Origin of the sequence: Synechococcus sp. MIT S9220, assembly GCF_014304815.1 — a bacterium.
Taxonomy (GTDB): Bacteria; Cyanobacteriota; Cyanobacteriia; order PCC-6307; family Cyanobiaceae; genus Synechococcus_C.
The window spans coordinates 777,621-1,216,855 of record NZ_CP047958.1; the positions used below are offsets into that span (position 1 = coordinate 777,621).

Annotated in this window: 473 protein-coding genes, 5 tRNA genes, 1 other RNA gene, 3 pseudogenes and 1 riboswitch (2 of these 483 cut by a window edge); of the genes and pseudogenes, 228 read left to right on the forward strand and 254 right to left on the reverse strand. The window is 56.2% G+C overall.

Features of this window, described 5'->3' with window-relative positions:
* The 8 genes from SynMITS9220_RS04045 to SynMITS9220_RS04080 form a co-directional block, all read right to left on the reverse strand.
* A protein-coding gene (locus tag SynMITS9220_RS04045; RefSeq protein WP_186990922.1) for an MFS transporter crosses the window boundary here: on the reverse strand, positions 1–1,092 show its 5' portion. The gene continues 183 nt to the left of window position 1, outside the view; only the first 1,092 of its 1,275 coding nucleotides appear in the window; the start codon lies at positions 1,090–1,092; its stop codon lies off the left edge, out of view.
* 24 nt (positions 1,093–1,116) lie between these two features.
* Complete coding sequence (locus SynMITS9220_RS04050) at positions 1,117–1,779, reverse strand: secondary thiamine-phosphate synthase enzyme YjbQ (protein ID WP_186990924.1); 663 nt, start codon at positions 1,777–1,779, stop codon at positions 1,117–1,119.
* A 24-nt stretch (positions 1,780–1,803) separates the two neighbouring features.
* Positions 1,804–2,547 carry an MBL fold metallo-hydrolase gene (locus SynMITS9220_RS04055; RefSeq protein ID WP_186990926.1) on the reverse strand — a complete coding sequence of 248 codons (744 nt, stop codon included), beginning with the start codon at positions 2,545–2,547 and terminating at the stop codon, positions 1,804–1,806.
* 63 nt (positions 2,548–2,610) lie between these two features.
* Positions 2,611–3,483, reverse strand: coding sequence for a DMT family transporter (locus SynMITS9220_RS04060; protein WP_186990928.1), 873 nt, complete (start codon positions 3,481–3,483; stop codon positions 2,611–2,613).
* Entirely contained in the window at positions 3,484–4,686 is a 1,203-nt protein-coding gene (locus tag SynMITS9220_RS04065; RefSeq protein WP_186990930.1) for a chloride channel protein, read from the reverse strand.
* On the reverse strand, positions 4,683–4,904 hold the full coding sequence (locus tag SynMITS9220_RS04070; protein WP_186991843.1) for a 2Fe-2S iron-sulfur cluster-binding protein: 222 nt from the start codon (positions 4,902–4,904) through the stop codon (positions 4,683–4,685). Before SynMITS9220_RS04070 ends, SynMITS9220_RS04065 begins: the two co-directional genes overlap by 4 nt.
* Positions 4,905–4,930: 26 nt before the next feature.
* A complete protein-coding gene (locus SynMITS9220_RS04075) occupies positions 4,931–6,412 on the reverse strand; it encodes a cobyric acid synthase (protein WP_186991845.1) in 1,482 nt (493 codons plus the stop codon).
* 124 nt (positions 6,413–6,536) lie between these two features.
* Positions 6,537–6,962 carry an Npun_F0494 family protein gene (locus SynMITS9220_RS04080; RefSeq protein ID WP_370594365.1) on the reverse strand — a complete coding sequence of 142 codons (426 nt, stop codon included), beginning with the start codon at positions 6,960–6,962 and terminating at the stop codon, positions 6,537–6,539.
* Positions 6,963–6,972: 10 nt separating this feature from the next.
* On the opposite strand from SynMITS9220_RS04080, the gene SynMITS9220_RS04085 reads away from it, so the two are divergent.
* Positions 6,973–7,545 carry a nucleoside triphosphate pyrophosphatase gene (locus SynMITS9220_RS04085; protein ID WP_186990932.1) on the forward strand — a complete coding sequence of 191 codons (573 nt, stop codon included), beginning with the start codon at positions 6,973–6,975 and terminating at the stop codon, positions 7,543–7,545.
* Between the two features lie 78 nt (positions 7,546–7,623).
* The gene (locus tag SynMITS9220_RS04090) at positions 7,624–7,884 is read left to right on the forward strand and encodes a hypothetical protein (protein WP_186990934.1); all 261 of its coding nucleotides are present in this window, start codon (positions 7,624–7,626) and stop codon (positions 7,882–7,884) included.
* Positions 7,885–8,012: 128 nt separating this feature from the next.
* Here the strand turns inward: SynMITS9220_RS04090 and psbC are convergent, their stop codons facing one another.
* The gene (gene psbC, locus SynMITS9220_RS04095; RefSeq protein ID WP_186990936.1) at positions 8,013–9,401 is read right to left on the reverse strand and encodes a photosystem II reaction center protein CP43; all 1,389 of its coding nucleotides are present in this window, start codon (positions 9,399–9,401) and stop codon (positions 8,013–8,015) included.
* The gene (gene psbD, locus SynMITS9220_RS04100) at positions 9,385–10,440 is read right to left on the reverse strand and encodes a photosystem II D2 protein (photosystem q(a) protein) (protein WP_006041823.1); all 1,056 of its coding nucleotides are present in this window, start codon (positions 10,438–10,440) and stop codon (positions 9,385–9,387) included. Before psbD ends, psbC begins: the two co-directional genes overlap by 17 nt.
* A gap of 221 nt (positions 10,441–10,661) precedes the next feature.
* Between psbD and SynMITS9220_RS04105 the strand changes: the two genes are divergently transcribed.
* Positions 10,662–11,198 carry a photosystem I assembly protein Ycf4 gene (locus SynMITS9220_RS04105; RefSeq protein ID WP_186990939.1) on the forward strand — a complete coding sequence of 179 codons (537 nt, stop codon included), beginning with the start codon at positions 10,662–10,664 and terminating at the stop codon, positions 11,196–11,198.
* Between the two features lie 6 nt (positions 11,199–11,204).
* Positions 11,205–11,894 carry a peptidylprolyl isomerase gene (locus SynMITS9220_RS04110; protein ID WP_186990941.1) on the forward strand — a complete coding sequence of 230 codons (690 nt, stop codon included), beginning with the start codon at positions 11,205–11,207 and terminating at the stop codon, positions 11,892–11,894.
* Between the two features lie 12 nt (positions 11,895–11,906).
* On the opposite strand, the gene ilvN is transcribed toward SynMITS9220_RS04110, so the two are convergent.
* Together ilvN and SynMITS9220_RS04120 are read right to left on the reverse strand one after the other, a co-directional pair.
* Positions 11,907–12,437, reverse strand: coding sequence for an acetolactate synthase small subunit (gene ilvN, locus SynMITS9220_RS04115; RefSeq protein ID WP_067097610.1), 531 nt, complete (start codon positions 12,435–12,437; stop codon positions 11,907–11,909).
* The gene (locus tag SynMITS9220_RS04120) at positions 12,434–13,414 is read right to left on the reverse strand and encodes an alpha/beta fold hydrolase (protein ID WP_186990943.1); all 981 of its coding nucleotides are present in this window, start codon (positions 13,412–13,414) and stop codon (positions 12,434–12,436) included. The genes ilvN and SynMITS9220_RS04120 overlap by 4 nt, the downstream gene beginning before the upstream one ends.
* 16 nt (positions 13,415–13,430) lie before the next feature.
* On the opposite strand from SynMITS9220_RS04120, the gene SynMITS9220_RS04125 reads away from it, so the two are divergent.
* The 5 genes from SynMITS9220_RS04125 to SynMITS9220_RS04145 all read left to right on the forward strand — a co-directional run bounded on the left by SynMITS9220_RS04125 (position 13,431) and on the right by SynMITS9220_RS04145 (position 16,807).
* Positions 13,431–14,591: a N2,N2-dimethylguanosine tRNA methyltransferase gene (locus tag SynMITS9220_RS04125; protein ID WP_255483214.1), complete on the forward strand. Its 1,161-nt coding sequence runs from the start codon at positions 13,431–13,433 to the stop codon at positions 14,589–14,591.
* A 27-nt stretch (positions 14,592–14,618) separates the two neighbouring features.
* The gene (gene petM, locus SynMITS9220_RS04130) at positions 14,619–14,717 is read left to right on the forward strand and encodes a cytochrome b6-f complex subunit PetM (RefSeq protein WP_011933540.1); all 99 of its coding nucleotides are present in this window, start codon (positions 14,619–14,621) and stop codon (positions 14,715–14,717) included.
* Between the two features lie 55 nt (positions 14,718–14,772).
* On the forward strand, positions 14,773–15,735 hold the full coding sequence (locus SynMITS9220_RS04135; RefSeq protein ID WP_186990947.1) for an NAD(P)H-binding protein: 963 nt from the start codon (positions 14,773–14,775) through the stop codon (positions 15,733–15,735).
* A 77-nt stretch (positions 15,736–15,812) separates the two neighbouring features.
* Positions 15,813–16,028, forward strand: a complete 216-nt coding sequence (locus SynMITS9220_RS04140; RefSeq protein ID WP_067097622.1) for a hypothetical protein — start codon at positions 15,813–15,815, stop codon at positions 16,026–16,028.
* The gene (locus tag SynMITS9220_RS04145) at positions 16,028–16,807 is read left to right on the forward strand and encodes a methyltransferase domain-containing protein (RefSeq protein WP_186990949.1); all 780 of its coding nucleotides are present in this window, start codon (positions 16,028–16,030) and stop codon (positions 16,805–16,807) included. Before SynMITS9220_RS04140 ends, SynMITS9220_RS04145 begins: the two co-directional genes overlap by 1 nt.
* Here the strand turns inward: SynMITS9220_RS04145 and SynMITS9220_RS04150 are convergent.
* Together SynMITS9220_RS04150 and SynMITS9220_RS13315 are read right to left on the reverse strand one after the other, a co-directional pair.
* Positions 16,782–17,417: a pseudouridine synthase gene (locus tag SynMITS9220_RS04150; protein ID WP_186991847.1), complete on the reverse strand. Its 636-nt coding sequence runs from the start codon at positions 17,415–17,417 to the stop codon at positions 16,782–16,784. The genes SynMITS9220_RS04145 and SynMITS9220_RS04150 overlap by 26 nt on opposite strands.
* Positions 17,396–17,548 (reverse strand): hypothetical protein, encoded by a 153-nt coding sequence (locus tag SynMITS9220_RS13315; RefSeq protein ID WP_255483215.1) that lies wholly within the window; start codon positions 17,546–17,548, stop codon positions 17,396–17,398. The genes SynMITS9220_RS04150 and SynMITS9220_RS13315 overlap by 22 nt, the downstream gene beginning before the upstream one ends.
* A 323-nt stretch (positions 17,549–17,871) precedes the next feature.
* On the opposite strand from SynMITS9220_RS13315, the gene infA reads away from it, so the two are divergent.
* A complete protein-coding gene (gene infA, locus SynMITS9220_RS04160) occupies positions 17,872–18,141 on the forward strand; it encodes a translation initiation factor IF-1 (RefSeq protein ID WP_006041809.1) in 270 nt (89 codons plus the stop codon).
* 3 nt (positions 18,142–18,144) lie between these two features.
* Here infA and trxB read toward each other — a convergent pair whose 3' ends face one another.
* The 3 genes from trxB to SynMITS9220_RS04175 all read right to left on the reverse strand — a co-directional run bounded on the left by trxB (position 18,145) and on the right by SynMITS9220_RS04175 (position 21,354).
* Positions 18,145–19,506 carry a thioredoxin-disulfide reductase gene (gene trxB / locus SynMITS9220_RS04165; protein WP_186990951.1) on the reverse strand — a complete coding sequence of 454 codons (1,362 nt, stop codon included), beginning with the start codon at positions 19,504–19,506 and terminating at the stop codon, positions 18,145–18,147.
* Between the two features lie 162 nt (positions 19,507–19,668).
* Positions 19,669–19,917 (reverse strand): hypothetical protein, encoded by a 249-nt coding sequence (locus tag SynMITS9220_RS04170; RefSeq protein WP_186990953.1) that lies wholly within the window; start codon positions 19,915–19,917, stop codon positions 19,669–19,671.
* A 96-nt stretch (positions 19,918–20,013) separates the two neighbouring features.
* On the reverse strand, positions 20,014–21,354 hold the full coding sequence (locus SynMITS9220_RS04175) for a DEAD/DEAH box helicase (RefSeq protein ID WP_370594367.1): 1,341 nt from the start codon (positions 21,352–21,354) through the stop codon (positions 20,014–20,016).
* Between the two features lie 195 nt (positions 21,355–21,549).
* Between SynMITS9220_RS04175 and SynMITS9220_RS04180 the strand changes: the two genes are divergently transcribed.
* Complete coding sequence (locus SynMITS9220_RS04180) at positions 21,550–21,726, forward strand: hypothetical protein (protein WP_186990955.1); 177 nt, start codon at positions 21,550–21,552, stop codon at positions 21,724–21,726.
* 29 nt (positions 21,727–21,755) lie between these two features.
* Here the strand turns inward: SynMITS9220_RS04180 and SynMITS9220_RS04185 are convergent, their stop codons facing one another.
* Positions 21,756–22,334, reverse strand: a complete 579-nt coding sequence (locus SynMITS9220_RS04185; protein ID WP_186990957.1) for an EF-1 guanine nucleotide exchange domain-containing protein — start codon at positions 22,332–22,334, stop codon at positions 21,756–21,758.
* A gap of 146 nt (positions 22,335–22,480) precedes the next feature.
* Here SynMITS9220_RS04185 and SynMITS9220_RS04190 point away from each other — a divergent pair, with 146 nt between their 5' ends.
* The 4 genes from SynMITS9220_RS04190 to SynMITS9220_RS04205 are packed head-to-tail and all read left to right on the forward strand — an operon-like array spanning position 22,481 to position 26,546.
* Complete coding sequence (locus tag SynMITS9220_RS04190) at positions 22,481–23,599, forward strand: NAD(P) transhydrogenase subunit alpha (RefSeq protein ID WP_255483216.1); 1,119 nt, start codon at positions 22,481–22,483, stop codon at positions 23,597–23,599.
* Positions 23,599–23,943 carry an NAD(P) transhydrogenase subunit alpha gene (locus tag SynMITS9220_RS04195; RefSeq protein WP_369813443.1) on the forward strand — a complete coding sequence of 115 codons (345 nt, stop codon included), beginning with the start codon at positions 23,599–23,601 and terminating at the stop codon, positions 23,941–23,943. Before SynMITS9220_RS04190 ends, SynMITS9220_RS04195 begins: the two co-directional genes overlap by 1 nt.
* On the forward strand, positions 23,943–25,364 hold the full coding sequence (locus SynMITS9220_RS04200) for an NAD(P)(+) transhydrogenase (Re/Si-specific) subunit beta (RefSeq protein WP_186990961.1): 1,422 nt from the start codon (positions 23,943–23,945) through the stop codon (positions 25,362–25,364). Before SynMITS9220_RS04195 ends, SynMITS9220_RS04200 begins: the two co-directional genes overlap by 1 nt.
* A gap of 24 nt (positions 25,365–25,388) precedes the next feature.
* Positions 25,389–26,546 carry a YheT family hydrolase gene (locus SynMITS9220_RS04205; protein WP_186990963.1) on the forward strand — a complete coding sequence of 386 codons (1,158 nt, stop codon included), beginning with the start codon at positions 25,389–25,391 and terminating at the stop codon, positions 26,544–26,546.
* Here the strand turns inward: SynMITS9220_RS04205 and SynMITS9220_RS04210 are convergent.
* Together SynMITS9220_RS04210 and SynMITS9220_RS04215 are read right to left on the reverse strand one after the other, a co-directional pair.
* Positions 26,524–26,865 carry a ferredoxin gene (locus tag SynMITS9220_RS04210; protein WP_067097648.1) on the reverse strand — a complete coding sequence of 114 codons (342 nt, stop codon included), beginning with the start codon at positions 26,863–26,865 and terminating at the stop codon, positions 26,524–26,526. The genes SynMITS9220_RS04205 and SynMITS9220_RS04210 overlap by 23 nt on opposite strands.
* Entirely contained in the window at positions 26,862–28,115 is a 1,254-nt protein-coding gene (locus tag SynMITS9220_RS04215) for a 1-deoxy-D-xylulose-5-phosphate reductoisomerase (protein WP_186991851.1), read from the reverse strand. The genes SynMITS9220_RS04210 and SynMITS9220_RS04215 overlap by 4 nt, the downstream gene beginning before the upstream one ends.
* Positions 28,116–28,196: 81 nt before the next feature.
* On the opposite strand from SynMITS9220_RS04215, the gene SynMITS9220_RS04220 reads away from it, so the two are divergent.
* Complete coding sequence (locus tag SynMITS9220_RS04220; RefSeq protein WP_186990965.1) at positions 28,197–29,543, forward strand: sodium-dependent transporter; 1,347 nt, start codon at positions 28,197–28,199, stop codon at positions 29,541–29,543.
* Between the two features lie 14 nt (positions 29,544–29,557).
* Here SynMITS9220_RS04220 and SynMITS9220_RS04225 read toward each other — a convergent pair whose 3' ends face one another.
* A complete protein-coding gene (locus SynMITS9220_RS04225; protein ID WP_115125419.1) occupies positions 29,558–29,971 on the reverse strand; it encodes a DUF2721 domain-containing protein in 414 nt (137 codons plus the stop codon).
* A gap of 83 nt (positions 29,972–30,054) precedes the next feature.
* Here SynMITS9220_RS04225 and SynMITS9220_RS04230 point away from each other — a divergent pair, with 83 nt between their 5' ends.
* Positions 30,055–30,294: a hypothetical protein gene (locus SynMITS9220_RS04230; protein WP_186991853.1), complete on the forward strand. Its 240-nt coding sequence runs from the start codon at positions 30,055–30,057 to the stop codon at positions 30,292–30,294.
* Here SynMITS9220_RS04230 and cysS read toward each other — a convergent pair whose 3' ends face one another.
* From cysS to SynMITS9220_RS04250, 4 genes are all read right to left on the reverse strand, one after another.
* Positions 30,295–31,803, reverse strand: a complete 1,509-nt coding sequence (gene cysS / locus SynMITS9220_RS04235; protein ID WP_255483273.1) for a cysteine--tRNA ligase — start codon at positions 31,801–31,803, stop codon at positions 30,295–30,297. It lies immediately after the preceding gene.
* 203 nt (positions 31,804–32,006) lie between these two features.
* Positions 32,007–32,393 carry a hypothetical protein gene (locus SynMITS9220_RS04240; protein ID WP_186990967.1) on the reverse strand — a complete coding sequence of 129 codons (387 nt, stop codon included), beginning with the start codon at positions 32,391–32,393 and terminating at the stop codon, positions 32,007–32,009.
* A 371-nt stretch (positions 32,394–32,764) separates the two neighbouring features.
* On the reverse strand, positions 32,765–35,779 hold the full coding sequence (polA, locus tag SynMITS9220_RS04245; protein WP_186990969.1) for a DNA polymerase I: 3,015 nt from the start codon (positions 35,777–35,779) through the stop codon (positions 32,765–32,767).
* A gap of 24 nt (positions 35,780–35,803) precedes the next feature.
* A complete protein-coding gene (locus SynMITS9220_RS04250; RefSeq protein WP_186991857.1) occupies positions 35,804–36,979 on the reverse strand; it encodes an efflux RND transporter periplasmic adaptor subunit in 1,176 nt (391 codons plus the stop codon).
* A gap of 99 nt (positions 36,980–37,078) precedes the next feature.
* On the opposite strand from SynMITS9220_RS04250, the gene ychF reads away from it, so the two are divergent.
* Positions 37,079–38,170, forward strand: a complete 1,092-nt coding sequence (gene ychF, locus SynMITS9220_RS04255; RefSeq protein ID WP_186990971.1) for a redox-regulated ATPase YchF — start codon at positions 37,079–37,081, stop codon at positions 38,168–38,170.
* Between the two features lie 711 nt (positions 38,171–38,881).
* Here the strand turns inward: ychF and SynMITS9220_RS04260 are convergent.
* The gene (locus SynMITS9220_RS04260) at positions 38,882–39,451 is read right to left on the reverse strand and encodes a peroxiredoxin (RefSeq protein WP_186990973.1); all 570 of its coding nucleotides are present in this window, start codon (positions 39,449–39,451) and stop codon (positions 38,882–38,884) included.
* A 126-nt stretch (positions 39,452–39,577) separates the two neighbouring features.
* The gene (locus SynMITS9220_RS04265; protein WP_255483217.1) at positions 39,578–39,976 is read right to left on the reverse strand and encodes a hypothetical protein; all 399 of its coding nucleotides are present in this window, start codon (positions 39,974–39,976) and stop codon (positions 39,578–39,580) included.
* Positions 39,977–40,033: 57 nt separating this feature from the next.
* Here SynMITS9220_RS04265 and SynMITS9220_RS04270 point away from each other — a divergent pair, with 57 nt between their 5' ends.
* A complete protein-coding gene (locus SynMITS9220_RS04270; RefSeq protein ID WP_186991861.1) occupies positions 40,034–40,303 on the forward strand; it encodes a SemiSWEET transporter in 270 nt (89 codons plus the stop codon).
* Here SynMITS9220_RS04270 and SynMITS9220_RS04275 read toward each other — a convergent pair.
* Entirely contained in the window at positions 40,300–40,977 is a 678-nt protein-coding gene (locus tag SynMITS9220_RS04275; protein ID WP_186990975.1) for a Coq4 family protein, read from the reverse strand. The two genes, SynMITS9220_RS04270 and SynMITS9220_RS04275, sit on opposite strands and share 4 nt — an antisense overlap.
* Positions 40,943–42,145, reverse strand: a complete 1,203-nt coding sequence (locus tag SynMITS9220_RS04280; RefSeq protein ID WP_186991863.1) for an MFS transporter — start codon at positions 42,143–42,145, stop codon at positions 40,943–40,945. Before SynMITS9220_RS04280 ends, SynMITS9220_RS04275 begins: the two co-directional genes overlap by 35 nt.
* A gap of 155 nt (positions 42,146–42,300) precedes the next feature.
* Here SynMITS9220_RS04280 and SynMITS9220_RS04285 point away from each other — a divergent pair, with 155 nt between their 5' ends.
* Positions 42,301–43,851 carry an alpha/beta hydrolase gene (locus SynMITS9220_RS04285; protein ID WP_186990977.1) on the forward strand — a complete coding sequence of 517 codons (1,551 nt, stop codon included), beginning with the start codon at positions 42,301–42,303 and terminating at the stop codon, positions 43,849–43,851.
* Positions 43,852–43,882: 31 nt separating this feature from the next.
* Here the strand turns inward: SynMITS9220_RS04285 and SynMITS9220_RS04290 are convergent, their stop codons facing one another.
* From SynMITS9220_RS04290 to SynMITS9220_RS04330, 9 genes are all read right to left on the reverse strand, one after another.
* On the reverse strand, positions 43,883–44,902 hold the full coding sequence (locus tag SynMITS9220_RS04290) for an ABC transporter permease (protein WP_186990979.1): 1,020 nt from the start codon (positions 44,900–44,902) through the stop codon (positions 43,883–43,885).
* Positions 44,902–46,557: an ABC transporter substrate-binding protein gene (locus SynMITS9220_RS04295; RefSeq protein ID WP_186990982.1), complete on the reverse strand. Its 1,656-nt coding sequence runs from the start codon at positions 46,555–46,557 to the stop codon at positions 44,902–44,904. The genes SynMITS9220_RS04290 and SynMITS9220_RS04295 overlap by 1 nt, the downstream gene beginning before the upstream one ends.
* A 16-nt stretch (positions 46,558–46,573) precedes the next feature.
* Positions 46,574–46,816, reverse strand: coding sequence for a hypothetical protein (locus SynMITS9220_RS04300; protein ID WP_186990984.1), 243 nt, complete (start codon positions 46,814–46,816; stop codon positions 46,574–46,576).
* 131 nt (positions 46,817–46,947) lie between these two features.
* Positions 46,948–48,264 carry a homoserine dehydrogenase gene (locus tag SynMITS9220_RS04305; protein ID WP_186990986.1) on the reverse strand — a complete coding sequence of 439 codons (1,317 nt, stop codon included), beginning with the start codon at positions 48,262–48,264 and terminating at the stop codon, positions 46,948–46,950.
* A 64-nt stretch (positions 48,265–48,328) separates the two neighbouring features.
* Positions 48,329–48,775 (reverse strand): SufE family protein, encoded by a 447-nt coding sequence (locus SynMITS9220_RS04310; RefSeq protein WP_186990989.1) that lies wholly within the window; start codon positions 48,773–48,775, stop codon positions 48,329–48,331.
* Positions 48,776–48,782: 7 nt separating this feature from the next.
* Complete coding sequence (locus tag SynMITS9220_RS04315; protein WP_186990991.1) at positions 48,783–49,247, reverse strand: hypothetical protein; 465 nt, start codon at positions 49,245–49,247, stop codon at positions 48,783–48,785.
* A gap of 102 nt (positions 49,248–49,349) precedes the next feature.
* Positions 49,350–49,949 carry a 5-formyltetrahydrofolate cyclo-ligase gene (locus tag SynMITS9220_RS04320; RefSeq protein WP_186990993.1) on the reverse strand — a complete coding sequence of 200 codons (600 nt, stop codon included), beginning with the start codon at positions 49,947–49,949 and terminating at the stop codon, positions 49,350–49,352.
* A complete protein-coding gene (locus SynMITS9220_RS04325; RefSeq protein ID WP_255483218.1) occupies positions 49,949–50,722 on the reverse strand; it encodes a class I SAM-dependent methyltransferase in 774 nt (257 codons plus the stop codon). The genes SynMITS9220_RS04320 and SynMITS9220_RS04325 overlap by 1 nt, the downstream gene beginning before the upstream one ends.
* A 66-nt stretch (positions 50,723–50,788) precedes the next feature.
* Entirely contained in the window at positions 50,789–50,977 is a 189-nt protein-coding gene (locus tag SynMITS9220_RS04330; RefSeq protein ID WP_067097703.1) for a hypothetical protein, read from the reverse strand.
* Positions 50,978–51,833: 856 nt separating this feature from the next.
* Between SynMITS9220_RS04330 and SynMITS9220_RS04335 the strand changes: the two genes are divergently transcribed.
* Together SynMITS9220_RS04335 and SynMITS9220_RS04340 are read left to right on the forward strand one after the other, a co-directional pair.
* On the forward strand, positions 51,834–51,980 hold the full coding sequence (locus tag SynMITS9220_RS04335; protein WP_115125485.1) for a DUF2973 domain-containing protein: 147 nt from the start codon (positions 51,834–51,836) through the stop codon (positions 51,978–51,980).
* A gap of 82 nt (positions 51,981–52,062) precedes the next feature.
* Positions 52,063–52,203: a hypothetical protein gene (locus tag SynMITS9220_RS04340; RefSeq protein ID WP_186990995.1), complete on the forward strand. Its 141-nt coding sequence runs from the start codon at positions 52,063–52,065 to the stop codon at positions 52,201–52,203.
* A gap of 33 nt (positions 52,204–52,236) precedes the next feature.
* Here the strand turns inward: SynMITS9220_RS04340 and SynMITS9220_RS04345 are convergent, their stop codons facing one another.
* Positions 52,237–52,527, reverse strand: coding sequence for a hypothetical protein (locus SynMITS9220_RS04345; RefSeq protein ID WP_186990996.1), 291 nt, complete (start codon positions 52,525–52,527; stop codon positions 52,237–52,239).
* Between the two features lie 220 nt (positions 52,528–52,747).
* On the opposite strand from SynMITS9220_RS04345, the gene SynMITS9220_RS04350 reads away from it, so the two are divergent.
* Both SynMITS9220_RS04350 and SynMITS9220_RS04355 read left to right on the forward strand, forming a co-directional pair.
* A complete protein-coding gene (locus SynMITS9220_RS04350) occupies positions 52,748–52,927 on the forward strand; it encodes a hypothetical protein (RefSeq protein WP_067097713.1) in 180 nt (59 codons plus the stop codon).
* A 169-nt stretch (positions 52,928–53,096) separates the two neighbouring features.
* Positions 53,097–53,486: a lipopolysaccharide assembly protein LapA domain-containing protein gene (locus tag SynMITS9220_RS04355; RefSeq protein WP_186990998.1), complete on the forward strand. Its 390-nt coding sequence runs from the start codon at positions 53,097–53,099 to the stop codon at positions 53,484–53,486.
* A gap of 353 nt (positions 53,487–53,839) precedes the next feature.
* Here SynMITS9220_RS04355 and ruvC read toward each other — a convergent pair whose 3' ends face one another.
* The 6 genes from ruvC to SynMITS9220_RS04385 are packed head-to-tail and all read right to left on the reverse strand — an operon-like array spanning position 53,840 to position 59,128.
* A complete protein-coding gene (gene ruvC / locus SynMITS9220_RS04360; RefSeq protein WP_067097718.1) occupies positions 53,840–54,304 on the reverse strand; it encodes a crossover junction endodeoxyribonuclease RuvC in 465 nt (154 codons plus the stop codon).
* A 19-nt stretch (positions 54,305–54,323) separates the two neighbouring features.
* Positions 54,324–55,412, reverse strand: coding sequence for a magnesium chelatase ATPase subunit I (gene bchI, locus SynMITS9220_RS04365; protein WP_115125437.1), 1,089 nt, complete (start codon positions 55,410–55,412; stop codon positions 54,324–54,326).
* Positions 55,409–56,824: a DUF3370 domain-containing protein gene (locus SynMITS9220_RS04370; protein WP_186991000.1), complete on the reverse strand. Its 1,416-nt coding sequence runs from the start codon at positions 56,822–56,824 to the stop codon at positions 55,409–55,411. The genes bchI and SynMITS9220_RS04370 overlap by 4 nt, the downstream gene beginning before the upstream one ends.
* Positions 56,821–57,975, reverse strand: a complete 1,155-nt coding sequence (locus SynMITS9220_RS04375) for a serine hydrolase (RefSeq protein WP_186991002.1) — start codon at positions 57,973–57,975, stop codon at positions 56,821–56,823. Before SynMITS9220_RS04375 ends, SynMITS9220_RS04370 begins: the two co-directional genes overlap by 4 nt.
* Positions 57,976–57,999: 24 nt before the next feature.
* Positions 58,000–58,734 carry an RNA methyltransferase gene (locus SynMITS9220_RS04380; protein ID WP_186991004.1) on the reverse strand — a complete coding sequence of 245 codons (735 nt, stop codon included), beginning with the start codon at positions 58,732–58,734 and terminating at the stop codon, positions 58,000–58,002.
* 7 nt (positions 58,735–58,741) lie between these two features.
* Positions 58,742–59,128, reverse strand: a complete 387-nt coding sequence (locus SynMITS9220_RS04385) for a cytochrome c (protein ID WP_186991007.1) — start codon at positions 59,126–59,128, stop codon at positions 58,742–58,744.
* Positions 59,129–59,184: 56 nt separating this feature from the next.
* Here SynMITS9220_RS04385 and petG point away from each other — a divergent pair, with 56 nt between their 5' ends.
* A complete protein-coding gene (gene petG / locus SynMITS9220_RS13320; protein ID WP_074160777.1) occupies positions 59,185–59,298 on the forward strand; it encodes a cytochrome b6-f complex subunit V in 114 nt (37 codons plus the stop codon).
* A gap of 13 nt (positions 59,299–59,311) precedes the next feature.
* On the opposite strand, the pseudogene rsmD reads toward petG, so the two are convergent.
* From rsmD to SynMITS9220_RS04410, 5 genes and pseudogenes are all read right to left on the reverse strand, one after another.
* A pseudogene (rsmD, locus tag SynMITS9220_RS04390) lies at positions 59,312–59,890 on the reverse strand (16S rRNA (guanine(966)-N(2))-methyltransferase RsmD); the annotation flags it as partial.
* Complete coding sequence (gene hisH, locus SynMITS9220_RS04395; RefSeq protein WP_255483275.1) at positions 59,848–60,510, reverse strand: imidazole glycerol phosphate synthase subunit HisH; 663 nt, start codon at positions 60,508–60,510, stop codon at positions 59,848–59,850. The gene hisH and the pseudogene rsmD, both read right to left, overlap by 43 nt.
* A gap of 29 nt (positions 60,511–60,539) precedes the next feature.
* Positions 60,540–60,863, reverse strand: coding sequence for a thioredoxin (trxA, locus tag SynMITS9220_RS04400; protein WP_066909933.1), 324 nt, complete (start codon positions 60,861–60,863; stop codon positions 60,540–60,542).
* A 216-nt stretch (positions 60,864–61,079) separates the two neighbouring features.
* Positions 61,080–62,243, reverse strand: a complete 1,164-nt coding sequence (locus SynMITS9220_RS04405) for a GuaB3 family IMP dehydrogenase-related protein (protein WP_186991012.1) — start codon at positions 62,241–62,243, stop codon at positions 61,080–61,082.
* Positions 62,244–62,307: 64 nt separating this feature from the next.
* On the reverse strand, positions 62,308–62,907 hold the full coding sequence (locus SynMITS9220_RS04410) for a CAAD domain-containing protein (protein ID WP_186991013.1): 600 nt from the start codon (positions 62,905–62,907) through the stop codon (positions 62,308–62,310).
* 139 nt (positions 62,908–63,046) lie between these two features.
* Here SynMITS9220_RS04410 and gyrA point away from each other — a divergent pair, with 139 nt between their 5' ends.
* Positions 63,047–65,680 (forward strand): DNA gyrase subunit A, encoded by a 2,634-nt coding sequence (gene gyrA, locus SynMITS9220_RS04415; protein WP_186991015.1) that lies wholly within the window; start codon positions 63,047–63,049, stop codon positions 65,678–65,680.
* Positions 65,681–65,682: 2 nt separating this feature from the next.
* On the forward strand, positions 65,683–66,927 hold the full coding sequence (gene crtL, locus SynMITS9220_RS04420) for a lycopene beta cyclase (protein WP_186991017.1): 1,245 nt from the start codon (positions 65,683–65,685) through the stop codon (positions 66,925–66,927).
* Here the strand turns inward: crtL and SynMITS9220_RS04425 are convergent.
* A complete protein-coding gene (locus SynMITS9220_RS04425; RefSeq protein ID WP_186991019.1) occupies positions 66,917–68,485 on the reverse strand; it encodes a glycoside hydrolase family 57 protein in 1,569 nt (522 codons plus the stop codon). The genes crtL and SynMITS9220_RS04425 overlap by 11 nt on opposite strands.
* Positions 68,486–68,614: 129 nt before the next feature.
* Here SynMITS9220_RS04425 and SynMITS9220_RS04430 point away from each other — a divergent pair, with 129 nt between their 5' ends.
* Together SynMITS9220_RS04430 and SynMITS9220_RS04435 are read left to right on the forward strand one after the other, a co-directional pair.
* Entirely contained in the window at positions 68,615–70,237 is a 1,623-nt protein-coding gene (locus tag SynMITS9220_RS04430) for a 2-isopropylmalate synthase (RefSeq protein ID WP_186991021.1), read from the forward strand.
* Positions 70,238–70,241: 4 nt separating this feature from the next.
* Positions 70,242–71,102: a carbohydrate ABC transporter permease gene (locus tag SynMITS9220_RS04435; protein ID WP_186991869.1), complete on the forward strand. Its 861-nt coding sequence runs from the start codon at positions 70,242–70,244 to the stop codon at positions 71,100–71,102.
* Between the two features lie 16 nt (positions 71,103–71,118).
* On the opposite strand, the gene SynMITS9220_RS04440 is transcribed toward SynMITS9220_RS04435, so the two are convergent.
* Entirely contained in the window at positions 71,119–71,499 is a 381-nt protein-coding gene (locus tag SynMITS9220_RS04440) for a signal protein (RefSeq protein ID WP_186991023.1), read from the reverse strand.
* 16 nt (positions 71,500–71,515) lie between these two features.
* On the reverse strand, positions 71,516–71,992 hold the full coding sequence (locus SynMITS9220_RS04445; RefSeq protein ID WP_186991025.1) for a hypothetical protein: 477 nt from the start codon (positions 71,990–71,992) through the stop codon (positions 71,516–71,518).
* A 21-nt stretch (positions 71,993–72,013) separates the two neighbouring features.
* On the opposite strand from SynMITS9220_RS04445, the gene SynMITS9220_RS04450 reads away from it, so the two are divergent.
* Entirely contained in the window at positions 72,014–72,313 is a 300-nt protein-coding gene (locus SynMITS9220_RS04450) for a Nif11-like leader peptide family natural product precursor (protein ID WP_369818473.1), read from the forward strand.
* Between the two features lie 462 nt (positions 72,314–72,775).
* Here SynMITS9220_RS04450 and SynMITS9220_RS04455 read toward each other — a convergent pair whose 3' ends face one another.
* Positions 72,776–73,216, reverse strand: coding sequence for a hypothetical protein (locus tag SynMITS9220_RS04455; RefSeq protein WP_186991027.1), 441 nt, complete (start codon positions 73,214–73,216; stop codon positions 72,776–72,778).
* An 85-nt stretch (positions 73,217–73,301) separates the two neighbouring features.
* On the opposite strand from SynMITS9220_RS04455, the gene SynMITS9220_RS04460 reads away from it, so the two are divergent.
* The 5 genes from SynMITS9220_RS04460 to SynMITS9220_RS04480 all read left to right on the forward strand — a co-directional run bounded on the left by SynMITS9220_RS04460 (position 73,302) and on the right by SynMITS9220_RS04480 (position 75,709).
* Positions 73,302–73,538 (forward strand): hypothetical protein, encoded by a 237-nt coding sequence (locus SynMITS9220_RS04460; protein WP_115125452.1) that lies wholly within the window; start codon positions 73,302–73,304, stop codon positions 73,536–73,538.
* Between the two features lie 89 nt (positions 73,539–73,627).
* Entirely contained in the window at positions 73,628–73,927 is a 300-nt protein-coding gene (locus SynMITS9220_RS04465; RefSeq protein WP_186991029.1) for an MTH1187 family thiamine-binding protein, read from the forward strand.
* Between the two features lie 42 nt (positions 73,928–73,969).
* Positions 73,970–74,548 (forward strand): hypothetical protein, encoded by a 579-nt coding sequence (locus SynMITS9220_RS04470; protein WP_255483219.1) that lies wholly within the window; start codon positions 73,970–73,972, stop codon positions 74,546–74,548.
* Positions 74,549–74,613: 65 nt separating this feature from the next.
* A complete protein-coding gene (locus SynMITS9220_RS04475; RefSeq protein ID WP_067097773.1) occupies positions 74,614–75,015 on the forward strand; it encodes a hypothetical protein in 402 nt (133 codons plus the stop codon).
* A complete protein-coding gene (locus tag SynMITS9220_RS04480; RefSeq protein ID WP_370594369.1) occupies positions 74,999–75,709 on the forward strand; it encodes an RluA family pseudouridine synthase in 711 nt (236 codons plus the stop codon). Before SynMITS9220_RS04475 ends, SynMITS9220_RS04480 begins: the two co-directional genes overlap by 17 nt.
* Here SynMITS9220_RS04480 and SynMITS9220_RS04485 read toward each other — a convergent pair.
* Positions 75,673–77,787, reverse strand: coding sequence for an HDIG domain-containing metalloprotein (locus tag SynMITS9220_RS04485; protein WP_186991031.1), 2,115 nt, complete (start codon positions 77,785–77,787; stop codon positions 75,673–75,675). The genes SynMITS9220_RS04480 and SynMITS9220_RS04485 overlap by 37 nt on opposite strands.
* 59 nt (positions 77,788–77,846) lie before the next feature.
* Here SynMITS9220_RS04485 and folD point away from each other — a divergent pair, with 59 nt between their 5' ends.
* The 4 genes from folD to SynMITS9220_RS04505 are packed head-to-tail and all read left to right on the forward strand — an operon-like array spanning position 77,847 to position 81,716.
* On the forward strand, positions 77,847–78,728 hold the full coding sequence (gene folD / locus SynMITS9220_RS04490) for a bifunctional methylenetetrahydrofolate dehydrogenase/methenyltetrahydrofolate cyclohydrolase FolD (RefSeq protein WP_186991875.1): 882 nt from the start codon (positions 77,847–77,849) through the stop codon (positions 78,726–78,728).
* 53 nt (positions 78,729–78,781) lie between these two features.
* On the forward strand, positions 78,782–79,720 hold the full coding sequence (gene crtE, locus SynMITS9220_RS04495) for a geranylgeranyl diphosphate synthase CrtE (RefSeq protein ID WP_186991033.1): 939 nt from the start codon (positions 78,782–78,784) through the stop codon (positions 79,718–79,720).
* A 2-nt stretch (positions 79,721–79,722) separates the two neighbouring features.
* Positions 79,723–80,229 (forward strand): divergent PAP2 family protein, encoded by a 507-nt coding sequence (locus tag SynMITS9220_RS04500; RefSeq protein ID WP_186991035.1) that lies wholly within the window; start codon positions 79,723–79,725, stop codon positions 80,227–80,229.
* Complete coding sequence (locus SynMITS9220_RS04505) at positions 80,226–81,716, forward strand: ATP-dependent RecD-like DNA helicase (RefSeq protein ID WP_186991037.1); 1,491 nt, start codon at positions 80,226–80,228, stop codon at positions 81,714–81,716. Before SynMITS9220_RS04500 ends, SynMITS9220_RS04505 begins: the two co-directional genes overlap by 4 nt.
* A gap of 38 nt (positions 81,717–81,754) precedes the next feature.
* Here SynMITS9220_RS04505 and SynMITS9220_RS04510 read toward each other — a convergent pair whose 3' ends face one another.
* The 7 genes from SynMITS9220_RS04510 to SynMITS9220_RS04540 form a co-directional block, all read right to left on the reverse strand.
* Entirely contained in the window at positions 81,755–82,441 is a 687-nt protein-coding gene (locus tag SynMITS9220_RS04510) for a GAP family protein (protein ID WP_186991038.1), read from the reverse strand.
* The gene (locus tag SynMITS9220_RS04515; RefSeq protein WP_186991045.1) at positions 82,441–83,034 is read right to left on the reverse strand and encodes a histidine phosphatase family protein; all 594 of its coding nucleotides are present in this window, start codon (positions 83,032–83,034) and stop codon (positions 82,441–82,443) included. The genes SynMITS9220_RS04510 and SynMITS9220_RS04515 overlap by 1 nt, the downstream gene beginning before the upstream one ends.
* 82 nt (positions 83,035–83,116) lie before the next feature.
* Positions 83,117–83,470, reverse strand: coding sequence for an acylphosphatase (locus SynMITS9220_RS04520; protein WP_067097798.1), 354 nt, complete (start codon positions 83,468–83,470; stop codon positions 83,117–83,119).
* Positions 83,419–84,813: a cobyrinate a,c-diamide synthase gene (locus SynMITS9220_RS04525; protein ID WP_186991046.1), complete on the reverse strand. Its 1,395-nt coding sequence runs from the start codon at positions 84,811–84,813 to the stop codon at positions 83,419–83,421. The genes SynMITS9220_RS04520 and SynMITS9220_RS04525 overlap by 52 nt, the downstream gene beginning before the upstream one ends.
* A gap of 57 nt (positions 84,814–84,870) precedes the next feature.
* Positions 84,871–86,154, reverse strand: a complete 1,284-nt coding sequence (locus tag SynMITS9220_RS04530; protein WP_186991048.1) for a glucose-6-phosphate dehydrogenase assembly protein OpcA — start codon at positions 86,152–86,154, stop codon at positions 84,871–84,873.
* A 44-nt stretch (positions 86,155–86,198) separates the two neighbouring features.
* Positions 86,199–87,722, reverse strand: a complete 1,524-nt coding sequence (zwf, locus tag SynMITS9220_RS04535) for a glucose-6-phosphate dehydrogenase (protein WP_186991050.1) — start codon at positions 87,720–87,722, stop codon at positions 86,199–86,201.
* 154 nt (positions 87,723–87,876) lie between these two features.
* Positions 87,877–89,178, reverse strand: coding sequence for an FAD-binding oxidoreductase (locus SynMITS9220_RS04540; protein WP_186991052.1), 1,302 nt, complete (start codon positions 89,176–89,178; stop codon positions 87,877–87,879).
* A gap of 159 nt (positions 89,179–89,337) precedes the next feature.
* On the opposite strand from SynMITS9220_RS04540, the gene SynMITS9220_RS04545 reads away from it, so the two are divergent.
* Positions 89,338–89,865: an SRPBCC family protein gene (locus tag SynMITS9220_RS04545; RefSeq protein WP_115125463.1), complete on the forward strand. Its 528-nt coding sequence runs from the start codon at positions 89,338–89,340 to the stop codon at positions 89,863–89,865.
* Positions 89,866–89,982: 117 nt separating this feature from the next.
* Here the strand turns inward: SynMITS9220_RS04545 and SynMITS9220_RS04550 are convergent.
* A tRNA-Glu gene (locus tag SynMITS9220_RS04550) sits at positions 89,983–90,055 on the reverse strand.
* A 41-nt stretch (positions 90,056–90,096) separates the two neighbouring features.
* A complete protein-coding gene (locus tag SynMITS9220_RS04555; RefSeq protein WP_067097911.1) occupies positions 90,097–91,248 on the reverse strand; it encodes a histidine kinase in 1,152 nt (383 codons plus the stop codon).
* A gap of 103 nt (positions 91,249–91,351) precedes the next feature.
* Between SynMITS9220_RS04555 and SynMITS9220_RS04560 the strand changes: the two genes are divergently transcribed.
* From SynMITS9220_RS04560 to pepN, 3 genes are all read left to right on the forward strand, one after another.
* Positions 91,352–91,927: a hypothetical protein gene (locus SynMITS9220_RS04560; protein WP_186991055.1), complete on the forward strand. Its 576-nt coding sequence runs from the start codon at positions 91,352–91,354 to the stop codon at positions 91,925–91,927.
* Positions 91,928–92,227: 300 nt separating this feature from the next.
* A complete protein-coding gene (locus SynMITS9220_RS04565; RefSeq protein WP_186991057.1) occupies positions 92,228–92,662 on the forward strand; it encodes a hypothetical protein in 435 nt (144 codons plus the stop codon).
* A 346-nt stretch (positions 92,663–93,008) separates the two neighbouring features.
* On the forward strand, positions 93,009–95,669 hold the full coding sequence (pepN, locus tag SynMITS9220_RS04570; protein WP_186991059.1) for an aminopeptidase N: 2,661 nt from the start codon (positions 93,009–93,011) through the stop codon (positions 95,667–95,669).
* A gap of 392 nt (positions 95,670–96,061) precedes the next feature.
* Here the strand turns inward: pepN and SynMITS9220_RS04575 are convergent, their stop codons facing one another.
* The 4 genes from SynMITS9220_RS04575 to SynMITS9220_RS04590 all read right to left on the reverse strand — a co-directional run bounded on the left by SynMITS9220_RS04575 (position 96,062) and on the right by SynMITS9220_RS04590 (position 99,484).
* Positions 96,062–96,574 carry a hypothetical protein gene (locus SynMITS9220_RS04575; protein ID WP_186991061.1) on the reverse strand — a complete coding sequence of 171 codons (513 nt, stop codon included), beginning with the start codon at positions 96,572–96,574 and terminating at the stop codon, positions 96,062–96,064.
* Between the two features lie 81 nt (positions 96,575–96,655).
* Complete coding sequence (locus tag SynMITS9220_RS04580) at positions 96,656–97,162, reverse strand: hypothetical protein (protein ID WP_186991063.1); 507 nt, start codon at positions 97,160–97,162, stop codon at positions 96,656–96,658.
* A gap of 164 nt (positions 97,163–97,326) precedes the next feature.
* Positions 97,327–98,430: a glycoside hydrolase family 10 protein gene (locus tag SynMITS9220_RS04585; RefSeq protein ID WP_186991877.1), complete on the reverse strand. Its 1,104-nt coding sequence runs from the start codon at positions 98,428–98,430 to the stop codon at positions 97,327–97,329.
* 58 nt (positions 98,431–98,488) lie between these two features.
* The gene (locus SynMITS9220_RS04590; RefSeq protein WP_067097831.1) at positions 98,489–99,484 is read right to left on the reverse strand and encodes a ribose-phosphate pyrophosphokinase; all 996 of its coding nucleotides are present in this window, start codon (positions 99,482–99,484) and stop codon (positions 98,489–98,491) included.
* Between the two features lie 96 nt (positions 99,485–99,580).
* Here SynMITS9220_RS04590 and SynMITS9220_RS04595 point away from each other — a divergent pair, with 96 nt between their 5' ends.
* Positions 99,581–100,111 carry a hypothetical protein gene (locus tag SynMITS9220_RS04595; RefSeq protein ID WP_186991066.1) on the forward strand — a complete coding sequence of 177 codons (531 nt, stop codon included), beginning with the start codon at positions 99,581–99,583 and terminating at the stop codon, positions 100,109–100,111.
* Here SynMITS9220_RS04595 and SynMITS9220_RS04600 read toward each other — a convergent pair.
* Positions 100,050–101,045, reverse strand: coding sequence for an LCP family protein (locus SynMITS9220_RS04600; RefSeq protein ID WP_186991068.1), 996 nt, complete (start codon positions 101,043–101,045; stop codon positions 100,050–100,052). The genes SynMITS9220_RS04595 and SynMITS9220_RS04600 overlap by 62 nt on opposite strands.
* A gap of 71 nt (positions 101,046–101,116) precedes the next feature.
* Between SynMITS9220_RS04600 and SynMITS9220_RS04605 the strand changes: the two genes are divergently transcribed.
* Both SynMITS9220_RS04605 and malQ read left to right on the forward strand, forming a co-directional pair.
* On the forward strand, positions 101,117–102,151 hold the full coding sequence (locus SynMITS9220_RS04605; protein WP_370594374.1) for an NAD(P)-dependent oxidoreductase: 1,035 nt from the start codon (positions 101,117–101,119) through the stop codon (positions 102,149–102,151).
* 30 nt (positions 102,152–102,181) lie between these two features.
* On the forward strand, positions 102,182–103,714 hold the full coding sequence (malQ, locus tag SynMITS9220_RS04610) for a 4-alpha-glucanotransferase (RefSeq protein WP_186991881.1): 1,533 nt from the start codon (positions 102,182–102,184) through the stop codon (positions 103,712–103,714).
* On the opposite strand, the gene SynMITS9220_RS04615 is transcribed toward malQ, so the two are convergent.
* The 4 genes from SynMITS9220_RS04615 to SynMITS9220_RS04630 are packed head-to-tail and all read right to left on the reverse strand — an operon-like array spanning position 103,678 to position 107,209.
* Positions 103,678–104,541 (reverse strand): RodZ family helix-turn-helix domain-containing protein, encoded by an 864-nt coding sequence (locus tag SynMITS9220_RS04615; RefSeq protein ID WP_186991070.1) that lies wholly within the window; start codon positions 104,539–104,541, stop codon positions 103,678–103,680. The genes malQ and SynMITS9220_RS04615 overlap by 37 nt on opposite strands.
* 7 nt (positions 104,542–104,548) lie before the next feature.
* On the reverse strand, positions 104,549–105,277 hold the full coding sequence (locus SynMITS9220_RS04620) for a pseudouridine synthase (RefSeq protein WP_186991072.1): 729 nt from the start codon (positions 105,275–105,277) through the stop codon (positions 104,549–104,551).
* A 16-nt stretch (positions 105,278–105,293) separates the two neighbouring features.
* Positions 105,294–106,400: a PAS domain-containing sensor histidine kinase gene (locus SynMITS9220_RS04625; protein ID WP_186991883.1), complete on the reverse strand. Its 1,107-nt coding sequence runs from the start codon at positions 106,398–106,400 to the stop codon at positions 105,294–105,296.
* 50 nt (positions 106,401–106,450) lie between these two features.
* Positions 106,451–107,209 carry a response regulator transcription factor gene (locus SynMITS9220_RS04630; RefSeq protein WP_370594375.1) on the reverse strand — a complete coding sequence of 253 codons (759 nt, stop codon included), beginning with the start codon at positions 107,207–107,209 and terminating at the stop codon, positions 106,451–106,453.
* Between the two features lie 116 nt (positions 107,210–107,325).
* On the opposite strand from SynMITS9220_RS04630, the gene SynMITS9220_RS04635 reads away from it, so the two are divergent.
* Complete coding sequence (locus SynMITS9220_RS04635) at positions 107,326–108,291, forward strand: RpoD/SigA family RNA polymerase sigma factor (RefSeq protein ID WP_186991076.1); 966 nt, start codon at positions 107,326–107,328, stop codon at positions 108,289–108,291.
* Positions 108,292–108,315: 24 nt separating this feature from the next.
* Here SynMITS9220_RS04635 and SynMITS9220_RS04640 read toward each other — a convergent pair whose 3' ends face one another.
* Both SynMITS9220_RS04640 and SynMITS9220_RS04645 read right to left on the reverse strand, forming a co-directional pair.
* Positions 108,316–108,795, reverse strand: coding sequence for a hypothetical protein (locus SynMITS9220_RS04640; protein WP_186991078.1), 480 nt, complete (start codon positions 108,793–108,795; stop codon positions 108,316–108,318).
* A gap of 72 nt (positions 108,796–108,867) precedes the next feature.
* Positions 108,868–110,526, reverse strand: coding sequence for an AarF/ABC1/UbiB kinase family protein (locus SynMITS9220_RS04645; RefSeq protein ID WP_186991080.1), 1,659 nt, complete (start codon positions 110,524–110,526; stop codon positions 108,868–108,870).
* Between the two features lie 195 nt (positions 110,527–110,721).
* Between SynMITS9220_RS04645 and SynMITS9220_RS04650 the strand changes: the two genes are divergently transcribed.
* Positions 110,722–112,119 (forward strand): aminotransferase class I/II-fold pyridoxal phosphate-dependent enzyme, encoded by a 1,398-nt coding sequence (locus SynMITS9220_RS04650; protein ID WP_186991082.1) that lies wholly within the window; start codon positions 110,722–110,724, stop codon positions 112,117–112,119.
* A gap of 50 nt (positions 112,120–112,169) precedes the next feature.
* Complete coding sequence (locus SynMITS9220_RS04655; RefSeq protein ID WP_255483221.1) at positions 112,170–113,057, forward strand: phosphatidate cytidylyltransferase; 888 nt, start codon at positions 112,170–112,172, stop codon at positions 113,055–113,057.
* A gap of 35 nt (positions 113,058–113,092) precedes the next feature.
* Here the strand turns inward: SynMITS9220_RS04655 and SynMITS9220_RS04660 are convergent, their stop codons facing one another.
* From SynMITS9220_RS04660 to SynMITS9220_RS04680, 5 genes are all read right to left on the reverse strand, one after another.
* Positions 113,093–113,722 carry a DUF2993 domain-containing protein gene (locus SynMITS9220_RS04660; protein ID WP_186991086.1) on the reverse strand — a complete coding sequence of 210 codons (630 nt, stop codon included), beginning with the start codon at positions 113,720–113,722 and terminating at the stop codon, positions 113,093–113,095.
* Positions 113,723–113,758: 36 nt separating this feature from the next.
* On the reverse strand, positions 113,759–114,658 hold the full coding sequence (locus SynMITS9220_RS04665) for an alpha/beta fold hydrolase (RefSeq protein WP_186991088.1): 900 nt from the start codon (positions 114,656–114,658) through the stop codon (positions 113,759–113,761).
* Positions 114,655–115,779 carry an iron-containing alcohol dehydrogenase family protein gene (locus SynMITS9220_RS04670; RefSeq protein ID WP_186991090.1) on the reverse strand — a complete coding sequence of 375 codons (1,125 nt, stop codon included), beginning with the start codon at positions 115,777–115,779 and terminating at the stop codon, positions 114,655–114,657. The genes SynMITS9220_RS04665 and SynMITS9220_RS04670 overlap by 4 nt, the downstream gene beginning before the upstream one ends.
* 5 nt (positions 115,780–115,784) lie before the next feature.
* Positions 115,785–118,373 (reverse strand): ATP-dependent Clp protease ATP-binding subunit, encoded by a 2,589-nt coding sequence (locus SynMITS9220_RS04675; RefSeq protein WP_186991092.1) that lies wholly within the window; start codon positions 118,371–118,373, stop codon positions 115,785–115,787.
* 138 nt (positions 118,374–118,511) lie between these two features.
* On the reverse strand, positions 118,512–119,000 hold the full coding sequence (locus tag SynMITS9220_RS04680; protein ID WP_255483222.1) for a GNAT family N-acetyltransferase: 489 nt from the start codon (positions 118,998–119,000) through the stop codon (positions 118,512–118,514).
* Positions 119,001–119,060: 60 nt separating this feature from the next.
* On the opposite strand from SynMITS9220_RS04680, the gene lysA reads away from it, so the two are divergent.
* From lysA to SynMITS9220_RS04715, 7 genes are read left to right on the forward strand one after another with little or no spacing between them, the layout of a single operon-like run.
* Positions 119,061–120,422, forward strand: coding sequence for a diaminopimelate decarboxylase (gene lysA, locus SynMITS9220_RS04685; protein WP_186991094.1), 1,362 nt, complete (start codon positions 119,061–119,063; stop codon positions 120,420–120,422).
* A gap of 27 nt (positions 120,423–120,449) precedes the next feature.
* Entirely contained in the window at positions 120,450–121,283 is an 834-nt protein-coding gene (gene cdaA / locus SynMITS9220_RS04690; protein ID WP_186991096.1) for a diadenylate cyclase CdaA, read from the forward strand.
* The gene (locus SynMITS9220_RS04695; protein ID WP_186991098.1) at positions 121,280–122,077 is read left to right on the forward strand and encodes an isoprenyl transferase; all 798 of its coding nucleotides are present in this window, start codon (positions 121,280–121,282) and stop codon (positions 122,075–122,077) included. Before cdaA ends, SynMITS9220_RS04695 begins: the two co-directional genes overlap by 4 nt.
* 26 nt (positions 122,078–122,103) lie before the next feature.
* Positions 122,104–123,114 carry a biotin synthase BioB gene (gene bioB, locus SynMITS9220_RS04700; protein ID WP_186991100.1) on the forward strand — a complete coding sequence of 337 codons (1,011 nt, stop codon included), beginning with the start codon at positions 122,104–122,106 and terminating at the stop codon, positions 123,112–123,114.
* Entirely contained in the window at positions 123,111–124,091 is a 981-nt protein-coding gene (locus tag SynMITS9220_RS04705) for a rhodanese-related sulfurtransferase (protein ID WP_186991102.1), read from the forward strand. The genes bioB and SynMITS9220_RS04705 overlap by 4 nt, the downstream gene beginning before the upstream one ends.
* Positions 124,088–125,092, forward strand: a complete 1,005-nt coding sequence (locus tag SynMITS9220_RS04710; RefSeq protein ID WP_186991104.1) for a DUF952 domain-containing protein — start codon at positions 124,088–124,090, stop codon at positions 125,090–125,092. Before SynMITS9220_RS04705 ends, SynMITS9220_RS04710 begins: the two co-directional genes overlap by 4 nt.
* Positions 125,092–125,586 (forward strand): hypothetical protein, encoded by a 495-nt coding sequence (locus tag SynMITS9220_RS04715; protein WP_186991106.1) that lies wholly within the window; start codon positions 125,092–125,094, stop codon positions 125,584–125,586. Before SynMITS9220_RS04710 ends, SynMITS9220_RS04715 begins: the two co-directional genes overlap by 1 nt.
* On the opposite strand, the gene lipA is transcribed toward SynMITS9220_RS04715, so the two are convergent.
* Complete coding sequence (lipA, locus tag SynMITS9220_RS04720; RefSeq protein WP_370594376.1) at positions 125,571–126,563, reverse strand: lipoyl synthase; 993 nt, start codon at positions 126,561–126,563, stop codon at positions 125,571–125,573. The two genes, SynMITS9220_RS04715 and lipA, sit on opposite strands and share 16 nt — an antisense overlap.
* A gap of 21 nt (positions 126,564–126,584) precedes the next feature.
* Positions 126,585–127,154, reverse strand: a complete 570-nt coding sequence (gene recR / locus SynMITS9220_RS04725) for a recombination mediator RecR (protein WP_304623071.1) — start codon at positions 127,152–127,154, stop codon at positions 126,585–126,587.
* A gap of 117 nt (positions 127,155–127,271) precedes the next feature.
* Here recR and psbP point away from each other — a divergent pair, with 117 nt between their 5' ends.
* Complete coding sequence (gene psbP / locus SynMITS9220_RS04730; RefSeq protein WP_067098923.1) at positions 127,272–127,826, forward strand: photosystem II reaction center PsbP; 555 nt, start codon at positions 127,272–127,274, stop codon at positions 127,824–127,826.
* A 112-nt stretch (positions 127,827–127,938) separates the two neighbouring features.
* Positions 127,939–128,454, forward strand: coding sequence for an aromatic acid exporter family protein (locus SynMITS9220_RS04735; protein WP_186991108.1), 516 nt, complete (start codon positions 127,939–127,941; stop codon positions 128,452–128,454).
* Positions 128,455–128,680: 226 nt separating this feature from the next.
* Here SynMITS9220_RS04735 and SynMITS9220_RS04740 read toward each other — a convergent pair whose 3' ends face one another.
* From SynMITS9220_RS04740 to SynMITS9220_RS04750, 3 genes are read right to left on the reverse strand one after another with little or no spacing between them, the layout of a single operon-like run.
* A complete protein-coding gene (locus tag SynMITS9220_RS04740; RefSeq protein WP_186991110.1) occupies positions 128,681–129,583 on the reverse strand; it encodes an LCP family protein in 903 nt (300 codons plus the stop codon).
* A 56-nt stretch (positions 129,584–129,639) separates the two neighbouring features.
* Positions 129,640–131,766 (reverse strand): cation:proton antiporter, encoded by a 2,127-nt coding sequence (locus tag SynMITS9220_RS04745; protein ID WP_186991112.1) that lies wholly within the window; start codon positions 131,764–131,766, stop codon positions 129,640–129,642.
* Positions 131,766–133,574 carry an ABC transporter ATP-binding protein gene (locus SynMITS9220_RS04750; RefSeq protein ID WP_186991115.1) on the reverse strand — a complete coding sequence of 603 codons (1,809 nt, stop codon included), beginning with the start codon at positions 133,572–133,574 and terminating at the stop codon, positions 131,766–131,768. The genes SynMITS9220_RS04745 and SynMITS9220_RS04750 overlap by 1 nt, the downstream gene beginning before the upstream one ends.
* A 101-nt stretch (positions 133,575–133,675) precedes the next feature.
* On the opposite strand from SynMITS9220_RS04750, the gene SynMITS9220_RS04755 reads away from it, so the two are divergent.
* The gene (locus SynMITS9220_RS04755; protein ID WP_186991117.1) at positions 133,676–133,873 is read left to right on the forward strand and encodes a hypothetical protein; all 198 of its coding nucleotides are present in this window, start codon (positions 133,676–133,678) and stop codon (positions 133,871–133,873) included.
* Positions 133,874–133,892: 19 nt separating this feature from the next.
* Here SynMITS9220_RS04755 and SynMITS9220_RS04760 read toward each other — a convergent pair whose 3' ends face one another.
* The 8 genes from SynMITS9220_RS04760 to SynMITS9220_RS04795 all read right to left on the reverse strand — a co-directional run bounded on the left by SynMITS9220_RS04760 (position 133,893) and on the right by SynMITS9220_RS04795 (position 146,418).
* Positions 133,893–134,243 (reverse strand): RNA-binding protein, encoded by a 351-nt coding sequence (locus SynMITS9220_RS04760; protein WP_186991119.1) that lies wholly within the window; start codon positions 134,241–134,243, stop codon positions 133,893–133,895.
* A 289-nt stretch (positions 134,244–134,532) separates the two neighbouring features.
* Positions 134,533–134,829, reverse strand: coding sequence for a hypothetical protein (locus SynMITS9220_RS04765; RefSeq protein WP_255483223.1), 297 nt, complete (start codon positions 134,827–134,829; stop codon positions 134,533–134,535).
* Positions 134,830–134,834: 5 nt separating this feature from the next.
* Positions 134,835–136,661, reverse strand: coding sequence for a DEAD/DEAH box helicase (locus SynMITS9220_RS04770; protein WP_186991120.1), 1,827 nt, complete (start codon positions 136,659–136,661; stop codon positions 134,835–134,837).
* A gap of 107 nt (positions 136,662–136,768) precedes the next feature.
* Positions 136,769–137,104, reverse strand: a complete 336-nt coding sequence (locus SynMITS9220_RS04775) for a phosphomannose isomerase type II C-terminal cupin domain (RefSeq protein WP_186991122.1) — start codon at positions 137,102–137,104, stop codon at positions 136,769–136,771.
* A gap of 8 nt (positions 137,105–137,112) precedes the next feature.
* Positions 137,113–138,801, reverse strand: coding sequence for an ATP-dependent RecD-like DNA helicase (locus tag SynMITS9220_RS04780; protein WP_186991124.1), 1,689 nt, complete (start codon positions 138,799–138,801; stop codon positions 137,113–137,115).
* On the reverse strand, positions 138,801–142,457 hold the full coding sequence (locus SynMITS9220_RS04785; protein WP_370594377.1) for a UvrD-helicase domain-containing protein: 3,657 nt from the start codon (positions 142,455–142,457) through the stop codon (positions 138,801–138,803). The genes SynMITS9220_RS04780 and SynMITS9220_RS04785 overlap by 1 nt, the downstream gene beginning before the upstream one ends.
* Positions 142,457–145,768, reverse strand: a complete 3,312-nt coding sequence (locus SynMITS9220_RS04790) for an exodeoxyribonuclease V subunit gamma (protein WP_186991128.1) — start codon at positions 145,766–145,768, stop codon at positions 142,457–142,459. Before SynMITS9220_RS04790 ends, SynMITS9220_RS04785 begins: the two co-directional genes overlap by 1 nt.
* Positions 145,762–146,418, reverse strand: a complete 657-nt coding sequence (locus SynMITS9220_RS04795; RefSeq protein WP_186991130.1) for a metallophosphoesterase — start codon at positions 146,416–146,418, stop codon at positions 145,762–145,764. The genes SynMITS9220_RS04790 and SynMITS9220_RS04795 overlap by 7 nt, the downstream gene beginning before the upstream one ends.
* Positions 146,419–146,506: 88 nt before the next feature.
* Between SynMITS9220_RS04795 and SynMITS9220_RS04800 the strand changes: the two genes are divergently transcribed.
* Positions 146,507–146,752: a hypothetical protein gene (locus tag SynMITS9220_RS04800; protein ID WP_115126543.1), complete on the forward strand. Its 246-nt coding sequence runs from the start codon at positions 146,507–146,509 to the stop codon at positions 146,750–146,752.
* 355 nt (positions 146,753–147,107) lie between these two features.
* Here the strand turns inward: SynMITS9220_RS04800 and SynMITS9220_RS04805 are convergent, their stop codons facing one another.
* Together SynMITS9220_RS04805 and SynMITS9220_RS04810 are read right to left on the reverse strand one after the other, a co-directional pair.
* A complete protein-coding gene (locus SynMITS9220_RS04805; RefSeq protein WP_186991132.1) occupies positions 147,108–147,716 on the reverse strand; it encodes a HupE/UreJ family protein in 609 nt (202 codons plus the stop codon).
* Between the two features lie 33 nt (positions 147,717–147,749).
* A riboswitch (cobalamin riboswitch) is annotated at positions 147,750–147,899 on the reverse strand.
* 246 nt (positions 147,900–148,145) lie between these two features.
* A complete protein-coding gene (locus SynMITS9220_RS04810; RefSeq protein WP_186991134.1) occupies positions 148,146–148,418 on the reverse strand; it encodes a DUF3104 domain-containing protein in 273 nt (90 codons plus the stop codon).
* Between the two features lie 249 nt (positions 148,419–148,667).
* On the opposite strand from SynMITS9220_RS04810, the gene SynMITS9220_RS04815 reads away from it, so the two are divergent.
* The 6 genes from SynMITS9220_RS04815 (at position 148,668) to SynMITS9220_RS04840 (ending at position 151,545) form a co-directional block, all read left to right on the forward strand.
* Positions 148,668–148,946 carry a hypothetical protein gene (locus SynMITS9220_RS04815; protein ID WP_067096809.1) on the forward strand — a complete coding sequence of 93 codons (279 nt, stop codon included), beginning with the start codon at positions 148,668–148,670 and terminating at the stop codon, positions 148,944–148,946.
* Between the two features lie 300 nt (positions 148,947–149,246).
* Complete coding sequence (locus SynMITS9220_RS04820) at positions 149,247–149,714, forward strand: hypothetical protein (protein WP_186991136.1); 468 nt, start codon at positions 149,247–149,249, stop codon at positions 149,712–149,714.
* A 76-nt stretch (positions 149,715–149,790) separates the two neighbouring features.
* Positions 149,791–150,075 (forward strand): hypothetical protein, encoded by a 285-nt coding sequence (locus SynMITS9220_RS04825; RefSeq protein WP_186991138.1) that lies wholly within the window; start codon positions 149,791–149,793, stop codon positions 150,073–150,075.
* Positions 150,076–150,080: 5 nt separating this feature from the next.
* Positions 150,081–150,290: a hypothetical protein gene (locus tag SynMITS9220_RS04830; RefSeq protein WP_186991140.1), complete on the forward strand. Its 210-nt coding sequence runs from the start codon at positions 150,081–150,083 to the stop codon at positions 150,288–150,290.
* A 637-nt stretch (positions 150,291–150,927) separates the two neighbouring features.
* On the forward strand, positions 150,928–151,137 hold the full coding sequence (locus SynMITS9220_RS04835) for a hypothetical protein (protein WP_067096821.1): 210 nt from the start codon (positions 150,928–150,930) through the stop codon (positions 151,135–151,137).
* 126 nt (positions 151,138–151,263) lie between these two features.
* Positions 151,264–151,545, forward strand: a complete 282-nt coding sequence (locus tag SynMITS9220_RS04840) for a hypothetical protein (protein WP_186991142.1) — start codon at positions 151,264–151,266, stop codon at positions 151,543–151,545.
* Positions 151,546–151,939: 394 nt separating this feature from the next.
* Here SynMITS9220_RS04840 and SynMITS9220_RS04845 read toward each other — a convergent pair whose 3' ends face one another.
* A complete protein-coding gene (locus SynMITS9220_RS04845; RefSeq protein WP_186991144.1) occupies positions 151,940–152,134 on the reverse strand; it encodes a hypothetical protein in 195 nt (64 codons plus the stop codon).
* A gap of 751 nt (positions 152,135–152,885) precedes the next feature.
* Here SynMITS9220_RS04845 and SynMITS9220_RS04850 point away from each other — a divergent pair.
* The 3 genes from SynMITS9220_RS04850 to SynMITS9220_RS04860 all read left to right on the forward strand — a co-directional run bounded on the left by SynMITS9220_RS04850 (position 152,886) and on the right by SynMITS9220_RS04860 (position 154,746).
* Positions 152,886–153,938 carry a fatty acid desaturase gene (locus tag SynMITS9220_RS04850; protein ID WP_186991146.1) on the forward strand — a complete coding sequence of 351 codons (1,053 nt, stop codon included), beginning with the start codon at positions 152,886–152,888 and terminating at the stop codon, positions 153,936–153,938.
* A gap of 288 nt (positions 153,939–154,226) precedes the next feature.
* Positions 154,227–154,439: a hypothetical protein gene (locus SynMITS9220_RS04855; RefSeq protein ID WP_186991148.1), complete on the forward strand. Its 213-nt coding sequence runs from the start codon at positions 154,227–154,229 to the stop codon at positions 154,437–154,439.
* A gap of 37 nt (positions 154,440–154,476) precedes the next feature.
* The gene (locus SynMITS9220_RS04860; protein WP_186991150.1) at positions 154,477–154,746 is read left to right on the forward strand and encodes a DUF1651 domain-containing protein; all 270 of its coding nucleotides are present in this window, start codon (positions 154,477–154,479) and stop codon (positions 154,744–154,746) included.
* Between the two features lie 154 nt (positions 154,747–154,900).
* Here SynMITS9220_RS04860 and SynMITS9220_RS04865 read toward each other — a convergent pair whose 3' ends face one another.
* The 3 genes from SynMITS9220_RS04865 to SynMITS9220_RS04875 form a co-directional block, all read right to left on the reverse strand.
* Entirely contained in the window at positions 154,901–155,449 is a 549-nt protein-coding gene (locus tag SynMITS9220_RS04865) for a hypothetical protein (RefSeq protein ID WP_186991153.1), read from the reverse strand.
* Positions 155,450–155,517: 68 nt separating this feature from the next.
* The gene (locus SynMITS9220_RS04870) at positions 155,518–155,670 is read right to left on the reverse strand and encodes a hypothetical protein (protein WP_170951841.1); all 153 of its coding nucleotides are present in this window, start codon (positions 155,668–155,670) and stop codon (positions 155,518–155,520) included.
* Positions 155,671–155,836: 166 nt separating this feature from the next.
* A complete protein-coding gene (locus SynMITS9220_RS04875) occupies positions 155,837–156,562 on the reverse strand; it encodes an alpha/beta fold hydrolase (protein WP_186991892.1) in 726 nt (241 codons plus the stop codon).
* A 366-nt stretch (positions 156,563–156,928) separates the two neighbouring features.
* On the opposite strand from SynMITS9220_RS04875, the gene SynMITS9220_RS04880 reads away from it, so the two are divergent.
* From SynMITS9220_RS04880 to SynMITS9220_RS04890, 3 genes are all read left to right on the forward strand, one after another.
* Complete coding sequence (locus tag SynMITS9220_RS04880; protein ID WP_115126403.1) at positions 156,929–157,108, forward strand: hypothetical protein; 180 nt, start codon at positions 156,929–156,931, stop codon at positions 157,106–157,108.
* A gap of 143 nt (positions 157,109–157,251) precedes the next feature.
* On the forward strand, positions 157,252–157,482 hold the full coding sequence (locus SynMITS9220_RS04885; RefSeq protein ID WP_067096852.1) for a DUF1651 domain-containing protein: 231 nt from the start codon (positions 157,252–157,254) through the stop codon (positions 157,480–157,482).
* A gap of 26 nt (positions 157,483–157,508) precedes the next feature.
* A complete protein-coding gene (locus tag SynMITS9220_RS04890; protein WP_186991154.1) occupies positions 157,509–157,778 on the forward strand; it encodes a hypothetical protein in 270 nt (89 codons plus the stop codon).
* 63 nt (positions 157,779–157,841) lie between these two features.
* Here the strand turns inward: SynMITS9220_RS04890 and SynMITS9220_RS04895 are convergent, their stop codons facing one another.
* Complete coding sequence (locus tag SynMITS9220_RS04895; RefSeq protein WP_186991156.1) at positions 157,842–158,609, reverse strand: sulfite exporter TauE/SafE family protein; 768 nt, start codon at positions 158,607–158,609, stop codon at positions 157,842–157,844.
* 312 nt (positions 158,610–158,921) lie between these two features.
* Between SynMITS9220_RS04895 and SynMITS9220_RS04900 the strand changes: the two genes are divergently transcribed.
* A complete protein-coding gene (locus SynMITS9220_RS04900) occupies positions 158,922–159,128 on the forward strand; it encodes a hypothetical protein (protein WP_186991158.1) in 207 nt (68 codons plus the stop codon).
* Between the two features lie 349 nt (positions 159,129–159,477).
* On the opposite strand, the gene SynMITS9220_RS04905 is transcribed toward SynMITS9220_RS04900, so the two are convergent.
* Positions 159,478–159,942, reverse strand: coding sequence for a DUF6717 family protein (locus tag SynMITS9220_RS04905; RefSeq protein WP_186991160.1), 465 nt, complete (start codon positions 159,940–159,942; stop codon positions 159,478–159,480).
* Between the two features lie 500 nt (positions 159,943–160,442).
* Between SynMITS9220_RS04905 and SynMITS9220_RS04910 the strand changes: the two are divergent.
* Together SynMITS9220_RS04910 and SynMITS9220_RS13335 are read left to right on the forward strand one after the other, a co-directional pair.
* Positions 160,443–160,589, forward strand: a pseudogene (locus tag SynMITS9220_RS04910) (DUF3104 domain-containing protein); the annotation flags it as partial.
* 1,010 nt (positions 160,590–161,599) lie between these two features.
* The gene (locus tag SynMITS9220_RS13335) at positions 161,600–161,830 is read left to right on the forward strand and encodes a hypothetical protein (protein ID WP_255483225.1); all 231 of its coding nucleotides are present in this window, start codon (positions 161,600–161,602) and stop codon (positions 161,828–161,830) included.
* Between the two features lie 326 nt (positions 161,831–162,156).
* Here the strand turns inward: SynMITS9220_RS13335 and SynMITS9220_RS04920 are convergent, their stop codons facing one another.
* Positions 162,157–162,390, reverse strand: coding sequence for a hypothetical protein (locus tag SynMITS9220_RS04920; protein WP_186991164.1), 234 nt, complete (start codon positions 162,388–162,390; stop codon positions 162,157–162,159).
* Between the two features lie 410 nt (positions 162,391–162,800).
* Between SynMITS9220_RS04920 and SynMITS9220_RS04925 the strand changes: the two genes are divergently transcribed.
* Complete coding sequence (locus SynMITS9220_RS04925; protein WP_370594379.1) at positions 162,801–162,998, forward strand: DUF3104 domain-containing protein; 198 nt, start codon at positions 162,801–162,803, stop codon at positions 162,996–162,998.
* Here SynMITS9220_RS04925 and SynMITS9220_RS04930 read toward each other — a convergent pair.
* Both SynMITS9220_RS04930 and SynMITS9220_RS04935 read right to left on the reverse strand, forming a co-directional pair.
* On the reverse strand, positions 162,977–163,285 hold the full coding sequence (locus tag SynMITS9220_RS04930) for a hypothetical protein (protein ID WP_186991168.1): 309 nt from the start codon (positions 163,283–163,285) through the stop codon (positions 162,977–162,979). The genes SynMITS9220_RS04925 and SynMITS9220_RS04930 overlap by 22 nt on opposite strands.
* Positions 163,286–163,864: 579 nt before the next feature.
* Positions 163,865–164,128 carry a hypothetical protein gene (locus SynMITS9220_RS04935; protein ID WP_186991170.1) on the reverse strand — a complete coding sequence of 88 codons (264 nt, stop codon included), beginning with the start codon at positions 164,126–164,128 and terminating at the stop codon, positions 163,865–163,867.
* Positions 164,129–164,396: 268 nt separating this feature from the next.
* Here SynMITS9220_RS04935 and SynMITS9220_RS04940 point away from each other — a divergent pair, with 268 nt between their 5' ends.
* Complete coding sequence (locus tag SynMITS9220_RS04940; RefSeq protein WP_186991172.1) at positions 164,397–165,110, forward strand: trans-aconitate 2-methyltransferase; 714 nt, start codon at positions 164,397–164,399, stop codon at positions 165,108–165,110.
* Between the two features lie 309 nt (positions 165,111–165,419).
* On the opposite strand, the gene SynMITS9220_RS04945 is transcribed toward SynMITS9220_RS04940, so the two are convergent.
* The 3 genes from SynMITS9220_RS04945 to nrdJ form a co-directional block, all read right to left on the reverse strand.
* A complete protein-coding gene (locus tag SynMITS9220_RS04945) occupies positions 165,420–165,575 on the reverse strand; it encodes a hypothetical protein (protein ID WP_186991174.1) in 156 nt (51 codons plus the stop codon).
* 131 nt (positions 165,576–165,706) lie between these two features.
* Positions 165,707–165,793: transfer RNA gene (locus SynMITS9220_RS04950), tRNA-Ser, on the reverse strand.
* Positions 165,794–165,866: 73 nt separating this feature from the next.
* Positions 165,867–168,203, reverse strand: a complete 2,337-nt coding sequence (nrdJ, locus tag SynMITS9220_RS04955; RefSeq protein ID WP_186991176.1) for a ribonucleoside-triphosphate reductase, adenosylcobalamin-dependent — start codon at positions 168,201–168,203, stop codon at positions 165,867–165,869.
* 137 nt (positions 168,204–168,340) lie between these two features.
* On the opposite strand from nrdJ, the gene SynMITS9220_RS04960 reads away from it, so the two are divergent.
* From SynMITS9220_RS04960 to SynMITS9220_RS04980, 6 genes are all read left to right on the forward strand, one after another.
* Positions 168,341–169,996: a mechanosensitive ion channel family protein gene (locus SynMITS9220_RS04960; protein ID WP_255483226.1), complete on the forward strand. Its 1,656-nt coding sequence runs from the start codon at positions 168,341–168,343 to the stop codon at positions 169,994–169,996.
* Positions 169,997–170,003: 7 nt separating this feature from the next.
* Entirely contained in the window at positions 170,004–170,570 is a 567-nt protein-coding gene (locus tag SynMITS9220_RS13340; protein WP_255483227.1) for a mechanosensitive ion channel family protein, read from the forward strand.
* A gap of 26 nt (positions 170,571–170,596) precedes the next feature.
* Positions 170,597–171,280: a trans-aconitate 2-methyltransferase gene (locus SynMITS9220_RS04965; RefSeq protein WP_255483228.1), complete on the forward strand. Its 684-nt coding sequence runs from the start codon at positions 170,597–170,599 to the stop codon at positions 171,278–171,280.
* Positions 171,277–172,914, forward strand: a complete 1,638-nt coding sequence (locus tag SynMITS9220_RS04970) for a peptide chain release factor 3 (RefSeq protein ID WP_115126393.1) — start codon at positions 171,277–171,279, stop codon at positions 172,912–172,914. Before SynMITS9220_RS04965 ends, SynMITS9220_RS04970 begins: the two co-directional genes overlap by 4 nt.
* Positions 172,915–173,499: 585 nt before the next feature.
* Positions 173,500–173,745, forward strand: coding sequence for a hypothetical protein (locus SynMITS9220_RS04975; RefSeq protein WP_255483229.1), 246 nt, complete (start codon positions 173,500–173,502; stop codon positions 173,743–173,745).
* Between the two features lie 75 nt (positions 173,746–173,820).
* Positions 173,821–174,510, forward strand: a complete 690-nt coding sequence (locus SynMITS9220_RS04980; RefSeq protein WP_186991179.1) for a CPP1-like family protein — start codon at positions 173,821–173,823, stop codon at positions 174,508–174,510.
* Here the strand turns inward: SynMITS9220_RS04980 and hslO are convergent.
* Both hslO and SynMITS9220_RS04990 read right to left on the reverse strand, forming a co-directional pair.
* Positions 174,499–175,419: an Hsp33 family molecular chaperone HslO gene (gene hslO, locus SynMITS9220_RS04985; RefSeq protein WP_186991181.1), complete on the reverse strand. Its 921-nt coding sequence runs from the start codon at positions 175,417–175,419 to the stop codon at positions 174,499–174,501. The two genes, SynMITS9220_RS04980 and hslO, sit on opposite strands and share 12 nt — an antisense overlap.
* A gap of 21 nt (positions 175,420–175,440) precedes the next feature.
* Positions 175,441–176,073: an ABC transporter ATP-binding protein gene (locus SynMITS9220_RS04990; RefSeq protein WP_186991183.1), complete on the reverse strand. Its 633-nt coding sequence runs from the start codon at positions 176,071–176,073 to the stop codon at positions 175,441–175,443.
* Positions 176,074–176,165: 92 nt separating this feature from the next.
* Between SynMITS9220_RS04990 and SynMITS9220_RS04995 the strand changes: the two genes are divergently transcribed.
* Together SynMITS9220_RS04995 and SynMITS9220_RS05000 are read left to right on the forward strand one after the other, a co-directional pair.
* On the forward strand, positions 176,166–176,615 hold the full coding sequence (locus SynMITS9220_RS04995; protein WP_067096925.1) for a DUF3531 family protein: 450 nt from the start codon (positions 176,166–176,168) through the stop codon (positions 176,613–176,615).
* On the forward strand, positions 176,612–177,373 hold the full coding sequence (locus SynMITS9220_RS05000; RefSeq protein WP_255483230.1) for a 16S rRNA (uracil(1498)-N(3))-methyltransferase: 762 nt from the start codon (positions 176,612–176,614) through the stop codon (positions 177,371–177,373). The genes SynMITS9220_RS04995 and SynMITS9220_RS05000 overlap by 4 nt, the downstream gene beginning before the upstream one ends.
* Positions 177,374–177,613: 240 nt before the next feature.
* Here SynMITS9220_RS05000 and SynMITS9220_RS05005 read toward each other — a convergent pair whose 3' ends face one another.
* Positions 177,614–178,078, reverse strand: a complete 465-nt coding sequence (locus SynMITS9220_RS05005; RefSeq protein WP_186991185.1) for a hypothetical protein — start codon at positions 178,076–178,078, stop codon at positions 177,614–177,616.
* A gap of 84 nt (positions 178,079–178,162) precedes the next feature.
* On the opposite strand from SynMITS9220_RS05005, the gene SynMITS9220_RS05010 reads away from it, so the two are divergent.
* Positions 178,163–178,930: a DUF92 domain-containing protein gene (locus SynMITS9220_RS05010; protein WP_255483278.1), complete on the forward strand. Its 768-nt coding sequence runs from the start codon at positions 178,163–178,165 to the stop codon at positions 178,928–178,930.
* On the opposite strand, the gene SynMITS9220_RS05015 is transcribed toward SynMITS9220_RS05010, so the two are convergent.
* The 3 genes from SynMITS9220_RS05015 to SynMITS9220_RS05025 all read right to left on the reverse strand — a co-directional run bounded on the left by SynMITS9220_RS05015 (position 178,857) and on the right by SynMITS9220_RS05025 (position 180,635).
* A complete protein-coding gene (locus SynMITS9220_RS05015) occupies positions 178,857–179,708 on the reverse strand; it encodes a sigma-70 family RNA polymerase sigma factor (protein WP_186991186.1) in 852 nt (283 codons plus the stop codon). The genes SynMITS9220_RS05010 and SynMITS9220_RS05015 overlap by 74 nt on opposite strands.
* A 108-nt stretch (positions 179,709–179,816) precedes the next feature.
* On the reverse strand, positions 179,817–180,353 hold the full coding sequence (locus tag SynMITS9220_RS05020) for a YqhA family protein (RefSeq protein WP_186991188.1): 537 nt from the start codon (positions 180,351–180,353) through the stop codon (positions 179,817–179,819).
* Between the two features lie 42 nt (positions 180,354–180,395).
* Positions 180,396–180,635: a hypothetical protein gene (locus SynMITS9220_RS05025; RefSeq protein ID WP_186991189.1), complete on the reverse strand. Its 240-nt coding sequence runs from the start codon at positions 180,633–180,635 to the stop codon at positions 180,396–180,398.
* Between the two features lie 79 nt (positions 180,636–180,714).
* Here SynMITS9220_RS05025 and mfd point away from each other — a divergent pair, with 79 nt between their 5' ends.
* The 4 genes from mfd (at position 180,715) to SynMITS9220_RS05045 (ending at position 185,672) form a co-directional block, all read left to right on the forward strand.
* Positions 180,715–184,257 (forward strand): transcription-repair coupling factor, encoded by a 3,543-nt coding sequence (mfd, locus tag SynMITS9220_RS05030; protein ID WP_186991190.1) that lies wholly within the window; start codon positions 180,715–180,717, stop codon positions 184,255–184,257.
* Between the two features lie 94 nt (positions 184,258–184,351).
* Positions 184,352–184,519, forward strand: coding sequence for a hypothetical protein (locus SynMITS9220_RS05035; protein WP_170951834.1), 168 nt, complete (start codon positions 184,352–184,354; stop codon positions 184,517–184,519).
* A 170-nt stretch (positions 184,520–184,689) separates the two neighbouring features.
* Positions 184,690–185,133, forward strand: coding sequence for a hypothetical protein (locus tag SynMITS9220_RS05040; protein ID WP_255483231.1), 444 nt, complete (start codon positions 184,690–184,692; stop codon positions 185,131–185,133).
* A 44-nt stretch (positions 185,134–185,177) separates the two neighbouring features.
* Positions 185,178–185,672, forward strand: coding sequence for a hypothetical protein (locus tag SynMITS9220_RS05045; RefSeq protein ID WP_186991192.1), 495 nt, complete (start codon positions 185,178–185,180; stop codon positions 185,670–185,672).
* On the opposite strand, the gene SynMITS9220_RS05050 is transcribed toward SynMITS9220_RS05045, so the two are convergent.
* The 4 genes from SynMITS9220_RS05050 to SynMITS9220_RS05065 form a co-directional block, all read right to left on the reverse strand.
* A complete protein-coding gene (locus SynMITS9220_RS05050) occupies positions 185,663–187,015 on the reverse strand; it encodes a S41 family peptidase (protein WP_186991194.1) in 1,353 nt (450 codons plus the stop codon). The genes SynMITS9220_RS05045 and SynMITS9220_RS05050 overlap by 10 nt on opposite strands.
* 37 nt (positions 187,016–187,052) lie before the next feature.
* Positions 187,053–188,288, reverse strand: a complete 1,236-nt coding sequence (gene ispG / locus SynMITS9220_RS05055; protein WP_067096949.1) for a (E)-4-hydroxy-3-methylbut-2-enyl-diphosphate synthase — start codon at positions 188,286–188,288, stop codon at positions 187,053–187,055.
* A 150-nt stretch (positions 188,289–188,438) separates the two neighbouring features.
* Positions 188,439–188,969, reverse strand: a complete 531-nt coding sequence (locus tag SynMITS9220_RS05060; RefSeq protein ID WP_186991196.1) for a uracil-DNA glycosylase — start codon at positions 188,967–188,969, stop codon at positions 188,439–188,441.
* Positions 188,970–188,992: 23 nt separating this feature from the next.
* The gene (locus tag SynMITS9220_RS05065; protein WP_186991198.1) at positions 188,993–189,403 is read right to left on the reverse strand and encodes a VOC family protein; all 411 of its coding nucleotides are present in this window, start codon (positions 189,401–189,403) and stop codon (positions 188,993–188,995) included.
* A 147-nt stretch (positions 189,404–189,550) separates the two neighbouring features.
* Here SynMITS9220_RS05065 and SynMITS9220_RS05070 point away from each other — a divergent pair, with 147 nt between their 5' ends.
* Genes SynMITS9220_RS05070 through SynMITS9220_RS05090 form a run of 5 tightly spaced genes read left to right on the forward strand, consistent with a single transcriptional unit; the run spans position 189,551 to position 194,648 of the window.
* Positions 189,551–190,729 (forward strand): pyridoxal phosphate-dependent aminotransferase, encoded by a 1,179-nt coding sequence (locus tag SynMITS9220_RS05070; protein ID WP_186991200.1) that lies wholly within the window; start codon positions 189,551–189,553, stop codon positions 190,727–190,729.
* Positions 190,730–190,770: 41 nt separating this feature from the next.
* Positions 190,771–191,670: a putative selenate ABC transporter substrate-binding protein gene (locus SynMITS9220_RS05075; RefSeq protein ID WP_186991202.1), complete on the forward strand. Its 900-nt coding sequence runs from the start codon at positions 190,771–190,773 to the stop codon at positions 191,668–191,670.
* Positions 191,667–192,425, forward strand: a complete 759-nt coding sequence (locus SynMITS9220_RS05080; protein WP_186991204.1) for a phosphonate ABC transporter ATP-binding protein — start codon at positions 191,667–191,669, stop codon at positions 192,423–192,425. Before SynMITS9220_RS05075 ends, SynMITS9220_RS05080 begins: the two co-directional genes overlap by 4 nt.
* Positions 192,426–192,433: 8 nt before the next feature.
* A complete protein-coding gene (locus SynMITS9220_RS05085; RefSeq protein WP_255483232.1) occupies positions 192,434–193,951 on the forward strand; it encodes a phosphonate ABC transporter in 1,518 nt (505 codons plus the stop codon).
* Positions 193,952–193,979: 28 nt separating this feature from the next.
* Entirely contained in the window at positions 193,980–194,648 is a 669-nt protein-coding gene (locus SynMITS9220_RS05090) for a GDSL-type esterase/lipase family protein (protein WP_186991902.1), read from the forward strand.
* 21 nt (positions 194,649–194,669) lie between these two features.
* On the opposite strand, the gene SynMITS9220_RS05095 is transcribed toward SynMITS9220_RS05090, so the two are convergent.
* The 3 genes from SynMITS9220_RS05095 to SynMITS9220_RS05105 form a co-directional block, all read right to left on the reverse strand.
* Positions 194,670–195,086, reverse strand: coding sequence for a hypothetical protein (locus tag SynMITS9220_RS05095; protein ID WP_067096966.1), 417 nt, complete (start codon positions 195,084–195,086; stop codon positions 194,670–194,672).
* A complete protein-coding gene (locus tag SynMITS9220_RS05100; protein WP_066905332.1) occupies positions 195,083–195,319 on the reverse strand; it encodes a hypothetical protein in 237 nt (78 codons plus the stop codon). Before SynMITS9220_RS05100 ends, SynMITS9220_RS05095 begins: the two co-directional genes overlap by 4 nt.
* A 167-nt stretch (positions 195,320–195,486) precedes the next feature.
* The gene (locus SynMITS9220_RS05105) at positions 195,487–196,110 is read right to left on the reverse strand and encodes a DUF938 domain-containing protein (RefSeq protein WP_186991207.1); all 624 of its coding nucleotides are present in this window, start codon (positions 196,108–196,110) and stop codon (positions 195,487–195,489) included.
* A 131-nt stretch (positions 196,111–196,241) separates the two neighbouring features.
* Here SynMITS9220_RS05105 and SynMITS9220_RS05110 point away from each other — a divergent pair, with 131 nt between their 5' ends.
* The 3 genes from SynMITS9220_RS05110 to SynMITS9220_RS13345 all read left to right on the forward strand — a co-directional run bounded on the left by SynMITS9220_RS05110 (position 196,242) and on the right by SynMITS9220_RS13345 (position 197,386).
* Positions 196,242–196,895 (forward strand): hypothetical protein, encoded by a 654-nt coding sequence (locus SynMITS9220_RS05110; RefSeq protein ID WP_231856460.1) that lies wholly within the window; start codon positions 196,242–196,244, stop codon positions 196,893–196,895.
* A gap of 113 nt (positions 196,896–197,008) precedes the next feature.
* The gene (locus tag SynMITS9220_RS05115) at positions 197,009–197,197 is read left to right on the forward strand and encodes a hypothetical protein (RefSeq protein WP_067096978.1); all 189 of its coding nucleotides are present in this window, start codon (positions 197,009–197,011) and stop codon (positions 197,195–197,197) included.
* Between the two features lie 54 nt (positions 197,198–197,251).
* Positions 197,252–197,386, forward strand: coding sequence for a hypothetical protein (locus SynMITS9220_RS13345; RefSeq protein ID WP_255483307.1), 135 nt, complete (start codon positions 197,252–197,254; stop codon positions 197,384–197,386).
* Positions 197,387–197,395: 9 nt separating this feature from the next.
* Here the strand turns inward: SynMITS9220_RS13345 and SynMITS9220_RS05120 are convergent, their stop codons facing one another.
* Positions 197,396–197,698: a hypothetical protein gene (locus tag SynMITS9220_RS05120; protein ID WP_067096981.1), complete on the reverse strand. Its 303-nt coding sequence runs from the start codon at positions 197,696–197,698 to the stop codon at positions 197,396–197,398.
* A gap of 112 nt (positions 197,699–197,810) precedes the next feature.
* On the opposite strand from SynMITS9220_RS05120, the gene SynMITS9220_RS05125 reads away from it, so the two are divergent.
* Entirely contained in the window at positions 197,811–198,398 is a 588-nt protein-coding gene (locus tag SynMITS9220_RS05125; protein ID WP_255483233.1) for an alpha-ketoglutarate-dependent dioxygenase AlkB, read from the forward strand.
* Here SynMITS9220_RS05125 and SynMITS9220_RS05130 read toward each other — a convergent pair.
* Complete coding sequence (locus SynMITS9220_RS05130; RefSeq protein ID WP_255483234.1) at positions 198,373–199,290, reverse strand: AEC family transporter; 918 nt, start codon at positions 199,288–199,290, stop codon at positions 198,373–198,375. The genes SynMITS9220_RS05125 and SynMITS9220_RS05130 overlap by 26 nt on opposite strands.
* A 79-nt stretch (positions 199,291–199,369) precedes the next feature.
* On the opposite strand from SynMITS9220_RS05130, the gene SynMITS9220_RS05135 reads away from it, so the two are divergent.
* Complete coding sequence (locus tag SynMITS9220_RS05135) at positions 199,370–199,594, forward strand: hypothetical protein (RefSeq protein ID WP_186991209.1); 225 nt, start codon at positions 199,370–199,372, stop codon at positions 199,592–199,594.
* Here the strand turns inward: SynMITS9220_RS05135 and SynMITS9220_RS05140 are convergent.
* The 6 genes from SynMITS9220_RS05140 to SynMITS9220_RS05165 all read right to left on the reverse strand — a co-directional run bounded on the left by SynMITS9220_RS05140 (position 199,573) and on the right by SynMITS9220_RS05165 (position 204,538).
* Positions 199,573–200,079: a hypothetical protein gene (locus SynMITS9220_RS05140; RefSeq protein ID WP_186991211.1), complete on the reverse strand. Its 507-nt coding sequence runs from the start codon at positions 200,077–200,079 to the stop codon at positions 199,573–199,575. The two genes, SynMITS9220_RS05135 and SynMITS9220_RS05140, sit on opposite strands and share 22 nt — an antisense overlap.
* Positions 200,080–200,270: 191 nt before the next feature.
* Positions 200,271–201,014: an amino acid ABC transporter ATP-binding protein gene (locus tag SynMITS9220_RS05145; RefSeq protein ID WP_186991213.1), complete on the reverse strand. Its 744-nt coding sequence runs from the start codon at positions 201,012–201,014 to the stop codon at positions 200,271–200,273.
* Positions 201,011–202,051, reverse strand: coding sequence for an amino acid ABC transporter permease (locus SynMITS9220_RS05150; protein WP_186991215.1), 1,041 nt, complete (start codon positions 202,049–202,051; stop codon positions 201,011–201,013). Before SynMITS9220_RS05150 ends, SynMITS9220_RS05145 begins: the two co-directional genes overlap by 4 nt.
* Positions 202,051–202,551, reverse strand: coding sequence for an HdeD family acid-resistance protein (locus SynMITS9220_RS05155; RefSeq protein ID WP_186991216.1), 501 nt, complete (start codon positions 202,549–202,551; stop codon positions 202,051–202,053). The genes SynMITS9220_RS05150 and SynMITS9220_RS05155 overlap by 1 nt, the downstream gene beginning before the upstream one ends.
* Before the next feature lie 24 nt (positions 202,552–202,575).
* Positions 202,576–203,475 carry an ABC transporter permease subunit gene (locus SynMITS9220_RS05160; protein WP_186991218.1) on the reverse strand — a complete coding sequence of 300 codons (900 nt, stop codon included), beginning with the start codon at positions 203,473–203,475 and terminating at the stop codon, positions 202,576–202,578.
* Between the two features lie 10 nt (positions 203,476–203,485).
* Positions 203,486–204,538 carry an amino acid ABC transporter substrate-binding protein gene (locus SynMITS9220_RS05165; protein ID WP_186991220.1) on the reverse strand — a complete coding sequence of 351 codons (1,053 nt, stop codon included), beginning with the start codon at positions 204,536–204,538 and terminating at the stop codon, positions 203,486–203,488.
* A 147-nt stretch (positions 204,539–204,685) separates the two neighbouring features.
* Between SynMITS9220_RS05165 and SynMITS9220_RS05170 the strand changes: the two genes are divergently transcribed.
* Positions 204,686–204,976 carry a hypothetical protein gene (locus SynMITS9220_RS05170; protein ID WP_255483235.1) on the forward strand — a complete coding sequence of 97 codons (291 nt, stop codon included), beginning with the start codon at positions 204,686–204,688 and terminating at the stop codon, positions 204,974–204,976.
* Between the two features lie 47 nt (positions 204,977–205,023).
* Here SynMITS9220_RS05170 and SynMITS9220_RS05175 read toward each other — a convergent pair whose 3' ends face one another.
* Both SynMITS9220_RS05175 and SynMITS9220_RS05180 read right to left on the reverse strand, forming a co-directional pair.
* Positions 205,024–206,604: a SulP family inorganic anion transporter gene (locus SynMITS9220_RS05175; protein ID WP_186991224.1), complete on the reverse strand. Its 1,581-nt coding sequence runs from the start codon at positions 206,602–206,604 to the stop codon at positions 205,024–205,026.
* Positions 206,605–206,634: 30 nt separating this feature from the next.
* Complete coding sequence (locus SynMITS9220_RS05180; RefSeq protein ID WP_186991226.1) at positions 206,635–207,876, reverse strand: FAD-binding oxidoreductase; 1,242 nt, start codon at positions 207,874–207,876, stop codon at positions 206,635–206,637.
* A 50-nt stretch (positions 207,877–207,926) separates the two neighbouring features.
* On the opposite strand from SynMITS9220_RS05180, the gene SynMITS9220_RS05185 reads away from it, so the two are divergent.
* Together SynMITS9220_RS05185 and SynMITS9220_RS05190 are read left to right on the forward strand one after the other, a co-directional pair.
* Positions 207,927–209,039 (forward strand): sirohydrochlorin chelatase, encoded by a 1,113-nt coding sequence (locus SynMITS9220_RS05185; protein ID WP_186991228.1) that lies wholly within the window; start codon positions 207,927–207,929, stop codon positions 209,037–209,039.
* A 388-nt stretch (positions 209,040–209,427) separates the two neighbouring features.
* Complete coding sequence (locus SynMITS9220_RS05190) at positions 209,428–209,691, forward strand: DUF2811 domain-containing protein (RefSeq protein WP_115126359.1); 264 nt, start codon at positions 209,428–209,430, stop codon at positions 209,689–209,691.
* Here SynMITS9220_RS05190 and SynMITS9220_RS05195 read toward each other — a convergent pair.
* The 6 genes from SynMITS9220_RS05195 to SynMITS9220_RS05220 form a co-directional block, all read right to left on the reverse strand.
* Positions 209,672–211,327: a GMC oxidoreductase gene (locus tag SynMITS9220_RS05195; RefSeq protein ID WP_186991908.1), complete on the reverse strand. Its 1,656-nt coding sequence runs from the start codon at positions 211,325–211,327 to the stop codon at positions 209,672–209,674. The two genes, SynMITS9220_RS05190 and SynMITS9220_RS05195, sit on opposite strands and share 20 nt — an antisense overlap.
* Positions 211,328–211,795: 468 nt before the next feature.
* Positions 211,796–211,872: transfer RNA gene (locus tag SynMITS9220_RS05200), tRNA-Met, on the reverse strand.
* Positions 211,873–211,923: 51 nt separating this feature from the next.
* The gene (locus SynMITS9220_RS05205) at positions 211,924–212,898 is read right to left on the reverse strand and encodes an asparaginase (RefSeq protein WP_186991230.1); all 975 of its coding nucleotides are present in this window, start codon (positions 212,896–212,898) and stop codon (positions 211,924–211,926) included.
* Between the two features lie 19 nt (positions 212,899–212,917).
* Complete coding sequence (locus SynMITS9220_RS05210; protein WP_115126356.1) at positions 212,918–213,412, reverse strand: CGLD27 family protein; 495 nt, start codon at positions 213,410–213,412, stop codon at positions 212,918–212,920.
* A gap of 13 nt (positions 213,413–213,425) precedes the next feature.
* Positions 213,426–213,791 (reverse strand): ribosome silencing factor, encoded by a 366-nt coding sequence (gene rsfS / locus SynMITS9220_RS05215; protein WP_186991232.1) that lies wholly within the window; start codon positions 213,789–213,791, stop codon positions 213,426–213,428.
* Positions 213,784–214,419, reverse strand: a complete 636-nt coding sequence (locus SynMITS9220_RS05220) for a DUF3318 domain-containing protein (RefSeq protein ID WP_067097042.1) — start codon at positions 214,417–214,419, stop codon at positions 213,784–213,786. Before SynMITS9220_RS05220 ends, rsfS begins: the two co-directional genes overlap by 8 nt.
* Positions 214,420–214,542: 123 nt before the next feature.
* On the opposite strand from SynMITS9220_RS05220, the gene carB reads away from it, so the two are divergent.
* From carB to SynMITS9220_RS05235, 3 genes are read left to right on the forward strand one after another with little or no spacing between them, the layout of a single operon-like run.
* Complete coding sequence (carB, locus tag SynMITS9220_RS05225) at positions 214,543–217,851, forward strand: carbamoyl-phosphate synthase large subunit (RefSeq protein WP_186991234.1); 3,309 nt, start codon at positions 214,543–214,545, stop codon at positions 217,849–217,851.
* Positions 217,852–217,892: 41 nt separating this feature from the next.
* A complete protein-coding gene (locus SynMITS9220_RS05230; RefSeq protein WP_067097050.1) occupies positions 217,893–218,561 on the forward strand; it encodes a DUF3386 domain-containing protein in 669 nt (222 codons plus the stop codon).
* Entirely contained in the window at positions 218,561–219,769 is a 1,209-nt protein-coding gene (locus SynMITS9220_RS05235; protein ID WP_186991236.1) for a sodium:alanine symporter family protein, read from the forward strand. Before SynMITS9220_RS05230 ends, SynMITS9220_RS05235 begins: the two co-directional genes overlap by 1 nt.
* 93 nt (positions 219,770–219,862) lie before the next feature.
* On the opposite strand, the gene SynMITS9220_RS05240 is transcribed toward SynMITS9220_RS05235, so the two are convergent.
* Positions 219,863–220,087 (reverse strand): DUF6447 family protein, encoded by a 225-nt coding sequence (locus SynMITS9220_RS05240; protein ID WP_067097182.1) that lies wholly within the window; start codon positions 220,085–220,087, stop codon positions 219,863–219,865.
* 35 nt (positions 220,088–220,122) lie between these two features.
* On the reverse strand, positions 220,123–221,865 hold the full coding sequence (locus SynMITS9220_RS05245; protein ID WP_186991238.1) for an ABC transporter ATP-binding protein: 1,743 nt from the start codon (positions 221,863–221,865) through the stop codon (positions 220,123–220,125).
* A 41-nt stretch (positions 221,866–221,906) separates the two neighbouring features.
* Between SynMITS9220_RS05245 and SynMITS9220_RS05250 the strand changes: the two genes are divergently transcribed.
* The 4 genes from SynMITS9220_RS05250 to SynMITS9220_RS05265 are packed head-to-tail and all read left to right on the forward strand — an operon-like array spanning position 221,907 to position 224,180.
* Positions 221,907–222,089, forward strand: coding sequence for an RNA-binding S4 domain-containing protein (locus tag SynMITS9220_RS05250; protein WP_067097061.1), 183 nt, complete (start codon positions 221,907–221,909; stop codon positions 222,087–222,089).
* Positions 222,090–222,149: 60 nt separating this feature from the next.
* Positions 222,150–222,881, forward strand: coding sequence for a triose-phosphate isomerase (gene tpiA / locus SynMITS9220_RS05255; RefSeq protein ID WP_067097064.1), 732 nt, complete (start codon positions 222,150–222,152; stop codon positions 222,879–222,881).
* A 6-nt stretch (positions 222,882–222,887) separates the two neighbouring features.
* Positions 222,888–223,742, forward strand: coding sequence for a dihydropteroate synthase (folP, locus tag SynMITS9220_RS05260; RefSeq protein WP_186991240.1), 855 nt, complete (start codon positions 222,888–222,890; stop codon positions 223,740–223,742).
* A gap of 33 nt (positions 223,743–223,775) precedes the next feature.
* A complete protein-coding gene (locus tag SynMITS9220_RS05265; protein ID WP_186991242.1) occupies positions 223,776–224,180 on the forward strand; it encodes a thiol-disulfide oxidoreductase DCC family protein in 405 nt (134 codons plus the stop codon).
* A 95-nt stretch (positions 224,181–224,275) separates the two neighbouring features.
* Here the strand turns inward: SynMITS9220_RS05265 and SynMITS9220_RS05270 are convergent, their stop codons facing one another.
* Positions 224,276–228,292 (reverse strand): magnesium chelatase subunit H, encoded by a 4,017-nt coding sequence (locus SynMITS9220_RS05270; protein WP_186991245.1) that lies wholly within the window; start codon positions 228,290–228,292, stop codon positions 224,276–224,278.
* Between the two features lie 116 nt (positions 228,293–228,408).
* Between SynMITS9220_RS05270 and dapB the strand changes: the two genes are divergently transcribed.
* Genes dapB through SynMITS9220_RS05295 form a run of 5 tightly spaced genes read left to right on the forward strand, consistent with a single transcriptional unit; the run spans position 228,409 to position 231,661 of the window.
* Positions 228,409–229,260, forward strand: a complete 852-nt coding sequence (gene dapB, locus SynMITS9220_RS05275; protein ID WP_186991247.1) for a 4-hydroxy-tetrahydrodipicolinate reductase — start codon at positions 228,409–228,411, stop codon at positions 229,258–229,260.
* A 6-nt stretch (positions 229,261–229,266) separates the two neighbouring features.
* Positions 229,267–229,920, forward strand: coding sequence for a hypothetical protein (locus SynMITS9220_RS05280; RefSeq protein ID WP_186991248.1), 654 nt, complete (start codon positions 229,267–229,269; stop codon positions 229,918–229,920).
* Between the two features lie 36 nt (positions 229,921–229,956).
* Complete coding sequence (locus SynMITS9220_RS05285) at positions 229,957–230,208, forward strand: chlorophyll a/b-binding protein (protein ID WP_115126342.1); 252 nt, start codon at positions 229,957–229,959, stop codon at positions 230,206–230,208.
* 12 nt (positions 230,209–230,220) lie between these two features.
* Entirely contained in the window at positions 230,221–231,429 is a 1,209-nt protein-coding gene (locus SynMITS9220_RS05290) for an FAD-dependent monooxygenase (RefSeq protein ID WP_186991249.1), read from the forward strand.
* A gap of 19 nt (positions 231,430–231,448) precedes the next feature.
* A complete protein-coding gene (locus tag SynMITS9220_RS05295) occupies positions 231,449–231,661 on the forward strand; it encodes a DUF2949 domain-containing protein (protein ID WP_067097090.1) in 213 nt (70 codons plus the stop codon).
* Positions 231,662–231,712: 51 nt separating this feature from the next.
* On the opposite strand, the gene SynMITS9220_RS05300 is transcribed toward SynMITS9220_RS05295, so the two are convergent.
* Positions 231,713–232,276 carry an adenine phosphoribosyltransferase gene (locus SynMITS9220_RS05300; protein WP_186991250.1) on the reverse strand — a complete coding sequence of 188 codons (564 nt, stop codon included), beginning with the start codon at positions 232,274–232,276 and terminating at the stop codon, positions 231,713–231,715.
* Between SynMITS9220_RS05300 and SynMITS9220_RS05305 the strand changes: the two genes are divergently transcribed.
* The 3 genes from SynMITS9220_RS05305 to SynMITS9220_RS05315 all read left to right on the forward strand — a co-directional run bounded on the left by SynMITS9220_RS05305 (position 232,275) and on the right by SynMITS9220_RS05315 (position 234,078).
* Positions 232,275–232,832: a DUF3038 domain-containing protein gene (locus SynMITS9220_RS05305; protein WP_186991251.1), complete on the forward strand. Its 558-nt coding sequence runs from the start codon at positions 232,275–232,277 to the stop codon at positions 232,830–232,832. The two genes, SynMITS9220_RS05300 and SynMITS9220_RS05305, sit on opposite strands and share 2 nt — an antisense overlap.
* Before the next feature lie 6 nt (positions 232,833–232,838).
* The gene (locus SynMITS9220_RS05310; protein ID WP_067097188.1) at positions 232,839–233,474 is read left to right on the forward strand and encodes a DUF4335 domain-containing protein; all 636 of its coding nucleotides are present in this window, start codon (positions 232,839–232,841) and stop codon (positions 233,472–233,474) included.
* 226 nt (positions 233,475–233,700) lie between these two features.
* Positions 233,701–234,078, forward strand: a complete 378-nt coding sequence (locus SynMITS9220_RS05315) for a hypothetical protein (protein WP_255483236.1) — start codon at positions 233,701–233,703, stop codon at positions 234,076–234,078.
* Between the two features lie 2 nt (positions 234,079–234,080).
* Here SynMITS9220_RS05315 and SynMITS9220_RS05320 read toward each other — a convergent pair whose 3' ends face one another.
* Entirely contained in the window at positions 234,081–234,545 is a 465-nt protein-coding gene (locus SynMITS9220_RS05320) for an EF-hand domain-containing protein (RefSeq protein ID WP_255483237.1), read from the reverse strand.
* A gap of 143 nt (positions 234,546–234,688) precedes the next feature.
* Here SynMITS9220_RS05320 and SynMITS9220_RS05325 point away from each other — a divergent pair, with 143 nt between their 5' ends.
* From SynMITS9220_RS05325 to SynMITS9220_RS05340, 4 genes are all read left to right on the forward strand, one after another.
* Entirely contained in the window at positions 234,689–235,414 is a 726-nt protein-coding gene (locus SynMITS9220_RS05325; protein WP_170951832.1) for a response regulator, read from the forward strand.
* A 23-nt stretch (positions 235,415–235,437) separates the two neighbouring features.
* Positions 235,438–236,781, forward strand: a complete 1,344-nt coding sequence (locus SynMITS9220_RS05330; RefSeq protein ID WP_186991252.1) for an ATP-binding protein — start codon at positions 235,438–235,440, stop codon at positions 236,779–236,781.
* Positions 236,782–236,856: 75 nt separating this feature from the next.
* Complete coding sequence (ppk2, locus tag SynMITS9220_RS05335) at positions 236,857–237,804, forward strand: polyphosphate kinase 2 (RefSeq protein WP_186991253.1); 948 nt, start codon at positions 236,857–236,859, stop codon at positions 237,802–237,804.
* Positions 237,805–238,246: 442 nt separating this feature from the next.
* Positions 238,247–238,528 (forward strand): hypothetical protein, encoded by a 282-nt coding sequence (locus SynMITS9220_RS05340; protein WP_186991254.1) that lies wholly within the window; start codon positions 238,247–238,249, stop codon positions 238,526–238,528.
* 201 nt (positions 238,529–238,729) lie between these two features.
* Here the strand turns inward: SynMITS9220_RS05340 and SynMITS9220_RS05345 are convergent, their stop codons facing one another.
* Positions 238,730–238,870 carry a hypothetical protein gene (locus tag SynMITS9220_RS05345; RefSeq protein WP_186991255.1) on the reverse strand — a complete coding sequence of 47 codons (141 nt, stop codon included), beginning with the start codon at positions 238,868–238,870 and terminating at the stop codon, positions 238,730–238,732.
* Between the two features lie 507 nt (positions 238,871–239,377).
* Between SynMITS9220_RS05345 and SynMITS9220_RS05350 the strand changes: the two genes are divergently transcribed.
* Positions 239,378–240,070, forward strand: coding sequence for a ParA family protein (locus SynMITS9220_RS05350; protein ID WP_186991257.1), 693 nt, complete (start codon positions 239,378–239,380; stop codon positions 240,068–240,070).
* A gap of 263 nt (positions 240,071–240,333) precedes the next feature.
* Here SynMITS9220_RS05350 and feoB read toward each other — a convergent pair whose 3' ends face one another.
* Positions 240,334–242,178, reverse strand: coding sequence for a ferrous iron transport protein B (feoB, locus tag SynMITS9220_RS05355; protein WP_186991259.1), 1,845 nt, complete (start codon positions 242,176–242,178; stop codon positions 240,334–240,336).
* A 37-nt stretch (positions 242,179–242,215) separates the two neighbouring features.
* On the reverse strand, positions 242,216–242,482 hold the full coding sequence (locus SynMITS9220_RS05360; protein ID WP_186991261.1) for a FeoA family protein: 267 nt from the start codon (positions 242,480–242,482) through the stop codon (positions 242,216–242,218).
* Positions 242,483–242,733: 251 nt separating this feature from the next.
* Here SynMITS9220_RS05360 and SynMITS9220_RS05365 point away from each other — a divergent pair, with 251 nt between their 5' ends.
* From SynMITS9220_RS05365 to SynMITS9220_RS05380, 4 genes are all read left to right on the forward strand, one after another.
* Positions 242,734–243,222: a hypothetical protein gene (locus SynMITS9220_RS05365; protein ID WP_186991263.1), complete on the forward strand. Its 489-nt coding sequence runs from the start codon at positions 242,734–242,736 to the stop codon at positions 243,220–243,222.
* A 503-nt stretch (positions 243,223–243,725) separates the two neighbouring features.
* A complete protein-coding gene (locus tag SynMITS9220_RS05370) occupies positions 243,726–244,043 on the forward strand; it encodes a TM2 domain-containing protein (protein WP_186991264.1) in 318 nt (105 codons plus the stop codon).
* Between the two features lie 175 nt (positions 244,044–244,218).
* Positions 244,219–245,835 (forward strand): iron uptake porin, encoded by a 1,617-nt coding sequence (locus tag SynMITS9220_RS05375; protein WP_186991266.1) that lies wholly within the window; start codon positions 244,219–244,221, stop codon positions 245,833–245,835.
* A 151-nt stretch (positions 245,836–245,986) separates the two neighbouring features.
* Positions 245,987–246,301: a DUF3288 family protein gene (locus tag SynMITS9220_RS05380; RefSeq protein ID WP_186991268.1), complete on the forward strand. Its 315-nt coding sequence runs from the start codon at positions 245,987–245,989 to the stop codon at positions 246,299–246,301.
* Positions 246,302–246,366: 65 nt separating this feature from the next.
* Here the strand turns inward: SynMITS9220_RS05380 and rpe are convergent, their stop codons facing one another.
* Entirely contained in the window at positions 246,367–247,101 is a 735-nt protein-coding gene (gene rpe, locus SynMITS9220_RS05385; RefSeq protein ID WP_186991271.1) for a ribulose-phosphate 3-epimerase, read from the reverse strand.
* A 157-nt stretch (positions 247,102–247,258) separates the two neighbouring features.
* Between rpe and glpX the strand changes: the two genes are divergently transcribed.
* The 7 genes from glpX (at position 247,259) to SynMITS9220_RS05420 (ending at position 254,201) form a co-directional block, all read left to right on the forward strand.
* Complete coding sequence (gene glpX, locus SynMITS9220_RS05390) at positions 247,259–248,263, forward strand: class II fructose-bisphosphatase (RefSeq protein WP_115126328.1); 1,005 nt, start codon at positions 247,259–247,261, stop codon at positions 248,261–248,263.
* Positions 248,264–248,294: 31 nt separating this feature from the next.
* Positions 248,295–249,608: a glutamyl-tRNA reductase gene (locus SynMITS9220_RS05395; RefSeq protein ID WP_186991273.1), complete on the forward strand. Its 1,314-nt coding sequence runs from the start codon at positions 248,295–248,297 to the stop codon at positions 249,606–249,608.
* A 131-nt stretch (positions 249,609–249,739) separates the two neighbouring features.
* Positions 249,740–251,035, forward strand: a complete 1,296-nt coding sequence (locus SynMITS9220_RS05400) for a glucose-1-phosphate adenylyltransferase (protein ID WP_186991275.1) — start codon at positions 249,740–249,742, stop codon at positions 251,033–251,035.
* A gap of 87 nt (positions 251,036–251,122) precedes the next feature.
* Positions 251,123–252,541, forward strand: a complete 1,419-nt coding sequence (gndA, locus tag SynMITS9220_RS05405) for an NADP-dependent phosphogluconate dehydrogenase (RefSeq protein WP_186991277.1) — start codon at positions 251,123–251,125, stop codon at positions 252,539–252,541.
* A gap of 10 nt (positions 252,542–252,551) precedes the next feature.
* Positions 252,552–253,268, forward strand: coding sequence for a 6-phosphogluconolactonase (pgl, locus tag SynMITS9220_RS05410; protein WP_186991278.1), 717 nt, complete (start codon positions 252,552–252,554; stop codon positions 253,266–253,268).
* The gene (locus SynMITS9220_RS05415) at positions 253,265–253,837 is read left to right on the forward strand and encodes a CIA30 family protein (RefSeq protein ID WP_186991279.1); all 573 of its coding nucleotides are present in this window, start codon (positions 253,265–253,267) and stop codon (positions 253,835–253,837) included. Before pgl ends, SynMITS9220_RS05415 begins: the two co-directional genes overlap by 4 nt.
* A 1-nt stretch (position 253,838) precedes the next feature.
* A complete protein-coding gene (locus SynMITS9220_RS05420; protein ID WP_186991280.1) occupies positions 253,839–254,201 on the forward strand; it encodes a hypothetical protein in 363 nt (120 codons plus the stop codon).
* Here the strand turns inward: SynMITS9220_RS05420 and ilvD are convergent, their stop codons facing one another.
* From ilvD to SynMITS9220_RS05435, 3 genes are read right to left on the reverse strand one after another with little or no spacing between them, the layout of a single operon-like run.
* Positions 254,202–255,872 carry a dihydroxy-acid dehydratase gene (gene ilvD / locus SynMITS9220_RS05425; protein ID WP_186991281.1) on the reverse strand — a complete coding sequence of 557 codons (1,671 nt, stop codon included), beginning with the start codon at positions 255,870–255,872 and terminating at the stop codon, positions 254,202–254,204.
* 52 nt (positions 255,873–255,924) lie between these two features.
* Complete coding sequence (locus tag SynMITS9220_RS05430) at positions 255,925–256,221, reverse strand: hypothetical protein (protein WP_067095008.1); 297 nt, start codon at positions 256,219–256,221, stop codon at positions 255,925–255,927.
* A 24-nt stretch (positions 256,222–256,245) separates the two neighbouring features.
* Positions 256,246–256,863 (reverse strand): uracil phosphoribosyltransferase, encoded by a 618-nt coding sequence (locus SynMITS9220_RS05435; protein WP_186991288.1) that lies wholly within the window; start codon positions 256,861–256,863, stop codon positions 256,246–256,248.
* Between the two features lie 87 nt (positions 256,864–256,950).
* Here SynMITS9220_RS05435 and SynMITS9220_RS05440 point away from each other — a divergent pair, with 87 nt between their 5' ends.
* The 3 genes from SynMITS9220_RS05440 to SynMITS9220_RS05450 are packed head-to-tail and all read left to right on the forward strand — an operon-like array spanning position 256,951 to position 258,928.
* Positions 256,951–257,481 carry a pentapeptide repeat-containing protein gene (locus SynMITS9220_RS05440; protein WP_186991290.1) on the forward strand — a complete coding sequence of 177 codons (531 nt, stop codon included), beginning with the start codon at positions 256,951–256,953 and terminating at the stop codon, positions 257,479–257,481.
* Positions 257,481–258,566 carry a cobalamin biosynthesis protein CobW gene (gene cobW / locus SynMITS9220_RS05445; RefSeq protein ID WP_186991292.1) on the forward strand — a complete coding sequence of 362 codons (1,086 nt, stop codon included), beginning with the start codon at positions 257,481–257,483 and terminating at the stop codon, positions 258,564–258,566. The genes SynMITS9220_RS05440 and cobW overlap by 1 nt, the downstream gene beginning before the upstream one ends.
* A gap of 5 nt (positions 258,567–258,571) precedes the next feature.
* The gene (locus SynMITS9220_RS05450; protein WP_255483238.1) at positions 258,572–258,928 is read left to right on the forward strand and encodes an MliC family protein; all 357 of its coding nucleotides are present in this window, start codon (positions 258,572–258,574) and stop codon (positions 258,926–258,928) included.
* Between the two features lie 11 nt (positions 258,929–258,939).
* On the opposite strand, the gene SynMITS9220_RS05455 is transcribed toward SynMITS9220_RS05450, so the two are convergent.
* Positions 258,940–259,548, reverse strand: coding sequence for a hypothetical protein (locus SynMITS9220_RS05455; RefSeq protein WP_115126318.1), 609 nt, complete (start codon positions 259,546–259,548; stop codon positions 258,940–258,942).
* A 69-nt stretch (positions 259,549–259,617) separates the two neighbouring features.
* On the reverse strand, positions 259,618–260,229 hold the full coding sequence (locus tag SynMITS9220_RS05460) for an isoprenylcysteine carboxylmethyltransferase family protein (RefSeq protein WP_255483239.1): 612 nt from the start codon (positions 260,227–260,229) through the stop codon (positions 259,618–259,620).
* Between the two features lie 5 nt (positions 260,230–260,234).
* Here SynMITS9220_RS05460 and SynMITS9220_RS05465 point away from each other — a divergent pair, with 5 nt between their 5' ends.
* Positions 260,235–260,939 (forward strand): SDR family NAD(P)-dependent oxidoreductase, encoded by a 705-nt coding sequence (locus SynMITS9220_RS05465; protein WP_186991294.1) that lies wholly within the window; start codon positions 260,235–260,237, stop codon positions 260,937–260,939.
* Here the strand turns inward: SynMITS9220_RS05465 and SynMITS9220_RS05470 are convergent, their stop codons facing one another.
* Complete coding sequence (locus SynMITS9220_RS05470; protein ID WP_255483240.1) at positions 260,940–261,323, reverse strand: hypothetical protein; 384 nt, start codon at positions 261,321–261,323, stop codon at positions 260,940–260,942.
* Positions 261,324–261,390: 67 nt separating this feature from the next.
* On the opposite strand from SynMITS9220_RS05470, the gene purS reads away from it, so the two are divergent.
* From purS to SynMITS9220_RS05485, 3 genes are read left to right on the forward strand one after another with little or no spacing between them, the layout of a single operon-like run.
* Positions 261,391–261,645 (forward strand): phosphoribosylformylglycinamidine synthase subunit PurS, encoded by a 255-nt coding sequence (gene purS, locus SynMITS9220_RS05475; RefSeq protein ID WP_067094991.1) that lies wholly within the window; start codon positions 261,391–261,393, stop codon positions 261,643–261,645.
* Entirely contained in the window at positions 261,642–262,295 is a 654-nt protein-coding gene (gene purQ, locus SynMITS9220_RS05480; protein ID WP_067094988.1) for a phosphoribosylformylglycinamidine synthase subunit PurQ, read from the forward strand. Before purS ends, purQ begins: the two co-directional genes overlap by 4 nt.
* A 3-nt stretch (positions 262,296–262,298) precedes the next feature.
* Entirely contained in the window at positions 262,299–263,273 is a 975-nt protein-coding gene (locus SynMITS9220_RS05485) for an LD-carboxypeptidase (RefSeq protein WP_186991296.1), read from the forward strand.
* 10 nt (positions 263,274–263,283) lie between these two features.
* On the opposite strand, the gene SynMITS9220_RS05490 is transcribed toward SynMITS9220_RS05485, so the two are convergent.
* The 7 genes from SynMITS9220_RS05490 to accD form a co-directional block, all read right to left on the reverse strand.
* Entirely contained in the window at positions 263,284–263,964 is a 681-nt protein-coding gene (locus SynMITS9220_RS05490) for a TMEM175 family protein (protein WP_186991298.1), read from the reverse strand.
* Positions 263,965–264,255: 291 nt separating this feature from the next.
* Positions 264,256–265,329 carry a class II fructose-bisphosphate aldolase gene (gene fba, locus SynMITS9220_RS05495; RefSeq protein WP_066905468.1) on the reverse strand — a complete coding sequence of 358 codons (1,074 nt, stop codon included), beginning with the start codon at positions 265,327–265,329 and terminating at the stop codon, positions 264,256–264,258.
* Between the two features lie 127 nt (positions 265,330–265,456).
* A complete protein-coding gene (locus SynMITS9220_RS05500) occupies positions 265,457–266,524 on the reverse strand; it encodes a class I fructose-bisphosphate aldolase (protein WP_186991300.1) in 1,068 nt (355 codons plus the stop codon).
* Positions 266,525–266,836: 312 nt separating this feature from the next.
* Complete coding sequence (locus SynMITS9220_RS05505) at positions 266,837–267,586, reverse strand: histidine phosphatase family protein (RefSeq protein WP_255483241.1); 750 nt, start codon at positions 267,584–267,586, stop codon at positions 266,837–266,839.
* A 116-nt stretch (positions 267,587–267,702) separates the two neighbouring features.
* The gene (locus SynMITS9220_RS05510; protein ID WP_186991304.1) at positions 267,703–268,782 is read right to left on the reverse strand and encodes a Gfo/Idh/MocA family protein; all 1,080 of its coding nucleotides are present in this window, start codon (positions 268,780–268,782) and stop codon (positions 267,703–267,705) included.
* A gap of 31 nt (positions 268,783–268,813) precedes the next feature.
* Entirely contained in the window at positions 268,814–269,149 is a 336-nt protein-coding gene (locus tag SynMITS9220_RS05515; RefSeq protein WP_186991920.1) for a hypothetical protein, read from the reverse strand.
* 71 nt (positions 269,150–269,220) lie between these two features.
* Positions 269,221–270,102 (reverse strand): acetyl-CoA carboxylase, carboxyltransferase subunit beta, encoded by an 882-nt coding sequence (gene accD, locus SynMITS9220_RS05520; RefSeq protein WP_186991306.1) that lies wholly within the window; start codon positions 270,100–270,102, stop codon positions 269,221–269,223.
* Between the two features lie 274 nt (positions 270,103–270,376).
* On the opposite strand from accD, the gene SynMITS9220_RS05525 reads away from it, so the two are divergent.
* Entirely contained in the window at positions 270,377–270,925 is a 549-nt protein-coding gene (locus SynMITS9220_RS05525; RefSeq protein ID WP_067094967.1) for a ferritin, read from the forward strand.
* 6 nt (positions 270,926–270,931) lie between these two features.
* On the opposite strand, the gene SynMITS9220_RS05530 is transcribed toward SynMITS9220_RS05525, so the two are convergent.
* From SynMITS9220_RS05530 to hisA, 15 genes are all read right to left on the reverse strand, one after another.
* Positions 270,932–271,768, reverse strand: coding sequence for an A24 family peptidase (locus SynMITS9220_RS05530; protein WP_186991308.1), 837 nt, complete (start codon positions 271,766–271,768; stop codon positions 270,932–270,934).
* Complete coding sequence (locus SynMITS9220_RS05535; RefSeq protein WP_255483242.1) at positions 271,765–272,109, reverse strand: hypothetical protein; 345 nt, start codon at positions 272,107–272,109, stop codon at positions 271,765–271,767. The genes SynMITS9220_RS05530 and SynMITS9220_RS05535 overlap by 4 nt, the downstream gene beginning before the upstream one ends.
* A gap of 34 nt (positions 272,110–272,143) precedes the next feature.
* Entirely contained in the window at positions 272,144–273,046 is a 903-nt protein-coding gene (locus SynMITS9220_RS05540) for a phosphoribulokinase (protein ID WP_067094961.1), read from the reverse strand.
* 75 nt (positions 273,047–273,121) lie between these two features.
* Positions 273,122–274,195, reverse strand: a complete 1,074-nt coding sequence (gene leuB, locus SynMITS9220_RS05545; protein WP_186991311.1) for a 3-isopropylmalate dehydrogenase — start codon at positions 274,193–274,195, stop codon at positions 273,122–273,124.
* 31 nt (positions 274,196–274,226) lie between these two features.
* Positions 274,227–275,306: a UDP-3-O-(3-hydroxymyristoyl)glucosamine N-acyltransferase gene (gene lpxD, locus SynMITS9220_RS05550; protein ID WP_186991314.1), complete on the reverse strand. Its 1,080-nt coding sequence runs from the start codon at positions 275,304–275,306 to the stop codon at positions 274,227–274,229.
* Between the two features lie 1,069 nt (positions 275,307–276,375).
* Positions 276,376–277,497 (reverse strand): glutamate 5-kinase, encoded by a 1,122-nt coding sequence (proB, locus tag SynMITS9220_RS05555; protein ID WP_186991317.1) that lies wholly within the window; start codon positions 277,495–277,497, stop codon positions 276,376–276,378.
* Positions 277,494–278,003, reverse strand: a complete 510-nt coding sequence (locus SynMITS9220_RS05560; protein WP_186991320.1) for a YqeG family HAD IIIA-type phosphatase — start codon at positions 278,001–278,003, stop codon at positions 277,494–277,496. Before SynMITS9220_RS05560 ends, proB begins: the two co-directional genes overlap by 4 nt.
* Positions 278,003–278,545 carry a DUF3727 domain-containing protein gene (locus SynMITS9220_RS05565; protein WP_115126303.1) on the reverse strand — a complete coding sequence of 181 codons (543 nt, stop codon included), beginning with the start codon at positions 278,543–278,545 and terminating at the stop codon, positions 278,003–278,005. Before SynMITS9220_RS05565 ends, SynMITS9220_RS05560 begins: the two co-directional genes overlap by 1 nt.
* On the reverse strand, positions 278,542–279,048 hold the full coding sequence (ruvX, locus tag SynMITS9220_RS05570) for a Holliday junction resolvase RuvX (protein WP_186991323.1): 507 nt from the start codon (positions 279,046–279,048) through the stop codon (positions 278,542–278,544). The genes SynMITS9220_RS05565 and ruvX overlap by 4 nt, the downstream gene beginning before the upstream one ends.
* Before the next feature lies 1 nt (position 279,049).
* On the reverse strand, positions 279,050–280,141 hold the full coding sequence (locus SynMITS9220_RS05575) for a hypothetical protein (RefSeq protein ID WP_186991326.1): 1,092 nt from the start codon (positions 280,139–280,141) through the stop codon (positions 279,050–279,052).
* 51 nt (positions 280,142–280,192) lie between these two features.
* Positions 280,193–281,359, reverse strand: a complete 1,167-nt coding sequence (locus tag SynMITS9220_RS05580; RefSeq protein WP_186991328.1) for a F420-0:Gamma-glutamyl ligase — start codon at positions 281,357–281,359, stop codon at positions 280,193–280,195.
* A gap of 60 nt (positions 281,360–281,419) precedes the next feature.
* On the reverse strand, positions 281,420–281,956 hold the full coding sequence (locus tag SynMITS9220_RS05585; protein WP_186991331.1) for a thylakoid membrane photosystem I accumulation factor: 537 nt from the start codon (positions 281,954–281,956) through the stop codon (positions 281,420–281,422).
* Positions 281,957–282,010: 54 nt separating this feature from the next.
* A complete protein-coding gene (locus tag SynMITS9220_RS05590) occupies positions 282,011–283,627 on the reverse strand; it encodes a DUF3685 domain-containing protein (protein ID WP_186991334.1) in 1,617 nt (538 codons plus the stop codon).
* A 27-nt stretch (positions 283,628–283,654) separates the two neighbouring features.
* Complete coding sequence (locus tag SynMITS9220_RS05595; protein ID WP_115126515.1) at positions 283,655–284,050, reverse strand: Fur family transcriptional regulator; 396 nt, start codon at positions 284,048–284,050, stop codon at positions 283,655–283,657.
* A 150-nt stretch (positions 284,051–284,200) separates the two neighbouring features.
* A complete protein-coding gene (gene hisA / locus SynMITS9220_RS05600; RefSeq protein ID WP_186991336.1) occupies positions 284,201–284,971 on the reverse strand; it encodes a 1-(5-phosphoribosyl)-5-[(5-phosphoribosylamino)methylideneamino]imidazole-4-carboxamide isomerase in 771 nt (256 codons plus the stop codon).
* A gap of 80 nt (positions 284,972–285,051) precedes the next feature.
* Here hisA and SynMITS9220_RS05605 point away from each other — a divergent pair, with 80 nt between their 5' ends.
* A complete protein-coding gene (locus SynMITS9220_RS05605) occupies positions 285,052–285,972 on the forward strand; it encodes an NAD-dependent epimerase/dehydratase family protein (RefSeq protein WP_255483279.1) in 921 nt (306 codons plus the stop codon).
* On the opposite strand, the gene pgsA is transcribed toward SynMITS9220_RS05605, so the two are convergent.
* On the reverse strand, positions 285,941–286,486 hold the full coding sequence (gene pgsA / locus SynMITS9220_RS05610; RefSeq protein WP_186991339.1) for a CDP-diacylglycerol--glycerol-3-phosphate 3-phosphatidyltransferase: 546 nt from the start codon (positions 286,484–286,486) through the stop codon (positions 285,941–285,943). The two genes, SynMITS9220_RS05605 and pgsA, sit on opposite strands and share 32 nt — an antisense overlap.
* A gap of 31 nt (positions 286,487–286,517) precedes the next feature.
* On the opposite strand from pgsA, the gene SynMITS9220_RS05615 reads away from it, so the two are divergent.
* Positions 286,518–286,988 (forward strand): CBS domain-containing protein, encoded by a 471-nt coding sequence (locus SynMITS9220_RS05615; protein WP_115126296.1) that lies wholly within the window; start codon positions 286,518–286,520, stop codon positions 286,986–286,988.
* On the opposite strand, the gene SynMITS9220_RS05620 is transcribed toward SynMITS9220_RS05615, so the two are convergent.
* The gene (locus SynMITS9220_RS05620) at positions 286,985–288,100 is read right to left on the reverse strand and encodes a hypothetical protein (protein ID WP_255483243.1); all 1,116 of its coding nucleotides are present in this window, start codon (positions 288,098–288,100) and stop codon (positions 286,985–286,987) included. The two genes, SynMITS9220_RS05615 and SynMITS9220_RS05620, sit on opposite strands and share 4 nt — an antisense overlap.
* A gap of 164 nt (positions 288,101–288,264) precedes the next feature.
* Here SynMITS9220_RS05620 and SynMITS9220_RS05625 point away from each other — a divergent pair, with 164 nt between their 5' ends.
* Both SynMITS9220_RS05625 and SynMITS9220_RS05630 read left to right on the forward strand, forming a co-directional pair.
* Positions 288,265–288,738, forward strand: coding sequence for a L,D-transpeptidase (locus SynMITS9220_RS05625; RefSeq protein WP_186991927.1), 474 nt, complete (start codon positions 288,265–288,267; stop codon positions 288,736–288,738).
* Positions 288,739–288,776: 38 nt separating this feature from the next.
* Complete coding sequence (locus tag SynMITS9220_RS05630; protein ID WP_186991342.1) at positions 288,777–289,058, forward strand: hypothetical protein; 282 nt, start codon at positions 288,777–288,779, stop codon at positions 289,056–289,058.
* A 322-nt stretch (positions 289,059–289,380) separates the two neighbouring features.
* On the opposite strand, the gene SynMITS9220_RS05635 is transcribed toward SynMITS9220_RS05630, so the two are convergent.
* Complete coding sequence (locus tag SynMITS9220_RS05635) at positions 289,381–290,886, reverse strand: hypothetical protein (RefSeq protein ID WP_255483280.1); 1,506 nt, start codon at positions 290,884–290,886, stop codon at positions 289,381–289,383.
* A complete protein-coding gene (gene pdeM, locus SynMITS9220_RS05640) occupies positions 290,880–291,632 on the reverse strand; it encodes a ligase-associated DNA damage response endonuclease PdeM (RefSeq protein WP_255483245.1) in 753 nt (250 codons plus the stop codon). Before pdeM ends, SynMITS9220_RS05635 begins: the two co-directional genes overlap by 7 nt.
* Before the next feature lie 239 nt (positions 291,633–291,871).
* On the opposite strand from pdeM, the gene SynMITS9220_RS05645 reads away from it, so the two are divergent.
* Positions 291,872–292,948 carry a transporter substrate-binding domain-containing protein gene (locus SynMITS9220_RS05645; RefSeq protein WP_186991345.1) on the forward strand — a complete coding sequence of 359 codons (1,077 nt, stop codon included), beginning with the start codon at positions 291,872–291,874 and terminating at the stop codon, positions 292,946–292,948.
* 42 nt (positions 292,949–292,990) lie between these two features.
* Here SynMITS9220_RS05645 and SynMITS9220_RS05650 read toward each other — a convergent pair whose 3' ends face one another.
* On the reverse strand, positions 292,991–293,227 hold the full coding sequence (locus tag SynMITS9220_RS05650; protein WP_186991348.1) for a CopG family transcriptional regulator: 237 nt from the start codon (positions 293,225–293,227) through the stop codon (positions 292,991–292,993).
* A gap of 87 nt (positions 293,228–293,314) precedes the next feature.
* Here SynMITS9220_RS05650 and SynMITS9220_RS05655 point away from each other — a divergent pair, with 87 nt between their 5' ends.
* Positions 293,315–293,983 carry a PCC domain-containing protein gene (locus tag SynMITS9220_RS05655; RefSeq protein ID WP_186991351.1) on the forward strand — a complete coding sequence of 223 codons (669 nt, stop codon included), beginning with the start codon at positions 293,315–293,317 and terminating at the stop codon, positions 293,981–293,983.
* Between the two features lie 75 nt (positions 293,984–294,058).
* Here the strand turns inward: SynMITS9220_RS05655 and SynMITS9220_RS05660 are convergent, their stop codons facing one another.
* Positions 294,059–294,268, reverse strand: coding sequence for a hypothetical protein (locus SynMITS9220_RS05660; RefSeq protein ID WP_186991353.1), 210 nt, complete (start codon positions 294,266–294,268; stop codon positions 294,059–294,061).
* A gap of 548 nt (positions 294,269–294,816) precedes the next feature.
* On the opposite strand from SynMITS9220_RS05660, the gene SynMITS9220_RS05665 reads away from it, so the two are divergent.
* Positions 294,817–295,029 carry a DUF6737 family protein gene (locus SynMITS9220_RS05665; RefSeq protein WP_186991356.1) on the forward strand — a complete coding sequence of 71 codons (213 nt, stop codon included), beginning with the start codon at positions 294,817–294,819 and terminating at the stop codon, positions 295,027–295,029.
* Here the strand turns inward: SynMITS9220_RS05665 and SynMITS9220_RS05670 are convergent.
* The 3 genes from SynMITS9220_RS05670 to SynMITS9220_RS05680 all read right to left on the reverse strand — a co-directional run bounded on the left by SynMITS9220_RS05670 (position 295,017) and on the right by SynMITS9220_RS05680 (position 296,886).
* Positions 295,017–295,214, reverse strand: a complete 198-nt coding sequence (locus tag SynMITS9220_RS05670; protein ID WP_074160740.1) for a hypothetical protein — start codon at positions 295,212–295,214, stop codon at positions 295,017–295,019. The genes SynMITS9220_RS05665 and SynMITS9220_RS05670 overlap by 13 nt on opposite strands.
* Before the next feature lie 126 nt (positions 295,215–295,340).
* Positions 295,341–296,045, reverse strand: a complete 705-nt coding sequence (locus SynMITS9220_RS05675) for a ZIP family metal transporter (RefSeq protein WP_255483248.1) — start codon at positions 296,043–296,045, stop codon at positions 295,341–295,343.
* Between the two features lie 31 nt (positions 296,046–296,076).
* Positions 296,077–296,886 (reverse strand): ABC transporter ATP-binding protein, encoded by an 810-nt coding sequence (locus SynMITS9220_RS05680; protein ID WP_186991359.1) that lies wholly within the window; start codon positions 296,884–296,886, stop codon positions 296,077–296,079.
* Between the two features lie 38 nt (positions 296,887–296,924).
* On the opposite strand from SynMITS9220_RS05680, the gene SynMITS9220_RS05685 reads away from it, so the two are divergent.
* Positions 296,925–297,116 carry a hypothetical protein gene (locus SynMITS9220_RS05685; RefSeq protein WP_186991362.1) on the forward strand — a complete coding sequence of 64 codons (192 nt, stop codon included), beginning with the start codon at positions 296,925–296,927 and terminating at the stop codon, positions 297,114–297,116.
* Positions 297,117–297,141: 25 nt separating this feature from the next.
* Here SynMITS9220_RS05685 and SynMITS9220_RS05690 read toward each other — a convergent pair whose 3' ends face one another.
* Positions 297,142–297,570, reverse strand: coding sequence for an NUDIX hydrolase (locus SynMITS9220_RS05690; protein ID WP_186991365.1), 429 nt, complete (start codon positions 297,568–297,570; stop codon positions 297,142–297,144).
* A gap of 243 nt (positions 297,571–297,813) precedes the next feature.
* Between SynMITS9220_RS05690 and SynMITS9220_RS05695 the strand changes: the two genes are divergently transcribed.
* The gene (locus SynMITS9220_RS05695; protein WP_186991368.1) at positions 297,814–298,257 is read left to right on the forward strand and encodes a hypothetical protein; all 444 of its coding nucleotides are present in this window, start codon (positions 297,814–297,816) and stop codon (positions 298,255–298,257) included.
* A 716-nt stretch (positions 298,258–298,973) separates the two neighbouring features.
* On the opposite strand, the gene SynMITS9220_RS05700 is transcribed toward SynMITS9220_RS05695, so the two are convergent.
* Positions 298,974–299,291 carry a DUF3104 domain-containing protein gene (locus SynMITS9220_RS05700; RefSeq protein WP_186991370.1) on the reverse strand — a complete coding sequence of 106 codons (318 nt, stop codon included), beginning with the start codon at positions 299,289–299,291 and terminating at the stop codon, positions 298,974–298,976.
* Between the two features lie 415 nt (positions 299,292–299,706).
* On the opposite strand from SynMITS9220_RS05700, the gene SynMITS9220_RS05705 reads away from it, so the two are divergent.
* On the forward strand, positions 299,707–299,952 hold the full coding sequence (locus SynMITS9220_RS05705; protein ID WP_186991373.1) for a hypothetical protein: 246 nt from the start codon (positions 299,707–299,709) through the stop codon (positions 299,950–299,952).
* A gap of 127 nt (positions 299,953–300,079) precedes the next feature.
* Entirely contained in the window at positions 300,080–300,457 is a 378-nt protein-coding gene (locus tag SynMITS9220_RS05710; RefSeq protein ID WP_186991377.1) for a hypothetical protein, read from the forward strand.
* Between the two features lie 375 nt (positions 300,458–300,832).
* On the opposite strand, the gene SynMITS9220_RS05715 is transcribed toward SynMITS9220_RS05710, so the two are convergent.
* Entirely contained in the window at positions 300,833–301,351 is a 519-nt protein-coding gene (locus tag SynMITS9220_RS05715; RefSeq protein ID WP_186991380.1) for a PAP/fibrillin family protein, read from the reverse strand.
* A 505-nt stretch (positions 301,352–301,856) separates the two neighbouring features.
* Between SynMITS9220_RS05715 and SynMITS9220_RS05720 the strand changes: the two genes are divergently transcribed.
* A complete protein-coding gene (locus SynMITS9220_RS05720; RefSeq protein WP_186991383.1) occupies positions 301,857–302,366 on the forward strand; it encodes a hypothetical protein in 510 nt (169 codons plus the stop codon).
* A gap of 55 nt (positions 302,367–302,421) precedes the next feature.
* On the opposite strand, the gene SynMITS9220_RS05725 is transcribed toward SynMITS9220_RS05720, so the two are convergent.
* The gene (locus SynMITS9220_RS05725; protein WP_186991386.1) at positions 302,422–302,892 is read right to left on the reverse strand and encodes a DUF427 domain-containing protein; all 471 of its coding nucleotides are present in this window, start codon (positions 302,890–302,892) and stop codon (positions 302,422–302,424) included.
* A 53-nt stretch (positions 302,893–302,945) separates the two neighbouring features.
* On the opposite strand from SynMITS9220_RS05725, the gene SynMITS9220_RS05730 reads away from it, so the two are divergent.
* Positions 302,946–303,647 (forward strand): triacylglycerol lipase, encoded by a 702-nt coding sequence (locus tag SynMITS9220_RS05730; RefSeq protein WP_186991389.1) that lies wholly within the window; start codon positions 302,946–302,948, stop codon positions 303,645–303,647.
* Between the two features lie 2 nt (positions 303,648–303,649).
* Here the strand turns inward: SynMITS9220_RS05730 and SynMITS9220_RS05735 are convergent, their stop codons facing one another.
* A complete protein-coding gene (locus tag SynMITS9220_RS05735) occupies positions 303,650–304,255 on the reverse strand; it encodes a DUF1543 domain-containing protein (RefSeq protein ID WP_186991392.1) in 606 nt (201 codons plus the stop codon).
* A gap of 56 nt (positions 304,256–304,311) precedes the next feature.
* Here SynMITS9220_RS05735 and SynMITS9220_RS05740 point away from each other — a divergent pair, with 56 nt between their 5' ends.
* Both SynMITS9220_RS05740 and SynMITS9220_RS05745 read left to right on the forward strand, forming a co-directional pair.
* On the forward strand, positions 304,312–305,445 hold the full coding sequence (locus SynMITS9220_RS05740) for a DUF819 family protein (RefSeq protein ID WP_255483249.1): 1,134 nt from the start codon (positions 304,312–304,314) through the stop codon (positions 305,443–305,445).
* A 55-nt stretch (positions 305,446–305,500) separates the two neighbouring features.
* A complete protein-coding gene (locus SynMITS9220_RS05745) occupies positions 305,501–305,734 on the forward strand; it encodes a hypothetical protein (protein WP_067094872.1) in 234 nt (77 codons plus the stop codon).
* Positions 305,735–305,781: 47 nt separating this feature from the next.
* Here the strand turns inward: SynMITS9220_RS05745 and SynMITS9220_RS05750 are convergent, their stop codons facing one another.
* Positions 305,782–306,087 carry a hypothetical protein gene (locus tag SynMITS9220_RS05750; RefSeq protein WP_186991395.1) on the reverse strand — a complete coding sequence of 102 codons (306 nt, stop codon included), beginning with the start codon at positions 306,085–306,087 and terminating at the stop codon, positions 305,782–305,784.
* Between the two features lie 200 nt (positions 306,088–306,287).
* On the opposite strand from SynMITS9220_RS05750, the gene SynMITS9220_RS05755 reads away from it, so the two are divergent.
* Positions 306,288–306,608 carry a hypothetical protein gene (locus tag SynMITS9220_RS05755; RefSeq protein ID WP_115126279.1) on the forward strand — a complete coding sequence of 107 codons (321 nt, stop codon included), beginning with the start codon at positions 306,288–306,290 and terminating at the stop codon, positions 306,606–306,608.
* A 710-nt stretch (positions 306,609–307,318) separates the two neighbouring features.
* On the opposite strand, the gene SynMITS9220_RS05760 is transcribed toward SynMITS9220_RS05755, so the two are convergent.
* The 7 genes from SynMITS9220_RS05760 to nadA form a co-directional block, all read right to left on the reverse strand.
* Positions 307,319–307,585: a hypothetical protein gene (locus tag SynMITS9220_RS05760; RefSeq protein ID WP_186991398.1), complete on the reverse strand. Its 267-nt coding sequence runs from the start codon at positions 307,583–307,585 to the stop codon at positions 307,319–307,321.
* Between the two features lie 194 nt (positions 307,586–307,779).
* Entirely contained in the window at positions 307,780–308,049 is a 270-nt protein-coding gene (locus SynMITS9220_RS05765) for a DUF3764 family protein (protein ID WP_186991401.1), read from the reverse strand.
* A 269-nt stretch (positions 308,050–308,318) separates the two neighbouring features.
* The gene (locus SynMITS9220_RS05770) at positions 308,319–310,757 is read right to left on the reverse strand and encodes a ligase-associated DNA damage response DEXH box helicase (protein WP_186991937.1); all 2,439 of its coding nucleotides are present in this window, start codon (positions 310,755–310,757) and stop codon (positions 308,319–308,321) included.
* A gap of 56 nt (positions 310,758–310,813) precedes the next feature.
* A complete protein-coding gene (locus SynMITS9220_RS05775; protein ID WP_186991404.1) occupies positions 310,814–312,523 on the reverse strand; it encodes an ATP-dependent DNA ligase in 1,710 nt (569 codons plus the stop codon).
* A 24-nt stretch (positions 312,524–312,547) separates the two neighbouring features.
* Positions 312,548–312,898, reverse strand: coding sequence for a DNA ligase (locus tag SynMITS9220_RS05780; protein ID WP_255483250.1), 351 nt, complete (start codon positions 312,896–312,898; stop codon positions 312,548–312,550).
* Between the two features lie 28 nt (positions 312,899–312,926).
* A complete protein-coding gene (locus tag SynMITS9220_RS05785; protein WP_186991407.1) occupies positions 312,927–313,904 on the reverse strand; it encodes a ligase-associated DNA damage response exonuclease in 978 nt (325 codons plus the stop codon).
* 53 nt (positions 313,905–313,957) lie between these two features.
* Complete coding sequence (nadA, locus tag SynMITS9220_RS05790) at positions 313,958–314,890, reverse strand: quinolinate synthase NadA (RefSeq protein WP_115126501.1); 933 nt, start codon at positions 314,888–314,890, stop codon at positions 313,958–313,960.
* Between the two features lie 111 nt (positions 314,891–315,001).
* Here nadA and SynMITS9220_RS05795 point away from each other — a divergent pair, with 111 nt between their 5' ends.
* From SynMITS9220_RS05795 to SynMITS9220_RS05805, 3 genes are all read left to right on the forward strand, one after another.
* Positions 315,002–315,799, forward strand: a complete 798-nt coding sequence (locus SynMITS9220_RS05795) for a TIGR04168 family protein (RefSeq protein ID WP_255483281.1) — start codon at positions 315,002–315,004, stop codon at positions 315,797–315,799.
* Positions 315,793–316,887: a hypothetical protein gene (locus SynMITS9220_RS05800; protein ID WP_186991410.1), complete on the forward strand. Its 1,095-nt coding sequence runs from the start codon at positions 315,793–315,795 to the stop codon at positions 316,885–316,887. The genes SynMITS9220_RS05795 and SynMITS9220_RS05800 overlap by 7 nt, the downstream gene beginning before the upstream one ends.
* 248 nt (positions 316,888–317,135) lie before the next feature.
* Positions 317,136–317,873, forward strand: coding sequence for a glycoside hydrolase family 104 protein (locus tag SynMITS9220_RS05805; RefSeq protein WP_115126272.1), 738 nt, complete (start codon positions 317,136–317,138; stop codon positions 317,871–317,873).
* A gap of 21 nt (positions 317,874–317,894) precedes the next feature.
* On the opposite strand, the gene SynMITS9220_RS05810 is transcribed toward SynMITS9220_RS05805, so the two are convergent.
* Positions 317,895–318,692 (reverse strand): TPM domain-containing protein, encoded by a 798-nt coding sequence (locus SynMITS9220_RS05810; protein ID WP_370594390.1) that lies wholly within the window; start codon positions 318,690–318,692, stop codon positions 317,895–317,897.
* A 47-nt stretch (positions 318,693–318,739) separates the two neighbouring features.
* Between SynMITS9220_RS05810 and SynMITS9220_RS05815 the strand changes: the two genes are divergently transcribed.
* Complete coding sequence (locus tag SynMITS9220_RS05815; RefSeq protein ID WP_255483251.1) at positions 318,740–319,963, forward strand: class I SAM-dependent methyltransferase; 1,224 nt, start codon at positions 318,740–318,742, stop codon at positions 319,961–319,963.
* Here SynMITS9220_RS05815 and aroB read toward each other — a convergent pair whose 3' ends face one another.
* Positions 319,964–321,091 carry a 3-dehydroquinate synthase gene (gene aroB, locus SynMITS9220_RS05820; protein ID WP_186991414.1) on the reverse strand — a complete coding sequence of 376 codons (1,128 nt, stop codon included), beginning with the start codon at positions 321,089–321,091 and terminating at the stop codon, positions 319,964–319,966.
* A 77-nt stretch (positions 321,092–321,168) separates the two neighbouring features.
* Between aroB and SynMITS9220_RS05825 the strand changes: the two genes are divergently transcribed.
* From SynMITS9220_RS05825 to SynMITS9220_RS05845, 5 genes are all read left to right on the forward strand, one after another.
* Positions 321,169–322,065 (forward strand): carbohydrate ABC transporter permease, encoded by an 897-nt coding sequence (locus SynMITS9220_RS05825; RefSeq protein WP_186991418.1) that lies wholly within the window; start codon positions 321,169–321,171, stop codon positions 322,063–322,065.
* 63 nt (positions 322,066–322,128) lie between these two features.
* Positions 322,129–323,295, forward strand: coding sequence for a 5-(carboxyamino)imidazole ribonucleotide synthase (locus tag SynMITS9220_RS05830; RefSeq protein WP_186991421.1), 1,167 nt, complete (start codon positions 322,129–322,131; stop codon positions 323,293–323,295).
* Between the two features lies 1 nt (position 323,296).
* A non-coding RNA gene (gene ssrS, locus SynMITS9220_RS05835) (6S RNA) lies at positions 323,297–323,480 on the forward strand.
* Positions 323,481–323,525: 45 nt separating this feature from the next.
* The gene (locus SynMITS9220_RS05840; RefSeq protein ID WP_255483252.1) at positions 323,526–323,900 is read left to right on the forward strand and encodes a hypothetical protein; all 375 of its coding nucleotides are present in this window, start codon (positions 323,526–323,528) and stop codon (positions 323,898–323,900) included.
* Between the two features lie 75 nt (positions 323,901–323,975).
* Positions 323,976–324,413 (forward strand): hypothetical protein, encoded by a 438-nt coding sequence (locus SynMITS9220_RS05845; protein ID WP_186991424.1) that lies wholly within the window; start codon positions 323,976–323,978, stop codon positions 324,411–324,413.
* Between the two features lie 567 nt (positions 324,414–324,980).
* Here the strand turns inward: SynMITS9220_RS05845 and SynMITS9220_RS05850 are convergent.
* From SynMITS9220_RS05850 to SynMITS9220_RS05860, 3 genes and pseudogenes are all read right to left on the reverse strand, one after another.
* Positions 324,981–325,307, reverse strand: a complete 327-nt coding sequence (locus SynMITS9220_RS05850; RefSeq protein WP_186991427.1) for a hypothetical protein — start codon at positions 325,305–325,307, stop codon at positions 324,981–324,983.
* 277 nt (positions 325,308–325,584) lie between these two features.
* Entirely contained in the window at positions 325,585–325,899 is a 315-nt protein-coding gene (locus SynMITS9220_RS05855) for a hypothetical protein (protein WP_186991430.1), read from the reverse strand.
* Between the two features lie 380 nt (positions 325,900–326,279).
* A pseudogene (locus SynMITS9220_RS05860) lies at positions 326,280–326,429 on the reverse strand (DUF1651 domain-containing protein); the annotation flags it as partial.
* A gap of 266 nt (positions 326,430–326,695) precedes the next feature.
* Here SynMITS9220_RS05860 and SynMITS9220_RS05865 point away from each other — a divergent pair.
* Positions 326,696–326,875 (forward strand): hypothetical protein, encoded by a 180-nt coding sequence (locus SynMITS9220_RS05865; RefSeq protein ID WP_186991433.1) that lies wholly within the window; start codon positions 326,696–326,698, stop codon positions 326,873–326,875.
* 27 nt (positions 326,876–326,902) lie between these two features.
* A complete protein-coding gene (locus SynMITS9220_RS05870) occupies positions 326,903–327,310 on the forward strand; it encodes a hypothetical protein (RefSeq protein WP_186991435.1) in 408 nt (135 codons plus the stop codon).
* Between the two features lie 40 nt (positions 327,311–327,350).
* On the opposite strand, the gene SynMITS9220_RS05875 is transcribed toward SynMITS9220_RS05870, so the two are convergent.
* Both SynMITS9220_RS05875 and SynMITS9220_RS05880 read right to left on the reverse strand, forming a co-directional pair.
* The gene (locus SynMITS9220_RS05875) at positions 327,351–327,761 is read right to left on the reverse strand and encodes a hypothetical protein (RefSeq protein ID WP_186991438.1); all 411 of its coding nucleotides are present in this window, start codon (positions 327,759–327,761) and stop codon (positions 327,351–327,353) included.
* A gap of 289 nt (positions 327,762–328,050) precedes the next feature.
* Positions 328,051–328,326, reverse strand: a complete 276-nt coding sequence (locus tag SynMITS9220_RS05880; RefSeq protein WP_186991441.1) for a DUF2103 domain-containing protein — start codon at positions 328,324–328,326, stop codon at positions 328,051–328,053.
* A gap of 79 nt (positions 328,327–328,405) precedes the next feature.
* Here SynMITS9220_RS05880 and SynMITS9220_RS05885 point away from each other — a divergent pair, with 79 nt between their 5' ends.
* The gene (locus SynMITS9220_RS05885) at positions 328,406–328,633 is read left to right on the forward strand and encodes a hypothetical protein (RefSeq protein ID WP_067095102.1); all 228 of its coding nucleotides are present in this window, start codon (positions 328,406–328,408) and stop codon (positions 328,631–328,633) included.
* 25 nt (positions 328,634–328,658) lie between these two features.
* On the opposite strand, the gene SynMITS9220_RS05890 is transcribed toward SynMITS9220_RS05885, so the two are convergent.
* Positions 328,659–330,047, reverse strand: a complete 1,389-nt coding sequence (locus SynMITS9220_RS05890) for a BCD family MFS transporter (RefSeq protein ID WP_186991443.1) — start codon at positions 330,045–330,047, stop codon at positions 328,659–328,661.
* A gap of 37 nt (positions 330,048–330,084) precedes the next feature.
* Entirely contained in the window at positions 330,085–330,381 is a 297-nt protein-coding gene (gene clpS, locus SynMITS9220_RS05895; RefSeq protein ID WP_067094804.1) for an ATP-dependent Clp protease adapter ClpS, read from the reverse strand.
* Positions 330,382–330,453: 72 nt separating this feature from the next.
* Between clpS and petN the strand changes: the two genes are divergently transcribed.
* Entirely contained in the window at positions 330,454–330,555 is a 102-nt protein-coding gene (petN, locus tag SynMITS9220_RS05900; RefSeq protein ID WP_066907630.1) for a cytochrome b6-f complex subunit PetN, read from the forward strand.
* Positions 330,556–330,749: 194 nt separating this feature from the next.
* Entirely contained in the window at positions 330,750–332,144 is a 1,395-nt protein-coding gene (locus tag SynMITS9220_RS05905; protein WP_186991446.1) for a hypothetical protein, read from the forward strand.
* Here the strand turns inward: SynMITS9220_RS05905 and psb29 are convergent.
* Complete coding sequence (gene psb29 / locus SynMITS9220_RS05910) at positions 332,141–332,821, reverse strand: photosystem II biogenesis protein Psp29 (RefSeq protein ID WP_115126259.1); 681 nt, start codon at positions 332,819–332,821, stop codon at positions 332,141–332,143. The two genes, SynMITS9220_RS05905 and psb29, sit on opposite strands and share 4 nt — an antisense overlap.
* A gap of 81 nt (positions 332,822–332,902) precedes the next feature.
* On the opposite strand from psb29, the gene clpP reads away from it, so the two are divergent.
* Complete coding sequence (gene clpP / locus SynMITS9220_RS05915) at positions 332,903–333,493, forward strand: ATP-dependent Clp endopeptidase proteolytic subunit ClpP (RefSeq protein WP_115126258.1); 591 nt, start codon at positions 332,903–332,905, stop codon at positions 333,491–333,493.
* Between the two features lie 139 nt (positions 333,494–333,632).
* Here clpP and ftsH (SynMITS9220_RS05920) read toward each other — a convergent pair whose 3' ends face one another.
* The 3 genes from ftsH (SynMITS9220_RS05920) to pyk form a co-directional block, all read right to left on the reverse strand.
* On the reverse strand, positions 333,633–335,546 hold the full coding sequence (gene ftsH, locus SynMITS9220_RS05920; RefSeq protein ID WP_186991449.1) for an ATP-dependent zinc metalloprotease FtsH: 1,914 nt from the start codon (positions 335,544–335,546) through the stop codon (positions 333,633–333,635).
* 62 nt (positions 335,547–335,608) lie between these two features.
* Positions 335,609–336,838: an ABC transporter permease gene (locus SynMITS9220_RS05925; RefSeq protein WP_186991452.1), complete on the reverse strand. Its 1,230-nt coding sequence runs from the start codon at positions 336,836–336,838 to the stop codon at positions 335,609–335,611.
* A 16-nt stretch (positions 336,839–336,854) separates the two neighbouring features.
* On the reverse strand, positions 336,855–338,639 hold the full coding sequence (gene pyk, locus SynMITS9220_RS05930; protein ID WP_186991455.1) for a pyruvate kinase: 1,785 nt from the start codon (positions 338,637–338,639) through the stop codon (positions 336,855–336,857).
* A 60-nt stretch (positions 338,640–338,699) separates the two neighbouring features.
* Between pyk and SynMITS9220_RS05935 the strand changes: the two genes are divergently transcribed.
* Entirely contained in the window at positions 338,700–339,029 is a 330-nt protein-coding gene (locus SynMITS9220_RS05935; RefSeq protein ID WP_186991458.1) for a nucleoside triphosphate pyrophosphohydrolase family protein, read from the forward strand.
* A gap of 17 nt (positions 339,030–339,046) precedes the next feature.
* Here the strand turns inward: SynMITS9220_RS05935 and SynMITS9220_RS05940 are convergent, their stop codons facing one another.
* From SynMITS9220_RS05940 to ilvA, 3 genes are read right to left on the reverse strand one after another with little or no spacing between them, the layout of a single operon-like run.
* Positions 339,047–339,349 (reverse strand): YggT family protein, encoded by a 303-nt coding sequence (locus SynMITS9220_RS05940; RefSeq protein ID WP_067094785.1) that lies wholly within the window; start codon positions 339,347–339,349, stop codon positions 339,047–339,049.
* A 24-nt stretch (positions 339,350–339,373) separates the two neighbouring features.
* Positions 339,374–339,922 carry an SMC-Scp complex subunit ScpB gene (scpB, locus tag SynMITS9220_RS05945; RefSeq protein WP_244276991.1) on the reverse strand — a complete coding sequence of 183 codons (549 nt, stop codon included), beginning with the start codon at positions 339,920–339,922 and terminating at the stop codon, positions 339,374–339,376.
* A 54-nt stretch (positions 339,923–339,976) separates the two neighbouring features.
* The gene (gene ilvA, locus SynMITS9220_RS05950; RefSeq protein ID WP_186991460.1) at positions 339,977–341,500 is read right to left on the reverse strand and encodes a threonine ammonia-lyase, biosynthetic; all 1,524 of its coding nucleotides are present in this window, start codon (positions 341,498–341,500) and stop codon (positions 339,977–339,979) included.
* Positions 341,501–341,577: 77 nt separating this feature from the next.
* Here ilvA and dxs point away from each other — a divergent pair, with 77 nt between their 5' ends.
* Positions 341,578–343,521, forward strand: coding sequence for a 1-deoxy-D-xylulose-5-phosphate synthase (gene dxs, locus SynMITS9220_RS05955; protein WP_186991462.1), 1,944 nt, complete (start codon positions 341,578–341,580; stop codon positions 343,519–343,521).
* 62 nt (positions 343,522–343,583) lie between these two features.
* Here the strand turns inward: dxs and psaK are convergent, their stop codons facing one another.
* The 3 genes from psaK to SynMITS9220_RS05970 all read right to left on the reverse strand — a co-directional run bounded on the left by psaK (position 343,584) and on the right by SynMITS9220_RS05970 (position 344,507).
* Positions 343,584–343,841, reverse strand: a complete 258-nt coding sequence (psaK, locus tag SynMITS9220_RS05960) for a photosystem I reaction center subunit PsaK (protein WP_115126251.1) — start codon at positions 343,839–343,841, stop codon at positions 343,584–343,586.
* 67 nt (positions 343,842–343,908) lie between these two features.
* A complete protein-coding gene (locus tag SynMITS9220_RS05965) occupies positions 343,909–344,199 on the reverse strand; it encodes a DUF3593 domain-containing protein (protein WP_186991464.1) in 291 nt (96 codons plus the stop codon).
* The gene (locus tag SynMITS9220_RS05970; protein WP_186991466.1) at positions 344,199–344,507 is read right to left on the reverse strand and encodes a DUF2499 domain-containing protein; all 309 of its coding nucleotides are present in this window, start codon (positions 344,505–344,507) and stop codon (positions 344,199–344,201) included. Before SynMITS9220_RS05970 ends, SynMITS9220_RS05965 begins: the two co-directional genes overlap by 1 nt.
* Positions 344,508–344,606: 99 nt before the next feature.
* Here SynMITS9220_RS05970 and csaB point away from each other — a divergent pair, with 99 nt between their 5' ends.
* Positions 344,607–345,659 (forward strand): polysaccharide pyruvyl transferase CsaB, encoded by a 1,053-nt coding sequence (gene csaB, locus SynMITS9220_RS05975; protein ID WP_255483254.1) that lies wholly within the window; start codon positions 344,607–344,609, stop codon positions 345,657–345,659.
* Here csaB and SynMITS9220_RS05980 read toward each other — a convergent pair.
* From SynMITS9220_RS05980 to SynMITS9220_RS06035, 12 genes are all read right to left on the reverse strand, one after another.
* Complete coding sequence (locus SynMITS9220_RS05980) at positions 345,648–346,622, reverse strand: ABC transporter ATP-binding protein (RefSeq protein WP_186991470.1); 975 nt, start codon at positions 346,620–346,622, stop codon at positions 345,648–345,650. The genes csaB and SynMITS9220_RS05980 overlap by 12 nt on opposite strands.
* Entirely contained in the window at positions 346,619–347,434 is an 816-nt protein-coding gene (locus SynMITS9220_RS05985; protein ID WP_186991472.1) for a carbohydrate ABC transporter permease, read from the reverse strand. Before SynMITS9220_RS05985 ends, SynMITS9220_RS05980 begins: the two co-directional genes overlap by 4 nt.
* Complete coding sequence (locus tag SynMITS9220_RS05990) at positions 347,431–348,303, reverse strand: carbohydrate ABC transporter permease (RefSeq protein ID WP_186991474.1); 873 nt, start codon at positions 348,301–348,303, stop codon at positions 347,431–347,433. Before SynMITS9220_RS05990 ends, SynMITS9220_RS05985 begins: the two co-directional genes overlap by 4 nt.
* The gene (locus SynMITS9220_RS05995; protein WP_370594380.1) at positions 348,303–349,619 is read right to left on the reverse strand and encodes an ABC transporter substrate-binding protein; all 1,317 of its coding nucleotides are present in this window, start codon (positions 349,617–349,619) and stop codon (positions 348,303–348,305) included. Before SynMITS9220_RS05995 ends, SynMITS9220_RS05990 begins: the two co-directional genes overlap by 1 nt.
* The gene (gene ggpS / locus SynMITS9220_RS06000; RefSeq protein ID WP_186991479.1) at positions 349,585–351,075 is read right to left on the reverse strand and encodes a glucosylglycerol-phosphate synthase; all 1,491 of its coding nucleotides are present in this window, start codon (positions 351,073–351,075) and stop codon (positions 349,585–349,587) included. The genes SynMITS9220_RS05995 and ggpS overlap by 35 nt, the downstream gene beginning before the upstream one ends.
* Before the next feature lie 60 nt (positions 351,076–351,135).
* The gene (locus SynMITS9220_RS06005) at positions 351,136–351,693 is read right to left on the reverse strand and encodes a peroxiredoxin (RefSeq protein ID WP_370594391.1); all 558 of its coding nucleotides are present in this window, start codon (positions 351,691–351,693) and stop codon (positions 351,136–351,138) included.
* A 27-nt stretch (positions 351,694–351,720) separates the two neighbouring features.
* The gene (rpmB, locus tag SynMITS9220_RS06010) at positions 351,721–351,957 is read right to left on the reverse strand and encodes a 50S ribosomal protein L28 (protein ID WP_066907589.1); all 237 of its coding nucleotides are present in this window, start codon (positions 351,955–351,957) and stop codon (positions 351,721–351,723) included.
* 61 nt (positions 351,958–352,018) lie between these two features.
* A complete protein-coding gene (gene htpG / locus SynMITS9220_RS06015) occupies positions 352,019–353,920 on the reverse strand; it encodes a molecular chaperone HtpG (protein WP_186991482.1) in 1,902 nt (633 codons plus the stop codon).
* Between the two features lie 78 nt (positions 353,921–353,998).
* Positions 353,999–354,229: a ferredoxin family protein gene (locus SynMITS9220_RS06020; protein WP_186991484.1), complete on the reverse strand. Its 231-nt coding sequence runs from the start codon at positions 354,227–354,229 to the stop codon at positions 353,999–354,001.
* 24 nt (positions 354,230–354,253) lie between these two features.
* On the reverse strand, positions 354,254–355,432 hold the full coding sequence (locus SynMITS9220_RS06025; protein ID WP_186991485.1) for an ATP phosphoribosyltransferase regulatory subunit: 1,179 nt from the start codon (positions 355,430–355,432) through the stop codon (positions 354,254–354,256).
* Between the two features lie 42 nt (positions 355,433–355,474).
* A complete protein-coding gene (locus SynMITS9220_RS06030; RefSeq protein ID WP_186991487.1) occupies positions 355,475–356,344 on the reverse strand; it encodes an inositol monophosphatase family protein in 870 nt (289 codons plus the stop codon).
* On the reverse strand, positions 356,341–356,724 hold the full coding sequence (locus SynMITS9220_RS06035) for a 2Fe-2S iron-sulfur cluster-binding protein (protein WP_067094742.1): 384 nt from the start codon (positions 356,722–356,724) through the stop codon (positions 356,341–356,343). Before SynMITS9220_RS06035 ends, SynMITS9220_RS06030 begins: the two co-directional genes overlap by 4 nt.
* 52 nt (positions 356,725–356,776) lie before the next feature.
* Here SynMITS9220_RS06035 and SynMITS9220_RS06040 point away from each other — a divergent pair.
* A tRNA-Ser gene (locus SynMITS9220_RS06040) sits at positions 356,777–356,863 on the forward strand.
* A gap of 109 nt (positions 356,864–356,972) precedes the next feature.
* Here the strand turns inward: SynMITS9220_RS06040 and pstB are convergent.
* The 3 genes from pstB to pstC are packed head-to-tail and all read right to left on the reverse strand — an operon-like array spanning position 356,973 to position 359,705.
* Entirely contained in the window at positions 356,973–357,788 is an 816-nt protein-coding gene (gene pstB, locus SynMITS9220_RS06045; RefSeq protein WP_186991489.1) for a phosphate ABC transporter ATP-binding protein PstB, read from the reverse strand.
* 60 nt (positions 357,789–357,848) lie between these two features.
* Entirely contained in the window at positions 357,849–358,754 is a 906-nt protein-coding gene (pstA, locus tag SynMITS9220_RS06050) for a phosphate ABC transporter permease PstA (protein ID WP_186991491.1), read from the reverse strand.
* Positions 358,755–358,757: 3 nt separating this feature from the next.
* The gene (gene pstC / locus SynMITS9220_RS06055; protein ID WP_186991494.1) at positions 358,758–359,705 is read right to left on the reverse strand and encodes a phosphate ABC transporter permease subunit PstC; all 948 of its coding nucleotides are present in this window, start codon (positions 359,703–359,705) and stop codon (positions 358,758–358,760) included.
* A 145-nt stretch (positions 359,706–359,850) separates the two neighbouring features.
* Here pstC and dnaK point away from each other — a divergent pair, with 145 nt between their 5' ends.
* From dnaK to murQ, 4 genes are read left to right on the forward strand one after another with little or no spacing between them, the layout of a single operon-like run.
* Positions 359,851–361,854, forward strand: a complete 2,004-nt coding sequence (gene dnaK / locus SynMITS9220_RS06060; RefSeq protein WP_186991497.1) for a molecular chaperone DnaK — start codon at positions 359,851–359,853, stop codon at positions 361,852–361,854.
* On the forward strand, positions 361,838–362,782 hold the full coding sequence (locus SynMITS9220_RS06065; protein ID WP_186991500.1) for a DnaJ C-terminal domain-containing protein: 945 nt from the start codon (positions 361,838–361,840) through the stop codon (positions 362,780–362,782). Before dnaK ends, SynMITS9220_RS06065 begins: the two co-directional genes overlap by 17 nt.
* A 42-nt stretch (positions 362,783–362,824) precedes the next feature.
* The gene (locus SynMITS9220_RS06070; protein WP_186991503.1) at positions 362,825–363,253 is read left to right on the forward strand and encodes a DUF3110 domain-containing protein; all 429 of its coding nucleotides are present in this window, start codon (positions 362,825–362,827) and stop codon (positions 363,251–363,253) included.
* Between the two features lie 2 nt (positions 363,254–363,255).
* Positions 363,256–364,233 (forward strand): N-acetylmuramic acid 6-phosphate etherase, encoded by a 978-nt coding sequence (murQ, locus tag SynMITS9220_RS06075; protein WP_186991506.1) that lies wholly within the window; start codon positions 363,256–363,258, stop codon positions 364,231–364,233.
* On the opposite strand, the gene mtnP is transcribed toward murQ, so the two are convergent.
* Positions 364,224–365,138, reverse strand: coding sequence for an S-methyl-5'-thioadenosine phosphorylase (gene mtnP / locus SynMITS9220_RS06080; RefSeq protein ID WP_186991508.1), 915 nt, complete (start codon positions 365,136–365,138; stop codon positions 364,224–364,226). The two genes, murQ and mtnP, sit on opposite strands and share 10 nt — an antisense overlap.
* Positions 365,139–365,214: 76 nt before the next feature.
* Between mtnP and SynMITS9220_RS06085 the strand changes: the two genes are divergently transcribed.
* Positions 365,215–365,643, forward strand: coding sequence for a peptidylprolyl isomerase (locus SynMITS9220_RS06085; RefSeq protein WP_370594392.1), 429 nt, complete (start codon positions 365,215–365,217; stop codon positions 365,641–365,643).
* On the opposite strand, the gene ribBA is transcribed toward SynMITS9220_RS06085, so the two are convergent.
* The gene (ribBA, locus tag SynMITS9220_RS06090; protein ID WP_186991511.1) at positions 365,631–367,244 is read right to left on the reverse strand and encodes a bifunctional 3,4-dihydroxy-2-butanone-4-phosphate synthase/GTP cyclohydrolase II; all 1,614 of its coding nucleotides are present in this window, start codon (positions 367,242–367,244) and stop codon (positions 365,631–365,633) included. The genes SynMITS9220_RS06085 and ribBA overlap by 13 nt on opposite strands.
* 109 nt (positions 367,245–367,353) lie before the next feature.
* Between ribBA and argC the strand changes: the two genes are divergently transcribed.
* Positions 367,354–368,418 carry an N-acetyl-gamma-glutamyl-phosphate reductase gene (gene argC, locus SynMITS9220_RS06095; protein WP_186991514.1) on the forward strand — a complete coding sequence of 355 codons (1,065 nt, stop codon included), beginning with the start codon at positions 367,354–367,356 and terminating at the stop codon, positions 368,416–368,418.
* Here argC and purN read toward each other — a convergent pair.
* Positions 368,409–369,068: a phosphoribosylglycinamide formyltransferase gene (gene purN / locus SynMITS9220_RS06100; RefSeq protein WP_255483257.1), complete on the reverse strand. Its 660-nt coding sequence runs from the start codon at positions 369,066–369,068 to the stop codon at positions 368,409–368,411. The genes argC and purN overlap by 10 nt on opposite strands.
* Before the next feature lie 36 nt (positions 369,069–369,104).
* On the opposite strand from purN, the gene SynMITS9220_RS06105 reads away from it, so the two are divergent.
* Genes SynMITS9220_RS06105 through SynMITS9220_RS06115 form a run of 3 tightly spaced genes read left to right on the forward strand, consistent with a single transcriptional unit; the run spans position 369,105 to position 372,042 of the window.
* Positions 369,105–369,446: a DUF1257 domain-containing protein gene (locus SynMITS9220_RS06105; RefSeq protein WP_067094708.1), complete on the forward strand. Its 342-nt coding sequence runs from the start codon at positions 369,105–369,107 to the stop codon at positions 369,444–369,446.
* Positions 369,446–371,143, forward strand: coding sequence for a M61 family metallopeptidase (locus SynMITS9220_RS06110; RefSeq protein ID WP_186991520.1), 1,698 nt, complete (start codon positions 369,446–369,448; stop codon positions 371,141–371,143). Before SynMITS9220_RS06105 ends, SynMITS9220_RS06110 begins: the two co-directional genes overlap by 1 nt.
* Complete coding sequence (locus tag SynMITS9220_RS06115; RefSeq protein WP_186991523.1) at positions 371,125–372,042, forward strand: N-acetylmuramoyl-L-alanine amidase; 918 nt, start codon at positions 371,125–371,127, stop codon at positions 372,040–372,042. The genes SynMITS9220_RS06110 and SynMITS9220_RS06115 overlap by 19 nt, the downstream gene beginning before the upstream one ends.
* Before the next feature lie 17 nt (positions 372,043–372,059).
* Here SynMITS9220_RS06115 and SynMITS9220_RS06120 read toward each other — a convergent pair whose 3' ends face one another.
* On the reverse strand, positions 372,060–372,788 hold the full coding sequence (locus tag SynMITS9220_RS06120) for a helicase DnaB (RefSeq protein WP_186991525.1): 729 nt from the start codon (positions 372,786–372,788) through the stop codon (positions 372,060–372,062).
* Positions 372,789–372,966: 178 nt separating this feature from the next.
* On the opposite strand from SynMITS9220_RS06120, the gene SynMITS9220_RS06125 reads away from it, so the two are divergent.
* A complete protein-coding gene (locus tag SynMITS9220_RS06125) occupies positions 372,967–374,565 on the forward strand; it encodes a glucose-6-phosphate isomerase (protein WP_186991527.1) in 1,599 nt (532 codons plus the stop codon).
* Positions 374,566–374,572: 7 nt separating this feature from the next.
* On the opposite strand, the gene leuS is transcribed toward SynMITS9220_RS06125, so the two are convergent.
* Both leuS and SynMITS9220_RS06135 read right to left on the reverse strand, forming a co-directional pair.
* Positions 374,573–377,209: a leucine--tRNA ligase gene (leuS, locus tag SynMITS9220_RS06130; protein WP_186991530.1), complete on the reverse strand. Its 2,637-nt coding sequence runs from the start codon at positions 377,207–377,209 to the stop codon at positions 374,573–374,575.
* A gap of 70 nt (positions 377,210–377,279) precedes the next feature.
* Entirely contained in the window at positions 377,280–377,501 is a 222-nt protein-coding gene (locus tag SynMITS9220_RS06135) for a hypothetical protein (protein WP_186991533.1), read from the reverse strand.
* 178 nt (positions 377,502–377,679) lie between these two features.
* Here SynMITS9220_RS06135 and SynMITS9220_RS06140 point away from each other — a divergent pair, with 178 nt between their 5' ends.
* The 6 genes from SynMITS9220_RS06140 (at position 377,680) to SynMITS9220_RS06165 (ending at position 383,151) form a co-directional block, all read left to right on the forward strand.
* The gene (locus tag SynMITS9220_RS06140; protein ID WP_186991536.1) at positions 377,680–377,910 is read left to right on the forward strand and encodes a hypothetical protein; all 231 of its coding nucleotides are present in this window, start codon (positions 377,680–377,682) and stop codon (positions 377,908–377,910) included.
* A 373-nt stretch (positions 377,911–378,283) separates the two neighbouring features.
* Positions 378,284–379,381, forward strand: a complete 1,098-nt coding sequence (gene dapF, locus SynMITS9220_RS06145) for a diaminopimelate epimerase (protein ID WP_186991540.1) — start codon at positions 378,284–378,286, stop codon at positions 379,379–379,381.
* Between the two features lie 7 nt (positions 379,382–379,388).
* Positions 379,389–380,549: a cysteine desulfurase family protein gene (locus SynMITS9220_RS06150; RefSeq protein WP_370594381.1), complete on the forward strand. Its 1,161-nt coding sequence runs from the start codon at positions 379,389–379,391 to the stop codon at positions 380,547–380,549.
* A 46-nt stretch (positions 380,550–380,595) separates the two neighbouring features.
* Complete coding sequence (locus SynMITS9220_RS06155; RefSeq protein WP_186991543.1) at positions 380,596–381,291, forward strand: DUF1995 family protein; 696 nt, start codon at positions 380,596–380,598, stop codon at positions 381,289–381,291.
* A 46-nt stretch (positions 381,292–381,337) separates the two neighbouring features.
* Positions 381,338–381,853, forward strand: coding sequence for a DUF4330 domain-containing protein (locus SynMITS9220_RS06160; protein ID WP_186991545.1), 516 nt, complete (start codon positions 381,338–381,340; stop codon positions 381,851–381,853).
* Positions 381,850–383,151 (forward strand): D-alanyl-D-alanine carboxypeptidase/D-alanyl-D-alanine-endopeptidase, encoded by a 1,302-nt coding sequence (locus tag SynMITS9220_RS06165; RefSeq protein ID WP_186991548.1) that lies wholly within the window; start codon positions 381,850–381,852, stop codon positions 383,149–383,151. The genes SynMITS9220_RS06160 and SynMITS9220_RS06165 overlap by 4 nt, the downstream gene beginning before the upstream one ends.
* Here SynMITS9220_RS06165 and SynMITS9220_RS06170 read toward each other — a convergent pair.
* Together SynMITS9220_RS06170 and coaD are read right to left on the reverse strand one after the other, a co-directional pair.
* Positions 383,096–384,025 carry a hypothetical protein gene (locus SynMITS9220_RS06170; protein ID WP_186991551.1) on the reverse strand — a complete coding sequence of 310 codons (930 nt, stop codon included), beginning with the start codon at positions 384,023–384,025 and terminating at the stop codon, positions 383,096–383,098. The genes SynMITS9220_RS06165 and SynMITS9220_RS06170 overlap by 56 nt on opposite strands.
* Positions 384,022–384,519, reverse strand: a complete 498-nt coding sequence (gene coaD / locus SynMITS9220_RS06175) for a pantetheine-phosphate adenylyltransferase (RefSeq protein WP_115126490.1) — start codon at positions 384,517–384,519, stop codon at positions 384,022–384,024. The genes SynMITS9220_RS06170 and coaD overlap by 4 nt, the downstream gene beginning before the upstream one ends.
* Before the next feature lie 62 nt (positions 384,520–384,581).
* On the opposite strand from coaD, the gene uvrC reads away from it, so the two are divergent.
* The 3 genes from uvrC to SynMITS9220_RS06190 are packed head-to-tail and all read left to right on the forward strand — an operon-like array spanning position 384,582 to position 388,323.
* Positions 384,582–386,540, forward strand: coding sequence for an excinuclease ABC subunit UvrC (gene uvrC, locus SynMITS9220_RS06180; protein WP_186991554.1), 1,959 nt, complete (start codon positions 384,582–384,584; stop codon positions 386,538–386,540).
* Between the two features lie 29 nt (positions 386,541–386,569).
* Positions 386,570–386,836, forward strand: a complete 267-nt coding sequence (locus tag SynMITS9220_RS06185; protein ID WP_255483282.1) for a hypothetical protein — start codon at positions 386,570–386,572, stop codon at positions 386,834–386,836.
* A gap of 2 nt (positions 386,837–386,838) precedes the next feature.
* Positions 386,839–388,323: a cryptochrome/photolyase family protein gene (locus tag SynMITS9220_RS06190; protein WP_186991950.1), complete on the forward strand. Its 1,485-nt coding sequence runs from the start codon at positions 386,839–386,841 to the stop codon at positions 388,321–388,323.
* A gap of 30 nt (positions 388,324–388,353) precedes the next feature.
* Here the strand turns inward: SynMITS9220_RS06190 and hemG are convergent, their stop codons facing one another.
* On the reverse strand, positions 388,354–388,890 hold the full coding sequence (hemG, locus tag SynMITS9220_RS06195) for a menaquinone-dependent protoporphyrinogen IX dehydrogenase (RefSeq protein ID WP_186991560.1): 537 nt from the start codon (positions 388,888–388,890) through the stop codon (positions 388,354–388,356).
* 288 nt (positions 388,891–389,178) lie between these two features.
* On the opposite strand from hemG, the gene SynMITS9220_RS06200 reads away from it, so the two are divergent.
* Both SynMITS9220_RS06200 and SynMITS9220_RS06205 read left to right on the forward strand, forming a co-directional pair.
* Positions 389,179–389,859 carry a PHP domain-containing protein gene (locus SynMITS9220_RS06200; RefSeq protein ID WP_186991562.1) on the forward strand — a complete coding sequence of 227 codons (681 nt, stop codon included), beginning with the start codon at positions 389,179–389,181 and terminating at the stop codon, positions 389,857–389,859.
* Positions 389,860–389,886: 27 nt separating this feature from the next.
* Positions 389,887–390,444, forward strand: a complete 558-nt coding sequence (locus tag SynMITS9220_RS06205) for a hypothetical protein (RefSeq protein WP_186991565.1) — start codon at positions 389,887–389,889, stop codon at positions 390,442–390,444.
* A 9-nt stretch (positions 390,445–390,453) separates the two neighbouring features.
* Here the strand turns inward: SynMITS9220_RS06205 and cobN are convergent, their stop codons facing one another.
* Positions 390,454–394,227 carry a cobaltochelatase subunit CobN gene (cobN, locus tag SynMITS9220_RS06210; protein WP_186991568.1) on the reverse strand — a complete coding sequence of 1,258 codons (3,774 nt, stop codon included), beginning with the start codon at positions 394,225–394,227 and terminating at the stop codon, positions 390,454–390,456.
* A gap of 72 nt (positions 394,228–394,299) precedes the next feature.
* On the opposite strand from cobN, the gene SynMITS9220_RS06215 reads away from it, so the two are divergent.
* The 3 genes from SynMITS9220_RS06215 (at position 394,300) to SynMITS9220_RS06225 (ending at position 399,246) form a co-directional block, all read left to right on the forward strand.
* Complete coding sequence (locus SynMITS9220_RS06215; protein ID WP_186991571.1) at positions 394,300–395,217, forward strand: branched-chain amino acid transaminase; 918 nt, start codon at positions 394,300–394,302, stop codon at positions 395,215–395,217.
* 84 nt (positions 395,218–395,301) lie between these two features.
* Positions 395,302–398,928, forward strand: coding sequence for a methionine synthase (gene metH, locus SynMITS9220_RS06220; protein ID WP_186991574.1), 3,627 nt, complete (start codon positions 395,302–395,304; stop codon positions 398,926–398,928).
* Between the two features lie 45 nt (positions 398,929–398,973).
* Positions 398,974–399,246: a DUF4090 family protein gene (locus SynMITS9220_RS06225; protein ID WP_067095077.1), complete on the forward strand. Its 273-nt coding sequence runs from the start codon at positions 398,974–398,976 to the stop codon at positions 399,244–399,246.
* Between the two features lie 27 nt (positions 399,247–399,273).
* Here SynMITS9220_RS06225 and SynMITS9220_RS06230 read toward each other — a convergent pair whose 3' ends face one another.
* Positions 399,274–399,504, reverse strand: a complete 231-nt coding sequence (locus tag SynMITS9220_RS06230) for a hypothetical protein (RefSeq protein WP_066907493.1) — start codon at positions 399,502–399,504, stop codon at positions 399,274–399,276.
* Positions 399,505–399,615: 111 nt separating this feature from the next.
* Here SynMITS9220_RS06230 and SynMITS9220_RS06235 point away from each other — a divergent pair, with 111 nt between their 5' ends.
* Positions 399,616–400,023, forward strand: a complete 408-nt coding sequence (locus tag SynMITS9220_RS06235) for a DUF2237 family protein (RefSeq protein WP_186991576.1) — start codon at positions 399,616–399,618, stop codon at positions 400,021–400,023.
* Here the strand turns inward: SynMITS9220_RS06235 and SynMITS9220_RS06240 are convergent.
* Positions 400,005–400,733, reverse strand: coding sequence for an SDR family NAD(P)-dependent oxidoreductase (locus tag SynMITS9220_RS06240; RefSeq protein WP_186991578.1), 729 nt, complete (start codon positions 400,731–400,733; stop codon positions 400,005–400,007). The two genes, SynMITS9220_RS06235 and SynMITS9220_RS06240, sit on opposite strands and share 19 nt — an antisense overlap.
* 24 nt (positions 400,734–400,757) lie before the next feature.
* Here SynMITS9220_RS06240 and SynMITS9220_RS06245 point away from each other — a divergent pair, with 24 nt between their 5' ends.
* Genes SynMITS9220_RS06245 through SynMITS9220_RS06255 form a run of 3 tightly spaced genes read left to right on the forward strand, consistent with a single transcriptional unit; the run spans position 400,758 to position 403,195 of the window.
* Positions 400,758–401,663 (forward strand): SpoIID/LytB domain-containing protein, encoded by a 906-nt coding sequence (locus SynMITS9220_RS06245; RefSeq protein WP_186991581.1) that lies wholly within the window; start codon positions 400,758–400,760, stop codon positions 401,661–401,663.
* Complete coding sequence (locus SynMITS9220_RS06250) at positions 401,656–402,552, forward strand: ATP adenylyltransferase (RefSeq protein ID WP_186991584.1); 897 nt, start codon at positions 401,656–401,658, stop codon at positions 402,550–402,552. Before SynMITS9220_RS06245 ends, SynMITS9220_RS06250 begins: the two co-directional genes overlap by 8 nt.
* Positions 402,553–402,601: 49 nt before the next feature.
* Complete coding sequence (locus tag SynMITS9220_RS06255; protein WP_186991587.1) at positions 402,602–403,195, forward strand: sigma-70 family RNA polymerase sigma factor; 594 nt, start codon at positions 402,602–402,604, stop codon at positions 403,193–403,195.
* Here SynMITS9220_RS06255 and SynMITS9220_RS06260 read toward each other — a convergent pair.
* Positions 403,177–403,359 (reverse strand): hypothetical protein, encoded by a 183-nt coding sequence (locus tag SynMITS9220_RS06260; protein WP_115126487.1) that lies wholly within the window; start codon positions 403,357–403,359, stop codon positions 403,177–403,179. The two genes, SynMITS9220_RS06255 and SynMITS9220_RS06260, sit on opposite strands and share 19 nt — an antisense overlap.
* Before the next feature lie 184 nt (positions 403,360–403,543).
* Between SynMITS9220_RS06260 and SynMITS9220_RS06265 the strand changes: the two genes are divergently transcribed.
* Positions 403,544–405,115 (forward strand): DUF3370 family protein, encoded by a 1,572-nt coding sequence (locus SynMITS9220_RS06265; protein WP_186991591.1) that lies wholly within the window; start codon positions 403,544–403,546, stop codon positions 405,113–405,115.
* A gap of 35 nt (positions 405,116–405,150) precedes the next feature.
* A complete protein-coding gene (locus SynMITS9220_RS06270) occupies positions 405,151–406,233 on the forward strand; it encodes a molecular chaperone DnaJ (RefSeq protein ID WP_186991593.1) in 1,083 nt (360 codons plus the stop codon).
* A 668-nt stretch (positions 406,234–406,901) separates the two neighbouring features.
* Here SynMITS9220_RS06270 and SynMITS9220_RS06275 read toward each other — a convergent pair.
* Positions 406,902–407,396, reverse strand: coding sequence for an allophycocyanin subunit alpha-B (locus SynMITS9220_RS06275; RefSeq protein ID WP_067095064.1), 495 nt, complete (start codon positions 407,394–407,396; stop codon positions 406,902–406,904).
* Between the two features lie 80 nt (positions 407,397–407,476).
* Between SynMITS9220_RS06275 and rlmD the strand changes: the two genes are divergently transcribed.
* Positions 407,477–408,877, forward strand: a complete 1,401-nt coding sequence (gene rlmD / locus SynMITS9220_RS06280) for a 23S rRNA (uracil(1939)-C(5))-methyltransferase RlmD (protein WP_186991595.1) — start codon at positions 407,477–407,479, stop codon at positions 408,875–408,877.
* Here the strand turns inward: rlmD and pheT are convergent.
* Positions 408,846–411,302 (reverse strand): phenylalanine--tRNA ligase subunit beta, encoded by a 2,457-nt coding sequence (pheT, locus tag SynMITS9220_RS06285; protein WP_186991598.1) that lies wholly within the window; start codon positions 411,300–411,302, stop codon positions 408,846–408,848. The genes rlmD and pheT overlap by 32 nt on opposite strands.
* A gap of 128 nt (positions 411,303–411,430) precedes the next feature.
* Between pheT and rpmG the strand changes: the two genes are divergently transcribed.
* From rpmG to SynMITS9220_RS06300, 3 genes are all read left to right on the forward strand, one after another.
* Positions 411,431–411,631 (forward strand): 50S ribosomal protein L33, encoded by a 201-nt coding sequence (gene rpmG, locus SynMITS9220_RS06290; protein WP_066907761.1) that lies wholly within the window; start codon positions 411,431–411,433, stop codon positions 411,629–411,631.
* A 38-nt stretch (positions 411,632–411,669) separates the two neighbouring features.
* Positions 411,670–411,891: a 30S ribosomal protein S18 gene (gene rpsR / locus SynMITS9220_RS06295; RefSeq protein ID WP_006041316.1), complete on the forward strand. Its 222-nt coding sequence runs from the start codon at positions 411,670–411,672 to the stop codon at positions 411,889–411,891.
* 201 nt (positions 411,892–412,092) lie between these two features.
* Complete coding sequence (locus tag SynMITS9220_RS06300; RefSeq protein ID WP_370594382.1) at positions 412,093–413,934, forward strand: ribonuclease catalytic domain-containing protein; 1,842 nt, start codon at positions 412,093–412,095, stop codon at positions 413,932–413,934.
* Here the strand turns inward: SynMITS9220_RS06300 and SynMITS9220_RS06305 are convergent, their stop codons facing one another.
* Positions 413,935–415,701 carry an FAD-dependent oxidoreductase gene (locus SynMITS9220_RS06305; RefSeq protein ID WP_186991604.1) on the reverse strand — a complete coding sequence of 589 codons (1,767 nt, stop codon included), beginning with the start codon at positions 415,699–415,701 and terminating at the stop codon, positions 413,935–413,937.
* Between the two features lie 151 nt (positions 415,702–415,852).
* Here SynMITS9220_RS06305 and metG point away from each other — a divergent pair, with 151 nt between their 5' ends.
* Together metG and lptC are read left to right on the forward strand one after the other, a co-directional pair.
* Positions 415,853–417,397 carry a methionine--tRNA ligase gene (gene metG / locus SynMITS9220_RS06310; RefSeq protein WP_186991607.1) on the forward strand — a complete coding sequence of 515 codons (1,545 nt, stop codon included), beginning with the start codon at positions 415,853–415,855 and terminating at the stop codon, positions 417,395–417,397.
* Entirely contained in the window at positions 417,397–418,584 is a 1,188-nt protein-coding gene (gene lptC, locus SynMITS9220_RS06315) for an LPS export ABC transporter periplasmic protein LptC (RefSeq protein ID WP_186991609.1), read from the forward strand. The genes metG and lptC overlap by 1 nt, the downstream gene beginning before the upstream one ends.
* Here the strand turns inward: lptC and SynMITS9220_RS06320 are convergent.
* Positions 418,514–419,179, reverse strand: coding sequence for a cofactor assembly of complex C subunit B (locus SynMITS9220_RS06320; protein ID WP_186991952.1), 666 nt, complete (start codon positions 419,177–419,179; stop codon positions 418,514–418,516). The two genes, lptC and SynMITS9220_RS06320, sit on opposite strands and share 71 nt — an antisense overlap.
* 67 nt (positions 419,180–419,246) lie before the next feature.
* Here SynMITS9220_RS06320 and SynMITS9220_RS06325 point away from each other — a divergent pair, with 67 nt between their 5' ends.
* From SynMITS9220_RS06325 to SynMITS9220_RS06350, 6 genes are all read left to right on the forward strand, one after another.
* Positions 419,247–419,654, forward strand: coding sequence for a tellurite resistance TerB family protein (locus tag SynMITS9220_RS06325; protein ID WP_186991611.1), 408 nt, complete (start codon positions 419,247–419,249; stop codon positions 419,652–419,654).
* A gap of 30 nt (positions 419,655–419,684) precedes the next feature.
* Positions 419,685–420,362, forward strand: coding sequence for a photosystem II repair protein Psb32 (gene psb32, locus SynMITS9220_RS06330; protein ID WP_186991614.1), 678 nt, complete (start codon positions 419,685–419,687; stop codon positions 420,360–420,362).
* Positions 420,363–420,369: 7 nt separating this feature from the next.
* The gene (gene pxcA / locus SynMITS9220_RS06335; protein WP_186991617.1) at positions 420,370–421,518 is read left to right on the forward strand and encodes a proton extrusion protein PcxA; all 1,149 of its coding nucleotides are present in this window, start codon (positions 420,370–420,372) and stop codon (positions 421,516–421,518) included.
* Positions 421,511–422,062: a bifunctional adenosylcobinamide kinase/adenosylcobinamide-phosphate guanylyltransferase gene (locus SynMITS9220_RS06340; RefSeq protein ID WP_255483258.1), complete on the forward strand. Its 552-nt coding sequence runs from the start codon at positions 421,511–421,513 to the stop codon at positions 422,060–422,062. Before pxcA ends, SynMITS9220_RS06340 begins: the two co-directional genes overlap by 8 nt.
* Complete coding sequence (locus SynMITS9220_RS06345) at positions 422,059–422,553, forward strand: tRNA (cytidine(34)-2'-O)-methyltransferase (protein WP_186991622.1); 495 nt, start codon at positions 422,059–422,061, stop codon at positions 422,551–422,553. The genes SynMITS9220_RS06340 and SynMITS9220_RS06345 overlap by 4 nt, the downstream gene beginning before the upstream one ends.
* A gap of 108 nt (positions 422,554–422,661) precedes the next feature.
* On the forward strand, positions 422,662–423,672 hold the full coding sequence (locus SynMITS9220_RS06350) for a peptidoglycan DD-metalloendopeptidase family protein (RefSeq protein ID WP_186991625.1): 1,011 nt from the start codon (positions 422,662–422,664) through the stop codon (positions 423,670–423,672).
* A 127-nt stretch (positions 423,673–423,799) separates the two neighbouring features.
* On the opposite strand, the gene SynMITS9220_RS06355 is transcribed toward SynMITS9220_RS06350, so the two are convergent.
* Positions 423,800–423,873 (reverse strand) — tRNA-Met (locus SynMITS9220_RS06355).
* Between the two features lie 52 nt (positions 423,874–423,925).
* Positions 423,926–424,222, reverse strand: coding sequence for a hypothetical protein (locus tag SynMITS9220_RS13350; protein ID WP_255483283.1), 297 nt, complete (start codon positions 424,220–424,222; stop codon positions 423,926–423,928).
* Between the two features lie 152 nt (positions 424,223–424,374).
* On the opposite strand from SynMITS9220_RS13350, the gene SynMITS9220_RS06360 reads away from it, so the two are divergent.
* Positions 424,375–424,968 carry a peroxiredoxin gene (locus SynMITS9220_RS06360; protein ID WP_186991628.1) on the forward strand — a complete coding sequence of 198 codons (594 nt, stop codon included), beginning with the start codon at positions 424,375–424,377 and terminating at the stop codon, positions 424,966–424,968.
* 51 nt (positions 424,969–425,019) lie between these two features.
* On the opposite strand, the gene SynMITS9220_RS06365 is transcribed toward SynMITS9220_RS06360, so the two are convergent.
* Both SynMITS9220_RS06365 and ftsH (SynMITS9220_RS06370) read right to left on the reverse strand, forming a co-directional pair.
* A complete protein-coding gene (locus SynMITS9220_RS06365) occupies positions 425,020–427,809 on the reverse strand; it encodes a UPF0182 family protein (RefSeq protein ID WP_186991630.1) in 2,790 nt (929 codons plus the stop codon).
* 35 nt (positions 427,810–427,844) lie between these two features.
* A complete protein-coding gene (ftsH, locus tag SynMITS9220_RS06370) occupies positions 427,845–429,689 on the reverse strand; it encodes an ATP-dependent zinc metalloprotease FtsH (protein ID WP_186991634.1) in 1,845 nt (614 codons plus the stop codon).
* An 87-nt stretch (positions 429,690–429,776) separates the two neighbouring features.
* On the opposite strand from ftsH (SynMITS9220_RS06370), the gene rpmF reads away from it, so the two are divergent.
* Positions 429,777–429,953, forward strand: a complete 177-nt coding sequence (rpmF, locus tag SynMITS9220_RS06375) for a 50S ribosomal protein L32 (RefSeq protein WP_067094583.1) — start codon at positions 429,777–429,779, stop codon at positions 429,951–429,953.
* Here rpmF and SynMITS9220_RS06380 read toward each other — a convergent pair.
* Genes SynMITS9220_RS06380 through SynMITS9220_RS06390 form a run of 3 tightly spaced genes read right to left on the reverse strand, consistent with a single transcriptional unit; the run spans position 429,917 to position 431,986 of the window.
* Complete coding sequence (locus tag SynMITS9220_RS06380; protein WP_186991637.1) at positions 429,917–430,876, reverse strand: kinase; 960 nt, start codon at positions 430,874–430,876, stop codon at positions 429,917–429,919. The genes rpmF and SynMITS9220_RS06380 overlap by 37 nt on opposite strands.
* A gap of 16 nt (positions 430,877–430,892) precedes the next feature.
* Positions 430,893–431,231 carry a DUF565 domain-containing protein gene (locus SynMITS9220_RS06385; RefSeq protein WP_115126187.1) on the reverse strand — a complete coding sequence of 113 codons (339 nt, stop codon included), beginning with the start codon at positions 431,229–431,231 and terminating at the stop codon, positions 430,893–430,895.
* Positions 431,228–431,986 (reverse strand): HAD-IA family hydrolase, encoded by a 759-nt coding sequence (locus SynMITS9220_RS06390; RefSeq protein WP_186991640.1) that lies wholly within the window; start codon positions 431,984–431,986, stop codon positions 431,228–431,230. The genes SynMITS9220_RS06385 and SynMITS9220_RS06390 overlap by 4 nt, the downstream gene beginning before the upstream one ends.
* A 60-nt stretch (positions 431,987–432,046) precedes the next feature.
* Between SynMITS9220_RS06390 and recJ the strand changes: the two genes are divergently transcribed.
* Positions 432,047–433,966 (forward strand): single-stranded-DNA-specific exonuclease RecJ, encoded by a 1,920-nt coding sequence (gene recJ, locus SynMITS9220_RS06395; RefSeq protein WP_370594383.1) that lies wholly within the window; start codon positions 432,047–432,049, stop codon positions 433,964–433,966.
* Positions 433,963–435,327, forward strand: coding sequence for a chloride channel protein (locus tag SynMITS9220_RS06400; RefSeq protein ID WP_186991642.1), 1,365 nt, complete (start codon positions 433,963–433,965; stop codon positions 435,325–435,327). Before recJ ends, SynMITS9220_RS06400 begins: the two co-directional genes overlap by 4 nt.
* Here the strand turns inward: SynMITS9220_RS06400 and psb30 are convergent.
* The gene (psb30, locus tag SynMITS9220_RS06405; RefSeq protein ID WP_074159310.1) at positions 435,306–435,413 is read right to left on the reverse strand and encodes a photosystem II reaction center protein Ycf12/Psb30; all 108 of its coding nucleotides are present in this window, start codon (positions 435,411–435,413) and stop codon (positions 435,306–435,308) included. The genes SynMITS9220_RS06400 and psb30 overlap by 22 nt on opposite strands.
* Before the next feature lie 165 nt (positions 435,414–435,578).
* Here psb30 and SynMITS9220_RS06410 point away from each other — a divergent pair, with 165 nt between their 5' ends.
* From SynMITS9220_RS06410 to SynMITS9220_RS06430, 5 genes are all read left to right on the forward strand, one after another.
* Entirely contained in the window at positions 435,579–435,917 is a 339-nt protein-coding gene (locus SynMITS9220_RS06410; protein ID WP_255482937.1) for a YkgJ family cysteine cluster protein, read from the forward strand.
* A complete protein-coding gene (locus tag SynMITS9220_RS06415) occupies positions 435,917–436,246 on the forward strand; it encodes a TMEM165/GDT1 family protein (RefSeq protein WP_067094564.1) in 330 nt (109 codons plus the stop codon). The genes SynMITS9220_RS06410 and SynMITS9220_RS06415 overlap by 1 nt, the downstream gene beginning before the upstream one ends.
* Positions 436,247–436,288: 42 nt before the next feature.
* Positions 436,289–436,594 (forward strand): TMEM165/GDT1 family protein, encoded by a 306-nt coding sequence (locus SynMITS9220_RS06420; RefSeq protein ID WP_186987966.1) that lies wholly within the window; start codon positions 436,289–436,291, stop codon positions 436,592–436,594.
* 122 nt (positions 436,595–436,716) lie between these two features.
* The gene (locus SynMITS9220_RS06425) at positions 436,717–439,080 is read left to right on the forward strand and encodes an RNB domain-containing ribonuclease (RefSeq protein WP_186987968.1); all 2,364 of its coding nucleotides are present in this window, start codon (positions 436,717–436,719) and stop codon (positions 439,078–439,080) included.
* Positions 439,077–439,235, forward strand: the beginning of a protein-coding gene (locus SynMITS9220_RS06430) for a flavin prenyltransferase UbiX (RefSeq protein ID WP_115126181.1). 450 nt of this gene lie beyond the right edge of the window; the window shows 159 of its 609 coding nt (coding positions 1–159); the start codon lies at positions 439,077–439,079; its stop codon lies off the right edge, out of view. Before SynMITS9220_RS06425 ends, SynMITS9220_RS06430 begins: the two co-directional genes overlap by 4 nt.

Below are 439,235 nucleotides of genomic sequence, written 5' to 3' on the forward strand. Positions count from 1 at the left end.
GAATGCCACGGCCAGGCCGGTGCAGCGAACCGCGGCAGGCATCAGTTCCACGTTTGCGGGGTTCTTTCCACCTGCAAGCAGAGCGACAGCCAATGTGAGACCCAGTTCTCCCCAAATCACTTGCTGAGGGTCTCCGCTGTGCATCAGGTTGAACAGCGGCAATGCACCGAAGCAGAGTAGTGATGATCCGCTGATCAACATCGGTTTGCGACCGATACGGTCGGAGAGCCACGCTGAAATCGGATACAGCATCAGCAGTACAGCCAGGACGCCGGTATTCAGGCTCAGTGATGTTGCCGTACTGAGGTGATCGACGTCTTCCATGTAGCTCACCGCGTAGACAAACACGGCGTAATAACCGACGCTGCTCGCGATGTTCAGCGCCATGACACGCAGGACCTGTAGGCGATAGCGGCCAAAGGTTTCTCGAATCGGCGACTTCGCTTGCGGTTCGATGATTTCGGCACCAATGCCTCTGCGGATCACAACGCCGCTGGCCGCCACCAGTGCTCCCAGCAGAAATGGCAGTCGCCATCCCCAGCTCCCCAGTTGATCTGGGTTAAGCGTGTGGGCCAGCAGATCACCAAAGCCAGAGCCGATCAACATGCCCAGCACGGATCCCCAGAGCCCCCAGATCGCGTAGAAACCACGCTGGCGTTCCGGGGCGTTTTCGCTCAGAAAAATGACTGAGCTGGTGTATTCGCCCCCTACTGACAAGCCTTGAACAATGCGAAGCAGGACAACTGCAATCGGAGCGGCGATGCCGATCTGCTGATGCGTCGGGAGTAAGCCCAGCAGGACGGTGGGCACGGCCATCACCATCACGGACAGTTGCAGAGCTCGTTGACGACCGGCCAGATCACCAATTCGACCGAACACCATCCCCCCGAGGGGTCGCACCAGAAATCCGGCGGCAAAGGCTCCGAAGGCTCCGATCAGTGAGGAGGCTGGGTCACTGGAGGGGAAGAACTCCCTGCCGATGGTGGTCGCGAAGTAGCCGTAGAGGGCGAAGTCGTACCACTCCATGACGTTGCCGATCAGGCCAGCCAAGAGCACTCGGCTGGTGCTGTTAGCGCTGGGTTGCGTGCTCATCGTGTCGCGATCATTGCGGCGGTCTCATTGCTGTTGATCGGAGATCTCATGCAACCGATCAATCAGCAGATCAACGTCGGTTTCAATCCCACCGTCTTCAGCCCATGCCCCCGGGACGTGGCGCGCTTGAACGACATCATTCAGTCGTTGGCCGTTGCGGCGTGCCAGCAGGCTCGCCGTGGTGTTTCTGGCTGATGCCGAGAGCTGATCGCGATCACTGGCTGGGTCTGCCATGTGTCCGATCAGATGACAGGCGAGTCGTCGGTGATGCGGGGATGAGCGATGCTCCCAGAGATAGACCGCCTGCCAGGTGCCCAGGAGCATTCGGCCGTTGTCAACACTCAAGCTCATGGTCTGGGTGGTGAGGGCTGTGCGGATATGGGCTGGCATGTCGTCATTACCTTCGTCGTCGTGCAGGTAACGGCGACGTCTACCGTCTGGTCCGCTAGGCCCAGCTCCGTCCTGAGGCACCATGGCATTCATCCAGGCCGCCAGGTCTTTGAGGACCCGTGGATCGGCATTCTCATTGATGGTCAGGCTGCAACTGGTGTGCAGGCAGGTGAGATGCATCACCCCGGTGATCAGTCCGGCTTGGTGCACGCACTGATTCAGTTGTTGGTTCAGGGGGGTGAAACCCGCTCCGTGCGTGTTGATCTCCAGTTGCGTCAGCAGCTGATCCAACGCCATGGCATGGGCCCCGTTGATCTTTCTCTAGCGCGACCCTGATGGCAATGGGATCTCTCGCCCCACCGTGGGTGTGATCAGCGTGCAGTCTTCGGGAAGATCGCCGCAATCTGTCGAGGCGTCAGCGGCGTTCAGCAGGTTGCTGATCATCCCGCTGAATTTCACATCGCCCCCGGTGGTGCTGGCCAGCACGGTCTTGGGCTGGAATCGGCTGATCAGATCCGGCATCACGCGAGCGCCTGTAATGAATGCTCCCAGCATTGGCAAGCCAAGATCCACCACCGGAGTGATCAGGGTGTCAACGCTGCGGTGATCGATCGCAGGATCCAAGACACCATGCGGTTCGAGATAGAGGGAACCCTCGGGCCAGTCCAGCAGGTAGCCGTTCTCCACTGCCGGGACTGCTGCTCCTGCAGTGGCCTGGATCTTCAGTCCAGCGATCGTGGTGGTGTCGCCGGGTCGAAGCTCGGTGATGGTCTCAAATCCCAGACGCTGCACCACACGCGCGGCGGCTGCCGATGCCACCACGGGGATCTGTTTTGACAGGGCCTGGAGCGTTTCTGGATGGGCATGATCTGGAAGCCCCTGCGTGAGCAGAAGCAAATCAAGCTGATCCGGAATGGGCATCAGTTCTGGCATCTCACCTTTCAGCAACCAGGCACCTGGTGGAAACACCAGTGGACCACTGAGCCATGGGTCCAGCAGCACCCTCAGTCCAGCCATGGTCAGCAGCCAGCCATTGGCTCCGAGATAGGTGGCTGTGTCTGTCATCTCCGGTCAGTTGCATCGCAGCGACGCTAGTCAATGCGCTGGTTCAGCCGAGCGCTTTCCAGCTCAACTCAGCACTGCCAGGCCAACGCCTGTGACGGACAGTGTTGAGGCCAACAGCACGGACGGTTTCAGCTGATCTCCTTCGGCACGCGCCACCAGCAGGGCCATCACCGGTGCCGTGCTCAGCACGGTGATGCCGATGCCCAGAGGCAACCTCTGCAGCACAACCTGTTGCAGCAGGATCCCCAGAATGGTTCCCAGCACTGTTGCAACCAGCACCCGCGGCCAACGCACACTGCGCGGGCGTGGTTGCGGAAATCTGGCTGCCAAGCGCAGCCAGGGAATCAACAGCAGCAGGCCGCCTAGCAGACGGCAGGCAGCACTTTGCAGAGGTGTCAGCTCACTGTTGACCAGAACAGTGCGCGAGACGGCGGCGCCTGCCACACCGCAGACCACAGCCAGCAAGCCCATCACCAAGCCCTGTGCCTGCTCATGGCGGCTTCGGTCGACCAGTCGTGTGGCGTCAGGAGGTTGCTGCACGGCAACTAACACCACGGAAATCGTGACCAGCAGTGCCCCAGCCCAGCCCTGAACAGAGAGCTTCTCTCCCATGGCGAACCAGCCTCCAGCAGCGGCTGCGACGGGCGCGAGCGACTCCAGGGTGAGAATTCTGCGTGTCCCGAGACGTCTCAGTGAGGCGAGATAAAAGCTGTCTCCCAGTGAAATTCCCAGACCACCACTGATCAGTAGCAGCATCAGGCTCTTCCCTTCTTCGTTCCAGGGGAGTGTGACCAGCACCGGCAGCAATGCTGCGCAGGCGATCAGATTCTTCAGCCCATTGAGTTGAACCGCGCTGAGAGAGGTGGAGAGACCTCGCCACAGACTGCTCGCCAGGGTCCATGCCAGTGCTGCAACCAATCCGGCCAGGATTCCCACTTAGTGCCTCCGCTGCAGGATCAGACCCACCAGCAGGCCGATCACCAGCGCTCCGGCTCCATGGCCCTGCAACAGCGTGAGGCCGAGCACCAGTCCAAGTAGCGGCGAGTTGAGCAGCACCGCAAGGCACCCCCCGACAACACCCCCACTCCAGATGTCGATGCTGCCAATCCAGGGAATCCATTCGTGCAGTCCCATCCCCAGTGCGCTGCTGGCGAGGATCACTGGAAAAAACTGGCCGCCTCTCCATCCGGTCTCCAGACACAGTCCGACCATCAACAATTTGACCAGGGCTGACAGCACCAAGACGCTTGTCTCCAGCCTCCATTCCTGCAGGACGAGGGGTTTCAACTGGTTCTCCCCGGAGAAGCCAACCAGTGGCAATCCCCAGAGACAGAGCCCAATCAGCAAACCTGTGCCGATCGGGATCCACCAGAAGCGTTCCAGTAGCCGCAACTGTTGGAGCCAATGCCGCCAGCGCTTGATGACCTGTCCGGCGAGCCAACCCGCCAGGCCAGCGAGCATGGCCGCCAGCAACGCACTGATGCGTTGCGAGGGATCAGAGGGCCAGGCATAGGGCACGCCTCGCATGCCTCCGCCCAGGTCGCTTAAGCCATGGAAGGCCACAAAACCGGCCAATCCTCCAAGGGTTCCTGGCAGCCAGCGCCAAATCAGCTGCCATTGACGTCCGGCTAATGCTGCGCCGCCCACCAGGGGTGAGCGGAACAATCCCAGAGATCCCGCCATTGCAGCAGCCAGCAAGTCACGATCCGCGCCTTTCCAGACGGCGTGGCTGGCGACGGCGACGAGGCGGGTCATCAACGCCTCCGGGCCGAGAGTTCCCCCGCCAGCGAGTGCCAGCATGCCTCCGATCACTTGCCTGAGGCCCTGATGCGTGTCCAATCCTTCCGGTTGCCGTAGTTCAGCGAGCGTCTCCGACATTTCCGGGAGCTCACTGCCTGAGCGTCGCCGTTGCAGCAGGCTGAGAGCGATGCCGATCGTTCCCGACCAGGCCAGACACCACAGCAAGGAGCGATCGCTGGGTAAACCGCGCGCGACCGATACACCCCAGATCCAGGTCTGGAGCATGAGCGTGCTACTCACCACCAGCGCTGCCAGCGCTCCTCCCGCGGCTCCAGCCAGTAGGGCACGTGCAGTTCCGACCAGCAGACTGCGAGCTGGGGTTGGTGGCGGATGGTTCACCAGTAGGGGTCGGTGGCCAACTCCACCTTGAGTTGACCCGATGCTGACGCAGGCACGCTGCTGATGCAGGCCCTCACGGTGGTGCCATCAACATCGATCTCGCAGGCGCCGCAACTGCCTCCCATGCAGCCAGTGGGTACATGCACGCCGGCCTGCCGCGCTGCCGCCAACCAGTCTTCGCCCTTGTAGCTGACGCTGCGCTGACCGTCCGGCCACATGATTTCCACCCTTTTGTGCCCAGAGGTCACGTGGATGTGTCCAGCAGTGGTTCCAGATTCACATGTTGTTCAAAGGCATCGGCCAAGCGGTCGAGCAGCGCGTCTCTCTGACGACTGTGGTGCGGTTGCTGCTCACTGAGATCCGCCAGCCCGCGTCTGCGTCGAAGCCGGTTCAGCCAGCGTCGTCGCCAGGGCCCGTTCTCAAAGATTCCATGCAGATAGGTTCCTGCGGTGGTCGCACGGATCCAGCCCAGGCCTTGTTCTGCACTGAATGTTTCGCAGTCTTCGATGGCTTCGCTGCTTCCCCGATGCAGTTCGAATCCCTCCACCTTCAGCTGCGGTTGCTGATCAGGCCAAAGCACAAGAGCTTGGCGTTGATGCAGTGCCTTGTCGCCGCCGAACACGGTTCGCAGGGGGAGCAGGCCAAGGCCGGCGACGTCGCTGCCGGATTGTCCTGGTAGCCCTTCGCCCTCCAGTCCATCGGGATCGTGCAATTCCGCACCGAGCAACTGCATGCCGCCACAGATGCCGAATAGCTCACCGCCGTTGTTGGCAAAACGGATCAGTTCAGCGTCTAGTCCGCTACTGCGCAGGGAAGCAAGATCGCGAAGGGTCTGTTTACTTCCCGGGATCACGACGGCATCGGGAGACCCAAGCGCTTCGCCCGGTGCGATCCAGCGCAGCTCAACGGTTGGCTCCGCCTCCAGAGGGTCGAGATCAGAAAAGTTGCTGAGTGAGGGTAGTTTCACCACGGCAATTTCAAGCTCAGCGCTGCGCTTGCGGCCTCTCCTCTCCAGCAGGTCGAGGGAGTCTTCAGGCGGAAAGAGCTCGTCAAGCCATGGCATCACTCCAAGAACCGGAATGCCTGTATTGGTATCGAGCCAGCGTCGACCTTCATCGAAAAGTTCTCGTCTGCCTCGGAACCGATTAACCAGCAGCCCGCGGATCAGTCGCCGTTCATCAGGTGTCATCAACTGGAGAGTGCCGATGATCTGGGCGAACACGCCTCCGCGTTCAATATCGGCAACCAGCAGGCAATTGGCTTGCAGGTACTTGGCAAGACGCAGGTTGGTGAGATCGCGTGCCTGCAGGTTGACTTCGACCGGGCTGCCAGCTCCTTCAAGCACAAGTCTTCCGCCTGGATGATTGGCCTGCAGATCCTCGAGACCCTGGCGGATGGCAGCCCAGCCGGAGTCGAACCAGTCTCGGTAGTAATGCTCTGCCCTGCAGGTGCCGGCGGAGCTCCCAAGGTGAATCACCTCGCTGGTCGAATCGCCCTGCGGTTTGAGCAGCACTGGGTTCATAGCATGCACCGGCTCCAGCCCGGCGGCCCAGGCCTGCAGGGCCTGGGAGTAGGCCATTTCGCCGCCGTTCTGATCCACCCAGGCGTTGTTACTCATGTTCTGCCCCTTGAAGGGCAGCGGTGTTTCGCCACGCCGTTTCAGCACTCTGCAGAGCGCTGCTGTCATCAGCGATTTTCCTGCACCACTACTGGTGCCGAGCACCATCAGTGGGGTGGGTCGGGAGGTTCTGCTCACTGCGCTTTGCCGAGAATCGCAAGCTGCGGCATTGCAGTGATTTGTGCTCGACTTCGCATCAATTCTGCTGGCTTGTTAGTCATCCTGTGCTCACTCACCAGCGGGGGCGGTGTCGACGACACCAGTGCACCAGACGGCTTCCAATGCCTGCTGAGGGGATCGTTTCAGGCCAGGGGATCAGCACCTCCCTGCCAAGAGGGGTCAGACGCACCCGTTCTGTAAGACCCTGGCCGTCAACTTCCCGGCGTAGAACCCCCAGTTGAATCAGCCAGATGAGCAGATCCTCTGTCTCGCTGGCATTTAATCGTCGCCTGGTCTGTGCAGGCCAATCTGGTCTTGCCACCAGTTCTTTGCTGCTCAGGGCTGCCTGTTCCACGTTGCGGTAAAAGCTGCGTTGGAAAGGAAGGCAGCAAACCGCTTGGCGTGCTCGCCTCATGGCATGCCTTGTGAGTTCGCTGGGGTCCTGAAGAGTCACACGTGACGTGCTGTCGATGCCATTCTCGTTCTCAGCGCCGCTCACTGAGAGACCAATGTTGCTGCTGGCTTCAGCGTCCCCGGCAAGACGTCGTCTCCTCGAGCAGGCGGCCATTCCCCATCGTGTCGAGATCAGCGGTGTTGATGAAGAGGCCATTCAGGATCCCGATCCGATCGCACTGGTCAGGCGTCTGGCTCAGGCCAAGGCGCTGGCCGTTCGCAGCCAGCTCAAAGACGATGCCATCACAGCCGTGCTCGGATGTGATTCGTTGTTTGTTTTTGCTGGAGAGGTGTACGGAAAGCCAGCTGACTCGGCTCAGGCTGTGCAACGTTGGCAACGCATGCGTGGTGCCTGGGGTGATCTGCACACTGGTCACTGCCTGATGTCAGGCCTTGGTTTGACATCGCAAGAGCCGCTGATTGAGTGTGTGACCACCAAGGTGATGTTTGCTGATCTCAGCGATCAGGAGATTGCTGCGTATGTCGCCAGTGGCGAACCGCTTCGTTGTGCAGGAGGCTTTGCATTGGAGGGCCTTGGAGGCTCCTTTGTGGAGCGTCTCGATGGCTGTTATTCGAATGTGATCGGCCTCAGCTTGCCGTTGTTGCGGCGTTGGCTACCGCAGGTTTGAAACATGGCAAGGGGAGACGTTGCCATTTTCCTTTCCCCGTAGCTAATGCGAAGTCAGGCCCTCTTCACACCCTTGGCCATGCTTCGTTTTCTCCTCTCTGGACTCGGTACAACTCTGTTTTCAGCAACGCTTGCTCTTAGCGCGTCGGCAATGGAGCCTTTGTCGGTGAGTGCCACCGATCAAGGCAATGCTTCATTGAGCCTCCATGCTGAGCAGGCTTATTTCAAGGAATCCATGGATGAATGGAGTCGCTCGGTCCAGGGGGTTCAGCTTCCGAAGGCCGGACAGGAGCGGCATCAGCCTCCCAAAGGCCATACGTTGCTCGATCTGGACTTCTGACTCCGCTTTTCTGTCTCAGCCGCGCGTTGTGATCGATCATTGATGTCGTCCATGAAAAAAGCCCCACCGTGAAGTGGGGCTGGATGACGATCGAATTGTGTGATCTCGATTGGGTCTGATCGTGATGATCAGTCGAGGTCTGGCATGGCCAGTGAAGGCTCTGCTGAACGGTCGATACCCTTTTCGAAACCTGCAGCAGCAGCACGTGCGCGTCCTGCATGCCAGAGGTGACCCACCAGGAAGAAGAAGGCGAGCACGAACTGAGTCGCTGCCAACCACTGGCGGATGTTCACGAAGTTCACCGAGTTGGGCTCGGTGATGATGCCGCCAACGGAATTCAGGGATGCGTTGGGGGCGTGAGTCATGTACTCAGCAGCACGACGAACCTGCCAAGGCTGGATGTCGTTCTGAAGCTTGTCGAGACTCAGGCCGTTGGGTCCACGCAGGGGCTCAAGCCAGGGACCACGGAAATCCCAGAAACGCATCGTTTCACCACCGAAGATGATTTCACCGGTCGGTGAACGCATCAGATACTTACCAAGGCCGGTTGGGCCCATGGCGGAACCAATGTTGGCGCCGAGACGCTGGTCTCTCACCAGGAAGGTGAAACTCTGGGCCTGTGAAGATTCGGCGTTGGTGGGGCCGTAAAACTCAGAGGGATAGGCGGTGTTGTTGAACCAGATGAATGCCGAGGCAATGAAGCTCATGAAGCTCAGAGCACCAAGGCTGTAGCTCAGGTAAGCCTCACCATTCCAGATGAAGGCGCGACGCACCCAACCGAAAGGCTTGGTGGTGACATGCCAAATACCGCCGAAAATCAACGTAAGACCAAGCCAGATGTGGCCACCGATGATGTCCTCCATGGAGTTCACACCGATGATCCAGCCCTCTCCACCGAAGGGAGCGCGGAACAGATAGCCGAAGACCACACCCGGATCGAGAGTCGGATTGGTGATCAGACGAACATCGCCGCCGCCCGGTGCCCAGGTGTCGTACACGCCACCGAAGAACATGGCCTTGAAGACCAGGAGCAAACAGCCAACGCCCAAGAGAATCAGGTGATAACCAATGATGTTGGTCATCTGATTCTTGTCGCGCCAATCCTGGGAGAAGAACGTGGAGTAGTTCTCCAGGATTTCTGGTCCGCGAATGGCGTGATACAGACCGCCGAGACCAAGCACAGCGGAACTGATCAGGTGCAGAACACCGACGACAAAGAAGGGATAGAGATCGGTGACTTCGCCACCGGGACCTACGCCATAACCGAGTGTGGCGACATGGGGGAACAGGATCAGACCCTGCTCATACATGGGCTTGTCGAAGGTGAAGTGACTCACCTCGAACAGCATCATGGCGCCGGCCCAGAACACCATCAGACCTGCGTGGGCCACGTGGGCACCGAGCAGACGGCCTGAAAGGTTGATCAGACGGGCATTGCCAGCCCACCAGGCATAGCCGGTGGAGTCGAGGTCTTTACCGCCAGTGGCGATAAGACCGGAATTAAAGGGCGTTTCCACGGGGCAGAACCTCTTCAGGGAAGACGAAGTTTTCGTGCGGCTGGTCAGCCGGTGCCATCCAGGCACGCAGACCTTCATTCAGAAGGATGTTCTTGGTGTAGAAGGTCTCAAATTCGGGATCTTCTGCAGCGCGGATTTCCTGTGACACGAAGTCATAGGCGCGCAGGTTGAGGGCCAAACCGATGATGCCGATGGAGCTGGTCCACAGACCCATCACAGGCACGAACAGCATGAAGAAGTGCAGCCAGCGCTTGTTGGAGAAGGCGATACCAAAGATCTGACTCCAGAAGCGGTTGGCGGTGACCATCGAATAGGTCTCTTCTTCCTGGGTGGGCTCGAACGCCTTGAAGGTGTTGGCCTGCTCACCATCCTCAAACAAGGTGTTTTCCACCGTTGCACCGTGAATGGCGCAAAGCAGTGCACCGCCGAGGATGCCGGCGACGCCCATCATGTGGAAGGGGTTGAGGGTCCAGTTGTGGAAGCCCTGCAGGAAGAGGAGGAAGCGGAAGATCGCTGCCACACCGAAGGAGGGCGCGAAGAACCAGCTGCTCTGGCCGAGGGGGTACATCAGGAAGACACTGACGAACACCGCAATCGGGCCGGAGAAGGCGATGGCGTTGTAAGGGCGGATGCCGACCAGACGGGCAATCTCGAACTGACGCAGCATGAAGCCGATCAGTGCGAAAGCACCGTGCAGTGCAACGAAGGCCCAGAGGCCGCCGAGCTGACACCAGCGAACGAAATCACCCTGGGCTTCAGGGCCCCAGAGCAACAGAAGGCTGTGACCCATCGCATCAGCGGGGGTGGACACAGCAGCAGTCAGGAAGTTGCAACCTTCCAGGTACGACGAGGCAATGCCGTGGGTGTACCAGGAGGTGACAAAGGTGGTGCCTGTGAGCCAGCCACCGATGGCCAAGTAGGCCGTTGGGAAGAGAAGAATGCCGGACCAGCCGACAAAAACGAAGCGGTCGCGCTTGAGCCAGTCATCGAGGACGTCAAACCATCCCCGCTGTGGCGCGCGTCCTACAGCGATCGTCATGAGTGAGAACGGGTGCGGATAGCCGCAGGCTGTGGGATACCCGGCGACCTTAACAATTTCAGCGAGGGTTGCGGGGGCGAATCCCTTCACCTGAAACCCCTTGTATCGGAACATTTCTTCGGGGTTTCTTCCGCTTTGGTTTCAGCCTTTGTGGCAGAGCCGCCGAACGTCGCCATCGATGCCGCTTCAGCGGTCACAATGGGCGCTGCTTCCGGGCTGTGATGGCCGCTGATCTGCTTGAACAACCTGTCGTCGGTTCTCGGCGGCTGTCCAATGTCCTGGTCGCCGCCATGGTCACCATTGGTGGCGTCGGCTTTCTGTTCGCCTCGCTCTCCAGTTATTTGGGGCGTGATCTTCTTCCTCTAGGCCACCCTGCAGGACTTGTATTTGTCCCCCAGGGTCTGGTGATGGGGCTGTACAGCATCGCTGCAGCCCTTCTTGCTACCTATCTCTGGACGGTGATCGCCATTGATGTGGGCGCCGGCATGAATCGTTTCGATAAATCCTCAGGGTTGGTGACTATTTCTCGCCGAGGTTTTCGCAAGCCCATCAGTGTTGAGATACCGATCAAAGACATCAAGGCTGTCAAGGTTGAAGTCCGTGATGGCTTCAACACTCGCCGACGTGTGTCTTTGCGCGTTCAGGGTCGACGCGACATGCCCCTCACTCGAGTGGGTGAGCCTCTACCTCTCGCCCAGCTCGAGCAGGACGGAGCTGAACTTGCACGCTTTTTGAATGTGAACCTGGAAGGGCTCTGAATGACCATGATTCGTCAATCCATCAAGACACTGATGGCACTTGCCTTGTGTCTGCCTCTTTTGGTGAGCTGTGCGTCCAGCACAACGGCTTCGATACCGGTTGGCTGCGAGCAGGCCAGCAGTCCTTGCCTTCAGGGCAAGGCCAGCGTTGAGCTCACCACCAGCAAGGGCTCGATCACCCTGGAACTCAACGGCGATGCCGCGCCTGTGACGGCTGGGAATTTCCTTGATCTGGTTCAAAGGGGTGCCTACAACGGCACTGTTTTTCATCGAGTGGTGAGGGACCCGGTTCCATTTGTGGTGCAGGGCGGTGATCCCTCCTCTAGTGATCCCGCGACTCCAAAGTCGCAGTACGGAACGGGGAGCTTCGTTGATCCGACCTCCGGACAGGCACGTTTTGTGCCTCTTGAGCTGTCCTTTAACGGCGAAGACCAGCCCCGTTATGGCCGCGTTGTAAGTAATCCCACTGAGCTTGTGCAGCTCAAACTCAGCCATGAACGCGGCGCCCTGGCTATGGCTCGCTCCCAGGCTCCAGATTCCGCCAGCGCCCAGTTCTACATCGCACTCAAGCCGCTGCCAGAACTCGATGGTCGCTACGCCGTCTTCGGTCGCGTGACTCAAGGTCTTGATGTTGTGGATGCCATCCGTCAGGACGACACCATCGAGAAGGCCGTGGTGTTGACACCCGGTCTCTGATCAACGAGATGCTCAGGCGGGCACGCGCCCGCCAGAACTTGAAGCCTTGAGCATTTCAGTGTTCACTCCAGAAGCTCTTTCCAGTGCGACCTTGCCGGTTCGAGCGATTTCCTCGATGCCATAGGGCGCCATCAGCCGTTCCAGCGCCACCAGCTTCCCTGGATCGCCGACAACCTCCAGGGTCAGAGCATCGTCTGCGACGTCGACCACCTTGGCTCTGAACACCTGAACTAATTCAAGGATTGCGCTGCGTTGAGCCGCCGGTGCGGAGACTTTCATCAGCATCAACTCCCGTTCGACTGCAGGACGCTGGGAGAGGTCGAGAACCTGCAGCACGTTGACAAGCTTGTCGAGCTGTTTGCTCATCTGTTGAAGGGTGTGCTCGTCGCCTTCGACCACCATGGTCAGCCTTGAGCGACCAACAGCCTCAGCAGGACCAACCGCAAGGCTGTCGATGTTGAAGCCACGGCGTGCGAACAGGCCGGCTATTCGGCTGAGGGCGCCTGATTCGTCCTCCACCAGAACCGACAGAGTGTGCTTCATGCGGGGTGACCGATCCCTGGTGCGCTTGTGCTTCCCAAATTACGGTCCAGCCAGTGCAGCAACTCCAGGTGAAAGCGATCGGGTGTTTCGTCGTGGGGGCAATGGCCGGCGTTTTCGATCACCTTGAGCTCCACCCATGGGTGCTGAGATCGGACCCATTCGCCGATCATCAACGGCACGAATCGGTCCTGGCGCCCCCAAATCAACAGAATCGGAGGAGCGTTTCGCATGGTCTTCAGTCGTTGCAGCAGCACTGGGGCGGTGACGTTTCTGGGACGGAGAGCCATGCCCACGCTCATCGCGCGAAGGCTTCTGGCAGCTGTCCCCCTGAGGGCAGGCTGAGCGATCAGGGCCTGCAGCTCCCGGTCGGTTCGGATTGATCGTTGATAAGCACCCTGAAGCCCAGCCCGCAGCAGAGGAGTTCGCGCGATCAGCGGCACGATCAGTTCCAGAGGCAGCAGGCGGCAGATCGCTGTCACCGTGATGCGTCGTAACCGCTCCAGCCAGCGGGACTGCTGTTGTGGCATGGGGCGCAGCAGGGTGGGGTCCGGCAGAGGTGCTGCAACGGCGGCTTTCACCAGTTCGGGTCGCAACGCAGCGGTGGTCAGAACGGTGAGGCCCCCCAGTGAGTTGCCCACAAGCACCGCCGGTTGCTGCACCACCTCTTCGAGAAAGGCGGCCAGTTGCCTGGACCACAATCTGTTGTCGAGTGAGAAGTGCCGATTCAGTCCGGGCTGGTCGGAGCGCCCGAAGCCGATCAGGTCGAGGCTGAACACCCGATAGCCCGCTGCGGCAAGGACTCCGGCGTTATGCCTCCAGTGACTGCTGCTGGCGCCAAAGCCGTGAATTAGCACGATGGGCTGAGCCGAGGGTTGCCCGAGAACCCGCCAGTGACACTTGAGATCCAGCCAGTGCCATGTGCTGGCTTCTCCCCAGTCGGCACCGGTGGAGGCAGGCTGGAGAGCGGTTGCGTGCACGCACCTGGAAGCACCGGTGTCTCACTATCGCGAAGGAGCTGTCTGTCTGCAGACGGGATCAGGTTTTTTCCGCAAGGATTCGCGACCCTCCAGGGATCTTTCGGTTCTGCTGGCGGCCCACCAAGCCTCAGAGGCTCAACGGCCACTGCGCTGGCTTGACCTGATGGCCGGTTGTGGCATCCGCGGTCTGCGCTGGGGGCTCGAAGCCTGTCCCGAATCCAGACCCGATCTGGAGCTTTGGTTGAACGATGCCGATCCAGATCGCAGCTCGTTGTTGGAATCGAACCTTCAGCGTCTGCAGGGTGTGCGTGGTGTGTCGTTGACAACCACCAATTGGGCGGCGGAGCGTCTGCTGCGCCAGGCCTACCTCGATCAGATCTTCTTCGATCTGATTGATCTGGATGCCTTCGGTTGTCCCAATGCCCTACTTCAGTCGGCCTTGGCGGTGCTGCGCTTCGACGGCCTCCTTGTTCTTGCCAGCACAGATGGACGTTCGCCAACCGGCCATGACCGCCGTGCGGCGGTGCGTCATTTTGGGGCAGCAGCGCGAGCCCATCCCGCCAGTTGGGAGCTGGCTCTGCGACTTCAGCTGGCAGTGCTAGCAAGAGAAGCCTGGCAATTAGGCCGGGGGCTTGAACCCGTTGCCAGTTTCAGTGAAGGACGCACATTCCGGCTTGTTGTGCGATTGCGCCAGCGCTTGGCCGCTGATGAGGAATCGCAGCTAGGCCTGCTGGCACGTTGCGAGCGCTGTGGTGATCAAGCGGTTCAACCCCTGTTGAAGCTCTCGGGCTGGAGATCCTGTCGCTGCACGGATGGCCAGGGCCGATGGGCGGTGACAGGTCCGCTCTGGCTCGGGCCTTTGCAGATGCCTGCAGTTCTGGCTCAGTTGCTCAAGCTTGCCGATCCACAGCTAGACACTCTTTCAGTTGCTGGTCGGCTTCTGCTGCAACGCCTGCAGAGGGACTGCGGATTGCCGGTCTGCTGCTGGTCCACTGCTGAGCTTGCCAGCCGGCTCTCTCTTGCTGGACCACCTCCGCTGGAGGAGCTGGTTCAGGCGCTGCTGAGTGCAGGCCACCAGGCATGCCCCAGCGCAGTCATGACCGGCCAGCTGCGCACCGATGCGCCGATGGCTGAGTTATTACAACAATGCGTTCAACACGTTGCTGGAGATCGTTAAATAGAAGCTGATTCAGAGCACTGTTCGATGGCTTCGGAGATTTTCGGGATTGCAGCTGTGTTTTGGGTGCTGATTCCCGTGGGCCTGGCAGGTGGAGCCTTGCTGCTCAAGCTGCAGAAGGACTGATCTCCGCAGTGCGAGGGAACGCCAACTAAGCTCCTCGCTGGACTTTGAAAGCCCTATGCAGGTTCTTGTGGTCGGTGGAACAGGAACCTTGGGCAGGCAGATCGCCCGCAGGGCTCTTGATCAAGGTCATGACGTTCGCTGCATGGTGCGAATCCCAAGGAAAGCGTCCTTCCTTCAGGAGTGGGGTTGCGAACTCACTCGAGGTGATCTGCTGAATCCAGCCAGCCTCGATTACGCCCTCGACGGAGTCGATGCCGTGATCGATGCGGCCACCAGCCGCCCTGACGATCCCAAGAGCATCTATCAAACAGACTGGGACGGCAAGCTCAACCTTCTCCGAGCCTGTGAACGCGCCGGTGTGAACCGTTTCGTGTTCCTCTCGCTTCTGAATGCTGAACAGCACCGAGATGTGCCGTTGATGGACATCAAATATTGCACTGAAAAACTTCTGAAGGAATCAGAGCTCGACTACACCATCCTTCAGGGTGTGGCGTTCATGCAGGGCGTGATCAGCCAGTTCGCCATTCCTGTTCTGGAGAGCCAGACCGTTTGGGTGAGCGGCAGCCCCACATCGATTGCCTACATGAACACGCAGGACATGGCTCGCTTCGCCGTGGCTGCGCTCGACCATGCGGAGACGGTGCGCAAGACATTTCCCGTTGTTGGGCCCAAGGCCTGGAACAGCGGTGAGGTTGTTCAGCTCTGCGAACGTGCTGCTGACAAGTCAGCGAGGGTGTTTCGAGTGCCCTCCTTCATCATGCGATTCACCGAATCGATGTGTTCCTTCTTTGAACCTGCCGTGAATGTGGCTGAACGTCTGGCATTCGCCGAGGTGTCAGGAGGTGGTGTCTCGATGGATGCACCGATGGAGGAGACCTACCAGAGCTTCGGCATTGATCCCGGCGAGATCACTCACCTTGAGGACTACGTCAAGGAGTACTACGACTCAATCCTTAAGAGACTCCGGGCGATGGAGGCTGATCTGGATAAGGACGCCAAGAAGAAACTGCCGTTCTGATCGAAGCCGAACTTCAGTCGACTAGTTGATGCGTACTAGTCTTTTCTATACATTGAATTCATCCGCCTTTCCTCAAGATGTCTGCCGCTCAAGTCAAGAATCTGCAGCGACGTCTCGACAATCTTGCCCGTGAAGCCGAGACGGAGCTTGACCGCGCCTGTGGTCATGATCTTTGGCGCAATGTGGGCTTCGATGCCTTCGACAGCCTTGAGGACAGCGACCGCCGAGCGAGCGCGAATTACTACTACGGTCAGTGGTCGACTGTGCGTGAATTGCTGGAGGCCCTCGGCTGATGAGCGAAGGATGTTGTGGACCGGCTCTCGATCAGACCCAGGCCGTTGAACAGCGCTATGGAGCTGCAGCGCTTGAGCAGGAAGCCTGTCTCTGTACTCCGGTCGCCTTTGACGCCTCCTTGCTCAAGGTCATCCCCGAGGAGGTGGTGGAGCGTGATTACGGCTGCGGCGACCCGACGCGCTGGGTTCGTTCGGGTGACACCGTGCTGGATCTGGGCAGTGGCAGCGGCAAAAATGCCTTCATCTGTGCCCAGGTCGTAGGTGGCGATGGCGCGGTGATTGGCGTGGACCGCAATGCCGACATGTTGGAGCTTGCCCGCGTTGCAGCTCCAGTGGTGGCCGAGAGAATCGGTTACAGCAACGTTCGCTTTCTGGAGGGGGCAATCGAAGCTCTTGATGCGCCAACCCCAACGGGTGAGCTGCTGATTCCCTCAGCCAGTGTGGATGTGGTGCTGAGCAATTGTGTGCTCAATCTGGTGAATCCTTCAGCGCGTTCGGCTCTACTCGCCAACATCCGCAGAGTGTTGCGACCCTCAGGCCGCGTCGCCATCAGCGACATTGTGTGTGATCGCCCTGTTCCTCAGCATCTTCAACAAGATCCAGATCTCTGGAGCGGTTGCATCAGTGGTGCTTGGGAGGAGGACGCCTTCCTCGCCGATTTCCGTGCACTCGGCTTTGAGGATGTGAGCTATGCCGACCGCTCCGAGCAGCCATGGCGTGTTGTGGAAGGCATCGAATTCCGTGCTGTGACGCTCACTGGCGTTTTGGCTGCTTGTTGAGCAGGGCATTAAGGCGTTGATGCTCGTCCGACGTGATCTCACGCCATTGACCTGAGGCGAGGCCGCTGAGGTTGAGAGGTGGCCCTCCATCCATCAGATCAATGCTGTGGCGGATCAGTCGCAGCGTTGGAAGCCCCACGGCCGCTGTCATGCGACGCACCTGGCGGTTGCGCCCTTCCCTCAGGCTGAGTTGCAGCCAGGTGGTGGGAATGCTGAGCCTGGTGCGGATTGGCGGGTTGCGTGCCGTGAGTGTCTGTTCGTGTTCAGCAGCCAGACGTTGGGCCCTTGCAGGCCTGGTGAGCTGCTGTTTGACCATCACCCCATCGCAAAGAGCATCCAGCTGGCGTTGATCAGCACTGCCCTCAACCTGCACCCAGTAGGTGCGCCAATGGCCAAAGCGGGGGTCTGTTAATCGTTGTTGCAGGCGGCCATTGGCGGTGAGGAGGAGCAGCCCTTCGCTGTCGGCGTCCAGACGACCTGCCGCATAAACATCAGGAATAGTCACCCAGTCGGCAAGGCAGCCCCATCGGCTGCCCGGTTCCGGTGTGAACTGGCTGAGGACTCCGTATGGCTTGTGAAGCAGAAGTGTCAGGAGTGTTCGCCGAAGCAGATCAAGAGTGCTTCGCCCCGGGTGGAGGCGTCGTTGATGTGATCATCGTGCAGGTGTTTCATGTTTTCGGCCTGCATTTTCCTCATGGTGGCCTGGGTGAAGACGTGACACTTTCCCTTGGCCAGGTTCACCACATGCATGGGAGTCGTTGCCTAATGCACCTGATCGAGAACCTGGAATCAGACCGAGTCAGGTTGACGAAAGAGGCGAGAGCGGACTCGGACAGGGCGTTTTGGCGATTTCAGAAGGTTAGGTGGATTTCTGGCGGGCACGCCACAGGTTCACAGCACCGATGGAAATCATCAGCAGCCCCAGATCCATGGAGAGGGGAGGGAGAATCATCGGCTCGTTTCAGGATCAGCCGACCTTAGGGAGAGCTCATCTGTCTTGGGGCTGCTCAGACAGCAGGCGGCCTCCTAAAATGCAGGAACGTTTTGCGGGTCAATGCCGGCGCATGATTGAAACCTCGGGTGTGATCGAGAAGGAACAGGGCAACGGGTTTTACCTGGTGACCCTGGAGCAGCCCGCAGGTCATCAATGCCTTTGCCGTGCCGCGGGGAAACTCACCAAGTTCAGAATCAAGCTGTTGGCCGGCGACAAGGTGCTGGTGGAGATCAGTCCCTATGACCTGACCCGTGGCCGGATCACCTACAGAGAACGCAACGCTGGTGCCCCCGGTGGCCGACCTGGTGGTAACCGTCCGGGTGGCCCTCGTCGCCGTTGAGGCTCAGGCTTTGCTGAGCACCGAGCGGATTGAGTCCATGAACTCACTGCGCTGCTTCACCCCACGCCATTGCTGCTTCAGTTGCTTGTCGAAAAACAGCTGAACAGTTGGGGTGCCATTAACTCCGGCCTGCTGAGCGATCTCTTGGTCGGCTTCGATATCGATTTCAATTCCCTGGGCTTCCCCGTGCAGCTCATCAAGCACTCGCTTCAGCTGGGGTTTGAGCACGTGGCAGGGACCGCAGCTTGGCGATGTATAGACCACAAGAAGGGGCCGAGTGCTGTCGTGATACAGCTTCCGCAGGGCATAGCTGCCTTTTTGCCACAGGGCGTTTGAGTCGTAGGTGGCTTCAGTGGTCTCGGCTGTGGTCTGTGGTGGTTCTGCTTTGGCTGGCTCGGCCTGATCCCTGCTGACCAGTGTTGCCAGATTGTGATGAGAGAGCCAGCGTTCGGCGGCGAGAGCGGCCTGACAGCCGCTGCCAGCGGCCGTGACGCCCTGACGCCACTCTCCATCGGCGACATCACCTGCTGCGAACACACCTTCCATGGAGGTCTCCGGTCGACCCGGTTGGGTGACCAGGTAACCGATGGGATCGCAGTCGAGCTGGTCGCGAACGAGCTCTGTATTGGGGGTGTGTCCGATGGCATAAAACATGCCCCGAACAGCCAGCTCCTCGTCGAGACCGCTGTCACGTCGATGCAGGTTGAGGCTGCTAAGCCAGTCATCGCCTTGAACATCGCTCACCTGAGTGTTCCAGTGCACGCTGATCTGTGGATTGGCCTGAACGCGGTCACTCATTGCCGCACAGGCGCGCAGACGGTCTGAGCGCACCAGCAGATGAACATGGCTGCCGTATTTGGTGAGGTAGACCGCCTCTTCGCAAGCTGAATCGCCACCGCCGACCACGGCTAATTCTTCGTTGCGAAACTGAGGTGTGGCGCCATCGCAGATGGCACAGGCGCTGATGCCCTTGCTCCAGAAGCGCTCCTCATTCGGCAGTCCGAGCCGATTAGCGCTGGCCCCTGTGGCGATGATCACCGCTTGGGATTCAACGATTTGCCCGTCGACTTCAATTCGGTAAGGACGCTGGCTGAGATCAATGCGGTCGGCATCAGCTTCAAGCAGCCTTGTTCCCCAGCGCGTGGCCTGGGCTTTCATCAAGTCCATCAGGTCTGGACCGAGAACACCGTCAGGAAATCCGGGGAAGTTTTCAACATGGGTGGTGGTCATCAGCTGGCCACCGGGGATGCCTCCCCTCTGAAACCCTGTGATCAGAAGGGGATTGAGATTGGCGCGGGCGGCATAGATGGCAGCGGTGTAGCCGGCTGGGCCGGACCCCACAATCACCAAATTCTCAACCGCCATGCTTATCCGGAATGACTATGAGATGACTTTAATCTCCGCGACGTCGCGTCAGCGGCAACGCCAGAAGGATTCGAATGATCAGTGCGGGTGAAATTTGCTTCACCCAGATGTACAAATTGGACCGAAATGCCTCAAGGTTTCGATACAAATTTCAGCCTTTCTTTAGATTTCAACCGCTCCGTCTGTTGCTCCGTCAAGTTCCAGGTGATGGCGTTTCCCTTTTGTTCGCTGAACACTCAACACAGAGTCCTCAAGAAGTTCAGGATGCTCCCCTAGGCAGGTAATCCATTCTCTGAATTCCTGCGTGAGTGCATAGCTGTCTTCGTAGCGCTCAGCACTGTCCAGAACGGCAATCCGGGTTCTTGCCCAGCAGGTGGCAACGTTGACTCGACGTTCAATTGCTGCGTCCATGTCTGTCTCCCAGATGGCGACCAGGCTGATGGTTGATGGGACCAAATCAGGCCGGATTTCGCAGAATGTCGCATTTTTTCTTGGGAAAGAATGTTTTCAACGCTGCAAAAATCTGGGTAATTGCGGAGTGCGCATCCTGATCACAGCGCCTGCACCGTCCTCAATCGCTTCCATCGGCAGCGACGGACCTCGCCAGTCACCTCCCAGATTGCTGTCATTGTCTTCGGCGCTTTGCGGGGCTGCGATGCGATAAGGCTCAGACAGAGACCAGCTGCGGGCGTATTGCATCAGCAATGGATCCGCAGGAGCGAACACGTAGGAGGGTTCGCGCGGAACCGCTTCCAGCGAGGCTCTTTCACTGCACATGCGCACGGCTCTGGTGATTCCCTGAACGAAACGACTGCGCGTCACCACCGTGGTTAGGTAAGCGACCACCCTCAGCCGTGAGGCATCGAATCCTTCCGCGCACATATCAATGCTCACCAGCCAGTCGGCATCACCGCTCTGAAAGGCATTGAGGCGTTCAGGAGCTCCTGGGTCCTGGGAATGCACAAGATCGACCCGATCACCTTCCTCCTCCAGCAGCAAGGTGATGCTGCGGGCATGCTCAATGTCGCGGGCGATCACCAGTCCGCCTGCGCGCGGGTGACGTTTGCGAACGCTTTCGAGCTTGGTGCGAGCTCTCAGCAGCAGCAGCTGGGCAATGCTGCTGCTGTCGGAAAGACGAATGGCGCGGCGCAGATTCCTGGCTCTCCAGCTTTCTCTTTGTTCAGCTGACAGTGGCGAAACCTCTCGGTCCGGCAGCCCTTCCTGGGCGTGTTCCACCCAGCCGTCTTGAAAACGAAATTCGAGGGGACGAACATCACCAGCATCGATTAATTCTCGGGGTTCGACAGAAAGATCGGGATGGATCTGTTCCACCAGCTGGCCGGCTTCCTCCACCCGCACCCGCCGGGCGGCGCAGAACGCCAGGTTGTCGGCGCGAAACGGTGTTCCCGTTAAACCGAGGCGCAACCGGGCATGGCTGCTGAGCTCCAGAAACGTTCGTCCCCAAACCGGGCCGTCAGGTTCATCGGGGTCCACTCCAAGATGATGCGCTTCGTCGGCGATGGTCAGCAGAAGGTCCTGGTTCCAGCGGCTGAGCTCGGCTTTCAGGGTTTCCTGCTGGCGTCCTGCACCCTGGTAGCTAAGCAGCCATCCGTCCGCGGCGTCTGAGGCGCTGTTAGGCCCGTTCCAGAGATCAAGCTGCAGACCCAGCTGGGCTGCAGCACCCTGCCACTGGCTGAGGATCGAGGTGCGATGGCAGAAGATCACAGCGCGTTCAAGCCTGCCCTCGGTCTGCATCACCTGAAAGGACAGCAAGGCGCCAAGAGTTTTGCCAGCGCCTGGACCGGCATGAATCAGGACATCACGTGCGGCAGTCGTGCCTGGGTCCAACCGCCTGCGCAGCAGTTGAATGAGCTGCTGCTGCCATTGCCTGGGCCGAATCGCCCGCGACGGAAGCTCGGCACCAAGAGCGAAGGACGGTGTGTTGATGGCGACGTTGAAAGATAGGTCTTTCTAACCATTCCAATCGGTTGCGCCACCCTTAACTTCCGACCATCAGCTCCTGGGGTTCTGCCCCCTGCCGCTATGGCCAGAAGCCTTCTCCGTTACTCGTCCAGTCCAGAGTCTCGCCGTTGTCTTGAGCGTTGCTGGCCATTGGAATGCGACCTTGACCCGCTGATTCTTCGCGCGCGGCTTCTCCATGGCCAGGGCCGTCGCCCGCAGGCTTTAGCGGTGGAGGAGGAGCTTCAGCCGATGTTCTGAAGCTCCTTGCTCACAGATTGCTCCAGATTTCAGAGCGATTCGGTGTGATTGCAGAGCAATCGTTCCACTTCCATCAATCCCTCTGAAGCGGCCTTCTGAGCGCGATCAACCTGGCCGCCTGCTGGTTCCAGAATTCTTGAGGTCAGTCGCTCCATCAGTTCAGCTCTGTTCTCTTCCAGAAGCGTCAGGATTTCCTTTTCGATCAAGTGCCGCACGGCTTCAGCGCGCAGGTGGTCGTCAGAGGCTTCATCGAATGTTCCTTGGACAAGCTCCTGGATGAAGAGGCGATGCACCTCACTGCTGCGCAGAAAGCTCTCAGTGGCGTTGATGATTCCATCCACCAGGGTGCGATCCGGCTCGGAATCCAGTTCCCTGAGCTTGAACTCCCAGTCGAGATGACGTCGCTGCCAGCCCGCTGCATGCAGGCTTGGCATCACGGTTTGGGAGAACGTGTCCACCGACATTTCATAAATCCGTTCTGCCAGGCGCTCGCACCATTCACGGCCATGTTCAGCCAGAAGGTGTTCCATGGTGATGCGGTCCACGGCATGACCGCCGTGGTGGCTGTGGCAGACGCCATCAGGGCATTCGATTGCGGTGAGTCCCATGCTGTTGCAGACAGGATCCTCTCCCTAGCTACAGGCTTCAGGGTCAAACCCCCTTCTTCAGAAAAGATGCAGGCCTCCTCAACCCGTGACCTCGTAATCTCAGCTGGGTCGGCGGCATCACGATCTTGCCCATACTGTTGAACCCGGTGGAGACCGCAGCGGGCGAAACCCGCGTTGCGGCCTCTCCGGAAACCGTCAAGAAATTCACTGCACACGGCTGCAGGGTCGTCCTCGAGCGGGGTGCTGGTCAGCCTTCCGGCTATCTGGATCAGGCGTATGCCGAGGCCGGAGCGGAACTTGTGACCCGCGGGGACAGCTCGGCCTGGACTCAGGCTGATGTGTTGCTCTGTGTTCAGTCACCCTCGACGCAGGCCCTCAGTCAGCTCCGTCGCGGGGCTTTGGTGGTGGGTCTTCTCGCTCCCTATGCGAACGCAGAGCTGGCTGCGGGTCTGCAACAGGCAGGTCTCTCGGCCATGGCCCTTGAGCTGCTTCCACGCATCAGCCGTGCTCAGTCCGCAGATGCGCTGTCGTCGCAGGCCAATATCGCCGGCTACAAGTCGGTGCTCCTGGCCTCTGCGGCACTGGACCGATATTTCCCGATGTTGATGACGGCGGCCGGCACTGTTCAACCGGCCCGCGTTGTGATTCTGGGTGCTGGAGTGGCTGGCCTGCAGGCGGTCGCCACGGCACGCCGGCTCGGCGCCGTTGTCTACGTCAGCGACATTCGCCCTGCGGTGAAGGAACAGGTGGAATCGCTGGGTGCCCGTTTCATCGATCCTCCTGAGATGGAGGACAAGCCCGCTGAGTCTGGTGGCTATGCCAAGCAGGCTTCTGATGCTTTCCTCGCAGCGCAACGCCAGCAGCTTTCAGACCAGTTGGCCGAGGCTGATGTGGCCATTTGTACAGCTCAGGTTCCAGGTCGTCGTGCTCCACGGCTGATCAGTGAGGACATGCTGGATCGCATGCGCCCAGGAGCTGTGGTTGTGGATCTGGCGGTTGCCCAGGGAGGCAACTGCGCCGACACCGTCGCCTCGAAGACCGTAGACCGCAATGGCGTGAAGCTGATCGGTGCCAACGATCTGCCCTGCACGGTTCCCAACCATGCCAGTGCGATGTATGCCCGCAATCTGCTGGCCTTACTTCAACCGACCCTGAAGGATGGTCAGCTCACTCTCGACAGCGAAGACGAGCTGATTGCCGGATGCCTGATCAGTCAGGACGGCACCATCCGCCGCGGAGATGTTCTCACCCCAGGAGCCAATTAATGGATTCCCTTTTTCTCATGGGTGCGGCCACGGCCTCCCAAACACCACCTCTGGTGAATGCCCTCTGGGTGCTGTTGCTCGGAAGCCTGCTCGGCTTCGAGCTGATCGGCAAGGTTCCCCCCACGCTGCACACGCCATTGATGAGTGGCGCCAATGCCATCTCCGGCATCACGATGCTGGCCGCTCTCACCGCGATCATCAAAGCCGATGGCAGCACTCCTCTGCTGGTTCTTGGCTCGGTCTCCCTTGGCTTCGCTCTCTTCAACGTGATCGGCGGCTTTCTGGTCACTGACCGCATGCTCGCCATGTTCAGCCGCAAGCCCGCTCGCAAGGAGAACAGCTGATGGAGTTCCTGAATTACGCCATCGATCTCGTCGCCGTTCTGCTGCTGGCACTCGGCATCAAAGGTCTCTCCAAAGTGCGCTCTGCGCGCAGTGCCAATCAGCTGGCCGCTGTGGCCATGGCCCTCGCTGTGATTGGTCTGCTGATCAGTTATCTAGGCACACCAAGCTTCGATGGGCAGGCCTGGGCATGGATCATCGTCGGCACACTTGTCGGCGGAGTGCTGGGTGCGATCACGGCCCAGCGGGTTCCCATGACCTCCATGCCCGAAACCGTGGCGCTGTTCAACGGCTGTGGAGGCATGTCATCGCTGTTGGTGGCCCTGGCAGCGGCACTGTTCCCCGGAACCCTCGATGACGGCACGCTCGTGGCGGTTGTATCGATTGTGATCTCCGTCTTCGTTGGCTCGATCACCTTCACAGGCTCGATCGTGGCGATGGCCAAGCTTCAGGGCTGGCTCTCAACGCCTCCCTGGATGCAGAGCAAGATCCGCCATCTGGTCAATATTGCTCTGGCTGTTGTTTGTCTGGTGGCAGCGATCAACTTGATCGCTTCCGAGGGCAGCAGTCAGGCTGGGTTGTGGTTGCTCGTGATCTCTTCCGGCCTGCTGGGCATCGGCGTCACCCTGCCGATCGGCGGCGCAGACATGCCTGTGGTGATTTCGCTGCTCAACAGCTATTCCGGTGTGGCCGCTGCTGCAGCTGGTTTTGTGGTCGGCAGCCAGCTTCTGATCGTGGCGGGTGCCATGGTCGGCGCTGCGGGCCTGATCCTGACTCAGGTGATGTGCAACGGCATGAACCGCTCACTGGTTTCGGTGCTGTTTGGTGGAGCCCTGGGAGCTGGCTCCTCCGGCGGCGGGGGCGGCGGTGAATACACCAACATCACCAGCTGCAGCGTTGAGGAGTGTGCCCTCACCCTTGAAGCGGCTGAGCGGGTGGTGATTGTGCCTGGTTACGGTCTTGCAGTAGCCCAGGCTCAGCACACCCTCCGGGAGGTCACCCGTTCCCTGGAAGCTGCTGGTATTCAGGTTGATTACGCCATTCATCCTGTGGCTGGGCGCATGCCGGGTCACATGAATGTGCTGCTCGCGGAAGCCGATGTGCCCTACGAGCAGCTCAAGGAAATGGACATCATTAACCCTGATTTCCCTGCCACGGATGTGGTTCTGGTGCTGGGCGCGAATGATGTCGTCAATCCCCAGGCCAAAAACGACCCGGAATCCCCCCTCTACGGCATGCCCGTGCTTGATGTTCAGCAGGCACGAACGGTCTTTGTCGTGAAACGCGGTATGAGCGCTGGTTATTCAGGAATCAAGAACGACCTCTTTGAGCTTGCTAACACCTCCATGGTGTTCGGCGATGCCAAGAAAGTTCTGGGTGATCTGCTCGGTGAGCTGAAGGAGCTTGGTGTTGGTAAGAAGTGATCAGATCGGTCTGATCGGCCTTTGATGGGTTCCTATTCCCGCCTTCAGCACAACCCCCAGTTGCTCAGGCAACTGGGGGTTGTCACGTATCAACAACGCTGGCCTTGGATCGGCGGCGACTTGCAAACTCTGCGCGACACGATTCGGCCGGTTCCTTTGCCCGAGGATCAGGGAGAGCCGATTCGGATTGCTGTGCCTGCTCTGGCCAGTGGTGCAGCAGCAGCTGGCGAGTTGCTGGCTTTTCTGGATCGTCCCCTGCCCACGCCTGCAGGTGACCCCGTACCCTCAAAAGCGCTTGTTCTGGCCCTGCATGGGCTCGGTGGTTCCAGCCGTCGAGAGGGCCTCCGCCGCCTAGTCCTCACTCTGCAGAGGCGGGGATTTGCGGTGTTGAGGCTCAATCTGCGGGGAGCGGACCCCGGCAGAGATCTGGCCGGCGGCACCTACGCCGCCGCCTGCAACAGCGATCTGCTGCCAGTGATCGTGCGTGCCCGTGAGCTTTGTCGGCAGCTGGCCCCATCCAGATCCGCTTTGCCCCTCTTCGGTGCTGGGGTTTCTCTTGGTGGCACCATGCTTTTGAACGGTTGTCTGTCCAGCACGCAGGACAGGTCTACGGCCGGACTTCCCCCCGATCAGTTGGTGCTCGATGGGTTGTTTTGCGCCAGCAGCCCCCTGGATCTGGCAGCCTGCAGCGCCTCGATCGAACGACCGCGCAACCGGGTGTATCAGCGATGGTTGCTGCAACGTCTGGTCCGACAAACACTGGCCGACCCCTTCGGTGTGAGCCCGCAGGAGAATGAATCGCTGACCCAAACCCCTCCGCGCTCGATCCGTGCTTTTGATGCAGCGGTCACCGCTCCTCGCTGGGGGTTCGATTCTGTCGATGCCTATTACTCCAGGGCATCTCCTTTGCCATTTCTGCTCGATGATCGGCGCTCGTTGCCGCCCACCCTGCTGCTTCAGGCTCTCGATGATCCCTGGGTGCCAGCGGCTGGAGCCAAGCGTTTGCTCTCAGCCCTCACGTCGCAGCCGGCTGCTCAGCCTGACCCTGTGTCGGTTCTTCTCACGGAGAGAGGCGGTCACAATGGCTTCCATGCTCCCGGCGACAGCCTGGAGAGCGGATGCTGGTCTGATCGTGTGGCCTCTGCTTGGTTGAGCCAACTCAGCTCTGAAGGGTCACGCTGAAAGGGCTGCGGCGGATCACCCAGTCTTCGCAGGGACGTCCACCGATCACATGCTCTTCGAGGATGCGTCGAATCCGTTCCGGCGTGACTCCTCCGTACCAGATGCCATCAGGCCAGATCAGCAACACCGGGCCCTGATCACAAACCCGCAGGCAGTCAGCTTTGCTGCGCAGGACCACCCCGCCTGGCCGGTCCGGACGCTCCAGTGCCAGCTCCCTCACTCCAAGCTTCAGAGCCTCCCAGCTGGCTGCGCCAAGGGCAGGATCACAGCATTTCGCTTTGGTGGCTGTTGCACAGAGCAGCAGGTGATGACTGATCACGCCGCCATGGCAGTGAGCGGAAGGCGTCGTGTGCCCCGGTCAACCTGTTCGCGCACGGCGGTGCGGGCCCACTGATCGACGGCCAGCACGTCATCCAATTGCGGCTGGTCAACCCGGTCGGATTTGTGGCGCTCGCAGGCTGTTTCGATTAGGTCGGGAATGTCGAGGAAATGAATCCGCTCCTCGAGGAACTGGGCCACCGCCTCTTCATTGGCGGCATTGAGCACAGCCGGCATGGTGCCACCGGCCCTGCCAGCGGCGTAGGCCAGTTGCATGCAGGGGTATTTGGCGGGATCGGGTTTGTTGAAGGTGAGTTGCCCGACCTCGGTGAGATTCAGGCGACGCCAGGGTGTCTCCAGGCGCGAGGGCCAACTCATGCAGTAAAGGATTGGCAGCTTCATGTCTGGCCACCCCAGCTGCGCCAGGACCGAGGAGTCAGCCAGCTCGATCATCGAGTGAATGATGCTCTGCGGATGAATGACGATTTCGATGTGGTCGTAGTCGAGACCAAACAGATAGTGGGCTTCGATCACCTCCAGCCCTTTGTTCATCAGCGACGCTGAGTCCACGGTGATCTTTCGGCCCATGCTCCAGTTGGGATGGGAGGTGGCATCGGCCACGGTGGCTTTCTCCAGATCGGCGGTTGCCCAATCACGGAAAGCACCACCTGAAGCCGTGAGCTGGATCCGGCGCAGGCCCGGAGTGGGAACACCCGTGGAGAGTCGGGCATTGTCGGCCCAGGGTGTGCCCTGCAGGCACTGGAAGATGGCGGAGTGCTCGGAATCAGCCGGTAGAAGGCGGCTGCCGCTTTTCTTGAGTTCCGGCAGCACAACCGGACCCGCTGCAATCAAGGTTTCCTTGTTGGCCAGCGCCAGATCCTTGCCGGCCTGGATGGCCGCCAGGGTTGGCAGCAGGCCTGCACAGCCAACAATGCCGGTCACCACGAGGTCTGCCGTGTCCCAGGAGGCCGCAACGTTCAGTCCGCCGGGACCTCCCACCAGTTCCGGTTGCCGTTGAGGCTTTTGATCCGCTGGCAGCGAGGCAAGCCGTTCCTCTAGTTCCTTAAGAAGAGATTCATCAGCGAGGGCTACCACCTCGGGGCTGTGTCGTTGGATCTGCTCCACGAGCAGGGGCAGGTTGCGACCAGCTGTTAGAGCCACCACCCGGAACTGTTCAGGGAACTCCTGAACGATTTCGAGAGTCTGAGTGCCGATTGAGCCGGTGGAGCCCAGCACGCTGATGGCTTTCACGCGGATCCTGGCGGTTGCAGCCATCCTCCCACTTCAATTCCAGTCCCTGGCAAACTTCGGCCAACGCACAGTCTTCACGTCATGGCGGCAGCGCAGAAGGAGCACTGGGGATCGGGGTTGGGATTTGTCCTGGCGGCAGCTGGCAGTGCAGTGGGTCTGGGCAATCTCTGGGGATTCGCCTACAGGGCCTCCCAGGGCGGAGGAGGCAGTTTCGTTCTCCTTTACGTGCTGATCGTTGCGGTCATCTGTCTGCCGGTGCTGGTGGCTGAGATGGTGCTTGGTCGCAACACCGGTCGCAGCCCCCTGCTGGCTCCGGCCCAGGCGGCTGGCCGCGACTGGAAACCGATGGGTTGGTTGTTTGTGGTCGCCGCCTGCGGAATCCTGGCCTTCTATGCCGTGCTGATGGGCTGGACCGCTCAGACCCTGATCCATGCCCTCAATGTGGGTCTTCCTCAAACCATGGAGGATGCCCAGCTGTTTTTCGACGGCATCAGTGGAGGTAACAGCGCGTTAGCAGGGCAGGCCATCAGCCTGCTGCTGACCGCTCTGGTGGTGTCGGCAGGAGTGCAGGCCGGAATTGAACGGCTGTCGCGCTGGGCGCTACCGCTTCTTTTTCTGCTGTTGGTGGCCCTGGCGATCTGGGCCAGCACGCTGCCTGGAGCGATCGATGGTTACAAGACCTTCCTCCTGCGCTGGGACGGCAGGGAACTGATGAATATCACCACCATCCGAAATGCGTTCAGCCAGGCCTTCTTCTCGATCGGCACCGGCATCGGTTCGATCATGGCGTATTCGGCTTATCTCAACCGCAAGGCTCCCGTTCCTCAAGAAGCGGTCGCGGTGGTGGGCCTGGATACCGCGGTGGGTCTGCTGGCGGGCATGCTCACCTTCCCCGTAGTGATCAGCTTCGGGCTGGGGGATGCCGTGAGTGAGTCCACGATCGGCACGATCTTTCTGGCGCTGCCAACAGGACTTGCCTCCATCGGCCCGACCGGACGAATTGTGGCTGTGGCCTTTTTCTTCCTGGCCTATCTCGCTGCAATTACGTCGTCGGTGTCGCTGCTGGAGGTCCCGGTGGCTTCGCTGATGGATCGCTGGAACTGGAGCCGCACCAAGGCGACCTGGATCAGCGCGGCGGTGATTTTTGTGATTGGCCTCCCCGCGGCCATGAATCTGCAGGTGCTTGGGGCGATGGATGCCTTGTTCGGTGGTGTGCTGCTGATTGCTGGCGGACTGTTGATTGCCGTGCTGATGGGATGGGTTGTGCCCCGGACCTTCCTGGCTGACCTCAAGGACAGCACCGTTACTCAACCATCTACCAGTGGTCTGATCCTGTTCTTCCTGCGCTGGGTCTCACCGGTGGTAATTGCTGCAGGCTTGTTGATCAGCGTGGTGGATCTGATCCGTAACTGGACCGGGCAAGGCTGAACTAAAGCCAATGTTCAAAACAGCCGATTGATGTGGGCTGAGGCCATCCGCACCTCTCGCAGAAAACAGATCGAAGCCAGCATCACCAGCAGCATCGCTGTGATGAACAGAGGAACCACCACAAGCGTGAGGTTGATGCGGCTGATCACGCTGAAGAACATGACAGCGACCACGGTCGAGATCAGCAGGGTTGCGGCGGTGAGTAGCTCGATGGCGCGGATCGTGAGCTGCATGCGCCTGCGGTAGACCACCTGCTCCCGTTCATCGACTGTTTCGCCCGCATCAAGAGCCGCCTTGGTCTTGCGTGCGTTGTCGACGATCCTGGCGAGGCGACCGGAGATCACGTTCATCAATGCTCCGATGCCTGCCAGCAGAAACACAGGAGCGACTGAAAGCTGAATGGCTTTGGACAGGCTCTCGGGTTCCATGGGCATCACGCCGGTCCTGGGCGAACCCTAGGCCTCATGCAACGGAAATCCGGTAGACAGGTGCCTTGATGCACGCCAACACGATGCTCTGGCTCAAGCGCTGGAATTTCATTGAGAGGGCCAGGATTGAACGGGAGCTCTGGGATGCCTTCGAGGCCAAGCAGGACCCTGAGGCCAAGTTGGAGCAACTCCGGAGCTGGATCGATGCCGCCGATCCCTCAGAACCCAAACTCGCCGAGCAGCGCTTCAGGCTTGAGGTCTGGACCACCACCTTGGCGCGGATCCGCAAGATCGAGGCGATGATGACTTCGAAAAAGCCTTGATCAACAGCGGCGCCATTCGGTAACGCCGCCGGGTTTGTCAATCAGTTCGATCCCCTGATCGGAGAGTTCGGCTCTGATCCGGTCGGCTTCAGCAAAATTCTTGGCCTGCTTGGCGGCCTTGCGGGCAGAGATGGCGGCTTCGATGGCGGCGCTGTCTTCTGACGCTTCTTTGGAATCCTCCGCGGTGTTTAAAGGCTCGTGCCGCAGTCCAAGCACTGCGGCAAGCTCACGCAGCAACAGCCAGCGTTGATGCAGGGCATTCAGTGGAACCTGGTCTTCAACCTGTTCTCCCCGTTCCAGTCGGTTGGCCATCGACCTCAGTGGTTTGGCCAGTTCAAACAGCACTGCAAGGGCTCCAGAGCTGTTCAGGTCCTGATCCATGGCCTCGGTAAAGCGGTCGCGAGCAGCCTGTAAAACCTCATCCACTGACAAGTTCTGTGCCTGCATGGCACCGGATGGCAAAGCTTCTGCTCCAGGCCAGCCCAGCTGTTCCGACCATTGACTGCCAAGGCTGAGAGCAGCATTGAGTCCTTTCCATCCGGTGCTTGCCGCCACAAGAGCGTCTGCTGTGAAATCGAGTGGCTTGCGATAGTGCGCCTGGAGCACAAACAGCCGCAGGGTCATCGCTGAAATCCCGCTGTCGAGTAGTGCGCGGATTGTGGTGAAGTTGCCCAGCGACTTCGACATTTTTGTGCCGCCGACATTCACCATGCCGTTGTGCATCCAAACGCGGGCTAACTGAGCTTCATTGGCTGTTTCTGACTGCGCAATTTCATTTTCATGATGCGGGAAGACAAGATCTCCACCACCAAGATGAATGTCAATTGTTGTGCCGAATTCTTCGCGAACCATGGCAGAACATTCGATGTGCCAACCGGGCCGGCCGCGCCCCCAGGGTGATTCCCAGCCTGGTTCTCCATCTTTGGTTTTTTTCCAAAGCGCGAAGTCAAATGGGTGTCGCTTGCGTTCTTCCTCTCCTTCATTGGTGCGGCCACTGGCTCCCTGTTGCTGCTCATTCGGGTCTCGACCACTCAGCTGGCCATAGTTCTTTGCTTTGGAAATATCAAAATACACATCGCCATCCGAACTGTATGCGGCTCCCTTGGTTTCCAGTTCGCCAATCAGAGTTTGAATGCCTGGGATGCAGCATGTTGCACGTGGCATTTTGTCCGCGGGCAGAATATGTAGACGAGCCATATCGATTTCAAAGGCTTTGATGTTCTTTTCACTGACCTCCTCCATTGTTGAGCCTTCCGAGTTGGCCTTGTTTAATATTTTGTCGTCGATATCTGTGTAGTTTTGAACGAAGGTGACGTCGTAATCGCGCCAGATCAGATAGCGCCGTAACACGTCCCAGTTGATGTAACTGCGCGCATGCCCAAGGTGGCAGAGGTCGTAAACCGTGACTCCACAGCAATAGATCGTTGCCTTGCCGGCCTCCTGCGGTTCAAAGTCTTCGGTGCGATTGCTCAGGCTGTTTGTGAGGCGCAGTGGCAAAGGTCTGATCATGCTCTCCAAGGAGGTTACGGCCCGTTCAGTCCTGGAGCGCTTTTGAATCGCCTGGTTGCTGCCGAGTTGTTACCGATCTGTTGTCTTCGCTGACTCTGATCGCTTCCACTCGATTTCGCTGGTTACCAGCTTGCCCCCTGCTGTTGATAGAAGCTTGAGGGGCTGCATGGCTTGTTAGTGAAGGTTGTGATTGCCTTTGATTCTTATGTTGGCTTGAAACCGTTCCACGATTGTCGATGCACGATTTTCAGTAGCCTTTTAAGAACTGATCGTTTGAGGTCATTGTCTTCGAGCTTGCTGATTTGCATCAGGTATTCGTGCTGGCTCCCATTTCCTCGCTGTCTTGAGCAGATCACGGTCACGTCGTCATAGCTAATGGGGAAGTCGTTGTTAAGTGGAACTTTGAGGATCCATTCAGCAATAAATAGAAGAAAGTCGCAGATGACTGGGTTGATGTACTCCTCTTCTTCTCCTAGATCTCCGCATGCCACCATCTGTTCTTTGCTTTGCGGTGTGTAGGTGACGAACGAAAAACAAGATGGTGCGCCAGTGGGCTGTAGGTGCAGCCCATGAAAAGCTCTGCGGGTCATGGCGTTCTCATGGCTTGTGAGATGAGCTCATTACTTGCTCGGTGAAGAGTCTTGGTGAATGACTCCAACTTGTTGGTTCATTGTTTGTTCTCTCAGAAGCCTGTTGAACCTTCATTTTTATTGTTTTCCCAAAGCTATGTCGATTGAAAAAGAGATTTTACCCAGGCTCTTATGCCGATCGCTCGGCTGTCTCTAGAATGGCTTTGTTGAGTCCTGGGATCAGGTGGATGATGCATCCAGACTGGATGGGCGTCATTGCTCTATTAACAATCATCGTCTCAGTCACTGTGATTGGCTATCGCGAAGGGCATTCGATCCTCAAGCGTCGCGTTTGATCATGTCCTGAGTCTTGCGGGCTGATCTCTGCAGGGTCATTTCGCGTCCATCCAGTTGGCACCGAGGCCGGTTTCAGCCACCAGGGGCACGCTCAGTGTCACAGCATTTTCCATGGTGTTGACGACAAGCTTTTGAATCGACTCCAGAGCATCTGGATCCACTTCAAGCACCAGTTCATCGTGCACCTGAAGCAGCAGTCGTGCCGGTAGTGCCTGCTGTTCGATTGCAGCCTGCAGCTGAATCATGGCCAGTTTGATGATGTCAGCGCTGGATCCCTGAATCGGCGCGTTGGCCGCAGCTCGCAATTGCTGAGCCTCCATTCCGCCGCGACGAGCGACATCCAAATCGATCTCCATCGGTTCCTTGCCCAGAAGGCGGCCCAGTCCGTTGCGATCGAAGTGGAAAGGCCGTCGCCTGCCCATGATCGTTTCCACATAGCCGCGACTGAGGGCCAGTCGTTCCTGCAGTTCCAGAAAGGCGAAGACTTTGGGATACCGCTCGCGGTAACGCAGCAGAAAATCCTTGGCCTCTGCCTGGTTAACGCCGGTTTCCCGCGCGAAGCGTTGGGCACCCATTCCGTAGATCACGCCAAAATTGATCGTTTTGCCCAGGCGTCGTTCGTCGCTGTTCACCTCGTCCTTGTCGAGCAGCAGCCGTGCTGTCAGGGCATGCACATCGTCTCCTTCTCGGTAGGCCTGTTGCAGCACGTGCTCGCCGGAGAGATGGGTAAGGATCCTCAACTCAATCTGGGAATAATCGGCGCTGAGTAGCGTCCAGTTCTCCTGGGGCAGGAAGGCCTTGCGGATGCGGCGGCTGTAGTCCGTGCGGACAGGAATGTTCTGGAGGTTGGGATTACTGCTGCTCAACCGGCCGGTGGCGGTGACCGCTTGATTGAAATCGGTGTGCACTCTGCCGGTTTCCGCTTCCACCAGTTGCGGCAGGGCATCCACGTAAGTGCTCTTGAGCTTGCTCAGCACGCGGTGTTCGAGAACCAGCGGCACAACGGGGTGATCAGCCTCCAGTTTCTCCAGAACAGTGGCATCGGTGCTGTAACCAGTCTTGGTTCTGCGGGATTTCTTGCGGTCGAGGCCGAGGGTGTTGAACAGCAGCTCGCCCAGTTGCTTGGGCGAGGCGAGGTTGAAGTCGGTTCCTGCTGCCTCTTTGGCCTCCTTCTCCAGCCTCTGCAAGATGTCACCCATTTCAGTTGACAGTGCACTGAGATAAGGCATGTCAATGCGGATGCCGGTGGCTTCCATCAAGGCCAGAACCGGTTCCAGCGGCAGTTCCACGTTGTCCAGAAGGCTGAGGAGACTTTCTCCTGTTGCCTGCAGCTGTTGGCGTAGATCGATGGCCAGTCGGCGAGTGAGATGGACGTCCATGCCGCAGTACAGCGCGGCCTGGTCAAGGTCCACTTCTGCGAAGCAACTCGCTTTGCCGTCCTTGGGCTTGCCCACCAGATCACTGAACAGGGTGGGAGTGATTCCATACATCCGTGTTGCCATGGCATCCAGGCCGTGCTTGGCCGCGGCATCTCTCAGGTAATCGGCCAGCAGGGTGTCCATGGCCACGCCCGCCAACGGCAAGCCATGTCGCAACAGGATCAGGCGGTCATATTTCGCGTTCTGCAGTGCCTTGGGGTGCTCAGGGCTGGCCAGCCAGGGAGCCATCTGTTCCAACACCGTCTCGATTGGAAGCTGCACCAGTGGGCGGTCTGGTTCCAGCGTTGCTTCCGTCGCTGCACGATGACCCACAGGGATGTAAGCGAGATCAGCATCACCTGGACCCCAGCACACGCCGATGCCCACCAGCTGCGCCTTGAAGGGGTTGAGATCGGTGGTCTCCGTGTCGAGCGCAACCGGAGCTGTGGCATCGGTGCAGGACTGCAACCGTTGCATCAGGCCATGGAGTGCTGCGTCGCTGCAGATCAGCTGTGGCTTCAGATCCGGTTGGTATGAGGCAGCGGAGTCCTGGCTGAAAGCATCAGGGGCGTCCTGCTCCTGAGTTGCAGCATCCTTCGACCTGTCGGATTGAGAGGAGTCCTTGGAAGTCTTGGTCTCAAGCAGGTGGGCGTTCGCTGCCAGGCCACCGGTGGAGAAGGTGGCGATGAAACCAGGAACCTGTCGCACCAGGCTGTTGAGCTCTAGGTCCTTGAGCTGAACCTCCAGACCATCGCCGTCCACGGGCCCAAGTTCGAGAACGGGCTCCTCAGGCAGGGGGATGTCGACCAGGATTTCGGCCAGTTGTCTTGAGAGATAGGCGTTGTCCCGGTCGGCGCTGAGCTTGCCCTTCAGAGCACCTTTCACAGCACCTCTGCTGGCCTTGGGTCCTTCCGCCTCGACTTCGGCAAGCACCTTGTAGACGCCATCGAGGTCCACATTCTCTTTGAGCAGATTGATGGCGGTTTTCGGGCCAACTCCTTTCACGCCAGGGATGTTGTCCGAGCTGTCTCCAGTCAGCGCCTTCAGGTCCACCACCTTGTCGGGCATGACTCCGAGCTTGAATTGGACACCTGCCTCATCAATCAGGGTGGGTCCGCTGCTTTTGGCGTAGGGGCCGCCACCCATGTACATCACGGCAATGTCCCGCTGGTCGTCCACCAGCTGAAACAGGTCGCGGTCGCCGCTGAGAATTCTCACCCTCCATCCCGAGGATGCCGCTCGGTTGGCCAGGGTTCCGAGCACGTCATCCGCTTCGAAGCCAGGCGCCGTACAGAGGGGCAGCTGCAGCTGATTGCGCAGGATTAACTGCAGTTGGTCAAGGTCCTGAAAGAACACATCCGGAGCGACATCCCGGTGAGCCTTGTAATTGGGATCAGCCTTGTGGCGGAAGGTGGGCTCGGCGGTGTCAAAGGCGATCGCCACACCCTGAGGTTTCAGCCCCTTGCAATTATCCAGCAGGGCCTTGAGAAATCCATAGGTCACGCTGGTTGGACGTCCATCCTTCGTGGCCAACCCACCTTCGCCGCCTTTGCTGAAGGCATAAAAACTGCGGAAGGCCAGGGAATGGCCATCCACCAGCAGCAGCAGCGGTTTCTCCTTGGTTTGTGGCATGGATGAAGGCAGGTTCTGGCTCGGTCAGTCGCGCTGTTTCGCCCAGGGCGGCAGGTCAATGAACACGCGTGTGCCGGGCTGCACACCGGTGAGAATGGCACTCTTGTCGCCGCTGCTGGCACCGAGTTGCACAGGCTGGAATGTGGGCTCATCGTCGTTGCCAACGAGAAGAACGCCTGATTGACCTTGCTCAGTCACGATTGCCACGGTTGGCACCAGTGTGCTGGCGGCGGTGCGTCCGGTCTGGAAGTTCACATCTGCGGTCATGCCGATGCGAAGGGTCGGTGGAGGATCGATCAGTGTGAGCTCCACCTCGAATGAGATCACGTTGTCGGTTTTAAGTGCACGCGGTGCGATGTCTCGCACCCTTGCCGGAAAAAGCTGATCAGGGAATGCATCCACGCGAACAGTTGCGTCCTGGCCGATACGAATGCGACCGATGTCGCTTTCAGGAACCTTGGCGGCCGCTTCCAGGCCTTCAGACAGCTCCACAAGTGATGAGCTGGTAGCGCCGGCATTGGTTGAAGCGGCTGTGGTTGGAGTCACAAACGATCCAGGTTCGGCGAAGCGTTCGGTAATGAGCCCGCTGAAAGGAGCGCGGATCAGCAGGTCATTGCCTTCAACGTTGCGTTGTTCAATGCGCTCGCGAGCAGCGTTCAGAGCTTCCTTACTGCTGATGAAGGCCGCTCGGAAGCCATCCAGGTCTGATGCGCTGATCGCGCCGACATCCACCAGCTGCCGGTTGCGTAAGTATTCGGCCCGCTTGGCTTCATAGTCCGCCTTGGCCTGCCGTTCGAGTGCGGCAAATTCATCCATTCGGTCCTCGAGATCACCGGTGTCCATGCGGGCCAACACCTGACCTTTGGTCACAACATCGCCTTCATCGACATAAAGCTCCTCCACAACTCCAGCCCGCTTCGGGCTCACGTTCACCCGTCGGATCGCTTCCAGCTCGCCACTGGCCGTAATCACGCCAGGCAGAGATCCTCGCTCCGCCGCCACGGTGAACTCACTCAGCTGACGCGAACGATCGGATCCGGGACCTTGGCTCCAGATCACACCACCTGCTGTCAACAGAACAGCGGCTGCGCCTGCGCCGATCAAGCGACGTCGCCTGCGTTTCAGACCACTCAGACGGCTCAACGCACGCAGGGCTTCGGGTGTGGCCCCAGTTGGGGACTGGCTTTTTTGGCTGCCCATGGCCCCTTCAACATCTTTCGTAACCATTCTCGCCCGTGAATGGACCAATCGTGTTCCGAAGGATGGTGGCCAAGACGCACCTGCCGATAGATTTCCGCCATGCTCAAAGCCGGAATCGTTGGATTGCCCAATGTGGGTAAATCCACTCTCTTCAATGCCCTTGTAGCCAATGCCCAGGCCCAGGCAGCCAATTTCCCGTTCTGCACCATCGAACCGAATGTCGGCACCGTGTCCGTTCCGGATGGGCGGTTGGAGCAGCTGACGGATCTGAGCAAAAGCGCCGACACCATTCCCACACGGATGGAGTTTGTCGATATCGCCGGCCTGGTCAAGGGAGCGAGTCAGGGTGAAGGACTCGGCAACAAGTTCCTGGCCAATATTCGTGAAGTGGACGCCATTGTTCATGTCGTTCGTTGCTTCGAGGATGACGACGTCATCCATGTGTCCGGTTCTGTTGGACCGGTTCGCGATGCCGAGGTGATCAACCTTGAACTCGGACTTTCAGATCTGGCGCAGATTGAAAAACGTCGCGAGCGCCTGAAGAAGCAGATGCGAACAAGCAAGGAGGCGCAGACAGAGGATGCGGCGCTCGAGCGGATTCAGGCTGTGCTCGAGGAAGGTGGTGCTGCGCGCAGCGTTGAGCTCAGCGATGAAGAAGCGCTGATGATCAAACCACTGGGACTTCTAACGGCCAAGCCAATCATTTACGCCACCAATGTGAGCGAAGACGATCTCGCAGCAGGCAATGGTTTCTGCGAGGAGGTGGTGGCTCTTTCAGCGAAGGAGGGTGCTGAAACCGTGCGGATCTCTGCTCAGGTTGAAGCGGAACTGGTTGAGCTTGGCGAAGAGGAACGAAGGGATTATCTCGATGGACTTGGAGTCAGTGAAGGTGGCCTGAAAAGTCTGATTCGGGCCACTTACCGTTTATTGGGATTGCGCACCTATTTCACGACCGGTGAAAAGGAAACACGAGCCTGGACATTCAAGGCTGGAATGACTGCTCCTCAGGCGGCAGGAGTGATTCATACCGATTTCGAGCGAGGATTTATTCGTGCTCAGACCATCGGTTGCGAGAAATTGCTGGAGGCAGGATCTCTGGTGGAAGCTCGTAACAAAGGTTGGCTACGCAGTGAGGGTAAAGAGTATGAAGTTGAGGAAGGTGATGTGATGGAGTTTTTGTTTAACGTTTAAAGAATCCGATCAGCCGATGAGGCGATTTTTCAAGCTGGTCTTCATGATCGTGATCATCCATCAACGATTCTTCCACCAACGCACTGGCTGGAAATTGACCAGAGCCCTCCAGCGGCCTTCAATAAATCACTGTTGTCCCTGAAAACGTGGCGCTTTTGAGTTTCTGTCCAATTCCACAGCGCAGGCCCTAGTCCAGCAAACAGAACTCGGTTGCTGTCTTGTGGTCGTGGTGAACGTCGATAGGGGTTCCAGAGTTCTGTGTCCTGAAAGAACACTGAAATACCTTTGGAGCTGTGCTTGTCTGTTTGCAAAGACCACCACGGGTCTTTGCCTCGCTTTGGTTTCCCCGATTGGAAAACACCGAGTTTTTTGTCGTTCTGAATCAACTCACCTCTAAGCGATCCTGTTGTTCGTTCAGTGAGTCGAATCTTGATTGAAGGAGACTCTTCGCTGGTCAACTCGCAGACCAGAGGTAAGGGAATGGCTGTTGCCGGTACAGCAGCCCAGAGAAAGCAGGGGATCAGAATCTGGCTGCCGATGTCGCCTCTCTTCATGTCATGTCTCGCCCTCTTTTGATGTCCACCCGTCATGGACTTGGAGTTGGTTGTTCATCATGAGTGCTGATTATCAGCCTGCAGCAATAAAGGCCTGTCTTTGATCAACAGGCCTTTGTTTTGATGTGGCTCCGGACGAGAGGAAGGAGCGCTTCAGTTATCCGATGAACGCATGTGGCTTGGCAATTCCTGCTGATGTGCCTCCTTTCAGATAGGCGATCATTGTGTCTGCGTCAGATGATTGGAAAGGGTCTGTAGGGCAGTTGTCTGCGAAATCAGGCTCGACAAACATTTTTTCAATGACCATATTGTTTACGAGAATCGAATAACGCCAGGAACGCATTCCAAAGCCAAGATTTGACTTCTCGACGAGCATTCCCATCTTTCTCGTGAACTCACCGTTGCCATCAGGAAGCATGAAAATGTTCTTGGTTCCAAGGTGCTTGCTCCATTGGAACATCACAAATGCATCGTTCACCGAAAGGCAGATGATTTGATCAACGCCGTGACTTTTGAATTCGTCAAAGAGTTCGTCGTAGCGGGGAAGATGGTTGGATGAGCAAGTTGGCGTGAAGGCTCCAGGAAGTGCAAAAAGGACAACTTTTTTGCCCCCAAAAATGTCTTTGCTGGTCAGCTCCTGCCACCGGAATGGATTGTCTCCAGCGATGGATTCGTCTCTGACCCGTGTTTGAAATGTGGCGTCAGGAACGTGGGTGGGGTTTGACATGTTTGGGCGCAGTCGGTTTGGCAACTTCCCTCACGGTTTAACCATTCCCGTTTGCCCTGGGATGAGTATTTCTTCCTAGGCCGTCAAGACTGAAGGCGTGGTCGTCTGCAATGTTGTCAGCAGGTCTTAGATGGCGTCGATCGCCTCCATGGCGGGAATGAACTGTGGACTGTTCTGATCAAAGTCATTGCAGCTTTTGTTCATCGCTTCACTGGTCAGAGCGACAACGCGAATGGCTTGAGGCGACTGCAGCCACTCAGCTTGTTGCTCCAACCCTTTGTTTTTGATCCAGGTGTTCAGGATGTTCTGGGCTCTGTCTCGGCTGTAGCCGGCGTGCATGATTTTGCATTCTGCGAAAGCAGCCATGGCTGCAATGGCATGACGCGTTTCTGTTTCGTTGGCCTGAACCGGTGGCTGCAGCGCTCCCAGAAGTGCGCTGAGCATCAAGGCTGAGCGCCAGCCCAGTTGCCAGCTGCGTGAATGGCCCTGCAGGAACCCAGCGCTGGCGTTGACACCGATTGCCATGACTGCAGCAAGACTGGCGGCAGTTTATGGAGTGCTTCCGCTCCAGTGATGTTCACGATGGATGTGGATGCAATCGGTTATGTGGCCGCGGCGCTGACCACCTTGAGCTTCTTTCCGCAGGCCATCAAGACATTGCGCACCGATGACACGCGCTCCATTTCCCTGTCAATGTACGGCCTGTTCACCGGCGGCGTTGCCATCTGGGCGGCGTTCGGTCTGCTCAGTGGGAATGGGCCCGTGATCCTTGCCAATGGACTCACCTTGATCCCCGCATCGTTCGTGCTGCAGAAGAAAATTCGCCACCACCTCAACGCAGGTGAGCGCTAGTACTCAGCCCCAAACTGTTCTCCTACAGCAGGTTTCACTCCCAGCTCTTCGCGCCAGAGATGAAGTGGTTTTTCCCATCCTTCCTCCCAGCGCTGCAGCACAAGAGGCGTCGCCTCCAGACCAATGCGACTGCCCACGGCGATCGCTCGGCTGATCTTTTCAAACTCATCCGGCTGGAAGCGAAATGCGCGGAACCCAGCCAGCGTGTTCAACAACACATAGGCAGGAAAGCCGATCTGGGTTGCCGTGATTGACAGCACTCCCGACTCACCAGCCGTTTCGGTGTTGAATCCACCGATCACGTGATGCAGATCGTGGGTTGAGGCGATTCGCTGCGTCAGCCAGAGCGCTTCAGTGCTGGTGTCTCTCGGTCGGAAAAAATCAGCGTCGTAGTTCAGTCGGCGGATCATTCCCGCGTAAGCCCGACCCAGCGTTCCCTCCGGCAGCTTTTCCAAAGCAGGGATATCAGGCTGGAATGGCGGATAACGCTGCTCCACCATCTCTTTGGCACCGGGCAGAGCCTTGAAGCGTTGGAGGCAGACCGCCATTGCTTCGCTGTCGATGAAGTTATCGACTAGGTCGCCGACGCTGTTGAGCCCACCATTGGTTTTGGCCAGTTCTCGCAGAACCGAAAGGTTTTTAACGGAGCGAAGCAATTCGCGGGCTCGGGACATCCTCGTCGTTCTCCAGTGGGGTTCCATCCAGACCTGCTGTATAGCGAGGTCGCACGGTTTTGAGCAGCGGCATCACAGCCAGGCAGATCACAGCCATCAGTAACCAGAGCTGTACACCATGACCCTGCTGGTCAAGCAAGGTTCCGGCCAGCAAGGGTGCACCGGTGGCACTGATGGCGAAACATTGGGAGAACAGCGCCATAGAGAGCCCCCGGTGTTTCAAAGGGGTCTCTTCCACCATGGCTTCGGCGGCACTGGGAAGGAACGCCGCTTCTCCAAAGGCCAAAGGCAGCATGGCCAGCGAGATCAGGACCATTCCGCCGCTCCAGAGTGCTGAGCTCGCTAAGAGCAGGCAGCCGATCACAAAGCCAACCAGTCCCATTCCCAGCCCAAAGCGGAGGCTCCGCTTGGCCACCCAGTTGCCCACAGGCCACTGCAGAACAACCAATAGAGCGAGTTGCAGCGCGATCAGTGCACCGCTGCCTGCTTCGCTCACTGCTGGCCGCGAAAGACCTCCACGCACCAGATCCAGAGGCAGGGCGCTTTGCCTCAGCGCAATCATTCCTGTGGCAACGATGCTGATGGCCAGCACCGGCAGTAGAGGCGTCAACCAGCGCCATCCATCGGCCGAAGGGGGCTTGGCCGTGGAGTGTTCTTGATCGACGTCGTCGAGATGCAATAGGGCGGCGCGCCCATCGGGAAGAGGTCGCCAGTTCAGCACCAGCAGCATCACCACAACGGCCGCCGCTTCCACCAGATAAACCGCACGGATCAGTCCGAGAGCTGTGACAATCGCGCCGAACAGTGCGCCCAAGGCAACACCCATTGCATCAGCGCTGCGAGCCAGTGCATAACCTCGGCTGGACTGGAAGCCCGCACAGCTGAGCGGCACCGCAAGTTCAATCGCCGGGAAATAAAGCCCTGCGGCTAAACCGATCAGCAGTTGTCCGGTGAGGTAACCACCAAAACCTTGCGCTTGCAGCAGGATGAAATCGGCGATGAAGGCCAGCACTGCCGCAGCACGCACCGGCCAGGAGCAGCAAAGGCCCCGATCCAGCAAGACACCACTCAGCAGACGGGCAGCCGTTCCGATCAGGGCGGCAGCCGCCAAGCCCTGACCAACCTGAGTCGCCGTGAAGCTGGCCTGGTGGAACACGATGGGCGTCATGTAGATGACGCCGCCTGCTCCCAGCGAAGCCAGGAGCCTGATTGAAGCCACTTCCTGCAAAGGTGCGGGAAACTGGTTCCACCAATGAACTGGCCTAGGCCTTGCGAAGACGCTCAACAGGACAACGGTTTGCCGTAGGACTGGTGTGCAGTCTGATGCTCGGTGCCCTGTCACCGCGACCTGCTCGTACAGCCTCCGAGTTGGTTGTTCGTCTTGATGGGATGGATCTGCCCTTATCGATCAACGATCTGGGGGGATGGCTGCGTGGTGAAGAACGCGGCTCCTCGGAGCTGAGTGTGTGGCTGAATTTGCTCGAGCAAGAAAGCCGTCAGGGAGTGATTGATCTGCTCAAGGCTCCACTGATCAATGACCGCAGCATGGCCCGGCAGATTCTTAACAGCTGGGCAGGCCGGCGTTTGCTTGATCAGGTCAGTGATCTGGTGATGGTTGACGACGATGCGACAGGCCAAACCGTTCAGGTGACACTCGAGTCACTCCTCGACCAGCGCGCACAGGTCACGACTCTCGATCTGCTTGAGGCACTGCCAGCGAAGCGTGTCCACCTCGATCTCGATGCCCTGCTCCCAGTTGCCAGCAGCTGGCGGCGTCAGTTGCAACGGCAGCAGGCTCTGGTCAAAACCCTCAACCAACTCCCGGTGTCGTCGATTACTCAGAGGACGGATCCCGCTGATCAGTCTGAGAGTGCTTCTGATCGCAAGCTTCAGCGATTGACCTTGCCAGTGGAGCATCGGGCTCAGCCGCTGCAGATTCAGCTCTGGCGCCCGCTGACTGCAGACGGTCGCGAGCGCAGTCATTGGCTCGTGTTGATGCCAGGCCTGGGGGGCAGCCCTGATCATTTCCGCTGGCTGGGACGGGCCCTCAGTCGGCAGGGATGGCCGGTTCTTGTGCTTGAACATCCAGGCAGTGATGCGCTTGCCGTGCAGGCCCTTTTGGAGGGGCGGCTTCCGCCGCCAGGTGCTGAGGTGTTGCCCGATCGCCTGAGAGATCTGGATGCGGTGCTGGCTGCACATCAGAGAGGCTTTTTCAATCTTTCTGGCACCCGACTGGTGCTGGGTGGACATTCTCTTGGAGCACTCACGGCTCTGCTCGCAGCAGGTGCTGGGCCTGAGCCGGGCCTTGCTCGACGTTGCGGCCAGGATCTGGATGCCCTTCCAATTAGCAACCTGTCGCGACTTCTTCAGTGTCAGATCGAGGAGGTGCCTCTGCCCGCCGTGCGTCCGCCCAAGCAGTTGGCCGCTGTGGTTGGTCTAAACAGTTTCGGCAGCCTGCTCTGGCCTCAAAAGATTCCCCTGCCGGGTGAAGTTGCTGTCTTTCTGAGCGGCGGAACTCTTGATCTGATTACCCCTCCGCTGAGTGAGCAGTTGGGCCTGCTCAGGTCATTGCCCGCCAATCCTGCAACCCGTGCTGTGTTGGTTGAAGGGGCCAGCCACTTCTCCCCTGTGCGCGTGGAGGGCCAAAGCGGTGGTGGTCAGGGTGAGGATGTCTTCCAACTCGGCGAAGAGCTGGTTGGGGTTCAGCCGCTGCGGGTTCAGGCTCAGCTGGAGAGAGAAATCGTGCGCTTTCTTCTTGATCTAGAGCTTGGTCGTGTGTCCGGGACCGTGCAGGGCGGTGTTGAACACCTGCAGGTGGGGGATCTGCATGTGCACCGTCTGAATCAGAGCGGTGCAGAGCGTTTCCTGGATTGAAGCTCCCTGGAGATGGCCTCAACGATGCAGTTCAGTACCGGACTCTTGGATCCAGAACGGCGACGAGAAGATCCACAGCCACGCTGACGAGCACCACCAAAGCGGCGATCACCACCACAATGCCCTGCACCACTGGGTAGTCGCGCTGGTTGATGCTTTCCTGCAGGCGTAGTGCAATGCCAGGCCAGGAAAAGGTCACCTCAATCAGCAATGCACCGCCAATCAACGAGGCGACGGTGATTCCGGCAATCGTCAGCACTGGCAGAAGTGCATTAGGCAGTGCATGCCGAAGAATCACCTGGGTTTCGCTCAGTCCCCTGCTTCGGGCTGCCTCCACATAATCCGAGCGAAGACTGCGATTCAGATTCAGGCGCAGGGCATTGGTGAAGACCCCGCTCAAGAGCAATCCGAGTGTGCATGCCGGCAGCACCAAGTGGCGCAGAGCACCCTGCAGTGCAGCCCAGTTACCGCTGATCACACTGTCGGCAATCAGAAAACCGCTGCCATCAGGCGCAATCATGCCTGGGGGGAAACGACCTCCAACAGGCAGCCAGCCCAGGGTGACGGCAAACAGAAGCTGGGCCAGCATGGCCACCCAGAAAGGAGGTAAGGCGTAGGTGCCGATGCCGTAAAAGCGTCCTGCCAGATCAATCTTCCCCTCGGATCGGGCAATCGCTGTAAAACCAACCGCCAGTCCGCTTACCGCTGCCAGCAGCAGGGCGGTCACGCTCAATTCCAGGCTTGCCGGAAGCGCCTCTCGGATGATTTGACTGACCGGCTCCTGATTGATCAGCGCCTGGCCGAGGTCGCCATGCAGCAGCCCGCCGAGAAAATCCAGGTATTGCTGCCCCAGTGATTGATCCAAGCCCAAACGCGCCCTGAGTGCTGCTTTGGCTGCTTCCGGAGCGCGGCTGCCGAGCACGGCGTCCACTGGGTCGCCAGGAGCAACTCGCAGCAGCAGAAACACCAGGGTCGCGATCAGCCAGAGCATCACTGGAGCTAGGGCCAGCCGCGTCCCCGTGTAGCGAAGCAGCTCTCGACTGCGTCCCATCAGCGCTGCTCCTGCAATCGGGCCAGCACCACCTGACCATTGCCATCGAACTCCGGAGTGGCCAGGTCGGTACTGCTCCAGGCCCTGGGCGTGACGAGCCAGACCGGAATGTAGGCGGCGCCTTCAGCGGCCATCTGTTCCACGCTCTCCAGATCACGCTGTCGTGCATCACCGCGGCTGCGGTCCGACTGCTGCAATGTTGTTTCCAGGCCTGGCGCTGTCCAGAAACTGCCGCTGATGGCGGCTTCCCCTCGCGTGCAAATGGATCCCTGCGATTCCTTGCAGCTGAGCAGAGGTGCTAGGTAGGCCTCTGGGTCGGGATAGGCGCCTCGCCAGTCGAGCATTACGGCCTGGAAAGCCCCCTCGCCCAGCTGTCGATACACAGTCGTTGATTCCACGCCGTCGAGTTTGAGCGACAGACAATCGGCCAGGTCGCGTTGGATTTGGGCTTGCCAGGTGAGTGCCATCAGCCGGTCTGCGGGCACATTCGACCGGTAGGTGAATGGCAGATGGAAGACCTTCCCATTGCAGTACCCCGCCTGAATGAACAGGTTTCTTGCCCGGGCGGCATCATGCCTTGGCCAGGGCTTGAGATTTCCTCCCGGCAGTCCCGGCGGAACCAACGAAAAAAGCGGCGGCCGCAATCCGTGGCTAACTCTCTTGTTGATCAGGTCTCGATCGAGGCTCAGTGACAGGGCCTGTCGCAGGACTGGATTCTGAAGGGGTGGTGTGTTGCTGAGCAGCGTGATGTAACCGATCACCAGGGCAGGACCCTGCCCTTCGCGCAAACGCCCCTCAGCGGCCATGCGATTCAGAGCCAGGCGCTGATCCTCGTCGATGGAGTCAGAGAGCAGAACATCCACTTCGCCGCTTCGCATCGCGCCGAACAGGGCGGTGGAATTGCTGAGGTAAATCAGATCCAGCCCTGCGTTGCTGGGCGAGGCTCCCCAGTACTGCTTAAAGGGCTCCAAGCGTTGCTGCACAGCTCGGAAGTTGGTCAGTTTGTAAGCGCCCGTTCCGATGAAGCGGTCGTTGAGAAAACGATCCTGATGATCCTGATAAGCCCGGGGGGATACAGGGGTCAGGTTGGTGGCGGTGAGGAGATTCTCAAGCGAGCTGGAGGGGCGGCTCAAGCGCAGTCGTAATTGATAGGTCTGGGGGGCTTCAACTGCGGTGATGCGATCACCGACCACGTAGCTGAGGGTGCCGATCTCCAGAAAGCGACGCAGGCTGAAGGCCATCGCTTCCGCATCAAAGCGAGTGCCGTCATGGAAGAGCACGTCCTCACGCAGGGGGATCGTCACGGTGCGGCCCTCATCGCTGATCTCCGGCAGCGCTGACGCCAGAGACGGGGTCAGTTCCCCATCAGCTGTTCTCTTATAGAGCGTGTCTCCGAGAGCGCTGAGCAGTTGCAGAGCTCCGAATGTGCTGGCCTGAGCAGGGTCCAGAGAAGTGATGCGGCCTGCACTGGCCACTGTGATTCGATCACTGCGTCGACCTGGCTGACAGGCGCTCTGATTGATGCAGACAGCCAGGACTGTGCTGAGTGACAAGGCTGTGCTGAGTGGCTGCAGCTGTTTGCAGCGTCGTTTCAGCGAGGCCAGGCGTGACTGTCTGGGTTGATCGATCACGCCACTGAGCTCAGACGGAGCCATTCAAGGGCCTCACGTCCTAATCGGAACCAGAGGGCGAGGTGATCTGGTCGAGAGGGACCTCGAAGACCGGGGAGCCCTGGGGCTTCAGGGGCCACTGTCGGACCCAGCAGCGGTCGTGGTCGCCATCAATGCCGATGACCTGAAACAGACCGGCATCACTCCGCAATGTGATGCAGTCCCCCTGATGGAGCCTCATGACGGATCGGGATTCCGACTGATTGCAGCGTTGCCCCTGAAGAACAGAGAGATCGTTCGGCATGAACGTTTTGCAGCATGAATCCGCGAATGCGAACCGAAGCTGTGATGGTTCTTACAACTCTGCCTCATCCGGGGGTGCGTTCGCCAGGGGATGCAAAGACCTTCTGATCTGCGAATGGCCTCCAGATGGACTCAGAAGCAGCCAAAATGGGCCGCCAGAGAGCGAACCCCAGGTAAAGAAGCAATGGCCTGCAGGGCGTTTTGCATCGCTCCGTTGCCCACTTCGTGAGTGATCACAACGATTTCAGCGCCCTCGTCGCAGGCATCGAATTGGACGATGGATTGGATCGACACGCCCTGTTCTCCAAAGCAGCTGCCAATCCTGCCGATCACGCCGGGGGCATCTTCCGTGTTGAAACGCACGTAGTTGCGCTGTCGGATCCGGCTGGAATCCACCAAGTGGCAGGAGCGCCAGCTGCTGGCGGCGAGCAGGGGATCAAGGCCACCATCACTGCTGTTGAGCTGTCGGATGCCGGCAATATTCAGGATGTCGGCAACCACTGCGGAGGCTGTTGGTCCAGACCCGGCACCGGGTCCATAAAACATCACCCGGCCGATTGGGTCGCCTTCCACAAGGATGGCGTTGTTGACGCCACTCACGCCGGCAAGGGGGTGATCCTTCGGTACCAGCGTGGGCTGGACACGAACGCCCAAAGGCAGGGATCCCATGGGATCCCCATCGCTTTCCAGGCGTTCGGCAACAGCAAGCAGTTTCACGCCGTATCCCAGTTGCGTGGCGTAGTCCACGTCCCGCCCCTGCAGATTGCTGATGCCGGTTGTCGGAACGGCGCTGCGTTCGATCGGCCCGCCAAAAGCCAGGCCGGCAAGGATCGCGATCTTGTCTGCGGCGTCATGTCCGTCGACATCAGCGGCTGGATCCGCTTCCGCATAGCCCAGTTCCTGGGCCTCCTTGAGAACGGCGTTGTAATCAGCCCCTTCATCTGCCATCCGACTGAGGATGTAGTTGGTGGTGCCGTTGATGATGCCGCTCACCCGCTCGATGCGATTGCTACCGAGCGACTGCTTGAGCGGCTCGATGATCGGAATGCCGCCGCCAACGGCCGCTTCGATCAACACGTAGACACCTGCTGCTGCTGCTGCTGCTGCGATTTCCTCACCGTGTCTTGCGATCACAGCCTTGTTGGCAGTGACCACGGATTTTCCGGCCGAAATGGCTCGCATGATCAGGGTGCGAGCCGGCTCAATGCCGCCGATGACCTCGACAACCACATGCACGTTCGGGTCGTCCACTACCTCATTGGGATCAGTGGTGAGGCGATCGGTGGGGATCGCGACGGGCCGGCTGCGCTGTAGATCACGCACCGCCACCCTCGCCAGCTCAAGATCCGCGATCAAAGGATGGCGACCTTCCGGACTGTTCAGGATGCTTGCCACGCCTGCGCCGACGGTGCCGAGGCCAAGCAGGCCGATGCCGATCCTTGTCGCCATGGAGCGGGTCCATTAGTTGCGCTGAGGGGTCGACTTTAGGCAGTGGTCGGTCCGCCGGTTCTGTTCAATCCGATTCGTTCAGAGCACTGGCCTGCTGTTGCATCATCCGCAGGATGTTGAGGAAGCCGTTGGCGCGGGATGGAGTGAGGCTGGCTTGAAGGCCTGTAGCGGCGATAAAATCGGGATCAACGGCCATGACCTGTGCTGGGGTGAGGTCGCCGAGTCCTTTGATCAGCAGCGCCAGCAGCCCCTTGGTGATCAGGGCATCGGAATCTCCCTGCCACTGCAGGCGTCCATTCACGAGTTCCGATGCAATAAACACCTGGGATACACACCCTTTGACCTTGCGCTCTTCTGTTTGCAGCTCGGTGGGCATGGAAGGCAGCTTTTTGGCAAGCCAGAGAACATATTCGTAGCGCTTGCGCGGATCTGATGTGCTGTTCAGTCTCTCGGTGAGTTGATCTAGAGCCTGGCTGCCGTAGCGAGTGGTGGAGCTGCCTGATTCAGCCATGGCAGGGTCAGCGTTGACGAAGGCTGCGCACCCTAACCATCAGGCCCACCACGCCGACCAGGACTGGTGCCATGGCCCAGTCCAGACCTCTTTGATGACCAGGGTTCATCACGACCTCATTCAGGTTGACCCGTCCCTGTTGAAGAGGAAGGGTGAGGTAGTCACGGTGGCCAGGTCCTCCATCCACCTGCAGGTCTACGAGGCCATCTCCTAGGTCTGGAAGCGTCATTTGCAGCCTGCCTCCCGCATCGATGCGTCCGAGTTCCTCACCAGCTGTTCCATCGGCCTTCAGGATCCTCACCACTGCCCCTTCCACGGGTTCTCCGGTCGAGAAGCTGCTGGTGAGTTCGAGTTGTCCGTCGAGATAGCGGAGACTGCTTTCCACTCCATGGGCTTCAGCCTGCAGGGGCTGGGTGAGAGCTAGTCCCAGTGCTGTGGTGGCCATCAGTGCAAAACGGGATGGAAGGGCCATGGCGCACCTGTGATTGAGGAACCCATCGTGCGGGAGATTGCGGCACTCAACCAGTCCTGATTGAGGCGGATCTGAATCTCCTCAAGCCAGGTCTCCTTGAACTCAAGGCAACGTCTGATAAAAACCGTTTTCGCTCAACCAGCCCTGGAACGGCTGGTCCCAGGGGTCTGAAGGCAGTGCCTGAACACTCACGCAGGCGCTGGGGAGCACAACGAGTGCAGGGATTCCGCTCCAGCGTTCCAGGCAGCGAAGGCGGTCGTAGTAGCCACCGCCGTAGCCGAGTCGAATGCCCTTCCGATCCACAGCCAGAGCTGGCACCAGCAACAGAGAAATCTGTTCAGCACTCAGGGTTGGTTGGTCCAGAGGAGCCGGGATCCCGCAGCCGTCCTTCTTCAGCGGGGCTGCGCTCCAGGTTCGATAGGTCATGTTGCCGTGTCCATCAGCGGCAGGCAGCGCTGTGCTCAGGCCGAGTTCGTTGACAAGCTCAAGACGCAGAGGTGTCAGGTCCACTTCTCCAGGCAGTGGCCAATAAAGCCCGACTGAATGGCGCAAGTCATCGTCTCGGTGGCGCCGCCTGAGTTCCTGTCTGGCCTGATCTCTGATCCTGTCCTGCAAGGTTGGTTCAGCTTCGAGCGCCAGGCGCCTGCGTGTTCTGAACACCTGTCGAAGATTGGCCTTACTAGCTTCATCAAACGCCTGCATCAGGGCAAGACCCCCCAGCGACCCATCAGCGGCAAATGCAGTGTCAGTTGGTCTGAATCCTGGGGCCAGACCTGCTTCAGGTCATCAGACAGATTGTTGATCAAGAACCGGGCCTGGTCATTGTCATCAACCTGCTGGTTTGCATTTCTGAGAGCTGACCAGGTGCTGATGAAGCCAAGAAGATCGTTCTGCGTCCAGTGCTCGGTGATCTTCAACCCCTGGGGTAGCGGTTGATCGCAGCCAGGGAACTCCAGATCGGCATAGCAGGCGTCGACATGGATCCGTTCAGGGGGCCAGAACGGATTGAGTCGCTCGTGATAGAGGCTGTTCAGCCAGGCTTGTAACTCCTCTGGTGCGTCTCGGATGGGTTCATAGCCCAGCCAGACCAGGAGCCCCCCCGGTCGCAGCACACGACGGACTTCTCGATTGAACTGCTCCACATCCAGCCAGTGAATCGCGGCAGCAATCAGCACGGCATCAACGCTGTTGTTGCTCAAATGAGAGTGTTCTGCTGCTCCCTGTCGGTAGCGAATGCGGGGGTGTTGATCTGCTGCCGCAATCTGCTCGGGACTGAGGTCTGTGGCTTCAACACGGTCGAACCAGCGGCTCAGTCCGATGGAGGCCTGGCCACTACCGCAGGCTGCATCCCAACAACAATCCAGTGCTCTTGCCTGGTCGGCCATCCAGGCGAAGAAGGCATCCGGGTAGCGGGGCCTGCAGCGCGCGTAGTCAATCGCCACAGAATCAAACCAGCCTTTATCGGTCGCTGGCATCAGCAGCGTTTCAGGATCTGGTGGTTCTGAACCCTTTCGCACTGGAGCTGCATCAAGCCTTGATGTTCAGTTGTCTTGAAAGGTGCATTCCAGCAGTGCAGCCGTTAGGAGTGTCTTCATCTCCTGCAGATTGTTTTGCTCGCCAGGGTCCCCGCCTGACCATCGATCGAGCTGATGACTCACTGCACCAAGAAGCAGTCGCAGCCCTGCGGCATTGAGGGTGAGATCGATTGTGCTTTCGGTTCGGTCCGTCACAGCCCCACCAAGCCTTGCAACCCATCTAATTCTGCACCCTCTCCAGAATCTCTTCTCCCATCACGAGCAGAGATCTCGGACCCATGGTCTTTGTGTTGGCGGCGTTGTCACCTTGCTCGAATCTGTTGCTGATGTCTCGTTCTGAACTGTTGCTTCAGCTGTTGAACATGACCTGTCTTTGTCGTCAGTCAAGGAGACCAGTGACGACAGATTGTTGGCAGAAAAGGTGAGTGATGCTCTGTTCTTTCCTTCCTGGATAACATTGGCACCATCAGAATCAGATTGGCTGATCAACAGTTCATGCCCCATGTGCTCTGAAGTCCTGATCAGTGTTCAGCTACTTCAGCTTTTGTCTGACTTCGTTGAAGAGTGAATTGATGCCGGGGATCAGGAGCAGCTGCTTCGCCAGGAAGGTCTGTTGTGAACAGATTGAGGGCAGTGCTTCTCGCAGCCTGGGCCTCTCAAGAGCCTGCGGCTTCCATGTCACCTCTGTTTCAGTGCCTGATCTGCGGGCAGTCAATCGAGCGCTCCAAACGCTCTTACTGGAAGCGAAAAGGGCACTTGCTCTGCTCCACTTGCCGAGACCGGATTGACAGCGGTGACGGCCATCCAGTTGATGCGTCAACGTTGCCTCCAAGCCATCGCCAATGATCAGAAGCTGTGCTGTTTCTTGAGCTGAATCAAAAGACAGCTCACCGTGTCATTTGCATGGCGGCCCTGAAAACATTGCTGCCAAGGCTGGAGGCCTGGTTTCACTAGTGTTGCGGCACGCACCTGTAAGTCAGTGTTTCCAGCTATTAACGCGCTTGCCTACACAGCATTTCTCGCCTTTGTGGTGGTTCAGGCTGTTCGATTGATGCGTCTATCTTTCAAATCAAAAGATCGAACCGGGCTCAAAACCACCCATCCGGAACTCTTCGATCAGAACGGCAGTGTGACCAAGGAAAAATTACTTGTTGTCCGTTTTGATCGACCAAAGCCTGTGCTCCCTTCAGAGCTGTAGTGCCAGCCGACGACTCTGATCTCCCCTTCCTGCTGATGCTGATGATCTGACCAGGAACCTTCGACTTCGGCATAATGAAGCCATGATCAAGATCATCTGGCTGCTTGCAACGGTCTATTTCATGATTCGACTGGTGAAAAAGCTCTTGTCTTCTTTGCAAGAGATCAAGAGAGAAGAGGATTTCGATGCAGGAGATGCAGTTGTGGATGTGGAAGCTGAGTGAAGGCTCAGGTGGCCCTTCATTGATGGCATCCACTCATTGCCATGTGATGGTGCAGCGATAGCGGATGTTGAAGCCAGCGGTTCCAATCTCTTCGCAGGATGTGTCTGTCACGTTTGCTCCCTGAGAAACTTTCGACATCAGTCGATTAATCGTTATCTCTTGATCAACACCTTCTGCAGTGGATGATTGATTGTTCGCGAAAGCATTCGTTCCTAGAAGAATTGAAACGACGTAAATAGGGATAAATGATTTCATGCCTGTTTTGGCTGGCTGATCGAAAGCTAGCAAGTCGTTCCATGGATCAATATCACACTTGTTTTTCAAGAATGAATGTCGCTTTGTCTCTCGGTGATCAGCTCTTTGCTGTTCTCCTCTTCTCAACGTCTCTGTTGGTCATGGACTCTCCTTCTCAAGCTTCTCAGCCTTGACTTCTGATGTTGGTTTGAACAGAACGCTCCGATTTTTTTGTTTTTTCTTAGGGCGCGGCTTCCACGGCTGAGGGGTTGCACTCGCCAGATTTCCCTCAGCAAAAGGCGTGGTTGCCATGTCGACTTCTGAGATTCCCCTGACGATCGAACAGCAGTTCCGCGTCGAACGTGCCTGTCGCAAGATCGATGAGTGCAATGACGTGGAGGCTCTCAAGCAACTTTCGAAAGCGCTGATTGTCACAGCTGCCAGGGAGAGAGCTTTCTCGAGAGTCGTGATGGATCGACTCAAGGAATGACGCCACCCGATCCATCAAATCTCCGCCTTAAGGGGGTGATGGATGGCCCAACGCTGCCTCGTTTCGTTAACGACCTTGTCGCTGCTTAACGAACTTCATCCTTTCAACTGCCTTTGGCTCCCAGCTCGCAACTGGTTACGTAGTTTTTGGTCCTCAAGCCACTCGGACTATGCGTCAGATCAATTTCACCCTGATCTTCGTGTTCGGTTTGAGCATGGTGTTCTTCACGCTGGAAAACACGGCTGCAACCACCGTTCATGTGCTGCCGGGTCTGAAGTACACCACACCCCTTGCAGCATTGCTGCTGTTGTCTGCGGGGATTGGCGCAACGTCCGCCTGGCTGTTTGCTGCATGGAGTGGAATGCTGAACAGCGTGGATCGCTTCAAGCAATCCACTGATTTCGATGCCCAGCAAGTGCGCATCCAGGAATTGGAAACCGATCTGAATCGGTACAGGGCAACAGTGGAAACGCAGTTGGGCTTGCTCCCTTCAGCAAGTTCTGAAGAAGAAGAGGCCATGGAAGAGGCTCCAGCGGTGCAGGTGTCCAGCTCAGACTGAGCGTTGCTCCATCGTCCCGAGGGCCAGCGACAGTTCCAGTCCAGTATTCATGGCTAGCAAGCCATGGTTCTGCTCTCGACCGACTGCCAACGTCTTGACGCTTTGAGCCCACCCTGAGTGAATGATTTAAAACTCATCGCCAGGAAAGATGTCTTCTTGCCTGTTTCTCCACAGTTTGGCAAAGTAATCAACAGCAACTTGTGGAAAAGAGCTAATCATTCAGTCTTCTCTCATCAAGCTTTCATGGAGTTTTCATTGATGATTAGGCTGTTGTAATCATCAGCTATTCCGTTAAAGATGTTGATCAGCAATCCACCGCTTCATTGTGGCTGTTTGAGTGTTTATCGAGGTCTCTATCGTTGAAACCATCCCGTCAATGCAACGGCCAGCGCATCTGCAGCGTCGTCGGGTCTTGGCGGTGACTCAAGGTTGAGCTCGCGCATCACGGCCTCAAGAACTTCATCTTTGTCAGCATGGCCATGGCCAGTGAGAGCCTGCTTGATCTGCATCGGCGGAAACTCGACGATCGGCAGTCCGAATCGGCTAAGGGTCATGATCACCACACCGCGCGCTTGAACTACGGCGATGGTGTTGCTGGATCGGTAAAAGAAAAACTTTTCAACGGAAGCCAATTCCGGTCGCCAAGCCCTGATCAGTTGACGCAAGTCTCGGGCAATCTCCACCATCCGCGTGCCTTCTGAATGGCCTGGATCGGTGCGGATGATGCCGCAATCGAGCATGGTCTGCTGACCGTCAGAGGTGTCAATCACCCCGTAACCAACACGGGCGAGACCGGGGTCGATACCGAGAATGCGCACGCTTAGCGGTCGAAATGCATCAGGCGGCCAGGGCCAGTTCGAATTCGGCTTTGTCGCTGCTCTCGCTGCGCTCGAACACTTTGCAGAACACCTTCACCACACGATCACCTGAATCGATCTGCTCCAGCGGGTCCTTGCGGAGACGGTGCCGCAGGCAGCAGGACGCCACGCGGGCCACATCCTCTTCCGTGACTTCAGTTCGGCCCTCAAATGCTGCCAGTGCTCGTGCAGCCCTGTTGGTGACGATGTCACCCCGGAGGCCGTCGACATCCAACTCGCCGCACACCGCGGAAATCCTCAATCTCAGGTCATCGTCGATTTCAACCTGGTCCAGCCTCTGCTGGGCTTCCACGACCCGTTCCTGAAGTGCCTTCTGTCCAGCTTCAACTGAGGTGCTGAAGGCATCAGGGTCAGTGTCAAAGGCTGTGCGCTGGTCCACCACCTGAACACGAAGCTCAGGGTCTCTGACTGTGCGCACCTCAACACTCATTCCGAAGCGGTCGAGCAGCTGCGGGCGTAGTTCGCCTTCCTCAGGGTTGCCGGAACCGATCAGCACGAAGCGAGCTGGATGGCGCACAGACACGCCTTCCCGTTCAACCGTGTTCCAGCCTGACGCCGCAGAATCAAGCAAAACGTCGACCAGATGATCGTCCAGAAGATTGACTTCGTCGACATAAAGCAAGCCTCGGTTTGCCTTAGCCAGTAAGCCTGGTTCGAAGGCCCGCACGCCTTCGCTGAGGGCTTTCTCGATGTCGATGGTGCCGCACAGACGGTCTTCGGTTGCGCCTAGCGGCAGATCAACCATGGGCACCTGACGGTCTTCTGTCGCCAGGGTTTCCCCATGCTCGAGGCGCTGACGCACATCGCTGCTTTGGAGATCAGGATCGCTTGGTGAGCTGTTGTAAGGGTCTCCGGCAACAACCTCAATGCCAGGCAGTAGATCCGCCAGTGCCCGGATCGTGGTCGACTTACCAGTGCCCCTGTCGCCCATGATCATCACTCCGCCAATGCGGGGATCGATCACGTTGAGCAGCAGAGCAAGTTTCATTTCCTCCTGACCGATCACGGCCGTGAAGGGAAAAACTCTGCGCTTGCGCGGTGAACTCACGGACGATCGACTGGTGCTCCTGTGGATTGTTTCACAGGTCGGAGAGACAGCACTTGGGGAGGGGTGGCATCCGCTGGGTAAATCAGGCGGACGCGCACCGAACGTTGTTGCCCTGGGGCCAGAGTGATCTGCCCAAGTTGGGGGCCCTCTTGACCCCGTCGCAGCACCAGGTGAAACCGTCGACGTCCACTGGGACGCCCCTGTTGTCCATCCAGCCCGCTCACCTCAATGGGGCCACGGAACATCACCGGGCCGCTATGGCTGCTGCTGAACGCCAGTTGGCCGTTGCCGCTTCTGTTCTTGTCAGGTGATTCCAGGCTGATCGCCACCGTTCGCTGCTGCGATCCCTGATTGCGGAGGGGAAGCGTCAGGTCGTACTCAACGCCGTAGTTGCCGTGTGCTGCCCAGGCGGTGCCTGAATCAAAGGCTTTCAGCTCTGCTGTCTGGATTTGTCCTGTTTTCAGCTCACCGCGCTCCAGGCTGCTAATCGGCCAAGACATAGGAGCTTCCTCAACGTTCAGGTGGCTGGACCCTGGATCAGTCAGGGTTGCCCTCCATGTGCTGCCGATCTGAACACCGCTAACGCGTGAGTAAACGATCCTGCCGCGAGCGCCGCGCGGTGTTGGTTGGTGCTCTTTGGGACTCTGCCGCCCCTCACTCAGCAGCTTCCTCCACCTGTCTTGGCCAGGAACTTTGTCACCGTTTCCATAGGCGGCGATGGTTGCGATATGGACCGGACCTGAGCTTTGAAGTCGCAGCTGCAGGTTGCGACCGTTGAGAAGGGGGTCCAGTCCGGCGACCGGGATTGGAAGAACGACCAGGGAGCTGAGCGACCCGGGCGCAATCTGCCATTCCCGCTGGAGTTCATCGGCGATGTCTCCACGCAGCAGGTCGCCGGCCACCTTGCTGCCAGGACCGGAGGCAATCCCTGTCCCCGATTCAGCCATCAGGGCGGGCAGCGGCAGAAATGGTGATGCGGTTTGGCCTTTCAGGGTTGCCTGTGAAAGGGAGGTGCTGCCATCCAGAAGTTGCAGAGTCACCGGAGCGTCTCCAGCGGGCTTGGCGACAACAGCGAGCCAGAGAGTTGACTCGAGCTGATCGGGCTGGCCGGCGTAAACGTGATGGCTGAACAGATCGAAGCGACCGTTCAGCGTCACATTCAGGCCAGGCGCCTGAGGGAAGGTCGAGACAAGGATGCCTTCCCCGGTGATCAGTTCCGGGTTGTTGTCATTCACCATCAGCACGTCATCCAGCTGGCCTGAAAGTGCACGAACCTGGCTTTGGCGAGTGAGGGTTTGCTTGGCCGGTTTTTGCTGGTCCGCGGCAAGCTCAGGAGGTGCAAGCACCGTTGCCATGGACGCTGCGGCCATGGTCAGAGCGGCCAGCGACTGCAGGCGGTTGAGACGTGTCATGGTTCGATGCTGGCGGCACTTGCCGTGGAACGTGCAACGGCGGGTTTGGGTTTGAGAACCGGCGCCATCGCCGCTGCCAGCTTGCGGATTAGCTCCGTCGAGCGGGGATCGTTGAACGGTCCCTTCACCAGGAATGCGGCAACGGCTCTGCTGCCATCCGGTAACTCAATCAAGCCGGCGTCGGCGTAGGCGATCCCGATGTCTCCGGTTTTGTTGAGCACTCTGTAGCCCTTCACCATCAGGCTGTTGTCAGGCTCTCCCTGGCGACCGCCAAGGCCACGCAGCAGTCCGCGCGGCAGAAGGGTATTCGTGATCGATGTGCCCATCACCTCCCGAAATAGATCACGGCTGCGAATCGAGAGCGCTTCGCCGGTGTCAACGAGCGCGATCGATCGAGCCAGGTCTCTGGCACTCGTGCTGTTGGTGCCCTTGAGATCGGGTAGCCAATCATTCACTTTTGTGGCGCTCAGCCCCAGAGCATTGAACCGGGCATTCAGTGCCTCCTGACCTCCAAGGCGTTCGATCAGAAGGTTGGTGGCGGTGTTGTCGCTCACCCGGATCATCTCAGTGGCGACTTCATGCGTCGGGAACCGGGTGCCCAGTGGTTTCGATGCCATCCAGCCAGCACCACCGCCCACAACGGTTTTACTGAGTTGTAGAGGTTCGTTCCAGCTCAAGCGACCTGCATCAAGCTCCTCAAGGGTGACGAGCAGGATCGGGGTTTTGATGGAGCTGGCAGCCGGCAGCGCAGTGTCAGGCTCCAGCTGCGCGTAGCGCCCGTCATCCAGCACGAGCATGAAGGCGCTGACCTTCAGGTCGGGCTGTTCTGCTGCCAGTGTCTGCCAGCGCTCACTCAGAGGTTTGAGTTCATTGCGGGTCTCGAAGCGGCCCAAGGACTCGGTGCGATTGAGCAACCTGGTTCCGCTGGTGTCGGCAGTTGCTCCAGGTTTGGCTTTGCCCTCAGGGTTCTGCTCGGATAACGGCAGCCAGGCAGGCAGTGCAAGATCTCCTGTCTCAACGGCTGGGCCAGCCAATTTCAGCAAGGACCCCGTAATCACGCCAAGGCCCACCCCCATCAGAACAAGTCGCAGCACAAGCCGCAGAGGACGTCCCCAGCCAGGGTTTTGGCGTCTGGATCGACTGGAGGCCAAGAAACTGCGCGAGAAAGCCAGAGATTACGGGCGGTGGCAACGAATCGCCCAACGAAGTTGTCGGACCATGCCGCGCAGCATGGCCAATTCCTCTGGACGCACCAGAGATCGTTGCAGCAGTCCTTTGACTTTGGCCATTCGTGCTCTGGCGGTGTGCTTCAGCAGGAAACCCGCCTCCAAGAGCAAATCTTCCGCGTCATTGAGGCAGTCGATCAGTTGGGTTGGTGCGGCTGTTTCCGCGTCCTGAAGTGTTGCTTTCAGCGGCTCTGAGGATCCTCGACGAACCCGCTCAAGCTCATGCAGCATCACGGCAACCGCATGGGACAAATTCAGCGATGGATAGGCCTCGGTGGAGTGAAGCCGTACGACGCGTTGACTGAGCAGCAGCTCCTCATTGCTGAGACCGCGGTCTTCTCTGCCGAAGACCAGTGCGACTTGCGCTGCTGATTCAAGGCCTTGTTGCACCCAGGGCATGACCTGTTCGGGAGCTTGAAGAGGAATCTCTCCATGCTCGATCCGTCCGCAGCTGGCCACGACGCGCTGACAATCTGCCAAGGCTTCAGGAAGGGTTGGGAAGCGGCGTGCACGGCCCAGAACCGCTCCGCCATGCACAGCCATGCGTTGTGCATCCGGATCAGCAGGATCACAACGTGGAGCAACCAACCTCAGATCCTCAACCCCGAAATTCGCGCAGAGACGAGCCACGCTTCCAATGTTGAGCGGACCGGCCGGCTCCACCAACACCACGGCAAGGCTCACGACGGCATCAGTTCAGGGTGTGCAGGTAGCTCAGCAGATCGGCCATTCCTTCCGGTTCAATCTCAAAGCGTGGCATCGGTGGGGTTTCTCCACTCACGATCTGGTGGATGAGCGAGCGGTCCGGCCGTCGTTCGCTCACGGACTGAAGGGTTGGACCCACCAGCCCTTGACCTGCGATGCCATGACAGCCAGCGCAGTTGATGCGAAACAGCTGCGCCCCATGTTGCACATCCCCATTCAACGCCAGGGTCGCCTTGCTGTAGGGATCCAGACGGGTGCTGAGATAAAACCAGGCCCCTAGAGCTATGGCTGTGATCACAGCCATGACGATCAACGCCGTCACCAAACCACGGCGTCGTTCCGACGTTGCAGCAGTTGATGACGGTGTCGTCACAGTTGCGTCATGTGCATGGAACAATTGTGGTCAATCCTTCCACTCAGCGCGACGCCATGATCGAACCTCTGCTTTGTGGCATCGTTCTTGGTTTGATTCCGATCACGCTTCTCGGGCTGTTTGTTGCGGCGTGGAATCAGTATCGCCGCGGCAGTGCTCTTGGGGGGTGAGAATCAGCAAGCTGCTGGTTCCGTAACGACGTCGGTCGACCTCTCTCCAACCTGAGGGAACCTCTATGACCTCTTTCGTGGCGTACTCACAGACCACGAGACCTCGGTGTCTCACCCAATGACCGCGCTCGAGCATTTCCAGGACTGGTTTGTACAGCCTTGAGGCATAGGGCGGATCGAAATAAACGATTGAGAATCTGAGTTCTCTTTCAGAGCAACCTTGCTTCAGCCAGCTGAGCAAATCTGTCTTGATCACGTCCACCGATGCATCAACGGCATCGATGGAGGCCACCAGTTCGAGATTCTCTCGACAGATCGCTGCAGTGCGCGCATCCTTCTCCACCGCAACCACGTGGGATGCACCTCTCATCAGCGCCTCACAGCCCATCACTCCACTGCCGCTGCAGAGGTCAAGCCAGTGGCAACCTCTGATCTCGGAACTCAATATGTTCATCAGGGCTTCACGCACGCGCGACGTCGTCGGCCGAGTTTCCTGACCTTGAGGGCTACGCAGTCGACGCCCACCAATCAAGCGCAGCTGACCACCTTTCACTGGGGCAACTGAGCGCCGGACTGAAGCCATCCGATCCATTGCTTCAGCAACTGAGCGCCGGCTTTCGCTGATTTCTCAGGGTGAAACTGGCATGCTCCAGTGCGGTGCTTCCAGACCATCGCCGTGGCTTCCCCCTGCCCGAAGGTCACGGTGGCCGCCAGATCAGCCGTCTGGTTGGGGACCGCTGCATACGAGTGCACGAAATACACCCAGGGTTGCTCGTTGCCCTCTGGCAGCAGTGGGCAGGACTGTTGAGGTTTCAGTTGACCCCAGCCCATGTGAGGAATCCGTTCGCCCTGTCGATCCGGGAGGCGTTGAACGCAGCCCTCGAAGAGTCCTAAGCCTTCGGCGCTGCCCTCATCGCTGCCTTCGAACAGAAGCTGCAGGCCCAGGCAAATTCCGAGTAGGGGGCGCATGCTGTTGTGCCAGCTGCGCAGATGTTGCACGAGTCCGGAGGAATGAAGCTTGTCCATTGCCGGATCGAAAGCTCCGACTCCCGGAAGAATTAGCGCATCACAACACTCAAGATCCTGAGGATTCCGTACCTCAACCAAAGGTTGGCCCAATCGATGGAAACTCGTCTGAACGGAATGGAGATTTCCCATCCCGTAGTCGATCAAGCCGATCCTCTGGACCGACTTGGATGAGTGATCAAGGATGTGGTCAGCTGACGAGGTCAGTGGTGGCCTCAGAGGTACTTGGCAATCGTGCCAGAGAGAGTTGCCTTGGGGACGGCTCCAACCACGGTGTCGACTTTCTGACCGCCCTTGAACACCATCAGAGTCGGAATGCTGCGAATGCCGAACTGGCTGGCGACGTTGGGATTTTCATCGGTGTTGAGCTTGAACACCTTGATCTTGCCTTCGAATTCCTTGGCAATTTCATCAACAATTGGAGCCACCATGCGACATGGGCCACACCAGGGGGCCCAGAAATCGACCAGCACGGGGACGTCGCTCTGAAGGACGTCCTGTTCGAAGGAGGCGTCGGTGACAGCGGCAGCGCTGGACATTCAGGATCGGTCGAATTGGGCGAAATTTAGCAACCGTTTCTGAGGTTGCTGCTCAATTCACCAGCTCTTCGCCTGAACTGTGATGGATGAACGAAAGACAGAAAGCCCGAACGCGTCGGGCCAGGGGGTGTGAGGAGTGTGTGAGCCAAGGCTCGCACGGGTTGATTTTACCCACGTCTCAGCAGCATCACGCTTGTCTCGGTGCGAGACAAGCGTTTATTTGCCCATGCCGAGGTGCTGGGCTTTCTGGTACACCTTGCCCTCGGTGAGCAGCGATGGAGCCACGACCACTTCAACTAGCTGCATCTCTTTGATGGTGCGTGCTCCGAGGGTTCCCATGGAGGTCTTCAGGCAGCCCAGCAGGTTGTGGGTTCCGTCATCCAGTTTTGCCGGCCCACGAAGAATGCGTTCCAGGCTTCCTGTGCTTCCGACGTTGATCCGGGTGCCGCGGGGTAGTACCGGACTCGGTGTGGCCATTCCCCAGTGAAAACCACGGCCAGGGGCTTCCTCTGCGCGGGCGATCGGTGAGCCGATCATCACGGCATCAGCTCCACAGGCGATGCATTTGCAGATGTCTCCGCCCGTCACAATGCCGCCGTCGGCGACGATGGGAACGTAGCGATTGCTTTCTTTCTGGTAGTCCTCGCGGGCCGCGGCGCAGTCCGCCACTGCCGTGGCCTGTGGGATGCCAACACCCAGCACACCTCGAGAGGTGCAGGCCGCTCCAGGGCCGATTCCAACCATCACGGCAGCGGCTCCGGCGCGCATCAGCTGAAGAGCGACGTCGTAAGTCACGCAATTGCCAATCACGACGGGAACTCCCAGGTCTCGACAAAGGGCTTCAAGGTCGAGTGTCTCCTGGCCCTCCGGTCCGATGTGATTCGTTGACACCACAGTGGCCTGCACAAAAAAGAGATCGGCCCCTGCCTCGGCGATCGCTTTCCCGAAGCGCAGGGCTGCGACCGGGGTTCCGCTGACAGCGGCGATACCACCCTGGGCCTTGATGGCCTGGATGCGCTTGCGGATCAAGGACTCCTGCACCGGCTGGCTGTAGATCTCCTGCATCAGAGGAACGAACTCGTCCTTGCCGACGGATGCAATGCGATCGAGAACGCTGTTCGGGTCTTCGTAACGGGTCTGGACTCCCTCCAGGTTGATCACACCAAGCGCTCCCAATCTGGAGAGATTGACGGCCATCTCCACATCCACGACGCCATCCATGGCGCTGGCGATGATGGGGATCTCTCGTTCGATTCCTCCGATCGACCAGCTGGTGTTGGTCACCTCCGGATCCACGGTTTTGCCGCCAGGCACCAGTGCGATTTCATCGATGCCATAGGCCCGGCGTACAACCTTGGAGCGTCCGAGCTGAATGTCCACCGCAGGAGCTAACAGAGTCGGATCAAGCTACCAATTGATGCTTCGCGCTTCGTGATGCTTCGGGTCAGGACTTTGAGCCCCCGCGCAAGCTGGTCCAGAGATCATTCACGTTTGCCGAAATCTTTTTCCGCTCTTCTGCGCGGATCAAGCGAGTGGCTGCAAACCAGACGGCATAAAAGGTGCCGACCAGCTGAAACAGTCGAGGAGCCAGTGGAACCGTGGCGATGGCGTCGAGGATTCCTCCATAGATCCTCATCGTCAAGATGACGACAATCAGTCCGCCGAGCAGAAAGAGAGGCTGGCGGAGGCTCTGCCATTGATCTTGAAGGTTGTTGGCCTCAAAGAACTGCTTGATGCGGTTGGACAGCAGATCCCATTCGCCGCCGTCTTCTTCGCTGCTGTCTGCAGATGCCTGAGCTGGAACGCTGATGCGTTCTGCGATCGACGGTGAGGCTGGCGCTGTGACGGGTTGTTCGGCCGGTTCTGGAGCCACTGGTGTCTCAGCAGCAGTTGCCTCAGCAGCAGTTGCCTCAACAGCAGTTGTCTCAACAGCTGGGATGGGCTCCTGCTCGACTCCTCGGTCCGTGATGTCGCCCTGAGCTGAAAGATCCGGATTGATGGATTCGGCAGGAGCTTGCTTTTCGGAGGGCTTGTCGGACGACATCAACTTCAGTCCATGTGGCGAGGCCAAAGGGTAAGGGCCTGATCCGTGATTGATCCCACACAGACAGCAAAAGGTGACGCACCTGGTGTCATCCGATCGCACATCCGCGATAAACTAGTAAGCGATCTACAGGTCTTGTATGGCGGATTCAGTGGGGCCCGGCAGCGGCGGTCCCGGCGATTCCGACGATCGGATCATCCAGACGGACCTGCGCAACGAAATGTCGCGCTCGTACCTCGAGTACGCGATGAGCGTGATCGTCGGCAGAGCTCTGCCTGACGCCCGTGATGGTCTCAAACCTGTCCATCGCAGGATTCTCTATGCGATGTATGAGCTGGGTCTCACCAGCGACCGTCCTTACCGCAAGTGCGCGCGTGTGGTGGGTGAAGTGCTCGGCAAATATCACCCCCACGGGGATACAGCCGTCTACGACGCACTGGTGCGGATGGCCCAGAGCTTCTCCATGTCGATGCCCTTGATCGACGGGCATGGCAATTTCGGCTCGGTGGACAATGATCCGCCAGCCGCCATGCGATACACCGAATCGCGGTTGCAGGCACTCACCACCGACTCCCTGCTCGAAGACATCGAGGCGGAGACCGTCGATTTCATTGACAACTTCGACGGTTCGCAGCAAGAGCCCACGGTTCTGCCATCACGGATCCCTCAGCTGCTGCTCAACGGCTCGGCAGGAATCGCCGTGGGCATGGCGACCAATATCCCTCCTCATAACCTGGGAGAGCTGATCGCTGGTCTTCTGGCCCTGATCGAGAACCCTGAGATCGGCGATCCCGAGCTGATGGCCCTGATCCCAGGCCCGGATTTTCCGACCGGAGGCCAGATCCTGGGTCGCACTGGAATCAAGGAGACCTATCTCAGTGGTCGCGGCTCGGTGACGATGCGCGGCGTGGCCGGGATCGAAACACTCGAGGTACCCGGCCGTCCTGATCGCGATGCCGTGATCATTACCGAACTCCCTTATCAGACCAACAAAGCAGCGCTGATTGAGCGCATCGCCGAGATGGTCAACGACAAGAAACTGGAGGGGATTTCCGATATCCGTGATGAAAGCGATCGCGACGGCATGCGCATCGTTGTGGAGCTTCGCCGCGATGCTTATCCGCAGGTGGTGCTGAACAACCTCTACAAGCTCACGCCTCTGCAGAGCAATTTCAGCGCTTACATGCTCGCCCTTGTGAACGGTGAGCCAATCCTGCTCACCCTGCGCAAGATGCTCGAGGTGTTCCTCGACTTCAGGGTCGAGACGATCGAGCGCCGTACGCGTTACTTGCTGCGAAAGGCAGAGGAACGTGATCACATCCTGCTGGGTCTGCTGCTGGCCCTCGACCAGCTCGATCCGATCATCGCCCTGATCAGGGCTGCCCCCGACACCGCCACAGCGCGTCAGCAGCTGCAGGACCGTCATGGTTTGAGCGATGTTCAGGCGGACGCGATCCTGCAAATGCAGCTGCGGAGACTCACTGCGCTTGAAGCCGACAAGATTCGCTTAGAGCATGAGGATCTGGTCGCCAAGATCGCCGATTACAAAGACATTCTCGGTCGTCGTGAGCGGGTCTTCGGTCTGATCAAGGACGAACTCCATCAGCTCAACGAGCGTCATGCCGTGCCGCGTCGCACGGAGATTCTCGACCTTGGTGGCGGCCTCGAAGACATCGATTTGATCGCGAACGAGCGGTCAGTCGTGCTGGTGACCGAAACGGGTTATCTCAAGCGGATGCCGGTGAGTGAATTTGAAGCCACCAGTCGCGGTACCCGCGGTAAGGCCGGCACCAGAAGCCAGGGTGAAGATGCGGTGAAGCTGTTCATCGGCTGCAACGACCACGACACCCTGTTGTTGTTCAGCGACCGAGGTGTGTCGTATGCCCTGCCGGCGTATCGCGTGCCTCAGTGCAGCCGAACGGCCAAGGGAACACCTGTGGTGCAGTTGCTGCCCATTCCCAGGGAGGAGGCGATCACTTCTCTGCTGGCGGTGTCTGAGTTCAATGACGACACCGATCTGTTGATGCTGACCCAGGGGGGATTCATCAAACGAACCCGGCTGTCGGCGTTCAGCAACATCCGCTCCAACGGTCTGATCGCCATCGGTCTTGAGGATGGTGATGCGCTCACCTGGGTACGGCTCTCCGTGCCCGGAGACAGCGTGCTCATCGGCTCGAAAGCTGGAATGACCATTCATTTCCGCCTCAGCGACGATGAACTGCGCCCTCTGGGCCGCACCGCCCGTGGTGTTCGCTCGATGAATCTGCGCTCAGGAGATGAACTGGTGAGCATGGATGTGCTGCCTGTGGAGCTGGCCGATCAGATCGCTGCAAGCTCCGACGACGGTGATGACGAAGGCACCCCAGCCAGTGAGGGTCCCTGGGTCCTCGTGGCCTCGGCAGCGGGCCTTGGCAAGAGAGTGCCGGTGACGCAATTCCGTCTGCAGAAGCGAGCTGGAATGGGTCTTAGGGCCATGAAATTCCGCACCGATGCTGATCAGCTGGTGGGTCTGAGTGTTCTTGGAGCCGGTGAAGAGTTACTGCTGGTGAGTGAAAAAGGGGTGATCGTCAGAACCAGTGCTGATGCCATTCCTCAGCAATCACGAGCAGCCACGGGCGTTCGCCTTCAGAAGCTCGACAAGGGTGATCACCTCCTCAAGGTCGTGTTGGTTCCACCGGAAGCCGAGTCGCATGAGCTTGATGACGCCTCAGCCGACTCTGATTCCAGTGAGGCTGGCGAGGTCAATGCTGAGAGTGCGCCTGCGGATAGCTGACCTTGGCTCGCTGCGCTGATGTGCTGGTGATTGGCGGCGGTCCAGCCGCCCTCTGCATTGCTTCCGAGCTTCACCAGCGCGGAGTTGCTGTGGAGGGCATTGCTCTCGAGCCCGTGGATGCAGCATGGCCCAACACCTACGGAATCTGGGTCGATGAGTTGAAAGTCCTCGACCTTGAGGATCTGATTGAGCATCGCTGGAGCGACACGGTCAGTTATTTCGGTGAAGGCGGCACAACGGCTCAGGATCAGAGCCATGCTCACGGGATCGACTACGGCTTGTTCGATCGGGCTGCCCTGCAGCGCTATTGGCTCGATCGGGCTCAAGGGGTGACTTGGCATCAGGGCAGTGCTGAAGGGGTAGAGGCTGGCCCTGCGATTACCACGGTGACTTGTTCATCCGGCGAAACGATGCAAGCGCGTTTGGTGATCGATGCCTCCGGCTCGCGTACGCCACACATTCGCCGTCCTGATCAGGGGCCGGTGGCGGGTCAAGCGGCCTATGGCGTGGTGGGTCGTTTCTCTATGCCGCCGATTGAACCGGGCCGCTTTGTGTTGATGGACTATCGCTGTGATCACCTCAGCGGCGAGCAGCGCCTCGAACCACCCACATTTCTCTATGCAATGGATCTGGGCGATGGGGTGTTTTTTGTGGAGGAAACCTCGCTCGCCTTGGCACCCGGCGTTCCTTACGACCTGCTCAAGCGGCGGCTGCAACAACGACTTGATCGTCGGGGAGTTCAGATCACCGAGGTGATCCATGAGGAGTTCTGCCTGTTTCCCATGAATCTGCCGCTGCCCGATCGTAGCCAGCCGGTGCTGGCCTTTGGTGGTGCGGCGAGCATGGTGCATCCGGCATCGGGCTACATGGTGGGCTCGCTGTTGCGTCGTGCTCCAGGGCTGGCTGAAGCTCTGGCGGCCGCTCTGGCCGACCCGTCGCTTGGATCAGTCGATCTTGCCCGGCGAGGCTGGCAGGCGCTCTGGCCAATGGAGCTGGTGCTGCGCCATCAGCTCTATCAATTCGGGCTCGGTCGTTTGATGGGATTCAACGAAAGGCTGCTTCGGACCCATTTCTCCACTTTTTTCTCCCTGGCAAGAGAAGACTGGTTCGGCTTTCTGACCAACACCCTGCCGCTGCCACGCCTGATGGGCGTGATGTTGCGACTGTTTGCCCTGTCCCCGTGGGAACTCAGGCGAGGTCTTGTGCTGGGAGCCGCGCAGCGGCAGGCTCCAGCCTTCAGGCGTTAATGCGGCTCCAGTCAGCCGGCTGAATCAAGGGGAAGAGTGCGTCTTCCTCCTCCAGCTCTTCCAGCCATCCCTCCGGTAGTTGCTCCCGTCGCTCGATTGCGGCGATCAAGCGCCAGAAGCGTTCGAGGTGACGCTCAATGCGCTCTCGGGCCAGTTCCGTTGTGGTGCCTGCCCTGAGAATGAAACTCCAGTCCGAAGACTGAGCTAGCAGCAGTTCCCGCCCGGCCTGATGCAATAGACGAAGATCCAGTTCGCTGCCAACACCGCGGCTGCAGCGATCCACCATGACTCGACCTGCTCGGCTCCATTCAGGAATGATCCAGGCGTTGGTCTCGTTGAGCCAATAATCGTGAAAGCCACCCCTACCCCAGCTGGAGGGGCAGGGATCGCACATCTGAAGATTCGGTTGAGCGTTCAGCACACCACGCAGGCTGGTGAATCGGATGTTCTGTACTGGTGCCTGTCGAAACAGTTCGGCCAAAAACCCTGGACCTTCAAACCACCAGTGGCCGAAAAGCTCGGCATCAAAGGGAGCAACGAGCAGAGGTTCGATGGCCATCCCGTCGCTGAGCTTGTCGAGCTGCCGCCGACGGCCCTCCAGAAAATGCTGGGCATGGTCACGGGTGCGCGCTAGAGCCCGTTCGGGCTGATAGGGCTGCTTGCCATCCAGGCCGCCTGCAGGATCGCTGACGCGGTGCAATTTCAGTCCCAACGGACGCTGGGCTGGCAGACCCATGGCTTCAATCTGTTCTGCTGGCAAATCCCAACCCAGATCTCGGTGAAATTCCCGATACCAGGGATCGCCTGGATAGCCATCCTTTGCTGACCAGACTGGAAGAGTGGCATCACTGTCGCGACCGAAGAAGGCCACTCCCTGACGGCTCACAATCGGCGCATACACCCCATAACGCGGGCGGGGTTGGGCATGCAGAAGTCCGTGGCCATCGAGAACGGCGTAGCGCAGTCCTGCATCGCGCATCCAGCGATCCAGTCCTTCGTAGTAAGCGCATTCGGGCAGCCAGATGCCAAGAGGCCTTTCTCCCAGCAATCTGTGGTGCTCTCTAACGGCAGTTCGCAACTGAGCACGCACAACCTCTGGGTGCTCTCTCAGCAGAGGTAAATACCCATGGGTCGCACCACAGGTGAGCAGATCGAGAACGCCCTGGCGCTGGAGTTCTGAGAAGCGCGGAATCAGGTTGCCATCACAGCGATGCCAGGCTGCGAGGTGGCGCTGGAAGCTGCTGGTTAGATGCTCCGCTGCTGCTCGTCGGTCAGCCGGGGCATGCTGCAACAGGTTGAGTCGCGCTTGAATCCAGGCGGGAAAACGCTGTCTGAGAGTGGGATCCGCGAGGAGTGACAGCAGGGTCGGCGACAGCCCCATGGTCAGCTGTGGGCTCTGCTTCGGATCGGCAGCAGCTCGCTCGAGCGTCTCCAGCAGGGGCAGATAGCACTCGATCAGAGCCTGGAAGAACCAGTCCTCTTCAAGCGAGTGAGCTTCTGCGCCCCGGACGAACGGCAGATGGGCGTGCAGAACAAGAGCCAGTGCCCCGTTGGCCACTTTTCCGTCCCATCAATCGTGTGAATGTACCGGGATTCCGGGCGGGTTCTACAAGATTGCCACTGGCTGACTCGCTTAGAGTGGGCTTACCCATAGTCATTCCGACTAAATCGCGTCGAGGCTTTTGCCATGGCCCACGACCCAGGCCGCGTTTTGATCTTCGACACCACCCTCAGGGATGGTGAACAATCACCGGGTGCCAGTCTCAACCTGGAGGAGAAACTGGCGATCGCGCAGCAGCTGGCCAGACTGGGCGTCGATGTGATTGAAGCGGGTTTTCCCTTTGCGAGCCCTGGGGACTTCGCAGCTGTCCAGCGCATTGCCCAGCAGGTCGGTGGAGAACACGGGCCAGTGATCTGCGGGCTGTCGCGGGCGTCGAAAGGCGACATCAAGGCCTGCGCGGAAGCGGTGGCTCCGGCACCACGGAGACGGATTCACACGTTCATCGCAACCAGCGATATTCACCTTGAGCACAAGCTGCGCAAAAGTCGTAAGGAGGTGCTGGCCATCGTCCCGGACATGGTGGCTTACGCCCATTCCCTGGTCGATGACGTTGAGTTCTCCTGCGAAGACGCAGGACGCAGTGACCCTGAATTTCTTTACGAAGTCATTGAGGCAGCGATCGCTGCCGGCGCCACCACCATCAATATTCCTGACACGGTCGGTTACACCACTCCAACTGAGTTCGGAGAGCTGATCGCGGGCATTGATCGTCATGTTCCCAACATGGGCGAGGCGGTGTTGTCCGTTCATGGACACAACGATCTTGGTCTTGCCGTCGCCAACTTTCTGGAGGCTGTCAAGAACGGTGCGCGACAGCTCGAATGCACGATCAATGGCATTGGTGAGCGAGCCGGTAATGCTGCTCTTGAGGAACTGGTCATGGCGTTGCATGTGCGCCGCCGTTATTTCAATCCCTTCTTTGGCCGAGATGCGGACTCACCGACTCCACTCACGGCGGTGCGCACTGAGGAGATCACCAAAACCTCACGTCTGGTTTCCAATCTCACCGGCATGGTGGTGCAGCCCAACAAGGCGATCGTGGGCGCGAACGCTTTTGCCCATGAATCGGGGATCCACCAGGACGGTGTTCTCAAGAACCGGCTGACTTACGAAATTGTCGACGCCCGCACGGTCGGGCTCAGTGATAACCGCATTTCCCTTGGCAAGCTCAGTGGTCGCAGTGCGGTTCGAGCGCGTCTGGAAGAGTTGGGCTACGACCTCAGCCGTGAGGATCTCGATGATGCCTTCGCTCGCTTCAAGGACCTTGCCGATCGCAAGCGCGAAATCACCGATCGTGACCTTGAAGCCATTGTCAGTGAGCAGGTTCAGCAGCCGGAGGCTCGCTATCAGCTGAAGCTGGTGCAGGTGAGTTGCGGCAGCAGCCTCAGCCCTACCGCCACGGTCACCTTGGCGGATGAGGATGGCAAGGAGCAGACCATGGCATCCATCGGCACTGGTCCAGTCGATGCCGTGTGCCAAGCACTCAACGGTCTGGCCGGTGTGCCCAACGAACTGGTGGAGTTCTCCGTGAAATCTGTGACTGAAGGCATTGATGCCATCGGTGAGGTGACCATCAGGCTGCGCCGCGATGGTGAGTTGTATTCAGGCCATTCCGCCGATACGGACGTGGTTGTGGCTGCGGCTCAGGCCTTCGTTAATGCTCTGAATCGTCTGGTTGCTGGGTCTGCACAACCGGCCTTGCATCCCCAGAGGGACACCGCTCCTCTGGATGCCCGCCCCACCCTCTGATCTGATGCAGTCCTCCGTCACCCGAGACCCAGCTAGCAAAGCTGGGCTTCGTGCCGGGGCTTTGCTCCAGCTTCTGATGCTGATTCTGCTGGCACTGTTCGTGCTTGTGCCCCTTCTGTGGTTGGTCAGCACGTCACTGAAGGGTCCTGCGGAGGATATTTTCACCAGCCCCCCTGCCCTGCTGCCCTCGCAACCCAGTCTTGACGCCTATGGAAGGCTGTTTCGAGACAACCCTCTTGGGCGTTATCTCTTCAACAGCACCGTGGTCAGCCTGTTGGCTGTGGTGGCCAATCTGCTGTTTTGCTCCCTGGCTGCTTATCCCCTGGCGCGCATGCGCTTCACAGGGCGTGGATTGGTGCTGGGGCTTGTTGTCGCCACCATCCTGATCCCGTTTCAGGTGGTGATGATCCCCCTTTATCTGCTGATGGTGCAGCTGGGTTTGCGCAACACCCTGATGGCCCTCGTGATTCCGCAGGCCGCAACCGCCTTCGGCTTGTACCTACTCCGTCAGAGCTTTCTCGGGGTTCCAGCTGAGCTGGAGGAAGCCGCCCGCATGGATGGCTGCGGCAAGCTCGGCGAGTGGTGGAACGTGATGATCCCAGCTGCGCGAGCTGATCTGATCACCTTGGCCATGTTTGTGTTCATCGGAACCTGGAGCGATTTCCTCTGGCCACTTGTGATCCTGGATGATCCTCAGCTGTTCACACTGCCGTTGGGTCTGCAGCAGCTGGCCAGCAGTTTTTCCCTTGATTGGAGAATTGTGGCCGCAGGATCCGTGGTTTCAATCCTTCCCGTGCTGCTGCTGTTCATCCTTTTGCAGCGCTTCATTCTCCCCAGCGCCAGCGGCGATGCCGTCAAGGGCTGATGCTTTCCTGTTGAGATCAGGGCTGTTCGGGTGGTGCTGGTTGCTCCATGTCCCGGTTGTCTGGAAGGTCGACATCCGGATTGGCTGGGAACGGTGCCTGGAGCCTGTTCCAGAGGGCCCGCTCCCGATCACCTGAAGCACGCTGCCAGCTCTCCAGATTTCTGATCTGTCTCTGCAGCGTTTGTTGTCGAGTCTGCAGAACACCAAGCTGCTGTTCAATCAGCTCGCGGTTTCCTTCTCTGTCACGCAGCTCGACACGTTCGAGTTCCTCGAGCTGCTTCACCAGATCCTGAACGGTGCGATTTTGTTGTTGCAGAGACTGCCAGAGAACAATGAACAGCACCAGCAGGAATGGAAATCCAGCTGCGGGGATGATGATCCAGAGCCGATCGCGCATTGCTCTCTGGGATGGCTCAGTTGCAGCCCTGAACGGAAATGCGGTAGCTGAATCCCGTTGAGTTGGGATCGCTGCCTGCACCGATCTTGAAGTTCACCTGGTTGACCTGTTTCCCTTGGGGAACTGTGAATGGTCCGAACTGCTTGCCTGTGCCGATTGGTGGAGTCATGGATTCCTTCACCACGCGCAGATTGCTGCCGTCAGTGAATTTCAGGAATGCTTCCACGGGATAAGTTCCGCTGGCTGTGGAGTCGGCTGTGAAGAAAAGCTTGAAGCTGCTGTAAGGAGCATTGACGGCAAAGTCAGTGTTCCAGTTGGTCCGGCCGATCAGCTTCTCTCTGCTGACCCGTTTTTTAACGATGTTGCTGCTGCCATTGCCTCCGACAGGGGGAAGGAAGTTGCAACCAGCCTGTGCCGCTGATAAGCCGGCTTCAAGGCTGATCAGGCCAACACTGAGGCCGAGCAGAGCAGTCGTGAAACGGATGGTCCTCATGGTCTTCAAAAGTCCTTCGCGATGTCTAGCAATGGTCTGGTGGAATGGGATTGTGATCACTGCACGCTGCTGTTCATGTCTCTTCAGGATCTCGATACCCTTCTCCAGCAACGCCTTGAGGAGCAGGAGCTGGCGCAGCGCCTCTCAGAGCCGGTGTCTGTTGAAACCTTGATCGAGCTCGGCCGTGAGCGCGGCCTTTCAATTACCGAAGATGATGTGATCAACGCTCAGTTAAGAGAGGATTCCGCTGCTCCCTCTGCGGAGCTGCAAAGGCGTATGGCTGATGAGTCAAGACGCCTCAGGCATTTTATCCAGGGTTGACTGAAGAGCAGATTGCGGTCTCATTTTTGTGTGCAAAATATATGCGTGCCGTTCTGAATCGCGGTGTTGAAGACACTTGAATTGGTCTAGAACAAGTCATTCAGACGACGAACTGAGTGAGTGAGGTCGCCGTATCTTGTCTCTATCTTGTTTTCAGCCACATTTAGATCATTTTCACAACGTCGGGCGTCTGACCAAACACTTCTCCAATCCAGAGTGCGTGCGTGACTGCTCCTTCGTGAGTATGAAATTCCCAAGCTGAATCCGGGCTGGAGCTGCGTTCAATTTCCTGGCTTTCGTCGTTAACCCGCAGGTAATGACCCGTGCTCGCATAGCGCAGAACATACCGCTCAAGGAGTGATGATCTCATCATGAATCTCTGCGAGTCCTGAACTCTGCCTAGCCAGCTTTGTGCAGCTGGTGACGGTGACTTCAGATTTTCGTGGGTTTTCCTTTGCGGGACTAATGGTCGGTGTCTTGATATCGGCTGCTCCGGACCCATGTCAGCGGTTCCTGCAAGGTCATCCGTAGTTGATAGCCACCGTTGCGGAACCAGTGTTCTTCAACTGGAGAGAGCTGAGAGGGCTGGAGTTGCCAGCTCTGCTGAAGGTAGGTCTCAATCAGTGTTTGCTTTGGGGGCTCGTCCCGCTGCCAGTGAACGATCGCCAGCTGCGACGAGCTGGATTGAAGGGTGACAACCCTGCCGAGAGGGCCTGCCTCCTGATCGTCTTCCACCCGTTCAACGAGGCTCTCTTGCACCACGAAAAGGCGCAAAGGGCTCTGGGTGCTCCGCCCATCCAGGCAGTATTTGTTGAGATAAAGCTGTCTTGCTCGGGCGAACAGAGGTGCAGGCGCGCGACTCAGAAGTTCTGCGTAAGCGTCAGTGAGAGCTTGACTTGGCATCGCGCAAGGAGGTCTGGGCACACACTTCGTGATGGCGCGTCGCTCGACGCCGTGGAACACTGTAGACAGATGCAAAAGTGGACAGATGCCTGAGCCCGGCTGCCCTCTTTACAGGCTCGTGGCATTGGACGGGCAGCCGCATCCGGTTTTAGATGCTCCCTATGAATCCATTGCTGCTGCGGAAGCGGCGGCCAGTCGCTGGTGTGCTGGGCAGGGGCGTTCGATGTCGGTGGTTCAGCGAGGAATCGCTTTAGAAGTGCAAACCCGTTGCGGGGAATGGCGCACCCTTGGCTACCCCAGTGCCTGCCTTTTGGAATCGTGAAGAGGAGCCACGGCGCGTTGAGAGGCTTGTCAGCACTTGCACTCTGGCCTGATCTCGATCAACCATGACTGAGGCTGGCTGATTGGCTCATGCGGGTAAGCGTTGATCTTTGTTTGGTTCCGCTTGGGGTTGGCGTGTCGCTAGGGCCTTCGATTGCTCTGTGTCAAGAGGTGATCAAGGCTTCCGGCCTTGAGCATCAGCTCGGCCCCGACGGCACGGCCATCGAAGGGGAGTGGGATGACGTCTTTGCTTGCGTAAAGGCCTGCCATGCGCGCTTGCATCAAGAGGGCGTGCAGCGGATTCATGCCACGCTTCGTGTCAATACACGGATTGATCGCGTTCAGTCGTTTCGCGACAAAGTGGGCAGTGTGAAACGCCTGATGACCTGAATTCAGGCGGAAGGGATGCCAATTCGGTCCAGCATGTCTTGAATGAGACCAGGAACTGGAGACATTGGTTTGCTGGGTCTGGGTCCGTCGGCTCGAGTGCGTGCTTTCGCTGCGCTTGCCCTCGCTCTGTTTGCTCCATTCTTCGCCGGATCGTCAAAGGCTGAGACCTGGGATCGCATCGGAAGCTACGCCGCTCTGATCCGCCGGGCAGGAACCCACACCCTTGTGGCCAAAGATTGTCCGTCCGCTCTTCTGGGTGCCTTTCATGCGCCCCGAAATGCCCTGCTGATCTGTGCCAACAACATCGAGGACGATCCAAGGCAGGTTTGGGTCGTTCTTGCCCACGAGTCGGCCCATGTGATGCAGCACTGTCATGGCGGGCCGTTGCTCGCGGATCACCAGGTCGGCAATGCCCTCGCGCGCATCGAATCTCAATCCCAAACAACCTTCCAGGAGCTGCGTCTCTATCACCAGTCGCAGCGGCGGGATGAAATCGAGGCACGGCTTGTGCAAGGGATGCCCCCCGATGAGGTGGAAGCCCTATTTCGCAGTTTCTGTGCTGACCGTCTGAGTCATCGCAAGGTTGCTCAACCGCCTGATGTTCTTGGTTCTCCTCCCTGAGCAGTGAACTGGTTCAGGTGGATCGGCCGCGGACATTACGGTGTGCAGATGTGTGGCATCTCTCCATGGGTCCGCGGCTCAACGGCTATTGGTTGATGACCTGGCTCGGCCTGGTGGCCAACCTGATCGCTCTGCCTGTGATCGGCCTGCTGGCATTTCGAGAAGGATCCTCTTCCGGCATTGCCATCACCAACATCAGCCTCGCCTTCTCACTGGCTTGGCCCGCTGCGATCGTGGGCATCGTGGCCTCAGCAGGCTTGCTGGCGCAACGACGCTGGGGTGTGATTCTGGCCATTGTGGCCCTGTCCATGAGTCTTGCCGGGGCCATTCCCTACGGCCTTGTTCGCCTGGTCCTGGGGCTTGAGCCGCAGACCATGGGGTTGGGCCCTGTCGTGCTCGGGTTGATCAATGTGCTGGCGCTGATCTATTGGTGCCGCCCTGCCCATCGACGTGGCGTCAGGCTTTGAAGCCTTGGCAGCAGCCGTTCCTCAGCTCGCGGGTTTTGCTCTCTTGCTCGAGCACCCTCAATATCTGGTGGTCGATAAGCCAGCCGGCCTGCTGAGTCAGCCCGGTCTGGGTTCTCATCAACGTGATTCCTTGATCACGAGACTCCAGCACGATTGCCCTGAGCTTCGCTTGGTGCATCGCCTCGACCGGGAGACCTCTGGACTCGTACTTGTGGCCAAAAATCAGGGCAGCCTGCGATCGCTCAGTGCTCTGTTTGCTGCCCGCAGAGTTCACAAGCTCTATCTCGCTGATGTGGTCAGGCCGTTGTTGGGACGACGGGGAAGCATTCATCTGCCCCTGGCCAGGCTGCAGCGCCAGCCGCCTGTGTATGGGCCGCATCCGCAGGGCAAGCCCTGTTGCACGCTTTGGCGCAAGTGGACGCAGTCAACCGATTGCACACGTTTGTGGTTGCGGCCTCTGACCGGCCGATCCCATCAGTTGCGGGCGCATTTGGCTGCTGTAGGGGCTCCTATCCGCGCTGATCGCATCTATACCGACTCCGACCTTCAGGGGCCGATGCATCTGCATGCTTATGCGCTGAGCTTTCAGGACCCTGATGACCAGCGACGGGTGCGTGTGCGTTCTGCACTCCCGAACTGGGCTCAGGCTGAATGGGCTCAAGCGGAGAAGCTGCGCTTTGCGGGAATGGGATAGGGAATGCGGCGATGACGCATTCTTCGCCACACACGGACGAACGAATGCATCACCAGTTCCAGTTCGGCCCGACTGAGGCTGCTCTGGCTGAGTTGTCCGTCGCTGATGCGCGCCTCAACAATCCGCTTGACCGTGTCACGAGCTTCCTGATCACTCGTGTCCGGCGGCAGTGAGCGCAATGCAGCCTCGCAGCCGTCCGCCAGCATCATGATTCCGGTCTCCTTAGAGCGCGGCGTCGGTCCGTGATAGCGGAAGCGTTTCTCGGAGATGTCGGGATTCTGCTGCCGGGCCTGATGCAGGAAATATCCCATTCGCAACGTGCCCTGATGTTCAGGAATGAAGTCCGCAATCGGGCGAGGAAGCCGATGTCGTCGTGCCAGTTTCAACCCCTCATCCACATGGGCTTGGAGCACTCCTGCACTGGCCAAAGGGTCGTTGAGCCGAGTGTGTGGGTTTTCTTCACTGGTTTGATTTTCGATGAACCAGTTGGGAGCATGAAGCTTGCCCACATCGTGATAAAGCGACCCTGTCCTGATCAGGTCGACATCGGCGCCGATCGACCGCGCACCCTCCTCGGCCAGGCCGCAGATCATCAAGGTGTGCTCAAAGGTGCCTGGGGCTTCTGAAGACAACCGCCGCAGCAACGGGCGTTCCTGATCAGCAAGTTCCATCAAGCGTGCTCTTGTCAGCAACCCGAAGGAGCTTTCCAGCAAAGGAATGACCAGGATCGCCAGCATCATTGCCAGCCCAAGCAGCAAGGCTTCCGAGGCGAGTTCCCCGGCATCGGATGGCAAGCGAATCAATGACCCCGCAAGCGGTTGGCCCTCTCGGTTCATCAACACCAGTTCGGCCAGCCATGCACCCACCGGCAGCAAGACGGCGAGTTGCAGCAACTGTGCTCTGCTGCGCAATCGACCTGCTTGCAATGCAGCGACGGTGGCTGTGGCAGCGGCAATCAGCAGGCGCCCTTCCCCCAGGCCAGTCACTGGTGTTGGCCAGAGAAGACTGGCCACAGCCATCCAGGCCAGTGCACTGGTTGTGCCAAGGCCCTGAGCCAGGAGAAGGGTGGGCGGCACGATCACCGCCAGGGGGCTCACCGAAGCACCAAACCAGAGTTTGCAGGCCTGACCCAGCAGCAACAGACCCAGAGCCAGCAGGCCATGGGGTGCCTCCAGGCAGGGACGTTCGCGGCGCATGACCAGCAGCAGAACCCCACAGCTGGCCAGTGCTTCTGTGAAACGGGTGAACCAGATCCCCAGCTTCGGCCGGCGATTCACCATTCCGAAGAAATCGAGAACGTCGTAGGCCTGTGAGCTGATCGACTCGCCCTTGCGGGTGATCAGATCGCCGCGATTGACTTCAATGGTGGGAATTCCTTGTTGGGTGATCAGCTCCTCGATCAGCCTCTGGCTTCGCAGTGGATCGGTCTGAAGGTTGCTGGCGCCCTGAAGCGTTGTGGTCAGCACCTTGCTGCCCAGACTGCGGCCCGCTGGCGTGCCTTGATTGAGGTCTTCGAGCTGCAGTTCGCTGGCCCGTTGCAGCTGTTCCAGTGCCAGGGTGTTGACAAGCCCCTGACTGAGCATCCGGTCGAGCGCTCGGCGAAGAGCCATATCCCAATCCCGACGCTCATCCTGGGTTCGTTTCTCCAGCCATTGCTGCTCGTTGAGAGACAGGTTCACAGGTCCGATGCGCTCGGCATCGATGCTGTTCGCGACCCGTTCCAATTCGCTGAGGTGTCGCTCCAGCCGCATGCGGATCTGCTCGTTTTCCTGAGGGTCCAGAACCTGCACGAAGGTGCTGGATCCCAGGCTTGAGCGCCTCTGCTCCAGGGCTTCGCTGTCCACAACCCTGGCGTCCTTGGGGGCCTCTGCATCAAAGGGAGCGGCCAGGCCTGGTCGCAGGTCGGGTTCCACCAGCCAGGGCCAGCTGGACACCAGCGCCACCAGAACACAGAGGATCAGCAGCGTGGCTTTCTGCAACCTGTTCCAGCGCAGCACCGGGCGGCGAGGTGATTCGCTCCTGAGCCAGGACCTCCAGAGACGTGCAAGGCGATGCGAACGCAAGTCAGCCGGGAGCATTCAGCACAAACGCTAGCTCTGCCGGAGCGGCATGCTGGATTCACATGCATCAGATGGCAATGGCCCTCAGGTTGGATGGCAAGGTCCTGGCCAAGACACTCGAGCTGCGGCTGCAGTCTCAGGTCCAATCTGCAAGCCAGGTTGCCGGTCGCCCGCCGGGCTTGGCTGTTTTGCGAGTGGGCGATGATCCTGCCAGTGCGGTCTACGTGGCCAACAAGGAAAAGGCCTGTGCCCGTGTCGGTGTTGAGAGCTATGGGTCTCACCTTCCAGCAGATGCCTCGCCTGATCAGGTGTTGCAGGCGATCCGTGCATTAAATGCTGATCACAGGGTGGACGGGATCCTGTTGCAGCTTCCGCTCCCGCAGGGATTGGATGAAACACCGTTGTTGGCTGCGATTGATCCTGAAAAGGATGCCGATGGTCTGCATACGCTGAATCTTGGCCGGTTACTCAAGGGCGAACAGGGTCCCCGGAGCTGTACTCCTGCCGGAGTGATGGCGATGCTGCGCAGTGCGGACATCGACCCTGCGGGCCGTCGTGCCGTGGTGGTCGGCCGCAGCATTTTGGTGGGGCAGCCCATGGCTCTGATGCTGCAGGCCGCGAACGCAACGGTGACCATTGCCCACTCACGAACGAGAGATCTTGCTGCTCTGACGCGTCAGGCAGAGATTCTCGTGGTGGCGGCCGGTCGTCCGGAAATGCTTGGAGCAGAGCATGTGAGCCCAGGCACGGTCGTGGTGGATGTTGGGATCCATCGGCGTCCTGAGGGCGGACTCTGTGGTGATGTGATGGCAGCAGAATTGGAGCCCATTGCTGCCGCGCTTTCGCCCGTGCCCGGAGGCGTTGGCCCCATGACCGTCACCATGCTTCTGGTGAACACCGTTGTGGCCTGGTGCCGTCGCCACGGGGTCGATCACGATCTGGCTGACTTGATCATCTGATGGTGCTTGCGTGCCCGCCGGCCTGACAGAATTCGCCCAGCATTGCGCTCCCCATGACCGCCACGGCGACTAGCCCTGAAGGCGTTCCGCCGTCGGGTGAGCCCCAGCAGAGTTTTGATTTCAAGGCTTATCTGAATCAGTCTCGCGAGCGCGTCGAAGCTGCTTTGGACGCCTCGATGGGGCCTGAGCGACCCGAATCTCTTAGGGAAGCGATGCGCTACTCCCTGCTGGCGGGGGGAAAGCGATTACGACCGATTTTGTGTCTTGCGGCCTGTGAGCTGGTGGGTGGAGATTCCTCAAAGGCCATGCCCACGGCGGTCGCTGTCGAAATGATTCACACCATGTCGTTGATCCATGACGACCTGCCGGCGATGGACAACGACGACCTCAGGCGAGGCCGGCCGACGAATCACAAGGTGTACGGCGATGCCATGGCGATCCTCGCTGGAGACGCGCTGCTCAGCCGCGCTTTCGAGATGGTGTCGGTGCGCAGTGCCGATGTGCCTGCCGAGAGGTTGGTGAAGGTGGTCGGAGAACTTGCCATGGTCTCCGGAGCGCCTGGTTTGGTGGGCGGACAGGTGGTTGATCTCGAATGCGAAGGCAAACAGGTCGACCTGGAGACGTTGGAATACATCCATTTGCACAAGACCGCTGCTTTGCTGAGGGCCTGCGTGGTGACCGGTGCCTTGATCGGTGGTGCCAGTGATGCTCAAGTTCAGGCCATGCGCACCTATGCCAATGGCATCGGCCTTGCGTTCCAGATTGTGGACGACATTCTTGATGTCACTGCCAGCAGTGAGGTGTTGGGCAAGACGGCGGGCAAGGACCTGCTGGCAGACAAGACCACCTATCCCAAGCTGCTCGGTCTGGAGCCTTCGAGAACACGCGCCCTCGAGTTGGTGGGAGAAGCTAAAGCTGCCCTGCAGCCCTGGAAACATAAGGCTCAACCTCTGCTGGCTTTGGCCGATTACGTGGCCAGTCGGGACCGTTAACGATGGACGACGTCGCTCTCAGTATCCCCCTGCAGATTCTTGATAATGGAGTCCTGGCCTGGGGTCTTGCAGCTTGCGGTCTGGCTCAGCTGTCGAAGTTGGTGATTGAACTCATCGTCTTTCGCCGCTGGAGGCCGGCGGTGCTGATCGAAACCGGTGGGATGCCATCGAGCCATGCAGCACTGGTGAGCGGTACGGCCGCGGCGGTGGGTTGGCAGGAGGGATTCGCATCGTCCGTTTTTGCCCTGGCCGCCACTGTGGCGTTCGTGGTGATGTATGACGCCAGTGGTGTGAGGCGTGCCGCCGGTTTCACTGCTGAACGGCTCAATGCCCTGCCGGAATCTCTCTGGCAGACACCCTTCGAGAAACCACTCAAGGAACGACTGGGGCATTCCCGAACGGAAGTGCTGGTTGGCAGCCTGCTCGGCCCGATGATTGCCTTGCTTGGCCTCAATTTTCTGGGATCGCCGCTTCAATTGACGCAACTGATCACCAACGCTCTGGGTTGACGTCATTTCCTCACGCTGAATTGAGCCTCACCGAGGATCAACACAAGGCCGCAGAGGCTTTCTCCGACTGGCTGCAACAGCAGGACGCTGGTCTTCCCTTCGTTCTCAGTGGCTTTGCCGGCAGTGGCAAGACCTTCCTGTCGATGCGCCTGCTGCGGCAAGTGGAAAGCAGCGGTCTCTGCTGGACCGTTGTGGCTCCAACTCACAAAGCTGTGGGGGTTTTACGGCAGGCACTCAACCTCGAAGGCCTTCAGCCCACTTGGTACCCCTCCACCATTCATCGCTTGTTGCGTCTGAAGCTCAAGCGACAGGGTGATCGGGAGCTGTGCGAATCCACTGAACAAACGGCCGGAGCGTTGGAGCATCTCGGACTGGTGCTGGTCGATGAGGCCTCGATGGTCGACAGCTCCCTGCTGTCCATTGCCTTGCAGTGTGCCCACCCGTTCAAAACGCGACTGGTGTTTGTGGGTGATCCGGCCCAGTTGCCACCGGTGGGTGAAAGCGAAAGCCCAGTATTTGGCATGAATCGTGCTGTTTCCGCCTGCTTGCGTGAGGTTGTTCGTCACCAGGGCCCTGTCCTGCAACTGGCAAGTTGTCTGCGCGATGGTCGCTTGCCCTGCGAAGTACCACCGCTGCTGCCTCCCGTTCGCTCGGATCTCGGTCAGGTGGGAGTGCTGAGTCGAGGGGACTGGTTGTCGCGTGCTCAGGAGGGTCTGCGCCGGGCCGCGGCCTGCGATAACCCCGATGCGGCGAGAATCCTCTGCTACACCAATCGCCGCCTGGAAGCATTGGTGCCCCATGCCCGCAGGGCCATTCATGGAGAGATGGCTGATCAGATGGCTGTGCTGCCAGGCGAGGTGTTGATCACGCGCACTGCGGTGATGGCACCGGCCTCCAGCGACGGAGGCGAGACTGGTGAGGAACCCGATCTGGTGTTGGGTTCCAACCGAGAACTTGTGGTTGAAGACGTGTCTCCAGAACGCTGCGATCTGGCGGAGTTCGGTGTCGCTGGTGAAGCGCAGCTGTCGTTGGCCGGACTCGGCGTGCCCGTGATTGAGACCCTCAATGCGAAGGTTCGCAGTGGCGAGCTTGAGCTCAAGCTGCGCCTTCAGCCTCCTTCCGGCAGTCAGGCGAGGGAGCAACTGGATGCACTGCTGAAGCGTCTGGCTCAGGAAGCCAGGAACGCCGGGAAACGTGGCGGGCGATCGCTTTGGCGTCGTTACTTCCTGGTGAGGGATGCTTTTGCATCACTTGGGCCTGCTGCAGTGCTCACGGTGCATCGAAGTCAGGGCAGCAGCTTTGGTGAGGTTTTTGTTGCTGATGATGTGTTCCCTCGCAGCCTTGAGCGTCTTGCGCCAGAGAGGCAGGTGTTCCATCAACAGCTGGCTTATGTGGCAGTCAGTCGTGCCAGGCATGGGGTGTACCTGGTGGGTGATAGCCAACGCAATGCAGCCACCTGGAGCAAGGCTTTACGCGGGATTGGCTAATCGGTCATGGCCAGCCCTTTGAAGGCTCGCGATGCGGTTTAGATCGCTGTTAGTCCGCTTACGCCCTGCCATCCCAGGTAGATCCCCAGCCCCAGGCTGACCCCACCAACCACAAGACTTCCCCGGGCAAACAGCAGCTCTTTCCCTTTCTCGAGAAGTGGAACGACCTTGTCGCGGCCGATCACAACGGCAACCAAAGGAGTGAGCAGAAACAGGCTGGCTCCGATTGTGAAAGCAATCAGACCGACTGCTTCCTGCCAGGTGGGCAACTGCGCAGACAGAACCACTCCAGCTGACTTGGCGAACAGAACGATGTCGTCGGGGCTAATGATTTCGCCGACGGAACCCAGCAACAACAGCAGCGGCAGCGGCATTGCCAGGAAACGGTCGATGCCTTTGGTCCAGACCGGCGGCTCCGAACCTTCGGTGAAGGATTTGATCAGTTCCCGTCCGCCGATGGCGACTAGCGCTCCGCCTGCCAGCAGATCCAGGCCCGTGCGGTGATGGGAGCCATGACTCATATCCAGCACAAGGGAATGGCCGACAGTGACCAGAAGCGTGGCGGCAAGAAGTGTGGTGATCACCCAGCTTGCGACGAACCATCCGCCTCGTTTGATGGGATTCGGGCCCAGCAGCAGCAGCAAGAGAACGGCGATATGAATCGGCGAGAGCCCAATGCCGGTGCCATAGGCCAGCAGTTCCGCCCAGAGGGTTGTGTCGCTCATCAGAACCGGCCGTCAGCGGGCGCATTCCAGCGCACGATCGCATGATTTCCATGCTCGACACCGAGCAGACAGAGACTTCCGGTGCTCAACATCAGCAGCTTGCCGCCCACGGCTCCCAGGCCAAGCCAGGTCCCGGCCAAGGCCCGCAGAAGATGTCCATGGGCAAAGAGTGCAACGTCTCCATCTCCGGGCGAGTCCATGGCCAGCCGTATCGCGGTTTCACAGCGTTCTTGCACGGCTTCAGCGTCTTCGCCATTCGGACAGCCATGGGTGAAGACATTCCAATCCGGCACCTTGCGCTGAATGTCAGAGGTGGTGATTCCTTCGTAATCTCCGTAATTCCATTCCAGCAACTCCTTCATCACGGTCATGCTTGCGCCCATCCCTGCCAGTTCGCAGGTGCGCCGAGCACGTTGAAGAGGTGAGCTGAAGACAGCCGCGAAATGCTGTTGGCTTAAGACAGGAGACAGTTGCCGGGCTTCCTCTTCTCCCTCTGGCAGTAGAGGGATGTCGGTGTTGCCTGTGTGACGTCCGGTGCGAGCCCACTCGGTGGCTCCATGGCGAAGCAGCCAGAGCTGGCGTTGATTGGTCATGGCCCGAAACAGCCGTCTCTGCTGAGATTGTGACCATCAGGAGTTGATTTGGCTTCGCAAACAACCTCTTGCCAACACGTTTTCAGTGACGGATTTCGAACCAGTCGGCACCGGTGATCGGCATCTGGCAGGGCCGAACAAGACGAACTCTTGCTTCGCTGGGACCCTGTTCACACCAAAGCCTCAGCTCGTTGAGGGGGAGCTGATCACCTTCGGCTTGCACTTCCACTCGACCGTCATCCAGGTTGCGGACCCAGCCGCTGAGGCCCAGTTCAAGAGCCCGTCGCCGACAGGCCTGCCGAAAACCAACACCTTGAACGGTTCCTTCCACCAGAAAACGCCAACGTTCCTGAAGAGTGGCCGATCTCTGCCGGGTGTGGCGGGTCACAAAGCGGCGACGTTCCGCTTCGCTGCGAAGCCGAGCGCGGCGCGCCATCTGCAGGGGATCGTCGAGGATCCGACCCAGTGGAGGTGAACCCAGCTTGCGTGGAGATTGGGCAGGTTCCATCCCTCAGCTCTTCGCTCAACTTTCCAACCTTCAACCTGCCACAGAGGCCCAAAGCTGCCAACGCTTTCATCCGATTCACGGCACAGTTGCCAGCGATGGAATTCATGGCCTCTAAGCCTTTCACCCTGACGCAACAGAAGGCTGTCGGTTCGAGCCTCCAGCTGTCGGTAGCCCACCTGCAGCCGTCCTCGTTTGGCTTCAAACGGCAGGAGACCAGCCATCGCATGCAGTGTTCCGTACGGATCGGCCAGGCCTCGACCTAGCAGCAGCATCCCTCCGCATTCGGCGTAGATCGGCTTGTCGCGAATCCATGCGTGCAGGGCTGAGAAGGTTGTTTTGCATGCACTCAGCTCGTCTGCATGCAACTCTGGAAATCCCCCGGGCAGGATGAGGCCGGTCGCTTCTGCTGGTGGAGCCGTATCGCTTAAGGGACTCCAGGGCAGCACTGGCATCCCCAAAAGCTCCAGGCACTCCTGCATCTCGGGGTAGCGGAAGTGGAAAGCCTCATCTTGGGCGACGGCCACGGGCAATGATTGTTGCTGTGACGTCTCCAGCTCTGGAGACAGGACATGCCGAATCGGGTCGGGGCCAGGCCTTGGTGCTTTCAGGAGAGGCCCCAACACGTCCATGTTGAGGTGCTGCTCCGCCAGAGCTGCCCAGCGCCCCAGTCGCTGTTGTAGTGAGCTCAGCTCATGGGCGGGAGCAAGACCGAGATGTCGGTTTGGAAGCTCCAGGTCAGGATCCCCGGGCAGGCAGCCCAGGCAGTGCACACCGATGTCCGTGAGCACCTCCTCAAGTAGCTCCCGATGCCTGGGACTGCTCACTCGATTCAGCACAACGCCAGCAAGATTGAGGCGTGGATCAAGATCTCTAAAACCTCGAACCAGTGCGCCGAGAGATCGGGCCTGACCTCCAGCATCCACCACCAGCACCACCGGAAGGCCCAGGCTCACAGCCACATCGGCAGTACTCCCCTCGGAGCTGGATCCAATGCCATCGAACAGGCCCATCACGCCTTCAACCAGGGCCATGTCACAACGCCCGCCATAACCGTTGAAGCTGAGCTCAACCCACTCCTCGCCGCATAGAGGCAGGTCAAGGTTTCGGCAGGGTTGGTTCGCCGCTAACGAGAGCAGTTGCGGATCGAGATAGTCGGGGCCGACCTTGAAGGGCTGAATGCTGTGCCCAAGTTGGCGGGCCCAGGCAATCAGGCAGAGGCTGAGCAGGGTTTTTCCGCTGCCGCTGGCCGGAGCAGCGATCACGCAGGCCATGGTGTGAGCGGAGATGGTTAGAGCGGAGCGACAGGAGAGCTCCCGCTCAGCGGGGGATTAGCTGATTAGCTTGGCAGCCAGCGGGGCCGCAGCAGCCAGCAAAGGGTTGGTGGAGTCATGGCCACCTTCCAGTTGGCGAGACACATCCGCCTCGACTGGGGAATGCTGCACTGGAACGACCTCTTCAATCAACTCCATGCTGGCCATTCCACCAGCTTCGAGTCGCATGCAGCCCCCGGACTCAGCGCAGAGAATCACGCAGATCGCAGGCTGATTGTCTGGTTTGCAGATCAGGCGCAGTCCCACAATCTGACCAGGATGAATGCTGGGTTGCCCCATCGGCACTGGCGACACGCGCATCTGAACATCAGCTCCATCAGTGCGCTTGAAGTTGGCACTGATGCTCTGGTCAGGGTTGCGCTGGGTGTGCTGCAGCTCCCAGCCAAGCCGGTCGGCGATCCAGGATCCGAGCAGCAGACCCTGAACTGGATGGTCGCCCTCGACATCGATGTCGAGCTGAACCACATGGCCAAGGGCATCGCGGCGATGCGGTGGATCGAAGACCATGGCGAGGGTCTGATGCCAGCTGCCAAGGCGCAGCCAATTCAGATCGTTGACTGCCTGCCCCGCATCGATTCTGGAGGCCAACAGGTTGAGGCAGAAGCCAGGCTCGCCCAGGGCGGAATCGAGAATCAGACGGCGCGGTGAGCTAGCAAGTTGTTGCAGGAGCTCAGGGGCTTCATCAAGGGCTCCGTTCCACCACACCCAGGCGGGCAGCTCCTCTGGCAACAGAGGATCGAGGATCGCCAGACCCTCCTGAAGGGCAGGCTTGCCTCCACGCAACACCACCACATCCCCGCAGGCAACAGTTCCACCGCCTTCTTCTGGAAGCGGACAGTAGGCAGCCACAAGTGTTTCAAGCGGCTGTTCGGAATCAAGGCTGGGCGCCAGGGTGATCAGTCGCCGCGGGCGCAGATTGCTGAGAGCGGCATCAACATGCTGGCCTCTCAGATCCTCACTGGTATGCCCCCCGTCCATCTGGCCGAGACACGTCGCCACTGCTTCGGTGAGCGGTGGTGTGCTGATGGGCAGATCGCCATCCACGACAGACTGACGTCCTGCTGCAATCAGCTGCGATCTCTGCACGCCAGTGATCGGGCCATCCAGGCGGCCGGTGCGCACCAGCTGTTGCTCAACCCAGGCCGGTTGCCAGATGAGCAGGCAGAACGTGTGGGCACCGACGTTGTTGGGCTGATCCCTTGACCAGAGCTGTTCGAGATAGCCGGGGACCTCAGAGGGCGGCAGTTCGAGAGGGGTTTGAAGTGTGAGCTGGGGGGACATGGTGCAGCCGGTTGATTGGGACAGGTGTGGTCAGTCGGATCTGGTCATGGACGTCGCCAGAGCAAGCCATCACGGGCAAGGAGGGCATCGGATGCAGCAGGTCCCCAGGTTCTTGATTCATAGGGGTGAATCGGCAGCTGCCAGGGGCTGTCTTCAATCAGCTCCAGAAGAGGGGTGTAGAGACGCCAGGCTGCTTCCACCTCATCACTGCGGGTGAACAGCGTGGGATCGCCGAGCATGGCGTCGGCTAGCAGGCGCACATAGCCCTCATCGGATGGCTCTCCGAATGATTCGTCGTAGGAAAATTCCATTTCCACAGGTCGGCTGCGCATGCCGGAACCTGGAGACTTCACTTCAAAACGGAATTCAGCACCTTCATCCGGCTGAATTCTCAACACCAATTGATTGGCGGTTGGCCCTCCTCCAGCGGCATCAAAGAGATGCACCGGTGCCTCCCTGAAGGTGAGCACCACCTCGCTGAGGCGCTTCGGCAGTCGTTTACCTGTGCGCACATAGAAGGGCACGCCCTGCCAACGCCAGTTGTCGATGAACAGTTTCATCGCCACATAGGTTTCTGTGGTGCTGTTGGCATCGACGCCATGCTCCTGGCGATAGCCGGGCAGAGGTGAGTCCTGGGTGCCACCGGGGCCGTACTGACCGCGGATGCAGCAGTTCCAGGGTTCGTTTTCGTCCGCCAGCCGTGCCGCCTGCAAAACTTTCGCTTTTTCACTGCGGATCGCTTCCGGGTCAAAGCGTCCAGGCGTTTCCATGGCTGTAATCGCCAGCATCTGGGTCAGGTGGTTCTGCACCATGTCCCTGAGTGCACCTGATGTTTCGTAATAGCCGGCTCGCTCCTCTACACCGACCGTTTCTGCGGCTGTGATCTGAACACTTGAGATGTAGTTCCTGTTCCAGATCGGCTCGAAAATTGTGTTGGCAAACCTCAGAACCATGATGTTCTGAACGGTCTCTTTGCCCAGATAGTGGTCAATGCGGAAGATCTGATTTTCCTGCCCACAGCTCTGAACTACCCGATTGAGGTTCTGGGCGCTTCCGTAATCCCTGCCAAAGGGCTTTTCGATCACCACACGACTGCGTTGCGGATCCTTCAGCAGGCCGGCGTCGGCGAGAGAGCGGCAGCCACTGCCATAAAACTTGGGTGAAACCGATAGATAAAACGTACGGTTGCTGCGGGTTGCTCGCGTCCTGTCGATCTCGTCCAGTCGGTGCCCGAGCTTGACCAGATCCTCGGGCTGCTGAAGATCCACCGGTTCGTAAAACATTCCTGCCGAAAACTGCTCCCAGGCAGCACGGTTCTCATTCACCGAGGTCTCCATGGCTTCCGCCATTTTTTGGCGGAATTCCTCATCACTCCATGGGCGCCGAGCACATCCCAGCAATGCAAATTCACTGGGCAGGCGTCGCTGTCGAAACAACTCGAACAGGGCCGGCACCAATTTGCGATGCGTGAGGTCACCACTTGCGCCGAAGATCACCAGGCATTGGGGAGCGATCACGCGCTCCTGACGCAGGCCGACCCTCAGCGGGTTTGTCATCGTTGCGCTCATGACACCGGAAGCTCTGACGCAGGTTTAACCAGGAATCCCCGCGCTGACAGTGCTCCGGAACATCCCGCGACGTTTTGTCGTCGTCTCGGGACAACCCAAACAAAAAAAAGCCCACCATGCGGCGGGCTTTTGTCTTGAATCTGACTGAGAAAACTCAGTACGTCTCAACGTGCCAGCGGTCTGCCTTCTTCAGCTGAGGACGTAACTCTGACCAGTCCAGTCCCTTGGACGATGCAGCCGCTGTCATGGCTTCATCGATGCCGGGTTCCATTCCACGCAGTCCGCACATGTAGACGTGAGTCTTGGAATCTTCGATCATTGAGAAGATTTCATCGGCATGCTCAAGGACGCGGTCCTGGATGTACATGCGACCGCCTTTGGTGTTTTTCTGCTCACGACTAATCGCTTTCGTGTAGCGGAAGTTGTCAGGATATTCAGCCTGATACTTCTCGAAATCGTCGTCGTAAAGGAGGTTTGGAGTTTTGGGAGCACCCATGAACAGCCATGCCTTTCCACGGAACTTCCAACCGTTTTTGTCGCGTTCGCTGGCTTCAAACATGCGGCGCAGATAGGTGCGCATTGGGGCGATGCCTGTGCCGGTGGCAAACATGATCACATTGGCTTCTTCATCCTCAGGAAGCAGCATCTCTTTGCCAACTGGGCCTGTGATCTTGACTTTGTCTCCAGGGTTGATGTCGCAGAGATAAGTGGAGCAGACACCTTTGATCTCTTCTCCTGCCTCGTTCTGATATTCGAGCTGCCGCACGCAGAGTGAGACGGTCTTGCCAGCCATGTCGTCTCCATGGCGCGTGCTGGCAATCGAGTAAAGACGCAGCTTGTGTGGCTTTCCTTTGGCGTCGGTCCCTTCAGGAATGATGCCGATCGATTGACCTTCGACGTACTCGAGAAGTGGATCACCACCACTGAGGTCGAAGGTGATGTGCTGGACCCGTCCGATAGCCCCATCCTGCAGAAGGCTGTAGTTGTCCAGAACGGTTCCCACGAATGGGGTTTTCGGCTTGTAGAGATTGACGGGAACCGACTGGTGAGCAGGCTTTGCAGGAGCCTTGGAAGCGTCCACTTTGGTTACTGGCTTGGTAGAAGCTTTGGCTGCAGCTGCTTTGGATGCAGGCTTTGCGGAAGCCTGTTTGGCAGAACCCTTTGAGGCGGAAGCCTTCGAGGAAGAAGCCTTCGAGGAAGAAGCCTTCGCAGCAACAGCCTTAGCGGTTGTAGCTTTTGTAGCCTGCTCACCAGCCTGGATTGGCTCATTGTTTGGAATCACAGACTGAATCCGGCCACCTCTGGCATTGATCGTCTGAACAGTGGTTTGCAGGCGGTCGTAGGAAACGGTGATGCGTTCTTCCGATCGAACGTGTTTGCCGGCCTGCAGCCAGACAACGACCAGCGTGAACATCCGTTCGTTGTAGCTGCTGGTAACGGCCGAGCTGACACGCATGGATTCTCGGTTCCCTTGAAAGACCGCGCGATCATAGTCGTGTCATCAACGTCGGCCTTAAGTCGACCCGACCTTCACAGCAGATTGCGGTCTGGTCTTCAGCCTGACTTTCCTTAGGATTCCCTTGTTACGTTCTTCAGGTTGAACTTCGCCGACTCCTTGACGACTCTTCAGCGAGCAACTAGAGGCCGTCAACAGACGATTGAGCAGACCATTGAGCGTCTGCCGCAAGGGGTTCGTCGGCTGGCTGTTCAGCTGCGAACGGATCAAACAGTGGATCACCTTTGGCAGGTGCTCACTGACTATGAAGGTCTCAGCAATTTCATCCCCAATCTCAGCAGCAGCAAGCTGATTGAGCGTTCCGGGAGTCGAGTCACTCTCGCCCAGGTTGGCAGTCAGCAACTGGTTTTAGGCCTGAAATTTTCGGCTGAAGTCCAGCTGGAACTGACGGAACATCGTCCCGAAGGATTGCTTCAATTCAAAATGCTGAAAGGTGATTTTCGGCGTTTCGAAGGTGCCTGGCGTTTGCAGGCTGTTCCTGATCAAACACTGGTTCTTTACGAACTCACCGTTCAGGGCTGCCTGGGCATGCCCGTTGCACTGATCGAACAGCGTCTGCGACAAGACCTCAATGACAATCTCCTCGCGGTTGAGCAAGAAACGATTCGCCGATTCACTGAGGCCTGATCGTTTCTCTTGAGTAGAGCTTTTGAGGTTCTTAAATGAGCTCCTCAGTCAATGATCAATTGTCATAAAAAAACATCCATGAACTGGATGTGATGCTGCATGAAGCAAATCAATCAATACCCCCAAGGGGATTCGAACCCCTGTCGCCTCCGTGAAAGGGAGGTGTCCTAGGCCTCTAGACGATGGGGGCGAGGCCGTGCTCTCAGGTGTTCTCCCGAGCACCAAATGAAATTACGGTTCCGACTGACCCTCCGTCAAGGCAGCGGTCAACTTCTCTTGTCCTTGTCCTTGCCAGACAGGGACATTGAAGGTGAAACAGGCTCCTTTTCCTGGTTCTGAGACAACTCCAATGCGTCCGCCATGCACCTCAACGATTCGTCGGCAGACGGAAAGTCCAACTCCAAATCCCGATGTTCCTCCGGAGGTTTGAGGCAGCCGCACACGGTCCAAAAAAATGCGTTGCTGTTCTGCTTCGGGGATGCCAGGACCGCTGTCGCTGATACTCACCTGCACCCACTGACTGGTGCGATGCACCATGGCCAGTGCAATCGTGCCGCCGTCCTGGGTGTATTTGAGTGCGTTCTCCAGAAGATTGAGCAGCACCTGACGCATGCGCCGCTGATCAGCGAAGACGAGTGGCAGATCGGCCGGAATGTCGGTGTTGATGGTCACGTCCCGGCCGAGCCAAAGCTTCTCCAGTTCAAGGATGGCTTCTGCAGCGATGCTGGCCAGGTCAAGTCTCTGGGGGTTGAAGAGAGCTTCCCAGCGTGTGCTCCCCACCTCCAACAGATCCTTGGACAGCAAGGCGATTTCATCGAGGCGACGTTTCAAGACGTCGCGGAATCGGTTGAGATCAATCTGACCAAGCTGCTGGCTCTGAAGTGCCAGTGTTGCGGCTGTTAGGGGCGTGCGAAGTTCGTGGGCCACCATCCTCAGAAGACGCTCCTGAGATTGAAGGCGGTCAATCAGAGTTTCATTTTCCTGCCGTAGCACCAACAGCTGATCCTCGAGTTGAAGCTCGCGCTGGGTGCGGCTTCCGTCGAGTTCCGTGGGCTTCAGGCTCAGGCCAAGTCCGCTCACGACTTCATCCTGTTGCCAACGAGGTACCCAGCCTCGAAGCTGCTGAAAAATGCTGCTACCCGCAAAAACCTGCTTTGGCATGGGCTGAAGCTTCACCAATGCAGGCGTCACCACCAAGCGGTGGAGTTCCAGCAACTCTGGGTGCTCCACAGGATCAGCCACCTGGAGTGTCACGTCAAAACCGCAGTCCTCCTGTTCCAGGAACTGGATCAGCGAACGCAGATCACCGCTGGAGAGATGGTGACGACCTGCGACCAGGAGCAGAGTCAGCTGCTGACGTGGTGTGGGATCAATCCCGCCCACCAGGTGTTGCTCCAAAAGATGAGCCTTACCTTATGGGTTTTTGCAAAGGTCAGCAGAACCGCTAAGACGATTTTGAACAGACTGTTGTCAGTCAGGACTTTTCATGGCCCTTCTTCCTGTTGAACGCCGTGGTGCTCCACCTCCGGATGGTGAGTCCCCGGCTTCGCAGCGGGTTTACCTCGACAGCAATCTCAGGCGTTGGTTTGCGCGAAATCTCGGCCTTTGGCGTTCACGACGTCAATACGTTTTTAAGAATGAGGAAGTTCTTTTCCTGGACATGATGATCCGGGTGGAGATTTTTGCGGAATCACGTGTTGGCAAGCCCCACTACCGCATGAGCTGGTGGCCTGAACATGAAACAGATTTCTTCGATCGCAAACCCCGTTACCAGCGTGAAGGCGTCATGGAAGCAACGCTGATGGGTCATCAGTTGCTACGCAGTCGTGCCTATCTCGAAGAAGTCGAGTCACGAACGCAGATTCGTCAGGTGGATGAACATGAAGTGGTCTTCGAATCGCATTACCTGGACTGGGATGTGCAGGAATACACACGATTGATCGATCAGGATCGTTTCCGATCACGTGCGATCTACAGCTGGCAGAAAGGTGATCTGGAAATCGTGGAACATCACCACGAAACCCGTCTTGAAGATGCTTCCGCTCCGATTGACACTCAGTGAGTTGAGTTTTCTTCGCTGTCTACGTCGGTCCCAAGCAGAGCGTTTGTCGGGATCAGTACTGTTGTCTCGTTATCAAAGTCCTCGTAAGCCCTGACTGGCTTGATGGTCTGCCAGTGGTTTGAGCTGAGTGCCGACCAACGTCATGACAAGAATGCTGGATCTGGTCTCAACCCGGATGCACCCCTTTGTCCGGACACCGAGCAGTTCCGCTGTTGGTCAGGGATGGATCTTGTCGCAACCACTTCCTAGCCATTTTTCGCTGATATGAGGCAGCATGGGCCCGCTCCCTTAAGTCTGTCAGTGCGTATCCCCCGTCCCAGTCTTCCGAAGGCGTTCCGAACTGGTCTGCTTCTCGCAGCGCTTCCTCTCAATACTTCCATTGCATTCGCTCAAGGGGCAGCTGGAGCGACAACCCCGGCCACGGGGATTGAAATCGAGCGGATGGTTTCAATCGCTTCAATCAATATGTGCATTTTGTCGAAAAGCAAGGTTCCATTCTTGACTGCAATGCAGGCCAACATGGTTCCAATGGTCAGTTACATCAAGGAAGTCAACGGTTCCAAGATTAAGGGTGTCAAGAAAGGGCAGGCGTTGACTCCTGAGGAGGTCGCCAATGGTCTGGCGATGCAATTGTTGCCAGTCGTTGGCATCCGTTGTGGCAAGGACTTGCCAAAGGATTACAAGAAAGAGGTGACAAAGGCCGAGGATCTATTGAAGTCTCAGTCAGGAAACTGACATTTGATTGCCCAGGCCTGGCCCAGCAATTGTTGGTGTAGGTCTGGCCTCTTGATTGAGTTAATTGGGTCTCGAACGTTAGTTTCATTATGCGATTTGTTGCGTTTGACAATCAAATTAATTGAGAAATGTTGATTAATTTTTTGATCTCAGTTTGAAGCTTTTCTTTTGTGATTCCCAAGGCATCGACGTTCCAGTCATTGAAACGGTCGGCGTACTTTCAACCGTGAAGGACCGTTTTTCGCGAAGCGGGGGCTTGAATCCGCGTTTTTTGTTGATTGGTGAGGTTTTCCCTCTCGCCACCTGTTGATCCAGGGAGCCAGGATCAAAGCAGAGTGAGCTGTTCATGGTTCCCACCGCATCCTCTGAGTCGGCCATCAGCTGGGCGGGAGTTGCTCCGCCCAAGCGTTTGTCTGACTATCGGCCTTTCCCATTTGCCATCCCCAGAATTGAGCTGAATGTGGTGGTGCATCAGCCTGATTCAGTTTTGGTCACGGCTGATCTGCACCTTGAGCCCTCCGATTCGAAGGCAACCACTCCGCTGATCTTGCATGGAGTTGATCTAGAGCTGATTTCAATCTCGCTCGATGGGCATCCCCTGGAGTCGAGCAGCTATCGCTTGAATGATGAGCAGCTGGAAATCCCTTCACCTCCAACTCAGCCCTTCACGTTGACGACTGTCAGTCGTCTTGATCCTCAGGCCAATACCTCACTGGAAGGCTTGTACGAAAGTGGCGGAATGCTCACAACGCAATGTGAGGCAGAAGGGTTCCGACGCATCACCTTCCATCCAGATCGTCCTGATGTTTTGAGCCGCTACCGGGTTCGGATTGAGGCGGATCGCGCACGCTTTCCCGTGCTGCTCTCCAACGGAAACGAAATCAGTGCTTCGGCTCTCCCAGACGATGCTTCTCGGCACGAGGTGGTCTGGGAAGATCCCTTCCCCAAGCCCTCTTATCTGTTTGCTCTCGTTGCTGGTGACTTGCGTGAAATCAGGGATCATTACGCCACGGCTTCCGGGCGGGACGTCACGTTGCGTCTGCATGTGGAAGCCGGTGATGAGCCCTTCACCGCCCATGCCATGGCGTCGTTGAAGCGTTCCATGGCATGGGATGAGTCCGTTTATGGACTCGAGTACGACCTTGATGAGTTCAATACCGTCGCGGTGCGCCACTTCAATATGGGCGCAATGGAGAACAAAAGTCTGAATATTTTCAATTCCAAGCTGGTTCTTGCTGATGCAGAATCCGCAACAGATGGGGAACTAGAGCGGATTGAAAGTGTTGTTGGGCATGAGTATTTTCACAACTGGTCTGGTAATCGAATTACCTGTCGTGATTGGTTTCAGTTGTCGCTGAAAGAAGGTCTCACGGTGTTTCGAGATCAGTGCTTCACCGCCGACCTTCATTCCGAACCCTTGAAGAGGATTGAAGATGCAGCGATGCTACGCAACACGCAGTTTCGAGAGGATGCAGGCCCAACAGCCCATCCGGTGAAGCCGGACTCTTACCAAGCTATTGATAATTTCTACACAACCACGATTTATGAAAAAGGGGCGGAGCTGATTCGCATGTTGCGGACTTTGCTTGGGCCTGAGCGTTTCATGCGAGGCATGAGCTTGTATTTCAAGCGGCATGACGGAGAAGCCGCCACAACAGAGGATTTTGTGAACGCGATTGTGGATGGCGCGGGAGCAGATGGTCAGCCTCTCGGATTTGATGTCGAGCAATTTCGGCTCTGGTACCACCAGGCGGGAACGCCTCATGTCACGGTGAAATCTCACTGGGATGGCGAAGCCGGACGTCTGAGCCTGACGCTGCAGCAATCCACGGCTCCAACGCCAGGTCAGGAACGGAAGCAACCACTGGTGATTCCTGTCCTTTGGTCTGTCCTGCAGGCCAATGAAGGTGCCGGAGAAGAACGGCTGTTTGTGCTTGATCAGGAGACACAGACCGTTGTCCTGGAGGGTTTGTCTCCTGCTGCACAGCCCCCGGTTGTCTCGTTATTCCGTCGTTTTTCAGCTCCGGTGACCTGGGCAACCGGCCAGGCCCTCGACGATCTGTTTGCGCTGTTTGCTGGGGATAACGACGCCTTTGCCCGCTGGGATGCTGGCCAGCAGCTGTGGAAGCGGCTGATTCTTCCCCGTGCAGCAGGAACTCCTGAGTCAGAACTGGAGTCACGGATGCTGGATGCCATTGGCCAGCTCCTCGCTGTTGACGGCGAACAAGACCCTGCCGTGCTGGCCACTCTCCTGGCTTTTCCTGGTCCTGCCGAACTTGAGACACTGCAAAAGGAATCCGACCCTCCTGCTCTGGAGAGAGCCACTTGTGAACTGAGAGAGCTGCTCGGATCCCAGCTGGCACCGTTGCTGAGGTCCAGGCTCAATGGCGTTGCGTCAAGCCTGGATCAAGCCTGGCCTGCGGGTCAGGGCGAGCGCCAGCTCACGGGTTTGATCTGGAGCTGGTTGGCTGCTGCCGGCGATTCAGGGGCGCGCTCTGATGCTGCTCAGGCGGTGGAAGGCCCCTCGATGACGATGGCGCGTGCCGGTCTGCGGGCCTTGCAGCCGATTGACTGTGATGAGCGCGATCAGGCTCTGCGATCGTTTCACGATCGCTGGCAGGAGCGTCCGGTGATTTTCGACACCTGGTTTTCGCTGGAAGCTTCAACACCGCGCGCAGATGCTCTTGAGAGGGTTGCGGCTTTGTTGGATCACCCCCGTTATGACCCGATGGCCCCGAATTCAGTACGTGCTGTGCTGGGTGGGCTTGTGGGTAATCCACGTGTCTTCCATGCCCTTGATGGCAGTGGATATCAGTTCATGGCCGAACAGATCATCGCCGTGGATCAGCGCAATGCCATCACAGCATCGCGGCTCGCCAAGGTGTTTAGCCGTTGGCGCACTTACGGCAGTGAACGTCAGGCTGCCGTGAAGCGGGCCTTGTCAACACTTGCTTCGGCAGATCTCTCCACAAACACCCGTGAAGTGGTGACTTTGATGGAAGCCTGACGCATTCTCTTTCGATTCGGCCGAGGGTGATGGGCTGTGCAACGTTCAGAAGGTTTGAACGTTTGGGTGGTGTTTTGTGCCGCTCATCACCACTGCGTTACGCCCTGTGAAACTGAATTGACTCGGGAATGATGCTCTTTAAGTTGCAGAGATCTGGGAAGGAGGAATGAGCAGCGAAGTTCTGGAGGATCTCCTGAAAAAAGATATCTATGAAGACACCTGGGAATGGTGGAAAGCTCAGCTCTATTTTTTACGGGAAGACAAAGACTTTCACGAGGCGGAAGCCGTCTTTAAAGAGTTCAGTATGTATAGAAGTAGGTCTTGCAGACTTGATGCTTAGTTTAAATCAGAGTGTTTGTTTGTTGGTGAGCAGTCTTGTTGGTTGATGATCTTTAATTCAGTAGAGACTTGATATCACTCTCGAACGTGAGGATGCTGTGACTTTGACCTTCTTGCCCAGGTAGCAGTGCAATCGCGCTGATGGCCTTGGGGAACGCCGCTTGACTTCTGGCGACAAATGATGAGAGATCATCGGCGGACCAAAGGCCTTTAATTCCGGATCGACGTTCTTCAATCAGTCGTTCGTAAGCCTCATTAAATCGTTTGGCGCGTTCCTCGTCGCCATCGAGCATCTCGGCGAAGGCCACTTCGGGACTCTTCTCCGTGGCGATCCGAAGCCATTCTTTGACCTCTGGATGATCGATAGCGGCTGATGTTGGCACCAGGTTGCCAATGCTCCCTACTCCGATCACCACCGCTTTGATCTCATCCGTACGACCATCGAGAACGACGCAAGGACAGGAGAAATCCCAAGCCTTCACAGCGCTGACTTTGATGGCTGCTTCCACGAACGTCTGCCGGCACTCAGACACCAAGACGTCCAGACGGGCTCGATTTGATGACATGTGCGCTCTTGGTTTGCCCCCAGTCGGACAAGGCTCTCCAAGTCTCGCGAAAGATCATTCAGCATGGTGGATCCGCTGGTTTCAAGAGAGCCAGCTGGAATCCACTGAAAACGTGAGAACGCCGTGATCATCTGTCTCGTTCCCCTCCGTGATGGCGACACAGGCAATGTCCCCTTGTTCGAAACACTGCTTGGATTTGAGGGCGAATTTGGCTGCTTCGGAATACGACCAAACAGCGAGTCCATGACAATGGCGTTCATCGGCATAGCGATCCCAGAGCATGGAGAAGTGTTCTGCTTCCGTTCCATGCATGAATTCATCAAGGGCTTCGTCGGCGCCCACCTCCTTGGAACGAGCCAGAAATGATCGCAGCAGTGGATTGTCGATCACATTGCTTGTTGTGATGGTTCCAGTGAGACCTCGCACCGACGTTTTCAGAACTCGTTTGGGATGCTCTCTGGCATCAATCACAATCACAGGGCATTGCAGATCCCAGCTGGCTCGATTACGCAGTTCCCTCGCAGCATCTGACATCTCGTCGCGAAGCTCGCTGATCAGCTTTCGAACAATGAGGGTCGGATCCTTCATTCTTTGAATTTAAAGCTTGTACGGGCCAGAAGACAGTTGGGGCGTGTCTTTAACTCATCCCACTCCTGCAGCTCCGTCATCAAGTGAGGCATGACTCACATCACGGAATCGAACCTCTTTGAGTGATTCGCGGCGGTGGCCCAGCTCTTGAGATCTAATTCGCGCTACTGGTTCTGAGAACCCATTTGCTGCAGAGCTTTGCGTCGATAGATCGATCCTTCTTTGCCGCTATGAACTCCCCACAATCCTTCCCAATAGAAGTAAATCACTCCATAACCCTGTTCATTGCTGAGTCGTTTTTTTTCGGCAAGGACAGGGATTGGTGTTGTCCTTTTCCCGAAACCAGCAAGAACGCCGATCTGAACCGGCAATCCCCACTGACGCGCTTTACGCAAAGCAGGTTGATTGAGATCTTTGGCGAAACCTTTGAGTGAATAGGCGTAGTTCTGTACGACAAGATCATCAATCAGTTCTCCAACTGCCCAGAGTTCCCAGTCCTGCAGCCAGTGGTTGTAGGCAAATCGAAAAGGTCCTGGCGAAAGACTGATGCGTTGAGGCAGAGATTCTTTCTCCAAGCGTTCTCTCAGTGCCCTCAACAGGCCTGTCAGCTGACGGCGTCTCCAGGTCATCCAATAGCGATTGGTGTGATCCTTCGGCGGTGGTGCGCCGGTCTGCGTTTCGTACAACGCAGAGGTGTAAGGGTCATATCCCAGTTTCACTGGCCATGCGAAATGGTCATCCAGCTGCAGGCCATCCATTCGGCAGCGTTTCATCACCTCTACCACCAGGCCGATAAAACGTTCGCGTACCTCGGGATGGGCGGGGTTGAGCCAGACCATGTTCTTGCCATGCATGGTCATGACGGTGTTGCCGTCAGCTCGAGCTAAGACCCACTCAGGTTTTTGACGCACGATCGCCGAATCGGCTGGCTCCATCAGTCCATATTCGAACCATGGGATGACTTTCATCCCGCGTTGACGAGCCTGTTGAGTCAGGGTGCAGATGGGATCGAGCTGAAGACCAGCTTTCTTTAGTGCTGGTTCAACCGGTGCGAAACGACTGCGATGAAAGGTTGTGCCGCGACTCCACACATTGGGATAGATGGCATTGAAGCCTGCTGCTTTCAGCTCATCCATGGCCCGGATGAGAGATTGACGGTCGTAGTAAAGACGGCTTGGGCTGTTGGTCAGCCAGACTCCCAGGGTGCGTTTGGGCTGAACAGAAGGAAGCTGTGCTGATGCCGGAGCTGCAGCGCAAAGGCTCAACATTCCAGCCATCACGCTTGCGGTCGTCCGACGGAGCTGCTGCTGAGCTCTGGTCACGGATTTAGCGGAACATCGAGCTAACGGAGCTCTCCTCATGAATCCGCCAGATCGCTTCGCCCAGCATGTTGGCGACCGAGAGAACCTTCAGCTGTGAGAACACACGGTCTGAAGGGATTGGAATCGAGTTCGTCACCACCACCTGCTCAAACAGACCGTCTACTGAGAGCCGCTCCGCCGCAGGTGGGGAGAACACGGCATGAGTGGCGCAGGCGATCACCCGCCGCGCCCCTTTCTCTCGCAGCAGGCGTGCGCCGGCGCAGATTGTGCCGCCGGTGTCGATCATGTCGTCGATCAAAATGGCAGTCTTGTCCTGCACATCACCAATCACGGTGAGGCTTTCGGCCATGTTGTGACCTGTTCGCCGTTTGTCGATGATGGCCAGAGGCGCATCATTCATCTGTTTGGCAAAGGCTCTTGCGCGTGCGACACCGCCCACGTCCGGAGACACCACCACAACCTCGCCCAGGTCCTGATCGGATAAATAGTCGACAAGAACTGGAGAGCCGTAGATGTGATCGCAGGGAATGTCGAAGTAACCCTGGATCTGAGCGGAATGGAGATCCATCGCCAGCACTCGGTCAACACCGGAGGTCGCAAGCAGGTTGGCGGTCAGCTTCGCGGTGATCGACTCACGGCCTGCTGTTTTGCGATCAGCCCTGGCATAGCCGTAATAAGGCACAACAGCGGTGACCTGTCTGGCGGAGGCGCGTCGGCAGGCATCCACCATGATCAGCAGCTCCATCAGGTGATCGTTCACAGGAGCGCAAGTGGGCTGGATCAGGAATACGTCGCAGCCTCGAATGGATTCCTGAATCTGCACATAGAGCTCACCGTCGGCGAAGCGTTTGCAGACTCTTGGACCATCCGGTACGCCCAGATAGGCGGCAATTTCACGTGACAGGGCAGGATTGGAGGTTCCAGTGAAAAGCCGCAGACGCCTCGTGTCGTTCTGGATCTTCTCCTGTTCGGCGCGGGCTGCAGTCAGGAATCCGGTCACGATGCCCGCGAACGAGAAACTGGTTGTCCGATCGTAAGGGTGCGCGGTCCCGTTTCTCCTGGCCGTTTCCTGAATCACTCCTCTTAACGTGCCGGGATGTCCCAGAACCTCCTGGTTGTTATCGGCACCGGTGCTCTGCCTGAACTGCAGATGTCCGCAGCCTGTCGCTCTCTTGCTAACGAGTTCGGAGCTGTTCTCCTGGAAGAGGGTTGCGGCCTTGCGCCGCATCCACTGCTCCGAGAACTCACTTCAGAGATCAGTGCTTCTAAGGCCTTGACCTTGTTGAGGTTGAGCGGTGATGCCGGCGTGGACGAAAGCGGCGAGGGCAGCTGGTTGGAAGCTCTCGCTGCCTGGCGAATCCCCGTGCTGATGTTGGCGCAGCCTCGAGCTGATGGTCGCTTTGCTGGGATCGTCCCAGCGTCTGTGGCCTTCGCTCGGGCGCTCAACCTCTCCCTGCTGGGACTCGTACAACTTGGCGGCGAATGGGATGTCCCTAAACGTCGCACCGATGGTCTTCCATGGTGTGGATGCCTGCAGGGTCCTGATGATGACCCAAGAGGGTTGATCAGTTGTCTGCAGCATCGCCAGGAGGTACTGGCCAGAGGGGACGCTGCTGGTTCGGTTTGAGTTCTCGCATCACCTGCTGTCCCGTTCGGGGTGCCAGTTCCAGCTGCGTGATCACCGGCGGCTGATTGCTGCTGAGCGCTGCGGCTGCCAAGCTCATCATCTCCATGGGCGTGAGATCTGTTTCCATCTGGGCGCTGACTTCGCCAATCACAGAGGGCAGAAGGGCGATCGCATTGGGTTGATTCAGCTGCTCGTGAATCCCGTTCAGAAGGCTTTGTTGCCGGCTGCGCCGTGCTTGATCATTTTTGGGCTCAGGTCTGTAGCGGGCTAACTGTTCGGCCTGCTGGCCGTTCAGTGTTTGCCGTCCTGCCTGCAGGTTCACGCTGTAGTTCTGAGCTGAGTCCTTGTGCTCATAGGACTGATTGAGCGTGACTTCCACTTCACCCAGTCCGTCCACAAGACTGCGAAGAGCTTGGCGGGGGATGACCACGAACCGTTCCGGTGCTCCATTCTTCAAACCCACCACTTCAGCAACGACATCGGCAGTCAGGGCAACGCTGCCGAGCGGATAGGCATCAGCCAGCGATTGCAGTGTTGTGCGCCCGGGCAGATTCACCGCGAGTTCTGTTGGCAGCTGCAGCACTTGCACGGGGTCGCCAGGGCTGATCTGGATGAGCATCAGACTGTCGGCATTGGCCGGTCCTTTGGGAGCGGCTCTGTTGCTTAAATCATTGATGCCATCCGCATCGATGCCCACGACCAGCACCATGACTGGACCTTTGGGAAGTGGTGCCAGGCTGGCCGGATCATCTGCGGAGGGCGGTTCCGCCGCTATTGGGTCAGGTTTTGGCCAGATCAACCCGAGCCCTCCAGCGATCAGGCTCGCTCCCGCCAAAGCAGCGGCGATTCTCAGAATGGTTCTGAAGGGATGGCTCCCGAACCATCGCGTCAATCGGCTCGGTGAAGGATCACCTGTCGGTCCCTCGTCCTTCATTGCGCCGAATCCTCCAGAACTGAGCCGCAGTCTCGCCTGGTTCTAAGCGAATAATGGATGGTGTCGACCCCATGCCCATGCTTCTGAACGACGACTTCCGAGACCGTTCGCCGGACAAGGTGCGTGTTGTGGTCTTTGGTGCGACGGGATATATCGGTCGTTTCGTGGTGAAGGAGCTGATCACACGCGGTTACGACGTTGTTGCTTTTGCGCGTGAGCGCAGTGGTGTGGGTGGCCGTCAAAATCAGGAGAGCGTGAGGGCTGATTTCCCCGGCGCTGAGGTTCGTTTCGGTGATGTCACGAATGCTGATTCACTGGCAAGGCATGCCTTTGATCAGCCAGTGGATGTGGTGATCAGCTGCCTCGCATCACGCACTGGCGGACGCAAGGATTCGTGGGCTGTTGACTACCAGGCCACCCTCAACACGTATCAGCAGGGGAAAAAAGCGGGACTTTCGCATTTCGTTCTGTTGTCGGCGATCTGTGTACAAAAGCCTCTGCTGGAATTTCAGAAGGCGAAGCTTGCGCTGGAGGCTGAGCTTCGCGATGGCAGCGATGTGACCTATTCGATTGTTCGCCCGACGGCGTTCTTCAAAAGCCTGGGAGCGCAGGTTGAAAGTTGTCGTAAGGGAGCCCCGTACGTGATGTTCGGAGATGGTGAGCTGGCAAGTTGCAAGCCAATCAGTGAGTCTGATCTGGCGTCTTTTCTCAGTGATTGTGTTGTTGATCAAGACAAGATCAATCAAATTTTGCCGATTGGAGGACCCGGAGAGGCACTAAGTGCTCGACAGCAGGGAGAGATGCTCTTCAAGGCTTTAGGTAAAAAACCTTGGATGATTTCCCTGCCGATTGCATTGATGGATCTTCCTGTTGGCTGTCTTGAATTTTTATCCGGGACGTTCCCCTCGCTTGAGGACGCCGCTGAATTCGGCAAGATCGGCCGCTACTACGCTGGAGAGTCAATGCTTGTCTGGGACGAACAACGTCAGCAATACGACAGTGCAGCGACGCCCTCCTATGGCAACGACACGTTGGAGCAGTTTTTTGAACGCGTTGTGCGTGACGGGATGGACGGCCAAGACCTTGGTGATGCCGCTCTGTTCTGAGGCTCTGTCGTTGGCTTGTCAGTCGTTGCCTTGCCAAGCGAGTCGCGCGTGACCTCTGTTTCTCTGCCGCGTCGTCGCGTCGGTGTTCTGTTGCATCCGACTGCCCTGCCAGGCTCACCTGTTTGCGGGGGGTTGGGAGCTCCTGCCCGCGATTGGCTCAAGGCTCTTGCTCAGCACGGAATCGGCGTGTGGCAGATCTTGCCACTGTCACCACCAGACGGAACGGGGTCTCCCTACAGCTCTCCATCCAGTTTTGCCATCAATCCCTGGCTACTGGATGCCAAGGATCTCAGCGACCAGGGATTTCTTCAACCTGGTGATTTAGAGGCTCTTCCGGGTGTTGAGGCAGCCGAACCTGTACTGGATTTTCCACTCGCAGACAGTCGGGCTGCCGCTTTGGCCAGGCAACTGCGCCATTGCTGGGACAAGCTGCCGCATTCACAGCATGCGGACTTTGACCGCTGGCGACGGGATCAGTCCCGCTGGCTTCAAGATCATGCTGCCTTCATGGTGCTGCGTGAACAAAACGAGGGCCGTCCCTGGTGGGAGTGGCCTCAACAGTTGGCAGTTCACGATCAGACCGCGCTAAGGGAGTGGCGCGATGCCCATGGGGATCGTCTTCTGGAGCAGGAGCTCCTTCAGTGGCATCTGAGCCGGCAATGGTCGCGGCTGCGCGAGCTTGCCCATGAACTCGATGTGGAGATTCTCGGGGATCTTCCCTTTTATGTGGCTCGCGACAGCTCTGATGTCTGGAGTCATCGCTCGTTGTTTTCCATTGCTGCGGATGGAAGGCTGCGAGAACAAAGTGGTGTTCCGCCTGATTATTTCTCCGAGACCGGTCAGCTCTGGGGAACCCCTGTTTACAGCTGGCCCCGGCATCGCTGCACCGGTTTTCGCTGGTGGAGGGATCGTCTGCGGCGTCAGTGGCAGCTCGCCGATCGACTGAGGCTTGATCATTTCCGTGCGCTGGCGTCTTACTGGTCTGTTCCTGGTGGGGACAGCACAGCCATGAACGGCACCTGGCGACGTTCTCCCGGTCGTGAGTTGCTCAGCTGTCTGCGTCGAGATGCAGGCGGCCGCTTACCTCTGGTGGCCGAAGACCTCGGGGTGATCACACCGGATGTGGAGCAGCTGCGTGATCGTTTTCATCTGCCTGGAATGAAAGTGCTGCAGTTCGCTTTTGATGGCAATCCCCAGAACTCTTACCTTCCGTCCAATATCCATGGCACCGGATGGGTGGTCTATCCAGGAACCCACGACAACCCCACAAGTCTGGGCTGGTGGCAACGTCTTGATGGCGACTCCCGTGCTCGTTTTGCCAGTTGTCTCGACTGTCCGATTGAGGCTCCTGGCTGGCAGCTGTTGGAGCTGGGTCTGGCGACATCCGCGCAGTTGGTGATTGCTTCGCTGCAGGACCTGCTGCACCTCGACGATATCGCCCGCTTCAATACCCCAGGCACAGTCGGAGGTAACTGGAACTGGCGCTTAGCGGCGTTTGACGATTCGGTTGAAGGTGCACTTCAGGGTTATGGATTGCGTGCCGACGTCTGGTCAAGGCGATAAATCCCTGGTCGATTCTTCAGCGCCTCTTGCGGGAGTCCGTCCCATCGAACATCTCCTGCGGTTGGTGCTGGTTGAACGCTGAGCTCAAGAGGAGGCAAAAGCTGAAGGGTGAGCGTGCCTGTTGCCCCTTGAAGTGAACTGCGATCGCCGCCTTCACTGCTGAGGGTCAACGTGCTTGGTTGCTTGAGGGTGACTTCAAGCACACCAGGCAGCGGTTGTTCGCCCAGGAGTTTTGCGACGGAGTCAGCCGGTTTCTGTGTTCTGAGCTCAGTGAGCGGGCGCAGGCCTTGCAACAGTGCATCGGAATCCTGCTGAAGATTCAGAGGAACAGGAGTGAAGAATTTGGTGTTGTCGATCGCAAGTTGTCGTTGCTGTTGATTCAGCGCGAGCAAGGACACGCTGATGACAACGATGTAGACGAGGCTTCCTTGCCAGGTGGTGAAGATGTCAATGCTTCCAAGCGTGAAGCGTGTCCTCCTTTGCTCTCGGGGCAGTCTTTGTTGAAAACAGTCTTCAGGCAGTGCTCCGCTCAGACTGTTGGGCTTGAGCTGGAGGTATTGCTCCAGACGGTGCAGCATTGCTACCAGGTAAGCCGGTTCTGGTAGGCGGTCTGACCAGCCGCGTTCCAGTGCTTCCAGCACTGGTGTGGTGATGCGCACCTCCCGAGATAAATCTCTCAGGCTCAGGCCGCGTTGTTCCCGGTGCTGCCTCAGATGTTGACCAGCCTCGATCAGCGGGGCCTCTTTGGCTGCTTGATCCGTTGCATTGGCCTCAATCTGGCGACTTCGACGCCAGCGCCATGGGAAGGAACGTTTGAACAAAGCCATGGCCGGTTTACGCCTCACCTGCCTGAGAGCTGATCAGGCCTTGCCATTCTCGCCTGGATAGCTGGCGCCAGCATCCTTCTTCCGTCGCTCCAAGAGCCAGTCCAGCGATTGCAACCCGCTGCAGGTCGAGCACGGAATGACCGAGCAGCGAGGCAATCCTGCGGATCTGCCGGTTACGTCCTTCTCGAAGAATCACTTCCAGGGTGCTGTGTCCACGTTTGCTGTGGAGCAGTTTCACACTGGCAGGGAGGGTTCGAGAGCCATCGAGTTCCAGGCCTTGTCGCCATCGTTCCAGCTTCGAATGATCCGGTATTCCGCTCACCGTCACTCTGTAGGTCTTGCTGTGGGCATAGCGCGGGTGTGTGAGCTTCAAGGTGAGCTCTCCCTGGTTGCTGAGCAATAAAGCTCCACGGCTGTCGGCATCAAGACGTCCGACCGGATGCAGTCCTTGCCTGAGCTCGGCGGGGATCAGGTCCAGCACGGTTTCGCGACCTTGAGGGTCATGGCAGCTGCTGATCACACCGGGAGGTTTGTTGAGCAACAGCACTCGCTCCGGAGTCTGCTTGGCTAACGGCGTCCCATCCACGCAGATCAGATCTGTTTCGGGATCAGCCTGATCTCCGAGTGCTGCGATCGTTCCGTTGACGTCAACTCGACCCTGGCGCAGCAGTTCCTCTGCCTGGCGGCGTGAGCAGTGCCCCGCGGCGGACATCAGTTTCTGAAGTCGCTGGTGCATTCAGCTCGGTTGTGTCTTAGTGGTCACCGCGCGGTAACAACAGTTCAATCGATGAGCCTCCGTCAGGATGATTCCTGGCCTGAATTCGGCCTCCATGGTTCACGGCGATCTGTTGGACGATGGCAAGTCCGAGGCCGCTGCCACTTTGGTGGGAGCGGGCCCGAGATGGGTCGCCGCGGTAAAAGCGCTGGAACATGTTGCTGAGATCACTTTCACTCAGCCCCGGGCCATGGTCCCGGACGCAGACCAACCACCATCCACCACTGGGGAGGATCTTCACGTCGACGGCGCTTCCCTGAGGGGAAAAGCGCAAGGCGTTATCGAGCAGGTTGAGGACGGCTCGATGCAATCGGGGTTGATCTCCCAGAAGTGGTCCTGGCTCTTGGGTGTTGATGGAGAGCCTCACCTCGCGCTGATCTGCAAGCGGACGAATGCTGTTCCAGGCGGCCTCCACCAGCTCTTCAAGATTGACCGGTGAGTAGCCCCCCTGCTCATGGGGAAGGATGTTCTCCAGTCTGGAGAGCTCCAGTAAATCCTCGACCAACAATTGCAGACGTCTGAGTTCGTTCTGCAGACGCTCCACAAGAATGGCGTCATCGGCTGAGACTGCTGTTTCCAGTCGATCGCTCACGAGCATCAGGGCCGTGAGTGGGGTTTTCAGCTCATGGGCGACATCGCTCACCCAGCGTTCCTGTTGCTCCTGCTGTGCCTCCAGGGATTGTCTGTTCTGGAGGAGCACCAGCAACCACTCGTCCGAACCGGGCAGAACGATGGCTTCCAGAGGCACACCCTGCTGTTCCCATTCACAGCGTTGCGGCCGTTGTTGATATCGCACGCTGACCATTGCCTCTTCAAGCTGAGGCACGCTGAGAACATCGTCGAGTGCTTGTCCGCGCACGAGCCGATTGTTGGAGAACTGCAGCAATCGTTCCGCTCTTGAGTTGATGAAACCGATGGTGTGATCCGGTGTGAGAACGAGCCATCCCTGGGTGGCTGCATCGATCCAGGCCAGCAGCTGCGCTGTACTCAGCGAGTGACCGGACAACACCGGCGAGATCTGTGCTGAGCGCCGTCGGGATCCGGCGTTCAAATTGAAGCGGCTGCGCAAAGCCCAACCGCTCATCACACCGAACGTGATGCCAAGGATGAGCGAAGCAGCTGAACTCACATCAATCAGCCGAATCGATAACCGAATCCACGCACGGTTCGGATGTGGTCAGGAGAAGAGGGAGTTGTCTCGATCTTTTCTCTCAACCATCGGATATGCACGTCGACGGTTTTGGTGTCTCCGACGAAGTCGATGCCCCAGATTTGTTCCAGCAGCTGATCGCGGCTCCAGACACGCTTCGGGTTGCGCATCAGCAGTTCCAGAATCTTGTATTCCTTGGGAGCAAGGCTGAGATCCTCTCCGTCCCGCGTCACCCGGAATTCCTGGCAATAAAGACAGAGGTTGGCATGTTCAATAATGTCTACCCTGGCTGTGGATTCGGGCCTGATTCTCTGGGAGCGGCGCAGCAGGGCGCGGCATCGGGCCACCAGCTCCCTGAGTCCGAATGGTTTGACCAGATAGTCATCGCCACCCACCTCGAGGCCGAGGACTCGATCGGTTTCGCTGTCCCTGGCGCTGATGACAAGGATCGGCGTGGTGTTATTGAGTTGCCTGAGCTTGCGGCAGAGGTCTAGCCCACCCATCCCTGGAAGCATCAGATCAAGGACCAGGGCATCAATGCTCTCGGCTTGCGGTCCGGTGAGCATGGCCAGGGCTTCGTTCCCATCCCTGCAGGCGCTCACCTCAAAACCCTCGGCGCTGAGCGCCTCCTTCACGGTTTCTCTGATGGAGGTGTCGTCTTCAACCACCAGAAGGTGTGCAGCGCTGACGCTCTTGGTGCTGATGTTGTTGGCGGTTCTGCTGCTGGCGGTGGCGGAGCTCACAGGGGACTCCAGGAGTGCCTTCATTTTGACCCAGGGTCTCTTCCGAGTTTTCCCATAGCGAGAAGCTCCTGTAAACGATGGTAAATTAAGAAACAGATAGGTTTCGTAATTAGACGATGTCGCCCTTGGCTCTGCTACCGGATGCGGACCTGGTGCGTTCCTACCTGCGTGACATCGGCCGTGTGCCGCTGTTGAGCCATCAGCAGGAGATCACGCTGGGTCGTCAGGTGCAAGAGCTGATGGATCTGGAGGCACAAGAAGCAGAGCTGAGCGATCAGCGTGGTGGTGAGATGGTGCCCCCTGCAGAGCTGGCCAAAGCAGCAGGACTGAGTGCAGCGCAACTGAAGCGCAAGCTGCAAGCTGGTCGCCGCGCGAAGGAGCGGATGGTGGCAGCGAATCTGCGCCTGGTGGTGAGTGTTGCCAAGAAGTACACCAAGCGGAATATGGAACTGCTGGATCTGATCCAGGAGGGAACGATCGGTCTGGTGCGTGGTGTGGAGAAATTCGACCCGACGCGGGGCTACAAGTTCAGCACCTATGCGTATTGGTGGATCCGTCAGGGGATCACGCGTGCGATTGCGGAGAAGAGCCGGACGATCCGGCTGCCGATCCACATCACGGAGATGCTGAACAAGCTGAAGAAAGGTCAGCGAGAACTGAGCCAAGAGCTGGGTCGGACGCCATCGGTGACGGAACTGGCGGGCTTTGTGGAGCTGCCGGAAGAGGAAGTGAAAGAACTGATGTGCCGTGCGCGTCAGCCAGTGAGTTTGGAGATGAAGGTGGGCGACGGAGATGACACAGAACTGCTGGATCTGCTGGCAGGAGATGGTGAACTGCCGAGCGAGCAGGTGGAAGGCGAGTGCTTGAAGGGAGATCTGCGTGATCTGTTGGGTCAGCTGCCTGAACTGCAGGAGCGTGTGCTGCGGATGCGGTATGGGATGGACGGGGAAGATCCGATGAGCCTCACAGCGATTGCTAAATCGCTGAAAATGAGTCGTGATCGCACTCGCAAGCTCGAACGCGAGGGTCTAGAGCTACTGCGCCGTGGTGATGTTCAGCTCGAGGCTTACGTGCTGGCCTGACACCCGCTGATTGCACAGAAGTGATCAGAAGAATTCGTCAAAGTTGTCGAAATCAACTGCTTTGAAGTTTCCAGCTTCGACCTGGGTCATCAAGCGCTCAAGTTGAGCCCAGAGTGCACCTCCGGTGAGGATTGAGAGCACCAGTGCACTGAGATAGGCGGCACCTGAAGCAAAGCCGAAAACTTGGAGTGAGCCCCCGATGAACAAGGTGACGCCAATCAGGATCCCCGTGTAGCTCATCACGGTTTCGGCATTGCCGAGCGGTAGCAATGGCAGCCTGTCTTTTTTCCAGCCATCCAGGCGGTTCTGAACCAGCTTGGAGAAGGTGAGTCCGCAAACTACGCTGATTGCCAATCCCAGCCCTGCCATGGCATAGGGCGGTTGTTGCAGGTTGGCGTAGTCGAGAAGGATGTCATCCATGCTGAGACCGCCGAATGCTTCGGTCAGCAGGTCGATCTGAGCCTGATCGAGCTCGATGGGAGCAGTGTCGGGCGCGATCGACATAAGTCAGAAAAAGGATCGTTGAGACGCCATTATCGCTCTGCTACTGCAGGGGTGACGGGGCGTTAGGCCTCATCAGGCCGCGAGCGGATTCAGGCGTTGCATCACACCCTCGGCGATTTGACGAGGTCCAAAGGTCTTTCGTATCAGGACAGTCAGCTCTTTCAGATCTGAGAGGTTCAGGCGGTCGTCTTTGATCAGGGTCAGCAGGAGGCGCTGACGCAGGTCTCCTCCATCTCGACTCAGCAACAAACGCAGACCTGCCCCGGCCACCGGCAGCAGTTCTCCGCTGCTCTGACCCCCCGAATAATTGCCAACAACATCGAGAAGACTTTCAAGTCGTTCGACGCGCAGATTTCCCTGCTCGTCAAAGATGACTTCCATCAGCTTCTCTCGCATTTCTTTGGTGTCGCCAGCGAGGAGTCTCTTGGCCACGTAGGGATAGGCCACCGCAATGATGCGGAAGTCGGGATCGAGTCTTAGAGCAAGGCCTTCCTGGCTCACCACGGCTCGGATGATCAGAGCGAAGCGTGCAGGCACCCGGAAGGGATAGTCGTACATCAATTCCGAGAAACGATCGGTTATCGCCTTGAAGTTGAACGAACCGACGGAATCTCCAAGACTTCCTCCCAGGGCATCTTCCAGGGCGGGAATGATCGGTGTCAGATCAGCATTGGATGCAAGGAATCCGAGTTCCTGGAAATCTCGGGCAACCGCTTCGAAATCACGGTTGATCAGATGCACCACCGCTCCTGTGAGTGTCAGGCGATCCTGATCACTGATGGAATCCATCATCCCGAAATCCACGTAGGCCACGTGTCCGAGATCGCCGCTGCGACCAGGGAGTGCAAAGAGATTGCCCGGGTGGGGATCGGCATGGAAGTAACCGAACTCCAGAAGTTGCTGGAGTCCGCTGATCACGCCTGTGCGAATGAGAGCCGCGGGGTCAAGGCGCTGGGACTTGAGCTCCTGTGAATCGCGAAGCTTGCTTCCCTGAATCCAGCTGGTGGTCAGAACTCGGCGGCTTGAGAGCTCTTCGTCGACATCGGGAATGGTGACTGCGTCATTGTCAGCGAACAATCTTGAGAAGTGCCTGGCGTTGTCTGCTTCGCAGCAGTAATCGATTTCTTCGAACAGGCTTCGGCCGAACTCATCAATAATTTCTCCGAGGCCAAAGCCCAGATTCAGTGGCAAAAATGGAGCGGCCAGAATCCCGAGACTGCGGATCAGCACCATGTCGCGCCGCAGAATGAACGTCAAATTCGGTCTCTGGACTTTGACGGCGACCCAGCGTTGTGTACCGACCCGAGCCTTGTAGACCTGCCCAAGACTTGCGGCTGCAACAGGTGTATTGGGAAATTCCTCAAACAGCTGATCCACTGGAGCACCCAGTTCCGTTTCGATCGTGTTCAAAGCGATCGCATGGTCGAAGGACGGCAGATCGTCTTGAAGCCGTGTCAGCTCATCCAGCCAGTCTCGACGGATCAGATCCGGACGGGTCGAAAGGGCCTGTCCGACCTTGATAAAACAAGGCCCGAGGTTGGTCAGGGTGCGCAGCAGAGTGCGAGCCAGATCGCGCTGAACACGGGGGTCGCTGCTGCCGCCCCTCAGCAGCAAGCTCAAGACCAGTCCCAGTAGAGCCCAGAAGATCTGGATCAGGCGCGGTATGCCGATCCATGGGCGCAACAGGAGCCATCGGACATCTCGGCCCGGGTTGTAGCGAAGCGAATCCACGCCCAGCAGCGCTAGGGAGTGTGGATCCTAGAGAGTCCAAAAGGTTGCTCGATGCTTCTGTGTTGCAGAGAGCGGACCGATCAACGCCGATCAGCATCGGTCAGCAACTGCAGCCGTTGCCATGCTGCATGGGGAAAGTCCAGCTGGCATCACCGAGCCGGTGATGCCCCGACCTGTTGTCTATTCCCTGCGCTCATGCCGTCGCTTCTCGAGCTTCTGCGACCGGATCGACGTCTGGCTTTGCATCTTCCGGTGCATGGTCGTGGAGCAGCTCTGCCGCCACTGATGCAGCGTTTGCTGCGTCAATCACCGGGCAGCTGGGACCTGCCCGAGTTGCCAGAGATCGGTGGTCCGCTCGAATCGCACGGTGCAGTGGCAACCAGTCAGGCGCGGCTGGCTAATGCGATGAGTGTTGATCACTGTTGGTTTGGCGTGAACGGTGCCACTGGTCTGCTTCAGGCCGGTCTGCTTGCGATGGCGCAACCGGGAGAGGCTGTGCTGCTGCCTCGTAATGCCCATCGTTCGTTGATCGCTGCCTGCGAGTTGGGGGGCGTGATGCCGGTCTTTCTGCCGGTGCCGTTTTTTGCTGATCGCGGTCACGCCGGGGCGATGACTGCTGAGGGCCTGCGGCAGAGCCTGGATCCCTGGCCTGATCCAGGTCGTCCCATTGCTGGTGCTGTTCTTGTTCACCCCACATATCACGGCTACTCCGCTGAGATTGTGGAGCTGATCGAACTACTCCACAGCAGGGGATTGCCGGTCATGGTGGATGAAGCTCATGGCACCCATCTGGCCTTTAATGCCGAGCAGGACAGCCCTGTGTCTGCTCTTGTTGCCGGAGCTGATCTGGTTGTGCATTCCCTGCATAAATCTGCGCCTGGTCTCGCGCAGACCGCAGTTCTGTGGCATCGCTCTCAACGGTTGGACCACGAGAGAGTTCAACGTTCTCTGGCCAGACTTCAGACCACGAGTCCCAGCTCCCTTTTGCTGGCTTCCTGTGAGACAACCCTGGATTGGTTGCTGTCCAGCCGCTGGACTTCGCTCTTCGAGGCTCGTCGGCACCAAGCCATCCAGCTGATCCATGCTCTGCGAGAGCAGGGCATCTCGCTCCACTCCAGTGATGATCCCCTGCGATTAATCCTTGCAACGAGCCAGCTTGGTGTGAGTGGTCTGGATGCGGATGAGTTCTGCATGCGTCAGGGCGTGATCGCTGAGTTGCCTGAGCCTCTTTGTCTCACGTTCTGTCTTGGATTCGCTCGGCATCGGGGCTTGGCAAAGCGACTGCAGAGGATTTGGCAGGTGTTGGCTCGTGAGGGTGATGGTGTGCCGCTGGCTGTCATCCCGGATCCGCCGTTACAGAGCACGTCGATTCCTGAGCTCACCCCTGATGAAGCACAACGGCTTCCCCATCGCATTCGCCCATTGGCTGAGTGCGTTGATCAAATCGCTGCTGAGTTGATTTGCCCCTACCCGCCCGGTGTGCCACTGCTCGTCCCTGGAGAGAGAATCTCTGCAGAGCGAAGCCAATGGCTGCAGTCGCAGCATCAACGATGGCCTGTTCAGGTGCCCGGTATGGTGAAGGTTCTGGCCTGATGGGCCCTGGGATCTGACAGGTGATTTCAGACGCCACAACCGGAAAGGCCGTGAGCAAGAGGCGAGCCGCCGATCACAAACGCCTGGTCAGCGGGGTGCTGGTGGGTCTGTTTGGTTTGGTGGTGGTGGGTCTGGGTGGTTGGTGGTTCACGATCGCCCTGGGGGTGATCGTGCATCTGGGTTTGCTGGAGTTCTTCCGCATGGCCCAGTTCAAAGGCATGCGTCCAGCCACAAAAACCACACTTGTGGCCTGCCAATTACTGCTGATCAGCACTCAGTGGTCTGTGAACGGAGGCATCGCATCTTCTCTCGCTGATGCGGTTTTGCCGCTCTCTGGAGCTGCCATCTGTGGCTGGTTGCTGCTGCAGCCGATTACCGGTTCGATTGCGGACATCGCCGCGTCGATCTTTGGACTGTTCTATCTGGGGTTTCTGCCCAGTCACTGGTTGCGGCTTCGCAACCTTGAGGCTGTAGATATCGCCCCCCTGGTGGATTACATGTCCTGGACCTGGATCAGCTCCGGTCTGCTGATCACGTTGATGGCCTGCCTGATGGTGGTCGCGAGTGATATCGGCTCTTACGTCATCGGTCGGCGCTTTGGTCACCACCCTCTCTCTCCAATTTCCCCAGGCAAAACGATTGAAGGGGCGTATGGAGGACTGGTCTCTGCGGTGCTGATCGGTGCGCTTGGCGGTGCACTGCTGGAGTGGCCCTACGGACCTCTCGCCGGCGGTTGTCTGGGTGCGCTCGTCGCCCTGTTTGCTCTGGTGGGTGATCTCACCGAATCGATGATGAAGCGTGATGCCGGCGTGAAGGATTCCGGGGATGCCCTCCCGGGCCATGGCGGAATTCTGGATCGGATCGACAGCTATTTGTTCACACCAGCGGTGGTGTTTTACGTGGTGACCCTGGTGATGCCCGTGATGGCTCCAGGTTGAACGTTTCAGGGATGAACTGTTCAGGGATGAACTGTTCAGGGATGAACTGTGGCGTTGCCTTTGATCACCAACTGACCGCCCTGCAGCCTTGCATCGATGATCTTGATGGAAGGATCCATGGGCAGCAACAATTCTGCTTCCGCATCGCAGTGGTTCACTCTGATCGTGCCCCGATCCGCGCAGAGGAAGAAGCTTCGTTGCACTGGGTCTTTGCCTGTGATCACCTCCGCGGTGAGCACCAATCGATCGTTGTCGATCGCCAGTGAGCGCAGCGGTGTTAGGCCCATCAGCTGTTCCGCCAGTAGATCCGCTAACCATCTCCAGCGATCAGTCGCCAGAGCCTTGTTGAGATCAGTTCCGCTCAGCACCACCTCCCCCTCGATGCTGAAAGGGTCCTTGAGTTGCAGTGGCTGGTTGGGTTGACCAGGGCGGAATATTGTTTTCAGTTCGTCGGATTGCAATTCGGCGCGCAGCAGTGGCAGTTGTTCAAAACTCACTCTGCGAGCCTCGAGCGAGACACCTTTTAGCCGACCTCTCAGCAGCTCAATCGCTGAACCCTGAAGGGCCAAATTCAACTCCTCAACAGAGTCGCACTGGTTGCGAATCCAGCGTTGAAGACCGCTGGCCAGGAGCTGGAGAACGGGGCCTGAGCTGGTCTGGGGCATGGAAGCTGAGCACCACGATGGCGGATCAGAACCTCATCATCCGATGAGGTCCGAGGGATGGCTGGTCAACAGCGTGGATTGGAACCAGTTGAGACAGCGTTCGGCCACTCGATCGGGCTGATCGATGTGCGGAAGATGTCCGCAATCCTCGAACTGCTCAATCCTGTCGTTGAGGATCAGAGCCGCCGCTTTCTTTTGTGGAGCCCTGAGGATCCTGTCGTTGTCTCCCCAAATCACGTGCAGAGGCTGGTCGGGAAGCGGTGTGCCGCAACCTGAAAATCCTCCGCTGCGGGCAAACGCTGCGAGTGCCTCTGCCCAACCGGGGCACTGCAGATGCAGTGAAGCGATCTGTTCTTCCGCGGCACCCACGTTGGCGTCTGGATCGGCAAAGGCCTGGCGGCAAAGGCCTCGACGCACTCCTGGGCGACTGAGGAACCAGGCGCCGAAGCGATCCAGCAGAGGGGGGACTGGCATCGGTTTGCCAGTGAGTCCTGCTGGGGCAAGCAGCATCAAGGACTTGATCTGATGCGGGTGACGGCGTGCCATTTCCACGCCAACGGACCCTCCCATCGAAGCTCCGATCAAGCCGCATGGAGCTGCCTTGGGGATGTGCTCGAGCACGGCATCCAGATGACTGAGCACTTGTTCGGGACCGTAGATCGCATCGAGGGGACGCGGTGAGAAGCCAAAGCCGAACAGGTCAGGAATGAACAGTTGAAAGTGTTGCCTCAGCAGTGGGGCCAGGCGCCGATATTCCAAGAAACTGCTGTCGAACCCGTGCAGCAACAACAAAGGGGGACCCTGCCCCACCACAGCAACAGGAAATGGTGCGTCAATCTTGAGTTCTGGCAGCTCCCACCACTCGAGATGCTCCGCCAGGTTGCTGGCCTTGGGGTCCAACAGTTCGCCTTTGATCGAATCCAGCAGATCTTTCAAGGCAAAACTGCGCTTGTTTCAGCAGCTCCCACAAGGGCTTCCATCAGTGCGCCTGGAGTGACTTCGAAAGGAAGATGATGTAGATCAGATCCGTCTCGACAGGCGAACTGGCAGACCTGCTGCAATTGATTGAGGCTGGCTTGACCCAGCCCCAGGTCATCAAGGCAGACGGGCAAACCCAGTTCTCGCAGCAGAGGCAAGAGCTGGCGATGGGCTTGCGCCGCTAAACGATTGCCGCCGAGACGCTCCTCGAGGCGCAACTGAACGAGTACGCCAAAGCCCACCTTCTCGCCATGGAGAACGGAATGGCACGCTTCGAGCTGAGTGAGACCGTTATGAACTGCGTGAGCGGCGACGGTTCGACAGCGAGCTCCACCAAGACCGCCAATCACTCCTGCAGTGAGTCCGCAGGCATCCACAACCCGCTTCCAAGCCTCGCAGCCAGGTTCTTGGATGGCCTCGATGCTGTCGATTAGCAGCTGGTCTCGCAGAACTCGGGCCATTTGCACAGCTTGCTGAATGACTCCGTCTTGGCTCGATCCGCTGCTCACGGAGGCTTCGTACCACTTGGCCAGCGCGTCGGCGATCCCACTGGCCAGGGTGCGTGTCGGTGCCTTTATCAGCAGCTCATGATCGAAAACCAGCAGATCAGGGCAATGCCTGAGGCTTTGATCACGATCAAAAGCTCCATCAGGGCTGTACAGATTCGAGAGGGCAGTCCACCCGGCACAGGTTGCCGCGCTCAGTGGAACCGTGACACAAGGGACTTCGAGTCTGTCGGCCAGCAATTTTCCACTGTCGAGAACCTTGCCACCCCCTGCAGCGATCACTCCATCGCACGACTGTCGAACAAAATCGTTCTGGAGCCTCTGAAGATCAAGCTCACAGCAATCGTGCTCGAGATTCTGCTGGAACACTCTCAGACCGCTTTGATTCAGCTCACGACAAAGCTTGGACCGAATCGCCTGCGTGGACTCACTCCTGCCAAGCAGCAATGGATTACGACAGAGCTTTGAAATTGGCTTCTGAGCTTCAATCCAGGCTCCCGACCCACGAATGACCTGGGCGGGAGCGATGGAATGAACTGAGATTGGACTGTTGCTGGAGTCTGTTTGGATCATCCAGGTCAGAGACCGGCACCAGCGAGCGCAGGGGTTTCGCTGGGTACAGCGGATAGATGCTTGACCACCACTTTGCCATCTTCCACATCCACTTCCGCTGAATCGCCATCTTTGATGCGACCTGAAAGGACCTCTTCGGCAAGGCTGTCTTCAAGTAAACGCATCACAGCTCGACGCAAGGGACGGGCGCCATAAGCAGGGTTGTAACCCTCTTCAACGAGACGCTCTTTAAAGGCATTGGACACGGACAAGGTGATGCCTTTTTCGCCGATGCGGTTGAAGACCTCCCGCAACATGATTTCTGCAATCTCCTTGACCTCTTCGCGATTCAGTTGCCTGAAGACGATGATTTCATCAAGGCGATTGAGGAATTCAGGACGGAAATACTGCTTAAGCTCTTCATTGACGAGCGACTTAATGCGGTTGTACTGATTCTCCTCGGCGTTTTCATCGCCAGAGAATTCGAAGCCAAGACCACCGCCACCTTTCTCAATCACTTTCGAACCAATGTTCGAGGTCATGATGATCAGAGTGTTCTTGAAGTCGACAGTTCGGCCCTTGGAATCGGTGAGGCGTCCATCTTCCAGCAACTGCAAAAGAAGATTGAACACATCAGGATGCGCTTTCTCAATCTCATCGAACAGAACAACCGTGTAAGGACGGCGGCGGACCGCTTCGGTCAGCTGTCCACCCTCATTGAAACCCACATAGCCAGGAGGTGAACCGATCAGTTTGCTGACCGTGTGCCTCTCCATGAATTCCGACATGTCAAGTCGGATCATGGCGTCTTCACTGCCGAAGAAGTAGGCAGCTAAGGCTTTTGTGAGTTCAGTCTTACCCACACCGGTCGGGCCGGAGAAAATGAAGCTGGCAATCGGGCGATTTGGGTTTTTAAGGCCAACACGCGCCCGTCGAATCGCTTTCGAAACCGCTTTCACAGCTTCGTCCTGACCAATCAGACGCTTGTGGAGCGTCTCTTCCATATTGAGCAGCTTGACGGACTCACTTTCAGTGAGTTTCTGCACTGGTACACCCGTCCACGAGGCCACAATCTGGGCGATGTCCTCCTCGCTCACGACCGGGGTCGTTGTTTCGGCCACTACACCCTGGAAGGATGATTGTTCGGAACTTCCAGTCGTGGACTCAGTAGAAGGTTCGACTGTTTCGGTGGTTTCCGAAGCTTCGCTGGGAGTGTCTTGGCGACTGCTCTGCAGAAGGGTGCGGATTTTTTCGCGAAGTTCAACTTCCTTGTCCCTCAGCTCTCCGGCACGAGCAAAATCTTGCTCGCGAACGGCATCTTCCTTGTCTTTCTGCACTGTGCGCAGCTCTTTATCGACTTCCTTGGCTTCAGGTGGAAGCTTGGAATTCAGCAGACGCACGCGACTGCCGGCTTCATCGATCAAATCGATGGCCTTGTCAGGCAGAAAGCGATCGGAGATGTAACGATCGCCGAGGGTGGCCGCTGCTTCAAGGGCCTCATCGGTGATGCGCAGACGGTGATGTTGTTCGTAGCGCTCACGCAGACCACGCAGGATTTCGATGGTGTCTTCGATCGACGGTTCACCAACGTTGACGGGCTGGAAACGTCGCTCCAGAGCAGCATCCCGCTCAATGTGCTTGCGGTACTCATCCAGTGTGGTGGCTCCGATGCACTGAAGCTCACCTCGGGCGAGAGCAGGTTTGAGGATGTTGGCAGCATCAATGGCACCCTCTGCCGCACCAGCACCGATCAGGGTGTGCACCTCGTCGATCACAAGGATCACGTTGCCCGCACCCTTGATCTCCTCCATGATTTTTTTGAGGCGCTCCTCAAATTCGCCCCGGTACTTGGTGCCAGCGACCAGTAGACCAATATCAAGGGTTAGAACACGCTTGTCTTCAAGGATGTCGGGAATATCACCCTGCTGGATGCGCTGAGCCAAACCTTCGGCGATGGCGGTTTTGCCGACCCCTGGCTCACCGATCAACACAGGGTTGTTTTTGGTGCGCCGACCAAGGATCTGAATGACTCGGTCAATTTCGTTGTGGCGTCCAACCACCGGATCGAGCTTGGCTTCGCTGGCCAGCTGGGTGAGGTTGCTGCCGAATTCATCGAGTGTGGGTGTTTTGGTGGATCCCTTGGCACCGGAACCACCGCCGCCTCCAGCACCCACCTCAGCCGTTTCGCCCAGCATCCGAATGACTTGGGTGCGGACCTTGGCAAGGTCAACCCCGAGATTTTCGAGGACACGCGCTGCAACACCCTCACCTTCACGGATCAGCCCTAACAGCAGATGCTCAGTACCGATGTAGTTGTGACCGAGCTGGCGCGCTTCCTCGAGAGAGAGCTCGAGCACACGTTTGGCTCTGGGTGTGAACGGAATCTCGACTGCGACGAAACCGGAGCCACGCCCGATGATTTTTTCAACTTCTACACGGGCATCCTTGAGATTCACCCCCATGGACTTGAGCACTTTGGCTGCGACCCCAGTTCCCTCACCGATCAGCCCGAGCAGGATCTGCTCGGTACCAACGAAATTGTGACCCAGTCGTCTTGCCTCTTCCTGGGCAAGCATGATCACCTTGATGGCCTTCTCGGTAAACCTCTCGAACATTGTTCAGGCCGACAGCTGTTCAACCCAACCTATCAGGGCTGAACGGGTAGTTGTGGATCGATGATCCAAAGGCACATCCCAGTGTTGCTGCGGGTTGATTGCCCCAGAAAGTATTAATCAATGCCGAAATGTGTTCCTTTATTCAGTTTGATCAGTGCGGAAATCCCTACCCCTTCTGATTGATCGCGACTGCAACAGGGCATCGTCGCCGTTGGAGTAGTAACTGCTTCTGCAACCAGTGGTTGAAAATCCGCACTGGGCGTAAAACGCTCGCGCTACCGCATTCGTTGATGCCACCTCAAGGGTTGCTGATATCGCTCCGAGGGCTGTGGCCCGTTCCATCACCGCCTGCAGCACCCTCGCGCCGAATCCACAGCGCTGGTGAGTCGGATCCACTGCGACTGCTGTGATCTGCAGTTCATCGACCACCAACCATGCCGAGGCCAGGGCGATCAGACTGTGATCCTCTGCGTCGATGCCCATCACCAGTCTGCTGTTGTCTGAAAGCTCCCTCTCCCACTGCTGTTTTGTCCAGAGCCCCCTCAAAGCAATCCGGTCAAGCTGAAGGCAGCCGCTGAGGTCGTCCGGCCCCAGTCTGCGTGGCGTGATCACCACTTCACCAACCAAAACAGCACTGCCTGGGCGACGCGCCTCCTTACATTGCCTGTCCGACCGCCTCGACGCTCCATGCCACAGCCCTACGAATCAGGGTGTGACCTGAACAGCCCGAATCGCAATCTCGCGCCGATCACCGCAGAACTTGACGATCAGGGACGTCTTGCCGTTGGTGGTTGTGTTCTCAGCGAGCTGGCCGAGCGTTATGGAACACCTTTATATGTGCTGGATGAAGCCAGCATCCGCAAGGCCTGTCAGGCCTATCGCGATGCCCTGAAGCGTCATTATCCAGGTCCCTCACTGGCGATCTATGCCTCGAAGGCCAACAGTTCAATGGCTCTGACGGCTCTTGTGGCGTCGGAGGGTCTGGGGCTTGATGCCGTCTCGGCGGGTGAATTGATGACGGCGCTCGACGGCGGCATGCCTGCTGAACGGATGGTGCTGCATGGCAATAACAAGTCGGTCGAAGAGCTTGAGTTGGCCTATCGCCACGACGTGATGGTGGTTGCGGACAACCAGCACGACCTGGATTGCCTGCAGACGATTGTTCCGGAAGGAGGGCGGCCTGTACGGCTCATGCTTCGCTTCACCCCTGGCATTGAGTGCCATACCCACGAGTACATCCGCACCGGCCACCTCGACAGCAAATTCGGCTTTGATCCTGATCAGCTCGAGCCCGTGCTCCGCAAGCTTCAGGGATGTTCCTGGGCGAGGGTTGAAGGCCTGCATGCCCATATTGGTTCACAGATTTTCGAGCTCGAGCCCCACCGCGACCTGGCTGCTGTCATGGCGGATGCCCTGCGTTTGGCCCTTGAGCTCGGCCATCCCGTTCGGGATCTCAATGTTGGTGGTGGCCTGGGAATCCGTTACGTGGAAAGTGACGATCCGCCGTCGATCGATGCCTGGGTGAAAGTGGTGGCTGAAGCCGTCGTGGCGGCCTGCAGAGAGCGAGATCTTGCGTTGCCGCGTTTGCTGTGCGAGCCAGGGCGATCGCTGGTTGCGACTTCAGGTGTGACTGTTTACACCGTCGGCTCCCGCAAGGTGGTACCGGGGATCCGTACTTATCTCTCTGTTGATGGGGGTATGAGCGACAACCCGAGGCCAATCACCTATCAATCCCTTTACACCACTTGTCTGGCGGACCGCCCTCTTGCAGACGCTGAAGAGACCGTGACTCTCGCGGGCAAACATTGTGAGTCGGGAGATGTGCTACTCAAGGATCTTTCCTTCCCCAGCTGCAGCAGCGGTGAAATCCTGGCGGTCTTTGCCACCGGGGCCTACAACGCGTCGATGAGTTCCAACTACAACCGCATTCCAAGACCAGCTGCGGTGCTGGTGCATGCAGGAGATGCTGAGCTGGTTCAGCGTCGAGAGCAGCCGGAAGATCTGCTGCGTTACGACCTGATGCCTGAACGGTTGCGCTCTGTAAACTGAAGACACCAAAGGGCGAAGGAGAAGGTGTTGGAGGTGTTGCAACTGCGCCTTCTTCTCGACGTTCTCTGCGCTTCTCTCCTCGGCTTTCTGCTCTTCACCAGGGTCAATGAGCAACGCACGCTCTGGCTGTTGCGTGGATACCTCTTACTTGTGGCGCTTGCTTGGTTCGTCAAGCGCTTTTTCAATCTTCCGCTCACCTCAACGCTGATAGATGCGTTGGTTCTGGCCTGCTCACTGTCGCTGGCCATCCTTTGGCAAGGAGAGTTGCGTCGGTTGATGGAACTGCTCGGCACGGGCCGTCTTGCTGTGTTGCTGGGGAATCCCCAAAGCAAAATGAGGGCGACTGCCAGCACTGTTGCTCAGCTCACTGACGCGGCAGGCCGTCTCTCCAAGAGTCGTCGTGGAGCCCTGATCGTTGTCGATCTCGGCAGTGATCTGAGACCGGAAGACTTCCTCAATCCGGGCATCACCATTGATGCCCAGCTGAGCAGCGAACTGCTGCTGAATTTGTTCGCTTCCGATACGCCTCTTCACGACGGTGCCGTCGTGATTAAGGGCAGCCGCATCATCTCCGCGGGGGTGATTCTGCCGTTGTCACGGCAGGGCATCAGTCGCTACGGCACCCGTCATCTGGCCGCTCTGGGGATCACTGAACGCTTTGATCGCTGCATCTGCGTGGTGATTTCCGAGGAGACCGGAACCCTCTCACTGGCCAACCAGGGACGCCTTGAACGTCCGATCACCAGTTCACGCTTGCAGGATCTGCTCACCGAGTTGATTGCCGCGTCTGTGTCGACCGCGCCTGTGAAATCACCATCTCCGCGTAGCGTGAGCTCAGGCACTCAGGATTCCTTGCCTTGAGCCAACGACTGGCCGTCAGTACTGATCAAGCTGCACCGCGGTGCTGTCCTGAAGCACTGGATCCACGCAGGATGCCTGGCCATATCGCCGTGATCATGGACGGCAACGGACGCTGGGCCAAAGCTCGTGGCCTGCCACGGGTCATGGGCCATAGAGCCGGTGTCGAGGCGCTCAAATCCACCCTCCGGCATTGCAGCGACTGGGGGGTTGAAGCACTCACCGCCTATGCCTTCTCCACCGAGAACTGGTCTCGGCCAGGGGACGAGGTGAATTTTTTGATGACTCTGTTTGAAAGCGTTCTGCAGAGAGAACTGCAGGCGCTTGAGCAGGAACAGGTGCGAATTCGCTTCCTTGGAGACCTGGACGCATTGCCGGTCAAGCTCCAGGCACTGATCGCTGAAGCCACGCAGCGGACATCCGGAAACAGCGGCATTCACTTCAACGTCTGCACCAATTACGGAGGTCGTCGTGAGTTGGTGCGTGCCAGTCAGCGTCTGGCGGAGCGCGTTGCTCGTGGAGAGCTGGAGCCATCGCAAATCGATGAAAATGCCCTGGCCGCAGAGTTGTTCACGGCGGGCGAGCCTGATCCGGATCTGCTGATTCGGACCAGTGGCGAGCGGCGGATCAGCAATTTCCTGCTTTGGCAGCTGGCCTATGCCGAGATTCATGTCACCGATCTTTGCTGGCCGGATTTCGATGCTGAGGCTCTCCAGCTCGCACTGAAGGATTACCAGAGCCGTCAGCGACGTTTTGGTGGGCTTCAGTCCATGGAGCCCCACGCTCTGGGATCCTGAGTGCAGCAGCAATGGTGGCTGGTTCAATGACGGACACGGTGGACCTACGCCACGACTGGACGCTTGAGGAGATCCAAGCCCTGCTTGACCTACCTCTGATGGATTTGCTCTGGCGCGCCCAAAGCGTGCACCGGGCGGCCAATCCTGGGTACCGGGTTCAGCTGGCGTCTTTGTTGAGCGTCAAGACCGGTGGTTGCGAGGAGGACTGTGCCTACTGCTCCCAGTCGATGTACAACAGCAGTGATGTGGGTGGTCAGGCCGACCTGGAGGTGAAGGCGGTCCTGGACAGGGCACGTGCAGCGGCCGCTGCCGGTGCCGATCGCTTTTGCATGGGCTGGGCGTGGAGGGAGATCCGTGAAGGACCTGCCTTTGAGTCGATGCTGAGGATGGTTCGAGGGGTGCGTGAGCTGGGTCTTGAAGCCTGTGTCACTGCAGGAATGCTCACTGATACGCAGGCGGAGCGTCTGGCCGAAGCAGGACTCACGGCCTACAACCACAACCTCGACACCAGTCCGGAGCATTACGACCGGATCATCACCACCCGAACCTATGAGGAGAGGCTGGAAACACTGCAACGCGTGCGTCGTGCCGGAGTGACGCTCTGCTGCGGTGGAATCATAGGCATGGGCGAAACGCTTCGCGACCGTGCCTCGATGCTGCGGGTTCTGGCCTGCATTGACCCACACCCGGAAAGTGTCCCGATCAATGGTTTGGTGGCTGTCGAGGGAACACCCCTGGAAGGTTTGCCCACCGTTGATCCGCTTGAGTTGGTCCGGATGGTGGCCGTTGCCAGAATCCTGATGCCGTTCAGCCGTGTGCGACTGAGCGCTGGTCGAGAAGAACTCAATCGGGAAGCTCAGATCCTCTGCCTTCAAGCCGGTGCGGATTCGATTTTTTACGGTGATACCTTGCTGACAACGGGTAACCCTGCTGTGGATGCCGACCGGGCTCTGCTGGAAGCTGCCGGGGTTCAGGCCAGCTGGCAGGAACAGGAGGCACTCGAGCAGCAGCCAGAACAGGAGACAGCAGTGGCATGACGGCGGCGCAAGCCGACAGCCCATCGTTTCTTGTGGCAGCGTTTTACGCCTTCACATCGCTTTCACCTGCTGTATTGGAGTCGTTGCTGACAGATCTATCTGAACTGGCCTGTCGCGAACAGGTTGTTGGTTCTGTGTTGCTGGCACCAGAAGGTGTGAATGGCACGATCAGCGGACCCGACCAGGGCGTGACCGCAATCCTGGAGTGCTTGCGCAGCAGGATCACACTTGGGGATGCCCATTTCGAGCGCCTTCAGGTGAAGCGGAGCCGATGTAGCCGACAGGCGTTCCGTCGTTTCAAGGCTCGTCGCAAGCGCGAGATTGTGAGCCTGGGACAGCCTTGTGCTGATCCCCGCCGCAATGTTGGGACCTACGTGGACCCTCGCAATTGGAATGCGCTGGTGGATGACCCCGACACGCTGGTCATCGACACCCGCAATGCCTATGAGGTGGCAGTCGGCAGTTTTGTGGGTTCTCTGGATCCAGCAACTGACAGTTTCCGGGATTTTCCTGACTGGGTGGAACAACATCTCCGCCCTCTGGTTGAGCGCACGTCTCCGGCGCGCATCGCCATGTTCTGTACCGGTGGAATTCGTTGTGAGAAGGCCAGCAGCTTTCTGCAACAGCGGGGATTCCCCGAGGTTCATCATCTTCAGGGCGGCATTCTCAACTATCTGGAGCAGGTGCCTGAAGAGCAAAGCCGCTGGGAGGGTGAGTGTTTCGTGTTTGATCAGCGAGTCGCCCTCAACCATCAGCTCGAGCCTGGCCAGCACAGCTTGTGCCATGCCTGCGGTCTGCCTCTGACGCCGGAACAGAGGCAACTGGAGAGTTACATCCCCGGGGTGCAGTGTCTGCAGTGCAGGGATCGTTTTACCGATGACGACAGGGCACGCTTCGCGATGCGGCAGAGCCAGCTCAGACAAGGCGTCCTCTCGCAATCCTCCGGCTGGCAATCAAGGCCCGACACTCACGGATGAGCGCAGCACGGCCTGTTCTTTACAGCTTTCGTCGCTGTCCCTATGCGATGCGCGCACGCTGGGCTTTGTTGCAGGCAGGCCAGCTTGTCCAATGGAGGGAAATTGAACTCAAGGACAAACCAGCGCCGATGCTTGAGGCATCTCCAAAAGCAACGGTGCCAGTTTTGGTTCTCGCTGATGGCACGGTGATCGATGAAAGTCTTGCGGTGATGCACTGGGCACTCAAGCAGGCTGATCCGTGCGATCTCCGCCGGCAGCGTTCTGGCAAAACGCAGGACAGCATCCAGCAGCTGATTGAGCTCAACGACACGACCTTTAAACACCATCTCGACCGTTTCAAATACACCGACCGATATCCGGGGCAGTCGAAACAAGACCATCAACAGCAGGGGTTGGAGGTGTTGCGGAGTTGGTCGGATCAGATCGCTGACTGTGGAGGCTGGCTTGTGGATGCCAGCTGTTCCCTCGCTGATGTCGCACTGTGGCCGTTTGTGCGTCAGTGGCGCATTGCTGATCCTGAGGGATTTGACGCTGATCAATCCCTGCAGCCGCTGCATGGTTGGTTAAGGCGTTTTCTGCAAGATCCTGATTTTGAGCGCCTCATGCAGAGGGCTGATCCCTGGCATCCCGGGGGACTTCAGCCCCTGTTTCCCGCTGATGCTGTCGACGTTCCAGCTGACCAACCCTTGTTTCATCTGGCGCTCGCTGAGGACTGGAAAGCTGCAAGGCTGTCGGGTCAGTACGACATGTCCACCCGAGGACTGCGACTTGACCAGGTGGGATTCATTCATCTGTCTTGGCGTGAACAGGTGGCTGCCACCTTTGAGCGCTTCTATGCGGATGCGGAGTCTGTGGTCTTGCTCACGATTGATGCGGCGCTGCTGACCGCCCCTCTGCGTGCCGATGCGATTCCAAGCGGGGAGTTGTTTCCGCACCTTTATGGGCCATTGCCGATTGAGGCTGTTGTCGATGCGGCTCCATACCTCGATTCGGAGCGGTGATGCTGGATCAATTGGAAATGGAGGCCCGTCAACGGGGCCTACTGCTGAGACTTCAAGTCGGCCGCCCTCTGGGGCTGTGGAGTCTGCGGCTTGTGGTGGCTCGTTCACAGTCGGAACGACTGCAGCTTCTCGGTGAGATGAAAGCCTGGGCTTACAGCGGTCCCCGTGGATTGCAACTGGATACGATGCGCGTGCTGCCGGCTGCTCCTGCAGGTTGCGGTGATCTCATCTGGGCGGGGACCATGGCCTGGGCGGTTGAGGCAACCCCTTGCCGACAGGCAAGGCTGCTGGCCATTCGTGATGACGAACGACAGCATCAACGGCTTGTGCGTTATTTCAGGTGTCGTGGGTTTGAATCCGTGCGCGAGGTGCAGGCCGCTCTCTGGGATCTGCCGCTGCGCATGGTCTGGGGCGGTGCCGGAGCACTGATGCTTGGAGACTGCGATCAGGTGCGGGACAGGGCTCTGACGCGTTGGCGTCAGTCCGCTGCGTGATAGCTGCTGCGCACTAGAGGCCCACTCCTCACCACAGCGAAGCCGAGCTCGCGAGCAACGGATCCCAGATCTTCGAATTCATCGGGATGCCAGTAGCGGGCGACAGGAATGTGGGCCAGCGATGGGCGCAGGTATTGCCCGATGGTGAGCCGCTGGCAATCAACGGCACGCAGGTCGCGCATGGTTTCGATGACTTCATCCCTGCTTTCTCCCAGCCCCAGCATCAGGCCGCTCTTGGTTGGAATCTTCGGTGCCAGTGTTCGCGCGGCGGCCAGCAGGCCAAGCGATCGCTCATAGGTGGCTCCCCTGCGAACCTCCCGCTGTAGGCGTTTGACGGTTTCGAGGTTGTGGTTGAAACACACCGGCGCAGCTTTCAGTACTGTCGACAACCGCTCACGTTGAGCGGTGACGGCTCGCCGTGAGTCGGCGTGCCCGCCCCAGAAATCCGGAGTTAACACCTCGATGGCGATCAAGGGATTTCTGGCCCTGATTGCAGTCATGGCAGAGGTGAACAGGCAGGCCCCATGGTCATCGAGGTCATCGCGTGCAACGGCGGTGAGCACGACGTATCGCAGCCCCATGGCTTCCACGGCATCGGCAACTTTCTCCGCTTCGAGCGGGTTGACGGCCTGCGCGCGACCTTTTTCCACCTGGCAGAACGCGCAGCTGCGCGTGCAGATCGACCCCCCCAGCAGGAATGTGGCGGTGCCGGCGGCGTAGCACTCCCCTCTGTTCGGGCAGCGCCCTTCCTCGCAGATGGTGTGAAGGGCATTGGACTTCACCAGCCCCTGAACCCGTTCGATCGCAGAGGCCTCTCCCAGGGGGCGACGCAGCCACTCTGGTAACCGCTCGTGCGGCTGGATGGAGGAAAAGCGGCTGGTCTTGCGCACGCCGATGAACGGGTCTTCTTTCAGGGTGGCTCCATTTCCAGAAAGGGAGAACCTGATGGCCGACTCCACACCCGTCATCGATCGCATCGCCGCAGTCAGCAGCGCAGATCAGTCCACGTCGCGTCGACCCTCAAGTGCACGGCTGAGAGTCACATCGTCGGCGTACTCAAGTTCACTGCCCACCGGGAGTCCGTAGGCAATCCGGCTGACCCTTGTGAACGGTTTGAGCAACCTGGCCACGTAGAGGCTTGTGGTGTCGCCTTCCACGCTGGGGGTGAGAGCCAGAATCACCTCTTCCACGTCGTCGGCGGCCACTCGCTTGACCAGGCTGCTGATCTGCAGCAGATCGGGCCCGATTCCATCCATGGGAGAGATCAGCCCTCCCAGCACGTGATATCGGCCGCTGAATTCCCGGGTTCGTTCGAGAGCGAGCAGATCGCGTGAATCAGCAACCACGCAAATCTGGCCGTTGGAACGTTCTTCGTTGCGGCAGATTTCACAGACGGGATCAGCGCTGAGGTGAAAGCACGTCTGGCATTGCCCGACCTGGGTGCGTGCGGCCAGCAGGGCATCCGCGAAACTGCGGATCTGCTCTTCCGGTTGCCTGAGCAGATGCAGGGCAAGTCGCTGCGCCGTGCGGGGTCCAATCCCCGGAAGTCGCTCGAACTGGTCGATCAGACGAGCTAGGGGTCGGGTGAATCCGCTCAGAACACTGAGGCAAGTGGCGAAAATCTAAGCAGGGGATGGTGCGGGCAGAATGGCGGGCATCCGGTCAACTTCAATTCAAGTTCTTCAATGGGCTCATTGCTGCGTCAACCACTCCGGTCACTGCTCGTTCTGCTTTGTGTGCTGATGCTCAGCGCCTGCGGCGGAGCCAGCGCCGGCCTCAACTCCTTCAAGAGTCCCGATGGCCGTTATGCCTTCCTTTACCCCACCGGCTGGACGCGGGTTGCGGTGACCGGTGGGCCCGCTGTGGTGTTTCACGACCTGATCCACAGTGATGAGACGGTGAGTCTGGTGGTCTCTGAGGTCGACGCTGATGATGACCTTGAGACTCTCGGCAGTGCGGTGGCCGTCGGCGAACGGTTGCGGCGTGAGGTGATCGCTCCTGATGGCAGTGGGCGGAATGCTGAGCTGATTGAAGCCCGTGAGCGTGATTCCGATGGTCATGTCTTCTACGACCTGGAATATGCCGTGCACCTCGAGGACCGCGATCGCCACGAGCTGGCCACAGTGGTGGTCGACCGCGGTCGCCTTTACACCCTGGCGACCAGCACCAATGAAGATCGCTGGTCGAAGGTTCAGGGATTGTTCGAATCCGTGATCAGTTCGTTCACGCTGTTGATCTGAGGTCCTGCAATTCTCTTTCATTCCTTGTTCTTCAAGTATGTGGCTATCTGACGAGTCCTAACTGGCTTCAATCTTTTTGAACGCCCAGTATCTTCTCCTTGATTTTTAAAAGATGATCAAATTGAGTGGAAGGTGCCAAATCAGCCGAAAAGAGCTTTTGATCTCTGTTCAGATCGCTCTTGTCGCTCTCTTGGCGTATTGGCTCGGCCTGCGTTTTACTGCTTTGTTCCCAGGTTATTTCCCAAAAATAGGAGGCCTCTGGTCAGCGATTTCAGCTGTCATTGTAGTTCAGGTAAGCAAAAAAGATACCGCTGACTCTGCTTGGTTGAGGGTAATTGGAACAGCTTTGGGAGCTGCCATTAGTGCTCTTTATCTCTCTCTCTTTCCATTTCATGCGGTTGGAATGGGTGCATCGATTTTCTTTTCATCGCTTATTTGCACTTCTTTGAATATGAACAGTTGGATGAGGCTTTCGGCTATTACAGTGCTTGTGGTCATGGTGACTGCAAGTCTGAATCCGGCGCTGAACCCAGCGCTGAACGCGTTGTTACGTTTCTGCGAATCTTGCATTGGCTCTGCCGTTGCAGTCTTCTTGATTTCTTTGTGGCCTAAAGCCTTGGCTGACTAATGCCTGAAATCAATCCCCTTGAGGCATGGATGCTTTGAGAAAAGTTCTGTTCGTGATATTGATGAGCCTAATCTTTGGAAGAAGATAATGTCTTCCTAATCCTCGCAAAGCTTAATGAGTAAAAGGAACGATTTCATTTCGGCTTTAATCGAGATCGAAGAATTTGCGGATGCACGATTTTTATGAATTGCAGTCAGTTATCAGTTGAAAATCAAACTGATACACGTCAGTAGAGGAAGCGGTAGCGCCAGCTGCTTGATTCACTGGCATCACCACCGCTCTGTTGCGCAGGCCATTCAGTGTCGAGATAACTGATGCCATTCCGATAGAAGGGGCGTGCATCAAGACGTTCGGTTTCCAGTTCCGTCAGCCCCATCGCCGTAATCAATCCGCCCAGCTCCATGGCACCGAGATCGGTTTCAAGGTTGTTGCCGGCTTCCTTGATCAGGGCGGGCAGTTTCACAAGATGTTCAGGCCGGGTCAGTCGGCTGAACAGGCTTTTCAGCACAAGCTGCTGTCGCGCCAGACGACCCAAGTCTCCTTCCTCATCGTGTCTCCAGCGCAGGAATCCCTCAAGGTCATGACCTTTGAGCAGCTGAGGTCCGGGTTGCAGATCAATCAGCAGCCCCTGACTGTTGTCGCGGTAGTAAAGGCGTTTCGGGACATCGACCTCAACGCCTCCGACCAGATCACTGAGTGTTCGGATTCCATTGAGGTTTACAAGGATGTGATGGTCGATCGGTCGACCCATCAGCCTGGATAACTCAGCCTTGACCGCTTCATGTCCCCCGTAGGCGTAAAGAGCATTGGCCTTGACAGGCCCGAAGCTATGGGAATCGATGTAGCTATCTCTTGGGATCTGAGTGATGGAGGTGCGTCCTCCTTCCACTTTCAACGTGAAGATCGCATCGGTGTTGCCGCCACCATCATCAATGCCAAGCACGAGAATCTCGCGGTTGTCAAAGACGGACCAGGCTGAAAAGGGATTGCTGACGGGCAGCAGAAGAGGAGCCTCAGATTCAGGCATGAGCGAACGACTGAGCGGAATCGCCAGCAAAAAACCCCCTGTCAGCCCCGCAATGGCTGACAGGATTAAAGTTTTCGGCCGAACTTTTCTCGCATCATCCATTGGCGCACTTTAAGCCCGAAATCTCCATTTCTTAATCATTTCTTGATTGACTTGGTTCAGGTCAAGGGTTCGCTGATCACCATCGAAGCGCAATTCATCAGAGACACCAGATTGCTGGTTCGATCACTTGCCGGAATGGGTAACCCTGCGACCTGACGGCGCTGAGAACGCAAGATCACCAGATCGTGATCGCGGCTGCTGCGTTTGATCTTGGTTTCAACCCCAGGTCCGGACGCGAGCTGAATCTGAATGACGGCGCCCATGCTGCCCCGGGGTTGCCAGCGACGCAGCTCATGTTCGATTCGGATGCGTTCAGATCGATTGAGTCGAGGATCAACGATGTGCAAAAGCGTGATCAGGCCTTGCTCGCTGGACTGGCCCGCGAGAAGCCGTTGGGCAAGCTCAAACTGTTCGCGGGCGCTGGCGGAGAGGTCTTTGATGGGTACAAGAATGCGTTGAAGGGTTTCGACTGGGCGGTCGGCCAGGTTGACCACAACAACGGGGCAGTGTGCGCTGCGGCAGACCCCGTCCACGAGGTCACCAAAAAACCAGCGCCTCACCTTGTCCGGTCGTCCAGCTCCAATCATCAACAGATCAGCACTTTGTTCCAGGGCGCTGCGACTCATTCCGCCTGCAATGTCTTCATCCAGTCGAAGCAGGCAGCGGGTTCTGACCTTGAGCTGCTTGCCGATAGTCGCAGCCTGGGACAGTCGTTCCCTGGCAGATGCCACGGCACGATTCAATCCCCCCCGCGCTTCTTCAAGACTGGGACAGACCAGCGCCAGGGGGAGTAATTGACCCTGCATTTCGGCACTGCCACTTAGCAGCCGAGACGCAATGCTCAAAAGCCCCTGTTCCGTGGAAGGATTCGCGATCGGAACGACGATGGTTAGAGGACGGCTGACCACATCGAGAGGAGTGTCATCACCTGACAAGGCCTGCTCGCCAAGCTCTGCGCCGTTGCGTCGTGTTCGTTTCGGTTCCACTAGCTGCCTGACGGAACGTGCGGTGAGGATTGGTCCGAGGGTTGCGGTCACCACCATCATGGCCAGAACGGCATTCAGCACCGTTTGGTCGAGCAATCCAGCTTCGTAGCCAATGAATGCTGTGGCCAGTGTTGCGGCGACCTGTGGCATGGCCAGCGACCACATCATCACCATTTGGTTGCCGTTGTACCGGAAGGCTCGACCTGCAATCAGGCTCACCACGCCTTTGCAGCTGATCACTCCGATCACCATCAGAACAGGCAGCTCAAAATGGGTCATGGAGTTTTTGAGGCTGTTCAGATCAAGCAGGAGGCCGAGGTGAATGAAAAAGATGGGGATGAACAGAGCCGCACCAACCAGAATCACCTGCTGTTTTGACTTGCCCTCCGGTAAAACGGAGTTCACCGCCAGCCCCGCCAGAAAGGCCCCCACGATTTTTTCCACCCCGGCAAGCTCCGCTCCAATCGAAGCGATGAACAGGATGAGCAGGATGGTGAGGAAGATCCTGCTTTCGTCGTTGATGCTTCCGCGGAAGATCCTGCGTCCGACCTTGCGAATGATCGTGACAACGGCCACGGCAAAGATGGAGACGCTGGCGATCAGGCCGGCCAGATTGATGAGCGAAAAGGACTGCTTGCCAAGACCGATGGCGATCGCAAGCACAACCAGAGAGGCGATATCGGTGAGGATGGTGCTGCCAACGCTGACCACAACAGCTTCATCTCGCTGTGCTCCATAACTGCGCACGATTGGGTAGCCCAAAGGGGTATGCGTTGCAATCAGGCTCCCGATCAGCAGACAGGGCACCAGTGGATAGCCGAGTAGGAGTCCAATGGCTCCCCCGGTTGTCATGCCACCGACAAAATGGAGAATTCCAGTGGTCAGAGATCGACTGCGAACACGGTTGAATTCATCGAGATCAATCTCCAGGCCCACGATGAACAGGAGGTAGATCGCGCCGATGTCAGAGACGAGTTGAAGGGTCTCACCGTCTGGCTGCAGAAGATTGAGAGCGCTGGGGCCCATCAGCACGCCCGCGAGCAGCAGGCCGACGAGATCGGGAAGACCCGTTCTCCTGAACAGGGGTGGAACCAGCATTGCAAGTGCAACGAGCAAGGCAAAGCTGCCCAATGGCTGATGTGCCAAATGGGACAGCGATGTGAACCCCGGTGACGCCGCAGCGAGCAGGTGGACCATCAAAGAATCAGGGCTTCATCGTGGCGAAGTCCGGCCTGAACGCGCCAGAGATCTGCATAGACACCAGCTTGATGCAGCAGTTGTTCATGGGTGCCATCCTCCACGATGCAACCCTGATCCATGACAACGATGCGATCAGCATGTCGAACTGTGCTGAGTCGATGAGCAATCACCAGTGTGGTGCGGTTCGCGGTAATCCGCATGAGTGAACGCTGGATCGCGGCTTCGGTGTCGTTATCAACTGCCGCCGTTGCTTCATCGAGAATCAATACAGGAGCGTTTTTCAGAATCGCTCTCGCCAATGCGATCCGTTGGCGCTGCCCTCCAGAGAGCCGTTGCCCTCTCTCGCCCACGATCGTGTCGAACTGTTCCGGCAGTGCCTGGATGAACTCGAGCGCTTCGGCCTCTCGGGCGGCGACGAGCACTTCCTCTGGTGAGGCGTTACCTGCTCCATAGGCGATATTCTCGCCGACACTGCCATGAAAAAGGTAGACGTCCTGACTGACGAGGGCGATTGAACGCCGGAGATCATCGAGCCTGAGCTGCTCAATGGGGATGTCATCCAGGAAAATTCTCCCTCCACTGAGTGGATAAAGCCTCAGCAATAGTTTCACCAGAGAGCTTTTGCCTGAACCGGTGGCTCCGACAATTCCCAGGGTTTTTCCCGCGGGAATGGTCAGGTTGAATTGGTTCAGCAGAGCCGGGCGATTCCGATAGGCAAAATCGACCAGCTCATAGCGGATGTCACCACGCACTTGCTCAGGGGCGAGACGGCAGCTTCCACCAGCGATCTGGATTGGTGTGTCGATCAGATCAAGCACCCGATTCGTCGAGGCCATGGAGCGTTGGTAGTCGTCCAGTGTGCGGCCGAGAGTGGTGAGCGGCCAGAGCAACCGCTGGGTGATGAAGACAAGAAAGGTGTAAGTACCAACTGCGATCACGCCATTCCTGGCCTGAATCCCCCCGACAAGCAGAATGGCCAGAAATGCAAACAGAATGGCGAAACGGATCAGTGGAATGAAAGCGGCAGAGATCCTGATGGCATGGCGGTTGCACTCCCTGTAGGCATCACTTTCCCTGCGTAGCTGCTCAAGCTCCCAGTTCTCTTGGGCAAAGCTTTTGATGGTGAGCATGCCTCCAATGTTGTTGGTGAGTCTGGAGGCCATATCTCCTGCTCGGCGGCGTACATCGCCATAGCGTGGGGCGAGCCGGCGCTGGAAATTCAGCGAGCCCCAAAGAATGACTGGGATGGGCAGGAAGGCGAAGAGCGCCACACCTGGAGCCAATATCGTCATCAAACCACCCACCAGCAGCACCGTGGTGATGAGATGCAAGATTTCATTGGCTCCATGGTTCAGAAATCGCTCAAGCTGATTGATGTCATCGTTGAGCACCGTGAGCAGCCGTCCGCTGCTGTCGTGTTCGAAGAAGTCCATCTCCAGTTTCTGGAGATGGTCATAGGCCTCAAGACGCAGGCTGTGTTGAGCGCTTTGGGCGAGGTTGCGCCAGAGCAGGCCATAGAGATATTCAAAAAAGGATTCAGCCGTCCAGACCAGGAACGACAGCACTGCCAGCACGATCAACTGACTGAGCACCGTGGTGGCGCCGAGCTGAGCAAGCCATGACGTGTCCTCCTGAACAACGACATCCACAGCGAGCGCGATCAGCACCGGTGGTGCCAGATCGAAGATTTTGTTGATCACCGAGCAACTGGCCGCACACCAAACCCTGCTGCGGTAAGGGCGCAGATGCTGAAACAAACGAATCAGAGGCGCCTGCTCACTGGCATGGGGCTTGGAATGGCGCATCCGTTCGGCGTGCTCACTGTCTTATTCAAGCGTTGTGTTGAGCAGTCGCTTGAGTCCATTCACAGCCGAGCTAGACCATGAAAGGAGAACGAGGAGGTTGCATGACCCGTTCACGCGCACTGAACCGATTCCATCGGTATTTGGCACACCGTCATCGGCAGACCCTGCGCTGCAGGATTCCGGACGCTCAAGCTGAATGGGGTGGACATCAACGACTGGACGTGATTCAGCGCCTACAACGGCGTGCTCTTCAGCGTGATCAGTGGCTGGATGGCTTAGAGCAGGAGCCAGCTCTCTGAGCCGGCTCCAAGGCGTTGATCACCAGCGATTTCCGCCACCGCCGCCGTAGCCACCGCCATCACGGCCGCCGCCGCCGCCGCCGCCGCCATAGCCACCGCGGCCACCGCCGCCGCCACCGCCGCCACGCTCACGGGGTGTGGCTTTGTTGACACGGATCATCCGACCCATCCATTCGACATTTTGGAGGTCGTCGATTGCTTTCTGTTCGTCTTCGTCGGTGTTCATTTCAATGAAGCCGAAGCCGCGCTTGCGACCTGTCTCTCTGTCGAGAGGAAGGCTGGCGCTCTTCACTTCGCCGTACTGGCTGAATAGGTCAAGCAGATCTTCCTGCTCAGCCTGGAAGGAGAGATTGCCGATGTAGATGGTCATTTCCTATTGGGACCGATGGACATTTGATCAGTGAAGCCGTGGTCCGAATTGGAAAGTCCTTGATGCTGTAGCCGAGAAGCTGAAGCCTGGGGGAGCGAGCCGATCAGAGCCGAACGATAATGCTGATGCCGTTACACGCTACAGCCTGGACAGGAAAGAGACGCGAAAAAAGTGTCTAATTCCAGGTGGGGCTTGTTAATAGAGGTTTGGCGGTTTGCGGATCAAGTTCAAAGCACCCCGACCAACAGTTCAGCTTTGTGGAGGCACCCCGACCAACTTCGGCTGGAATTCAGTTCTTGAAGCGTTCCGCTGCCTGTTGTGTGCAGGTTTCCTGTGCCGATTCAATGGTGCTCAGCAGAGATTGCCACTGAATTGAATTGCCCTTGTTCATTTCTCTGAGAAAACAGTCACAGGTGAAATCTCCCATCCCCTTTGGCGGCACTTTGCCGGCCTGACTCATGGCCGTCTTGAAGCCCGCAAGGCACAGCTGAATGATCTTGTTTTCAGCTTCCACGGAGTGTGCGGGCCCGCAGACCGGGATCAGCGTGGCGAGTGCCATGCTGATCAAACAAAGGCGGCCGACCATCAGGGTCAGGAGGCTGGAGTGATCTGCAGCTCTCGGTTCATGACTTTTAGTCTGCGAAGAGCGTTGTACACATCCTCAGGCATGCCTTTGGGAAGATCCACAAGACTATGCGCATCAAAGATCTGAATTCTTCCGATCATTCGCCCCTGCAGGCCTGATTCATTGGCGATAGCGCCGACGAGGTTCCCCGGTTTGACCCGGTCGCGATAACCCACCTCAACCCTGTAGCGCATCATGTTGTCCTCAGGAGGGCGTGACTCTCGATCGACGCGGCGACGATCGCGACCGCGTGGATCACGCCGATCATCGCGACGATCGGCGCGAGCAGGTGTCTTGAGCCAGCCTTCATCGCCCTGCACCAGCAGCGGTTGATCACCCACTGCAAGCTTCAGGGCTGCCACTGCCAGCTGCTCCATGCTCAGCTCGTTCTCCTGGCCCACCTTTTGAATCAGCTCCTGTAGCAGCGTGGTTTCTTCGTCGCTTTCGGCTACAGCAGCCTGACTGAGGCGATGACGCAGCCGATTCAACCTGCTTTCGTTGATTTCGGCATTGCTGGGAATGTCCATCGGTTCAATGGCCTGACCCACCGCCCGCTCGAGGTTGCCGACAAAGCGACGTTCCCGAGGCGTGATGAACAAGATGGCTTCGCCTGTGCGGCCTGCTCGACCTGTGCGGCCGATGCGGTGTACGTATGCCTCGCTGTCGAATGGCATGTCGTAGTTGATCACCAGCCCAATCCGGTCCACATCAAGACCACGGGCTGCCACGTCTGTGGCGACGAGGATGTTCACCGTGCCCTTGCGCAGGCGATCAACCGTGCGTTCGCGCTGGTTTTGCGGAACATCACCATTGAGAACCGCCACATCATGACCTGAAGCCTCCAGGGACTCAGCCACGGTGAGAGTGATGGCCTTGGTGCGGGCGAAAATGATCACGCCTTCCCCGGTTACAGCCTCCAGGACCCGATTCAGGGCCTCGAGTTTGTGACTGTTCTGAAGGGTGATGGATCTGTGACGGATTCGTTTGGCTTCACGGTCTTTGGTCTTGATGGTGATCTCTGCTGGTTCGCTCAGATAGCGCTTCGAGAGACGACGGATCTCATTCGGCATCGTTGCTGAGAACAGCACCACCTGACGCTCTTCAGGCAGTTGCTCAAGAATCCACTCCACATCGTCGATGAAGCCCATTCGCAGCATCTCGTCGGCTTCATCCAGCACCAGACTGCGCAGTCCTGAGGTGTTGAGTGTTCCCTGGCGCATGTGATCCATCACGCGGCCAGGGGTCCCGACCACCACATCCACACCACGCTTGAGGGCATGAATCTGCGATCTGAAATCGGATCCTCCGTAGATCGCCAGCACATTCAGATGGGGATGTCCGGCGGCGTAAGCCTTGAAGGAGTCGGCAACTTGCATCGCCAGTTCACGAGTGGGTGCGAGCACCAGCACCCTCGGCTGATTGCTACGCCCCTCTAGGCGTTCCAGCAGGGGCAGCGCAAAGGCAGCGGTCTTGCCTGTGCCGGTCTGAGCTTGGCCGACCAGATCGCGGCCCAGCATCAGTTCTGGAATTGCTGCTTTTTGAATCGGGGATGGTTCCTTGTAGCCCTTGTCATCAAGGGTCTTCAGCAGTGCTTCGCTGAATCCGAAACCAGCAAAGCCCGATGGTTTGGACTCCTCAGTGCTTGGGTCTGCGCCGGATTCGTCGTCCCCGCTCGGTTCAATCACGGTGGTGAACAGATCCTGTTCTGCGGCCTCGGCTGTTGGTACAGGAAGCTCTGAAACAGTGAGATCCACTGCGCAGGGCTCAACGGCCTGCGATTGCGTCTGGGTCATGTCGATGAAGGCGGTCTGCCTGATTGATCCTTCAAATCAGGCCTGCAACGTCCCATCGGCATGTTGTGCCGCGCTGTATTGCTTGCCTTCTTTTCAAAGGTGAGAAGTCAATTTATCACCCTCCCGAAGTCATCCTCCAGTCGTTCGATGTCGGATTCCAGCAAAATTGCGCCGCGCTGGACTTCGATGATCAGAAGATCTCCGGGACCTCCGAAGGCCCGATGAATGGCTCTCACAGGAATTTCAAAGGTATTGCCCACCGCAGCGTCCATCCAGGTGCCATCGCAATAGACGGACCCACTTCCAGCGGCAATCACCCAATGTTCGCTGCGATGTTGGTGGCGTTGCAGGCTGAGCCGCGCGTTCTCCTTCACAAGTAGTCGCTTCACTTTGTAGCCGGCTCCCTCGGCCAGCTCCTCGTACCAGCCCCAGGGACGATCCACTCGTGTTGTCACACCGACCCCTGACGATCGATCTCCCCCAGCATGCCGCTGCTCTTTGAGGATGCCAGTCGCACCACAGTCAGTTGATGACGAGCTCTTGTGATAGCCGTGTAGAGAAGCGCTGTGTTGCTTGTGTCATCGCAAGGTGGCCACAGCAGCACCACTTGATCAGCCTCGCTGCCCTGAGCTTTGTGAATCGTGAGAGCGACAGCAGGCTCGATTCGGCGGACCCTGGCTGGATGCAGTAGTCGATAAACACCGTGGCCTGATTCATCACTGCATCGGAACAGCAGCCTGCGTTGTTCGCCGCTGCCGATGCAGAGCCCAAGGTCGCCGTTGGCAAGACCCAGTTCGATTTGATTGTCGCTGCAGAGAACAGGCAACCCCTCGGGCCAATCACGAGCATCACTGCCCGACACCAAATGCCGGTGAAGACTGTCCACTCCCCATAACCCCCGACGCCGCGGGCAAAGCACGATCAAGTCATCGAGGCGCTCGAGAAGGGCATGGGCTCGTTCGGGATCGGGAGATCCATCAGGCCTGACTTCCAGGCTGTTGGCCGCCAACCTCAGGCTCTCCAGCTGCTGATGGACGGCATCGGTTACCGTCACTGGAAACCGAGAAGACTCAGAGAGCAGTTGATGCACGTTGGCCGCGTCATCGAGATCTGCGAGGTCGGTCCAGAAGGCTTTTGCCCCCTGATGGCACAACAGCGAGCTCAAGCGAGCCAGGTCTCCTCGGTTTCTGTAGACCTGATTTAGACGCACAGCAGCAGTGCCGAATCGCTGCTGCAGATCTGCCTTTTGTAGGTGTTGCCAGACCGCGCCGACTCCGATCGGTGGTAGCTGGTTGGCATCACCAACAAGCAGCAGTTGTGCCGTGGCTGGTAGAGCATCCATCAGTGCCTGCGCCAGTGTTAGGTCGACCATTGAGGCTTCGTCGACCACCAGCAGATCCAGGGCGAGTGGGTTGCGGCGATGACGGCTGAAGCCGCCTGGTCTGGCCTGCAGCAACCGATGCAATGTGGTGCAGGGCAATTCAGCTGTTCGTTGATCGCCTCGGATTGCGTCCTGCAGTCGCCGTGCCGCTTTTCCTGTCGGAGCGGCCAGATGAATGCGCAGGTCTCCGCGATCCGACATGGCTCGGATCAGCATGGCGCGCACGGTGCTGGTTTTGCCGGTGCCGGGCCCTCCGCTGAGCAGCACCACCCTGTGATTGCTGACCGCATTGACCGCCGCAAGCTGCTCCGGGTTGAACGTCTGCTCCGACGTCAATCTCTTGGTGTCATCTTTGCTGCGACGTCCGTCTGGCTTGCCAACGGGGGACAGTGCGCTGCGTTGGATCAGTGTCTGCTCAAGCGTCTCCATGCCCTGATGCCAACGTCGCCAGAGCAGCTGATCCCCTTCCATCACCATCAGCACAGGCTCTTTCTGCAACCAGCCGCTGGCTTCAATCACCCGTCGATGCGTCTCGGGCCAGCCATCGGCCTCCAGCTCACTAGGTTTCTGGTTGCTGGTGCCCAGATCGATGCTCATCTCACCCTGGCTGAGAGCCAGGGTCATCGCCTTCACAAGATCTTTAAGAGCACTGAGCTCGTTGTTGCCGAACTCCGCCGGAGGTGGGTAGCGACGCAGCAGCATCGACATCATTCCTCGACTCAGAGCCGATGAGGTCGCTGTCTGGTCGCGGAGATCCATCAATCCTCACCTCTCAAGACACAGTCGAGCGCACGGAGGCGTTGCAGAGGTGCTGCTTCAAGAATCACGCCACTGCCGCCAGAGTTGGAAACACCACGAAGGAAGACGTAGGCATAGCCGCCGAGATGTCGCTCAGGCTGGTAGCCGTCGAGTCGCCACTGCAGGAATCGATGTAGGGCGACAAGGTAGAGATGGGCTTGCAGAGGATAGTGATGTTGATACATCTGCTCCTCCATGGCGCTCTGGGAATAGTGCCGTGGTCCGCAGTGCAACGGACGCCCATCCACGTCTCTTTCGCCGATCCAGTTGCTTTTCCAGTCCGCAACCCACCAACGAGCAGTGGTGGGATCGTCGCCATCAGTGAAGACCAGATCGATGGAGCCAGTGAGAAAGCCTCGGCTGAGAAATTCCAGATCTTCCAGTGAATCGGCGTAGCGTTCACCGAATCGGCGATCGGGTTCAACGCGAAAGGCCCGCGCCAGTTGCTTGGGCTGGACCGCTCTGCCCTGATGAGCGACAGGTAGATCAAAGCTGAGTTCATGCAAACGCCGTCGACTGTGCAACGACTTCAGTTGCAGATTGCCTAGTGGTCCTCCGAAGGGTGCCTGCATCAGTGTCTCTAGACCCTCGAGGACTGCGTCGTCCAAGTCGGTCTCCAGGCCGGATCGCGTCAGTTCTCGCTCCACCAGAGCGCGGTTGTTGTCCTGTTTGATGTCTTGATCAAATGGAACCTTCTCCAGGATGCGGTGCAAGCAATCACCGGCTGCTGCACCCCTGGGGAATGCTCCCAACGGGCTGTCTTTGGGATCCACCGGATCGCTTTGATCGCTGAATGAGAGGCTTTCGGTATCTGCACCGGTCTGGGCATCCACATCGCGCCCTTCCTCAAGGTTGCGCGGGTCTGGGCTGGTGGCTTTCGCATTGCCATGGCTTGAGATCCAGGCCGAGTAGCTGCTGCGCCCCCAGCTGCGGTCAAAACCATGACCTGGTACGGCACCACATTGCAAGTTCCGTTCAACCATGCGGGGGTGCCATCGGTCGGATAGGGCGTTGACTTCGGCTCGATGCAGGCTGATCAAGGGACCCGGTGGGTCAGCGAGTTGCTCCAGCCATGGTGCGAGTGGATTGCCCTCCTGCCGCGCTGCCCTGGCCTGAAACAGAACCAGATGGCGTTCGGCCCGTGTCATCGCGACGTAGGCGAGACGTTCCGCTTCAGCCCGACTTTCCAGTTCGTCGCATTGGCTGGCCGTATGCCCCAGTCCCCAATGTGGATTCAGAGCTACGCGCCAGCTGCCGGACTCGTCCCCTGCCGGCACACGCCACAGCGGACCTTTTGCAGGTGAGGGCGCTTCCCACAAATAGGGACAGATCACGACCGGATACTGCAGACCTTTGCTGCGATGAACAGTCACAACCGCAACCGCACTCTCGGCTAGATCGCTGAAGGGCTGGCGCTGCTCTGGGATCGTGTCGGGAGGGTCAAGGCGTTGGCGTCGCAACCAATCGGCACCACTTGGGGCATCCAAGCCCTGGCGGTGCATCGTGTCCTGCACGAGTCGTGCACATTGCTGGAGATCACCGAGTAAGCGGCCGCGGCTCGATAGATCGGCCACGGTCTGCCCATCCATCAGGCGTGCCAGGCAACCCATCAGCCCTAGTTTCGGAAGATCGACGGCGAGCTGCTGGAGCTGTGAGGCCAGTTGATCCAGCTGACCGTTGCCATCGGCGGCTGCCAGCTCATCGCTTCTCCATTGCAGGAGTGAGGACACGGCCAGTTGCCGTAATCCACCGGCATGGGCAGGACGTGCGAGTGCGTCAAGGAAGGTCTGCAGATCCGAGGCTCCCTGGCTACTGAAGACATCCCCTTGACTGACAAGGCGGCTTGGCAGTCCAGCAGCCGCCAGTTCTGCGCGGATTGCTTCGGCTTGGCGATGCCTGCTGACCAGGATGCACAGTTCGGAGGGATTCAGGTCTGGATCTTGTCTGAGGGTGTGCAGGATCAGGCCGGCGGCAACGCGGGGAATCTGCTCCTCCAGAGATGTGCGGCTACTAACCCCCTCGTCGTCATCGGGATTGATGTCGTGGATCTGGAGTGATGCACTCCCCTCAAGTAGTGGCAGGGGTTGTGCGGAAGATCTTGGTATCACCTCAGGTACCGAGAGTTCGGAGAGCAGCAATCCTGGAGCCATCAGCTGATTCATGGCCTGCATCAGCAGGGGTGTAGTGCGGCGGTTGTCGAGTAGGTCATCAATACGGTCCGCTTGCCGCCGCGCCGCTTTGTAGGTGTTCAGATCTCCGCCGCGGAAGCGATAGATCGCCTGTTTGGGGTCCCCGACCATCAGCAGCAGGTGTTTCGGCGTCGAGAAAGCGGTTTTCAGAAGTCTCCACTGAAGCGGGTCGGTGTCTTGAAACTCATCGATCAGCACCGCCCGGTAGCGCGCCCGCAGAGGAGTGAGCCAAGCTTCCGCTGCATCTGACTGCGCGGGGTCGAGTGCATCCAGCAGCCCTGAAAATCCAACCACTCCGCGTTGTCTGCGCCGCTCGATGAGCTGATTCAGCCCTTTGATCAGCAGATAGCGCCAGGTCTGTTCGGCTGGTCCGTCCCAGAGGTCGGCGATGGCGGTCTGCAGTGCGGCTGAAGCAAGGCTGGGGTCGGCTTCAGCGCAGGACCGCGCCGTTTTCTGAAAGCTGCCTGGATGGAAATAACCACCGAGAAGCACCTGATTGCGCACTTCGACGTAGTGCATCGAAGGTCCACAGGTCTTGCTGATGTGGTCAATCCAGGTGTCGAGCTCCTGGCTTCGGTCTTTCCTAGGGCGGGCACTAAAGGGTTTGGTGTCGGTGCAACCGAGGCTGCGCCATTCGGCTGCGCAACTTCGAAGGGCTTGTTCCAGAGCCGCTCCACCGCTATTCCATTCAGCAAGGAAGTGCTTCCAGCGGCTATGCAGCCAACCCTCAAACACCTCGCCAAGCGTTTGCTCGGGCGCGATCGGCTCTGCATCCTCAGCGATGTGCACCGCACAGTCACCATCCAGTCTTTGAAGTGCTGAAGCGAATGCTTCGGGCGACAGGCCTGCTTGCAGCAGTCCTGCAACGTGCCCTGGTTCAAGCTCGAGGACCTCTTCTCGCCAGAGGTCATGAGCGACCTGGATGGCCAGGGTCTGTGGATCATCATCAAGGGCAAGATCAATGGCCTGACCGTTCTGAAGCGCTTGCCGGCGAAGGCTGCGGCGGCAGAAGCCATGGATCGTGGTGATGTCGGCTCGCTCCAGGGCTTCGAGGGCCTCGAGCAGTCGGCTGGCCAGCAGTCTGCGTTGCTGGGAATGCTGTCCGTGCTGCTCAAGCCAGTTCTGCAGAACTGCATCCGTTTCAGGCAACAGGCTGCTACTTCGTTCCTTTTGGAGTAGACCCTGCAGCGTCGAGTCAAGTCGGCGTCCGATCCGGTCGCGCAATTCATCAGCCGCGGCTTCCGTGAAGGTCACCACCAGGAGTTGATCGAGGCTCAATCCTTGTTCCGTTATCAGCCGCAGTACGAGGTGGGCCAGGGCGAAAGTCTTTCCTGTTCCAGCGCTCGCCTCCAGGAGTCGAATGCCGGGCGTCAAGGGGTAGGTATTGGCTTCGAATCGTCGCGTGCTGCTAGCTGTTGCCATCGTCATCAGCACCGCGCCTCGAGCAACGGTTGATACAACGCCTGAAAAGCGGCTTCAAAGCCTTCCAGGCTTAACAGCAACTCGGCATCGCAGTGGCTGCCGAAGCAGACTTTCTGCTCGGGCCGATCCCGTTCGGCCCAGCCGCTGAAGCCTCCCTGCCAGCGATTCATAAAGGCCTTGTCCGCCGCTTCTTCCCCCTTCGACCACGCCATTGCTCTGGCCAGGCCGCTGTCCGGTGGGACCGGCCAGCACAACTCTGATCCCTGCTGTGCCAGGCTTTGCAGAGCTCTGATTTCATGATCAGCCTCCTGGGGTTTCAGCGCTCTCCAACGCATGGCGATGTGGAATTGATCGGCTTTTGCACTGCTGTCTTGTCGGCACACCACAGCGGTGTGGCAGGCAGCATCATCCAGTTGGGCTAGCAGGTGCTTCAGCCAGCTCTGCAACAGAGAGCGTGACCTCAGCCTTGACGTGCTGATTTGAACAGCTGTCTCGCCTGCCATCAACAAGGCTGAATGCTGGGACGCCGGTTGCTGCTGCAGCCGTAGAGGTCCCAGGCTCAGAACAGTTTTTTGGAGGTTTTGCCAGCGTCTCTCCAGCCGATTGTTCTCCAGTTCAGCTGCCGCGCCAGGAGGCATGAAGCCTTGCCCGCAACTACGGGCAATCCAGTCTTCCGTCTCCTGAACGTCCCAACGGGCTTCGGGATCGTGCGCCAGCAGATCGAGCTGTTCAGACAATCGCTGGTTGAGCAACTGATGACAGTCCAACTCCGGTAGCGATAGGGGAGAAAGATCGTTGACAGGATCACACCATTCACCCGCATCGATGCCTTGACGTTTCAACCATTCCTTTTGCGGGGCCTGCAGCCAGCGTTCAAGTCGTTCGATTGCTTCCGCGTTGATTGGTAAGGCTGCATCGGTTGTTGGAGGCTGCCAAACAAGCGGTAAGGCCAGGCCTAGATCACGATGTGCATGATTTCCCCCGATCTGTGCATCGAGATTGCGTCGTGCGTTTAAGAGCCGGCGGTCGCAACTGATCGCGTCTCTTTGTGGAGTGACAATGAAATTAGCGACATCCAGAGGATTGGCGGGAGGCTGAATCAGCAGCCGGTCCATTTGCTCAGTCTCCAACTGCTCTGCCAGCAGACTCAGCCACTGTTGAACCGGTGGGCATGGCGGCAGTGGGTCACCTTGTCGCTCATCACGGTTACTCCAGCTGATCAGCAGATGCTGCCGAGCTGAGAGCAGTGCTTCAAGCAACACATAGCGATCCTGGTCTGTACTGCTGGGGTCGCCGAGTCGACGTTGTAGTTCGAGCAGGTGAAAGCCTGCACGTTCCTGATGTCTTGGAAAGGAGGAGGCATCAAGACCCATCAGGACGATCACACGGTGTGGGATTGCTCGCATCGGCTCCAGAGCGCTGATCGTGAGGGCACCGCTGCGGTGGCCGAAGCGGCCGCTTTCCGTGGAGAGCGCTTCCTCCAGCACGCTGATCACAACTGCAATATCCAGTTCCAGAGCGCAGTCATTGGCTTGGAGCTGCCAGGTCTCAAGGCACTGATGAATGGCCTGCAGCTCCCAGTCCCAGTTGCCACCATCATTGAAAAGTTCCTGAAGCAACCTGCGCAACCGATCCACCCATTCAGGGCAGGGAGCACTGCAACGCAACTGGGCGATCCACCCCGCCAGTTGATCCAGCAGCGGCCACCACACCTCGAGTTGCTGCAGGCTCAGATCAGTCAGCGCGGGTGCGCAGGAATCAACTGCCAGTCCTGGTTCTTCCGGTAACGCCAGACCCAGCAGCCAGCGATCCAGGCACCAGCGCAAGCTATTGGTGTCATCTCCGTTGCGTTCAGCTGCATCCAACCCCCAGCGGAAGCCACTGCGCTGCAGTGCTTCGCTGATTGCCATCGCGTCCTGCGATGTCAGCTGTTTCAGGCTTTGCAGTGCAGGATTGCCAAGCAGTGCCTCCAGTCCGCTTGCGGTGAGCCGATCCGCGCTCAAGCGCAACAGGCTCATGAAAGCCTGCTGAAGTCCAGGACAGTTTTGTTGACTTCGATCGGTTAATCGCCAGGGCAGGTCCACACCAGTGGCATCCCGATCGGAAAACACAGAAGCCAACAGCGGTGCATAGCGCTCCACATCGGGTGTCATCACCAGAACATCCCTGGGCTGCAGGCTTGGATCAGCGGCCATCCAGCTGAGGATGCGATCACGCACAAGCTGCACTTCCCTCCAGGGACCTGCGCAGCCCATGAACAACAGCGAATGATCACCTTGCCTGAGTGACAGGGTTGCTTGGTCCGATTCGCTGCTCGCGAGCTGCCGTTGCAGCTGTTCCAGTAGAGACGCCTGGGAGTCTTCTGCGGTTCTCATCACAGTGGGATCAGCGAACAGGTCGCCCTGTTCCCAGCTGCCCAGCAGACACTCGCCGCTTCCCTCGAGCAGCAACTGAAATTCGGCACCCATGCGGCCCAGGATTCCTTCCAGACGGGGAGCTTCAATTAGCCAGGAGCCATCGGGGGAGTTGATCCAGTCTTCACCCAGTTGCCTGCGTCGTCGCTGCGACCGCTGCCAAAGGTCTGGACAGGGTGTGAGTAAAAACAGATCAACGCTGATGCGTCCGGCCAGGGCCTGCAACAAATTGATCTGGACCGGGGCCAGATTGCTGACGCCGAAGAGGCGTAGGCGTGGCGGTAGGGGTAGAGCAGGCTCTTCCCCGTTGCGGAGTCGTTCAATCACCTGTTGCACCTGCAATCCGAAAGGCCTGCACGGCAAGCGCTCTGCCAGAACACGGGCCAGACAAGGTTGCCACCGCAATCCCTCCGGAAGTTGATCGCCCGCGCCTCCTGCCAGCCAGTCAGCGAGCTCCTCTGGCCTGTAGAGCGCATAATCGTCGATTGCATCGGCCAGGCTGCGGGCCAGTTGCCACTGGTCACGATTCAGTTGTCGCTCACGACCGCCATGGAGCTCCCACCACTCCCTGAGGTTCGACGCACACTCTTCTTCAAGCAGGTCCGGCAGAACGTCCAGGACCTGCCAGACCAGACGCTCCGCTCTCCATGGATCTTCGATGGCAGGCGCATCGCTGAGCACGGTCTGGACGAGCTGCCGCAGGCGACTACCAGGGAATGGAAAGCGCACCAGTGCACTGATCCCATTCACTCTGGCCAGCTGTTCACCGAGCCAACGGCTGGTTGGCCAGGTGTTGACCACCACCTCGATTTGTTCAAAAGGGCCAGGAGGCTCAAGCCTGAGTTCCTGCGCCAGAAGCTCAGCGAGTAATTCCGCTCGGTTGCTGCGGTAAACCCTCAGCAAGGCACTTCTGCGAAGAGCTCATAGCGGTCTGCGGGCGTTGGCCTGTCAGTGGGCTCTCCGATCACCTGCACCACCGCTTCAGTTTCTGGGCAGAACGCGCTGAGCAGACCGCCGTAGACCGCGCCGGTGTCAATCATCACGATCTGGTCGCGATGTTCCACGGCCGGTCGGGGCGTATGGCCCACCACCACGGTTCCATAGCGACCGTCGTAGCCCTCCCAGAAGGGTTCGCGCACATTGAGGTCTGGTTGACCCTGTTCATCAAAGCCGGCATGGGTGGCCACCCATCCATCTCCGGAATACATCAAAGGAAGCGTGCTCAGGCGTTGTTGCCATTCCCTCGTCAGCGAGTCACCCAGTTGTCGGTAGGTCTCGATCGCGAGCAGATCATCTCTCCCCTCAGCGGAAATGGCCTGAAGGCCTTCCACCAAACTTTGCTCGTGGTTTCCTCGCAACCAGGTGGCTCGACCGCTGGCCACTAATCCCCATACCTGATTGATGCATGCGGCGATTCCAGGCCCGCGATTGATCACATCCCCACAAAACACCAGGTGATCTTCAGCTGGAAGCACTGAAATCAGGCGATGCAGGGCCTCGTGACATCCATGCACGTCACCGATAACCCAGTGATGGCCTCGAGTGGACGCCATTTCGAGCGCTTTGATCACTTGATTCTGACTGTGTGAACCAGAGCTGTCAGCGAATGTGATTACGGTGGGTCGCCAAAGAGCTCTGGATATGGATCCCCGTTCTCTTTCCCCTTTCCGTCGTGTGGCTTTGTTGGTCAGGGCACTTGATGGTGCCAAGAAAACAAATCAGGCCTTGGCTCGGTGTAGCGATGGAGAGGAGATGCTGGATGTGCTGCTCGGAGCCTCACAGAAGCTCAAACTTGGATTGACGCGTGAAGAGCTGCGCAACACGCCACCCATCCGCGACTGGGTGTGGTGGAAAAACAAGGAGGCACTGGTGACGATTGGGAAGTGATGTATGGGGCATGTATGGGGCCCCTTTTATTCAAGTCGCTTCCTCTGAACCAAACCTTGTTCCAAATAACCATTTGTCTGGCAGTAACCCGAGTCACTGAAGTCAAAGAGAAAAGTGGTGAGGCCACCTAGAAGTGTTGGCCGAGCGTCCTCAACCTTTCTGTCCTCCTCACTCCAGCCAGAACAGGAGCCAGAGAGACCATGCAGAAGTCAGGCGGGTGGAAACGGTGCCCACCAAATTGGTGAACACCGTCGCTGTGGGATTTTTCAGGTCCACTCGGGGTCACCCCGCACGGTTGATGTCACAGCCTTGAGTCATTCGGCCTCAGTGGCATTAAGACGTTTGGCACTCTTGATCAGTCGATCAGGGCTACCCAGGCAAACGCCATACCAATGCCAATCCAGATACCAGCACTAAGCCGTTGCCCCTGAGCGCCGATGCGCTTCAGCAGGGCCTTGGACCAGCTGGTGACTAGCAGGAGCAAGGCTCCCTGAGCGATCAGCAAGCCCAGGAAATAAGTCACCAGAGGCGTGGGTTCGGCACCCACAATCGTGCTCCCGAGCAGAAAACCGTGCAGGGCCACCAACGGGAATAAAAGAGATGTAGGTATGGCGATAAGAGCCATCAAGCCTTCTGCAGCAAGAGTGAGAGACACCAGTGCCTCCGCCCAGGGAGCCACAGCATCCGGCAGGAGAATGAATTGAGACAGAACACTGCCGCTCATACCAGCCGCCAGTAAGGGCAGCACCCAGGTGCGGGGTCGCGGTAGGCCGATCAAAGCGATGGCCAGTAGGAACAGCAGATGGTCAGGTCCCAGTAGCGGGTGGCCGATGCCACTCAACAAGCCCTGCAGAGCGGTGAGGTTTGTGCTGTCTCCCATTCCGAAGGGGTGATGGGCATGGGCAGGGCTGAGCAGAGAAGCGGCAAGCAATCCCGTAGTGGAGATCACACCAGCCCGCAGCATGGGGCTGGACTTGGACAAGTAGTTCATACGATCCGCGTCGTGAGGAATCCTGGCGGGCGTTCTGACTGACGCTGGCGGAACGCCGACGTTTCACAGCTGCGGGACAGCGACGGATTCGCACCGTTCTTTCCCCGTTTCCTTCAGCGGCTGATCACCGCTGAAACCAGTGAACTCACACTACGGTTCGGTGTGGAGATCAGGCCGCTAAGGGGTGATGGCCAGCCTGCGGTCACGCGCATGTTGCGCCTCAACGTCAACTTGGGTTTCCTTCTCTACTTGTGGTGGGGGTTGTGTAAGGGGGCGTTCGAATTTCTCAGCAGACACCCGTATGTCCTGCCTGTGGAAGAACAAAGAAGCGCTGGTCACGATTGGGAAGTGATGCTGGGACCAGGGTGGGACTTCTTCTGCCTCTGGAGAACGACCTGTCCTTCAACGTTCAGCAAGGATGTGAGTCACCAGGTCTGCGTTGATCCAACGAATCACCCCTGAATCCACATCGGCCACCTGAAAAAGGTTGTGGATGCTTGGGTCACGAGCAGCGCCGCCGCAGTGGATCACTTCTGCCATCCACCAGTCCTGGTCTTGGGTTTCGCCAGGTCGCTCGTCATTCCTCACGATGACCTTCATGCCAGGTTTCACATCCAAGAACCCTGGCTTCGCCTCATCAGGAGCTTTGGTCGCGGCGACGTGATCGACCGACACAGCATGGCAGTACGAAGGTACTAGTTACGCTAGGACGCTCGTCGGGCTTCGTCACTTCTTTCGTCTCAGATCAGAGCCCATATCGGCCGCGAATGGGGCGATCGCCAGATTCCAGGAATAATTCGAAAGACGTTCAATTGGGATCAATGACTTTCGGACCCATGGTGCGGGATCTCCGTGGTTGCGAGGCATCTGTCACCTGACAATGCAATAGCAGTAACGCACAATTCATAGGTCAGGCGAAACTGCATGAGTCCTACGTATCTGATCACCACACCTGTTGAAGTCGATGTGCTCTGGAAAGTCAACGCAGCTTCTGAGGAAGAAGCTGTTCAAAAGCTCTCAGAACACTGCACAGAGCTTCAGAAAACACCCGATTCAACGACATTAGGTTCCATCACTAGGGGGATCTCATACCGAGGATTGCCAGACGAAACGCAGAATATCCAACAGATGTCGATCCGCTTCGCTGCAGATAATCCTCATCGATGTGTTGTTTTCGACGAGCTTGACGAAGTCGAGATTTGACCAATGCGGCTTAGCGATCTGATTGCACACCAGTGAAGGGTTACGAACCGGTACTCAAGCCGATATTGATGTCGATATGCGATTTCATTGAGGGTGGGTAAACCGCATACTCATTCTCACGCAACATGACCTTCCCGACTTTTAAATTTTTGGAGTCACCCTCGCTTGGGTGATGACGGACCTCGGGAGTAGTTGGTAGCTACTCCTTTTTCCTGATCTAGCAAGGAGGCCATGAGTTTTTCCTGCCTAGAGTCGTGAGATGTCGCTTGTTTTTGATTGGTGATCGCCTAACGTAAGTGGATGCAAAGCAGCCAGCCACAAGACAATCGAGGATGGGAAGAAAAATTCTATTCCATTAAGGATGATCTGATTGAGCATGCGAAAGATTATTCAAGGTATGAAAGTGGTTTTTATTGGAATGATGCTCAACACTCAGGATTATTATTTGTTTCGAGCAGGATGGTCGGCAAATACCAGCTCCGCCTGATTCCTGATGACAATATTGAAAGCTGGATTGAACACTGTGGCTTGAATGCAAGTGAGACGGCAGAGTGCCTTGAAAGGTATGATCACGCAATTTATGTTCACCATGCGGAAGCCTTTTCTATCACAAAAGATGGGTTGGATTTTTCAAGTGGTTCTTATACGAAAACACCTCACGGAGAATGCTATTCTCGCGAATTTGTCGCTTGGTTTAACGACTTTCCGGTTGATCTGCTGAAGGAAGGCAAAGAAGATCTGAAAATTGTTAAATGGTGTGATGGCTAATTTGTCAAATTGGTATGAATCAAAGAGTTTGCTTGTACAAGCACTCGTTGATCTGATCTGTCAGAGGACTTCCTTTGTGCTGAAGGAAACCGAAATTGATAGGTTTCTTTTGATGCTTGCAGATTATGGTATTAAATCGGAAAACGAGTTTGCAGATTCATTCTTCGGTGAGTACGAGGGTAATGAAGATGATGTATTGCAGCAGTTTGTGCAAGACTGGTGCGCTTTGGCTAAGGGATGTCTTCCTAAGCAGTTGTTGAAGCAGAATGATTCAGCGAAGCTTTGGCATGAGTTGATTCAGTTTGACTTTCACAGGTTTGTTTTCAATGGCAACACCTATTTCTTTAAGAGAAATTATTAGATTCTATGGTTTTAGAGAGTAACCAATATTTTATTCATGTCTGGGTCAAAGGTGAAGAACATCTTGACAGTGATTTTACTGCCTTGGAGGCGGCTGTAAAAAGATTTGAATACCTGAAAGACCATTGGCAAGAAGTATTCCCTGATGGATTGACTGCTGTTGAGTTGGTAGATCAGTACTTTGATCAAATTGATCAATTCAATCCCATCAATTGAAGCCTAAAATGGATTCGTCTATTAATGTTGGATTGATTTTTGGTTGAGCGGTCTATTGCTTTACTCAGTACTTATCACAATTTGCTTGATCAATATTGAACTCGTTTGTCTTTGAAAACTGTGTTAGCTGAACAGGTAGCTGAAAACCTTCTCGAACTTCATTCATCCCTTCATATAGAGAAGCACGACGCATGAAATGATCATCGAGTTGAGAACCAAGAAGCCTGAAACGACTTTGATTTCATTTTTCATTTTCTAATTCTCGCCAATGCTCCACTGCTGCTGTGGCTTGAAAGCTGTTGTGATCTGGAAGAAAGTCACTTGGAGAACTCTCGATCAGGTCTTGTTCTCTGACTTGCCTGGGCTGTGTTGTTGTCTGTTCCAGCGTCTCTGCAGATGTCCTTTTAACTTCGGTGGTGTCCTCAAAGTTCAGCCTCTGATTCTCTTGAGGCCCCATGCTGGATCCAGAACCAGTCTTGTCTTGTTGGCGGACGATTGAGGCGGGGCAACTGGTTGTGCTCGGAGACCAAGCTGTTGGCTGATCTCGTCTGGGGCTGCTTTATGGAAAAATCATGAATTAAGGAGCTTTGTAGGTGGTTACAGCGACTCACTCCTGAGTCTGGAGCAGCCTGGAACTATGAGCATGACGCTTCAACTGGCAGTGGCACGCGGCACCGCCCGTGGTCTGATCAACGGCACAGCCGCTGCTGACTACGGTGATGTCATTTGCCTGAGGCGTCTTCTTTTGCGTGAAGGTGAGCATGGTCTGGCAACTGACTTGCTTGTACTGGCGAAGGCGATGAGTCCCACTGCTGCTGAGCTTTCCGAATATGGTCCTGCAGCTTGAACAGCCAATGAGTTGATTCTTTGTCCATGATCTTTGCTGTTTTTTTAAGCTGAATAGCTTGTTGTGATGCTGATGTGCACTCAGCTATAGAGCTTGCTATGCATTGTCTGATGTGATCATGCCCAAATGTCGGAGAATTCTGATCCTCAAATTGTTGATGTCACGGCGATTGTGGAATCTCACCCCCTTCTCGATGAGGATGATCTTCATGGAGGAGTGGCTGAAAGGCTGAAGCATTCCAAGGAGTTTGGATCGCTTGTCTGGGATACTACTAAGGATTATGTGCAAAAAATGAATCTCACTTCTGAGGAGAAAGCTCATGTCAGTAGTTGGCTCTTTTCAAAAAAAGATCGACTGCAGAAAACCATTGTTGAAAAGCTCCATCAACTCCATCAGCGTGATACCTGATCAGTGAGTCACTCGTCTTCCATGCTTCCATGACATATTTTTCTGTCAATCGTTGGAGGAGATCGCTTCGATTTGCTGGAGTGGTCACGCACTGATGGATGCTCGTCTTTAAGCTAAACATATAAATTTTTCCGTTGTTGATGATCCCCAACGAAGACAACCAGCTATCAGATCATCTTCTGAACATTTCTCACAAAACTGTGCGCTTGCGTGATTGGCTTGATTCGCGACTCCGGCAACTCGCAAGTGAGCAGCGTATCCAAGATGCGAGATCAATCAGAAATGAGTTTTTGATCGAATAGTCTTTTCAAGATAGGCCGGAATCGGCAAGATGAGATTTGCCAGTAGCTACGTTTTAACGGTTTGACGCTTGAGTCGTCAAGTTGTGCTGTTTTTAAGCTACAGCAGCCTCTAAGGAATCATTCAGTTCTTCAGGCTCATTCGTGAGATCATTAAAACGCTCACCCTCTTCAATGGCGTACAACTTGTAGAGAGCCATTGCTGCTTCATCCCAGTGCTCCCCTTCAACAGCTTCGATCATCTGTTGGAAGAAGAGCACATTGACAACTTCAAGATCGAGTGAATTCATCGAGTCCCGATTTCTGCTGTCAACTTATCGGCATTGCGACTCTTGACTAGGTCTCAAAGCAGTAGAGAGGTGGAAGATTCAGCTTGAGTCTGGCTCTGCTTCGCTTTCGCTTTGGGTCAAGGCGATGCTTGCTCTGGTGAGTGTCGTTACTGCGGGCAGTTGTCTCATCGAAGCAGTTGGGGTGGTGCATCACTCAAGGACTCGGGGTGCTCATTTCTGCATTCCTGCGTCTGAATATCGTTCAGTTGCTTCTGTTCACCTTCGTTGTCTGACGCTTGAGCAACTCTCAGGCATCACATCAGGGCTGCGTCTGCACGGTGGTCGCTGTCCCGCCAGCATGGTCTGATCGTCGCGATCTGCCTGGTTACGGGGCTTTGGTGAGTTCGTGATCGGTCGACAGCGACCCAATCATGGTTGTGCTTTGAGTCTTGCGGCCGCTCGCCCTTGGCGGCTCGAATGTTTCTGGCTGAACCTCCCCCAGAACCGCTGGAGCCACTACGCAGCTGCGCTGCTGCAGCTTAGGCGGACGGGCCTGCCCTCACTGGAATCTGTCCACTCACGACCCCATCGATCCCTTCAATGTCCTTCTCTGGTCAAAATGATTCAACCCCGGTGAGGGATTTTCGATAACTTACTCTGTAGTTTCTTCTGAGACAGAACGCCAAAATGCATCAATCATTTGAATAGTTCTGCGACCTGCGCCCCAAAAAAGAGACCTGTTCGACGAGTCGACTTTGATCTCAAGTCTTATATGGCTAGTGATGATCGCATCGCTACCTGGCAGATTGTTAATACTGTTGTTCCCTTGGCTCTCTGTGCATTCGGATTATCTGCAGTCACAACATCGTTTGATTTGACATCGGTGGTGATGGCCCCGTTGTTCTTTGTGCTCATCATTCTGCTGATGAGCCGAAGTTTTTCCTTGATGCATGACTGTGGTCATCAAAGCTTGTTTGGCTCTAAGCGAGTCAATCGTTTTGTTGCATTTTTGCTCAGCATCATTCACGGGATCCCTCACCATCCGTGGTCGAGAGGCCATGCTTTTCACCATAAATACAATGGCAACTGGGATCGTTATAGAGGCCCTTCGGCTTTGACGACACGGGTCCAATATGAGGCGAAGAAATCAGACGAGAAGGCTTTTTATCGATTTTTGCGTCACCCATTGTTGTTGTTCCCTGGAGGCTTTTATTACCTCATTCTTAAGCCGAGGATTGCTCTTATTCTTGGTTTCTTTGAATGCTTTTTTGTAAGTCTAAAAAAGGTGGCTTTTGCGATCTCTAAAGGGAAAATTCCCAATATTCCTTTGATCATTAATAAGCATCAATCAAGTTTTTTCTACACTCGAGGTGAAGTCTACGACACCATCGCAAACACCGCAATACTCTTTGCTTGCTGGTTCTTCATTGGCCGTTCGATCGGTCACTGGCATTTCTGGCTCCTCTACATATCTGTAATGAGCACGAGTGCCGCGTTGATGATTGCTGTGTTCTTTGTTCAGCATAATTTCCCAGGCTCTTATGCCAGTGATGAGAAGGATTGGAGTTATTTCAAGGGTGCTATCGAGGGATCTTCTTTTCTTCAGATGCCAGCAATCTTGAATTGGTTCACTGCAGATATTGCTTATCACCACATCCATCATCTTTCCGAAAGAATTCCTAACTATCGGCTGCGGGATTGTCACCATGCAAACCTTCATCTGCTTGACTCCGTTCAGCCTCTTTATTTGCATCAAATACCTTCGTGCTTTTCTCTCATCCTTTGGGACAACGTTAATTTGGAGCTTGTGCCTGCTGGGCTCTAGGTATTGGTTAAAGACTTCTTTGATTGCTGGATTCAGGATGCTTTGAACTGGCCGTTCGTCGTTTAAGAGTCCTTCCATTCCTCAAGAATGAGGCGCTTGCTGTTATGTCGTGATAACGGTTGCTAGCAAGCAACAATGATTGTGCGATCTCTATCTTCTCCTTGGCTGATCAGGCTCGTGTCTGTACTGGAGTGACCGCGTTGGATTGCTTCGGTGCCAATCAAGCGCCAGAGCTGCTTGCGTCAGTGTCGATGAAGGGCCAGAACAGAAACAGTGGAACTGCAGGCCATGCCGTCAAACCCTGTCCAGAACTTGTCTGTTGATTTGACGACCAGAGTGATCGTGGTAATTGGTGTTTTGTCTGGTCTGAGCTGTCTGGCAGTTGTGGTCATCGGTGGCTTCATCACGGCATCGGCGGTCAAAGAGGGAATCAAGCAAGTGCCTGTGGAGGCCCCCATTCCGATGGAGGATTCCCAAGTTCCGCCACTTCCGCTGCAATGATCAGCTGCGGAGTTTTTGACTCTCGTCAGATTCAATGATGTCCAACGATCATCCTGACGCCTCTCAGTTCGACCAGCTGCCCCAAGCTGGGGCATGGCTTGTGAATTCTCAGGATGGTCTGTTCATTCACCTCAAGCCAGACGCTTCGACCGAGCAGCCTCAGTTCGTTGTGCTGAGCACGTTTCGTTGGTCACCTGTTCTGGGTCAACCAGTCCGCCAGCAGCGGATGCTTCATTCCCTCGGTGTTGAGTTATGGAAGAACCTGCAGAACACCGGCTGGATGCCCTGCTCTCCCCCTCTGCGTTGACTTTGCGGAAAGAGGGAGTGTGACGTCTCCCTCTCCCCAACGCACATGAGTCGGCTGCTCGACTTGCCTCTCATGTCACTCTTCAAGGTATCAAAGCGAACACCTCTGTGCACGCTTGTAGGGGGCATTGGGGCCTTGTCTGCCCAGCCACTTGTCAGCACTCAACGTGTTCGCTTTGGCGATAAGGGGTGATGAAGTTGTTGCGAACGGCATGAATCAAGGCTTCAGGTAGTTGAAGACCGCAGCCCTTGCTGTAACGCATCAGGCTTCCATCAAGCCATGGGGAAAGCGCGATGCATTGTGCCGCTGATAGCGCCAAAGCCAGTTGGTATCTCTCCGGGTGTTTTTTGCCCGCATGAAACAACCTGCAGCCTTCATTGATCACGGCTCGAATCTCTGGGGCTCTGAGATCCACGGTTCCCTCAGAGCCAAGATGCATGATCCGATCGCGGATGGCTGCTCGAACCAGTACGAACGATGCCTTCGCCAATTCAGGCCCAAAGCGATCTTCGCTTTCTCGCTTCTCTCGGATCTGCAAAAGAGCATTCACAAGCTCTGCTGATTTGAAAACAGATAGCTTGTGCTTGTGTTCGCAGCTGAGCGTTTCAACTGTTGGGAGATACGAAGCCACAGCATCCAGAAACTCAGGAGACCTGTTCTGCAGTGGTTCCAGGGATCGCCACAACTCCTGACCCGATGCCATCAGCCCTGAATCTGACTTCTGAAAAGCTAGCGATTGATGTCTGGTTCAAAAACGATGGTGTCTGTCGGTTAGCCAGCGAGTGAAAGCCCAATATTGACCAGCGCTAGGCCACCTAAAAAGAATGCCGCTAGCAGGGAGGATTCGGGGAAGAATTTGGCCAACGCCAGCCCTGCTCCCATGAAGGTGGATGAAACCAGAATCGCCGTGACATCAACGGGCATCTGAACGGGGCCTTGAGCAGTGCTTTTTAACAGATGACGGCTTTTCGTGAGGTCAACTGCGATTAATCCTGCAGATCACCTGTCTGCAGGCTCCAGTCACCTCTTAAGAGCCTCGGAGCGTTCGCTGCAGCTGACCATTGTTCTTGTTGGCACTTGGCGGGCCTGATTAGAGCGCTGCCAGCCATTTCCTAACGCTGTTGACGCACTCCTCTGTGGATTCATAAGGAAGAACGTTTCTGCCAGGGATGGTGCTGATCGAAGCGTTGGGCAATTGTTCTTTGTAGGTACTGAGCCGCTCGTTGAGATCATCCCAGTTCTTGGATGAACCAATGCCGGTGGCCTTGGTTCCAAAGATGATCTGCACCGGGATCTTCAAGCCGGTCAGCAGCGGTTCCCAGTCACGTCGCCAGAATCCTGCCAGGAATGAATACACGGCCCAGCGGGTGTCCATCGCGCGTGATCCCTGATTGAGCATCTCAAGCCATTCCTGATCGACGGCTTCAGGTTGTGCGAACAAATTTTTTCTAGAGAAGGCGTCTAGAAATCTGCGCCGCCGCGCATATCGGTAAAACAAGTTGCCAATCAGTCCACCAAATAGCAATCGCCAGAGCCAACGTGCTCTCCTCTGGGGGAATTCCTGCTTGAGAACCAGCCAGGCTGGAGGGCTGACCGCCACTAAAGCGCTCACCATCTCTGGCGCCTTGGCTGCCACCGCGAGTGCTATTGGCAAAGAAGCTCCTTGGGAGACCAAGACAGCAGGTCCGTTGTTTCGCTCGCGAAGCAGATGGATGAGCGGCTCAGCCCACTCTTCAGGCGTGAGTGGCCGTGCTGGGCATGGTGCAGTTCCGCAACCGAGCAGATCGTCGACGGTCTGCTCGACTTTTCTCCCTATGCGAAACGCCCTGAAGTGTTACGAGCATTGCGTTTAAGCGCTGCTAAGCGAGATGACGCTGCGGCTTTTCAATCAGCGTTCTCAAAATTCGACCAATAACTGTGTTGGTGGTGCTGCGTGGCATTTGATCGCGAAACCTGATGAAGTAACAAATGAACTGGAATTTGTTTTCAGGCGTTAGCTACAGAAAGTGCAGGAGCTCTTGCCCTGTTAGAGGTGACTTGGACTCGAGCTCAGGCGGTTTGGCCAGTACCAGGCTGGATCGTCCTGCCTGGAGTTAGGTCTTGGTGTTTCGACCTGGTCGATCACTTTTGAGACGAATCCTCCGGTGATGCAGCTTGGTTCAGAACAACTGTGATTCTTTCTATGGCGAAGGACCAGATTCAAATCAACATTCCTGCTTCTGACTTCTCCAGGCTGAGGTCTGCTCTTTGCAGGGTTGGTTGCGGCAACACTCCTGATGCCGAAGAAGCAGCTTTGCTGCATGAGTTGATGAAAATCCTCGAAAGTGCCCAGGATCAACTTCTTGGAGGCTCACTCCCCTAAGACAGCTTCGATGGCTCAGCTGCTTACTGACTGTCCTCTTCCCAACGATCGGGTGAGGATGACTCCTTGTATTTATTTGTACTTGGCTGGGCATCAGGGGGTACGGGTCTCTATCGATAAGAGCAAGACCTCAGCAAGTGACGATGTCTGACGCCTGGCTGGAAGACCCCAAGACCCATTGGGCGATGAGGTTCCATCAGCAATCAAAAACACTTGATGGAGATGTGCAGGTCGTCGTGGAAAACGGCAGACCCATGCCTCATAGCCAGCCAGCTCTGATCAAGTCACGCATCCATATGGCTTATGAGGATGCAGTGTCTCTCTACCAAGAGTTGCAGCAGATTGGCTGGATGCATTGCCCAGCCTTTTGGTAAGGCTCCGTGGCAGCCAGCCTGAACTCATGACGACTGATCCCATCTCCGCGGTTTTAGAAGGAGTTTTGCTCGGAGCAGAGGATCTGCAAGGCACTCATCCATGGAAGGCCACGACGGAGCAAATCATCAGCGCTTGTATGCGTCTCGTTGAGGACTACGGCATCAAGCTGCAGGGGAGGGGGAGAGATTGCAGCAATTCACGATTCCATCTAGGAGGCGACGACGAATTTCGGTATTCGCACCAGAAAGACGATGCGGGCAATCCAGCTGTTTTGGTTTTGTTGGCGGAGGGCTAAGGCTCTGTCATTCGTCGCACTCAGGGCAGCAGCCAATCTTGTCTTGATCTGTGAGTGATCAGCTCACAGGCTCCGGATCAGGAGAGACAAGCCCATCAGTAGAGCGAGGCATTCGAAAGCAAGCTTGACAACTCGGCTTCCTTTTTTGAGTGACAGGTGGGCACCGAGATATCCCCCGATCAGAGATCCTGCGATCAAGGCCGGTACCCAGTCCCAGCGGATCTCACCACTGAACCCGAGCACAAGAGCACCGGTGCCATTCCAGGCCAGACCCACCAGGATCAGTGTGTGGGCAACGGCTCTTGGATAACTCAGGCCGAACCAGCGAACCAGCCACAGTGTGACGAACAGGCCCGAGCCAGAGGTGAGTGAGCCGTTGAGCACTCCGATGACGAAAATCACAGCAGTGCCGATGAGCTTTTGCTGTCGGTTGTGGTTCACCAGCCTGTCGGTCTGTCCCAGTTCAGGCTTGCGTGTGGAGTACACCCCGAGGGACAGGGTGAGCAGCCCAAGTGCTGCGGTGGCGATGCGATCCGGTAAAGCCATCACGCTGCTGGCGCCGACCCACACTCCCGGCACACCTGCGAGCAGAACTAACAGGCTGATGTGGGGATCAAGGCTGCTCGCCCGCCAGTGGCGACCGGCGGCACCAACGCCGAGGGCCACGCTGGCCAGTTTGTGGGTGGCGAGAGCCGAAGCGAAGGGAAGCCCCAGCAGGATGAGGCCTGGTAGCTGCACCAGGCCGGCACCGCCACCGGCAAAGGCTGAAAGGCCATTGGCCACAACCGCAATTGCAGCGAGTGCCAGCTGCAGCAGCAGCTCACTGACCATGGGACGACATCGATTCAGACATCCGTGTCATCAGTGTCCTCCTGCAAGACAAGCTCTCCTGCCGCTGGCACGAATGCTCTGTCCGCACAGCTCTGTTGGATGTCTGAGGGGTGAATCACTTGTCCTGTGCAACTTATTCATGTTCCTGGATAGGTATCTCTATGGCGGCGGTGATTGTGAAATAGCACTTGCAGGTCAGGGACGGGTGACTGGGGCTTGTGGATGGGGCGAGTCATCCATCTCTGCGGAGTTGTCTTTTCACCAATTCTGCTCTACTTGCTAGAACTGCTGGTGAGACTCGTTTCTTTGAGCATGAGCGATTACTGGGCAAACCGCATGACTGTTCCCGTCGTGCGTGCCAAAGAGTTCGCCGAGCTATCAGCTTGTTATCGGGAAGCTCTGAAGGACCGTGGTGCTTTGGATTGCACTTACAAGCTTTGGTCAGAGATGACTGCTGCCGAGAAAGCAAAAGTTGCCAAGAGATTGCCTAGTACAGCTAATAATTGGTATGTCAATTGATTGGACGGTTATAACCTTTTAGTTTTAATCAAAGAAGGTCGGCTGATGCTGTCTTCCTTGATGGTCTTTTTCTGGCAAATCGTTGGCCAGGAGAAGTCTGTTGCTGCAACATGGATTTGCAATTCAGCTTCCAAACGGAACTAGGTAGTCCGTATTGATCGCTCCTGCTATACAGCTGATTTCCGGCACTGCTAGTTGAAGAGCGTGGCTTTATTTAAAAAAAACTGTTATTCGGGTGCGCTGATTGGAATCTCTCGAGATCTAGTGAAGATGAGACCACGATTGTTTGTTGGCCAGACAGTTCAAGGAAAATTCCTTTTGTCTAATTAGTTGTTGCTGTATGCCTAACTCATGATGTGAGTTCGCAGTGGATATACATCAGCTCAGGTGCAGGGTCCCAGCACAGCTTGAGCCATGGGCAGAGCCAAGCTTGCTTTCCAGTGACTTCGTCTAACCAGTAAGTAGATCCTGGGTTTTTAGAGTCTTCTCTTAGCTTGGTGAAGGTGGTTGTTTGTTCTTCTAATGGCACGCGACTGACAGTGACTTCCATCGTGGAAAAGCGATCAGGCTTCACCTCAGATATCGATCGATAGATATCGTCCATGATCTGCTCAGTGCCGCCCACGAGCAATTCGTTGTGTGTCTTGTACTCGGGCATAGAGAACTGCCACATGCCGTCATCACGACGTTCCATATTGAAGGCCCACTGATCTTGATCTGGCGCTGAAGCGTTGACAAGTGCACGCTCTTCATCAGTCAGCTGCCAGTAACTACAATTATTTTCGAGCAGGGCTGTGTTTTCTTTGGTTGACATTCAGTTAATTGAATGAGGTCTTGCTGAAAGCAGCATAGGTATTAATTGCGACAATCATTGAATATCTTGATTTATGCATTTGATCCCAAAATAAAACCAATGGTTTGTTGATAGAGGTTCAGTGCAGCTTGAGACTTTAGGTGTATCCATGGCTCGATCCATGAAAAGCCACAAGCGCTATACAGTCAGACACCGCGAGACCAGTAGTCGAAGGATTGAAAGCTGCTATTACGCAGGTGACGCTTTCGAAGCCCGTGTTCTGGCTATGGAGGTGGTTCCCTTTATCAAGGCACACCCCAACTCCATTGAAGAGATCCGCTGCGAGGAGCCAAAGCAGGTTTAACTCGACTCCAAGCCATCCGACAATGAAATAGTTCCGTGTCCAGAGCCTGGCGGTATTGAGTTGCCAACCGATGCAACATTGCGCCTATCACCGCAATGCCTCAGCCGATCCACACTCCATGCAGGATTCCGATAGTTAGGCCCGAGAACTAGACAAATATTGGTGGATGGGAGAGGTGATCCACTGCGGCGGCGCTGTCCTTGATCCAAAGACCTACAACCTGTGCCAGATCGCCGATGTGGATTCCGGTGTGATCCGCTGGGTCAATGCCGACCTGGTCAGCCATGTGATTCCGGACTGCTGAGAGTCTCTGACGAAGGTTGGGTAAACCGTCAGCAATGAACTCTCACCGCCCAAGCCTCTATTTCTACGGTCGATGAGTCGTATTGATGAAGGATGCGACAGCTCGAGGCAGGAAGTGATGACCCTGCCTTTTTCCTAATCGCATCACTAAGCGCCATGCTTTATCTCTTAATCGCTGTTACGTGGGTTGCGGTGCTTTTTGGCATCGCCAAAAGCGAGAAATAGGTAGGCAAAAAGAAACCACCGCCAAAGGCAGTGGCTCCTAAAACTCAAGGGTGTGTGTCCTTGTTTCCACCCCTGTGAGTTTTCTCCTCACAGCTTCAAGTTACCGATAGAACGTAGGAGTGCAACCCTCTATTACCGGCCAAGTGAAAGGAATAAGCGGCTGCTATACCTGAGGCAGTTGGTCTCCTCACCGGGACTCCAACTCCTCACACCCTCTGAAGACCTGTGAAACATCGGGTCTTTTTTTTGGCTAGTGGCTCAATACCGACCTGGCCGACCACATCCTTCCTGCGATCTGAGGGGGTATGGCCAACTTCACAGCACTGGCTGAGATGGACCGTCAAGACACTCGCTGATGCCGGTTATCCCTAACGAATCACCTGCGCACCAAGCGGCAGGTATTTCCGACAATCGATTTCTGTTGGAACTAGGGATATGGACTTGCTTCAACGAATGAGAGTTCTTGGTAGCGGGTTAGTCATTGCCGCATATTTCATTACTCTCCACCTTGATGTAGTGACTGGCGTAATAGTCCACCTAACGGCAATGAGTATATCTGTGCCTTACTTCATCAAATCCAAGGCTTGGGATGTCGTGATAATGATGACGTTCCTCATGACGATCGGATCTGGACGTCTGATTACAGCAGCTATTTCTTGACTGCTTATGAGTATTAGGACTTACTGGTGTGCGCTACTCGGTTGAGATGGCAGTGAGGGAAACGTCTTCTCCGATACCACGACCAGTTGTTACTTTAGTTAACAATGCTGGATAAGCTCCTTGACGATGTCCGAATCAGCTTCCAAGTTCACGCCTTACCCATACAAATCTTTCAGTGAAAAGCTGAATGGAAGAGCCGCAATGCTCGGACTTGGTATTGGTTTGGCTGTCGAAGCCTTGACCGGTAAGGGCATTATCGAGCAAGTCAGCATCTTCAACCAAGCATCTACGATTGATTTATCCGGCGTCAATAAATTGCTGGGTGTGATGTTCAGCTGTGTTGGAATCTTCAGCTAAGTGGTCCTGGTGGTGACGACATCTGAGCCACGACGTTTCAACGCAATGCCCCGCTCTTATGAGTGGGGCTTTCTAGTGGTGATGCTCTGGCTCAATACCGACCTGGTCACCCATGTGATTCCTGACTGCTGAAGACAGGTAGTTCCACCGATGTGCCCTGGGATACACAGCAGGTAGAAATGGTTCAAGGTCAGAGGTCACCGGGAGTCACCTCAACGACCTTCAGGGGCCCAGTGGGGCCCCTTCTTAATGGGATTCGCTGGGTCCATGCCGACCTGGTGACCCACATCTTGCCCAGCTTCTGATTCCGTTCAATCCTGGCTGGTTTAGAACTTGTAGAACTCGCAGAACTCCTTGATTGCCCATCGCTTTTGAAAGTTCGCATCACCTTTCTCAGGCTCAAGCTTTAGCCCAAGGCGATTGAAGTAGTCGGCGGCCAATTCGTCGCTGGCATAGGGTCCTTCGTCTACACATTGAGCGCAGGTGTCGCGCTTTGATTGGTAGCCCGCCAGCAGCAGCGAGGCAACGGCAACGGCAGCAATGGCGGATATTCGTTTCATTTATTGCATTCCTCCTCCGGCCCCCACTTGAGCAGCTTTCCGTTGAACGTGGTTTCGCCAGGGATGCCATGGATCTCCCATAGGTGCTGTCTTAAGCCGACTAACTGCCAGGCATTTCCAAACTGCTGGCCGCAGTGAGGGCAGAAGCTCTTGAGGGGGTCTCTTTTGGACATGAGCTCAGCTTGGCCTGAGGCCTGCTCAAAAACATCCCTCATTCAGGGGAATCTCAGCCGTACTCAGGGCACCATCCGGCCTGGTCTTGCCAAGCGGGGCTCCAGTGTCACCGTGTTGCAGGCCTGGGCAGTCGTGGCTAGTACTGGTGTCCTATTTTTGTGGGTATGTCGGTTGATCGCGGGGTCTACAACTCGCCCGAGTTAGAGAGGTCGGTCTTTCTGGATGTGGTTCCAGGGATGACGGTCATCGTCCAGCACGACCTTCAGATCGGAGAGAAGCGCGGCAAGGATTGGTGGATGGGGCAGGCCATCCACTGCGGGGGAGCTGCTCGCGACCCCAAGGTGCACAACCTTTTTCAAATAGCCGATGTGGATTCCGGTGTGATCCGCTGGGTCAACGCTGACCTGGTGACTCACATCCTTCCTGCGATCTGACTCAGTCGCAGCTCATATCCCAACTGTCGCCCCAGGCTTGCTTCACCGTGATCTCCGTTGGAACGGCATTCGACAGGAGAGGCATCGAGAAGATCGACAGCGCCAACAGGCAGATCGACGCAGGCATCGCCAGTCGGATCCAGTCCTCTTTTCTCATGCTCATCAGATGGTGTGTGCCCATCTGTCATGGCATCGATCGATGCCTCTTCGCATTCCTGCGGCTCTTCATTCCTGATCAGCGCCACTGACGGGGCAACGGGCAGGGCGGTCAAAACGAACTCATCCATTGGGACGGCGGCATCAACAACTTCATTGGGATGCCAACCGCATTCGGTGCAACCGATCTCGCGTCCTACTTCGACAGCCTCGGGTACTCACTGGCGGTTAACTAGTGAACGGCACTGAGGAAGATTTCGTTCCTATCGAATCTCCATGATGAAACTAGAGGGCCGAGAGAATGAGACTTTGTTCTCGCAAGATTGCTCGCAGGGATAGCTCAAGAGGTACATAGAGGGCAGTGATTTTCTACCGCCAGAAATGATGAGCTTGTTTAAAACAAAAATAGACCGTAGATCAATCACAATGTCTACTTTTACCTATAGCCTTTTGGCTGGATTTTCACTGTTTACAGTATCAGCAGCATTGTTTCTGTTGCCTTATATGGGTAACTGGCCGCAAAGCTAATAAGCAGCAGACAAACATCCCGATTTGAAAACCCCGCACTAGGCGGGGCTTGATTGGTGTGAGGTGTTTTGTCGGGAGATCGATAGCGACTACTCAACGCCCCCTGCTTTTCCCTTTCGGGTCTTGTATAGCTCTCAGCCTCGCTTTCATGGCCTCAGGCTTCCCGACAAGGAATGGATTAATCAGTAGCAGTCATAACCACCAAAAACGCTCTTACTGCATGTCTGATTGAAACGCTGTCCGCCGATTGTTCCCTCTGTTTCGTACCCACCAAAAACATTAGTTCTTGTAGTGCTATTAAATCTCTGCCCATTGATTGTGCCGCTGCAGTCGTTGCCTCCAAACCCAAAACTTGGGCGGCAGTTGTAACCAGCTTCAGCAGGATTAGAGATCAAGAAAGAACCACCGATAACAGCAGCCACAGCGACGAAAGTAGAAAGTTTCATTTGATTGATTTAGAGAGTGGAGGTCATCCCTCCTGGACCTCTTCACCATCTCCGGAATCAATCGGGTTCGCATCACCCTTAAGGGTGAACGTGCTGGCCTCTGCCTCCCCCGATTGGGGATCAGCTCATCCGGAAGCCAGTCACGCCGAGACTCGCGGCAAAAGACCCTTTTGAAGGGCAATGCAGGCGTATCCGAGGGCATCGAGCGAGGCGATTGCGTTCCAGCTCGGGTTGCTGAGTGGAGGGTGGTCTTCAATGAAAGGAGTTGATGCTGTTGAACCCTGTGAGTCAGCTTGATTTTGAGGCTGAATATGGACGCAAATACCGCACCACAATCCAACATTCCGTCCCAGGTCATGCAACCCTTCTTGAGATCGCAGCGGCTGCAATCGGTGACACGGCTCCAGCAGCTAAGCGAATTCTTGTCGTAGGGCCTGGACCGGGAGATGAGCTGCCTCAGCTACTGGACGCCTGTCCTGAAGCTGAATTTGTTGTAATTGAGCCCAGTGCTCAGATGTTGCAGACCAGTATTGAAACCTTGAAAGGCCATGGCGGTTTCGAAAGGTGCCAGTGGGTTCCGAAGAGCCTGGAAGAAGCCGTTCGCTCGGGTCTCCTGCAAAGCGATTTTGATGGCGTCATCTGTCACAACGTGCTTCACCTGATGGCTCCAGATCAGCAGGGTCTGATGATTGAGCTTCTTGTAGAGCAGTCACTGCCAGGAGGCGTGTTGCTCATCAGCAGTTACAGCGAAGCTGCGGAACCTGAGATCTGCGACACGATCTTCAGCATCGCTGCACGACGTTTGCTCGATCGCGGTCTTCCTGCCGAAATGGTGGATAAATTTCTAACTGCCAGGAACACTGCCGTTTTTTCTCTGGATGCAGCCCGGCTCGAAGCCAAGCTCGTGGGGCTGAATTGCCAAGCGCCAATCCAGCTTTATCAAGGCCTGTTTGCACGGTTGTGGATCACGAGGCGGATTTGAATTTGATGATCTTGTGAAGATCTTGAGTGCCTTTGACATTCGCTGCTCTGGTTCGGACCAGCGCACATGTACATCGCCCCAGCACTGCCAGGCGATCCCATATGAGCAAAGCTGGTACTTATTGACCAGAAATAGTGGATTAAGGGGATGGTGCAGATTCTGCAGTTAGGAGCAATTGCAGTGCTTGCACTAGTGACTGTTGTCGTCGTAGGAGTCGATCAAGGCAAACAGCGAAGTAGCGATCGACCAGCTGAAAGTAAAGGACAGCTGGAACGCCTACGCGAGGAGCATCTTGAAGACTCCGTTCCACTAAGAAAATGATTGGAAAAGCTGGTCCCTACCGATCAACTCTGATCGCTCCAAGCCCTGGCCTCGGCGGTTGATCGAGACACCCGCACGCTGAGCTTTCAGGCCCTGGTTGATCAGAGACAGCTGCTGCTTGATGGCGTCAGCGCGGGACGGCATAAATCCATGGCATAAATCTTTCGCTTTTATGCCAGATCCTTCGCGAAAAAACCAGCGCCCTCTTCCGAAACCACCTCCGCAGGGCTGAGCCTAGATACTAAAAAACCCAGTCAGTGACTGGGCTTCTGAAACGGAGAGGGTCGGATTCGAACCGACGGTGAACTTGCGCCCACGCTGGTTTTCAAGACCAGAGCCATAAACCACTCGACCACCTCTCCTCACTGCGTGACATCAGCGACATCCGCAAAGGCAGTTTAAAGGAGTCACCTCCGGATGACTCCTTTCTTTATTTCAGCTGTTGGGCTTGGCCAGAGGCAAGAGGCACTTGTCTGAATCGCAACCGGCGGGGCCGGCTTCGCTGATCTCACCCATGTCGTAGCGCTGCAGCGCCTCGAAGAAATCAGAGCTCACACGTCGTTGGATGACCTCGGTTTGCATCCTTTCGTACGTTGCGGCATCGATTGGTTCGAACGGCAGGCGGGGGAATGTGGCGTTGGCGTCGAAACGGGCCAGCAAGGCCGCTGAGATGTAGCCCTCTCCACGTTCGATGGTGCCGTGCAGTGCATCGGTGAGAGCGTCGATTTCATGCTCACGGAACTCGATCGTTGCCGAGGTGTTGTGAGCGGTGTAGTGGGTCTGAACCTGCATGTAGAAATCGAACTGGGCCATGGCCGAGAAGGCGTTGATGTCTACTGCATCCGCGCCGGGCAGATTCGCCCAACTCACTTCGGTGGGAATTTCCACCAGCCATTCGGTGCAACGGGGATCGAACGGATCATCCAGCAGTCGACCTTGCTCATCTTTGTCGGACTGAGATGGCACCACGGTGTAGCCATAGTCCATGCAAGCCATGGCCACCGGATCGTTCTTGCCGAAGGTGATGCGGCGGATGAAGCGTTGAGCCTTGGGGGGGTGCCAGCCAGGGGCAGCACCGGTGAGCAGGCTTTTGGTGCCGGCGGGTTGCACTGTTGTGCATCGGTTGGGACGACGCAGTCCATGACGGTCGCAGTATTCCCAAACCGCTTCATTCACGGTTGTCTTCCAGCGACTGAGATACTCCGCTTCCTGGCGTTTGAAGTCCTGGCCCTCTTCGGTGTCTGGGCGACCGGCTTCCCACCATTTCAGCCAGGGCGTTCCGAAGGCGTGCACAAAGAAATCGAACAGGCCCGTGAAACTCACGCCAACGATCGGATCCCAGGCGCGGCTTTGGCGATAGCGTTCCACTTCGAATTGATGGTTCAGCAGGCAAGCCACTGACAAGGCACCAGCTCTGAAGGCGTCGCGTTGACCCTCGTCATCGCTGGGGTCGATCTGGTTGAGATGAACTTCTGCCAGGTTGCAGTGGAAGTCTGCGCCGAGAATCTCCCCACAGGGATTGAGCCCATAGCGTCCGAGTCGATGCTCGAGTTCGTCATCTGCAATTGGGCCGTGATTCAGATTCAGCCAGCGACCAGCCTCTTCTTTGCCTTGATCGCAATAGATGTCGATGAATTCCCGACGCAGTTCAGGTGTAGAGAGAAGATCAGCATTGGAGCGAGCAATCGCTTCAGGCGCGAACTGGATCGCTCCCTCACCACTGTGGAACTGGCGGGTCACCGCTTCTAACAGCACTTCACGGCTGGGGCGGGTGTGATAAACCCTGGTGTGATTGGCCATGCGCAGGGCATCACGCTCGGGATCAATCCGCCAGTTGCCATCAGCATCCTGCTGCCAGAGATTGTCTTTAGCGCCGGCCGCGCTGGTGTCGTTGAACGCGAACTGACGCATGCCCGCGCTGCGACGGATGTTGCCGGCCACGATGGTGACGGCAGCCTCATCAATCAGCAGGCAGCATTCAACAGAGGTCAGCCTGCGCCCAACGGCTTTGCCCAGAAGACGGGCGACACGTCCGTAGAGATCCTTGAGTTTGACCGGATTGGCCATGCCCCCGAAGCCCTTGAGGGTTTCGCCAACAGGTCGTACGTCGGAAAGATCAACATCAACTTTGATTGTGCGTCCTGCAAAACGCTCATCACTGCTGAGGTTGAGCAGCAATTGATAGCTGTCGACCCAGCCCCGACGGGTGTCGCCAACACGGATCGAGACGGTGTCACCATCGATGGTGTGGGTGGTGGAGTCTTGGCGCTCGCCGGCTGGAGTGACTCCGATGTCGGTGACCTTGACCACTTCAATCGGATTAGTGACCACCGGCAGGCGGTCGATCAGGTGCGGTTCGATGATGGCGCCTGTACCGCAGCCCATCATCGCCAGGTCCATCATCAGACCGAAGGCTTCCCAATCCACCAAGTTGGTGGAGGTGCAGTTGTAAGAACCGGAAAAATTTTCCTGGCGTTCGATCCAGGGTGTGCCGCCGATCCAGAGCCAACGACCAGAAGGCAAAGCTTTTTGATTGGCTTGCATCCGGGACAACAGCGACACTTCTTCATCGGTTAGCTGGCCGAGCTTCTGTAAACCGCCGAGATTTCGCGATCCAACTTCACTCCAACTCTCTCTTCCGGAGCTGCTGCGTCGGCTGTATGTCCGATAGAAAACGGGGTTGGCGGCAGGAGCTGTGGCGGGGAAGTTGCCGTTGCTGGACAGAGTTTCAGTGATGTCTTGGGTGTCACTGCGGCTTGGAGACAGGGTCACGTTGTCGGGCGGGTCAGTCCCGGCACACTAACGCCAGCAATGGGGGTGGCAACCGGTTGGTGGCACTATCCGCAGTGTCGCTGGTCAAGAGGGGGCAGAGACTGCCACCATTTCGATCAGTCATCGTCAGCAGGTAGATGGTTTGTTCTCAGCGCCTGGTGGGGCGACTGTTCACGCGAGCATTGACCCGACCGTTCACGCGTGCGTTGAGATTTCTGCTGGTTGGTCTGGTGGCATTGGCCTTGAGCATTGCCCCACCTCTGCTGAATGTGAAAGCCACTGAGGCTTTTCAGCAGCAACCCATGACCTCTAAGGGTTTAATTCCGATTGAAGAGCAGCCGTTTTATCCGCTGCTGCTGAAGTCTTCCGAAACTTGGAGTGATGTCGTACTTGATCAGGTGGTGGGCGATAGCCCTCGAACCACCTTGCTGAACTTTTATTCCGTGATGGCGGATGTTGGTCTAAGGGCCGATCGTCTTGGTCAGAGATCTTCCGCCAAGAAACAGTCACGTCAGGAACAGATTGACGACACAAATTTGTTGTTCGCTCTGGCTGTTAAGGCACTGGATTCCAGCTCAATTCCCAAGAGCGTTCGCGATGACATGGCCGATGAGGCAGCGATTCAGCTCAAGCATGTGCTCGATTATGTGTTCACTCACAGCAGGCAGTTGATTGAAGTCCCCGATGTGGAGGGGATGAAAGAGCTCAATGACCGACGTTCAACGCCGACAAATTCATGGCGCATTCCTGGAACGGCAGTCACGCTCACCTCGGATCTTGATGATGATCCGGAGAATGAAAGTTTTTATTTCTCTGCGTCAACCGTGTCATCGATCCGCTCGATGTACGACGAGATCAGAACTATCCCAGAGATTCAACAACCTTTCGCCACCCCACGTTTCTACTCAGATTTCATCCACACTCCCGGCTATCTGGTACCACCAGATTGGTATCTAGCTCTTCCAAAGAGCTGGCGTGGCTTGTTCGAATGGCCAATCGGTGATCAGACGCTTTTTCAGGTTTTTTGCGCAGCACTCTTGATCGGTGTGTACGGGTTCATCTATCTGCGCTTGCTGCGGATGCTGTTTAACACTTACAAATCTGGCGCGCATCGAGTCGAAAATGATCGCTTGATCTTTCAACTCGATTCTTTGGCCTGGAAGCGGGTTTTGATTGTTCTGCCCGCGCTGCCTCTCACTTATGCCACTGAACAGCTGATCGATAACTTTCTCAATTTCACGGGATTTCCACTCGTGGTGGCCATCTATTCCTTTTATGTGATCTGGTATTTCTCGGCCAGTGTTCTCGTCTTCTTTTTATTCGAAGCGGTTGGTCGAAGCAGCTCTGAGTTCCTCGCACGGGTTCGTGGTGGTGAGTCTCCGATTCGATTGCGCAGGATCACCAGTCTGGTGATGCCAATCAGTCGCGTCGTCGGCGCATTGGTTTCGGTCGTGCTGATTTATCGGCTGCTGCTCCTGCTGGGTCTCCCTTCCAGCACCGTGCTGGCCTTTTCAGCCGTACCAGGTCTCGCTATCGGTCTCGGAGCTTCCAAGCTGCTCGGCAATCTGTTTGCTGGTTTGTCGATCCAAACCGATCGTCCTCTGCGGGTTGGTGAATTCTGCGAAGTCGGAGGCAATCTCGGCTTCGTGACCAAGATCGGTCTGCGTTCAATGGAACTGCAAACGCTGGAAAGCCGCGTCACGATCCCCAATTCCGTTGCGGATGAAGCCACGATCGTGAATTATTCAAGACGCGGTTGTCAGCTGGGAGCGTCAGCCGGTGCAAGGGCTTGAGTTGCGCTTGCCGATTCGTGATCCTCTCTCACCCTTTCAGCTGGATGAGCTGATGCGTCAGGCCAGGCGCATGGTTGCCGCACCTGAAACGCTGCAGTTGGAGGTGGAACTGCATGAACCTGTGGTGAGTCTCGAATCATTGGAAGACGGCACGAATCAACTGATTGTGTTTGTGATGGTTGAACTTCACGGTTGGACAGCATTTTTGAAAGTGCGTGAAACGCTGCTAGTAGCCCTGGAAGAGTTACTGGAACGCGTTTCACTCAGTGAGCTTGTGGTGGGTGTTGCCTACAGCACAACTCCTCAACAGTTGGAACGCATTCCGGAGCTGATGCGATCAGTGGTGGCAGAAGATTCTCAGCTTGATTTCGAGGCCTGTCGGCTTGTGCGCATTTCAGCGTTCAGCTACGACCATGAATTGGAGATCCGTTCATGCCACGCCATGCATGACGACTTTGAAAACAGTTTGCACCGCCTCAATCGCAGGATCCTTGAGGTGCTCTCGCAGCATCGCATCGAGATCCCTTTCCCCACACAGACCTTGGAGCTGCATTCCTCTGAATCAAGTCAATGATTCTGCGCATTCCAGAACCTGAAGTGATGAACGACCCGCTGCAGGTGGATGCCTACGCAGCAGCAGATTTCAGTGGAACGGACCAAGCGATGGTCGAGCGAATTGCCACGTTGCTTCACTCATCCGGCGCATCGTTCAAGCCTCAAGCACGTTTGCTGGATCTCGGATGCGGACCAGGAAATATCACGGCTCGTCTGGCCCAGAGATGGCCGAAGTGTTCAGTGCTCGGACTCGATGCGGCTGACCGGATGATTGCTGTGGCGGATGATCGCCGTCGTGTAGCCGGTTTGTCGCGCGAGCGCCTTCGCTATGAGCAGGCTCTGCTGCCGATTCACCAGGCGGATCAACCAGCGGATCTGATTGTCAGCAATAGCTTGCTGCATCACCTCCACGACCCTCATCAGCTTTGGTCGTCATTGATCCCACTGGCAGCGCCTCACTGCCTGGTGCTGCATCGCGACCTTCGCCGCCCAGACAGCGAGGCAAGCATTGATCGACTTTGTCAGTGCCATGTCGCTGACGCTCCGTTGGTGCTGCAACGGGATTACAGGGCATCGCTGCATGCGTCCTTCTCGTTGGAGGAGGTCAAAGCGCAGTTGCTGCTTGCTGGTCTGCAGCATCTGCAGGTGGTTGCCGTTGAAGATCGCTACCTGGAGGTGAGTGGCTGGATCACGGGCTGTCAGGCTGGATCTGGTCAACGCACACCATGAGCACCGATTCAGCACTTCAGGACGGACGTGAGCTGCTGGATGCGGTGGCGCGACGGCGCAATTTTGCGATTATTTCTCACCCTGATGCGGGTAAAACCACGCTGACTGAGAAATTGCTGCTGTACGGAGGAGCGATTCAGCAGGCTGGTGCGGTGAAAGCCCGTGGTGAGCAGCGCAAGGTCACGTCCGATTGGATGGAGCTTGAGAAGCAACGGGGTATTTCGATCACCTCCACTGTTCTTCAGTTCGATTACACGGGTAACACCATCAATCTGCTGGATACGCCCGGCCACCAGGATTTCTCGGAAGACACCTACCGGACCTTGGCAGCAGCGGATAACGCCGTGATGCTTGAAGATGCGGCCAAGGGGCTTGAGCCGCAGACCCGCAAGCTGTTTGAGGTTTGCCGCATGCGGGAAATTCCTATCTTCACGTTCATCAACAAGATGGACCGACCGGGTCGGGAACCTCTGGCACTCCTCGATGAAATTGAATCAGAGCTGGAACTCACCCCTTGGGCCGTGAACTGGCCGATCGGCAGTGGCGAGCAGTTCCGTGGAGTGATTGATCGTCGTTCCCACGAAGTGATTCTGTTCAGTCGTGCTGAACGTGGGCGCCAATCGGAAGAACGTCATCTCTCTTTGGATGACCCTGATCTCAAAGACCTTGTGGAACCCGAGCTGCTGGAGCAGGCGGTTGAGGAGATGGAGCTGCTCGAAGCGGCAGGGGCTGAACTTGATCTCGAGCTGGTGCATGCCGGCGAGCTGACGCCGGTGTTTTTTGGTTCGGCGATGACCAATTTCGGAGTGCGTCCCTTCCTGAATGCGTTTCTGGAGATGGCTCAGAAGCCTGTGGCGCGTCAGGGGCAAGACGGTCCAGTCGATCCGTTGCGGCCTGACTTCAGTGGTTTCGTGTTCAAACTGCAGGCCAACATGGATCCTCGTCACAGAGACCGGGTCGCTTTTGTCCGTGTCTGCAGCGGGCGTTTTGAAAAAGACATGACAGTCCGTCATGCCCGCACGGGCAAGGCCATTCGCTTGTCACGCCCACAGAAACTGTTTGGACAAGATCGTGCGGTTGTGGAGGATGCGTTCCCAGGTGACGTGATTGGACTGAACAATCCCGGGATGTTCTCAATCGGCGACACGCTCTACACCGGAACCAAGGTGGAGTACGAGGGAATTCCCTGCTTCAGTCCAGAGATCTTCAGCTGGCTGCGTAATCCCAACCCCTCAGCATTCAAGAATTTCCGTAAGGGGGTCAATGAATTGCGTGAAGAGGGAGCTGTGCAGATCCTCTATGACAATGACGAAAGTAAAAGGGATCCAATCCTTGCTGCCGTCGGTCAGCTGCAACTTGAGGTTGTGCAACATCGTCTTCAGAACGAATACGGTGTCGAAACTCGCTTGGAGCCGCTGGGCTATCAAGTGGCTCGTTGGGTCACTGGTGGCTGGTCGTCGCTGGAGAAAGTCGGTCGGATTTTTAATTGCAAAACCGTGAGGGATGCATGGAATCGCCCGGTTCTGTTATTCAAAAACGACTGGAATCTCAATCAGCTTCATGAAGAGCATCCCGATCTTGAGCTCAATGCTGTGGCTCCTGTCGTGAGTGGAGTTGAGCCGATCAGTCTCTGATCACAGAACGCGCTGATTGATCAGCTGAGGAAAAGCCCTCTCAAGCAGGAAGAGCTTTCTGTTGGTTTTCACATCTGCAAAGCTGTTCAGCCGATCGCTCGTCGCCTGCTTCATTCGTTGAGCTAACAGGACTCAAGCGAATGGCTGTGCGACCGAGCTTGATTTCACCAGTCAGCATCAATAAACCTTGTCGATGTTTATTGATCCATGACATGCATTGGCTCGTCAACGATTTAATCCCGATTTCATCTATGCGAGTCTGAGTTGGAGGCCTGTTGCTTTGGAATGCACCTTTGAAGTCAATGGTTTTTCTGGAGGATGAAAATTGCAAAGATCCTATTTAAAAAACTCTTGATCAATATTGAAGAACTGCCTTGATCAATGTGTAGGTCCTGGTCGCCGGCTCCTCCAACCCTGTTCTCTGCAAAATCTGCGCTGGTCTGCACGAAGCTGCTCGCAAGCTAGTTCAGAGTTGTCTTCAGATCTGATTGGAGCCGTTGTTGGCTTCAATCCCAATCCTTGTTGAAATGTTGAGATTCACTCACGACCGCTTTTCAGTCACGGGCAAGCAAATTCATCGCCAGAATGTTGCCTCTGAAGCGGTCTGCTGTGGACACCCTCTGGCTGCTCCGTCCTTGTGATGACGGCGGTACTGATTACGTCTGTTTTCGTGATCATCGCGATCACGTTGAGGTACTGGAGGGATATCACCAGCCTCCCCAAATGCCCCTGATCAAGCACCGTCAGGTCTTGCTCAATGCCGATGTGCCCCGTTTTCGGCACCGTTTCGAGCGCCAGCAAGGATTTCGCCACGGTCCACCTCTGTTCTGAGTCGCTTCCGAATGCAAGGTTTGTGCTCGCTTGAGCGAGTCTCTCGATAATCTCTAGAGAGATTTCTGTATATCAATGGCTGCAGGGCTGGATCCAGGCTCGGATTCGGATCCAAAAGATCCCTATTCCATGCTCGGCGTCACTCCTGGCGCCGGATTTGACGACGTTCAAAAAGCAAGAGATCGGGTCGTCGCCTCTTGTGGTGATGATGCAGTTGCCCGCGCTCGTGTTGAGGCTGCTTATGACGCAGTCCTGATGGAGCGTCTACGAGATCGACAGTCTGGCCGTCTCAGTTCGGCCGCCGCCTCTGCTTCACAGGTGGAACGCCAACAGGTGTCTGCAGGAGTGCCCAGTAGTGGCAATGGTCCTGCCGCTTTGCTCACCCGTTTACGCGGCATGTCATTGCCGGCGCCGTCACTGAGTGGTGCCGGTTTTATGCCCGATCTGCAATTGGTGCAAGGTCAGGGTCTTGTGGTTCGCTCCATCGCAGGAGCTTTGGCCTTACTGCTTTTGCTGCTGGCTCCCCAAACGGTCGACCTGCTTCTGCCCCTGTCAACCATTGCGGTGTTCATCAGTCAGGTCAAGCGAGGCCGTCGGCCCTTGGGCTCCCTTGGCTGGACCCTCCTGCTTCTGGTTGTTGGCCTGGCTCTGGGTGCATTGCTCAGTGCTGTCACTGTTCAGGCGGGTCTGCCACTGGGTGTGGAGCAATGGCAGGCACTGCCCACCCTGCTGTTGTTGCTTGCCGGAGCTCTGTTATTCGCCTGATTCGATCATTCCCTCAATCAGGCTTTGTAGCTCTGATTCATTGAATCGATAAACCTCGCTGCAGAAATGACAGGTGAGCTCTGCGCCCTTGTCGTCTTCCAGCATGGACTGCAATTCTTCTCTGCCTAGCAACATGAGTGCGCCCAAGCTTCTTCGACGGCTGCAGGGACAATGGAACTGCACCGGCTGCGTCGGTTCGCTGCTTGGGATGGGCTGAGGATCAAGATCTGGGAAAACCTCCCGAAGCAACTGTTCCGGATGGTCACCGCAGCGGTGCAGCTTCTGGCTGAAATGCTCAATCTCGCGGCACCTCTCCTCGAGCAGAGCAACCAGAGCTGGCTCTTCTGCGGCCTTCGGCAGTACCTGAACCAGCAAGCCTCCGCTGCTCTGCAATCCTTCGCTGTTGATCGTTTCGCCCACGAACACCGCAGAGGGTGTCTGTTCGGAGTGGAGCAGATAGGAAGCGACATCCTCCCCGATGCCTCCGCTCACCAGCTCAACTGTGCTGCTGAAGGGTTCGCCTTTGCCGTCGTCCCTCACCACATGCAGATACCCCGTTCCTGCTGCTGAGGTGAAGTCGAAACTGGCTTGTCCTGCTGAATCGCTGATCGGGTCCAGTTCAAGCGAAGGGTTGCCGACAAAACCACGCACGCTTCCGTCACGGCCGGCATCCACTGTCAGGCCCTTGAGAGGGCCATCTGATCCCAGTCGCAGGTTGACGCGACCATGCCGAACCTTCATGGAGCTGGCCAGCAGTAGACCCGCACCCATGGCTCTGCCGAGCATCACGGTGGTGAGGTACGAGAGTCCGTGACGTGATTGGGCGGTACGAGTGGTTTCGCCGGTGGTCACCGCCACAAGCCTGATTCCCCCACCTGCTGCGGTGGCACGGACCAGCCGATCAGCCATGGCTCTACAACAACCCAGGCGTCATGGTGACAGAGCATGCAGTCGGCCATTGCGCAGGCGCAGGTGCTCACAGCTCCAGCCCTGGAATAGTTCCGGCTCGTGGGTCACCACGATCAGCAAACGCTCCTGGCTCAGCCGGTCAAGCAGTTCGAGCACTTCGGAACGCACTGACCAGTCGAGTCCTGCTGTGGGCTCATCGAGCAGCAGCACATCCGGCTTGCGTAGCAGCTGCACCGCCAGAGCAAGACGCCGCTGCTGTCCGCCGCTGAGTCGCTCCGGAGCCTGACGCCCATCCACGCTGCTGAGTCCGACCTTTCGCAGCGCCGCAATCATCTCTTCGCTGCTTAGCCGCCTGTGGCCCAGCTTCAGTTCCTGGTTGACGCTCAAGCCCAGAAAGTGTCGCTCCGGAAATTGAAACACCACTCCGCAAAGCCAGCGTCGTTGGCGCTGATTGAGTGGCTGCCCCTTCCAGCTGATGCTGCCGGTGTCAGCACCGGCCATCCCACTGATCACCTCCAGCAGGCTGGTTTTTCCACTGCCGCTGTCGCCGGATATCAGCAGTGGGCGCCCAGGATCGGCCTTCAGCTGGATGCTGTTCAAGACCAAGTGTTCTGCCGTTGCAGGTTTGTAGTTGATATTTGTGAGTTCCAGCATTCCGATCGAATGCCCCGGTCTGGGCTGCCTTGGCTCCCCAGCATGGTCGATGGCTCCGTCGCCGGCGATGATGACGGGGTCAGCGGTGGGTCATGCGCGTTCGCTTCCGAGAGGTTGATCCCTTCAATTGCTGGGTCTGGTTGCGATTCAGCGAGATTCCCAGTCAGGGAGAACGGAATTATGTGGATGGCATCTTTGACAGTTGGTATGTGCTGGGACGTCTTGGCGGGTTCAATGCCGAGAGCCTTCAGGTTCACGAAGAAGGCGATGAGCTCAGCTGGATGAGCTACGAAACCGAGGAGGCAACGGGGGTGATGCCGGCTCTGATGCACAACATGGGCCAGATGGAGTACCAGCAGGACTGGGCCCGTTGCTGGATTGATCTGGGCACCAGTGATGGGATTGCCCTCGATGTTCTGATCAATGCCCTGCGTCAACTTGATTCTGATGTGGTGCAGCTCGAGGAACTGTTGATCGGTGGCGTGAATGACGACTGGCCGGTGGAAGACCATCCCGACAGTGTGTTCCCCGGCATGGGTTGAGCGTTGACGTGGCGGAACGACGTCGCCTGCTGATCGCCTCCCGCAGGTTGCAGTCTGCGGATGACCATCGTCGCTTTGTGCTTGAGGATCATGAATCGCGCTACCTGCGCAAGGTTCTGCGGCTGAAGCAAGGTGCTCAGGTGGATGTCATCGATGGCCGGGGCAACCTGTGGGTGGCTCGTCTTTTGAACGGTCATCAACTTGAGTTGTGCTCAGAGATCGAGGCGCCTAGTCAGACTGTGATTTCCCCAAGGCCGAAACTGGGTCTTGCCATTGCGTTGATCCGTCGAGGAATGGATGACGTGATGCGGATGGCTTGTGAGTTGGGTGTGGATCGCTTGCAGCCGCTGGATTGTCAACGCTCCGTTCCTCAGGCTGAGCATCGTCCGGAGCGTTGGGGCTTGATCCTGCAGGAAGCCGTTGAACAGTGCGAGCGGCTCTGGGCTCCTGAACTGCCTGAACTGTGTCCCTCCGCAGAGTGGTGGAACACACCGGGGCCGCGCGACCTGCGCTTGATTGCGGTGGCTCGCGAACTGGAGAGTCCTCGATTGTCTGAATGGCTTGCGACTCAGGCCTCAGTGGATCGATCCATCTGGCTGTCGATCGGACCCGAGGGGGGGTGGAGCGAGCAGGAACTGGCTGCAGCACAAGCAGCAGGCTGGATCTTTGTGTCTCTGGGTGACACCATCCTGCGCAGTTCCACCGCTGCTGTGGCTGGGATCAGCAGCCTCAGTAACTGGCGCACGCTCAGGTGCTGAGGCTCCTGCGCTTACAGGCATCCATGCAAGGTCTTCCGGTCACTCCCATGCGCTGCATCAGCGTGATCTGCACAGAGGAGGGGCTTTGAAGCGCCTCTCTCAGACCAGATTCTGAGCAAGTTGCATGTTGCTCAGGGCTGAAGGTGCGTCACGCCTGTGATCCTCCACTGAAGCATCAATGGAATGACGCATCAGTGGATCAGATCAGGATTGTGCCTGATGAGGCCTGCCCCAGATCGTCTAGCTCTTGAACAGCTCGCTGGCCATGCTGCGGAAGCCTGCCAGGTTGTTGCCTGGACGACGCTTGCCGGGACGAATCGAGTTGCCAGGTTGGAGAGCATCTGGGGCAAAGGTGGTCAACTGAATCTCCGGTTTGGCGGCTTCTGCGGCGGCTAGCTCTGCGGCGAGGGCCTCTGCAGTGGTCAGAGATGGCTTGGCTTTCGGAGCGTCTTCACTGCTCTTTGCAGTGGTATCGGGATTGCTTGCAGCTTGGCTTTCAGCAACTACTGCCACAGGAGCAGGAGCTGGAGCTGGATCAACAGCAGGGGCAGGGACAGCCTCTTCGACTGGAGCTGGGGCCGCTTCTGGCTGGGATGGCTCAGCAGCGTTCTCGACCTTCTCCGGCTTGGGTTCAGGCTTGGTCTTTGCCGCCTGCGGTTCCTGCTCTCCCAGCTCAAGGAAGAAACCCTTTCTGTTCAGCACCATGCCTGAGCGGGGAAATCGTCAAGCTGATTATCCGTGCCGAAGCGCCCGTCAGCGTTGATGCTTAGGGCAGTGCAACACAGCCTGATGTTTTTCACGCCTTTTGAGCTCCCGTCTCAAACCGCTGCGCTGTGGCTCACCGCGCTCCTGGTTAATGCGCTCTTGATCGGTTTTGCGCAGCGCTTTCCGTTGCTCACCCGCGCCGGTTGGTGTCATGCAGGCATCCTTGGCACGGTGCTCTGGGGTTCGCTGGATTGGCGCGGCTGGTTGGCCGTTGTGGCCTATCTCGTGCTTGGTTCGCTGGTCACCAAGCTGGGCTTTGCCAGGAAGCAGGAGCTTGGTCTTGCCGAGGGGCGAGGCGGTCGTCGCGGTCCAGAAAATGTCTGGGGCTCGGCCTTCACCGGTCTTGTGCTGGCTTTGCTGATCGCTGCTCGCATCGGTTCGCCGATGTTGTTGCTGATTGGCTTCTCCGCGAGTTTTGCGGCCAAACTGGCCGACACCTTCGGCAGTGAGATCGGCAAGCGCTGGGGCCGGACCACCTTGCTGATCACCACCCTGCGGCCGGTGCCCGCTGGGACCGAGGGTGCGGTGAGTGTGGAAGGAACCCTGGCCAGTGCCGTTGGCAGTCTGCTGATGACGGTTGTGATGGCTCTGCTCGGATTGCTTCAATCCGGAGCTGCCTTTGCTGTTGTGTTGGTGGTGGGTTTCATCGCCACACTGCTGGAAAGTTTGCTGGGAGCTCTTGGCCAGGACCGCTGGCCCTGGCTGAGCAATGAGCTGGTTAATGGTCTGCAGACCGCATGGGCGGCAGGACTGGCGATCGTTTTCGCTTGGCTTCTGGGCTTGTCGGGCTGAAATCTCGACCGGCTTCGGCACGCAGGGTGTTGAGCATTCCTCGCAGTGCAGTCCGCAGCATGAGCCGGTCGATGCATTCGCGGCGTGCAATCTCTGTCAGGGAGAGTCCGTCGATCCAGAACGCACAGAGCCAACGGCAATGGTTCGGCTCCAAGCTGTTCAACATTTGGATCAGCCATTCGTGCTGTGGATCAGCCGGCTGGCATCGGTGATCTTGCAGACCATCGATCCGGGCCTCTGGTTCAGAAGAACCATCGCTGTTGCTGAGCTGATGATGGAGTGACTGGATTCGCCGATCCCGGTGTGCCATGCAGGCCTCTCGCCAGCGATCAGTGCTGACTCCGAGTTGTTGAGTGAGATCTTCATTGCTGAGTAGCGGCATCCCGGCATGCAATCGCCGCTCCTGCGCTTTCGTTCCCCGGGCATGCAGATCACTGAGTCGCCAGGGGATTCGCATCGTTTGCAGCCGGTCTCTTCTGTAATGCCTGATCTGGCCGGTGATCCTCGGCATCGCATAGCTGCTGATGCGGTGGCCGCGACTGGCCTCAAAACGCTCAACAGCTCGGATCAGCCCATAGCGGCCTTCCTGCACCAGATCGTCGCGTTCACCGGAACCGTTGTGCAGCAGACGATTGGCACCGAGATGTGCCAGCCCGAGGTGCATCAGCACAGTGTCATTGCGCTGCAGGATGTGCTCAGGGATCGATCGGCGGCGTTCATGCTGTCGTTGACGATCAAGTCGTCGTTGAATTGCCGCCGGTTGCGTGGTGTTGGTCATCGATGCCATCAAGCAGGAACCTTTTCAAGGTCCGCTGAGTCATGGCTGGCTCACCTCACTCCTGTGGATGAACGGATTCATCCTCAAGGGGGAGGAATGGGCAGGTGATCAGTGCTTGCCAGTGCGCCCGATCAGGTAGGCGCTGAACGCCAACATCAGCACGCCTGCGCAGTACTGAATCAGCTCGGTGATTGAGGTCACCTCAAAGCTCACCATCACCTTGAACGCCGTCACGATCAGGGCAACGATGATCACCTTGGTGAGCTTCTGTTTCAGACCATCGAGATCTTGGATGTTCAGCAAATTGCGTCTTGAAGACGATTCATCGTTCTGTCGCGGGTCGATGTCGGAAATCACCAGCTCGTAGATGCCATAGCCAAAAATCAGCAGGGCGATGCCGATGAGGTAGTAGTCGATGCCTCCTACCACCTTCCCAATCAGCAGCGTGCTGTTGTCGTGGGTGAAGTCACCTCGAAAGACTTTTCTGAGAACGCTGATCTCTGCGTAGGTGCCGATAACAAAACAGCTGATGCTCCCCAGCAGACTCATCACCACGGGAATCAGCGTGACCAGTCGGAACTTCCAGATCAGCCCTTCAAATTTGTGCTCCAGGCGGCTCGATCGGTTCATGCTCGGCTTGTTCATGGTGGCGCTTGGTCTGGATTCGTTTGGGTGTGAAGGGATGACTTAAGCGAGGTTCTCCGATGTCGGAGGTCTGGAAGGAGGTGGAGGGCCCAGAAGCGCTGGTATGGAGAGTCCCACAAGGGCTGAGCTCACGGTCAGAAAGACAGCCAGTGGAATGGGCTTCACCAGTGGCTGCCGTTCCATCACGGTGCCGCAACGGAAGCACACGGGCAGGCCCCCTTTCGGCGGGTGCAGCACGACCGCAGGACCACAACAGCAATCAGGGCAGCGGAATCGAGGCATGGCCGAAGAGCGCGTGCTGATACACGCAGTGGCGAACTGTGAATTGCGACAATCATGCGTTGCCGTCAGTGGTCCTGCCATGCCCCTCAGCTCCCTGGTGCGCCTGCTGCAGTGCTCAGCGCTGACCAGTGAGCTCGGCGAACGCATCGATCGCCCCAACCGGCTCCTGCTCCGCGGAGGTGGTCGGGGAGCCAGGGCTCTTGTGGCCAGTGCGCTGGCGCGCCAACAGGATCGGCCTCTGCTTGTGGTCGTGCCGACCCTTGAGGAGGCGGGTCGCTGGACGGCTCTTCTGGACCTGATGGGCTGGCGCAGTGCCCAGCTCTATCCCACCAGTGAAGGTTCGCCCTATGAACCGTTTGACCCCACCAGTGAAATCACCTGGGGGCAGTTGCAGGTGCTCAGTGAATTGCAGCTCGATCAACAGAGCTGCGATCTGGCGATTGTGGCCACGGAGCGCTGTCTTCAACCGCATTTGCCACCGCCGCAGGCTTTATCTGATCGATGCCGAACCCTTCGTAAAGGCGACAGCGTCGACCTTGAGGATCTAGCCACCAGCCTGGCCCAGCTTGGTTATGAACGGGTTTCCACCATCGACCAGGAAGGTACCTGGAGCCGCCGTGGCGACATCGTTGATGTTTTCCCGGTCAGCAGTGAACTGCCGGTGCGTCTGGAGTTCTTTGGTGATGAGCTCGACAAGCTGCGTGAATTTGATCCCGCCAGCCAGCGTTCCCTTGATCCGATCGAAAGTCTGAGGCTGACCCCGACAGGCTTCAGTCCTTTGATCGCTGAACAGCTGCGCGATGCCATGCCGGATGGTCTCGATCAGTTTCTCAGTGAGGAATCCCTGTCTGAATTGCTGGAAGGGGGGACTCCCGAGGGCATGCGCCGCCTTCTTGGACTGGCCTGGAAGCAGCCTGCTTCACTTCTCGACTATCTCCCGTCCAACAGCTTTGTAGCCATTGATGAGCGACGTCATGGCCGCTCCCATGGGGACCAGTGGCTGGACCATGCCAGGGAGCATCACGACGAACTGGCGTTGCCGTTGCCGATCCTGCATCGCGACATCGAGGAGGCGATGGGGCTGGCTGAAGCTTTCCCAGGGTTTGATCTGGCTGAGTTGCAGGAAAGTGATGACCATCCCAACGCTTTTGATCTCAACAGTCGTCCTGTGCCGGCCTATCCCAATCAGTTCGGAAAGCTTGGTGAACTGATCAAGAGCTACGGCAAGGAGAAACAGGCTGTTTGGCTGCTGTCTGCCCAGCCCAGTCGAGCTGTTGCGTTGCTCGAAGAGCATGACTGCATCAGTCGTTTCGTACCCAATGCTGCCGATGCGCCTGCCATCGAGCGTCTGATTGAACAGGGAACACCTGTTGCTTTGAAAACACGCGGCACTGCTGACCTCGAGGGTCTGCAGCTTCCCGCCTGGCGGGTCGCTCTCATCACTGACCGCGAGTTTTTTGGGCAGCAAACCCTCACCAGCACGGGCTATGTGCGCCGCCGCCGCAAGGCAGCCAGTCGCACGGTGGATCCCAACAAAATGCAGCCTGGGGATTTCGTGGTGCATCGCAATCACGGCATCGGCCGTTTCCAGAAGCTGGAAAAGTTGGCGATCAGCGGCGAGGTGCGTGACTACCTGGTGGTGCAGTACGCCGACGGCATCCTGCGGGTGGCGGCGGATCAGCTGGGCAGCCTCGGTCGTTATCGCGCCAACAGTGATGCTCCACCCCAACTCAGCAAGATGGGCGGTTCGGCCTGGGTCAAGGCCAAGGAACGTGCCGGAAAGGCCTTGCGCAAGGTGGCGCTCGACCTGGTGAAGCTTTACGCCGAGCGACATCAGGCCCCTGGATTCGCGTTTCCGGTTGACGGCCCTTGGCAGAACGAGCTGGAAGAGTCATTCCCCTATGAACCAACTCCGGATCAGCTCAAGGCCACAGTCGATGTGAAGCGGGATATGGAGAAGTCGCAACCGATGGATCGCCTGGTTTGCGGCGATGTGGGCTTCGGCAAAACCGAGGTAGCGATCCGGGCCATCTTCAAGGCGATTACGGCCGGTAAACAGGTGGCGATGTTGGCTCCCACAACAGTGCTTGCCCAGCAGCATTGGCGAACGCTTTCAGAGCGTTTTGCGCCCTATCCCATCAAGGTGGCTCTGCTCAATCGCTTCCGAACCACCAGCGAGCGGAAGTCGATCCTTGAAGGTCTTAAGAAAGGCACCATCGACGCCGTTGTGGGAACGCATCAGCTGCTGAGCAAGAGCACGGTGTTCGACAAGCTCGGCCTGCTGGTGGTGGATGAAGAACAGCGCTTCGGTGTCAACCAAAAGGAAAAGATCAAAGCGCTGCGCAAGGACGTCGACGTGCTCACTCTTTCGGCGACGCCGATTCCGCGCACGCTCTACATGAGCCTTTCAGGAGTGCGTGAGATGAGCTTGATCACCACGCCCCCTCCCTTGCGCCGACCGATCAAGACCCATCTGGCCGCTCTTGATGAAGAGGCGGTTCGCAGTGCCATTCGTCAGGAGCTTGATCGCGGAGGCCAAGTCTTTTACGTGGTCCCGAGGGTCGAGGGTATTGAAGATGTGGCTGGTCAGCTGCGTCAGATGCTTCCTGGCCTGCGACTACTGGTGGCGCACGGTCAGATGGCTGAGGGCGAGCTGGAGAGCGCCATGGTGGCGTTCAACGGCGGTGAAGCGGATGTGATGCTCTGCACCACGATCGTGGAAAGCGGACTCGACATCCCCAGAGTCAACACAATCCTGATTGAGGATGCCCATCGATTCGGACTGGCGCAGCTTTATCAGTTGCGAGGACGTGTCGGTCGTAGTGGCATCCAGGCCCATGCCTGGTTGTTTTATCCCGGTAATGCCTCTCTCAGTGAAGCGGCACGGCAGCGACTGAGGGCGATTCAGGAATTTGCCCAGCTGGGCAGTGGTTATCAGCTGGCGATGCGGGATATGGAGATCCGCGGGGTTGGAAACCTATTGGGAGTGCAGCAGAGCGGGCAGATGGAAGCCATCGGATTTGATCTCTACATGGAGATGCTTCAGGAATCCCTGGCCGAGATCCAGGGCCAGGACATTCCTGCCGTCGACGATACCCAGGTGGATCTGCAGGTCACTGCGTTCATTCCTGCTGACTGGATCACCGATGCCGACGAGAAGATGGCGGCCTATCGATCGGCAGCAGAGTGTGTCAGCAGCGAGTCGTTGGTTGAACTTGCAGCAATTTGGGCCGATCGCTACGGCGCTCTGCCCGGACCGGTTCAGTCGCTGCTCCAACTCATGGATCTGAAGCTTTTGGCCAAACGCTGCGGTTTTTCACGCATCCGTCCTGAGAAGCCGAACATCGCGCTGGAGACACCGATGGAGGAGCCGGCTTTTCGCCTGTTACGCCAGGGGTTGCCGCAGCATTTACATGGTCGGCTTGTCTATCAGCCCGGGGCTGGTGCGACGGCCAAGGTGATGGCCAGAGGCCTGGGAGTGTTGCCGATGGAGAAGCAGCTTGAGGAAATCAAGAGCTGGCTTGAGCAGATGGCCGCTCAGATTCCTGATGCCGAAGGGCTCACAGCCGATGAGCGCGAAAAACAGCAAACCGCCCGTAATGAGGCCGTTCTCAGCCTTTAACCCTTCGCGCTGATCCTGGCGAACGGGCAAAGATGAGAAAGTTCCTACACATTGCGCAATTCTTCGTTACGCTGGCCGGAGCAAAATGGACCACGTGGGCGAATTCATCGATCCAATCAGCAGCGTGGGTTCCATGGGTCTGTTCTCAAGCCTGATTGGAGCTGCGGCACTGGGTGTTTATGCCCTCTGGCAGGACGATTCGCAGAATAATGACGACGATGATTCCTCACCTGGCGGTGGATTGATGCAGCCTGTGGCCTGAAAAGTCCAAGCCTGCCTGTCTCCTTTCAGTCACATCCCCTCATAACCATCACCCATTTGGGTGATGGTTTTTTTGTTTCTGCATAAGAGCCTGGAACAGTCCCACGCCGTTCAGGGCATTTGAGCCGAGTTTTGCTTCGATGTTGTTGGTGTTGGCTTCCAGCCGTTTGCTTGCCAGTCCTTGCAGCCATTCCGGCGCAGGCGGTGTCCTGGGAATCCATTGATGTTCTGCGCAACAAGCTCACGCAGGCTGGTGTGCGTGTGGTTCAGAGGGACTGCTCTCAACGAGGGCTCCAGGGTTTGTATCACCCAAGCAGCGACACCCTTGTGGTTTGTCGCTCGCACAGATCCCCAGCCCAGGTCTGGGACACCCTTGCCCACGAGGCAACCCATCGCATGCAGCGCTGCATTGGCGGCCCTATCTCAGATCGGAAGCACCATCGCGCCATGTACTCAGCCCTTGCGCGGAGTCATCCGGCGGAGGTGCGTTCGATTCGTGTGTATCCCCGTCAGCAGCAATTGGCTGAACTGGAAGCCAGATACACCGCCAAGCTCCCTCCACGCGATGTTCTGCAGTTGTTCGATCGCTATTGCGGAGCTGAGGTTCGCGTCTGAATGCCGTCAAAACGTTGTTTCACCCCGATCCATTGGGATTAATCATGAATTCATTACTGATGCAACTAGCGCTGGCTGCCCTCGGTCAGTTCGGTGGCAATGGCCCCATGCCGATGGGGGGGCTTCCCATCGGAGCTTTCCCTGCGGGAAGGAGACGTCCCGTCATGCCCGTGTCCAGGCCGATGACCCGCTACCCCACGGCAACAGCGCCAGGTCGCACCTCATCTCTCCAGCTCGCATCACTGGCCACAGCCACATGCTTGATGCGAGAACGACAGCTAAGCCGCGCGCAGGCTGTTGATCTGCTTGATCGCCAGGGCCAGATCTGGGGATGGGAACCACGATGGGGGCAACGCATCCAGCTGGCCTCTGTCGATGGAGCGATCAACGCAGCCGGAGGCTGCAGAACCATGGTGCGCAGGATTCAGAACAGCCCTGTATCCATCCCATCAATGGCAACGGTCCCCGTCAATCGGAACCCGGTTCGCACGGATAGCCGCAGTGAACGTGAGGGATTTGGATTGTTTCCCTATCGCTGAAGAGCGGAGCGCAGGTTTGCGGATCCTGGTTGATAAGCCTGACCGCGTTGTGGTGATCGCAGCGATTTGATCAAGGTGGTTTCGGCAGCCCGGTACTGACTGTCTTTGCCGGTTCCGAGCTGTTCCACGGTCAGCGATTCGATCTCCTGATCGCTCAGCTTCACGTCCACATCCGGGCGGATGCCGTTCTTGTGAATATCGGTGCCTTTGGGGGTGAGGTATTTGGCAATGGTGACCGTCAACCCGGATCCATCGGAGAGGCCACGGACGGACTGGACCAATCCCTTGCCAAAGGTCTTCTGACCAACCAGAACGGCTCGTTTGTTGTCTTGGAGTGCCCCGGAGAGAATTTCGCTGGCACTGGCTGAACCTTCATTCACCAGCACCACAACCGGACTGTTGGTCAGCGCGTTGCCAGTGGCGCGGCGCACATCCTGAATGCCATCTCGGGTTTTGGTGCTGACGATGGTGCCTTCATCCAACCATTGCCGTGCAATGTCGATGCTGGCTTCGAGTAGTCCCCCCGGATTACTGCGCAGATCGAGCACATAGCCCTGAGCGCCATCTTTTTCGAGCTCACGGATGGCAGCCCGCATCTCCCGGGCGGCATTGGCATTGAATTGCTTGAGGCGGATATAGCCGACTTTCTTGCCATCGGCTGCTGTGTTGAGCCGACTTTCAACCGCATTGATGGCGATACGTGCTCTCTTGAGAGGCACCGTGACCACTTCCCCATTACGGCGCAGCCCAAGAGTGACCTGGCTGCCTTCCTGGCCTCGGATCAGCTTCACAGCATCTTCCGTGGTCATGCCCTTGGTGGGTTTGCCGTCGATCGAGACGATGACGTCCTTGGGTTGCACACCGGCCCTGGAAGCAGGGGTGCCTTCAATCGGGGACACCACAAGAATCTCTTTGGTGTCTTTGTCCAGCGTGATTTGGATGCCAACCCCCGTGAGCTCTCCGGAGGTGTCGATCTGCATCTCCTTGAACTCTTTGGGGTCCAAAAAGCGCGTGTAGGGATCATCGAGGCTGGCGAGCATGCCTCTGATCGCTTCATAAGACTCATTGGTGCCGGCATAGCTCTTGGCCAGCAGATCTCGTCTCAGGCTGGTCCAGGTTTCAGGGGAATACTTTCCTGAAGAGTCGAGAAAATCTCTGTAAACGATCTGCCAGACCTGGTCGATGACCTCCTTGGGGCTATTGGTAATCGATGAGGAATTGGTGCTGGGGAGGCCAAGACCTGGTGACGCAATAGCGATGGCTGCGGTCAAGCCACCTGCCCCGAGCATCAGCAACAGACCCTTGTGCTGTGCATCAGCCGTTCGAGGACTTTTGGTGGTCATTGATGTCCTTCGGGGCCGTCCTTTCAGACTAACGAGTTCACTCAGGATCGACCCAGCGTCCGTCGTCTTTGATCAGCTGAATCAACGCCTGAACACCATCGGCTTCCGGTACTTTGCGGATCTCTTCGCGACCTCGATAGAGCGCGATGGTGCCCGGACCTTTGCCGACATAACCGTAGTCAGCGTCTGCCATCTCGCCCGGACCATTTACGATGCATCCCATCACGGCGATGTCTAGCCCGGAGAGGTGAGAGGTTGCATTTCTCACCTGATTCAGCACTTCCTCGAGATTAAACAAAGTGCGACCGCAGCTCGGGCAGGCCACGTATTCGACCATGGTCTTGCGTAAGCCAATGGCCTGCAGAATCGAGTAGCAGACGGGGATTTCCTTTTCAGGAGACTCAGTCAGCGAGACTCGGATCGTGTCTCCGAGACCCTCGGACAGCAGGGTTGCGATTCCTGCAGTGCTCTTGATGCGGCCGTAATCGCCATCACCGGCCTCGGTCACTCCAAGGTGCAGGGGGAAATTGAACCCTGCATTGTCGAGTGTGTCGGCCATCATTCGATAGGCAGCGAGCATCACAGGGGCCCTGGAAGCCTTCATCGAAATCACGATGTTGTGGAAATCGAGGTCGTCGCAGATCCGCACAAATTCCATGGCCGACGCCACCATTCCCTCAGGGGTATCGCCGTAGGTGAACAACATGCGCTCCGCCAGAGAACCGTGATTCACCCCAATCCGCAGAGCTTTGTTCTCCTTCTTCAGTGCTTCGACCAGTGGCGAAAATTTGTCCTTGATGCGCTCGCCGATGGCATCGAATTCCTCCTGACTGAAGTCCTGTCGGTTGGGATCTGGTTTGTCGAAGACGAACAGACCGGGATTGATCCGCACCTTGTCCACGTGCTTGACCACTTCCAGAGCAATCCGAATGCCGTTGTGGTGAACATCCGCCACAAGAGGAACATTGCATCCCTGGGCGCGCAAAGCCGCACGGATCTGGCCCATGGCTTTGGCGTGGGCCAAGGTGGGCGTGGTCACCCGCACGATCTCGCAGCCGACATCAACGAGTCGACGGATCCCGGCCACGGATCCTTCGATGTCGAGGGTGTCCTCGTTGATCATCGATTGAACGGCCACCGGGTGCTCACTGCCGATGGGGACTTCGCCGACCATGACCGTGCGCGTACTGCGCCTGCGAATCACCGTGTCGTAACGGGGATTGATGGCAACTTCACTGCTGCTTACAGGAGCACTGGTCAAGGTGCCGGTCATGGATCGGACGGGTTCTGAGCCAAACCTTGGCATAGACGTCAGCGCAATGACTTGCTGATGTCCCAGTCGAACCACATTTAGCGCTCAACGTGGACATGGACCCTGGTGCATCTCAATGGCTCAGCTCAGCTCAGCTCAGCTCAGCTCAGCTCAGCTCAGCTCGAGCAGCTGTAGTCGGCGTTTGGCTTCTCGCAGATCCTGCAGGGTCAGGTCCTGGGGTGTTCCAGCCTCGCGAGAGCGGAAGCGCAACAGGTAGGAGGGATGAAACACCGGCATGAAGTCGCGGCCGTCATGGCTCTGCCACTGGCCCCTCAGCTTGCTGATGCCGCTTCGGACGCCAAGTAGCGCCTGCAGGGCTGTGGCGCCTGAGAGCAACACGAGTGTGGGATCAATCAGATCGATCTGTTGCCTCAGCCAGGGTCGGGAGATGTCGATCTCCTTCGCTGTCGGCTTGCGGTTGTTGGGCGGCCTGCACTTGATCACATTGCAGATGTAGAGCTCGTTTTGTTCATCCAGGCCTGCTTCGACCATGAGTTCACTGAGCAGCTGTCCTGAGCGACCCACGAATGGCACACCACGGGCATCCTCCTCCGCTCCGGGTGCTTCGCCGATCAGCATCAGGCGGGCATTCGGATTGCCACGTCCAACCACCAGCTGAGGGCTCTGCTCGCCAAGGTTCATCGGGTTCAGCGCTGGTTTTGTGATCAAATCGTCCGTTCTGATGATTCAGGCCGAAGCACAAGCAGCAAAAAACTCTGGCCCTCTGGATCCTCCAGCCAGCATTCCGCTCCGAAAGATTCCAGCCTCGGTTCTTCTGTGCTTCTGCCTCCGAGTTGAATTACGTGCTGATGCCAAGCCTGGAGCTCCAGCAGGGGGTCAGCCTTTGCCCGTCGTTGCAGGCATGGCGCCAGCGCCGAGCCTGAGGCAGGCCATGGACGCTTGCGTGAGGGTGTGTAGATCTGCAGGCTTCCCTGTCCTTGCAGAGGAACAATCCAGTGATGTGCTGCCACGCCAGGTTTGGGTTTGGTGCCCAGAAGATCCGCATAGAACCTCGCCAGTTGCTCGGGACTGCGTGAGGCGAGCACCCAGCTCAGAGCAATGTCGTCACTAGTCATGCCGACATGATCCTTGGTCTGGAGCCTGGCTGTGTGAGTCGTTTCTGGGTTGTCGTGCACAACACGTCTTCTCTGTTGTTTTTGACACCACATCAGGCAGGATGATCAAGCTTCTACCTGCGCATCCACTGGAGGGGTGCCGCTCTGATGTCACGCCCGCCATCCCTTTCAAGCCGGGCTGAAGCCCTCCAGCCTTCTCTCACCTTGGCGATCAGTGCAAGGGCCAAGGCCTTGCAGCAGGAGGGTCGCGATATCTGCAGCCTCAGTGCCGGGGAGCCCGATTTCGGCACACCCTCATTCATCGTTGAGGCTTCAATCCAGGCGCTGCGTGACGGGGTCACGCGTTATGGACCTGCGGCTGGAGACCCTGCCCTGAGGCGGGCGATCGCCAGCAAGATCACCAACGAAAACGGTCTCCCCACAGCGGCAGACGAGGTGCTGGTGACTAACGGGGGCAAGCAGGCCATCTTCAACCTGTTCCAGGTGTTGCTCAACCCAGGCGATGAGGTGTTGATTCCTGCGCCTTACTGGCTCAGTTATCCCGAGATGGCCCGCCTGGCCGGTGCAAAGCCGATTTCAGTTCCATCGTCAGCGCTCGACGGTTTCTGCCTGGATCTGCAGGCCCTCGAGGCGGCAATCACTCCGGCCACCCGTTTGCTGGTGATCAATTCACCGGGCAACCCCACCGGCCGTGTTCTCAGTCTTGATGAGTTGCAGCAATTGGCCGAGCTTGTGCGGCGTCATCCGCGTCTGCTGGTCATGACCGATGAGATCTATGAATATCTGCTGGATGACGGCGTTGAGCACCACAGCTTCGCTGCTCTGGCGCTTGATCTGAGAGATCGATGTTTCATGGTGAATGGCTTCGCCAAGGGCTGGGCGATGACCGGATGGCGCCTTGGCTATCTCAGTGGCCCCGCCTCAGTGATCAAGGCAGCCTCCGCTCTTCAGAGCCAGAGCACCAGCAATGTGTGCAGCTTTGCGCAGCGAGGAGCCATCGCCGCCATCGAGGGCTCCAGGGACTGTGTGAGACAAATGGCGGAGAGCTACAACGAGCGCCGGACCATTCTCGTTCAGGGGCTCCAGGCCCTCCCAGGCATCACGCTCGTTCCTCCCAATGGAGCCTTTTACGCCTTTCCCCAGCTTCCCGACGGCTGCGGTGATTCGGTGAGTTTCTGTAAGAAGGCTCTGGAGGAGGAGGGGCTGGCCATCGTCCCTGGTGGCGCCTTTGGAGACGACCGCTGCGTGCGTCTGTCCTGTGCTGTCTCGCGTGAGACGATCGCTGATGGGCTGTCTCGCCTCGCCCGCTTGCTTCCAGCTGGCTGAGATCGGGAAACACTCTCCTCACTCACAAGGTTTTTAGCGACATGCCTTCACGAGAACGCCAGGCCGTTGCCCTGCTGGCCGTACTGCTCTGCCAAGGGGCAACGGTCTTGCCTGTTATTGCTCAGCCCAGACTCAAGGTGGGGGCCATTCCTGATCAGAATCCTGAGCGACTGAATCGTCTCTATGGCCAGTTGGCAGACGAATTGAGTGATCGCCTCAATGTGAAGGTGCGCTATGTACCGGTCAGCAACTACCCAGCGGCTGTGAGCGCTTTTCGCACTGGTGGACTGGATCTCGTCTGGTTTGGTGGCCTCACCGGTGTGCAGGCCCGCCTGCAGACGCCAGGGGCTCAGGTGCTTGCTCAGCGCGACATTGATGCCCGCTTCCGCAGTGTCTTCATTGCCAACACAAGCTCCGGGCTGCAACCGATCAGCTCAATCAACGGTCTAACCAGTCTGCGAGGCAAGCGGTTTTCTTTCGGTTCAGAGAGCTCGACCTCAGGCCGTTTGATGCCACAACATTTTCTTGCCAAAGCCGGAGTGACTCCGAGTCAGTTCAGTGGTGGTCGAGCCGGATTCAGTGGCAGCCATGACGCCACGATCGCCGTGGTGCAGAGCGGTGCCTATGAAGCGGGTGCGCTCAATGAGCAGGTCTGGACATCAGCGGTGAACGACGGGCGCGTGAACACCGAGAAGGTGAGTGTGATCTGGCGAACGCCTGAATACGTTGATTACCACTGGGTTGTTCGCCCGAAGCTCGATCAGCGGTTCGGGAAGGGTTTCACCACGCGCCTTCAGAAAGCGATCCTCGGCCTTGAGCCCACCACGCCGCGTCAGGTGACCATTCTTGAGCTGTTTGCGGCCAAGCGCTTCATTCCGGTAGAGGCGAGTCAGTACAAGCCGATCGAAAAGGTGGGCCGGGAGCTGGGCAAGATCAGGTGACAGCGTTGTTGGAGCTCGATGAGGTGCGTGTTGCCGGTCCCCACGGGGATCGGCTGAATGCTGTCAGTCTCAAGCTCCAGATCGGTGAGCGCATCGCCCTGCTCGGACGCAGCGGTGCTGGCAAGAGTTCTCTGATTGGTGTGTTCAACGGCAGCCTGCTCCCAGCAGCAGGGCACGTGCGCTTTCAGGGTGAGGCACTTGCGTCGCTCAGCCGGCGACAGCGCGCACGGATCGGCACCCTGTGGCAGGACCTGCGTCTGATCGAAGAGCTCAGCATTGGGCAGAACGTCAATGCCGGCGCTCTTGGCCGCCGTCGCCTGCCATGGGCTTTGGGCAACCTGTTGTTTCGGATTGATGCGGAGGCCAGTCGATCCTGTCTGCGCCAGGCAGGTCTGGAGGAATCGCTGCTGGCTGATACGGGGCTTGATCGTCCTGTGGGGCAGTTGTCGGGAGGTCAGCGGCAGCGCGTGGCCCTGGCTCGACTGTTTCGACAACAACCTGATCTGATGCTGGCGGATGAACCCCTTGCCAGTCTTGATCCCGCCATCGCGGCCGAAGTCTTGGAGAGACTTCTCACCCCTGAATCCGATGGCACTCTGCGCAGTGGAGCGCAGGCTGTGGTGGTGTCCTTGCATCGCCCAGAGCTGATCGATCGTTTTGATCGGGTGCTTGGCCTTCGCGCAGGACGGCTTGTGATCGATACGCCTGCATCGACTGTCTCAGCCAATGATCTGCGCGATCTGTATGCGCCGTGATTGCTCCAATGCGGCCTACTGCTCCCGCTCTTGTGTTGTTGCCGGCTTTTGCTCTGCTGCCGGTTCTGATTGTGGTGCTGAATGGAGCCCATGGCGGTGGGGCGGAGACTTTGGGCTCCTTTGTGGTCGGCGCCGTCAGTCCTTCCATGGATCCGGCTCTGTTGAAGGCCTTGCTGATCGGTCTGCAGGTGACGATCGCCACGGCACTCACTGGATGGAGCTGCAGTCTTGTGCTCGGCGTGTTGTTGGGGTGTCTGAGTTCGGAGCGTCTCTGGCTCACCTGGTCTCTTCCTGTCTGGCCAGCGATCGTGCTGCGGCGCCTGATGGCTCTGCCCCGCTCCGTCCATGAGCTGATTTGGGGCTTGCTGCTGCTGCAGGTGCTTGGTCTGCATCCCTGGGTTGCGGTGATGGCGATCTCGATTCCCTATTCATGCCTGATCGCCCGGGTCTGGCGCGATCAGCTGCAAAGCCTCGATCCTTCCCGGCTTCAGGCCATGCTCGAGACCGGCTCCTCTCCCATGGCTGCCTGCATGACGGCGTTGTCGCCTGCCATGGGCTCGGTGCTGATCAGTTACGGGGGCTACCGACTGGAGTGTGCGTTGCGTAGTGCCACCTTGCTTGGGGTCTTCGGGCTTGGCGGTCTGGGGATGGATCTGGAACTGAGTCTGAAATCTCTGCAGTTCCATGAACTGTGGACGGGACTGTGGTTGTTGACGCTGGTCACGATTGCTCTGGAGCAGGGACTCCGCTGTTGGAGGAGCTGGGGTCAACAGGCTCAATTCGGACAGCGCCAGGTCATGGGGTTTGCCCTCGCGGTTGTGCTGTCAGCAGGTCTTGGCGGTGTCTGGTTGGCTCACCTGTTTCCCGATGCAGGCTCCCTGATCTGGCTTCCTTTGCAATGGCCTGATTTCAGCAGTCTTCGCTTGGCGGCAGAGGAGCTCCCTTGGATCTCGATGCTGTGGGACACCTTGATCCTGACTGTGCTGGCGGCTGGAATCGCCATTGGCTTGCCGCCATTGCTGCTTCTGCTGACCCCAGCGCCTCTCTGGCAACGCTGCATCAGTGGCTTTTGGGTCCTGGTGCGGGTGATACCCCCACCTCTTGCTGTGCTTCTGTTGTTGCTCAGCAACCAGCCAACTCTGGCGATTGGTGCACTGGCGCTGGGGCTCCATAACAGCGGTGTGATGGGGCGATTGCTGCAGGAGGGTTTGCAGCAGCAGGACAACTCCGCTCAAGTTGCTCTGACCAGCAGCGGTGCCTCCTCGCAGATGGGCTGGCTGTATGGATTACTCAGTCCCAGGAGCCCTTCCCATCTCGCCTATGGGGCTTATCGCAGTGATGTGATTCTGCGTGAAACGGTGGTGGTCGGTCTGATCGGTGGAAGCGGTCTGGGCTGGCAACTGTTGGAGTCGCTCAGTTCCTTTCACTGGGCGGCGATGTTGTTGTTGATCACCACCTATGCGGTGCTGACCCTGATCGGTGAATGGCTCAGTGATCAGTCACGGCAGCACTGGCTGCAAAGCTGACCCTGTTCAGCCGAACAGCAGTGGATTGATGCGGGCTCCCCGTCAACTGATCGTGATTGGAGACAGCGGCGTGGTGGGCTGGGGAGATCGTGAGCGAGGTGGATGGTGTGAACGTCTTCGCTGCCATTGGATGCAGCTCCCGGATGCGCCGCTGATCTACGGGCTCGGTGTTCGCGGTGACGGTCTCGAGTCCGTGTCAGCTCGATGGGAACGCGAGTGGTCTTGCCGAGGAGAATTGCGCCGGAAGAAGCCCGAGGCCCTGTTGTTATCGGTGGGGCTCAATGACACGGCTCGGGTCGGTCGCTCTGACGGCCGACAACCTCTTGATGCGCAGGCCTTTCGCTTCGGCTTTGAACAGCTGCTGCGGGCCATTCAGCCCCATGGCTCCGTTTTTGTTCTCGGGTTGACGCCTGTCGATGAACACGCCATGCCGTTCGCCGACTGTCTTTGGTACAGCAACAGCGACATTGCTCTGCATGAAGCCCAGATCGAGGAAGCCTGTCTTGAGGTGGATGTTCCTTATCTCAGCCTTCACCGGGCCATGCAGGCTGAGCCTGACTGGTTGCAATGGCTGGAGCCGGATGGCATTCATCTCAATGCCGATGGCCATTCCTGGATCGAGCAACGTCTGCGCTCCTGGAATGCGCTCCAGCAATGGGCTGGTCTCCAGCCCTTGCAACAGGTCATGCCCTGCTGATCAGAATCAGAAACGTGCGTGTCAGCCGGTTGAATCTTCTCTGTTGATGCGCGGGCTCTTGAGCAGCTGTGCGAGTGCCCCTAGCGGCCACCCGAGGTTGCGCAAGTGGCGAGCGAGAGATCTCGATGCCTCGTAATAGCCCTCCCCGTAGCTGTGGGAGTAGCCGATCTCCTTCAACGTCAAGAGGAGCAGTCGGTGCTCGCGACGTGTTCCTTCCCTTGCCTCCAGCAATTGGAAGCCTCGCTCTCTGAGCTGTTTGAGGGACTGTTCGTTCAGATCGTCTTGGAACCCCAGGTACATCACATGGTCGATCTCTCTGTACGCGGTAAAAACGCGTGCGCCACGGTGGATTTCCAGGAACTGGTAGCGCTCCGTGACGGCGATCACGGCATCCATGCAGGGGGCTAGGAGGGCATCCTCGATCTGAACGATGTTCATGGCGTTGCGCTGCCGGCGGCCAGACGTTCTTCGCAGGCCACTTCGTAGTTGCGAACTGCACCGGCAGGGATCGAACCGTTGCTTTTGAGTTGGCGTACTGACAGCTCAACACACTGCAAGACCACGCTGGTCAGCTCGCGACCCTCGCACTGAGCCCAGCTGCGAAGTAGCACGTGCAGGCTCGGTGGAACGGAAACCGTGAGCTTCACCTGGTTTTCCCGTGGGGGCGCCATCCGCTCGGTCTTCACGTCAGCTGCACCATAGCTCGAAGTGACTGTGAAGTCACTAGTCAGTTACTGTGAAGTTGCTCCAGAGTTGCTTTGAGCCGGTTTTGTGTGGTTTTGGTGCCGTGATCGTTGTCGTCAGTCGCTTCTGGGTGTCTGCGCGGGCACTGATGGTCTCAGCGGACCCAGGTGATCATGCGGTTGTTCGCAGGCATCAAGGTGATGTTCTGAAGCGTCAAGCCCGCCGTGCAGGCTTGTTTCAGAACGCTCGTCTGGTCCCGTACTCCCCAGTCAGGATTCCTTTCGCGTAAGGAGGCGTCGAAGCTTCGATTGCTTTCACTGATGTGATGGCCATCAACGCTGAAGGGCCCATACACGCAGAGTGATCCACCGCTTGGCAGCACTGCCGCTGATTGCGTGAACAGGGCGGTTGTGCAGTTCCAGTCAGAAATATGGAGCAGGTTGATCGCAACCACGGCCTGTGCAGGCTCTGTCAGTTGTTTCAGCCAGCCTTTGTCTCTCACGTCCAGTTGCAGCGCAGCCGGCATCTTCAGGGTCAGCTGTTCGTGACGAATCCAAGAGTCGATGCTTCGGCAATGCTCAGGATCGGGATCACTGCATTGCCAGGTGAGCTCTGGAAAGCGTTTCTGGAAGGTGACGCCGTGCTCGCCGGACCCACTGGCGATTTCAAGAATCAATCCTTTGGATGGGAGCTGTTGCGACAGCACATCTCCAATCGGGATGCGGTTGCGCTGGGTTGCAGGGAAGATCAGGCGTTCATCGCCGAAGCCGGAATTCATGCGATCAGTGCTGTCGGTTTCAAGCTGTTGTTGGGCGGTTTGCGCGCATCCTTTCAGCCTGCTTTATGTGTGTTGAGCATGATGTCAGCGACAGCTCCCGATAACTTGAAGGCATCAATCGGGAGATTGCGTTGCCGCTCGGTTCGGTTGCCGACTATCTCGACTGGGTGATCAGTTTTGACGTCAACAAAGTTCGTCAGGAAGTGATGCTGCTTCGCAGGCGCTTCCCGGATGCGACGGCCTATGAGCTTGCGGAGCAAGCCTTCAGCGACGTGCGTCTGCGTGTGATCACAGCCGGCGCTGCCATGGGCTTGGCGGCGAATCCGCTGCTCAGTGTGGCTGGTGCGCTGGCTGATCTTTCCGTCACCACCCGTGCACAGCTTTTCGCTGCGGCCTGTGCGGCCGAACTCTTGATTCCCGGTTTTCTCGACAGCGAAGCAGCTCGATATGAATTGCTCATTCCTGTGTTCGGCTCGACTGTGATCAGTCAGTTGGCTGTGGAGTTTGGTCTTAAGGCTGTGAAGACCACCACGCGAGACGTTGTGCTCAGATTGATCAACCAGCGCAGCCTGAGCCTGATTAATGCAGTGATGACACGGGTTTTCGGTCGCAGGGTGACAAAGAGAGCCTTGATCACCAAAACGATTCCCCTCGTGGGTTGCCTGGTCGGTGGCGCCTGGAATGCCTTGGAAGTTGAGCTGATCCGGAACCGCACGCTGCGTTACCTCACCAACCAATTCATGGACCCTGTGAGAGTTGTCGAAGTCGAAGCGGTGGCTGGCTGACGCAGGCAGTCTGCGTTTGATTGCTGGAGTCACGAGCAACACATCAGAGTGTTGTGATTCACACAGCCATTGCTCGAGCTCTGTCGCTGAATGGTCTGAGCTGATTTTTGCGGATGAGTTATGAACCTGGCAGCTTGGACTGTCGTCTGTTGATTGATGCCAAGCATCACTTGGAGCTTGCACTGGCTTCACTCAGTGGTCTTCCCCAGAGCGATCACATTCAAAGACAGCTCAAAGCCGTTCATCAGCAGCTTGAGGGCATGCATGATCTCAAGAGATCTCTTCAGGTTGACAATGCCTGATCACTCACAGGTGCTCACTGGAACTGGATTGATTGGACGCGCTTCTGGGTGACAATGACATCACCCACTTCAGCCCGCATGTTCGAAAAGAAGGATCGTCCTGCCTGGCTCAACTGGTTGTTCCTGGGCATTTTCCTGCTGTCGAGTTGGCAGCTCGCCGGCTTCTGGTTTGAGAAGCTGCACGGTTGAATCCCGTGTTCACTCGGCTGCGATCGCCTTGGCGGTGGTGCGAGGCACCTCTGCCGCTGGCTGGGCGGATGTTCTATTCAGTTCACGCTCGAGCGCTTCAACCCGGCGCTCACGCAGACAATGTTTGCAGCCGCCAGTGGTCTGGAGGTGTCGTTCAGGCGTGATGGTGATTTCCTGAACAGGGTGTTTGCAACAACGGATTTTCACAGGGCTCTTGAAGCTCCGCCATTGGATGCCGGAGTAGTCGAACTGATCACCGAAGCGCTGTTGAGCTCGCTTCAGGAACGTTTCCAGCGTGATCCGTGCTCCCATCTCTGCAATCTATGGGCTGTGCCCGGCAACTTCGCTCACCCTGTTATCCGTCTTCACGCTCCATCAAGGCTGTGTGAGCGCCAGAGTGCTCGGGCGTGAGGGTGTGCAGCGGATGGCCGCAAACGAGGCCGTTGAAGTGATGAACTGGACCCATCAGCCAGCCTGGCTATCGCCTGACGGCCGCCAGATCTGGATGGATCGCTGCGTTCAGCAGATCAACTGGGATCAGCCGCAGGTCCGCGTCTATGGGCGATGGCATCGCGTGCCAAGACTGACGGCTTTTCTGGCCGATCATCAGGTTGCCTATCGGTACAGCGGTGCAGTTCACCGTGGAGAGGGCTGGCCGGACTGGTTCCGTCCACTGCTGGATCTTGTCTCGTCCAGAAGCTCAGCGCCGTTCAATGGCTGTCTTTTCAATCTCTATCGCGATGGTCAGGACCGGATGGGCTGGCACGCTGATGACGAACCAGAGATTGATGCCTCGTTTCCGATTGCTTCGCTGTCGCTGGGATCAAGCAGGGATTTGCAATTCCGTCATCGAGTCAGTGGAGCCCGTTGCGATGTCTCACTGGCTGACGGCGATCTGCTGCTGATGGATCCTGATTGTCAGAGGCTCTGGATGCATGGCTTGCCGGTCAGAAAGCGTGTGAAGCAAGCAAGGCTCAACCTCACGTTCAGGGTGTTCCGTTCAGTGGACTGATCAGCAGACCCCAAATCGGCACAGTGATCAGCGCGACAAGTGTGCTGATCAAGATCAGTTGTGCTGGTCTGGCTGAGTTCACTTGTTCGGATTCAGCGATCAGCAGAACGGAAATTGCGGTTGGGGCAGCTGCCTGCAGAACCAACGCCTGACGTGCATAGCCAGGCAGGGGAAAGGCCAGGCTGATCAGCAGCATGAGGGTCGGAAACACCACAAGTTTGTAGATCAGCGGAGCAGTTAGATCGACTCCCGGGCTCTTCAGCTTTCGTGCAGCGATATCCCCCAGCCGCATGCCCACCACAACCAGCGCCAGCACGATCACAGCTCGCGATGGCAGCCAAAGAGCATCACGGATTGGTTCATGCCACGGGGTTGCCTTCACGATCAGTGCCCCAAGCAATCCCCTAGTGGCTGGACTGGCGCTGAGATGTCCAAGCAGATCCCGCCAGCGCCCACGGGTGGTTCCCGCTTGGCCTCTTCGGCTGAGCCAGAGAGGTCCCAGGCTCCAGGTCAAAAGGGTTGCGCCCAGGTCGTAGCCAATGCTCACCGCTAGCGCCTCCGGTGGAAGCAGGGCCAGGGTGGCTGGAATCCCGAAGTAAGCCGTGTTGCCGATGCAGCTGCCCATCTGCAGATCCGGCTGGCCCAGAGCAGCGATGCCAGAACTCAACAAGTGCAGGATCACCAGCATGAGTGCGATGGCTGCAACCGCGAGCAGCGCCATCCCAAACAGCGACCCGTTGATTCCGCCATGCAGCAGTAGCCCCATCAGGCTCAAAGGAATGCCAAATCGCACCAGCGGAAGGGCTAGTGGTGCGATCCACTGGGGTCGCCATCGTCCAATCAGTGCTCCCCCGAGCAGGCAGGGAGCCATCTCCCAGAGGAGGTTCAGCACGGGGCATGCATCAACACATCAACAGTAGAAACCAAGCCTCTTGTGCCAGACTTCTATCCGTCCGTGCCAAGGGGCCATTGTGAGCGTCGCCGCACCCTCCTGCTTGATACAACGGCATTTTCTTCAGCTCAGCGCGACCCTGGCTGAGCGATGCCAGCAGCTGCAGCTGGAGCTGTCTGATCAGGTGGCCAGCCTCCCTTTTGGTAATGAGCGTTGGTTGGTGACCGAACGGGAGCTCTCGGCGGCAGAGGATGCGCTGCTGCGTCTCCATAACCGTGTGGATCAGCTTGTCTCGATCCCGTAGTAGCGAAGTGGGATGCCAAACGTCACCACGTCATGTGGATCGCTTGGCAGCAAGGCCACGACGGCAAGTTCTCGGTCGTCGAAGGCTTCCTTGGATTTGACAACGAAGGATGCCGCATCCGACGCGCTCCATAGAGGTGCTCCACCGCTGCGTTCCTCGCGATAGACCTCGAAGAGTCCTTCAAACTCCTCTCCATCGTCGGCATTGCTGAGCATGAGCTCCAATGCGGACTGATCACTCCTGGTCTGGATCAGTTCGAACAGCTGTTGCATCAGTGGATGGTCAATGGTCGTGGAGACCCGGACAACATTGCCGATCGTTCCCACCGCAGTGACGTGGAATCGTCGTCTATCGGAACGGGCATCGATCACCGCGACGGGCAGGGTTAGATCCCACTGATGATGAGCACCTACTTCGATGGCAAGGTTGCGGAGATCTTCGGCGTGGTCTTCGCACAGCTGCTGAACCCGTTCGCGTTGGTCCATAACGGGTTACGGGTGTGGGTGAGCCGATAACTGGATCGTTCGGGTGCCTGGCCTGCGGAGCTCCAGATCAAGTCTGGCTGCATCCTTCGTTCTGCTCTCCACGATCAGCATTGATGTGCGATCTCTCCAACACATCCTCACCATGGCCAAGTCCTTGGCAAAACAACAGGTTCCTGCGGACCAGATCCTGATCAGTGCGCCATTTGATTGAGAAAACGTCGGCTGCGTTCCTCCTTTGCCTGGGTGAAGAATGTGGATGAGTCCGTCAGTTCCACGACCCGCCCTGCATCCATGAATAAGACCCGGTCGGCGACTTCACGCGCGAATCCGAGCTCATGGGTCACAACAATCATCGTCATGCCATCGGCAGCAAGTCTGCGCATGGCATCTAGTACTTCCTTAACCCGTTCTGGATCCAGGGCACTGGTGGGCTCGTCAAACAACATCAGCTCGGGATCCATGGCCAGTGCTCTGGCGATGGCCACCCGTTGTTGCTGACCTCCGCTCAATTCAGAGGGATATTTCATGGCCTGGTCGGCAATCCCCATTTGTGCCAAAAGGCCGCGAGCCCGTTCTTCTGCATTGTCTTTGCTGATCTTCCTCACACGGATCGGTGCCAGCGTGATGTTGTCGAGGATCGATAGATGTGGGAACAGGTTGAATTGTTGGAACACCATCCCGACACGACGGCGAATCCGTCGGATCTGCCGTTCATCCTGATCGGTATCCAGAGGGATGCCGACGATCTCCAGTTGCCCGGCATCGATGGCCTCAAGCCCGTTGAATGTGCGAATCAGCGTGCTCTTGCCGGAACCGGAGGGTCCCATGACCACCAGCACTTCGCCGTGTTTGACGCTGAGGTTCACCTGATCGAGCGCTTTCTGTGAACCGTTGAAGGTCTTGGTGATGGATTCGGCTCTGACGGCAATGGTCATGAAGGAATGGCTGAAGTGGAGGCAGAGGGGCCCTGACGTTCAAGCTGGCGAGCCATGAGGGCCATGGCGGTGCACACCAGCCAGTACAGCCCTGCAAGCCAGATGTAGGTCTCGAGGTGTCGGCCGATATAGGCAGGGTTGGCCAGCAGGCTGCGGCTGATCCCGAGCAGTTCCACCAATCCAAGGATGGCCATCAAGCTGGTGTTCTGGAGCAGGCCAACGGCTTGATTCGTGAGTGCCGGCACAGCCACTCGCAGAGCTTGAGGCAAAACCACGAGCTGTTGGATCTGCCATGGACCCAGCCCCAGAGCAGCCGCTGCTTCGAGCTGAGTACCTGGAATGGCTTGTAAACCTCCGCGGACATCCTCGGCGACATAGGCGGCCGCAAACAGAGCGAAGGCCACGACGGCTCTGAGCACACGATTGATTTCGATGTCGACAGGCAGAAACAGAGGAAGAAGCAGCTGTCCGAAAAACAGCACGGCGATTAACGGTACGGCTCGCATTCCATCGATGTAGAAGCGACAGAGATGGCGTGGCAGTGTCAGCTTGCTTCTGCGCCCAAGGGCCAGCAGGACCCCCAGTGGCAAAGCCAGGAGACCGCTGAAGCCGGTGAGCAGGACCGTGAGCGTCAAACCACCCCAATCTCTGGAGCTCACGGTCGGCAATCCAGCTCCGCCTGCGAGCAGCAGCAGGCCCAACGGGAGCATGGCGAGCCAGCACCATGACAGAGCTAATCCACTGAGTCGCCAGCGTGCGGACACGAGAGGCTGCAACAAAGTTGCTGCCGTCATCAGGCATAACAATCCAAGCCAAAGACAAGGTCTCCAGCGCTCGTTCTCCGGATAGGCCCCAACGGCGAAAAGCGGCAGATTTTCAGAGACCACAGACCAGTTAGCACCAAAAATCAGCCAGCTCGCTGTGGACCAGACGACCCAAGCGATCAGGGCCAGGATCACAACGCTGAGCAGTGTCTGCAGTGGATGACGTTTGGCCTGGTTGAGTCGTTTCCGATAGGCAGTCCGTGACCCGGTCATCAATTCCCGGGCTGCTCCGCTGGTGAGCTGAACAGCTTGAGAGCTGACGTGAACAAGGCGACTCCGAACAGAGTTCCCAGTGCCCAGAGGCTGTCGGACGGCCATTCCAACACCAGCAGAACGCCAATTAAGGAGGTGAGTAAGCCATCAACAAGGCTCAAGCCACCGGCTGGACCTGATGCACTGGCTCCTGAGGCAAGCTCCATGACACCTTCGACCAACAGCAGGATTCCTGCAAACAAGGTGAGGCTGACTTCACTGTCGATGGGATCAATCAGGATGAAGATTGAGCCACCGATGTACAGCAGTGCTGAGAGAACGCGGAACAGTTTTCCCTGACTGTTGCTCTCCTCGCCGAGTCGTAGAAACTGACCGATGCCTGCGGCAAATGCGATTCCACCAATTCCAATGGTGAGAAGAGTTGCGGAAACAAAGGGAAGCAGGATCGCAGCGATTGCAGCGATGACCAGCAGCACTGCAGCGATACGACGGGAATTCATGGGCTAAGGACTGATCAATTGATGCTAAGTGCGCTGTGCAGGACGAACCACGATTCGATTCAGCACCTGCATGCCTCCATTGATCAGAAGATTCAGTGCAAGAAAGCTCAGCAAAAGGATCAGGAATCCTTCTATGGCTCTACCGGTCTGAGTGATCGCTGTATCACTCACGGCGTAGAGATCTGCAAAGCCAACGGCGATTGCCAGCGTGCTGTTTTTGGCCAGATTTAAATACTGACTGCTCAGGGCCGGAAGAATGGCCGGCAAAGCCTGTGGCAACACAACCTTTTTCAGGCCCAGGAGTTCGCTGATTCCCAGGCTGCGGAATGCTTCCCACTGGCCTTTAGGGACGGAGTCGAGCCCGCCGCGAACCACCTCCGCGATCGCCGCACCAGTGAAGACGCTTAAGCCCACCAAAACCGCAGAAAACTCCACGCTCAGGTTCAGACCGAGGATGGCGACGCCTTGATTGGAGAGGCTGATCAGCGCTCCAACGGGAGCCATCGGTTCGGATGGCAGGCCAAGAAAAGCCACGAAATACCAGAAGAGCAGCTGCAGCAGCAATGGGATTTGGCGGATCAAGCCCACGTACAAGGCCGCCAGCTGCCGGAGCAGGGGATTGAGACTTCGTCTTGCAGCTCCGGCCCCAACACCCAGCACCGTAGCCAGCACGATGCTGCATGCGATCACCCGGAGGCTGTTGAGCCAGCTCACCAGCAAAGCCCAGGATGTGCTGTCTCCTGGTTGATAGGGAAGTGTGTGTTCGCTGAGTGCGAATCCTGCAGGCTGCCAGAGCCATTCGAAACTCAGCCCTAAGCCTGTGCGGATCAGATTCACCGCCAGGTTGTTGACCAGAATTCCCACAAGCGTGAGAACCAAGATCAACAGGACGATCTCAAGCCATGGGAAGCGTTTCCGTTTCATGGGAACGGTTTCATTGGAATGGTGGCGCGGTGATGACACCTCCATCGCGATGCAACTGATTGAGTCCGCGTGGGATCGGAACGGCGCTGTCTGGTCCCAGGTGTCGGTTGTAGATCTCTCCGTAGTTGCCGGTGGCCCTGATCACGTTCACCACGAAATCATTGCTGAGGTCCAGCTTGTCGCCTAGATCACCCTCAACACCAAGAAACCGTCGCAACTTCGTCAGATCAGGATTGTTCTGCGCCTCTTGAAGCTTGTTGTCGACATTGGCCTGGGTGATTCCCATCTCCTCTGCTGTGATCACTGCATAAACCACCCAGCGCATGGCGTCTGAGAGTTGTTGATCACCACCTGAAGACAGGGGAGCCAGAGGTTCCTTGCTGAGAATATCGCCAAGAATGACGTGCTGCTCAGGTCGCTCAAACCCTGAGCGTGCTGATGCCAGTTGCGAACGGTCTGATGTCATTGCTTGGCAACGTCCCTGGAGATAACCAGCAACCACTTGGTTGAGATCCTGATATTTGATCGGCTTATATGGCAGCCCGAGTGACTGAAACGCATCATTCAGATTCTGTTCGGTCGTGGTACCTGAGCCAACACAGATCGCCTGACCTTTGAGATCTTTAAGACTGCGGATTCCGCTGTTTCGTTGCACCAATAACCCCTGCCCATCGTGGAAAACGACTGGCGCGAAACTCACGCCATTTCCACCTGCAGCATCTCGACTGAGGTTGAACGTTGTGTTGCGTGAAAGAAGATCGATCTCTCCAGTTTTCAGTGCTGTGAATCGTTCCGGCGCTGTGAGCGGTCTGTATTGCACCTTGCTGGGGTCATCGATGATCGCTGCTGCGAAGGCCTTGCACAGATCCACATCAAGGCCCGCATAGCTGCCATCTCTCTGGAGGAAGCTGAAACCTGGGATCTTTCCGCTGACGCCGCATCGCAGTTCTCCCCTTTTGCGAATCAAATCCACCCTTGATGCATCGCCATCTCCAAGGGTTGCGCAGGCTGAAATTGCCAGGCATGCGGAGAGAAGGGAGATCAGTGAGCGACGCTTCGTCATAAGAGTGATCCTTGAAGGGCAATTTTGTCAGAACTTCGAGAGTTTTGATAAGGATGTCTGCTGACCTTGGAGGGAATCTCTACTGTCTTCAGCATGTTGATCAAGAGCCGAAAGATGTCTCGGTTCCGACCGGGGTCCTTTTTTGCCATGGCGTTTGTACTGTCCGTGGTTGGTTCTCCTGCTTTGAGCTGGCAGCTCGGTGACCGACAGGCATACAACAACAAGATGGCCTTGCTCAACGTGATGCTTGAGGGAGCCAAGCAGCGTGCCGTTGATACCGACGATCTCCAGACTCTTTGCCTCGTGATGAGCATCGGGAATGACGTGACCGAGCGCTATCTCCAGGAGCATTCCAGCGATCAGCAGATCGAACAGCGATTGCAAGGAATGCGCAATGACTTCACATCCTGCTTGGGGCTTCTTTACAGCGGCCAGTGAACCTGTTGATTCATCTGTTTGGATCGCAGCCTTGTCAATTACCCCCTTCAGCCATGGCCCCCTTCAGGCTGAGAACCGATTCGCTCGAAAAGATTGAGACTTTCTTCGTTTAATCCTTGAACTTCGACCTTTGACCCACCTTGCTGAAGCTTGCTGATGACCTGGTTGAGTGCGCTGACACCGCTTTGATCCCAGATATGAGCTGCTGAAAGATCAATCGTGATTTGACTGGGATGATCATGAACGTCAAATCCCTGAAGAAAATAGATTTTGCTGACGAAAAACAGCTGCCCGGTGACGACGTAGCGGCGCATCTCCTCATTCACATCAACAGCATCAACACGAATCACCTTGGCTACCTTGCGGCTGAACAGGATGCCTGCCAGCGCAACTCCTGCAATCACTCCAAGCGCAAGATTATGTGGGGTGGTGAGCATGGTGACGGCGAAGGTCATCAGCATCACCGCCGTGTCGCTCTTCGGGATTGCCCGAAGGCGACGCAGTCCAGCGATGTCAGCTGTGCTCACGGCGATGCTGATCATCACAGCCACCAGTGCCGCCATGGGGATTTGTTCGAGCCATGGCCGGCCCAGGAGAATCATGGCCAGCAGGCTGACCCCTGAAAAGAGAGTGGAGAGCCGGGTGCGTCCGCCGTTGTCGATATTCATCACCGACTGACCAACGAGGGCGCAGCCCGCCATGCCACCAAACAGTGAAGACACGATGTTGGCGATGCCCTGACCTCGTGCTTCGACGTTCTTGTTGGAGTTGCTGTCGGTGCGGTCGTCGAGGATGTCTTGGGTCAGGAAGGTTTCCATCAGGCCAACAAGTGAGATGGCCAGGGCCGTTGGTAGAACGATGCCCAAGGTCTCGAGGCTGAAGGGCACTTTCATGTCGGCAGGCGAACCGAAGGGCCAGCTCGGCAGCGGCAGTCCGGTTGGCAAGTCCCCGAGGCTGCTGACGGTGGGGATCTCCAGGCTGAAACCGATCGAGATCATGGTCAGCACAATGATGGCCACCAGCTGTGATGGCACCAGTCGTGTGAGGCGCGGCAATCCATAGATGATCACCAGACCAAGCAGGACCAGTCCCCAGACGATCGGAATCTGGCTGCCATGGGGCAGCAGGTCATGGGCATGGCCCGCTACGTCTGATTCGCCGAAGTGAAGATTGATGCCCAGTTGAGGAAACTGTGCCTGGAAGATCAGCAGCGCCAGCGCGTTCACAAATCCGCTCAGCACGCCAAGAGGCACGAAACGCATCTGGTAAGCCAGGCGCAGCCAACCCCAGAGAATCTGCAGGATGCCTGTCACAACCCCGGCAACCAAGAGGTAGGTCAGCCCCAACCCTTCGCCGCGCGCTTCCCCCGTTGCGACCAGACCGGTCATCAGCAGTGCCGTGGAGCCGGTGGCGGAGGTGATCATTGCCGAGCGACCACCGACGAAAGCGATCGTGATCGACAGCAGAAACGCTCCGAACAGGCCGACCTGCGGATCCACACCCGCGATTCCTGAGAACGCAATCGCCTCCGGAATCATGGCGAAGGCCACCACAAGTCCGGACAGCAGTTCCTTGCTTGGGTTGCCAAAGCCGAGATTCAACTGCCGAGGCGCGGATCCTGAGGCCATCAATCATCTGTTGGGTGCAGGGACCGTAGTTCAGAGCGGCGGCAATCGTCCCTCCGGGTCCAGTTCGCTCTTGAGTTGGCGCAGTTCCGGCAACCACTCGCCGAAGGCATCGACCAGTTCCTGGCGATGGTTGGGCAAATGGTCATGCAATTGTGCGAGATGCAATCCCGGGAAGGCCTGGCGTAGGTCGTCACTGACCTGATCCATCCATTGCAGGCTGCGCTCCCGCCCTGAAAGATCTCCAGGATTCCAGCTTGCTGTGATCCATGGTTTCCAGACCGAATCGCGGTGAATGAAGGAAGTGCGCTGACGGTCGATTCGCGCTGTTGCTCCGCCGAGTTGCTGAGCGCTGATGCGACATCCACGATGCGGTCGTTCATTGAGTCGCGCGCTCAGTCGCTCAATCAATGGGCCAGCCTGACGCCCCAGGGCTGGACCGAGACGACCGGTCACCTCGCTGTGAGCCGCCATGGACGAACCGGTTTCAGAGGCGAGTTTGCCAAAGGTTGGCTGCTCCAGTTGATCCGCGCAGTGCTGAACGGCAGCGTGCTGATCTGTACCCAGGATCGGATCAAGTCCCGTCAGCGTTTGGGGTGTTGTCTCCTTGGAGCTGCAGTCCACTGCGTAGATCTCCAACCTGTCGCACCAGCTCCATTGCAGGCTGCATGTTTCAGGCCATTGCTCCGCCATTTGCAGCAGTTCGGGGAGTAACGAGGGACTGATCAAGCCATGGCGTACTCGCAATGGTTGGATTTGTTGGGTCTGCAGGCGCAGGCGTGTGACCACAGCCAGGAACGGTGAGGCACCCATCAGTCCGCGCCAGAGGCGTCCATCCACTGTTGTTTGATCTTCCGAAAAGGAAAAGGACTCACCTGATCCCCAGATCCCTTCGATGGCAGTGATGGAGTCGACAGCGAGGCCTTGAGAGCGGCTCAAGGGACCCATCCCTCCCGTGAGGATGAAGCCGCTTCCGGTCAGGCCGGCAAGTCCAATGGGAATGCTGCGGTTTGAAGCTCGTAAGACCTGCAGCAGCTCGGTCATCGTCAGACCGGTGCCGAATTCGATTTCTCGGGAGTTCTCGTGGTAGCTGACTTCCCGATGTCGTTGTAGATCCACTGTCCAGCAGCCATTGGCTGCGCAGCGACTGCTGCTCCCGCCTGAGCAAACCCGTAGGGGTGTTGATCCAAGCGGTTGCCGCATCAGCTGCTTCAACAACTCCGGACCGGGAGTCAGACAACCAAGGGTGTTTGCATCACTCGCCAGCAGATTCATGGTCTTTGTTTTACGGCCGCGAATAGGTTTGATACAGATGCACCGCACGTGTGACCCAGCAGATCGTTGCTCCTGCTGCAACCAAACATGGGGTTCTGATCTGTGGTCATGGCAGCCGCAACCGTTTGGCGGTTGCCGAGTTCGAGGGGCTGGCCAACGGACTCAAAGAGCGCCTGACCGGATTGCCGGTGGAATATGGGTTCCTTGAATTCGCACGTCCCATCCTGAGAGATGGCCTGGAAAGACTGCGAGAGCAGGGGGTCGAGAAGGTTCTTGCCGTTCCGGCGATGTTGTTTGCCGCTGGACACGCCAAGAACGACATCCCTTCTGTGCTCAACACCTACAGCGCTGAAACCGGGCTGGAGATCGACTACGGCCGAGAATTGGGCGTTGACAGGTTGATGATCGCCGCGGCAGGCGCACGCATTCAGGAGGCTCTCAACAGGACATCCAGTGTTGACCTTTCCGACACCATGCTTGTGGTGGTCGGACGTGGCTCCTCCGACCCTGACGCCAATTCCAACGTCGCCAAGGTCACCAGGATGTTGGTGGAGGGTTTTGGTTTCGGCTGGGGTGAAACCGTCTATTCGGGCGTCACCTTTCCACTGGTCGAACCCGGCTTGCGTCATGTGGTGAAGCTTGGGTTCAAGCGCATCATCGTGTTTCCTTATTTTCTGTTCTCAGGGGTGCTAGTCAGCCGCATCCGTCAACACACAGAACGGGTTGCGGAGGATCATCCAGGCGTTGAGTTTGTGAATGCGTCCTATCTGGGAGATCACAGCTTCGTTCTAGACACCTTCCTGGAGCGGGTTCATGAGGTGATGGGCGGAGAGACTGCAATGAACTGCTCTCTCTGCAAATACAGGGCTCAGGTGCTGGGCTTTGAGCAGGAAGTGGGGCTTGACCAGTCAAGCCACCACCATCACGTGGAGGGCCTTACAGAAGCTTGCGCCCTTTGCGAACGCGAATGCACGGGGGTTTGCCAGCCAGACGGCATCCCGATTCCTGTCGGCGCTGGCCACCATCACGATCATTCCCATGAGCATGACCATCACAGCCATGACCATGGGCACCACCCCTACCCCCACGCCGATCACCCCCTTGGACCCACGACCCTGCGTCGAATAGCACCACAGCAAGAGGCCACTGAGTCTCAAATCTGAAGCAATTCAGTGGAAATGGCATGCTCAGGCATCTCTGTCTTGCCTGAGTTTCGTGAGACTTGCTTGCATAAGCGTGCCTGATGTTTGACGGCGCTGTGGAGAACAGCTGGGGTTTTCCACAGTTCTGGGTCGCTTTTCCACTGTGATTTCCCGAAAGCAGCCGCCTGAGGGCTGGATCTGTGGTTTTGGGTTCCGGTGCCTTTCGCGACTTGACAGGAATCACCGCTCGAATGCTCGAGCGGTGGGTTGTGCTCGTCTCAGGAGCTGATCCACTGCACTGCAGTGAGTCTTGTTTGAGATCGTTGTTTGCTGGCAATGCGTTGCCGGCTTTGACGATCAGGGCTGTTGTGTGGCTTTCTGTTGGTGGAAACGGGACGCAGAAGCGCGGATGGATCGCAATCATTTGGAGCGCTGCATGGAAACGCAGCCGACCACGGCATCGGATGCTGAATCACCCTTCGTAAGTCTTGAAGCTGAAATCCCTGAAGTGCTCTATCAGGGCATGAAAGCCTTCATCGGATCCAATCCGGCTTGGGATCAATACCAGGTGATGAGCTCAGCTCTCGCCCAGTTCCTGTTTCAAAACGGCTGTTCCGAGCGCGCCGTCATGGAGCGCTATCTCGATGATCTGTTCAGTCGTTCTCAGGCGTGACAGCCGCCAGGCATGCCCTGCGGGTGATCGCCATCATGGTGAGCGTCGGGCTCTGCCATCCGGAGCTGGGCCAGCAGGCCCCATCCACCACCAGCACGTTGGGACAGCGCCAGAGACGGTTCCATCGATCAACGACGCTGTTGTCTTCGCTGGTTCCCATGGGTGCCCCTCCGACTTCGTGGATGTAATACCCGGGAGCTGGAGCGTCCTCCTGGGCAGAAAGGGCTTTGGCAACGAGCGGCTTCACAAGCGGTAGGTGCACTTGATCAGCCAGGGATGTCGTGACACCTCCGGCGACGTTGATGCAGTCCTGAATCGTGCTCTGCATGTGTTCCACCATCGCCTGCTCATTCGCTCTCCATCGGCAGCTGATATGGGGCATTGGCACACCCAGTGGATCGCAGCGTTGCGAGAGGCACACCTGATTCCTTGCATCTGAGAGCACCTCGCCGTGGCCGATCAGAAAGCCAAGCCGATGATCTGGATTGCGTTTCAGCCACCAGGGTGGATCAAACCGGTTGATGCCCCCCCAAATCCCATAGCCGCGCAGAAAGGGGCGCCCCGCGCAAGTCTCTGGGGCATTGCCGAAAGGTAGGAAGAAGCTGCCCGCTCCTGAAAGCGAGCTGGATGGATCGGATTGTTGTGTCGCCACACGTCCGGTTGCGCTGGGAACGGAAAAGAATCGACAGCAGGAGACGTGGTCCATCAAGCCTTTCCCCAGTTGGCCGGAGGGATCACTGAACCCCCTGGAATGGGACTGGCTCTCTGACTGCAGCAGCAGACGCAGCGTTGCGATCGTTGAAGCGCAGACCACCACAAGATTGCAGTCCAGTCGTTGACGTTCGCCAGTGCTGCGGTTCACCACCACAACAGAACGGGCACGCTCTTGTGCTGGACCCATGTCGAGGTATTCCGCCATCGAATTGGACAGAATCTCCACTCGACCCGTGGCCAGAGCGCGCTCAAGGCTGGAGCCGTTGCTGCTTGATTTCGGCCAGCTCGAGGTCTGCTGGCGTTGGTGGGCCTCAAAGCCTCGCGAATGGATGAAGGGGATGCCGCGTTCCCTTGTCAGCAGCTCACGGAAACGCTCTTCCTCAGGCATGAATGGCAACGCCGGTGCCATTCGACCATCAGGGAGCTGCTCAAGGCCATCCCGTTCACCTCGGACTTCAAACAGCTGCTCGAGTGCGCTGTAGTGAGGATCAAGATCGGCATGAGTGATAGGCCAGTTTTGGCCGTATCCGTCATGATCCGCGCCCTTGAACTCATAGTCCGAGAGGCGCAGTGTGATGCCACCCCAGGTGAGACTGCGCCCGCCAACTTGACGACCCTGGGTCCAAAGAAAGGGTTGATCCTCTGGTGTGCTGTAGGGGTACTGACGCTCGTCTGCGTAGAGGGAGGGGTTTTGTTTCCAGTAGCCAGGATGCTGGATCTGACGCCGATGGCGGCCGCTGATCAGCCCTTCGGCCCGCCTGACACTATTGCCTGGCTCACTCCCCAGGGCTTCCGAAGCTGATCGATCGGGTCCTGCTTCCACGACCAGAACCCGGAGCCCTGCTTCGGCAAGTGTCATCGCGGCGACGCCACCTGTGGCCCCCGACCCGATCACAATCGCTTCAAAGGGATTTAAGGACACGGCATGACGACGACCTACCGATAGTGTCTGACGCGGTCGACGGCTCTGGCCAGTCTCCTGAATCTTCCTGCTGCGTCTGCCCTTGATCTTGCTCAGACCTGTTTCCGAGCAGAGCCATCGGAGCTTGGTGGCAGTAAGACCCATCTCCGAGAGCAGATGGAGAGGATTCCAAGGCTGATTCAGGCTGTTGTTGAATCAGCTGAAGAGGCTCATTTTGACTCTGCCTGCTTCATTGGCGTTGGAGATCTCTCTCTCAAAGTTGAATCTCTGCTATGTCCTCCAGATGCAAGGTTTCGCGATGTTGCTAGCCAGCAATGTGGGGTCAATCTGAACCAGATGTCTTGCTTTCAAGACAAGACATTGAGATCGCTTTCCTTGCTCAGGTCTTGCATTTGAAGCAATTCGAGCGAAATCAACCAAACAAGAAAAGCATTAAAAAAGCCCCAACAAAGTGGGGCTTTTTTTAATTGGTGGCGGGGGGGAGATTTGAACTCCCGACCTTCGGGTTATGAGCCCGACGAGCTACCAGACTGCTCTACCCCGCGGTGACTCAAGAACTATACAACTTGGTGATCGAAGACACCACTCAATGGTGTTCAGGACGTTCGCAGCTCACCTTCCACATCCAGGTGAACGCCAGGGTTGAGGATCAGCAGCTGTTCCTCCAGTTCCTTCAGTCCGCTCGGCGTCATCCAATCGAGCTGACGCAGCAGATGCAGGGCTACAGCCTGTTTGGCACGTCGGGCGCCATCTTCAACCTTGATGGCCACGCCAAGTCCTTCTCCGGTTCGGCTCAGACATTGAATGCCTTCTGCCCCTCCTTTGCTAATCACCTGGTGATGGGAGCGTCGCATCAATTCCGTATCGAATCGACCTTCCCCAGCCACCAGTTCCGGATGCGCAAGCATCGCCCGGCTGATCTGTTCGAGCTCCGCATGAGCGGAAGAGCCCAGATGGGCAAATAACAGTGCCATCTGGTCGAGCTGAAGGCGCAGTGTGGGGGCGCCGCAGTCATCGCGTTCAGCGACCAGTTCATCAGGGGGCAAGCCGAGCAGTTCTGCCACGCGACGCGTAATCTCCTGCTGCAGAGGATGGTCTCCCTGGAGGTAGGTCTCAACGGGCCATCCCATTTTGCGAGCAGTGATTAAAAAAGCAGCGTGCTTGCCCGAGCAGTTGTGCTCTAGAGGACTCGACCGGCCTGATGGGATGGGGCACTGCAGATCATCACTGTCCAGTTCTGCGTTCCAAAGCAACCGAAAGGCCTCACGCGCATGATTTGGGGTGCCTGAATGGGATCCACAGCTAATGGCGATCCCCCGTTCCCCACAGCTGTAGGTCTCCGAGGCACCGCTGCTGATCAGCGGCAGGGCCTGAAAGGGTTTGAGTGCCGAACGAATGAACGTTTCGAAGTCTGGCTGCCCAGCCTTCATCAGCACCCGGCCGCGGCTGTCGCAGACCACTGCATGCACACGGTGAGTGGACTCGATCGAGGAGCCTCGCCGCAGCCGGACCTCAAGAGGTGGAGTACTCAGGGAGCGCGCCGAACCGCGGTAACCCGATGGGATCGACATGCCCTGTTGTTCCAAAGGTTCAGAGAGCCTGACAGATGCTTGCTCCGCCCAGCATCAGACCGGTCACGAGGGCCATGGCCCTACCGAGACGGCCAAGGATTGGCCTGACTTCGTGCTGAGCAAGCAGGAGATCACGTTCTCGCCAGGACACAGGTTTTTCCCAGACCTGAAAGTCATACCAGCCTGATTCCTCATATTCGACCTTCTCCGACAGCAGGCGTTTATGCACGTAGGTCCAGCCCAGCCATTGCCTGATCAACAGCAGCATCGGCATCACAAGGGCTGCAACAGCACCGGCAAGCAGCAAACGCACTGGATCGTGGCGCAAGGTCCAGCTACCACTGGCCACCAGCACGGTGATTGGTGAAATCAGCAGCCAGCTGATCAGCAAAGCCCGGTCGAGCGAAATCTGGGCCGTACAGGGCCATGCAAAAAACCAGGATCTGCTGAATTGAGCAAATTCCTCCTGAGGTCTTTGCTCAGGGGGAACAGGGCAAGGGATGCTCGAGGCCATGCCGGGCCGCCTGTTAATCGTCAGATGATTTGGACGTTAGGTAGGGACGGCATTCCCCGTGACTCCAAAATGCTTCAAGGTCGTAGTAACTCCTTTCTCCAGGTTGGAGCACGTGCACGATAAGTTCGCCGTAATCCAGTAAGGCCCAGCGTCCTTCGTTCACTCCCTCTTTTCGCAAGGGAAGTCTCTGGACCTCATCCTCAATCCGATCCTCGACCGAGCGTGCAATCGCTCTGACTTGAACGTCACTCTGGCCACCGGCGATCACCATCCAGTCGGCAAGACTTGAGACCTCATCAACGCGGATGAGCTGAATGTCCACCGCCTTACGGTCATCGCAAGCATCGGCCGCGAGTTCCGCAAGCTGTTCACTATCCATAGACATTTTCGCTGGTGACGGACTGACGGGAACCTTGCTGTTGCGCCATTTCAGCGCGAGCTTTCCCAGCACTCTTGCGTAACGCCTCCAGTCGGTCTTCGTAGAAGCTGCGTTTTTTCTTCTTTCTGGTTTTTTCGACGAGTTCCTTCAGTGCGCCGCCCAGGCTTTTGTAGGCATTCGGGACGCTGTAGCCAAAGCGACAGGCCAGATCAATGGCTCGTTCATCAGCCGAGATCGCATCGCGAAGCCGTTTTTCGGCATTGTTCTTCAAATAGAGGCGGTAGCCAGCGAATCCGGATAATCCAAGGGCCATGAACAAGAGCAGACCGTCTTGCACCCAGAGCTCGCCGATGGCCCCGCCGAGGCCGATCGCTAGGGCCGCCATCTCCCAGCCATCGCGGGGAATGGTGTCATTCTGAATCCTGCCCACCTCATGCCAGAACAGCAGATTTCGGTGATCGAGAGCCAGGTTGTCCCAGGCGTCGAGATCAATCTGAATCTCAACCTCATCCCTGCCGATCTCTTCAAGGGTGATCAAAGCCGGCTCAACGGCAGCGGCTGCCTCGACGAACACCCAGCTCTGCATCTCCGGGGGAAGCAACCCTTTCAGACGCTGGAGCTCACTCATAACTGTCGATTGTTCTCCTGACCCCTAACGCTAGCGACTGCCGGGCACCTGCCGCTGAACAGATGCATGTGGACATGGGGCTGCGTGGGAGACTCAAAAGGTTTGGCTGCAGAGAGAACGCACATGCCTCGGCGGAATGATCTTCGTCGCATTCTTCTGCTGGGTTCAGGGCCGATCGTGATCGGCCAGGCTTGTGAGTTCGATTACTCCGGAACTCAGGCGTGCAAAGCACTTCGCGCCGAGGGATATGAGGTCGTGCTGGTGAATTCCAACCCGGCTTCGATCATGACCGATCCGGATATGGCAGATCGCACCTACGTGGAACCGCTGACCCCTGAGGTGGTCGCAAGGGTGATTGAACAGGAGCGACCTGACGCTCTGCTTCCCACCATGGGAGGCCAGACCGCCCTCAATCTGGCTGTCAACCTGGCTGAGGACGGAACCCTGGAGCGATTCGGGGTCGAGCTGATTGGTGCCGATCTGCAGGCGATCCGAAAAGCTGAGGATCGACTGCTGTTCAAGCAGGCGATGGAGCGGATCGGAGTGAAGGTCTGTCCTTCGGGAATCGCATCATCGATCGAAGAGGCGGAGGCTGTCGGAGCCGCTATCGGCACTTATCCCAGAATCATCCGCCCCGCCTTCACTCTGGGCGGCAGTGGAGGTGGCATTGCCTACAACCCTGAGGAATATGCCTCAATCTGCAAAACCGGACTTGATGCCAGTCCCGTCTCGCAGATTCTGATCGAACAGTCGCTGCTGGGTTGGAAGGAATTTGAACTGGAGGTGATGCGCGATCTCGCCGACAACGTGGTGATTGTTTGCAGCATCGAAAACCTCGATCCCATGGGTGTTCACACCGGTGATTCGATCACCGTGGCCCCAGCCCAGACCCTCACGGACCGCGAGTACCAACGACTGAGGGATCAATCCATCGCCATTATTCGCGAGATCGGGGTGGCCACTGGAGGCAGCAACATCCAATTCGCGATCAACCCCGCCGATGGCGAGGTGGTGGTCATCGAGATGAATCCCCGCGTCAGCCGATCGTCGGCTCTGGCCAGCAAGGCCACTGGATTCCCCATTGCCAAAATTGCTGCGCGTCTCGCTGTTGGCTACACCCTCGACGAGATTCTCAACGACATCACCGGCAAAACACCCGCCTGCTTTGAACCGACGATTGATTACGTCGTCACCAAGGTTCCACGCTTCGCCTTTGAAAAATTTAGGGGCTCGCCTGCAGTGCTCACCACGGCCATGAAATCGGTGGGTGAAGCCATGGCCATCGGACGCTGTTTCGAGGAGTCGTTCCAGAAAGCTTTGCGATCCTTGGAGACCGGCCTGGCCGGCTGGGGTGGTGATCGCGCTGAGCCGGAGCTCACCGCTACAGAACTTGACCGCTCCCTGCGTACGCCCTCGCCGGAACGAATCCTTACGGTGCGAACCGCCATGCTGGCGGGACGCTCGGATGAACAGATTCATCAGCTCAGTCGCATCGACCCCTGGTTCCTGGCCAAGTTGCGCGTTCTGATCAACACCGAATCCGAACTGCTCAACGACCGGCAGCTGTCGGCCCTCAGCGCTGCGGATTTTCTCCGGCTGAAGCAGCTCGGCTATTCCGATCGTCAGATCGCTTGGTTCACCGGCTCAGATCAGCTGGATGTGCGCGAAGCGCGACTGAAGCTTGGCGTGCGTCCCGTGTTCAAGACCGTGGACACCTGTGCGGCCGAATTCGCTTCGACCACTCCCTATCACTACTCAACCTATGAACGTCCTTGGTCTCGCCTGGATGCAACGGGGACACTGACGGTTCAGCCCCCGGCGACAGAAGTGTCAGAGGACAACAGGCGCAAACTGATGATCTTGGGCGGCGGTCCCAATCGCATTGGTCAAGGCATCGAATTCGATTACTGCTGTTGCCATGCATCGTTTTCAGCCCAGGACCGTGGCTTCGCCACGGTGATGCTCAATAGCAATCCCGAAACGGTCTCCACCGACTACGACAGCAGCGATCGTCTGTATTTCGAGCCACTCACGTTTGAGGATGTTCTCAATGTGATCGAGGCGGAACGACCCGAAGGCGTGATTGTGCAATTCGGCGGCCAAACGCCGCTCAAGCTGGCGATGCCCCTGCTGCGTTGGTTGAACTCACCGGCAGGTCAGGCCACGGGCACCCGGATCTGGGGAACATCCCCGGAATCGATTGACCGTGCTGAGGATCGTGAGCAGTTCGAAGCGATTCTGCGTGAACTTGATATCCGCCAACCACGCAACGGACTTGCCCGCAGCGAACACGAGGCACGCGCGGTGGCAGAGACCGTGGGGTATCCGGTCGTCGTGCGCCCCTCTTACGTGCTGGGTGGTCGGGCAATGGAGGTCGTTCACGACGAGTTGGAGCTCAATCGCTACATGACCGAAGCGGTGCAGGTGGAACCAGATCATCCGGTGCTCATCGACCAATACCTCCAGAACGCCGTTGAGGTGGATGTGGATGCGCTTTGTGACCGGGATGGTGTGGTGGTGATCGGTGGGCTGATGGAGCACATTGAACCCGCTGGGATTCATTCAGGTGATTCCGCCTGTTGTCTGCCATCGGTCTCTCTCGGAGATGAGGCCCTTGCCACCATTCGCTCCTGGACCAAGGCCCTTGCCCTACGTCTTCAAGTTCAGGGTCTGATCAATCTTCAGTTCGCTGTTCAACGCACTGCCTCAGGGGAGGAGAGGGTGTTCATCATCGAAGCCAATCCGCGCGCTTCAAGAACAGTGCCTTTCGTGGCCAAGGCCACCGGTGTCCCATTGGCACGAGTCGCCACTCGCCTGATGGCTGGCGAGATTCTCGCTGATATCGGTCTCAGTCAGGAGCCTTCTCCGCCGCTTCAAGCGGTGAAAGAAGCTGTGCTCCCCTTCCGGCGCTTCCCTGGTGCCGATTCCCTGCTGGGACCGGAAATGCGCTCCACCGGCGAGGTGATGGGGTGGGCTCCGCACTTTGGGATGGCTTACGCCAAGGCAGAGCTGGCCGCCGGGGAGGCCCTGCCCACCAAGGGCAACGTTTTTCTGTCGACCCATGATCGGGACAAGCTGGCGCTCGTTCCTGTGGCCAAGCGTTTGCTTGATCTGGGTTTCTCGCTCACCGCAACCGCTGGCACAGCGGCCACGTTGAGTGAGGCTGGTCTTCAGGTGCAGTCAGTGTTGAAGGTCCATGAAGGGCGTCCGAATATCGAGGATCTGATTCGCTCTGGTGCTGTCCAACTTGTGATCAACACGCCAATTGGACGTCAAGCGGCCCATGACGATCGCTACTTGCGGCGTGCTGCGCTCGATTACTCAGTACCGACCCTCACCACGCTTGCCGGAGCTCGGTCTGCTGTTCAGGGAATTGAGGCGCTGCAATCGCAGACGTTTGATATCCATGCCCTTCAGGATGTTCATCGATAGGCTCAGCCCCGGTAAGGTCGCCAAAGCGTCAATGTCTCCAAGTGACTGTCACCAGCATTCCCAACGTTGCCCCCGGCAGTGACTGCCGGGATGCTTTTCAAGCTGCTTATCAGAATCGCTACACCTGGGAACCGGGCTTTGGCGGATATCAAGGACGGTGCGTCTGGGAACAGGGCGACCGTCGTGTTGAAGGTCGTTTCCAGATCGGTGCGGATCTGAAGGCCAAGGTCGAGGGCATCGATGATGCTGAGGTGGAGAAGGCGATCGCATCCCAACTCTGGGAAGTCGCCATTCATCGTGTTCGCAGACCTTTTGAGCAGGTGCATGGTGCCAACACCTTCACGGCTGGTGACAGCACCGATGAAGGCTTGGAGGTTTTGATCGGAGGGAAAGGTGAGGGTGATCGCTATCGCATCAAAGCTGATGTGGTGACGATGGTTCACCGCCATATCCACGGAACGGTGGTCACGATTCACACCGGAAGCACGACGGACACTGGATCGGGTTATCTCAGTCGCAACTACACCAGCCAGTATTCGGATCCGACCAGCGGCGAAGCCAGGGGTGCCTCCAGCACGTTTGAAGATACGTTCGTGCCTGTTGGTGAGCAGGGTTGTTGGGTCCTTGAGCGTCGAGCGATCGGCTCCAAAGATGCCGACGGCAAGGACACGCTTCAGGTGTTCGAGTTCAACGATTTGGTTGCGCTCTGATGTCAGTTCCTTCAAGCGCTGCCGATAACTTCGACAGAGTCGTTACCGCGATCAATGGTCCGGTCAGTTCCTTCGCCTGGGGATGGCCGACTGTGGGTCTGATTTCGATCACCGGCGTGTTGCTGATGGTCGGTCTGCGCTTCATGCCGATCCTGCGGCTTCCCTATGGAGTGCGCATGATGTTGGCCCCTTCAGACCAGCAGGCTGAGGGTGATATCAGTTCCTTTCAGGCTCTGATGACTTCGCTGGCGGCCACCGTCGGCACGGGAAATATCGCGGGTGTGGCAGGAGCGATCGCCATCGGTGGGCCAGGTGCGGTCTTTTGGATGTGGTTGATCGCCTTCTTTGGCATTGCAACCAAATACGCCGAAGCCGTTCTGGCGGTTCACTATCGCGAGGTGGATGACCTGGGTCATCACGTCGGTGGGCCGATGTACTACATCAGCAAAGGTCTTGGACCTCGATGGGTCTGGCTGGGAGGGGTGTTCGCTCTGTTCGGCATGCTGGCCGGTTTTGGCATCGGCAACGGTGTTCAGTGCTTTGAAGTCTCCAGTGCATTGCTCGGGCTCGGGGTTCCTCGGGAAGTCACAGCCGTCGTCCTTGGGGTGTTGGTCTTTGCCGTGATCATCGGCGGTGTGCGCCGGATCTCCAAGGCCGCCTCCGCGATTGTGCCGTTCATGGCGATTGCCTATGTGCTCGCCTGCCTGATCATTCTCTTGGCCAACATCGGCAGTGTCGGTGACGCCTTCGCAAGCATTTTCAGCAATGCATTCACCGGTCAGGCAGCTGCAACGGGCACGCTCACTGCCCTCGTGATCTTGGTCAGTGGGATCGCTGGCGGTGGATTGTCGGGGTCTGAACTGTCAATCGCAGCCTTCAATGAGGCGCTGGCCGGTTCGGGGTGGATCGTCACCTTCGGCTTGCTCGTTTTCGCGTTCACCACTGTTCTCGGTTGGAGTTTCTATGGCGAACGCTGCACCGAATATCTGTTCGGTGTGAAGGCGATTCTGCCTTTTAGGGGCGTCTGGGTGGCTGTGGTGGTGATCGGTTCGTTGGTCGGTGACCGTGGTGTGGTGTGGGGTGTCGCGGATACTCTCAATGGCCTGATGGCCATTCCCAACCTGATCGCGCTGTTGCTGTTGTCAGGAACCGTTGTTGAACTCACGCGTCGTTATCGCTTCCCTGATGCGTCGGAATCATCCAACTGATTGCATCGGCTGATCCGCTGTAAAAAAGCCTCCGGCCACGGCTGGAGGCTTTTTTGATGGTGAGGCTTGTGCGATTCTCTTGATCGCTCAGCCTTAATCGGGCATGGGGGTGACGTTCTTCAGGCGCTCATTCAGCTGCATGGCCATGGACTGACGTCCCACTGCCAGAACTTTCAGGGTGTCTTCGTGCATCCGCAATTGCGCATCGGCGACCTGCATACCGCGCACCAGTTCCTTCAGATCTTCAGGAAGTTCATTGAGGTTGTAGCGCTTGCCTTCGAAGGTGAGAACTGGGTTTTCTGCTGGTGTTGCGGTCATCGGATCGACTGAATCACTGTTGAATCCAAGGAAACTTAGCCGCACCGATCGCGAATCATTTGGCGTTCACACAGATCTCGATAACGACCGTTGTTCGCCATCAACTGATCATGGCTGCCTTGTTCACTGATTTGGCCATGTTCAAGCACAACGATCTGGTCAGCTTCCTGCACCGTGGCCAGGCGGTGAGCGATCACCAGCACGGTGCGGCCATGCATCGCCTGGCGCAGTCCCAGCTGAACAGCCGCCTCAGCCTCAGCGTCTAGGGCGCTGGTGGCTTCATCAAGCAACAGCACAGCGGGATTTCCCAGCACGGCTCTGGCAATAGCAATGCGCTGCAGCTGGCCTCCAGAAACATTGGTACCGCGTTCCTCCAGCTTCGTCTCGTAGCCATCTGGCAAGGCCATGATGAAGTCGTGGGCATTGGCCAGACGGGCTGCTTCCAGCAGCTGATCATGGCTCGCTGGTCTGCCGAAACGAATCGCCTCGGCAATGCTGCCGGAGAACACCGTTGTGCGCTGTGGCACGAGGGCGATCTGCTGCCTGAGTTCGCGGGCTTTCACTTGCGCCAGGTTGTTCCCATCAAGCTCGATCTCTCCTGACTGGGCACTGTTGAAGCGCAGAAGTAGGGAGAACAATGTGCTTTTGCCGGCACCGGATGGGCCCACCAGCGCCACCACCTGACCGGCTTGGATGGTCAGATTGATATCACGAAGCACCGGTTCGCCATTGCCGTAAGCGAAGTGAACGTGATGCAGATTCAGGTGTCCTGCGGGTCGACCAATCGGCAAGGCCGGATCTGGATCAGCAGTTTCCTGAGGCTCCTGTTCGATCTGGCGCAGTCGTCGCAGCGAAGCCTGGCCCTGCTGAAATTCATTGAAGTTGTTGGTGACGTGAGCAATGGGGTCGATCAGCACCACAAGGCCAGTGAGGTAGCTGCTTAAGCCAGCAATGGTCAGGCCATCGTTCTGAATCCTCCAGGCGGCCAGTCCCAGCACGGAGAAAAGACCCACCACTTCGATCATTCCCACCACCGGATGCTGCAGTGCAACAAGGCTGTAGGTGCGGTGCCTGGCCTGACGATGCTGATCAATCTCGTCTTCAAATCGACCTTGAAGCCAGGGCTCTGCGGCAAACGCCCGCACAAGCGGCAGGCCCTCGATGGCCTCGCCGAGCAAACCGGCCAGTTCGCTCACTTTTTTCTGACTGCGTTCGGTGGCCGCCATCACCTTGGCGCCAAACAGGCTGATCAGCCAGATAATCAATGGCGCCAGCAGCAGGATGGAGGCCGTGAGTTTCCAGTCCAGCCAGAGCATGTACCCCAGCACCGCCAGCAGTTGGAGCGCACTTGGCAGTGTGTCGTGAATCGATTTGTACAGCACTTCGCTGACACGATCCGCGTCTTCAGTCAGTCGGTACGTGAGATCACCTGCTGAGAGTTTCTCCAGTGCCCCCAGTTCAACGGTCTGCAGGCGACGAAACAGATTGCTGCGCAGGGTCTTGCTCACCTGAAGGGCTGGTCCGGCTAAGAGGGAGTCCTGGCCGAACTGAGCCAGTTTCTGGATTGCGAAAATCAGCACTCCCTGCCCGATCAACCCGAGCACCCGCCCAAGATCTCTCGATCCCAGTGCGGGGAAGAGGGATCCAGCGAGGTTGAGCAGCAACAGAAAGCTGCTCACATAGATGAGCATGCAGACCAGCCCGAGGCTCAGTTGCGGCAGATGCGGACGCAGCAATGGCAGCAGCCTGCGGAATCCTGCCTCGGAGGTTTTCAGCATCGCGTCACACTATCAATGCTCTTTCTTGATCTCTTGGGTTGATGCGACTCGATCAGTTCCTGAAATGGCAAGGATGGGTTGGCACCGGTGGTGAGGCCAAGATGTTGATCCAGGCTGGGCAAGTACGTGTGAATGACAGCGTTGTGACTCAGCGAGGTCGACAGCTCAAGCTCGGGGATTGCGTGATTGTGGGTGGCGATCAGGCGGTCGTCACGAAGATCTGAGACGACTTTGCTCGCGTAGGAACGTAAGTTGGCTGCTGCTGAGCCGCAGAGGACGCAAGCGTGGGCAAACCGGTGATTGCTGGAAACTGGAAGATGCACATGACGTGCGCCCAGGCCCGGGACTGGTTGGCCACGTTTTTGCCACTGATCGCCGACACGCCTGACGACCGTGAGTTGGTGGTTGCGCCTCCGTTTACGGCGATCAGCACCACTGCTGAGATCACTTCAGGATCACGGCTGGAGATTTCAAGTCAGAACGTGCACTGGGAAGCCAATGGCGCGTTCACGGGTGAGATCGCTCCATCGATGCTGGAAGAGCATGGAGTGCGTTACGCGATCGTTGGTCACAGCGAGCCTCGTAAGTATTTCAGTGAGAGTGATGAGCAGATCAACCATCGGGCGCGTTCAGCTCAAGCCCATGGCCTAATTCCGATCGTCTGCGTTGGAGAAAGTGATGAACAGCGCAGCCGTGGTGAAGCTGAGCGCGTGATCCGCCGTCAGGTCGAGCAGGGCCTCGAAGGACTGGATCCAAATCGTCTTGTCGTTGCCTATGAACCCATCTGGGCCATCGGCACCGGCAAGACCTGTGAATCGTCGGAGGCCAACCGCATTTGTGGTCTGATTCGTAGTTGGGTGGGTGCCCCTGATCTGATCATTCAGTACGGAGGATCCGTCAAACCCGGAAATATCGATGAGCTCATGGGCATGAGTGATATCGATGGTGTGCTTGTCGGTGGTGCATCACTGGATGCTGAAAGCTTCGCTCGCATCGCCAACTATCAGGTCGCCTGATTCCTCATGCGTCATCCCGACTGCTGGGGCCATCGCCCGGCTGTGATGGGGGTGATCAACCTCACCCCGGATTCCTTCAGTGATGGAGGACGATTCAACCGGGCGGATCTGGCTTTGAACGAGGCGTCACGTCAGTTGCGCGATGGAGCGGAGGTGCTTGATCTCGGTGCCCAGAGCACCCGGCCTGGTGCTTTTGATGTGGGTGCGGAAGAAGAGCTGTCGCGTCTTCTCCCCTGCCTTCAAAGCATTCGTGCAGCCCATCCGCAGGTGATTCTTTCTGTCGACACCTTTCGGGCATCCGTTGCCCGAGCTGCGTTGGAGGCAGGCGCTGATTGGATCAACGATGTCAGTGGAGGCAGACGCGACCCGGTCATGCTCTCGTTGGTCGCCGATGCTGGTTGCCCCTATGTGCTGATGCACAGTCGTGGTGACAGTCAAACCATGGACGACTGCACCGATTACGGCGAACAGGGCGTTGTTGCCGGAGTGTTGCATGAACTCAGGCTCAGCACTGACCGAGCTCTCCAAGCAGGTCTGAGCAGGGAACAGCTGATTTGGGATCCAGGTCTTGGCTTCGCGAAGACCACAGACCAAAATCTTCAGCTGATCAGACAGTTGGACGAGCTTCAGCAGGACGGCATTCCGCTGTTGCTGGGACCTTCTCGAAAGCGTTTTATCGGGGCTGTTCTTGACCAGCCCCGATCCAAGGCAAGGATCTGGGGGACGGCTGCAGTCTGCGCCAGGGCTGTGGAGGCAGGGGTCCACGTGGTGCGAGTCCACGATGTAGGGCCGATCCATCAGGTGGTGACCATGGCCGCGGCGGTGGCTCGGCAAGATTCGCCCGCCAACGTTCATGACTGATCTGGCTAGAACAGACCCTTCTGTGAGGCATTCATGAGCACGAGCCCTGAGCTCACCCTGCTTTACGACGGGGGATGTCCACTCTGCGTCCGTGAGGTGACGTTTCTGCGTCGCAAGGATCGCGATCAGTCCATCCGCTTCGTTGACGTTGATGCACAGGAGTACTCCCCCGAGGATTGGTCTGGCATTAGCTATCGCCAGGCAATGGCAAGGATTCATGCCATTCAGGCCGATGGAACAGTGCTCACTGATGTCGCGGTCTTTCGCGAGGCTTACCGCTTGATCGGTCTCGGCTGGCTGTATGCGCCAACCCGCTGGCCAGTGGTCGGGCCAGTGGTTGATGGTCTTTATGGCGTCTGGGCTCGCTATCGCCTGAAAATCACCAACCGTGCATCGCTCGATCAACTGTGTCAGGAGCGTTGTTCGCTGCCGCAGTGAACTGAGTGGTCCACCCATGACAAAAGCCGGTGTCAGAGCACCGGCTGAATGGTTGAACTCTCAGAGCTGAGAGTTCAGTGCTGTGAGGTCTGTGTTCAGGATTCGGCGGTTGTGACGCCCTCAATCCGATCCTCAACTTCCTGGTAGAGCTCCTGGAGCTGTTCGATGTTTTCGTCGGAGGTCTCCCAGTAACCACGACCGTGCACCTCAAGCAACGTCCCCACAATGCGGCGGAAACTGTTGGGATTCAGATCCAGAAGTCGCTTGCGCATTTCTGGATCGTTGATGAACGTCTCGTTGGCTTCTTCGTAAACGAAGTTGTCAACTGAGCCACTGGTTGCACTCCAGCCAAGAGTGAAATTAAGCCGCTTTGCAACTTCTCGAACACCCTCATAACCCGAGTCGAGCATGCCCTCATACCACTTCGGATTGAGAAGCTTGGTGCGCGAGTCGAGACGAATCGTCTCGTTCAGAGAACGCACCTGAGCGTTGGCTGTGGTGGTATCGGCGATGTAGCTGGTGGGTGCCTTGCCGTCATCACGCAGACCAGCGATCAGTTTGGTGGGATCAGAGTCGAAATAGTGACTCACATCGGTGAGGGAGATCTCCGCGGAATCCAGATTCTGGAAGGTGACGTCAGCGGTTTTCATGACATTTTCGAAGACATCACGCTTTTGGTTCATCTCACCAGGATTGTCAGCATTGAAAGCAAAGGTTTTCCTGGAGAGATACATCTCCTGCAGCTCGCCCTCCTCTTCCCAGGTGCTGTTTTCCACGGCCAGATTCACATTGGAGCTGTAGCTGCCACTGGCATTTGAGAACACCCGACAAGCCGCGTCTCGCAAGCTGCTTCCCTCTTTTTCAGCCTGCTCAAGGGCATGTTTGCGAACAAAATTCTGCTCGAGTGGCTCATCCGCTTCTGCTGCCATCTTCACGGCCTGGTCGATCAGTGCCATCTGGTTGATGAACAGATCGCGGAAGACTCCAGAGCAGTTCACCACCACATCAACGCGGGGGCGTCCAAGCTCCTCAAGAGGAATGAGCTCAAGCTTGTTGACGCGACCGACGGAGTCAGGCATGGGCTTCACACCTACAAACCAGAGGATCTGGGCCAGAGATTCTCCGTAGGTTTTGATGTTGTCCGTGCCCCAGAGGACGCAGGCAATGGTTTCGGGCCAAGCTCCCTGCTCCTCGCGTTGGCGCTCGATCAACTTGTCCACCACCCCTTTGGCCGCGGCAACAGCAGCCCGGGTTGGAATTGCCTGAGGGTCGAGAGCGTGGATGTTTTTGCCACTGGGGAGAACTCCGGGATTACGGATCGGATCACCGCCAGGTCCGGGGAGGATGTATTCGCCATCGAGTGCTTTCAGAAGACTCTCCATCTCCATATCGGCGCAGATCTGCTCAAGGCAGAAACGCAGATAGCCGAACAGCCTGTCGAGCTCCGTTGGATCGATCTCACTGAACCCGCTGTTTTTGCAGGCCTTGAGCCATGGTGAAGGCAGCTTGAAGCCGAAGCGGGTCAGCAGGTCGCTGAACCACGACCAGTTGTTGCGCAGGTTGACTCGTCCGTCACTGCCGGTGACAGACCGGACCATGGCGGAGATCGCTATACGCGATGTCTCGGTAATGGTGCGGTTGAGCTCCACATCAGCGAGAACACCGTTGTCATTTCCCTTGTAGACCTCTTCGATCGTTCGATTGATCGATTCAGCCAACAGGCCTGGAAGGGAACGGAGTCCATCTTCATCTCGTTCCAGAGCTGCGATGTTCACGAGGGTGGCAATGGCTTCCTCGGCGGTGGGAGGCTTGCCGATGGTGTGGAGTCCGCAGGGAAGCAGACGGCTCTCGATCTCCATCAGCTGCCGGTAAACGGCACCAACGAGGGCGTCGCGTCCTTCCAGATCTAGGGATGCGGCATCGTCATCGGGCAGATCAACATCCTTGTCGAGGTTGCATAGGCGAGCCGTCTCCACAATCGTGTTGACGATTTGCACGCCGCGACCACCCTCACGCAATTGTTGGTAGGAGCCAACCAATTCGCCAAGTTCTTTGAGCCCCTTGTAAAGCCCGGCATTTTCCGCAGGTGGAGTGAGGTAGCTGATCGTTGACGCATAACCACGACGCTTGGCGATCGTTGCTTCAGATGGGTTGTTGGCTGCGTAGTAGTAGAGGTTCGGTAGCGATCCAATCAGGGAGTCTGGATAACAGGTTTCGCTCATCCCCATCTGCTTGCCGGGCATGAACTCCAACGACCCATGGGTGCCGAAGTGGAGCACTGCATCGGCCTTCCAGATTTTTTCCAGATAGGTGTAGTAGGCCGCAAATCCGTGATGAGGGCTGGCGCTGCGCGAATAGAGAAGACGCATGGGGTCACCCTCGTAGCCGAAGGTGGGTTGTACGCCGACAAAGACGTTGCCGAAGTGTCTGCCGAACACCAGCAGGTTCTGCCCATCACTGTTCAGATTGCCGGGTGGTTTTCCCCAGTTCTCCTCAAGCCGTTCTGAGTAGGGAGTGAGTCGTTCGTATTCCTCGACACTCATTCGGTGCGCGACGGAAAGCTCTGGAGAGCCCTGCATGGCATTGGCGTCGTTGATCACGGCTTCCAGCAAGGCTCGGGGCGTGGCAGGCAGATCCTTGATGTTGTATCCCTTCTCTTTCATCTCCTCCATGACGCGATGAATGGAGCCGAAAACATCGAGATAGGCCGCGGTGCCAACGTTGCCCTTGTCGGGTGGGAAGCTGAACACCGTGATCGCCAGCTTCTTGTCGACACGGGGTTTGATGCGCAGAGATGACCACCTGATTGCCCGTTCAGCGATGGCGTCAACTCGATCCTGAAGTGTGTGAGCTTTTCCGGTGGCGTCGTCTCTGCCGGAGAGAACAATTGGTTCGATCGCACCATCCAGCTCGGGAATAGCGATTTGGAGTGCGACTTGAACCGGATGCAGACCGAGATCACTGCCTTCCCATTCCTGGGTCGTCTGAAACACCAGCGGCAGAGCCACCATGTAGGGACGATTGAGCTTTTTCAGTGACTCGACTGCCTTGGGGTGGTCTTGACGGGCAGGGCCTCCCACCAGGGCAAAACCTGTGAGGGAGACAATGCCGTCAACAAGAGGTTGGTCTGGATTCAGAGGGTCGTAGAAGAAGGCATTGACGGGCTTGGAGAAGTCGAGCCCTCCGCAGAAGATGGGAATCACCCGGGCACCACGGAACTCCAATTCCTGGATCGTCGCCACGTAGTGAGCATCGTCTCCAGTCACAATGTGACTGCGCTGCAGCACAAGACCGATCACTGGTCCTTTCAGGGCCTGATCGGAGAGATCGGTGCGGCTTGAGGTCCAGTTGAGATATTCCCTGAGGTCCTCGAACATCGACGGAGCCAGTGGATGCCAGATCCCGAGATCAGGAAAGACTTCGGGGGCTGCAACGTCCATCACAGGACGCTCCTCACCTTCTTCTGCAGGGAAGACATATTTGTCCGCCAGCATCAGCAAGAAATTGCGCAGATTGTCTGGTGTTCCACCCAGCCAATACTGGAAGCTGAGCATGAAGCTGCGCGCGTCTTGCGCCTTTTCAACAGGCAGATATTTGAGAACAGTGGGTAGCGTGTTCAGGAGCTTGAGCATGGCGTCCTGGAAACCGGCGCCGCCAGCTTCCTTTCGCTTTTTCATGAAGCCAGCAATCGCGCTCTTGCTCTGTCCGAGCTGAGCCATCGAGAAGCTGCCGAGCTTGTTAAGGCGCATCACCTCCGGCATAGAGGGAAAGACAACCGCGGCTTTGAGACGATCGCGATGGGGGGTGACGGCGTCGACAACCTTCTGAGCCAGATCTTCGATGAAAATCAAAGAGGCGATGAACACATCGGCCTGGGCCACATCGTCTTTGAAGTCTTCGTAGTTGGTGTCGTCGCGAAGTTCTTCGATCAGGTAGCCGCTGAGTTCGATACCCAGGTCGCCTCCGCTGGCGTTCAGAGCGGTGGCCGCCTGCGTGAGTGCGTTCTGGTACTGGGGCTCCAGCACCACATACACCGCCTTCATGACGGACTTATGGTTCTGACCCTCCACAGGAGCCACGCGGCGATTGGCGGAGCGGACCTGTGTGAACATCGGCGCACATTGAGCTGTGTAACGAACTTTACGGCGAGGAGCAGTTCTACGCCCAGGTTTTCTCGCGGTGTTACAACTCGATCGGTGCATAGGCTCTGACGAGAGACATCCCTGGCATGAGCGCTGCTGAGAATCAGTCGATCCCTGTGTTGGTCACCGGAGCTCTGGGACGCATGGGCGCAGAGGTGATCCGTGCTGTTCACGCTTCACCCGACTGCCACCTGGTGGGGGCTGTTGACAACACACCGGGCAAGGAAGGAGCCGATATCGGCGAACTGATTGGCCTTGGAGCCCTGGAGGTGGCCGTCACGGCCGATCTGGAGGGCTGCCTTTGCGCCACCAGCCAGGCGGTTCGTGATTCGGGCCCCGGGAAGGGAGCGGTGATGGTGGATTTCACCCATCCATCGGTGGTGTATGCAAACACCCGAGCGGCCATCGCTTACGGCGTCCATCCTGTGATCGGAACCACAGGACTGTCCCCTGAGCAACTCAAGGATCTGCAGAGTTTTTCAGAGAAGGCCTCCGTGGGCGGTGCTGTGATCCCCAACTTTTCCGTGGGCATGGTGCTGCTCCAGCAGGCTGCAGCTGCCGCAGCTCGGTTTTATGACCATGCAGAGCTCACGGAGCTTCACCACAACCGCAAGGCAGATGCCCCCAGTGGAACCTGCATCAAAACGGCGGAGTTGATGGAGGAGTTGGGCAAAACATTTAATGCCGCCGAGGTTGATGAGCACGAGTCGCTCGAGGGCAGCCGTGGTGGTGAACGTGCTAGCGGGCTGCGTCTGCATTCCCTGCGCCTTCCAGGGCTGGTGGCTCATCAGGAAGTGATGTTCGGTGCTCCGGGTGAGACCTATACGCTTCGTCATGACACCATTGATCGCGCTGCTTACATGCCTGGCGTTTTGTTGTGTGTTCGCAAAGTGAGACAGCTGCCAGGACTCGTTTACGGCCTGGAGAGGCTGATCTGAGTTTTCATGCTGATTCCACTTCGTCCCGGCGAACTGCAGACGCTGATACCAGCTGTGGCGACGGGTACTCAGTTCAGGTTTGCACTTGGTGATCCACGCAAGATCCTGCAGCGTTTGTTGATCTCAGGAATTGGAGGAGTGATCACCCTGTTGATCAGTCAGAGCCTTTCATTCAACCGCTGGGGCTCTGTCTGGCTGATCGCTGGAGTCGTTTTGCTGCTTTATATCCTTTGGGGTCCGATTCTTGAGGCGGGTCGTCGCAATGCGTCCTTGCGGCGATATCCATCAGCCGCCCTGTTCGAGGGCGAGGTGGTGGAGGCTTATACCAAGGAGCGTGTTGAGAATCAGCGCGAACAGGCGGATGCGAGCGGACGACTCGAGCTGGTTGAAAACCGCAGAACCTGGATGATCCTGGAGCTCGCCGATGAGGACGGCTACCTGGGGAGGATCAGTTTCCCCATGGCCAAGACCCATTCAGCGATCCGTGAGGGCCTGCTAGTTCGCTGCATTGTTCTCAGTGACCGCAAAGATTTTTCCAGTGTTGGCGCTCTCACCGATGCGTGGTTGCCGCAACTCAAGCTCTGGGTGGGTGAGTATCCCTTTTTGCTCAGACCGGCCTTTGAGGATCTCTGCAGAATGCGCTTGCGTAAAAGTTCTTAATAGTGCGTTACACTGTGTAAAGAAGTCAGGATGATCATGTCTCAGGTTCCCTCCAACTCACCCGCGATTCGCGGCGCCACTGTGACAACAGAAGATGGTGGTCGTCTCAATGCTTTTGCGACCGAGCCCCGCATGGAAGTGGTGGACACCGAGAGCGGCTGGGGCTTCCATGAGCGTGCAGAAATGCTGAATGGCCGCATGGCCATGCTTGGTTTCATTGCATTGTTGGCCACGGAATTCGCTCTGGGTGGCGAAGCTTTTACTCGTGGTCTTCTCGGCATTGGCTGATTGTTTGATGTGGTGACAGCTGATCCTCAAGCCAGAGATTTCGCTGTCAAAGCTGTCAATCACCAGTTCTGCATTGTTGGAGCTGGTCCGACAGGGGCCCTGTTAGCGCTTGGATTAGCGCAACAGGGCTTTTCTGTTGTTCTTCACGATCGCTTGAGCGCTGAGTTGCTGTTAAGCCGCAGCCGCGCTTACGCCATCACGCACTCGTCTCGGCGTCTTTTGCAGGATCTCGGCCTTTGGGCTGCCTTGCTGGATCAGATGGAGCCCTTTCGCTCTCTGCGTCTTGATGACTGCTCAGCCCACTGCACAGCCTGGTTCCACATTCGCGATCTGCGACCAGCCAATCGCCCCGCGGAGGCGATTGGCTGGATTCTTGACCATCGACCCTTGATGAGCCTTTTGCTCGAGCGGCTTGAGGCCTCAGATCATGTTGCGCTGCAATTGGATGACGCCACACCAGCCGAGAAGGTTCTCGCCAACTCGGGATCTCGCCAGTGGATCGTTGCTGCGGATGGCCCTCGTTCCATGTTGCGTCGCTCGGCTGAGGTGCCTTTTTGGTCCCATCCCTACCAACAGGGTTGCCTGACCGTGAAGCTTCGCTTGACGGGAGCAGGTCAACACTGCGCTTATGAATTGTTCCGGCCGGAAGGTCCTATGGCCGTTCTGCCCCTTGGGCAGGACCGTTACCAGGTGGTTTGGAGTGCACCATTGCAGCGATGTCGAGATCGGGCTGCCTCTTCTGCATCCGAGCTGGTGTCAGCGTTGGAGGCCATTCTTCCCGAGGGGGTGAACGTTGTTCAACTGCTCGACGAACCCGGAGCTTTCCCACTGGAGTTAAGTCTGGCGCCACGTCTTCACCGTGGATCCTTGCTTCTGGTTGGAGAGGCTGGTCATCGCTGCCATCCAGTTGGTGGACAGGGCTTGAATCTTTGTTGGCGCGATGTCAGTGACCTTTTGAATCTGACTGCGGCAGTGCGGCGTGGAGAGATGGCGTCCCCATCGTTGGCTCGACGCTATTCCCGTTGTCGACGCAGCGATCTGGTCGGAGTTTTGTTGTCGACGGATCTGTTGATTCGTTTCTTCTCGAATCACAATCCTCTGCTGATGCCTTTCAGGCGTCTTGCACTCTTCATGTTGAAGCGCATCAGCTGGATTCGACGCTTCAGTCTGTCCGCGATGACCGACGGCCCAGGCACCTTGCTGAAACCGCTGCCAAAGTAAGCGTCTCGCTCTGAAGTTGATGGTCATCAGCAGTGATCCACAACCAGTGGCTTCCCGAGCGTTGATTGCGTTTCTGCAGCAGCGGCTGGGATTGAGCGAGAACGCCATCAATCTCGGCATTCGTCAGGCCCATCTGGAGCAGGCTCCTCTTCCTGTTGTTCTCTGGAGCTTTGGATTGCTGAACCTGGCTCAGTATCAAGAGGTTCTCGATTGGCAACAGCAGCAGGATTGACCGAGCCAGCTGCTCACTCTCACGGTTTGCGCACCAATCAGTCGTAACGGATCAGTCGTAACGGATCAGTGATTCGATTGGAAGTCCCTCTGGCAATCGACGGCGTCCGGCCAGATCTGCCAGTTCAATGACAAACCCGCAGCCCACGAGCTTGCCTCCAGCTTTTTGAATCAGCTCAACACTGGCGGCAGCAGTTCCGCCGGTTGCCAGCAGATCGTCGACCAGCAAGACACGGGATCCATCCGCAAGAGCATCGGTCTGGATTTCAAGACGATCGCTGCCGTATTCAAGGGTGTAATCAACACCGGTCACTTCGCCGGGAAGTTTTCCGGGTTTTCTGACCGGCACAAAGCCAATCTTTTGCTGTGTTGCCAGAGGAGTGCCCACGATGAAGCCCCTGGACTCAATTCCCACGATCAGGTCTGGTTGGAGTCGCTCGCAGACGTCGCCAAGTTGCTGCATCACTTCGCTCCATCCACGGGGATCGCGCAGCAGCGGTGAGATGTCGCGGAACAAAATTCCGGGTTTTGGGAAGTCCGGCACATCGCGAATGAACTGACGAAGATCCACAGGGTGGTGACGCAAAGGCCTCAACCCTGGCATCATCGCAGCCATGACCGATGTCACTGCTGAGGCGGCTTCAGATCCGTCGATTCCTGAAGCGGTTCTTGGCCGCCGTGCTCTCGAGCGCCTTGATCTGCTTCTGCTCACTGTTGAGTCTCTTGACCTAAACGGCGGGGAGGCCATGCTCTGGGCCACCCGTCAGCTTGGTTTTGAAACGATCTTTCCCAATCGCGTTGAGCTTTGGAAACGTCGCTGCCACAACCCGCTCAGGCGTTCCACACGACGTGGTCAACTCAGTGCCGTGGAAACAGAGGCCTTAATCAGGATCCTCTGCGTGATGGCAGACAGGCTCTATCCCATGCTTCACCAGTTGCTGTCCAGCAAAGAGCCCCAGGACCTCACTCACCAGCGCTGGCAGCTGGTCCACCAGCGCCTACGCGATCTGATTGAAGAACGCATGAATCTTCGGCGTGGTGCCATTCAGCGTTTTCTTGGCAGTGAGCCCGAAGGCCCGCTGCAGCGACAGCTGGTGTTGACACTGGCACTCGCTGCTGGACCCGGTGGGGTTGATCGTCTCCGCGCCAGTCTTCTTGATCCGACCCCCTGAATGGTGATGCTCAAACAGTCCTACCGCTACGACCAAACCACCGCTCGCCTGGAGGTTGAAGGCTTGCCTGACTTTTCTGCTGGTCATGCAGAGCAGGCCATCGGAATTCTTTCCAGCTGGCGTTTACAAATCGTCGGCGCCTCCGAGCTGGAGGGCAAACGTGAGCATCTGGAAGCATTGATGCAGGTGGTGATTCCCTATGTGCGACTGCGTCTTTCAGGGGTGGTTCGTTCCCTGGGTGAGCTGAACGATCCAGTTCGGCTGGTTCCCGATGGGCCTCAGCACCGTCTTGACCTCACCAGTGGCAAGCCAGGTATTCCGCCTCTTTCAATCCAGCTTGATGATGCTCAGTTGGCCGATCTGGTTCGTTGTCTTGATGCCTTGCGAAGCGACGGCCGTGTCTGTCTCGCCTGGCCAACGATCCAGCATGAACCACTTCCTCGTCGGGATCTTGTTGAGCGGATCCCGTTGACGCAGAGGCTGACGGCTCCGCTGCTTGGAGGTGCCACGGTTGTTGTCTTGGGCGTCTTGGGGCTTCTGTTGCCATTGCCTGAGGTTCAATCTCCCACCCCTGCGCAGGCTCCCGAGGTCAAGACAGAAACTCCGATCAGCGATCCTGCACAACCTGATCAAGAGCGTTGACCTCTGAGCCAGGCGGCTCAGAATGTCTCAATCGCCTCACGATTCGAATGGCAGGGAGTCCGGCCAACTTCAAGAGTTCTGTTGTTCGGATTGCTGAGTTCTTGCCGGCAGCATCTTTCTGCTTTTTGATCAGCTTGCAGCGCCGCTGTCCGATCACTGGCTTTGCTCAGGAGTTCGTTCAGGAGGCGGTGTGATCAATTCCCCCAATCTGAGACCTCTTAGTGCTGTGCCCAAGACTCGGAGAGTATTCAGTAAGCAGCACCGGTCCAGGGCTGTTTCCGTTGGGCGTCAGATGCTTGAGGGGCTTCTGTTGTTGGCCCTTGGCTCAGGGTTGCTCGCATTCCTGAGCTGGTTGCCTCAGAAGGTCGACGCCATGGTGGTGGTGAGTGAGGCCATTGCTGATCTGATTCGAGGCCTTGGACAGCTCCTGGAAGCATTGCTCGGTCTGGCCGCGGTCATTCTGATCGCAATGCTCCTTCTGGCAGGCCTTCTGGCCCTGGTGTCAGGAGTGTTCCGCCTGGTTAAATCCTTCACACGCTTGATCAGCTCTGAGCGGGTCAAGCCGAGTCAGAGGATTCATCGTCGACCCAGGCCTCGACGTTGACGTCAGTGCCGAGGCGCAAGCGAACGCTGCACCGTCCACAGTTCTTCAAGCGTCAGTCCTCCATCGGCGTCAAGATCGAAGCTCACAAAATTCCGGCTCAACCAGGGCAGTGATTGGCATTCACGACGGTCGATCCGACCATCACCATTGCGATCGGCTTGATTGAATCGTTTCTGCAGCCGTTGACCGCTCGGGTGAGGGCTTAAGGGTCTGAGATCCTTCAGTAGCAGATAGCCACGCGAGTCGGGTCGTTGCAGACGCCGTTCGAAATAAGGCCGACCCCTGACTTCTCCTGATTCCAGACGACCATCACCGTTGACATCCATCCGGATGAACAATGCCTCCATGCGTCGGCCATAGATCTGCACGTGATGTGGACTTGCCAGAACAGGGGCCAAGGGGACAAGACTTTGCATCCCAAGCAGCACGAAGGCCATCAACACCGGTTGTGTCAAGCGCATCGCCATGCCTTGAGCATATGGAGATTGGGCGACATGGACATGTCTGAGTCGTGACAGATCATCGATCAGCTGTGACAAGGTCCGTTTCAGCGCGACAGGACGCAACGGCATCCATACGATCAGTGCAACTTGAAGCAGCGACAGAACCCATGCCCCGCACTTCGATGATCTGGGTAGTCGATGATGATCCGGATTTGCGTCAGATGGTCGGAACCTATTTGCTGGATCAGGGGTATGACGTACGCAGTCTCAGCGATGTGAAGCAGCTTGAGGCTCGTCTCGAATTTCAGCGACCTGATCTGATCGTGCTTGACCTGATGATGCCCGGTGATGATGGCCTGACGGCACTCCGTCGTCTCAGGGATGCAGGCGATGACCTCCCGGTGGTGATGTTGACGGCCCGTGGAGAAGGTGTGGATCGCATCATCGGTCTAGAGCAGGGGGCTGATGATTACCTGGCCAAGCCTTTTCTGCCCCGTGAGCTTTCAGCTCGGATTGAAGCGGTGTTGAGACGGCGCAGTGCATTGCCTGCAGGCACACCTCTGGCTGAAGGTGGTGATGTGGTCTTTGGCGACAATGTGCTGGATCTGGCTGCTCGCACGCTCACCCGTGAAGGCAAGCCTGTTGTGATCACCAGTGGTGAGTTCAGCCTGTTGGCGTCATTCGTTCAGCACCCTCATCGCCCTTTGTCGCGTGAGCGGTTGATTGAGCTAGCCCGCGGGCCTGGCTGTGACACCGACAGCCGCAGCATGGATGTTCAGGTGTCCAGGGTGCGCAAACTGGTGGAGCCGGATCCCACCCGCCCGCGTTACCTGCAGACCGTCTGGGGTTATGGCTATGTATTTGTCCCAGACGGCGAACCAAGATCCCGCTGATCACTCCCTCACGACTGTTGTCGATGCCTTCCCGCCCTTGGCAAAAGCGTCTCACTGCTTTGCTGGGCTGGGGAGGTCTGGCCCTCGGGAGCTCAGCGTTTTGCCTGGTGGTTTTCCAGGCTCTCTTCGGTCGCCAACTGGAGCAGTTGCAGACCATTCAGCTTGGGAGAGATCTAGCCCTCAACGTCAGGCTCACTGAGCTAGCACTTGAGCGTTATCCCCCTCATCTGGTTGCGGAGCTGAGCGGTCTTGATCTTGAGGTCACGGTCCGTCCCAAACCCGCTCCGCTGCAACCGTCAGCAGCTTTTAAACGTCAGGCGGAGGCGTTGCAGCTGCAGCTTTGTCAACGTCTCTCCCACTGTCCAATGGTGTTGCCCGACCGGGCTGCCCGCGGTGAACGCAGTGTGTGGATCGAATTGATTTCACCTTTGGAGCCCATCTGGTTGCGTGTGGATGTGCCCTCGATGATGCGATGGCCTCCAGAGCCCACGCTGCTTGGGCTTGCCTTGGTGGGCGCTGGCATCATCTGCGGTGGACTGTTCCTGCTGGTGGAGGTCGAGGCTCCTCTGCGCGGTCTGGAAAAAGCCCTCTCCCGCGTGGGTGATGGTGAAGATCCCGATGCCGTCAATGCCCGTGGAGCTCCTGAGGTCCAGCGCCTCACCCAGCGTTTCAATGCCATGGTGCAGAGGCTGGCTGCCAATCGTCGAGAACGCGCAACGATGCTTGCTGGCATTGCCCATGATCTGAGAGCACCGATCACCCGTCTTCAGTTTCGTCTGTCCATGCCGCAGCTTTCAGCGGATGAGCGGGAGCGTTGTGCTGGTGATCTTCAGTCTCTTGAGAGAATCACGGGGCAGTTTTTGCTGTTTGCCGGCGGTGGTGACAGTGAAACGTCGGTGCAAGTCCCCTTGGATCAATTGCTGGCGGAGGTGGCCAGCAGTCATCCGGCGGATCAATTACGTCTCGACCTGGCTCCTCTCTCTGTTTCGGTCAAACCTGTTGCCCTTGGTCGCGCAATTGCCAACCTCATCGACAATGCCTTCTCCTATGGAGTTGCTCCCGTCATTCTTCGATTGCATGTCGACAAGTCCCGCTGCTGCATCGAGGTCTGGGATCAAGGCACAGGAATGCCTGCTCAGCAATGGGAAGAGGCTCTGCAACCCTTTCATCGTCTTGATTCATCCCGCGGTCAGCAGGGCCACTGTGGTTTAGGGCTGGCCATCGTGTCTCACGTCGCGCGTCTCCATGGCGGCCGACTGGAGTGCATCCATCGAGATGAGATCGATTTAGGGACTGATCCAGGCAGGTTTGCGATCCGCTTCAGCTTGCCGTTGTTGGATGGCCAGACCAGGTCTCTAACGAGCTGAAATCTGAGAAAAACTGGAGCAGATGTTGAGCTGGGCACATCCGATGCCTCCAATAGGAGTGGATCTGTGCCGCATATGGGCAACAAGGGCAAGGCAAAAAAACACGATCAAGCCAACGACAAGGCTCGTTCAGGCCGCGTCTCTGACGTGGCATCGGAAAGCCTTGGGGCCAGTGCTCAGGACGTTGGCACTCCATCTGAGCGCTTCGGGGGTCTCATTGATGATCATCAGCCCAAGATTGTGAGGCTGAATAAAAAGCTTTATGAGGCTGAATTGATCCGCCTCCAGACTGATCTGGTCAGGATGCAGTACTGGATTCGTGAAACCGGCTATCGGATGATCGTTCTGTTTGAAGGGCGTGATGCTGCAGGAAAAGGGGGCACGATCAAACGATTAACCGAACCCTTGAATCCAAGAGGTTGCAGGGTTGTGGCACTGGGAACGCCAACAGAGCGCCAAAAAAGCCAGTGGTATTTCCAGCGCTATGTCGAACATTTCCCGGCTGCTGGCGAGATTGTTGTGTTCGATCGAAGCTGGTACAACCGAGCCGGAGTTGAGCGGGTCATGGGGTTCTGCAGCCCTGAACAAGTTGAACATTTTCTTGATGATGCTCCTCAATTTGAACGGATGCTTGTGCGCAGTGGAGTTCTTGTTCTCAAGTATTGGTTTTCAGTCAGCGACACTGAGCAGGAGGCACGATTTCAGTCGCGTATCGATGACCCCACGCGCCGGTGGAAGTTGAGTTTGATGGATCTTGAGGCACGCAATCGTTGGGTTGATTTTTCTAGGGCCAAGGATGAAATGTTCACGAGAACCAATATTCCAGAGGCTCCCTGGTTCACTGTTGAAGCCGATGATAAGCGGAGAGCACGACTGAATTGTCTTCGCCACATACTCAGCAAGGTACCTTGGGAAGATATGACACCTCCAGGGATCAAGCTTCCTCCCAGGCCAAAAAAGGGTGATTATGCGCGCCCTCCTATCAACGAACAGTTCTTTGTTCCCAATGGTTATCCCTATTGATCAGAATCAGGTCATATCAAGACTATGACCTCGAAAAGTTTTGAGGCAAAATCAACCTGAATTTGTCTTCTGAAAAAGTAAGTATTGCTATTGATTGTCTGTCAGTGGTCATCCTGGTTTAATCCGGTGCGCCAGAGCTTGCAGCTAGGTCAGTATTTCGGTGAAGAAGTGATTGGCAATCATGGTCCTCTCTGAGATGATTGTAATTGTTGAGTTTGAATGACGCTTGCCCTTGAGAATAGGGCCTTGATTTGATTGAAAGATGTACTTGGTTGAGTTGGCAATCAATTGTTCAGAGTGCTTTAAGAGGGCTGTCTGTGTATCTGGTTGTTCGCAGAGTCAGAATCAAAACCACTAGCGTGATTCAAAATTTTTCCAACTGATGCCTGATACGACAGTGAGCTACTTCACCATACGATGTATCGAACTCAAGAGTTCGATCGTGGAGGGCTATGAGAAAGACAGCCTGGAACGATTCCTTAATCAATATGTCAGTCGAGGCGTTCAAGGTCCTGTTCGCTATTTTTGCGAATCAGAGCTTCAAGTCTATTCAAAAATTAGAGTGGTTATGGAATTTATGCAACAGGATTTGACTTCAGTGAATGAAATTTTTGAAATGATTCAATCCATCGAGCTTGATCAGTGGTCTTTGGGGACGAATGTGAAAATGAGTGAGCCAAGGCTTGTGCGTCAAATTAGGTCTGCTGAACACCAACTTGTTTAGGATTTGATCAACATCAATGGTTCTCTTTAACGATTAATCCGCTTCTTTCTTAGTAGTGGCATTGCAATTTACGGTTTTTAGTTGTTTTTGCTAGAGATATGGCGAATCGATTATGCGAATCATGACATTTGAAGTGCCAAATCGTATATCATATCAACTTTATGATTTCAGTCTCGAATCTCTGCAGAACGATTCAAGAGTTCAGATGACATCTTCAAATAGTTCGTCTTCTCCGTAAAACAACCATGGCTGATCACTGTCAAGACGGTTGCGCTTGAGCCAGGCGGTAAAGCTTTCGTCCTCGTCTTGTTGAGGACGAGTTTCGTTTGAATTTTCGTTCATGGAGAACAATCTGCTTAGAAGCAGTAATCATCACGTGCGATTTCATTCATTCAGCGGTGATTGTTTAACCATCCTCAGGTTCCTTCCACTGGATTTGGACGCCGAAGTGGTTCGAGCGCTTGGCAAAGACTCAGCGCAAAGGGCTTGTCATTGCTGTTTCACGACCTTGGATGGCATGCTTTTCATACCTGAATGCTTTTGATTCACTCAGTGCAGCCACAGTGCTTCCTTCTCATTCGGGATAATGAGTTTGTCTGGTGTCCTTGCCCCAGGCACTGTTTCTGATGGGGCGATAGGGATACCGCCCCGTTTTTTTTGACTTTCACTGATTGACCTGCTGATCAGGTTTGGGTCACTCTTGCACTTGTTGTCTTTGTAGATGCTGGCTTCTCCAGTTATCCGGCAGCTGCGGTCGATTCGTGGCCAAAGAGCTGTTATGACATGGAGTTTAAAAGCCCTTGACAACTTGCTTGTTGACGTAATGATTCTAAAAATCTGTTCAAAACAATGTTTATTACTGTTTTCGGTCAGAAAGGGGGTGTTGCAAAAACATGTACGAGTGTTCATCTAGCTGCCATCTGGGCCCATCAACACAAAAAAGTTGCCTTGATTGATGCGGATAGGAATCGTTCGGCAACCGCTTATGGAGCACGAGAATTGCTCCCTTATCCAGTCATTCCGATTGAAGCAGCAGCCAAAGTCGCAAGAGGTGCTGATATTGTTGTGACCGATGGTCAGGCAAGCAGCAACGAAGAAGAACTCAAAAATCTTGTTGAAGGATCGGATATTATTGTGCTTCCGACAACACCTCAAAGTCGCTCATTAGAGTTGACGATTGAAATGTCGACCTTGTTGAATAATTACCGGATTCCATACGCCGCTTTGTTAGTCAAGGTTGATTCACGCAAACGCTCCTCAGCAGAATCAGCCGTTGAAATCCTTGAAGGTTTTGATATTCATGTTTTGCAGTCTCAAATTCCCCTTTTAAGTGCTTTTGAGAGTGCCGAAACCAACGGTGTCACCGTTGATCAGTCTGTTGATAAAAGAGGTCGGGCGCATTCAAGGCGCATGGCGGGTTGGTCTGCGTACGACAAAGCTTGCATTGAGATCGAAGAGCTTTACAAGGTTCATCGGGAAACAACAAGGTCGTTAACTCCTATCGGCTGGGATTTCACCCCAATGGAACAGAGAGCAGCATGATTCAAAACGATATGTTGATTGCTAATGAGTCGTCAAACACTTGGACCTTTCCTGTCAACTTTCTTTGATCGTTTTTTTGATGCAACGATCAACTTGATTGCATTTCAGAACGATTCCTGATCTTTCCTTTGACGCTAGATATCGCTGCACTTGTTGAGTGATCACTCCCTTTGGGTGTTCAACTTGCTTTTAATCGTTAAAAATAGATTAAGTTTGATCGGAAATTATATGCGTTAGACCATGTATTGTCTTTTTTGCTGATCTTAGGAAGTGAAAATTAGATTATATCCTTGATAGAAACCAAAGGCCACAACCCAAGCTACGATCATTGATACAGCCACAGAAAAGAGTGTAAATCTCGCTGACTTAGTTTCACCCCAGATGGTGGCAACCGTTGTGAGACATGGAACGTAGAGGAGACTGAACAGGCAATAGCTGAAACCTTGTTGGAAGTTGATGACTCCTCCAAGTGTTGCTTTGAGTGCGTCGCTTCCTTCCGTCATTCCATACATTGTTGCAACCGCAGCCAACTGAACCTCTTTCGCAACGAAGCCAATGATGAGTGAAACTGTCAATAATGGATTGATGCCCAAAGGAGCCATCAATGGTTGGAAGAAGGTTCCGATCTGTCCTGCATAGGTGTTCAACCCCTCAGAGCCACCAGGATAATTCGTAAGGAACCAAGTGATTGTTGTTCCGATGATCATGAAGACCGATAGTTTTTGCACGAACGTCTTCATTTCACTCCATACATTCAGCGCAACTTGTTTAAACGTAGGAGTTCGGTATGGGGGTAGTTCAATGACAAAGGGATCTTTTGATTTGAATTGTCCGCTGGCATTGAAGATCATTGCCATGACAAAAGCAACGACAAAGCTAATGATATAAAGAAGCCATAGGGCCACAGCACCCATGTTGCTTGGAAGGATAATTCCTAGAAAGAAAACAAATACTTGCAGTCTTGCTGAACACAACGCGAATGGGATGACAAGGATCGAAAGCAATCGCTGACTGCGGGAACGAATTGTTCTTGTTCCCATAATTGCGGGAACATTGCATCCGAATCCAAACAGCTGCATGACAAAGCCACGCCCGTCAAGTCCAGCCTTGCGCATGATGTTGTCCATCAGATACGCAGCTCTAGATAGATAACCACTGTCTTCGAGAGCAGTCATCACCACAAAGAAGAAGGCAACAAGTGGTACAAAACCCAGCAGTGAAGCGAAACCTGTGTAAGGACCACTGATGACGAAATCTTTGACGACATCTGGGAGAAAGCTCAACCCTGGCTCTAAGACTGTGGCTTGTAACCAATCAGTGAAATCGCCGACGGGATCCTGCGCTGGCATTCCGATATTCCATATCAATAGGAATAGGACCAACATGGTGAGGAAAAAGATCGGCAAACCAAATATTGGATGCAAGAGCACGGCATCCATTCGATTCGTGAATGTCACCAGATTCTCTGGTGGCATTTCTATTCCTTGATCTAAAGAGTCTTGAATTTCTTCATCGGTGATTTTATTTTCACGGCAAAACTCAACAAGTTCTTTCACTTTATATGAATCTGTAATGTCGTTAACCGTGTTCCAGATTCCGTCAATTGCCAAGCTGCAGCCAGCACCATATTTTGCACTAATTGTAAAAACCGGCATCCCAAGAAACTGAGACAACTGCTGTGTATTGATCTTCACGCCAAAACGTTTTACTTCATCGGCCATATTCAAGGCAACTAAGCTTGGTACACCCAATTTCTTGAGTTGTAGAGGTAGAAGTATTTGTCGATCAATTTGAGAAGCATTGATCACACAAACGATTAGATCAAAGCTGTATTGTTCTAGGAAATCTTGAACGACTTTTTCGTCTTCTGTGAATCCATCTAGGTCGTAGATTCCTGGCAGATCAACAAACTCGACTGTTTTGCCATCACGCTCAACCTTTGCCTGCATGAAATCAACTGTTAGGCCAGGCCAATTGGCGACACCAGCAGTGGCATTCGTAACACGATTGAAGAATGTTGATTTGCCCGTATTGGGTTGACCCACGAAGACGATCCTGGGCAACTCGTTTTTTGATTCCGTTGTCTTGCCGGTTTCTGCAGTGATCATGATGGGGTTTTAAGGCTGTTTGAAATGGAATAAACAGTTATCGTCCTGACTTTTTGAGATCAATCACATCAGTGATTTCTACCAAAGATGCTTCTGACTTGCGTATGGCAATCTCGGTGGTGCTGCCAACCCTCACCTCATAGGGATCTCCACCAGGAGCTTTGCGCATCACCTGAACGGTCCGACCTTTCCTTATTCCCATTGCCTCTAACCGATCCTTGAAGGAATTACTCAGATCGCTACCATCACTGCTCACACCAACGACAGTTGCTGAATGATGAACTGCTAGTTCACTTAAATCCATTGCGTAGCTGTGCGGTTGCGTCTCTAATGAAAAGGCTAGAGCTCGTCGAATCTGCTGGCAATTAAAGAAGACCTAATACCGTAATCACCGTAGAATTTGTTACGAGCAATTCCCTATTGAGATTGAAATAATGAATAAAAACAGGAATTCGTATTCATGGGATTAGCGTTCGTTGCATATGTTACTTGGTAAATGTTGTTGCTTGCCGGTCTATGAAACGCTGCTAGTTTTAAATCAGATTATTCGTAATCATGCTGATTATTGAAATTGAATTGCTCATTGCGTTAGTACTTGTTTTAATAGCTATTACACGTCGTACGGCGATTACCCAGTGGCTTGCTAATAGAAGATACCAAATTGGTCTCAAGAGAGCGCGAACATTATTTCAGTTTTTGGATCAAAAAGATGGTCAACAAGCGGTTATTAATCATCTGCTTGAAGAAGGGCATTTTTTGCGTTCAAAGCGTAGGGTTGGAGATTTTTATTGCATTCCGGCTGAGAATATTGATGGTGAACTACAAAACATTATGCTTAGGATGTCGCATAAGAATGAGCCCAGGTGGATTGCCCTGCGAAGGCTGTATTTAAGTGCAATTCAGGATGGTTATTTCCAGAAATCTGTTATTGATATTCCGCCCTTGTGGGATCGAGAGTTTGACGTTGTTTATGAGCATTGGAAAGACAACTTGTCAGGTGCTATTCAAAAGTATGGCCGAGAAGGCGCTTGGATTGTTGCTTAAGAATTGGCTAATCACTGTAATGTTGATTTCGCATATTGAGTGACCTTCAATGTAATCATTCAATGAATGATTGGCTAGCGTTTATGCTTTGCTATTGACTTTATCCATGTATTAATGGATTTAAAAAGACTCTGAAGTAGTCGTCCAATCGCTTTGAACAAGCTTTTGAGACCTAGCGGTGGCAATTTCCCGCATTTGCTGCAGTGTGGCATCGGATTGATTGTCTTGCATCTTGTCAACTTTAATCACCGCTCCTTGTTGCGATCTGATTCTTTCTTTTTCCTTTCTGTCCCGTTAGGCACAACTGCTGCAGAAGTGATCGACTGATCCGCCAATATGTAACGTCGGTAAAGCATGATCCCAATTCTGGCAGGCTTTTAGGACGGTTTTGTCTCCTGAATTCTCGTGTTTTATCAGTTTTGTTGTGTTTGCTATTCTCTAATCGCTTGATCCCGCCTTCCGTTGTTGTTAGTCTGCCCTTAGCTCCACCCTAGCCGCTGCTGATGAGAAAAGAGTATCAACATCTAGCTAAGAAGATGTCTCATGGTCAGCAAATGGTTTTTGAGAATGAGTTTGAGCTTCGTTGTAGACAACCTTCGTTAGGTGTTGTTTACGCTCTTCTTTTGGGTTGGTTTGGTTACCATCGATTTTGGCTGAACGATCGTAAAAGCGGCTTGGTTTTTCTTGTCTTTTTCTGGACGTTGTTGCCAGGTTTGTTTTCTATCTTTGATGCTCTATGTATGCGTGAGTTGTGCACTGGTTATAACAACAAGCTTGCCAAGGAATTGTATGACGATATTAAGGAGATCAGTCCCTACTGAATGTTTAATTTAATTCTTGCTAGGTGTTGCTCTAAGGTATTGCTCTAAGGTGTTGTGTTATTGCGTTGTTTTTGACGCATTGTTGAATCATTTGTATGTAAGGTTTTCGTAATCACTTGCCTTTCGTTTCTTTCTTCTTAGTATTCGCATTCCTCTTTTTGGTGTGAGGAATCTCATGAAATTGTTCAAGCAACTGCTTGTTGCTCCTGCTGCCCTGGGCTTTCTGGCTCCCATGGCTGCTGGCGCGACTGAAGTCAATGTTGCTGGTGTTTCTGACTACGCCTCTGTGTCTTCTGACGCGGTTGCTTCTGAGCAGGTCACCAGCATCAACCAGTTCAACGATGTCTTTCCGACTGACTGGGCTTATCAGGCTCTTAGCAACCTGATCGAGCGCTACGGCTGCGTCGCTGGCTACCCCAACGGCACCTACCGCGGCAACCGTGCAATGACCCGCTTTGAAGCGGCTGCACTGCTGAACGCCTGCCTCGACCGCGTCACCGAAGTGACCGACGAGCTCAAGCGTCTGATGAAGGAGTTCGAAAAAGAACTCGCCATCGTGAAGGGCCGTGTTGACGGACTGGAAGCTCGTGTTGGCGAACTGGAAGCAACCCAGTTCTCCACCACCACCAAGCTTGAAGGTCAGACGAGCTTTGTGATCGGCGCCAACAGTTTTGGTGGTGATGTTGATGGTCTATCAGTAATTGGTAGTGAGCAGGACTACTCAAATCGTAATTATGGTGCAACAACTTTCAATTACGACCTTCAGCTCTATCTCAACACCAGTTTCACTGGTAAGGATTTGCTGACTACCACACTTAGATCCGGTAATTTTGGCGATACACCGTTCGCTTCCGGAAATCCTACTAATCTATCGACTCTCGAGGTTGCATCGGATTCGGGAGACAAACTCTATATCGATAAAATCTTTTACTCATTTCCCGTTGGCTCTTCCCTTACATTTGTCGGTGGCGCCAATGTTGGGCAGGATGACATGATGCCGATGTGGCCATCAATCTACCCTTCGGGTGATGGCAATACTGTTCTTGACGTTCTTACTCTTAATGGCGCTCCTGGCGCTTACAACAAGACTCAGGGCCCTGGCGCTGCACTGAACTATGAAAATGACGGTTTTGTCGTAGGCGTCCAGTATGTTGCCGCCAATGGATCTACAAGTAATCCAAGGGAGGGTGGAATCGCTACCGACGGCTCTGCTGGTGTTGGAACCGTGCAGATCGGTTACCAGGAAGAACAGTGGGGCATCGCCGGTGTGTATTCCTACCTTCAAGATGCCAGTCTTGTCCCCTACACGACGTTCTTTACGCAGGAGAAATACCTCCTCAGCGATGCAGCCAGCAGCAGTTCTTTGAACGCCTTTGCTCTTTCCGGTTATTGGCAGCCTGAAGATACTAGTTGGGTTCCTGCGATCAGTGCTGGTTGGGGCCTTAACACCACCTCCAACACAGATGGTTCTCCTGACGGAATAGTCACAACCTCTCAGTCATGGCAAGTTTCTCTTCACTGGGATGATGCATTCTTGCAAGGTAATGCTCTTGGTTTGGCGATTGGCCAACCAACTTTCGCTACATCATTGAAGGGCGGCGACACTCCTTTTGATGGGAACTATGTCATGGAAGCGTATTATGGCTTCCAGGTTACGGATAACGTTACTGTCACCCCAGCTGTTTTTTACCTGAGCCGTCCACTGGGTCAAACAACTTACAGTGGGACTCAAGGAAAAGACGGTACGTTTAATCAGTTTGGAGGACTCCTTCGGACCACGTTCAAGTTCTGATTTAGTCCATCTGTTCAAGTTGATGTCTTAATTCCTGCAACATCGATCTGGTATGAAGTCAAGCCGGCCTGTTCTGCATGCCGGCTTTTTGTTGATTAAGGCGGCACTAATCCTTTTAATGACACTCTGTTGTGCAGTCAGTTAATTCCCGATGAGTGAACAGACCGGTCAAACGCATCCCCTCTATGCAACTGATCGCGACCAAGTGGATGCCTTACTTGGCCATCAGGGTGATCCCGGCCCGGAGCAGCTCACTGTTGCGGCGAGACTTGTGATGCGATACGGCGATTTCCCAGGTGCTGATGACATCAAACAGGACATTCAGAAGGTTGTGACTGGCTGGGGCCTTGACTCCCACAGTCTCAATGCCCGTTGTCGTGAGATCTGGGCCAGTGGCTGGAAGCCTGGTCAGCAACTCGATAGCGATCTTGGTTCCGGTGCTGATGTTGCCGACCAGGAGGGATAAGTGCAGAGGAATGGGCGATCCCCAGTGATTGTCGAGGCAGCCCATTCATCAGAGCAATCCAGCGTTTATGCAGGAGTCGGAAGCACTTTCCCTGCCCTGGCTTCCTCTGCAACGCGGCGTAGGTCGTCGCATCCTTCCTTCAATGTTGGATAGGCAAACATCCCGCTCCCAGCAATGAAGCAGTTAGCGCCTGCAGCGCAACATTGGGAGATGGTCCAGTTCGCTTTGATGCCGCCGTCGACTTCGATGTCAACGCTCAGTCCACGTTCATCGATTGTTTTTCTCAGTTTTGAAATCTTGTCCAACATTGTGGGGATATAGGCCTGTCCACCAAATCCAGGATTCACAGTCATCACCAAAACGTGGTCGACCATATCGAGCACGTTTTCAACCATCTCCATGGGTGTATGGGGATTCATCGCAACAGAAGGACTGCCCCCGAGTTGCCGGATCCTGCCGAGTACTCGATGCAGGTGTGTGTTGGACTCAACGTGGGCAATCACCACTCCAGGCTCTCCGTTTGGGCCCTTGGTTGCATTCACATAGTCCTCAAGCATCGTTTCTGCGTTGTATTGGCTCACCATCAGTTGGGTCTCAAACTTCACATCGCAGTATTTGCGGCACGCCTTAATCAGTTCAGGGCCGAATGTGAGGTTCGGCACGAAGTTGCCGTCCATCACGTCAAACTGAATCCTGTCGACACCAGCGGCTTCGAGATCCTTCACGCATTGGCCCATCGCGGCCCAATCAGCGGGCAGCACCGATGGAATGATCTGAATCGGGCGTTCTGATGCGGTCATGGAGGGCCTTAAAACTCGGGGGACTTTAGAGAAGAACCCCTGATCTGAGGTTTGTTTGAATTGACTGATACAGTAAGCCGCGCTTTTGAGCGAAAAGCCCAGTGGCGCCAAGCCCTGAGAGCTGATCCTCTCCGCATTAGTTCCCCGCCGCACAACAGTGGATCGCACTCTCATCCAGGAAATTCTTGAGGTCGTTGAGCAGGCGGCCATTGCCTCTGCCGAGCTCACAGGCCTCGGCCAAAAAGACGAAGCTGATGCCGCAGCGGTGGAAGCCATGCGCAAACGCATGGGTCAGATCGAAATGCAGGGCCGAATCGTGATTGGAGAAGGCGAGCGTGACGAAGCTCCCATGCTCTATATCGGTGAAGAAGTCGGTTCAGGCAAGGGCCCTGGCGTTGACTTTGCTGTTGATCCCTGCGAAGGCACCAACCTTTGCGCGAACAACCAGCGCGGATCAATGGCTGTGCTCGCAGCTTCCGATCGTGGCGGGCTGTTCAATGCTCCTGACTTCTACATGAAGAAGTTGGCAGCTCCCCCGGCTGCTAAGGGCAAGGTTGACATTCGCAAATCGGCGACGGAGAACATCAAAATTCTCAGCGAGTGTCTCGGAATAGCTGTAAGTGATCTCACGATTGTGGTGATGGATCGAGCTCGTCACAAGAGCTTGATTGCTGAAATCCGTGCGACTGGAGCCAGGGTTCAGCCCATCTCCGATGGTGATGTGCAAGCTGCCATTGCCTGTGGTTTTGCTGGCACTGGCACCCATTGCCTCATGGGTATCGGTGCAGCTCCCGAAGGTGTGATCTCAGCAGCGGCTATGCGTGCTCTGGGCGGCCACTTCCAAGGTCAGTTGGTCTATGACCCTGCCATCGCCCAGACCTCTGAGTGGGCTGACATGACCAAGGAAGGCAACCTGGCGCGACTTTCCGAAATGGGAATCACCGATCCCGACAAGATCTATGAAGCTGATGAGTTGGCTTCTGGTGAGCATGTGATTTTTGCTGGAAGTGGCATCACGGATGGCCTGTTGTTCCACGGCGTTAAGTTTGAGAATGACTGCACTCGCACAAGCAGCCTGATCATCAGCAACCTTGACAACACCTGCCGTTTCACCAACACGGTTCATATCAAGGACGGTGCACAGAGCATTGCTCTGAGCTGACCTCCTTCTTTCAGCAGCGAGGGTTTTCTCCATGCACATCGCCGTTGTCGGCCTCAGTCATCGAACGGCACCGGTCGAAGTGCGCGAAAAGCTCAGTATTCCTGAGCAAACCATGGAGGAATCCCTGCAGAATCTGCGGGGTCATGACCAGGTGCTTGAGGCTTCGATTCTCAGCACCTGTAATCGTCTTGAGATTTATACCCTGGTCCGCAACCCGGAATTGGGAATTTCGGCTGTCAGGGAGTTTTTGAGCGGACATTCCGGACTGGATACCGGCGATCTGAAACCCCACCTGTTCACCTTCCACCACGAGGATGCCGTTGGTCATCTGATGAGGGTTGCCGCCGGTCTTGACAGCCTGGTGCTTGGGGAGGGGCAGATCCTGTCCCAGGTCAAGAAAATGATGCGTCTGGGGCAGGAGCACAAATCGCTCGGCCCGATCCTCAATCGATTGCTCACGCAAGCTGTGAGCACAGGCAAAAGGGTTCGTAGTGAAACCAATCTGGGCACCGGTGCCGTTTCCATCAGCTCCGCGGCTGTTGAGCTTGCCCAGTTGAAGCTGGGTCAGAGCCGTGGTGTGGATGATCTGGTCACCCTTGAGGATGAACAGGTGGCCGTTGTTGGTGCGGGGCGAATGAGTCGTCTTCTGCTTCAACATCTGAAAGCGAAGGGTGCTTCAGGTGTTGTTGTTTTGAACCGCACTGTGAGCCGTGCACAGGCTCTCGCTGCCGACTTCCCGGATCTGCCCGTGCAGTGCCGCCCACTCGAGGATCTTGATCACTGCCTGAGCACCTGTTCGCTGGTCTTCACCAGTACGGCAGCGGATGATCCAATTATTGATGCCAGTCGACTTCAGCAGTTGAATCGTCGCAGTTCGCTGCGCCTGGTCGACATCGGCGTTCCCCGCAACATTGACGCTGATGTGGATGGAATCTCCGGTGTTGAGGCTTACGACGTCGATGATCTGAAGGAAGTTGTCGAACGCAATCAGGAAGCTCGACAGCAGGTGGCTCGTGAGGCTCAGGGCCTGCTTGATGAAGAAGCGAGGCTTTTCCTGGAATGGTGGGACAGTCTGGAGGCAGTTCCGACCATCAACCGACTTCGTTCTTCTCTGGAGTCGATTCGCTCCGAAGAATTGCAAAAGGCGCTGAGCCGCATGGGACCTGATTTCTCGGCGCGTGAGCGCAAGGTGGTGGAAGCTCTTAGCAAGGGCATCATCAACAAGATCTTGCACACCCCGGTGACATCACTGCGTGCACCACAGCAGCGCAGCGAACGACAAAATGCTCTGCTTGTGGTCGAGCGTTTGTTTGATCTGGTGCAGGATGACGAGCAGGAACGCTGAGTGATTTCCGACTCGCAAGTTCCCTGTCTAAAACTGATTCCCAGCATTCTCGTCGGATCTGGCCCATGCATCGGTTTGGAGCACCAAAAGTCCGGTAGGTTTGCCCGGCAAAGCCGATCTGCGGGGGCGGCATGAAGCGTGTTCTGGCCATCATTCTCGGGGGAGGAGCGGGAACGCGTCTATATCCCCTCACCAAGATGCGGGCCAAGCCCGCGGTTCCTCTCGCGGGTAAGTACCGACTGATCGATATTCCGATCAGCAACTGCATCAACTCCGACATCAACAAGATGTACGTGATGACGCAGTTCAACAGTGCGTCGCTGAACCGTCACCTGAGCCAGACGTTCAACCTCAGCAATTCCTTTGGCGGAGGCTTCGTCGAGGTTCTTGCTGCTCAGCAGACTCCAGACAGCCCTTCCTGGTTCGAAGGCACTGCTGATGCTGTTCGCAAATATCAGTGGCTATTCCAGGAATGGGATGTCGATGAATATCTGATCCTGTCCGGTGATCAGCTGTATCGCATGGACTACAGCCGTTTTATCGAGCATCACCGCCGCACCGGAGCCGATCTGACGGTGGCGGCTCTCCCTGTTGATGCCAAACAGGCTGAATCCTTCGGTCTGATGAGAACAGATGATGATGGCAACATTCAGGAATTCCGTGAGAAGCCAAAGGGTGACTCCCTACTTGAGATGGCCGTCGACACCGCACGCTTCGGGTTGAGTCCCGAATCTGCGAAGGAGCGCCCTTATCTGGCTTCGATGGGCATTTATGTGTTCAGCCGTCAGACACTGTTCGATCTCCTTGATGGCAACACCAACCACAAGGATTTTGGCAAGGAAGTCATCCCTGAGTCACTTGCTCAAGGGGACAAACTCCAGAGCTATGTCTTTGATGACTACTGGGAAGATATCGGCACGATCGGTGCGTTCTATGAGGCCAACCTCGCACTGACACAACAACCACAACCACCGTTCAGCTTCTACGACGAGAAATTCCCGATCTACACAAGGCCGCGTTATCTGCCTCCGAGCAAGCTTGTTGATGCTCAGATCACCAATTCAATTGTCGGCGAAGGGTCGATTTTGAAGTCCTGCAGCGTTCATCACTGCGTTCTGGGCGTCCGTAGCAGGCTTGAGTCGGATGTGGTCATTCAAGACACCCTCGTGATGGGTGCTGATTTCTTCGAGTCGAGCGAAGAGCGAGCCGTGCTTAAAGAGCGCGGTGGCATCCCTCTCGGAGTGGGTCAGGGCACCACGGTCAAGAGAGCCATTCTCGACAAAAATGCTCGTATTGGTTCCAATGTCAGCATCGTGAATAAGGACCATGTTGAAGAAGCTGATCGCCCGGAGTTCGGCTTCTACATCCGTAATGGAATCGTGGTCGTTGTCAAAAATGCTTCGATTCCTGATGGAAGTGTGATCTGATCATTCATTCCTGACAGAGATTGACCACGTTGCAGCCGACTGCGGTTGTCGTGGTCACACTGTTGTCAGTGAATCGTCCAAACGAGCATGTCCAAGGCCCACTTCGGTCTGATTGGCCTAGGCGTGATGGGGGAAAACCTTGTCCTCAACGCTGAGCGCAATGGTTTCTCTAGCGTCGTTTACAACCGCACTTACGCAAAGACCGAAGAGTTTCTTGCCGGTCTGGGTGCTGGTAAGAACATTCAGGGTGCCACGGACCTTCAGGATTTTGTCAACAAACTGGAGCAGCCACGACGCATCTTGATGATGGTCAAGGCTGGTGGACCTGTGGATGCTGTGATTGAACAGATTTCCCCCTATTTGGATGAGGGAGATCTGCTAATTGATGGTGGTAACTCCGAGTATCACGACACCGAACGCCGCGTTGCTGAGCTGGAAAGTAAGAGTTTTGGTTTTATTGGGATGGGCGTCTCGGGTGGAGCCAAAGGTGCCCTGGAGGGGCCGAGCATGATGCCCGGGGGGACCAAGGCCTCCTACGACGCGATTGAAAGTCTGGTTTGCAAGATGGCAGCCCAGGTCGAGGATGGTCCTTGTGTCACCTACATCGGACCAGGGGGGTCAGGTCACTTCGTGAAGACCGTTCATAACGGCATCGAGTACGGCATTGAGCAGATCTTGGCGGAGGGATACGACCTGATGAAACGGGTCGGTGGCATGAGCAGCCTCGAGATGGCCGATGTGTTCGCTCACTGGAACAGCACAGAAGAGCTCTCCTCTTATCTCGTCGAAATCACCGAGGTGTGTTTGCGCACGATGGATCCTGATGATGGGACCTCACTTGTTGAGAAGATCCAGGACAAGGCCGGTCAGAAAGGGACGGGTCTCTGGACAGTTGTCAGTGCTCTGCAGATGGGGGCCTCGGTGCCCACGATCTATGCCGCCCTCAATGGACGGGTGATGAGCTCCATGAAAGACCAGCGCATCAAGGCTGAGCCGATTTTGAAGGGGCCGGCGCTTCAGTCCTTCGATATGGGCTCATCCGCCGATGGCATGGCTCCTCTCATGGATGCCATGGTTCTGGCCTGTATGGCGAGCTACGCCCAGGGCATGGAGCTGCTGCGGATTGCATCCGCCGAGCACAACTACAACCTGGATATGCCTTCGATCGCACAGATCTGGAAAGGTGGTTGCATCATTCGCGCCCGCTTGCTGAAGCGCATTCAAGATGCTTTCAACGCCAACCCCCAGCTGGAAAACCTGTTGATCGATCCCTGGTTTGCCGATCAGGTGAACAGGCGTCTGCCCGGTTTGGCCAAAGTGGTTGCTGGTGCTGCTGCTGCTGGCGTGCCGGTGCCGTGTCTTAGCAGCACTCTCGACTACATCAACAGCTACCGCACAGCACGACTTCCTCAGAACCTTGTACAGGCGATGCGCGACTGCTTCGGTTCCCACACCTACGAGCGCGTCGATAAAGACGGCACCTTCCACACCGAGTGGCTCAACTGAGGACCGCGCGATGAGCTCCTATCGCATCGAGCAGGTTGGTACGGCCCAAGGTCTTGCTCGCCGAGCCGCCGAGCACATCGGATCGGCGATTGACCTGGCGCTTGATCAGCGGGATCGGGCGCAGATTGCCTTGTCTGGTGGCAGCACCCCTGCTTTGGCCTATGCATTGCTAGGTCAGGAGCATCTGCCCTGGGACAGGGTTGATGTGTTTCTGGGCGACGAACGTTGGGTTGCCGCTGAAGATGAATCAAGCAACGCACGCATGTTGCGTAACACCCTGCTCAAGCAGGGTCAGCCTGGAGCTCGCGCTTGTTTTCATCCCGTTCCGACGGTGGAACTGGCGTCTCCGGAAGCCAGCGCCGAGGCTTTTGCGGAGTTAGTGGCCAAGGTCTGTCAGGGCCAGCCACCCGTGTTCGATTTCATGCTGCTCGGGCTTGGTGATGACGGTCATACGGCGTCACTCTTCCCTGGCACTGAGGCTCCTGGAGTCCGTGATCGCTGGACCACCATTGGACGGGGCAAAGGGCTTGAGCGGATCACTCTCACGGCACCTGTGCTCAGTGCTGCACGCCAGGTGGTGTTTCTCGTGAGCGGAGATGCCAAACGCCAGGCTCTGTCACGACTCGTCGATGCAGATGAATCCCCGGTGCGCACACCTGCCAAGCTGGTTCAACCGGGTTCCGAGATTCTCGTGCTCGCCGATCAGGCTGCTGCTGAAGGTCTTTGACAACACCTCCACACCACCAGCCACCTGAAATTCGAGTGATCGCTGCCGGTGACTCCTTTCGCGAATGGGCCAGCCTCAATGACACGATCATGGGCGGATCCAGCAGTGCCGGCTGCAGATTCAGTGATCAGGGCCTTGTTCTCGAAGGCGAAGTGGTGAGTGAAGGGGGCGGTTTTGTGAGCTGCCGTTCGCCCGTCTATCGACCCCCCTTGGATCTCGCTTCCTACTCAGGGTTGCGTCTGAGACTGGATGGGGAAGGCCGCAGTTTCAAGTTTGCGGTGGCTTGCAGGGATGGAGTGTTTGGACTCACTGAGCTGATTCCAGGTGGATTGCGTTGGGTCACGACGGTTGCCACTGAATTAACCGACACCACGGTTGTTGAACTTCCCTTTGACCGTCTCAAGCCTGTCGTCCGTGCCAAACCTGTCAGCCTTCCGGTTCGCTTTGATCCGTCGTGCATCACTCGTCTCCAGTTACTGCATTCACGATTCGGTGACGATGGTGAGCCAAATCCCGGCTATCGAGCCGGTGCAATCAAGCTCTTGATCCGCTCGATCGAAGCGTTTTGAGATGAGTGCTTGCTCTGCGCTTGAGACGTTGATCGCCTCCGCAGCAGACCTGTGCCGCAAGCCTGTGCTTCATGCCGTCCTGTCTGCCGAGGATGCAACGCTCGATGACTACCGAGGACGGATCGAATGTCGTGATGGAGACGGGAATCGTCTCGAAGAGCTCGATCTCGAGCTTGAGCTGTATCGCAGTGGCGAGGATCTCAATCTCACCCTTGCCTGGGTTGATCAACCTGCAAGGCCGATGCTTTGGCACGGTCAGCACCCTGTTTGGATGGATGCTGAAACGGGCAAGCGTTGCTCTGCTCCACCCGATGGAGCACCGCTTGAAGCCCTTGCTCGACGTCTCAGAGCCCTGCTGGTCTGATCAGGGTTGATCTGTGACCGCTCCCCTGCTGCTGGAGCTGACAAGACGTGCATATTTACCAAGAATGCCGGTTCGATAGCGGGGCGGCGGACTGCTCCAGGCAGCGCGTCTGCGCTCCAGTTCGGCTTCATCCACATTGAGTTGAAGCACAAGTTGATTGGCGTCAACGGTGATGCTGTCGCCCTCTTCAACCAGTCCGATGTTGCCTCCGACGGCGGCTTCGGGGGCTACATGCCCAACCACCAGTCCGTAGGAACCACCACTGAAGCGACCGTCAGTGATCAAGGCCACTTTTTCTCCCAGCCCCTGACCAACGATGGCTGCAGTGGGTGACAGCATCTCGCGCATACCAGGTCCACCCACTGGCCCCTCATAGCGCACGACGACAACGTCTCCTGCCTTGATCTTGCGTTCAAGAATGGCCTCCAGGCAGGTCTCTTCACTTTCAAAAACCCTCGCTGGGCCCGTCAGTACAGGTGATTTGACACCGCTGATCTTGGCGACGCTGCCCTCAAGTGCAAGGTTGCCTTTGAGAATGGCCAGGTGTCCCTTCTGATAGATGGGTTGGCTGATCGGGCGGATCACATCCTGATCAGCGGGGGGGGCTGAAGGCACATCTTTGAGCAGCTGCTTCAGCGTCTTTCCTTCGATCGTTCGGCAATCTCCATGCAGGAGGCCGGCATTCAGGAGCAGTTTCATCACCTGTGGGATGCCGCCTGCTCTGTGGAGATCAACGGTGACGTATCGACCGCTCGGCTTCAGATCGCAGAAGACCGGAACCCGCTGGCGGATCTGTTCAAAGTCATCGATGGTCAATTCGACTCCGGCCGTTCTCGCGATGGCGAGCAGATGCAGAACCGAGTTGGTTGAGCCGCCAACGGCCATGATCACGCTGATGGCATTTTCAAAGGCCTCTCTGGTCAGAAGATCCAAAGGCCTGATATTCGCTTTCACCGCTTCAACAAGGACCTCCGCTGACCGAGCAGCGCTGTCGGCTTTTTCAGCATCTTCAGCCGCCATCGTTGAGCTGCACGGGAGACTGAGCCCCATGGTTTCGATCGCTGCACTCATCGTGTTGGCAGTGAACATGCCGCCGCAGCTTCCAGCTCCAGGGCAGGCATTTTTTTCGACGGCGATGAGTTCGTCCATGTCGATCTTGCCATTCGTGAGCTGACCCACGGCCTCAAAGGCACTCACCACGGTGAGATCGCATCCACCCAGTTTTCCCGGCTTGATTGTGCCGCCGTAGACAAAGATCGCCGGGATGTTCATCCGGGCCATCGCCAACATGGCGCCGGGCATGTTCTTATCGCACCCGCCAACGGCAAGCACGCCATCCATGCTCTGGCCGTTGCAGGCCGTCTCGATCGCATCGGCAATCACTTCACGGCTAACGAGGGAGTACTTCATCCCCTCGGTGCCCATGGAGATCCCATCGCTGACGGTGATCGTCCCGAACATCTGAGGCATGCCTCCGGCCTGGCGTGCTGCCGCTTCTGCACGCTTCGACAAATCGTTCAGGCCCACATTGCAAGGCGTGATCGTGCTGTAGCCGTTGGCGATCCCGATGATCGGTTTGCCGAAATCCTGGTCACCAAAGCCCACGGCTCGCAACATCGCCCTGTTAGGGGAACGCTGGATCCCCTTGGTGACGGCATCGGAGCGGAGCATGGACGATCTCGCGTTGCGGCGATTCACTTCGGTCAACCTACCGGCCGCTCTGTCACTGTCTGGAGCCGAGATCTTCAAGCTGACGGCGCACATCTGCAATCGCGGAATTCAGCTGTTCGACGCGAGCTTCAAGGTGGCTGTCGGTGTCGGGTTCTGGACGATCCCCGGCGCTGAAGGCCTCACTACCGTCCTGCATGCGCGGTGCGTAGAGCATCGAGCGCTGGTTGCGAAGTCGACGACGGCGGTCAGCCTCGGAGAGCAGCCACCAACCGAAGCCTGCCGCTCCCAGAACGGCACCACTCACAAGGGTGGCCAGAGTTCCTGATCCAGAGTCCTGCTGCCGCGCCATGGGCTTCCTTTGAATATGTCCAGCCTAGTGCGGCTGAGCTGTTCTGATTCCCAGTCTTTGCAGGGGATCACCGATTCCTGGAAGGATCCGGCCTTGCTCGTCGAGGTCGGCATCGATACAGGCTGTATGGATTGTGATCTCCGGGTAGGTCTCACCGATTTGCTTCAGTCCTGGGCTGGCGGTGAGCGCTGTGATCACCCTCAGCCGCGGTGCTTCTACGCCCAGTTGCTCCAGACGCCGCAGCAGTTCGATCAGTTCGTCGCCTTGACGGATCTGATCCAGAAGCAGCACCACACCGGCCTGGGCTTCAATCGCTTCAGGCAGACCTCCCAGGCAAAGTTCGGCGCTGGGCAGCACTTGGCGTGCACCTTCCCAGAGCTGTAGCCCTCCCGGGAATATCGGGGCGACCAGCAGTGGAACCGCTGTTTCAATCACCGTTCCTTCCGTGCTGGCCAGAGGAGTTTTGATCTCATCTCTGCGATGAGGCAACCAGTCGCGGATCGCTTCATAGCTGAGCCAGCGTCCGAGCTCCTCCATGGCCGTTCGGAACAAAGCCGGTGGTGTCCCCTCATGCCTCAGCACGGTCAGCCAGTGTGCGATCAGGGGATGGGGCGGTACCACCACCCGGAGAGTCTTGGCCATGGCACGTGGCTGGGCAGTCGTCTGCCATATCGTGACCGCTCAAGTTACGGCAGTTGTCCCTAAAGACCTGTCGAGCGTTCACCAACCATGGTCTTGTCTGCTTTTTTTCAATCTGTTTCCCGCCGCTTCATCGCTTCGTTGCTGTGTGGCCTGCTCGTCGTCATCGGACTGGTGGTCGGTGGTGATACTGCTGATGCGATCACGGCTCCTGAGCTGCGCGGGCAACGGGCTGTTCAAGACATCACTGCCGATATGCATGGGCGCGATCTCAAAGAGAAGGAATTCCTCAAGGCTGACCTGCGCGAGGTGAATCTCAGCGAGACCGATTTGCGTGGTGCTGTGATCAATACCTCGCAGCTCCAGGGTGCTGATCTTCGGGGAGCGGACCTTGAGGATGTCGTGGCCTTCTCTAGTCGCTTCGACGGAGCCGATCTGCGCGATGCCAACTTCACCAACGCGATGTTGATGCAAAGTCGCTTCAACGATGCTGAAATCGAAGGAACGGATTTCACCAATGCTGTGATCGACCTTCCCCAGCTCAAGGCGTTGTGCGGCCGGGCCACAGGTGTGAACAGCCGCAGTGGTCTTAGCACCCGTGAATCCCTGGGGTGTCGCTGATGCCTTCACGGCTTCCAGTCACCGTGATCACGGGCTTTCTCGGGGCCGGTAAAACAACGCTTCTCCGACATCTTCTGGTGAACAGCGGCCAGCGCTTGGCAGTGATGGTCAATGAATTCGGATCGGTCGGTTTGGATGGCGATCTCATCCGCAGCTGTGGCTTCTGCCCTGAAGACGAGGTTGACGGTCGGTTGGTGGAGCTCAACAACGGTTGTTTGTGCTGCACGGTTCAGGACGACTTCCTGCCGACGATGGAGACCTTGCTCCAGCGTTCGGATCAGCTCGATGGAATCGTCGTGGAGACCAGTGGCCTTGCACTGCCCAGACCGCTTCTACAGGCTCTTGAGTGGCCAGCCATCCGTAAGCGGGTTCATGTGAATGGGGTGGTCACCGTTGTGGACGGGGAAGCTCTCAGTGCAGGAAGCCCCGTTGGTGATCCCGCTGCCCTTGAACGTCAGCGTCAGGAGGATCCCAATCTGGATCACCTCACTGCCATCGATGACTTGTTTAAGGATCAGCTTGAGGCGGCAGACCTCGTGCTGATCAGTCGATCGGATCGACTCGATGCCTCCCAATTGGAGTCAGTTCAACAGCAGCTTGCAGAACGGCTGAGGTCAGGAGCTGGCACCCTGGCGATCAGTCGAGGCATTGTCGATCCAGCGCTTGTGCTGGGGATGGATCTCGCCCACCAGTCGATGCCCATTGACGATGACTCCCCACACGATGGCCATGACCACGGGCATGGCCATCATCATCACGATCACACCCATGTGGAGGCGGTCAGCGGTCAGATTCAACTGGAGGGATGCTTCGAGCGTGGACAGCTCGAACAGTTGCTCAGCAGCTTTGTGATCGACCACGACGTGATCCGGCTGAAGGGACGGCTCTGGATTCAGGGAAAAACCCTTCCTCTTCAGATCCAGATGGTGGGTCCTCGTTTGGAGAGCTGGTTTGAGTCGGCTCCGGTTGAGGCCTGGAAGCCTGCTGGTAGCCAAGGTCTGGAGTTGGTGGTGATCGGTTTGCAAAGTGATTCCACCCAGCGACTCGAACATCGCTTGCAGAACACTTGTCTGCAGGGAGTTTGATTAGCTTGAGGTGGTTCGCTATAGCAGCTCTTTTCGGAGGGCTCTGGAATTCGTTCATCGCCGTCAAGGCCGAAGAACCACGGCTTCAACAGGGGGCGAGTGTGAGCTACCGCTGCAGCGGTGGCGAGCGGCTTGAGGCGACCTATTACGAGCTACGCGATCGTTCTCTGGCGTTTGTTCGTCTGCGACTGCCGGATGGACGTCAGCTGACATTGCCGCAGATCGCTTCGGCATCGGGAGCTCGATTCAGTGCTGACCGCGAGCTCACCTGGTGGATCAAAGGCAACAGTGGTTTCCTTCAACAGCGCGACTCTGAGGGTGAGTGGCGCGTCACGTTGAAGGACTGTGATTCGGTGGTCTAGAGAGCGGCCCTTTAATTACGGACTTCCAGCCGATCCGTGCCGCTGCGTTCGATCAGTTGAGCCAGTTCGAGCATGTCGGACCTGTTGACCAGGCCGATGCAACCCAGAGTTCCGCTATTGGCGTTCTGAAGCCCCGCGCTGGGATCCAGGTGGATCCCCAGCACTCTGCGACCGGTGGTGAAGGTGGGCTCGATGCTGATCCATACAGGACCAAGCTCGGGGTAATGACCGTCGGTCAAGGGTTCAACGACACCCACGCTGTAATTCCCGATCGGCAGGGGCGCACGGCTACCGAGCTGGTCACGATTGGCGTTCTGACGATTGGCTCGGCCACTGACAGCGTCAAAACGACGCAGGGGTTCACCAGGAATCTCGATTTTGAGGTTCCAGATGGGATCTCCGGTTGTTGCCAGCCGACGATCGGTGCGCTCGAGAACAAGGGTGGGAGCAGGATCGGGCTTCGGCGCTTCAGGCTCAAGCAACGCCATCAAGGATTGCCGTTTGAACGGTTTGGCTTCAGCTCTCGCTGCAGACGTCAAACCTGTCCCTGCCAGAACCATGGCCAGGGTCAGACCTGAGAGCAGGCTGCTGAACAGAGGACGAGTTCTGACGATTTGCATCCCGTTGGCAGAAAAACGTGCCTGTCCTAAGGGGGATGATTATCGCTTGATGAATGAATAAACGGTTGTTCAGCTGGCCTCGAGTTGTCGCCAGTCCAGGCCAGGACAATGGGCGACGATGGCCGCCGTCGTCCTCATGTAGTTCGCATAGGAGGGAAGCTCACGTAGCAGTGCGCGTTCCTCGCGCCGCGCTTTGCCGGTGAGAACTTTGATCAGAAGCAGAAACAGCAACAGATGCAGCATGCTTCCCAACGCGATCACCACTCCCAGAGAACAGACCAGAACCGCTCGGTAGAGAGGATGGCGGCAGCGTGCATAGACGCCTGTGGTGACCAGATCAGCTCCCGGTTTCGGATCCGGTAGCGGAGAAAGGCTGGGCCCCAGTGTCAGAAATCCTTGGACGGCCAGGCCCAGGCCGATTGTCAGGGTGATCAGGCCCATGATTTGAGCTGCAGCAGGCCAGGCAATCCCGAATAACCCCGGATTTGGCCATGCAGGGATCAGATGACAGCTGATCAGGGCCAGCTGTGCCATCAACCACCACTCACCACGTCGGTTGTTGAACCAGCCGTCCCAGCTCAACCCCCAGCCTGTGAATGCTTGTTTCCAGCCGCTTATGGCGGGGCTGTCTCCATCACGACTGCTCCTGAGTGGGACCATGCTCCAATTCTGACCTCCCATCAATCATGAGAACCGTCGTGATCACTGGTTCCAACAGGGGAATCGGGGCCGCGGTGGCGCGCACGTTGATCAAGCAAGGGCAGCGACTCTGCCTGGCAGTGCGCGATCCCAAGGCCTTGTCGGGAACCGATCTGGACCCCGATCTATTGCCCGATCGCCTGATGTCATGCCCCTATGACGCTCGTGTTCCAGAAGATGCTCAACGGGTTGTCGACACGGCTCTGAGCCGGTTTGGATCCCTGGATACGCTCATTCACTGCGCTGGAATCCTGCGTCGGACTCCCCTGTTGTTCAGTGAAGAGCAACGCGCTGAACCGGATGAACTCTGGAGCGTGAATGTGATGGGTCCTTGGTGGTTGACTCGGGCTGCCTGGCCTGCCCTCATTGATTCTGGACGGGGTCGGATTCAGGTGCTGGTTTCGATGAGCGGCAAGCGCTGCAAAGGTTCGCTTGCTGGATATACCGCGAGCAAATTCGCATTGATGGGTCTCTGCCAAACCATGCGCAACGAGGGTTGGGATCAGAACATTCGTGTGACCGCTGTCTGCCCTGGTTGGGTCAATACCCAAATGGCCGCGGGGGTGAAAACAATGCCTCCCGAGCAAATGACACAGCCTGAGGATCTGGCCAGTCTCTGCGCGCATCTGCTCACGCTTCCGTCGGCGGCGGTGCCTTTTGAATGTGCCGTTAATGCAGCGCTCGAGCGTTGATCAATCCAGAGGGATCTCTCCTCGGGCGCAAATGTCGTTCCAGCAGAGTGTCCGTTCCGCGACCCAACGGGCCTGCACTCCCGTCCAGTTGCTGTTGCCATTCCGCTGCATCTTCATGCGCCCGCTGCCGTCATGGTGGAAGCGCACGGTTGTGTTCTCAAACGCCAGTTGCCAGCTGCTGCCAGGTTGATCGCTCTCATAGCGACAGTCTTGCCACGCTTGATGCTGTTGCCGACATTCCACGGGCACGCTGACTGCGGGTTGGGCTGGCGCAGCCAGGCCGAGGCCAGCCGCAAGCAGCACGCTGGCCTGGCTGATGGAGCGGATGAGAGGTGCCAGTGGATAGCGCACGGACTGGACTTTGCAGCAAGGGGCTTTTTTCAACGTGCATTTCGTCGAACGAAAGCGGTCCCCTGGCCTGTCAATATTTAACAATTGCCGCTCGGAGCTCGTGCCGCGTTACCAAGCCCGCGTTCTGGTGCACCTGCGCCCATCGGTACTGGATCCAGCTGGTGAGGCTGCCAGGGCAGCCGCGTCCCGTCTCGGTGTGGAGGGTGTGGAGCGACTGCGCATCGGCAAAGCTGTGGAACTGGAAGTCGAGGCCTCTGATGAGGCGGAAGCACGCCGAAATCTGGAGCTGCTCAGTGATCGGCTGCTTGCCAATCCTGTGATCGAGAACTGGACTCTTGAGTTGACCCAGTCATGACCATCGGCGTTGTCGTTTTTCCGGGATCGAACTGCGACCGTGATGTTCGTTGGGCGACCGAGGGCTGCTTGGGGATGCCAACGCGTTACCTCTGGCACGAGGAACGTGATCTGAGTGGTCTTGATGCGGTCGTCCTTCCCGGGGGATTCAGCTATGGGGATTACTTGCGCTGTGGTGCAATCGCCAGATTTGCTCCAGTCCTTGAATCACTGCTCAGTTTCGCTTCATCCGGTGGACGGGTCCTAGGCATCTGCAATGGTTTCCAGGTGCTGACAGAGCTGGGACTTCTACCTGGCGCGCTCACCCGCAACCGTGATCTTCATTTCATCTGTGAAGACACTGCGCTTTCTGTGGCGAGTGATCGCTCGCCATGGCTGTCTTCCCGTGGCCGGGGAAGCCAGTTTTCCCTGCCGATTGCCCATGGAGAGGGGCGCTACCAATGCAGTGATGACACGCTGAAGCAACTTCAGGACGATGACGCCATCGCCTTGCAGTATTGCGTGAACCCCAATGGTTCCGTCTCGGATATCGCCGGCATCACCAATGCCTCGGGTTCGGTGCTCGGACTAATGCCTCATCCTGAGCGTGCTTGTGATCAGCAGACGGGAGGAACGGCAGGTCGAGCCATCCTGGAAGCGCTGCTCTCCTGACCCATGCGTCGTCGTTCTCTTCTGGCGCTGGCTCTTTCCGCCGGCTCAGGAGTTGCTGTGTCCTTGGCTGGAGGTCATGGCAAAGCCGCGTCCAGGTCGCGTCAACCTCGGCCAGTGCCTCCCCTTCGCCGAGGCTCACGGCTGAGAGCCATCAATCCAGGCACGTGGATGGATCCTGAAACGGATTTCACGCCATTGCTGCAGCGATTCGCCGCCCAAGGTTGGCATCTTGAAATTCCAGAGAGCGTCAGAGGTCAGTGGCAATGGTTCTCGGCCACCGATGATCAGCGGCGTGCCTCAATCGAAGACGCCTGGAACGACCCCACTCTCGATGGCGTGGTGTACGTGGGAGGTGGCTGGGGTGCAGCGCGTGTGCTGGAGTCTGGCCTGCGGTTTCCTGATCGCCCCTTTTGGTCTCTGGGTTTCTCTGACAGCAGTGCTCTGCTACTCGCCCAGTGGCAGGCCGGTCTGCTGGGAGCCATTCATGGCTCTGCCTGGGGAGTCGAGGAGCAGTGGCAACGCACGGTTGACCTGCTGAGCGGACGACCGACGCAACCATTGCAAGGACGAGGACGTCGCGGTCGTCAGGCACGGGGACGACTGGTGGTTACGAACCTCACGGTTGCCACCCATCTGATTGGGACCCGTTGGTTCCCCTCGCTCAAAGGGGCGATTCTGGTGCTCGAGGATGTGGGCGAGGCGCCCTATCGAGTGGATCGCATGCTCACTCAGTGGCGCAGCGTTGGTCTGTTCAAGGGTTTGGCCGGAGTGGCCTGTGGTCGCTTCAGCTGGAAAGAAGACGATGTTCTCCCTGGCGATTTCTCCATGCCGGAAATCCTTGACGAACGTCTCAGTGATCTCGGCGTACCTCTTGTCATGGATCTTCCCCTTGGTCATGGTCTGCCGAATTGGGCACTGCCTCTTGGACGCGAAGCATTGCTCGATGCATCATCAGGCCAACTCACACTGCAGGCCTAAAGGGTCTCGTTCAGCGTCTGTTGCGTGCCTCATTTCTTCGGGTTTTGCCTCTTTTCTTTTTTCTCAACAGCAAGTCCATTGGAATCATTCCAAGAGTCAGATAGGGCACGAATTGAGGCGAAAATTCTGCGGCCAGGCCAATCAACAGAAAGGCGGCAACGAAGCTTGCCCCTCGATATTTTTTGAGTCCTGAACCCTCACGACCTTTGATGAGGGCTGACTGCTCAAGCAGCTCGGGCTTCTGCCAGGCATGGATTGCGATAAGCCATCCAATGCCGCTAATCAATGCAAGAGTCCACCAGTAGAGAAGGCCGACTCCCTTGCTTGCAATCATCTGCCCATCATTCAATGAACCATAGAGTGCTGTGGGCCAGGGAAGGAAAACAATTAATGCCATCCATAATGAATTCAGCCAAAAAATTATTCCATCAAAAGTTCTCATCGAATTGAAGACCTGATTGTGCTTAAGCCACAACACAGAAAGGATTAAAAAGCTCAGCCAAAATGCAAAAATCTGAGATGAGTTGTCGCTAATCACTTGCCATATCGATTCACCACTTGTCGATTTGATGTCAACCAGCGGAAGCAGTTGAAGAGTGATGGCAATCGCAACAACAGCATCAGTGAAGTTGATCAGTCGGTCGAATGATCGCCGCTGAACGGGCGAGATTGAATTCTGTTCGCCGTCCATTCGAGATTGATCAAAGGATTCTCATGGTAGATCTCACCTCTCTATTGGCTCACCTCCTCTTTTCTGATTCGATCAGTGTGATCACTGAATCAAGTGTTGCAAGTCTCTTTGTTCGTCATCTGCTCCCTGAGATTGGTTTGTTCAATCAGGTTGCTTCGGGCTGATCATGATTGACGCAGGTTTGATTCGCTATTGAGCGAGACGCCGCTGAATCTTTGAAGGCCTCAAACAGCCGTAAAAAAACAGGGGCCTGATGGCCCCTGTTCGATGCAAGTTGCGTGGTCAAGTTGATCAGACAGCAACAGCAGCTTTGGGATCCAGTGCGCCTTTGGCATAGAGGCCGGCGTAGTAGGTGATGCTCTGCTGTTGAATCTTGCTGGCGTTGCCTGCGGCCCAGAACTGCTGATAGCGGTCGAGACAGACCTGCTTCATGTATTTGCGAGCTGGCTTGTTGAAATGGCGGGGATCAAAATTGGCTGGATCGGCGATCGCCGCCTCACGCACTGCCGCAGTAAAGGCAAGGCGATTGTCGGTGTCGATGTTCACTTTGCGAACACCGTTGCGAATTCCTTCCTGGATTTCCTCCACAGGAACCCCATAGGTTTCAGGAATTGAACCACCATGCTTGTTGATCATCTCCAACCACTCCTGGGGCACGGAAGAGGAGCCATGCATCACGAGGTGCGTGTTGGGGATCGCTTTGTGAATCTCAGCGATTCGGCTGATTGCCAGCACTTCACCGGTGGGTTTGCGGGTGAATTTGTAAGCACCATGGCTGGTCCCGATCGCGATGGCCAGTGCGTCGCACTTGGTTTTGGCCACGAAATCCGCAGCTTCTGCTGGATCTGTCAGCAGCATGTCCTTGGAGAGCTCACCTTCGAAGCCGTGGCCGTCTTCAGCCTCACCTTTTCCGGTTTCCAGTGAGCCCAGGCATCCCAGCTCACCTTCGACACTCACGCCAACGGAGTGAGCGAAATCAACAACCTGCTTGGTGACAGCAACGTTGTAGTCGTAGCTGGCGGGTGTTTTGGCGTCAGCTTCGAGGGATCCATCCATCATCACGGAGGTGAATCCATTGATTGCTGCCGAATAGCAGGTGTCAGGAGCATTGCCATGGTCCTGATGCATCACCACGGGAATGTGGGGATAGGTTTCAGTGGCAGCCAGGATCAGGTGGCGCAGAAAGATCTCACCTGCGTAGCTGCGTGCGCCACGGGAAGCCTGCAGGATGACCGGACTATCGGTCTCGTCGGCCGCTTCCATGATTGCCTGCACCTGTTCAAGGTTGTTGACGTTGAATGCAGGAATGCCGTAGCCGTTTTCGGCAGCATGGTCGAGCAGAAGCCGAAGCGGAACGAGCGCCATAGAGAAAGTCCAAAAAAAAGCCCTATCGGACTAAAAGGTCCGTAGGGCCGAGACTTTACCTGAGTGGTGTTCAATTTGTCACGCGTGCCTGTCTCGCAAGCGATGTCAGGGTGTGCGTGATGCTGGATCAGTAGGTGTAGCCCGCTACGAACAGCTGCTCATCGGAGGAGGGCTGTGATCCGGGTACATAGCGACCGAGTGAGGCCTCAGAGTTGGCCTGGGCGCGTGCCAGCAGTGCTTTCTGGCCGGCTTCCAGGTTCGTGCCAGCCCATCCCTTCAGGCAGGAGTGCTGCAGTGCTCTTCCGTAAGAGAAGCCAAGATTCCATTTCGCTTTGCGCTCGATGGTGTTCATGTGGTTCAGGTAAACCGAAGCAGCTTCTTCGCTCAGACCACCGGACAGGAACACGATGCCGGGAACGCTTGCTGGGACGCTGCGCTCCAGAGTGCGCACGGTCATGGCCGCCACTTTGGCTGGGTCTGCTTTCTCGGAACAATCGGCTCCCTGCACGGTCATTGAGGGCTTCAACAGGGTTCCTTCAAGCAGAACACCGTTGGCCTGGCAAGCGTGATACACCTCTTGGATCACGTGCTCCTGAATTCGGGCTGTGGTTTCGATCGTGTGATCACCATCCATCAGGATCTCTGGTTCCACAATCGGCACAAGACCTGATTCCTGGACTGAGCGTGCATAACGAGCCAGCCCCCAGGCGTTCTCCCGAACAGACAGAGGTGAGGGGCAGCCGTCAGAGGTGATTTGCAGAACAGCGCGCCATTTTGCGAAGCGTGCTCCTTGTGCGTAGTAGTCGGCTGCACGCTCGACCAGTCCGTCCAGACCAGTGCAAAGGGTTTCAACCGAGCCTGCGCCGACGAGCGGACGGAGGCCCATGTCAACCTTGATGCCGGGAATGATGCCCAACTTGCCAAGTTTGTTGACCATGGACTCGCCGTCGGCATGGTTTTGGAAGAGGGTCTCTTCGTAAAGAATGGCTCCGCTGATGAAGTCTCCGAGACCGGCTGCGGTGAAGAGCATTCCGCGATAGGCCTGGCGATTGGCTTCGGTGTTCTCAACTCCGATGGAGCCCAAGCGCTTGCCGATGGTCTTGGTGGATTCATCCACAGCAAGAATCCCTTTGCCAGGTGAGGCGAGAGATTGTGCGGTTGCAATCAGTTCGGAGGAATAATCAGACAGTGCCATTTGATTCTTCGGAATTGAGAGAGTCTCGGGGTCCAGAAGGACACCTAAGCCTCTCTGTTTACACCCTTAAGTGAGATTTGCTACGTAGTAGCTGAAACATTTGATTGTTGCTGTCCTGATTGGTTGCAGCGCGCTGGTAACTGGGCTAAGCGATTTCAGGCTGATGTCACTTGTCCTTACAGCCGACAAGCTGGTGTCAATTCCTTCTCCTCAATCCAGCTCGCTTTGTTCTGGACTGTGTTGCATAAAAAAGCCGGCTCCTCAAGGAGCCAGCTTTTTGGTCTTTGAAGTCTCAATCAGGAGTAGGCCGAATCAAAGCTCAGAGAGGGCCTGCCACTGATTGGGAAGGATTTTGGCAACCAGCTCGAAATTGCCATCACCGAGGGGCTTTGCAACGTAGGCAACACCCATGGGTGCGGGATAAATTCCATTGGTTGGAACAACCGGCATCGTCACACCCTGGAAGGGGTCATCGTGTCCAACGAGGAATGTGTTTTTGCCGCCTTCAGGTTTCGCGGACATCAAGGGAGCAACGCGCTTGGCGTAGTTCTCGTAATCCTCCGGAGTGCACTCAACACAGGGCAGGAAATTCAGATTTGAGTTCTTGGTGTAGGTGCCGAAAGCCAAATCAGCTGTGTTGTACGCACGGCAGTAGTCGCTTGAGATGACATCTCCAACAGGAATGCCTGCGGCCTTGATGCCTTCACCGATCGTTTTGGCATCAGCCTTGCCTTCATCACTCAGGCGACGCTGAGTGCTGCAATCAGCGAGATCCAGTTCTGGGCTGACCTGGTCGCCCCAGTCCTTCGTGGTTTTGGCATGACGGATGTAGATGACATGACCGCCATCCCTCAGCGCGCTAACGAGAGCCTTGTCGTCGACTGTGTTGACGAAATCTTTGTTGTTCTGTTCGCCAGAAAGGGTGGTCTCGTTTTGTTCATAGGCCTCAACCTCGCTGTTGCTGGAAGCTGATTGGTCCTTGGCTGAATCCTTGCTGACCGTTCCAGATGAACACGCCGCCATCAAGAGGAGGGCTGCAAAACAGGTTGCTTTTTTGATCATTGATCAAAGAAAATTCATATTGATTAAAGCGATTTCATATTTATGTGGCATTTTCAAAGTCACGCAAAGCCGTCACTGTTGATACGAAGTTGAAGGTGTGTAGTTCGTTGTCTGAATCAACGTGATGTCAACGTCCTGTCACAGGCCTGCTGGCTCGCGAGACCTTCAGCAAGGCCAGGCACCATCGGATGGCCCTTTTGAATGCTCTGCGCCCACCAGCTCTGAAGACGCGCGACCGGTGCGACGCGTCCATCACTCCACGTCGTCGCGAAGCGCAGATCCTCATCCGGTTGGACGTTGCGAGGCGCATCTCCGCCTTGTTGCAAGGTGAGCGAAAAGCCATGCACATAATCCTTCTGGTTCTCACTCCCCAGAACCAGACTGCCCTCGGATCCGTAGATCTCAATCCAGCAACCACGACCATTGCGGGCAACCGAGGACAGGGCGAGTTGTGCGGCGACGGTCCCACCTTGATGGGTCGCTAAGTCCACATTGATCAGGGCGATGTCGTCAGCATCAACCGGCCGCATGTTGCCTTCGCAATCGGGTCGCTGTGCAATGGAGGTGCGTGTCATGGCCTGTGGTTCTCCAACAGAGCCGATCAACCACGCCAAGGTGTCAAAAGCATGGGTGCCAAGCGCTCCGATGACGCCTCCACCTTGATTGGCCTGTGAGTACCAGTTCCAGGCTCGTTGCGGGTTGGCTCTGCTGCTCATCAACCAATCCAGTTTCACCAGCCAGGGGGTCCCCACAGCTCCCTGCTCGAGAAGGCGTGCTGCCTGTTGAAACAGGGGAACTGCCCTGTATTCGAAATCCACAGCAACGCTGAGACCTCTGCCGATGGCTTCGCGCTGCAGATCCGCCACGTCCTGCGCATTCAGGGCGACGGGCTTCTCAAGCAGCAGATGTTTCCCCGCCTTCAGCGCTCGCATCGCCAGATCAAAACGAGGTGCCGGGGGTGTGGCAATGATCACTGCATCGACACGGGAATCCTCAAGGAGTGAGTCCCAGCAGTGGTAACCCTTCAGGCCGGAGTTGCTGCAGGCCTCATCCAGTCGATCCTGCCTTCGGTGCCAGAGAGCGACAGGTTCCAGCTCGGGAACGTTCTGCAGAGCGGGCAGATGAACCGATTCGCCGAAGCCGAGGCCGGCGATGGCAACACCAATCGGGCGTTGAGAGATCGGACTGGGAGCCATTGAAAAGCGGGCGGCGGATACAGGGATGCAGTTAGACAAGTTCTGAACTGCAAACGGCGTTGATGACTTCGGTGATCAGATCATCCTTGGCCGGCGCTTCCCAGTCAGCCCTGAAGCGGGGTAGTCCGTTCTTCTGTGTATCTCGATAGAGCGACTGATCACAATCGATTTCCATCACCACAAGAGTCCCCAGGGCAGGCGATTCATCCTCGGTTTTCAGGCTGTATCGACTGAGAACCGAAACATTGCCCTCTCTTGTTCTGCGGACGCTTCCTGCGTCCCACCACTGCTGCCCTTCGCTGGTTGATGGCACTTCACGCCAATCAACAGGACCGGCGAAAATCGGCTGAGCGAAAGCCATCTGCATTAAAACCACAACCAGTGAAGCCAACAGTGCTGATGTCAGCCACTGATGGACTCGTGTCCTCAGATTGGTGTTCATGCCTCGACGGCGATCTCGGGTCGACAGCCATGCAGGCTTAAAAGAGTTGCCAAGGTGTTCTTCAGCTGTGTTCTCGGCACGATTGTGTCAACGAACCCATGCTCTTGGAGGTATTCGGCCGTCTGGAAGTTATCGGGAAGCTTCTCCCGCAGGGTTTGTTCAATCACTCTCCGGCCGGCAAAACCGATCAGAGCCTTGGGCTCGGCGAGGATTAAATCGCCGAGCATGGCGAAGCTCGCCGTGACGCCTCCTGTGGTGGGGTGCGTCAGCAGCGGCATGTAAAGCACACCCGCTTCGCGATGGCGTTCCAGCGCTCCGGAAATCTTGGCCATCTGCATGAGGCTCAGCATGCCTTCCTGCATGCGTGCGCCTCCGGAGGCACAGACGATGAGTAAGGGAAGCTGTTTGGCTGTGGCCACCTCGATTAGCCGGGTGATTTTTTCTCCCACCACCGAGCCCATGGATCCGCCCATGAAACGGAAATCCATCACCGCAAGGGCCATGGGGATCTCGTCCACTCGGCACAATCCCGTAATCACCCCATCGCGAAGCCCTGTGCTGGCTTGGGTTTCCCGCAGACGATCGGCATAGGCCCGTCGATCCTTGAACCCAAGCGGGTCAGTAGGAGTCAGGTCTTCGTCAAGCGGTTCAAAGCTTCCTTCGTCGGCAATGATCGCGATTCGCTCAGCACTGAAGATGCGGTGGTGATAACTGCAGTTGCCGCAAACACTTGCGTTGGCCAGAAGGTCTTTGCGATAGACCACCTGGGAGCACTCAGGACATTTGCTCCAGAGACCATCCCCCTCCTCGGGTTCTTGCGCGACCTTGACCACGGACTGACCCTTGCGGCGATCAGCGAACCAGTCGAAAAGAGACACGGGGACAATCCAGACCAGCCCATTAAAAGACGGACCGGTCCAAGAATTATGCCATCGGGGCTTCTCTTCTTTTCCAGGAGCCTTTTCAAGACGATGTTGATGGAATTTTTTGTCTTAATTCCGCTCACAGTCACACCATCAATCGAGCACCGAAGTAGGCGGTACTGGCGCGTAACATTTGTCACTCAAGAGGTGTGATTCCGGCCGTTTTTAATCTTTGCTCTAGGGCTTACATGCGGTTGTTTGTCTATAAAAAATTATTGGCATTCTTTTGATGGCATCGCATACTTCGGCAATCAATGAACATCTTGCGCTTGAGTTTCAGGCTAGTCATACCTACCTGGCGATGTCGATTTGGTTGCGTGAGAGAGATTTAATTGGTTTCTCTAGCTACATGCTCAACAAAAGCACTGAGGAACGAGGCCATGCCTCTAAATTCATTGCCTATCTAGTTGATAGCGAATGTAATGTTCAGCTGCCTACGATTGAGTCGCCTGAGAGGGAGTGGCAGTCTGTTAAAACGCTTTTTGACAAGGTGTATGAGATGGAAAAAACTGTCACCAAGTCGATCAATAATATCTATACGCTTTCGGAAAATGAAGGGGATAGGACTGCCACAGCCATGCTCGATTGGTTTGTGGGTGAGCAGCTGCAGGAAGAATCCGAAGCTCGATTTGTTCTGAAACGACTGCGCTTGGCCGATTCCAGTCCAGCGGCATTGATCTTGCTTGATCAGCAATTTCTCGATGGAACTTTGCTGGCCAACGTCAAAGCAGGAGGAGCTTTTGATATTGCAGGCGCTGGTGGTGGTGCGGCTGTCTGATTTTGTTCACGACCCGATCAGTGCCACCCACTGACTCCACCACCATTGAGGGCCCATCAACCAGACCAACCAAATCCCCAGGGCAATGAAGGGGCCGAACGGGAAAGGTTGTCTGGGTTGCAGGCGTCCGATGATCCTGCCAATCACCCCGAACATCGCTCCTGAGATCACCGCGATCCCCATCGCCATTCCCAGTCCAGCCAGTCCCAGCCAGGCTCCTGCCATGGCTGCCAGTTTGGCGTCACCCAATCCCAGTGCAGGCTGTCCCACCAAGCGTTCCGCCAGAGCACTGAGACCTTCCAGCACCAGTAACCCCGCGGCTGACGCCAGCAGATGATTGAACAGAAGGCTCTTGCCGATCTCCGGATGTCCAAAGGCAGCAACCAGCGCGCTCGCCAGCAGTCCTGTGATCACTCCTGCGCGGCAGATCGGTTCCGGTAACCAAAGGTGATCGATGTCGATCAGCACCAGCGGCATTAACAGGCTGATCAGCACGACTCCGCCCACCAGCGTGACGAGAGTCGTCACGGGGTCTGATGACAACGTGTCAACGCTGAAGCCCATGGCCCACACCGCACTCAGCCATAACCCTGCGGTGAGAGCCTCCACGAGGGGGTAGCGAGCAGAGATGGGTTGATCGCAGTTGCGGCAGCGTCCTCTTAATGCCAGCCAGCCGATCACGGGAATGTTGTCGTGCCATCGCACGGAATGACCGCAGCGAGGACAGTGACTGCCTGGCCAAACAACGGACTCCTCTCTCGGAAGTCGCCAGGTGACGACGTTAATGAAGCTGCCAACACACGCTCCTGTGAGCAGCACGATCGAAACCAGGAGTGGGTTCAAGACCCTTGCCCCTTGACCCGTTCTTTGGGATTGCGTGGTCGCCTTAGCCTTCGACTGATCAGTTCTGCACTGATGAATTGTTCATCAGGCAACAGCGTTGGAGCCTCGAGAACCACACGCCCCTCGGTGAGATTGATCTTCACGACAACTCCGCAGGGGTCGAGCGAATGGGTTGATTCGCTCAGATGTTGGAAATAAATTTTTCGGGCCAAAGCGATCAGGCGTCTGCTGTCCACTCGGTCCCAGCGTGGAGTGAGGCTGGCGTTTCTGCCGGCTCCCGCGATCAGGAAGGAGGGAGGTGAAACAGAAATAGGCTCACCTGAACAATCAGATGAGCCCACGATAGGACTGATTGGGGCTATTGATGAACAGAAATCAGTTCATCTTTTTCTTCTCTTCAATCATGCGGTGGATGATTGGAGTGAGAATCAGTTCCATGGCAAAACCCATTTTGCCGCCGTTCACCACGATGCTGGTGGGGCTGGACATGAATGAGTCGTGGATCATGTTCAGAAGATCGTTGAAGTCAATCCCCCACTTCTCTCGAGCACCCTTGCGGAAGTGAATGATCACAAAGCTCTCATCCGGGCTGGGAATGTTCCTGCAGATGAATGGGTTGGAGGTATCGACCGTTGGGACCCTCTGGAAATTGATATCGGTGCGGCTGAACTGAGGACAGATGTGATTGATGTAGTCAGGCATCCTGCGCAGGATGGTGTCCACAATCGCCTCGGCGGAATAGCCGCGCTCGGCATTGTCGCGGTGGATCTTCTGGATCCATTCGAGGTTGGTAATCGGCACCACACCCACCAGAAGATCGGCAAGTGATGCCACGTCGTAGGCATCACCTTTCACGCCACCGTGAAGCCCTTCGTAGAACAACAGGTCTGTGCCAGTTGGGATGTCTTCCCAGGGGGTGAACTGGCCTGGATTGAGATCGACTCCCAAGCGGGAATTGTGCTCAGCGGCTTCCTCTGGACTGTGCAGGTAATAGCGCTTCTGCCCACCGCCTGTCTCTCCATAGACGCGGAACAGTTCCTCAAGCTTGTCAAAGAGGTTGGCTTCAGGGCCGAAGTGGGAGAAGTTCTCGCCCTTTGCCAAAGCATCAGCCATGGCATCTTTCATGGCCATCCGCTCAAAGCGGTGGTAGCTGTCGCCTTCAACGACAGCCGGTGTGATGCTTTCACGCGCGAAGATGTGCTCGAAGGCACGCTTCACGGTGCTGGTGCCGGCACCTGAGGAACCGGTGACAGCCACGACGGGGTGACGCTTCGACATCGACGGAGGCAGATCTGGCCCGAAGAGTTTGGCAGGTCAACGGACCGATTTCGAAATTTGCTTGATCAAATCTGATCAGAGTGCCTTGAGCAGCTCTTCACCCATGGCCCTGCAACCCAGTGGTGTGCAACCTTCCGCCATCAGATCGCCGGTACGAAAGCCCTTCGCCAGCACCTGGTCAACAGCCTGTTCCAGAGCGTCTGCTGCGCTGGGTTGCTTCAAGCCTGTTCTCAGCATCATCGCTGCGGAGAGAACCATGGCCATGGGGTTGGCCTTGTCTTGGCCGGCAATGTCCGGAGCTGATCCATGCACCGGCTCAAAGAGCCCCGGCCCTTCACTTCCGAGCGACGCTGAAGGAAGCATGCCGATGGATCCCGTGAGCATCGCTGCTTCATCGCTGAGGATGTCACCGAAAAGATTGCCTGTGAGTAAGACATCGAACTGACGTGGGGCTCGAACGAGCTGCATCGCAGCGTTGTCCACGTACATGTGACTCACCTCCACGTTGCTGTAGCTGCTCGACAAGGCATCCACCCGGTCTCTCCACAGCTGGCTGACATCAAGCACGTTGGCCTTGTCCACCGAGCACAGTCGGCCTGTACGTTCACTCGCCAGCTCGAAAGCCACTCTGGCGATTCGATCCACCTCTGAATCCGAGTAGGTCATGGTGTTGAAGCCCCGTTCTTCCCCGTCTGCTTCGATTCGCCCTTTCGGTTGGCCGAAGTAAATGCCACCCGTGAGTTCACGGACGACCATCAGATCGACTCCTTTAATCACTTCTGGCCGGAGACTGCTGGCATCGATTAAGGCAGGCACGATCTTGACCGGTCGGAGATTGGCGAACAGCTCCATCCCAGAACGCAAAGCCAGCAGTCCGCTTTCCGGTCGCTTGGCTCTCGGCAATGCGTCGAAACGGGGACTGCCGATGGCTGCAAGCAACACCGCATCGGCTGAACGGCAGGTCTCCAGAGTGCTTGCCGGTAATGGTTCTCCAGTGGCGTCGATGGCGGCTCCACCGATCAGCTGTTCATCGAACGTCAGACTGAAGTCAAAACGTGCGGCGACGGCTTCGAGAAGCTGACGGGCTACGGCGGTGATTTCCGGGCCGATGCCATCGCCGGGCAGAAGAACGACACGATGCTGATCCATGTTGCCGAGCCCGGACAGTGCTGGTGGGAGATTACTGAGCGGTCTCTGATCCTTCAGAACCAGAGACCGCTGGTTCAACCTGACGCTGAAGTTGACGCAGCTGTTTGGTCATCTCAGGCAATTTGCTGAAGGCCGCAGAACAGCGCAGCCAGAGCCTGTTCGGAATGGCTGGATATCCGCTCACCACTTCCCCTGAAGCGATTTCGCCATGGATGCCGCTTTTGGAGCTGGCGATCGCGCTGTCGCCGATCACCGCACGGTTGGCGACACCCACCTGTCCGGCGAGGATCACCCCATCGCCCAGACGTGCTCCACCTGCGATCCCCACCTGTGAGGCCAAGGCGCAGCCCCGTCCTGTCACGACGCCATGACCGATCTGCACGAGATTGTCGACTTTGCTGCCGGCACCAATCCGGGTTTCGCCGACGGAAGGACGATCAATCGTGCTGCCACATCCGATCTCGACACCGTCTTCGAGAACAACCAAACCGGTCTGGGGCATCTTGCGCCAACCCTTGGCCGTTGGCACAAAGCCAAACCCTTCTGATCCGACGACTGCATTGGAATGCACGACACAACCCCTGCCGATACGGCATCCGGGGTGCAAAACGGCATTGGCGTGCAATTCACAGCCTTCCCCGATGTCCACGTTGCCGTAGATCACCACTCCTGGGTGAATCACGGTTTGCGCTCCGATCCGGGTGTCATCCCCAATCGTCACGTTGGCGGACACGCTCACACCAGCTCCAATCTGCACGCGATCGGAGATCACGGCGCTGGGATGGATGCCCGCGTTCGGTACAGGACGGGGATGCAGTTGTTCGAGCGCTTCAGCGAAAGCCAATCGCGGATCGCGACAGGCGGCCCAAGACAGTTTTCGGTGTTCAGCGAGCACCTTCAACTCCTCTTGATCAGGGATCAAGACAGCACCTACGCCACTGGTTTCAAGGCTTGCGACAAGCGCATTGCCTTGCTCAAGGAAGCTGAGTTGATCAGCTTGTGCGCATTCGAGAGAGGCGGCTCCTCGGAGTTCGGGATCCTGGCCTGCGGAAACCTTCAGAACGCCTGACTCGCCCTGCTCAAGAATGGCGATCAACTCGCTGAAGCGCATGGGGACCTACCGGTTTGACTGAACATCGTGTTCACAGCTGACATTCTCCAACTGGTTTGCAACGCATTCGTTACTAACAGCCTTTGAAAAACCAGTGAGAAGTTGCGGTCAAGTTAGCCGGCTAAGAGGTTGATGATGCATGCCGGACTGTTCCGAAATCACGACTGATCGAGAGTGTGAACAGTCAACGCTGGCAGATTTTGTTTGCGCAACGCGGTGAGTTCTCAATATTTTGGTAGAGATTTTCGGCTTCTTGTGAGTCTGATTGCCACTCCTGGTCGTGAAAACATTGTTATTTCCTGAATCCTGATTTTCAACGACTGTCAAGGGTTACCTCTTTGATCTTGTTGGTATGAATGGTTGTTGCTGGCATTCAGCGTTTGAACGCATCTCAGTGTGTCGTCTTTCCCGGCCTGGAGCTGTTGTTTACTTGATGATGTTTGGGTCGGCAAGAGCTTGAGCTGCCTCTTGGCTATGCTGTGTCAAATTATTCATGAATGATGTCGAAGTGGTTTTTGATTCTGGGAGGGCTGTATTCAGGTCTTCTCCTTTATATTTATGTGATCTTGCCTGCGCTGAAGTAGGCCCTCGCTTTTTGTTCGATTCGATCGTCTTATCTGCTTTTAGGAGCCATCCTTGCTCAGTCTTCTGGAATGATTTTTGACTTGATTGGATGATTCGCGGCTGATTGAGAGTTTGCTGTTTGATGATTGACCTGTGATGTTCGCCGCTGTAGATGCTGATACAGCTGTAAGAAAAGTTTTTCGCTACTCTGATTTTCGTGCTTAACGATGTTATGTCGGCGAAACAGGATCCGATCATCAGTTTGTTTGCTGCTGCCTCTGTCGGCGCTTTTCTGCTGACGTCTTGGCTGGCTCACGATTACTCAAATATCATCATTCCTTTTCTCTTCCTTAGCATGATTTGTGCCAACGGATTTGGATATTATCTTGGGCTTTCTGCAAGCAAATAGTCTTCGATTTGATCTGTGAATTGCGTCTGAACTGATTCAGCAGGCGGTCTGAAAAGCATCAGATCGATCTGTTTCGCATTAACAAACTTGCATCGATCATGAATTCGCTGCTTGTTGTGTCGTTGGCATCATCAGCACCATGGCGTCGCGATGCACCACGACTGGTGAGCCCCCATCGGCTGTGGCATTCGATGACTGCTGGGTCAGCAGATGATTCAACTTCTCGCTGCTCATCGTTGTGAGGCCGCGAGCCACCTCCTGGCCATCCTCATTGAGCAGAAGCACAGCCTGGTTGGCCTCGAACTGTCCGTTCAGCTCTGTGACGCCAACCAGCAGGAGCGAAGCTCCCTTGTTTAGCAGTGCTCGACAGGCTCCGGGGTCCAGGCGCAGCGAGCCTGTTGGTTGCAGTGCATGGGCTAGCCAACTCTTGCGATTGCCCAGCGGTTGAGGGTGGGGATGGAACACAGTGCCGCCTCGACCGCCTCGCAGGATGTTCTGCAATGACTCTGCTTTCCGGCCATCGCCCAGATGCACTGTGATTCCGCTTGCGGTGGCGATACGAGCTGCTGCAAGTTTCGTGGCCATGCCCCCGGTACCCCATCGGCCACCGCTACCTGCTCCTTCCTCGAGCTCTCCGATGTGCTCGGGATCATGCACATCCTTGATTGGTGTGGCATTGAGATCACTACGAGGATCTGCTGAATAGAGACTGTCAACATCAGTCAGCAGGATCAATTCATCGGCTTTGACCGCTGCAGCAACGAGTGCTGAGAGGGTGTCGTTGTCACCGAATTTCAGCTCATCTGAAGACACCGTGTCGTTTCCATTCACCACGGGGAGGACTCCCCAATCAAGCAGCTGATTCAATGTGGCAGACGCGTTGTGGTAGCTCAGGCGGTCTGCCAAGTCGGCGCGCGTGAGAAGCACCTGTGCGACTGGAATGGAATGGCGGGAGAATTCTTTTTCATACAGGCTCATCAGATATCCCTGGCCCACGGATGCGGCAGCTTGCAGGCCTGGAAGGCTGAGGGGCCGTTGAGTCATGCCGAGTCGTTGACAGCCCAGGCCAACGGCTCCAGATGACACGAGCACCGTGCGATCGCCGCGGCCCATGCTGTCCGCCAGGTTGTTGGACAACTGTGCAATTGCTTCGGCCGTAGACGTCTCTTGGCGTTGTCTCAGCAGGCTTGTCCCCACTTTTACAACCCTGAGGGTCATTGCCCCACTGCTCCGAAAAATCTGGCGAGATGCCGTTCCAGCCTTTGCACGCGATCGTGACTGCAGGCTGTGCCGTCGGGGCGTGGCGGTTTCACCAGCACGGTGTAAAGCCCCAGTCTGTTGCCGGCAAGAACATCGGTGAACACACGATCTCCCACCATGGCGATCTCGGTCGTCGCATTGGGAAGCGTGCTGATCACGCGACGAATCGCTCCACGGCGAGGTTTTGATGCTGAGCAGGTGTAAGTCACATTCATCTGATCCGCCACTGCCTGGATTCTCTGGCGCGAAGGGTTATTGCTGATCAGATGAATGTGCAACAAACGCGATGCATCCTTGGCCCAGCGACGCATTGGAGCAGGCAGTTCCACGCCACGCCCTGGGAGCAGGGTACGGTCCACATCCAGCAACAGAACCTTGATACCCCTCCCAATCAGGGGTTCCAGGGGTAAGTGGGCCAGGGTCAGGCCCGGATCCCAATCCGGTATCAGCCAGTGACGCGGCATCACTCAGGAAGCCCCTGCTCATCCAGCTCGGCTTCAATCCGTGGTTGAACGCGGTCGAACTCCTCACCCTCAACAAGCAAGGCTGCACCGTCGTCCATTCTTGCCACCACGAAAAAGGGATCCAGAGGGATGTACAAGCCATATTCCTGTTCCTCCACGAGAAAGCTCACCAACAGCTCATAGGTTTCGGATTCATCGTCAACGTCCTCCTCGTCGAGATCGTCAGGATCGGGTTCATCAAGCTCACCGTTCACGGTCAGAGTCACTGCTGAGCGGACCAGGGTGAGATCGTGTTCCTGAAGCACCACATCAGCGACCGAAAGGATCGGCTCGCTGCTGGCGATGCTTTCGATCAGTTCGGGATCATCCCCGTCGCGCAGACGGAACAGACACACAGGTGTATCAACAGGCGTAAGAAGCGCATAATCCTTCTCATCAAGAGGAATGAGCTGCTCAAGAAAACAAAGCAGGTCGTGTCCGTCACGGTCCTTGACGAGAACGGTGGGCACCTCACCGTTGGAAGCAGGTCCGCTGGAACTCATGGCGCTGGAGGAATTAAAGTCCAGGATCTTGCATCAGCATCCGTTTCGCCACGTTTCGCAGGCGCCATCTGGACTGGTTGTGGTTCAGGCCCATCGGCAAGCCACTGTTCGAGCAGCAGTGCTGCCGCGGCACTGTCCAGTCGTCCAGTGCGATCTCCATGCAGTTGATGGCGCTCTGCCGCTGCCCAGCTGCTGCTGTGCTCGTTCACAAGGGCCATTGGCAGAGACAGAGCACGAGCCAGTCGGACGCCGTAGCGATGACAGTGTTTGGCCTGCATGGTGGGCTCACCCGAATCGTCCAGGGGTAGACCAACAATCAGAGCCTCAACCCGGCGCGCGTCGCAGAGTGTCTTGATTTGGCTGACATCGTGATCGAAGTCGCCACGTTGCAATGCTTTGAGTGGAGTGACAGTCAATCCAAGGCCGTCGCAGCCTGCGAGCCCGATCCTTCGACGGCCGACATCAAGGCTGAGTGCTGACCGCGCCTGGGGAGGTGAGCTCAACTCAGCGCCTCGGGGCCAGGCTCGGTGTTGGCAGCTGCGGTTGTTGAGGCTGCAGACGACCGAGCATGGATTCAAGCGGACGTAGACCCCCCAGGTTGCGCTGCTGCACGCGCCTCCAGATACTTCGTCCCAGCATCATTTCCAGGGATCCTTCCCGCCATCCCTGACTTGCGAGTACGTCCTTCAGTTGTTGGTCGTCGTCCGACACCAGAAGTGATGGTGGGGTTTGCTGGTTGAGCAGCTGCATTAACGCTGCGGGTAATCCAGCGCCAATGCGCTCATCCCACGCCGGTCCCCGCAGCAGTTCAAGACGGGGTGAATCGATCCCCCATGGGCGCCTGATCAGCCCCGCTATGACCTGAGGATCTCCCTCTCTTTCAACCGTTAAAACTGTTGAGCCACCACCGCTCAGATCGAGCAGGTCGCCCCATTGGCGATCGAGGATTTGCCGATGTTGAGGGCTGATGCTCGACTGCTCAAGGGACAAAAGCTGTCGTGCGTTCTCGCGGTTGATGGGATTCCAGCAAAGTCCCTGCGGAACCTCTCCACTGTTCGTTCGCTCTCCACTGTTCGTTGCGTTCGCCGTCGACGGCGAAACCATGAGCGGCGGATTCCAGATCCTCCCCTGGCGTAGAGGCTGGAAGCCAAGCTCGCGCAGCAGATCCAGTTGCGGTCGATCCGTGGGGTCGCAGCGAACAAGCCAGCTGCGACAACGAGCGATGTCATCGTTGAGCGCTTGCTGGATCAGAAGGCGAAGACCTTTTTGGCGACTGAAGTGACGAGGGGTCGCAAGCGACAGAACGTCGAGTTGCCAGCAACTGTTGCGACGGTTGCTGGAGCGCATCAGCAGCAGGGATTCGATCTGGTCTGCGACTTCTGAGGACGACTCGATCAGGGCCAGCACCCGGGTGAGTCGAGCGTTCAGCGGGTCTGGCAGGAACTGCTCAAGACGGCTGAACCATGACTGAACCAGCAAGCTCTGCAGAGCGCTGTTATCGATGCTGGAACAGGCATCCACAGTGGAGGCGATCTGGCTCAAATGACCAGCTTTCAAAGGCTCGACCCGGAGTCGGAATCCAGCTGTCGCTGCCACGTCAGGCCTCCACCACTGTTCAAATCTATCGCCGCCTTTCGTTGTTTGAGGTCAGGCTGGTCGGACCAGCACCAGTGGAGTGCGCTCGTTGGCATTTCCAGCAGGGTTGGGGCGCAGGGCGCGATGCAACAACGCTTCATCGCAGCCGTTGCTGGAGGCCAGCACCTTCACGCGACCAAGATCGTTCACATCAACGATCGCAACGGCGACGCCGAGAGCATCTGCAGCGTCCTGGCAGAGACGGACCGGGTCAGAGGGGCCAAGGACGATCGTTTGGTCGTAGGGGGGTGTCGTCCCGGTGATGTCATCAATCAGACGCGCTTGTTCGCCTGCGAGTCGATAGAACCAGCCCTTCAATCCAACAATTTTGAGTGCCAAGCCGATTGACCAGGCAAGGATGACGCGGGTCGGCCCGACCTGGTCAATCAGTGTTTGTAATCCGCATGCGGTGGCGAGGCTGCTGGTGGGGTGGAATACGCGGCAGAGCAAGCGAGCAATCCAGGTCGGTTCGACCATGGAGGGGTGGGTATATCGCCCCTGGATCACGGCGACAGGGGTTTCCCCGATCGTGAGAATGTCTCCCGGCTGCAACAGCTCACCTGCGTAGTCGCGGAGCACGTCAATGGTGCTGTCGAGAGGGCCAAGCAAGTGTGTTTTCAAAGGAAGCACTCTGCAGTTCTCCCCGGAGCGGAATTCAGCTTTGCTGGGCTGAAGCACAGCGGGTTTGCTTAGAGGCACCACCACGCCCTGGCGACGATCAACGCGTCCAAAGGGTCCGTAGTTCACCCAGTTGACATCCATCCAGACCGTATCGACCCGATCAGCAATGGCAGCACCTGTCTGACCACGGAGGGTGACGCTGACCTGGATGCGGGTGCTTTTGCGCCCCTTCACGATGTAAGCAGGCCAGTAGCCGTCAGCCCGGGTGTCCTCATCAGGGTGATGGGGCGTGATCCTGGTTTTGATCGTGACATCGTTGAGATCCGAGCTGCCGATCAGCACTGGGTTGACCTGAAGCTCCGGCACCATCACTTCCATGCGTTTGTGAGGGTTGCTGATCTCAATCCATCCCTGCAGCTCAAGATCATCTCCCGATGGCCTGACGCTCCAGTCCAGTTGACGGAGCTTCAGCGGCGATGAGGGTCGCAGACGATGACGCGCTTCGATCCAGAACACTCCCAGGCCGATCAGGAGCAGGATCACAAGCAGAACACACATGTCAACGTCGGCTGTCTGCCGGTCTCAATGGCGCGCAGCGTAAGGCGTCCACGTGATTGTTCAACGTGAAATCACCTCGGTGTTGAGCTCATTGAAACTGAGGCTCATGCTTTCTCCCTGCGGTGCGGGAAGTCCGGTTGCCTCACTGATGGCGGCATTGATCTGCTCCAGTGGGACCTGCCCTTCCTCATCGAGTAACAGCTGGCCATCTCCGTTGATGACCACCACCTGCGGAACGATTCCGTGCCAGTAGTGCGCAGGATCAGTTCTGTCGTTCTTGGCTCTCCCCTGCAGAGCATCAGTGGTCAAAGGCAGAAGGTCCACGCTGTTTCCCCACAGCCTTTGAAGTTCCGAAACGGCCGGAGAGAAAGCTTTACTGGTTCTGCTGTCATCGAGGTAGTAAACGATGACGCTGGTGCGACCCGCCTGCTGTGAATCAGCCAGGGTGACGGCAGGAGGAACAAGTGAACCGTTACCGGCATACAGCGCGAAAATATTGCCGTCGTAGCTATCGGTTTCCCGGATGGCCTGAGCCGGCAGTGCAATCAGCATCAAGGCCAGCACCGCGACGATGGAACGGATCAGGAACGCGGTCATGGCACCGAAACAGTGCATGCATTCTGAGCCCTTGTCAGCCGATGCAGCTGAGAATCAGCTGCGCCCGAGACTTCGACCCATCCCCTGAGCAATGCCGCGTCCGATCAGACCGATTGCTCGACCCACCACTTGGGTGAGAACCACCACCATCAGGTCCCCGAGACGTTTGACCAAGGCCTGAACCTGCGGTGCGATGGCATCTCGGGCCTCAACAATGAGAGCAACCTGTTGTTGCCACCAGCGCAGGCGCTTGAGCTCCTCATCCCTTGGCTCGGTCAACAGCAAGGGTTCAATGCGTCCGGTTTTGAGGCTGAACAGCAATCGGCGACTCTCGTACAAACGAATTGGACGTTCGATCCAGTCTTGCCAGCGCGACTGACTGTTGAGTTGGTTGCGCAAACGTTCCAGTTCGCGGGTTGAGATCAGGTCCTGCTGCAGGAGATACCGGCGCAGTTCGGGCCATTCGCCGCAGATTCCGAGCAGTTCGGAACCAATGAGCTCAGCTGTGCGCACCAGCCAGTTGCTGATCAGGGTCTCAAGCTGCAGTAATGCCCTGGGGTCGTCTGAGGGAAGCAGCTGACCATCCACAAGGACAGGTTGATCCAGCACGAGTGACGCCAGCATGGTCTGCGGATCTGGCAGCTCATCATCCGATTGGTGGAGATCGGTGCGATCCACCAGTTGGTCGGCCACGGCAACAAGACTTTCACCTTGGGGAAGGCGCACGTAATTGCCTGCGACGCTGCGCAAAGCCTGTTGCTTCACTTCCGTCTGCAGAGACTGCCAACGAGCGCTCAGTGCTTTCTGGTCGCGTGTGCCGACGAGCTCATCACCGCGCAGGCGAAGAAGAACCTCATGCAATTGCTGTAGAAGCGCCAGTAATAGGTCGCGACGGCGTTCCGGGTGAAGTCCCTCAATGGCGAGCAACTGGCCTGTGCCGTTGCCCAGTCCACTGCTCACAGCACCTTCGAGTCGTTGCTGAATGGCATTCCAGACGGCCGTTGGTTCTCGGTCGTTCAGGGTTAGTTCAAGGGTTTTGCTCTGATCATGCAGTGGCATGACATCAGCGAGGCCGGTGTGAAGAGGTCCCCAAAGCCACAGAAGCAGGTTTTTGGCACTGCGCAGTTCGCGACAGCGACCTTCCAGCATCAGTCGCATCACGAAATGTTCAGGCGGAGGATCGAGCAGTGCTTCGATGACCTGAAGATCCCGACCGATCTGCTGCAAACCACTGACGAGTAGCCACTGCGCCATGCTCAGACTTGGCTGGCTGGTTGAGGAATGCTCAGAGTGGGGCTTGATTTTCAGCACTCTGCCTCCATTGAGAAGGGTCTGAACCGCATCCCTGAGTGCTGCGAGGTCTGGATCTTGAAGGATGCCGTCGCAGTTCAACGAGAGCAGAGACTGAGGATCACGTCCGTAGTCAGCTGGTAAGAGCAGCAACGTGGAAGCAGGAGTCCAGCGCTGTTGCAGCTGAAGAATCTCCCGCTCGAGGATCAGGGGCTGGGTCTCGGTCGGCAATGACCAGATCACCAGTGATGGGTGACCCTGCAGCTGATCAGCAGACCGTCTGATGCGAACTGGCAGCTCTTCAGTGGGGATTTCCGCAGCAAGGCTTTCACCGAGAAGATCGGGAGCGAAAAGGAGAATCTCCCTGTCCTGGTCGATCACGGTGCCCTGTAACTGTGCTGATGAGCGTCAAGGTAACGGCACTGGCGAGGATGCTCCAGTGGCAATTTTTGGACGTCCGTTTAATTGAAGGGTGTACGACTCGATGTTGAATCCGGTCCGGCGTTCGATTTCCCTGAGTACATCGTCGGGAAGTTTCACATCAAGATCTTCAATTGCACCTGTTTCCAGGCAGGTGAGATGGCTGTGTGGATCGCTGCGATATCCATAAAGACGCCCATTGGCTCGATCGAGACACTCGATCACACCTGCACTTTGGAGGGCTTCCAGGTTCTGATAAACGGAGGTATGGCCGATTTGTCGGCCTTGCTGATTGAGTTTCTCAAAAATGTCTCGAGCACTGAGGTGACTGGCTTCGCTCCACAGCAGATCGAGCACCATTCGCCGTTGCCGGCTCAGTCGCATCCCCAGATGTCGGCAACGATCGAAGGCATCCTGAAGGGTGCGCTTGTCATGGGCTCCCTTGGGTAGAAATGACTCGACCAGCGACTCCACGGCAGTCGTCGTAACGATTTCAGGTTAGACCCGTTCAGTGGCCCCGTCTTGATGAGGGCTTCAAGCCATGTCCTTCAACAGTCCTGTTGATGGGTCCTGAAGTCGTCCATTGCCAAGGACCTTGAGCGCTTCTCCAAGATCGATCCGGCCGTCATAAAGGGCTCGTCCAACGATGACGCCTTCAACACCGAGTGGTTCCAGCGCCAACAGCGCCAATAAGTCAGCCATGCAGCCCACTCCGCCAGAGGCGATCACGGGAACGCTGCTGGCAGCGGCCATCTGCCTTAAAGCGTCGAGGTTGGGGCCCGCAAGGGTTCCATCCGTGCTGATGTCGGTGCTGATGATTGCTGCAATTGCCGCATCACTGAAGCGTGCGGCCAAAGCAGTGGCTTCGGTGTTGCTGTTCTCCAGCCATCCCCTCGTTGCGACCTTGCCGTGGCGGGCATCAATGCCAACGATGATTCTGCTGGGATGTCGGTCTGCCAGCTGCACGACAAGTTCCGGTTGCTCCAATGCAACCGTTCCCAGGATCACGCGTTCGAGCCCGCATTCCAGAAGTGCTTCGGCGCGTTCAGCCGAACGCACGCCACCACCGAGCTGAACCGGGATCGACAGTGTCTCTGTGATCGCACGAACCGCTGCATCGTTGATGGGTTGACCGCTGCGGGCACCGTCGAGATCCACCAAGTGCAGACGGCTAGCCCCCTGCTCTTGCCAGCTCATGGCTTGGGATACAGGGTCATCGCTGAATCGGGTGACCTGGTCGTAATCGCCTTGGTGCAAACGGACGCAGGCCCCTCCCAGCAGGTCGATGGCTGGAATGATCTGCATGGCCGTTGCGATGGACTGACTCCCATCCTGCACGGGTGGGTTCAGCGCGCTTCAATAACAGCTGGTCTGCCTGGGTGCTCGTGCAAATCTTGTTGATGGGTGGAACCCGCTTTGTTGGCAAGCCTCTGGTCAGCCGTCTGCTTCAGCAGGGTCACAGCCTCACCCTGTTCACCCGCGGCCGTCAGCCTGTTCCTGACGGGGTTGAAGCTGTTAATGGAGACCGTGGTGATGATCAGGCTCTCGATCAACTCAAGGGGCGCGCTTTTGATGTGATTGTCGATAGTTCCGGGCGCTCGCTCAATGACAGTCAGCGTGTGGTGGAGCGCACGGGTGCACCCAGCCATCGTTTTCTGTACGTGAGTTCAGCGGGTGTCTATGCAGGCAGCCAGACCTGGCCTCTGGATGAGGACAGTCCTCTCGATCCGGAAAGTCGTCATGCCGGTAAGGGCGAAACAGAGCGATGGCTCATGCGTGAAGGGATCGCTTTCACGAGTTTCAGACCCACTTACATCGTCGGTCCTGGTAACTACAACCCAGTTGAGCGTTGGTTCTTCGATCGGATCACGCATGATCGCCCCATTCCATTACCGGGAGATGGCACAACCATCACCCAGGTCGGCCATGTCGAAGATCTGGCCGAAGCCATGGCGCGCAGTCTTGAGGTGGATGCCTCCTGCAACCGGATCTACAACTGCTCTGCCAAGAAGGGGATCACATTCCAAGGTTTGATCGAAGCTGCGGCGCTGGCCTGCGGCCGCGCTCCAGAACGCCTCGATCTGCGCCCTTTTGACCCCTCCGCTCTCGATCCGAAGGCTCGTAAGGGGTTCCCTTTGCGACTCAGTCATTTCCTCACGGATATCAGCCGTGTTGAACGTGAACTGGCCTGGACGCCTCGGTTTGATGCAATGGCTTGCATGGCTGATAGCTATCAACGTGATTACGCGCTGTCTCCAACATCCGCACCGGACTTCAGCGCCGATGAGGCGTTGATCGAGGCCTGAGATAAGCCAAGGCCGACCAGAGCGCCAGCACCAGAGCTGGCCAGTAGAGCCACCATCCCAGTGCATGCAGGATCAGCGTGAGCTGGTTCGCAGACCAGTTCGCCGGCCAGAGCATCAGAAACAGGCTGAGAAACTGGAGGGTGGTTTTCCATTTGCCCAGCCAGGAGGCTGGAGCTCCGCTGGAGCTACCCGATCGCCATCCTGAGATCAGCAATTCTCGAGCCAGCAGCAGCCATACAGCCCATAGGGGCAGTTGTCGCTCGGATGCCAACCAGATCAATGGAGCGCTGATCAACAACTTGTCAGCGAGGGGATCAAGTTTTGCTCCCCAACTGCTGCCCCCATCAGCTTTGCGGGCCATCCATCCATCTGCCCAGTCGCTCAAGGCTCCGATCAGCAGTAGCCACCATGCCCAGCTCTGCTGTCCTGAAGCCAGCAGCAGCAGCAACGGTGCTCCAAGCACGGCACGCAGCAGCGTGAGTCGATCGGCCCACAATCGCCAGGGAGAGATCAAGGCTCAGAATGCGTGCAGTTGATCAGGTCCCATGGTGCTCCAGCAGACGGTCGGGGAGGTGATGTCCGCTCCGGTGCTGACGGTGACGGCGGAGACCCCTCTTCAGGATGCAGTCAGCCTGCTGAACGATCACCACGTGAGTGGATTGCCAGTGGTTGACGGGGAAGGCGTTTTGATTGGAGAACTGACTGAACAAGATCTGATGGTCCGCGAGAGCGGTGTGGATGTCGGGCCCTACGTGATGCTTCTCGACAGCGTGATTTACCTGCGCAATCCTTTGAACTGGGATCGTCAGGTGCATCAGGTGCTGGGCAACAGTGTTGGTGATCTGATGCACCGCGACAGCCACAGTTGTGAAGTCAGCCTTCCGCTGCCGAAGGCTGCTTCGATGCTGCATGAAAAGGGCACCCAACGTCTGATCGTCGTTGATGCACAGCGCCATCCCGTCGGGGTGCTCACCCGCGGTGATGTGGTTAGGGCTCTGGCATCAGCTCAGAGCTAACGCTGGGCGGCTGGCTGAATCCGGATCGCGATCGGCTTGATCAGACGGAAGTCGACCATGTCGCCCACACTCAAACCAGCAAACACTTCAGCTTCCAGCTCAGGGCGGATATCGAGCTTGTGAATTTTGCCGAGTGGGCCTCTCAAGGTCACCTTGTGGTCGGTGCGGGAGAGGCGCACAACTTCGGCTGTCCCAGTGGCCATGGCCACCCGAGCACCTGCCGGCACCGGTCCGAAATCACGACCCAGCCTGCGGTCTTCTCGCTGCAACGTGAGTTGGTTCTGCTGGGAGCTGCGCAGATCAACCACCAGTCCCTGCAGCATTTCAATGTTCACCTGATCTCCGACCTTGAACCCCGCTGCGCTTGGGTCGATCGCTGAGGTGATCAGCATGCTGTGTCCTCGCGCGCCTTTCACCCTGAGCAGTTTTTGGCCAGGGACCAGTCGTTCGATGGTGGCGTTGAGTTGCGCGAGCTCGAAGGCCTCCAGTAACTCGCTTTTCAGGCTGACCTCCTGGGCTGCAAGAGGGCTGATCAGCAGCGGTTCTCCGTTCTCCCGATAGTCCTTGAGCGCTTCACCTGTGGAGGAGCGGGGCAATTTGCGCACATTCACAGCCAGAGGCTGGATCAGTCGAAAATCAACGGTGTCGCCAACCTCGATGCGATCAAAGGGATTGGCTCCATCGGGGATCACCACATCAAGGTTGTTGATGCCACCAAGGGGCCCCAGAAGGTCGATGCTGTTGTCTTGCCGATCGATGCTGATGACCTGAGCTGTTCCTGAGGCCAGCGCCACCCGCATGCCTTTCTTGAGCTTGCCCATGTCCGCGGGAAGAATGATGTCTTCGCGGTTGAAACTCAAATCCTTGTTCGCACTGGCCTCCAGCTCAACAACGAGGCCGTCGAGAATCGAGATTGAAACCTCGTCGCCTTGCTTCAGGCCAAGGGGATCGAGATCGATGCCCACTGTGAGAATTTCCCGGTGACCATGCGGATCGATCACTTCAATGACCTTCTCGGCAGGAAGGGATGTGGTCACGGTTGCTTTCATTTCCGTGATCTCAAAAGCCGCTAGTTGTTCCGGAGAGAACCCGGCTTCGGCTCTCTGTGCCATTCCGCAGGAGACACCGAGAACGGCAGCTGCAATCCACCTGGCTGGACGCTTTCTGAGTGCGGAATGGAACGCCTGGAAGTGAGTCACAGGTCTGAGCAACAGTTGTGCGACGGTAGCCGGATCCGTTCTTGGGTCACAATGTCGCCGAATGTGAGTGCCGAGGCATGGTGATGCAATTGAGGCGGATGGTCGTATCTGCAGGGTTGGCTTTGCTGACCTTCGGCCTGATCCCAGTGCCCGCAAAGGCTGAGAAGGCCATTGAAATCAGCCTCAAAGATCGCTATCTGACGTTGTTTGATAACGGAAAGGTGGTGGAGCGCTTCCCCGTTGCAATCGGTGCTCCTGAATCTCCGACCCCTGCTGGCAGCTATGCCATCACTCGCAAAGAGGAGGCCCCGGTGTATCACAAGGGCGGCAAGGTGATTGCACCGGGTCCCAAGAATCCGGTGGGTGTTCGCTACATGGCCTATTTCCAGATCGGATCAGGCGAATATGCGATTCATGGAACAGCCTGGCCGAATTGGGTGAAGCTGCGTTCTGCAGTCAGCCTTGGATGCATTCGCATGCTGAACAAGGATGTGGTCACACTGTTCCAACAGGTCGACGTCGGGACTCCTGTCGTTGTGACTCCCAACTGATTTCTGTCTTGTTTGCTCTTATTTGCTGCCGCTCAATCATGTCTATACGTACCGCTTCTCATGTGTTGTTCGGTTCTGTGCTCGCGCTGATCGCCAGTCCGGTGTTTGCCTCCCCGCAAAAGGAGATGCCTGAACAGACCTTCCTTGATCAAGTAGAAGCACCGGGCCATGTGCTGGTGACCGCACGCGGCGTTGAAGCTGTGAATGCAGAGGCTCGTCGCCAGGGGCTGCGCTTCCCTGCGGTTGGCTATTGGTCGCCGGAAAATATCTGCTTCAAGACACCCGCGTCAGGAGATTGCAATGGCCTCTTCCTGCGTTAGATATCACCAATTGTTCTGAGAGTTCAAGCGATCTGTTCTCACAAATCATCATCTGCCGGCACAGTTTTAACTCGTTCAGTGTTCCTGCGACTTTGGTGGTAATGAGTGAAGACTTTGCTAATTAATCGATGCATTTTTAAGTATTCAGTCTAACTCTCAATGTGTTGCTGTTTGGCCGGTTTCGATGACGCTAATAGCTCTTCCCAATTGCTGTCATTGATGTTTGCAGGTATGAGTTTAAGTCGACTCCAGCTCTATGGATAAGAAACACTGGCTGATACGGCGTGGTGTTATCGACCCTGGTTGTGTCGTGAAGCTGATTTCAGGGCGCTGGTGGCGGCAGCAAAGGTGGTGGTGGTGCTCCGACCATTGCATCTGTCCGAGACAGGCTTGGCCTCTGATCTTCAGCAGGCTCTGAATCTTCAAGGGACTCAGTGATTGGTTTTGCTTGGTCCGAGTCTGTAAAGGGAAGTGCTGTGGAGTCTTCGCTGGGCAACGGTTCCGGTGTCAGCAGAACGGGTGGAGGCAGGTCTGGGGGAAGATCGCGTTCGAACCGAGGAAACACCGATGCAGGTCCTTCAGCGTCCGATTCTTCGCTCGGACGCGGCTGTTCAAGCAGCACGAGTGGATCAGCGGTGATGGGGGGTTCCGGTAAAGGCGAACGTTCAGGCTTGCCAGCTGGTTTGTCCTGAGAGAAACCTGGTTTCAGGGGTTGACGCTTCGGCTTCCAGATCAATCGGGCAACGGGCTCCACCCCTTGCTCCATCACGCGATTCAGCCCAGCAAGGGCCCTGTCCATCAGGCGATGACCAGCAACTTCGGTGCAGTCCAGTGGGCCTTTGCATTCCACCTTTGAGCGCAGCCTTTCGCTGAGGTTTTCAACCAAGCCGCCTTGCAGATGGAAGCGGCGTTCACTCAGCCGCAGCAAGTAGGGCACGTGCACAAAACTGGTCGCTCCACCACTGATCCAGTTGGCGTCTTCCTCGGTAAATCCCTTCACTCCGGGAATGATCAGACGACTCTTGGAGGCGTGATCAGGCATGTAGGCGGCCACCAGGCCCCGACGACGGGCCAGCTCCCTCGTCTGCTCCAGAGTGAGTCCGTCCCTGCTCATCAACATTTCCAGCCGGCCATCGCTGCGCAGTCCGTAGACCATCCGGATCCTGGGCAGGTAGTAGCGAATGCGCTGGCCCATGCTGATGCTGTACGCACCCTTGTAGCTGTCGGGGGGGGAGTTCAGGTCGTTGTAGACACTGTGTAAGCCACCCACGAACATGTCGTAGGTCTCGGCACGTTCTGGAGTGAGTTCTCCGTAGCCAAACACCACGGATCCATTGCTCTTGATCCCAACGAACGCTCGTTGTCGGGATGCCGTTCGGTTCCTGCCCAGCCAAACCTTCCGCCCGAATTTCAGATCTCCGAGTGGAACGGTGATCTCCTGACCACCGTTGTCGATGTGGCGTTCGTACATCGGGCCTGATACGTAGGCCAGAGCCGCGGAATCCTCAAAGGCGTCCTGCTCGCGATCCCACCCCTCGAGCAGTCCCAAACGCACCTTCCTTGGGTCGAAATCGAGTGCATAGACCTCGTCATCCGACTGATAGCGGAAGGCTCCAAGCGCAGCTCCACTGGCTTCCTCCTCCAGTGTTGAGATGACCTCAGGCTGTGGAGTTCCTGGGGCCAGTGCGACAAGGGTTGCAAAGATCCCAAGCGGAACACCCAGAACCAACCAGCGTTTACGCAGTCGTTTCGGACGGGGACGGCGGCGCCGAACCCGTTTCTTGGATGGGGGGGGCGCAGCAGTGGTGGAACGGACCCGCGTCACCATGTCTGCTGGGACCCTCTGAATGCCTGCGCGGTGTCGAGCCAAGGAACGATGGTGCCCTCGGCAACCAGCCATTTGCGGTAACCGTGACGGCAGTCGTGCCCTCCCGTCAACTCTCCGAACGCGGGAATGAGCATTCGCTGTTCCACCTTGTCGTAGGCAAAGCAAGGAAGCCTGAGCCGATCTGATCCCTGACGCAGCGTGGTTGTGGGGTGAATATGCCCGCAGAGATTCAGGCCCGCCCGACCGTCCATGGGTTGTTCCGGTTCGTGGCTGAGCCAGAGGTTTCCCAGCCTGAAGGCAGGATGCTGGGGGAAAGCGCTCGAGTGCAGATGGCGGTCATGGTTGCCGCCGATCAGGAGCACCTCAGCGTTTAAGCGGTTGTGCAAGTTGCTGAGATCAGTCTTCAGGCGCTGGGTGAGCCCGAGTGGGCCATGGATCAAATCTCCAAGGATGATCACACGTTTTGGATTCCACTGCTGGCAGAGTTTCTCCAGCCGCTGCAATGTGCCCCTGTCGTCATCACTGGGGAGTGGAATTCCGCAGGCTTGGAACACCTCTGCCTTGCCAAGATGCAGATCGGCAACAAGGAGGTCTTCACTGGATGGTCGCCAGATGGCTTTCTGAGCCAACAGAACTAGCTCTTCGTCTCGCCATTGCCAGCGACAATGCGCAACGGTTGTGTCTTCATGGGCTGTTGGCTCGCCATCAGCCTGATTGCTGTTGTTTTCAATGTTGATGGCAGTCAACAGTGGAACGGCACAGCAGAGATTTGCACCATTTTGCTTGCAAAACACGGAAGTGTTTCAAAAGCATGTCCGCCCTTCATTGGGCTACATGTCATGGCCTCTCAGCATCTGAGGTGGCAACCTCAGAAGGCACGAGCCGATTGACTTCTGATGACCCTCGCTTTGTTGCTAGCCCTTCTGGGATCACTCATCGCCATGGGGGTGATCGTGAAGCGTCTTGAGAACAACGGGTGAAAGGTGTGATCAGAGTTCCCAGGGTTTCTTTGTTACTCGCTGGTTTCATTTGTGTTGCTGTTCCAGGTGCGGCACTGGCAGAGCCATTGCGCGTTGGAGTCAGTGGTGCCCCGCCGTTCGTCATGCCGAAGGGTGAACCGGTTCAGGGGATCAGCATGCAGATCTGGGAAGAAGTGGCGAACCGCCTCGACGAACCCTATGAACTCATTTACCAGCTGAATACGGAGGCCAATCTGCAGGCCGTGGAAAACGGCGATCTCGATCTTGCTATTGGTCCGATCAGCATCACCCCCGACCGATTGGCCAACCCAAGGATTGATTTTACCCAGCCTTACTTCCATGGCAGGCAGGGGTTGATGATTCCCGTCAAGACGCCTGGGTTATGGGCAAGGTTCAAACCCTTTTTTGGCTGGGCGGCTTTGTCATCACTGGGTGGCTTGATGATCCTTCTGTTTTTGGTCGGCAATCTCATGTGGCTGGCTGAGCGTCGTCGCAACGCCGAGCATTTCCCCCGTCAATACCTGCATGGTGTTGGTAACGGGATGTGGTTCGCTCTGGTAACCCTTACAACGGTTGGCTATGGGGATCGATCTCCCACAACCAGAGCAGGTCGCACCATTGCAGGCGTTTGGATGCTGATGTCGCTGCTGGCTCTGTCCTCAATTACGGCAGGCTTGGCCTCGGCATTCACCGTGTCGTTGTCGAGGTTGGAACCCTCTGCCATTCAGGACCGCACCGATCTGCGCGGTAAGACTGTTTCAGTGGTGTCCGGGACGACCAGTGGAACTTGGGCCAAAATTTACGGAGCCCGGGCCCGTGAATCTGTGAGCCTTGACCAGGCCATCGATCTGTTGGCGAAGGGTGAGGTTGCGGCCGTTTTGTTTGATGAGGCCCCTCTTCGTTATTACTTGCAGCAGAAACCTGAAGCGCCATTCAAAATGGCTCCCTTCGCGCTTGCGAGTCAGACCTACGGGTTTGTGATTCCAATGAACAGCGCCTTGCGCACTCCGATTGATGTCGAGCTTTTGGAGATGCAGCGAAGCGGCGAGGTGAAGTCGGTCACTGATCGGCTGCTTAATTAATCCGCTGCTTCATTGATGGTGAATGCAAGCACATCCCTGGCTTCAGCTGAGCGTTCCGTGGCGGCGTAGTCCGTCTTCGATCAGAAAGTTGGCCAGGCTGCTGCAGCTACGACCCTCGGCTAGGGCTTGCTGCTTCAGGCGACTCATCACCCCGCCTGCCAAGGTCACATTGAGTCGTTCCGACTCCGCAGCATCAGCAACCTGGGCTGCTGTGAGATCGGTTGGCTCGTTTTGCAGTTGTTCCTGCAGCTCTTCCAGCAAACTTTTCAAAAATGACACGTTTTCGTCTTGATTGCGTTACTAAAACGTACCTTTTAGGTGCCCGGCAGCGTGGCGTAATCTGGCTCGGTTTCTTGATCTGTCTGGATGGAGACCCTGCCTCTTGAGCTTGAGCCCGGTCAGGACCTCCATCTGGCCCTATCTGAGCTGGCGTTGCGGCAGCAGCTGAGTGGTTTTGTTCTCGGGGTCGTCGGCAATCTGTCTCAGGCCACGTTTCGCTGTCCTGGTCAACAGCAGCCAACGCGGATGAATGGGGAGCTCGAGGTCATCACGCTGAATGGAACCTTCTCTCCCTCCGGCGTTCATCTTCATCTCAGCCTTTCAGACGGCGCCTGTCAGGTCTGGGGAGGGCATCTTGAGCCAGGCACCGTTGTGCTCAAGGGCGCCCAGCTTCTTCTCGGCTTAAGCGGTTTGCCCACTGCAAAGACCATTCAGCAGACGGTTGAGGAGTCCGTTCCCTTCAGTGAGCGCGTCGAGCTAGCAGTGCTCCCCGGGTGTCCATGGAGTCAGCGTGCCAGGCAACTGTTGGAAAGGCTGTCCATTCCCCATCGCCTGGAAACGATCGAGTCTGACGACCGCTTCGAGGCATTCCGACAACGCAGCGGTATGAACACCTTCCCGCAGGTCTTCATTGATGGGGATGTTATTGGGGGTTATGACGACCTCGCTCAGCTCGCTTTGCAACCCTCGTTCAGGGCCTTGGCACAACAGGTGAAGCGTGAGCCTTCCAAAGCCAATGAATCGGCGTCTGCCTGAGGCTTGACGCTGAGGCTTGACGCTGGGCTGACGCCGAGGATTGGAATCATTCATCCCTCGGTTGTTCAGCCAAGTTCAGTGTGAATCGGGAAGCTCAGGAAGTTCGATGCATAACTGTTCCACCTCGTGTCGCAGTGCATTAATGCGATCCATGGCTGTCAGTTTTCTGCGGCCAGGGGGCCAGAGCTGATCACTATCGAGATCGGAGGCCAAAGCCTCTTCCTCCATGGCTTCGATCAGTTCAGCGAGCTGGGCACGTGCCTCCAGCCATTTGGTGATGCTCAAGATGTTGAGGGGCCTGAGGCATTGGTCAGATTTAAAACGTAGCCAACCTGATGGCACAGGTCAGGCTTGAAACAAAGTGATGGAAAGGTTTTCTCGAATACAATGATCCAAATTCTTTCCGGTAAAATGAATTTGGGATGTCTAAACTGTTTGTTGTTCAGGGCTTCTTGGCTCCCGTCTTCCTTGCTTCTTTGGCGATTCGAGGAGTCAAGTAACGATCAAAGCGATTGAAGTCGCCGGAGCGCAGGAGAAGATGCCAAGCAATGTCATGATTCAGTATTGATTAACCGCTGATTTCATGGTGAAGTCAATGTGAATTCCGTTGAAGTGTGTTGTCTTCGCTGATATCTATTGCTGCGTTCATGATGCTTGATTGAATGCATCTCTCGATCAGGTGTGTGCTGATGCATGCTGCGTCTTGGCTGCGAATTTATTGTTTCGTCTGAAGACTCTGGACTTTTATGCAGGATGATCCAATCAGCACTGAACTCACTGCTATGAATCATGGGTGTACAGCTCCGTGTTTAAGGAGTCTTTGAGAATCTCCGGTGTCTGATCGTCCTCAACCAGATCTCTGGGCCGAAAAACCCTGGTGGTGTCAGCCCTGGACGATCCTTCTCACTGGACTCCTTGCGATCTCAGGCAGTTGGTTGGTTTTGAATCGCCTCTGGGTCACCATCCCGACGGCAGTGATCGTTGTGGCTTGGTGGATGTTGTTTCTCGTGATCGCTCCTGCCGCCTACAGGAATCAACCGCGCTGAGCGCTTCTGAAACGCTGTTTCTCTTCCATCAGTTCGGATTCGAGCTGTTCAATCAGCTTGGTGACCAGAGCCTGAAATTCTGGCTGGCAGCCTCGAAAAGCCGCCTTATGCCGGATCGGTTCGTTGCGCATGCGCAGATCGGTCAGCATCAACTGAAGGGCGTCGATTCTGGCGTTGCTGTTCAAGGCTTCAGCCTGCAGGCGAGGCGAGGTTATGACACCGCCTCCCCCGTCAACTAGAAGCGCAAAGTGGTTTTTACAAGAGCACCGAGCACTTTCAGTCGCTGTTGTGCAGGGGTGTCAGCTCACAACTCAGGAGGTGACACTGTCCAGAAGCCAGATGCAGAGCAGACCAATGAAAAAAGCCACATTGACCAGACCTGAATCATCTTCTCCGCGTGCGTGGGCTTCCTTCATCACCTCTTCCACCACCAGGTAGATCAAAGCCGCTGTACCGAACGCGAGCGCGCCGGTCAGTGCAGGTCCCTGTAACCCATCGGTGATCAACAGGCTGGTGCTGAGGCCGACCAGGTAGGTGACAGCCATCAGTGCACCTGACACCGCGCTTCGCCAGCGACTGGCACCGCGGCCAAGCAGAGTTCCAAGTCCGAGCGTCGCCAATCCCATTTCCAGGGCAACGGCCACGGGAATCACCCACTGCTGTTCTGCGGCTTCGCTGCTGATGCCCACCACCAGCCCGTCGATCAGGCTGTCCACGAGAAAGGGCAACATCAGCAGCAGCATCGGTCGAGGCCGATCGTGTTCGGGGCTGTCGTGGGGCTCTTCCAAGACCGTATTAATCACCAGCAACAGCGAGAAGCCCAGGCAGAAACCAATCGCCAATGCAACTGGATGACCGCTGTTGCTGGCGGCCGGCATCAGGTCGGCTGCTGCAATGCCCAAGACCAGACCGCCCACTAAATGGGCAACCACCGCTCGAAAGCGTCTGCCAGGTCTGATGCGGCTGCCAAGCAGGCCGCCAAAGGCCATGCTGATAGCCGGCAGGATCAGAAGCACATCAGCCTCGTTCGGGCATCTTCAAGCATGGTCAACCTGGCAAGACCTGGCGGTAACCACCGGCCTGCACAACGGCCAGTGGTGTGTCGAACAGAGCTGAAAGACTGGGTCCCGTGAGTGTGTCTTCAGCTGAGCCATCAAGGCTCACGAGGCAGTTCTGCAGTCCGACGACTCTTTGAATCTCGGGGATGATGGCATCCACCTGGTGGGTCACCAGCACCAGAGTTGTGCCTTGCTGGCATAGATCCCGCAGGGTTCTCAACAAGGTGTGTCTTGCGCGCAGATCCAGCGCATTGGTGGGCTCATCGAGCACAAGAACTTCCGGTGCATGCACCAGAGCTCTGGCAATCAGCAGCCTTCGTCGTTGACCTTCGGACAGCTGTCCGTAGTTCTCGTCAGCCAGGCCATCAAGATCCATCCTTTGGAGTAACGATTCAGTTCGCGACCACTGATCTGCAGTGGGAGTTCTGTCTCTGCCGAGACCGATGGCACCGAAAAAAGCTGCCAGTAATAGCTCCCGGCCTGTGAGCGATGCCGGGATGCGCTGTTCAACGTCGCTGCTCACGATCCCGAGCCGTTGGCGCAGTGCCCAGAGATTGACTGTCTCCGAACCGAACAAACGTAGATGAGATCCCGGTTTGACCACTGGGTAAAGCGACCGGCTGATTAATTTCACGAGTGTGGTTTTGCCAGCACCGTTGGGACCGAGTACAGCCGTTGACTCTCCTCGTACGAGTCGCAGAGTCAGGTCTTTGACAACCTGATGACCATTGATCCAGGCCTCAACGGCCTGGCAGTCCAGCCAGGCTGGATCGGTGTTACTTGCCTGATCAAGCTTCATCAGTTGATTCTGGCCCTATTGAGAAGTCGTGTTGATGTTTGATCGCCGTTGTGCCCGTTGTGGTTCCACCAGCTTTCGTGCTGATCGCTCGCTTGGTGGCCGCCTGGTGTGTTCCCACTGCGGAGTTCCAGCAGATCAACAGGCACGACGATCGAGCGGAGGGGGACGATTACTTCGCTCGTCTCGAAGCGGTTCAGGTGGTTTCAGGTTTTGGATTCTTCTCGCTGTGATCGCGCTCGTTCTCGTGCTGTTGTTTCAGTCCGCCTGAGTGATTTCATCTAGTTTCTCGACCACCATCGCTAGCGCTGATGCCAGCGGTCGTTCTTGGTTCAATTTGCTGCTCCAGATCCGACCGCAGCGGATCTGTTCAGAACTGGCCAACGTCATGTCCTGGCCTTCACGCAGCTGCAGCCGTTGAAGAGGCACGCTGAGCTCGCCTGTAAAGACGTGCACGATGCGCTGCTCATCCTGATGCCGGAACCAGATCTTCAGCTGATCTGGGCACCAACTGATCTCCTCGTTCAATTCTCGTCGCACAGCGATGAGGGCGGTTTCGCCGTGTTCAAGATGGCCACCGAACAGCCCCCAGCACCCGGGGGCGACGATCCTGGGGTTCTCATCGCGCAATTGCAGTAGCCATTGGCCTTCCTGCTGCAGCATTGCAATCGCAACTTCAACGGTCATGGTCTTGTTCCGTGGATCCCGAGGTGTTCCTTTTGGGCCTGGAGCCTGCCATCACGGCGGAGGAGATGATCAGCCGACCAACAGCTTTCGTTGAAGGGTTGTGGCTTGCAAAGCTACTGCCAACTGTGTTGATTTCCAGGTCTGATCTGCTCTGGGATGACAGGTCATTGCAACCACAGCTAGATGACAAGCGTTTGCTGCATGCCAATGACAAGTGGCCGAGATTCAGCCACTATTCACAACATGGAATTCGAACAATTCGCCGCAAAAATCAGGAGCCTCGACGCGGACTCCAAAGAGCGCATCGCACTAGCCGAGAAATGCCCGGACCACGAAGCTAGAATTCAGGTCGGCTTAGGTCATGCCAAGAACATCCCACTGAAGGGAAATCTCCTGCAGGCAGATTTTGCAAGCGATGGCAAGGAGTTCACCCAGGACGAGTTGAATTACCTGAGCGATGAACAAGCATCGATGTTGGCCGGGATGGTGTTTATGAAGCTGTTTCCCAAGGCTGCACGTATCTCTGAGGACGACATTCTTGAAGTCGAAGATGAAGACGAATCATGGTCGGGCACTGTCTATACAGGTGAGGGAAATGGTTGGGTATTCGCATGGGTGATTGAAAAGAATGATCACGAGCAATACGTCATCTCATTCACTGACTATGAGGATGAAGACGAGGCATAGTGCTTGTTGCAGCAGCAATGATTGAAAATAGTCCTGTGGTTAATTCTATTTTTTGAATTTTTTATTTTCTCTCACTACTATTGATTCATGGTATTAGATCATTTTCACTGATCAGTATGAGTAGATAGAGAGCGATGCTTGCTTTGATGTTTTTGCAATGGATTTCATCTCGCATGTTCAGTGGCTTTAGATCGATGCTTCAGGATCGAAGCTATTCACTGGGCCATGGTGATCGCTTCTTCAGGTTCGACCAAGGATTGTCCAGGTGTTCCGGGGTAAATAGGACGAGCGAGGAGAGTCGAGCGTTTGCTTATCCCAGACTTCTTGTTCTGGACTTCGTTTTTGGATGTGGCCTGCATTGGAGTAGCAGCGGTTGTTTTGCGGTTTTGATGGGTGCCTTGCCATCCCCCGTGTCAAGGCACACCCACAAGAAAAGCCGCCCTCCGTGAGAGGAAGACGGCTTGTCTGAATGTTGCTCAAACCCATTACTCAGTCGGCCGAGTAGGGCGGGTCGAAGCGTCTGGCTGTATGGCTTGTCGGGCCAGTCAGGCAGCTTCTAGTGGGTGCTCAGTTGGACCGTCGTTACTCATTGAACGCCTCCGAATCCCGTTGATGCGATCACTATCCATCAGCGAGGGGGGCTCTGGCATCCGTCGAATCGCTCATTGCTTGATGGCGCGTTGGGTCCCAATGTGGAAACGATCTTTTGTTTGTGGTTAAGAGGCGTCGTCGAATCTCTGTTCATCGCCAATGCCATCGAGTGCGTGAACCACATGAGACACCGCTTCCGCCTCAACCCAGTGCAAAGCCCCGTCGTCAACATTCGCTACCTGCAGCAGAGCATGCACTCTGCACTCAAGGACCTCTTCTTCACACCAGAGGATTTGTCCCATCCACCAGTCATCGCTAATGGGCTGAGCAATCTGTTGTTGAGCTCTGATGATGACAAAGTTTCCAGGTCTGACAGCCAGGACGCTTGGTGCATGAAGGCTTACGCGTGTTGAGGGAGCCGTCGCTTCATGGTCGCTGCTCATAACCTCGTCTCTGGTACAAGCGTTCTATCTGTCTTGGTGTTGGCATGCAAGCGAAGCCACTAGAAAGCAACAGATTTGCTTGGCTTGCGACGCCTATCTTTCATGCATACAGGGAGCCCATGTGGCAGCCAAGCAATCCACCACACAACCCAACTGTCGCTGTTGGGTCTGGTTTAGGGGAGGTTTAGGGGTCGAGTCGGAGTGGATCAGTGGTTTCTATGGAGCACCATCGATCCTTGGGGGCATCCGCATTGAGAGAGGTGATTATGTTGCCTGCCGTGTGGCTGATTGGCGTGTCGTATTTGAAGAACCTGCAGATATCAACGTTGGTCCTGTGATTCCTGAAGATGCTGAATGGAAACTTGTGCCAACGGACCCAAGATGATCTCAATGAAGAAGAAAGAAGTGCGACATCATGAGTGAGAAACGTCAACTTCATCCTAAAATACCTACTTATTTAGTGGCTGTTTGTTCAGCGTTTCTTGTTGCTTTATTCCACCTGGAATATACCGGACACTTTTTGGTTGGTTATTCCTTTTTGGTTGGCCTGATTGCAGGTGGCTTTGGTTGGTTATTGGCATGGGGGCTTTGGAGATTTTGGATTGTCTTTCCATACAAGCGAGTTTTCAAGCTCAGGGTAAAAGTTTATTTAGAGGATTGAAATATTCTGATTTTGGTGATTGGTGATTTTGCTCGTATGCATTTTATGGAATGCCAATATAAGCGAGCAACCTTGATATGCTGCCCTACTGTGCTCGTTGCATGCCTGAACAATCGAGGTAGAGGCCATGACCCTTGAACCCCATCAAATTATCCCTGGGAAAGCTAATGCCCTTGCTATTATCTTAATAGTTTCAACATCGGTGAATTCGTCGGCAGTGGCTCAGATCCTCCCTCCATTGGCAGAGGATTTAATCGCAGAAAGCGGTGCCGGGATCAACCTTTTTTCTTTGGGTTATGGTGTAGGAGTGGCGAATTATATGTGCTTTGAATCGCCGAAAGGTAATCTCGCTAAACCTGAAGGGGATGAGATTTTGACTAAATACAAATTATGGTTTGAAAATCAGACTTCGTATCAATTTGATGTTTTCGCTAAGGGATATAAAATGGAAATGGAGAGTTTTAATCAAACATTTCAAGATCACGATTGCAATTTTTCTTTTTAGCTGCGGACCATAAGCGTCAAGTGCAGATTGCCAAAGGCGGGTACAAATTGTGCCTTTATGCCTTTGGCGGCTCCAGCACTTGCTGGTCAGGCAGCCATGATGGAGAGCTGTTTTGAGAGAGTAAGAATTGACTCAGCAGATCAACCGATTTTTCTCACAAAAGAAACAAAAAGAGCACGATCCAGGAAGTCCCAATCAGAAATAATTTGTCTGAGCCCTTGTCAATATCGAACAGCTCGTGGGGTTCTGGAATCATTGCTTGACCTTTGCGGTGGTGAATCTAGTTGATTTCAGCTGCTCAAGTGATCTCCTCAAACCTCGGCAGAGACCTTCCCCATCTGTTCTGCAAAACTCATGCTGTTCAGCTGAAAGCTCCTAAAAGAAGTCGGAGACTGCCATGTCGTGCCTCTTGAGAAGGGCGAATGTCGTTCCAGCATTGCCCCGGCAGATACGCAGCTCGTTCGTCAGTGCGGTGATGTCGAGCCACGCTGGGAAAGACTGATTCACGGTTTTGAACAATTCGAGCCGTCGTCCACCCGGCAAGGCCGGGCCTCTCCAGCCACCTTTGCGAAATCGAACTCCAACACGATTTGCACCACCAGTGCTTATCTCAGCCTCAACCGTCACAGCTGCTACCTCCCCCAGAGGACCGGAAAGGCGTAGGAGATTCATCCCCCGTGAATTCACTGGGTCAAGAATCTGAATGTTCTCTAACCAGTTCGCTTGCTTCAGCCAGGGCTGAGTTGCACTGCTCCAGCGAAGTTCCCAGACACCCTTGAGAAGTGCCAAATCCCTGCTGAGATCAACGTCTGAATTGGCTTCAGCCGCTAAGACGAGATCGGGGATTCTGCTATCTTCCGGCTGATCCTTTAATCGGCAAATGAGTTCATTCATGGGTCATTTTTGATGAAATTGTTGATGTGATCTGTAGTCAATCATCATTGATAATAATTAATCTCAATAGGCTGCAGCGAAATTTGTTGCCGCCTTCGACACGAACACCAACTGTCTCGCCGCTTAGGCCACATTTGCTTTCGGGTCGCCAATTTTTGCTGATCTGAGGAAGCCTGTCGCTTTGACGGGCCCAGCATGGCTAGGAGGAGCAGCGCGTAGTGCCAAGTGACTAGAACAATGATGCTGGCCATGATGTTCACCAAAGACGTTATTCTTGAAATCATCTTTTGCGGAAACAGCAACTCTCTTGCTCTGTTCCGTAGTCTTCTTCGTATGTCTTGAGGCAAGCCATTGAATGAGAAGGTGAGCTGTCTTTTTTATTCTCATTTGTGGGAGAAGACCCATCAATTACCTTTAACTGTAGACAAAAGGTACCGATAGGGGGCTCAATTGAACGATTAAATCTTTAACTTGTTCGTAGCCTAATACCATTGACTTTTTTGATGTGGGTATTCCTTCGATCGTTAACTGGCTTGGGGATGCCATTGATGATGGCGACGTGAATGCAGCACTTTATGTGGCAGAAATCAATCATGATCCAACCTTGATCACGATTGGCTATTGCGCTTTGGATCAAGTTGATTACTTGCAATCAAGCTCATTTCTTGGCAGGCTTAGATATCTCACTTCTGCTGACCCTGAAATATGTGCTGCGCGCTCATCTCTGTCGCTCAAAGATTGTTGGTTGGGTGAACAGTTTCTCCTCTTCCAGCTTTCGGACTATCGTCAAAGTCTGTACAAAATTGAGAATGATGCGGTAGAAAACTATATTGAGACTCTAAAGTTACCTGAAACTGGTGCTTCGAGGTTCATTGAGTGGATTGCCGAAACATCGCAGAAAATCTTCTGTCATCCTCAGTCTGGATACAAGTTGTGCCTCGATACCCTGGTGACAACATCTAGGCAGCGTCAACTTTACGAACAGGTTAAAATGCAATGGATGATTGATACATAATAGGCTGATCTATTGGATATTTAGATCTCGATCTATAGTTGATCAATAATCTTGATCAAATTAGTTCTGGATGGTCTGGATCTCCCTTGAAGGGGCCTTGAACTGCCGAGCTAATCCAGCCTCCGTAGAAACCTCCTGGCTGAGCAGTTACTTGTTCACCATTGAGCCAACATCCATCCATCAAACCTGGATAGAGGGCGAACCAACCCGCAATGGCTTGAAAAGACTCCGTGGGAGAAGAGTATCGCCAGACAGCACGGTGAATACGATGTTCTCCAACCATGACATCGAAATAATCAGCTACACCTTTCCATTCACAAAAGCTACGTCCAGCAGCGGGAATTAACAGCTTTTGGTTGGTGTTAGCAGGTGGAAGGTAGTACGTCGGTGGATGAAAGGTCTCCAGTACTCGCATGCATCCAACGCCATCAAAGAGAACGTCTCCACCGACCCGCACCAAAACATGATCAGGGCTGACCTCCAGCCTTGGTGGTCGGGGATAGTCAGCAACTTTTTCCGTTGTCATTGAATGGCTCTGCTCTGCGGAGATGATGGCGTTGTTTCAGTGTGATCGGAGCTATGGCATCTGTTGATCCACATCAGCCGGTGGTGATTCTCGGAGGTTTTCTGATCACCGAGGAGGTTTACCAACCGATGGCTGATTGGCTGATCAAGCAGGGTGTGACCGACGCGAAGGTTGTCCCAGTAAGCCGCTATGACTGGCTTCTCACGAGCTGGGGCTTCGGTTGGCGACGAGTGTTAGATCGGGTTGATCAGCATGTGCAGCTTCTTCAGTCGACGTCACCCACGGAACGTGTGACCTTGATTGGTCATAGCTCCGGGGGGGTGATGCTCAGGCTTTATCTCAGTGATCAACCGTTTCAAGGTCGTACCTATGGCGGTGCATCTCGATGTGATCGTTTGATCAGCCTGGGTAGTCCGCACCAAGCGATTCGCGCCACTCCTCTCAGGGCCATGGTTGATCGGAGCTGCCCTGGATGCCACGAGCCTGGCGTTGATTATGTGGCGATCGCTGGTGAGCTCAACCTGAATAGCACGACTGCTTCTGTCTTCAGTCGGCGCAGTGCCAAAGGCAGCTATCGCGGTATTTCCGGATCTGTTGATGTCAGCGGTGATGGCTTGGTGCCAATCGACTCCGCCTTGCTTTGTGGTGCTCGTCATCTGGTTCAATCGGACACTGCCCATGGCGGACTGTTTGGCTCCACTACGTATTTCTCTCCTGCAAGGCTCGAGGCTTGGTGGCGGTTTGCTGCAGAGTGAAATTAGTGCAGCTTTTCGGGATGGGGTTTGGGCTGTCGACCGTCAATCCGCCAATAACCAAACCAGTCCGGCGTGAGTTCTGCCTCAGGTCTGCCTGGTTCCGCCTTCAGATGGATTTGCCAGTCTTCGACATTGAAGATGGGTAAGCAGTTATCAACCGTGCCAAAGCGCTCGAGGCTGTGCAGGTCATCTTTATGGACTTGTAAAGCACTGCCAAGCCATCGCCGACGTGCACGTGCTTTGGCTGCTTGCTTGCTGGGAGCCACTACAAGGCCGAATTGATGCAACTCCTGCAGTGAATCTCGGTCGTAACCACCGAGATTGATGAACCACAGTTGATCCTTCATTGCTGTTGAGGACGCCTCAAGATGCCCTTTGCTGTCCTCTCGCTGTTTGATCAGCTCAATGGCGTAGCCATCCACATATTGAATGGCCTTGTAGCTGTCGATGTGAAGGCCACTCTGTAGCCCAAACCATTGTTGCCTCAGGGTCGGGATCGTGTCTTCAATGCTTGTTCCCACCACCCAGCGCACGTCATGCAATTCGATGTGGCTGGTCGCGGTACGTCCGCCCAAAACGACGAGAAACAAGTTTGGGTTGGTGCTCATTGCTTCATGCTGATGCGTTCAGTCATGCTTTTGAAATCAGCAATCGGCTGATCGTCATGGTTGGGTCCCTTCCGCATATGTCACTGGTTCTGGTTCTAGGACTGACAGGTCTCGGCTGGTGGCTCGCTCAGGTGAACAGCTTGGCTCGCAAGTTCGGGTCGACCATGGTGATCCTGATCCTTGGTCTGTTGCTGGCCAATGTGACCAGCTGGACTCCAGAACCATCCGCTGCGTCGTGGGTGAACGGACCGTTGACCTCTTTCGCCATTGCAGAACTGTTGCTGGCGGTTGAGCTCCGCAGCGTGCTGCCTGATGCACGTCGCTTGTTGTTGCCTTTCATCGCAGCTGTAGCTGGAACTTTGGTGGCTGTTTTGTTGGTTGGTCTATTGCTATCAGGATGGCTTGGACAGTCTTGGATTTCACTGGCAGGTCTGTTGAGTGCCACGTTCACCGGCGGCAGTTTGAACTTCGTTTCCGTTGCCAGAAGTCTTGAAATACCTCCTTCTCTACTGTTGATTGCCACGGCGGCAGATCACGTTGCATTCACGGCATGGTTTGTCGTCAGCTTGCTGATCGGCCGTGGTGGTCGGCAGCACAGAGCGACTGACACTCCAGTGCTGAAGAGTTCAGCTTCAACCCCAACCAACGCGTTTGTGATGCCTTCATTGCGAGAGGTGTTGCTCGGCCTTCTCTGGGGGGGTGCGGTTTTGTTGATCTCCGACCGTATGGGGGGGGGCTTGCGTTTGTTGGGGATTGATGTCCCATCAATCCTGGTGCTGACAACGGTCGCGTTGATTGCTGCCCAGTTACCCCGATCGGATTCTCGGAGTGCTTGCTACGGGCTTGGTCTGGTCTTGATCCAACCCTTTTTCGCTGTGATCGGACTCAGTTCAAGTCTTGGAGATCTCTTTGGTGATGGCCTGCCAGTGCTGCTCTACGCAGGACTGGTGGTTTTTGTTCAGGCCATTGTTGTGCTTCAAGCACGACGCTGGTTTCGCTGGCCTTTGGCTGAATGTCTGGTTGCCTCTCAGGCTGCAGTGGGTGGGCCAAGCACTGCTCTGGCTCTCGCAGGAAGCCTTGAGAGACCCAATCTCGTTTTGCCGTCAGTCGCAATCGGGCTCCTGGGATATTTGCTTGGTACTTACGTCGGTCTGGCGGTGTCAGCCTCGCTCAATGGGCTGATTGCCTGAGAGAGGACAGATCTTCACCTCATGGCCTTAGAGTCCATCGACTCATCGAGCATTAATGGCCTGGGAATACACACAGCTTCGCTTTGTTCCCCGTGGCAAGAGCTGGACTGGAGAAATTGAGGAGCTCTGGCTGGATGATAAGCCGTTGATCTCCAGAAACCACCCTCAGCAGGTGAGCCTGGTGGAGCTGATGAATGAACTCGGTGCTCAAGGCTGGGAACTGGTCACCTATGCCCAACCTTTCACCGGCTATCACGGTGGCTGCTACACCTTCAAGCGCCAACGCTGAAGCTCGTTCGGGTGTCCGCAAGTCACTTCACGACGTCCAATCTGGACCTAATTGACGTCAAACCTCTCCATGGCCAATTGATGCAAGACCGATAGCTCCGCTAAAGCATCTAATTTTTTTTGCGCTTGGCTGAGCATTGCTCTGCCATGTGGGGCACAGGCATCGATCAAGGCAACTCCTTCTGAGGCTTCTGCCTTGATGCGTTCCATACAAAGCTCGAGTTGTAAGTTGAGTGGTTTGTTTTGATCACTCTGCAGATAGGCGGGTCCAGCAAGAACTGATACGAGTTTCAGAATGGCTCGGCGGGTGTCTGCTGAGCTGACTGTCATGGCACTCAAAGACTTCTTTGCCATTCTGACGCAATCCAAGGGCTTATTGCATCAGATTCGTATTCGGCGTAGTACTTGCTTCCTAATCTGATCAGCCATGCCTGGTAAAAACCTTGGAAGGATATTTTTACGACAGGAAGTCACACCTTCTTGAACGATGATGAGTGAACCTACTCTCGATTGGGCTGCAGGCTTAAAGTACATGTATTAGATCATTGCCTGAAATGCAGATCCGAGACCTCAATAAACAAATTGCTTTGTTTGTTACAGAGAAGGTAGGCACAATGACCTGTGCTTACTTCTTTGCCTTGCTAGCACTGATCTCATTACCAGAAGCCCTGTCGTCAGAAGATCCTTTGGAAATTGTTTCTTGGATCGCTGAGACATTCCTGCAGTTGGTCTTGCTTTCGATCATTATTGTTGGTCAGAATATTCAAGGTGATATTGCCGAGCAGCAGGCTCAGACTGATCGAGAGACTTTGGCGGCCATCAAAAAGCTGGCAGAAGAAATCCATGTTGTTGCTACGCAATCTCAAACAAACTGATTCTCTTTTCATTGTTCCTTATTCTTTATCTCAGCATCTCAATGATATTGCCTGCTGGATCGAGCACGCGGACAGATCGATTGATCTGCTTGCTAAGAGATTTTGCCCATTTGAGTGCCTCCTCCATCTCAATAGTAGATCCATGCAAATGCCATTCCTGAAATGGATTTAACTCTTCGACTCGGTAGGGTTGCAGTTCTTTCATTCCCAAACCAAGGCTGTCTTGTTAAGTTTATGATCAATTCCTATTGTCTCAGCCCTTTTGGCCATTTGAAAGATGTGTTTATCGTTTAAACGCATTCTTAGTTGAAGAAACCACTGGCTGATAACAGCTGAACTTCCAGTGACCAGCCAAACAGGAATGATAAAACGACCGAAAAAGCCAGGTAAAAATATTGGTTGCTTAGAGGGAAATAGGGTGCCTTGCGTCTGCTCACATTGCTTCTACTGCAGTCTTCAACCTAAGAGTTAACGACTTGGCTTGAGATGATAATTTGGTTAAAACTGTTGTCGACACGAAGCTCATTTGTAACTCAGCGATCAAATGCTACGAGCCTCTCAGGCTGTCTGGTTACATATAGCATTTATTGGTGATCGGTAATTGGAAAGTGAGGCTGTTGTTACACATGTAAAGCAATTATAACCTCTTTTCATCAATTGGAATACACCAGGCCTTGCCACTCTGTTGTGATGACTTGATCACTATATTCTCATAACGGGTGATCAAATGGGTGTGGGTGATCAGGAAGGCTGACTTTGTAAAGAGTATCTTCGACTGGTTTCCACTGAACGAGATGAAGAGGATTGATTTTATGTTTGTCTATACAATCCCAGACGTCGTTTCCAGACAATGTCGCCTCTGACCAGTGATCTCCTTGGCTGATCATCTGTTCCCTCACATAGTCTTTCCACTTTCCCCAGGTAACTTCAGGATAGCTTGCGATGAACTCATCAAGAATCACAATGTGAAAATCCATAGTTGACTCCTTGAATTCATTAGTAATTCACTTAAAGTATTATACTTGTTGGCCGATCTGCTGTGTGATGACGGTGGTTGCTAAGACATGGCCGTTGAGTTTCATCTCTGCAGCAGAGTATCGAGGATCGAAGGATCCCCGCTTTATCAGTGGATCGGGTCTGCCGATACTGCCTAGCTCCTCTGGTTAGTTCATTATTCTGTATAGGCTGTGATGACAGTGCTTTCGATGATATGTCCAGCTCCCCGGATCATCTCTTTGTTTTCTTCAAAGATCTTTTGTGCCACCCCAATGGGTGCTTGTTGAATCGCACAGACCTTCGATGCGTCGTCCTTGGAAACTCCTCTAAACAGTGTTTTGATTCCTACTGATGCATGCATTTGGGTGACGTCATCGCTGTCATAGATTTTGGCCCACTCTGAGAATGGAACGCTCAGGTTGAATGTCCAGATCGTGGTTTCCATGATTTTGAGCTCCAATATTTTTGATTCTTGCACTTAATCCTTGATTTGTACAGCAATCTATGTGACAGTCTATTTGCTCTTGCCGACACGTTTTGCTCCAGTACTTTCAGAACTATTTACTGAGGTACGGGCTCATTTGAAGTGAAGAATGATCTGTTGAGATGCATTAATCCTCCACTCTTGTTCGTTCAGGTTAAGTCGAGAGTGCATGAGACAGAAATAACTAATTTAAATGTCATGATTTGGTCGTCTCCTGTTCGAAAGATGGGTTAGAACCCTTCCTGGTTCAGTGCTTCCCGTTGCATCCTCTGAATCCGCTCTAGGACGGATTCATTACTCATGCGGTTGTTCAGTCTTTCCACCAGTAGTGGAAAGGCGAGAGGTGTTGGTCGAGGCGTAGGGCAGTGCAGTGTTTCTCCACGTTGCATTCTTTTCAGTGCACTACGTAGGCGTGGCAGTTCAAGTTGCTCCTGTAGCACTTCTTGTTGCGCTTGTTTTAGGAGAAGATTGCCTGGTTCATGTTTGTTGAACACCTCCCACAGCAATGAACCGCTGATCTGGAGCTGTCCCGCGCTTTTGTTCTTTCCTGGGAATCCTTGGACAAGCAGCCCGGCAACCTGGGCGATGCTGCGAAATCGTCGTCGACAGAGTTCGGAGAGATTGAGAGCTTGCTCAAGATCAGTTTCCAGATTGCTGTCATCGAGCAGATCATCCAGATGTTCTTCCAGCAGGTCATCCATGGGGTATCCCTTTGGTGCCAGCAGTTCAAATCCGTAGTCGTTGACTGAAACCGTGATTGTGCCGCGATGCTGCCTTGTGAGTCGTGTTGCCCAGAGGAAACCCAGACCCTCATGCACAAAGCGACCCTCAAACGGGTACGCATACAAATGCATTCCTTCCCGGGTTCGACAGGTTTCAATCAGCAGTTGATCACTCGATGGCAAGGTCGACAGATCCATCTGACGTTCAAACAGTGGTTCCAATGCTTTGAGCTCAGCGTTGTCCAGTTCTCCACGTCCGGCGCGCGCCACTTCTTCACGCAGGTGATGGGTTAACAGATCGGACAGCGACATCTGTCCTCCAGCCCAGGCTGGAACTGCAGTGCTTTTTCTGGTTGTAGTTTTCACGTAGGCCGTCATGTCGCGAAGCCTCACGAATTCCAGCTGACGTCCTGCAAAAAAGAACACGTCTTTCTGTTTGAGTTGGCTGATGAAGTTTTCTTCGACGTGTCCCAGAACAGATCCCCGCACGAAACGCACTCGGATCGCTGGAGCTGATGTGATCGTGCCGATGTTCAATCGATGCAGTCTGGCGATTGCGTTGTCACGCACCACAAAACGTCCGTCATCTGTGCTGTCCAGTTTTCTGTAGCGGGAGTATGCACCGAGGCAATCCCCTCCATGCTCAAGAAAGCGCAAACACCAATCCCAACGCCCCTGTTCGAGTGTTCTGTAGGTGCTCGTGCTGCGAATGGACTCGAGAGTTTCGACAGGTCTGAACCCGGGCCCGCAAGCCAGTGTCGTGAGGTGTTGCAGCAGCACGTCGAGAGGTTGGTTGGGGGGGCGTCGTTCTTCCACCATTCCGTTCTCCAAGCCTCGGCGAACGGCACTCAGTTCGAGTAATTCCAGGGCATTGGTGGGCATGAACAGCACCTTGGATGTTCCGCCGGGTAAGTGTGCTGAGCGTCCTGCGCGTTGCAGCAGTCGTGCCAGATTTTTCGGTGATCCGATCTGAACAACTCGCTCCACAGGTTGAAAGTCCACTCCAAGATCGAGCGAGCTTGTGCAGACCACCCAGAGCATCGACCCCGCTTTTACAGCAGCTTCAATGGCCTCTCTTTCACTGCGATCAAGAGCGCTGTGATGCAGTGCCAGTAAGCCCTCCATTTCTGGGCAGGCGTAGCGCAGGCATTGAAACCAGCGTTCAGCCTGGTTGCGCGTGTTGGTGAACAACAGCGTGCTGGTGCAGGGTTCGAGCTGCCCGATGAGATCTTCGTATCGCCTCAGCCCGAGGTGACCACCCCAAGGGAATCCATCAATACTGTCGGGAACGATGCTCGTGACATCGAGTCCTCGCTTGGGAGCTCCCGTGATCAAGCACGGCTCACACCCCTCGCCAAGGGCATGCCGAGCTGATTCTTCAAGATTCCCGATCGTTGCGCTGATCGCCCATGTTTGGAGTTGTGGGCGCTGTTGCCGTAACCAGCTGAGAGCGAGCTCCGCCTGGATACCGCGTTTGCTTCCGATCAGCTCATGCCATTCATCAAGAACGACGGTGTCAAGCGTCTTGAACAGTGCTTCGCAATGGCGACTCGCCAGCAGAACGCACAATGATTCCGGCGTGGTGATCAGAATTTCAGGAGGTTTTTTGATCTGGCGACTCCTTTCAGCACTTGGGGTATCTCCATTGCGGATCCCAACCCGCAGGGGCCAGCCCATCGCATCAATCGGTTGCTGTAGCGCCACGGCTAAGTCACGGCCTAACGCCCTGAGTGGCGTGATGTAGAGCAGGCGGATCCCTGCTTGCTCATTAGCTGCCGCCAGCATCTGCGCGATCGGTCCCATCACCGCGGCGTAAGTTTTTCCTGACCCGGTAGGGACCTGGATCAGACCACTCAAACCCTGCAGGTGTGCTTCCCATGTCCGCTTCTGAAAGGGAAGCGGCGACCATCCCTGATGTTGAAACCAGTCGTTGATCGGCGAGAGAATCCTCTGCGGATCAGCGTCGCACTCAGGGCGAGCGCGCTGGTTGTGAGACGTCTGTTTCACAATGACGACGTTCGCTTCACCACTTGATCGCAGAGCGTTCGAGCATCTTCGATGGTGTTGGCGCTGTCCGCCGTGCGGTCACTTCGCCATCGCAGAATCCTGGGAAAACGAACGGCGAGGCCGCACTTGTGCCGTCTGGATGTCTGGATGCCTTCAAAGCCAATCTCAAAGACCAATTCAGGCTCCACCGAGCGGGTTGGACCGAACCGTTCCCGGGTGTGACTGCGAATCCATCGATCCAGCTCGAGGATTTCGGCGTCTTTTAAACCGGAATAGGCCTTGGCGAATGTCACCAGCTGAGGGTTGCTTGTTGACTCCGTCTGTGTCTCCCAGAGTGCGAAGGTGTAATCGGTGAAGAGGTTGGCGCGACGCCCGCGGCCTGCCTGTGCATAGATCAGCACCGCATCCAGGGTCATCGGATCGCGCTTGTGTTTCCACCAATGCCCACGCTTACGACCGCTCAGATAGGGGGACTGCAGATGCTTGAGCATCACCCCTTCGGCACCCTGTTCCACAGCCTCTTGGCGGAGTCGATTCAGCTGATCCCAATGCTCAAGTTGTTGTCCGCTGCTGAGTCGGCAACGCATCCCCGCCGTATTGGCATCCATGCGTTGTTGAACAGCGCTGAGTTGTTCAAGTCGTTGCTGAAGTGGAGCTGAGCGCAGATCTTGTCCATTGCGTTCCAGCAGGTCATAGGCCACGAAACTCACAGGACACTCGAGCCGAAGTTTGCGGCCGACATTTTTTCGGCCGAGTCGTCTCTGCAGGTCGCTAAAGGGTCTTGGTTGTTGCTCCGATTCCGCCCAACAGATCACTTCGCCATCAAGCACCGTATCGGCCGGTATCGCTAATGCCATCTCGATCAGTTCTGGGAATTGTTCGTTGATCAGTTCTTCACCACGACTCCACAGGTATGTTCCGCTCTCGCGTTGAATCAGCTGTCCGCGGATGCCATCCCATTTATGTTCAACCCACCAATCGGAGGGTGCGGTGTCCTCGATGGTCTCCGGTTTGAGTGGGCTGGCCAGAAAAAAGGGGTAGGGAACGGGCCCTCTGTTGTCGCGTTCTTCACTGGCGGTAGCCGTCAGTGCACGAAACCAATGTTCAGAGGCATCGGCTGGCGCCATCAGACGCTCGAGAACCAAAGCCTCCTCCAAGTTGAATCCTGTCGCGATCGCTTTTACGACAAGTCCGCGGGCAACACCAATGCGAAAGCCACCCGTTAGCAGTTTGTTGAACAGGAACAGGCGGTCGTGAGGCAAGGCTTCCCAAATCGCGAGTACCGCGATGCTTTGCTCCTCAGCCTCCATCGCCGCCACGGCCGGTAACAGTTGTTCCATCCACCAGTGCATCGGCGGTGAATGATTGAGTTGATTGATCCAGATCGTCACATCGGGGTTGTGGATATGGCCGCCAATGTCGTGTTTGAGTTGTGGCCAGAGCAGTGAGAGGGTTTCTGCTGAATCTCCGACGTGGCTCTGACAGTCGTCGAAGAGCCAGTCAGGCATCGCACTCGCCTGCTGAAGAATGTCGCGCAACCGGCGACCGGTGATCAACCGTTTGCGCCGTTCTCCCATCAGCAGTAATACCGTCCACGCGGCGTCGTGGGCATCGGCTTGCTGCAGATGCACTGCGATCAAATCAATCTTGCGTTTCGTTCCTGTGCTCTGGTCCAGATCCTCGATCAGAGCCGCGAATGCATCCATGCCAAAGCTGTTCTAGGCGTCTTCTCAGTAATTCCAGCGATTGTCCTCATTTGGACCTGTCACCTGAACATTGCATCCGTTGATTCCAGCTGTCGCACTGTTGAATGCCTTGACATAGCTGGTTGCGTCTCCAGCGTCGGCCACTTCACGCAAAGCTCCCTGAAGTCGGGCCAGATCGCTCCCAACCTGATCCCGGGTCAGTGCGCCGTTAGCCAGACCCTCGCAGATGGCCTTTGCAGCTGTTGCACCATCAGCAGGGAACACCACGGTGTTGATCTGCTCAATGGTGATCGTGGTTTGCTGGGCGAGTGCCGGTCCAGCGGTCGCAGCGATCAAAACCATGAGGACGGTCAAGGTAGAGCTACGGGTCGCCATGGTTCCAGAGAAGGTGCTTGAGGTTAGTTCAGTTGAGCTGATCAAGCGGTTTGGCATCAAGACCGTGTCTCTCGCGCAGAAAGCGCGCCAGCACATCGCTCTGGCCGTGGGTCACATAGACAGATGCAGCTCCAGTGTTCAGCACCGTGCTCACCAACCCATTCCAATCGGCATGGTCACTCAGCACGAAGCCTCGTTCATAGCCACGCCTCCGCCGGGCTCCCCTCACTGCCATCCACCCGGATGCAAAGGCTGTCTGTGGCGAGCGGAACCGCCTCATCCAGGCTGAACGATGGGCGGAAGGCGGCGCAAGGATCAGTCTTCCTGCCAGGGAGTCCTTGCGGGGAAGCTCGCTCACAGGCCGACTCGCCGTCATCGCCACACCTGCCTCGCGATAGTGGCGGGTGACGGTTTCAACGGCACCATGGAGAAGCACTTCCTCTTCCACTCCAATGGCTTTCAGCTCGGCTAGCAGACGCTGAGCTTTGCCGAACGAGTAACAGAACAACAGCGAGGGCCGCTCGCGGTCTCCATGCCACCAGTCTCGGATCTCCGTTGCCACTTGTTTCCCGGTATCCCATGCATAAATCGGCAACCCGAATGTGGCTTCGGTGATGAGCACGTCGCAGGGCACCACCTCAAACGGTTCGCAGCTCGGGTCAGGGCAGCGTTTGTAATCACCGGTCACCACCCAGACCTGATCCTCAACCATCAAGCGAATTTGAGCTGATCCCAAGACGTGGCCAGCGCTATGGAACGACAAACAGGCCTGATTGAGCCAGAACTCTTGGCGATAAGGCATGGAATTCAGAGTGATGTCTCGGCCCAGGCGTTGTCGCAGCACACCTTCACTGATATCCACAGCCCAGTATTCGCCGCATCCAGGTCTGGCGTGATCAGCGTGGGCGTGAGTGATCAAGGCTCTCGACACGGGCCGTGAGGGATCGATCCAGGCGTCTGCTGCTCTGCAATACAGACCGCTTTCGGTTCGCTCGAGAACGTTCATCCATCAACTTTGGCAAGCCTGAGCTGCTGGCGTGTCTCAGGCTCGTGAGGGCGTCACTTGCTCATTTCGAGCATGCGTCGGATCGGCGCTTCAGCCTTGGAACGAATCGACTCCTCCATGGTGATCTGCGGTGAGAGTGTCTCAAGACAGTCGCGCAGTTTTTCCAGGCTGTTCATACGCATGTATGGACAGGCATTACAGCTGCAGCCATCGAGACCAGGAACATCAAGCAATGTCTTCTCGGGGACCCGCTGCTTCATCTGATGCAGGATCCCAGGCTCTGTGACAACGATGAACGTGTCGCAGTCGCTGGTTTCGGAGTGAACCAGCAGTTTGCTTGTGGATCCGATGAAATCAGCAAGATCCAGCAGATTTTCCTGGCATTCCGGATGGGCGATCACTTCAGCGTCTGGATGATCCAGTTTCAGCTTGATCAGTGCTTCTTCACTGAAGGTTTCATGCACAAAACAACGTCCAGGCCAGAGCGTGAGTTCGCGTCCGCTCTGGCGTTCCACCCAACGTCCAAGATTGCGGTCGGGAGCAAAGAGCACGGGTTGCTCCTCCGGCAGCTGTTTCACCAGATCCACGGCATTGCTGCTTGTGCAGATCAGATCGCTTTGGGCCTTCACTGCCGCCGTGCAATTGATGTAGCTCACCACCAGATGGTCCGGATGGCTTTCACGAAAGCTGGCGAATTCATCGGCAGGGCAGTCGTCGGCCAGTGAGCAGCCTGCATCGATATCAGGCAGCACCACAATTTTTTCAGGGCTGAGGATCTTGGCGGTCTCCGCCATGAAGTGCACCCCGCAGAACACGATCACATCGGCATCAGTGTTGGCAGCCTTTCTCGACAGCTCAAGCGAGTCACCGATGAAATCGGCGATGTCTTGAATTTCGGGCTCCTGGTAATAGTGCGCCAGGATTACGGCATTGCGTTCCTGGCGGAGCTGGTTGATCGCCGCGACGAGTGCGGTGTCAGAGCTCATCGGGGCCATCTGGGGCAGGATGGGACCAGCCTAGAAGTCGTTCTGACATCACTCCGTGTTGCCATTGCCGGAGACCTCCATGGTGACTGGGGGACAGGGGATGTGGATCTGATTGAGCGACTGCAACCGGATGCACTCCTTTTTGTGGGGGATCTCAGCGATGGAGACCTGCGCCTGGTCAAGAGCATCACCCAGCTGTCGCTGCCTGTGGCGGTCCTGCTTGGAAATCATGACCGTGGACGCGACAGAAGCGGAGATCTGCTGCAACGGCAAATCACGATGCTGGGAGCCCGGCACTGTCCATGGCAATTGAGAGCATGGACCCAGCCTGCGCTGGCGGTGGTTGGTGCCCGTCCATGCAGCGCAGGAGGTGGATTTCACCTGTCTCAGGCGGTGCAAGCGGTGTTCGGGCCAATCACAGAAACACAGTCGGCAGACTGGATCGTTGATGCGGCCACGCAGGCACCTGAGCACTGGCCTTTGATCGTGCTGGCCCACTCAGGTCCGACAGGGCTGGGGTCAGCTGCGGACAGCCCCTGCGGTCGTGATTGGAAGCAGCCCCATATCGACTGGGGCGATCGTGATCTAGCGATGGCTCTGGACCGCATGCAGCGAACTCGTCCGGCTGACCTTGTGGTGTTTGGCCACATGCACCATCAGCTCAAAGGACGACGCGGTGAACGGATCACGTTTCACCGCGATCGTCGAGGCACTTGTTTTGTGAATGCGGCATGCGTGCCAAGAGTTGGTATGGATGAATCAGGCCAGCCGTTGCATCACCTCACCTGGGTGGAGTTCCTAGGCACTGAACCATCGTTGGTGAGTCACCGTTGGTACCGCCCCAGTGGTGAACTGATCTATGAGCAGACTCTGTTGCGCCAAGCCATCAAAGGGCAGGCGTCATGCTGATCTACGTGTGCGTGAGTACGCATGGCTATGGCCATGCCGCGCGTCAGGCAGCTGTTCTGATTCAGTTGCATCGACTCCAGCCGGATTGGCAGCTGGTGATCAGTTCCAGCGTTGATGAGACCTTCCTCGCTCTAGTGCTTCGCCATGTGCCGGTCAGCAGAAGAACAGTTCGCTGGGATGTGGGCATGCTTCAGGCCGATGCCTTGGGCGTGGATCAGCAGGCCACCCTGCAGGCACTTCAGCAACTCGAGAACGCGCTTCCTCAGCTGGTGCAACGAGAGGTTGACTGGATTCGCGAGCAGGACAGCCAGTGTGTTGTTCTCGCTGATATCCCGCCTGCAGCAGCCCAGCTAGCTCGTCAGCTTGACGCTCCATTGGTTTGGATGGGGAATTTTGGCTGGGATGAGATTTATGCGCCCTTAGGCGGCGCTTTTGTGGATTGGGCCAATCAGGCCACAGCGGCTTATCAAAGCGGGGCGCTGCTGTTGCGCTGCCCGTTGTCCTTGCCCATGAACTGGTCGCTACCTGAACAGGCGCTGGGGCTTGTGTCAGCAGATCCGGAGGCGCTTCCACTCGATCTGGAGAGGCGTCTTCGCGCTGATGGTCGAACCAAGGTGCTGGTGGGGTTTGGTGGACTCGGATACTCGCTTCAAAGCGACCTTTTCAAACGCTGGCCTCAACATCTATTCCTGATGCCTGCACCCAAGGATTCCAGGCAGCGTGAGCAGCTTGGTCAGATCGCGAATGTGCTGCTGTTGCCCGAAACGATCAGGTTTCTGGATGTGATGCCGTTCTGTGAGCGACTTCTGGGCAAGCCAGGATTCAGCAGTTTTTGTGAGGCGATGAGCTGCGGTGTCGCACTTCACGTGGTGGAACGCCAGGGATTTGCTGAGGCGTCTGTGCTGATGGACGGTTTGCGATCACATTCGGACCACAGGATTCTCAGTCGACAGTCGCTGGAATCCGGGGAGTGGAAACTGGATCAGCCTCTGGAGCCTGCTGCTGGTTCGCCCCTGAGCGCTGGCGGCGCAACTCAAGCCGCTGAAGCGATTCGCTTGGTTGCAATCAACACTGTTAAGCAAGGCTGATTTTTACGATCAATTCAGCTTATCTGCGCTTCAAACCATTTCTGTCTCTGGACTTTTGAGCTTGTCCTGACAAAAGCAGCTTGCATGACGATCCTCCGCCTGTCACAAACCCTCTGTGATCAGCGGCGTCGGTTCGACACAGTTTGCCCGTGTTTTCAAGCACTGGATTCATTGAATCCCACGATTTAGCTCACAAATTCACTTCCTAAGTGTCTTTAGAGCTTGATTTTGTTTCTTGACCGATTTGTATGACTTCCCTTGCTTTCACCGCCTGTCGTTGCATTCCAGGCGCTGTTGCAAGTGTTGTTTCGCTGATCACCATTCTCCCGGCTCCTGCAGTTCGCGCAGCTCTTCCGGCCCTGGAAAGCTCCCGTTCCAGGTTGGTGATGCTCGAGGAGGATGCTGAAACTTCAGCTCTCCCCTACGTCATTACCCCTGAGCGTCGCGCGATGCTCAACACCATCCGCTTCGCTGAAGGCACCTGGAAGGGTGGTCACGATCTTGGCTATCGCGTCATGTTTGGTGGCGGTTTGATGCCATCGATGGATCGTCATCCAAACCGGGTGATCTATTCCTCTCGTTATGCAAGTGCTGCTGCTGGTGCTTACCAGTTCATGCCATTCACCTGGGACATGGTCAAACGCCGTCTAGGCGTTCGAGGGTTCGGCCCAGAAGTTCAGGATCAAGGCGCTCTATTTCTGATTCAACGTCGCAAAGCGCTTCGTCTGACTGACAACGGTGTGATGACACCTCAACTCGCGGCATTGTTGGCTCCTGAATGGGCATCGTTCCCCACCCTTCGCGGCAGAAGCTATTACGGACAACCTGTGAAGCGTTTCACCAATCTCCAGGGATTCTTCAACGTGAATCTTGCTCAATTGCGCAAGATTCGCGACGAGCGGCGTTCAGCTCTTTCTGCTCAGAGTTCCACTCCAACCAAGGTTGATGCCTCAGATTGCCTAGGTCCTGCATTTTCATGCAAATAGCGCTGAAGCATCCCGCTTGACTCAGCCCTCTTCGCTGGATTCGTTCAATTTCCGTCCGACCGTCGCTCCGGCGATCAGATAGGCACCAATTCCTCCAGCCATGAAGCCCATTCCGTTGCGGATCAACGGCAGTAGTTCACTGGTGCGTGTGACCACGGGTGCTACTCCGAACACGCCAAAGAGCATCACCCAAAGAGGTGACAGCAATAAAAGCCAGCCCCAAGCGATCAGTTCACCCTCTTTGCGTGGATAGGCCGCGAATCCCGCAATCAGGCCACCCAGGATTGAGGTGCTGAGCGTCCAGAGCCACTGTTCCGTCGGCAGGCCTGGCACAACCTGGCATCCGCCACGGTCCAAGCACAGTTCAACGGCATCCAGTGCCGCCAGGATGGCGCCGTCTTCTCCGTGATCCTTCACATAGAACTGATTGCCGTAGCGGGTTTGCAGTTCAACCCACCAAGTGCGCGGCATCAGCGCAAACAGGGCATCGCCCACATTGAAGTTGAGCAGATTGCCCCCACGCGGATCCGCTACCAGCAGCAGGCTGCGTTCGTCTAGTCCCCAGAATTCCTTCACTGCCAATCCTGGAGTGCGCTCGTATTGGGTCAGCACTCTCAGCTTCCAGCCGCTGCGTTGCTCAAAGGCGTCGAGAGATGTTTCCAGTGACTGGCGCTGCGTCTGGCTCAGGGCCTTCGCAAGATCGATCACTGGGGTCGGATGGTCTGGGAGCAGATCGGGATTATCAATGGCTCCAGCAGGCGCTGCGACCATCAGCAGCAGCACCGACAGGCTCAGCAGGGCCTTCAGGCCACGCATCATTGCTTGGACACCCATGATTTAGAGCGAGTGCACGCCATTCTCACCACATGAAGGCCTTTGATGTGCCCTGCCCCGAATGGCTGCGGGAGCGATTGCAGCAGCATGGCCAGCGGGTGCCCTTCTCCACCTTCATGGATTGGGCCCTGCATGACCCTGATCACGGCGCCTATGGCAGTGGTCAACTGCATGTGGGCACGTCTGGCGATTTCGTTACTTCTCCATCCCTCGGTGAGGATTTCTCAGGCCTGTTGATTCATCAGCTGATCGAATGGCTGGAGTTGCTGGCCGTTCGCCATCCGGAAGGCCGGCTTTCGATCGTGGATGTGGGGCCAGGGGAGGGGGATCTCATCGCTCAGTTGATCCCCCTTCTTCAAGCTTCTGCAGCTGAATGGCTGCCGCGTCTGGAGTGTGTTCTTGTCGAAATCAACCCCGGGATGCAGCAGCGCCAGAGAGCGCGGCTCGAGTCAGTGGGCCAGATTCCCTGCCGCTGGGTTGGGTTGCAGGAGCTCGCCGCTGAACCGGTCAACGGCATCATGCTTGCCCATGAGTTGCTTGATGCTCTGCCGGTCGAGCGCCTCATCCTGAGGGGAGGCTCCCTTCGGCGGCAGATGGTCACTCTTGAGGCCTTTGATGGATCTGAGCCCCTGCTCCGATGGGATGAGGATCCTTTGCCTCCACTGCTGGAGGCTCAGATCCAAAAGCAGGCGGATCGTGATGCCTTGGAGCTTCCGCCAAGGGGGGCGTTGGATGGATGGGCCACGGAATGGCATCACTCCATTGCTCCTTGGATGCAGCAGGCATATGCAGCTATGAGCGATGGCATGTTGCTGGTGGTCGATTACACCTTGGAGTCAAGCCGCTATTACGCTCCGCGCCGGAGCGATGGAACCCTGCTCGCCTACAAAGGCCAACAGGCTTCAACGGATGTTTTGCGTGATGCGGGTTCTCAAGACATCACTGCCCATCTATGCCTGGAATCCGTTGTGGGTGCGGCCTCCGAGGCAGGCTGGTTGTTTGCCGGACAGTGCCGTCAAGGAGAAGCATTGCTTGCCTTGGGTCTGGCAGAGCGACTGACCGCATTGCAGCAAATGCCCGCTGATCAGTTAGCGGAAGCACTGCGTCGACGGGAAGCCCTGCTGAGACTTGTCGACCCCAGTTGTCTTGGTGAGCTGCGTTGGTTCGCCTTTCTTCGCAACACGCCAACTGCAGCGGACAACGGACTTCTCGACAGTCGTTTCCTGCGGGAACCGATTCCGCTTGAATCGAGCTGATCAGTTGAGGGATGCAAGGCAGCGACTGACATCCTCGTTGCTGATTTCGTCACTGATGATCACGTTGCCGATCCGGGTCGGCAGGACGAAACGCAGTCGCCCGTGACGGACCTTTTTATCGCCTTGCAAGGTCCGCAGTGCAGCCTGCCGATCCAGGGACGGCCAGGCCACGGGTAAACCGGCCTTCTCGATGAGTTTCAGCTGGCGCTGTTGATCAGCTTCGCTCCAGAGACCTTTCTGAACGGCGAGGCGACCAACTGCCGCCATGCCGATCGCCACGGCTTCACCATGCAGCCAGGTTCCGTATCCCGTCAGGGTCTCCACCACATGTCCAAAGGTGTGGCCGTAATTGAGGATTGCGCGCTGGCCTCCTTCTCGTTCATCGTCGGCGACAACGGCAGCTTTGGCTTCCGCGGAAAGCACAAGGATGTCGTGCAGCAAGGTCGGATCCATGGCTGCAGGATTGGAGAGGTCTGAGGCTTCCTCAAGACGGCTGAAGAGGTCGGGGTCACCGATCACTCCGTATTTGATCACCTCCGCCATGCCAGCGCGGAATTCCCTCACAGGGAGCGTGTTCAATGTCAAAGGATCAATCACCACCAAGCGTGGCTGGTGGAAGGCTCCGATCAGATTCTTTCCCTTTGGATGGTTCACACCGGTCTTGCCACCGATGGAGGCATCGACCATCGAGAGAAGAGTGGTCGGGACTTGGACGATGCCAATGCCGCGCAGCCAGCATGCCGCTGCAAAGCCCGTCATGTCACCGACAACGCCACCTCCCAGCGCCAGCATCAGGGAGGTGCGTTCAAGACCCTCCCGCTGTGCCTTGTCGAGGATCAAGCTCAGTGTTTGCAGGGTTTTTCGTTCTTCACCCGCATCGATTTCCAGTAGCACGGGGTTGAAGCCTGCCGCTCTGAGTCCGCTCAGGCAGCTGTCGCCATATGGCCTGGCGACGTCAGGATTGCTGACCACAAGAATTTTGGTCCCTGACCGAATGGGTAGATCAGCCAGCGCAGAACCGATGTCTTTCACCATCGAACGGCCGATGATCACGTCGTAGGGATTGCGCTCCAGGGACACCGTGATTGTTGTGCGTTCCTGCAAGTCAGCTGCCTGCACTGTGCTCATGGGCTGATGCTGCGGTTGCGATCCGCGGGGGATTCCATCGACTGACCTTATCCTCAGCCGCAAGCTCTTTGAGTTCGATGAACCCTGCCTCCAGGCCAGATCGGCGTACAAGCCTCACCGCCTGGGCTTTTCTTGCGCCTGCACTCACGCTGTTGAGTCTTTCCGTGCTGATTCCTGCCGCAATGGCTCTGTTGATCAGCTTTACGCAGACAGGGCTTGATGTGTCAGAGCCGCTGAAGTTTATCGGCTTGGCCAATCTGCGCAGGCTCGCTGGTGATCCGATGTTCTATCGGGTCTTAGGCACCACCCTCATTTACCTCGTGGGAGTGGTGCCTCCGATTGTTCTTGGTGCCCTGGCCTTGGCCGTTCTCGTCAATCGTGTCTTGCCTGGCATTCATTGGTTGAGAGCTGCGTTCTACACACCCGTGCTGGTGTCGATCGTCGTTGCAGCCATCGCCTTTCGTTGGCTCTATGCAGAGAACGGTCTGATCAATGGCTGGCTTGAAGCCTTGATCGGATCAGGTTTCATTCCCATCGACTTCCTGACCAATCCGTTGCTGGCGCTGCCTGCCGTGATGCTTGTGACCCTTTGGAAAGGACTGGGGTACTACATGGTGATCTTTCTCGGAGGCCTTCAAGGGATTTCCAAGGAGCTGTATGAGGCTGCTGAACTCGATGGCAGTGAGGGCTGGAGGAAACATCTCGATATCACGCTTCCGCTGTTGCGTCCTTACGTGACTCTGGTTGCAGTTATCTCAGCCATTGCTGCCACCAAAGTTTTTGAGGAGGTTTTTCTGATGACACAGGGAGGTCCCGCCGACTCAACCAGGACCCTCGTTTATTACGTATATGACCAGGCTTTTGCAGAGCTTGAGATCAGCTATGCCTGCACTGTCGGTCTTGCCCTATTCCTGATTGTTTTGCTGCTGACGGCGATCAAGTTCGCCTTCAGTGAGGAACGCTCACTGATCTAGGCCAGGTCCCTTCCACGTCCCTGAGGGTTGGATGGCAAGCTTCAGAGGAGGACATCAGTGGCTATGGCCAGCGCTGCCGGGACAATTGGAGTTGTTGGGGGTGGTCAACTCGCACTAATGCTCTGTGAAGCAGCGAAGTCGCGGGAGGTTGATGTGATCGTGCAGAGCGCATCTGGCCAGGATCCGGCGATGGCTGTCGCTCAGGAGCAGGTCTCAGGTGCACCAACTGATGTTGCTGCCACGGCTGAACTGTTGAAGCGCTGCCAGCACATCACCTTTGAGAATGAGTGGATACCCGTTGATGCCCTACGGGCATTGGAACGTGATGGGGCGGTGTTTTCTCCTTCCCTTGTCAGTCTGCTGCCGCTTGTGAACAAGCTGTCTCAGCGCCGCATGCTGGATGATCTGGCGATTCCAAGTCCAGCCTGGATTGGGCTGGATGAGATCAACACCGACTCACCGGCTCTTCCCGCCGGCTGGACGTTTCCCGTCATGGCCAAAGCGGCCCATGGCGGGTACGACGGCAAGGGAACCTGCGTGATCCGTGATCTCAAGTCTCTTCGCAAGCTCTTGAGCAGCGTTTCCGTCGAGGATTGGCTGCTGGAGACCTGGGTGACTTACGAGCGTGAGCTCGCTCTGGTCGTCAGTCGTGATCAGCAGGGACGAATCCGTAGCCTTCCACTGGTGGAAACGCATCAGAAGAGTCAGGTTTGTGACTGGGTTCTTGCTCCTGCTCCAGCGGAGCAACTGCTGGAAGCCACCGCTTACAACATTGCAGCGTCCTTGCTCACAAGCCTCGATTACGTGGGTGTGATGGCGCTGGAATTCTTTTACGGCCCTGCAGGTCTGATGGTGAATGAGATTGCGCCGCGGACGCACAATTCAGGTCACTTCTCGATTGAGGCGTGCAGCAGCAGTCAGTTTGATCAGCAGCTCTGCATTACTGCGGGTCTGCCGGTTCCGACAACCGGCCTTGTGGTGCCTGGCGCGATCATGGTGAATCTGCTTGGTCTGCGGTCTGAAGGCGTGGAATCCTTGGAGAAGCGGCTTGCTGCTCTGGAGGCCATCCCCAGCTCTCATCTGCATTGGTACGGCAAGAAAGAAAAGCCTGGAAGAAAGGTTGGTCATGTGACTGTGCTGCTTGACCAAGCCGATGCCGAAGCGCGTGGCCTGGAGGCTGAACGGCTTCTGAAGCAAATTCGTGAGATCTGGCCGAATCCCTTAAATTGAGATTGGACTACCTGGTTGGTGACAGCCTTTCTCTAGTGCTCTGATCTGACTCTCTTTCGACTTGGGGTGACTGTCGTGAAGGTGCCGTAAACCGGCCTTGCAGCCGGAAACGAATCCTCACTTTGTTGCCCCTTCTGGTAACTCCAGGTCGAACACTGGGGCTCGCACGGTCAGGTGGTCCACCCATTCCAAAACAAAGGTGCAGCAGCTTTTTTCAAGGTTCTGCATCTGTGAGCGATGTTGGTAGACCACTACCAAACACCACTACCCAAGCACTACTGAAAACCAGTCGAGAATTTGGGATCAGTGTGTCAGGCGGAGCTGAAAAAGAACTCGAACGGATTGAGCGAGAGCTGGATTCCAGCCCGCCTGCAGGAAAGCCCCCGGTCAAGAGAGGCGGTCAATCCGGCTCACCTGATGAGCCCTCAAGAAACAACCACTTTGATGCTGTTGTTGTCGGAGCTGCACTGCTCGCAGCAATCGCGTTCATCACTTTGGTAGGTGAAAGCCTTAACCCGAAGCAGAAGACCCAGCTCACCGCTGCATCGATGGGTGGCGCCGCAGGACTGCTGGTCGGCTACGGCGTCGGGCGAATCAAACGCTGACCCACCTGGTCAGTGCAAGCCGGATGGGTGCCCCGAGTACGGGTGAGGCATCATGCGCGGACTCGTGCCTGATCCATGCTCCTCCGTTTTTCCATCGGACTGCTTGCTTCTGTTGTGGGCTGCTCTGTTATGCCTTCAATCGCACATGAGGGGAGAAATGGATCAAACATCTTTTACTTTGAATGCAAAGGCAGGAGAACACAGGGATCTGGTGTTGCAACAGGCTTCCCAATGAACTATCCAGTTCGTGTTCAATACAAATTGGATCTAGATGCGTCGACCCTTACAGAGGTAGATATCGACACTGAACGGTTATCTGCTGGAAACGAGCCAATTGACATCAAAATCTATGGGAAAACACTTACTACAAAGTTCAGCAATGACAGGCTGAATAAGGATTATGAGATTCAGATTCGTGGTGATGAGCGCCTGTTCTCGATAACTGTATTTCCGTCGAGTGGATTTGATCCTGACGCTTGGTATGGACAATGCCTCAATAGCAAATCTCTCTAAAGCATTGACCGACTTAGCAGAGGGGAATTGCGAGCCTCAATAGCCTGCCTGGTTTTAACAGGATGTTGACAACAAAAGGCCATGGCTTGGTGGCAGATGGAATGTAGCCCAGAGCACATAAGTTATGTAATGATTATTTGGCCTGCAGAGGAAATCACGATATATCTTCGTTAATTCAAAGGAGGATTATGGAATTGCCCAAATACACCTTTGTGAATAAAGATGCTGGTTTGATTGAAGATTGGGTGAGACAGCGAATCAAAGACTTGCTTTTGAACAAGCGGTTTCAGGATGCTGACGCGCTTTATCGTGAGTTTGATGTTTGCGAAACTAGCGCATAGTCCTCGATGCCGAAGTCAGGCAAAAGAAGCCCCGCCGAAGACAGGGGGGCGGAGTTGATCTCTGCCGCTGGACGAGTATTAGCAAGATTTAATAGCAAGAAAATATATTTTTGAATATATGTTATTGGGGAGGGCTTATTGGAAGACCTTTGAATTTCGGCAGAATCCGCTTTGGATCGCAAAGCCTAACGACATTTCTCGGGAAAACAATGTAATCACTAAGCGCCTAAGACTGCATTCGTATTGACATGTCTCTATTTGGGAGATCGTAAATGTCTAGATAATACTGGCTCAAAAGTTCGTCAACAGCGCTAGGTTTTACGATACCCTTCGCGACTAATTCACAATTGTAGATTGCAAGTGAAATAACACTGAATATGCCCAAGAATTCAGACACTTCCTTGTCGTTGGAGAATTCAGCCATGGTGTCTAAAAAGTTTTGATTGAACTCTGCCATCTCTCTATCGCTAGGCGCTCTTTCTTGCGCTCTCAAAGGCAATGAGGAGATAGCAACAGACAAGGTCAGCAATGCGATCGAAAGGCGGCGAAGCATGGATCAGGCACGAGTCCGCGCATGATGCCGAGCTTTGCTTGGTTATGCCCGCTGCGTCAACGCTGATCTGGTCAAATGTCATCCCGGGCTGCTAACCCTGCCAGATGCGCTTAGAAGATTGGGGCCCGACCTTCATTGGGGACCTGGAAGCCTGACTCGTTGTCATCCGCTATCTCTTCCAGCGAAATGACCTTCTCATTTTTTCCCTCTTCAGAGACACCCTCGAGTAGTGATGGCAATGGTGTCAATTAGAAAGGAGGCCGTTGGTCCAAGGTAGTCACAGGGGCCGCTTATTGCTGTGCATTTTTAGAAGATGGCCGAGTATTGAGATATCAACATACCTTTGGTCATCAATGCTCATGTTTGTTTCACTCTCTGAGTGCCAGTCTTTATCCCATTTCCTCTTCTCCACCTTCTCTATCTGTGTGAGTCCATCTACTATCTCTTGTTCATTGTCTGCCATAGAAACAGCAGTGGCAAACCATTTCTCGGATGCCCTGTAATTCTTGACTGCTCTAACCTTTTCTGCAACTGCTTTGCCTGAGGCGTCTCTCTCGTTTAAGAGCAGCACTGCTAGGACAAACGAGCTCACCAAAAAGAAAGCAGTCAAACTTTTTCAATCGATATAGAGGCATTTTAGATGCCTGTCATTTCTTGGAGGACATGAATCCTCTAAGTATTTTCTCTTAAGAGATTAGACCTAGGTAGTTTATTCCTCGACACAAATTAATTGACCATCGATGGAAAGTAGCTTATAGATCACTAACTCGGGAGCCAGGAATGTATGAATCAATGCCAGTATCCGGCTCGTCTTCTATTACTGAAAGATGGGATGCACTTGAAGAATATTTTGTTTGCATAACTGAATGCGATCTCAATGATGAAAACTGCATTACTAGCTGCCTGATGACTCATTTGAAAATCAATGACGGATCAGAAGCGGCATAGTCCAGTCTTTGCTCACAAGCTGGCTCAGTAATAGTCCACCCACAGCTCTCTGTCGGTCTTCAGCAGTGCAGGCTCACCGCCGGGCATCGGTCTGCCGTGATCGGCAAACGCGTGCTGATCTTTGCCCCAGGTGCTTGATGGATCTCTGTGAAACCGGTCACACCAATAGTCGTTCGGATCCGTGAGTCATCCGTCCATACCCCCCTTTCTTGCTCTTGAAAGAGGGATTCTCCGGGTCTTGCTCCTTGATCTGTCCCTTTCTCTCGCCATCAGCTGAGTGGTCGTTGGAGCAAGGCAAGAGGACGTTCTGAACCTGCTCCTGATCGTTTGCTGCAACAGCTCCGAGACGTGGCTTCTCCGGTTTTGTTGCACAAAGTGGTTGCCTTAAGCCAACCTTAAGGAGTCGCTTTCGTCTCCTTCTGGGTTCGGGCCCTGATGCCATGGCCGCAATTATCCGCTTTGTATCCGGCCCGGAACCGCTATGGCGGCGATGCCTTGAGCGTTGCTGGGTCCTGGAATGCGACGTTGATCCGCTGATTCTTCAGGCTCGTTGGCTTCACCACCAAGGGCAGCATCACGATGCAACTGCCGTCGAAGAAGAGCTACACCCTGTGTTCTGAAACTTTGCGCTTGTGAGACGTCATCATTTGGCGGTCGCAATTGCTGTGCTGATTGTGGCTCCCTCCTGTTCGATGAATTACCCGTCAAGATCTGAAGCGGAGAGCGCTTGTCGTGAATGGCAGGCGCAGGAATCCAAGGTTGATTACGAGCGCGAGTTATTAGGTTTTGAAAAAAGAACAAAATTTGAACAAGAGAACCCCAGGCCAGATGCAGCTTTTTGGGACGATCAGATTATTGACTGGGAAAAGCAAAAATTAGCTTATGCTTCAAAGACGATTGTTGAGAGTGTTGCAATGAGTTCTCGCTACTGCCTGTTGGAGCAAGAAAATTCTCGGTTTTTAGGTTATGAAAATGACACGATCAAAAAAGGGACCTATCGGGATGAAGCGGGAAAAAAGGGCGAGTGGAGAGTTGTTAAATATTTTCGTTATTGATACTTTTGCGATTCTCTTATGACGTTTTCAAGCGATGTTATCAGCCTTTCCGCGGATCATTATTCGTTCTATCATCGTGAATGACTTGCAAACCCTTTAAGTTAAGACGAGTCCCAACCGTTTCTTCGTCTTTTATCCAATAGCCTGTCTGAACAAAGATGAGTTTTGCCGTGATCTCGCTATCCATAGATAGCTTCTGATTTTTGAGCGTTTTGTAGTTTTGATCAACGATTTCAGGAGTTTTTTCTTCGTTCCAGGAAAATACTGCCTGATACCTATTCCCCTCGATTGAATGCCATGGTGCAGGATTGATTTTGCATGAATCAGGGTTGCCGGCTTTTGCCAATTGGTGCTGCAGCTCATCAGTCCTGTCGTCTTCTAGTCGTTGGACAAGCTCCTTGGGCAAAATTGCCGAATTGCCAGTGAGTGTCACAGGCTCTTTTGTGATCATTACTTGTCTCATTGCAGGACTCTCAGGTTTGATTCCGTTAATACCGTTGTTGAGAATGCTCGCATGCTTTGTTTCAGCCTATCGATTTGTTCCTTGATTTGAAATAAGTTCTCAGGCTTGCCTCCTTACTCACCAATGCCAGTGTTGTCATTAAGTACTTTATTGATTTTGAGCGGTATTGCTTCTTTATTTCTTGATGTCTGAGATCTTGAAATGACTGGTTGATTCATGTTTTCAGAAGGCCCCTAAGAAGTTTTCTTGTCTTGGGTGAGTCTGATTGACGGACAACTTAAGGACTGCTCGTCTTGATGCGCTTCAGTAGTTCATCTTTGGCGAGTTGCGTTACGACAAATACTTCTTGCGCGCTCGTGCCTTTGCGCGCCAGCATTTTGAAGCCGCCTGTGACCGGTATTGAAACGCGTAACTGAAGGCCTGAGCTATGACCTCGCACCCTGGAAATCACGCCCGGAGTGATCGTCTGGATCTCCGGATCTCTGGCAAGAACCTTTAGCCAGGGGATCAACCCCTCCACATAGGTGCTGTGCGTAATGACCAGGCGCCCCACAGAGAGTTGCTACTTGCTGAACGTTGTGCTGGTCGAAGCTAGTGGATTTGGCTACAGAGAAGAGAGAGATCTGCCAGCCATGCTCCGATCTGTCGACAGGCTGCTTTGTGAGGTGACCGGTCCTTTGCAGGACCGCTGCGGTCCCCAGGCCAGGGTTCTAACGGCGGAGGTTCACGGTGATGAAGTCCGTGGCTTGGCGTTTTGTCCTGGCAAGGTTCTTCGATACGTGTTGGCTGCTCGCAACAGGCGCATCAAAACAACGGAGATGCTTCGTTTGGCTCGCAGCAGCAGGCAGCCTGCTGCTTGAACACCAGCCTCATCAATGGCTTGATTCAGTCGAGCTCACTGGCCAGAACCGAGCTGAGTGCTTGTTCGACTTTGGCTTGAAACAGCTTTGTGTCCACGCGTAGAAGCAGCAGACCTGCGGCTAGAAGACCGACAGCCTGAACAACAAACACTCCGGCGTAAGCCTCAAAGCTGTTTTGTGATCCAGTGAGTTCTCCGAACAGGCTAAGCAGCGCTCCGCCGCTAATCGTGGCGAGCCCTCGCGCATAGGCCTGGGCAAGCCCCCAGACACCGATGAAAGTTCCCGCCATCAGTGGCGAGGTCAGACCGAGCATCAACGTGAGGCTTGCATTGGTGCTAATCCCAGCTCCAACTCCGAACAGAAACAATGCCGCTCGGAATAGTGGAGTTGAGGCCAGCAACCCCGCGACGACCATCATCAGTACAAACAGCGCTGAGAGCACTCCACCGGTTAGTGCTGTCCGTTGGGCTCCAAGGCGTGGAGTGATCAGGAACCCTGTTGCAGCAATGCCCAGCAATGTTCCGATGCCCCAGACGGCATTGAGCCGAGTTGTTGTACAAAGGTCCATGGCGAAAACGGCTCCGCCGTAGGGCTCCAGGACAGCTTCCTGGAGAAACAACGCGAAGGTAAACAGGGACAGAACAGCAAAGAAATATCCCACCTGTGGAGATCCTTTCAGCACTGTCCATGCGCCACTTAGAGACATTTCCTGAGTGGCTGCTAGTCGTGACTGGTGTCTGCCGATGTCAGGCTTCAGGCGTGGCTCTACCCCTGCGATTGAAGCCACGACAAGCATGAAGATCACCAGCGGAGCCACCGTGATCAACCGTTCCACTCCGGAGATCAGATTGCTCAACTCGGCTGTGGCGCATGAGGAGCCAAGAAACGAACTCAGCAGAATCGCTCCCGCCACGATCCCCACCATCAGCATCGACCACACGATGGAGACCAGAGCAGGTCGCTGTTTTTCAGTGCTCACATCAACCAGCAGCGCTGCAAACGGCGTGGAGCTGGCTGCAATGGCCAAGCCGTAGAGCACAAACACCAGAGCCAGGATCAATCCTCTCCAGATCACATCGGCCTGACTTCCGGATTGGGATGCTGCCGCGAGCCAGAGAACGGTGTGGCCTGCAATCCATGTCAGGACGCAGAACGCCGCTGCACCGCCAACAATGAAAGGAGTGCGCCGCAATTGCTTCCAGCGGCAGCGATCCGATTGCTGTCCGAACCAGATTCTTGAAAAGGCAACCAGCTGTTGACAGCCCAGAGCCAGGGCGGTCAAGGCGGCAGGCACCTCAAATTCATCGATCAGCAGCCTGTTGAAGATGCCAAGGGTCAGAACCGAGAGAGCGCCAAGACAAGCCTGAAACAGGCCCAGGCGCAGTGCAAGGACGATGAACCGTGCTGATCCCACGGATTGCAGAAGCGATTCGCTGACCTTAGGTGGGGCTTCAGCAGCGTTCGACTGGAGCCATCGTCAACCCTTCCGAACCAAGCTGTTGGTGATACAGCTCAGCCTGTTCAAGGGGACCACACCAGACCTCGGCACGTCCTTCTCCGTCGATGCGTCTGGCCAGAGCCCAGGCCCGATCAGCATTCATGCCGGGAAGGATCTTGCACAGGCACTCCACCACATGCTCAAACGTGTTGACGTCATCGTCGAGCACGATCACTCGGGCTTGTGGGTAGCGCTGCGTTGTCCCCTGGCGTTCAAGAACCGTTGCTGCACCGGGTGATGACGAAGTCATGATGTCTCGTGAACAGACGGGATGAATCCGCAGGGAAGCTTAGTTACACTGCCGTCAACCAAGAGATCCACAATGCTTTTCACCCTGGGCTGGGCTTCTCTCGCAGCTGTGTTCAGCTTTTCGATCGCCATGGTGGTGTGGGGTCGTAACGGTGACGGCTCCATTAATTTCTGACGTGTACGAGACTCTCCAGTCTCCCCTGGTCAACCAAGGACTCGCTGTTACAGCTGTAGCACTGCTGGTCTTTGTTAGCGGATCTGTGATTTATCTATCCACCATTGAGTGGAGAGATCGGCGTCGGCGCCGGTGACAAAGTGTTTGATGCTGCTCTCTTGAGTCAGAGGTGGGAGTGTTGTCGCAACCAGCTGTTGCGTTCAACAGCCACACTCGTCGGAATCTCGCTGCTCGTGGGATCTGGTTTGATCGGGTTGCGGCTGTCGACCAGTCGACTGCACTGGGCCGACAACAGTTCAGCGTCCTCCTTGGCTCAATTGTCCGGGGCGCTCACTCTTGTTCAGAGTTTCCGCGGCGACCCGAATCGAGCCGTTCCGTCGCTCTGGGCTAAGCGTTTGGGTGTCCAGCCAGCCAGGAATCTTTGGCGACGTTACGGCCGTGCCATGTGGTGGCAGGGATGGGCACAGGACGGTGGTGCCTATCTGATTCTTGCGTCTTCCACGTTTCCTCCGGAGCTTCAGGGGCTGCAACGCCAGCGCGTGGGCTCGCTGCAGGTCCTTGCCTCCGATGCATTGCACCGCCAGCAGTTGCTGCAACGCTTGAAAACCAACCAGGTCTCAACGACCAGCGTGCAGGCCGACAGCCTTTGGGCTTCTTGTCTTCATGCGCTGTCAGAGGCGCCAGGGGTGATCTGGAACGCTGATGCCCTCGCAACACTCAGCGGAACGCTTGCGCCTCTTCTTCAGCAGGGTCGTGAAGGTTGTGTTCAGCTTCGCCTTCAGGCCAATCAACTTCTCTGGGAGGGGGTGATCGGTCGTCGACCGTTGAGTTCGCTCACCATGCGGAGCTCCTTATCGTCCTCAGGCTTGATCCAAGCCTCATCCACTGATTTGAGCTCCACCGATACAGCATCCAGTGAGCTCACATTGCTTCAGGTTGATGGCGATCGTGTGGATCTGATTTTGGGAACGCTGCTGTCGCGTCAGATCATTCAGGCTCCACTTGAGGAGCATTACGGAATCAATGGCGCGATGCGCAGCAAAATCGCTGACCTTCCGTTCTCCTTGAGGCTTCAGAGCCGGGCGAGCGGTGCTTACAAGGCTGGTTTACAGGTTCAATTGCCCTTGACCGGGAGTGCGCAGCAATGGGCACCGATTCTTAAAGCAGTGTCGGAACGCCTCGACTCCAGGGGGTTCCAGAAGCTTCAGGACGATCGGGTGTCATCAGAGCGTGAAGCTCCCATCCTTTGGCAGCGACGTGATGAACCCGATCCGACCATCGTCGGTGGCTGGCTGATCATCCAAGGTCAGAAAGTACCTGTCTTGAGCATCGGATTTGGAACTGAACCTGCTGCTCAGCCCTTCCTTTCAAAACAGATGCCGCAAAACCGTTTGTCGCTCAGAGTTCAAGGCGACCCGCAGCGTCTAACCCAGATTGGTCTGCTTGAGGGACTCTGGCCTAAGCCTGTGCAGAGAGCATCGAACCTGAATTTAGAAGTCAAGCCACTCAAGATCTCAGCTAGTAGCCAGCTCGCCAGACAGTCGTGGTGGAGAGTCAGTGGAAGCCTGACGCTCACACCAGACTCCTAATTCTTGGCAGCTTTTTCAGCCTTCTGTCGCTCACGCTTGCGTCGTTCAGAAGCAAGCGTTTCCTCCATGAGCTCAACGGCCTGAACCATCTTTTCGAGGTTGCTGCGATAGAGCCCCAAATCCTTCTCCAGTCGGGGGCGAGATAATCCGATCTCCTCACCGATGGCGTGAACGGTATTGCTCAGTTCCTCTGGATCATCACTTTTGTTTCCCTGAGCTTCGGAGAGCAGGCTGAATAATCCAACGGCAACCAGACGTGAGTAGTGGAATTCATCTCCGGTCACTGCTGAAAGTCCACTTGCCAGTGGTTCTGGCGCACCTTTCCCCTTTGATTTCAACCAGGCCTGGACATCGTCAACGGTGTGTCCCTTGACGGCCTTGCTGCTCCCTTGCGCGAGAGCCTTGATTTCATCGCCGTCAAACCCATTGCAGCTGCAGAGAGCCGCAAACATTGGGTCGAGTTGTGTTTCCGGGCGATATCCCTTCGTGAAGGCCTGGAAGACCTGACACAGGCCAACGGCGAACAACGCATTCATCCGGAAGTGAGTTTGATGACTCAGCAGGTGTAGTTCCACCAGAAGCTCATCGGCTGTTCGTCGATACAGCGAAGGAATGACGTAAGGGAAAGCTGTGTGAAAGGCTTTCTTGCTGTCAGCGATCGTCTGGGACCCAGTCAAGCTCTTCTAAGGCTGTCTTTAAGGCAAGACCATAGCGCTGCTGTTGCCGCCGTTAAGATTCAGCAAGTCAGCAGGCCCAACATGATCCCCATCGTCATTGAGGAATCCGGACGCGGGGAAAGGGCGTTTGATATTTATTCGCGCTTGCTGCGCGAGCGAATCATCTTTCTTGGTGAAGCTGTTACCAGCGAGTCAGCAAACAGGATCGTTGCTCAGTTGCTGTTCCTCGAAGCAGAGGACCCCGAAAAGGACATCTACCTGTACATCAATTCACCGGGAGGTTCTGTCTACGACGGTCTCGGTATCTTTGACACCATGCAGCACGTCAAGCCCGATGTACAGACGGTTTGTGTCGGCCTTGCTGCAAGCATGGGTGCTTTTCTCCTTTGTGCGGGTGCCAAAGGGAAACGAAGCAGTCTTCAGCATTCTCGAATCATGATTCACCAGCCCCTTGGTGGTGCAAGGGGTCAGGCCAGCGATATTCGTATTCAGGCCGACGAAATCCTGTTCTTGAAGGATCGTTTGAACAAGGAACTTGCTGACAGAACCAGTCAGCCTCTCGACAAGATTCAGGCCGACACTGACCGCGATTTCTTTATGTCCCCATCTGAAGCGAAGGACTATGGATTGATCGATAGCGTGATCGATAAGAGGCCCGTTCATTCAGTGTGACTCTTGTGGTTTCCAACTGAATAAAAAACTCCCTTGCGGGGGTTTTTTATTGCCTAATTTTTGAGAGGCTACGAAGTGAATCCAATAAAAATCCAGGTTCATTTCTGAACCTGGATCAAAATATATTGACTAAAAAGAATTAGTTCAGGATCGGAGAGAAGCGTTCTTTCTCTGGGATTGAGGTGTAATTAGCGAGAACTTCGCGAAACTCATCACCATCCATGGTCTCTTTTTCAATCAGCAATTCAACGAGTCGATCCATCGCTTCGCGCTGACCCTGAACAAGACTCAGGGTTTCTTCGTAGCACTGCATCACGATGCCGCGAACCTGTTCATCGATTTGCTTTGACGTGCCTTCAGAGGTGTCGCTACGCGTCATCAGATCTCTGCCGATGAACACTTCCTGGCTTCCTCCTTCGGTGGACATCTGACCTAGACCGCTCATTCCATAACGCGTCACCATTTGGCGAGCGATTGAAGCAACCATCTGGATGTCTCCGCCAGCACCCGTGGTGACTTCGGCATATCCGAACACCACGTCTTCAGCAGCTCGACCTCCAAGGGCTCCCATGATCCGTGCTTTGAGCTGAGAACGGGAGACGAGCATCTGCTCTTCATCAGGAGAGAACCAGGTCAGTCCCTGTGCTTGTCCTCTCGGAATCAGGGTGACTTTCTGGACTGGATCGTGGTCCTTCACGAGGCTGCCGACCAGAGCGTGTCCAACCTCGTGATAAGCGATCAGACGCTTGCTGCGTCCGTCGGTCAGCGGGTGACCTTCCAATCCCGCGATGATGCGGTCAACGGCATCATCAATTTCAGCAAGGCTGATGGTTTCCTTGCGGCGACGGGCCGTAAGGATCGCCGCTTCGTTCAGAAGGTTGGCCAGGTCTGCACCCGTGAAACCAGGAGTCCTGCGGGCAATGCTTTCAAGAGATAGGTCTTCAGCGAGTTTCTTATTGCGTGAATGAACCTTGAGAATGGACAAACGACCCTTGATGTCAGGGGCGTCGACGGTGACCTGACGGTCGAAACGGCCAGGACGCATCAACGCTGAGTCGAGCACATCAGGGCGGTTGGTTGCCGCGATGATGATGATTCCGCTGTTTCCTTCGAAACCATCCATCTCTGTGAGCAGCTGGTTCAGTGTTTGCTCACGTTCATCGTTTCCACCACCGATACCAGCACCACGCTGACGTCCCACCGCATCGATCTCGTCGATGAAGATCAGACATGGACTGTTCTCTTTGGCGCGCTTGAACAGATCTCGAACTCTGCTGGCTCCAACACCAACAAACATCTCCACGAATTCAGAGCCTGACAGAGAGAAGAAGGGAACACCTGCCTCGCCAGCAATGGCCTTCGCAAGCAATGTTTTACCTGTGCCAGGAGGGCCCACCAACAAAACACCTTTGGGGATCTGAGCTCCAACGGACGTGAACTTTTCAGGCTGCTTCAGGAATGTCACCACCTCTTCAAGATCTTGCTTGGCTTCGTTGACGCCTGCGACGTCGTCGAACATCACGCCTGTTTCAGCTTCCATCGCAAAGCGGGCTTTGGTTTTCCCGAATTGCATGGCCTGGCCAGGGCCACCAGGCATGTTGTTGCCGCGACGTGCCAAGAAAATCAGGGAACCGATTAGCAGCAATGGGAACAGCAGGTTGCCGAGGATGCCAAGAGCAGGGGGTGCCGTCTTCGGTGGATGAACGTCGAAGCTGATGCCCTCAGCCTTGAGGGTGTTGATCAACTCCGGTGCCAAACCAGGGAGGTCAACTCGCAGACGCTGAACACGGTTATCCAGATCCGGATCAACCGCCTCAACCACCGCATCACGACCACCGTCATAAATGTCGACGGATGTGACGCGCCCGGCTTCCACGTAATCGAGGAAGCGGCCATAGCTCATCCTGGCAACTGCAGTGTTGCGTGGAGCCTCAGTTGGGCCACCTGGCTTCAGGTTGCTCAGCGCTCCGCTGCCGAGGAATTGCAATGCCAGCAGCAGAGCAACAGTGATGGGAAGTCCCCAGAGAAGGATCTGCCGCCAGCGCTGATTCATGGCATTGATGAAGATCCGATGATCGTAAGAGCTTCGGGTTACAAACTGTGCAGTTGTTCTACCTAAAGACTGCGTAAAGCCGTAATCGGATCAAGTCGAGCTGCACGTCGTGCAGGCACAACACCGAAAAACAGTCCAATCGAACCTGAAAGACCAACTGTCAGAAGCACTGTTGGCACACCGATGGCTGCGGGAAGCGGGGTGAGCACGGCCACCGCTGCGATTGCCCCGTAACCGGCTGCCGTTCCAATGACCCCTCCCAGGCTGGAGAGCACCAGAGATTCGACCAGAAACTGACGCAGAACATCCGAGCTGCGTGCACCGAGTGCTTTGCGCAGGCCGATTTCCTCGGTTCTCTCGCTCACGGAGACCAACATGATGTTCATGATGCCGATCCCGCCGACGAGCAGCGAAACCCCTCCGATGGCGCCAAGCATCAAGGTCAGTCCACCGGTGATGGTGCCAACAATTGTCAGTGCGTCCTGCTGAGAGCGAACGGCGAAATCGTCATCCCGAAGAATGCGATGCCTTTGACGCAGAAGATTAGAGATCTGGAATTTTGCCGCGCTTGTGCTGTTCTCATCCCTGGCCTCTGCACTGATGAAACTGAGGCTGACTCCATAGGTTGGGTCGCGGCCTGTCAGGCGGCTGACCATGGTGCTGATGGGGATGTAAGCGTTTTCATCCTGATTGGACCCGAACACAGCTCCTTTCGGCGCCATCACACCGATCACACTGAAGCTCTGATCACGGATGCGCAGAGAGCTACCGATGGCTCCGCCGCCTGGAAAAAGCTTGTCGCGCAGATCAGGACCAATGACCACCACGGTTCGTGCTGCCTGGACGTCCTGGTTGCTAATAAAACGTCCCCGGCCCACTTCAAAACTTCTGACAGGCAGGAACTCCGGCGTTACACCGAAAATGGCGGCAGTACTGCTTCTCGCCCCTGACTGCACCACCTCGTTGGCATTGATCTGAGGAGCCACTCGCTTGACGCTAGGGACCTGTTGAGCAATGGCCTGAGCATCCTCCAGCACCAGAGTGCGCGGGAACGCCACCCCCTGACGCCTTGTGTCGTTGCTGCCTGGAACCACGAACAGCACATTGGCTCCAAGGTTGCTCAACTGACTTTCAGCGAGATTCTGGGCACCACGCCCAACGCCAACAAGCGTGATCACGGACGCATTGCCGATCACAATCCCGAGCATGGTCAACAGGCTGCGCAACCTGTTGGCCTTCAGGGTGTTGAGGGCCATGCCGACGGTTTCGGCGATGGGCAGATTGCTCGCCATGGATGAAAGCTCAGGCTCAGAGCATCGTGTCGAGTTTCACGGCCATGTTGCTGCCGGTTCCTCGATGAACGGCACCTTCCTTGACCAGCAGAGTGACAACCTCGCCCTCCAGCAGATCGCGGGTGGCATTGGCAATTCCTGTAATCACAGGGATACCTAGACGCTGAGCAATCACCGCTGCATGGGAGCTTTCTGCGGGTGTTTCGGTAATCACCGCTGCGGCGTCTCTAATGGCATCGAGATAGTCAGCATTCGTGTCGGTTGCCACGAGAACCTCACCGGGTTCGAGCTTGGCGCAGTCACTGGCGCAGGTTGCGATGCGCACTTTCCCGCTGATGGATCCGCTGCCGAAGCCTGTTCCACGACCCAGTACAGCACTCACGATGCCCACCTTGATCAGATCAGTGGAGCCGCTGACACCTGCCAGCGTTCCAGCGGTTTGAACGCAGAGGTCGCCGTCCTTGAGAACGCCGAGCTCCTGTGCCACTCCCATGGCGAGCGTGAAGGTTGCGGTGGTGCTCTGCTGAGTTTCGATCAGCAATGGGGTCACGCCCCAGACAAGCTGCAGTTTTCTGGCTACTGCCACCTCAGATGTCACAGCGAGGATCGGCGTGGAGGGCCGAAATTTGCTCACGTTGTGGGCCGTGGCACCACTTTTTGTCAGCGGCAAAATTGCTGCTGCATTCAGTTGTCTGGCAATGCTGCTGACTGCGCCACTGATGGCATTGGGAATGGTGCTTGGCAGATGCGAGTCGATCGGGCGTTGCGGATAGTCCCTTTCAATTCTTCGGGCAATCGTCGCCATTGTCTCCACCGCTTCGACGGGAAAATCTCCCACTGCAGTCTCATTGGAGAGCATCACTGCATCGGTGCCATCAAGAATGGCGTTCGCCACATCGCTGACCTCAGCGCGTGTTGGCCGAGGACTTGAGGCCATCGAATCCAGCATCTGGGTGGCCGTGATGATCGGAATTCCCAGGCTGTTGGCCTTGTGGATCAGATCCTTCTGCAGCAGAGGCACTTCTTCGGCCGGCATTTCGACGCCGAGATCACCTCTGGCCACCATCACGCCGTCGCACAGGGGAAGGATGGCGTCGATCTGATCAATGGCTTCAAATTTCTCGATCTTCGCGACCACTGGGGTCGAGAAGCCGTGCTTCCTGATCAGTTCACGAATTTCCTGCATATCCGAGGGATTGCGGACGAAACTCAGTGCGACCCAGTCGACTCCCTGCTGCAGGCCGAATGCCAGATCCTGTCGGTCCTTGGTGGTGAGTGCTCTCACCGACAGCTGAACATCCGGGAAATTCACTCCCTTGTTGTTGGACAACACTCCGCCAACCGTGACAATGCAGTGAAGGGTCTGGTCAACCTCATCCACGCGGTCGACTTTCATCTCCACCCGACCATCGTCGAGAAGGATGCGACTGCCTGCTGTGACCTCCTCCGCCAGCCTGTCGTAGGTGACCGTGGCAACGGTCTGATTGCAACGAACTTGTTTGGACGTGAGAGCGAAGTGATCGCCCTTTCCAAGAGTGATGGGACCTTCCTCGAAGCGACCCAGTCGAATCTTCGGTCCTTGAAGGTCTTGGAGGATTCCGATGTGAACACCGAGCTCATGCGCCACCTGACGGATCGTGGCGACCCGGGCGGCGTGCTCGGAGTGGTCTCCGTGCGAGAAGTTCAGTCGGAATGTTGTAGCGCCTGCTTGAACCAATTCCCGAATGCGTTCGGGACTCTCGGTAGCTGGGCCGATCGTGGCGACGATCTTTGTTCTGCGTGTCAGATCGAGCTCGGCCATCCTTGGCGCCGGAAACCAGCGGAATCTACCGTCATGCCCTCAACCCTCCGCTGACCTTCCGTGCTCCTCAACGACTACCAACAACAATCACGCCAGACGGCCCGATACCCGGATGCCGGCAACAATCTCATTTATCCAACTCTGGGCCTGACAGGCGAGGCCGGTGAGGTCGCCGACAAAGTGAAGAAACTGATTCGGGATCGTGGGGGCGTTGTGGATGAGCGCTTCACCCAGGATGTGGCCCTGGAACTGGGGGATGTGCTCTGGTACGTGGCGCAACTGGCCACAGAACTTGGTCTCAGCCTTGAGGAGGTGGCGTCAGCCAACCTCAGCAAACTTAAAAGCAGGTCTCAACGTGGAACGCTCCAAGGAGAGGGTGATCACCGCTGAGACGCAATGATTGGTGCTCAGCCGTACATGCCGAAACCGCCGGCGAAAGCAAAGCTGGCAGACATCAGCAACTGCTGCATCAGGCTCAGGGCAATGAAGGCCAGGATTGCCGACAGATCCAGTCCACCAAGTGGAGGGATCAAGCCGCGAAAGGCATTCAGGTAGGGATCGGTGATCGAACTCACAGTGCTGAGCACGGGATTTCCCCAGTCGAGATTGGGGAACCAGCTCAGAAGCACCCGCACGATTAAAACCAGCGAATAGATCTGGAGTGTCTGGGCGAGCACTTGAAGGACTGTGGACACAAGCTCGGTGGCCATGGAAATCGCGGAATTAAAAGAACTCTATGCAGCCTGGGATGGTTCGGAGCCACCGCCAAGGTCTGGAAGGACGGAGAAGGTTCTGTGGAACTTCTCGGAGAGGGTGATCCAGTAGGAGCGCCCTTCACTTTGACGCTTGCGTTCAATGAAGTTCTGGTTCACCAGTTCCTTGATGTGGTCGTAGGCCCCTGAACCTCTGAGATCCACAAGATCCGACTGGAGAATCCTTTTTTTGAGTGCAACCGTGGCCAAGGTTCTGAGCGTGGCTGTGGAAAGATTCACGGGAAGCAGATCGCGCACGAGTTCACCCAGACCAGGACGCAACTGCAGGCTGTAACGACCGTTGCTCTGATTGATCTCCAGAGAGGTGTCTCGCTGCGCGTAGCCAGCAATCAGGATCAGCATTCCCTGCTCGGTCTCCGCTTCGGAGAGCCCAACCAAGGACGAGAGCTCCTGCAGCGAGACTGGACGCCCTTTCAGGTAGAGGATCGCCTCAAGACGAGCGGGGAGTGATACCAGCAACGCAGCGTCCTGGGCGCTGTGACTACGTGGTTGATCGCTTCCCTGGTCCAAGCCAGCATCCTTGATTCCGATATGCCAAGGTAACGCCCATCCCAGTGAGCGCCATCAGGGACCCAGAAAAATCCGGTAGGCGGGGTTGGATGTCTCTTCCCAGCTTGGATAGCCAAGGTCTTTGAGGACCGCCTGCCATGACTCGAGATCGTTGGGGCTGACCAGAACGCCCACGACGATCCGACCGACATCGGCACCATGATTTCGATAGTGAAAGATGCTGATGCTCCAATTGGAATGGAGCGCATTAACAAACCGCATCAGCGCACCTGGCCGTTCCGGGAACTCAAAGCGGTACAGCAGCTCCTGAGTTGGCTCCTCCGACTTCTGCGGCAAACGACCTCCCACCATGTGACGCAGATGAACCTTGGCCAGTTCGTCGTCGCTGAGATCCAGGCACTCATATCCATTGCTGCGCAGGGAGGCCAGTAGATCCGATCGGTCCTGGACATCCTTGACCTGAATCCCCATGAAAATGTGGGCCTGATCACCAGCGCCCATCCGATAGCTGAATTCTGTGAGGCTGCGCTTCTGAAGGAGTTCAGACAGCTTGCGCAGGCTGCCGGGCTGTTCCGGAATTTGCACGGCAAGCATCGCCTCACGCTCTTCACCAAGCTCGGCCCGTTCCGCAACAAAGCGCAGTCGGTTGAAATTCATGTTGGCGCCGCAGGCGATCGCCACTAGCTGCTTATTTTTTAATTGGCGCCTGGAGACATCGGCCTTCAGACCTGCAACAGCAAGTGCACCGGCCGGTTCAAGGATGGATCGGGTGTCTTCAAAGACATCCTTAATGGATGCGCAGATCTCATCGGTACTCACCGTGACGATGGCATCCACATACTTCTGAGCAAGTCGAAAGGTGTGTTCTCCCACCTCACGCACAGCCACTCCATCCGCGAACAATCCCACTTGAGGCAGGCGGATTCTTTCACCGGCCTCAAGTGACAGGGTCATCGCAGCAGCGTCATGGGGTTCAACGCCAATTACTTCGATGTCAGGCCAGAGGCTCTTGACGTAAGCGGCCACCCCACCAATCAGGCCACCACCACCAATGGCCACATAAATCGCATCTGGCGGTTGTTGGCTCTGGCGCAGGATTTCCATTCCCACGGTTCCCTGGCCAGCGATCACCTCCGGATCATCGAAAGGATGGATGAAACAGAGGCCTTCCTGTTCACTACGTCTTCGGGCCTCCGCATAGGCCTCGTCATAGGTCTCTCCGTGAAGGATCACCTCGCCGCCAAGCTGACGAACCGCTTCCACCTTCACGCTTGGTGTGGTGATCGGCATCACGATCACTGCTCTGCATTTCAGATGGGCTGCGCTGAGTGCAACGCCCTGGGCATGGTTACCCGCGCTCGAGGCGATCACACCGCGTGAACGTTCATCGTCCGACAGCTGAGCCATGCGGTTGTAAGCACCGCGCAGTTTGAAGGAAAAGACTGGTTGTAGATCCTCACGTTTGAGCCAGACGTGATTGTTCAAACGGCGGCTGAGATTCGTCGCTGACTCAAGCGGGCTTTCGCGGGCGACGTCGTAAACCCTCGCGCGCAGGATCCTCTGCAGGTAATCATCCATCGAAACAGTCTGACAACCAGTGGCTTTCACGGGTGGCAGGCATGCCTCGTAGATTGACTCAATCTGCCGGGAGGCTCATGCACCTGAGCGATCTATCGCATCCCAATCAGCTGCATGGTCTATCCGTGGAAGAGCTTGAAGATGTCGCGGCCCAGATTCGACAGCGCCATCTGGAAGTGGTGTCCAATAGCGGTGGTCATCTCGGCCCAGGTCTAGGTGTTGTTGAGCTCACACTCGCGCTCTATCAAACTCTTGATCTGGACCGTGATCGCGTGGTCTGGGATGTTGGCCATCAGGCCTATCCGCACAAGCTGATCACAGGTCGCTACGCCGATTTCGATTCACTCAGACAAAAAGGCGGCGTTGCTGGATATCTCAAACGTTGTGAGAGCACATTCGATCATTTCGGTGCTGGTCACGCCAGTACGTCTATCTCAGCCGCACTGGGCATGGCCATGGCCCGTGACCGCCTTGGCCAGGACCACAAATGTGTTGCGGTCATTGGGGATGGAGCACTCACTGGCGGAATGGCCCTCGAGGCCATCAACCATGCGGGACACATGCCCAACACACCGTTGCTGGTGGTGCTCAATGACAATGACATGTCTATTTCGCCGCCGGTCGGGGCGCTCTCAAGTCATCTGAATCGGATGAGGCTCAGCCCTCCGATGCAGTTTTTGTCAGGCAGTGTGGAAGAAAGCATGCGTCACCTCCCTTTCATGGGTGGTGATCTTCCCGCTGAACTCAACCGACTCAAGGGCAGCATGCGTCGTCTGGCGGTGCCCAAGGTTGGTGCTGTGTTTGAAGAACTTGGCTTCACTTACATGGGGCCCGTCGACGGCCACGACATCGCCGAGATGATGAGAACGTTCCAGGAAGCTCACCGTGTGGGTGGTCCGGTGCTGGTGCATGTGCTCACCACCAAGGGCAAGGGCTACCCCTACGCGGAGGCAGACCAGGTGGGATATCACGCCCAGTCGGCTTTTGACCTGAACACGGGTAAGGCCCGTCCGAGCAAAACTCCCAAACCGCCCAGCTATAGCAAGGTTTTCGGACAGACTCTGGTCAAGATCTGTGAGCAGAACCCCCGCGTTGTGGGAATCACAGCGGCAATGGCCACCGGCACTGGACTGGACCTGTTGCAGAAGGCTTTGCCTGATCAATACATCGACGTGGGCATTGCTGAGCAGCATGCAGTGACTCTGGCTGCAGGCATGGCATCGGATGGCCTTCGCCCCGTGGTCGCCATCTACAGCACTTTCCTTCAAAGGGCTTTCGACCAGTTGATTCACGATGTCGGGATTCAGAAACTGCCGGTCACATTCGTGCTTGATCGCGCTGGCGTCGTCGGCGCCGATGGCCCGACCCACCAGGGCCAGTACGACATCAGTTATATGCGCTCCATACCGAACTTCACGGTGATGGCGCCCAAGGATGAGGCTGAATTGCAACGCATGCTGGTCAGCTCCCTCAAACACGATGGACCTTGCGCAATTCGAATTCCGAGGGGTCCTGGTGAAGGTGTTCCCCTGATGGAAGAAGGATGGGAACCGCTTCCGATCGGTTGTGGTGAAGTTCTTCGGTCTGGCGATGATCTCGTGATCGTGGCCTATGGCGCCATGAATGCCAAAGCGATGGCAACCGCTGAAATCCTTGCTGCTCAGGGGATTCAAGCAACAGTCGTTAACGCTCGATTCCTCAGGCCTCTCGACACGGCACTGCTGCATCCATTGGTCCAGCGCATCGGTCGTGTCGTCACGATGGAAGAAGGGTCGTTAGAGGGTGGCTTCGGTTCCGCGGTGATTGAGTCCCTTCAGGACTCAGGTCTTCATTTGCCTGTCATGAGGCTGGGAATTCCAGATGTGCTGGTGGACCATGCCACGCCACAGCAGAGTTTCGAATCGCTTGGTTTGCTCCCAGATCAGATGGCTGAGAGAATTCGGGATCGATTCAACTTCATCACCAACAAGGTTCAGACCTCCTCTGAAACTGGCGTTGAAGTCCCTTCGGTTCGTAGCTGAATCCACAAAAAAGGGGTGGCCTCGCCACCCCCTGCACTTGAAGAGATCAGTTCAGAGTGGTTTCAAAGAACCCCACGGGTTGCCAGGCCGAGAATCGCACCCATGCCAATGACGTGGCCAAGGCTTGTTGTGGCCAGCAGAGAAGCGTGACTCATGCCCCCAAAGAATGCCGGGTTGGGCAACTGAGCTCCCTCATTCGGGTACTTGATCACTGATTTGCCGATCATGATGGCGATGACGTTGCAAACGATCATCACAAGCCCCACCTTTGGAGACCAAGTCAGCGTGGCGGGAGCAATGGCCAGTAGTGGAGCGAGCATGAAGATCAGAGGCAACGATTTATCTTCCAGCCTTTAGGCACACACGCCTAACACTTGTAAAAGTTGTTCATCGCAGTACTTTTTGATACCCGATCAGGCCTGCCACGATGACGGCGTTGCTGAGCGTCAGGAAAGCTTCAGCTCCGCCATGCAGGGGATCGATCGCCACCAGCTCAGTTCCAAATTTCAGATCAGCGATCACAGCTGCTGCAATGGTGATTCCGACAAACAACAGTGTGAGCTGAAAGCCACGACGGCTGAGGGCGGGAAGCAACCGACGTTGACCCAGGTAATACAGAAAAATCAGATAAGGAAACAGAGAGAGTGCGAACAACGGTGATGGATCGAAGTCAGGCATCAGATCTGATCCTCCAAGCTTGTTGGCGCTTTGCTCGACCATGCGGCCCAGGCCAGCATGGCGTTGCCGATCAGGGTGAATGATGCCTGGAGCGTGACCAGCCAGCGCAATTCTTCAGCGTTGTCGTAGAGATGCCAGGTGCACGCTGCCATTGCACTGACGAGAGCTGGAAGCATCGCCCACGCGATCCGCTGCCTTGAGGCTGTCTGCCCATCGGGTTTGTATTGATGAATCAGCACGATGGCCATCAGCCATTCAGCCACTGAGGCCCAGTGAATCCACCACGTCCCCAGAGATAGCGCGTGCATGTCGTTTCAATGGCGTCGTTCACCGTAACGGTTGAAGACTTGGATAATGGTCAGATCAACTGTTGATTGCTGGTGAAGGCGTTTCGCAGTGGGCGGAAGTTGAGCGTATTGCTCTGTGGTTATTACGGAGAGCACAATCTCGGCGACGATGCTTTGCTTCAAGTGTTGGTGTCGCAGATTCCTTCCAATTGGAACGTTGTGGTGACAGCCAGGGATTCAGAGGCTGTTCATGCGTTGGTTCCCGGTGTGTCAACTGTGAATCGTCGATCACTATCGGAAATCATTCAGGCCCTGAACCGCGTTGATGCTCTGGTTCTTGGTGGGGGCAGTTTGCTTCAGGACGGAACCAGCTTTAAAAGCCTTGTTTATTATCTCGTTCTTCTCTGGATTGCCCGTTTCAAGCGTCTTTCCATTCTGCTGTGGGGTCAGGGTCTGGGTCCATTGCAGGGTCGATTCAGTCAGTTCTTGGTGAAGCAAACACTCTCAGGAGTGAGCGCTGTGTCTTGGAGGGATCCTGGCTCCATGGGGCTGGCGCAGCGCTGGGGACTCGACATTCCCATGGTGATGGGGCCTGATCCTGTTTGGCGCCATCCTTCGCCACCCTGGATGGGTGGAAACCGGCTGATCCTTTGCTGGAGACCCACCCCTTTATTGGACATCAAGGGCTGGAGTGTTCTGCTCGATGCGGTGGATCGATTCAGTTCCAGTGGTTGTGCTGAGGTGATCTGGCTGGCTTTCCATGTGAATCAAGATGCCTCATTGTGGAATGAGCTCCGCAGTCTTGATCTAATCCCTGAGGGATTGTGTCGACGTTCCCTGCAGATGCAGGCAGAGTCTCTTCAACAGGTCCAGTCGTTATTTAGTGAATCTGCACTGGTCATCGCAATGCGTCTGCATGCTTTGATTCTTGCTGCAACGGCAGGTTGCCCGACCGCGGCGCTGAGTTATGACCCGAAAGTGAAGGCAGCGGCACAACTAGCCGACTTGCCCTGGGTCGATCTAAATGATGCGCTCAATGCTGACCAGTTGAATCAACAATGGCAGTCAGCCATGACAGCTCAACCCGATGGCTCACAGATCGAGCAATTAAAGCGTGATGCTCAGCTTCACGAGACCATGCTTGTTGGTGAACTTCAAAAATTATCGGTTTAAACGACACCCTGTTTCGGCGTTGAAGAGAATTTCGTCTTCAACCCGCCAAGTCAATTTGATCTGTTCGGGAATCACCTGTTCTGGAGGTGCCATCATTCGAATCAGTCCTTGTTGTGTTTCAAGGAACAGCAACTGTGAATTCCCCAGCCATTCTCTCGACTGAAGCTTGCCAGATAATCCTGAATCAGAAAAACGAATCGATTCTGGTCTCACGGCACGAAGACGATTTGACTCATCGTTCAGACAATTGATTTGTGGTCGACCAATGAATCGCGCAACGAAAAGGCTGCAAGGATTGTGGTAGAGATTGTAAGGGGTATCAATCTGTTCGATTTTCCCTTCATGAAGTACAGCGATACGTTGTGCCATCGCCATTGCTTCATGTTGATCATGAGTGACATAAATCGTTGGTTTGCTTTGTTCTAAGACCAGTCGACGAAGTTCCGGACGAATATCTTCTCTTAATTGTGCGTCCAGATTGCTCATTGGTTCATCGAGCAGATAAACCTCAGGGTTTCTGAGCAGTGCTCTGGCTAAAGCAACTCTTTGACGTTGACCACCTGAGAGCTCAGCAGGGCGGTTGCTGGCTCGATTCCAAAGTTGCACCAGCTCAAGAATCTGTTTGATCTTTGAGGTTCTTTCGCGTTTTGATATGCCTCTGATCCGCAAACCAAGTTCGAGGTTTTCAAACACCGTTAGGTGCGGAAGTAGCGCATAACTTTGAAACACCATGCCAACGCTTCGCTCAGCAGGTGAAAGGGTTGTGATATTACGACCACTGATGTGAATCGATCCGTAGCTAACAGGATCAAGTCCTGCAATTAAGCGCAATGTCGTGCTTTTGCCGCAACCACTGGGCCCAACGAGAGCAAGACATTCATTGTCTGCGACCGTCATGGTCAGGTTTTCAACAATCCATTGGTTGTTGATGGCTCGTCCAACCTGCTTGAGTTCGAGTGTCATCCCTTAACAGCTCCAGTGGTTAAGCCCGAAACAATCGGTTTTTGGAACACCATCACCAACAGGATGAGGGGAATTGAACCAATCACTGTCGCTGCTGCATAAGGACCATAAGGAACTGAATGAATAGATGAGCCTGCAATTCTTGCCATCGCAACTGGCAGTGTTAATTGAGCTGAGTCGCTGATCCATGTGAGTGCGATTGGATATTCATTCCAAGAGAACAGAAAAACAAGAATCGCTGTGCTGGCAATGGCTGGTGAAATGAGTGGAAGCAAGATCCAACGAAATCGTTGAAGAACGCTTAATCCTTCAACTCTGGCAGCATCTTCGAGCTCTGGAGGCAGATCTGAAAATGCATTCGTGAGCAGCAGAACTGCCAAAGGTTGCGATAGGGCTGCATAGGGAATAGCAAGTGCAATCAGGTTGTTTCCCAGCTGTAGGTATCTGGCGATCTCTAGTAATGCCAGAAAGAGCAGAACATAGGGGAATAATGCACATCCAATTAAGATGCATTTAATAATCAGTGCAGTTCGCTGACTAAGTTTGCTTAGGCTATAACCAGCAGGAATTGCCAACAGCAGCGTGAGGACAGTAGAGACTGCTCCTGCGAATAAACTGTTGAAGAGATAGCGAATGAATGGTGGATTGCTCTGCAAAACACTTTGATAATGGGCGAGTGTCCAGCGTTGATCAATTGATGCAAACGGCGTCACCAGAGCTTGATCCGTGCAGAACGAGGTGTAAAGCTGCCAGGCCAGTGGTCCGAGCGACCAGACCAACAAAGTGATAATCACGAAACGTGTTGCTTTCATTTCGCGAAAGCTCCTGGCGAACGGTTTCGTGCGAACGAGATCACGAACCATGCAATCACAATCAGTGAACTGAGAATCACGAAGCTGCCAATCATGATGGTTGCGCTATATCCAAAATCGAGAAAACGCAGAGCGTTCCAATAGGCATATAGAGCAATACTTTCTGTACTGCTGGCCGGTCCACCTCCGGTCATCACCTGCACTAGATCAAACACTCCGAATGCCTGCGCAAGTCGGAACATCAGTGCAAGACCCAAATAGGGAAGTAGTAGCGGAACCGTGATACGCCTTAGGCAAATCCAGGGACCTGCCCCCTCCAATTTTGCGGCTTCGTACAGATCAGAAGGAATGGTCTGCAGGCCAGCAAGCAGGATCAGCGCAACAAATGGCGTGGTTTTCCAGATGTCCGCGTAGACGGTGGTGATCCATGCAATCGATGGTTCTCCCAGAGCGTTGAGTGGTCGTCCCAATCCAGATTGCATCAGCCGATCAATGGGTCCGTAGGGAGTATTGAAAATCCATCTCCAGCCCAGCGCCATCACTGTTGTTGGCAAGGCCCATGGAATCAATGAGGAGGATCGGATCAGTGCCCGTTTGCGCAACGGCTGATTGAGGATCAAGGCAATGATCAAGCCAAGTACGACCTCAGCGGTCACCGAGACAACAGCGAAACGAAGCGTCTGGAGCAGGTCCTGCCAATAACGAGAATCATGAATGAACCGCTGCCAGTTAGCCCCCTGATTGGGGATGGCTACCAGAGCTGTCATCACGGAATCAGCATGGAAGCTGAGCCACACGTAGCGAATCAGCGGCAATGCAAACACCGCAATCAGGAAGACCAGGGATGGCAGCAGCAGCATCAATGGCATTAGGGAGCTGCTCCTGCTGCTTCAAGCACCTGAGTTGTCGATTGCTCGGCTTGTTGCATGCCTGCTGTTGGGGATGTCATGTCTGTGAGCGTGCCGCTGAGTTTCCTCTGTAGAACATCACTGACCTGCGCATAAAGGGGAGTCTCTGGTCTGGAGCGTGCATACACCAAGGCCTCACCGATGGCTTGCAAAGAAGGATGCTTCTTCAGCAGGGCCTGATCATTGAAGATCGCTTTCTGGGTTGGTGTATAGCCGTATTGGCTATACAAATAGCGTTGCGACTCCTCGCTGGTGAGGAATTTAAAAGCCTCAACGGTTGATTCAGGATGTGCGGAACCCTTTAATAAACTCAGTCCCCAACTTCCAAGAGTTGCAGCAGGTTGATGGCCCGTTTGAGCCACCATCGTGGTGATTGCGATTTTATCCCTGACCTGACTGTCGTTTTTTTGTAATTCAGCCCAGGCGTAAGGCCAGTTGCGCATGAAGGCGGCCTGACCAGACTTGAAACTTTGTAAGGCCTCAGACTCAGAAAAGTTGGTGACGGCCCTTGGACTGATGCCTCGTTGAATCAGGCCATCGAGCCACTGCGCAGCAGCAAGGCCAGCTGGCTTGTCCAAGCCAATCTCTCCGGATTCGGGTGAAAACCACTCACCGCCAAAGCCATCAATAATCTCCAGAAAAACACAACTGAGCCCTTCATATTGCCTTCCCTGCCACACGTAGCCATACGGGACCCTGCCGTTGGATTGCAGTTTCTGACTGATGTTCTCTAGTTCCTGCGGAGTTTGAGGGGGATGATCCATCAGGTCTGTACGCCAGTACAGAAGACCGATATCTGCAGTGAGCGGCCAACGCAGGAGTGACCCCTGGTAATGATTTCCTTCACTGGCTCCTGATGCAAGAGCTCGCACTTCATCGTTGTTGAAATAGCTATCAAGCGATTCGAGCCAGCCCGCCCTTGCATATTTTGGAACCCAGGTCACGTCCATCAGTAGTCCGTCGAAGGGTGTATCACCCAATAAAAGACTGCTGATTGCCAAGTCTGAAATTGCCTCAGTTTCCAGAGGCCCCCTGATCACATTCAGATGAATCCGACCCTTGTTCTGCTGATTAAAACTTTTGACTAGTTCAACAGTCGAATCAGCAAAAGGAGCTGGCATCAAGATTGAGATATGGTCTGGCTGTCTTGCAACCACAGAAAGACCAAAGAGACAGCTGGCGATGATGATGATGGACATCATCAACAGCCTGAATGATCTCCTCCTGATCCAGAGCATGGTTTTACTCCTGGGTCTCAAGTGCACCGATTTGTTCATCAGCCCAGTCCGAAACAGTGAATGCTTCAACTGCTGAACTCATTTTCTCCATCCTTTCAACTTGTTCTGAAGTGGGCATATCAATCGCTGCGTCAATCGCAGCATCCATCTGTTTATGCGAATAAGGATTGGTCAGAACTGCACCATCTAGAATGACTGAAGCTCCTGTGAATTCAGACAGAACGAGTACTCCATCCTGACCTTTCCTTGCGGCGGCATATTCCTTAGCGACCAGGTTGAGACCGTCACGAAGTGGTGTAATCCAACAGATATCTGCTTGTGAAAACCAGGCCACCATCTCCTCATAAGGAATTCTGCGAGTTGAGAAACGAATTGGAACCCAGTCCATTTTGCTGAAACGTCCATTAATACGCCCAGCTGTTTCTTCAATAAGTCGCTGAGTGTCCTCATAGATTCGCATTCCAGACGCTGCAGCAACACAGGCCAGCATCAGCACAACTGTTCCGTGTAGGTCGGGACGACGTTCAAGTAGTCGCTCGAATGCCAGCAACAGCTCTTCGTTCCCTTTGGTGTAATCGACCCTGCTGGCAGAAAGAATCAGCTTCCGTCCTTTCTTTGTATCTTCATTGATCCGTTCTGACAAATGACGGACATGCGGATCTTTAGTGAGCGCTTGAATAACGTCTGGAGATGTTCCAACTGGAGACGATAGAAGACGAACCTTTCGGCCTCGGTACAGCAGCCAGGGGGTTTCAGATGGTTCTGTCAAGGCAGTTCCGCAACCGAGAAATCGAAGAGGAACGTTTTGTTTCTTTCCTTTTTCTACGCCTAGTAGGCAATTGGCAGCTCTTGCGAAATTCTCTGTATAGCGTGGAATATGAAATCCAACCACGTCGCAACTCAGCAGGCTTTCCACAATCTGCTTTCGCCAGGGAAGGATGGAAAAAACATCACTACTTGGGAATGGTGTGTGGTGGAAAAAAGCTATTTTTAAGTCTGAGCGTTTGCTTCGAATGTATCCAGGAACGAGCCAAAGGTTGTAATCATGAACCCACACAGTTGCCCCTGGGGCTGCTTCGGAGCATGCAGCATCCGCAAAGCGTTGATTCACTTCTTCGAAAATTCCCCAATCGGTGTTGTTGACATCAAAATAATTTGGGAAAGTATGTAAAATAGGCCAGAATGATTCCTTGGAAGTAACGTGATAAAAGCTTGAAATCTGTGCCTGTTCAAGTGGTATTCGTCTCAGCATGAATGATGCAGGTTCATTCATCGCAATTCGTTCGTCTTCGGCATTGGCTAGGTCATCGACCTGTCGCCAAGCAATCCAGGTTCCGTTGTCTCGGTCTCGGAATAGGTTTCTCAGAGTCGGGATAATGCCATTCGGACTTTTTTGGTCACGCCAAACTCTTTGACCTGTTTCGTCTTTTGCTTCATCGAAAGGTGTCCGATGATAAAGAATAATAAAATTACTGCTGCCTAAGTTTAAATCCATTGACATGAACTCCCATATGATTTTGGTTTGTCTCCACGATCCAACTCATCACAGATTCTGTTAAGCAAAGGAATTACTCTGTTCTGACAATAAAGTCTTTAGCACGTCCTGAGCATGCCCAACTGGTCTGACACCGGTCCAGCGTGCACGTAAAACACCTTTCGGATCAATCAAAAACGTGTGCCGGAGTGAGTAAGGGGCCATCCACGACCCATACTGTCGACTGACTTTGCCTTCAGGATCAGAAAGCAACGTGAAGTCCAATCCTTCGCTGCTGCAAAATGATTCGTGATCATCAACGCTGTCAGCTGAAACAGCAGCAACATCGCACTGATGAGCGTTGAATTCTTTGAGTGATTCCTGGAAGCCATGGGCTTCAATCGTGCAACCAGACGTGAAATCTCTCGGATAGAAATAAAGCACCAGCCAGCGACCGGCCCAGTCGTCAAGATTCCAATTTTTTGACGCGCCTCCCCCCAGAGTGCCTGGCAGGTTGAAGTCGGGTGCTTGCTCTCCAATCTCGGGGAGTTTGCCTCCAAGGGCCTTTGCTTTTGACGGTTTCCAGAACAGAGCTGTAGCCCCAGTCATTGTGATGCCGAGGAAGTCTCGACGTTTCAGCACAAGCTGAGGCATGTCAGTAACGATTCAGACTTTGGCCAAATCAATGCCCAGGGACTTGGCATAGGCACCAAGACCTTTCTTTTGAATGGTCTTCAGGGCACGGGTTGTAATCCGCAGATTGACCCATCGGTTGCCTTCAGCCCACCAGAGTCGACGCTGCTGCAAATTAGCCTGCTGCAGCTTTTTGGTTCTGATGTGGGAGTGGCTCACTGCCATTCCGTTGTTGGCACGCGTACCAGTGAGCTGACACACCCGGGACATGATGACGATCCTTTGTTTCAGTGGCCAATGGCCAAGCCGCCAATTTAGCAAACAGACCTGGTCAGGTCCCTTTGCTGACTAGCTCGGACATCAGTTTGGCGCTGCGTGTCTGGAAGCCTGCCAGCTCATTAGGTTCCAGGCCTCCCACGCCCAGTCGTGCCATGTCATACAGGTGCAAAGCGAGTTCTGAAGCCAGTTGCTTGCTCGGGGACGACTGCTCGGTTCCGAGCAGAACACTTCCTGCAGACAATCGCAGCAGGCCTTCGACAAGTGGATGACGACGGTTGATCAGCAGCACGTGATGATCGGGTAATCCGGGCAAGCGTTGATCCATCAGAGCACCCATGTCATTCATGCGCCGCATTTGCTCCGGAAGCAGGATCATGGCTGGTGGCGCGTCTTCACCTCCTTTCAGCGCCTGCACCTGGATCGTGACTTTGTCATTGCTGAGTGCTTCTTTGATCAGGTTTCTGATCGACTCACTCTGCGTTTCACCATCCTGGTCACTGATTTCCGGCTTTTCGTCGCGAAGGCTCTCGTCGAGCTCCGCATCCACTCTCTGGAATTTGAACTGATCATTGGTTGCTTCAAGCCAGGGCAGAAACTGACTATCGATAACCGTTTCGGCGAAAACCACCTCAGCTCCCTGGCTTTTCCAAAGTGACAAAGCACCTGCCTGGGCCACTTCATCAGTGCAGTAGAGAATCCGTTTGGATTGCTGGTCTGAAAGCCTGCTCTGATATGACAACAATGTTGTGTAATTTTTTTCTCCAGCCTTGATTGGCTCTGCTTCTGCTTCGGTAGCATCAGCAGTTGTTGTAAATAGAATTAAATCTGAAACCTGCTCGGCAAACTTTTCATCTTCCATAGCACCGATTTTTACAAAAGGTGCCAGAGAATCCCACGCTTCTGCATATTGTTCAGGTTGGTCTTTCTTTAAATTTTTCAAACGATCAGCAACTTTTTTGGCAACAAAGTTGCCAATTGATCGAACTTTGCGATCGGTTTGAAGAGCGCTTCTGCTCACATTCAGAGGAATATCGGGAGAGTCAATCACTCCTCTAAGAGGCAATAAGTAGCGTGGCACAATTTCTTTGATTGAATCGCTCACATAGACTTGGTTGCAATACAGGCGAATGTCACCTTTTTCCCAGTCAGCTCGCCCTACGGATTGAGGAAAGAAGAGGATGCCTTGCAGCGTATAGGGGTAGTCGGTATTTAAGTGAACCCAGAGGAGGGGATCACCCTGAAATGGGTAGAGATAGTGGTAAAGGTCGATATAGTCCTGATCGGACATTTCTCTCGGATTTCTCCTCCAGGCTGGGTTGCGCTTATTGACGCTTTCGCCCTCGAGTTGGACATCAATGGGCATGAAGTCGCAGTACTGAGTAATCAGTGTGCGTAACCTTGCAGGCTCCAGGTATTCCAACTCATCATCCATTAAATGAAGGATGACATCTGTTCCAGGCTCAGATCTTTCGTGACTCTCAAGTTTAAATGCGGGTGATCCGTCGCATACCCAGCGAACCGCTTCACTGTCAGGACGGGCTGAACATGTGATGAGTTCCACCTCCTTGGCAACCATGAAGCTTGAATAGAAGCCAAGACCAAAATGCCCGATGATGGCATCCGATTCCTGTTTGTATTTCTCCAGAAAATCCTCTGCACTGGAGAAGGCGACTTGGTTGATGTACTTTTTCACTTCATCGGCAGTCATGCCGATTCCGTTGTCACTGATTTTGACCGTCTTCGCTTCTCGATCAATAGTGATGTTGATCAGTCCCTCATCTCCTTCAGAACAATCGCCTGCCATTGCTGCCATGCGGCGCTTGCTAATGGCATCAGTACCGTTGCTGACAAGTTCTCTTAGAAATACTTCGTGGCCTGAGTAAACGGCCTTTTTGATGATTGGAAAAATGTTTTCGGTATGGATCTGAATCTGACCCTGTTCAAGCACCGACATCAGCACGCATGAGCTTGCCAAAAATTAGTCAGGGTGGGTGCTGCTGATCAAGAGGTCCCTTGGTGAGTTTTCCGTACGTCAGCGTGTCCGTGAGAGTTGGAGGTCTGATCGTTCCTCGGGCAGGATTGCGCCATCGATGGGGCAGATCTGTAGACAGACGCTGCAGTTGATGCAGGTATCGAAATCAATCCAGTAATACTCAGTTCCTTTTGTGTTTTGACCGTCCCCAGGTGTGATGCAAGCGACAGGGCAGGCGTCGACGCAATCGCCCGCGCCTTCGCAGACATCGGTCACGATCGTGTGGGCCATGCATCCATTCAGTGCCGACTGATCCTAGGGATCAATCCATTCGAGACTGTCGCAGCCCGACTGATTCAGTCGATCTAATGCTTCAGCGTGATCGCTGCAGGCCCGATGATCCAGCACGCTGATCCTTCCCTGTTGGTGCAGAGCCATCTGGCGTTGCAGTGCCGACTCCAGGGTTTGTTTGGGGCCATAACAGATCAGTGCGGCGGTCTCCTCATGAGTTGTGGTGATCGAATCTCCCGGCAGATCTCTGATGTCATCAACGCAGTAGCTGAAACCCAGACCGGTTGCCTCAGCGCCTTCATCGCCAAGTCTCCTGACCAGTGAGTCGTATCGTCCACCGCGCGCAATCACAACCGGAGCGGACGTTCCCTGACAGACCAGTTGCAGCACGATTCCGTCGTAAAGCTCGTAATGAGGTTGGAATGTGGGGTCGAGTTGCAGTGTCAGACCCAACTGTTCAGCAAGAGGGCGCAGATGCGTGAACAGTCTCTGAAGCTGCTTCAGCACCATTTGATTCGGATACTGCGCATCCAGTGCGTTGAGAATGTCCTGGGGACTGCCTCGTCGGTCAAGCCAGTAAGCCAGATTGTGATGGGCAGCGCGCTCTAATCCCAGCTCCTGCAGTCCCAGTCGGTCGTACTGACTGAGGCAGGTACGGATCCTGTGTCTTTGCTTCGACTCAAAGGGTTCGAGCAACAGGTCCATCAGGCTGGTGTGTCCGATCAACAGCCTTGGTTGATGGCTCGCGTTCAGGTTCAGACCCTTCAGCGATGCCAGCAAGAGACTGAACAACTCCAGTTCCGACTCAACACCCAGACCTCCGAACAGCTCAACCCCGCAGTGCAGGTTCTCCTCAATGCACTGACCGCCTTCGTCGGCGGTTCTGGACTCGAAAACCGTTCCGCAACTCCAGAGACGTAGTGGTCGTTGACGCTCTAACAGCCTTGTGCAGGCTGCTCTGGCGATGGAGGCGGTCAGTTCTGGTCTCAAGCCCAGTGGTTCATCCGAAACAAGTCGAACGATGTCTCTGCTGTCGATGGCTCCTCCAGCCTTGAGCGTGTCCATCCGTTCAATCCTGGGAGGCGTGACTTCCTCGTATCCCCAAAGACGAAACACCGCGGCCAGTGTTTCCCTGAGTTCCTGGTTGCGTTGAACCTGCTGAGGATTGAGATCTCTCACGCCTGAGGCGGGTTGCAGGGCCATCGCGCCTGTCGCTGCTTCGATCAGGATCCCATGGCTTGGGTCTCAGTCCGCGTAGAGCTGTTCTGCGAAAGGTTCGATCCCCTCGAGTTCTTTCTGTAGTGCGCTGTGCAGCCCAGGGCCAGTGGCCAGAATCCGCCCGGATGAAACGTCGTAATTCTGTGCTCGATAATCACTGACTTCTCCTCCTGCGATCACCACCAAAGCAGCGCCAGCTGTCAGATCCCAGGGAGATAAGCCTCGCTCCCAGTAACCGTCGAGGCGTCCTGCAGCCACGTAGGCCAAATCGACTGCTGCCGCACCACCGCGGCGCACACCCCTTGTTGTATGGGTCAGCCGGCAGAACTCCGCGTAATTGTTGTCCACGCGCTCCCTGCGGTCATAGGCGAATCCCGTGACGAGCAGGCTGTCTTGTAGCGACGAGCAGCCACTCACCTCGATGCGATCGTCGTGGAGGAACGCTCCTGTGCCAGGACAGCACCAGAACACCTCCTGCAAAAAAGGAACAGCTACAGCCCCGAGGATCGGTAGACCTCTCCAGAGCAAGCCGATAGAGGTGGCAAAAAAGGGGTATCCGTGCGCGAAATTCGTCGTGCCATCGAGAGGGTCAACACACCAGCACAGTTCAGAAACATCACCCTGTGCTCCTGATTCCTCTGCCAACACTGGAATTTCGGGGGTTGCTTCGCCAAGACTTCTCAGGACGGCTTTCTCGGCAGCGAGGTCCGCATCGGTGACCAGATCTCCGGCTCGTCCTTTCTCTCGGATTGAGACGCGTTGTCCGTAATGCTGCATCAGCACCGATCCACCCAGATCAGCTGTCGTTCTGGCGACCTGACTGAGTTCTTCGAGCCTGAACGACGTCAGCCCGGCTTCTGCGGCGGCTGCATCGCAATCCAGATGTTGCTTTCTCATTCCTTCCAGGTTTCGAGTTCCTCAAGAGGGATGTCGCGGGTGATCTTGCCCCGGCCGAAGTGACGACCGAATTGCAGGTCGTAGACCTCATCCTCATCCTGAGTTTCCGCGACAAGCGGGCCAATGGCTCTTGCAACGCAGAGAAGCCCATAGCCCTTGGCTCTCAGTTCTCTGGAAAGTCCCATCGCTTCCTGTTGATCCAGTTCACCCTGCTCAACACGAACAGCGCAGCTTGTGCAACATCCGTTTCTGCAGGAAAAAGGCAGGGGATCTCCCTGTTGTTCAAAGCTCTGCAGGATGTAATCGCCCTCCGGCACTTCATGGGAAATCACCCGCCCTTGCTGTCTCCAGTGGATCGTGACCCGATGAGTCGGCCTCATTCAGTTCATATGGAAACGCCCTGCTACATTCTGACGTGCCAGACGAGCCCCTGGAGAGGTGGCCGAGTGGTCGAAGGCGCAGCACTGGAAATGCTGTATAGGGGCAACTCTATCGAGGGTTCGAATCCCTCCCTCTCCGTTTTCCGCCGGTCCTAAGGGACCGGTTTTTTATTGGCACGATCGCAGTGAGCGATCTCCAATGACCAATCTTCTGCTTGATAGCTCAAATTCATCCAATAAACTCTTGATCAACCGAATCGACCTGACACGTAATCCTGCGTGGCTTGTTGAGAGGGTGAATTGAAGATCATTTCAGTTTCATTGAACTCCACGAGATAACCGACTTTCCCAGATCCTCCTTCGACCGCTTCAGCATTAAAGAAAGCGGTCATATCACTCACTCTCAAGGCCTGTTGCATATTGTGAGTCACAATCACGATTGTGAAACTCTTCTTCAATTCATGCATTGTTTCTTCGATTTTCAATGTCGAGATTGGATCTAGAGCTGAGCAGGGTTCATCCATCAGGATCACTTCCGGTTGAATCGCGATTGTGCGTGCAATGCAGAGGCGTTGTTGTTGACCACCAGATAGTGAGTACCCACTCTCATTGAGTTTGTCTTTGCACTCATCCCAAACTGCAGCCTGGCGTAGGGACCGTTCAACCAACTCATCCATATTCCCGGTATATCCGTTGATTCGAGCTCCGAAAGCAATATTTTCGTAGATACTTTTTGGAAACGGATTCGGCTGCTGGAACACCATGCCAATACGGCGCCGCACTTCTACCGGATCAACTGAGGGGCCATAAAGATCTGCTCCATCGAATAGAATGCGACCCTTCAGGCTGCAGCCATCAATCAGATCATTCATCCGATTCAGTGCTCTCAGAACCGTTGATTTTCCGCAACCTGATGGACCGATAAATGCAGTAACTTTGCCTCGAGGAATATCGCAGTAAACGTTCTTGACAGCCTCGTAGCTGCCGTAGCTGATTGTGGTGTTCTGAATCGAGAGGCAGATGTCTTTTGAATCTGCGTTGCTCTTCTGGCTGGTGGAAGTCATGAGGAGTGACTGACTTTAAGAAAAAAATGGATATCAAGTGATCGGGTAAAGAGTGGTACCTCAATTGGAGGCAAAACGTCTTAGCCACCGAGCAAACAGATTGATGAGCAGGATAAATAGAACAAGTACGAACGATGCTGCCCAAGCGAGTTCGTTTTGAGATTCATAGGGCAGAGTCGCAAAGTTGTAAATCAGTACTGAAAGTGTGGCAATCGGGTTGAAAATTGCATCGAACCCCTCAGGCCAGAAGGGTGAAAACAAGGCCGTGAAGATTAACGGTGCTGTCTCTCCTGCTGCTCTCGCAATCGATAAAACCACACCCGTGGCAATGGGTGTAAAGGCTGAAGGAAGGGTGATTCGCAGAATCGTGATGAACTTGGATGCGCCCACACCCAATGAGGCGCGACGGAGGTCGTCGGGAACCAGCTTGAGCCCCTCATCGGTGGTCTTGATGACCGTCGGTAACATCAAAATTGATAATGCAACTCCCCCTGCAATTGCACTGTAGGAGTTTCCAAAAATAATCTTTGTTTTGACGATCACGGCATAAACAAAGACACCGGCAATAATGGATGGGACACCAGCCATGACGTTGGTCCCGAAGCGAATAAACTTTGCAAAGACTCCCCCTCCTGAATACTCAGCGAGAAAAATTCCACCTCCTACCCCGACTGGAATGGCGATCAGAGCCGATAGAAAGGTGACGATGATGGTTCCGATGACCGCATTGCCAATTCCGCCACCTTCAAGTCCTGTAGAAGATGCAGTGAACAGATTTAAATTAATAACTCCACCACCCTTGATCAGCACATAAGCCAGTACGGCAATTAACGGAAGAACGGCAACTGCTGAGAATAATCCAGCCAGCAACGTGAGAATTCTGCTGAGTAAATTGCGCCTCAATCCCCCCTTATATGACAGGTCTGGAATATCTCGCCTCAGGCTCGCTGGTGGTGAAAGTGTCATAGTTCAGTACTTGAGGCTCAGACGTTTGACCAACCATTGGGCAAGAAGGTTCACCGCCAGGGTGAGAATCATCAAGATGAATGCTGCATACATCAACGACGAAACTTGGCTTCCGTCGGCTTCTCCAAATTGATTGGCAAGCATGGCTGAAATGGTGTTCCCAGGTGCAAGCAGTGACCAGCTGAAGGTGTTCGAATTGCCAATGATCATGGTGACGGCCATCGTTTCGCCCATGGCACGTCCTAGTGCCAGCATCACACCACCCACAATTCCTGAGATGGCAGCGGGCAACATCACGTTGAGAATGGCCCCCCAGCGTGTTGTGCCGACGCCGTAGGCGGCTTGACGCAGCTTCATCGGCACCTGGTTGAGTGAGTCTCTGGAGATCGCCGTGATGATCGGCAGAATCATCACAACCAGAATCAACACCGCTGGTGTGATTCCAGGTCCCATGGGATCTGTTGAAAAGAGAGGCAGCCAGCCAAGGGTGTTGTGCAGCACTTCAAGGAATGGACGGATGAACGGTTCCATCACGAAGATGGCCCAAAGCCCCAACACCACTGAGGGAATCGCCGCCAGCAACTCCACCATCAACCCGATCAACGTTCGGATTCTTAGGGGAATGATGTTTTCGGTGATGAAAATCGCAGTTCCCACGCCGAGAGGCACAGCAATGAGCAGGGCCAGCAGCGATGTCAGCAGCGTTCCATAAATGGCTGTGAAGGCCCCGTATTCATCTTTGACGGGATTCCAGTTGGAGGTCACCAGAAATGACCAGCCATATCGGCCCATCGAATCCAGCGATCCCCAGAACACCACGATGAGGATCGCTAATAGAACCATTGCCACCACGGAGGCCAGCACGATCGCCAGGATCCTGAAGCCGCCATCCACCGATTTCTCCATTGGCGGACGTCGCCGTAAGCGATACAGCTCCAACGACCTAGGCATTCTGTTCTGCACAGACTCTTGAAACGTAACGGTCCAACGGGACCCGGGTCACTAAGAGCTCGTTAACGCACCCTGTGGGATTGCGTGTGCGGGGGCTGGGTGAGAGCTGTTTGGGCCGTTACCGTGGAATTCCACACAGGCTTTTATGGGCCGGATCGTCGGAATCGACCTGGGTACCACCAATTCCGTCGTGGCTGTTCTTGAGGCCGGGCGGCCCGTGGTGATTGCCAATGCGGAGGGGACCCGCACGACCCCCTCTGTCTTGGGGTACACCAAAGACAACGAACTACTGGTGGGTCAACCAGCTCGACGTCAGCTGGTTCTCAATCCGCGCAACACCTTCTCCAACCTCAAGCGTTTTGTTGGTCGGGCCTGGGATGAGCTCGACGACGGATCCCTCACTGTTCCCTACACGGTCCGTTCCAACAGCCAAGGCAATGTCCGCGTGGCTTGTCCTCAGACCGAGCGTGAGTATGCCCCTGAGGAACTCGTGGCCAGCATCCTGCGCAAGCTGGTGGATGACGCTTCGACCTATCTCGGAGAAGAGGTGGAATCTGCAGTCATCACTGTTCCCGCCTACTTCAATGATGCCCAGCGTCAGGCCACTCGCGATGCCGGTCGCTTAGCGGGTATCAATGTTGAGCGGATTCTCAACGAACCCACCGCTGCTGCTCTCGCTTACGGCTTTGATCGCAGTGCGGTCCGTCGCGCCCTCGTTTTTGATCTCGGCGGCGGAACCTTCGATGTGTCGCTGCTGAGGATCGCCAATGGTGTTTTCGATGTCAAAGCCACCAATGGAGACACCCAACTGGGGGGTAACGACTTTGATCAACGCATTGTTGACTGGCTCGCGGAAGCGTTTCTCAAGGAGCACGCTGTCGACCTGAGGCGTGATCGTCAGGCTCTGCAACGACTCACCGAAGCTGCTGAAAAGGCCAAGCAGGAGCTCTCCGGGGTGACTTCAACCCCCGTTTCTCTGCCCTTCATCGCTACGGGCGCTGATGGTCCTCTTCACATCGAAACAACACTCGACCGGGAGACTTTCGAGGGTTTGTGCCCTGATCTTCTCGACCGGTTGCTCGTTCCGGTTCAGTCAGCGCTCAGAGATTCCGGTTGGGCCGCTGAAGATATTGATGACGTGGTGCTTGTTGGCGGAAGCACCCGCATGCCGATGGTGCAGCAGTTGGTCAGAACACTGATTCCCAATGATCCCTGCCAGTCGGTGAATCCAGATGAGGTCGTTGCCGTCGGTGCAGCGGTCCAGGCAGGAATTATCACCGGTGAATTGCGCGATCTGCTTCTCAATGACGTCACGCCGCTTTCGCTGGGTTTGGAAACCATCGGAGGGCTGATGAAGGTGCTGATTCCGCGCAATACCCAGATCCCTGTTCGTCAGTCCGACGTGTTCAGTACTTCGGAGCCCAATCAATCCTCTGTCGAAATTCATGTTTGGCAGGGAGAGCGCCAGATGGCGACCGATAACAAGTCACTCGGACGTTTCCGTCTCTCGGGTATTCCTCCCGCGCCGCGTGGTGTGCCTCAGATTCAGGTTGCCTTTGACATCGATGCCAACGGAATCCTTCAGGTGAGTGCAACGGATCGGACAACGGGCCGGAAGCAGTCGGTGACTATCCAAGGAGGATCAACGCTCAGTGAGGATGAAATTCAGGGTCTCCTTGCTGAAGCCGAAGCACGCGCTGATGAAGACCGTCGCAAGCGCTCCACCATTGAGCGGCGCAATTCGGCGATGACTCTGGTGGCACAGGCAGAGCGGCGCCTTCGTGACGCTGCGCTGGAGCTCGGCCCTTACGGAGCTGAACGTCAGCAAAGGGCGGTGGAGATGTCGGTTCGTGATGTTCAGGATCTCCTGCAACAGGATGATCTTCAAGAGCTCGAGATGGCTGTGAGCGGTCTTCAGGAAGCGTTATTCGGTCTGAACCGCCGCCTCACGGCTGAGCGTCAGACCGAGGCAGGTCCCTTGCAGGGACTCAAAAGCACTCTCGGCACTCTCAAGGATGAGCTGTTTGCTGAAGACGACTGGGATGATGACCCCTGGGCATCGCCACAATCCCGCTACGACCGTTACGACGGACGCATGAGCGGTGGACGAAGAGGGATTGACCCTTGGGACGATGACAACTTCCGCTGAACCGGACTACTGGTCATTGCTTGGTCTGGAGCCTGGTGCAGCTCCAGACGCGCTCAAGCGGGCATTCAGGCGTGAAGCCAGACGCTGGCATCCCGATCTGAATGGCAATGATCGTCACGCCGAAGAACGCTTCAAGCTTGTTAATGAGGCCTATGCCGTACTCAGCAATCCTGACCGGCGCAAGGAATGGCAGACGCGCCAACGCGGAGGAGTTGCTGCAACTGACCCGTTCAGCACTGGATTTCCCGATTTTGAGGACTACCTAGCTGTTGTCCTCGGTCTGGAACGAGAGCCTATTCGTCGAGAACAGGCTCCAAGAGACCATGACGAGCGAGAGCAGTCGTCAGAGCCAAGCGCAGAGACTGATCAGGCCTATGGGGCTCACTGGCCTGAGGCCTCGCCGCAACCACCCCCTCCGGTGCGCAGTGAAGACGATCTGGAAACGGTTGTTGATCTCTCACCGGATCAGGCCCTTCAGGGCACAACCGTGGAGTTGGAACTCGGTGACGGCACCCTGGTTGAAGTCGGGACTCCGCCTCGGGCAGGTGATGGTTGGCGGTTGCGTCTGGAGGGTGTTGCACCGGGAGGTCGCGATCATTTCCTGCATCTGCGGGTGATCACGGATGACGGTCTGCGCATTGATGGTCTTCGGGTGCATTACCGACTTGAGTTGCTGCCTCCGGACGCAGCGCTTGGTTGTGCCGTTGATGTACCCACTCTTTCTGGCCCAGTGACTCTTCAGGTTCCTCCCGGTTCATCCAGCGGACGATTGCTGAGATTGCGCGGTCGCGGTCTTCAGCTTGGAGACGATTGCGGCGACCAACTTGTGGAAATTGTGATCGTGATCCCAGCGGCCCTGGATGACGATGAACGGGCGCTTTATCAACGACTGCAGGAACTCAGTCTCGAGCGTGCCAACACGTTCTAAGCCGCTGTTCCGATGAGAGACTGCTGTTGACGATTGATCAGCATGTTGGTTCACGTGCTCCTGTACGACGCAGGACAGGACAGCGAAGGCATTCACTCCCTCGAGCTGTCAGGTCAGACGGTGGTGTTGATGTTTGAGAACCGCGATGATGCTGATCGCTATGCCGGACTACTGGAAGCGCAGGACTTTCCAACACCCACCGTTGAAGCTCTTGATCGTGAGGAGATCGAGCTGTTCTGCCGTGAAGCCGGTTATGAGGCCCGATTCGTCTCCGATGGTTTTGTGCCTCAGTCGGATGATGAACGGCTGATGCTGGCGCCACCGAGTGCCAATCGTGACGTGGCCAATTGGCAGGAGCAGGAGCCGGAACAGGATCCAAGCCAGGGGCAGGACCTCGCATCCAACGACGAATCCGATCCCTCAATCCAGGATCTTGATGATGTGCGACGGCGGCTTGAGGGCCTTCTTTAAACATGGCTGACGTTCCATCCATTGGCTCTGGTTCCGGCTCCGCTTTGGTGTCTCCTTCGGATGACCGGGGCTATCTGCTCACCGAACAGGTGAATCCAGCGAGTGATCAACTTGATCAGCTCTCCACCGATGCATTGGTCGAGCTGTTCATCGACGAGGATCGCAGGCCCCAAGAGGCTGTGTTTGCGGCGAGAAAGGCTCTGAGCCAGGCCGTTGACGCAATTGCCGAACGACTTCAGCGGAGCGGCCGATTGTTTTATCTGGGTGCTGGCACATCAGGGCGACTTGGCGTTCTGGATGCTGCCGAATGTCCACCCACCTTCTGCAGCCCACCGGAGCTGGTGCAGGGCATTCTTGCCGGGGGTGCTCCGGCTCTGTTGCGGAGTTCCGAGGGTCTTGAAGATCTTGAATCTGCTGCGATCACTGATCTTCAGGAACGTGGTTTTCGCGCGGAGGATTGCTTGGTTGGTATCGCTGCGGGAGGGACGACTCCTTACGTCCGCGGTGGACTCAGCTATGCCAAGCAGCTCGGTGCACTCACGATTGCCATGGCGTGTGTTCCCTCGGAGCAGGCACCTCTGCCTTGCGCGATCGACATTCGACTGCTGACAGGACCTGAGCTGTTGACAGGTTCAACGCGCCTGAAGGCTGGAACGGCCACAAAAATGGCACTGAATATTCTCTCAACAGGCGTGATGGTTCGGCTTGGCAAGGTTTACGGCAACCGGATGGTCGACGTTGCTGCCAGCAACAGCAAGCTTGTTGACCGCTCCATACGGATGCTCAGGGACCTTCTCGGGATGAAACGAGACGCTGCTCTAGATCTGTTGGAACGCGCCCAGGGATCGGTGAAACGTGCACTGCTGATGGGTAGTTGTGATCTGGGGGCGAATGAAGCTGATGCTCTGCTTGAAGCTCATGCTGCTGATCTGAGATCAGCGCTGGCCAGTCAGGGCAAGTCTCTCTCTGTTCAGAGTTGAACGCTGCCCCAGTAAGGACTGGTGAACAGGTCGAGGCGCTCACGGGTTGCTGCAGGAACCGCCTCAGGAGGCGTCATCAGCGCATGTTCCAGTGCTCGGTGTGCTGGCGATTCGGGCCGCTCTTTGCTGAAGTTGCCCATCAAGTTTTCCAGGATTGGTCCGGTTGCCGTTGCATTGGCTTTGAGGTTGCCGATCACCATGTCCACGGTGACGGCGTCATGGTCGTCGTGCCAGCAGTCGAAGTCCGTCACCATGCTGAGTGAGGCATAGGCGATTTCCGCTTCTCTCGCCAAGCGTGCTTCCGTGTGGTTGGTCATGCCAATCACATCGCAACCCCAGCTTCGGTAGAGCTCGCTTTCTGCACGGGTTGAAAACGCTGGACCTTCCATGCAGAGATAGGTTCCACCACGATGCAGATGGTGCCCCACGGGCATGGCGGTCGCTGCTGACGTTGCCAACCATTCACTGAGGATCGGGCAGAAGGGATCAGCCAAGCTGACGTGCGCAACGCATCCGTCTCCGAAAAATGACTGAGGGCGTTGCCTGGTCCGATCGATGAATTGATGCGGCACCACCATGTCGCGTGGTCTCAGGTGTTCTCTCAGCGATCCCACGGCAGACACTGAAATCAGCCAGCGCACTCCGAGGCTTCGCATGGCCCAGATGTTGGCTCGATACGGCACTTCGCTGGGAAGCAGATGGTGCTGACTTCCATGACGAGCCAGAAAAACCACCTCAACGCCATGGAGTGTTCCGACTCTCAGTGCATCCGATGGCTTGCCAAATGGAGTGTCGGTTTGCACTTCACGCACCGATTCCAGGTTGTTGATGGAATAAAGACCGCTGCCACCGATTACTCCCACCCGGGCGGAATCAAGCTCTGGGCCTGAGGCTGTTTGACTCATGGCGTGATTGAGGTCGGCCTGCACAGTCACCTGCCTAGCATGGTGTTTTCGGATTGACGCCTTGACGACCGTTCTCATGTCCACGGACGCCGGCGATATCAAGCTGGAGATGTTCGAACAGGACGCTCCCAACACCGTTGCCAATTTTGTCAAGCTTGCGCGTGATGGCTTTTATGACGGGCTTGCCTTCCACCGAGTGATCGACGGTTTCATGGCCCAGGGTGGATGCCCCAATAGCCGTGAGGGTTCACGAGGCACTCCTGGTACAGGCGGTCCCGGTTACATGATCGATTGCGAGATCAACAGCAAAAAGCACGTTCCTGGTGCCCTGTCGATGGCTCATGCCGGTCGCAATACAGGAGGCAGCCAGTTTTTCATCGTCCATGACGCTCAGCCTCACCTGGATGGTGTTCACACCGTTTTCGGACTGACCGGTGATATGGACGTGGTGATGGCCATCAAAAACGGCACACGCATCCAAAAGGTCACCGTTCAGGACCAGTGAAGTAAGGCGGCCTGGTTTCCTTCGGGGAACCAGGCTGTGTCCTGTGACGCATCAGCCAATGAGCTGAGTTTGAGCTCCTTGCGTTCCAGTGTTTGGGGAGGGTGAGTGATCTGCTGTTCGTTCACGGTGTGGAGCAGACCAAGTCTTGAGGTTTCCGCCCAACCCGCCATGGTGATCAAGATCGACTTGATCGCAGCCGTGTCGGGTTCTGAGACCTGCAGCGACCAGACGAAGCGTGGTCGTTCCCATAAGGCCAGCAAGCGTGGCCCTTGTTCGGCGTATAACTGAAGGCCACTTGTCTCGCTGAGCTGTTCCACGCGGTGCAGCAGATCAGAAAGAACCCCGTCATCCGTGGAGTTGCTGTCCAGACAGAGAACCCAGTGAGAGCTGAGTTTGATGGTATCCAGCAAATGCCCCAGCTTTTCCTTTTTGGTGGCCAGATATCTGGCGTTGAAATCACCAATCGGAGATTCCATCGGCACTCGATTCACCACTTCAAGGCCATAGCCGCCCAGGCCTGCGATTTTTCTGGGGTTGTTGGTGAGCAGATTGAGCCGGTGAATCCCAAGGTCGCTGAGAATCTGCGCACCGACTCCGTAATTGCGCAGATCAGGTGCAAATCCGAGCTTCTCGTTGGCTTCAACGGTGTCGAGACCTCCCTCCTGCAGGCTGTAGGCCTTGAATTTGTTGATCAGACCGATGCCCCTTCCTTCCTGGCGTAGATAGACAACAACACCTTCACCTTCTTTTTCAATGTGCTTCATCGCAGTGTGAAGCTGGGCACGGCAGTCGCAACGCATGGATCCGAAGGCATCACCCGTGAGGCATTCGGAATGCATCCGCACCAGCACCGGTTCGCTCAGGTTGTTCGGATCGCCTTTGACGAGAGCGACGTGCTCACTGCCGTCCAGCTCATTGGAATAACCAATGGCGAGGAATGATCCGAATTCCGTTGGTAGTGAGCACTGAGCCGATCGCACCACAAAGCGTTCGTTATCGAGGCGGTAGCGAATCAGATCTTCAATGCTGATCAGCTTCAGCCCGCGTTCACGGGCATAGATCGTCAGCTCCGGAAGCCGTGCCATTGAGCCATCCGGATTCTGGATTTCACAGATGACACCGGATGGATAGAGGCCCGACATCTGGGCGAGATCCACTGCCGCTTCGGTGTGTCCTGCTCGCTTGAGAACACCTCCTGGCCGAGCTCTGAGCGGGAAAATATGTCCGGGTCGCCTCAGATCCGATGGCTTGGAACCTGGTTGGATCGCCACCTGGATTGTGCGCGACCGGTCATCCGCTGAGATCCCGGTGGAGACGCCATTCTCAGGGCCCGCATCAATGCTGACCGTGAAAGCTGTCTGATTGGAATCGGTGTTGCGATCCACCATCAGCGGCAGATCAAGTGCATCCAGGCGTTCCCCCTCCATGGCGAGACAGATCAGACCACGCGCGTCAGTGGCCATGAAGTTGATCTGTTCGGGGGTGGCGAACTGTGCTGCACAGATCAGATCCCCTTCGTTTTCCCGGCGTTCATCGTCCACAACCACAATGCACTCTCCATTTCGGATGGCCGCAAGAGCATCTGGAATGGAATCGAACATGGGAGAAGCCCCATCGGTATGAGCAACGGAATCGGGCAGCGGTCCAGGTGTCCTTAAATCTTTACCCATTATCGACGTCGGTACGATCGATCGATGTGCCATCGCCGGAATGGGGATTCAACGGGTTGCTGTGGTTGGTGCCTCCGGGTACGGAGGTCTGCAGACCCTTCGCCTCCTGAACGCCCACGCAGGGTTTGACATCACCTACCTGGGAGGTGAGCGATCTGCAGGTCGCTGCTGGAGCGAGATTTGCCCGTTCCTGCCGCTTGGTGAAGACCTCACCGTGGACAGTCCGGATCCGGATCGCATCGCCGCTGCCGCTGATTTTGCGGTGTTGAGTCTTCCTAACGGCCTGGCGAGTCAGCTTGCTCCTCCTCTGCTCGATCAGGGCGTCAGGGTGGTGGATCTTTCCGCTGATTACCGCTACCGCAGCCTTGATCACTGGGCTTCGGTATATGTGCATGAGGCAAGAACCCATCAACGCACTGACGCTGATCTCTGCAAAGAAGCGGTGTATGGGCTCCCTGAGTGGCATGGCCCTGAGATTGCCGAGGCCAGGCTTGTGGCAGCTCCGGGATGTTTTCCCACCACCAGCCTTCTGCCCCTGTTGCCATTCCTCAAACAGGGGCTGATTGAGACCGAAGGTTTGATCATCGATGCCAAAACCGGCACGTCCGGAGGCGGTCGGGCTGCAAAAGAGAATCTGCTCTTGGCCGAAGCATCAGAGTCGATCAGTCCCTATGGCGTTGTGGGGCATCGCCACACATCGGAAATCGAACAGCTCGCCAGCAGCGTGGCGGGATGCCCCATTCAGATTCAGTTCACCCCTCATCTCGTGCCAATGGTCAGGGGTCTTCTCTCAACGGTTTACGCACGATTGAGGGATCCCGGCCTCACCGCCGAAGACTGCACAACGGTTCTCAAAGCGGTGTATCGCCACCACCCCTGCGTCCGCGTGTTGCCTGTGGGAACCTATCCAGCCACCAAATGGGCCAAGCACACCAATCAGGCTCTTCTTTCGGTGCAGGTGGATGGACGCACAGGTCGTCTGGTGCTGATGAGCGCCGTCGACAACCTGATGAAAGGACAGGCTGGCCAAGGGGTGCAGTGTCTGAACCTGATGGCGGGACTACCGGTCAGTGAAGGCCTCCCATTGGCACCCTTCTATCCCTGAGTTGCTGCTGCTGTTCTCCAGCATTGACCGGCAAGGGCCGTCGCCCAGGGAAGCAAACGGTGTTCCTGCACCTGAATGCGGCGGCTGAGTCGCTCCCTGGTGTCATCACTGAGGATTGGGACGGCAGCCTGTGCGACGATTGGGCCGGCATCTACATCGTTCAGCACTTCGTGCACCGTGCAGCCAGTCACGGTCACGCCTGAGCTCAAACACTGACCGATCGCATCCATTCCTTTAAACGATGGGAGAAGGGAGGGATGGATATTGAGCAATCGGCCTGGGAAGGCATCGATCAGCACCGGGGTCACGATGCGCATCCATCCGGCCATCACAATGGCTTCAACACCTTCGTTCTGGAACGTGCGCACCAAGTCGTGATCCATCTCCTCTCTGCTTGCAAACAGACGGTGGTCTCTGAGCTCGCAATGGATCCCCAGCCGCTCGGCTCGATCACGGGCTCCACAGCCGGCTTTGTTCACGACGAGGACATTGATCTGGGCATCCAGGTCGCCGCAGGCGATGGCGTTGTGAAGCGCTTCGAAATTGGTTCCTGTTCCTGAGGCCATCACCCCCAGTCGCAAGGGTGAATCAAACCTGGGCCATGTCCCGATCGCTGGAACGATCAACGCGGGATAACACTCGCTGTCCATCTGGCTAGGGTCAGATTGCGCGGGCATTCCGATTACATGTCCCATTTGACCATCCTGCCCACATTGGTGACCGATCTCGATCTGCTTGAGATCGCTCTCTGCAGCGAAGGATTCAAGGTCTTTCGAGGTGGAGTCGTGAGCTCCTTCGACACGCATCAGTCGGTTGATCTTGCCGCCGTGCATCCATCCGGTCTGCAGCTGGGCTGGAAACACAGTGATAACCAACCCCATTTCGATCTGGTGGCGGACTTAGCCGCACCTCAGGGTTCCGGACAGACCGAACCCGCTCTGCGACGTGTCTTGCGTCGTTATGCCATTCATCAGGCCATGCGGCAGGCGGAGTTTCTTGACGCTGAGACGGTTACTGCCGGCATCTGATGGCCGACGTTCACGTTGCGCTCGATCTCGGCACTCCTGCTTCACAGCTTCTCTGGGTCGAACTTCGATGGAGTCCTACTCAGGCTCGGCAAACCTGGACTCTGCCTGTTTGGACTCCGGGGTCATACACCGTCCGGGATCCCTCCCAGCATCTTCACAGCCTCACCGTTGAGCAGGCTGGGGAAGTTCTCGTCCCCCGTCGCCGTTCACCGGAGACATGGGAGCTGGATTGCCATGTTTCAGAACCGATCACGTTGCGCTACGCCCTAGAAGCGAGGCAGCTGACCGTCCGCACCAATCACGTCGATCCCGTGTTTGCGTCACTCTGCCTTTCCGCAGTCGTGATGTTGGTGGAGGGTCAACGCTGGAATCCACACGTTTTGGAGGTGTTGGTTCCTAGTTCTTGGTCCGTGGTCTGCCCGTTGCCAAGAAACAACAACTCCTTTTGGGCTGAAGACTTCGACCATCTTGTCGATGCACCGGTCCATGCCGGTGAGCTTCATGTCGAGATGCTGAACGTCAGGACCGTGTCTCATGAACTGGTGTTGATCGGCTCTCCGCCTTCGGGATGGTCAACAAAGCTGCCAGCGGAGATCGAATCCATCTGCTCATCAGTGTGCGATCTGATGGATTGCGACCCACCTTCGCGACAGCCTTATCAGCTGGTGTTGCAACTGTTGGATCAGGGTTACGGAGGCTTGGAGCACGACAACTCTTCGGTGATGCAGTTCCCCTGGACTCGCTTACTGGAAGAGGGCGGAACCCGCAGTTTGTTGCAGCTGATTGGCCACGAATATCTGCATCAGTGGAACGTTCGACGACTTCGACCGAGTGAATACGTTCCCTACCGCTACGACCGGCCCGTGATCAGTGAGGGCCTTTGGTTTGCTGAAGGCATCACCAGTTATTTCGACCTGGCCTTGCCTCTGCTTTCCGGTTTTTCCAGTCGTCTGGATCTGCTCGAAGATCTGGCTGCGGATCTTTCTCATGTGCTGTTGAATCCAGGCACCGGCATTCAGTCCCTGGCTGACAGCTCGCGGGAGGCCTGGGTGCGGCTTTACAAGCAGTCCCCCGCCAATGCCCGGAGTCAGATCAGTTATTACCGGCTGGGAACCGCATTGGCCTTCTGCCTCGATGTGCGCTTGCGTGAGGTCGGTGGGTCTCTGTCTGAAACCCTGCGTTTGTTGTGGGCCCGACTTGGCATCCATGGGCGGGGTTATACCCGCCACGATTTGATGGAGGTCATCTCGGCCCACTCCGCTGAACTGGCCACACAACTGCCAACTTGGCTCGATGACTGTGGCTCGATCCCGGTCGTGTCCTGTCTGAAAGCTCTTGGTCTTGAGCTCGAGCCTGTGATGGCATCTCATCCCGATGCGGGATGGACCCTGCGTGAAGCGGATGGAAGTGTGTGGATTGATCGCACGGTGTCGTCTGGTTCCGCTGAATCCGCTGGTCTGGTTGCAGGCGATGAGTTGCTGTCACTCAGGAATTGGCGTTGCCGAAACCTGAAACGCAGCCAGCAGCTGCTGCAAGGTTCGGAGCAATGTCAGGTGATCTACAGCCGTCGTGGCCGGATTGCCAGCACGGAGCTATTCCTGAAGAAGGCCGGGGTGGAACGCCACCGATTGGCCTGGGACCCTGGTGCGTCCAGGGAGGCTCGTTTGCTCCGCGATCAATGGTTCCAGATCATCTGAACCGTGTGTGGCTCAAGTCTCTTGGCTTGCTGCGCCATCCAGGAGCTGGAATTCTGCTGGCGACAACATCCACGCTGGTGCTAGTGCTGTCGTTGGTTGGTTTCACCGCAGAAAAGTCCACTGAAGGAGTCGCTCGCAAGCCTTCCCTCTTGGATTTGTTGGATGAAGTCGCTCGCGACTCCGATCCGGACAAGGTCCTGCCCGGACAGCAACCTGATGCTCCAAAAGGTTCGGCCTGGTCATCACCTCTTGCTCGGCAGTGTTCGGGGATTGATCAGTCGACGCGCAGTCGACTTCTCGCCAAGCGCCGCAAACTGCCTCAGCTGCGTCAATCCATTCCTGCTGACCCAACCAATTACGGAGACCGCTTCCGCAGCAACCCATGGGGCCAGGCCATCAACCCTGCTCCTCGGGTTGTGGTCCTGCATGAAACGGTCTATTCCCTCAGTTCAGCGGTGAACACATTTCTGACTCCCCATCCCCGTGATGAGGATCAAGTCAGCTATCACTCCTTGGTCGGTCTGGATGGATCGATCGTGGATGTGGTGGATCCACTCAAGCGTGCCTATGGCGCTGGATACTCTGCGTTTCTCGGTGAGTGGGCCGTCACCAATGCAGAGTTCGATGGCTCTGTCAATAACTTTGCACTCCATCTCAGTCTTGAAACACCGGATGATGGGCATGGCAGCCATGGCGACCACAGCGGTTACACGGCTGCTCAGTACGACGCCCTGGCTCTGGTTCTGGATGGATGGCTCGAACGCTTCGAGATCGATCCTGCTGCGATTACCACCCACCGGCATGTTGACCTGGGTGGAGCACGGGCTGATCCCCGCAGCTTCTCCTGGTCCGAACTCCAGAATCGCCTTGCTGCCCTAGGCAAGCTCTGCCAGGCGTAGGCAAAGGCGGCAGCTGTTCAGATCACAGGAAGTGGTGCCGGACGGATCGTGGAATAGATCAGTCCATGAAGTGCAGGGTCTTGCATATAGCGCAGGACCCTGGCGGGATAATCCAATTTGCCGTTATGCAAGTAGGCCAGGGTGGCAATGGCTTTGGCATCGACATAGGACCGGCTTGCAATCAGGATTGCTTCTCGCTCCAGTCCGAGCTCACCTTTCAGTCGCGCCAGCTTCGCCGCCAGCAGTTCCACATTGGCATCTGGATCCATCAGCAGGTCGCGGGCAGCTGCAATCTGCTGCGGGGACGGATCGACAGGAAGCCGCCCTTGATGGATCAGCTCACTGATTCCGAGCTGCGCAGGACCATGCGTCTCCACAAGACCTGAGTGAACGACGAACGGCAGATCTTCTCCTGGTTTGGAGTGCTGAATTTCGTCGAAGAGAATGGCCGTGATCAACATCGGATTGATCCTGTGGCGACCCGCTTCTCTTTGGATCACAGGTTTCAACCTGTGCAGTCTCGACAGGGTGTTGGCACGCAGAGGTTGGAGCTGATCCACCCCTCGGGTGAACAATTGAGCCAGTTGCGTCTGAGGTCCGTGGACGCCAAACCGGCGTTGCAGATGTTCGAGCTCTTCGGCACTGAAATCGGTCGGATCGGGATCACTCTCCTGAGACAGGGGTGAGGATGACTGCGCTACATCGCTGTGGGGATTGATTCCACGCAGAGGAGGCCAACCCGTCATGGAAACGGCAACAGCCGTGATGGCCAGGGCTGTAAAGCTAGTGATCGCTCTCGGGACCATTACGGAGCAGAAATTGAGCCTGTCAGGAAGCATTGACGGAGATTAGTCGTGGCGTCTCAGTTCATGGGCATTCCGCAGGATCCTGGATAACTTCGGCACAGAGAGTTCTCTCCATTAGATGAGTTTCCCGGATTTCAGTGCCACTGATGCCCAGATTCAATGGCAGAGATTCTGTGATCTTCTCTGGCATCACGAGGACCTCGGAATGTGGCTGGATGTCAGCCGCATGCACCTGAACAATGCTCAGCTTGAAGAGCTCACGCCCAGACTGGAGAAGGCTTTTGAGGCCATGAAGGCCCTTGAGAACGGTGCCATCGCCAATGCCGACGAAAATCGTCAGGTTGGTCACTATTGGCTGAGGCATCCTCAACTGGCTCCTGATCCGGAAGTGGGTCAGCACATTTCCACTGAAATTGATCAGATTGAGCAGTTCGGCAAGGCGGTGATCAATGGAACGATCAAGTCTCCGACCGGTCAACCCTTCACGGATGTTCTTTGGATCGGCATTGGTGGAAGTGGACTCGGCCCCTTGCTGATGATCCGGGCCCTTCAGGACAAGGGTGTCGGACTTCCTTTTCACTTTTTCGACAATGTGGATCCGAATGGAATGAGTCGGGTGCTCGCTGAGCTTGGCGATGCTCTACGCACCACCTTGGTAGTAACGGTGAGCAAGTCGGGTGGTACACCTGAGCCCCATCTCGGGATGGAGCAGGCACGTCATCGCTTGGAAGCAGTCGGAGGTCAATGGTCGGCTCAGGCTGTGGCAATCACCATGACTGACAGCAAGCTCGACCAGCAGGCCGTTGCTGAACAGTGGCTGCAGCGTTTCGACATGTTCGACTGGGTCGGCGGACGCACCAGCATCACCAGTGCTGTTGGCCTGGTTCCGGGAGCTTTGATCGGATCTGACATCCGCAGCTTCCTGGCAGGTGCTTCTCAGATGGATGAAGCCACTCGTGTGCATGATGTGCGCCGCAACCCTGCAGCTCTGATGGCCGCAGCTTGGTACTGCGCGGGGGGAGGCAAGGGCAAGCGCGACATGGTGGTGCTCCCCTATCGCGATCGCCTGGAGGTGTTCAGTCGATACCTGCAGCAGTTGGTGATGGAGTCCCTCGGCAAGCGCCTCGATCGCAATGGTGATGTGGCCCATCAGGGCATCGCCGTTTATGGCAACAAGGGATCAACGGATCAACACGCATACGTTCAGCAGCTGCGAGATGGCGTCGACAATTTCTTCGTGACCTTCATCGAAGTGCTTCGCGATGTGGAGGACATTCCTGAGATCAATGGCGAGCGGCCTGGAGACTTTCTTGATGGCTTCGTACAAGGAACCCGTTCAGCTCTCACAGAGGGAGGCCGTCAGAGTCTGAGTATCAGCATGCGTCAGTTCGATGCCCGCCGACTCGGCGCTCTGATTGCTCTGTTTGAACGTGCCGTTGGCTTTTACGGAGAACTGGTCAACGTCAATGCCTATCACCAGCCTGGTGTGGAAGCCGGCAAGAAGGCAGCAGCTGCGATCCTCAAACTCCAGCTTCAGGTTGAGGACGTGCTCAGTGATGGAGTGTCCCGCTCGGTCGTGGAAATCCAGCAGGCCATCGGCGAGGGATCGGTTGAAGCCGTCTTCTGGATTGTGCGTCATCTCACCGGCAATAACCGGGGCTATCAGGCACAGGGTGACTGGAACAAACCGGCAACTCTGCGTTTCAGTAAATGCTGATTGGCCGTCAGGACGGAACCAGATTCACCAGCTTCCCTGGCACAACAATCACCCTCCTGGGGGGCTTGCCCTCCAACCAGCGCTTGGCCACATCGCTTGCCAGAGCAAGGGCCTCCAACGTGTCTTTGTCGCACTCAGCTGGAACCTGAATGGTTCCTCGGACCTTTCCCTTGATCTGAATCACCAGATCAACCGTGTCTTGCACGAGTGCAGCAGGGTCATGCTGAGGCCAGGTCTGGAGATGAACACTGCCCTGTCCTCCGAGTCGGAACCAAAATTCCTCTGCAAGGTGTGGAGCAAACGGAGCAAGCAGCCTGATCAGCGCTCCCATCGCTTCCACCTGGACCGGCCTTGATGCATCAAGCACAGCTCCAGAAAGGCTGTTCGACAGTTTCATCAACTCCGATATCGCGGTGTTGAACTGGAACTCGCCGCTGAGATCATCACTGACAGCCTGAATAGCCAGATGAACAGCCCGTCGAATCTCTGTTTCAGATTCAGACAGCTCTGCGGGAATGCCAGAAACGTCGATGCTCAATAGTTGATCCGGAGCTGTCAGTTTGCTGACGCTGTCAACGAGCCGCCAGAGACGTTGAAGGAAGCGGAATTGACCTTCCACATCGGCGTCATCCCACTCAAGATCCTTCTCCGGCGGCGCTTTGAAAAGGATGAACATCCGAGCCGTATCCGCTCCATAGCGGTCAATCACCAGTGCTGGATCGACTCCGTTGTGCTTTGACTTGGACATTTTTTCGAACAGCACCTCAAGCTCCTCGCCGTCGTCGGGGTCCCTCGGAGTGCCCGGGTCGACCACCAGAGCGGGAGCGACATATCTCCCCGTCCGTGGATTGCGGTAGGTCACCCCCTGCACCATTCCCTGAGTCAAGAGGCGCTCGAAGGGCTCATTGATCGAGATCAAGCCGCGATCCTTCAAAGCTTTGGTGAAAAATCTCGAGTACAGCAAGTGAAGAATGGCGTGCTCAATGCCTCCGACGTATTGCTGAACAGGCAACCACTTTTTGACAGCCTCGCTCTCAAATGGACGATCGGAGTTCTGCGGATCAGCGAAGCGCAGGAAATACCAGGAGGAACACATGAAGGTGTCCATGGTGTCCGTCTCGCGTCGTGCCGGTTTCCCACAGATTGGGCAGGGAACATTCACCCAGTCATCGAGTGCGGCGAGAGGTGATCCACCTTTGCCGGCAAGATTCACGTCTTTGGGCAGAGCCACCGGCAACTGATCTGTTGGAACCGGTTGGGCGCCACAGTCCGCACAATGAATGATTGGAATCGGGCAACCCCAGTAGCGCTGACGTGAGATCAGCCAATCTCGCAGCCTGTACTGCCGCTTGGCTCGTGCCCATCCTTTTGTCGCGCCGTGTTCGGTGATGGCCTGCTTGGCTTGGTCATTGCTATGGCCATCAAAGGCTCCGCTGTTGACCAGGGTTCCAGGGCCTGTCCAGGCCTCACCGTCATTGGAGTGTTCATCAGTGCCATCCATCTGGATGACACGCTGCACGGGCAGCTCGTAGGTTTTTGCGAAACGGAAATCGCGTTCGTCATGGGCGGGAACTCCCATGACAGCTCCGGTTCCGTATCCCGCTAAAACGTAGTCAGCAACCCAGATCGGAACCTTCTGACCGTTGGCTGGATTGACCGCTTCTGCACCGGTGGCCACACCCCGCTTGGGACGATCATCCGCTGTGCGCTCATCGTTGGACAGATCGCTGACCAAATCGCGGAATGCTTCAACGGATTCTTTCTGATCCGCAGTGGTCAGAGCATCGACGAGTGGATGTTCAGGTGCCAGAACCACATAGCTGACACCAAACAGGGTGTCGGCTCTGGTGGTGAACACGGTGATCGTGGCGTCGTTGTGGCCCTCGACCTGGAAGTCGATTTCTGCCCCGATGGAGCGTCCGATCCAATTGGCCTGCATCGTTCGGACCCGCTCAGGCCATCCCTGCAGCTGATCCAGGTCTTCGAGCAGAGCATCTGCGTACTCGGTGATTTTCAGGAACCATTGCGTCAGGTTCTTCTGCTCGACCAGCGCACCGGATCGCCAAGAACGCCCCTCGGAATCAACCTGCTCGTTAGCAAGCACTGTCTGGTCGATGGGGTCCCAGTTGACAGTTGCTTCCTTCTGGTAGGCCAGACCTGCTGAATGCAACTCAAGAAAAAGCCATTGCGTCCAGCGGTAATAGTCCTCATGGCACGTGGCCTGTTCCCGAGACCAGTCGATCGATAGCCCTAGGCAACCAAGTTGACTTCGCATCTGATCGATATTGCGGTCTGTCCAGACGCCGGGGTCAACATTGCGTTCGATCGCCGCGTTTTCAGCAGGCAAACCGAAGGCATCCCAGCCCATCGGATGCAGCACAGCGTCACCGCGCATCCGCTGAGCTCTAGCGATGACATCGGTGATCACGTAATTCCGAACATGCCCCATATGGAGGCTGCCGGAGGGGTATGGAAACATCGAAAGCGCATAAAACGCTTTCTGGTCAGGCCTGGGATCCTGTGTTTGATAAAGCGCATCCTGTTCCCATTTGCGCTGCCACTGTTCTTCGAGAAGGGAGGGGTCGTAGCGATCGGACAGCCCCGAGCTGGATTCGGGCATGGACGAGGACTGCGGGGCTGTCACATCAGGAAAACACCTGCGAGAGATCGTGACACAGCTTGAGGCCTTCCTCTGGAAGCCGCCTCGAAGTCACTCAGGCCAAAGGGCGAATGGTGAGCACCGCCAGGCGATTGATCAAGACGGGATCGTTGCTGTCTTCCCGTTGTAGTGCGAAGTACTGAGGATCCTGCCAGGCGAGACAGCCATCCAATCTGCGGCCATCATTCAGCTCGATCCCGAGCACTCGCTGCTCACGAATCCACGACTGAATCAACCGGATACCGGGCAAGCTGGGATCGAAGCCCGTTGACTCCATGGTGTGGAAGGGAAAACGGAATGTTGTCCGCACTCCAGCAAAGACGCTTGCCAACGTCAATCAGTCCTTGGGGATGCCTGGCTTGTGAACGATTGATCCTTCAGACTGAATCTGTCTTGACCTAACGAGACGACAACACGTCTGAAAGAACCACCGAAGCACTGATCACGGTCTTGTTTTGAACTTAACCACTGAGACAAGAGAGCAGTTACTCATCGCGCTCACGAATCAGTGGGCCTCGATGTTGGATCAGCTAGATGAAGGTGATTTCACACCAGAAGATTTTTATGAAATTCGCAAATTGGATTCAGATGATGAGCTGATTAGGGAGAGTGGATGTGACACCGATCATGAGCTGGATAAATTCATTAATGACTGGTTTTACAGCGGTTTCTGGACAGTGCCCTAGTCAAGGCGATCTGCAGAATTGCGATTCTGAGATTGCATCGCACTATTGATGAGTGTATCGTTTGATTCGGCTTTTCACTGCAATCTTTGGATCGATACCTCTCGTATATCAGGTTCTTCTATTAAATTAATGATGTATTGCAGAGATTATTTTGTTGAATTTTTAGCTTCTTCTGATTTTGCCCCTAGTGGTAATGCTCGCAGGTTGGGCTGTTCTGTCATCAACAACTTGACTCGAGATCTTCAAGAGGTTGAGATGTAAAGCTAGGAATCCGTCAGCATCACTCCGTAGAGCTACTGAGTTGAGCAGGATTGAGGATCGAATATCAGTTTTCGAAATCCTGTAACGTGTTGGTATCACAGGGTTGTTCTGAATGCTGACATTCAGCAAATATCAAGGGCTGGGCAACGACTTCATCTTGATGGAGGGACGTTCCGGTCAATTGTCCGTTGAAATTCATACCCCAGATCCAGGCTGGGTCCAACGCCTTTGCGATCGACGCTTTGGCATCGGAGCGGATGGTTTGATCTTGGCTCTCCCTCCGGAAGGCGATGCCGAGCTGCGCATGCGCATTTTCAACGCTGATGGCTCGGAAGCGGAGATGTGCGGCAATGGAATTCGATGTCTTGCGCGTTTCCTCGCTGACAGTGATGGGGATGGTCCAGGTCGTCGATGGTCGATCGAAACACCCGCTGGTTTGATCATTCCGGAACTTCAGAACGATGGTCAGATCCGTGTGGATATGGGAGCTCCTTTCCTTGATCCCACTTCTGTCCCCACCACGCTCAATGCTGACTCAACGGGTCTTCCGGTGGGTGAACTCACCCTTGATGGAGACACTCTTGCTCTAGCCGCTGTGGGCATGGGAAACCCTCATGCAGTCGTTCCCGTCGATGATCTCAACGCTATTCCCTTTGAACGCTGGGGAGCAGAGCTCGAGTGCCACAAGGTGTTTCCGGCCAAAACCAATGTGCATTTTTTAAAGGTGCACGGTCGTTCTCAGCTCGAAATCAGAGTGTGGGAACGAGGTGCTGGTCCCACGCTTGCCTGTGGCACCGGTGCCTGCGCCACGCTTGTGGCTGCTGTTCTGCTCGGCCTTAGCGATCGACAGGCCACCGTTGAGCTGCCAGGAGGGCCTCTTCAGATCAGCTGGGAGAAGCCTGGTGCATCGGTGTTTATGACTGGACCAGCTGTTGCCGTGTTCGATGGTGTTCTGAATCCTGAACTCGTCCCGTTTCAGAGTTCAACCACTGATGGAACATCGTTAGAGGCTGAACAAGCTGCGTCTCTCAAGGCAGTCAGCAGTGAGCCCGAGAACCGTCAACCAGCTGAAGACTGTTCTGAGGAGGAAGCCCAGTCCAGGGTTCAGGAATTCCTTGCTTCCAACTCGCTGGATTCGATGATCAACATCGCCACGGAGTCCCTGGAACAGCGAACGCTCTCGCGACTCCAACGCGATTCCCAATCCTGAGAGACGTGTGATTTATCTCGATGCTTGCGCCACTGCACCCCTCAGACCTGGGGTGCTTCAACGCATGATCGAGACCCAGGATCAGGCCTGGGCTAATCCCTCCAGCCTTCATGGATTTGGTCTGAAAGCCTCTGAAGCATTGGAGAGGGCCCGCTTTCAGATTGCTGAAAAACTCAGTGCAGATCACAGCGACGTGGTTTTCACCTCCGGAGCCACCGAGTCCATTCATCTTGCGCTTCATGGGCTCGCCGCAACACGTTCGCCAGGCAGGCTTGTGATCTCCTCGGTGGAACATCCCGCCGTCACAGGCGCGGCACGTCTGCTGAGCAAGAGCGGCTGGGATGTGACCGAATGGCCTGTTGATCAGCTGGGCAGGATCAAATTGGAACATCTGGAGGAGCTGTTGGCGCCTCCCACTCAGATGGTCTCACTGGTCTGGGGCCAGGGTGAAGTGGGCACGATTCAGCCCCTGCTGAAGGTTGCAGAAGCTTGCAGAACAAGGGGCATCACGATTCATACCGATGCCACGCAGGTGCTGAGCCAGGGCCTCCCCAGCTGGAAACATTTACCGGTTGATTTGCTCAGTGCTTCGGCCCACAAAAGCGGAGGTCCAAGAGGAATCGGCCTGTTGATGATGCGTCAGTCGTACCGCTCTGAACTGATGCCGCTCTTTTCAGGTGGCGGCCAGGAGGGTGGCCTCAGAAGTGGTACTGAATCTGTCGTTTTGGCTGCCGGGATGGCTGCTGCGCTCGATCAGATCGAGTGCTGTGCTCCAGCCGATCTCGCGCGATCAGGACACGGCGTTGCTGATCTACGCGATGCGTTACGCGACCGATTGCTGACAGATGAACGCTTGATGGTCTGTGGTGATCCAGAGAACCGGTTGCCTCACCACCTTTCACTGCTGGTCTGCGATCACAACGGCCAGCCTGTGTCAGGACGTCGGCTCGTGCGCAGTCTTGATGCCTGCGGATTGGCCGTCAGCAGTGGCAGTGCCTGTTCCTCTGGAAAAGACAGCGACAGCCCTGTTTTGGTCGCCATGGGGCTTCCAGAGACCAAGTGCCGATCCAGCGTCCGACTCAGTCTTGGCCCCTGGATTGAGCGTCAGCACCTTGATGAGATTGTGCATCGCTTCCAAGCCGGACTTGAACAGTCACTCTGCAGTTGATGCTGCAGCGGCTGTACGCTCCGCCCAAACAATTTGACTGAGCCTGGTGAGCGCCGTTCTCCCTGCTGACTTATCCGAAGCTGAACAGCGGACTTTCGTTGCACTGAGTGAGGTTCTTGGCTCCAAACGTCGTGGTCGCTGGCAAGTGACCTGGAAGTTCGAGGGTCTGCGGTTGCTTGGGCCCTCGATCAGGCTGTCTCAAGCCCTGAAGGACAGCGGGATTGGCTTGCTCCTGGCCTGGCCAGATGCAGGAGCAGCAGCTCTGGCCAAGCGTGATGGACCTGAGCTTGCCGACTGCTGCGTTGATCTGAATCAGCTTCAACGCGACCCTGCGTGGTCAGGCCGTGGTGATCTGTTGCTGATCGTCGGCGCTCAACCCAGCGATTACGAAACCGTCGAAGCAATCTGCAGTCAGTGGTTTGAACCGGTCGTGCTGTTGAACAGCCGTCTTGAAGATGCTGCGGTCGGAATCGGCAGCGTGGCTCGTCAGCGTCGAAAGGGATTCATGTCGACCTGGCAATCAGCCTTTCATTTGGAACCCTTTCTCCAAGGTGCTCTGATGCAGGAACATCAGCAGCAATGGGAACTGTTCCGACAGGATCCGGACGGATATCGCTGGGTCAAGCAATTCGATGTCCGTCCTGATCAAGAACAAATTGACCAAGCCCTGGCCGGTGCGGGCGACGGTTTGAGTCAGACCCTCGGGGCGATGGATCGATTCATCGATGATTTGCGTGGTTGATTGCCAGGCCCATCACTTTTAGTGTTGCCGTCTCAAGCTTTCTCCCATGGCCTTCTCTGAACGCCTTCGATCAATCTCCGTGATTGACGCAGCCGCGGCGGTTGTTGCTCTTGTGGCTGTGGGAGGTGTTCTGTGGAGTCCAAAGCTCAGTAACACGGTCGCCAGGGCCACAGGAGCCATCAAACCGGTTGAAGTCACCGTGGACGTCCGTAATACCAGTGCTGCGGATCCGGATCAATTCATTGCGGAAGCTCTCCAATCAGGCCGCACATCACTGGTGATCCGCAATCAGCCCGCTGGAAGCGTGCAACTCATCAGGGTCGACGACATCAGTCGCCAGCTTGCATCCGTCCTCCCAGATGGAAGTGTTGTGATGGCGGATGACCCCAACAGGGAGATTCAGGGCATGCTTGATGCCCGTTTCGTTCTCCAAGGTGACGCCACCGTGACCTCATCCGGTGTTGTGATGGCAGGCACCAAGCTGAAAGTGGGAATTCCTGTAGAACTTGAGGGCCGTTTCTATCGGGTGAACGGAATTGTCAGTGGAGTCTCCCTTCAATGAGAACAGCGTTCCTCACCTCAGGACTTCTTCTGACTCCACTGGCCATGCCCGTGGCTGCCAGTCAGTTGGTTCCGCTGACGATGCCACCGCCGCCACCGACCGAGCAGCCACTCCCCCAGTTGCAGCCAGGTCGTTCGTGTCCAGCTCTTCAAACGGCTCTCAGATCCAATGTTGGGAGTGAAGCGAGGGTTTGGTCCGTCACTGTTCTCAACAGCGATGGAGATGTCCTCGGAACGATCAACGGTGCCGTTCCAAGAATTCCAGCGTCCAATCAAAAGCTCATCAGCACGGCCTACGCCCTCGATCGCCTCGGCCCGGATTTTCGCTTGAAAACCCGTTTAATCCAGAGACCGGATGGTTCGATGGAACTGAACGGCCAGGGAGATCCTGATCTCGGTATCGCAGGTCTTCAGCGATTCGTTCTTGCCGCCCTTCGTCAAGGCGGTGCCAGAGGCAACTCAGTCGCTGGCGTGAAGCTGATGGTGCGTGAAGAGCCACGAAGCAACTGGTGGCCCAGCGATTGGCATCCTGCCGATCGTGGTTATGCCTATGGCGCTCCGATCACACGATTGGCCCTCACCAGCAATGCCGTTGGCGGCGCTGTCAGTGACCCCTACTCGCGGCTCCAGCGACTGTTCCAGCAAGAAGCGCTTCGTCGCGGGGGAACGGTCCAGATCCAGAGGGGTCAACCTGTTGCTGAAACGCTTTCAGCTGTGCTGCAAAACACGGTCGTGTTGCACGAGGAAAGCTCGGCTCCCATGCACGCGTTGCTCAGTCTTGCCAACACTGAGAGCCACAATTTCACCGCAGAAGTGCTCATGCGCCAGGCTTCTGGTCTGTGGGATGTCAGGGCGGCCTCCCGGGCCACAGAGCGCTGGATGTTCGAGCAAGGTCTGCCGGTTCAGGGCCTGCGTGTGGCTGACGGCAGTGGTCTCTCACGCAACAATCGGGTCACGAGCAACACCATCGCTGCTCTGCTGATGCGCATGGATCAGCACCCGTTCGCCGCCTATTACCAAGCCTCAATGGCCATTGCCGGACAGAGAGGCACCCTGCGCAATTTGTATCGAGGCAGCGTTCTTGACGGTCGATTCAGAGGCAAGACAGGAACCATCAGCGGAGTTCGCAGCATTTCCGGTTATCTGCAGACCGTCGATGGACCCAGGTACGTGAGCATGATTTCCAACGGATCGGTCCGCCCCAACACGGTGATGGGGCAAATCCTGCGATCCGTGAAGAGATTCAGCCCATGCCCCTCATCTGTCGCACCCGTGAAGCGGCCCGACGTGCTCGGCTGATTGGGACGGTTTTGCCGTCCTTTGCTTCAACCTCGGATGATTCCGGTCGACCCGTTTGGATTTTGACCAATTCCTGACGTCCGGCAAGAACAACCTGAGCCATCTCTTTGAGTCTCTGCTCGAGTTCACCGAGGGTCTGTTCCGCATAACGGTTGGCCCCGTCCTGAACATTCCCAGCTTCCTGGCGGCTGCGCTGAATCAGCGTTTCACATTGCTGCTGCGTCTGCTGTCGGAACTGCAGAGCATCTTGATGCAGTCGCTCCGCTTCAGTCTGAGCTTCTTTCTGCAGGCGAAGTCCTTCCACACGAATTTGCTCGAGCTCCTGGAGTGACTGCTGCCGATTGCGCTCATGCTGCTCAGTGAGCTGTCGCTTGAGTTCGTTGGCTTCCTGATCGAGCTGTTGCCGGCGTTGCAGTGATTCCTGCTCAAGCTGTTGGCGACGGGATGCGAATTGCTGCTCAAGCTGCGCGTGCTTCGACTGCATGTCCTGCTCCATCTGGGCGGACTGCTGGCGAACGCCCTGCAGCATCTGCTCGCACTGCTGACGAACTTGTTCGCGCATGTCGTTGACCTGACGTTCCGCCTCCTGACGGATGGATGCCTGAGCAAGAAGCTGTTCGCGCTGTTGTTGGGCTTTGTTGACGATCTCGTCGGCCTGTGCGCGCGCAGTGGAAATGAACTCATCCCGCTTCTGGAGCAGTTGGTCAGCCTGCTCGACCTGAGCGGGCATGGCTTCACGCACCGCGTCAAGCAACTCAACTGCATCTTGCTCATTCACGAGCCGTCCACCAATAAAGGGGATGCGACTTCCCTCCAGCACGATCTCCTCGAGCTGGTCGAGCTGGTCGATTACGGAGAACCGGATCTCGCTCATCGCTGCGGTTGGTTGAAAGCCGAATTAAAGAACCTCATGAGGTCCTCCGCCACCACCGGCGGGACCATATGGACAACAGATCCACCGAAACGAGCCACTTCCTTCACCACTGAACTGCTGAGAAAGCTGTAGTGAGCTGATGTGCTGAGGAAGACCGTCTCAAAATCAGGATCCAGTGACCGGTTGGTATGGGCGATTTGCAGCTCGTATTCGAAGTCGCTCATCGCACGCAGACCACGCAGGATGAGACGCGTGCCATTGGATCTGGCGCATTCGACGGTGAGACCGTCAAAACTGATCACACGCACATTGTTGAGATGGCTCGTGGAGAGACGGATCTGATGAAGTCGCTCATCCAGTGAGAAGGCGGGTGATTTCCCAGGGTTCTGAAGCACCGCAACGATGAGTTCCTCCACCAGGGATGATCCGCGTTCGATCAAATCAAGATGACCAAGCGTCAGAGGATCGAAGCTGCCTGGATAGAGCGCTTTCATCGCAACAACCTCAGCGGGAGCTGGACGGATCCTATGCACACCGGCATCACTAGATTCTCGGCATGCCCACCTTGCTCGAGCAACCTGATCGCCTGGAACGTCGGCTGAAGGACATCCCGACCGAACCTGGTTGCTACCTGATGCGTGACGCTGAGGATCGTCTGCTTTACGTGGGCAAATCCAAGAGTCTGCGCAGCAGGGTGCGCAGCTATTTCCGCAGTCGCCACGATTTGAGCCCGCGCATTCGCTTGATGGTGCGTCAGATCTGTGAGATCGAATTCATCGTGACCGACAGCGAGGCAGAAGCTCTCGCGTTGGAATCCAACCTGATCAAGAACCAACAGCCGCACTTCAATGTGCTGCTCAAAGATGACAAGAAATACCCCTATCTCTGCATCACCTGGAGTGAGCCTTACCCGAGAATTTTCATCACCCGGCGTCGACGTTTTCGCAGTCCGTTGGATCGCTTCTACGGTCCCTATGTGGATGTGGGGTTGCTGAGACGAACCCTCTTTCTCGTGAAGCGGGTGTTCCCGCTCAGACAACGCCCCAGGCCACTCCATCAGGACCGCACCTGTCTGAACTACAACATCGGACGTTGCCCTGGTGTTTGCCAGGAGCAGATCAGCTCAGAGGATTACCACCGCACGCTGCGCAAGGTGGCGATGGTGTTTCAGGGGCGCAGTGATGAGCTTCAGAAACTCCTTCATCAACAGATGGAGCGTTACGCCGAACGACTGGATTTCGAAGCAGCCGCAAAAGTGCGTGATCAGCTCAAGGGGCTCGATCAGCTAACTGCAGATCAGAAAATGAGTCTGCCCGATGCCTCCGTTAGCCGTGATGTGATTGCCATGGCGGCCGATGAACGGCTGGCTGCTGTTCAGCTGTTTCAAATGCGTGCAGGAAAGCTCGTTGGTCGACTCGGGTATATGGCTGATGCTTCTAATCAGGATCCCGGCCAGATCCTTCAGCGGGTGATCGAGGAGCATTACAGCCAGGTGGATGCGGTTGAGATCCCGCCTGAGCTGTTGGTGCAGCATCCACTTCTCCAACAGCCATTGCTTGAGGAGTGGCTGACGGAACAGCGCGAACGCAAGGTTCAGATTCACTGCCCCAAGCAGCGACAGAAAGCAGATCTGATTGAACTGGTTCAGCGCAACGCCGACTATGAGCTCCAACGGGCGAAACAGGGTCAGGAGCAACAGGCGCTCGCCACCGAAGATCTGGCTCAGCTTCTGGAACTACCTTCGCCGCCCCGACGCATCGAGGGCTATGACATCAGTCACATTCAGGGCAGCGATGCCGTTGCATCCCAGGTGGTGTTCATTGATGGGCTGCCCGCCAAGCAGCACTACCGCAAGTACAAGATCCGCAGCAGCAGTATCAGGGCTGGTCACAGCGACGACTTCATGGCCATGGCTGAAATCATGCGGCGCCGTTTCCGCCGCTGGGCACGCGCCAAGGCTGAAGGCGTCGATGTCGGAGCTCTGCGACACAGAGGCGGAAGTGCTCTGCAGACCGATGGTCTCAACGACTGGCCTGATGTGGTGATGATTGACGGCGGAAAAGGTCAGCTCTCCGCGGTGATGGAAGCTCTCAGAGAGCTGGACCTGCAGGAGGATCTCAACGTTTGCTCTCTGGCCAAACAGAGAGAGGAAATTTTTCTGCCAGGTGAAAGTCATCCGCTGGAGAGTGAACCCGATCAGCTCGGCGTGGCTCTGCTGCGTCGCCTTCGCGATGAAGCTCACCGTTTTGCTGTGAGCTTTCATCGACAGCAACGGGGTGAGCGCATGAAACGTTCACGTCTGTCTGACATTCCTGGTGTTGGACCGAAACGGGTGAAGGATCTGCTGGCCCATTTCCATTCCATCGACGCCATTCAGCTGGCACCTGTGGAGACCCTCGCTCAGGCGCCAGGTGTTGGGCTGGCACTGGCCAGAGATATCCATCGCTTTTTCCACCCTGATCAGGATGCAGAGCAGGATGGGCAGATTCCAGACCCGGGCTCCTCGACACCATGATCCGTGCTTTCACATTGGCCGCACTGGTGATGGGTCTGATGATCGGTTTGGTCTCCCCTAGCGCGGTCATCGCCTCACCGGGACTCTGCACCGGGCCTGTCTGTGCGGATGACATCACACGCAGCGCCAAGAATCACTGGCAGCTCGTGCTCAAACTCAACGACCAGCTGGGCCATCGAGAAAAGGTCGTGATGAACTGCAGGGCAGGTCAGCTCAGCCCCATGTCAGGTCCGGTGGACAGGGCCTATGCCACATCCATCGGACGACGTGCGTGTCGTCTGGCGGGGGAGGGCTGAGATTGGAGCTCACCGTTGTCTATCCGCATCAGCTGTTTGCTGATCACCCAAGCCTGAACACAGACCGGGCGGTGGCGCTGATTGAGGATCCGCTCTTCTTTGGCACGGATCCGCACTGGCCGATGCAGGTGCACCGTCAGCGTCTGCTGCTGCATCGATGTTCCATGGCTCTCTACGCAGAAGGCCTGCGTGCACGAGGCTTCACTGTGCTGGAACGTCGCCATCTGCAGGCGCCTGACACGCAGGGACATCTCCAGGCTCTCTTCGCCATGGGCTACAAGCACTTCCATCTGGCAGATCCTGTCGACGACGTGCTCAGTAGGCGCCTGAATCGATTTGCAGAACAGAACGGTTGCAACCTCACAATCACTGCCACTCCGATGTTGCTGACGCCGGATTCCGTCATCAACGAGCACTTCGCCACAGGTCGCAAGCCGCTCATGGCCAAGTTCTATGAGATGCAGCGCAAACGTCTGAATGTTCTGCTTGAAGTGGATGGTGGCCCCGTTGGAGGTCGTTGGAGTTTTGATGCAGACAACCGCAAAAAGCTTCCCAAAGGAATCGTTGTTCCTCAGGAACCAACAGCCAGCTCAGCAGCTGTGGTGGACCGGTCACGTCAGGAGCTGGAACAGGAAAATCTGCCGTTGATCGGTCGCTGGGATCTATTTGCCTATCCCCTGGATCACAAGTCAGCGGATGCCTGGCTTCAGACCTTCCTCAGCCAGCGATTGAGAGATTTCGGCTCCTATGAGGACGCCATCAGCACACAGCATCGGGTGATGTGGCACAGCGTGCTGACGCCGATGCTCAATATCGGTCTCTTGACACCTCAACAGGTTCTCGATCGGACGCTTGAACGGGCTGCTGAGGGGGATGTGCCGCTCAATTCACTTGAAGGTTTCATTCGCCAGATCATCGGTTGGCGTGAGTTCATGGCCGCGATGTACAAGCGCCATGGGGTGGAGATGCGCACCGGCAATTTCTGGGACTTCGATGACAGGCCTATCCCCGAGGCCTTCTATCTAGGCACAACCGGTCTGCCCCCAATCGATGACGCCATTCACCACGCTCTGGACACTGGCTATTGCCATCACATCGAGCGTTTGATGCTGCTGGGCAATGTGATGCTGCTTTGCGGCTTTCATCCAAACCGCGTCTACCGCTGGTTCATGGAGATGTTCGTCGATGCCTACGACTGGGTGATGGTCCCGAATGTGTATGGCATGAGTCAGTTTGCTGATGGAGGCCTGTTTTCCACCAAGCCCTATCTCTCCGGCTCGAATTACGTGCGCAAGATGTCGGATTACCGCAAAGGAGAGTGGTGCGACATCTGGGATGGACTGTTCTGGAGTTTCATCAAGACACACGAGGACTTCTTCCGTGGTCAGTTCCGGCTGGCGATGATGGCTCGCAATCTGGATCGAATGGATTCCGACGTTCTGCGGAAGCACCAAAATCATGCCAGGCAATTTATTGAATCCCTATGACATGTCTCGATCAATGAGAGATGAAAGCGTTTAAAAATTTCTGATTGACTCAATCATTTCATCGACTTTTGTCCAATTCGTAAATTCATGGACTTTAGATAGGTCTTTTGGACCATTGGTGATGGCCATAATCAGTAAAATCGCCAATCTGTTGGGACAGTTGAGGCTGGGATAGTCGAGTCTGCCTGCAAAAACACCTTTCAAGTCGGGATCCCATTCGACCTTTTTCAAGAATTTAACGATGTAGGGATTGGTCTCAGGGGTTGCTTTTTCAGGCTTTCTTGCCGTGAGGTTCAGTGAAAAAAATGCCGTCTTTTTCTCAGAGAGCGTATCTTTGTTCTTTGTGACGAATTCATATACGTTTTTTCTGTGGTAGCCATATCTGACACTTGCGCCCAGCAGAACCTCATCAAAATCAGAAAGGTCTTGCTCGGAATCCGTATCAAGTGAGGCAATGGTTATCGCCTTGTCTTCATTCAACTTTTCCTGGGCGTATTCGCAAATATGCTTGGCATGTCCATCAACGGTTGAATAAAGGATTAAAAGCTTAGACTTTTTATCAGACACGCTGGTTTGATGACGTTTGACTCAACTATACTGTTACATGATCAACAAGGCTTGTTTTTTCAACAACTGTAAAGACTGCAGACTCGCTTCACTGTTTTTGTCATGCCTTATTGACGTTAGTACTTGACTTGATCTGTCCTTGTCATTTCTTTAATCATCGTCTCAAGGATTGATTTCAGAGATTCACAATGCTTTGTCAGACATATCGATGTTGCAATCGATTGGTTCCCTTAATCTTCCGAATCGACTGCTCTGCTGATATCATCAACATGAAAAGATCAGTTGTTGATGCTCGTCGGCTGGGAGCGTGTCTTGTCAGTTGAATCTCACCCTCTTCGAGAGGTTCTCAGAGACGTCGGTCCCGACAGCTGCCCTGATATCTGTAATTTCCACTGCCACACACAATGCAGTGATGGCAGTCTGCAACCACTTGAATTAATTAAACAAGCGACAGAACGTGGTCTCAGTCATCTCGCTGTGACTGATCACCACTCCAGTGCTTCATTTCAACCGATGCTCGACTGGCTCAACCAGCGTCGTCAGCGTGGTGACAAGGTTCCGACTCTCTGGAGCGGTATGGAGATCAGCGCCATCCTGCGAGGCTGTCTTGTCCATGTGTTGGCTCTTGGTTTTGAACCTGGGCACAGGGCACTCGCTGTCTACAACAGCGGTGATGCAGCGGTCGGAGAGGATCTCAGAGCGGAGAGCGTCTGCCGAGCGATCCATGAAGCAGGCGGTCTGGCCATTCTTGCTCATCCAGGTCGGTACAGGGTCGGCTTTGCAGATCTGATCGATGCTGCTGCAGAACTCGGCTTTGACGGGGGTGAAGCCTGGTATGACTACGACATGCAAACCCGCTGGAGCTGGTCTCCTGTGGTCTGTGAAGCCATCGATCGTCGTTTGAAGAACCTTGGCCTTTTGCGTACGTGTGGAACAGATAGTCACGGCTTGAACCTGGAAGGTCGCTAAGTTCGACGGAATTCCCTGTCTCTGGGTATGGGCCTCTTCGATCGTCTGCTTAATTCCAGCTCGGATCAAAACGAGTCTGCAAAAGGTCCCAAGGCCAAAAAGCCGAAACAGGAAGCTTTTTTCCTCGACAGCGACAGCGCGTCAACCTTTGGCGACCGCGACTACATGCGTGAGTCCAAGACCATCCGCCACACGTTTCCAGGAACTCTTGACAGCCCTGGGATGAAGGAGATGGTCACTGAAGTGGACGCCACGGATCTCAAAGTCGATAGGCGCAGTGAGGGTCTGGGTGATCAGGTTGTCAAAAAGGAGACGGTCACCGTCAATACTGGTGTTCCCAAAGCGGTGAAGAAAACCTTTGCGGAAACGATGTCGCAATCGGAACTGGACGAGCGGCTCAAAGGCAACGCACTGAAGCAGGCAGGTGTGAACGCTCTCGCTGCCCCTGATGCGGCTCCTCTGGCTCGCAAACAGGAGCTCAAACCCAAAGAGGAACCGAAGCCTTCGAGCTCAGGTTCTCAGAAGAGTAATAAGCCTGGTTCAATCGATCCTTTCCTCTCCATGGTTCGGGATCTCAACAAATAAGGTCAGGCCTCAGCGGTTGATGTCAACTCCTTCAACCGCACGCTCCGATTCGAGCAGGACACTTCTGATCGCATCGAGCAACGAGGCATCGGCATCGGACCAGAGTCCCCTTGTGGCTGCTTCCAGACAGCGTTCGGCCATATCTCTCATGACCCAGGGATTGCGTCGCAAGAGAAACTCTCTGACATCCTCGGCAAGCAGCCAGCTTTCAGCGATTCGGCCGTAACACCAATCCGGAACCGCACCGGTTGTGGCGTCGTAGGCGAACAGATAATCAAGGCTGGCTCCCATTTCGAAGGCCCCCTTGTAGCCGTGCTGCTTCATCCCTTCGATCCAGCGTGGGTTAAGCAGCCGACTGCGGACGACCTTGTCGATCTCACGATCCAGTCCATGAATCCGCAACCGTTCTCTACGGGAATGATCAGCGAAAAACAGTTTCGGATCGTTGCCGCTGACCCGGTTCACTGCAGCAGCCAAACCCCCCTGAAACTGGTAGTAGTCATCGGAATCGAGCAGGTCGTGTTCCCTGTTGTCTTGGTTGTGCAGCACAACCTGAACGTCCTGAAGAGCCTGTTCGAGTCCCACCCTGTCGTGATGAGCTGTCGCTTCGGCGTCATAGCTCCAGGAGCTCCAGGCCAGGTAGGCCTCTCCAAGCTGATCACGCCGTTCCCACTGACCTGAGTCGATCAGGGCCTGAAGGCCAGCGCCATAGGAGCCTGGTGCGGATCCGAACAGACGGGCCTGAGGTCCGCGGCTGCGAGTGAGAGCTGCCAGGGGATTGTCCCTCTCGGCCTCCTCAAGCCCAGCAACCATGGACAAGGCGCGATCGACCCAGGCAAGCAGCTGTGGAAAGGCATCCCGGAACAGACCCGACATGCGCAGAGTGACATCCACGCGTGGTCGCTCCAGCAGGGTCAAGGGAATCAACTCAAGATCCACCATCCGCCGTGTCGGGCCATCCCAGACGGGCCGCACGCCGAGCAGGGCAAACATCTGAGCGATGTCTTCGCCTCCATTGCGCATGGTGGCTGTTCCCCAGACCGACAACGCCAGGTGCCGCAGGGGTTCCCCCTCCTCGAGTTCGTAAAGATCCAGCAGTTGTTCCGCGCTGCGACGACCCAGATCCCATGCAGCTTCTGTGGGTAGACCTCTCAGATCAACGGAATAAAAGTTTCGCCCCGTCGGCAGAACGTCATCTCGTCCACGGGTTGGTGCGCCAGAAGGACCGCTAGCGATCCGGCGGCCGCTCGCTGCCGCTAGGACGGCCCGATGCTCATGACTGGCGGATTGCTGCAACCGAGGCCAGAGATCAGTCTTGATGAACTGGAGTGGACCGGGTAGTGGCTCTGAGCTGAGTAGTTTCTGAAAGACATGATCCAGCGGCGGGGCCTGGTCGTGCTGTTGCGATCCATCGGCCTCGATCAGCTGCAGCAGAAGCCGTTCAGCCTGTGCCTCGATCCACTCGACCGCATCACTGAGTCGCCGAGGCTGATGGCAGCCATGGCGTTCCAGGATTTGTCGATCCTGGTCAGATAACAAAGCTCCGTCCTCGTCTTTCCAGGGATCGCATTCCAGGCCGACACTGCGGCTCATCCACTGGGTGAGTCCAGGACGATCAGACGCCGGGGAGCGAGCAATCGCCAGCAACAACTCAGCCAGTTGGGTTGGTTGGGGATGGTCCCCCAGCCGATGCAGGCCAGTCCTGATCTGTGCTTCTTTGAGTTCACACAAGTAGGTCTCAACTTGCTCGAACAAGTCACCGATCTCTGCTGATGAGCTCTGCCTCGACAGAAAGCTCTCAATCGATGGCCAGTTCAGATCGATCAGCAGTTGGATCAGCTGTTGTTGGATCTGATCGCATCGGGAGGCACCGAGTTGCCTTGCTTCGATGTACTCGTCCAGAAGTGATTCCAGAGACAGCATGGATCCATGCAGCCCAGCCCTGCCGAGAGGAGGTGTGAGGTGGTCCAGGATCACTGCATGCCCCCTGCGTTTGGCCTGTGACCCTTCGCCTGGATCGTTGACGATGAAGGGATAAAGATGGGGGATGGCACCCAGTGCGAGCGCAGGGGCACAAGACGGACTGAGACCGACTGACTTGCCAGGCAGCCATTCCGCACTGCCGTGCTTCCCCACATGCAGCATCAGTTGACAGTGGTGGATCTCCCGTAGCCAGAGGTACTGAGCCAGATAGCGATGGGGAGGGGGAAGATCTGGAGAATGCAGATCACTGAGCTGATCTGCGTCATAACCACGACTGGGCTGCACCAGAACCACAACATGGCCGAATCGCAGACCGTGGATGGCGAAGCCAAGCGGCTCAAGATCAACCGCATGCTCTGGTTCACCCCAACGATCCAGAATCGGCAACTTTGCGGCTTCAGGCAACGATGACCACCAGCGCTGATAGTGCGAAAGCGGCAGATGGGTGAGCGGTGGCCTGATCTGACTTTCTGGATCGTTGGTGCGACCGTTGAGAATCTGTTGGATCAACAGATCAGGATCCTTCGGTAGAGGCTGTTCACCGAGATGGAATCCGTCATCGCGCAGCCAGCGCAGGATGTTGAGACAACTTGCCGGGGTATCGAGACCCACGCCATTGGCCAGGCGACCGTTTCTGAGAGGGTAATTCGCCAGGACCAGTGCCACTGAGCGCTGTTCGGCCTGTGTGGAGCGCAAGTCGACCCAGGCCCTGGCGTGCTCAGCAATCCAGTTCAGCCCAGCGTCATCAGGCTCCAGGCGTTTAACCGCTGTGCACAAACGCTCATCCGCGTGGTCCACTTCGCGGAAGGCGCCGATCCGCGTTGTGATGCGACCATCCAGCTCCGGCAGCACAACCTGAAGGGATAGATCAACCGGATCAAGGCCTTGAAACGAGTCCTGCCAGCGCTCACGGGAACGTCCGGAACTCAGCATCTGCAGAACAGGACGATCCAGGTCATCCCAGAGGGGTGCACCCAGTCCTGCTTCCGAAAACTGAACAGATGCGAATGACGTCGAGGTGATCACCAGCTCCACGGCCTGTTGCCGGTACAGATCCTTCACAGCCCGCTGAACGGCAGGATCACGCAGGCTGCTCACCCAGAGTGCCTTGGGCACCAGTCCCTGCGCTCGCAGGGTTTTGAGCAGAACATCGCACCAGTGAACATCCGCTGATTGGCGATGGGCGCGGTAGAGAAGCACGCCAACTGTCGGCCCTTCTTCCTGTAGCCAGTCGTAGGGGTCAGGGTCGGGACTGGCCGTCAGCGTCAATGACGGTGCATCGATGGCAGACGTCTCGCCTGAAGCCGTGGACAATATCCATTCCAGACCGTCGAGCCAACGCTGCAGGTTGTCTTCTCCTCCTTCGCGCAGCAGCCTTGCCATGGCATCACAGAGGTGATCAGGCTGACTGCTGAGTGGATGGAGTTCACGCTCCTGTTCAGGCGTGCCAGCCAAAACAAGCAGTTGCCGACCCTTCTGTTTCGCAAGCCATGAGCAGCACTGTTCAAGGCCATAGGACCAGTGACCACGACCTCCGAGCAATCTGATCACGATCAGTTGCGTCTTATCGGTGCAGAGGGCCAGGTAATGATCGATCTGAGCTGGATGGGACAGGGCATCCAGCGGCAGCGCACGGATGCCGTCTTGCCAGATCGGTCTCGTCTGCGTGTCTAGAACCCTTGCCAGGGCGGAGATATCCGAGCTGGCGCTGGTCAGAAACAAGACCGGTGCAGTGGGTTGCTCCACGTAGGAGATCGGCCCATCGGTGTCGGCCCCCGGCAGGCTGCTTAGGCGATGCATGTCCCCATTCTCCAGAGCGCAGGACAATCGGGAACTGACGGGTGAGAAGATCTGGTCAACGGACCCTCAGCGATGCATCAGTTCCTTCCCTACGCCTGGTTCCAGGGACGCTGCGTTCCATTTGAGGACGCCAAGGTGTCGGTGGCGACGCATGCATTGCATTACGGAACTGGAGCCTTTGGTGGGATGCGGGCCATTCCCGACCCGATCAAACCTGGAGGAATGCTCCTGTTTCGTGCTGACCGTCATGCACGTCGGTTGTCTCAAAGCGCCCATCTGTTGCTGGCTGATCTCAGTGAAGAGACCGTGATGGAAGCTCTCACAGCCATGCTTCATGCCAACAAGCCCACCACACCGATTTATCTGAGGCCATTCGTATACACGAGTGATCTCGGCATCGCGCCACGACTGCACAACATTGAGACCGATTTTCTGATCTATGGGCTGGAGCTGGGTGACTATCTCTCCCCGGATGGAGTGAGTTGTCGGATTAGCAGCTGGACCCGTCAGGAAGATCGCTCCCTTCCCTTACGCGGAAAGATCAGCGGTGCCTACATCACCAGTTCGTTGGCCAAATCAGAGGCCGTCGCCAGCGGTTTTGACGAAGCTTTGCTGATGAACACCCGCGGCAAGGTCAGCGAGGCCAGTGGAATGAACCTGTTCATCGTCCGTGACGGCCAACTGATCACTCCGGGCGTGGATCAGGACATCCTCGAAGGCATCACACGGGCGAGCGTGATCGAACTGGCCAGGGGCATGGGCATTGAGGTGATCGAGCGGCCAGTCGACAAGACCGAGCTGTTCATTGCTGATGAGGTGTTCTTGACTGGAACAGCGGCCAAGATCACTCCGATTCGCCAGCTGGAATCAACGGTTCTTTCACAGCAGAGACCGTTGATGGAAGCGCTTCGATCCAAGCTGGTTGCCATCACCGAGGGGCGCGACGAGCAGTACGCCCACTGGGTCACCCGAGTTGAACTTGAGCGCTAAGCCGGCCACCGTTTGTATCCAACGCACCAGCAACGGGGATCTGAGCCCAGCATTTCTTAGGATGGCCTGACCGATCCAGTGGTGATGCAGGCAGTTCAGACGAAGTCCATCACTGAATCGTCTCGCTTCCTCAAGCGTCTGCACGACCCCAGTCGACCGGTGTTGGTGTTCGACGGTGCCACGGGTACATCTCTGCAGCAGATGGATCTCTCTGCGGCGGATTTCGGTGGTGAAGTTCTCGAGGGTTGCAACGAAAACCTCGTAGTCACTCGTCCTGACGCGGTTCAGGCTGTGCATCGCCAGTTTCTGGAGGCTGGTTGTGATGTGATCGAGACCGACACCTTCGGTGCAGCATCCGTGGTGCTGGCGGAATACGACCTTGAGGATCAGGCTTTCGTTCTCAACAAACGTGCAGCGGAACTGGCACGTGAGATCGCAGATGAATACAGCACTCCGGAGAAGCCTCGCTTTGTCGCGGGGTCCATGGGGCCGACCACCAAGCTCCCGACCCTCGGCCACATTGATTTCGACACACTGAGGGCTTCCTTCCGAGATCAGGCGGCAGGCCTGATTGCCGGCGATGTGGATCTGTTCATCATCGAAACCTGTCAGGACGTTCTACAGATCAAGGCAGCACTTCAGGGCGTTGAGGATGCCTTTGAAGCCAGCGGCGAACGTCGCCCATTGATGGTCTCCGTGACGATGGAGACCACGGGAACCATGTTGGTTGGCTCGGATATTGCAGCCGTGGTTTCAATTCTCGAACCGTTCCCGATCGATGTGCTCGGTTTGAACTGTGCGACCGGTCCTGAGCAGATGAAGGAGCACATCAAATATCTGGCCGAGTACTCGCCCTTTGTGGTGAGCTGCATTCCCAATGCCGGACTTCCGGAGAACATCGGCGGCGTTGCCCATTACAGGCTCACTCCCATTGAGCTGAAGATGCAACTCATGCATTTCGTGGAGGATCTGGGTGTTCAGGTGATTGGCGGCTGCTGTGGCACCACACCAGCCCACATCAAAGCGCTGTCAGAAATCTCCGATGAACTGAAACCCGCCGACCGGCAGGTGAGGACGCACCACCTTGAACGACAACAGCTGGGCTATGAGCCGGCAGCAGCATCGCTGTACGGAGCCACGCCCTATTTCCAGGACAACTCCTTCCTGATCATCGGCGAGCGATTGAATGCGAGCGGGTCCAAAAAGGTCCGTGAACTGCTGAATGAAGAGGATTGGGATGGCCTTGTTGGTCTTGCACGTGGGCAGGTGAAGGAGAACGCTCATGTTCTCGACGTGAATGTCGACTATGTGGGCCGCGACGGCGAGAAAGACATGCATGAACTGGTGACCCGTGTGGTCACCAATGTGAATCTGCCACTGATGCTCGACTCAACTGAGTGGCAGAAAATGGAAGCAGGACTGAAAGTTGCCGGCGGCAAATGCATCCTCAATTCCACGAATTATGAGGATGGCGATGAGCGTTTTTTCAAAGTGCTTGAACTGGCTCGTCGTTACGGCGCAGCTGTGGTGATTGGCACCATTGACGAGGAAGGCATGGCACGAACGGCTGAAAAAAAAGTCGCTATTGCAAAACGTGCCTACAGAGATGCTGTTGAGTTTGGGATCCCAGCTCGAGAGATTTTTTACGACCCGCTCGCGTTGCCAATTTCAACAGGAATTGAAGAGGATCGCCGCAATGCAATCGAAACAATTGAAGCAATTCGTCGGATTCGCAGTGAACTACCTGGCGTTCATGTTGTGCTCGGTGTCTCGAATGTCAGCTTCGGACTTTCTCCTGCCGCCAGGATTACGTTGAATTCAGTTTTCCTCCATGACTGCTGTGAGGCAGGGATGGATGCTGCGATTGTTTCTCCTGCGAAGATTCTTCCCCTGATCAAGATTGAGGAGGGTCACCAACAGGTTTGTCGTGATCTGATCAAGGATTCTCGACGTTTTGATGGCGACGTCTGCATCTATGACCCACTCACAGAGCTCACCACACTGTTTGAGGGTGTCAGCACGAAAGAGGCCCGCTCCTCAGGGCCCTCTTTGGCCGATCTCCCCGTCGAGGAAAGGCTCAAGCAGCACATCATTGATGGAGAACGGATCGGACTTGATGAGGCTCTCAATGAGGGACTTGAAAATTACAAACCGCTCGAGATTGTTAATACTTTTCTTCTTGATGGGATGAAGGTTGTTGGTGAATTATTTGGCTCGGGTCAAATGCAGCTTCCGTTCGTTTTGCAATCTGCTGAAACCATGAAATCAGCTGTTGCGTTTCTTGAGCCACATATGGAGAAAAGCGATGGCGAGCGTTCGGCGAAGGCAAAGTTCCTGATTGCCACAGTGAAGGGAGATGTTCATGATATTGGCAAAAATCTTGTTGATATTATCCTCACGAATAATGGCTATGAAGTTATTAATTTAGGCATTAAGCAAGACGTTGGAGCCATTATTGCTGCTCAAGAACAGCATCAGGCTGACTGCATCGCCATGAGTGGCCTTCTTGTGAAATCCACCGCATTCATGAAAGACAATCTTTCTGCTTTCAATGAAGCTGGAATCAACGTTCCAGTGGTTCTGGGTGGAGCTGCTTTGACTCCAAGGTTTGTCAACAAGGATTGCAGTGAGGTGTACAACGGCAAAGTTCTCTACGGAAGAGACGCATTTACAGATCTGCGTTTCATGGATGCCTTTGTGGATGCCCGTCAGTCCGACGCCTGGGATAACGAAAAAGGCTTTCTGAATGGGACCCCTGAGGGACTCACCCTTGGAGGTGAATCAGGTTCGAAATCCGAGCCAGCCACCTCCGACGATGCGAAGCCGAGTGAAGACGGAAAGGAGGTCAAGGCCGAACCGGTGCCGGTCAGTTTCGATCGCTCAGACACCGTTCCTGAGGAAGCGGCCATTCAGCCTTTGTTCCTGGGTCCAAAAGTGTTGCAGGGTGACGCTGAAATACCTCTGCCTGAGGTGATGGCCTATCTCGACCGACAGGCTCTGTTTGCCGGACAGTGGCAGATGCGCAAGGTCAAAGGCCAGTCAAGGGAAGACTATGAGGCTGATCTGCAAGCCAAGGCAGAACCCGTTCTTCAGGCCTGGCTTCAACGCTCAATCGACGAAAGCCTTTTGCATCCTGCTGTGGCCTATGGCTATTTCCCCTGCGGACGTGAAGGCAACGATGTTGTTGTTTTTGACCCGGACGGATCACGTCAGCTCGGACGTTTTTCTGTGCCACGCCAGCGTGGCGGTAATCGCTATTGCATTGCCGATTTCTACCGAGATCTTGTTGACGGCGGTCCCAGCGATGTTTTGCCGATGCAAGCCGTCACCATGGGGGAACAGGCCTCTGTCTTTGCTCAACAGCTGTTCGAGGCCGATTCCTACAGCGACTACCTGTTCTTCCATGGACTCGCCGTCCAGATGGCCGAAGCTCTTGCCGAATGGACCCATGCGCGCGTGAGGCGTGAATGCGGATTTGCAGATCCTGAAGGGATGCAGCTCAAGGATGTGTTGGCCCAGCGCTACCGGGGCAGTCGTTACTCCTTTGGCTATCCGGCGTGTCCCAACGTTGCAGATTCACGGCAACAGCTGCTGTGGCTTGGCGCTGACCGAGTCGGGCTGAGCATGGATGAGGGCGACCAGCTTCATCCAGAACAAAGCACCACGGCATTGGTGGCTTTGCACAGCAAAGCCCGCTACTTCAGCGCTTAAGCAGGATCACTGCTGCAGACTGCAACTTTCATCAACCGCATCACCATGGATCTCAGTGGGCCCGGCGCCATCGATGAGGCGATCAATGCAGGGATCGATCTGGATGGATCACCACTGCCTGCTCAAATGCTGACGCTTTACAGGGAAGTGATGACCCTTGAAAGCCAGCGCAAGCGCAGCGGGGTCCGCAAGTCGATGCGCAATCGAGTGGTCAAGACCGGCGCCAAGCACTTCGACCAGGAGACGCTGAATCAGCGCCTGATCGATGCTGGATGGGAGGGTTTGAAGGCTAAGGAGATCAGCTTCTTCTACGGCTGACCCAAAGCGCTGATGGAGCTCTGCGGATCATTCCTGGCAGAGCTTCTCCATCGTGTCGATCACTTCTTGTTGAAATTCCTCGAGGGCGCTGGATTCGCTGAGGTCGATCCCCTCTCCAGCAGCATTCTGAGACAGGTCCTGAAAGTGGAATGCACCCTCACCATTGGCGAGGAACTCAATCGCCGATGATTCCCCGCTTTCGCGGAAGGCGTCGCAGAGTGCGAGGAACGCTGCGTCTTCAGTGAACTCCCAATCCATCGAGGAGGCATAACTGATTGACCTTTAACGCCTCGCCCCCGGGATCCGTCAACCATCTTGTCGCGCAATGTGCCAGTCCTTCGGCAGACTCCTCATGGATTCCATGGCCCAATGAGCTCTGAACCATTTCCCGATACCGAAGTCCAGGCCAGTGATCTGAATGTTCTGGGTAAGCCTCTGGACGTGTGCAGTTGTCAGCCCATGACTGGTTGGTTCAGAGATGGACATTGTCGAACCGATGTGGGCGATCTTGGACGTCACAGCGTCTGTTGCGTGATGACCGAAAGCTTTCTCAGCTACAGCAAGGCTCAGGGCAATGATCTGAGCACCCCGATGCCTGAGTTTGGTTTTCCTGGTCTTCAACCTGGAGATCACTGGTGTGTCTGTGCGCCTCGCTGGAAGGAGGCGCATGAGGATGGAATGGCTCCGCCGGTTCTTTTGAACTCCACTGAGAGCAGCACGGTTGAAATCATTCCACTGGAGATTCTGCGAGAGCATGCTCACCAGGGAATGTCCTGACCATCCCAGGCGAGGAATCGACCGCTGTCGGATGGTGTCTGACCCAGCAGGACATCCAGGAGATGCCCAGCTGCCCTTTCAGGGCTAAACAACTTCTCTTTCGGTACAAAGCTCTGAAAAGGCTGCGAAAGGGCTGTGTCTGTCGTTCCAGGGTGCAAAAGAGTCACGGTCGCCAGTGGCAGACGACGACCCCACTCAAGACTCAGGCAGCGCAACATCATGTTCTGGGCTGCCTTGGCGCCGCGATAGGCGTACCAGCCACCGCTGCGGTTATCGCCAATGCTTCCAACCCTGGCACTCAGGCTGGCGAAGTGAAAGGGTGAGTCCCTGCTCAGAACAGGCTCGACTGCCTTGGCTAGAAGCAGTGGACCAGCCGCGTTGATCGCGAACGAGTCGAGCAACGCAGATTGCTCGGCATGTTGCAGTCGCTTTTCAGGTTGATAGGAGGGGCAGTGGAGACGTCCAGTCGCGTTGATCACAACTCTCAGAGGATGGCCGTCAGCCCTGAGTTGTTCGGTCAGTGAGCTGAGACTGTCCTTGCACTGGAGGTCAACCGTCCATTCCTCATCCGACATCGGGTGACGCGTCGCCAGCGTCACCAGCAGGGAAGACTGGCGCCGTGCCAGTTCCGTGCTCAATGCCCGCCCGATGCCGCCACCTCCGACAACGAGAGCTCGTCCCTGCCAGCTATCGGTGCACATTTCAGGCATGATTCCAGCGCCGCCTCTGCGGGTATGCGTCTCGTTCGACCACTGTTACTAACTCTGCTGGCGAGTGCGGGGCTGGCAGCACTGATCGTCTGCTCCACCAGAGCTGGGCGTGTTCACTCAGACAGCCAAGACGCAGAGCTCTTGCTCAGCGGGTTGTTTGACGCAGAAACTCAGTCCAATAGAGGCGATGATCGGCTGCCATCAACCTTTGCTCCTCAAGTGCCCGCTCCCAGTGAGAGCCTTGATCCTCAGCTGCGTATCGCCCTGTTGAGTCAGCGCCCCTTACGGCAGGTCAGCACCCAGGATGGCGCGAGCTGTCGGCGGCAGGGAGGGATTCCAGTGCTGCCAGGACTGCTCAACGGGATGCTCGCCAAGCCTTCGACAGGTCTTGTGAGTTGTGGTGGTAACGGTGGATCAGTGTTGGTGAACGGTCGTGCCTACGAAGGAACCATTCATTTGCTGAATCGAGGACAGGGATGGCTCGCCATCAATCAGATCAACTTGGAGCGCTATGTGGCGTCTGTTGTGGGAGCTGAAATGCCCAGCCACTGGAATGGCGAAGCTCTCAAGGCCCAGGCCGTGGCAGCCCGCTCCTACGGCCTCGTTCATATGCTCCGTCCGGCAAACAGCGACTGGAACCTTGGGGACACCACTCGCTGGCAGGCTTACGCCGGCAGAACAAGCAGCAACGCGTCAACCATTCAAGCCACGGAAGCTACGCGCGGACTCGTGTTGAGTTTCAAGGGAGGCCTGGTTGAGTCGTTGTATGCATCCACTCAGGAGATCTCCGATGAAGCACACGGGCATCTCGGTGCGAGCATGAGTCAGCATGGTGCTCAGGCGCTGGCGCAACAGGGGCTTCCATTCAACGAGATCCTCGGCAGGTACTACTCAGGGGCATCGCTGGCGAGGATCAAATCCGATGGGTGAGAAGCAATTCTGGTCTAAGGCGCTGGAGCGCTCCGAACAGGCCTTGAATTGCGGTGCTCTGACCCCTCTCAGCACCTCCACCATCGAGCTTTCAGTGGCCAGTGCGGAGCAGTTCGAACTGCGTCAGCTGAATGCGGCGCTGCCCAAACATCACAGACCTGAAGGGCCCAAGCCCAATCCTTTTCTTCCCTGGGACCCTCAACTGGAGATTGAGCGGATTCACAACCACCACGTTCTGATTCTCAATAAGTACCCGGTACAGCGTGGGCACATGTTGTTGATCACCCAAGGCTGGGCATCTCAAACCGACTGGCTTCAACCTGAAGACTGGCGTGCCCTGGTGCAGGTCGACAGGGACAGTACAGGCCTTTGGTTCTTCAACAGTGGTCCAAGGGCCGGCGCCAGTCAGCCCCATCGTCATCTCCAACTGTTGCCCCGTCATCCAGGTGAGTGCATCTGTCCGCGACTGTCCTGGTTTATTGAGCGACTCCACCAACCTTCTGCATCGACAGGCAGCGAAGAACTCATTGATCCGCTGTTCAAAAACTGCGCCATCGCGGATCGACCACTCTCGAGCGATCCAGACGAGGAGGCGAATCTCCTCCATGGTCTCTATCGCTCGCTTGCCTTGCGACTGGGTCTCGGTGGTCAATTCAGCCAACAACCACCAGCAATTCCCTACAACCTGTTGCTGACGAGGTCTTGGATGGCCTTGATCAAACGCAGTCAGGAGCACGTCAAGGGATTCAGCGTCAATGCACTCGGGTTTGCTGGATACCTGCTGGCGACGGACCGATCAGATTTGGCATGGCTTCAGAGCCATGGTGGTGAAGAGTTGCTCAGACAGGTTGTTCCTCACTTCCGTGGATCCACTGATGCATTGAGTTGATCAGCGATGTCTGTCTGAAGGAGTCCATCAGCTCCACTACAAACGATCCATGAACAGACAACAGATCAGACGCAATGCACGGGTTGAACATCACATGCGCCTTGTGGAACCGCTGGCCAGAGGTTATGCGGCAAAAAGTGGTCAGGACCCCGATGACCTTCTGCAAGTGGGCTTGATGGGGTTACTGCGGGCCGCTGAACGCTATGAAGGCCAAAGGAAGATTCCTTTCTCAGCCTTTGCTCGACCCCACATCAGAGGGGCGATCCTGCATTATCTGCGAGACAAAGCCGCCATCATTCGGCTCCCGCGAGCGTTGCAAAGCAGCGATCGCGATGTCGGCGCCGGATTTAATGCAGCCAGTCAGCAACGTCGACTGGTGTCACTGACCGATGACCTGATCAGCCAGGAGACTGACGCCACGATTGAACTGGATCGATCTGAATTCCGGCGGCAGCTCAGCCAGGCGATACAACGACTCTCGAGACAGGAACGGATTGCGCTTGAGGAAGTGATCCTCAAAGGGCAAAGCTTGAGAGATGTTGGCAATCAAACTGGCGTCAGCGCCATGACCATTCAACGTCGAGTGAAGCATGGTCTTGCCCAGATGCGTCAACAACTCACAGATCAGTTGGAACCGGCCTGATCTCGTTCGATCTGCTGCTCAAGTGTGCTGATTGCTGCTGTCACAGCTGCAATTTGACGCTCAAGTCCGTCCCGCCAGAAGCGCATCATGCGCAATTTGCGTTCTTGGTGATGACGCTGCCAGTCGCCATCAGCGCAGGGTGAGCAGCCAAAAGGAGGAAACATCCGGAGGGTTGTTAACTCCATCCATCCTGGCGAGAACGGCACCCTCACTGCGTCATCGGGATTACTTGGCGGTTTTTTCTCTGGCGATTAGGTTTGGAACTTGGGCCCCTCCAAGGCCACCAATCACCAGTCGCAAGTGTCTCATCGAATCCCACTACTGGTCTTGATTGGCGTCTCGGCTGGGATGGCCGCGAGCGAACTTGCTCGGCCTGTTGAGGCCTATGTGCCATTGATGGCTGGTCAACGAGCAAGACCTCTACATGGCAGCTTCAACAATGTGCCGGTTCTTCACTCCAATCAGCCGGAGATTGTCAAAGGGCCAGGAATTCTTGTAAATACCTTGCCTGGCAGTTCAATTGCTGCTGAAACCAACCAACCGCTGAAGAACTCAACATTCACATTCAATGGTGAATTTGGGGTTCATATGCATCACAAATATTACCCACAGGATTCCAGCAAACTGGGAGGACGCAGAGCCCGAGGCCTGTTGACTGTTGCTGCCATTGCCATTAACCCTGGCACAACACCCGTTACTTTGCGATTCAAAAAGGGTTCTGTCAAAAATAGTTTTGAAGCTCCATATCACCCCAATAAATTGATGGGAGTGAAGCCGTTAGGCCCCAGACCTTGGAACACGGGGCCTGGAGATGCGACGGCAGTTCAGATTCTTCGTGGCGAACTGGATCGCAATCTTTCCAGAGAAGTTGTGATTCCGCCGAACAGTCGCAAAGTGATTGTGAGCACGGTTCTGCCCGCTCGCGGAATCATGAATGGACTTCTGCGTGGCAGCAGCAACGGCCCCTTCCAAATGGCTGTAATTGCAGCTGAAGGAACCCAGGATGAACATGCACTGATTGCTGTGCTTGACCGTGGACGACTTGCGCCAGGAAGAATTTATCTCAATCGTATTCGTGAGATTCAGTCAGGACAAGTGTTCTCCCGAGTTGCAGGAGTTGCACTTGGCGATGAGTATAAAGCTTCCATTCAGCACGACCTCTCTCAAGGCTCATTGCATGTGCCTTTGACCAGCACACGAAAGCATCATTTCGGGACTCGAGATATTCAGGTCAATAAACTCAGTACCCGCATGGTGGATTCAGCTGTCAATAATGTTGGCACTTACGGAGTCCGTTTTGATGTTGATCTGAATCTTGCCGGCGAGGGTGCTCATGAGCTTGTTCTCAGTCATCCTGTTGCCTCGGGTCGCTCTCCATTTACAGCCTTCCGTGGATCAATTGGCATCAAGACTCAACGGGGATATCAAGAAGTCCATGTTGGGATGCGCTCCGGACAGAGTCTTTCCATTGCCGATCTAGATCTCAAGCGTGGATCCAACAACCCTGTCACGGTGAGTGTCGTCTACCCCGCCGATGCCACGCCGGGTCACTTGCTCAGCGTGGTTCCAGTGACGCAGTTGGCCATGTTGCGTGAGCGTCAACAAATGTTGAAAGCGGCACGCAAGGCGCAGGCCGAAGCCAAGGCGCGCAAGGTCAAACCAGAAGTGGCTCCACCTGCTGTCAATGCGCAACCTGCACCTGAAGTGATGCCTGCTACGCCCGTTGCACAGCCCACTCCGCAGCCTGTCAGAACCGTTGCGACTCCACCACCGCCTCTACCCGTGGCTCCCAGGGGTGGCACCAGTGTCATGACTCCTGCAATGATCATGCCGACAAGAGTCAACAGCAGCCTCGAGCAGCGTTACCGTGACGCCATCCGTGCCCAACAGGACTGGTTGCGTCGTCTGCAGGGTCGATAATTAAACCTGCTTGACGGTCAGCAAGTCAGATCCTTATGAGCGGCAAGCGCATCAGCCTGGAATTACCCGAGGAGCTCGTCGACCAGATTGATCAGCTTCGCAAAGATTGGAAGACTCGTTCCAGGGGGGAATGTCTTCAACGGTTGCTTGAGGAAATCTTTCAGCCCGATCTTGATCAGAATGAGTCGCCCGGTTCACTGATTGATCCACCGATTGATCTGTCTTCCGAGGGCACGGCGGAGCAAGCTGATTCTGAAGCTGCGGATGGTTCCAAGGCTTTGCTTGCTCCACAACCGATCCAACAGCCTCAGTACGACGAGGATCGCGCCATCGTTTTAGTTGGTTCATCTGGGGGATTAGAGACGACAGGTCAGGACGATGACCGTCCCGCACCTACACGACCAACGACACGCAGTGCATCCCCTACGGGGGTTGGTATTGATCTGCCTGGTTTCGTTCGCAAGCGCAGCACTGCGATTCGCGAAAGCCTCACGCCACAGAATCAACCCAGCACCGAGATTCCCGTTGTTCCGGTGATCAGTGATCAGCAGATCAAGGATTGGTTTGAAGTAGCTCTCAACCATTGGCTCAATCTGTATGGTTCCAACCCTGGCCCCACCGTGATGGAGGCCGTGATGTTGTGGATGGCTCGTGATATCTGGCCCCATATCGATGGATCCGAGGGGCGCACATTCACTTGGAGTCAGGTCAATCACTCCATGACCGAATTCTGCAAAAGCTGGATGGTTCCTTCTCCTCGCTTTGAGCAGGTGATCGTTGCTGCCGCGGTTCTTGAGGATCCCTTTGCCAGCGCTTCAGTGCCAGACCGAATCCCAACGCTGATTCGTCGTTTCGTGAGCCGCTTCAAGCGCAGCCGCAAGGTCACATCCTTCGAAACGCTTGAGTCCACGATGACTCTGCATGGTGCGCTGAAACAACTTGAGTTGCCCACGCAGGCTGGCCAATCGTTGACATTGCGCTCGATCCGCGACGCCTACAAGCGCAAAGCCGTTGAGGTTCACCCTGACTCGGGAGGTTCAACCGATGCCATGCGCCGACTGAACGAGGCTTATCAGATGCTGAAAGAGCTTTATCGCCAGAAAGAATTGTCTCACTAGTCTTCTTTAAGCCTCTATCCTGGACTCATCTCGGTTCTTATTTGAGTCTTCCAAGAGATCTCTCCTTCTGTTGATTCAATCCCTCAGGCTCCCGGCTATTGAGATTCGATCGTTTCTATCAAGATCTCATTTTTTGATTGTTTTATTTGCGGCATGTATGTCTTTGCAGGTGTACCTGACGCGTTGGCTTTTGATTGAGCATCACAAATTTCACCATCTTGAGATGGATCAGTGGCTGTCCAACGAGCCAATGAGCCTGTCCAGCGGTATGGCCGGAGGCCCATAAACCTAGTAATAAAAGCCTTTTCCCGCTTTGCGTCTCTGCTGTTGACACAGTGACGCAACTTTGTTGGACACAACGAGGAGGTCGAAGCTGGTGCGATCTGATCAAATTGATCGGCGTGTTCAGTTCAGAAGAATGGGCCTGGCACCAAAAAGCCAGATAATCCCTTCATTCTCAATCAAGACGCAGTTAAGACTCGCAGCGAGTCTTAGTTGGGACATTTAAACACTTTTGGGAGCGTTGAGCTACCCCGAGAGATGGTGAAAGAAAAGAATTACTCGTCTCAGCCGAGACACAAAAGAGGTCTTTCTAAGAATCTTGACTGAGATGGGTGAGGCTAGGAAAGATGGGATTTAAATGAGCAGATGTTGATTCAGCCGATCGATCAGGTGCTGGTTTGCATCCCCTTGATCAGGTAATCGAAATAAGGACCTGCGATTTTTTGTTGCTCTTCCGAAAGAAGCACCAGGGAGGCCTCCCTCATGCAACGCATGGCATCCACCATCCCAGGCATGGGAACACCGAGGCTGTTGTACATCTCTCGGGCGCCGATCAAGCCGATCTGCTCAATCATGTCGGTGCTGCCCGCAAGCACTCCATAGGTGACCAGCCTCAAATACCAGCTGTAATCACGCAGGCACTGGGCCCTTTGCTTCTGGCCATAGGCATTGCCGCCAGGAGCGACATATTCCGGTCGTAAGCCAAACAGCTGGCGTGCTGACTCATCGACAATCTTCTTTTCACTGTCGGTGAGGATCCTGACCACAGCCAGACGAACAGCACCCTGGCTGAGGTAATCAACCATCGAGCGAAGTTCACCACTGCTCGGGTAACGCAGATCGTCATCCGCCTGGAGGATCAGATCCCTTACAACGCTCATGACGGCTGGCATGCTGGAAACAGTTTAAGGGGCATGAACCCCAGCCATGGGTTGGAGCTGAGGGGTGTTACGCCATTGCAATGACAGCGATGAATGAAACGCCGCATCCAGGACTGACCATCGATGTTGTTGGAGAGGATCTCGACCAGCAGGGACGTGGTCTGGCGCGTTGGAATGGTTGGGTCATCACGGTGCCTGAGCTGCTGCCTGGAGAAGAGGCCAAAGTCAAAGTTCAGCAGCGTCAGCGGCGGATGTGGCTGGCCCGAAGGGTGGAGATCATCTCCGCATCTCCCCATGCCCGCCGACCACCGTGCATTCTTGCTCGCGACTGCGGTGGTTGTTCGTTGCAGCATCTTTCGGTGGAGGCTCAAAACAACTGGAAACAGGAGCGATTGACCAATACGCTCACTCGCATCGGCCAGCTGGATCCGGATGTGAACGCCCTGGTGAGTCCAGACCAGGAATCACTGGGCTACAGAAACCGGGCCTTGATCCCAGTCCGTCGCGATGGACTGAAGGTGCGCCTCGGTTACTACAAACGTGGCAGCCATCGCATCGTCAATCTCAACCACTGCCCAGTTCTTGATCCACGACTGGATGCATTGATTGCTCCGATCAAGCAAGACCTTGAATCAACCAGCTGGCCCATGGATTCAGACCTGCAGGGCGATCCAGGTCTTCGCCACTTGGGATTGAGAATCGGTATCCGAACTGGTGAGGTGCTGATCACCCTGATTTCCGCCACTCGAACGCTGCAGGGAGTTGAAGCGCTGAGTGCAGCGTGGATGCGTCGCTGGCCACAGCTGAAGGGTGTGACGCTCAATCTGCAGCCGAAACGCAGCAATGCCGTGTTCGGTGATCAAACCGTATGTCTTCAGGGCGAGGATGCGATCGAGGAGAGATTTTGTGATTTATCACTCGAGCTTGGAACAACAACCTTTTTTCAGGTCAATACACCCCGGGCAGAACGGGTGGTGGAGCAGATCCGCGACTGGCTCACGCGCGCGCAGGCCAATCAACGGGTGATTGATGCCTACTGCGGCATTGGCACGATTGCCTTACCGCTGGCTGCTGCTGGTCACAGAGTGACCGGCCTGGAAATCAGCTCTGCATCCATCCGCCATGCCGAACGCAATGCACGACGAAACAGGCTGAAGTCAACACAATTTCTTGATGGCGATGTCATTCGGCATTTGCGCGATGTATTGCCGCTGCACGATGCCCTGGTTGTTGATCCACCTCGTAAGGGTCTGGATCCCTCAGTTCTTGCGATGATCTTGGACCATCCGCCGCAACGGCTGGTGTATCTGAGCTGTGATCCTGCAACCCTGGCGAGAGATCTCAAACAATTAGCTGGAGATTCGGGGCCTTATCGGATTGAACATGTTCAGCCGATGGACTTCTTCCCTCAGACCTCTCACCTGGAATGTCTGGTCTTGATGTCGCGCTTCAACTGCGCAACTCCACCTGAAACTGCTTGACCAGTGCCTGGCGCACCTTCTCATGCACAGGCTGAATCATGTCGTCGGTGAGCGTGCTGTCTTTGCCGCGATAACGCAGTCGGAACGCCTGACTGCAGGCATCGGAGCCCAGCTGACCACCTTCAAAACGATCGATTAATTCGACCGACTCCAACAGTGGTTTGCCTGCTTTGCGGATGGCCTGCAGAAGCTCTCCTGCCGCCAGGCTGCGTGGAACAACCATGGCCAGATCTCGCTCTGACGAAGGAAGGGTGGAGTAGGGCTTGTACTGCGGGCTCCAGCGATTGCTGCGGGTTGCTGCTTCCAGCAGACGTGTCAGCTCCAGATCGAACAGATAGGTCTCCGCCGGCAGCTCATGGATTTCACACAGAGCAGGATGCAACTGACCGAAGCAGCCAAGGGGGCGACCTTCAACAACCACACTCGCTGCACGGCCTGGATGCAGACGCGCGTCATCGGTGAGACGACGATCCTGAGCCTCAATTCCGAAGGAATTCAGAACGGTGGTGAGCACGCCTCTGGCGTCGAAATAGTTGAGAGGTTCGGGCTTGCCACTGGATTGCCATCGCGACAGGCGACGATCGCCGCAGATCACTCCCGAGAGCCGAGCTTCCTGATTAATCGCGGCGCCATCGGACCTGAACACATGCCCGATCTCGAACACCCAGCATCCAGGCTGTGAGGCCTGAAGATTGCGCTGACAAACCTGAAGATGCTCCAGCCAGAGTGCAGTTCGCAGATGGCTGGTCTCCGCCAACAGTGGATTGCTGATGGCAATGCGATTGGGATCAGCATCATCGGCACCGGTGAGTGACAACGTGTTGATTTCCTGCAGTCCTGAGGCACTCAGACGCTGACGCAAGCGTCGTTCGGCCTGCTGCATGAGCGTCAGCTGACCGGGCTGAAGCGGGACTGGAAGCTGGGACTGGAAACGATCAAACCCCACCAGTCGCGCCACCTCTTCAATCAGGTCAACCTCACGTAAGAGGTCCATTCGCCTTGACGGGGGAACGACCACCTTCCATCCATCGGCAGCAGGAGAGAGTTCACATCCGAGTGCTGCGAGACAGGCCTCGACCTGAGCATCGGCGAGCTGCTGAGGCTGACCATTGCTGTCTGTGGATTCAAGAGGTCCGAGCAGACGATGCAGTGATTTGCGTCGCAGGGTCACGACCGGATCGTCTCCCTGTTCTGCGGAACAAACCCAGGTTTCACCAATCTCAGCATCAAGCATCTCCCTGAACAACGTCAGAGCACGTCCCGCTGCTAGCAGGGTGACTTCCCTTGGCAAACCTTTCTCATAACGACTGCTGGCATCCGTGCGCTGACCTGTGGCTCGACTGCCGTTGCGGACGGAGGCGGGGGTGAACAGGGCAGATTCCAGCCAGATTCGGCGAGTGTTATCGCAGACACCGCTTTCGGCACTGCCCATCACACCGGCCACGGCGACGGCACGATCCCTGCAGGTCACAACCTGAACACGGGGATCCAGTTCAATTTCACGTCCGTCCAGACCTTTGAAGAGCTCACGTTCACGGGCTTGCCGCAGTCCGAAGTCCTTGGCCCTGATCTCAACTCCGCAGAGTGATTCCAGTGCATCAGCATCAAAGGCATGCAGAGGTTGGCCCTGTTCAAGCATCACGAGGTTGGTGATATCGACGACGGCGTTGACGGGCTTCACTCCTGCACGAGTCAGCCGTCGCTGCAACCATTGCGGTGAACGTGATGAACCATCGACGTTCTTCACTTCGGTCAAGCCGTAAAGCCCCCCGGCCTGCATAGAAGCTTTGGATTGCTGATCAGTCGCCAGCGTTTGCGTGGTTGATGGAGCAACTGACTCAGGCAGTGAAAGCGGCGCTCCTGTGAGAGCAGCGACTTCCCTGGCAATGCCCGTCATGGACAGACCATCAGGACGGTTGGCGGTGATGGCGAGTTCAAGAACGCTGTCGTTGAGGCCCAGGGATGGAGCAACTGGCTCTCCTGGAGCTGGCGCCTTCGCAAGGAGATCTTCGAGGATGGCGATTCCATCGACATCGCTGGTCTGGCCGAGTTCTGAGAGTGAGCAAATCATTCCCTCACTGCTCACACCGCGGAGTTCACCTGCTTTGATCGTGAGGTTCACGGCTGGAAGCACCGCCCCGACCATGGCGACAGGAACGTGGATGCCTGCACGCACGTTCTTGGCTCCACAGACAATTTGCAGAGTCTGCTCAGCACCCACATTCACCTTGCAGACACTGAGTTTGTCGGCATTGGGATGCCGCTCGCAGGCCACGACTTCACCGACCACAACACCTTGAGCCAGCAGAGAGAGATCTTCCAGCTCCTCCACTTCAAATCCAGCCATCGACAAGCGTTCACCCAGTTGATCAGCGGGCTCATTCACCTGCACCAAATCCTGCAGCCAGGAGAGAGAAACCCGCATTGGGAGCTCGAAGTCAGCGCGTGATCCTACGAACTCACAATTACTGCTGAAAGCCTGGAGTGGGGTGAGGTGGACCTGTAAAGTGGATGTTTGTCATTTCGCTTCGCAACTGCGGCGCTACGTCCTTTATGGCCAAGAACAAGGGCGTCCGGATCGTTGTCACCATTGAGTGCACCGAATGCCGGTCCGTTCCCGCCTCCGAAAAGCGTTCTCCCGGTGTGTCCCGCTACACGACCGAGAAAAATCGTCGGAACACCACAGAAAGGCTGGAACTGATGAAGTTCTGCCCGCAGCTCAACAAGATGACTCTCCATAAAGAGATCAAGTGAGCCTGCTGTTCATCCAGTTTTCCAATCGTTTCTGATTCATGTCGAGCTCCTTCTTCAAGAAGCGCCTTTCGCCAATCAAGCCCGGCGATCCCATCGATTACAAGGATGTGGATCTGCTGAAGAAATTCATCACAGAGCGCGGCAAAATTTTGCCCAGACGCCTCACTGGCCTCACTGCAAAACAGCAGCGTGATCTCACCAACGCTGTGAAGCGTGCACGGATCGTTGCTTTGCTGCCTTTTGTGAATCCCGAGGGTTGATTCCTGGCCACTACTGACTGCAAACCGGGAGATCTGGTCGGCATCAGCGACCTCAAATCATCTCAACTTGCAGTTGTACTAGCCGTCCAAGGCAGCAAACGTCGTTTGAGTGTTGGTTTTCGAGGCAAGGAACAAGTCGTTCCAGCCCGGACCATCGAGTTGATTCACCCCCAGCCTGGCGACGTAGATCCGTCGTCCCGGTTGGGGGTTTTTCCATGGACTTTCGACGAGGAGGATCTCGTTCAAGCCAGTCCCAACTGTCGCGACTGGGGCGAAGCATGGGTCTTAATACGTGAATCAGAAGAGACTATTGATCTCACTGGATTCACGGAGCTGGCTTGCGGCACTGATGCTGCGATCAGCAAGGCTGCCTGTTGGCTTGCTTTGCATCGAGACCAGGACTTTTTCCGTTTGAAACAGGGAGTGATTCAGGCCCGGTCTGCTTCTGAGATCCGCAGCCGTCGTGCTGAACGGCGCATGCAGATCAAGGCTGAACAGCAAAGCAAACGATGGATCCAGGTGTTGAAGACACGTCAACCCGTGGTCTTCCACACGCTTGATTCTCTCCACCAGACATGGATCAAGTGCATGCAAGAGCTGGTTGGCGAAGGCGATGAAGGCGCCCAACTCGATGCTCAGCTGTTGCAGTCACTGAAAACCGCGCGCGTCAATGCCAACGCCAGTGATCTCCGGCATCTGCTGATTCAGCTTGGCCAGTGGGATGAGCATCAACCTGCCTCGATGACGGGCACACCCTGGAGCAATGGTTTCAGTCAAACGCTGCTCTTTGATGCCAGTCAGCTGGTCGACAACAGTGAGGAAATGCTTCCGGGAGATGAACACAGGCATGACCTCACGGCTCAGGCTTGCGTCACCATCGATGATGCGGAGACCAGTGACATCGACGATGCGATTGCTCTGGAACGTCGACAAGACGGATCCGAACGTCTCTGGATTCATATTGCCGATCCAGGACGCTTGGTCCCTGAGGGGTCACCCTTGGATCTCGAAGCTCGACGCCGTGGCAGCAGCCTTTATCTGTCGCGGGGCAATCTTCCCATGTTTCCGCTTGAGCTTTCGACAGGACCCTTCAGTCTCAGAACCGGGCGTCGCAATGCTGCCTGGAGTACCTGGGTCGATCTCGATCAACACGGTGACATCAGTGATTTCGGAATCCTGCGCAGCTGGGTCACCCCGCGGTACCGCCTCACCTATGAGGATGCCGATGAATTAATTGATTTCGCTCCACCTGAAGAGGCAGATCTTTCGGATCTGCATCAACTGCTGGAACGCCGTCGACGTTGGCGGACAGATCAGGGTGCACTGCAGATGGACCTGCCAGAGGGTCGTATCCGATGCCGTGATGGTGAGCTGTCCGTGCAGGTCACCGAGCCTGGTGCTTCAAGGACAATGGTGGCTGAGGCCATGATCCTCGCTGGAGCCGTTGCTGCCCGGTTCGGTTCGACCCACAACTTGGCATTGCCCTATCGCAGTCAGTTACCCGCCGACCTTCCTTCGGCACATGAGCTTGAGCAGCTACCGGATGGAGCCGTTCGATTTGCTGCCATCAAACGCTGTCTGAGCCGTGGACTGATGGGAACTCAACCCTCACCTCATTTCAGCCTTGGCCTCAACGCCTATGCCCAGGCCACCTCGCCAATCAGGCGATACGGGGATCTTGTTGTGCAGCGCCAGATCGCCGCTGTGATCAACGCTGAAACCCCGCTCAGCGAGGAGTCAGTGCAAGAGCTGATCGACAGCTTTGATTCAGCTGTACGCGAAGGGCTCACCATCTCAAGGGAAGATCAGCGTCACTGGCAACAAGTCTGGTTCGAGCATCATCAGACCCACCAGTGGCCGGTGGATTTCTTGCGCTGGCTGAGACCTCAGGACCGGTTGGGGTTGGTTCGTCTGGATGATCTGGCCATGGATGTTGCCGCTGAGTGCCCTGCCGGAGCGATGCCTGGAGATGGTCTCGTGCTGAAAGTCGATCAGGTTGATTCCCAGTGTGATCAACTCAGACTGCTTGCCGTAGCGCGTTGATTAGCGCAGTGAAGTGGTCCGAAACCATCCTCCCCATGGGTTGTGGGTGCCTTGAACCATGACGCTTATCGGCTTGTCGAGCGTCTGAAGTCTTGCGTTGACGGCTGGTTCCAGCGTGATCAACTGACAGGACTCGGCGTCCTCGAGTTGAATTCTGTAGGAACCTTCATCGTCTGGAATGACCTTGGCATGCATTGATCTGCCTGATTCCAATGTCTCGGGAAGGGCTGCTGCCAGTGGCTTGCGATCGAGGGCTGCTGTCTGACGCTCCAACCACTGACTGTGATGCCAGGCTGTATCCCAGAGCGGTGCGACTGCGGCTGGTGCCCTGTCGTCTCCGATCAGTCGATTCTGCAGGCTGCGCACCGAGAGTTCAGAGGGTTGCAGGTTTGATTCCACGGCGAGAGCGGACGCTGCTCCTGCAGCTTGGCCAACGTTCATGATCAACGGCTGCAACCGAGTGGCGCCATTGGCCATGTGACTCGTGCTGAAAGCCTTATCCGCCATCAGCAGATTGTCGATGGCCTCACTCAGCAGGGCTCCGAAGGGGATGCAGAAGGGTGTTCCTGTCCAGCGACCACCCCAACGGCAACTTTTGGGAGCCAATGGCCAGTCATCGCCGGGGTAGTGATGGTCATTGGCGTAGTTGCCCACCGCAATCGACTGCAGCAATTCACTGTCATTGACTGGTGGACCAGACATGCACACTCCTTCTGTCAGGGGGAGTAAATCCTGTTCAATCACAGTGGTGCGGCCAATCATCCGTCGGCCTTCACGCCAATACGGCATGGCAGCAATCCAGGGAGCAGGGCTTGCTGCACTGCTGGGAAAGGCCTGGCCAAGTTGCAGCCATCCATCAGAAGCTTTGCGCAACGCATCGGCGAAGCTGAGACTGTGCTGCTGCATCTCACTGAACAGCAATGCTTCTTGGCTGGCATCAGCGAGGAATGCTCGTTCCAAACCCCGATGCCAGTCATTGCCGTGCAATGGCCAATTGAGCATCACCAGTCCTGACGGCAAGCGGCCATAGGTGATGGTTTTTTCCAGCCCGAATGTGTCACAGGCACCCTGAAAGGGGGCAGGCAATCGTGAACCGGATGATTGATCCACCTGCTGGAGAGGATCCCCGAGCTGATCGCTCTGAAGTTGGCCCATCACCACCCAAGTGGGGGACTGAATGGGTTGATCTCGGAAAAAGGGTTCTGTGCTGAGACGTTGCTGCGAGGGAGCACTGGGTTCCTGCCACTGTTCCTGCGGCTCCCAACCGAAACGAAAGGGAGCATCCGCCAAGGGCAGCAGATCACCTCGATCGCTGCCGTCGATCACAACGCGGCAGTTCACCCTGCGGACCTCTCCCTCCATCTCCACGCGCAAGCCCGTGATCAGAGAGCCCGCACGCTCGATGTTCAGCAGCTGACAACCAGGCCACCAAAGCAATCTGGTCTCCTGCTGCAACCAGTTCTGAAGAATGGTTTCCGCTGTTCTGGGTCGATAGCCGAAACAGCTGACCCAGTTCTGATCGAGTCCTTCTGGTTCGCCTTGTTCCAGTTCACGCAGAAAAGCTCCCCATAGCCCCGTTTGCCATGGGCTGAGTTCATTGCCATCTGGACAGCACACACCGGCAGCACTGACCATCCCGCCTAACCACGGTCCTGGGGTGAGAAGCAGGGTGGAGGCACCGCCACGGGCCGACTGAATCGCAGCTGCCGCACCGCCAGTGCCCCCTCCCCAGACCAGCACGTCCACCGAATCAATGTTGACGGTCATGATCCTTTCCGTTCCTGGATGAGGCCTGCAGCTGAATCAGATCTCACTCATTCGCATGCTCCAGGCAGCGGGGTCGCAAGATCAGGGACCCGGAAAGAGGGTCGTTAAGATCCAGCCCCAGAGCAAGGGGCCTAAGGAGAGCGCCGAAGCGATGACCTACAGCCTCACAACACCGCTCTATTACGTCAATGCCAAGCCACATCTAGGCAGCACATACACGACCATTGCCTGTGACGCTTTGGCGCGTTTTCAGCGCCTTGAGGGACAGCAGGTTCTATTCGTCACTGGAGTCGATGAGCATGGTCAGAAGATTCAGCGCACGGCTGAGACTCGCAAGATCAGCCCACAGGCCCACTGTGATGAGATCAGCAGGGAATACATGGATCTCTGGTCAGAGTGGGAGATCAGTCACGATCGTTTTGTGCGAACCACAAGCGAGCGCCACCTGCCCTTAGTTCAGGAGTTTTTCCATCGCTGTGAAGCTGCAGGTCACATCCGCACAGGCCATCAGGAGGGCTGGTACTGCGTCGACTGCGAAGAATTCAAGGATGATCCTGCCAATGCAAAATCACCGAGCTGTCCAACCCACCAGAAGCCCCTTGAATGGCGTGATGAAGAGAACCTGTTCTTTTGTCTCTCCAAGTTTCAGAAGCCAATTGAATCGCTGATCGCAGAGCCTGGGTTCATTGCACCGGCGAGTCGTCGAAAAGAGGTTGAAAACTTCGTAGCCGGAGGTTTGCGTGATTTCTCAATCTCCCGTGTGAATGTGTCGCATGGGCTTCCGGTTCCGGGCCATTCCGGGCATACCTTTTATGTTTGGTTTGACGCACTACTGGGCTATCTGACAGCTCTTCTGGATGATGGAGGTTCAGTGGATCTGGATCGCCTGAGCAGTGCTGGCTGGCCCGTCAGCGTGCACGTCATCGGCAAAGACATCCTGCGTTTTCACGCTGTTTACTGGCCAGCGATGTTGATGTCGGCAGGTTTGCCGTTGCCTAAGAGCGTCTTCGGCCATGGCTTTCTCACCCGCGAAGGCCAAAAAATGGGCAAATCTCTGGGCAACGTGTTGGACCCTGAACTGTTGCTTGAGCGCTGCGGTACGGATGCGGTTCGTTGGTACTTACTCCGCGACATTCAGTTCGGTGATGACGGTGATTTCCAACAGCAGCGGTTTGTGGATCTGGTGAATAACGATCTCGCCAACACGATCGGGAATCTGCTCAACCGCACCTCGTCCATGTCCAGGAAATGGTTTGGCAATGGCTTGCCTGCTGTTGCTGAGACAGTTCGCGACGACCATGTCCTTCGCGGAAAGGCAGAGCTGACGATTCAGCAGGTTCGGACGTCAATGCCGGAGCTCAATTTTCAAAAAGCAGCTGAAGCGGTGCTTCAACTGGCAATCGACACCAATGGTTTTCTGAATGAACAGGCTCCCTGGAGTCAGATGAAGCAACCAGGCCAGGAAGTGCAGGTTGGTGAAGATCTTTATGCCGTTTTGGAATGTTCCCGGATTGTGGGCATTCTTCTGCAACCGATCGTGCCTGATCTCAGTCAACGCATCCTTGCTCAACTGGGTCTTTCCCCGATTTCCGGATCGTGGATCGACCATCTGAACTGGGGAAGGCTGGTTCCCGGATCACCTCTGCCCAAACCGGAACCTGTCATGCAGAGACTCGAGCTCGAATCACCACTCTGATGACCTTGATCAATTCAACAGGTCGCCTGCGCGGTGCTCTGCTCATCACTCTCACACTTCTGACAGGCTGTGTCAGTGAGAAACCGGTATCAACAGTTCAGGCACCACCCTTTGTCTTTCGCTCGCTGAAACTCGAACAGAAGACCAAGCAAGGACTGATGGACTGGAGTTTGAACAGTCCTGAAGCCCGTTATGAGCTCACTCGTCGTCTTGTGCGTGCCCGACAGCCTGACGGTGTTCTCTACAGGAATGGCAAGCCATCATTCAGTGTGAAGTCTGATCTGGCTCTGGTTGTCAACGATGGCGAACAGATTCTGCTTGAAGGTGATGTCAGGTTGCAGCAACTCAAAGGTTCCAGACTTTTGATTCAGGGAGATCGTCTGCGCTGGCGTCCGCAACAGGGGATTCTGCTGATTGAGCAGCGTCCGAGGGCTACCGACAAAGAATCCAGAATTAGCGCTACCGAAGCACAGCTTCTGCAAACCACGAACGATCTGACCCTTAAGGGTGTTGTCAAACTTGAGCGCTGGTCCAAGGACTCCGATCCATCCAAGCCGGATACAACACTCAGAACCGGTCCGGCCGAGTGGAATCTGGATACCGGTTTACTGAACGCCGAGGGGCCTGTACTGGCACAGCGACTTGACACGGAAGGAACGGTGCTTGAGCAGCTTGAGGGCAAGACTCTTCAAGGCAATACACGAGTGGGTGACCTGAAGGTGATGGCTCCGGTGATTGTGCGGATGCCACGTCAAAAAGGCGTTCTCACGGCACAGGACACCACTTGGAATTTCCGAACGCAGATCGTGCGTAGCGAGCAACCCTTCGAAGCGGAACTCGACCGCACAAGGATCTTTGGCAATGCGTTTCAGGCTGAGCTGGACGACAGCACAGTGATGATCAATGGTGACTGCAGGATTGAACAGCCCGGAGAGGCGCTCGATGCGACCACCTGTCGCTGGAACTGGAGCACTGAGGAGGTCCTCGCAGAGGGAAACGTGTTCTTACAGCGCGACGCCAATGACCAGTTGACCCGTGCCAGCAAGATGAAGGGTCAGGTTGGTGAAAATGGCAGGATCACCTTCACTGCTCCGGGTGGAAAAGTTCAATCTCAGGTCAGATTCCCTTCGGATCAATCTGAGGATCAGAGTCCTCGACCGAGGAAATCAGCTCCAGTTGAGTTCTGAGCCTTTCTGCCCAACCCGCCAGCCATCGTTCATCAGAGCGTGTGAAGCAGCGCTCTGACCAGCCACCCAACACAATCCAGCCACGCTCTCCAAGGGGTTGAACCATCACCGCTGGCAGACCAGGCAGAACAGCATCAAATTCTTGCCGACCAGGGTAGAGAGCGGTTCGAACCAGTGACACCAGGGCCTGCCGATCCGTACTTCGTCGACAGATCTCACCAGGCGAGAACGACTCCTTGGTGATCAGACCTCGTCTCAGTAGCACCGTTCCGTCCCAGTTCACCAGGATCGTTGCCGCCGAAGTTGCCGTCAGGAATTGATGGCTTCCCCAAGCCAATTCCGTGCGCAGGCTTTCGGATAGTCCGGCGGCGATTTCGAGACCTTGCTTGCCCTCGAGCTTCACGGCCTTGGGATTACGTGGAACCGCTCGGGTCCAGAGCACCGCCACAAGCATCAGGCCAACCGCTGCCATACCGGACAGCACCTCTGCACGCTGCAGAGCCGGAGTGAACGTTCCTGCTGTCAAAGCATTGAACACAGCCAGCCCCAACACCAACAGTCCGGAGATCAGACAGAGTCGTGCAGAACCTGGCATGGTCTCGAGAATCCTGCGGTCAGAAGAGCTCACTCTTGCTCAAATGGGGCAGCACTGACCAGTGGTGATGACGGACGCAGAAGCTTTTGCCTCGATCGCACTCGCTGCGGTGGCCTGCGACGGCACCCTCGGTCGTGAGGAAGCCCATGCCCTGCGACGATCACTGGAGTACCGCACTCCTTACAAGGACCGCACGGAACAGGAGATGGGCGCCTTGTTCGACCGGTTGTTGGTCACGCTGCGCGAACAGGGGGTCAACCAATTGGTCACTGAGGCATTGCCAGCACTCACCTCCATTCAGCAGGAGACGGCACTGGCCGTGGCCGTTCAACTCACCCATGCCGATAGGGATGTTTCGCCTGCAGAGCAGAAGTTCCTCAACCAACTCTGCGACCGACTGTCGCTTCCTGACGGCCGTGCTGTGGCGGTGATGGAGGCCATCATGGCCCTGCATCGGGACAGTCTTTCCTCCTGAAGGCAGACTGTCAGCACAATGCTCCTGACCATGAAGCGTCTGAACCACCTCGTCGGAGGGATTCTGTCTGCTGTGCTCTGTCTGTTGCTCGCTGTTCCAGCAGCGGTGGCTGTTTCTGCACAGGATTTCCCGCTGTCTCTGCCTGTTGATGTCGTCCTCGATTCAGCCGATGTACTGAGCAGAGCCGGCAGAAACGAGATCAGCACGCGTCTGCAGGAGCTTGATCAGTTCCATGTCGATGCCCGCTTGGTGACATTGCGACGACTCGATTACGGACTCAGCCTGTCCGGTTTTGGGGACGAACTTCTGAATCGATGGAGCCAGGAGTCCAACCTGACTGATCGCCCACTGCTGATTTTCCTTGAGGAAACTCAGAGCAAGCAAGCGACGGTGGTGGCAGCTGATGAACTGCTGGAGCAGCTACCAGAGTCCCTATTGCGCAGCACGGGACGGACGACCATGAGCCAACCGCTGCGAGATGGCGATCGATTTCGCCAGGCCACCCTCGACGGAGTCAGCCGAATCGAAGTGGTCCTCAATGGAGGTGAAGATCCTGGCCCACCCGTGCAGCTTGAGCGTGTCTCCAACCCCACCAATATTCCAACTGCTGAGGAGACTGGAGAAAGCAACGCCTTCACATGGGTTGTCGTTCTTCTCGTCGTCGGCACCATAGTACCTATGGCGACCTGGTGGATTTTCTCCAGCTAACGACACGATGGCAGGACGTAACTGGCTTGGGACCTTCGGTGGAACCAAGTCATTCAATGTGAATTCAGAACTGGATCGTGGTTACGAAGCCGCGCTTCTGATTCAAAGTCTTGAGCTTGAATATTACGGTGACAGGCCTATTCGTCCAGACTTGGAACTCTCCGTTCCATCAACTGTTCAGGCCACGATCCTTCGCAAGTTCAGGGCTGCCATCAACGTCTGCCGCTCATCGCTTGACAAACTTGAATATCAACGTGCGCAATTTGACACCCAGGAACTTAGACAACTTCAACTGATTGAAAGTGTTGTTAATCGATATAGTCCCAGGCGAGCAGCTTCTGCACCAACGATCAGCAGAGCCCCTGATCCACTGCCCCGGTCTTTGCTGGGTATCTTCGACACATTGCGCCGCCAGCTCAATCCTGCTGCAGAAGCCACGTTGGTGGCAGGTTTCCGACGTCGTAGAGATTCAACTCTGATCTCGCTGAAGGTGCTGCTTCTGCTGATTCTTGTGCCGTTGTTGGTCCAGCAAGTGAGCCGCACGTACATCATTAGCCCTGCGGTTGATCACTTTGCTCCGGACCTCCCTTTTCTCAGTTATCCCAAGCCTCAGCTTGAGGAGCAGGCCGTTGAGAAACTAAGGGTCTTTAAAGCTGAAATTGAATTTGATGCTCTTCTTCGCGGGGATTCAATTCCTACCCAGGAGGAGCTTCAACAGAAACTGTCTGCAAAAGCCGAGGAATTGAAGGAAGAAGCTGATTCGGAAAGCACGCATGCCATTAAAAATGTTTTGGCGGATCTAGCTGCAACCGTTGCTTTTGTTGTGGTTTGTCTTTTCAGTCGCGAAGAGCTCAGGGTGCTTCGTGGATTCTTTGATGAAGCTGTTTACGGACTCAGCGATTCAGCCAAAGCTTTCGCAATCATTCTCTTCACCGATATTTTTGTTGGATTCCACAGTCCTGAGGGCTGGACTGTTCTTTTGGATGGAATCGCCAATCACTTTGGTTTTCCAGCACGAGAGAACTTCATCCTTCTCTTCATCGCCACGTTTCCGGTGATTCTTGCCACCATCTTTAAGTATTGGATCTTCAGATATCTCAACCGTGTCAGTCCCTCCTCCGTGGCCACACTGCGCGGTATGAACGGTGGTGGCTAAGCCCTTGCAGGGCTTGGTCCTTGTCACCGGCCCAAGTCGTGGTGGAAAGAGTCGCTGGGCGGAACATCTTATCGCTCAGCACAGTCCTATCAGTTACGTCGCAACATCCGATCCACGCCCTAACGACAGTGGATGGCAGGAGAGACTTCGCTTGCATCGTGAGCGACGGCCCTCGGAGTGGGACCTGATCGAAAGCGGAGCCGATCTGTCAACAGCTCTGGACACCATTCCTCCCAGTCATACGGTTCTTGTGGATGCTCTGGGAGCCTTTACGGCGTGGCATTTGGACGCATCTTCTGTCGACTGGATGGAACTTGAAGCAGAGCTCATCCACAGCCTTCAAGCGCGACAAAGGCCCGTCGTTGTCGTGATCGAGGAGACAGGATGGGGAGTTGTACCTGCAACAGCCATCGGGGGCCGATTTCGCGATCGCCAAGGTCGGTTGGCCCAACAGCTTGAAACCATTGCCTCAGCGAGTTGGCTCGTCGTCCAGGGACGAGCTCTTGACCTCCATGCTCTCGGTTATTCAGTACCGGATCGATGACGTTGAATTCCACGCCCTTGCGGGTTGCGCTGTTCGAACCGAGGATCCCCCCGAACACAGGCACCATCGGGCGCACTTGCGCAGCATTTGGTCTGCCGCTCGCCCTGATCGAGCCCCTTGGTTTTTCGATTGACGACCGTCAGCTCAAACGCGCTGGCCTGGATTACTGGCCTTTTATTGATCTCTCTGTCCATCAGGATTTCGAGCACTTTCTTAACAGCCTGCCCAAACCATCGCGGTTGATCGGCTGCAGCCGTCGCGGAGGGCAGACCCTTCAGACCATCAGTTTTCAAGAAGGCGACGTTCTGTTGTTCGGACGCGAAGACATCGGTCTCCCAGATCCGATTAGGGCTCAGTGTGATCAAATTCTCACGATCCCGATGCCCTGCAGCGCTGCTGCCGACGGCAGTGGTGGTGTTCGCAGCCTGAATCTCTCCGTCGCCTGTGGAATCGTGAGTTATCACGCAGGATTGAAGCTTCAGTTGTGGTGATTGGAGATCTGCCACGAAAGCCCTTGCACAGTTGTGTTCCGCTCGCTACTTTCGGCAAAATCCCGGGTCGTGGCGGCTTCTTCGGGAGTAATTTTCAAGCATGCCTGAATGAAGCCCCTCTTCATAGCTGTTACCGCAATTACTTCCAGCACTGCGCTGTTCGCGGTTTCCCAGCTTTCAGGGTATGCAGATTCCGACCACTACAGCGCTCAGCAGCTTTTTACTGCACTTCCAAACACATCACCTCCTCCTAACCCAACGGCATTGATCTGGGTTCAGCTGGCAGCAGACAGCGATCTGAGTGTGATTGCCAGAGAGCTTGATCTTTCTCTGATTGAACTTTCAAAGCTGAATGAGCAATCAGCTTCAACGATGCTCAAAGCTGGCCATTGGCTTGTTCTTCCTGAACAGAGTCGTAGTGAAGTTGCTAGCTCCTCCCGATTTATCGATGGTTCACTTCGCACAACTGCGCCTCTGAGTTCTCCTCCAATTCCGAAGGATGTGGTCGAGATCCAATCAGATCAGTCCTTGTCCTCTTTCATCAGAGACCATGGCATCTCGCTTCAACAACTCAAGGATCTGAACCCTGGTGTTCAGCTTTCGAGAATGTTGGCGATTGGTAGCAAAGTTCGAGTCGCCAAAGCACGACCCTTGCTGGGAATCCGTCCACTCAGATCCGGAGGAGCGAGCTGGCCTGATCTTCCTGGCTTCACTGGATCTGAGGCCTTTGACGCTTCTCAGTCGTTCATCTGGCCAACCAAGGGTGTTTTCACCTCCGGCTATGGATGGCGATGGGGGCGTATGCACAAAGGAATCGATATCGCCAATAATGTCGGCACACCGATTTTTGCCGCCAAGGATGGTGTGATTGCCTTCGCCGGTTGGAGCAGTGGTTATGGCTATCTCGTTGAGATGTCTCATGGTGATGGCTCAACCACGCGTTATGCCCATAGCAGTCGTCTGCTAGTCAAGAAAGGCCAGATGGTTCCTCAGGGCACGCGTATTTCATTGATGGGCAGCACTGGTCGAAGCACAGGCCCCCACCTGCACTTCGAGATTCGTCGTCCAGGCGGTGCTGCTCTCGATCCGATGGCCATGCTTCCCGCCCGTCGTGGTTGAGCAGAATTAACGACCTTCCTGTATTTAACCAGTGATCAAATGAGTATTTATTTGATCAATTTAGACTCAATGTTACTAAATGAGCAACAAAAATTTTTGAATTTATTCACTTTGTTTGAAAATTAAATGTCAGAGGAGAGACTTGAACTCTCGACCTCAGGGTTATGAATCCTGTGCTCTAACCAGCTGAGCTACTCTGACGAAAGGCCTCCAGGCCAGTACCCATCATACATCTTGAGATGTCCTGATTGAGCTAGCGCATCTCAATGGCGTTAAGACGTTCTCGGAAGGATTTAGGAGACGACTGCGAGGTTCCCTCATCTTCCGTCAAGGAGACATGACCATCGGGAATGGCATTGGGCCTTCGTTGTTGCCTGACTGGTTGGCCACGGTGAGGCCGAGCTTTGAGAAGCAGTGCCCTTGTTTTTGGATCACGCTCTAGTGGTTGGCTGTTCAGCTCACTTCGCACTTGATTCAGGAGTCGGAAATGCCCGGTGCTGCTGAATTTTCTGAGAAGCGCTGGATCCCAGCTCATGGATGAGTGAATCATGCATTGATAATAAGAGTGGGCCATGCCGAGACAGGCTCCTCGTCGTCCCGCAGTCTTTAGGTCAGCCGTGATAACTTGTCGCCAGCAATTGGAAGTCGGAACGACTACGACCTAGGCCTGTTCACTTCCTTGCCAAACCTCGCATCACCAACATGTCTTCGCTGCGTGTGGGCCAACAGGCCCCCGATTTCACTGCCACAGCAGTGGTTGACCAGGAGTTCAAGGACATCACCCTCTCGCAGTACCGCGGCAAGTACGTGGTGCTGTTCTTTTATCCTTTGGATTTCACCTTCGTGTGTCCAACCGAGATCACAGCATTCAGTGATCGTTACTCGGATTTCTCCAGCAAGAACACCGAAGTTCTAGGTGTTTCGGTTGACAGTCAGTTCAGCCACCTGGCATGGATCCAGAGTCCACGGAATCAAGGTGGTCTTGGTGATATCAACTACCCCCTCGTGGCCGATCTCAAGAAAGAGATCTCCACGGCCTACAACGTGCTTGATGAAGCAGAAGGTGTTGCACTGCGCGGATTGTTCATCATCGATCCGGAGGGTGTGATTATGCACTCAACCATCAACAATCTCCCTGTTGGAAGAAATGTTGACGAGACTCTGCGCGTTCTGCAGGCCTTCCAATACGTTCAATCCAATCCTGATGAGGTTTGCCCCGCCAACTGGACACCGGGTGAAAAGACCATGAAGCCAGACCCGGTTGGAAGCAAAGAATTCTTTGCTGCCATTAACTGATTCACACATCGTTCTTCGATGTTTCCATGGTCCGCATTGAGCGGACCTTTTTTATGGCGTTGTGCTGCTTTCCTGTCTACGCCTGTCGAGAAGTGATCGCAATCCAGTATCTAGATCAGCGGCCATTGCCACACGCCGCCCGTCACTCACCACGATTCTGGTCAATGTCGGAAGCCCTCCCTGCTGCGCTCTCAGATAAATTGGTTCAACGTATAACAATGAATCACCAACAGGTACAACAAGCAGATTTCCTTGTACAACCTGTGAGCCAGCTCGATCCCAGAGAGCAAACTGCTGACTAATTTCAGGGTTTTGATTAATCAGTGCTTGCACTTGTTCTGGCCCAAAGATCGGAATATCACTCGGGAATCGCAGGAGAATGAGTTCTCCATAGTGTTCACCATCATTCCTTGCTGCCAACCAGGCAGATAGATTCGGTCGAGCCAAAGGAGTGAGAGGCTGCAGCAGAAGAAACTCTGAGTTTTGACTTGGCTTGAGCTGGGCAGTGATGTGATAAGGCGCCACCGGAATCTGTTTTTTCCCGTATAACTCCATCGGCACTTGCCAGACATCATCTCCGCTGTAGAAAATACGAGGGTTGGTGACGTGATAACGAAGTAATTGTTGGACTTGTAATTCAAACTGTGCCTGAGGCACCATTAAGTGCCTCCTTAGACTGGGTGGCATCATCTCCAGTGGTTCGAACAAAGTTGGGAATACATTGGCCCAGCCTTGAATGATCGGATCACTCGGCTCATTGATATACAGATGAACTTTGCCGTTGTAAGCATCGACAACTGCCTTCACTGAATTGCGGACATAACGAAGAGGTCGGCCATCTGGAAGTGTTGCTGCATACGGGACAGTCCTTGATGATGTGAACCCTTCAACAATCCAGTATTGGTGTTGGCCCTTCTGATAGCCACTGGAAGCATCATCCATCGGCACTGAAACAAGATATGGGTCACCCATCAGATCCAGAAAAGGTGCCAGGGTTCGAACTCTTTCTTTGACATCGCGCCGTAGAAGCAAGCGAGACTCTTCAGTGAGGGCTCCTGTGTTTAGAAATCTGGGATCAGCAAGATATGTCGCTGCGGTAATTCTCTGCCATAGATGTTCAAGTGTGACGCCAGCAGAGCCTGAATAGTGGTTATAGGTGTTGTCATCTCCATCGGGGTAATCAAACTCTTCGATGCGAGTGGGTGCTACCGCATAGGGTGAATGCAGGTCACCAAAGTATATTGCAGCACGACCAATCGGCACTTCACGTTCAACATCGGCCTTGGCGATACCCAACGATTTATTGCCTTCAATTCGTGTGGATTCGCCTAGATCACTGATGAAGTAGGCCGGAAGACCATCCGGCTCTTTTGTATTCACAGGATTCAGTGTAAAGCCAAAACCATGGGTAAAAACAAAATGACGATTCTGCCAAGTTCGTGAACGTGCAGGAAGTGCAGCCTGGTCTAATTCCCTCGCTGCAATAATGACCTGTTGATTCTCATTACTTTCGGCATTGAGTGGATAACGATCAACAGAAGCATTCGCAAATTGGTAATAAACCCTCAGTTGTTGGAGCTGGCGATTGGTGTCCAGCATGGGTTGGCTGTCCCAGAGTCTGATGTTTTGAAGCGTGCTTGCTCCTTTGATCAGGTCCTCCTCGGTAATCTCCTGCGTTGGCGTGATGCCACGAGCTCTGATGGAATCCAGTTGATAGGCCTGTCGTGTCGCTGAAATTGAGCGACTGAGATAAGGAGTTTCGAGCTGGAGTTCTCGCGGCCTGACCACCATCCATTGGACAATCGGAGACAGCAATAATTCCGCGAATACGGAGATCAACGCCAATGTGAAGAGAGCTGTTCTCAGCCGTCGTCGTTGTTGTTGGCCCTCTCCCCGCCATGGCAGACAGGTGCCGGCCATCAACAACAGCAGCAGAGCAACCAACTGACGCAGGGGGAGTCTGAGATGAACATCAAGCCAGCCTGCTCCCGCAACCAATCCGCTCTGGGTCCAGAGCAATTGGTGACGGACAAGCCATGTGAGAGCAGCCAGCACGAGAAGCAACAGGGCCAGTGCAGGCCGAAGCAACGCACGTTCTTGTGAATTCCAGCCAGGAAAGCCCCAGTCAGTGAGACAAGGAGAACGGGTCAATCGACTCCATGCCGAGGTGCTCAGCGTCAGCAGGATCTGCAGCAACAGCAGCTCGAGTGCCAGTGCAAACGCTGAAAAACGACCTAATCCGAAACTGAGATCAGCACCTAGAAGTGGATCCGTGATTCCTGAATCAGGAATCGTGATAGCCAGTGCCCAAAGTCCCCAGCTGCGACCTGCCACAAGACAGAGGCAAAGGCTTCCATACACAAAGGCAAGGTTGATGCGACGTCTTCGTCCAAGCCCCGATGTGATCAACAGGATCAGAACAATGCTGACGATCAGAACGCTCCATTCCGGTTGAAACGGAACACTCCACCAGTGGGCCAGAAGAAACGGTTGCTTCCATGCCAGCCATGCCAGCCGTGTCGTGATGCCGAGAACACTGAGAAGAATCGCGAGGCAAGCGAGTAAAGAGAGGGAATAGACGCCGCCTCGTAATGCGGGGATCTCTCCCCTTGGTGTTGGTACATAGGCCCGCATCCAGCGGCGTCGCCACCAAGCGGTGATCAGCACAAAAAGGAGCGCTAAACCAGCTCCGAGGAACTGAAAACTGAGTCGTTGCCCATAGATCCCCTGGTGCCCGAACTGAGAAAACCAAGACCACTCAACCTGGAGCCTGGCGAAGAGCCAGAAAGCTGGGAACACCAGCAGGAGCCACAACGCTGATGGACGCAGTAGGGGGGACATACCCCGTTTGAGCAGGCTCAAGCCCCAGCCGGCAACTAATCCAGGCTAGAGCTCCTGGAGGGGACGTCGAGTCCTGCCAGAGCATGAAAACGATCGGACTGAAGGGTCTCTTCCTCAATCAGAGCCTCGACAAGCCGATCCATCAGCTGTCGCCTCGCGGTCAGTAGATCAATGGCCTGTTGCAAGGCCTCTTGTGCCAACGCTCGAACCCGATGATCAATTTCTCGACCGGTGCTTTCGGCATAGGCCTGCCTGGTATTCACCAGATCACGTCCAAGGAAAACTTCCTGATCCTGTCCTTCAAGGGCAACTGGGCCGAGATCTGAAAATCCGAAACGGGTCACCATTTCTCGTGCGAGCTGCGACACCATCTGGAGATCGCCGCTGGCACCCTGTGTCACCTCAGAGTCTCCGAAAACCACAATCTCTGCCGCACGACCGCCCAAGGCCATCACCAGCCTTGCTCTCAGATAGGCACGCGTGACCAAACCAGAGTCAATGATTTCCTCATCAGGAAAGAAACGAGTAAAGCCTCCAACTCCACCACTGCGGGGCAACAGAGTGACCTTGTCCACCGGGTCGGCATGGGGAGTGAGCGCCGCCACGAGTGCATGGCCAATCTCGTGATAAGCAATTAATCGCTTCTTTGCTCCGTCCTGGAGCGGGGCAGCTGTCAGCCCCATCGTGATCCGCTCGAGTGCCTCTTCAAGCTCTCTGTTGCTAAGAAAAGACGCCTCATGACGAGCCGTCAGAATCGCTGCTTCGTTGAGAAGATTCGCAAGATCCGCGCCTGAAAAACCAGGCGTTCTGCTGGCCCATTCAGCAAGCGAAACCTCATCTGACAACGGTCTGGTTCTTGCATGCACAGCGAGAATCGATTCCCGACCGCGGCGATCAGGGAGACCCACCTGGATGCGTCGGTCGAACCGTCCTGGACGCATCAGTGCTGTGTCCAGAACATCAGGTCGGTTTGTCGCTGCTAAGAGAATGACGCCCGAGTTATCAGCGAATCCATCCATTTCAGTCAACAACTGATTCAGGGTTTGCTCGCGCTCATCATTTCCACCACCAATCCCCGCACCTCTCTGGCGACCAACAGCATCAATTTCATCGATGAACACGATGCAGGGGGCTTTGTCCTTGGCCTTTTTGAACAGGTCTCTGACTCGGCTGGCACCGACACCAACAAACATTTCAACGAACTCAGAGGCAGCTATTGAGAAAAAGGGAACGCCTGCTTCTCCGGCGATGGCTTTGGCAAGCAGTGTTTTGCCGGTTCCTGGGGGACCAATCAACAACACCCCACGAGGAATTCGAGCACCAAGCTTGATGAAGGTCTCCGGCTGTTTCAGAAAGGTGACCACCTCCTGCAACTCTTCTTTGGCTTCACCGATCCCGGCGACATCTTCAAATCGCACCGTGATCTCATCTTGCGGGCTGGTTCTGGCCTGGGTGCGTCCAAACCCCATGGCCTTGTTGGCTGCCTGAGCTGAACGGCGTAACAGCAAAGACAGGCCGACAACGATCAGAACAATCAGAGCAAGATTTCCAGCGAGGCCTGCCAGTGCCTGCTCTTGGCGGACATCCTTGACATTCAGAGGTGTACCGGATGCTTCAGCGACGCGCAGGATCTGCTGATCATTCGCCAGTACAGGAACTGTGATTTGCTTCCCGTCGCGATAGGTGACGATCACCTGACGGCGAGCGGGGACCAACACCAGTTCCTTGACGGAGCCGGACGAAATGTCCTTGAGCACGGTGCTGTAACTCACATCCGGTTGCCTTTGAAACAGGGCGAACGGATTGTTCTGTTGCTCCTCAGGCTTTGACTTGGGCGCTTGAGTTCCCGGTTCTGACTGGCTCGGCTGCTCTGAACTCACACCGCAAATGCGTTGAACTAAGAGTAGCGATTTGACGAGTGGGCTCTTCGAAGTAGATCATGGCTGTTTGGCAGTGAAACGCCCGCGATGGCCGTCCCGAAGAAGAAAACCTCAAAAGGCAAGCGCAACCAGCGACATGCTGTTTGGAAGGCCAAAGCCGCCACTGCCGCTCAGCGTGCTCTCTCGATTGGCAAGTCTGTGCTGAGCGGACGGGCCCAGGGCTTTGTTTATCCCGTTGCTGAAGAGGACGAGGCAGAAAGCTGACGATCCATGACGTGGATCTCACGCACATCGCGTGATTCCGTGAGATCGATCACCGCACTGCTCAGTGGAAGCATGCGTAGCCAGCTCGGTGGTAGTGCGGCAAGCACCATCCGGTTGAAGTCGGCAAGGTCACTGCTGCGGTAGCCCACTCCGCTCTGATGCTCCAAGGTGGCTAGTTGCTGCTGCTTCCATCGAGACGATTGGTCGTTTCGAACAGCCCGCAGATGCCAGAGATCATCAAGGAGTGTCCAGACCTGCTGGTAGTCAGCAAGTAAAGAAACGGCTCTGGAGCGCCAGGCAAGCTCATGCTCTGACAATCCTTCAAGGATTTCGGTCTCAATCGAGGGCAGGGGAGATACCCCCAGAAACCAGCCTTCGATCAACACCACTTTTGGTCGTGAACTGCTACTTCCGCATCGATCTCCCCGGCCATTGCGGAGTGACTTGTCAAAACGGGGGGCCGTGATCAGACCAGTTTCTTTCCAAGTTGCAAGCGATTGCACCAGCCCATCAATGTCGTGACTGCCAGGAAGAGCTCTCGGAACCGACCAGGGATTACCCCGCATGCTCTTCTCAAGCTGCTCCGCTGGCCAATAGAAATCATCGAGTGAAAGATGCTCCACCGGCCAACCCAAGTGTTGAGAGGCGGATTTGACCCAGCTGCACAGCGTTGATTTACCGCACCCCGGCAGGGCACTTACACCAAGCACAACACACTCCCCCTGATGCAGAGCCAACTCAACTCGGCTCAGCAATGGCAAACCAACGAACGCAATCCAGCCATCCACAACTGGCGCAGACCAATGATGTCTGGCCAGAGTCACACCACCATGAGATACCCATCGATTCCACCAGTCCTCAACGTTGAACCAGTCGAAGCTTGCAAGCAGACGCTCGAACCCAACAGGAACGTCCTGAGGCATTGAATCGACGTTGTGATCAGGATCCAAGCTTGTAAGCCTCGAGCACAACCGCATAGACCGTGCCGATGCGCAAATTGTCGAGGGCAAGCCAGGGGAGAGGCCAAGGGCCCGGGCGCACTTTGCTGCGTAGGCGAACGATCAGCTCAATGATGAGAACCATCACCAGCACTGCTGCAGGACGGTTCTGACCAGATCTCTGAAACCAAATCATGGTCACGTTGCTGCCGATGATGAAGCCGAACAGCAGTGCCAAAACCGCAACACTGCGTCGTCTCCAGGGTCCGACCAGTGTCTGGTTCAATTGCCTGCCGATCCGGCGTTGCAACTGTTCGTAGCGAGTGGCCTGAAGCGTCATCGCGAGTGGGCCGTGATCAGCAACTCCAGGTACTCCAGCGTGATCCGGCCCTCTGCACAAGGGGGGCCGCACAAGATCCTTGCCTGCTGATCAGCGTCTCCGAACTGATCAACCACGGCTTCGGCGGCTTGCAGGTTGTTGTCAAGCTCGGCATCCCACGGGGATGGGGTCAGCAGACAGCGCAAACCAGCTGCTTTGGCTGACAGCAGTCCAGGGGATGAATCCTCGAAAGCGACAACATGGGCCCGATCTGATTGGCTCAGGTCAAGTGCCAGTTGATAAGGATCGGGATGGGGTTTATGTCGATCCACATCATCGGCAGTCACCATTCCCTTAAAGATTCCGGCCAATTCGCTTGGTAAAGACTGGAGTAGAGCCTCAACAGAAGCTCGTCCACTGCTAGTCACAATCCACTGCTGCACCGCAGCACTGTTGAGTTCCTGAAGCAGTCGACTGACACCGGGACGAAGAGTCACAGTTCCAGAGGACGCGATCTTCAGGTAGTGCTGTTGCTTTGATCGACGCAATCGATCAAGTAGGGCCTGATCAATCGGGGCTCCCACTTGTTCTGCATAGCACTGCATGCGCTGCCGTCCGCCAGGGATTCTCAGCAGTTCGGAGTAGAGCTCTTCATTCCAATACCAGTCGAGACCACAGTCTGAGAAAGCCTGATTGAAAGCGGGGCGATGGCCATTGAGCTCGGTGTCAGCGAGCGTTCCATCCACATCCCAGAAAACAGCCTGCAAACGGGTCATGTTGGAGATCCGATCGGGGCCCAGCTTGAACGATCGCTTTTGAGGCGATGAGGACGCACAATGCAGCCATTACTTTCCTTCGGCATGGTGGCGGGCGCCCAGGATCAGCAGTGGCGACTCCCACAACCCATCGAAGGAGACCCACTGCCCTCAGTGGATCTTCCGCTCGCTCTGAAAGCGATGCTGTTCAGACGAGGACTCAAGAGTCCTGAGCAGGTGATGCTGCTTCTCAGTGATCAACCGCTGCCGGCAGCCGATCTCCACTTTCCGGAGCTGACTGCAGCACTCATCAGGTTGAAAAAAGCGTGCCTCAACCAGGAAGCAGTGGCCATCTGTGGCGATTACGACGCCGATGGCATGACCAGTACTGCTCTTCTCATGCGTGCCTTTGAGGCCATGGGAGCCAGTCCTCAAGCAGCAATCCCGAGCAGGATGGCCGATGGATATGGCCTCAACAGCGGCATGGTGGAGCAGCTCCATGCCCAGGGCGTTCGTCTACTGGTGACAGTCGACAACGGGGTAGCTGCACATGAAGCTCTCGAGAAGGCTTCGGAACTCGGCATCGAGGTGATCTTGACCGACCACCACACCCTTCCCGCCAATCGACCCAAAGCATTGGCTCTGATCCACCCAGCAACCACTCCGAAAAACTCTCCTTATGGTTGTCTGGCTGGAGTGGGATTGGCCTATGTGCTGGCCAGAGCTTTAGCCGCGGAGTTGAAGAATCCAGCGTCGATCACCACAGCGAGAGATTTGTTCTGTATTGGCACCGTGGCCGATATGGCACCACTCATAGGAGCCAATCGAACCCTGCTCCGAGAAGGGTTGAGTCATCTGCATCGCAGCCGTTGCCCTGGAGTTCAAGCCTTGCAGCAACTCGCTGGTCTTGGAGATCGTCCCTTACGTGCTGATGACATCGGTTTCCAATTGGCACCGAGGATCAACGCGGTCGGTCGCATCGGTGAACCCTCCCTGGTCGTTGATCTGCTCACAGCCGATGACCCCAATCGTGCTTTTGAGCTCGGGCGTCAGTGCGACGCACTGAATCGTCAGCGACGTGAGCTCTGCGATGCGATCGAAGCGGAGGCAGTTGCACTGCTTGAAAGTGATCCATCACCTTTGCCTCCCTTTGTACTGCTTGCGCAGGGGCATTGGCATCACGGTGTGATTGGCATCGTTGCTGCACGACTCGTTGAGCGTTATCAACGTCCCGCAGCGTTGCTCGCCAGCGACGGCGAAGGACAAATGCGTGCCTCGGTGCGTGCACCCGATGGTTTTGCCGTTGATCGAGCGCTGCAACATTGCAGTGCTCTTCTGGACCGTCACGGAGGTCATCCCGCCGCTGGCGGATTCACGGTTCAGGTGACGTCTGTCAGTGCCCTGCATCAAGCCCTCAACGCTCTTGCTGCGCAATGGCTGCAGGGTCGGGGTGAGGATCTGTTGGTTGAACCGGAAGCGCTGCTAGAGCTCGATCAAATTGACCATGATTTATGGCAAGCCTTGCAACAACTCGAACCCTTCGGTGCTGGTCATCCAAAACCATTGTTCTGGTCACGAGGTTGCAGAATCACCGACCAACAATCCCTGCGCGGCGGGCACTTACGGCTGAAACTTGAACAACACGGAGTGGAACGCCAGGCCATTGTTTGGCGCTGGCCCGACAACGCTGTGCTCAGTCAGACAATCGATGCCACGTACACCGTCACTCAGAATCATTGGCGTGGCGAGAGCCGTTTTCAACTGGAGATCCAGGCTCTTCGACCCCATCATGAAGTGATGGAACTCTTGCGTTCTCGCGGAAGCTACCGAGTGCAGCGTATCGATCGCCAAAGCCTGGAGCTGATCAATCCAGACGGAGAAACACTGGTGAGTCGTATCAATCACGAGGGTGTGCTGGAAAGCGACGACAGTCGCGCTTCACACCCTTACGTTGCAGCTCTCCTGCAGGAGGCTTGCATCGGCCTCGGTTTGCGCCCATGAGTCCGGATAGCCGACAGGAATCAGTCCTGATTCCAGGAACATTGCCCTCACAGAGCCGACTCAAAGGCCTTGTTCGTCATTTCATCGGTCTGGTTCTGGTCGGAGTGCTGATCGGGCTTGCATGTCTGCCTCTGAATCTTGTCGATGGCGTTCAGGATTATCTGTACGGGTTGATGCCGACCTCTGCCAATGAAGGTTGGAGCCGGAAGGGACTGCTTGTCGCCTTCATGCCGCTCGTGGTGATGCCGATCCTGTTGCTGCTCCAGCGTGGACCCTGGCAGGCCGGTGCTGGCTCCGGCATTCCATCCACAATGAATGGGCTTGAAGACCCATCTCAACTGCCCAAAGCAATGGCACTGCCTGGAACAGTGCAACGTGGAGTGCTTTGGTCCATTGCCACCGTCGCCATGCTTCCGCTTGGAAGGGAGGGTCCAGTTGTTCAGTTCGGTGCAGCCGTTGCGAGGGCCTGCCATCGGCGCTTCCGCGATTGGTTGCCCTCTTTGAATGAACGCCAGATTGTGGCCATCGGTGGAGGTGCCGGTCTTGCCGGTGGATTCAACACGCCTCTGCTTGGAGCCGTGTTCATGCTCGAAGAACTCACCGCCGATTATTCGATCGTGACGATCTGGCCAGCGCTGGTGGTCAGTGTTGCCGCAGCTGGATTCTCCAACATCGGCGGAGAACCGATGTTTGGACTCGGAGTCCTCAACATCGCCTTGCCGGAAATCGAGCAACTCATGCTGGCTTTCCCGATCGGAATTGTCTGCGGACTTGTCGGTGGTTTGTTTAACAAGGGCTTGGTCTGGCTGACCAGACGCCTGGCCCCGGTGATCAAAAGAAAACCCCTGCGAACAGGCTTATGTCTCGGTAGTGGATTGACAGTGCTTGCTCTGCTGAGCTGGGGAACCTCCACGTCTGATGGCGAAGCGCTCGTCCGTCAGCTGATTGAACAAGGGATGCCCAATGCTCTTGGCAATGATCAGGATTTCATTACTGGACTCACCAGCGTCTGGATCACGCTGGTCAGGGTCGTTGGACCGATGCTGGCATTAAGCCCTGGAGTCCCAGGCGGTCTGATTGACCCTTCTCTGACATTCGGTGCGGTCCTTGGCTATACCGTTTGCGCCGTGGCCGGAATCAGCTCACAAGTGGGAATCGGCCTTGGCCTCGCTGCAGGCCTTTCAGGCGCAACTCAACTCCCTCTCGTCTCGATCGTTTTTGCCTGGAGACTGACAGGCGACCAGCAGTTGTTTGCTGGAGTTGTGCTTGCTTCAGTGCTTGCTGCCTACACCGGACGCTTGGTCTGCAGAGATCCGGTGTATCACGGCCTCAGCAAACTTCAGAGTGCACCACGGCGATAGAAGAGGATGAAGATGACGGCGGGGCCGGCCAGGGTGATCAGGGCCAGTGCCGCGAAATTGGCGATCAGGTGGAAATCGAGTCCCATGGAACGGAAGCAGATGAGCGGCATGTTGCCAGATGCAGGCTACGAGGCATTCCCCCTCCACGTACAGCACGAACTCAACCTCTGTGATGGCTTGTCACAGCCGCAAAGTGCTGATCATGGTCTTGAGGTGGTCTCGTGACTCGCTCTCAACTCCATTGGTCCTGCATGGACCAGTGCGGTGCCTGCTGCCGATTGGCACCTGATGAACGCCCGGAAGCCGTTGAGGCTCTGAATCCTCTTCAGCAGCAGCAATATCTATCGATGGTGGGTGACGATGGCTGGTGCATTCATTTCGACAGTGGATCAAGGCGTTGTCGGATTTATGACTCCCGTCCAGATTTCTGCCGCGTCAGCAGTCTCTGCGGCTTGTTCGGCATCGAACCCGATCAGATGGACCGATTTGCGATCGATTGCTGCCGACAACAGATCCGTTCAGTTCATGGCGGTCGCAGCAGGGAACTGCGTAAGTTCGAACGTCTCATCCGTTCAACGGATCCTTTGTGATGACTGATTCCGGCACCCCACCACGTCCTGGTTTCACCACCGTCCTTCTGACGACATTCACAACGGTTTTTCTGGCCGAGCTTGGCGATAAAACCCAACTCGCCACACTTTTACTGTCTGCTCAATCGGGGCAACCTTGGCTTGTGTTCGGTGGTGCGGCACTGGCGTTGATCTGCTCCAGCCTTGTCGGCGTGTTGGTGGGACGTTGGCTATCAACAGTGATGCAACCGGAACGGCTCGAGCAGATGGCCGGCCTGTTGATGCTGGGACTGGGGTTATGGCTCGGTTCCCAGGCACTGCAGTCGTTGATTTCCGCCAACCCTCTCTAAAAGGACTCTCTCGATCGATTGGCCTTTGAACGCTTTCTTGTCATGGATCTGACCCTGCTTCTGTCCACGTTCGCCACCGTTTTCCTCGCTGAACTCGGCGATAAAACCCAACTCGCCACCGTGGCAATTAGCGGAACATCCAACCGCCCCTTGGCCGTGTTTCTCGGTTCATCATCAGCGCTTGTGCTGGCAAGCCTGATCGGTGCCATCGCCGGAGGATCACTGTCAGGCGTTGTGCCTGCCGACTGGCTGCAGCTCATGGCATCACTTGGTTTTCTGGCGATTGGACTGAAACTGCTTTGGCCACTTCTCAGTGGAGCGGAATCAACAGCGACGGCCGACGACTGAATCTCCAGGCGAGCGAGGGAGCTTTAAGATTGTGAAATCAAGGGAAGGCGCGGTCTTTCGCTGCACGCGCACCCGAGATGATTCCTCCCGGTCCTGAAGGCCGGTTCCCGTAAAACGTTCCGATGAAATTCACGGTCGCTGACCTGCTCGACCAGGTTCCAGAAGAGGGCAATCTTGAGATTGCCAAGCTTGAAAAGATCCTGCGACTGACCAATCGTTCAGAGAAACAGTCTCTCGAGCTTGCTGTCCAAGGTCTGACAAGGCTTGGAATACTTGATCTCGATAGCGATCGAGCCATCAGCAGGGGAACATCAGTCGATCTGGTCGAAGCACGTCTTCGCTGCAGCAGCAAAGGATTCTGTTTTGCGATTCGTGATGACGGCGGGGATGACATCTATATCCGTGATCATCAACTCAATCATGCCTGGAACGGCGATCGGGTCCTTGTCAGGCTCACGCGTGAAGGAGGAAGACGCCGTTCCCCTGAAGGAGGAATCCAGTGCATTCTTGAGCGGGCCACCACAAGCTTGCTTGCTTCGGTGGAACAACAGGATGACCGCGTGATCGCCGTTCCACTCGACGACCGTTTACTGGCATCGATTGAACTTTCTCCCGACGATGCGCCCCATGCGGAACAACCGATTGGGATGGCCGTTGCAGAAGTCGTGCTGGATCGCTATCCAATCGCACAGTTTCCGGCACGCGGGCATGTCGCTCGATCGCTTCCCCTCGATGGTGGTGCTGGAGCTGATCGTGAGCTGATGCTAACCAAGGCCAATCTTCATCAGCGGCCGGCTGCTCCTCGCGCCAGTTTCAAAGCCCCATCAGCCAAAAAACGCGAGGACCTCACCGAGCAGCCCACGTTGATGATCAGCGGCTGGACTTCAGATGGCGCTCCAACGCTGCCAGCTGTTCATGTCATTCCTCACGAGGGTGGCACTCGACTATGGATTCATAGCCCCGCCGTGGCCGAGCGCCTGAGCCCAGGGAACAGTTACGACCAGTGGCTTCTCAATCAGTCAGAAAGCCTTTGTCTCGGTGGACACTGGATTCCATTGCTGAGCCCTGCCCTTGCGAAGGCCGCTGATTTTTCCGTCGGGGACGTGCAGGACGCTGTGTCGTTGCGTCTGGATATCGATTCGGATGGTGAGTGGCGCGATTGGGACTTTTGCCTCAGTCGAATTCGACCTGTCGCTGAAGTGAAGGCTGAAGCTCTCCATGCTTTGCAATCACGTAAACCAAAGTCGAGAGCAGTTCCTGCCGCTTTGAAGTCGATCAAAGACCAAATCGGTCAGCTGGAAACACTGATTTTCTGTGCAACCAAGCTGCATGATGCTGAACGGCGAGAAGGTCGCATCGAACTGGATCTCAAGCGAGCGCAAGCGGACGACCTGGGTGATCTCAATCATGTATCGCCTGATGGTGACGGTCAGAATTGGTCAACACCTCTGAATGCCAGTTGCCCGAATTCGGTTCTCTCTGTCCTGATTCGGCACGCCCATCGTGTTTGGGAAGAACACAGTCGGAGACTGGGTTTACCAGCGATTCTTCTTGACGCTCCACCGGCGGACGATGCCGCTCTCAATGATGTTGCCAAGGCTGCCATCGCACTGGATGTGCCTCTTGAACTAGACGAGGATGGTGCTCCCACACCATCTGAACTTTGCCAAGCCTTGGCGAGCAGCGAGTCGAGTCATGTCCTCAATCTGCAACTGAGGCAGGCGTTGCCAGAGAGTTTCTATCGGGCTTCAAGCAGCAATCAGGAGACCGGTACAGACGGATCTGAACAAACATTGAGTGAGTCCACTGTGGATCACTCACCGAATCATTCCGACAACAGCGACGCTGATGGTTCGGGCAAGCAGCCACTTCAACCCCTTGCCCCCTGGTGCTGCCCAACGCTGCATCAGGCAGATGTCATCAACCAGCAGGTGCTTTGTGCACTGCTCAATGACGGCAAGGATCGTCCAACAGTGCGCCAAAAGAACAAAGTCAAACTTGGCGAAAAAGGTGTCGCTGCCTCAGTCAGTTGGCCTTTATTCACGGCATCTCAGGAGCAGAAAATCCTTGACACGATCCGTGAACGCACAGTGCAGAAGTTGAATGCGCGGCGACGCCAAGTTGAAGAACTGAAAAAGGATGTCTTGGCAATGACCAAGGCTCGTAGTGCAGAGCCCATGCTTGAGCAGCAGCAGACCGGTGTCATCAGTGGCGTTCAGAGCTACGGATTTTTTGTGGAAATTGCCCCTTCAATGGTGGAAGGTCTTGTGCATGTCAGCTCACTGAATGATGACTGGTATGAATATCGATCCAGGCAAAACCGCTTAGTTGGCCGAAGAAGCAGGCGCGTCTATCAGTTGGGTGACAGCGTCGAAGTGAAAGTGCTCAAGGTTGATGTGTTGAGAAACCAAATCGATCTTGAAGTGGTTCCTGCCACGACACCAGTTGCTGAGGATCCCCTTCCGGTGGCTGTGAGCGAGGAATGATTCCCTATGTAATTGGTATCAGCGGAGCTTCGGCACAACAACTGGCTGAACGCACATTGCAGTGGATGCTGCGACGAGATCTCAGCGTTCATGTGATTCTCAGTCGTGGCGCGCACGAAGTCTGGCGTGCTGAACGGTCGATCTCGGTGCCTGTG

Excerpts from the sequence above, each read along its gene's own strand:
- SynMITS9220_RS05400 (WP_186991275.1), top strand. The coding sequence starts at position 249,740 with ATGAAGCGTGTTCTGGCCATCATTCTCGGGGGAGGAGCGGGAACGCGT.
- petN (WP_066907630.1), top strand. The coding sequence starts at position 330,454 with ATGCTTTTCACCCTGGGCTGGGCTTCTCTCGCAGCTGTGTTCAGCTTT.
- SynMITS9220_RS05780 (WP_255483250.1), bottom strand. The coding sequence starts at position 312,898 with ATGGCGACCCGTAGCTCTACCTTGACCGTCCTCATGGTTTTGATCGCT.
- psaK (WP_115126251.1), bottom strand. The coding sequence starts at position 343,841 with ATGCTCGCTCCACTACTGGCCATTGCTCCCGCCACGCTGACTTGGTCT.
- rpe (WP_186991271.1), bottom strand. The coding sequence starts at position 247,101 with ATGACCGCATCAGAACGCCCGATTCAGATCATTCCATCGGTGCTGCCC.
- SynMITS9220_RS05965 (WP_186991464.1), bottom strand. The coding sequence starts at position 344,199 with ATGCCTGACTTCGATCCATCACCGTTGTTCGCACTCTCTCTGTTTCCT.
- mfd (WP_186991190.1), top strand. The coding sequence starts at position 180,715 with ATGCCCCTCAGCTCCCTGGTGCGCCTGCTGCAGTGCTCAGCGCTGACC.
- SynMITS9220_RS06345 (WP_186991622.1), top strand. The coding sequence starts at position 422,059 with ATGACGTTGAATTCCACGCCCTTGCGGGTTGCGCTGTTCGAACCGAGG.
- SynMITS9220_RS06235 (WP_186991576.1), top strand. The coding sequence starts at position 399,616 with ATGAGCTCTGAACCATTTCCCGATACCGAAGTCCAGGCCAGTGATCTG.
- SynMITS9220_RS04935 (WP_186991170.1), bottom strand. The coding sequence starts at position 164,128 with ATGAAACTTTCTACTTTCGTCGCTGTGGCTGCTGTTATCGGTGGTTCT.
- coaD (WP_115126490.1), bottom strand. The coding sequence starts at position 384,519 with ATGAAAGCGCTCTATCCAGGCAGCTTCGATCCTCTGACGCTTGGTCAT.
- petG (WP_074160777.1), top strand. The coding sequence starts at position 59,185 with ATGATCGAACCTCTGCTTTGTGGCATCGTTCTTGGTTTGATTCCGATC.
- purN (WP_255483257.1), bottom strand. The coding sequence starts at position 369,068 with ATGGACAGCGAGTGTTATCCCGCGTTGATCGTTCCAGCGATCGGGACA.
- SynMITS9220_RS04870 (WP_170951841.1), bottom strand. The coding sequence starts at position 155,670 with ATGCCCGTTGATGTCACGGCGATTCTGGTTTCATCCACCTTCATGGGA.
- SynMITS9220_RS04315 (WP_186990991.1), bottom strand. The coding sequence starts at position 49,247 with ATGGCCCTTCCATCCCGTTTTGCACTGATGGCCACCACAGCACTGGGA.
- SynMITS9220_RS04470 (WP_255483219.1), top strand. The coding sequence starts at position 73,970 with ATGAGACCAGGAACTGGAGACATTGGTTTGCTGGGTCTGGGTCCGTCG.
- pheT (WP_186991598.1), bottom strand. The coding sequence starts at position 411,302 with ATGCGGGTTTCTCTCTCCTGGCTGCAGGATTTGGTGCAGGTGAATGAG.
- SynMITS9220_RS04635 (WP_186991076.1), top strand. The coding sequence starts at position 107,326 with ATGTCGCCCTTGGCTCTGCTACCGGATGCGGACCTGGTGCGTTCCTAC.
- SynMITS9220_RS05205 (WP_186991230.1), bottom strand. The coding sequence starts at position 212,898 with ATGTCGATCCCATCGGGTTACCGCGGTTCGGCGCGCTCCCTGAGTACT.
- murQ (WP_186991506.1), top strand. The coding sequence starts at position 363,256 with ATGGCTGACGTTCCATCCATTGGCTCTGGTTCCGGCTCCGCTTTGGTG.
- SynMITS9220_RS04860 (WP_186991150.1), top strand. The coding sequence starts at position 154,477 with ATGTCCAACGATCATCCTGACGCCTCTCAGTTCGACCAGCTGCCCCAA.
- gndA (WP_186991277.1), top strand. The coding sequence starts at position 251,123 with ATGTCCAAGGCCCACTTCGGTCTGATTGGCCTAGGCGTGATGGGGGAA.
- SynMITS9220_RS04735 (WP_186991108.1), top strand. The coding sequence starts at position 127,939 with ATGATCAAATTGAGTGGAAGGTGCCAAATCAGCCGAAAAGAGCTTTTG.
- SynMITS9220_RS05145 (WP_186991213.1), bottom strand. The coding sequence starts at position 201,014 with ATGACCATTGCCGTCAGAGCCGAATCCATCACCAAGACCTTCAACGGT.
- SynMITS9220_RS06185 (WP_255483282.1), top strand. The coding sequence starts at position 386,570 with ATGGGTCTGATGATCGGTTTGGTCTCCCCTAGCGCGGTCATCGCCTCA.
- pyk (WP_186991455.1), bottom strand. The coding sequence starts at position 338,639 with ATGGCCGAGCTCGATCTGACACGCAGAACAAAGATCGTCGCCACGATC.
- SynMITS9220_RS05015 (WP_186991186.1), bottom strand. The coding sequence starts at position 179,708 with ATGACCAACACCACGCAACCGGCGGCAATTCAACGACGACTTGATCGT.
- SynMITS9220_RS05980 (WP_186991470.1), bottom strand. The coding sequence starts at position 346,622 with ATGACACTCGAACTCAAGCAGGTTGGACGAGCCATCAACAACCAATGG.
- hisA (WP_186991336.1), bottom strand. The coding sequence starts at position 284,971 with ATGCAGATCATTCCAGCCATCGACCTGCTGGGAGGGGCCTGCGTCCGT.
- SynMITS9220_RS05380 (WP_186991268.1), top strand. The coding sequence starts at position 245,987 with ATGAGTGAACAGACCGGTCAAACGCATCCCCTCTATGCAACTGATCGC.
- SynMITS9220_RS04070 (WP_186991843.1), bottom strand. The coding sequence starts at position 4,904 with ATGTGGCCGGACGGTCAGCGCAGCGTCAGCTACAAGGGCGAAGACTGG.
- polA (WP_186990969.1), bottom strand. The coding sequence starts at position 35,779 with ATGCCACAAACCAAGGAGAAACCGCTGCTGCTGCTGGTGGATGGCCAT.
- SynMITS9220_RS04460 (WP_115125452.1), top strand. The coding sequence starts at position 73,302 with ATGCCTGAGCCCGGCTGCCCTCTTTACAGGCTCGTGGCATTGGACGGG.
- cobN (WP_186991568.1), bottom strand. The coding sequence starts at position 394,227 with ATGCATCGCCTAAGCAGCCTGCCGGGGGCCGACACCGATGGGCCGATC.
- dnaK (WP_186991497.1), top strand. The coding sequence starts at position 359,851 with ATGGGCCGGATCGTCGGAATCGACCTGGGTACCACCAATTCCGTCGTG.
- SynMITS9220_RS04240 (WP_186990967.1), bottom strand. The coding sequence starts at position 32,393 with ATGACCCGCAGAGCTTTTCATGGGCTGCACCTACAGCCCACTGGCGCA.
- SynMITS9220_RS04205 (WP_186990963.1), top strand. The coding sequence starts at position 25,389 with ATGGGTTCCTATTCCCGCCTTCAGCACAACCCCCAGTTGCTCAGGCAA.
- SynMITS9220_RS04715 (WP_186991106.1), top strand. The coding sequence starts at position 125,092 with ATGCTGGATCAATTGGAAATGGAGGCCCGTCAACGGGGCCTACTGCTG.
- rsfS (WP_186991232.1), bottom strand. The coding sequence starts at position 213,791 with ATGGATAGTGAACAGCTTGCGGAACTCGCGGCCGATGCTTGCGATGAC.
- SynMITS9220_RS06325 (WP_186991611.1), top strand. The coding sequence starts at position 419,247 with ATGACGGACGCAGAAGCTTTTGCCTCGATCGCACTCGCTGCGGTGGCC.
- SynMITS9220_RS06270 (WP_186991593.1), top strand. The coding sequence starts at position 405,151 with ATGAGCGGCAAGCGCATCAGCCTGGAATTACCCGAGGAGCTCGTCGAC.
- SynMITS9220_RS04795 (WP_186991130.1), bottom strand. The coding sequence starts at position 146,418 with ATGGCGTCCACTCGAGGCCATCACTGGGTTATCGGTGACGTGCATGGA.
- SynMITS9220_RS05050 (WP_186991194.1), bottom strand. The coding sequence starts at position 187,015 with ATGACCACCAAAAGTCCTCGAACGGCTGATGCACAGCACAAGGGTCTG.
- pxcA (WP_186991617.1), top strand. The coding sequence starts at position 420,370 with ATGGCAGGACGTAACTGGCTTGGGACCTTCGGTGGAACCAAGTCATTC.
- SynMITS9220_RS04835 (WP_067096821.1), top strand. The coding sequence starts at position 150,928 with ATGAGCATGACGCTTCAACTGGCAGTGGCACGCGGCACCGCCCGTGGT.
- SynMITS9220_RS05300 (WP_186991250.1), bottom strand. The coding sequence starts at position 232,276 with ATGGCTGCGATGATGCCAGGGTTGAGGCCTTTGCGTCACCACCCTGTG.
- SynMITS9220_RS06245 (WP_186991581.1), top strand. The coding sequence starts at position 400,758 with ATGCGTCTCGTTCGACCACTGTTACTAACTCTGCTGGCGAGTGCGGGG.
- SynMITS9220_RS04520 (WP_067097798.1), bottom strand. The coding sequence starts at position 83,470 with ATGGCGCGCCGCGCTCGGCTTCGCAGCGAAGCGGAACGTCGCCGCTTT.
- SynMITS9220_RS06215 (WP_186991571.1), top strand. The coding sequence starts at position 394,300 with ATGCATCAGTTCCTTCCCTACGCCTGGTTCCAGGGACGCTGCGTTCCA.
- SynMITS9220_RS04785 (WP_370594377.1), bottom strand. The coding sequence starts at position 142,457 with ATGACGATGGCAACAGCTAGCAGCACGCGACGATTCGAAGCCAATACC.
- SynMITS9220_RS05735 (WP_186991392.1), bottom strand. The coding sequence starts at position 304,255 with ATGAGCACCAACCCAAACTTGTTTCTCGTCGTTTTGGGCGGACGTACC.
- SynMITS9220_RS04925 (WP_370594379.1), top strand. The coding sequence starts at position 162,801 with ATGACGGTCATCGTCCAGCACGACCTTCAGATCGGAGAGAAGCGCGGC.
- pstA (WP_186991491.1), bottom strand. The coding sequence starts at position 358,754 with ATGACACTTTCACCACCAGCGAGCCTGAGGCGAGATATTCCAGACCTG.
- SynMITS9220_RS04300 (WP_186990984.1), bottom strand. The coding sequence starts at position 46,816 with ATGCCGAACGATCTCTCTGTTCTTCAGGGGCAACGCTGCAATCAGTCG.
- SynMITS9220_RS06350 (WP_186991625.1), top strand. The coding sequence starts at position 422,662 with ATGAAGCCCCTCTTCATAGCTGTTACCGCAATTACTTCCAGCACTGCG.
- carB (WP_186991234.1), top strand. The coding sequence starts at position 214,543 with ATGCCTCGGCGGAATGATCTTCGTCGCATTCTTCTGCTGGGTTCAGGG.
- SynMITS9220_RS05515 (WP_186991920.1), bottom strand. The coding sequence starts at position 269,149 with ATGCAGATGGCTTTCGCTCAGCCGATTTTCGCCGGTCCTGTTGATTGG.
- ilvA (WP_186991460.1), bottom strand. The coding sequence starts at position 341,500 with ATGGATGATTACCTGCAGAGGATCCTGCGCGCGAGGGTTTACGACGTC.
- SynMITS9220_RS05925 (WP_186991452.1), bottom strand. The coding sequence starts at position 336,838 with ATGGCGAGCAATCTGCCCATCGCCGAAACCGTCGGCATGGCCCTCAAC.
- SynMITS9220_RS04885 (WP_067096852.1), top strand. The coding sequence starts at position 157,252 with ATGTCTGACGCCTGGCTGGAAGACCCCAAGACCCATTGGGCGATGAGG.
- SynMITS9220_RS06035 (WP_067094742.1), bottom strand. The coding sequence starts at position 356,724 with ATGAGGCCGACTCATCGGGTCACGATCCACTGGAGACAGCAAGGGCGG.
- SynMITS9220_RS05105 (WP_186991207.1), bottom strand. The coding sequence starts at position 196,110 with ATGAATTCCGGCTTCGGCGATGAACGCCTGATCTTCCCTGCAACCCAG.
- SynMITS9220_RS05100 (WP_066905332.1), bottom strand. The coding sequence starts at position 195,319 with ATGGCGCCCCCACGGGAAAACCAGGTGAAGCTCACGGTTTCCGTTCCA.
- aroB (WP_186991414.1), bottom strand. The coding sequence starts at position 321,091 with ATGAGCACAGTGCAGGCAGCTGACTTGCAGGAACGCACAACAATCACG.
- SynMITS9220_RS04660 (WP_186991086.1), bottom strand. The coding sequence starts at position 113,722 with ATGCCCCAGACCAGCTCAGGCCCCGTTCTCCAGCTCCTGGCCAGCGGT.
- SynMITS9220_RS04820 (WP_186991136.1), top strand. The coding sequence starts at position 149,247 with ATGCAAAGCAGCCAGCCACAAGACAATCGAGGATGGGAAGAAAAATTC.
- SynMITS9220_RS04410 (WP_186991013.1), bottom strand. The coding sequence starts at position 62,907 with ATGTCGTCCGACAAGCCCTCCGAAAAGCAAGCTCCTGCCGAATCCATC.
- SynMITS9220_RS04815 (WP_067096809.1), top strand. The coding sequence starts at position 148,668 with ATGAGTCCTACGTATCTGATCACCACACCTGTTGAAGTCGATGTGCTC.
- SynMITS9220_RS04760 (WP_186991119.1), bottom strand. The coding sequence starts at position 134,243 with ATGACCATCTACATCGGCAATCTCTCCTTCCAGGCTGAGCAGGAAGAT.
- SynMITS9220_RS06115 (WP_186991523.1), top strand. The coding sequence starts at position 371,125 with ATGGTTCCAGATCATCTGAACCGTGTGTGGCTCAAGTCTCTTGGCTTG.
- SynMITS9220_RS05540 (WP_067094961.1), bottom strand. The coding sequence starts at position 273,046 with ATGTCGAAGCGTCACCCCGTCGTGGCTGTCACCGGTTCCTCAGGTGCC.
- folP (WP_186991240.1), top strand. The coding sequence starts at position 222,888 with ATGCGTCATCCCGACTGCTGGGGCCATCGCCCGGCTGTGATGGGGGTG.
- SynMITS9220_RS05095 (WP_067096966.1), bottom strand. The coding sequence starts at position 195,086 with ATGAACATCGTTCAGATCGAGGATGCCCTCCTAGCCCCCTGCATGGAT.
- SynMITS9220_RS05750 (WP_186991395.1), bottom strand. The coding sequence starts at position 306,087 with ATGGCAAAGAAGTCTTTGAGTGCCATGACAGTCAGCTCAGCAGACACC.
- dxs (WP_186991462.1), top strand. The coding sequence starts at position 341,578 with ATGCACCTGAGCGATCTATCGCATCCCAATCAGCTGCATGGTCTATCC.
- SynMITS9220_RS04945 (WP_186991174.1), bottom strand. The coding sequence starts at position 165,575 with ATGCCGTCCCGCGCTGACGCCATCAAGCAGCAGCTGTCTCTGATCAAC.
- ilvN (WP_067097610.1), bottom strand. The coding sequence starts at position 12,437 with ATGAAGCACACTCTGTCGGTTCTGGTGGAGGACGAATCAGGCGCCCTC.
- SynMITS9220_RS06410 (WP_255482937.1), top strand. The coding sequence starts at position 435,579 with ATGGACCAGTGCGGTGCCTGCTGCCGATTGGCACCTGATGAACGCCCG.
- SynMITS9220_RS05615 (WP_115126296.1), top strand. The coding sequence starts at position 286,518 with ATGGTGCTCCAGCAGACGGTCGGGGAGGTGATGTCCGCTCCGGTGCTG.
- SynMITS9220_RS05365 (WP_186991263.1), top strand. The coding sequence starts at position 242,734 with ATGCTGATTATTGAAATTGAATTGCTCATTGCGTTAGTACTTGTTTTA.
- SynMITS9220_RS05500 (WP_186991300.1), bottom strand. The coding sequence starts at position 266,524 with ATGGCACTGTCTGATTATTCCTCCGAACTGATTGCAACCGCACAATCT.
- SynMITS9220_RS05485 (WP_186991296.1), top strand. The coding sequence starts at position 262,299 with ATGCGTCGTCGTTCTCTTCTGGCGCTGGCTCTTTCCGCCGGCTCAGGA.
- SynMITS9220_RS05375 (WP_186991266.1), top strand. The coding sequence starts at position 244,219 with ATGAAATTGTTCAAGCAACTGCTTGTTGCTCCTGCTGCCCTGGGCTTT.
- rpsR (WP_006041316.1), top strand. The coding sequence starts at position 411,670 with ATGTCGAGCTCCTTCTTCAAGAAGCGCCTTTCGCCAATCAAGCCCGGC.
- psb32 (WP_186991614.1), top strand. The coding sequence starts at position 419,685 with ATGAAGCGTCTGAACCACCTCGTCGGAGGGATTCTGTCTGCTGTGCTC.
- SynMITS9220_RS04975 (WP_255483229.1), top strand. The coding sequence starts at position 173,500 with ATGTTGCCTCTGAAGCGGTCTGCTGTGGACACCCTCTGGCTGCTCCGT.
- cobW (WP_186991292.1), top strand. The coding sequence starts at position 257,481 with ATGCCTTCACGGCTTCCAGTCACCGTGATCACGGGCTTTCTCGGGGCC.
- SynMITS9220_RS05885 (WP_067095102.1), top strand. The coding sequence starts at position 328,406 with ATGCTCCGATCTGTCGACAGGCTGCTTTGTGAGGTGACCGGTCCTTTG.
- SynMITS9220_RS06160 (WP_186991545.1), top strand. The coding sequence starts at position 381,338 with ATGGCCTTCTCTGAACGCCTTCGATCAATCTCCGTGATTGACGCAGCC.
- mtnP (WP_186991508.1), bottom strand. The coding sequence starts at position 365,138 with ATGAGTCAAACAGCCTCAGGCCCAGAGCTTGATTCCGCCCGGGTGGGA.
- SynMITS9220_RS04265 (WP_255483217.1), bottom strand. The coding sequence starts at position 39,976 with ATGGCAATCGGTGTCAACGCCAGCGCTGGGTTCCTGCAGGGCCATTCA.
- SynMITS9220_RS05585 (WP_186991331.1), bottom strand. The coding sequence starts at position 281,956 with ATGACCGCGTTCCTGATCCGTTCCATCGTCGCGGTGCTGGCCTTGATG.
- SynMITS9220_RS05990 (WP_186991474.1), bottom strand. The coding sequence starts at position 348,303 with ATGCCATTGATGCTGCTGCTGCCATCCCTGGTCTTCCTGATTGCGGTG.
- SynMITS9220_RS05165 (WP_186991220.1), bottom strand. The coding sequence starts at position 204,538 with ATGACGAAGCGTCGCTCACTGATCTCCCTTCTCTCCGCATGCCTGGCA.
- SynMITS9220_RS04225 (WP_115125419.1), bottom strand. The coding sequence starts at position 29,971 with ATGGAACCCGAGAGCCTGTCCAAAGCCATTCAGCTTTCAGTCGCTCCT.
- SynMITS9220_RS05155 (WP_186991216.1), bottom strand. The coding sequence starts at position 202,551 with ATGAATTCCCGTCGTATCGCTGCAGTGCTGCTGGTCATCGCTGCAATC.
- SynMITS9220_RS05325 (WP_170951832.1), top strand. The coding sequence starts at position 234,689 with ATGCCCCGCACTTCGATGATCTGGGTAGTCGATGATGATCCGGATTTG.
- SynMITS9220_RS05430 (WP_067095008.1), bottom strand. The coding sequence starts at position 256,221 with ATGGCGCGGCAGCAGGACTCTGGATCAGGAACTCTGGCCACCCTTGTG.
- SynMITS9220_RS04195 (WP_369813443.1), top strand. The coding sequence starts at position 23,599 with ATGGATTCCCTTTTTCTCATGGGTGCGGCCACGGCCTCCCAAACACCA.
- SynMITS9220_RS05160 (WP_186991218.1), bottom strand. The coding sequence starts at position 203,475 with ATGAAACGGAAACGCTTCCCATGGCTTGAGATCGTCCTGTTGATCTTG.
- proB (WP_186991317.1), bottom strand. The coding sequence starts at position 277,497 with ATGACCCTCAGGGTTGTAAAAGTGGGGACAAGCCTGCTGAGACAACGC.
- SynMITS9220_RS05560 (WP_186991320.1), bottom strand. The coding sequence starts at position 278,003 with ATGCCGCGTCACTGGCTGATACCGGATTGGGATCCGGGCCTGACCCTG.
- ppk2 (WP_186991253.1), top strand. The coding sequence starts at position 236,857 with ATGGGCAACAAGGGCAAGGCAAAAAAACACGATCAAGCCAACGACAAG.
- SynMITS9220_RS05630 (WP_186991342.1), top strand. The coding sequence starts at position 288,777 with ATGTCTATACGTACCGCTTCTCATGTGTTGTTCGGTTCTGTGCTCGCG.
- SynMITS9220_RS06260 (WP_115126487.1), bottom strand. The coding sequence starts at position 403,359 with ATGTTTCCTCCTTTTGGCTGCTCACCCTGCGCTGATGGCGACTGGCAG.
- SynMITS9220_RS05465 (WP_186991294.1), top strand. The coding sequence starts at position 260,235 with ATGAGAACCGTCGTGATCACTGGTTCCAACAGGGGAATCGGGGCCGCG.
- SynMITS9220_RS04965 (WP_255483228.1), top strand. The coding sequence starts at position 170,597 with ATGAACGACCCGCTGCAGGTGGATGCCTACGCAGCAGCAGATTTCAGT.
- SynMITS9220_RS06385 (WP_115126187.1), bottom strand. The coding sequence starts at position 431,231 with ATGACGCTTCAGGCCACTCGCTACGAACAGTTGCAACGCCGGATCGGC.
- SynMITS9220_RS05065 (WP_186991198.1), bottom strand. The coding sequence starts at position 189,403 with ATGACTAGTGACGACATTGCTCTGAGCTGGGTGCTCGCCTCACGCAGT.
- SynMITS9220_RS04075 (WP_186991845.1), bottom strand. The coding sequence starts at position 6,412 with ATGGTGCTCGGCACCAGTAGTGGTGCAGGAAAATCGCTGATGACAGCA.
- SynMITS9220_RS05655 (WP_186991351.1), top strand. The coding sequence starts at position 293,315 with ATGGAGACCCTGCCTCTTGAGCTTGAGCCCGGTCAGGACCTCCATCTG.
- SynMITS9220_RS05715 (WP_186991380.1), bottom strand. The coding sequence starts at position 301,351 with ATGAATGAACTCATTTGCCGATTAAAGGATCAGCCGGAAGATAGCAGA.
- SynMITS9220_RS05330 (WP_186991252.1), top strand. The coding sequence starts at position 235,438 with ATGCCTTCCCGCCCTTGGCAAAAGCGTCTCACTGCTTTGCTGGGCTGG.
- SynMITS9220_RS05420 (WP_186991280.1), top strand. The coding sequence starts at position 253,839 with ATGAGTGCTTGCTCTGCGCTTGAGACGTTGATCGCCTCCGCAGCAGAC.
- SynMITS9220_RS13345 (WP_255483307.1), top strand. The coding sequence starts at position 197,252 with ATGACATCACCCACTTCAGCCCGCATGTTCGAAAAGAAGGATCGTCCT.
- SynMITS9220_RS05730 (WP_186991389.1), top strand. The coding sequence starts at position 302,946 with ATGGCATCTGTTGATCCACATCAGCCGGTGGTGATTCTCGGAGGTTTT.
- SynMITS9220_RS05705 (WP_186991373.1), top strand. The coding sequence starts at position 299,707 with ATGAGTGAGAAACGTCAACTTCATCCTAAAATACCTACTTATTTAGTG.
- SynMITS9220_RS04980 (WP_186991179.1), top strand. The coding sequence starts at position 173,821 with ATGGCTGCAGGGCTGGATCCAGGCTCGGATTCGGATCCAAAAGATCCC.
- ribBA (WP_186991511.1), bottom strand. The coding sequence starts at position 367,244 with ATGTTCGATTCCATTCCAGATGCTCTTGCGGCCATCCGAAATGGAGAG.
- SynMITS9220_RS05210 (WP_115126356.1), bottom strand. The coding sequence starts at position 213,412 with ATGGCCTCGAGCATCCCTTGCCCTGTTCCCCCTGAGCAAAGACCTCAG.
- SynMITS9220_RS04625 (WP_186991883.1), bottom strand. The coding sequence starts at position 106,400 with ATGAGCGGTTGGGCTTTGCGCAGCCGCTTCAATTTGAACGCCGGATCC.
- SynMITS9220_RS05170 (WP_255483235.1), top strand. The coding sequence starts at position 204,686 with ATGGCGTTTGTACTGTCCGTGGTTGGTTCTCCTGCTTTGAGCTGGCAG.
- SynMITS9220_RS05455 (WP_115126318.1), bottom strand. The coding sequence starts at position 259,548 with ATGCAAATCGTCAGAACTCGTCCTCTGTTCAGCAGCCTGCTCTCAGGT.
- SynMITS9220_RS05580 (WP_186991328.1), bottom strand. The coding sequence starts at position 281,359 with ATGTGTGTTCTGCTTGTGATCCTGCTCCTGATCGGCCTGGGAGTGTTC.
- SynMITS9220_RS05765 (WP_186991401.1), bottom strand. The coding sequence starts at position 308,049 with ATGGAAACCACGATCTGGACATTCAACCTGAGCGTTCCATTCTCAGAG.
- SynMITS9220_RS05805 (WP_115126272.1), top strand. The coding sequence starts at position 317,136 with ATGACTTCCCTTGCTTTCACCGCCTGTCGTTGCATTCCAGGCGCTGTT.
- SynMITS9220_RS06170 (WP_186991551.1), bottom strand. The coding sequence starts at position 384,025 with ATGAGCGAGATCCGGTTCTCCGTAATCGACCAGCTCGACCAGCTCGAG.
- SynMITS9220_RS04510 (WP_186991038.1), bottom strand. The coding sequence starts at position 82,441 with ATGAGCGACACAACCCTCTGGGCGGAACTGCTGGCCTATGGCACCGGC.
- SynMITS9220_RS04675 (WP_186991092.1), bottom strand. The coding sequence starts at position 118,373 with ATGTTCGAGAGGTTTACCGAGAAGGCCATCAAGGTGATCATGCTTGCC.
- SynMITS9220_RS05070 (WP_186991200.1), top strand. The coding sequence starts at position 189,551 with ATGTCACGCCCGCCATCCCTTTCAAGCCGGGCTGAAGCCCTCCAGCCT.
- SynMITS9220_RS06425 (WP_186987968.1), top strand. The coding sequence starts at position 436,717 with ATGAAATTCACGGTCGCTGACCTGCTCGACCAGGTTCCAGAAGAGGGC.
- SynMITS9220_RS04135 (WP_186990947.1), top strand. The coding sequence starts at position 14,773 with ATGCAGGTTCTTGTGGTCGGTGGAACAGGAACCTTGGGCAGGCAGATC.
- SynMITS9220_RS05150 (WP_186991215.1), bottom strand. The coding sequence starts at position 202,051 with ATGACCGGGTCACGGACTGCCTATCGGAAACGACTCAACCAGGCCAAA.
- SynMITS9220_RS06250 (WP_186991584.1), top strand. The coding sequence starts at position 401,656 with ATGGGTGAGAAGCAATTCTGGTCTAAGGCGCTGGAGCGCTCCGAACAG.
- metH (WP_186991574.1), top strand. The coding sequence starts at position 395,302 with ATGCAGGCAGTTCAGACGAAGTCCATCACTGAATCGTCTCGCTTCCTC.
- SynMITS9220_RS04780 (WP_186991124.1), bottom strand. The coding sequence starts at position 138,801 with ATGGATCTCCGCGACCAGACAGCGACCTCATCGGCTCTGAGTCGAGGA.
- SynMITS9220_RS04530 (WP_186991048.1), bottom strand. The coding sequence starts at position 86,154 with ATGTCCCCCCAGCTCACACTTCAAACCCCTCTCGAACTGCCGCCCTCT.
- SynMITS9220_RS05045 (WP_186991192.1), top strand. The coding sequence starts at position 185,178 with ATGAATTCATTACTGATGCAACTAGCGCTGGCTGCCCTCGGTCAGTTC.
- SynMITS9220_RS04475 (WP_067097773.1), top strand. The coding sequence starts at position 74,614 with ATGGGTCCGCGGCTCAACGGCTATTGGTTGATGACCTGGCTCGGCCTG.
- SynMITS9220_RS04605 (WP_370594374.1), top strand. The coding sequence starts at position 101,117 with ATGCCCATGCTTCTGAACGACGACTTCCGAGACCGTTCGCCGGACAAG.
- SynMITS9220_RS04305 (WP_186990986.1), bottom strand. The coding sequence starts at position 48,264 with ATGGCGACAAGGATCGGCATCGGCCTGCTTGGCCTCGGCACCGTCGGC.
- SynMITS9220_RS04430 (WP_186991021.1), top strand. The coding sequence starts at position 68,615 with ATGGCCCACGACCCAGGCCGCGTTTTGATCTTCGACACCACCCTCAGG.
- SynMITS9220_RS04880 (WP_115126403.1), top strand. The coding sequence starts at position 156,929 with ATGGCGAAGGACCAGATTCAAATCAACATTCCTGCTTCTGACTTCTCC.
- SynMITS9220_RS06275 (WP_067095064.1), bottom strand. The coding sequence starts at position 407,396 with ATGAGCGTTGTAAGGGATCTGATCCTCCAGGCGGATGACGATCTGCGT.
- rpmF (WP_067094583.1), top strand. The coding sequence starts at position 429,777 with ATGGCCGTCCCGAAGAAGAAAACCTCAAAAGGCAAGCGCAACCAGCGA.
- SynMITS9220_RS05120 (WP_067096981.1), bottom strand. The coding sequence starts at position 197,698 with ATGGGAGCACGGATCACGCTGGAAACGTTCCTGAAGCGAGCTCAACAG.
- SynMITS9220_RS04830 (WP_186991140.1), top strand. The coding sequence starts at position 150,081 with ATGGTTTTAGAGAGTAACCAATATTTTATTCATGTCTGGGTCAAAGGT.
- nadA (WP_115126501.1), bottom strand. The coding sequence starts at position 314,890 with ATGAGCTCTGACACCGCACTCGTCGCGGCGATCAACCAGCTCCGCCAG.
- SynMITS9220_RS05815 (WP_255483251.1), top strand. The coding sequence starts at position 318,740 with ATGAAGGCCTTTGATGTGCCCTGCCCCGAATGGCTGCGGGAGCGATTG.
- SynMITS9220_RS05850 (WP_186991427.1), bottom strand. The coding sequence starts at position 325,307 with ATGCTTCGCCGCCTTTCGATCGCATTGCTGACCTTGTCTGTTGCTATC.
- SynMITS9220_RS04340 (WP_186990995.1), top strand. The coding sequence starts at position 52,063 with ATGATCAAGATCATCTGGCTGCTTGCAACGGTCTATTTCATGATTCGA.
- SynMITS9220_RS05985 (WP_186991472.1), bottom strand. The coding sequence starts at position 347,434 with ATGAAAGCAACACGTTTCGTGATTATCACTTTGTTGGTCTGGTCGCTC.
- SynMITS9220_RS05350 (WP_186991257.1), top strand. The coding sequence starts at position 239,378 with ATGTTTATTACTGTTTTCGGTCAGAAAGGGGGTGTTGCAAAAACATGT.
- SynMITS9220_RS05140 (WP_186991211.1), bottom strand. The coding sequence starts at position 200,079 with ATGGACCAACGCGAACGGGTTCAGCAGCTGTGCGAAGACCACGCCGAA.
- SynMITS9220_RS05190 (WP_115126359.1), top strand. The coding sequence starts at position 209,428 with ATGGATCGCAATCATTTGGAGCGCTGCATGGAAACGCAGCCGACCACG.
- SynMITS9220_RS05090 (WP_186991902.1), top strand. The coding sequence starts at position 193,980 with ATGCGGGCTCCCCGTCAACTGATCGTGATTGGAGACAGCGGCGTGGTG.
- SynMITS9220_RS05075 (WP_186991202.1), top strand. The coding sequence starts at position 190,771 with ATGCCTTCACGAGAACGCCAGGCCGTTGCCCTGCTGGCCGTACTGCTC.
- petM (WP_011933540.1), top strand. The coding sequence starts at position 14,619 with ATGGCTTCGGAGATTTTCGGGATTGCAGCTGTGTTTTGGGTGCTGATT.
- psb30 (WP_074159310.1), bottom strand. The coding sequence starts at position 435,413 with ATGGGACTCGATTTCCACCTGATCGCCAATTTCGCGGCACTGGCCCTG.
- SynMITS9220_RS04220 (WP_186990965.1), top strand. The coding sequence starts at position 28,197 with ATGGCGGCAGCGCAGAAGGAGCACTGGGGATCGGGGTTGGGATTTGTC.
- ftsH (WP_186991449.1), bottom strand. The coding sequence starts at position 335,546 with ATGAATCAGCGCTGGCGGCAGATCCTTCTCTGGGGACTTCCCATCACT.
- SynMITS9220_RS04465 (WP_186991029.1), top strand. The coding sequence starts at position 73,628 with ATGCGGGTAAGCGTTGATCTTTGTTTGGTTCCGCTTGGGGTTGGCGTG.
- SynMITS9220_RS04960 (WP_255483226.1), top strand. The coding sequence starts at position 168,341 with ATGGTTTGTTCTCAGCGCCTGGTGGGGCGACTGTTCACGCGAGCATTG.
- SynMITS9220_RS06400 (WP_186991642.1), top strand. The coding sequence starts at position 433,963 with ATGAGTCCGGATAGCCGACAGGAATCAGTCCTGATTCCAGGAACATTG.
- SynMITS9220_RS06380 (WP_186991637.1), bottom strand. The coding sequence starts at position 430,876 with ATGCCTCAGGACGTTCCTGTTGGGTTCGAGCGTCTGCTTGCAAGCTTC.
- lpxD (WP_186991314.1), bottom strand. The coding sequence starts at position 275,306 with ATGCGCTTCAGCGAGTTGATCGCCATTCTTGAGCAGGGCGAGTCAGGC.
- dapF (WP_186991540.1), top strand. The coding sequence starts at position 378,284 with ATGCTGACATTCAGCAAATATCAAGGGCTGGGCAACGACTTCATCTTG.
- SynMITS9220_RS04370 (WP_186991000.1), bottom strand. The coding sequence starts at position 56,824 with ATGACACGTCTCAACCGCCTGCAGTCGCTGGCCGCTCTGACCATGGCC.
- SynMITS9220_RS06225 (WP_067095077.1), top strand. The coding sequence starts at position 398,974 with ATGGATCTCAGTGGGCCCGGCGCCATCGATGAGGCGATCAATGCAGGG.
- SynMITS9220_RS04050 (WP_186990924.1), bottom strand. The coding sequence starts at position 1,779 with ATGGCGTTGGATCAGCTGCTGACGCAACTGGAGATCAACACGCACGGA.
- SynMITS9220_RS05285 (WP_115126342.1), top strand. The coding sequence starts at position 229,957 with ATGTCTCAGGTTCCCTCCAACTCACCCGCGATTCGCGGCGCCACTGTG.
- ychF (WP_186990971.1), top strand. The coding sequence starts at position 37,079 with ATGCTCAAAGCCGGAATCGTTGGATTGCCCAATGTGGGTAAATCCACT.
- SynMITS9220_RS05810 (WP_370594390.1), bottom strand. The coding sequence starts at position 318,692 with ATGATGCGTGGCCTGAAGGCCCTGCTGAGCCTGTCGGTGCTGCTGCTG.
- SynMITS9220_RS05695 (WP_186991368.1), top strand. The coding sequence starts at position 297,814 with ATGGAATTCGAACAATTCGCCGCAAAAATCAGGAGCCTCGACGCGGAC.
- SynMITS9220_RS05725 (WP_186991386.1), bottom strand. The coding sequence starts at position 302,892 with ATGACAACGGAAAAAGTTGCTGACTATCCCCGACCACCAAGGCTGGAG.
- SynMITS9220_RS04740 (WP_186991110.1), bottom strand. The coding sequence starts at position 129,583 with ATGGATGATGCGAGAAAAGTTCGGCCGAAAACTTTAATCCTGTCAGCC.
- SynMITS9220_RS05240 (WP_067097182.1), bottom strand. The coding sequence starts at position 220,087 with ATGACCGCAACACCAGCAGAAAACCCAGTTCTCACCTTCGAAGGCAAG.
- SynMITS9220_RS04275 (WP_186990975.1), bottom strand. The coding sequence starts at position 40,977 with ATGTCCCGAGCCCGCGAATTGCTTCGCTCCGTTAAAAACCTTTCGGTT.
- SynMITS9220_RS05745 (WP_067094872.1), top strand. The coding sequence starts at position 305,501 with ATGGCCTGGGAATACACACAGCTTCGCTTTGTTCCCCGTGGCAAGAGC.
- SynMITS9220_RS05510 (WP_186991304.1), bottom strand. The coding sequence starts at position 268,782 with ATGGCTCCCAGTCCGATCTCTCAACGCCCGATTGGTGTTGCCATCGCC.
- SynMITS9220_RS05970 (WP_186991466.1), bottom strand. The coding sequence starts at position 344,507 with ATGCACGCGCTATCTCTGGGGACGTGGTGGATTCACTGGGCCTCAGTG.
- SynMITS9220_RS05010 (WP_255483278.1), top strand. The coding sequence starts at position 178,163 with ATGTTTTTCACGCCTTTTGAGCTCCCGTCTCAAACCGCTGCGCTGTGG.
- SynMITS9220_RS06230 (WP_066907493.1), bottom strand. The coding sequence starts at position 399,504 with ATGGATTGGGAGTTCACTGAAGACGCAGCGTTCCTCGCACTCTGCGAC.
- SynMITS9220_RS05180 (WP_186991226.1), bottom strand. The coding sequence starts at position 207,876 with ATGAATCTGCTGGCGAGTGATGCAAACACCCTTGGTTGTCTGACTCCC.
- SynMITS9220_RS05395 (WP_186991273.1), top strand. The coding sequence starts at position 248,295 with ATGCACATCGCCGTTGTCGGCCTCAGTCATCGAACGGCACCGGTCGAA.
- SynMITS9220_RS04285 (WP_186990977.1), top strand. The coding sequence starts at position 42,301 with ATGCTCGGTGCCCTGTCACCGCGACCTGCTCGTACAGCCTCCGAGTTG.
- lysA (WP_186991094.1), top strand. The coding sequence starts at position 119,061 with ATGCCACAGCCCTACGAATCAGGGTGTGACCTGAACAGCCCGAATCGC.
- SynMITS9220_RS04650 (WP_186991082.1), top strand. The coding sequence starts at position 110,722 with ATGCCGTCGCTTCTCGAGCTTCTGCGACCGGATCGACGTCTGGCTTTG.
- SynMITS9220_RS04440 (WP_186991023.1), bottom strand. The coding sequence starts at position 71,499 with ATGCGCGATCGGCTCTGGATCATCATCCCCGCAGCTGGATTTCCATTC.
- SynMITS9220_RS04670 (WP_186991090.1), bottom strand. The coding sequence starts at position 115,779 with ATGATCCAAACAGACTCCAGCAACAGTCCAATCTCAGTTCATTCCATC.
- SynMITS9220_RS04295 (WP_186990982.1), bottom strand. The coding sequence starts at position 46,557 with ATGGCTCCGTCTGAGCTCAGTGGCGTGATCGATCAACCCAGACAGTCA.
- feoB (WP_186991259.1), bottom strand. The coding sequence starts at position 242,178 with ATGATCACTGCAGAAACCGGCAAGACAACGGAATCAAAAAACGAGTTG.
- SynMITS9220_RS05710 (WP_186991377.1), top strand. The coding sequence starts at position 300,080 with ATGACCCTTGAACCCCATCAAATTATCCCTGGGAAAGCTAATGCCCTT.
- SynMITS9220_RS06365 (WP_186991630.1), bottom strand. The coding sequence starts at position 427,809 with ATGTCCCCCCTACTGCGTCCATCAGCGTTGTGGCTCCTGCTGGTGTTC.
- SynMITS9220_RS05845 (WP_186991424.1), top strand. The coding sequence starts at position 323,976 with ATGCTCCTCCGTTTTTCCATCGGACTGCTTGCTTCTGTTGTGGGCTGC.
- SynMITS9220_RS05245 (WP_186991238.1), bottom strand. The coding sequence starts at position 221,865 with ATGCTGAAAACCTCCGAGGCAGGATTCCGCAGGCTGCTGCCATTGCTG.
- SynMITS9220_RS05775 (WP_186991404.1), bottom strand. The coding sequence starts at position 312,523 with ATGGATGCATTCGCGGCTCTGATCGAGGATCTGGACCAGAGCACAGGA.
- pstC (WP_186991494.1), bottom strand. The coding sequence starts at position 359,705 with ATGCCTAGGTCGTTGGAGCTGTATCGCTTACGGCGACGTCCGCCAATG.
- clpS (WP_067094804.1), bottom strand. The coding sequence starts at position 330,381 with ATGACTTCGTCATCACCCGGTGCAGCAACGGTTCTTGAACGCCAGGGG.
- SynMITS9220_RS05755 (WP_115126279.1), top strand. The coding sequence starts at position 306,288 with ATGCAGATCCGAGACCTCAATAAACAAATTGCTTTGTTTGTTACAGAG.
- SynMITS9220_RS04260 (WP_186990973.1), bottom strand. The coding sequence starts at position 39,451 with ATGTCAAACCCCACCCACGTTCCTGACGCCACATTTCAAACACGGGTC.
- SynMITS9220_RS05220 (WP_067097042.1), bottom strand. The coding sequence starts at position 214,419 with ATGAGTGAGCTCCAGCGTCTGAAAGGGTTGCTTCCCCCGGAGATGCAG.
- cysS (WP_255483273.1), bottom strand. The coding sequence starts at position 31,803 with ATGATCAGACCTTTGCCACTGCGCCTCACAAACAGCCTGAGCAATCGC.
- SynMITS9220_RS05005 (WP_186991185.1), bottom strand. The coding sequence starts at position 178,078 with ATGGTGCTGAACAGAAAGGGTTTCTTCCTTGAGCTGGGAGAGCAGGAA.
- SynMITS9220_RS06020 (WP_186991484.1), bottom strand. The coding sequence starts at position 354,229 with ATGGCCCACACGATCGTGACCGATGTCTGCGAAGGCGCGGGCGATTGC.
- rlmD (WP_186991595.1), top strand. The coding sequence starts at position 407,477 with ATGACAGCGATGAATGAAACGCCGCATCCAGGACTGACCATCGATGTT.
- pgl (WP_186991278.1), top strand. The coding sequence starts at position 252,552 with ATGAGCTCCTATCGCATCGAGCAGGTTGGTACGGCCCAAGGTCTTGCT.
- metG (WP_186991607.1), top strand. The coding sequence starts at position 415,853 with ATGACCTACAGCCTCACAACACCGCTCTATTACGTCAATGCCAAGCCA.
- SynMITS9220_RS04055 (WP_186990926.1), bottom strand. The coding sequence starts at position 2,547 with ATGACAGACACAGCCACCTATCTCGGAGCCAATGGCTGGCTGCTGACC.
- SynMITS9220_RS04940 (WP_186991172.1), top strand. The coding sequence starts at position 164,397 with ATGCTGTTGAACCCTGTGAGTCAGCTTGATTTTGAGGCTGAATATGGA.
- SynMITS9220_RS04105 (WP_186990939.1), top strand. The coding sequence starts at position 10,662 with ATGGCCGCTGATCTGCTTGAACAACCTGTCGTCGGTTCTCGGCGGCTG.
- SynMITS9220_RS05305 (WP_186991251.1), top strand. The coding sequence starts at position 232,275 with ATGACCGATGTCACTGCTGAGGCGGCTTCAGATCCGTCGATTCCTGAA.
- SynMITS9220_RS05825 (WP_186991418.1), top strand. The coding sequence starts at position 321,169 with ATGAACCCTGCCTCCAGGCCAGATCGGCGTACAAGCCTCACCGCCTGG.
- argC (WP_186991514.1), top strand. The coding sequence starts at position 367,354 with ATGGGGATTCAACGGGTTGCTGTGGTTGGTGCCTCCGGGTACGGAGGT.
- lipA (WP_370594376.1), bottom strand. The coding sequence starts at position 126,563 with ATGCGATCGATGACGGGTGTGGAGTCGGCCATCAGGTTCTCCCTTTCT.
- SynMITS9220_RS05940 (WP_067094785.1), bottom strand. The coding sequence starts at position 339,349 with ATGGCCACCGAGCTTGTGTCCACAGTCCTTCAAGTGCTCGCCCAGACA.
- SynMITS9220_RS05125 (WP_255483233.1), top strand. The coding sequence starts at position 197,811 with ATGGCCGCAAACGAGGCCGTTGAAGTGATGAACTGGACCCATCAGCCA.
- SynMITS9220_RS06135 (WP_186991533.1), bottom strand. The coding sequence starts at position 377,501 with ATGGAGTCAACGGGCTTCGATCCCAGCTTGCCCGGTATCCGGTTGATT.
- SynMITS9220_RS04350 (WP_067097713.1), top strand. The coding sequence starts at position 52,748 with ATGTCGACTTCTGAGATTCCCCTGACGATCGAACAGCAGTTCCGCGTC.
- SynMITS9220_RS05250 (WP_067097061.1), top strand. The coding sequence starts at position 221,907 with ATGCGACTCGATCAGTTCCTGAAATGGCAAGGATGGGTTGGCACCGGT.
- SynMITS9220_RS04250 (WP_186991857.1), bottom strand. The coding sequence starts at position 36,979 with ATGGGCAGCCAAAAAAGCCAGTCCCCAACTGGGGCCACACCCGAAGCC.
- SynMITS9220_RS04770 (WP_186991120.1), bottom strand. The coding sequence starts at position 136,661 with ATGACCCAGACGCAATCGCAGGCCGTTGAGCCCTGCGCAGTGGATCTC.
- SynMITS9220_RS04355 (WP_186990998.1), top strand. The coding sequence starts at position 53,097 with ATGCGTCAGATCAATTTCACCCTGATCTTCGTGTTCGGTTTGAGCATG.
- SynMITS9220_RS05875 (WP_186991438.1), bottom strand. The coding sequence starts at position 327,761 with ATGATCACAAAAGAGCCTGTGACACTCACTGGCAATTCGGCAATTTTG.
- htpG (WP_186991482.1), bottom strand. The coding sequence starts at position 353,920 with ATGTCGGTGCTTGAACAGGGTCAGATTCAGATCCATACCGAAAACATT.
- SynMITS9220_RS05740 (WP_255483249.1), top strand. The coding sequence starts at position 304,312 with ATGGTTGGGTCCCTTCCGCATATGTCACTGGTTCTGGTTCTAGGACTG.
- SynMITS9220_RS04230 (WP_186991853.1), top strand. The coding sequence starts at position 30,055 with ATGCTCTGGCTCAAGCGCTGGAATTTCATTGAGAGGGCCAGGATTGAA.
- lptC (WP_186991609.1), top strand. The coding sequence starts at position 417,397 with ATGACCTTGATCAATTCAACAGGTCGCCTGCGCGGTGCTCTGCTCATC.
- trxB (WP_186990951.1), bottom strand. The coding sequence starts at position 19,506 with ATGGCGGTTGAGAATTTGGTGATTGTGGGGTCCGGCCCAGCCGGCTAC.
- SynMITS9220_RS04090 (WP_186990934.1), top strand. The coding sequence starts at position 7,624 with ATGCTTCGTTTTCTCCTCTCTGGACTCGGTACAACTCTGTTTTCAGCA.
- psbP (WP_067098923.1), top strand. The coding sequence starts at position 127,272 with ATGGGCTCATTGCTGCGTCAACCACTCCGGTCACTGCTCGTTCTGCTT.
- SynMITS9220_RS05620 (WP_255483243.1), bottom strand. The coding sequence starts at position 288,100 with ATGGCACAGAGAGCCGAAGCCGGGTTCTCTCCGGAACAACTAGCGGCT.
- SynMITS9220_RS04085 (WP_186990932.1), top strand. The coding sequence starts at position 6,973 with ATGTTGCTGCTGGCTTCAGCGTCCCCGGCAAGACGTCGTCTCCTCGAG.
- SynMITS9220_RS05440 (WP_186991290.1), top strand. The coding sequence starts at position 256,951 with ATGGTCTTGTCTGCTTTTTTTCAATCTGTTTCCCGCCGCTTCATCGCT.
- SynMITS9220_RS04970 (WP_115126393.1), top strand. The coding sequence starts at position 171,277 with ATGAGCACCGATTCAGCACTTCAGGACGGACGTGAGCTGCTGGATGCG.
- recJ (WP_370594383.1), top strand. The coding sequence starts at position 432,047 with ATGCAGCCATTACTTTCCTTCGGCATGGTGGCGGGCGCCCAGGATCAG.
- SynMITS9220_RS04995 (WP_067096925.1), top strand. The coding sequence starts at position 176,166 with ATGCGCGTTCGCTTCCGAGAGGTTGATCCCTTCAATTGCTGGGTCTGG.
- SynMITS9220_RS04145 (WP_186990949.1), top strand. The coding sequence starts at position 16,028 with ATGAGCGAAGGATGTTGTGGACCGGCTCTCGATCAGACCCAGGCCGTT.
- SynMITS9220_RS05320 (WP_255483237.1), bottom strand. The coding sequence starts at position 234,545 with ATGGCGATGCGCTTGACACAACCGGTGTTGATGGCCTTCGTGCTGCTT.
- SynMITS9220_RS04855 (WP_186991148.1), top strand. The coding sequence starts at position 154,227 with ATGCCGTCAAACCCTGTCCAGAACTTGTCTGTTGATTTGACGACCAGA.
- SynMITS9220_RS05595 (WP_115126515.1), bottom strand. The coding sequence starts at position 284,050 with ATGCGACTGAGCCGGCAACGGCGAATGGTGCTCGATCTGCTGTGGAGC.
- trxA (WP_066909933.1), bottom strand. The coding sequence starts at position 60,863 with ATGTCCAGCGCTGCCGCTGTCACCGACGCCTCCTTCGAACAGGACGTC.
- SynMITS9220_RS04200 (WP_186990961.1), top strand. The coding sequence starts at position 23,943 with ATGGAGTTCCTGAATTACGCCATCGATCTCGTCGCCGTTCTGCTGCTG.
- SynMITS9220_RS06085 (WP_370594392.1), top strand. The coding sequence starts at position 365,215 with ATGTCCACGGACGCCGGCGATATCAAGCTGGAGATGTTCGAACAGGAC.
- SynMITS9220_RS04845 (WP_186991144.1), bottom strand. The coding sequence starts at position 152,134 with ATGAATTCACTCGATCTTGAAGTTGTCAATGTGCTCTTCTTCCAACAG.
- SynMITS9220_RS06320 (WP_186991952.1), bottom strand. The coding sequence starts at position 419,179 with ATGCCAGGTTCTGCACGACTCTGTCTGATCTCCGGACTGTTGGTGTTG.
- SynMITS9220_RS04575 (WP_186991061.1), bottom strand. The coding sequence starts at position 96,574 with ATGTCATCAAATCGAGCCCGTCTGGACGTCTTGGTGTCTGAGTGCCGG.
- SynMITS9220_RS06415 (WP_067094564.1), top strand. The coding sequence starts at position 435,917 with ATGACTGATTCCGGCACCCCACCACGTCCTGGTTTCACCACCGTCCTT.
- SynMITS9220_RS06390 (WP_186991640.1), bottom strand. The coding sequence starts at position 431,986 with ATGACCCGTTTGCAGGCTGTTTTCTGGGATGTGGATGGAACGCTCGCT.
- leuB (WP_186991311.1), bottom strand. The coding sequence starts at position 274,195 with ATGGATCAGCATCGTGTCGTTCTTCTGCCCGGCGATGGCATCGGCCCG.
- SynMITS9220_RS04445 (WP_186991025.1), bottom strand. The coding sequence starts at position 71,992 with ATGAGGACCATCCGTTTCACGACTGCTCTGCTCGGCCTCAGTGTTGGC.
- SynMITS9220_RS04850 (WP_186991146.1), top strand. The coding sequence starts at position 152,886 with ATGGCTAGTGATGATCGCATCGCTACCTGGCAGATTGTTAATACTGTT.
- SynMITS9220_RS06105 (WP_067094708.1), top strand. The coding sequence starts at position 369,105 with ATGTCCCATTTGACCATCCTGCCCACATTGGTGACCGATCTCGATCTG.
- SynMITS9220_RS04895 (WP_186991156.1), bottom strand. The coding sequence starts at position 158,609 with ATGGTCAGTGAGCTGCTGCTGCAGCTGGCACTCGCTGCAATTGCGGTT.
- SynMITS9220_RS05270 (WP_186991245.1), bottom strand. The coding sequence starts at position 228,292 with ATGTTCACACAGGTCCGCTCCGCCAATCGCCGCGTGGCTCCTGTGGAG.
- SynMITS9220_RS05625 (WP_186991927.1), top strand. The coding sequence starts at position 288,265 with ATGGTGATGCAATTGAGGCGGATGGTCGTATCTGCAGGGTTGGCTTTG.
- SynMITS9220_RS04595 (WP_186991066.1), top strand. The coding sequence starts at position 99,581 with ATGTCCCAGAACCTCCTGGTTGTTATCGGCACCGGTGCTCTGCCTGAA.
- psbD (WP_006041823.1), bottom strand. The coding sequence starts at position 10,440 with ATGACGATCGCTGTAGGACGCGCGCCACAGCGGGGATGGTTTGACGTC.
- SynMITS9220_RS05785 (WP_186991407.1), bottom strand. The coding sequence starts at position 313,904 with ATGAACGTTCTCGAGCGAACCGAAAGCGGTCTGTATTGCAGAGCAGCA.
- SynMITS9220_RS06255 (WP_186991587.1), top strand. The coding sequence starts at position 402,602 with ATGAACAGACAACAGATCAGACGCAATGCACGGGTTGAACATCACATG.
- SynMITS9220_RS05760 (WP_186991398.1), bottom strand. The coding sequence starts at position 307,585 with ATGGATTTTCACATTGTGATTCTTGATGAGTTCATCGCAAGCTATCCT.
- rpmG (WP_066907761.1), top strand. The coding sequence starts at position 411,431 with ATGGCCAAGAACAAGGGCGTCCGGATCGTTGTCACCATTGAGTGCACC.
- SynMITS9220_RS05175 (WP_186991224.1), bottom strand. The coding sequence starts at position 206,604 with ATGGCCTCAGGATCCGCGCCTCGGCAGTTGAATCTCGGCTTTGGCAAC.
- SynMITS9220_RS06240 (WP_186991578.1), bottom strand. The coding sequence starts at position 400,733 with ATGCCTGAAATGTGCACCGATAGCTGGCAGGGACGAGCTCTCGTTGTC.
- gyrA (WP_186991015.1), top strand. The coding sequence starts at position 63,047 with ATGGCGGATTCAGTGGGGCCCGGCAGCGGCGGTCCCGGCGATTCCGAC.
- SynMITS9220_RS06070 (WP_186991503.1), top strand. The coding sequence starts at position 362,825 with ATGTTGGTTCACGTGCTCCTGTACGACGCAGGACAGGACAGCGAAGGC.
- uvrC (WP_186991554.1), top strand. The coding sequence starts at position 384,582 with ATGCCCACCTTGCTCGAGCAACCTGATCGCCTGGAACGTCGGCTGAAG.
- SynMITS9220_RS06065 (WP_186991500.1), top strand. The coding sequence starts at position 361,838 with ATGACAACTTCCGCTGAACCGGACTACTGGTCATTGCTTGGTCTGGAG.
- SynMITS9220_RS04745 (WP_186991112.1), bottom strand. The coding sequence starts at position 131,766 with ATGGTCCACCTGCTCGCTGCGGCGTCACCGGGGTTCACATCGCTGTCC.
- SynMITS9220_RS06200 (WP_186991562.1), top strand. The coding sequence starts at position 389,179 with ATGCTCGTCGGCTGGGAGCGTGTCTTGTCAGTTGAATCTCACCCTCTT.
- SynMITS9220_RS06420 (WP_186987966.1), top strand. The coding sequence starts at position 436,289 with ATGGATCTGACCCTGCTTCTGTCCACGTTCGCCACCGTTTTCCTCGCT.
- SynMITS9220_RS04865 (WP_186991153.1), bottom strand. The coding sequence starts at position 155,449 with ATGGCATCGGGTCAGGAGTTGTGGCGATCCCTGGAACCACTGCAGAAC.
- SynMITS9220_RS05360 (WP_186991261.1), bottom strand. The coding sequence starts at position 242,482 with ATGGATTTAAGTGAACTAGCAGTTCATCATTCAGCAACTGTCGTTGGT.
- SynMITS9220_RS13350 (WP_255483283.1), bottom strand. The coding sequence starts at position 424,222 with ATGATTCACTCATCCATGAGCTGGGATCCAGCGCTTCTCAGAAAATTC.
- pepN (WP_186991059.1), top strand. The coding sequence starts at position 93,009 with ATGGTTCCCACCGCATCCTCTGAGTCGGCCATCAGCTGGGCGGGAGTT.
- SynMITS9220_RS04335 (WP_115125485.1), top strand. The coding sequence starts at position 51,834 with ATGCGTCTATCTTTCAAATCAAAAGATCGAACCGGGCTCAAAACCACC.
- SynMITS9220_RS04765 (WP_255483223.1), bottom strand. The coding sequence starts at position 134,829 with ATGGTCGGCCGCCTTTGTTTGATCAGCATGGCACTCGCCACGCTGATC.
- SynMITS9220_RS05690 (WP_186991365.1), bottom strand. The coding sequence starts at position 297,570 with ATGACCGTTGAAGTTGCGATTGCAATGCTGCAGCAGGAAGGCCAATGG.
- SynMITS9220_RS04110 (WP_186990941.1), top strand. The coding sequence starts at position 11,205 with ATGATTCGTCAATCCATCAAGACACTGATGGCACTTGCCTTGTGTCTG.
- SynMITS9220_RS04515 (WP_186991045.1), bottom strand. The coding sequence starts at position 83,034 with ATGACCAATCAACGCCAGCTCTGGCTGCTTCGCCATGGAGCCACCGAG.
- folD (WP_186991875.1), top strand. The coding sequence starts at position 77,847 with ATGGCCCTCAGGTTGGATGGCAAGGTCCTGGCCAAGACACTCGAGCTG.
- ilvD (WP_186991281.1), bottom strand. The coding sequence starts at position 255,872 with ATGCTCCGCTCCGATGCCGTCACCAAGGGGATCCAGCGTTCCCCTAAC.
- fba (WP_066905468.1), bottom strand. The coding sequence starts at position 265,329 with ATGGCGCTCGTTCCGCTTCGGCTTCTGCTCGACCATGCTGCCGAAAAC.
- SynMITS9220_RS13335 (WP_255483225.1), top strand. The coding sequence starts at position 161,600 with ATGTCCGAATCAGCTTCCAAGTTCACGCCTTACCCATACAAATCTTTC.
- SynMITS9220_RS04710 (WP_186991104.1), top strand. The coding sequence starts at position 124,088 with ATGAGCGCAGCACGGCCTGTTCTTTACAGCTTTCGTCGCTGTCCCTAT.
- SynMITS9220_RS04640 (WP_186991078.1), bottom strand. The coding sequence starts at position 108,795 with ATGTCGATCGCGCCCGACACTGCTCCCATCGAGCTCGATCAGGCTCAG.
- SynMITS9220_RS04270 (WP_186991861.1), top strand. The coding sequence starts at position 40,034 with ATGGATGTGGATGCAATCGGTTATGTGGCCGCGGCGCTGACCACCTTG.
- SynMITS9220_RS05020 (WP_186991188.1), bottom strand. The coding sequence starts at position 180,353 with ATGAACAAGCCGAGCATGAACCGATCGAGCCGCCTGGAGCACAAATTT.
- SynMITS9220_RS04990 (WP_186991183.1), bottom strand. The coding sequence starts at position 176,073 with ATGCTGGAACTCACAAATATCAACTACAAACCTGCAACGGCAGAACAC.
- SynMITS9220_RS05995 (WP_370594380.1), bottom strand. The coding sequence starts at position 349,619 with ATGAACAAATCGGTGCACTTGAGACCCAGGAGTAAAACCATGCTCTGG.
- SynMITS9220_RS05370 (WP_186991264.1), top strand. The coding sequence starts at position 243,726 with ATGAGAAAAGAGTATCAACATCTAGCTAAGAAGATGTCTCATGGTCAG.
- SynMITS9220_RS04280 (WP_186991863.1), bottom strand. The coding sequence starts at position 42,145 with ATGACGCCCATCGTGTTCCACCAGGCCAGCTTCACGGCGACTCAGGTT.
- SynMITS9220_RS05680 (WP_186991359.1), bottom strand. The coding sequence starts at position 296,886 with ATGAAGCTTGATCAGGCAAGTAACACCGATCCAGCCTGGCTGGACTGC.
- SynMITS9220_RS04585 (WP_186991877.1), bottom strand. The coding sequence starts at position 98,430 with ATGTTGAGCCTTTGCGCTGCAGCTCCGGCATCAGCACAGCTTCCTTCT.
- SynMITS9220_RS04290 (WP_186990979.1), bottom strand. The coding sequence starts at position 44,902 with ATGGGACGCAGTCGAGAGCTGCTTCGCTACACGGGGACGCGGCTGGCC.
- SynMITS9220_RS05490 (WP_186991298.1), bottom strand. The coding sequence starts at position 263,964 with ATGGACGGCGAACAGAATTCAATCTCGCCCGTTCAGCGGCGATCATTC.
- SynMITS9220_RS04930 (WP_186991168.1), bottom strand. The coding sequence starts at position 163,285 with ATGGATGAGTTCGTTTTGACCGCCCTGCCCGTTGCCCCGTCAGTGGCG.
- SynMITS9220_RS06110 (WP_186991520.1), top strand. The coding sequence starts at position 369,446 with ATGGCCGACGTTCACGTTGCGCTCGATCTCGGCACTCCTGCTTCACAG.
- SynMITS9220_RS04540 (WP_186991052.1), bottom strand. The coding sequence starts at position 89,178 with ATGCGTGTCAGCTCGGCCGTTACCAGCAGCTACAACGAACGGATGTTC.
- rpmB (WP_066907589.1), bottom strand. The coding sequence starts at position 351,957 with ATGTCCCGGGTGTGTCAGCTCACTGGTACGCGTGCCAACAACGGAATG.
- SynMITS9220_RS05280 (WP_186991248.1), top strand. The coding sequence starts at position 229,267 with ATGCTGATTCCACTTCGTCCCGGCGAACTGCAGACGCTGATACCAGCT.
- SynMITS9220_RS06360 (WP_186991628.1), top strand. The coding sequence starts at position 424,375 with ATGTCTTCGCTGCGTGTGGGCCAACAGGCCCCCGATTTCACTGCCACA.
- SynMITS9220_RS04705 (WP_186991102.1), top strand. The coding sequence starts at position 123,111 with ATGACGGCGGCGCAAGCCGACAGCCCATCGTTTCTTGTGGCAGCGTTT.
- SynMITS9220_RS05525 (WP_067094967.1), top strand. The coding sequence starts at position 270,377 with ATGGCATCGCATACTTCGGCAATCAATGAACATCTTGCGCTTGAGTTT.
- crtE (WP_186991033.1), top strand. The coding sequence starts at position 78,782 with ATGACCGCCACGGCGACTAGCCCTGAAGGCGTTCCGCCGTCGGGTGAG.
- SynMITS9220_RS05435 (WP_186991288.1), bottom strand. The coding sequence starts at position 256,863 with ATGGCCAAGACTCTCCGGGTGGTGGTACCGCCCCATCCCCTGATCGCA.
- SynMITS9220_RS04140 (WP_067097622.1), top strand. The coding sequence starts at position 15,813 with ATGTCTGCCGCTCAAGTCAAGAATCTGCAGCGACGTCTCGACAATCTT.
- SynMITS9220_RS04600 (WP_186991068.1), bottom strand. The coding sequence starts at position 101,045 with ATGAAGGACGAGGGACCGACAGGTGATCCTTCACCGAGCCGATTGACG.
- SynMITS9220_RS05060 (WP_186991196.1), bottom strand. The coding sequence starts at position 188,969 with ATGAACCTTGGCGAGCAGAGCCCTCAGCTGGTGGTTGGACGTGGCAAT.
- SynMITS9220_RS06165 (WP_186991548.1), top strand. The coding sequence starts at position 381,850 with ATGAGAACAGCGTTCCTCACCTCAGGACTTCTTCTGACTCCACTGGCC.
- SynMITS9220_RS04435 (WP_186991869.1), top strand. The coding sequence starts at position 70,242 with ATGCAGTCCTCCGTCACCCGAGACCCAGCTAGCAAAGCTGGGCTTCGT.
- SynMITS9220_RS05235 (WP_186991236.1), top strand. The coding sequence starts at position 218,561 with ATGTCAGTTCCTTCAAGCGCTGCCGATAACTTCGACAGAGTCGTTACC.
- SynMITS9220_RS04455 (WP_186991027.1), bottom strand. The coding sequence starts at position 73,216 with ATGCCAAGTCAAGCTCTCACTGACGCTTACGCAGAACTTCTGAGTCGC.
- SynMITS9220_RS04750 (WP_186991115.1), bottom strand. The coding sequence starts at position 133,574 with ATGCGCCATTCCAAGCCCCATGCCAGTGAGCAGGCGCCTCTGATTCGT.
- SynMITS9220_RS04755 (WP_186991117.1), top strand. The coding sequence starts at position 133,676 with ATGACCCGTTCACGCGCACTGAACCGATTCCATCGGTATTTGGCACAC.
- ispG (WP_067096949.1), bottom strand. The coding sequence starts at position 188,288 with ATGACCGGCACCTTGACCAGTGCTCCTGTAAGCAGCAGTGAAGTTGCC.
- SynMITS9220_RS06265 (WP_186991591.1), top strand. The coding sequence starts at position 403,544 with ATGGCCGCGAGCGAACTTGCTCGGCCTGTTGAGGCCTATGTGCCATTG.
- ggpS (WP_186991479.1), bottom strand. The coding sequence starts at position 351,075 with ATGGATTTAAACTTAGGCAGCAGTAATTTTATTATTCTTTATCATCGG.
- SynMITS9220_RS04620 (WP_186991072.1), bottom strand. The coding sequence starts at position 105,277 with ATGCACCAGCGACTTCAGAAACTGATGTCCGCCGCGGGGCACTGCTCA.
- purQ (WP_067094988.1), top strand. The coding sequence starts at position 261,642 with ATGACCATCGGCGTTGTCGTTTTTCCGGGATCGAACTGCGACCGTGAT.
- SynMITS9220_RS04805 (WP_186991132.1), bottom strand. The coding sequence starts at position 147,716 with ATGCTGCGGGCTGGTGTGATCTCCACTACGGGATTGCTTGCCGCTTCT.
- SynMITS9220_RS04615 (WP_186991070.1), bottom strand. The coding sequence starts at position 104,541 with ATGGCTTTGTTCAAACGTTCCTTCCCATGGCGCTGGCGTCGAAGTCGC.
- SynMITS9220_RS05265 (WP_186991242.1), top strand. The coding sequence starts at position 223,776 with ATGAGCACGAGCCCTGAGCTCACCCTGCTTTACGACGGGGGATGTCCA.
- SynMITS9220_RS04485 (WP_186991031.1), bottom strand. The coding sequence starts at position 77,787 with ATGCTCCCGGCTGACTTGCGTTCGCATCGCCTTGCACGTCTCTGGAGG.
- pstB (WP_186991489.1), bottom strand. The coding sequence starts at position 357,788 with ATGACTTCCACCAGCCAGAAGAGCAACGCAGATTCAAAAGACATCTGC.
- SynMITS9220_RS04180 (WP_186990955.1), top strand. The coding sequence starts at position 21,550 with ATGGCCAGAAGCCTTCTCCGTTACTCGTCCAGTCCAGAGTCTCGCCGT.
- SynMITS9220_RS04890 (WP_186991154.1), top strand. The coding sequence starts at position 157,509 with ATGACGACTGATCCCATCTCCGCGGTTTTAGAAGGAGTTTTGCTCGGA.
- SynMITS9220_RS04185 (WP_186990957.1), bottom strand. The coding sequence starts at position 22,334 with ATGGGACTCACCGCAATCGAATGCCCTGATGGCGTCTGCCACAGCCAC.
- SynMITS9220_RS04900 (WP_186991158.1), top strand. The coding sequence starts at position 158,922 with ATGAGCGATTACTGGGCAAACCGCATGACTGTTCCCGTCGTGCGTGCC.
- SynMITS9220_RS05310 (WP_067097188.1), top strand. The coding sequence starts at position 232,839 with ATGCTCAAACAGTCCTACCGCTACGACCAAACCACCGCTCGCCTGGAG.
- SynMITS9220_RS05085 (WP_255483232.1), top strand. The coding sequence starts at position 192,434 with ATGCGGCCTACTGCTCCCGCTCTTGTGTTGTTGCCGGCTTTTGCTCTG.
- dapB (WP_186991247.1), top strand. The coding sequence starts at position 228,409 with ATGAGCGCTGCTGAGAATCAGTCGATCCCTGTGTTGGTCACCGGAGCT.
- SynMITS9220_RS05460 (WP_255483239.1), bottom strand. The coding sequence starts at position 260,229 with ATGGGAGGTCAGAATTGGAGCATGGTCCCACTCAGGAGCAGTCGTGAT.
- SynMITS9220_RS04525 (WP_186991046.1), bottom strand. The coding sequence starts at position 84,813 with ATGGCCTGCGTGATCGCTGCTCCGGCCAGCGGCAGCGGAAAAACCCTG.
- SynMITS9220_RS06025 (WP_186991485.1), bottom strand. The coding sequence starts at position 355,432 with ATGGCCCTGCAACCCGCCTCAGGCGTGAGAGATCTCAATCCTCAGCAG.
- SynMITS9220_RS04325 (WP_255483218.1), bottom strand. The coding sequence starts at position 50,722 with ATGCCAGCGACCGATAAAGGCTGGTTTGATTCTGTGGCGATTGACTAC.
- bioB (WP_186991100.1), top strand. The coding sequence starts at position 122,104 with ATGACGGACACGGTGGACCTACGCCACGACTGGACGCTTGAGGAGATC.
- SynMITS9220_RS05635 (WP_255483280.1), bottom strand. The coding sequence starts at position 290,886 with ATGGTGACGCGGGTCCGTTCCACCACTGCTGCGCCCCCCCCATCCAAG.
- SynMITS9220_RS06125 (WP_186991527.1), top strand. The coding sequence starts at position 372,967 with ATGAGTTTCCCGGATTTCAGTGCCACTGATGCCCAGATTCAATGGCAG.
- SynMITS9220_RS04310 (WP_186990989.1), bottom strand. The coding sequence starts at position 48,775 with ATGGCTGAATCAGGCAGCTCCACCACTCGCTACGGCAGCCAGGCTCTA.
- SynMITS9220_RS04840 (WP_186991142.1), top strand. The coding sequence starts at position 151,264 with ATGTCGGAGAATTCTGATCCTCAAATTGTTGATGTCACGGCGATTGTG.
- SynMITS9220_RS04580 (WP_186991063.1), bottom strand. The coding sequence starts at position 97,162 with ATGAAGGATCCGACCCTCATTGTTCGAAAGCTGATCAGCGAGCTTCGC.
- SynMITS9220_RS05830 (WP_186991421.1), top strand. The coding sequence starts at position 322,129 with ATGGCCAGCGCTGCCGGGACAATTGGAGTTGTTGGGGGTGGTCAACTC.
- SynMITS9220_RS06030 (WP_186991487.1), bottom strand. The coding sequence starts at position 356,344 with ATGAGAAAGCAACATCTGGATTGCGATGCAGCCGCCGCAGAAGCCGGG.
- SynMITS9220_RS05345 (WP_186991255.1), bottom strand. The coding sequence starts at position 238,870 with ATGAACGAAAATTCAAACGAAACTCGTCCTCAACAAGACGAGGACGAA.
- hslO (WP_186991181.1), bottom strand. The coding sequence starts at position 175,419 with ATGGCTGATCGGCTGGTCCGTGCCACCGCAGCAGGTGGGGGAATCAGG.
- clpP (WP_115126258.1), top strand. The coding sequence starts at position 332,903 with ATGATCCCCATCGTCATTGAGGAATCCGGACGCGGGGAAAGGGCGTTT.
- SynMITS9220_RS05700 (WP_186991370.1), bottom strand. The coding sequence starts at position 299,291 with ATGAGCAGCGACCATGAAGCGACGGCTCCCTCAACACGCGTAAGCCTT.
- SynMITS9220_RS05025 (WP_186991189.1), bottom strand. The coding sequence starts at position 180,635 with ATGCCTCGATTCCGCTGCCCTGATTGCTGTTGTGGTCCTGCGGTCGTG.
- SynMITS9220_RS04800 (WP_115126543.1), top strand. The coding sequence starts at position 146,507 with ATGGATCCCCGTTCTCTTTCCCCTTTCCGTCGTGTGGCTTTGTTGGTC.
- SynMITS9220_RS06205 (WP_186991565.1), top strand. The coding sequence starts at position 389,887 with ATGGGCCTCTTCGATCGTCTGCTTAATTCCAGCTCGGATCAAAACGAG.
- SynMITS9220_RS05565 (WP_115126303.1), bottom strand. The coding sequence starts at position 278,545 with ATGAGTTCCAGCGGACCTGCTTCCAACGGTGAGGTGCCCACCGTTCTC.
- SynMITS9220_RS06305 (WP_186991604.1), bottom strand. The coding sequence starts at position 415,701 with ATGACCGTCAACATTGATTCGGTGGACGTGCTGGTCTGGGGAGGGGGC.
- SynMITS9220_RS05505 (WP_255483241.1), bottom strand. The coding sequence starts at position 267,586 with ATGATCAAAAAAGCAACCTGTTTTGCAGCCCTCCTCTTGATGGCGGCG.
- SynMITS9220_RS04320 (WP_186990993.1), bottom strand. The coding sequence starts at position 49,949 with ATGCAGGCGTTTGATGAAGCTAGTAAGGCCAATCTTCGACAGGTGTTC.
- SynMITS9220_RS04170 (WP_186990953.1), bottom strand. The coding sequence starts at position 19,917 with ATGGACGCAGCAATTGAACGTCGAGTCAACGTTGCCACCTGCTGGGCA.
- SynMITS9220_RS04560 (WP_186991055.1), top strand. The coding sequence starts at position 91,352 with ATGGCCCTTCTTCCTGTTGAACGCCGTGGTGCTCCACCTCCGGATGGT.
- infA (WP_006041809.1), top strand. The coding sequence starts at position 17,872 with ATGATTGAAACCTCGGGTGTGATCGAGAAGGAACAGGGCAACGGGTTT.
- zwf (WP_186991050.1), bottom strand. The coding sequence starts at position 87,722 with ATGAGCGCAACGATGACAAACCCGCTGAGGGTCGGCCTGCGTCAGGAG.
- SynMITS9220_RS04450 (WP_369818473.1), top strand. The coding sequence starts at position 72,014 with ATGTCTAGCAATGGTCTGGTGGAATGGGATTGTGATCACTGCACGCTG.
- SynMITS9220_RS04920 (WP_186991164.1), bottom strand. The coding sequence starts at position 162,390 with ATGAAACGAATATCCGCCATTGCTGCCGTTGCCGTTGCCTCGCTGCTG.
- SynMITS9220_RS04905 (WP_186991160.1), bottom strand. The coding sequence starts at position 159,942 with ATGTCAACCAAAGAAAACACAGCCCTGCTCGAAAATAATTGTAGTTAC.
- SynMITS9220_RS05295 (WP_067097090.1), top strand. The coding sequence starts at position 231,449 with ATGGTCATCAGCAGTGATCCACAACCAGTGGCTTCCCGAGCGTTGATT.
- SynMITS9220_RS05115 (WP_067096978.1), top strand. The coding sequence starts at position 197,009 with ATGAGTTATGAACCTGGCAGCTTGGACTGTCGTCTGTTGATTGATGCC.
- SynMITS9220_RS04500 (WP_186991035.1), top strand. The coding sequence starts at position 79,723 with ATGGACGACGTCGCTCTCAGTATCCCCCTGCAGATTCTTGATAATGGA.
- SynMITS9220_RS05800 (WP_186991410.1), top strand. The coding sequence starts at position 315,793 with ATGCTGATCTACGTGTGCGTGAGTACGCATGGCTATGGCCATGCCGCG.
- SynMITS9220_RS05865 (WP_186991433.1), top strand. The coding sequence starts at position 326,696 with ATGGCCGCAATTATCCGCTTTGTATCCGGCCCGGAACCGCTATGGCGG.
- SynMITS9220_RS06120 (WP_186991525.1), bottom strand. The coding sequence starts at position 372,788 with ATGACGGGTTGGCCTCCTCTGCGTGGAATCAATCCCCACAGCGATGTA.